General features: G+C 65.2%; 435 protein-coding genes, 4 tRNA genes, 51 pseudogenes and 2 riboswitches (2 of these 492 cut by a window edge). Of the genes and pseudogenes, 209 read left to right on the top strand and 281 right to left on the bottom strand.

Annotated features, from left to right (window positions below):
* The 7 genes in view from rplV to rpsJ are tightly spaced (at most 31 nt apart) and all read right to left on the bottom strand, a layout consistent with a single transcriptional unit that may run on beyond the window.
* Positions 1 to 11, bottom strand: partial view of a 50S ribosomal protein L22 gene (gene rplV / locus G6N13_RS12535; RefSeq protein ID WP_163697421.1) — the 5' end (the start) only. The gene continues 517 nt to the left of window position 1, outside the view; 11 of the gene's 528 nt are visible here — the first part of the coding sequence; the start codon lies at positions 9 to 11; its stop codon lies off the left edge, out of view.
* On the bottom strand, positions 8 to 289 hold the full coding sequence (gene rpsS, locus G6N13_RS12530) for a 30S ribosomal protein S19 (protein ID WP_135426857.1): 282 nt from the start codon (positions 287 to 289) through the stop codon (positions 8 to 10). Before rpsS ends, rplV begins: the two co-directional genes overlap by 4 nt.
* Positions 290 to 301: 12 nt before the next feature.
* Positions 302 to 1,141 (bottom strand): 50S ribosomal protein L2, encoded by an 840-nt coding sequence (gene rplB, locus G6N13_RS12525; RefSeq protein WP_163697419.1) that lies wholly within the window; start codon positions 1,139 to 1,141, stop codon positions 302 to 304.
* Positions 1,142 to 1,172: 31 nt separating this feature from the next.
* Complete coding sequence (gene rplW / locus G6N13_RS12520) at positions 1,173 to 1,475, bottom strand: 50S ribosomal protein L23 (protein WP_163697418.1); 303 nt, start codon at positions 1,473 to 1,475, stop codon at positions 1,173 to 1,175.
* The gene (gene rplD, locus G6N13_RS12515; protein ID WP_163697416.1) at positions 1,475 to 2,128 is read right to left on the bottom strand and encodes a 50S ribosomal protein L4; all 654 of its coding nucleotides are present in this window, start codon (positions 2,126 to 2,128) and stop codon (positions 1,475 to 1,477) included. Before rplD ends, rplW begins: the two co-directional genes overlap by 1 nt.
* A complete protein-coding gene (rplC, locus tag G6N13_RS12510; protein ID WP_163697414.1) occupies positions 2,125 to 2,778 on the bottom strand; it encodes a 50S ribosomal protein L3 in 654 nt (217 codons plus the stop codon). The genes rplD and rplC overlap by 4 nt, the downstream gene beginning before the upstream one ends.
* Before the next feature lie 14 nt (positions 2,779 to 2,792).
* Positions 2,793 to 3,098, bottom strand: a complete 306-nt coding sequence (gene rpsJ / locus G6N13_RS12505) for a 30S ribosomal protein S10 (protein ID WP_003883485.1) — start codon at positions 3,096 to 3,098, stop codon at positions 2,793 to 2,795.
* Between the two features lie 455 nt (positions 3,099 to 3,553).
* Between rpsJ and G6N13_RS12500 the strand changes: the two genes are divergently transcribed.
* The 5 genes and pseudogenes from G6N13_RS12500 to G6N13_RS12485 all read left to right on the top strand — a co-directional run bounded on the left by G6N13_RS12500 (position 3,554) and on the right by G6N13_RS12485 (position 6,330).
* Entirely contained in the window at positions 3,554 to 4,615 is a 1,062-nt protein-coding gene (locus G6N13_RS12500; RefSeq protein WP_163697412.1) for an NAD(P)H-dependent amine dehydrogenase family protein, read from the top strand.
* 55 nt (positions 4,616 to 4,670) lie between these two features.
* A pseudogene (locus G6N13_RS26180) lies at positions 4,671 to 4,718 on the top strand (VOC family protein); the annotation flags it as partial.
* Positions 4,719 to 4,755: 37 nt separating this feature from the next.
* Complete coding sequence (locus G6N13_RS25110; RefSeq protein WP_235677744.1) at positions 4,756 to 4,947, top strand: hypothetical protein; 192 nt, start codon at positions 4,756 to 4,758, stop codon at positions 4,945 to 4,947.
* Positions 4,931 to 5,719, top strand: coding sequence for an SDR family NAD(P)-dependent oxidoreductase (locus G6N13_RS12490; protein ID WP_163697409.1), 789 nt, complete (start codon positions 4,931 to 4,933; stop codon positions 5,717 to 5,719). Before G6N13_RS25110 ends, G6N13_RS12490 begins: the two co-directional genes overlap by 17 nt.
* Complete coding sequence (locus G6N13_RS12485) at positions 5,716 to 6,330, top strand: TetR family transcriptional regulator (protein WP_163697407.1); 615 nt, start codon at positions 5,716 to 5,718, stop codon at positions 6,328 to 6,330. The genes G6N13_RS12490 and G6N13_RS12485 overlap by 4 nt, the downstream gene beginning before the upstream one ends.
* On the opposite strand, the gene G6N13_RS12480 is transcribed toward G6N13_RS12485, so the two are convergent.
* Positions 6,327 to 7,949: a carboxylesterase/lipase family protein gene (locus G6N13_RS12480; protein ID WP_235677743.1), complete on the bottom strand. Its 1,623-nt coding sequence runs from the start codon at positions 7,947 to 7,949 to the stop codon at positions 6,327 to 6,329. The genes G6N13_RS12485 and G6N13_RS12480 overlap by 4 nt on opposite strands.
* A gap of 139 nt (positions 7,950 to 8,088) precedes the next feature.
* Here G6N13_RS12480 and G6N13_RS12475 point away from each other — a divergent pair, with 139 nt between their 5' ends.
* The gene (locus G6N13_RS12475; protein ID WP_163697405.1) at positions 8,089 to 9,339 is read left to right on the top strand and encodes a cytochrome P450; all 1,251 of its coding nucleotides are present in this window, start codon (positions 8,089 to 8,091) and stop codon (positions 9,337 to 9,339) included.
* On the opposite strand, the gene G6N13_RS12470 is transcribed toward G6N13_RS12475, so the two are convergent.
* From G6N13_RS12470 to mftA, 8 genes are all read right to left on the bottom strand, one after another.
* Positions 9,305 to 9,955, bottom strand: coding sequence for a TetR/AcrR family transcriptional regulator (locus G6N13_RS12470; protein WP_163697403.1), 651 nt, complete (start codon positions 9,953 to 9,955; stop codon positions 9,305 to 9,307). The two genes, G6N13_RS12475 and G6N13_RS12470, sit on opposite strands and share 35 nt — an antisense overlap.
* Positions 9,956 to 10,055: 100 nt before the next feature.
* On the bottom strand, positions 10,056 to 11,492 hold the full coding sequence (mftG, locus tag G6N13_RS12465; protein ID WP_163697401.1) for a mycofactocin dehydrogenase MftG: 1,437 nt from the start codon (positions 11,490 to 11,492) through the stop codon (positions 10,056 to 10,058).
* A 4-nt stretch (positions 11,493 to 11,496) separates the two neighbouring features.
* Complete coding sequence (gene mftF / locus G6N13_RS12460; protein WP_163697399.1) at positions 11,497 to 12,909, bottom strand: mycofactocin biosynthesis glycosyltransferase MftF; 1,413 nt, start codon at positions 12,907 to 12,909, stop codon at positions 11,497 to 11,499.
* Positions 12,906 to 13,649: a mycofactocin biosynthesis peptidyl-dipeptidase MftE gene (gene mftE, locus G6N13_RS12455; protein WP_163697396.1), complete on the bottom strand. Its 744-nt coding sequence runs from the start codon at positions 13,647 to 13,649 to the stop codon at positions 12,906 to 12,908. The genes mftF and mftE overlap by 4 nt, the downstream gene beginning before the upstream one ends.
* 138 nt (positions 13,650 to 13,787) lie before the next feature.
* A complete protein-coding gene (gene mftD / locus G6N13_RS12450; RefSeq protein ID WP_163697394.1) occupies positions 13,788 to 14,969 on the bottom strand; it encodes a pre-mycofactocin synthase MftD in 1,182 nt (393 codons plus the stop codon).
* 3 nt (positions 14,970 to 14,972) lie between these two features.
* Entirely contained in the window at positions 14,973 to 16,154 is a 1,182-nt protein-coding gene (gene mftC, locus G6N13_RS12445; RefSeq protein WP_163697392.1) for a mycofactocin radical SAM maturase, read from the bottom strand.
* A complete protein-coding gene (gene mftB, locus G6N13_RS12440) occupies positions 16,151 to 16,465 on the bottom strand; it encodes a mycofactocin biosynthesis chaperone MftB (protein WP_407663724.1) in 315 nt (104 codons plus the stop codon). The genes mftC and mftB overlap by 4 nt, the downstream gene beginning before the upstream one ends.
* A gap of 2 nt (positions 16,466 to 16,467) precedes the next feature.
* Positions 16,468 to 16,563, bottom strand: coding sequence for a mycofactocin precursor MftA (gene mftA, locus G6N13_RS12435; RefSeq protein WP_163697390.1), 96 nt, complete (start codon positions 16,561 to 16,563; stop codon positions 16,468 to 16,470).
* A 92-nt stretch (positions 16,564 to 16,655) separates the two neighbouring features.
* On the opposite strand from mftA, the gene mftR reads away from it, so the two are divergent.
* Positions 16,656 to 17,273 (top strand): mycofactocin system transcriptional regulator MftR, encoded by a 618-nt coding sequence (gene mftR / locus G6N13_RS12430; protein ID WP_163697388.1) that lies wholly within the window; start codon positions 16,656 to 16,658, stop codon positions 17,271 to 17,273.
* 49 nt (positions 17,274 to 17,322) lie between these two features.
* Here the strand turns inward: mftR and G6N13_RS12425 are convergent, their stop codons facing one another.
* Both G6N13_RS12425 and G6N13_RS12420 read right to left on the bottom strand, forming a co-directional pair.
* Positions 17,323 to 18,510: an NAD(P)/FAD-dependent oxidoreductase gene (locus G6N13_RS12425; RefSeq protein WP_163697386.1), complete on the bottom strand. Its 1,188-nt coding sequence runs from the start codon at positions 18,508 to 18,510 to the stop codon at positions 17,323 to 17,325.
* Positions 18,511 to 18,567: 57 nt separating this feature from the next.
* Positions 18,568 to 19,014 (bottom strand): Rv2324 family transcriptional regulator, encoded by a 447-nt coding sequence (locus G6N13_RS12420; RefSeq protein ID WP_163697384.1) that lies wholly within the window; start codon positions 19,012 to 19,014, stop codon positions 18,568 to 18,570.
* Positions 19,015 to 19,135: 121 nt separating this feature from the next.
* Here G6N13_RS12420 and ddaH point away from each other — a divergent pair, with 121 nt between their 5' ends.
* Genes ddaH through G6N13_RS12400 form a run of 4 tightly spaced genes read left to right on the top strand, consistent with a single transcriptional unit; the run spans position 19,136 to position 23,617 of the window.
* Positions 19,136 to 19,981, top strand: coding sequence for a dimethylargininase (gene ddaH, locus G6N13_RS12415; RefSeq protein WP_163697383.1), 846 nt, complete (start codon positions 19,136 to 19,138; stop codon positions 19,979 to 19,981).
* Positions 19,978 to 21,210, top strand: a complete 1,233-nt coding sequence (gene rocD / locus G6N13_RS12410) for an ornithine--oxo-acid transaminase (RefSeq protein ID WP_163697381.1) — start codon at positions 19,978 to 19,980, stop codon at positions 21,208 to 21,210. The genes ddaH and rocD overlap by 4 nt, the downstream gene beginning before the upstream one ends.
* Positions 21,211 to 21,242: 32 nt before the next feature.
* On the top strand, positions 21,243 to 22,739 hold the full coding sequence (locus G6N13_RS12405) for an amino acid permease (RefSeq protein ID WP_163697379.1): 1,497 nt from the start codon (positions 21,243 to 21,245) through the stop codon (positions 22,737 to 22,739).
* On the top strand, positions 22,736 to 23,617 hold the full coding sequence (locus G6N13_RS12400) for a universal stress protein (RefSeq protein ID WP_163697377.1): 882 nt from the start codon (positions 22,736 to 22,738) through the stop codon (positions 23,615 to 23,617). Before G6N13_RS12405 ends, G6N13_RS12400 begins: the two co-directional genes overlap by 4 nt.
* 3 nt (positions 23,618 to 23,620) lie before the next feature.
* Here the strand turns inward: G6N13_RS12400 and G6N13_RS12395 are convergent, their stop codons facing one another.
* From G6N13_RS12395 to G6N13_RS12370, 6 genes are all read right to left on the bottom strand, one after another.
* The gene (locus tag G6N13_RS12395) at positions 23,621 to 24,475 is read right to left on the bottom strand and encodes a mycofactocin-coupled SDR family oxidoreductase (RefSeq protein ID WP_163697375.1); all 855 of its coding nucleotides are present in this window, start codon (positions 24,473 to 24,475) and stop codon (positions 23,621 to 23,623) included.
* 364 nt (positions 24,476 to 24,839) lie between these two features.
* A complete protein-coding gene (gene tuf / locus G6N13_RS12390; protein WP_163697373.1) occupies positions 24,840 to 26,030 on the bottom strand; it encodes an elongation factor Tu in 1,191 nt (396 codons plus the stop codon).
* Between the two features lie 88 nt (positions 26,031 to 26,118).
* The gene (fusA, locus tag G6N13_RS12385; protein WP_163697371.1) at positions 26,119 to 28,221 is read right to left on the bottom strand and encodes an elongation factor G; all 2,103 of its coding nucleotides are present in this window, start codon (positions 28,219 to 28,221) and stop codon (positions 26,119 to 26,121) included.
* An 88-nt stretch (positions 28,222 to 28,309) separates the two neighbouring features.
* Entirely contained in the window at positions 28,310 to 28,780 is a 471-nt protein-coding gene (rpsG, locus tag G6N13_RS12380; RefSeq protein WP_018601866.1) for a 30S ribosomal protein S7, read from the bottom strand.
* Positions 28,780 to 29,154 (bottom strand): 30S ribosomal protein S12, encoded by a 375-nt coding sequence (gene rpsL / locus G6N13_RS12375; protein WP_036343468.1) that lies wholly within the window; start codon positions 29,152 to 29,154, stop codon positions 28,780 to 28,782. The genes rpsG and rpsL overlap by 1 nt, the downstream gene beginning before the upstream one ends.
* A 321-nt stretch (positions 29,155 to 29,475) precedes the next feature.
* The gene (locus G6N13_RS12370; RefSeq protein ID WP_163697369.1) at positions 29,476 to 30,114 is read right to left on the bottom strand and encodes a TetR/AcrR family transcriptional regulator; all 639 of its coding nucleotides are present in this window, start codon (positions 30,112 to 30,114) and stop codon (positions 29,476 to 29,478) included.
* Between the two features lie 127 nt (positions 30,115 to 30,241).
* On the opposite strand from G6N13_RS12370, the gene G6N13_RS12365 reads away from it, so the two are divergent.
* Positions 30,242 to 30,733, top strand: coding sequence for a DUF3060 domain-containing protein (locus G6N13_RS12365; protein ID WP_163697367.1), 492 nt, complete (start codon positions 30,242 to 30,244; stop codon positions 30,731 to 30,733).
* Between the two features lie 238 nt (positions 30,734 to 30,971).
* On the opposite strand, the gene G6N13_RS12360 is transcribed toward G6N13_RS12365, so the two are convergent.
* The 4 genes from G6N13_RS12360 to G6N13_RS12345 are packed head-to-tail and all read right to left on the bottom strand — an operon-like array spanning position 30,972 to position 34,997.
* Entirely contained in the window at positions 30,972 to 31,730 is a 759-nt protein-coding gene (locus G6N13_RS12360; protein ID WP_163697365.1) for a crotonase/enoyl-CoA hydratase family protein, read from the bottom strand.
* Positions 31,727 to 32,440: a PaaX family transcriptional regulator C-terminal domain-containing protein gene (locus tag G6N13_RS12355; protein ID WP_163702060.1), complete on the bottom strand. Its 714-nt coding sequence runs from the start codon at positions 32,438 to 32,440 to the stop codon at positions 31,727 to 31,729. Before G6N13_RS12355 ends, G6N13_RS12360 begins: the two co-directional genes overlap by 4 nt.
* Positions 32,441 to 32,463: 23 nt before the next feature.
* Complete coding sequence (locus tag G6N13_RS12350) at positions 32,464 to 33,372, bottom strand: crotonase/enoyl-CoA hydratase family protein (RefSeq protein WP_163697363.1); 909 nt, start codon at positions 33,370 to 33,372, stop codon at positions 32,464 to 32,466.
* Entirely contained in the window at positions 33,369 to 34,997 is a 1,629-nt protein-coding gene (locus G6N13_RS12345) for an acyl-CoA dehydrogenase family protein (RefSeq protein WP_163697361.1), read from the bottom strand. Before G6N13_RS12345 ends, G6N13_RS12350 begins: the two co-directional genes overlap by 4 nt.
* A 63-nt stretch (positions 34,998 to 35,060) precedes the next feature.
* Between G6N13_RS12345 and G6N13_RS12340 the strand changes: the two genes are divergently transcribed.
* Positions 35,061 to 35,396, top strand: coding sequence for a cupin domain-containing protein (locus G6N13_RS12340; RefSeq protein WP_163697359.1), 336 nt, complete (start codon positions 35,061 to 35,063; stop codon positions 35,394 to 35,396).
* 225 nt (positions 35,397 to 35,621) lie between these two features.
* Here the strand turns inward: G6N13_RS12340 and G6N13_RS25105 are convergent.
* The 16 genes and pseudogenes from G6N13_RS25105 to G6N13_RS12260 form a co-directional block, all read right to left on the bottom strand.
* Positions 35,622 to 35,711, bottom strand: a pseudogene (locus G6N13_RS25105) (deoxyribonuclease IV); the annotation flags it as partial.
* 30 nt (positions 35,712 to 35,741) lie between these two features.
* Positions 35,742 to 36,664 (bottom strand): annotated as a pseudogene (gene purU, locus G6N13_RS12330) (formyltetrahydrofolate deformylase).
* Between the two features lie 126 nt (positions 36,665 to 36,790).
* On the bottom strand, positions 36,791 to 40,510 hold the full coding sequence (locus G6N13_RS25700; protein ID WP_163697356.1) for a beta strand repeat-containing protein: 3,720 nt from the start codon (positions 40,508 to 40,510) through the stop codon (positions 36,791 to 36,793).
* Positions 40,422 to 41,321 (bottom strand): hypothetical protein, encoded by a 900-nt coding sequence (locus G6N13_RS12320; protein ID WP_163697355.1) that lies wholly within the window; start codon positions 41,319 to 41,321, stop codon positions 40,422 to 40,424. The genes G6N13_RS25700 and G6N13_RS12320 overlap by 89 nt, the downstream gene beginning before the upstream one ends.
* Positions 41,322 to 41,403: 82 nt before the next feature.
* Complete coding sequence (locus G6N13_RS12315) at positions 41,404 to 41,685, bottom strand: hypothetical protein (protein WP_163694436.1); 282 nt, start codon at positions 41,683 to 41,685, stop codon at positions 41,404 to 41,406.
* Positions 41,686 to 42,501: 816 nt separating this feature from the next.
* Positions 42,502 to 46,455: a DNA-directed RNA polymerase subunit beta' gene (locus G6N13_RS12310; RefSeq protein ID WP_163697353.1), complete on the bottom strand. Its 3,954-nt coding sequence runs from the start codon at positions 46,453 to 46,455 to the stop codon at positions 42,502 to 42,504.
* A gap of 37 nt (positions 46,456 to 46,492) precedes the next feature.
* A complete protein-coding gene (gene rpoB, locus G6N13_RS12305) occupies positions 46,493 to 49,990 on the bottom strand; it encodes a DNA-directed RNA polymerase subunit beta (protein ID WP_179964980.1) in 3,498 nt (1,165 codons plus the stop codon).
* Between the two features lie 364 nt (positions 49,991 to 50,354).
* Positions 50,355 to 53,213 (bottom strand): lipocalin family protein, encoded by a 2,859-nt coding sequence (locus tag G6N13_RS12300; protein WP_163697349.1) that lies wholly within the window; start codon positions 53,211 to 53,213, stop codon positions 50,355 to 50,357.
* 102 nt (positions 53,214 to 53,315) lie between these two features.
* Entirely contained in the window at positions 53,316 to 55,706 is a 2,391-nt protein-coding gene (locus G6N13_RS12295) for an alpha/beta hydrolase family protein (RefSeq protein WP_163697347.1), read from the bottom strand.
* Positions 55,707 to 55,849: 143 nt separating this feature from the next.
* Positions 55,850 to 56,863 (bottom strand): ABC transporter ATP-binding protein, encoded by a 1,014-nt coding sequence (locus tag G6N13_RS12290; protein ID WP_179964979.1) that lies wholly within the window; start codon positions 56,861 to 56,863, stop codon positions 55,850 to 55,852.
* A gap of 167 nt (positions 56,864 to 57,030) precedes the next feature.
* Positions 57,031 to 57,420: a 50S ribosomal protein L7/L12 gene (rplL, locus tag G6N13_RS12285; protein WP_163697345.1), complete on the bottom strand. Its 390-nt coding sequence runs from the start codon at positions 57,418 to 57,420 to the stop codon at positions 57,031 to 57,033.
* 41 nt (positions 57,421 to 57,461) lie between these two features.
* Positions 57,462 to 58,001, bottom strand: a complete 540-nt coding sequence (gene rplJ, locus G6N13_RS12280) for a 50S ribosomal protein L10 (protein WP_163697343.1) — start codon at positions 57,999 to 58,001, stop codon at positions 57,462 to 57,464.
* Positions 58,002 to 58,273: 272 nt separating this feature from the next.
* Positions 58,274 to 59,167 (bottom strand): ROK family protein, encoded by an 894-nt coding sequence (locus G6N13_RS12275; protein ID WP_163697341.1) that lies wholly within the window; start codon positions 59,165 to 59,167, stop codon positions 58,274 to 58,276.
* 116 nt (positions 59,168 to 59,283) lie between these two features.
* Positions 59,284 to 59,671: pseudogene (locus G6N13_RS12270) on the bottom strand (hypothetical protein); the annotation flags it as partial.
* 10 nt (positions 59,672 to 59,681) lie between these two features.
* Positions 59,682 to 60,419: an endonuclease/exonuclease/phosphatase family protein gene (locus G6N13_RS12265; protein WP_163697337.1), complete on the bottom strand. Its 738-nt coding sequence runs from the start codon at positions 60,417 to 60,419 to the stop codon at positions 59,682 to 59,684.
* A 29-nt stretch (positions 60,420 to 60,448) separates the two neighbouring features.
* The gene (locus G6N13_RS12260) at positions 60,449 to 60,628 is read right to left on the bottom strand and encodes a hypothetical protein (RefSeq protein ID WP_179964978.1); all 180 of its coding nucleotides are present in this window, start codon (positions 60,626 to 60,628) and stop codon (positions 60,449 to 60,451) included.
* Between the two features lie 24 nt (positions 60,629 to 60,652).
* Here G6N13_RS12260 and G6N13_RS12255 point away from each other — a divergent pair.
* The 5 genes and pseudogenes from G6N13_RS12255 to G6N13_RS12235 form a co-directional block, all read left to right on the top strand.
* Positions 60,653 to 61,069: pseudogene (locus G6N13_RS12255) on the top strand (mycothiol transferase); the annotation flags it as partial.
* 67 nt (positions 61,070 to 61,136) lie between these two features.
* On the top strand, positions 61,137 to 62,483 hold the full coding sequence (locus G6N13_RS12250) for an ABC1 kinase family protein (RefSeq protein ID WP_163697336.1): 1,347 nt from the start codon (positions 61,137 to 61,139) through the stop codon (positions 62,481 to 62,483).
* A complete protein-coding gene (locus G6N13_RS12245) occupies positions 62,483 to 63,391 on the top strand; it encodes an alpha/beta fold hydrolase (RefSeq protein WP_163697334.1) in 909 nt (302 codons plus the stop codon). Before G6N13_RS12250 ends, G6N13_RS12245 begins: the two co-directional genes overlap by 1 nt.
* A gap of 138 nt (positions 63,392 to 63,529) precedes the next feature.
* Entirely contained in the window at positions 63,530 to 64,414 is an 885-nt protein-coding gene (locus G6N13_RS12240; protein WP_163697332.1) for a cyclopropane mycolic acid synthase family methyltransferase, read from the top strand.
* Between the two features lie 132 nt (positions 64,415 to 64,546).
* A complete protein-coding gene (locus G6N13_RS12235; protein ID WP_163697330.1) occupies positions 64,547 to 65,440 on the top strand; it encodes a cyclopropane mycolic acid synthase family methyltransferase in 894 nt (297 codons plus the stop codon).
* A 298-nt stretch (positions 65,441 to 65,738) separates the two neighbouring features.
* Here the strand turns inward: G6N13_RS12235 and G6N13_RS12230 are convergent, their stop codons facing one another.
* A complete protein-coding gene (locus G6N13_RS12230) occupies positions 65,739 to 66,029 on the bottom strand; it encodes a hypothetical protein (RefSeq protein ID WP_163694286.1) in 291 nt (96 codons plus the stop codon).
* Positions 66,030 to 66,138: 109 nt separating this feature from the next.
* Between G6N13_RS12230 and G6N13_RS12225 the strand changes: the two genes are divergently transcribed.
* The 6 genes and pseudogenes from G6N13_RS12225 (at position 66,139) to G6N13_RS12205 (ending at position 71,774) form a co-directional block, all read left to right on the top strand.
* Positions 66,139 to 66,348, top strand: a complete 210-nt coding sequence (locus G6N13_RS12225; protein WP_163697328.1) for a hypothetical protein — start codon at positions 66,139 to 66,141, stop codon at positions 66,346 to 66,348.
* A gap of 162 nt (positions 66,349 to 66,510) precedes the next feature.
* Complete coding sequence (locus G6N13_RS12220; RefSeq protein WP_407663926.1) at positions 66,511 to 68,304, top strand: DUF4012 domain-containing protein; 1,794 nt, start codon at positions 66,511 to 66,513, stop codon at positions 68,302 to 68,304.
* A gap of 43 nt (positions 68,305 to 68,347) precedes the next feature.
* Positions 68,348 to 69,829 carry a tyrosine-protein kinase domain-containing protein gene (locus G6N13_RS12215; protein WP_163702051.1) on the top strand — a complete coding sequence of 494 codons (1,482 nt, stop codon included), beginning with the start codon at positions 68,348 to 68,350 and terminating at the stop codon, positions 69,827 to 69,829.
* Positions 69,826 to 70,290: pseudogene (locus G6N13_RS26175) on the top strand (glycosyltransferase family 4 protein); the annotation flags it as partial. The gene G6N13_RS12215 and the pseudogene G6N13_RS26175, both read left to right, overlap by 4 nt.
* A gap of 57 nt (positions 70,291 to 70,347) precedes the next feature.
* Positions 70,348 to 70,890, top strand: coding sequence for a glycosyltransferase family 4 protein (locus tag G6N13_RS25085; RefSeq protein ID WP_235677742.1), 543 nt, complete (start codon positions 70,348 to 70,350; stop codon positions 70,888 to 70,890).
* Positions 70,887 to 71,774 carry a glycosyltransferase gene (locus G6N13_RS12205; protein WP_220096748.1) on the top strand — a complete coding sequence of 296 codons (888 nt, stop codon included), beginning with the start codon at positions 70,887 to 70,889 and terminating at the stop codon, positions 71,772 to 71,774. Before G6N13_RS25085 ends, G6N13_RS12205 begins: the two co-directional genes overlap by 4 nt.
* Here G6N13_RS12205 and G6N13_RS12200 read toward each other — a convergent pair.
* Positions 71,744 to 72,565 (bottom strand): FkbM family methyltransferase, encoded by an 822-nt coding sequence (locus G6N13_RS12200; protein ID WP_163697322.1) that lies wholly within the window; start codon positions 72,563 to 72,565, stop codon positions 71,744 to 71,746. The two genes, G6N13_RS12205 and G6N13_RS12200, sit on opposite strands and share 31 nt — an antisense overlap.
* A gap of 23 nt (positions 72,566 to 72,588) precedes the next feature.
* Positions 72,589 to 74,340 (bottom strand): ABC transporter ATP-binding protein, encoded by a 1,752-nt coding sequence (locus tag G6N13_RS12195; RefSeq protein ID WP_163697319.1) that lies wholly within the window; start codon positions 74,338 to 74,340, stop codon positions 72,589 to 72,591.
* 395 nt (positions 74,341 to 74,735) lie between these two features.
* Between G6N13_RS12195 and G6N13_RS12190 the strand changes: the two genes are divergently transcribed.
* Positions 74,736 to 75,962 carry a glycosyltransferase family 4 protein gene (locus tag G6N13_RS12190; protein WP_163697317.1) on the top strand — a complete coding sequence of 409 codons (1,227 nt, stop codon included), beginning with the start codon at positions 74,736 to 74,738 and terminating at the stop codon, positions 75,960 to 75,962.
* Positions 75,963 to 76,209: 247 nt separating this feature from the next.
* Here G6N13_RS12190 and G6N13_RS12185 read toward each other — a convergent pair whose 3' ends face one another.
* From G6N13_RS12185 to G6N13_RS25690, 7 genes and pseudogenes are all read right to left on the bottom strand, one after another.
* The gene (locus tag G6N13_RS12185) at positions 76,210 to 77,358 is read right to left on the bottom strand and encodes a glycosyltransferase family 4 protein (protein WP_163697315.1); all 1,149 of its coding nucleotides are present in this window, start codon (positions 77,356 to 77,358) and stop codon (positions 76,210 to 76,212) included.
* Between the two features lie 15 nt (positions 77,359 to 77,373).
* Positions 77,374 to 79,383, bottom strand: coding sequence for a heparinase II/III family protein (locus G6N13_RS12180; RefSeq protein WP_220096747.1), 2,010 nt, complete (start codon positions 79,381 to 79,383; stop codon positions 77,374 to 77,376).
* A gap of 546 nt (positions 79,384 to 79,929) precedes the next feature.
* Positions 79,930 to 80,592, bottom strand: a complete 663-nt coding sequence (locus G6N13_RS12175; RefSeq protein ID WP_235678069.1) for a class I SAM-dependent methyltransferase — start codon at positions 80,590 to 80,592, stop codon at positions 79,930 to 79,932.
* A 214-nt stretch (positions 80,593 to 80,806) separates the two neighbouring features.
* Positions 80,807 to 81,787 (bottom strand): DMT family transporter, encoded by a 981-nt coding sequence (locus G6N13_RS12170; RefSeq protein WP_197746794.1) that lies wholly within the window; start codon positions 81,785 to 81,787, stop codon positions 80,807 to 80,809.
* Positions 81,784 to 82,521: a 2OG-Fe dioxygenase family protein gene (locus tag G6N13_RS12165; protein ID WP_163697309.1), complete on the bottom strand. Its 738-nt coding sequence runs from the start codon at positions 82,519 to 82,521 to the stop codon at positions 81,784 to 81,786. Before G6N13_RS12165 ends, G6N13_RS12170 begins: the two co-directional genes overlap by 4 nt.
* Positions 82,518 to 82,904: pseudogene (locus G6N13_RS25695) on the bottom strand (hypothetical protein); the annotation flags it as partial. The gene G6N13_RS12165 and the pseudogene G6N13_RS25695, both read right to left, overlap by 4 nt.
* A gap of 32 nt (positions 82,905 to 82,936) precedes the next feature.
* A complete protein-coding gene (locus G6N13_RS25690; protein WP_197746793.1) occupies positions 82,937 to 83,668 on the bottom strand; it encodes an argininosuccinate synthase domain-containing protein in 732 nt (243 codons plus the stop codon).
* Positions 83,669 to 83,925: 257 nt separating this feature from the next.
* Between G6N13_RS25690 and G6N13_RS12155 the strand changes: the two genes are divergently transcribed.
* On the top strand, positions 83,926 to 84,837 hold the full coding sequence (locus G6N13_RS12155; RefSeq protein ID WP_163697307.1) for a LysR family transcriptional regulator: 912 nt from the start codon (positions 83,926 to 83,928) through the stop codon (positions 84,835 to 84,837).
* A 119-nt stretch (positions 84,838 to 84,956) separates the two neighbouring features.
* On the opposite strand, the gene G6N13_RS12150 is transcribed toward G6N13_RS12155, so the two are convergent.
* Positions 84,957 to 85,577 (bottom strand): TetR family transcriptional regulator, encoded by a 621-nt coding sequence (locus G6N13_RS12150; RefSeq protein ID WP_163697305.1) that lies wholly within the window; start codon positions 85,575 to 85,577, stop codon positions 84,957 to 84,959.
* On the opposite strand from G6N13_RS12150, the gene G6N13_RS12145 reads away from it, so the two are divergent.
* Entirely contained in the window at positions 85,564 to 86,535 is a 972-nt protein-coding gene (locus G6N13_RS12145; RefSeq protein ID WP_235677741.1) for an alpha/beta fold hydrolase, read from the top strand. The genes G6N13_RS12150 and G6N13_RS12145 overlap by 14 nt on opposite strands.
* A gap of 187 nt (positions 86,536 to 86,722) precedes the next feature.
* Here G6N13_RS12145 and G6N13_RS12140 read toward each other — a convergent pair whose 3' ends face one another.
* Positions 86,723 to 87,928, bottom strand: coding sequence for an IS110 family RNA-guided transposase (locus tag G6N13_RS12140; RefSeq protein ID WP_163697302.1), 1,206 nt, complete (start codon positions 87,926 to 87,928; stop codon positions 86,723 to 86,725).
* A gap of 601 nt (positions 87,929 to 88,529) precedes the next feature.
* Between G6N13_RS12140 and G6N13_RS12135 the strand changes: the two are divergent.
* Positions 88,530 to 89,755: pseudogene (locus tag G6N13_RS12135) on the top strand (IS3 family transposase).
* 36 nt (positions 89,756 to 89,791) lie between these two features.
* On the opposite strand, the pseudogene G6N13_RS12130 reads toward G6N13_RS12135, so the two are convergent.
* The 4 genes and pseudogenes from G6N13_RS12130 to G6N13_RS12115 form a co-directional block, all read right to left on the bottom strand.
* Positions 89,792 to 90,115: pseudogene (locus tag G6N13_RS12130) on the bottom strand (IS3 family transposase); the annotation flags it as partial.
* Positions 90,112 to 90,402 carry a transposase gene (locus G6N13_RS12125; RefSeq protein ID WP_163697300.1) on the bottom strand — a complete coding sequence of 97 codons (291 nt, stop codon included), beginning with the start codon at positions 90,400 to 90,402 and terminating at the stop codon, positions 90,112 to 90,114. The gene G6N13_RS12125 and the pseudogene G6N13_RS12130, both read right to left, overlap by 4 nt.
* A gap of 47 nt (positions 90,403 to 90,449) precedes the next feature.
* Positions 90,450 to 90,686 (bottom strand): annotated as a pseudogene (locus G6N13_RS12120) (IS1380 family transposase); the annotation flags it as partial.
* Between the two features lie 230 nt (positions 90,687 to 90,916).
* Entirely contained in the window at positions 90,917 to 93,268 is a 2,352-nt protein-coding gene (locus G6N13_RS12115) for a LamG-like jellyroll fold domain-containing protein (RefSeq protein ID WP_163697298.1), read from the bottom strand.
* A 417-nt stretch (positions 93,269 to 93,685) separates the two neighbouring features.
* Here G6N13_RS12115 and G6N13_RS12110 point away from each other — a divergent pair.
* Both G6N13_RS12110 and G6N13_RS12105 read left to right on the top strand, forming a co-directional pair.
* Positions 93,686 to 94,069: pseudogene (locus tag G6N13_RS12110) on the top strand (transposase); the annotation flags it as partial.
* A gap of 346 nt (positions 94,070 to 94,415) precedes the next feature.
* A pseudogene (locus tag G6N13_RS12105) lies at positions 94,416 to 95,658 on the top strand (IS4 family transposase).
* A gap of 467 nt (positions 95,659 to 96,125) precedes the next feature.
* Here G6N13_RS12105 and G6N13_RS12100 read toward each other — a convergent pair.
* Both G6N13_RS12100 and G6N13_RS12095 read right to left on the bottom strand, forming a co-directional pair.
* Positions 96,126 to 97,385 carry a phenylacetate--CoA ligase family protein gene (locus tag G6N13_RS12100; RefSeq protein WP_163697296.1) on the bottom strand — a complete coding sequence of 420 codons (1,260 nt, stop codon included), beginning with the start codon at positions 97,383 to 97,385 and terminating at the stop codon, positions 96,126 to 96,128.
* Positions 97,386 to 97,799: 414 nt separating this feature from the next.
* Positions 97,800 to 98,417 (bottom strand): FkbM family methyltransferase, encoded by a 618-nt coding sequence (locus tag G6N13_RS12095; protein ID WP_235678068.1) that lies wholly within the window; start codon positions 98,415 to 98,417, stop codon positions 97,800 to 97,802.
* 340 nt (positions 98,418 to 98,757) lie between these two features.
* Between G6N13_RS12095 and G6N13_RS12090 the strand changes: the two are divergent.
* Positions 98,758 to 99,729 (top strand): annotated as a pseudogene (locus tag G6N13_RS12090) (ISL3 family transposase); the annotation flags it as partial.
* A gap of 192 nt (positions 99,730 to 99,921) precedes the next feature.
* Here G6N13_RS12090 and G6N13_RS12085 read toward each other — a convergent pair.
* Both G6N13_RS12085 and G6N13_RS12080 read right to left on the bottom strand, forming a co-directional pair.
* Positions 99,922 to 101,325, bottom strand: a pseudogene (locus tag G6N13_RS12085) (IS1380 family transposase).
* 293 nt (positions 101,326 to 101,618) lie between these two features.
* Entirely contained in the window at positions 101,619 to 103,016 is a 1,398-nt protein-coding gene (locus G6N13_RS12080) for an IS1380 family transposase (RefSeq protein WP_163697292.1), read from the bottom strand.
* A gap of 239 nt (positions 103,017 to 103,255) precedes the next feature.
* On the opposite strand from G6N13_RS12080, the pseudogene G6N13_RS12075 reads away from it, so the two are divergent.
* The 7 genes and pseudogenes from G6N13_RS12075 to G6N13_RS12045 form a co-directional block, all read left to right on the top strand.
* A pseudogene (locus G6N13_RS12075) lies at positions 103,256 to 104,481 on the top strand (IS3 family transposase).
* Between the two features lie 202 nt (positions 104,482 to 104,683).
* Positions 104,684 to 106,237: an O-antigen ligase family protein gene (locus G6N13_RS12070; protein WP_163697290.1), complete on the top strand. Its 1,554-nt coding sequence runs from the start codon at positions 104,684 to 104,686 to the stop codon at positions 106,235 to 106,237.
* Positions 106,238 to 106,277: 40 nt separating this feature from the next.
* Positions 106,278 to 107,411, top strand: coding sequence for a glycosyltransferase (locus G6N13_RS12065; RefSeq protein WP_235678009.1), 1,134 nt, complete (start codon positions 106,278 to 106,280; stop codon positions 107,409 to 107,411).
* A 221-nt stretch (positions 107,412 to 107,632) separates the two neighbouring features.
* A pseudogene (locus G6N13_RS26360) lies at positions 107,633 to 109,278 on the top strand (IS1634 family transposase).
* A 134-nt stretch (positions 109,279 to 109,412) separates the two neighbouring features.
* A pseudogene (locus tag G6N13_RS12055) lies at positions 109,413 to 109,964 on the top strand (IS1634 family transposase); the annotation flags it as partial.
* A gap of 72 nt (positions 109,965 to 110,036) precedes the next feature.
* Positions 110,037 to 111,264 (top strand): annotated as a pseudogene (locus G6N13_RS12050) (IS3 family transposase).
* A gap of 31 nt (positions 111,265 to 111,295) precedes the next feature.
* Positions 111,296 to 112,403: pseudogene (locus G6N13_RS12045) on the top strand (IS1634 family transposase); the annotation flags it as partial.
* 225 nt (positions 112,404 to 112,628) lie between these two features.
* On the opposite strand, the gene G6N13_RS12040 reads toward G6N13_RS12045, so the two are convergent.
* Together G6N13_RS12040 and G6N13_RS24555 are read right to left on the bottom strand one after the other, a co-directional pair.
* Positions 112,629 to 113,363 (bottom strand): class I SAM-dependent methyltransferase, encoded by a 735-nt coding sequence (locus G6N13_RS12040; RefSeq protein WP_163697288.1) that lies wholly within the window; start codon positions 113,361 to 113,363, stop codon positions 112,629 to 112,631.
* A 403-nt stretch (positions 113,364 to 113,766) separates the two neighbouring features.
* Entirely contained in the window at positions 113,767 to 114,120 is a 354-nt protein-coding gene (locus tag G6N13_RS24555; protein ID WP_220096790.1) for a glycosyltransferase, read from the bottom strand.
* A 95-nt stretch (positions 114,121 to 114,215) separates the two neighbouring features.
* Here G6N13_RS24555 and G6N13_RS12030 point away from each other — a divergent pair, with 95 nt between their 5' ends.
* Positions 114,216 to 116,267, top strand: coding sequence for an acyltransferase family protein (locus tag G6N13_RS12030; RefSeq protein ID WP_220096781.1), 2,052 nt, complete (start codon positions 114,216 to 114,218; stop codon positions 116,265 to 116,267).
* An 89-nt stretch (positions 116,268 to 116,356) separates the two neighbouring features.
* Here the strand turns inward: G6N13_RS12030 and G6N13_RS12025 are convergent, their stop codons facing one another.
* A complete protein-coding gene (locus G6N13_RS12025; RefSeq protein ID WP_197746831.1) occupies positions 116,357 to 117,109 on the bottom strand; it encodes a class I SAM-dependent methyltransferase in 753 nt (250 codons plus the stop codon).
* 374 nt (positions 117,110 to 117,483) lie between these two features.
* On the bottom strand, positions 117,484 to 118,821 hold the full coding sequence (locus G6N13_RS12020) for a nucleotide sugar dehydrogenase (RefSeq protein ID WP_197746830.1): 1,338 nt from the start codon (positions 118,819 to 118,821) through the stop codon (positions 117,484 to 117,486).
* A gap of 547 nt (positions 118,822 to 119,368) precedes the next feature.
* Between G6N13_RS12020 and G6N13_RS12015 the strand changes: the two genes are divergently transcribed.
* Positions 119,369 to 120,877, top strand: coding sequence for a sugar transferase (locus tag G6N13_RS12015; RefSeq protein WP_163697281.1), 1,509 nt, complete (start codon positions 119,369 to 119,371; stop codon positions 120,875 to 120,877).
* Positions 120,878 to 120,892: 15 nt separating this feature from the next.
* Here the strand turns inward: G6N13_RS12015 and G6N13_RS12010 are convergent, their stop codons facing one another.
* The 11 genes from G6N13_RS12010 to G6N13_RS11960 all read right to left on the bottom strand — a co-directional run bounded on the left by G6N13_RS12010 (position 120,893) and on the right by G6N13_RS11960 (position 125,806).
* Entirely contained in the window at positions 120,893 to 121,402 is a 510-nt protein-coding gene (locus tag G6N13_RS12010; protein ID WP_322789319.1) for an arsenate reductase/protein-tyrosine-phosphatase family protein, read from the bottom strand.
* Positions 121,403 to 121,487: 85 nt separating this feature from the next.
* Positions 121,488 to 122,201 carry a 50S ribosomal protein L1 gene (gene rplA, locus G6N13_RS12005; RefSeq protein WP_163697277.1) on the bottom strand — a complete coding sequence of 238 codons (714 nt, stop codon included), beginning with the start codon at positions 122,199 to 122,201 and terminating at the stop codon, positions 121,488 to 121,490.
* 94 nt (positions 122,202 to 122,295) lie between these two features.
* Positions 122,296 to 122,727, bottom strand: a complete 432-nt coding sequence (gene rplK, locus G6N13_RS12000; protein ID WP_163697276.1) for a 50S ribosomal protein L11 — start codon at positions 122,725 to 122,727, stop codon at positions 122,296 to 122,298.
* A gap of 39 nt (positions 122,728 to 122,766) precedes the next feature.
* Positions 122,767 to 123,552, bottom strand: coding sequence for a transcription termination/antitermination protein NusG (gene nusG, locus G6N13_RS11995; RefSeq protein WP_163697273.1), 786 nt, complete (start codon positions 123,550 to 123,552; stop codon positions 122,767 to 122,769).
* Positions 123,553 to 123,588: 36 nt separating this feature from the next.
* Positions 123,589 to 124,026, bottom strand: coding sequence for a preprotein translocase subunit SecE (gene secE, locus G6N13_RS11990; protein ID WP_163697271.1), 438 nt, complete (start codon positions 124,024 to 124,026; stop codon positions 123,589 to 123,591).
* Positions 124,027 to 124,140: 114 nt separating this feature from the next.
* Positions 124,141 to 124,213, bottom strand: a tRNA-Trp gene (locus tag G6N13_RS11985).
* Between the two features lie 132 nt (positions 124,214 to 124,345).
* Positions 124,346 to 124,858, bottom strand: a complete 513-nt coding sequence (gene hadC, locus G6N13_RS11980) for a (3R)-hydroxyacyl-ACP dehydratase subunit HadC (RefSeq protein WP_163697270.1) — start codon at positions 124,856 to 124,858, stop codon at positions 124,346 to 124,348.
* Between the two features lie 2 nt (positions 124,859 to 124,860).
* Positions 124,861 to 125,289 (bottom strand): (3R)-hydroxyacyl-ACP dehydratase subunit HadB, encoded by a 429-nt coding sequence (gene hadB / locus G6N13_RS11975; RefSeq protein ID WP_163697267.1) that lies wholly within the window; start codon positions 125,287 to 125,289, stop codon positions 124,861 to 124,863.
* Positions 125,290 to 125,382: 93 nt separating this feature from the next.
* A complete protein-coding gene (gene rpmG, locus G6N13_RS11970) occupies positions 125,383 to 125,550 on the bottom strand; it encodes a 50S ribosomal protein L33 (RefSeq protein ID WP_163697265.1) in 168 nt (55 codons plus the stop codon).
* Between the two features lie 48 nt (positions 125,551 to 125,598).
* A tRNA-Met gene (locus tag G6N13_RS11965) sits at positions 125,599 to 125,672 on the bottom strand.
* Positions 125,673 to 125,733: 61 nt separating this feature from the next.
* A tRNA-Thr gene (locus G6N13_RS11960) sits at positions 125,734 to 125,806 on the bottom strand.
* 139 nt (positions 125,807 to 125,945) lie between these two features.
* Between G6N13_RS11960 and G6N13_RS11955 the strand changes: the two genes are divergently transcribed.
* The 3 genes from G6N13_RS11955 (at position 125,946) to G6N13_RS11945 (ending at position 128,161) form a co-directional block, all read left to right on the top strand.
* The gene (locus tag G6N13_RS11955; protein WP_163697263.1) at positions 125,946 to 126,662 is read left to right on the top strand and encodes an MBL fold metallo-hydrolase; all 717 of its coding nucleotides are present in this window, start codon (positions 125,946 to 125,948) and stop codon (positions 126,660 to 126,662) included.
* A 206-nt stretch (positions 126,663 to 126,868) separates the two neighbouring features.
* Positions 126,869 to 127,567 carry a crotonase/enoyl-CoA hydratase family protein gene (locus G6N13_RS11950; protein ID WP_163697261.1) on the top strand — a complete coding sequence of 233 codons (699 nt, stop codon included), beginning with the start codon at positions 126,869 to 126,871 and terminating at the stop codon, positions 127,565 to 127,567.
* A gap of 3 nt (positions 127,568 to 127,570) precedes the next feature.
* On the top strand, positions 127,571 to 128,161 hold the full coding sequence (locus G6N13_RS11945) for a TetR/AcrR family transcriptional regulator (RefSeq protein WP_163697259.1): 591 nt from the start codon (positions 127,571 to 127,573) through the stop codon (positions 128,159 to 128,161).
* Positions 128,162 to 128,232: 71 nt separating this feature from the next.
* Here the strand turns inward: G6N13_RS11945 and G6N13_RS11940 are convergent, their stop codons facing one another.
* Positions 128,233 to 128,451, bottom strand: a complete 219-nt coding sequence (locus G6N13_RS11940) for a deoxyribodipyrimidine photolyase (protein WP_235678008.1) — start codon at positions 128,449 to 128,451, stop codon at positions 128,233 to 128,235.
* Between the two features lie 73 nt (positions 128,452 to 128,524).
* Positions 128,525 to 129,313 (bottom strand): alpha/beta hydrolase, encoded by a 789-nt coding sequence (locus G6N13_RS11935; protein WP_179965124.1) that lies wholly within the window; start codon positions 129,311 to 129,313, stop codon positions 128,525 to 128,527.
* Between G6N13_RS11935 and G6N13_RS11930 the strand changes: the two genes are divergently transcribed.
* The 3 genes from G6N13_RS11930 (at position 129,282) to G6N13_RS11915 (ending at position 131,591) form a co-directional block, all read left to right on the top strand.
* Positions 129,282 to 129,686 (top strand): bestrophin-like domain, encoded by a 405-nt coding sequence (locus G6N13_RS11930; protein ID WP_163694285.1) that lies wholly within the window; start codon positions 129,282 to 129,284, stop codon positions 129,684 to 129,686. The two genes, G6N13_RS11935 and G6N13_RS11930, sit on opposite strands and share 32 nt — an antisense overlap.
* Positions 129,656 to 130,396, top strand: coding sequence for a glucose 1-dehydrogenase (locus tag G6N13_RS11925; RefSeq protein WP_163697253.1), 741 nt, complete (start codon positions 129,656 to 129,658; stop codon positions 130,394 to 130,396). The genes G6N13_RS11930 and G6N13_RS11925 overlap by 31 nt, the downstream gene beginning before the upstream one ends.
* Before the next feature lie 598 nt (positions 130,397 to 130,994).
* Entirely contained in the window at positions 130,995 to 131,591 is a 597-nt protein-coding gene (locus tag G6N13_RS11915; RefSeq protein WP_163697251.1) for a hypothetical protein, read from the top strand.
* Positions 131,592 to 131,599: 8 nt separating this feature from the next.
* On the opposite strand, the gene G6N13_RS11910 is transcribed toward G6N13_RS11915, so the two are convergent.
* Positions 131,600 to 132,868 (bottom strand): L,D-transpeptidase, encoded by a 1,269-nt coding sequence (locus G6N13_RS11910; RefSeq protein WP_163697249.1) that lies wholly within the window; start codon positions 132,866 to 132,868, stop codon positions 131,600 to 131,602.
* Positions 132,869 to 133,045: 177 nt separating this feature from the next.
* A complete protein-coding gene (locus G6N13_RS11905; RefSeq protein ID WP_163697247.1) occupies positions 133,046 to 134,302 on the bottom strand; it encodes a L,D-transpeptidase in 1,257 nt (418 codons plus the stop codon).
* A gap of 143 nt (positions 134,303 to 134,445) precedes the next feature.
* On the opposite strand from G6N13_RS11905, the gene G6N13_RS11900 reads away from it, so the two are divergent.
* A complete protein-coding gene (locus G6N13_RS11900) occupies positions 134,446 to 135,297 on the top strand; it encodes an NYN domain-containing protein (protein ID WP_163697245.1) in 852 nt (283 codons plus the stop codon).
* A 149-nt stretch (positions 135,298 to 135,446) separates the two neighbouring features.
* Here the strand turns inward: G6N13_RS11900 and G6N13_RS11895 are convergent, their stop codons facing one another.
* Together G6N13_RS11895 and G6N13_RS11890 are read right to left on the bottom strand one after the other, a co-directional pair.
* Complete coding sequence (locus G6N13_RS11895) at positions 135,447 to 135,776, bottom strand: hypothetical protein (protein ID WP_163697243.1); 330 nt, start codon at positions 135,774 to 135,776, stop codon at positions 135,447 to 135,449.
* A gap of 82 nt (positions 135,777 to 135,858) precedes the next feature.
* Positions 135,859 to 136,410: a class I SAM-dependent methyltransferase gene (locus G6N13_RS11890; protein ID WP_163697241.1), complete on the bottom strand. Its 552-nt coding sequence runs from the start codon at positions 136,408 to 136,410 to the stop codon at positions 135,859 to 135,861.
* A 228-nt stretch (positions 136,411 to 136,638) separates the two neighbouring features.
* Between G6N13_RS11890 and G6N13_RS11885 the strand changes: the two genes are divergently transcribed.
* Both G6N13_RS11885 and G6N13_RS11880 read left to right on the top strand, forming a co-directional pair.
* Positions 136,639 to 138,060: a DEAD/DEAH box helicase gene (locus G6N13_RS11885; RefSeq protein WP_163697238.1), complete on the top strand. Its 1,422-nt coding sequence runs from the start codon at positions 136,639 to 136,641 to the stop codon at positions 138,058 to 138,060.
* A gap of 76 nt (positions 138,061 to 138,136) precedes the next feature.
* Positions 138,137 to 138,340: a cold-shock protein gene (locus G6N13_RS11880; RefSeq protein ID WP_108053573.1), complete on the top strand. Its 204-nt coding sequence runs from the start codon at positions 138,137 to 138,139 to the stop codon at positions 138,338 to 138,340.
* A gap of 63 nt (positions 138,341 to 138,403) precedes the next feature.
* Here the strand turns inward: G6N13_RS11880 and G6N13_RS11875 are convergent, their stop codons facing one another.
* From G6N13_RS11875 to G6N13_RS11850, 6 genes are all read right to left on the bottom strand, one after another.
* The gene (locus G6N13_RS11875; RefSeq protein ID WP_179965123.1) at positions 138,404 to 138,919 is read right to left on the bottom strand and encodes a DUF5994 family protein; all 516 of its coding nucleotides are present in this window, start codon (positions 138,917 to 138,919) and stop codon (positions 138,404 to 138,406) included.
* A 422-nt stretch (positions 138,920 to 139,341) separates the two neighbouring features.
* On the bottom strand, positions 139,342 to 140,145 hold the full coding sequence (locus tag G6N13_RS11870; protein ID WP_179965122.1) for a transglutaminase-like domain-containing protein: 804 nt from the start codon (positions 140,143 to 140,145) through the stop codon (positions 139,342 to 139,344).
* 24 nt (positions 140,146 to 140,169) lie between these two features.
* Positions 140,170 to 141,648 carry a glycoside hydrolase family 130 protein gene (locus G6N13_RS11865; RefSeq protein ID WP_163697236.1) on the bottom strand — a complete coding sequence of 493 codons (1,479 nt, stop codon included), beginning with the start codon at positions 141,646 to 141,648 and terminating at the stop codon, positions 140,170 to 140,172.
* On the bottom strand, positions 141,645 to 142,667 hold the full coding sequence (locus tag G6N13_RS11860; RefSeq protein ID WP_163697234.1) for a glycosyltransferase: 1,023 nt from the start codon (positions 142,665 to 142,667) through the stop codon (positions 141,645 to 141,647). Before G6N13_RS11860 ends, G6N13_RS11865 begins: the two co-directional genes overlap by 4 nt.
* Positions 142,664 to 143,788, bottom strand: coding sequence for a glycosyltransferase (locus G6N13_RS11855; protein ID WP_235678066.1), 1,125 nt, complete (start codon positions 143,786 to 143,788; stop codon positions 142,664 to 142,666). Before G6N13_RS11855 ends, G6N13_RS11860 begins: the two co-directional genes overlap by 4 nt.
* Positions 143,789 to 143,960: 172 nt before the next feature.
* Entirely contained in the window at positions 143,961 to 144,728 is a 768-nt protein-coding gene (locus tag G6N13_RS11850; RefSeq protein WP_163697232.1) for a GAF and ANTAR domain-containing protein, read from the bottom strand.
* 112 nt (positions 144,729 to 144,840) lie between these two features.
* On the opposite strand from G6N13_RS11850, the gene G6N13_RS25685 reads away from it, so the two are divergent.
* The 3 genes from G6N13_RS25685 (at position 144,841) to G6N13_RS11840 (ending at position 146,521) form a co-directional block, all read left to right on the top strand.
* On the top strand, positions 144,841 to 144,972 hold the full coding sequence (locus G6N13_RS25685) for a hypothetical protein (protein WP_268949118.1): 132 nt from the start codon (positions 144,841 to 144,843) through the stop codon (positions 144,970 to 144,972).
* 416 nt (positions 144,973 to 145,388) lie between these two features.
* Complete coding sequence (locus G6N13_RS11845) at positions 145,389 to 145,835, top strand: DUF5709 domain-containing protein (RefSeq protein ID WP_163702039.1); 447 nt, start codon at positions 145,389 to 145,391, stop codon at positions 145,833 to 145,835.
* An 89-nt stretch (positions 145,836 to 145,924) separates the two neighbouring features.
* Positions 145,925 to 146,521, top strand: a complete 597-nt coding sequence (locus G6N13_RS11840; RefSeq protein ID WP_407663895.1) for a GAF and ANTAR domain-containing protein — start codon at positions 145,925 to 145,927, stop codon at positions 146,519 to 146,521.
* 23 nt (positions 146,522 to 146,544) lie between these two features.
* On the opposite strand, the pseudogene G6N13_RS11835 reads toward G6N13_RS11840, so the two are convergent.
* Together G6N13_RS11835 and G6N13_RS11830 are read right to left on the bottom strand one after the other, a co-directional pair.
* Positions 146,545 to 146,697, bottom strand: a pseudogene (locus G6N13_RS11835) (transcriptional regulator); the annotation flags it as partial.
* A complete protein-coding gene (locus G6N13_RS11830) occupies positions 146,694 to 147,329 on the bottom strand; it encodes an ANTAR domain-containing protein (RefSeq protein ID WP_235678065.1) in 636 nt (211 codons plus the stop codon). The gene G6N13_RS11830 and the pseudogene G6N13_RS11835, both read right to left, overlap by 4 nt.
* On the opposite strand from G6N13_RS11830, the gene G6N13_RS11825 reads away from it, so the two are divergent.
* Complete coding sequence (locus G6N13_RS11825) at positions 147,297 to 148,391, top strand: fatty acid desaturase family protein (protein WP_163702035.1); 1,095 nt, start codon at positions 147,297 to 147,299, stop codon at positions 148,389 to 148,391. The two genes, G6N13_RS11830 and G6N13_RS11825, sit on opposite strands and share 33 nt — an antisense overlap.
* On the opposite strand, the gene G6N13_RS11820 is transcribed toward G6N13_RS11825, so the two are convergent.
* Positions 148,388 to 149,008 (bottom strand): hypothetical protein, encoded by a 621-nt coding sequence (locus tag G6N13_RS11820; protein ID WP_163697230.1) that lies wholly within the window; start codon positions 149,006 to 149,008, stop codon positions 148,388 to 148,390. The two genes, G6N13_RS11825 and G6N13_RS11820, sit on opposite strands and share 4 nt — an antisense overlap.
* Positions 149,009 to 149,410: 402 nt before the next feature.
* Here G6N13_RS11820 and G6N13_RS11815 point away from each other — a divergent pair, with 402 nt between their 5' ends.
* From G6N13_RS11815 to G6N13_RS11760, 12 genes are all read left to right on the top strand, one after another.
* Positions 149,411 to 150,229 carry an MlaE family ABC transporter permease gene (locus G6N13_RS11815; protein WP_163702034.1) on the top strand — a complete coding sequence of 273 codons (819 nt, stop codon included), beginning with the start codon at positions 149,411 to 149,413 and terminating at the stop codon, positions 150,227 to 150,229.
* 1 nt (position 150,230) lies between these two features.
* Positions 150,231 to 151,085, top strand: a complete 855-nt coding sequence (locus G6N13_RS11810) for an MlaE family ABC transporter permease (RefSeq protein WP_407663894.1) — start codon at positions 150,231 to 150,233, stop codon at positions 151,083 to 151,085.
* Positions 151,086 to 152,459, top strand: a complete 1,374-nt coding sequence (locus tag G6N13_RS11805; protein ID WP_163697229.1) for an MlaD family protein — start codon at positions 151,086 to 151,088, stop codon at positions 152,457 to 152,459. It abuts the gene before it with no gap.
* Positions 152,460 to 152,461: 2 nt separating this feature from the next.
* On the top strand, positions 152,462 to 153,517 hold the full coding sequence (locus G6N13_RS11800; RefSeq protein ID WP_163697227.1) for an MCE family protein: 1,056 nt from the start codon (positions 152,462 to 152,464) through the stop codon (positions 153,515 to 153,517).
* Complete coding sequence (locus G6N13_RS11795) at positions 153,510 to 154,529, top strand: MCE family protein (RefSeq protein ID WP_163697225.1); 1,020 nt, start codon at positions 153,510 to 153,512, stop codon at positions 154,527 to 154,529. The genes G6N13_RS11800 and G6N13_RS11795 overlap by 8 nt, the downstream gene beginning before the upstream one ends.
* Complete coding sequence (locus tag G6N13_RS11790) at positions 154,526 to 155,641, top strand: MCE family protein (RefSeq protein WP_163697223.1); 1,116 nt, start codon at positions 154,526 to 154,528, stop codon at positions 155,639 to 155,641. Before G6N13_RS11795 ends, G6N13_RS11790 begins: the two co-directional genes overlap by 4 nt.
* The gene (locus tag G6N13_RS11785; RefSeq protein WP_163697221.1) at positions 155,638 to 156,852 is read left to right on the top strand and encodes an MlaD family protein; all 1,215 of its coding nucleotides are present in this window, start codon (positions 155,638 to 155,640) and stop codon (positions 156,850 to 156,852) included. The genes G6N13_RS11790 and G6N13_RS11785 overlap by 4 nt, the downstream gene beginning before the upstream one ends.
* Positions 156,849 to 158,099: an MlaD family protein gene (locus G6N13_RS11780; protein WP_163697218.1), complete on the top strand. Its 1,251-nt coding sequence runs from the start codon at positions 156,849 to 156,851 to the stop codon at positions 158,097 to 158,099. Before G6N13_RS11785 ends, G6N13_RS11780 begins: the two co-directional genes overlap by 4 nt.
* A gap of 6 nt (positions 158,100 to 158,105) precedes the next feature.
* On the top strand, positions 158,106 to 158,720 hold the full coding sequence (locus G6N13_RS11775) for an Rv1363c family protein (protein WP_163702030.1): 615 nt from the start codon (positions 158,106 to 158,108) through the stop codon (positions 158,718 to 158,720).
* Between the two features lie 5 nt (positions 158,721 to 158,725).
* A complete protein-coding gene (locus G6N13_RS11770) occupies positions 158,726 to 159,502 on the top strand; it encodes a mannan-binding lectin (RefSeq protein ID WP_235678006.1) in 777 nt (258 codons plus the stop codon).
* A gap of 35 nt (positions 159,503 to 159,537) precedes the next feature.
* The gene (locus tag G6N13_RS11765; RefSeq protein ID WP_163702028.1) at positions 159,538 to 160,737 is read left to right on the top strand and encodes a TetR/AcrR family transcriptional regulator; all 1,200 of its coding nucleotides are present in this window, start codon (positions 159,538 to 159,540) and stop codon (positions 160,735 to 160,737) included.
* Positions 160,738 to 160,902: 165 nt separating this feature from the next.
* Entirely contained in the window at positions 160,903 to 161,727 is an 825-nt protein-coding gene (locus G6N13_RS11760; RefSeq protein WP_163702025.1) for an endonuclease domain-containing protein, read from the top strand.
* Between the two features lie 69 nt (positions 161,728 to 161,796).
* On the opposite strand, the gene G6N13_RS11755 is transcribed toward G6N13_RS11760, so the two are convergent.
* Entirely contained in the window at positions 161,797 to 162,615 is an 819-nt protein-coding gene (locus tag G6N13_RS11755; protein ID WP_235678005.1) for a glycoside hydrolase family 16 protein, read from the bottom strand.
* 100 nt (positions 162,616 to 162,715) lie between these two features.
* Between G6N13_RS11755 and G6N13_RS11750 the strand changes: the two genes are divergently transcribed.
* Positions 162,716 to 163,198, top strand: coding sequence for a hypothetical protein (locus tag G6N13_RS11750; RefSeq protein WP_170310489.1), 483 nt, complete (start codon positions 162,716 to 162,718; stop codon positions 163,196 to 163,198).
* 7 nt (positions 163,199 to 163,205) lie between these two features.
* Here G6N13_RS11750 and G6N13_RS11745 read toward each other — a convergent pair whose 3' ends face one another.
* The 3 genes and pseudogenes from G6N13_RS11745 to G6N13_RS11735 all read right to left on the bottom strand — a co-directional run.
* Complete coding sequence (locus G6N13_RS11745) at positions 163,206 to 163,580, bottom strand: type II toxin-antitoxin system VapC family toxin (RefSeq protein WP_235678004.1); 375 nt, start codon at positions 163,578 to 163,580, stop codon at positions 163,206 to 163,208.
* A gap of 20 nt (positions 163,581 to 163,600) precedes the next feature.
* The gene (locus G6N13_RS11740) at positions 163,601 to 163,864 is read right to left on the bottom strand and encodes a type II toxin-antitoxin system VapB family antitoxin (protein WP_163697213.1); all 264 of its coding nucleotides are present in this window, start codon (positions 163,862 to 163,864) and stop codon (positions 163,601 to 163,603) included.
* A 43-nt stretch (positions 163,865 to 163,907) separates the two neighbouring features.
* Positions 163,908 to 164,321, bottom strand: a pseudogene (locus G6N13_RS11735) (hypothetical protein); the annotation flags it as partial.
* 230 nt (positions 164,322 to 164,551) lie between these two features.
* Between G6N13_RS11735 and G6N13_RS11730 the strand changes: the two are divergent.
* Positions 164,552 to 164,926, top strand: a pseudogene (locus G6N13_RS11730) (transposase); the annotation flags it as partial.
* A gap of 22 nt (positions 164,927 to 164,948) precedes the next feature.
* On the opposite strand, the gene G6N13_RS11725 reads toward G6N13_RS11730, so the two are convergent.
* The 4 genes from G6N13_RS11725 to G6N13_RS11710 form a co-directional block, all read right to left on the bottom strand.
* Positions 164,949 to 165,869 carry a DMT family protein gene (locus G6N13_RS11725; protein ID WP_163697209.1) on the bottom strand — a complete coding sequence of 307 codons (921 nt, stop codon included), beginning with the start codon at positions 165,867 to 165,869 and terminating at the stop codon, positions 164,949 to 164,951.
* 405 nt (positions 165,870 to 166,274) lie between these two features.
* The gene (locus tag G6N13_RS11720) at positions 166,275 to 166,646 is read right to left on the bottom strand and encodes a hypothetical protein (RefSeq protein WP_163697207.1); all 372 of its coding nucleotides are present in this window, start codon (positions 166,644 to 166,646) and stop codon (positions 166,275 to 166,277) included.
* Positions 166,647 to 167,185: 539 nt separating this feature from the next.
* Positions 167,186 to 168,625, bottom strand: a complete 1,440-nt coding sequence (locus G6N13_RS11715) for a beta strand repeat-containing protein (RefSeq protein ID WP_163697205.1) — start codon at positions 168,623 to 168,625, stop codon at positions 167,186 to 167,188.
* A gap of 97 nt (positions 168,626 to 168,722) precedes the next feature.
* Positions 168,723 to 170,900, bottom strand: coding sequence for a hypothetical protein (locus tag G6N13_RS11710; RefSeq protein ID WP_163697204.1), 2,178 nt, complete (start codon positions 170,898 to 170,900; stop codon positions 168,723 to 168,725).
* A gap of 142 nt (positions 170,901 to 171,042) precedes the next feature.
* Here G6N13_RS11710 and G6N13_RS11705 point away from each other — a divergent pair, with 142 nt between their 5' ends.
* The 3 genes and pseudogenes from G6N13_RS11705 to G6N13_RS11695 form a co-directional block, all read left to right on the top strand.
* Positions 171,043 to 171,792 carry an alpha/beta fold hydrolase gene (locus tag G6N13_RS11705; RefSeq protein ID WP_163697202.1) on the top strand — a complete coding sequence of 250 codons (750 nt, stop codon included), beginning with the start codon at positions 171,043 to 171,045 and terminating at the stop codon, positions 171,790 to 171,792.
* On the top strand, positions 171,792 to 172,937 hold the full coding sequence (locus G6N13_RS11700; RefSeq protein ID WP_163697199.1) for a PP2C family protein-serine/threonine phosphatase: 1,146 nt from the start codon (positions 171,792 to 171,794) through the stop codon (positions 172,935 to 172,937). The genes G6N13_RS11705 and G6N13_RS11700 overlap by 1 nt, the downstream gene beginning before the upstream one ends.
* Before the next feature lie 175 nt (positions 172,938 to 173,112).
* A pseudogene (locus G6N13_RS11695) lies at positions 173,113 to 173,523 on the top strand (IS1380 family transposase); the annotation flags it as partial.
* A gap of 287 nt (positions 173,524 to 173,810) precedes the next feature.
* Here the strand turns inward: G6N13_RS11695 and G6N13_RS11690 are convergent.
* The 3 genes from G6N13_RS11690 to G6N13_RS11680 form a co-directional block, all read right to left on the bottom strand.
* Positions 173,811 to 174,512: a hypothetical protein gene (locus G6N13_RS11690; protein WP_235678003.1), complete on the bottom strand. Its 702-nt coding sequence runs from the start codon at positions 174,510 to 174,512 to the stop codon at positions 173,811 to 173,813.
* Positions 174,513 to 174,519: 7 nt separating this feature from the next.
* The gene (locus tag G6N13_RS11685) at positions 174,520 to 174,708 is read right to left on the bottom strand and encodes a hypothetical protein (protein ID WP_163697197.1); all 189 of its coding nucleotides are present in this window, start codon (positions 174,706 to 174,708) and stop codon (positions 174,520 to 174,522) included.
* Between the two features lie 250 nt (positions 174,709 to 174,958).
* Positions 174,959 to 175,041: transfer RNA gene (locus G6N13_RS11680), tRNA-Tyr, on the bottom strand.
* Positions 175,042 to 175,171: 130 nt separating this feature from the next.
* Between G6N13_RS11680 and G6N13_RS11675 the strand changes: the two genes are divergently transcribed.
* The 5 genes from G6N13_RS11675 (at position 175,172) to G6N13_RS11655 (ending at position 180,696) form a co-directional block, all read left to right on the top strand.
* On the top strand, positions 175,172 to 175,639 hold the full coding sequence (locus G6N13_RS11675) for a YajQ family cyclic di-GMP-binding protein (protein ID WP_163697195.1): 468 nt from the start codon (positions 175,172 to 175,174) through the stop codon (positions 175,637 to 175,639).
* Between the two features lie 68 nt (positions 175,640 to 175,707).
* Positions 175,708 to 177,222 (top strand): flavin-containing monooxygenase, encoded by a 1,515-nt coding sequence (locus G6N13_RS11670; protein ID WP_163697193.1) that lies wholly within the window; start codon positions 175,708 to 175,710, stop codon positions 177,220 to 177,222.
* Positions 177,223 to 178,440: a TPR repeat domain-containing protein gene (locus G6N13_RS11665; protein ID WP_163697191.1), complete on the top strand. Its 1,218-nt coding sequence runs from the start codon at positions 177,223 to 177,225 to the stop codon at positions 178,438 to 178,440.
* An 878-nt stretch (positions 178,441 to 179,318) separates the two neighbouring features.
* Positions 179,319 to 179,639, top strand: a complete 321-nt coding sequence (locus G6N13_RS11660) for a WXG100 family type VII secretion target (RefSeq protein ID WP_163697189.1) — start codon at positions 179,319 to 179,321, stop codon at positions 179,637 to 179,639.
* A gap of 31 nt (positions 179,640 to 179,670) precedes the next feature.
* A complete protein-coding gene (locus G6N13_RS11655; protein ID WP_163697187.1) occupies positions 179,671 to 180,696 on the top strand; it encodes an NAD(P)H-dependent glycerol-3-phosphate dehydrogenase in 1,026 nt (341 codons plus the stop codon).
* 9 nt (positions 180,697 to 180,705) lie between these two features.
* On the opposite strand, the gene G6N13_RS11650 is transcribed toward G6N13_RS11655, so the two are convergent.
* The 4 genes from G6N13_RS11650 to grcC1 form a co-directional block, all read right to left on the bottom strand.
* Positions 180,706 to 181,257, bottom strand: coding sequence for a hypothetical protein (locus tag G6N13_RS11650; protein ID WP_163697185.1), 552 nt, complete (start codon positions 181,255 to 181,257; stop codon positions 180,706 to 180,708).
* A 112-nt stretch (positions 181,258 to 181,369) separates the two neighbouring features.
* Positions 181,370 to 181,507 carry a hypothetical protein gene (locus tag G6N13_RS11645; protein ID WP_163697183.1) on the bottom strand — a complete coding sequence of 46 codons (138 nt, stop codon included), beginning with the start codon at positions 181,505 to 181,507 and terminating at the stop codon, positions 181,370 to 181,372.
* 131 nt (positions 181,508 to 181,638) lie between these two features.
* Positions 181,639 to 182,508 carry a zinc metalloprotease HtpX gene (gene htpX, locus G6N13_RS11640; protein ID WP_163697181.1) on the bottom strand — a complete coding sequence of 290 codons (870 nt, stop codon included), beginning with the start codon at positions 182,506 to 182,508 and terminating at the stop codon, positions 181,639 to 181,641.
* A gap of 75 nt (positions 182,509 to 182,583) precedes the next feature.
* Positions 182,584 to 183,591: a nonaprenyl/(2E,6E)-farnesyl/geranylgeranyl diphosphat synthase gene (gene grcC1, locus G6N13_RS11635; RefSeq protein WP_179965121.1), complete on the bottom strand. Its 1,008-nt coding sequence runs from the start codon at positions 183,589 to 183,591 to the stop codon at positions 182,584 to 182,586.
* 20 nt (positions 183,592 to 183,611) lie between these two features.
* On the opposite strand from grcC1, the gene menJ reads away from it, so the two are divergent.
* Both menJ and G6N13_RS11625 read left to right on the top strand, forming a co-directional pair.
* Positions 183,612 to 184,859, top strand: coding sequence for a menaquinone reductase MenJ (menJ, locus tag G6N13_RS11630; protein ID WP_163697179.1), 1,248 nt, complete (start codon positions 183,612 to 183,614; stop codon positions 184,857 to 184,859).
* A 101-nt stretch (positions 184,860 to 184,960) separates the two neighbouring features.
* Complete coding sequence (locus tag G6N13_RS11625) at positions 184,961 to 186,526, top strand: phytoene desaturase family protein (protein WP_163697177.1); 1,566 nt, start codon at positions 184,961 to 184,963, stop codon at positions 186,524 to 186,526.
* Positions 186,527 to 186,583: 57 nt separating this feature from the next.
* Here G6N13_RS11625 and G6N13_RS11620 read toward each other — a convergent pair whose 3' ends face one another.
* A complete protein-coding gene (locus G6N13_RS11620; RefSeq protein WP_179965120.1) occupies positions 186,584 to 187,270 on the bottom strand; it encodes a demethylmenaquinone methyltransferase in 687 nt (228 codons plus the stop codon).
* Positions 187,271 to 187,591: 321 nt separating this feature from the next.
* The gene (locus tag G6N13_RS11615) at positions 187,592 to 188,731 is read right to left on the bottom strand and encodes a glycosyltransferase family 4 protein (protein ID WP_163697175.1); all 1,140 of its coding nucleotides are present in this window, start codon (positions 188,729 to 188,731) and stop codon (positions 187,592 to 187,594) included.
* A gap of 89 nt (positions 188,732 to 188,820) precedes the next feature.
* Here G6N13_RS11615 and G6N13_RS11610 point away from each other — a divergent pair, with 89 nt between their 5' ends.
* Positions 188,821 to 189,483, top strand: coding sequence for a DsbA family protein (locus G6N13_RS11610; protein WP_163697173.1), 663 nt, complete (start codon positions 188,821 to 188,823; stop codon positions 189,481 to 189,483).
* Here G6N13_RS11610 and G6N13_RS11605 read toward each other — a convergent pair.
* The 8 genes and pseudogenes from G6N13_RS11605 to G6N13_RS11570 form a co-directional block, all read right to left on the bottom strand.
* Positions 189,444 to 189,965, bottom strand: coding sequence for a DUF3592 domain-containing protein (locus tag G6N13_RS11605; protein ID WP_235678062.1), 522 nt, complete (start codon positions 189,963 to 189,965; stop codon positions 189,444 to 189,446). The two genes, G6N13_RS11610 and G6N13_RS11605, sit on opposite strands and share 40 nt — an antisense overlap.
* The gene (gene menD / locus G6N13_RS11600) at positions 189,965 to 191,590 is read right to left on the bottom strand and encodes a 2-succinyl-5-enolpyruvyl-6-hydroxy-3-cyclohexene-1-carboxylic-acid synthase (RefSeq protein WP_163697169.1); all 1,626 of its coding nucleotides are present in this window, start codon (positions 191,588 to 191,590) and stop codon (positions 189,965 to 189,967) included. The genes G6N13_RS11605 and menD overlap by 1 nt, the downstream gene beginning before the upstream one ends.
* Positions 191,591 to 191,614: 24 nt before the next feature.
* Positions 191,615 to 192,406: an alpha/beta fold hydrolase gene (locus G6N13_RS11595; RefSeq protein WP_163697167.1), complete on the bottom strand. Its 792-nt coding sequence runs from the start codon at positions 192,404 to 192,406 to the stop codon at positions 191,615 to 191,617.
* A pseudogene (locus G6N13_RS11590) lies at positions 192,403 to 192,681 on the bottom strand (DJ-1/PfpI family protein); the annotation flags it as partial. The pseudogene G6N13_RS11590 and the gene G6N13_RS11595, both read right to left, overlap by 4 nt.
* A 24-nt stretch (positions 192,682 to 192,705) precedes the next feature.
* Positions 192,706 to 193,126, bottom strand: a pseudogene (locus G6N13_RS11585) (helix-turn-helix domain-containing protein); the annotation flags it as partial.
* 108 nt (positions 193,127 to 193,234) lie between these two features.
* Complete coding sequence (locus G6N13_RS11580) at positions 193,235 to 194,206, bottom strand: o-succinylbenzoate synthase (protein WP_163697165.1); 972 nt, start codon at positions 194,204 to 194,206, stop codon at positions 193,235 to 193,237.
* Complete coding sequence (locus G6N13_RS11575; RefSeq protein ID WP_163697162.1) at positions 194,206 to 195,771, bottom strand: long-chain-fatty-acid--CoA ligase; 1,566 nt, start codon at positions 195,769 to 195,771, stop codon at positions 194,206 to 194,208. The genes G6N13_RS11580 and G6N13_RS11575 overlap by 1 nt, the downstream gene beginning before the upstream one ends.
* Before the next feature lie 18 nt (positions 195,772 to 195,789).
* A complete protein-coding gene (locus tag G6N13_RS11570) occupies positions 195,790 to 197,319 on the bottom strand; it encodes an MFS transporter (RefSeq protein WP_163697161.1) in 1,530 nt (509 codons plus the stop codon).
* A gap of 187 nt (positions 197,320 to 197,506) precedes the next feature.
* Between G6N13_RS11570 and fadD8 the strand changes: the two genes are divergently transcribed.
* Positions 197,507 to 199,108, top strand: coding sequence for a fatty-acid--CoA ligase FadD8 (gene fadD8 / locus G6N13_RS11565; RefSeq protein ID WP_163697159.1), 1,602 nt, complete (start codon positions 197,507 to 197,509; stop codon positions 199,106 to 199,108).
* Here fadD8 and G6N13_RS11560 read toward each other — a convergent pair.
* Together G6N13_RS11560 and G6N13_RS11555 are read right to left on the bottom strand one after the other, a co-directional pair.
* Positions 199,088 to 200,356, bottom strand: a complete 1,269-nt coding sequence (locus tag G6N13_RS11560) for a diguanylate cyclase (RefSeq protein WP_163697157.1) — start codon at positions 200,354 to 200,356, stop codon at positions 199,088 to 199,090. The genes fadD8 and G6N13_RS11560 overlap by 21 nt on opposite strands.
* A 259-nt stretch (positions 200,357 to 200,615) precedes the next feature.
* A complete protein-coding gene (locus G6N13_RS11555; RefSeq protein ID WP_163697154.1) occupies positions 200,616 to 200,876 on the bottom strand; it encodes a hypothetical protein in 261 nt (86 codons plus the stop codon).
* A 41-nt stretch (positions 200,877 to 200,917) separates the two neighbouring features.
* On the opposite strand from G6N13_RS11555, the gene G6N13_RS11550 reads away from it, so the two are divergent.
* Positions 200,918 to 201,607, top strand: coding sequence for an HAD family hydrolase (locus G6N13_RS11550; RefSeq protein WP_163697152.1), 690 nt, complete (start codon positions 200,918 to 200,920; stop codon positions 201,605 to 201,607).
* 110 nt (positions 201,608 to 201,717) lie between these two features.
* On the opposite strand, the gene G6N13_RS25680 is transcribed toward G6N13_RS11550, so the two are convergent.
* Positions 201,718 to 201,840 carry a hypothetical protein gene (locus tag G6N13_RS25680; protein ID WP_268949116.1) on the bottom strand — a complete coding sequence of 41 codons (123 nt, stop codon included), beginning with the start codon at positions 201,838 to 201,840 and terminating at the stop codon, positions 201,718 to 201,720.
* Positions 201,841 to 201,939: 99 nt separating this feature from the next.
* Here G6N13_RS25680 and G6N13_RS11545 point away from each other — a divergent pair.
* From G6N13_RS11545 to G6N13_RS11530, 4 genes and pseudogenes are all read left to right on the top strand, one after another.
* Positions 201,940 to 202,173, top strand: a pseudogene (locus tag G6N13_RS11545) (deazaflavin-dependent nitroreductase); the annotation flags it as partial.
* A gap of 36 nt (positions 202,174 to 202,209) precedes the next feature.
* Positions 202,210 to 203,112 (top strand): 1,4-dihydroxy-2-naphthoyl-CoA synthase, encoded by a 903-nt coding sequence (locus G6N13_RS11540; RefSeq protein WP_163697150.1) that lies wholly within the window; start codon positions 202,210 to 202,212, stop codon positions 203,110 to 203,112.
* A gap of 120 nt (positions 203,113 to 203,232) precedes the next feature.
* Positions 203,233 to 204,031, top strand: a pseudogene (locus tag G6N13_RS11535) (SDR family oxidoreductase).
* Positions 204,032 to 204,046: 15 nt separating this feature from the next.
* A complete protein-coding gene (locus G6N13_RS11530; protein ID WP_163697148.1) occupies positions 204,047 to 204,433 on the top strand; it encodes a VOC family protein in 387 nt (128 codons plus the stop codon).
* Here the strand turns inward: G6N13_RS11530 and G6N13_RS11525 are convergent.
* The 3 genes and pseudogenes from G6N13_RS11525 to G6N13_RS11515 form a co-directional block, all read right to left on the bottom strand.
* Positions 204,430 to 204,738: a DUF3349 domain-containing protein gene (locus tag G6N13_RS11525; protein ID WP_163697145.1), complete on the bottom strand. Its 309-nt coding sequence runs from the start codon at positions 204,736 to 204,738 to the stop codon at positions 204,430 to 204,432. The genes G6N13_RS11530 and G6N13_RS11525 overlap by 4 nt on opposite strands.
* 7 nt (positions 204,739 to 204,745) lie before the next feature.
* Positions 204,746 to 205,027, bottom strand: coding sequence for a hypothetical protein (locus tag G6N13_RS11520; RefSeq protein ID WP_163697143.1), 282 nt, complete (start codon positions 205,025 to 205,027; stop codon positions 204,746 to 204,748).
* A gap of 29 nt (positions 205,028 to 205,056) precedes the next feature.
* Positions 205,057 to 206,305: pseudogene (locus tag G6N13_RS11515) on the bottom strand (anion permease).
* 230 nt (positions 206,306 to 206,535) lie between these two features.
* Between G6N13_RS11515 and G6N13_RS11510 the strand changes: the two are divergent.
* From G6N13_RS11510 to G6N13_RS25070, 5 genes and pseudogenes are all read left to right on the top strand, one after another.
* The gene (locus tag G6N13_RS11510) at positions 206,536 to 206,838 is read left to right on the top strand and encodes a DUF3349 domain-containing protein (protein WP_163697140.1); all 303 of its coding nucleotides are present in this window, start codon (positions 206,536 to 206,538) and stop codon (positions 206,836 to 206,838) included.
* Between the two features lie 68 nt (positions 206,839 to 206,906).
* A complete protein-coding gene (gene menE / locus G6N13_RS11505) occupies positions 206,907 to 208,034 on the top strand; it encodes an o-succinylbenzoate--CoA ligase (protein WP_407663924.1) in 1,128 nt (375 codons plus the stop codon).
* A 40-nt stretch (positions 208,035 to 208,074) separates the two neighbouring features.
* Positions 208,075 to 208,947, top strand: a complete 873-nt coding sequence (locus G6N13_RS11500) for an alpha/beta fold hydrolase (RefSeq protein WP_163697138.1) — start codon at positions 208,075 to 208,077, stop codon at positions 208,945 to 208,947.
* The gene (locus G6N13_RS11495) at positions 208,944 to 209,345 is read left to right on the top strand and encodes a TIGR03668 family PPOX class F420-dependent oxidoreductase (protein WP_163697136.1); all 402 of its coding nucleotides are present in this window, start codon (positions 208,944 to 208,946) and stop codon (positions 209,343 to 209,345) included. The genes G6N13_RS11500 and G6N13_RS11495 overlap by 4 nt, the downstream gene beginning before the upstream one ends.
* Before the next feature lie 170 nt (positions 209,346 to 209,515).
* Positions 209,516 to 209,698 (top strand): annotated as a pseudogene (locus tag G6N13_RS25070) (hypothetical protein); the annotation flags it as partial.
* A gap of 389 nt (positions 209,699 to 210,087) precedes the next feature.
* Here the strand turns inward: G6N13_RS25070 and G6N13_RS11480 are convergent.
* Positions 210,088 to 210,447 (bottom strand): annotated as a pseudogene (locus G6N13_RS11480) (molybdopterin-dependent oxidoreductase); the annotation flags it as partial.
* A gap of 12 nt (positions 210,448 to 210,459) precedes the next feature.
* Here G6N13_RS11480 and G6N13_RS11475 point away from each other — a divergent pair.
* Positions 210,460 to 211,190, top strand: a pseudogene (locus tag G6N13_RS11475) (sensor histidine kinase); the annotation flags it as partial.
* Entirely contained in the window at positions 211,181 to 211,801 is a 621-nt protein-coding gene (locus G6N13_RS11470; RefSeq protein WP_163697132.1) for a TIGR03085 family metal-binding protein, read from the top strand. The pseudogene G6N13_RS11475 and the gene G6N13_RS11470, both read left to right, overlap by 10 nt.
* Position 211,802: 1 nt before the next feature.
* Here the strand turns inward: G6N13_RS11470 and G6N13_RS11465 are convergent, their stop codons facing one another.
* From G6N13_RS11465 to G6N13_RS11445, 5 genes are all read right to left on the bottom strand, one after another.
* Positions 211,803 to 212,927: an NAD(P)H-dependent flavin oxidoreductase gene (locus tag G6N13_RS11465; RefSeq protein ID WP_163697130.1), complete on the bottom strand. Its 1,125-nt coding sequence runs from the start codon at positions 212,925 to 212,927 to the stop codon at positions 211,803 to 211,805.
* A gap of 73 nt (positions 212,928 to 213,000) precedes the next feature.
* Positions 213,001 to 213,534 carry an alkyl hydroperoxide reductase AhpD gene (ahpD, locus tag G6N13_RS11460; protein ID WP_163697128.1) on the bottom strand — a complete coding sequence of 178 codons (534 nt, stop codon included), beginning with the start codon at positions 213,532 to 213,534 and terminating at the stop codon, positions 213,001 to 213,003.
* A 2-nt stretch (positions 213,535 to 213,536) separates the two neighbouring features.
* On the bottom strand, positions 213,537 to 214,124 hold the full coding sequence (locus tag G6N13_RS11455; RefSeq protein WP_163702009.1) for a peroxiredoxin: 588 nt from the start codon (positions 214,122 to 214,124) through the stop codon (positions 213,537 to 213,539).
* Between the two features lie 266 nt (positions 214,125 to 214,390).
* A complete protein-coding gene (locus tag G6N13_RS11450) occupies positions 214,391 to 214,978 on the bottom strand; it encodes a MarR family winged helix-turn-helix transcriptional regulator (RefSeq protein WP_163697126.1) in 588 nt (195 codons plus the stop codon).
* Between the two features lie 8 nt (positions 214,979 to 214,986).
* Positions 214,987 to 215,415 carry a hypothetical protein gene (locus tag G6N13_RS11445; RefSeq protein WP_163697124.1) on the bottom strand — a complete coding sequence of 143 codons (429 nt, stop codon included), beginning with the start codon at positions 215,413 to 215,415 and terminating at the stop codon, positions 214,987 to 214,989.
* Between the two features lie 383 nt (positions 215,416 to 215,798).
* Here G6N13_RS11445 and G6N13_RS11440 point away from each other — a divergent pair, with 383 nt between their 5' ends.
* Positions 215,799 to 216,668, top strand: a complete 870-nt coding sequence (locus tag G6N13_RS11440) for a 1,4-dihydroxy-2-naphthoate polyprenyltransferase (protein ID WP_163697122.1) — start codon at positions 215,799 to 215,801, stop codon at positions 216,666 to 216,668.
* Here the strand turns inward: G6N13_RS11440 and G6N13_RS11435 are convergent.
* A complete protein-coding gene (locus tag G6N13_RS11435) occupies positions 216,665 to 216,991 on the bottom strand; it encodes a DUF4229 domain-containing protein (RefSeq protein ID WP_163697120.1) in 327 nt (108 codons plus the stop codon). The two genes, G6N13_RS11440 and G6N13_RS11435, sit on opposite strands and share 4 nt — an antisense overlap.
* A gap of 47 nt (positions 216,992 to 217,038) precedes the next feature.
* Here G6N13_RS11435 and G6N13_RS24110 point away from each other — a divergent pair, with 47 nt between their 5' ends.
* A complete protein-coding gene (locus tag G6N13_RS24110; protein ID WP_170310447.1) occupies positions 217,039 to 217,200 on the top strand; it encodes a hypothetical protein in 162 nt (53 codons plus the stop codon).
* On the opposite strand, the pseudogene G6N13_RS11430 reads toward G6N13_RS24110, so the two are convergent.
* The 8 genes and pseudogenes from G6N13_RS11430 to G6N13_RS11395 form a co-directional block, all read right to left on the bottom strand.
* Positions 217,197 to 218,049: pseudogene (locus tag G6N13_RS11430) on the bottom strand (MinD/ParA family ATP-binding protein); the annotation flags it as partial. The gene G6N13_RS24110 and the pseudogene G6N13_RS11430 sit on opposite strands and share 4 nt — an antisense overlap.
* Positions 218,050 to 218,132: 83 nt before the next feature.
* Positions 218,133 to 219,107, bottom strand: a complete 975-nt coding sequence (ccsB, locus tag G6N13_RS11425) for a c-type cytochrome biogenesis protein CcsB (RefSeq protein WP_163697118.1) — start codon at positions 219,105 to 219,107, stop codon at positions 218,133 to 218,135.
* A gap of 31 nt (positions 219,108 to 219,138) precedes the next feature.
* Positions 219,139 to 220,668, bottom strand: a complete 1,530-nt coding sequence (gene resB / locus G6N13_RS11420; RefSeq protein WP_163702007.1) for a cytochrome c biogenesis protein ResB — start codon at positions 220,666 to 220,668, stop codon at positions 219,139 to 219,141.
* Positions 220,669 to 220,715: 47 nt separating this feature from the next.
* Positions 220,716 to 221,495 carry a cytochrome c biogenesis CcdA family protein gene (locus G6N13_RS11415; RefSeq protein WP_163697115.1) on the bottom strand — a complete coding sequence of 260 codons (780 nt, stop codon included), beginning with the start codon at positions 221,493 to 221,495 and terminating at the stop codon, positions 220,716 to 220,718.
* On the bottom strand, positions 221,492 to 222,088 hold the full coding sequence (locus tag G6N13_RS11410) for a TlpA disulfide reductase family protein (protein WP_163697113.1): 597 nt from the start codon (positions 222,086 to 222,088) through the stop codon (positions 221,492 to 221,494). Before G6N13_RS11410 ends, G6N13_RS11415 begins: the two co-directional genes overlap by 4 nt.
* Positions 222,085 to 222,693, bottom strand: coding sequence for a histidine phosphatase family protein (locus G6N13_RS11405; RefSeq protein WP_163697111.1), 609 nt, complete (start codon positions 222,691 to 222,693; stop codon positions 222,085 to 222,087). The genes G6N13_RS11410 and G6N13_RS11405 overlap by 4 nt, the downstream gene beginning before the upstream one ends.
* Positions 222,690 to 224,006 carry a glutamate-1-semialdehyde 2,1-aminomutase gene (hemL, locus tag G6N13_RS11400; RefSeq protein ID WP_163697109.1) on the bottom strand — a complete coding sequence of 439 codons (1,317 nt, stop codon included), beginning with the start codon at positions 224,004 to 224,006 and terminating at the stop codon, positions 222,690 to 222,692. Before hemL ends, G6N13_RS11405 begins: the two co-directional genes overlap by 4 nt.
* 225 nt (positions 224,007 to 224,231) lie before the next feature.
* A complete protein-coding gene (locus G6N13_RS11395; RefSeq protein WP_235678002.1) occupies positions 224,232 to 224,435 on the bottom strand; it encodes a hypothetical protein in 204 nt (67 codons plus the stop codon).
* Positions 224,436 to 224,544: 109 nt separating this feature from the next.
* Between G6N13_RS11395 and G6N13_RS11390 the strand changes: the two are divergent.
* Positions 224,545 to 224,814, top strand: a pseudogene (locus G6N13_RS11390) (QcrA and Rieske domain-containing protein); the annotation flags it as partial.
* A 95-nt stretch (positions 224,815 to 224,909) separates the two neighbouring features.
* Positions 224,910 to 225,086 (top strand): hypothetical protein, encoded by a 177-nt coding sequence (locus G6N13_RS11385; protein WP_163697107.1) that lies wholly within the window; start codon positions 224,910 to 224,912, stop codon positions 225,084 to 225,086.
* Here the strand turns inward: G6N13_RS11385 and G6N13_RS11380 are convergent.
* The 3 genes from G6N13_RS11380 to G6N13_RS11370 are packed head-to-tail and all read right to left on the bottom strand — an operon-like array spanning position 225,083 to position 228,691.
* Positions 225,083 to 225,670 (bottom strand): TetR/AcrR family transcriptional regulator, encoded by a 588-nt coding sequence (locus G6N13_RS11380; RefSeq protein ID WP_163697105.1) that lies wholly within the window; start codon positions 225,668 to 225,670, stop codon positions 225,083 to 225,085. The two genes, G6N13_RS11385 and G6N13_RS11380, sit on opposite strands and share 4 nt — an antisense overlap.
* Positions 225,663 to 226,526: an oxygenase MpaB family protein gene (locus G6N13_RS11375; RefSeq protein WP_163697103.1), complete on the bottom strand. Its 864-nt coding sequence runs from the start codon at positions 226,524 to 226,526 to the stop codon at positions 225,663 to 225,665. Before G6N13_RS11375 ends, G6N13_RS11380 begins: the two co-directional genes overlap by 8 nt.
* A gap of 53 nt (positions 226,527 to 226,579) precedes the next feature.
* Positions 226,580 to 228,691: a heavy metal translocating P-type ATPase gene (locus tag G6N13_RS11370; protein WP_163697100.1), complete on the bottom strand. Its 2,112-nt coding sequence runs from the start codon at positions 228,689 to 228,691 to the stop codon at positions 226,580 to 226,582.
* 347 nt (positions 228,692 to 229,038) lie between these two features.
* Between G6N13_RS11370 and G6N13_RS11365 the strand changes: the two are divergent.
* A pseudogene (locus tag G6N13_RS11365) lies at positions 229,039 to 229,794 on the top strand (amidohydrolase family protein); the annotation flags it as partial.
* On the opposite strand, the gene G6N13_RS11360 reads toward G6N13_RS11365, so the two are convergent.
* The 9 genes from G6N13_RS11360 to G6N13_RS25065 all read right to left on the bottom strand — a co-directional run bounded on the left by G6N13_RS11360 (position 229,751) and on the right by G6N13_RS25065 (position 236,757).
* The gene (locus tag G6N13_RS11360; RefSeq protein ID WP_163697097.1) at positions 229,751 to 230,041 is read right to left on the bottom strand and encodes a hypothetical protein; all 291 of its coding nucleotides are present in this window, start codon (positions 230,039 to 230,041) and stop codon (positions 229,751 to 229,753) included. The pseudogene G6N13_RS11365 and the gene G6N13_RS11360 overlap by 44 nt on opposite strands.
* Positions 230,038 to 230,544, bottom strand: coding sequence for a transport-regulating membrane protein Mce1N (locus G6N13_RS11355; RefSeq protein ID WP_163697095.1), 507 nt, complete (start codon positions 230,542 to 230,544; stop codon positions 230,038 to 230,040). Before G6N13_RS11355 ends, G6N13_RS11360 begins: the two co-directional genes overlap by 4 nt.
* The gene (locus G6N13_RS11350; protein WP_163697092.1) at positions 230,537 to 230,932 is read right to left on the bottom strand and encodes a hypothetical protein; all 396 of its coding nucleotides are present in this window, start codon (positions 230,930 to 230,932) and stop codon (positions 230,537 to 230,539) included. Before G6N13_RS11350 ends, G6N13_RS11355 begins: the two co-directional genes overlap by 8 nt.
* Positions 230,933 to 230,952: 20 nt before the next feature.
* Complete coding sequence (locus G6N13_RS11345; RefSeq protein WP_163697090.1) at positions 230,953 to 231,378, bottom strand: hypothetical protein; 426 nt, start codon at positions 231,376 to 231,378, stop codon at positions 230,953 to 230,955.
* Complete coding sequence (gene hemB / locus G6N13_RS11340; protein ID WP_163697089.1) at positions 231,375 to 232,358, bottom strand: porphobilinogen synthase; 984 nt, start codon at positions 232,356 to 232,358, stop codon at positions 231,375 to 231,377. The genes G6N13_RS11345 and hemB overlap by 4 nt, the downstream gene beginning before the upstream one ends.
* Positions 232,359 to 232,366: 8 nt before the next feature.
* A complete protein-coding gene (locus G6N13_RS11335) occupies positions 232,367 to 234,028 on the bottom strand; it encodes a bifunctional uroporphyrinogen-III C-methyltransferase/uroporphyrinogen-III synthase (RefSeq protein WP_235678001.1) in 1,662 nt (553 codons plus the stop codon).
* 4 nt (positions 234,029 to 234,032) lie between these two features.
* Positions 234,033 to 235,016, bottom strand: coding sequence for a hydroxymethylbilane synthase (hemC, locus tag G6N13_RS11330; RefSeq protein ID WP_163697086.1), 984 nt, complete (start codon positions 235,014 to 235,016; stop codon positions 234,033 to 234,035).
* 5 nt (positions 235,017 to 235,021) lie between these two features.
* Positions 235,022 to 236,389, bottom strand: a complete 1,368-nt coding sequence (locus G6N13_RS11325; RefSeq protein ID WP_163697085.1) for a glutamyl-tRNA reductase — start codon at positions 236,387 to 236,389, stop codon at positions 235,022 to 235,024.
* 107 nt (positions 236,390 to 236,496) lie between these two features.
* Positions 236,497 to 236,757 (bottom strand): glutaredoxin family protein, encoded by a 261-nt coding sequence (locus tag G6N13_RS25065; RefSeq protein ID WP_235678000.1) that lies wholly within the window; start codon positions 236,755 to 236,757, stop codon positions 236,497 to 236,499.
* A gap of 30 nt (positions 236,758 to 236,787) precedes the next feature.
* Between G6N13_RS25065 and G6N13_RS11315 the strand changes: the two genes are divergently transcribed.
* Both G6N13_RS11315 and G6N13_RS11310 read left to right on the top strand, forming a co-directional pair.
* Complete coding sequence (locus G6N13_RS11315; RefSeq protein WP_163697081.1) at positions 236,788 to 237,717, top strand: HAD family hydrolase; 930 nt, start codon at positions 236,788 to 236,790, stop codon at positions 237,715 to 237,717.
* Between the two features lie 56 nt (positions 237,718 to 237,773).
* Positions 237,774 to 238,286: an FAS1-like dehydratase domain-containing protein gene (locus tag G6N13_RS11310; protein ID WP_163697080.1), complete on the top strand. Its 513-nt coding sequence runs from the start codon at positions 237,774 to 237,776 to the stop codon at positions 238,284 to 238,286.
* Positions 238,287 to 238,297: 11 nt separating this feature from the next.
* Here the strand turns inward: G6N13_RS11310 and G6N13_RS11305 are convergent, their stop codons facing one another.
* The 9 genes from G6N13_RS11305 to G6N13_RS11265 all read right to left on the bottom strand — a co-directional run bounded on the left by G6N13_RS11305 (position 238,298) and on the right by G6N13_RS11265 (position 245,756).
* Complete coding sequence (locus tag G6N13_RS11305) at positions 238,298 to 239,362, bottom strand: lysophospholipid acyltransferase family protein (RefSeq protein ID WP_163697078.1); 1,065 nt, start codon at positions 239,360 to 239,362, stop codon at positions 238,298 to 238,300.
* A gap of 31 nt (positions 239,363 to 239,393) precedes the next feature.
* Positions 239,394 to 240,467: an SDR family oxidoreductase gene (locus G6N13_RS11300; RefSeq protein ID WP_163697076.1), complete on the bottom strand. Its 1,074-nt coding sequence runs from the start codon at positions 240,465 to 240,467 to the stop codon at positions 239,394 to 239,396.
* An 82-nt stretch (positions 240,468 to 240,549) separates the two neighbouring features.
* Positions 240,550 to 240,651, bottom strand: coding sequence for a 30S ribosomal protein bS22 (locus G6N13_RS11295; protein WP_003402602.1), 102 nt, complete (start codon positions 240,649 to 240,651; stop codon positions 240,550 to 240,552).
* A 150-nt stretch (positions 240,652 to 240,801) separates the two neighbouring features.
* A complete protein-coding gene (locus G6N13_RS11290; protein WP_036422530.1) occupies positions 240,802 to 241,065 on the bottom strand; it encodes a helix-turn-helix domain-containing protein in 264 nt (87 codons plus the stop codon).
* 139 nt (positions 241,066 to 241,204) lie between these two features.
* Complete coding sequence (proC, locus tag G6N13_RS11285) at positions 241,205 to 242,068, bottom strand: pyrroline-5-carboxylate reductase (RefSeq protein ID WP_163697074.1); 864 nt, start codon at positions 242,066 to 242,068, stop codon at positions 241,205 to 241,207.
* A gap of 31 nt (positions 242,069 to 242,099) precedes the next feature.
* Positions 242,100 to 242,897, bottom strand: coding sequence for a thioesterase family protein (locus tag G6N13_RS11280; protein ID WP_163697072.1), 798 nt, complete (start codon positions 242,895 to 242,897; stop codon positions 242,100 to 242,102).
* A gap of 15 nt (positions 242,898 to 242,912) precedes the next feature.
* A complete protein-coding gene (locus tag G6N13_RS11275) occupies positions 242,913 to 243,758 on the bottom strand; it encodes a sugar phosphate isomerase/epimerase family protein (protein WP_163697070.1) in 846 nt (281 codons plus the stop codon).
* 7 nt (positions 243,759 to 243,765) lie between these two features.
* Complete coding sequence (locus tag G6N13_RS11270) at positions 243,766 to 244,743, bottom strand: Rv0497 family membrane protein (RefSeq protein ID WP_163697068.1); 978 nt, start codon at positions 244,741 to 244,743, stop codon at positions 243,766 to 243,768.
* On the bottom strand, positions 244,740 to 245,756 hold the full coding sequence (locus G6N13_RS11265; RefSeq protein WP_163697066.1) for a Ppx/GppA family phosphatase: 1,017 nt from the start codon (positions 245,754 to 245,756) through the stop codon (positions 244,740 to 244,742). The genes G6N13_RS11270 and G6N13_RS11265 overlap by 4 nt, the downstream gene beginning before the upstream one ends.
* A 95-nt stretch (positions 245,757 to 245,851) precedes the next feature.
* On the opposite strand from G6N13_RS11265, the gene G6N13_RS11260 reads away from it, so the two are divergent.
* Positions 245,852 to 246,628, top strand: coding sequence for a DUF3109 family protein (locus G6N13_RS11260; RefSeq protein WP_163697064.1), 777 nt, complete (start codon positions 245,852 to 245,854; stop codon positions 246,626 to 246,628).
* A 268-nt stretch (positions 246,629 to 246,896) separates the two neighbouring features.
* A complete protein-coding gene (locus tag G6N13_RS11255) occupies positions 246,897 to 247,055 on the top strand; it encodes a hypothetical protein (protein ID WP_163697062.1) in 159 nt (52 codons plus the stop codon).
* Here G6N13_RS11255 and G6N13_RS11250 read toward each other — a convergent pair.
* The 4 genes from G6N13_RS11250 to G6N13_RS11235 all read right to left on the bottom strand — a co-directional run bounded on the left by G6N13_RS11250 (position 247,039) and on the right by G6N13_RS11235 (position 249,700).
* A complete protein-coding gene (locus G6N13_RS11250; RefSeq protein ID WP_163697060.1) occupies positions 247,039 to 247,311 on the bottom strand; it encodes a hypothetical protein in 273 nt (90 codons plus the stop codon). The two genes, G6N13_RS11255 and G6N13_RS11250, sit on opposite strands and share 17 nt — an antisense overlap.
* A 95-nt stretch (positions 247,312 to 247,406) precedes the next feature.
* Positions 247,407 to 247,685 (bottom strand): hypothetical protein, encoded by a 279-nt coding sequence (locus G6N13_RS11245; RefSeq protein WP_163697057.1) that lies wholly within the window; start codon positions 247,683 to 247,685, stop codon positions 247,407 to 247,409.
* Between the two features lie 16 nt (positions 247,686 to 247,701).
* Positions 247,702 to 248,535 (bottom strand): GIY-YIG nuclease family protein, encoded by an 834-nt coding sequence (locus tag G6N13_RS11240; RefSeq protein WP_163697055.1) that lies wholly within the window; start codon positions 248,533 to 248,535, stop codon positions 247,702 to 247,704.
* On the bottom strand, positions 248,525 to 249,700 hold the full coding sequence (locus G6N13_RS11235) for a DNA cytosine methyltransferase (protein ID WP_197746829.1): 1,176 nt from the start codon (positions 249,698 to 249,700) through the stop codon (positions 248,525 to 248,527). The genes G6N13_RS11240 and G6N13_RS11235 overlap by 11 nt, the downstream gene beginning before the upstream one ends.
* 85 nt (positions 249,701 to 249,785) lie before the next feature.
* Here G6N13_RS11235 and G6N13_RS25060 point away from each other — a divergent pair, with 85 nt between their 5' ends.
* Both G6N13_RS25060 and G6N13_RS11220 read left to right on the top strand, forming a co-directional pair.
* Positions 249,786 to 250,763, top strand: coding sequence for a very short patch repair endonuclease (locus G6N13_RS25060; RefSeq protein WP_235677999.1), 978 nt, complete (start codon positions 249,786 to 249,788; stop codon positions 250,761 to 250,763).
* 199 nt (positions 250,764 to 250,962) lie between these two features.
* Complete coding sequence (locus G6N13_RS11220; protein ID WP_163697053.1) at positions 250,963 to 251,133, top strand: hypothetical protein; 171 nt, start codon at positions 250,963 to 250,965, stop codon at positions 251,131 to 251,133.
* Between the two features lie 96 nt (positions 251,134 to 251,229).
* Here G6N13_RS11220 and regX read toward each other — a convergent pair whose 3' ends face one another.
* The 6 genes from regX to G6N13_RS11190 all read right to left on the bottom strand — a co-directional run bounded on the left by regX (position 251,230) and on the right by G6N13_RS11190 (position 257,285).
* A complete protein-coding gene (gene regX / locus G6N13_RS11215) occupies positions 251,230 to 251,919 on the bottom strand; it encodes a two-component sensory transduction protein RegX (protein ID WP_163697051.1) in 690 nt (229 codons plus the stop codon).
* Positions 251,916 to 253,118 (bottom strand): sensor histidine kinase, encoded by a 1,203-nt coding sequence (locus G6N13_RS11210; protein ID WP_163697049.1) that lies wholly within the window; start codon positions 253,116 to 253,118, stop codon positions 251,916 to 251,918. Before G6N13_RS11210 ends, regX begins: the two co-directional genes overlap by 4 nt.
* A gap of 129 nt (positions 253,119 to 253,247) precedes the next feature.
* On the bottom strand, positions 253,248 to 253,994 hold the full coding sequence (locus G6N13_RS11205) for a phosphoglyceromutase (RefSeq protein WP_163697047.1): 747 nt from the start codon (positions 253,992 to 253,994) through the stop codon (positions 253,248 to 253,250).
* Positions 253,995 to 254,078: 84 nt separating this feature from the next.
* A complete protein-coding gene (locus tag G6N13_RS11200; RefSeq protein WP_407663893.1) occupies positions 254,079 to 254,633 on the bottom strand; it encodes a type III secretion system chaperone family protein in 555 nt (184 codons plus the stop codon).
* Complete coding sequence (mshA, locus tag G6N13_RS11195; protein WP_163701999.1) at positions 254,630 to 255,925, bottom strand: D-inositol-3-phosphate glycosyltransferase; 1,296 nt, start codon at positions 255,923 to 255,925, stop codon at positions 254,630 to 254,632. Before mshA ends, G6N13_RS11200 begins: the two co-directional genes overlap by 4 nt.
* Before the next feature lie 52 nt (positions 255,926 to 255,977).
* Positions 255,978 to 257,285, bottom strand: a complete 1,308-nt coding sequence (locus G6N13_RS11190) for an ROK family protein (RefSeq protein ID WP_163697045.1) — start codon at positions 257,283 to 257,285, stop codon at positions 255,978 to 255,980.
* A gap of 195 nt (positions 257,286 to 257,480) precedes the next feature.
* Here G6N13_RS11190 and G6N13_RS11185 point away from each other — a divergent pair, with 195 nt between their 5' ends.
* Complete coding sequence (locus G6N13_RS11185) at positions 257,481 to 258,230, top strand: SDR family NAD(P)-dependent oxidoreductase (protein ID WP_163697044.1); 750 nt, start codon at positions 257,481 to 257,483, stop codon at positions 258,228 to 258,230.
* Here the strand turns inward: G6N13_RS11185 and G6N13_RS11180 are convergent.
* The gene (locus G6N13_RS11180; protein ID WP_235677998.1) at positions 258,214 to 259,620 is read right to left on the bottom strand and encodes a L,D-transpeptidase; all 1,407 of its coding nucleotides are present in this window, start codon (positions 259,618 to 259,620) and stop codon (positions 258,214 to 258,216) included. The genes G6N13_RS11185 and G6N13_RS11180 overlap by 17 nt on opposite strands.
* Before the next feature lie 178 nt (positions 259,621 to 259,798).
* Here G6N13_RS11180 and G6N13_RS11175 point away from each other — a divergent pair.
* Positions 259,799 to 261,200: pseudogene (locus tag G6N13_RS11175) on the top strand (IS1380 family transposase).
* A 140-nt stretch (positions 261,201 to 261,340) separates the two neighbouring features.
* Here G6N13_RS11175 and G6N13_RS11170 read toward each other — a convergent pair.
* A complete protein-coding gene (locus tag G6N13_RS11170; RefSeq protein ID WP_163697042.1) occupies positions 261,341 to 262,288 on the bottom strand; it encodes a hypothetical protein in 948 nt (315 codons plus the stop codon).
* Positions 262,289 to 262,734: 446 nt separating this feature from the next.
* Positions 262,735 to 263,820 carry a UDP-N-acetylmuramate dehydrogenase gene (locus G6N13_RS11165; protein WP_163697040.1) on the bottom strand — a complete coding sequence of 362 codons (1,086 nt, stop codon included), beginning with the start codon at positions 263,818 to 263,820 and terminating at the stop codon, positions 262,735 to 262,737.
* A gap of 5 nt (positions 263,821 to 263,825) precedes the next feature.
* On the opposite strand from G6N13_RS11165, the gene G6N13_RS11160 reads away from it, so the two are divergent.
* The 5 genes from G6N13_RS11160 to G6N13_RS11140 are packed head-to-tail and all read left to right on the top strand — an operon-like array spanning position 263,826 to position 267,417.
* Positions 263,826 to 264,332 carry a DUF2505 domain-containing protein gene (locus tag G6N13_RS11160; protein ID WP_163697038.1) on the top strand — a complete coding sequence of 169 codons (507 nt, stop codon included), beginning with the start codon at positions 263,826 to 263,828 and terminating at the stop codon, positions 264,330 to 264,332.
* Between the two features lie 21 nt (positions 264,333 to 264,353).
* Entirely contained in the window at positions 264,354 to 264,866 is a 513-nt protein-coding gene (locus G6N13_RS11155) for a DUF2505 domain-containing protein (RefSeq protein WP_163697036.1), read from the top strand.
* Positions 264,859 to 265,644, top strand: a complete 786-nt coding sequence (locus G6N13_RS11150) for a class I SAM-dependent methyltransferase (RefSeq protein ID WP_163701995.1) — start codon at positions 264,859 to 264,861, stop codon at positions 265,642 to 265,644. The genes G6N13_RS11155 and G6N13_RS11150 overlap by 8 nt, the downstream gene beginning before the upstream one ends.
* A 4-nt stretch (positions 265,645 to 265,648) precedes the next feature.
* Positions 265,649 to 266,470 carry a carbon-nitrogen hydrolase family protein gene (locus G6N13_RS11145; RefSeq protein WP_163697034.1) on the top strand — a complete coding sequence of 274 codons (822 nt, stop codon included), beginning with the start codon at positions 265,649 to 265,651 and terminating at the stop codon, positions 266,468 to 266,470.
* Positions 266,467 to 267,417, top strand: a complete 951-nt coding sequence (locus G6N13_RS11140; protein ID WP_235677997.1) for an LmeA family phospholipid-binding protein — start codon at positions 266,467 to 266,469, stop codon at positions 267,415 to 267,417. Before G6N13_RS11145 ends, G6N13_RS11140 begins: the two co-directional genes overlap by 4 nt.
* 11 nt (positions 267,418 to 267,428) lie before the next feature.
* On the opposite strand, the gene deoC is transcribed toward G6N13_RS11140, so the two are convergent.
* The 6 genes from deoC to G6N13_RS11110 all read right to left on the bottom strand — a co-directional run bounded on the left by deoC (position 267,429) and on the right by G6N13_RS11110 (position 271,415).
* Complete coding sequence (gene deoC / locus G6N13_RS11135; RefSeq protein ID WP_163697032.1) at positions 267,429 to 268,142, bottom strand: deoxyribose-phosphate aldolase; 714 nt, start codon at positions 268,140 to 268,142, stop codon at positions 267,429 to 267,431.
* Positions 268,142 to 268,561 (bottom strand): DUF2599 domain-containing protein, encoded by a 420-nt coding sequence (locus G6N13_RS11130; RefSeq protein ID WP_163697030.1) that lies wholly within the window; start codon positions 268,559 to 268,561, stop codon positions 268,142 to 268,144. Before G6N13_RS11130 ends, deoC begins: the two co-directional genes overlap by 1 nt.
* On the bottom strand, positions 268,558 to 268,842 hold the full coding sequence (locus G6N13_RS11125; RefSeq protein WP_179965147.1) for a DUF2516 family protein: 285 nt from the start codon (positions 268,840 to 268,842) through the stop codon (positions 268,558 to 268,560). Before G6N13_RS11125 ends, G6N13_RS11130 begins: the two co-directional genes overlap by 4 nt.
* A gap of 64 nt (positions 268,843 to 268,906) precedes the next feature.
* Positions 268,907 to 269,503, bottom strand: a complete 597-nt coding sequence (locus G6N13_RS11120; protein ID WP_163697025.1) for a heparin-binding hemagglutinin — start codon at positions 269,501 to 269,503, stop codon at positions 268,907 to 268,909.
* A 77-nt stretch (positions 269,504 to 269,580) separates the two neighbouring features.
* Entirely contained in the window at positions 269,581 to 269,976 is a 396-nt protein-coding gene (locus G6N13_RS11115) for a helix-turn-helix domain-containing protein (RefSeq protein WP_163697023.1), read from the bottom strand.
* 104 nt (positions 269,977 to 270,080) lie between these two features.
* A complete protein-coding gene (locus tag G6N13_RS11110; RefSeq protein ID WP_163697022.1) occupies positions 270,081 to 271,415 on the bottom strand; it encodes a DUF445 domain-containing protein in 1,335 nt (444 codons plus the stop codon).
* A 77-nt stretch (positions 271,416 to 271,492) separates the two neighbouring features.
* Here G6N13_RS11110 and G6N13_RS11105 point away from each other — a divergent pair, with 77 nt between their 5' ends.
* Complete coding sequence (locus G6N13_RS11105; RefSeq protein ID WP_407663892.1) at positions 271,493 to 272,215, top strand: TetR/AcrR family transcriptional regulator; 723 nt, start codon at positions 271,493 to 271,495, stop codon at positions 272,213 to 272,215.
* Here the strand turns inward: G6N13_RS11105 and G6N13_RS11100 are convergent.
* The gene (locus tag G6N13_RS11100; protein ID WP_407663923.1) at positions 272,208 to 273,107 is read right to left on the bottom strand and encodes a DUF4344 domain-containing metallopeptidase; all 900 of its coding nucleotides are present in this window, start codon (positions 273,105 to 273,107) and stop codon (positions 272,208 to 272,210) included. The two genes, G6N13_RS11105 and G6N13_RS11100, sit on opposite strands and share 8 nt — an antisense overlap.
* A 483-nt stretch (positions 273,108 to 273,590) precedes the next feature.
* Between G6N13_RS11100 and G6N13_RS11095 the strand changes: the two genes are divergently transcribed.
* The 3 genes from G6N13_RS11095 to G6N13_RS11085 all read left to right on the top strand — a co-directional run bounded on the left by G6N13_RS11095 (position 273,591) and on the right by G6N13_RS11085 (position 276,689).
* The gene (locus tag G6N13_RS11095) at positions 273,591 to 275,009 is read left to right on the top strand and encodes a hypothetical protein (protein WP_163697018.1); all 1,419 of its coding nucleotides are present in this window, start codon (positions 273,591 to 273,593) and stop codon (positions 275,007 to 275,009) included.
* Between the two features lie 661 nt (positions 275,010 to 275,670).
* Positions 275,671 to 275,799 (top strand): transporter substrate-binding domain-containing protein, encoded by a 129-nt coding sequence (locus tag G6N13_RS11090; RefSeq protein WP_163697016.1) that lies wholly within the window; start codon positions 275,671 to 275,673, stop codon positions 275,797 to 275,799.
* Between the two features lie 32 nt (positions 275,800 to 275,831).
* Positions 275,832 to 276,689, top strand: a complete 858-nt coding sequence (locus G6N13_RS11085; protein WP_163697015.1) for a polyphosphate kinase 2 family protein — start codon at positions 275,832 to 275,834, stop codon at positions 276,687 to 276,689.
* A 3-nt stretch (positions 276,690 to 276,692) separates the two neighbouring features.
* On the opposite strand, the gene G6N13_RS11080 is transcribed toward G6N13_RS11085, so the two are convergent.
* From G6N13_RS11080 to G6N13_RS11065, 4 genes are all read right to left on the bottom strand, one after another.
* On the bottom strand, positions 276,693 to 277,568 hold the full coding sequence (locus G6N13_RS11080; RefSeq protein WP_163697013.1) for a cyclopropane mycolic acid synthase family methyltransferase: 876 nt from the start codon (positions 277,566 to 277,568) through the stop codon (positions 276,693 to 276,695).
* 164 nt (positions 277,569 to 277,732) lie between these two features.
* Complete coding sequence (locus G6N13_RS11075; protein ID WP_407663922.1) at positions 277,733 to 278,548, bottom strand: 3-hydroxybutyryl-CoA dehydrogenase; 816 nt, start codon at positions 278,546 to 278,548, stop codon at positions 277,733 to 277,735.
* Between the two features lie 124 nt (positions 278,549 to 278,672).
* Positions 278,673 to 279,959, bottom strand: a complete 1,287-nt coding sequence (gene aceA, locus G6N13_RS11070; protein ID WP_163697009.1) for an isocitrate lyase — start codon at positions 279,957 to 279,959, stop codon at positions 278,673 to 278,675.
* 259 nt (positions 279,960 to 280,218) lie between these two features.
* Positions 280,219 to 281,043 carry an acyl-[acyl-carrier-protein] thioesterase gene (locus G6N13_RS11065; protein ID WP_163697007.1) on the bottom strand — a complete coding sequence of 275 codons (825 nt, stop codon included), beginning with the start codon at positions 281,041 to 281,043 and terminating at the stop codon, positions 280,219 to 280,221.
* Between the two features lie 117 nt (positions 281,044 to 281,160).
* On the opposite strand from G6N13_RS11065, the gene ramB reads away from it, so the two are divergent.
* Positions 281,161 to 282,576, top strand: a complete 1,416-nt coding sequence (gene ramB, locus G6N13_RS11060) for an acetate metabolism transcriptional regulator RamB (protein WP_163697005.1) — start codon at positions 281,161 to 281,163, stop codon at positions 282,574 to 282,576.
* Positions 282,576 to 283,112, top strand: coding sequence for a carboxymuconolactone decarboxylase family protein (locus tag G6N13_RS11055; RefSeq protein ID WP_163697003.1), 537 nt, complete (start codon positions 282,576 to 282,578; stop codon positions 283,110 to 283,112). Before ramB ends, G6N13_RS11055 begins: the two co-directional genes overlap by 1 nt.
* A gap of 65 nt (positions 283,113 to 283,177) precedes the next feature.
* On the opposite strand, the gene G6N13_RS11050 is transcribed toward G6N13_RS11055, so the two are convergent.
* From G6N13_RS11050 to G6N13_RS11015, 8 genes are all read right to left on the bottom strand, one after another.
* Complete coding sequence (locus G6N13_RS11050; RefSeq protein ID WP_163697001.1) at positions 283,178 to 283,447, bottom strand: hypothetical protein; 270 nt, start codon at positions 283,445 to 283,447, stop codon at positions 283,178 to 283,180.
* Positions 283,444 to 284,838, bottom strand: a complete 1,395-nt coding sequence (lpdA, locus tag G6N13_RS11045; RefSeq protein WP_163696999.1) for a dihydrolipoyl dehydrogenase — start codon at positions 284,836 to 284,838, stop codon at positions 283,444 to 283,446. The genes G6N13_RS11050 and lpdA overlap by 4 nt, the downstream gene beginning before the upstream one ends.
* 4 nt (positions 284,839 to 284,842) lie before the next feature.
* Positions 284,843 to 285,397 carry a hypothetical protein gene (locus G6N13_RS11040; RefSeq protein ID WP_163696997.1) on the bottom strand — a complete coding sequence of 185 codons (555 nt, stop codon included), beginning with the start codon at positions 285,395 to 285,397 and terminating at the stop codon, positions 284,843 to 284,845.
* On the bottom strand, positions 285,390 to 285,668 hold the full coding sequence (locus tag G6N13_RS11035; RefSeq protein WP_163696995.1) for a putative holin: 279 nt from the start codon (positions 285,666 to 285,668) through the stop codon (positions 285,390 to 285,392). Before G6N13_RS11035 ends, G6N13_RS11040 begins: the two co-directional genes overlap by 8 nt.
* Before the next feature lie 29 nt (positions 285,669 to 285,697).
* Complete coding sequence (locus tag G6N13_RS11030) at positions 285,698 to 286,192, bottom strand: DUF779 domain-containing protein (RefSeq protein WP_163696993.1); 495 nt, start codon at positions 286,190 to 286,192, stop codon at positions 285,698 to 285,700.
* On the bottom strand, positions 286,192 to 287,712 hold the full coding sequence (gene adh, locus G6N13_RS11025; RefSeq protein WP_163696991.1) for an aldehyde dehydrogenase: 1,521 nt from the start codon (positions 287,710 to 287,712) through the stop codon (positions 286,192 to 286,194). Before adh ends, G6N13_RS11030 begins: the two co-directional genes overlap by 1 nt.
* A gap of 13 nt (positions 287,713 to 287,725) precedes the next feature.
* Entirely contained in the window at positions 287,726 to 289,015 is a 1,290-nt protein-coding gene (locus G6N13_RS11020; protein ID WP_163696989.1) for a GAF domain-containing protein, read from the bottom strand.
* A 67-nt stretch (positions 289,016 to 289,082) separates the two neighbouring features.
* Positions 289,083 to 290,135 (bottom strand): 2,3-butanediol dehydrogenase, encoded by a 1,053-nt coding sequence (locus tag G6N13_RS11015; protein ID WP_163696987.1) that lies wholly within the window; start codon positions 290,133 to 290,135, stop codon positions 289,083 to 289,085.
* Between the two features lie 118 nt (positions 290,136 to 290,253).
* Between G6N13_RS11015 and G6N13_RS11010 the strand changes: the two genes are divergently transcribed.
* From G6N13_RS11010 to G6N13_RS10990, 5 genes are all read left to right on the top strand, one after another.
* A complete protein-coding gene (locus G6N13_RS11010; RefSeq protein WP_179965118.1) occupies positions 290,254 to 292,074 on the top strand; it encodes an NAD(P)/FAD-dependent oxidoreductase in 1,821 nt (606 codons plus the stop codon).
* A 25-nt stretch (positions 292,075 to 292,099) separates the two neighbouring features.
* The gene (locus G6N13_RS11005) at positions 292,100 to 294,094 is read left to right on the top strand and encodes a prolyl oligopeptidase family serine peptidase (RefSeq protein ID WP_163696984.1); all 1,995 of its coding nucleotides are present in this window, start codon (positions 292,100 to 292,102) and stop codon (positions 294,092 to 294,094) included.
* A gap of 70 nt (positions 294,095 to 294,164) precedes the next feature.
* Positions 294,165 to 294,464, top strand: a complete 300-nt coding sequence (locus G6N13_RS11000; protein WP_235677996.1) for a DUF2563 family protein — start codon at positions 294,165 to 294,167, stop codon at positions 294,462 to 294,464.
* Complete coding sequence (locus tag G6N13_RS10995; RefSeq protein ID WP_163696982.1) at positions 294,461 to 295,963, top strand: putative alpha/beta hydrolase; 1,503 nt, start codon at positions 294,461 to 294,463, stop codon at positions 295,961 to 295,963. The genes G6N13_RS11000 and G6N13_RS10995 overlap by 4 nt, the downstream gene beginning before the upstream one ends.
* A gap of 43 nt (positions 295,964 to 296,006) precedes the next feature.
* Positions 296,007 to 296,666: a hypothetical protein gene (locus G6N13_RS10990; RefSeq protein WP_220096778.1), complete on the top strand. Its 660-nt coding sequence runs from the start codon at positions 296,007 to 296,009 to the stop codon at positions 296,664 to 296,666.
* Between the two features lie 180 nt (positions 296,667 to 296,846).
* Here the strand turns inward: G6N13_RS10990 and G6N13_RS10985 are convergent.
* Positions 296,847 to 297,326 (bottom strand): annotated as a pseudogene (locus G6N13_RS10985) (helix-turn-helix domain-containing protein); the annotation flags it as partial.
* 118 nt (positions 297,327 to 297,444) lie between these two features.
* Positions 297,445 to 298,035, bottom strand: a complete 591-nt coding sequence (locus tag G6N13_RS10980) for a helix-turn-helix domain-containing protein (protein ID WP_163696978.1) — start codon at positions 298,033 to 298,035, stop codon at positions 297,445 to 297,447.
* A 343-nt stretch (positions 298,036 to 298,378) separates the two neighbouring features.
* On the opposite strand from G6N13_RS10980, the pseudogene G6N13_RS10975 reads away from it, so the two are divergent.
* The 9 genes and pseudogenes from G6N13_RS10975 to G6N13_RS10930 form a co-directional block, all read left to right on the top strand.
* Positions 298,379 to 298,588: pseudogene (locus tag G6N13_RS10975) on the top strand (prolyl oligopeptidase family serine peptidase); the annotation flags it as partial.
* Between the two features lie 70 nt (positions 298,589 to 298,658).
* Entirely contained in the window at positions 298,659 to 298,958 is a 300-nt protein-coding gene (locus G6N13_RS10970) for a DUF2563 family protein (RefSeq protein WP_163696976.1), read from the top strand.
* Positions 298,955 to 300,473 (top strand): annotated as a pseudogene (locus G6N13_RS10960) (putative alpha/beta hydrolase). Before G6N13_RS10970 ends, G6N13_RS10960 begins: the two are co-directional and overlap by 4 nt.
* Positions 300,474 to 300,478: 5 nt before the next feature.
* Positions 300,479 to 300,829: a hypothetical protein gene (locus G6N13_RS10955; protein WP_163696969.1), complete on the top strand. Its 351-nt coding sequence runs from the start codon at positions 300,479 to 300,481 to the stop codon at positions 300,827 to 300,829.
* Positions 300,830 to 301,115: 286 nt separating this feature from the next.
* A pseudogene (locus G6N13_RS10950) lies at positions 301,116 to 301,520 on the top strand (prolyl oligopeptidase family serine peptidase); the annotation flags it as partial.
* A gap of 70 nt (positions 301,521 to 301,590) precedes the next feature.
* Complete coding sequence (locus tag G6N13_RS10945) at positions 301,591 to 301,908, top strand: DUF2563 family protein (RefSeq protein WP_163696966.1); 318 nt, start codon at positions 301,591 to 301,593, stop codon at positions 301,906 to 301,908.
* Complete coding sequence (locus G6N13_RS10940; RefSeq protein ID WP_163696964.1) at positions 301,887 to 303,389, top strand: putative alpha/beta hydrolase; 1,503 nt, start codon at positions 301,887 to 301,889, stop codon at positions 303,387 to 303,389. The genes G6N13_RS10945 and G6N13_RS10940 overlap by 22 nt, the downstream gene beginning before the upstream one ends.
* A complete protein-coding gene (locus G6N13_RS10935; protein ID WP_163696962.1) occupies positions 303,382 to 304,095 on the top strand; it encodes a hypothetical protein in 714 nt (237 codons plus the stop codon). The genes G6N13_RS10940 and G6N13_RS10935 overlap by 8 nt, the downstream gene beginning before the upstream one ends.
* Positions 304,085 to 304,402 carry a hypothetical protein gene (locus G6N13_RS10930; RefSeq protein ID WP_163696960.1) on the top strand — a complete coding sequence of 106 codons (318 nt, stop codon included), beginning with the start codon at positions 304,085 to 304,087 and terminating at the stop codon, positions 304,400 to 304,402. The genes G6N13_RS10935 and G6N13_RS10930 overlap by 11 nt, the downstream gene beginning before the upstream one ends.
* Before the next feature lie 282 nt (positions 304,403 to 304,684).
* Here the strand turns inward: G6N13_RS10930 and G6N13_RS25055 are convergent, their stop codons facing one another.
* Positions 304,685 to 304,855 carry a hypothetical protein gene (locus G6N13_RS25055; protein WP_235678139.1) on the bottom strand — a complete coding sequence of 57 codons (171 nt, stop codon included), beginning with the start codon at positions 304,853 to 304,855 and terminating at the stop codon, positions 304,685 to 304,687.
* A 169-nt stretch (positions 304,856 to 305,024) separates the two neighbouring features.
* A pseudogene (locus G6N13_RS25050) lies at positions 305,025 to 305,144 on the bottom strand (dihydrodipicolinate reductase); the annotation flags it as partial.
* 116 nt (positions 305,145 to 305,260) lie between these two features.
* On the opposite strand from G6N13_RS25050, the pseudogene G6N13_RS10920 reads away from it, so the two are divergent.
* Positions 305,261 to 305,681, top strand: a pseudogene (locus tag G6N13_RS10920) (enoyl-CoA hydratase-related protein); the annotation flags it as partial.
* On the opposite strand, the gene G6N13_RS10915 reads toward G6N13_RS10920, so the two are convergent.
* From G6N13_RS10915 to G6N13_RS10895, 5 genes are read right to left on the bottom strand one after another with little or no spacing between them, the layout of a single operon-like run.
* A complete protein-coding gene (locus G6N13_RS10915) occupies positions 305,681 to 306,520 on the bottom strand; it encodes a hypothetical protein (protein WP_163696958.1) in 840 nt (279 codons plus the stop codon). The pseudogene G6N13_RS10920 and the gene G6N13_RS10915 overlap by 1 nt on opposite strands.
* A gap of 29 nt (positions 306,521 to 306,549) precedes the next feature.
* On the bottom strand, positions 306,550 to 307,407 hold the full coding sequence (gene ppk2, locus G6N13_RS10910; RefSeq protein WP_163696956.1) for a polyphosphate kinase 2: 858 nt from the start codon (positions 307,405 to 307,407) through the stop codon (positions 306,550 to 306,552).
* Positions 307,408 to 307,419: 12 nt separating this feature from the next.
* A complete protein-coding gene (locus G6N13_RS10905; protein WP_235677995.1) occupies positions 307,420 to 308,025 on the bottom strand; it encodes a phosphatase PAP2 family protein in 606 nt (201 codons plus the stop codon).
* Positions 307,974 to 308,498, bottom strand: coding sequence for a mycothiol transferase (locus tag G6N13_RS10900; RefSeq protein ID WP_163696954.1), 525 nt, complete (start codon positions 308,496 to 308,498; stop codon positions 307,974 to 307,976). The genes G6N13_RS10905 and G6N13_RS10900 overlap by 52 nt, the downstream gene beginning before the upstream one ends.
* 11 nt (positions 308,499 to 308,509) lie before the next feature.
* Positions 308,510 to 308,719, bottom strand: coding sequence for a VOC family protein (locus tag G6N13_RS10895; protein WP_163696952.1), 210 nt, complete (start codon positions 308,717 to 308,719; stop codon positions 308,510 to 308,512).
* Positions 308,720 to 308,754: 35 nt separating this feature from the next.
* Here G6N13_RS10895 and G6N13_RS10890 point away from each other — a divergent pair, with 35 nt between their 5' ends.
* Positions 308,755 to 310,479 carry an N-acyl-D-amino-acid deacylase family protein gene (locus G6N13_RS10890; protein ID WP_163696950.1) on the top strand — a complete coding sequence of 575 codons (1,725 nt, stop codon included), beginning with the start codon at positions 308,755 to 308,757 and terminating at the stop codon, positions 310,477 to 310,479.
* 135 nt (positions 310,480 to 310,614) lie between these two features.
* Here the strand turns inward: G6N13_RS10890 and G6N13_RS25675 are convergent, their stop codons facing one another.
* The 4 genes from G6N13_RS25675 to G6N13_RS10875 form a co-directional block, all read right to left on the bottom strand.
* Positions 310,615 to 310,737, bottom strand: a complete 123-nt coding sequence (locus tag G6N13_RS25675) for a hypothetical protein (protein ID WP_268949113.1) — start codon at positions 310,735 to 310,737, stop codon at positions 310,615 to 310,617.
* Between the two features lie 140 nt (positions 310,738 to 310,877).
* The gene (locus G6N13_RS10885; protein WP_163696947.1) at positions 310,878 to 311,750 is read right to left on the bottom strand and encodes a type IV toxin-antitoxin system AbiEi family antitoxin; all 873 of its coding nucleotides are present in this window, start codon (positions 311,748 to 311,750) and stop codon (positions 310,878 to 310,880) included.
* A 183-nt stretch (positions 311,751 to 311,933) separates the two neighbouring features.
* Entirely contained in the window at positions 311,934 to 313,559 is a 1,626-nt protein-coding gene (gene groL, locus G6N13_RS10880) for a chaperonin GroEL (protein ID WP_163696945.1), read from the bottom strand.
* A gap of 182 nt (positions 313,560 to 313,741) precedes the next feature.
* Positions 313,742 to 314,299: a TetR/AcrR family transcriptional regulator gene (locus G6N13_RS10875; RefSeq protein WP_163696943.1), complete on the bottom strand. Its 558-nt coding sequence runs from the start codon at positions 314,297 to 314,299 to the stop codon at positions 313,742 to 313,744.
* A gap of 101 nt (positions 314,300 to 314,400) precedes the next feature.
* Here G6N13_RS10875 and G6N13_RS10870 point away from each other — a divergent pair, with 101 nt between their 5' ends.
* The 4 genes and pseudogenes from G6N13_RS10870 to G6N13_RS25875 all read left to right on the top strand — a co-directional run.
* The gene (locus tag G6N13_RS10870; protein ID WP_163696941.1) at positions 314,401 to 315,297 is read left to right on the top strand and encodes an SDR family NAD(P)-dependent oxidoreductase; all 897 of its coding nucleotides are present in this window, start codon (positions 314,401 to 314,403) and stop codon (positions 315,295 to 315,297) included.
* A 17-nt stretch (positions 315,298 to 315,314) separates the two neighbouring features.
* On the top strand, positions 315,315 to 315,647 hold the full coding sequence (locus G6N13_RS10865; protein WP_163696939.1) for a cupin domain-containing protein: 333 nt from the start codon (positions 315,315 to 315,317) through the stop codon (positions 315,645 to 315,647).
* A 44-nt stretch (positions 315,648 to 315,691) separates the two neighbouring features.
* A complete protein-coding gene (locus tag G6N13_RS10860) occupies positions 315,692 to 317,392 on the top strand; it encodes a DEAD/DEAH box helicase (RefSeq protein ID WP_163696938.1) in 1,701 nt (566 codons plus the stop codon).
* A 28-nt stretch (positions 317,393 to 317,420) separates the two neighbouring features.
* Positions 317,421 to 317,630 (top strand): annotated as a pseudogene (locus G6N13_RS25875) (amidohydrolase); the annotation flags it as partial.
* Between the two features lie 34 nt (positions 317,631 to 317,664).
* Here the strand turns inward: G6N13_RS25875 and G6N13_RS10850 are convergent.
* On the bottom strand, positions 317,665 to 318,471 hold the full coding sequence (locus G6N13_RS10850) for an HAD-IIA family hydrolase (protein WP_163696934.1): 807 nt from the start codon (positions 318,469 to 318,471) through the stop codon (positions 317,665 to 317,667).
* Between the two features lie 58 nt (positions 318,472 to 318,529).
* On the opposite strand from G6N13_RS10850, the pseudogene G6N13_RS10845 reads away from it, so the two are divergent.
* From G6N13_RS10845 to G6N13_RS10825, 5 genes and pseudogenes are all read left to right on the top strand, one after another.
* A pseudogene (locus G6N13_RS10845) lies at positions 318,530 to 318,841 on the top strand (short-chain dehydrogenase); the annotation flags it as partial.
* A 104-nt stretch (positions 318,842 to 318,945) separates the two neighbouring features.
* On the top strand, positions 318,946 to 320,139 hold the full coding sequence (moeA, locus tag G6N13_RS10840) for a molybdopterin molybdotransferase MoeA (protein ID WP_163696929.1): 1,194 nt from the start codon (positions 318,946 to 318,948) through the stop codon (positions 320,137 to 320,139).
* Positions 320,140 to 320,164: 25 nt separating this feature from the next.
* Entirely contained in the window at positions 320,165 to 320,860 is a 696-nt protein-coding gene (locus G6N13_RS10835) for a phosphatidylserine decarboxylase (protein WP_163696927.1), read from the top strand.
* A gap of 23 nt (positions 320,861 to 320,883) precedes the next feature.
* Complete coding sequence (locus G6N13_RS10830; protein ID WP_163701985.1) at positions 320,884 to 321,702, top strand: CDP-alcohol phosphatidyltransferase family protein; 819 nt, start codon at positions 320,884 to 320,886, stop codon at positions 321,700 to 321,702.
* 1 nt (position 321,703) lies between these two features.
* A complete protein-coding gene (locus G6N13_RS10825) occupies positions 321,704 to 323,881 on the top strand; it encodes an AAA family ATPase (protein WP_163696925.1) in 2,178 nt (725 codons plus the stop codon).
* A gap of 113 nt (positions 323,882 to 323,994) precedes the next feature.
* Here the strand turns inward: G6N13_RS10825 and G6N13_RS10820 are convergent, their stop codons facing one another.
* Positions 323,995 to 324,585, bottom strand: coding sequence for a TetR/AcrR family transcriptional regulator (locus tag G6N13_RS10820; protein ID WP_163696923.1), 591 nt, complete (start codon positions 324,583 to 324,585; stop codon positions 323,995 to 323,997).
* A gap of 323 nt (positions 324,586 to 324,908) precedes the next feature.
* Here G6N13_RS10820 and G6N13_RS10815 point away from each other — a divergent pair, with 323 nt between their 5' ends.
* From G6N13_RS10815 to G6N13_RS10785, 7 genes are read left to right on the top strand one after another with little or no spacing between them, the layout of a single operon-like run.
* On the top strand, positions 324,909 to 327,803 hold the full coding sequence (locus G6N13_RS10815) for a Na+/H+ antiporter subunit A (RefSeq protein ID WP_163696922.1): 2,895 nt from the start codon (positions 324,909 to 324,911) through the stop codon (positions 327,801 to 327,803).
* Entirely contained in the window at positions 327,800 to 328,270 is a 471-nt protein-coding gene (locus tag G6N13_RS10810) for a Na(+)/H(+) antiporter subunit C (protein ID WP_163696920.1), read from the top strand. The genes G6N13_RS10815 and G6N13_RS10810 overlap by 4 nt, the downstream gene beginning before the upstream one ends.
* Positions 328,267 to 329,880, top strand: a complete 1,614-nt coding sequence (locus G6N13_RS10805; RefSeq protein ID WP_163696918.1) for a Na+/H+ antiporter subunit D — start codon at positions 328,267 to 328,269, stop codon at positions 329,878 to 329,880. The genes G6N13_RS10810 and G6N13_RS10805 overlap by 4 nt, the downstream gene beginning before the upstream one ends.
* Positions 329,877 to 330,416, top strand: a complete 540-nt coding sequence (locus G6N13_RS10800) for a Na+/H+ antiporter subunit E (protein WP_163696916.1) — start codon at positions 329,877 to 329,879, stop codon at positions 330,414 to 330,416. Before G6N13_RS10805 ends, G6N13_RS10800 begins: the two co-directional genes overlap by 4 nt.
* A gap of 31 nt (positions 330,417 to 330,447) precedes the next feature.
* Positions 330,448 to 330,738, top strand: coding sequence for a monovalent cation/H+ antiporter complex subunit F (locus tag G6N13_RS10795; protein WP_163696914.1), 291 nt, complete (start codon positions 330,448 to 330,450; stop codon positions 330,736 to 330,738).
* Positions 330,735 to 331,082 (top strand): monovalent cation/H(+) antiporter subunit G, encoded by a 348-nt coding sequence (mnhG, locus tag G6N13_RS10790; RefSeq protein WP_163696904.1) that lies wholly within the window; start codon positions 330,735 to 330,737, stop codon positions 331,080 to 331,082. The genes G6N13_RS10795 and mnhG overlap by 4 nt, the downstream gene beginning before the upstream one ends.
* Positions 331,079 to 331,270: a hypothetical protein gene (locus G6N13_RS10785; RefSeq protein ID WP_163694284.1), complete on the top strand. Its 192-nt coding sequence runs from the start codon at positions 331,079 to 331,081 to the stop codon at positions 331,268 to 331,270. Before mnhG ends, G6N13_RS10785 begins: the two co-directional genes overlap by 4 nt.
* A 135-nt stretch (positions 331,271 to 331,405) precedes the next feature.
* Here G6N13_RS10785 and G6N13_RS10780 read toward each other — a convergent pair whose 3' ends face one another.
* From G6N13_RS10780 to G6N13_RS10755, 6 genes are read right to left on the bottom strand one after another with little or no spacing between them, the layout of a single operon-like run.
* The gene (locus G6N13_RS10780) at positions 331,406 to 332,050 is read right to left on the bottom strand and encodes an LON peptidase substrate-binding domain-containing protein (protein ID WP_163696902.1); all 645 of its coding nucleotides are present in this window, start codon (positions 332,048 to 332,050) and stop codon (positions 331,406 to 331,408) included.
* Positions 332,051 to 332,052: 2 nt separating this feature from the next.
* Complete coding sequence (locus G6N13_RS10775; protein WP_163696901.1) at positions 332,053 to 332,388, bottom strand: hypothetical protein; 336 nt, start codon at positions 332,386 to 332,388, stop codon at positions 332,053 to 332,055.
* A gap of 34 nt (positions 332,389 to 332,422) precedes the next feature.
* Complete coding sequence (locus G6N13_RS10770) at positions 332,423 to 333,592, bottom strand: glutamate--cysteine ligase (RefSeq protein WP_235678061.1); 1,170 nt, start codon at positions 333,590 to 333,592, stop codon at positions 332,423 to 332,425.
* Complete coding sequence (sodC, locus tag G6N13_RS10765) at positions 333,549 to 334,289, bottom strand: superoxide dismutase[Cu-Zn] (protein WP_163696897.1); 741 nt, start codon at positions 334,287 to 334,289, stop codon at positions 333,549 to 333,551. The genes G6N13_RS10770 and sodC overlap by 44 nt, the downstream gene beginning before the upstream one ends.
* Positions 334,290 to 334,299: 10 nt before the next feature.
* Positions 334,300 to 334,761 (bottom strand): LytR C-terminal domain-containing protein, encoded by a 462-nt coding sequence (locus G6N13_RS10760; protein ID WP_163696895.1) that lies wholly within the window; start codon positions 334,759 to 334,761, stop codon positions 334,300 to 334,302.
* Between the two features lie 40 nt (positions 334,762 to 334,801).
* Positions 334,802 to 335,110 (bottom strand): nucleoid-associated protein NapA, encoded by a 309-nt coding sequence (locus G6N13_RS10755; protein ID WP_094480893.1) that lies wholly within the window; start codon positions 335,108 to 335,110, stop codon positions 334,802 to 334,804.
* Positions 335,111 to 335,236: 126 nt separating this feature from the next.
* On the opposite strand from G6N13_RS10755, the gene G6N13_RS10750 reads away from it, so the two are divergent.
* Genes G6N13_RS10750 through G6N13_RS10740 form a run of 3 tightly spaced genes read left to right on the top strand, consistent with a single transcriptional unit; the run spans position 335,237 to position 337,586 of the window.
* Positions 335,237 to 335,830, top strand: a complete 594-nt coding sequence (locus tag G6N13_RS10750; RefSeq protein ID WP_163696893.1) for a peptide deformylase — start codon at positions 335,237 to 335,239, stop codon at positions 335,828 to 335,830.
* A gap of 4 nt (positions 335,831 to 335,834) precedes the next feature.
* On the top strand, positions 335,835 to 336,752 hold the full coding sequence (locus tag G6N13_RS10745; RefSeq protein WP_163696891.1) for an N-acetylglutamate synthase, CG3035 family: 918 nt from the start codon (positions 335,835 to 335,837) through the stop codon (positions 336,750 to 336,752).
* Positions 336,753 to 336,770: 18 nt separating this feature from the next.
* On the top strand, positions 336,771 to 337,586 hold the full coding sequence (locus G6N13_RS10740) for an exodeoxyribonuclease III (protein ID WP_163701983.1): 816 nt from the start codon (positions 336,771 to 336,773) through the stop codon (positions 337,584 to 337,586).
* A 12-nt stretch (positions 337,587 to 337,598) separates the two neighbouring features.
* On the opposite strand, the gene G6N13_RS10735 is transcribed toward G6N13_RS10740, so the two are convergent.
* Positions 337,599 to 338,618: an NADP-dependent oxidoreductase gene (locus G6N13_RS10735; protein ID WP_163696890.1), complete on the bottom strand. Its 1,020-nt coding sequence runs from the start codon at positions 338,616 to 338,618 to the stop codon at positions 337,599 to 337,601.
* Positions 338,619 to 338,755: 137 nt separating this feature from the next.
* Here G6N13_RS10735 and G6N13_RS10730 point away from each other — a divergent pair, with 137 nt between their 5' ends.
* From G6N13_RS10730 to G6N13_RS10715, 5 genes are all read left to right on the top strand, one after another.
* The gene (locus G6N13_RS10730; protein WP_163696888.1) at positions 338,756 to 340,198 is read left to right on the top strand and encodes a hypothetical protein; all 1,443 of its coding nucleotides are present in this window, start codon (positions 338,756 to 338,758) and stop codon (positions 340,196 to 340,198) included.
* Between the two features lie 131 nt (positions 340,199 to 340,329).
* Positions 340,330 to 341,619, top strand: a complete 1,290-nt coding sequence (locus G6N13_RS10725; RefSeq protein ID WP_163696886.1) for an ICP22 family protein — start codon at positions 340,330 to 340,332, stop codon at positions 341,617 to 341,619.
* A gap of 252 nt (positions 341,620 to 341,871) precedes the next feature.
* On the top strand, positions 341,872 to 342,021 hold the full coding sequence (locus tag G6N13_RS26160; protein ID WP_407663921.1) for a hypothetical protein: 150 nt from the start codon (positions 341,872 to 341,874) through the stop codon (positions 342,019 to 342,021).
* Between the two features lie 173 nt (positions 342,022 to 342,194).
* A complete protein-coding gene (locus tag G6N13_RS10720) occupies positions 342,195 to 342,479 on the top strand; it encodes a hypothetical protein (RefSeq protein WP_163696884.1) in 285 nt (94 codons plus the stop codon).
* A 58-nt stretch (positions 342,480 to 342,537) separates the two neighbouring features.
* Positions 342,538 to 342,918, top strand: coding sequence for a hypothetical protein (locus G6N13_RS10715; protein WP_163696882.1), 381 nt, complete (start codon positions 342,538 to 342,540; stop codon positions 342,916 to 342,918).
* Here the strand turns inward: G6N13_RS10715 and G6N13_RS10710 are convergent.
* Complete coding sequence (locus tag G6N13_RS10710; protein ID WP_163701981.1) at positions 342,875 to 344,581, bottom strand: MFS transporter; 1,707 nt, start codon at positions 344,579 to 344,581, stop codon at positions 342,875 to 342,877. The genes G6N13_RS10715 and G6N13_RS10710 overlap by 44 nt on opposite strands.
* A gap of 224 nt (positions 344,582 to 344,805) precedes the next feature.
* A riboswitch (TPP riboswitch) is annotated at positions 344,806 to 344,915 on the top strand.
* Between G6N13_RS10710 and thiC the strand changes: the two genes are divergently transcribed.
* The 5 genes from thiC to G6N13_RS10685 all read left to right on the top strand — a co-directional run bounded on the left by thiC (position 344,905) and on the right by G6N13_RS10685 (position 349,836).
* Entirely contained in the window at positions 344,905 to 346,488 is a 1,584-nt protein-coding gene (gene thiC, locus G6N13_RS10705; protein WP_163696880.1) for a phosphomethylpyrimidine synthase ThiC, read from the top strand. (Overlaps the previous riboswitch by 11 nt.)
* The gene (gene thiD / locus G6N13_RS10700; protein ID WP_163696878.1) at positions 346,485 to 347,318 is read left to right on the top strand and encodes a bifunctional hydroxymethylpyrimidine kinase/phosphomethylpyrimidine kinase; all 834 of its coding nucleotides are present in this window, start codon (positions 346,485 to 346,487) and stop codon (positions 347,316 to 347,318) included. The genes thiC and thiD overlap by 4 nt, the downstream gene beginning before the upstream one ends.
* 61 nt (positions 347,319 to 347,379) lie before the next feature.
* Positions 347,380 to 348,015, top strand: coding sequence for an alpha/beta hydrolase family protein (locus G6N13_RS10695; protein WP_163696876.1), 636 nt, complete (start codon positions 347,380 to 347,382; stop codon positions 348,013 to 348,015).
* Between the two features lie 64 nt (positions 348,016 to 348,079).
* Positions 348,080 to 349,558, top strand: a complete 1,479-nt coding sequence (locus G6N13_RS10690; RefSeq protein ID WP_163696874.1) for a flavin-containing monooxygenase — start codon at positions 348,080 to 348,082, stop codon at positions 349,556 to 349,558.
* 17 nt (positions 349,559 to 349,575) lie between these two features.
* Complete coding sequence (locus G6N13_RS10685) at positions 349,576 to 349,836, top strand: DoxX-related protein (protein WP_163696872.1); 261 nt, start codon at positions 349,576 to 349,578, stop codon at positions 349,834 to 349,836.
* A gap of 11 nt (positions 349,837 to 349,847) precedes the next feature.
* Here G6N13_RS10685 and G6N13_RS10680 read toward each other — a convergent pair.
* Positions 349,848 to 350,015: pseudogene (locus G6N13_RS10680) on the bottom strand (sterol desaturase family protein); the annotation flags it as partial.
* Positions 350,016 to 350,110: 95 nt separating this feature from the next.
* On the opposite strand from G6N13_RS10680, the pseudogene G6N13_RS10675 reads away from it, so the two are divergent.
* A pseudogene (locus tag G6N13_RS10675) lies at positions 350,111 to 350,938 on the top strand (APC family permease); the annotation flags it as partial.
* 145 nt (positions 350,939 to 351,083) lie between these two features.
* On the opposite strand, the gene G6N13_RS10670 reads toward G6N13_RS10675, so the two are convergent.
* Positions 351,084 to 352,577 (bottom strand): M28 family metallopeptidase, encoded by a 1,494-nt coding sequence (locus G6N13_RS10670; protein WP_407663891.1) that lies wholly within the window; start codon positions 352,575 to 352,577, stop codon positions 351,084 to 351,086.
* 58 nt (positions 352,578 to 352,635) lie between these two features.
* Here G6N13_RS10670 and G6N13_RS10665 point away from each other — a divergent pair, with 58 nt between their 5' ends.
* Together G6N13_RS10665 and G6N13_RS10660 are read left to right on the top strand one after the other, a co-directional pair.
* Complete coding sequence (locus G6N13_RS10665) at positions 352,636 to 353,613, top strand: permease (RefSeq protein WP_163696870.1); 978 nt, start codon at positions 352,636 to 352,638, stop codon at positions 353,611 to 353,613.
* A complete protein-coding gene (locus G6N13_RS10660; RefSeq protein ID WP_163696868.1) occupies positions 353,610 to 354,311 on the top strand; it encodes a TIGR03943 family putative permease subunit in 702 nt (233 codons plus the stop codon). Before G6N13_RS10665 ends, G6N13_RS10660 begins: the two co-directional genes overlap by 4 nt.
* Here G6N13_RS10660 and G6N13_RS10655 read toward each other — a convergent pair.
* The 4 genes from G6N13_RS10655 to thiO form a co-directional block, all read right to left on the bottom strand.
* On the bottom strand, positions 354,302 to 355,069 hold the full coding sequence (locus G6N13_RS10655) for an SGNH/GDSL hydrolase family protein (RefSeq protein WP_179965116.1): 768 nt from the start codon (positions 355,067 to 355,069) through the stop codon (positions 354,302 to 354,304). The two genes, G6N13_RS10660 and G6N13_RS10655, sit on opposite strands and share 10 nt — an antisense overlap.
* A gap of 7 nt (positions 355,070 to 355,076) precedes the next feature.
* A complete protein-coding gene (thiG, locus tag G6N13_RS10650) occupies positions 355,077 to 355,835 on the bottom strand; it encodes a thiazole synthase (protein ID WP_163696865.1) in 759 nt (252 codons plus the stop codon).
* Positions 355,828 to 356,025 carry a sulfur carrier protein ThiS gene (gene thiS / locus G6N13_RS10645; protein WP_163696863.1) on the bottom strand — a complete coding sequence of 66 codons (198 nt, stop codon included), beginning with the start codon at positions 356,023 to 356,025 and terminating at the stop codon, positions 355,828 to 355,830. Before thiS ends, thiG begins: the two co-directional genes overlap by 8 nt.
* Positions 356,022 to 357,029, bottom strand: a complete 1,008-nt coding sequence (gene thiO / locus G6N13_RS10640) for a glycine oxidase ThiO (RefSeq protein WP_163696861.1) — start codon at positions 357,027 to 357,029, stop codon at positions 356,022 to 356,024. The genes thiS and thiO overlap by 4 nt, the downstream gene beginning before the upstream one ends.
* Positions 357,024 to 357,136, bottom strand: a riboswitch (TPP riboswitch). It overlaps the preceding gene by 6 nt.
* Positions 357,137 to 357,159: 23 nt before the next feature.
* Between thiO and thiE the strand changes: the two genes are divergently transcribed.
* On the top strand, positions 357,160 to 357,861 hold the full coding sequence (gene thiE, locus G6N13_RS10635) for a thiamine phosphate synthase (RefSeq protein WP_163696859.1): 702 nt from the start codon (positions 357,160 to 357,162) through the stop codon (positions 357,859 to 357,861).
* On the opposite strand, the gene G6N13_RS10630 is transcribed toward thiE, so the two are convergent.
* Positions 357,858 to 358,439: an NUDIX hydrolase gene (locus G6N13_RS10630; protein WP_163696858.1), complete on the bottom strand. Its 582-nt coding sequence runs from the start codon at positions 358,437 to 358,439 to the stop codon at positions 357,858 to 357,860. The genes thiE and G6N13_RS10630 overlap by 4 nt on opposite strands.
* Positions 358,440 to 358,592: 153 nt before the next feature.
* Between G6N13_RS10630 and glnX the strand changes: the two genes are divergently transcribed.
* Genes glnX through G6N13_RS10615 form a run of 3 tightly spaced genes read left to right on the top strand, consistent with a single transcriptional unit; the run spans position 358,593 to position 363,135 of the window.
* A complete protein-coding gene (gene glnX / locus G6N13_RS10625) occupies positions 358,593 to 359,912 on the top strand; it encodes a protein kinase G-activating protein GlnX (RefSeq protein WP_163696856.1) in 1,320 nt (439 codons plus the stop codon).
* The gene (locus tag G6N13_RS10620) at positions 359,909 to 360,880 is read left to right on the top strand and encodes a glutamate ABC transporter substrate-binding protein (RefSeq protein WP_163701973.1); all 972 of its coding nucleotides are present in this window, start codon (positions 359,909 to 359,911) and stop codon (positions 360,878 to 360,880) included. The genes glnX and G6N13_RS10620 overlap by 4 nt, the downstream gene beginning before the upstream one ends.
* The gene (locus G6N13_RS10615) at positions 360,880 to 363,135 is read left to right on the top strand and encodes a serine/threonine-protein kinase PknG (protein WP_163701971.1); all 2,256 of its coding nucleotides are present in this window, start codon (positions 360,880 to 360,882) and stop codon (positions 363,133 to 363,135) included. The genes G6N13_RS10620 and G6N13_RS10615 overlap by 1 nt, the downstream gene beginning before the upstream one ends.
* Here the strand turns inward: G6N13_RS10615 and G6N13_RS10610 are convergent.
* Entirely contained in the window at positions 363,132 to 363,983 is an 852-nt protein-coding gene (locus G6N13_RS10610; protein WP_163701969.1) for a cytochrome c oxidase assembly protein, read from the bottom strand. The genes G6N13_RS10615 and G6N13_RS10610 overlap by 4 nt on opposite strands.
* Before the next feature lie 299 nt (positions 363,984 to 364,282).
* On the opposite strand from G6N13_RS10610, the gene G6N13_RS10605 reads away from it, so the two are divergent.
* The 3 genes from G6N13_RS10605 to G6N13_RS10595 all read left to right on the top strand — a co-directional run bounded on the left by G6N13_RS10605 (position 364,283) and on the right by G6N13_RS10595 (position 366,536).
* Entirely contained in the window at positions 364,283 to 364,711 is a 429-nt protein-coding gene (locus G6N13_RS10605; protein WP_407663890.1) for a hypothetical protein, read from the top strand.
* 121 nt (positions 364,712 to 364,832) lie between these two features.
* Complete coding sequence (locus tag G6N13_RS10600; protein ID WP_163696852.1) at positions 364,833 to 366,236, top strand: IS1380 family transposase; 1,404 nt, start codon at positions 364,833 to 364,835, stop codon at positions 366,234 to 366,236.
* A 156-nt stretch (positions 366,237 to 366,392) separates the two neighbouring features.
* Complete coding sequence (locus G6N13_RS10595) at positions 366,393 to 366,536, top strand: hypothetical protein (RefSeq protein WP_163696850.1); 144 nt, start codon at positions 366,393 to 366,395, stop codon at positions 366,534 to 366,536.
* A 308-nt stretch (positions 366,537 to 366,844) separates the two neighbouring features.
* On the opposite strand, the gene G6N13_RS10590 is transcribed toward G6N13_RS10595, so the two are convergent.
* From G6N13_RS10590 to fgd, 3 genes are all read right to left on the bottom strand, one after another.
* Positions 366,845 to 368,032, bottom strand: coding sequence for an acetate kinase (locus G6N13_RS10590; protein WP_163696849.1), 1,188 nt, complete (start codon positions 368,030 to 368,032; stop codon positions 366,845 to 366,847).
* A complete protein-coding gene (gene pta, locus G6N13_RS10585) occupies positions 368,032 to 370,101 on the bottom strand; it encodes a phosphate acetyltransferase (protein ID WP_163696847.1) in 2,070 nt (689 codons plus the stop codon). The genes G6N13_RS10590 and pta overlap by 1 nt, the downstream gene beginning before the upstream one ends.
* A gap of 79 nt (positions 370,102 to 370,180) precedes the next feature.
* Complete coding sequence (fgd, locus tag G6N13_RS10580; RefSeq protein ID WP_163696845.1) at positions 370,181 to 371,191, bottom strand: glucose-6-phosphate dehydrogenase (coenzyme-F420); 1,011 nt, start codon at positions 371,189 to 371,191, stop codon at positions 370,181 to 370,183.
* 64 nt (positions 371,192 to 371,255) lie between these two features.
* Here fgd and G6N13_RS10575 point away from each other — a divergent pair, with 64 nt between their 5' ends.
* On the top strand, positions 371,256 to 371,990 hold the full coding sequence (locus G6N13_RS10575; RefSeq protein WP_163696843.1) for an MBL fold metallo-hydrolase: 735 nt from the start codon (positions 371,256 to 371,258) through the stop codon (positions 371,988 to 371,990).
* A gap of 34 nt (positions 371,991 to 372,024) precedes the next feature.
* Here G6N13_RS10575 and G6N13_RS25045 read toward each other — a convergent pair.
* The 9 genes and pseudogenes from G6N13_RS25045 to G6N13_RS10525 all read right to left on the bottom strand — a co-directional run.
* Positions 372,025 to 372,197: pseudogene (locus G6N13_RS25045) on the bottom strand (LLM class flavin-dependent oxidoreductase); the annotation flags it as partial.
* A gap of 335 nt (positions 372,198 to 372,532) precedes the next feature.
* On the bottom strand, positions 372,533 to 372,976 hold the full coding sequence (locus tag G6N13_RS10565; RefSeq protein WP_163696839.1) for a hypothetical protein: 444 nt from the start codon (positions 372,974 to 372,976) through the stop codon (positions 372,533 to 372,535).
* A 2-nt stretch (positions 372,977 to 372,978) separates the two neighbouring features.
* Positions 372,979 to 374,187 carry an O-succinylhomoserine sulfhydrylase gene (locus tag G6N13_RS10560; protein WP_163696837.1) on the bottom strand — a complete coding sequence of 403 codons (1,209 nt, stop codon included), beginning with the start codon at positions 374,185 to 374,187 and terminating at the stop codon, positions 372,979 to 372,981.
* Positions 374,184 to 374,597 carry a rhodanese-like domain-containing protein gene (locus G6N13_RS10555; RefSeq protein WP_163696835.1) on the bottom strand — a complete coding sequence of 138 codons (414 nt, stop codon included), beginning with the start codon at positions 374,595 to 374,597 and terminating at the stop codon, positions 374,184 to 374,186. The genes G6N13_RS10560 and G6N13_RS10555 overlap by 4 nt, the downstream gene beginning before the upstream one ends.
* Positions 374,598 to 374,641: 44 nt before the next feature.
* Positions 374,642 to 375,079 (bottom strand): Rv0361 family membrane protein, encoded by a 438-nt coding sequence (locus G6N13_RS10550; RefSeq protein WP_179965115.1) that lies wholly within the window; start codon positions 375,077 to 375,079, stop codon positions 374,642 to 374,644.
* Entirely contained in the window at positions 375,076 to 376,254 is a 1,179-nt protein-coding gene (gene purT / locus G6N13_RS10545) for a formate-dependent phosphoribosylglycinamide formyltransferase (RefSeq protein WP_163696833.1), read from the bottom strand. Before purT ends, G6N13_RS10550 begins: the two co-directional genes overlap by 4 nt.
* A gap of 21 nt (positions 376,255 to 376,275) precedes the next feature.
* Complete coding sequence (locus G6N13_RS10540) at positions 376,276 to 377,391, bottom strand: AAA family ATPase (protein WP_163696831.1); 1,116 nt, start codon at positions 377,389 to 377,391, stop codon at positions 376,276 to 376,278.
* A gap of 30 nt (positions 377,392 to 377,421) precedes the next feature.
* Complete coding sequence (locus tag G6N13_RS10535; protein WP_220096775.1) at positions 377,422 to 379,131, bottom strand: alkaline phosphatase family protein; 1,710 nt, start codon at positions 379,129 to 379,131, stop codon at positions 377,422 to 377,424.
* Between the two features lie 136 nt (positions 379,132 to 379,267).
* Positions 379,268 to 379,741 (bottom strand): MarR family winged helix-turn-helix transcriptional regulator, encoded by a 474-nt coding sequence (locus tag G6N13_RS10525; protein WP_163696825.1) that lies wholly within the window; start codon positions 379,739 to 379,741, stop codon positions 379,268 to 379,270.
* A gap of 60 nt (positions 379,742 to 379,801) precedes the next feature.
* Between G6N13_RS10525 and G6N13_RS10520 the strand changes: the two genes are divergently transcribed.
* Complete coding sequence (locus G6N13_RS10520; RefSeq protein WP_163696823.1) at positions 379,802 to 381,901, top strand: MMPL family transporter; 2,100 nt, start codon at positions 379,802 to 379,804, stop codon at positions 381,899 to 381,901.
* Positions 381,902 to 381,912: 11 nt separating this feature from the next.
* Here the strand turns inward: G6N13_RS10520 and G6N13_RS10515 are convergent, their stop codons facing one another.
* The 3 genes from G6N13_RS10515 to G6N13_RS10505 are packed head-to-tail and all read right to left on the bottom strand — an operon-like array spanning position 381,913 to position 384,527.
* Positions 381,913 to 382,584, bottom strand: a complete 672-nt coding sequence (locus G6N13_RS10515; protein WP_235677994.1) for a hypothetical protein — start codon at positions 382,582 to 382,584, stop codon at positions 381,913 to 381,915.
* A gap of 18 nt (positions 382,585 to 382,602) precedes the next feature.
* The gene (locus G6N13_RS10510; protein WP_163696822.1) at positions 382,603 to 383,235 is read right to left on the bottom strand and encodes a PaaI family thioesterase; all 633 of its coding nucleotides are present in this window, start codon (positions 383,233 to 383,235) and stop codon (positions 382,603 to 382,605) included.
* Positions 383,232 to 384,527 (bottom strand): adenylosuccinate synthase, encoded by a 1,296-nt coding sequence (locus G6N13_RS10505; protein WP_163696820.1) that lies wholly within the window; start codon positions 384,525 to 384,527, stop codon positions 383,232 to 383,234. The genes G6N13_RS10510 and G6N13_RS10505 overlap by 4 nt, the downstream gene beginning before the upstream one ends.
* A gap of 69 nt (positions 384,528 to 384,596) precedes the next feature.
* On the opposite strand from G6N13_RS10505, the gene G6N13_RS10500 reads away from it, so the two are divergent.
* Together G6N13_RS10500 and G6N13_RS10495 are read left to right on the top strand one after the other, a co-directional pair.
* Positions 384,597 to 385,205 carry a peptidase M50 gene (locus tag G6N13_RS10500; RefSeq protein WP_163696817.1) on the top strand — a complete coding sequence of 203 codons (609 nt, stop codon included), beginning with the start codon at positions 384,597 to 384,599 and terminating at the stop codon, positions 385,203 to 385,205.
* Positions 385,206 to 385,241: 36 nt separating this feature from the next.
* Complete coding sequence (locus G6N13_RS10495) at positions 385,242 to 386,021, top strand: site-2 protease family protein (RefSeq protein ID WP_163696815.1); 780 nt, start codon at positions 385,242 to 385,244, stop codon at positions 386,019 to 386,021.
* Between the two features lie 348 nt (positions 386,022 to 386,369).
* On the opposite strand, the gene G6N13_RS10490 is transcribed toward G6N13_RS10495, so the two are convergent.
* The 6 genes from G6N13_RS10490 to G6N13_RS10465 all read right to left on the bottom strand — a co-directional run bounded on the left by G6N13_RS10490 (position 386,370) and on the right by G6N13_RS10465 (position 392,489).
* The gene (locus tag G6N13_RS10490) at positions 386,370 to 387,062 is read right to left on the bottom strand and encodes a response regulator transcription factor (protein WP_407663889.1); all 693 of its coding nucleotides are present in this window, start codon (positions 387,060 to 387,062) and stop codon (positions 386,370 to 386,372) included.
* On the bottom strand, positions 387,059 to 388,069 hold the full coding sequence (locus G6N13_RS10485) for a sensor histidine kinase (RefSeq protein WP_235677993.1): 1,011 nt from the start codon (positions 388,067 to 388,069) through the stop codon (positions 387,059 to 387,061). Before G6N13_RS10485 ends, G6N13_RS10490 begins: the two co-directional genes overlap by 4 nt.
* Before the next feature lie 222 nt (positions 388,070 to 388,291).
* Positions 388,292 to 389,200 (bottom strand): CPBP family glutamic-type intramembrane protease, encoded by a 909-nt coding sequence (locus G6N13_RS10480; RefSeq protein WP_163696812.1) that lies wholly within the window; start codon positions 389,198 to 389,200, stop codon positions 388,292 to 388,294.
* 127 nt (positions 389,201 to 389,327) lie between these two features.
* Positions 389,328 to 390,146, bottom strand: coding sequence for a tyrosine-type recombinase/integrase (locus G6N13_RS25040; protein ID WP_235677992.1), 819 nt, complete (start codon positions 390,144 to 390,146; stop codon positions 389,328 to 389,330).
* A gap of 43 nt (positions 390,147 to 390,189) precedes the next feature.
* On the bottom strand, positions 390,190 to 391,848 hold the full coding sequence (locus G6N13_RS25035) for a site-specific integrase (RefSeq protein ID WP_163696810.1): 1,659 nt from the start codon (positions 391,846 to 391,848) through the stop codon (positions 390,190 to 390,192).
* On the bottom strand, positions 391,845 to 392,489 hold the full coding sequence (locus tag G6N13_RS10465) for a tyrosine-type recombinase/integrase (protein WP_235677991.1): 645 nt from the start codon (positions 392,487 to 392,489) through the stop codon (positions 391,845 to 391,847). The genes G6N13_RS25035 and G6N13_RS10465 overlap by 4 nt, the downstream gene beginning before the upstream one ends.
* 104 nt (positions 392,490 to 392,593) lie before the next feature.
* On the opposite strand from G6N13_RS10465, the gene G6N13_RS10460 reads away from it, so the two are divergent.
* Positions 392,594 to 393,490 carry a cation diffusion facilitator family transporter gene (locus tag G6N13_RS10460; RefSeq protein ID WP_163696808.1) on the top strand — a complete coding sequence of 299 codons (897 nt, stop codon included), beginning with the start codon at positions 392,594 to 392,596 and terminating at the stop codon, positions 393,488 to 393,490.
* Between the two features lie 186 nt (positions 393,491 to 393,676).
* A pseudogene (locus G6N13_RS26155) lies at positions 393,677 to 393,763 on the top strand (hypothetical protein); the annotation flags it as partial.
* Positions 393,764 to 393,967: 204 nt separating this feature from the next.
* On the opposite strand, the gene G6N13_RS10455 reads toward G6N13_RS26155, so the two are convergent.
* Positions 393,968 to 394,384, bottom strand: a complete 417-nt coding sequence (locus tag G6N13_RS10455; RefSeq protein ID WP_163696806.1) for a DUF3151 domain-containing protein — start codon at positions 394,382 to 394,384, stop codon at positions 393,968 to 393,970.
* Between the two features lie 91 nt (positions 394,385 to 394,475).
* Between G6N13_RS10455 and G6N13_RS10450 the strand changes: the two genes are divergently transcribed.
* Entirely contained in the window at positions 394,476 to 395,207 is a 732-nt protein-coding gene (locus tag G6N13_RS10450; RefSeq protein WP_163696804.1) for an Rv0361 family membrane protein, read from the top strand.
* Positions 395,208 to 395,212: 5 nt separating this feature from the next.
* Here G6N13_RS10450 and fbaA read toward each other — a convergent pair whose 3' ends face one another.
* Entirely contained in the window at positions 395,213 to 396,250 is a 1,038-nt protein-coding gene (gene fbaA / locus G6N13_RS10445) for a class II fructose-bisphosphate aldolase (protein ID WP_163696803.1), read from the bottom strand.
* Positions 396,251 to 396,375: 125 nt separating this feature from the next.
* Here fbaA and G6N13_RS10440 point away from each other — a divergent pair, with 125 nt between their 5' ends.
* Both G6N13_RS10440 and G6N13_RS10435 read left to right on the top strand, forming a co-directional pair.
* Positions 396,376 to 397,032, top strand: coding sequence for a VTT domain-containing protein (locus G6N13_RS10440; RefSeq protein ID WP_163701959.1), 657 nt, complete (start codon positions 396,376 to 396,378; stop codon positions 397,030 to 397,032).
* Between the two features lie 142 nt (positions 397,033 to 397,174).
* On the top strand, positions 397,175 to 397,405 hold the full coding sequence (locus tag G6N13_RS10435) for a hypothetical protein (RefSeq protein ID WP_163696801.1): 231 nt from the start codon (positions 397,175 to 397,177) through the stop codon (positions 397,403 to 397,405).
* Between the two features lie 90 nt (positions 397,406 to 397,495).
* On the opposite strand, the gene G6N13_RS10430 is transcribed toward G6N13_RS10435, so the two are convergent.
* The 4 genes from G6N13_RS10430 to G6N13_RS10415 are packed head-to-tail and all read right to left on the bottom strand — an operon-like array spanning position 397,496 to position 401,210.
* Positions 397,496 to 398,326 (bottom strand): oxidoreductase, encoded by an 831-nt coding sequence (locus tag G6N13_RS10430; RefSeq protein ID WP_163696799.1) that lies wholly within the window; start codon positions 398,324 to 398,326, stop codon positions 397,496 to 397,498.
* Between the two features lies 1 nt (position 398,327).
* The gene (locus G6N13_RS10425; protein ID WP_235677990.1) at positions 398,328 to 399,590 is read right to left on the bottom strand and encodes a hypothetical protein; all 1,263 of its coding nucleotides are present in this window, start codon (positions 399,588 to 399,590) and stop codon (positions 398,328 to 398,330) included.
* Positions 399,587 to 400,762, bottom strand: coding sequence for a sulfotransferase family protein (locus tag G6N13_RS10420; protein WP_163696797.1), 1,176 nt, complete (start codon positions 400,760 to 400,762; stop codon positions 399,587 to 399,589). Before G6N13_RS10420 ends, G6N13_RS10425 begins: the two co-directional genes overlap by 4 nt.
* A 4-nt stretch (positions 400,763 to 400,766) precedes the next feature.
* Positions 400,767 to 401,210 (bottom strand): nuclear transport factor 2 family protein, encoded by a 444-nt coding sequence (locus G6N13_RS10415; RefSeq protein WP_163696795.1) that lies wholly within the window; start codon positions 401,208 to 401,210, stop codon positions 400,767 to 400,769.
* A gap of 62 nt (positions 401,211 to 401,272) precedes the next feature.
* Between G6N13_RS10415 and G6N13_RS10410 the strand changes: the two genes are divergently transcribed.
* The gene (locus G6N13_RS10410) at positions 401,273 to 402,172 is read left to right on the top strand and encodes an SDR family NAD(P)-dependent oxidoreductase (RefSeq protein ID WP_163696793.1); all 900 of its coding nucleotides are present in this window, start codon (positions 401,273 to 401,275) and stop codon (positions 402,170 to 402,172) included.
* On the opposite strand, the gene nhaA is transcribed toward G6N13_RS10410, so the two are convergent.
* The 3 genes from nhaA to G6N13_RS10395 are packed head-to-tail and all read right to left on the bottom strand — an operon-like array spanning position 402,169 to position 405,731.
* Complete coding sequence (gene nhaA / locus G6N13_RS10405) at positions 402,169 to 403,992, bottom strand: Na+/H+ antiporter NhaA (protein WP_163696791.1); 1,824 nt, start codon at positions 403,990 to 403,992, stop codon at positions 402,169 to 402,171. The genes G6N13_RS10410 and nhaA overlap by 4 nt on opposite strands.
* Positions 403,989 to 405,071: a glycoside hydrolase family 76 protein gene (locus tag G6N13_RS10400; protein WP_163696789.1), complete on the bottom strand. Its 1,083-nt coding sequence runs from the start codon at positions 405,069 to 405,071 to the stop codon at positions 403,989 to 403,991. The genes nhaA and G6N13_RS10400 overlap by 4 nt, the downstream gene beginning before the upstream one ends.
* 15 nt (positions 405,072 to 405,086) lie before the next feature.
* A complete protein-coding gene (locus G6N13_RS10395; protein WP_163696787.1) occupies positions 405,087 to 405,731 on the bottom strand; it encodes a TrmH family RNA methyltransferase in 645 nt (214 codons plus the stop codon).
* 896 nt (positions 405,732 to 406,627) lie between these two features.
* Here G6N13_RS10395 and G6N13_RS25665 point away from each other — a divergent pair.
* Entirely contained in the window at positions 406,628 to 406,759 is a 132-nt protein-coding gene (locus G6N13_RS25665) for a hypothetical protein (protein ID WP_268949109.1), read from the top strand.
* Positions 406,759 to 408,600: a putative bifunctional diguanylate cyclase/phosphodiesterase gene (locus tag G6N13_RS10385; protein WP_163696785.1), complete on the top strand. Its 1,842-nt coding sequence runs from the start codon at positions 406,759 to 406,761 to the stop codon at positions 408,598 to 408,600. Before G6N13_RS25665 ends, G6N13_RS10385 begins: the two co-directional genes overlap by 1 nt.
* Position 408,601: 1 nt before the next feature.
* On the opposite strand, the gene G6N13_RS10380 is transcribed toward G6N13_RS10385, so the two are convergent.
* The 6 genes from G6N13_RS10380 to clpB form a co-directional block, all read right to left on the bottom strand.
* On the bottom strand, positions 408,602 to 409,309 hold the full coding sequence (locus tag G6N13_RS10380; protein ID WP_163696784.1) for a hypothetical protein: 708 nt from the start codon (positions 409,307 to 409,309) through the stop codon (positions 408,602 to 408,604).
* A gap of 74 nt (positions 409,310 to 409,383) precedes the next feature.
* A complete protein-coding gene (gene pyrE / locus G6N13_RS10375; protein WP_163696781.1) occupies positions 409,384 to 409,944 on the bottom strand; it encodes an orotate phosphoribosyltransferase in 561 nt (186 codons plus the stop codon).
* Positions 409,931 to 410,290 carry an SDR family NAD(P)-dependent oxidoreductase gene (locus G6N13_RS10370; RefSeq protein ID WP_163696779.1) on the bottom strand — a complete coding sequence of 120 codons (360 nt, stop codon included), beginning with the start codon at positions 410,288 to 410,290 and terminating at the stop codon, positions 409,931 to 409,933. The genes pyrE and G6N13_RS10370 overlap by 14 nt, the downstream gene beginning before the upstream one ends.
* Positions 410,291 to 410,307: 17 nt before the next feature.
* Positions 410,308 to 411,093, bottom strand: a complete 786-nt coding sequence (ttfA, locus tag G6N13_RS10365) for a trehalose monomycolate transport factor TtfA (protein ID WP_163696777.1) — start codon at positions 411,091 to 411,093, stop codon at positions 410,308 to 410,310.
* Between the two features lie 91 nt (positions 411,094 to 411,184).
* Positions 411,185 to 411,424 carry a hypothetical protein gene (locus G6N13_RS10360; RefSeq protein WP_163694283.1) on the bottom strand — a complete coding sequence of 80 codons (240 nt, stop codon included), beginning with the start codon at positions 411,422 to 411,424 and terminating at the stop codon, positions 411,185 to 411,187.
* Between the two features lie 225 nt (positions 411,425 to 411,649).
* A complete protein-coding gene (gene clpB / locus G6N13_RS10355) occupies positions 411,650 to 414,196 on the bottom strand; it encodes an ATP-dependent chaperone ClpB (protein WP_163696775.1) in 2,547 nt (848 codons plus the stop codon).
* A 92-nt stretch (positions 414,197 to 414,288) separates the two neighbouring features.
* Between clpB and G6N13_RS25025 the strand changes: the two are divergent.
* A pseudogene (locus G6N13_RS25025) lies at positions 414,289 to 414,594 on the top strand (hypothetical protein); the annotation flags it as partial.
* A gap of 14 nt (positions 414,595 to 414,608) precedes the next feature.
* Here G6N13_RS25025 and G6N13_RS10345 read toward each other — a convergent pair.
* Entirely contained in the window at positions 414,609 to 414,965 is a 357-nt protein-coding gene (locus G6N13_RS10345) for a hypothetical protein (RefSeq protein ID WP_163694282.1), read from the bottom strand.
* Positions 414,966 to 415,008: 43 nt separating this feature from the next.
* A complete protein-coding gene (locus tag G6N13_RS10340; protein ID WP_163696773.1) occupies positions 415,009 to 415,425 on the bottom strand; it encodes a hypothetical protein in 417 nt (138 codons plus the stop codon).
* Positions 415,426 to 415,486: 61 nt separating this feature from the next.
* Between G6N13_RS10340 and G6N13_RS10335 the strand changes: the two genes are divergently transcribed.
* The 3 genes from G6N13_RS10335 (at position 415,487) to G6N13_RS10325 (ending at position 418,416) form a co-directional block, all read left to right on the top strand.
* Positions 415,487 to 416,155 (top strand): GAP family protein, encoded by a 669-nt coding sequence (locus G6N13_RS10335; RefSeq protein WP_163696771.1) that lies wholly within the window; start codon positions 415,487 to 415,489, stop codon positions 416,153 to 416,155.
* Between the two features lie 23 nt (positions 416,156 to 416,178).
* On the top strand, positions 416,179 to 417,339 hold the full coding sequence (locus G6N13_RS10330; protein WP_163696769.1) for an FAD-binding oxidoreductase: 1,161 nt from the start codon (positions 416,179 to 416,181) through the stop codon (positions 417,337 to 417,339).
* Between the two features lie 174 nt (positions 417,340 to 417,513).
* Positions 417,514 to 418,416, top strand: coding sequence for an aldose 1-epimerase (locus tag G6N13_RS10325; protein ID WP_163696767.1), 903 nt, complete (start codon positions 417,514 to 417,516; stop codon positions 418,414 to 418,416).
* Here G6N13_RS10325 and G6N13_RS10320 read toward each other — a convergent pair.
* From G6N13_RS10320 to dnaK, 4 genes are read right to left on the bottom strand one after another with little or no spacing between them, the layout of a single operon-like run.
* Entirely contained in the window at positions 418,413 to 418,787 is a 375-nt protein-coding gene (locus G6N13_RS10320) for a heat shock protein transcriptional repressor HspR (RefSeq protein ID WP_163696764.1), read from the bottom strand. The two genes, G6N13_RS10325 and G6N13_RS10320, sit on opposite strands and share 4 nt — an antisense overlap.
* Positions 418,787 to 419,977 carry a molecular chaperone DnaJ gene (gene dnaJ / locus G6N13_RS10315; RefSeq protein WP_163696762.1) on the bottom strand — a complete coding sequence of 397 codons (1,191 nt, stop codon included), beginning with the start codon at positions 419,975 to 419,977 and terminating at the stop codon, positions 418,787 to 418,789. Before dnaJ ends, G6N13_RS10320 begins: the two co-directional genes overlap by 1 nt.
* A 34-nt stretch (positions 419,978 to 420,011) precedes the next feature.
* Positions 420,012 to 420,665, bottom strand: a complete 654-nt coding sequence (gene grpE / locus G6N13_RS10310; RefSeq protein ID WP_163696760.1) for a nucleotide exchange factor GrpE — start codon at positions 420,663 to 420,665, stop codon at positions 420,012 to 420,014.
* The gene (gene dnaK, locus G6N13_RS10305) at positions 420,662 to 422,512 is read right to left on the bottom strand and encodes a molecular chaperone DnaK (protein ID WP_163696758.1); all 1,851 of its coding nucleotides are present in this window, start codon (positions 422,510 to 422,512) and stop codon (positions 420,662 to 420,664) included. Before dnaK ends, grpE begins: the two co-directional genes overlap by 4 nt.
* 254 nt (positions 422,513 to 422,766) lie before the next feature.
* On the opposite strand from dnaK, the gene G6N13_RS10300 reads away from it, so the two are divergent.
* The 10 genes and pseudogenes from G6N13_RS10300 (at position 422,767) to G6N13_RS10255 (ending at position 433,495) form a co-directional block, all read left to right on the top strand.
* Positions 422,767 to 423,333: a helix-turn-helix domain-containing protein gene (locus G6N13_RS10300; RefSeq protein ID WP_163696756.1), complete on the top strand. Its 567-nt coding sequence runs from the start codon at positions 422,767 to 422,769 to the stop codon at positions 423,331 to 423,333.
* A 3-nt stretch (positions 423,334 to 423,336) separates the two neighbouring features.
* Entirely contained in the window at positions 423,337 to 423,960 is a 624-nt protein-coding gene (locus G6N13_RS10295) for an ImmA/IrrE family metallo-endopeptidase (protein WP_163696755.1), read from the top strand.
* Between the two features lie 164 nt (positions 423,961 to 424,124).
* Positions 424,125 to 425,015, top strand: coding sequence for an SIR2 family protein (locus G6N13_RS10290; RefSeq protein WP_163696752.1), 891 nt, complete (start codon positions 424,125 to 424,127; stop codon positions 425,013 to 425,015).
* Positions 425,016 to 425,714: 699 nt separating this feature from the next.
* Positions 425,715 to 427,246, top strand: a pseudogene (gene istA, locus G6N13_RS10285) (IS21 family transposase).
* A gap of 50 nt (positions 427,247 to 427,296) precedes the next feature.
* Entirely contained in the window at positions 427,297 to 428,052 is a 756-nt protein-coding gene (gene istB / locus G6N13_RS10280; protein WP_163694606.1) for an IS21-like element helper ATPase IstB, read from the top strand.
* Between the two features lie 1,468 nt (positions 428,053 to 429,520).
* Positions 429,521 to 429,703 carry a hypothetical protein gene (locus tag G6N13_RS10275; protein WP_163696750.1) on the top strand — a complete coding sequence of 61 codons (183 nt, stop codon included), beginning with the start codon at positions 429,521 to 429,523 and terminating at the stop codon, positions 429,701 to 429,703.
* 52 nt (positions 429,704 to 429,755) lie between these two features.
* A complete protein-coding gene (locus tag G6N13_RS10270; RefSeq protein ID WP_163696748.1) occupies positions 429,756 to 431,036 on the top strand; it encodes an MFS transporter in 1,281 nt (426 codons plus the stop codon).
* An 85-nt stretch (positions 431,037 to 431,121) separates the two neighbouring features.
* On the top strand, positions 431,122 to 431,484 hold the full coding sequence (locus G6N13_RS10265) for a hypothetical protein (protein WP_163696746.1): 363 nt from the start codon (positions 431,122 to 431,124) through the stop codon (positions 431,482 to 431,484).
* On the top strand, positions 431,379 to 431,672 hold the full coding sequence (locus G6N13_RS26150; RefSeq protein WP_163701955.1) for a 2OG-Fe(II) oxygenase family protein: 294 nt from the start codon (positions 431,379 to 431,381) through the stop codon (positions 431,670 to 431,672). The genes G6N13_RS10265 and G6N13_RS26150 overlap by 106 nt, the downstream gene beginning before the upstream one ends.
* Positions 431,669 to 433,495 (top strand): JmjC domain-containing protein, encoded by a 1,827-nt coding sequence (locus G6N13_RS10255; protein ID WP_163696745.1) that lies wholly within the window; start codon positions 431,669 to 431,671, stop codon positions 433,493 to 433,495. The genes G6N13_RS26150 and G6N13_RS10255 overlap by 4 nt, the downstream gene beginning before the upstream one ends.
* 113 nt (positions 433,496 to 433,608) lie before the next feature.
* Here G6N13_RS10255 and G6N13_RS10250 read toward each other — a convergent pair whose 3' ends face one another.
* The 4 genes and pseudogenes from G6N13_RS10250 to G6N13_RS10235 form a co-directional block, all read right to left on the bottom strand.
* Positions 433,609 to 434,436: an IS3 family transposase gene (locus tag G6N13_RS10250; RefSeq protein WP_163696742.1), complete on the bottom strand. Its 828-nt coding sequence runs from the start codon at positions 434,434 to 434,436 to the stop codon at positions 433,609 to 433,611.
* Positions 434,330 to 435,572, bottom strand: a pseudogene (locus G6N13_RS10245) (IS4 family transposase). Before G6N13_RS10245 ends, G6N13_RS10250 begins: the two are co-directional and overlap by 107 nt.
* Positions 435,541 to 436,002: an IS3 family transposase gene (locus G6N13_RS10240; protein ID WP_163696740.1), complete on the bottom strand. Its 462-nt coding sequence runs from the start codon at positions 436,000 to 436,002 to the stop codon at positions 435,541 to 435,543. The pseudogene G6N13_RS10245 and the gene G6N13_RS10240 overlap by 32 nt, the downstream one beginning before the upstream one ends.
* Positions 435,981 to 436,457: a transposase gene (locus tag G6N13_RS10235; RefSeq protein ID WP_163696738.1), complete on the bottom strand. Its 477-nt coding sequence runs from the start codon at positions 436,455 to 436,457 to the stop codon at positions 435,981 to 435,983. Before G6N13_RS10235 ends, G6N13_RS10240 begins: the two co-directional genes overlap by 22 nt.
* A 74-nt stretch (positions 436,458 to 436,531) precedes the next feature.
* Here G6N13_RS10235 and G6N13_RS10230 point away from each other — a divergent pair, with 74 nt between their 5' ends.
* A complete protein-coding gene (locus tag G6N13_RS10230) occupies positions 436,532 to 436,939 on the top strand; it encodes a GNAT family N-acetyltransferase (protein WP_163696736.1) in 408 nt (135 codons plus the stop codon).
* Positions 436,940 to 437,119: 180 nt separating this feature from the next.
* Here the strand turns inward: G6N13_RS10230 and G6N13_RS10225 are convergent, their stop codons facing one another.
* Both G6N13_RS10225 and G6N13_RS10220 read right to left on the bottom strand, forming a co-directional pair.
* On the bottom strand, positions 437,120 to 437,986 hold the full coding sequence (locus tag G6N13_RS10225; protein ID WP_407663920.1) for a phytanoyl-CoA dioxygenase family protein: 867 nt from the start codon (positions 437,984 to 437,986) through the stop codon (positions 437,120 to 437,122).
* Between the two features lie 24 nt (positions 437,987 to 438,010).
* Entirely contained in the window at positions 438,011 to 438,481 is a 471-nt protein-coding gene (locus G6N13_RS10220; protein WP_235677989.1) for a TetR/AcrR family transcriptional regulator, read from the bottom strand.
* A gap of 574 nt (positions 438,482 to 439,055) precedes the next feature.
* Between G6N13_RS10220 and G6N13_RS10215 the strand changes: the two genes are divergently transcribed.
* A complete protein-coding gene (locus tag G6N13_RS10215) occupies positions 439,056 to 441,134 on the top strand; it encodes an alpha/beta hydrolase family protein (RefSeq protein WP_163696730.1) in 2,079 nt (692 codons plus the stop codon).
* A 6-nt stretch (positions 441,135 to 441,140) separates the two neighbouring features.
* On the opposite strand, the gene G6N13_RS10210 is transcribed toward G6N13_RS10215, so the two are convergent.
* From G6N13_RS10210 to G6N13_RS10200, 3 genes and pseudogenes are all read right to left on the bottom strand, one after another.
* Positions 441,141 to 442,358, bottom strand: a complete 1,218-nt coding sequence (locus G6N13_RS10210) for an MFS transporter (RefSeq protein ID WP_163696728.1) — start codon at positions 442,356 to 442,358, stop codon at positions 441,141 to 441,143.
* 4 nt (positions 442,359 to 442,362) lie between these two features.
* Positions 442,363 to 443,115, bottom strand: a complete 753-nt coding sequence (locus G6N13_RS10205; protein ID WP_163696726.1) for a GAP family protein — start codon at positions 443,113 to 443,115, stop codon at positions 442,363 to 442,365.
* Positions 443,116 to 443,245: 130 nt separating this feature from the next.
* Positions 443,246 to 443,953 (bottom strand): annotated as a pseudogene (locus tag G6N13_RS10200) (LLM class flavin-dependent oxidoreductase); the annotation flags it as partial.
* Positions 443,954 to 444,057: 104 nt separating this feature from the next.
* Between G6N13_RS10200 and G6N13_RS10195 the strand changes: the two are divergent.
* From G6N13_RS10195 to G6N13_RS10185, 3 genes are read left to right on the top strand one after another with little or no spacing between them, the layout of a single operon-like run.
* Entirely contained in the window at positions 444,058 to 445,647 is a 1,590-nt protein-coding gene (locus G6N13_RS10195; RefSeq protein ID WP_163696722.1) for an alkaline phosphatase family protein, read from the top strand.
* 36 nt (positions 445,648 to 445,683) lie between these two features.
* Positions 445,684 to 446,541, top strand: a complete 858-nt coding sequence (locus G6N13_RS10190) for an SDR family oxidoreductase (RefSeq protein WP_163696720.1) — start codon at positions 445,684 to 445,686, stop codon at positions 446,539 to 446,541.
* Positions 446,538 to 446,963 (top strand): protease inhibitor I42 family protein, encoded by a 426-nt coding sequence (locus tag G6N13_RS10185; protein WP_163696718.1) that lies wholly within the window; start codon positions 446,538 to 446,540, stop codon positions 446,961 to 446,963. The genes G6N13_RS10190 and G6N13_RS10185 overlap by 4 nt, the downstream gene beginning before the upstream one ends.
* 1 nt (position 446,964) lies before the next feature.
* Here the strand turns inward: G6N13_RS10185 and G6N13_RS10180 are convergent, their stop codons facing one another.
* A complete protein-coding gene (locus G6N13_RS10180; protein WP_163701952.1) occupies positions 446,965 to 448,704 on the bottom strand; it encodes an acyl-CoA dehydrogenase family protein in 1,740 nt (579 codons plus the stop codon).
* 192 nt (positions 448,705 to 448,896) lie between these two features.
* Here G6N13_RS10180 and G6N13_RS10175 point away from each other — a divergent pair, with 192 nt between their 5' ends.
* Together G6N13_RS10175 and G6N13_RS10170 are read left to right on the top strand one after the other, a co-directional pair.
* A complete protein-coding gene (locus tag G6N13_RS10175) occupies positions 448,897 to 451,050 on the top strand; it encodes a TPR repeat domain-containing protein (RefSeq protein ID WP_163696716.1) in 2,154 nt (717 codons plus the stop codon).
* Between the two features lie 182 nt (positions 451,051 to 451,232).
* Positions 451,233 to 451,709 carry a hypothetical protein gene (locus G6N13_RS10170; protein WP_163696714.1) on the top strand — a complete coding sequence of 159 codons (477 nt, stop codon included), beginning with the start codon at positions 451,233 to 451,235 and terminating at the stop codon, positions 451,707 to 451,709.
* Here the strand turns inward: G6N13_RS10170 and G6N13_RS10165 are convergent.
* Both G6N13_RS10165 and G6N13_RS10160 read right to left on the bottom strand, forming a co-directional pair.
* Positions 451,706 to 452,257 (bottom strand): IS1634 family transposase, encoded by a 552-nt coding sequence (locus tag G6N13_RS10165; RefSeq protein ID WP_235678059.1) that lies wholly within the window; start codon positions 452,255 to 452,257, stop codon positions 451,706 to 451,708. The genes G6N13_RS10170 and G6N13_RS10165 overlap by 4 nt on opposite strands.
* Before the next feature lie 380 nt (positions 452,258 to 452,637).
* Positions 452,638 to 453,351, bottom strand: a complete 714-nt coding sequence (locus G6N13_RS10160; protein WP_163696709.1) for an IS1634 family transposase — start codon at positions 453,349 to 453,351, stop codon at positions 452,638 to 452,640.
* Between the two features lie 483 nt (positions 453,352 to 453,834).
* Here G6N13_RS10160 and G6N13_RS10155 point away from each other — a divergent pair, with 483 nt between their 5' ends.
* A complete protein-coding gene (locus G6N13_RS10155; protein WP_163696707.1) occupies positions 453,835 to 454,494 on the top strand; it encodes a hypothetical protein in 660 nt (219 codons plus the stop codon).
* Positions 454,495 to 454,496: 2 nt separating this feature from the next.
* Here the strand turns inward: G6N13_RS10155 and G6N13_RS10150 are convergent, their stop codons facing one another.
* Positions 454,497 to 454,820: a WXG100 family type VII secretion target gene (locus G6N13_RS10150; RefSeq protein WP_163696705.1), complete on the bottom strand. Its 324-nt coding sequence runs from the start codon at positions 454,818 to 454,820 to the stop codon at positions 454,497 to 454,499.
* Positions 454,821 to 454,943: 123 nt separating this feature from the next.
* Between G6N13_RS10150 and G6N13_RS10145 the strand changes: the two genes are divergently transcribed.
* The 4 genes from G6N13_RS10145 to G6N13_RS10130 are packed head-to-tail and all read left to right on the top strand — an operon-like array spanning position 454,944 to position 457,737.
* Entirely contained in the window at positions 454,944 to 455,504 is a 561-nt protein-coding gene (locus G6N13_RS10145; protein ID WP_163696703.1) for a hypothetical protein, read from the top strand.
* Positions 455,505 to 455,514: 10 nt separating this feature from the next.
* A complete protein-coding gene (locus G6N13_RS10140) occupies positions 455,515 to 456,447 on the top strand; it encodes an LLM class F420-dependent oxidoreductase (protein WP_163696701.1) in 933 nt (310 codons plus the stop codon).
* A 48-nt stretch (positions 456,448 to 456,495) separates the two neighbouring features.
* Positions 456,496 to 457,122: a hypothetical protein gene (locus tag G6N13_RS10135; protein WP_163696699.1), complete on the top strand. Its 627-nt coding sequence runs from the start codon at positions 456,496 to 456,498 to the stop codon at positions 457,120 to 457,122.
* Between the two features lie 18 nt (positions 457,123 to 457,140).
* Positions 457,141 to 457,737, top strand: coding sequence for a hypothetical protein (locus G6N13_RS10130; protein ID WP_163696697.1), 597 nt, complete (start codon positions 457,141 to 457,143; stop codon positions 457,735 to 457,737).
* Here G6N13_RS10130 and G6N13_RS10125 read toward each other — a convergent pair.
* A complete protein-coding gene (locus tag G6N13_RS10125) occupies positions 457,721 to 459,220 on the bottom strand; it encodes a dynamin family protein (protein ID WP_163696695.1) in 1,500 nt (499 codons plus the stop codon). The two genes, G6N13_RS10130 and G6N13_RS10125, sit on opposite strands and share 17 nt — an antisense overlap.
* Positions 459,221 to 459,277: 57 nt before the next feature.
* On the opposite strand from G6N13_RS10125, the gene G6N13_RS10120 reads away from it, so the two are divergent.
* Positions 459,278 to 459,691, top strand: a complete 414-nt coding sequence (locus tag G6N13_RS10120) for a hypothetical protein (RefSeq protein WP_163696693.1) — start codon at positions 459,278 to 459,280, stop codon at positions 459,689 to 459,691.
* On the opposite strand, the gene G6N13_RS10115 is transcribed toward G6N13_RS10120, so the two are convergent.
* Positions 459,681 to 460,130: the final stretch of a dynamin family protein gene (locus G6N13_RS10115; RefSeq protein WP_163696691.1), read on the bottom strand. 1,386 nt of this gene lie beyond the right edge of the window; the window shows 450 of its 1,836 coding nt (coding positions 1,387-1,836); the start codon falls outside the window, past its right edge; it ends in the stop codon at positions 459,681 to 459,683. The genes G6N13_RS10120 and G6N13_RS10115 overlap by 11 nt on opposite strands.

The following is a 460,130-nucleotide window of genomic DNA, read 5'->3' as shown; positions in this document are numbered from 1 at the left end:
GTCGTCGTCATCGCCGCTTACTCTTCCGGTCGTCCTTGATGTGACCCTTGAATGTGCGCGTCGGGGCGAACTCGCCCAGCTTGTGGCCAACCATCGCTTCGGTGACGAACACCGGCACATGCTTGCGACCGTCGTGGACGGCGAAGGTGTGACCGATGAAGTCGGGGATGATGGTCGAACGACGCGACCAGGTCTTGATGACCTGCTTGGTGCTCTTCTCGTTCTGGACGTCGACCTTCTTGAGCAGATGGTCGTCGACGAACGGGCCCTTCTTCAGGCTGCGTGGCATCGCTGGCTACTCCTAGCGCTTATTCTTGCCGGTGCGCCGGCGTCGGACGATGAGCTTGTCGCTCGGCTTGTTGGGCTTGCGGGTACGGCCTTCCGGCTTACCCCACGGGCTGACCGGGTGGCGACCACCGGAGGTCTTGCCCTCGCCGCCACCGTGCGGGTGGTCGACCGGGTTCATCACGACACCACGAACGGTCGGGCGCTTGCCCTTCCATCGCATACGGCCGGCCTTGCCCCAGTTGATGTTGGCCTGCTCGGCGTTGCCGACCTCACCGACGGAGGCGCGGCAGCGTACGTCGACGCGACGGATTTCACCCGAGGGCATACGCAGAGAGGCGTAGGTGCCTTCCTTACCCAGCAGCTGGATGCTCGAGCCGGCCGAGCGGGCCAGCTTGGCACCGCCGCCGGGACGCAGCTCGACGGCATGGATGACGGTACCGGCCGGGATGTTGCGCAGCGGCAGGTTGTTACCGGGCTTGATATCGGCGTTGGCGCCTGACTCCACGATGTCGCCCTGCGAAAGACCCTGCGGCGCAATGATGTAGCGCTTCTCGCCATCCAGGTAATGCAGCAGTGCGATGTTCGCGGTGCGGTTCGGGTCGTACTCGATGTGTGCGACCTTGGCGTTGACGCCGTCCTTGTCGTTGCGACGGAAGTCGATCACCCGGTAGGCGCGCTTATGCCCGCCGCCCTTGTGGCGGGTGGTGATTCGGCCGTGCGCGTTACGACCGCCGGTTCCGTGCAGCGGACGGATCAGCGACTTCTCCGGAGTCGAGCGAGTGATCTCGGAGAAATCGGAGACGCTAGAACCGCGGCGACCGGGGGTCGTCGGCTTGTACTTGCGAATTCCCATTATCTATTCCTGAGTTCTATTCGTTGCCGGACTACGCCGGTGCTCCGAAGAGGTCGATCGGCTTGCTGCCGGGGGCCAGGGTCACGATCGCGCGCTTGGTGCTCTTGCGCTGCCCGTAGCCGACGCGGGTGCGCTTGCGCTTTCCCTGCCGATTGAGCGTGTTCACCGAGTCGACCTTCACCTTGAAGATCTTCTCGATGGCGATCTTGATCTGCGTCTTGTTCGAACCGGGCGCGACGACGAACGTGTAGACGTTGTCCTCGATCAATCCATAGGACTTCTCGGAGATGACCGGGGCCACGATGATGTCGCGGGGATCAGTGATGGTTGCCATCAGGCCGAAACCTCCTGGTCCTGTTTGGTGTTCGAGCTAATGTAGGCGTCCAGCGCTTCGACGCTGAACACCACGTCGTCGGCGTTGAGCACGTCGTAGGTGTTGAGCTGATCCGGCGAGATCACATGCACACCAGGAAGGTTGCGCACGCTCTTCGCACCGACCTCGTCGCTGCGGCCGATCACGACCAGCACCTTGCGGCGGTCGGTCAGCGTGCCCAGGAACGCCTTGGCGCTCTTGGTCGACGGGGTCTGGCCGGCCAGCAGTTCGGTGATCGCGTGGATCCGCTCGTTGCGGGCCCGATCAGAAAGAGCGGAGCGCAAAGCCGCGCGGATCATCTTCTTGGGCGTCCGCTCGCTGTAGTCGCGCGGCTGCGGGCCGTGGACGACGCCACCACCGGTGAACTGCGGAGCGCGGGTCGAACCCTGACGCGCACGACCGGTGCCCTTCTGCCGGTACGGCTTCTTTCCGCCGCCGGAGACCTGAGCGCGAGTCTTGGTGGCGTGCGTGCCCTGACGCTTGGAGGCCAGCTGCGCGGTCACCACCTGGTGCATCAACGCGATATTGGGTTCCACGTCGAACAGCTCGGCGGGCAACTCAACGCTGCCGTCCTTCTTGCCGTCCGGAGTACGAACGTCAATCTTGAGAGTCACTTCTCACCTCGTTTGACTGCCGTGCGAACCACTACGAGTCCGCCGTTGCGTCCGGGAACCGCACCCTTGATCAACAGCACGCCGTTCTCGGCATCAACCTTGTGCACCACCAGGTTTTGAGTGGTGATGCGGTCGCTACCCATCCGGCCCGACATCCGGGTGCCCTTGAAAACACGGCCCGGGGTGGAACAGCCACCGATCGAACCCGGCCGGCGGTGCACTGCCTGCGCACCGTGGCTGGCGCCCTGGCCCTTGAAGCCGTGTCGCTTCATAGTGCCGGCGAAGCCCTTGCCCTTGGAGGTGCCGGTGACGTCGACGTAGGCACCGTCGGCGAAGATCTCCGCCGTCAGCTCCTGGCCGACCTCGTACTCGGCGGCCGCGGCCTCGTCGTCAAGACGAAGCTCGGCCAGATGCCGGCGCGGGTTGATCCCGGCGGCGGCGTACTGGCCGGTGACAGGCTTGTTCACCTTGCGGGGGCTGATTTCGCCGTAGGCCAACTGCACGGCGCTGTAACCGTCACGCTCCGGCGTGCGGATACGGGTCACCACATTGGGTCCGGCCTTAACGACCGTCACGGGGACGACGCGGTTGTTCTCGTCGAACACCTGTGTCATGCCCAGCTTGGTGCCCAAAATGCCTTTTCTAGCCATTTCTTTCGGGTCTCCTACTGGATGTTGACGTCGACGCTCGCCGGAAGATCGATGCGCATGAGTGCGTCAACGGTCTTCGGGGTCGGGTCGAGGATGTCGATGAGTCGCTTGTGCGTACGCATCTCGAAGTGCTCCCGCGAGTCCTTGTACTTATGCGGGGAGCGGATGACGCAGTACACATTCTTTTCCGTCGGCAGCGGCACTGGACCAACCACGCTCGCGCCGGTACGGGTGACCGTCTCCACGATCTTGCGCGCCGAGGCATCAATCGCCTCGTGGTCGTAGGCCTTGAGCCTGATGCGGATCTTTTGTCCCGCCACGCTTCTCCTACCTTCATTCCTGCTCGGTCCCATAGCGGGACACGGTGGTCATGCGCTCTCGCCCGAAGGCGTCGCGCTGGCTGTTGCCGCCGCTCTTTACCTGTCTCTGGTGCACCGACCCCCGCGGTCGGGTGTGTCGCCCTCACGCAGTCCCGAAGGCGCGGTCACATGACCGTCGCGCTCCGAGGTTGGGACCGGACGCGCCCGTTTGGGCGCCGGTCGTACACCCTGAACGGCACCGCTCCCGATGGGAGCGAACCCTGCTCAAGGCAACCCGAACAGTATGCCTTAGATCGGACCGGTATCCAAATCCCTGCTCTGGCTGCTCAGCGCGGTCGGAACGGCTCATCCCGAGCACTACAACGGCAGCGCTTCGGGCACTGCACCGCCACAGCCGAGGCCAAGAATGGGAATACTTATGACAGCTACTGCCATATCGGCATAAGGTGCCAACTATGTATCGAGTGATCCAGTGGGCGACCGGCGGCGTAGGTAAAGCAGCAATCCAAGGGGTGCTCCGGCACCCTGAACTTGAGCTCGTCGGCTGCTGGGTGCACAGCGCCGACAAGCACGGCAAAGACGTCGGTGAACTCATCGGGGAAGAGCCGCTCGGAGTCGCCGCGACGACCGATATCGACGAATTGCTGGCGCTGGACGCCGACTGCGTCATGTACTCCCCGATGCTGCCCGACGATCAGGTCGTCGCGAAGATCCTGCGCTCCGGCAAGAATGTGGTGACCCCGGTCGGCTGGGTCTACCCGGACCGCGAGAACTCAGCGGTGCAGGCGCTCGAAGAGGCGTGCGTGGCAGGCAACGCCACCCTGCACGGTTCCGGGATCCATCCCGGCGGCATCACCGAGCGCTTCCCGCTGATGATCTCCGGGCTGACGGCGGCGATCACCCATGTGCGGGCCGAAGAGTTCTCCGACATCCGGACCTACAACTCACCCCTGGTGGTGCGCGAGGTGATGGGATTCGGCCTGACTCCCGAACAAGCGATGAGCGGGCCCATGGCCACCCTGCTGGAGGCTGGGTTCAAACAGTCGGTGCGGATGGTCGCCGACGAACTGGGCTTCCGCTCGGAGCCGCGCATCCGGTCCACCCAGGAGGTGGCCGTCGCAGTCACCGGAACCGACGAGCTCGTCGTTCCGATGGAAGCGGGCACCGTGGCCGCCCGCCGGTTCAAGTGGCAGGCCATCGTCGACGACAAACCCGTCGTGACCGCCGCGGTCAACTGGCTGATGTGCGACGTGGAGCTCGACCCGCCGTGGACGATCGGCGAGAAGGGCGAACGCTTCGAGGTGGAGGTCACCGGCGATCCCGACGTCTTACTGACGTTCAAGGGACTGCAACCGGAAACCGTCGCCGAAGGTCTCGAGCGCAACCCTGGCGTCGTGGTGACGGCCAACCACTGCATCAGCGCCATTCCCCTTGTCTGCGAGGCCGGCCCCGGTATCAAGACCTATCTCGATCTGCCGATGATCACCGGGCGCGCCGCCCCCGACCTGGCCAGGTGACCGCGGAACCCCTTGGCGACCTTCGCTTTAGCCATGTGGTGGTCGGGTCACCGATATGGACCGGGCGCTGCAGTTCTACCGCGGATTGCTCGGCATGGATGTGCTGTTCGACCAGACTCTGTCGGGCGAATCGTTCGACCATGCGCTTGGCGGCGGCGACGGGAACCAGGGCCGGCCGGGAAGCGGGTTACGAGCCCGACCAGGTGCCGTTCGAGATCGCCGGGGTAGGCATGTTCTTCGTCAAGGATCCCGACGGCACCGCGGTGGAGTTCATCGAATTCCTCGGTGCCGCACAAACATCGGAGGAGTTACATCGTGGCCCCGCACACTGACTACAGTTATTGGCATCCGGGTTCACTGACCGGGGTGCGGGTGATCGTGACCGGCGCCGCGCGGGGCGTGGGCAAGGGCATCACCACGGCGCTGCTCGAGCGCGGGGCGTCGGTGCTGCTGGTCGATCGTGATCCGTCGGTGGCCGCTGTCGCCGCGGACTTCAACGCCGCCGGGCGAGCCCGCGCGCTGGTGGCCGACTTGTGCGACCGCTCCAGCTATCAGCACATCGTCGATGAGGCGGTGGGGGTGTTGGGTGGCATCGACGCGTTGATCAACAACGCGATCGCCACCAACGAACCCAAGCTGTTCACCGACATCAACCACGACGACTTCGACCTGGTATTTGACACCGGACCGCGGGCCACATTGTTCTTGATGCAGGCCGCCTATCCGGTGCTCAAGGCCGGCGGTGGCGGGTGCATCGTGAACTTCGGTTCCGGGGCCGGTACAGCCGGCCAGAAGACGTTCGGCGCCTACGCCGGATCCAAGGAAGCGATCCGGGGCATCTCCAAAGTCGCTGCCCTGGAATGGGGTAAAGACAATATCCGAGTCAACGTGGTGTGCCCCCTGGCCCAATCCGACGGCGTAGCCGGATGGAGCGACGAATTCCCCGAGGTGTACCACAAGGTCGTCAAGAGCATCCCACTACGCCGAATGGGCGACACGCATACCGATATCGCACCGCTGGTGGCCTTCCTGGTCAGCCCCGACGCGTCGTTCCTGACCGCGCAGACCATCCACGTCGACGGCGGCGCGGGAACCTACCGGTGACCACCCCGCCCGCGCAACGGCCACCGACACTGCGTGACCGGCAGCGGGCGCAGGTGCGCGCCGACATCCACGCCGCGGCGTATCGGCTTTTCGCTGCACGGGGATTCGGCAACGTCACCACCGACGACATCGCCGCGGAGGCATCGGTGTCGCCGCGGACGTTCTTCCGGCACGTGGCCACCAAGGAGGACCTCCTGCTGGGATCGGTGCAGCGCGGGAATGCCGCGATCGCCTCGCTGCTGACGCGCCGCCCGGCCGGTGAGCCGCCCGACGTGGCATTGGCCGCCGCGATCGTGAATCGGGTGGATTCCTTCGACGATGGCGACCTGGAGAGCTGGCGGGCGGCCATCCTCACCGCGCCCGAACTGCTGGAGCGGGCGACGCTGTTGTCCGCGGCCGACCGCGAACAGATGGTTGCGCTGGTGGCCGCGCGCATGGGTGTGCACCCAGCTCAGGACACCCGGCCCGGACTTCTGGTCCAACTATCTTTCGCTGCAGCCGATTTCGCATTCCAACAGTGGGTCCGCGGGCACCTTCCTCATCGCCGGCCGCTGGCATCGGACGTGGCCGAAGCGCTGGCCGTCGTTGCCCATCCGCGCTGGGCTGGTTAGCGGGTCCCCTTCAGCGTTGCCCAGAACGCGCAATTGTGGTGCGCGCTGAAATCTTCGGTGATCGTCAGCTGCGGTGTCTGCAACGACATCCGCTTCGCGGATCCGTCCGCGCCGAATTGTGGCCAGTCCGGCAGTCCGGCTACTTCGGGCTTGCCGTCCTTCACGAATTGGCTCCAGTACGCGACCATCTTGTCGGACAGCTCGCGCTGCGCCGGATTGAGCGGCGGAGCACCACCGACGTCGAACAGGTACCGCAACTCCAGTGAGTGGCTCGCCCCGACAGCGAACGGCACGGCGCGCAACGGATCTGGGGCGGGCGCAGTTCGGTCGTTGAACTCGTAGGCGTACACGGGGTTGGTGTGCGCCAGTCCGGACGTGAGCCTGTCTGTGGGGCAAGCGAATAGGCTGTCGGTGACCGCCGCGGAGTAGGCCAGGCCATCATTGCCCCCGAACCCGTCGAGGGGGTAGTGCGCGGCCACCGCAGGCGCATCGGGACCGAACGTGTCAGACAGCAGTTTCGGATACGGCGGCAGCCCATGGTCTTTGAGATATTGAAGGGCGGCGAACATCGCGAACTCGTCGCCGTTGCTGCCGATCAGCACGGGTATCCGGGGCATTCGGCTCAGAGCGGCTTCGGTCATCGGATCCACGGGGAGGCGGTCGGTTCCGGTAACCGGCCCGGTGAGCTTGTCGGGACCGAACCCGACATACAGTGGCGCGCTCTGCAATTCTTTCGCCGGCAGCGACCGCAGGCAGGCCGCAACCGCGTCGGGGTCTGAGCATCCGACCTTGGTCGCGTAGTCGGTGCTCACCTTCTGCCCGGTGGCCCGATCGGCTTGCGCCTGACACGGTCCGCTCTGCAGAATCGCCGCCCGGAACAACCCGGCGGAATCCGGTGCGACCAGGTGATCACATACCGACATCGCACCGGCAGACTCCCCCGCGATGGTGACTTTGGTTGGGTCCCCACCGAATTCGGCGATATTGTCGCGCACCCATCGCAGTGCCGCCTGCTGGTCGGCCAGGCCGTAGTTGCCGATGTTGGCATCTGGGCTCAGCGCCGGGTGCGCCAGGAAGCCGAGGGCGCCCAGCCGGTAGTTGACGGTGACGACGACGATATCGCCCTGGGTCGCCATCCAGCGGGCGTCGTAGATGTCGGCGCTGCCGTTGAGGAAGCCCCCGCCGTGAATCCACACCAGCACCGGCTTCTGGCTCGACCGGCTGGCACCGTCGGGGGTCCAGATGTTGAGGTTCAGGCAGTCCTCACCGGTGGGGCGGCCGTAGTCGGGGTCGAAGCTGGTGTCCTGGATGCAGCGCAGCCCCGGTGTGGTGGCATCGCGCTCCCCCGACCACGGTGCGGCCGGCTCCGGGCGCTCCCAGCGCAGCGGTCCCACTGGGGCGGCGGCATACGGAACGCCATCGAACACCCGGTACCCCGGGGCGACGGTACCGCGCACCGCGCCCGCCGCGGTCTGCACCACCGCGGGGCCGGGTTGGGCGACAGGGGCGGGCGGCGGGTGCGTGTCACTCCCGCCCGTGCCGCAGCCGACGAGTAGCCCCAGGCCCAGCAACAGGCCCAATGCGCGCCGAAAGCGTCGGCCACTGGATCGGTCTCGCACGAGATCCGAGCCTACGCGGACACCTACCCGAGTGATGACCTGGGAATTAGCCGAAAAACCTGCCACCTGGCACGATCGTGGCCGAAACTAGAAACCTGACACCCGTCAAGTTTCTGGGAGCACGGAGCAAGGAGACCCGATGAGCGCACGGATCATGGACAAGGCGGCACGCGTTCTGGCCAGCCCAACGGGCTACACCGATGAGAAGAGGCTGCACGAGTCCCTTGCTCATCTGCGTGCGCACACTCCGGTGTCGTGGGTCGAGGCCGAGGGATACCGCCCGTTCTGGGCGATCACCAAGCATGCCGATGTGATGGACATCGAGCGCCAGAACGACCTGTTCACCAATGACCCGCGCCCGCTCCTGACGATCGCGGCCGCCGACGACGCGTTGCGCGCACAGATGGAAGCCGGGATCGGGCTGCGCACCCTGATCCACATGGACGATCCGCACCACCGCGATATGCGCAAGATCGGGGCGGACTGGTTTCGCCCGAAAGCCATGCGCGCCTTGAAGGCACGCTGTGACGAGCTGGCGAAGATCTACGTCGACAAGATGCTCGAGCAGGGTCCCGAACTGGACTTCGTCCAGGAGATCGCGGTCAAATACCCGCTCTACATCATCCTGACTCTGCTCGGCCTGCCCGAATCCGACTTCCCCCGCATGCTCAAGCTCACCCAGGAGATGTTCGGCGGCGACGACACCGAATTGCAGCGGGGCGGCTCCACCGACGACATGCTCGCGGTGCTGCTCGACTTCTTCAATTACTTCTCCGCCCTGACGGCCTCGCGCCGCGAGCACCCGACCGAGGACCTGACCTCGGCGATCGCGAACGCGACCATCGACGGCCAGCCCCTGTCGGATATGGACACCGCGTCGTACTACGTGATCGTCGCCAGCGCCGGCCACGACACCACCAGCGCCGGAATCGCGGGCGGCCTCCTGGAATTGATTCGCAACCCGGCCGAACTGCAACGGCTCCAGAACGATCCCGGCCTGATGGGCACCGCGGTCGAAGAGATGATCCGCTGCATCGTCCCGGTCAAGGAATTCATGCGCACCGCCCAAGCCGACACCGAAGTCCGCGGCGTCCCGATCGCCAAGGGTGAATCGGTTCTGCTGTCCTATGTTTCAGCCAACCGCGACGAAGAGGTCTTCGACGACCCGATGCGCTTCGACGTCGGCCGCGACCCCAACAAGCACCTGTCGTTCGGCTACGGCGTGCACTTCTGCCTCGGGGCGGCACTGGCCCGCATGGAAATGCACAGCTTCTTCTCCGAACTCGTTCCGCGCATCAACACCATCGAACTGGCCGGCGATCCGGAACTGATGGCCACCACCTTCGTCGGTGGTCTCAAACGCCTGCCGATTCGCTACTCGCTGAAGTGATTTCGCCGACTCGGTGGACGGCCAGGAAGCCGTCCACCGCGGCGCGCGCACACTCGCGATAGTCGAAATCGGCCAGCGTGCTGATCCGGCCGGCCACCAGCGGGCCGATCAGCAACATGATCGCTTGCGCGCGGTCGACGTGGCCAAGTTCTCGTTGCGCGTCGGGACTGTCGAAAATCGCGTCGAACGGTGCGCCGTACTGCTGGGCGACCCGTTCCCGCAGTGTGCGCACCTCAAGGCTGTCGGTGTCGGCGGTACGACCGGGCATGTGCTCCATGTCCGGACCCAGCGCCAGCCAATAGGTGGCCGTCAGCAGCACCGGCGTCCCAGAGATGAGGTCCGCCTGCGCCTGCATCAGTGCGACGAGGCGCTCTCGTAGCGATCCCGACTCCGGTGGCATCGGCGCGGGCGGGATCAAGCTGTGAAACGCGGCGGCCAGCAGATCATTGCCACTGGGGAAATGCCGGTACAGAGTCGCCCTGGCGACGTTGGCGCCACGCGTCACCGCATCGACGGTCACTGCACTGGGGCCGCCCGCGCGCAGTAATGCCGTTGCTGCGTCCAGCAACCGAGCGCGCGAACGCGCAGGTCTGGGGTCGCTGCGTCGGGTCGTCATCGCGCAGAATCCTTCCCTGACATTCCCCAACGTCTAGACATCTTCGCTTGATCTGGCCCGACTAGGGTACCGATTGGCTCCGCCGCCGAGACACAGCAGTTCAGCCGACGAATTCGGCGGCGCGGTGCCCGATCATCGCGATCGTCGCGTGCGGGCCGCGGCCGGTGATACGCGGCAGCACCGAACCGTCGACTACCCATAGGTTCTCGAACCCCCGCAACCGGCACCGCGGGTCGACGACGGCGTGCGCGTCACGATCGTCACCCATCGGGGCAGTGCCGCACAGATGTTGCGACGTCGACCACATCGGTTCGCCGAGTTGGGTTGTGGCACACAACATTTCCGTGGCGAACGTGCAACCCCGCCGCAGTGCGGCCACATCCTCGGGCGCACTGTCGTAGCGGTGTTCGATCAGTGGGGGTACCGCCGGATCAGCCGAAACCAATGTCAGGCGGCCGTGGGCGCGCGGTGCCATCAACGCCACACCCACATGCGGCCAGTCCGGGCGGCCGAGCGTCCCGTCACCCACCATTGCGATGAATCCGCCTGTGTAGGGCCGGATCTCGAGACCGTCGGCAACCAACACCACCTCGAGCACCGGACGCTGCGGGGCGACGGTCCATGTGGCGGACATCACCCATTCCGGATGATCGGAGATCCGCTGCCCCACCGGCAGATTGGCGACCACAGCGACGCCTACAGTGCGGAGGTTCGCGGCAGGCCCGACGCCCGACAACATCAGCAGGTGCGCTGACCCGATGGCTCCCGCCGACAGCACCACCCGGTCGGCCTCGAGGATCGCCGGGCCGTTCGGGCCGAGGATCTCGATACCTACCACCCGCGATCCGGAGATCCGCAGCCGCAGCACTCGCGTGTGGGGCAACACCGTCACGTTGGGCCGGGCGGCGGCGGGTTCCAGGAATGCTGCGCCAGGGCCGGTGCGGACGCCGTCGACGATGTTCAGCGGTACCGCGCCGATTCCAGGCGGGGAGTTCTCGCCGGCCGGCTCCGCGTTGAGGTCGGGTAGCCAGCGCAGACCGGCCGCCTGGGCAGCCTCGACGAACGATGCAGTGCTGCCGACGAATTCATGGGTTCGCCGGATCGCAATCGGCCCCCCATCGGCTCGATCCGGGAAGTCGAGATCGGTCTGGATGGCTCGGTAGTGCGCCTCGACCTCCGCCCAGGACCAGCCAGGCACACCGGGACCGTCGAAGTCCACCGGCAGCGCCCGACAGAAGTACCCGCCGTTGACCGCACCGGACCCCCCGACCGTCATGCCCCGCACGATGTCGGCACCGCGCGGGGGCTGGGCAGTCAGCTCCGTCCGGTAGCGCTGGACCAGCGGGCTGGCCGCCCCGATCGGCAGCTGAAGGCCGTTGTGAGTGAGGCCGCGCACGCCGGGGTCGTCGGGGCCCGGTCCGGCTTCCACCACGGTGACCCGGCAGGCTGAATCGGCCGAGAGGCGTTCGGCCAGCACCGATCCCGCACTACCGGCACCGACGATCAGAACGTCGCTGGGCGTGTTGTGACCGATCACCAAGTCAGGTTTTGATCTGCGGCATCAGCGGCCGCAACGTGCGCTCGCGGATTACACCCGTCCACAGGCCGGCGCCATAGGCAAGATCGTCGAGACGTTTGAGGAGCACGTAGGCGAACAGGCCGATCGGTTTGCCCTCGACGTCACTGCTGCGATTACGGATGATCCAGTCCTGCACTCCGTCGAGCACCGCGGCCACCAGGATCGCGTGCCGACACCGGCGCGAGAGCACGGCAGCCACCAGGGCCAGCGGCCAGTAGTGCCGGCAGATCGCCGCTGACAGCTGGAGCGCGGCGGCACCGATCCCGCGTAGTGCCAGGATCACCACGGCGGAGATCCCGGCATCGGTGTCCTTCATCGCCTTGGCCGTCCTGCGGGTGGCAACGCCGGCGAAAACCAGGGAGGCCAGATAACCCGAGGCCGACCCCAGCGCCATCAGCAACCACACCAGCAAGCTCCATGCCGAGATCACCACCGGCGCCATCTTGTCCGGGTGGCGGATCGACAACGGCGCAGCAGAGCTGCCATAGAAAGCCTTGCGGCCCAGCCATGCTCGCATCTCCGTGCGGTGTTCGTGGGCGACCAGCGCAATCGGCTCGTAGCGCAGCCGGGAGCCGGACTCGATGAGCCGCCAGCATAGGTCGACGTCCTCACCCGACGGCAGCGTCTCGTCGAACCCGCCCAATTCCAGTAGTGCCGCCCGCCGGCAGATGATCGCCGCACTGGGTACATAGGACACCGGGCCATAGGGCATTACCGGCGCCTCCCGCCCGCCGAGGTCCAGTGACGACCGGACCGCTTCATAGCGGGCGATCAGTTGATCGCTGTGACCGAGTCCCACGATGCGGGGAGCGACCAGGGCGGCCGCGGGGTCGCAGAAGTGGCCGAGCAGCGCCTCCAGCCAGCCCCGGCGTGGCACCACATCGGAGTCCAGGAACGCGACGAAATCTGTTGTGCAGGAAGCCAGCCCGGTGTTTCGGGCCGCGGCGGGCCCCTTGCTGCGGGGGTGTCGCAGGATCTCGATCTCGCAGCGCGCACCGGTGAAATCGCTCGGGTGAACCGGTGTCTGCGAACCATCATCGACAACGACGACGCGCATCCCCCGTAGCGACATCACTAGGCGGTCGAGCCCAAACGGGTTGTCGCGGACCGGGATCACGACGGTGACGTCACGATGTGACGGCCCGCCCGCCGGGCGCGGATGCGCGACGGTCGCGTCGAGGAGGGTGCGGGCTAGCTGGGCGCTCACGGCGTCGCGGACCTCGAGGCGGCCGCCGTCGAGCAAAACCTGGGCGGCCGGCGCCAGACGCAGCAACCGGGTCGGTGAGCCGCCGAGCAAGGCCGAACCTTCGGCGAGTGTGCGCACTCGTCGGTCGACCTGCACGGCAAACCCGTCAGGCAGCCGGGGCTGAGTCATGTCAGCATCCCGTCATCGGCCGGGCACCATCGATCAACACGACGAGAACACTCCGCGACCATCTGCTCGAAGATACGAGCGCCCTCCCCCGGGGTCGCCGTCGTCGGGTCACCCAACACACCCACCTCACTCACCGCGGCCACCCCCCCGTGCCGCATCTGGTCCAAAAGGGTAGCCAGTGGAGCCCGGTTCCCGCTACACCACGCGTCGGTGCGCACGTCGGCCGGTGAAATATGCAGTAGTACAGACGTTTCCGTGTGTCCCGCGTGGGCGTCGCCGCCTTCGGCGACACACGGGCACCAGGTCGCGTCGCGACCTTCGGCCCGCAGGCGGCGCACCGCCGCGCGCATCGCCTCGAGGTTGCCGCCGTGCCCGTTGACGAACACCAGCCGTCGAGCCCAGCCGCATGCTGACCGCCCGTACTCGATGAGCACAGAGGTCAGCACCTCGGTGCCGATCGACACCGTTCCGGGGAAGCCCTGGTGCTCTCCTGACGCGCCATAGGCGACCGCGGGCGCGAGCAGGTACTGATCAGGATCAGAACGGTTGAGCACCTCGGTCGCGGTGCGCGACACCGCGGTGGCGATCCGGGTGTCGGTGTCCAGCGGCAGGTGCGGACCGTGCTGCTCGGTCGAGCCTACCGGGATCACGATCGTGAGCGAGGTGTCGCGAAGTTGACTCGATGTCGAGTTGCCCAGCTCGCTCCGAAAAGCCACGCGGTGATGGTAGGCCGAATTCACCTGCTGTGCGCCAATTGTTGGAGGAGAAGACGGACTTCTTTCGCATTCGGAACCGGTGGACCCGCCCGGGGCGTTCACCGTCGTCCCGTCCGTCACGCCAGCACCACAACCTCACTCACGCCGGACTCAGCGCACGTCCTACTTCGGCACGCCGAGAGCCCGCACGAAGTCGTCCGGCATCAAGATGTCCTCGGCTGTCAGATCGTGGATCGACGCCTTCCCGAGTCCCCGCAGGGCCGAGTCAATGCCCCCGGACAAGATGTCGAGGACATTTTCCACACCGGCCTGCCCGTTGGCGGCCAGGCCCCACAGGTAGGCGCGGCCGATCATCACCGCGCGGGCACCGAGCGCCAGCGCCTTGATCACATCGCTGCCGCGGCGCACACCGCCATCGAGAAGTACCTCGACCTGGTCACCGACGGCCGCCGAGATGGCCGGCAGCGCGCGGATCGAGGCCGGCGTGCCGTCGAGATTGTTGCCGCCGTGGTTGGACACCGAGATCGCTGAAACACCGGCATCGACAGCGCGTTTGGCGTCGTCGACACGCATGACACCCTTGAGCATGAATGGCCCGCCCCACAGCTCACACAGCCAGGCGATATCTTCCCAGGTGGGCGGCGGCGTCCCCATCCACTGGCCGTAGGCGTCGAAGAACGGCGGACCGGGCTCGCCCTTGGCCGCCTGATTCGGCACAGACAGCGCCGGCGGCCGCAGCGTCTTGGCCCACTGCAGGAACCACCCTGGCCGTGTGATGGCCTCCGGGCTCATCTTGACCATGGTCTTGAGATCCATCTTTTCCGGGATCTTCGGACTGCCCCAGTCGCGCCCGTGGCTGAAGCTCCAGTCGGTGGTCACGATGAGGCCGACGGCCCCGGCCGCCCGGGCCCGCTCGGCGCGGGCGGCGATCGCGTCCCGATCACCCAGCCAATAGATCTGGAAGAACGTCTTCGGGTTGGCCGCGACGACCTCTTCGATCGGCTTGCTGGCAAACGAGGACAGACCCATCGCGGTGTTGCGGGCCGCCGCCGCACGGGCCACCGCCACCTCGCCGTCGGGGTGCACCGCCTGCACACCGGTCGGAGAGATCAGAACGGGCAGCGAAACCTCTTGGCCCATGACAGTAGTTGCCATGTCCCGCTTTTCGAGGGCGCCGATGACGTGCGGCGCAAAGCCGAGCTCGTTGAACGCCTCGTTGTTGCCGTTGACGGTGAGCCCCTTCTCACTGCCACCGATGAGGGCGCCGTAGGCAGATTTGGGGAGCCGCTTCTTCGCGCGTGCCTGCGCGATGGCGACTGTTTCGAACCAGGTGTCGCGTGCCATTGCTTAGATCGGACTTTCGTTGCAGGGCTTGGCCGGTGGCCGAGTAGACAGGGTCAGCATGATCGGCTTGCCGCGGGAATGGTCGGCGCTGGGGCGGGGCTTGTCGCGCTCTCGTGTCAGGGCAGGCACTCCGTAGCCTTGGACGCACTCCGGGTCGGGGCCGTCGAGCGGCAGACCGGTGAAGAACTTCGCGGCCATGCAGCCACCGCGGCAGGCGTCGTAGTGCCCACAGCTGCCGCAGGCGCCGGCCGACTGCGGCTCGCGCAGCTCAGTGAACAGCGGCGAATACTTCCACACATCGGAAAAGCGGGTGCCAAAACCTTCCTCTCGCACCACATTTCCGGCCAGGAAGCGGTCGTGGATGGCGAACGGGCAGGCGTAGACGTCACCGACGGGGTCGATCAGGCACACCACCCGGCCGGCACCGCACATGTTCAGGCCTGCCAGCGCGCCAGGGGCGCCGAGGCCGGACAGGTGGAAGAACGAGTCGCCGGTCAGCACGCCTTCGCCCCTGGCCACCAGCCAGTCGTAGAGCGTCACCTGTTGCGCGGGAGTGGGGTGCAGTTCGTCCCAGACATCGGCCCCGCGCCCGGACGGGCGAAGACGGGTGATGCGCAGGGTGGCGCCGTAGCGGTCGGCGAGGTCCTTGAAGTCATCGAGCTGGTCCACATTGTGGCGGGTGACGACCACCGAGATCTTGGCGTCTGTGAATCCCGCGGCAGCCAGGTTCGCCAGCGCCCGGGTGGCCATATCGAAGGAGCCCGGACCGCGGACGGCGTCGTTGACTTCCGCGGTGGCGCCGTCCAGCGAGATCTGCACGTCGACGTAATCACTGGCGGCCAGCCGTTGCGCCACCTCCGGGGTGATGCGCACGCCGTTGGTAGAGAACTTGACGCCGACGTGATGGGCGGTCGCGTAGTCGACCAGCTCCCAAAAATCCGGTCGCACCGTGGGTTCGCCGCCGCCAATATTGACATAGAACACCTGCATGCGCTCGAGCTCGTCGATGATGTCCATGCACTGCCGGGTCGACAGCTCGCGGGGATCGCGCTTGCCCGAGGAGGACAGGCAGTGCACGCACGCCAGGTTGCAGGCGTAGGTCAGCTCCCAGGTCAGGCAGATCGGCGCGTCGAGGCCGCTCTCGAACTGCTCGATCAACCGGGGTACCGGTGCCACCGAAGTCATTGGGAATCCTTGGGAATCAACATGTTCGAGGTCACCAGCACGCTCAAGGCATGCAGATAGGGCGCCTCGTCGGGCTCGTCGACCCCGGCGGCCCGCAGAGCGGAGCGCGCGTCGGGGTGTTCGGACAGCGAGTTCACGACGGCCAGGATGGTGCGGTTCTTCAAGAACGACAGCTTCCTGGTGCCGAAGTGGTATAGCAGTGCGCCGAAAGGCTCCGGGCGCACGGCCACCTGCGGATGTAGGCGCCAGCTGAGTGCCGGGTCGAAGTCCGACCCGGCCACAGCTGGATCGCCCACAGCGTGGGCGGGCACGGTCAGTAGACCCCGCACATCCCGTCGATGGAGACCTCTTCGACCAGCGTCTCGGTCACCAATTCGGTTTCGGTCTCACTTGTGTGGCTCGGCTCCATGAAAAGCACCCTTTCGTCGGCCAGGTTCTCGACAATTGTGATCGAGGTCGCAAGAATATGGCATCGAGTGCCGAAAAGGAAGGGGTGGGTCGATGACAAGTGGCTCTGCGGGTTCAGGTGGGGCCCGCGTGGGCCGGCGCCGATCCACCACTGGGGGCCACATCACCGACGTCGCGCTCGACCTGTTCGCGAACTACGGGTTCGGTTCGGTGAGCGTCGACGATGTGGCCCAGGCATCGGGCATCGCCCGGCGCACGCTGTTTCGCTACTACCCGTCGAAAAACGCCATCCCCTGGGGCGACTTCGACGCGCATTTGCAGCACTTCCGCGACCTGTTCGACGCGTTAGACGAGGACGAACCCATCGGCGCTGGGCTGCGCTCAGCCTTGCTGGCGTTCAACACTTTTGACGAGTCCGAGACCGAACGACACCGCCAGCGAATGCGGGTGATCCTGCAGACCGCGGAGCTGCAAGCCCACTCGATGACCATGTACGCAGGCTGGCGCGGTGTCGTGGCGGACTTCGTGGCCGCACGCACCGGCGGCACTCCGGGCGACCTGATCCCCCAGTCGGTCGCCTGGCTGATGCTCGGCGTCGCGTTATCGGCCTACGAGTACTGGCTGGCCAACGAGTCAGTGCCACTGCCCCAGGCGCTCGGTGACGCCTTCGACGTCGTCGCGCACGGGCTCGACGACCTCGACGGGGACTGATTTCGGCGCAGTTTCGTGCGCTGAGCGCTCGGGAGCGCGCCGAAATCACTCAGGACGCGGGGAGCACGTCGGCGATCGGCGCGCCGGCCGCGATCTTGGCGCGCGTCTTCATGACCTTGCCGGGCATACCGCCGCCGACCACCCCGGCGACCACGCCGTCGCGCTCGTAGAACGCCAGGAACTTGCGGCCGTCGTCCTCGACGATGTGCACGACGTCGGTGGCCTCCGGCTCGCCCAGGCACTGGATCTTGACGTCGTACTGGTCGCTCCAGAAGTACGGCACCACGATCAGCGATGGTGCCTCCAGACCCAGCATCGACGGCACGATGACCCGGGCCTGCTCGGCAACATTGCTCCAATGTTCAACGCGGGCTTGATGTCCCGTGGCATCACGCCACGACGCGACGTCACCGAGCGCCCAAACTCCTGCGGCGCTGGTCCGGCCGGCCGAATCGCACACGACACCGTTGTCGACCTCCACGCCACTGCCCGCCAGCCAGTCGGTCGCCGGACGCGACCCGATACCGACCACCACCAGGTCGGCATGCAGCTCGGTGCCGTCGGACAGCACGACCGCACTCACGTGGCCGTTCTCGCCGCGCACCTCGGCCACGCCGATACCGGTGCGGACGTCCACCCCTTCAGCGCGATGCAGCCGAGCCACCAGGTTTCCGACCTGTTCACCGAGCACCGAGGCCAGCGGCGACGGCTGCGGCTCCACCAGAACCACGTCGACGCCGAGCTTGCGCAGGCTCGCCGCGACCTCACACCCGATGAAGCCGGCACCGATGATCACGGCGTGGCGAGCCGACGCGGCGTGGGTGCGCAGCGCCAGCGCTTCGTCGAAGGTCCGCAGCACCCGGATACCCTCCAGGTCCGGGAACGACGGAATGCGCTTGGGCACCAAGCCGGTCGCGATCACCAGCTCGCCGTAGCCCAGCACCGCCCCGTCGGCCAGGGTCACCGTCTGGGCGGCCGTGTCCAGCGACACCACCGCACTGCCCAACCGCAGGGTGATGTCGTTCTCGGTGTAGAACTCGGCCGGCTTGAGCGTGACATCGTCGAGGTCGGCGTGCAGCACGTCCTTCGACAGCGGCGGGCGGTCATAGGGCAGGTGCGCCTCATCGCTGACGATGGTGACCGGACCGGTGTATTCCGCCTTGCGCAACTGTTCGGCGGCCCTGGTGGCAGCCAGCCCTCCGCCGACGATGACAATCCCATTTTCGCTCGTGCTCACGTTGGCTTTCTTACACGATCACCGCCGCGAAGTGCGCGCCAGCCTGCGGTTGAGCAGTTACGCCGGTGACCGGTCGATGAGGTTGGACAACACCACGATGCTCTCGCTTCGTTCGATATCGGCACTGGACCGGATCCGTTCCAGTGCGGCCTCCAGGTGCCGCATGTCGCGGGCCAGCACGTGCAGGATGGCGTCGGCGGTACCGGTCACGGTGGCGGCGCTGATGATCTCGGGGATGTCAATCCAGGCCGCGCGCAACTGATCCGGCGCAATCGTGCCGTGGCAGTAGACCTGAACGTAGGCCTCGGTGTTCCAGCCCAATGCACTGCGATCGATGACCGTGGTGAAGCCGCGAATGACCCCGTTGTCCAGCATCCGGTCGACGCGGCGCTTGACGGCGGGCGCCGACAGGTTCACCCGTGCGCCGATCTCAGCGAACGTGGCACGAGCATGCTCGGCGAGCTCGGCGAGGATGCGCTCATCGGTCTCATCCAGCCGGTCCATCGACAACTCTCCCTCGCGCACAATAAATCAACACAATGTTGGCCCTCACGCAACAAATCCATCATAGACACGCAATGACTATTGATTGATTGCGTCCAGGTGCCCTTCTATCGTTGTTTTCATGACGATATCCCCAGATGTCGCCGCCGAGGCCACGAGGACACCGCGCAGCCAGCGACTTCGCCACTACGCCATGACCCCGCCGACGTTTTTTGCCGTCGAGTACGCCATCAACCCGTGGATGGACACCAGCACCCCGGTCGACGTCGCCCGCGCCGTCGACCAATGGCAGACCCTGCGCGACACGTACCGCCGCCTCGGCCACACCGTCGACATCGTCGAGCCGGTCCCCGGGCTGCCGGACATGGTCTACGCCGCCAACGCCGGTCTGATCATCAACGGCACGGCGATCGTCGCCCAGTTCAAGCACGCCGAACGGCAGGGCGAATCGGCCGCCTATGCGGCGTGGATGGGCCAGCACGGACACCGCCCTGTCGCCACCCGTCACGTTAACGAGGGTCAGGGCGATCTTCTGGTCGTCGGATCAACCATTTTGGCCGGCACTGGTTTTCGCACGCAGCCGCAGGCGCATACCGAGGTGGCCGCGATCACCGGTATGCCGGTGGTCTCGCTGGAACTCGTCGATCCGCGCTTCTACCACCTCGATACCGCGCTGACAGTGCTCGACGACACCACGATCGCCTACTACCCGCCCGCCTTCACCGCCGCGGCCCGTAGCCGGCTGCGCGGACTCTTTCCCGAGGCCATCGAAGTCGCGAGCACCGATGCCTACGTCTTGGGCCTCAACGCGGTCTCCGACGGAAAGCATGTCGTCTACCCCGCCCAGGCCGCCGGATTCGCCGAACAGCTCTACCACGCGGGTTTCCACCCGATCGGTGTCGACCTCGCCGAGCTGCTCAAGGGTGGTGGCTCGGTCAAATGTTGCACGCTGGAGGTGTTTTCATGACCATGGCCGACACAGCAAAGGACTTGACCCAGGCCGCCATCGCAGTCGACAACACCTATGCCGCCCACAACTATTCGCCGCTGCCGGTGGTGGCCGCCAGCGCCCGTGGGGTGTGGATCACTGATGTGGAGGGGCGCCGCTATCTCGACTGTCTGGCCGCTTACTCGGCGGTCAATTTCGGCCACCACAACGACGAGATCATCGCCGCCGCCCATCGACAGCTCGATGCGGTGACGCTGGTGAGCCGGGCGTTCCACTCCGATCAGCTCGGTCCGTTCTGCGCGGCGCTGGCCGGACTGTGCGGCAAAGACATGGTGCTGCCGATGAATAGCGGTGCCGAGGCGGTGGAGAGCGGACTCAAAGTGGCCCGCAAGTGGGGTGCCGACGTCAAGGGCATCCCCCACGATATGGCCAATATCATTGTGGCGGACAACAACTTCCATGGTCGTACGATCAGCATCGTCAGCTTCTCCTCCGATGCCACCGCCCGTGCCGGATTCGGGCCCTTCACGCCCGGATTTCGGTCGGTACCGTTTGGTGACGCCGACGCCGTCGCAGCGGCCATCGACGAAAACACGGTCGCGGTCCTCATCGAGCCGATCCAGGGTGAGGCCGGAATCATCGTTCCACCCGACGATTACCTGCCCCGGCTCCGCGAGTTGTGTACCCAGCGCACTGTGCTGTTGGTCGCCGACGAGATTCAGTCCGGCCTGGCGCGCACTGGTCACACCTTCGCCTGTGACCACTGGGGCGTGGTACCCGACATCTATCTGCTCGGCAAGGCGCTCGGCGGCGGAGTCGTTCCGCTGTCGGCGGTCGTCGCCGACCGCGACATCCTGGGGGTGCTGCACCCGGGTGAGCACGGTTCCACATTCGGCGGCAACCCGCTGGCGGCGGCCATCGGATCCACGGTGATCGAGATCCTGCGGCGCCGCGAATTCCAGTCCCGCTCCGCCGAACTCGGGCTACATCTCCATGCACGGCTGCGGTCACTGATGGGCGCGGGTGTGCTCGCCGTGCGCGGCATGGGACTGTGGGCCGGGGTCGACATCGACACCCGCCTGGGGACCGGTAAACAACTGAGCTTGGCGCTGGCCGAACGAGGGGTGTTGGTCAAGGACACCCACGGCTCGACGCTGCGATTCGCTCCCCCGCTGGTGATCACCGCCGAGGAGATCGACTGGGCTGTTGCGCAGTTTGCAAGCGTGCTGGCCGAGGCAGGCTCATAATCGGCTACATCGCCGCGACTTGAGGAGCGCACATGTCGGCACCGTCGATCAATCTGACTGAGCAGATGCTCCGCCGGCGGCCGGTGCTCGGCGCCCCTGTCGCACAGGGTGCCTCCGATCACCTGAAACGAAGTATCGGCACGTTCCAGCTAACGATGTTCGGTGTCGGTTCCACCGTCGGCACCGGCATCTTCTTCGTGTTGTCCGCTGCGGTTCCAGAGGCCGGTCCCGGCGTCGTGGTCTCGTTCCTCATCGCCGGTATCGCGGCCGGTCTGGCCGCCGTCTGTTACGCCGAACTGGCTTCGGCGGTCCCCGTTTCCGGCTCCACCTACTCCTACGCCTACACCACGCTCGGCGAAGTCGTCGCGATGGGAGTGGCCGCCTGCCTACTGCTCGAATACGGCGTGTCCACCGCCGCGGTAGCCGTCGGCTGGAGTCAGTACGTCAACAAACTCCTCGACAATTTCTTCGGACACCATCTGCCACAAGCGATTTCCGCCGCCCCCTGGGATACCACGCCCGGGATCATCAACCTGCCCGCGGTATTCCTGGTCACCATGTGTGCACTGTTGCTAATCCGCGGTGCCAGCGAGTCCGCCACGGTCAACACGATCATGGTGCTGATCAAGCTGGGCGTGCTGGTGATGTTCGCGGTGATCGCGTTCACCGCATTCGATGCCAACCGCTTCGCCGATTTCGCGCCACTGGGCGCCGCGGGCATCGGGTCGGCCGCCGGAACGATCTTCTTCTCCTACATCGGCCTTGACGCGGTTTCCACCGCAGGCGACGAAGTGAAGGATCCGCAGAAGACCATGCCGCGCGCGATCCTCGCCGCACTGATCACCGTGACGGTGGTCTACATGCTGGTCACGGTCGCCGCCCTTGGTGCGCAGCAGTGGACTTACTTCGAGGGCCAGGAGGCCGGACTGGCCACCATCCTGGACACCGTCACCGGCGCCCAGCACTGGGGCACGGTGCTGGCCGCCGGCGCGGTCATCTCGATCTTCTCGGTGACGCTGATAACGCTGTACGGCCAGACCCGCATCCTGTTCGCCATGGGCCGCGACGGGCTGCTGCCGCCGATGTTCGCCAAAGTCAACCCACGCAGCATGACTCCGGTCAACAACACGATCATCGTGGCGATCGTGGTGAGCATCCTCGCCGGCGTCATCCCGCTGGACTACCTGGCCGACATGGTGTCGATCGGCACCCTGGTTGCCTTCATCGTGGTCTCGGTCGGAGTGGTCCTGCTGCGAATCCGCGAACCCGACCTGCCCCGCGGGTTCAAAGTGCCCGGCTACCCGGTGACACCCGTGCTCTCGGTACTGGCCTGCGGCTACATCCTGTACAGCCTGCACTGGTACACCTGGATCGCGTTCTCCGGCTGGGTCGCTGTCGTTCTGGTGTTCTACTTCGTCTGGGGCCGCCACCACAGTGCACTCAACAATCGCAGCGACGGTGTGATTGCCAGTGCCACAACGGGAGTCGAGGATGTCGAGGTCGTCAAGCCGCCGCAGGAGCCGTCATGACGGTCGTCGTCGGTTACCTCGCGGGTAAAAGCGGTACCGCGCCGCTGAACCTGGCGCTGGGCGCCGCACGCACGTTGCACACATCGCTGACGGTGGCCACCGTGGTCCCCAAACCGTGGACCACACCGTCGCCGGCCCGTATCGATGCCGAATATGCCCTCTGGGCAGACCAACTCGCCGCCGACTCCGCCAAGGAAGCGCAACGGTATCTGGCCGCCCTGTCCGATGGCGTCGACATCGTCTACCGCAGCCAAGCTCATCGCTCGGTGTCCGGCGGGCTCGTGCAGGTGGTCGACGAACTCGACGCCCAGCTGTTGGTGTTGGGCTCCTCCGCTAATGGCCAGCTCGGTCAGGTCGTGGTGGGATCGACCGCCGACCGGCTGCTGCACTCGGCGCCGGTACCACTGACCATCGCCCCGCGCGGCTACCGAAGTTCACGAACCCCGGTGCTGAGCCGCATCACGTGCGGCTACCCGGGCACACCGGAGGCGGTCGAAGTGGTCAAGCGGGTCGCCACCCTCGCCAAGCAGTTCGAGGTGCCGTTGCGGGTGATCACCTTTGCGGTGCGTGGCCGCACCATGTATCCGCCGGAAGTCGGTCTGCACGCCGAAGATTCGATCCTGGCCGCCTGGGAAGCGCATGCCCGCGAGGCGCTCGCGCAGCTCCGCACCGACGGTGTGGTGGATGAGGACGTCCTGCTTCAGGTGGTCAGCGGCAACGGCTGGGATCAAGCCCTGGACGCCGCCGCCTGGGAGGACGGTGAGGTGCTGGCGCTGGGCACCTCACCGCGTGACGGCATCGCCCGAGTCTTCCTGGGGTCGCGCGGCTCGAAGATCATGCGGCACAGCCCCGTTCCGGTATTGGTGCTACCGGGCTGAGAGCTAGTACTTCATCACACCGCGGTCGACGCTGATCTGCGAGCCGGACAGCGTGGCCGAATTGTCGCCGGCCAGCCAGACCACCACATCGGCGACCTCGTCGACGTTCATGAAATCGGTCAGCTTGCCCGCCGCACCCTGGCCGGTCGGGAGGTACGGCATCGGCGCGAAACCGTGCAAGAAACTGGGGTGTGCCGCGAAAACGCCCATCATGGCGTCATTTTCGGTCATCGGGGTGGCCACCGAGTAAGGATGGATCGAATTGACCCGGATGCCGTACTCGCCGACCTCCAGGGCAAGGGAATTGGTCAGGGCGGTCAGGCCGTGCTTCGACGCGGCGTAGTGACTGTTTCCGGGGGTGGCCTTGACCCCAGCCGATGAGCTCACGACGATGATCGAACCGCCGTTGCCCGCCTGGATGATCGCGGGGACCACGGCACGCAACGTCCGCCAGGTACCGGTGAGGTTCACATCGATGACGGTGTTCCACTGCTCGTCGGTCAGCTCCCACAGCCGGCCCCAGGACAGCACACCGGCATTGGCCACCAGGATGTCGAGCCGCCCGAACTGCTCGACACCGTCGGCCACCAGCTGGCGGACCGCGGCATCGTCGCGCACATCGACCTCACGGGCCAGCACCTTGCGGCCCTGCGCCTCTACCAGCCGCACCGTCTCGCTCAGGTCCTCGGGGGTGGTGCCGGGGTACGGAATCGTGTCGCTGACCGGCCCGCAGATATCGGAGATGATGACATCGGCGCCCTCACGAGCCAGCCGTACCGCATGGGCGCGACCCTGGCCGCGGGCGGCCCCGGTCACGAATGCCACTCGTCCTTCGAGCGTCCCCGACGATGTCGTCATCAATGGTCCTTTCGATCAGCTCCCGCCAGGCTAGCAATCTAACTGGAACGTGTTCTAGGAACCGCCGGAGGCGGTGAGTGAGTGGGCTCAGTAGGCGACCGGATCCCGAATGATCCGGCAGCTCGTGCAGTGGCCGCCGCCACCCGGAGCGCGCCGCGGCCCAGCGCCGCCGCGACGACCACACCCACGCCGACGATCAGAATCGACGGCGGGGACGCCCGCGGCTCGAATTCGCTGTCGTCCACCTGCCCCTGTGTGAGATGCCGAAGCGTAGCACCGTATCGAGGGCATGAGCCGGGCTCGGACACACGAAAAAGCGGCGCCCACCCGAAGGTGAGCGCCGCTTCCGCGGTACTAGTTCAGATCACTTGTGGATCTTGGTGACCCGGCCGGCACCGACGGTACGGCCACCTTCACGGATCGCGAAACGCAGGCCCTCATCCATGGCGACAGGCTGGATCAGCTTGACGGAGATGTCGGTGTTGTCACCGGGCATCACCATCTCGGTGCCCTCGGGGAGGGTCACTACGCCGGTCACGTCCGTGGTACGGAAGTAGAACTGCGGGCGGTAGTTGTTGAAGAACGGCGTGTGGCGGCCGCCCTCGTCCTTGGACAGGATGTAGACGCTACCGTCGAACTCGGTGTGCGGCGTGGTGGTGCCGGGCTTGACCACAACCTGGCCACGCTCGACGTCCTCACGCTTGACACCACGGACCAGCAGGCCGACGTTGTCGCCTGCCTGGCCCTGGTCGAGCAGCTTGCGGAACATCTCGACACCGGTGACCGTGGTCTTCGTGACGGTCGGCTTGATACCGACGATCTCGACTTCCTCGTTCACGTTGACCACGCCACGCTCGACACGACCGGTGACCACGGTGCCGCGGCCGGTGATCGTGAAGACGTCCTCGACGGGCATCAGGAACGGCTTGTCGGTGTCGCGGACCGGGTCCGGGATCGACGCGTCAACGGCGTCCATCAGATCCTCGACCGACTTGACCCACTTCGGGTCGCCTTCGAGCGCCTTGAGCGCGGACACCTGGATGACCGGCGCGTCCTCGTCGAAATCCTGGGCGGCCAGCAGTTCGCGGACCTCCAGCTCGACGAGCTCGAGGAGCTCTTCGTCGTCGACCATATCGGCCTTGTTCAGCGCCACCAGGATGTAGGGGACGCCGACCTGGCGGGCCAGCAGCACGTGCTCACGAGTCTGCGGCATCGGACCGTCGGTGGCGGCGACCACCAGGATCGCACCGTCCATCTGGGCGGCGCCGGTGATCATGTTCTTGATGTAGTCAGCGTGGCCGGGGGCGTCGACGTGCGCGTAGTGACGCTTCTCGGTCTGGTACTCCACGTGGGAGATGTTGATGGTGATACCGCGCTGACGCTCCTCGGGCGCATTGTCGATCTGGTCGAATGCGCGCGACTCGTTCAGCGTCGGGTACTTATCGTGCAGAACCTTGGTGATTGCTGCAGTCAGCGTCGTCTTGCCGTGGTCAACGTGACCAATGGTCCCGATGTTGACGTGCGGCTTCGTCCGCTCGAACTTCGCCTTCGCCACTTCTGTGTCCTCCTGGACTTGTTGTTGCTTTGGTTAAGCAGATGTGCTGGGTAGAAATTGTTTTCAGTTGTGTTGCCAGAGCAACGGATTACTGACCCGTCGCCTTCGCGATGATCTCCTTCGACACGTTCGCCGGAACTTCGGCGTACGAGTCGAACACCATGGAGTAATTAGCCCGGCCCTGCGTCCTCGACCGAAGGTCGCCGACATAGCCGAACATCTCCGACAGCGGCACCTGCGCCTTGACGACGCGCGCACCGCTGCGCTCTTCCATGGCCTGGATCTGACCACGGCGGGAGTTCAGGTCGCCGATCACGTCACCCATGTAATCCTCGGGGGTGGTGACCTCGACGGCCATGATCGGTTCCAGGATGGCCGGCTGCGCTTGCGCCGCAGCCTTCTTCAGCACCTGAGAGCCGGCGATCTTGAACGCCATTTCCGACGAGTCGACGTCGTGGTACGCACCGTCGAGCAGGATCAGCTTCAGGTTCACCAACGGATAGCCGGCGAGCACGCCGTACTGCATGGCGTCCTGGGCGCCGGCATCCACCGACGGGATGTACTCGCGCGGGATGCGGCCACCGGTGACCTTGTTCTCGAACTCGTAGGTTGCGCCGTCTTCGCCGACGAACGGCTCGATGCTGACCAGGACCTTCGCGAACTGGCCGGAACCACCGGTCTGCTTCTTGTGGGTGAACTCGACCTTGTCGACGGCCCGCTTGATGGTCTCCTTGTAGGCCACCTGCGGCTTACCGACGTTGGCCTCGACCTTGAACTCGCGCCGCATGCGGTCGACCAGGATGTCCAGGTGGAGCTCGCCCATGCCACCGATGATGGTCTGGCCGGTCTCGTGGTCCTGGTTGACCTTGAAGGTCGGGTCTTCCTCGGCCAGCTTCTGGATGGCCAGGGACAGCTTCTCCTGGTCACTCTTGGTCTTGGGCTCGATGGCGACCTGGATGACCGGATCCGGGAACGTCATCGACTCCAGCACGACCTGGTCATTCAGATCACTCAGGGTGTCACCGGTGGTGGTGTCCTTGAGTCCAATGACCGCGTAGATATGGCCGGCGGACGCCGTCTCGACTGGATTCTCCTTGTTGGAGTGCATCTGGAACAGCTTGCCCAGCCGCTCCTTCTTGCCCTTGGTCGAGTTGATGACCTGCGCGCCGGAGTCGACCTTGCCCGAGTACACCCGGACGTAGGTCAGCTTGCCGAAGAACGGATGCGTGGCAACCTTGAACGCCAGCCCGGAGAACGGCTCGGCCGCCGACGGCTTGCGCAGGACGATCTCGTCTTCCTTGCCCGGGCGGTGGCCTTCGGCGGCCGCGACGTCCAGCGGGGTCGGCAGGTAGTCGATGACCGCGTCGAGCATGGGCTGCACGCCCTTGTTCTTGAACGCGGAACCGCACAGCACCGGGTAGCCGGCGCTGGTGACAGTCAGCTTGCGCAGACCGGCCTTGATCTCGTCGATCGTGAGCTCTTCGCCACCCAGGTACTTTTCCATCAGGTCGTCGTCGGTCTCGGCGATGGCCTCGATCATCGCGGTGCGAAACTCCTCGGCCTTCTCCTGCAGGTCGGCCGGGATGTCGACGACGTCGTACTTCTCACCGAGCTTCGTCTCGCCGCGCCAGACCTTGGCCTTCATCTCAACCAGGTCGACAATGCCCTCGAAGTCACCTTCGGAACCGATCGGCAGCTGGATCGGGACCACGTTCGCGCCGAGGCGATCCTTCATGGTCTGCACCGAGAAGTAGAAGTCAGCCCCCAGCTTGTCCATCTTGTTGACGAAGCAGATGCGTGGGACGTCGTACTTGTCGGCCTGGCGCCAGACCTGCTCGGACTGCGGCTCCACACCTTCCTTGCCGTCGAAGACGGCGACGGCACCGTCCAGCACACGCAGCGAGCGCTCTACCTCGACGGTGAAGTCGACGTGGCCGGGGGTGTCGATGATGTTGATCTGGTTGTCGTTCCAGAAGCAGGTGGTCGCAGCCGAGGTGATGGTGATACCCCGCTCCTGCTCCTGCTCCATCCAGTCCATCGTGGCGGCACCGTCGTGCACCTCACCGATCTTGTACGAGATACCGGTGTAGAAGAGGATGCGCTCGGTCGTCGTCGTCTTGCCGGCATCGATGTGCGCCATGATGCCGATGTTGCGGACCTTGTTCAGGTCAGTCAGCACGTCCTGTGCCACGGCTAAATTCCCACTCTTTCGGTTCTCAGTTCGGTGTATTTAGTGGCCGCCGCGCGCAGCCGGTTCGCGTGCCCGCGGCGACGTGCAATCACCAGCGGTAGTGCGCGAAGGCCCGGTTCGCCTCGGCCATCTTGTGGGTGTCCTCTCGCCGCTTGACGGCGGCACCCAGGCCATTGCTGGCGTCGAGGATCTCGTTGGCCAGCCGCTCGACCATGGTCTTCTCGCGGCGCGCCTTGGAAAAGCTGACCAGCCAGCGCAGGGCCAGCGTGGTCGAGCGATCGGGACGAACCTCGACCGGCACCTGATAGGTGGCGCCACCGACACGACGGCTGCGCACCTCGAGGGCGGGCTTGACGTTGTCCAGAGCGCGCTTCAGGGTGACGACCGGATCGGTGCCGGTCTTGTCACGAGCCTGCTCCAGCGCACCATAAACAATGCGCTCGGCCAGGGATTTCTTCCCGTCCAGCAGCACCTTGTTGACCAGCTGGGTGACCAGCTGCGACCCGTAGACCGGATCGTTGACGAGCGGACGCTTGGGTGCGGGGCCCTTGCGCGGCATTAGCTCTTCTCCTTCTTCGCGCCGTAACGGCTACGGGCCTGCTTGCGGTTCTTGACACCCTGGGTGTCCAGCGAACCGCGGATGATCTTGTAGCGAACGCCGGGGAGGTCCTTCACACGGCCGCCGCGCACCAGCACCATCGAGTGCTCCTGCAGGTTGTGGCCTTCGCCCGGGATGTAGGCGGTGACCTCGACGCCGGTCGTCAGCTTCACGCGCGCCACCTTGCGAAGTGCCGAGTTCGGCTTCTTCGGCGTGGTTGTGTACACGCGGGTGCACACGCCGCGGCGCTGCGGGCTGCCCTTGAGGGCCGCGGTCTTCACCTTGGCGACCTTGTCGGTGCGGCCCTTGCGGACCAGCTGCTGAATGGTTGGCATCTACCGGCTTTCTATCTCTCGTCCGTCTTTCGGCGGTGTTCACGTCTCTGTACTGCTGTTTTCGCCCCGCCGCGTACCCCGCTGCCGGGCGTGTCGCAAGCACTGCGCACCAGGTCAATCCGATGCATACTGGACATGCGAATTTGCCCGGCGTGCGCGCATGCGTCCCCGCTTGCGCCCCTATCGGCCAGGCACGAGCTTCTACGATACCAGGCGGGGCACGCCCCTCCAAACTCGGTGTACGGCGCCTTACTGCAGGTCAACACGGGAATGTCGGCATCGGTTCCCGACGCCCTCCGTTATCGGCGCTCCGTAATGGGTTCAGCCGAGCGCGCTGTCACGCCGCGCCATGCCTGTGGCCAGCCGCAGCACCATGTCGGAGAACACTGCGTCGGTGTCGACGTCGTCCATCACGCCGGTCATCTCCAGCAGAACGAAGCCGTGCAGCGCCGCCCAAAACTCCAGCGCGGAGTAGAACGCATCATCCCCATCCAGTCCGTAGGAGGTCAAGACCTCGATGACCGGAGCCGCGGCGGCGTGCGACGCGGCCGTGTACTCGGGATCGTCACCGCCCAGCGGCATGCGGGTGAAGGCCGAATAGCGACCCGGATGGTGGTGGGCGTAGCTGCGGTAAGCGCTCGCCATCGCCATCACGGCGTCGTCGCGTACGCGGCCCTGCCCGACCGTCGAGAGCATCTGCAAAATGTCGTCGATGACGTGCATACGGACCGTCCGGCGCAGGTCCTCGAGGCTGTGCACGTGGTTGTATAGCGAGGGGCCTTTGGTGCCCAGCTGGGTGGCCAAGGCATTGATGGTCAGCCCATCCCAGCCCTCGCGGTCCAGGAACGTCAGCGCCGCGTTGACGATGACCTCGCGACTGAGTTTGGTGGACCTGGCGGCGGGTCGGCTGCCGGGACGCGGCCGGCCACCCGCCGAGTCCGGTTCCGGCTGAAATGTCATCACAAGCCCTTCAATGGTGATCGACGAAGAACTCTAGTTGACCGAGGTACCACCGCGCGGGCTCCAACTCGGGTTGGATGGAAACAGACGCACATCGGTGACCACCCAGAGGTCGTCGAACACGGTCATGGCGGATAACGTCGTCAATGACATCACGGTGTACGGCTGGGATCAGACGGTCTCGTACAAGTGCGGCGAACCCTCCCCTAAGGAAATACTGATGCACTCCCCGACCCTCATCGCCGGCGTCGGCGTTCTTGCTGCCCTTGCCCTGGCCGGCTGCGGATCCACCAGTACGGACTCCAAGTCCCCCACGGCTACGGCCGGCGAGTCGGGAGCCCAGGTAGAGGTGGGTAACACCATCAACTACGGCTCGTTCGGCACCACCGCGGAGATCGACTGCGCCGACGGCAAGTCACTCAACGTCGGGGGCTCGAACAACACCCTGACGGTCAAGGGCTCGTGCGCCTCGGTGAACATCGGCGGCGCCGACAACAAGATCACGTTCAACCAGATCGACAAGGAACTCTCTGTCGTCGGCCTCAACAACACCATCAGCTACACGGGCGACCCGAAGGTCAACAACCTCGGGTCGGGCAACACGCTCAACAAGATGTGAGCTGGAGCAGGCTGCATACTCATGAACGACGCCCACGTGGTGCCATGGCAGACCATGACGGAACATCTGTGGGCGCCAGTGACGGAAGTCTGTGCCGCAGGACAGTCTGTCCCGTAGGACAAGTGACACACGTCGGCCGTCAGACCCCCGAAGTCGAGTGTGCCAAAGACCATGTCGTCGGCGTCGATGACCCGGATGTCGTCACCGCGGCCCTGGGCCAGGCGAAGCGCTTCAGAGTTCAGTTGGCGGCACCGTGTCGACCGGCGCCCTTGGCGAATCGTTGTGCCCCAGCCAATGCCTCGGCGGCCACCCGCGACAGGCTGGCGAACTCGAAGTCCATGGCCTCGGCTTCGGATTGCCCCCATTGGTTGAGCATCGACAGGCGATCCGAACGCAGACACAGCTGCGGTAGTTGGGCCAGCTCGGCCGCCAAGTCCTCGGCGGCCTGGCGGGCCTGCCCGGTGGGCACCACCCGGCTGGCCAGGCCGATCGCGAGCGCCTCGTCGGCGTCGACGGCGCGGCCGGTCAGAATCAGGTCCATCGCCCGGCTGTGCCCGATGAGCCGGGGTAGTCGCACCGTGCCGCCGTCGATCAGCGGAACCCCCCACCGGCGACAGAAGACCCCGAACACCGCGTCTTGCTCGGCGACCCGCAGGTCACACCACAACGCCAGCTCAAGGCCGCCGGCCACCGCGTAGCCGCTGACCGCGGCGATCACGGGCTTGGACAACACCATGCGGCTGGGCCCCATCGGCCCGGGGCCACTTCGATGGGTGGGGTTGGAGTCGGGCGTGCCAATCGCCTTGAGATCGGCTCCGGCGCAGAAGGTTCCGTGATCACCCCAGAGCACGGCCACCGATGCCGACTCGTCCTGGTCGAATTCCTCGAAGGCGTGGAACAGCGCCATGGCGGTGGGGCCGTCGACGGCATTGCGCGCCTGGGGGCGGTCCAGGATCACCGTCGTCACGGGTCCGCTCTTCTCTACCCGTACCGTCATTTCGCCTCCACCAGTCGTTCCTCATCCCGCCGCGCACCCAGTTCCGCGGCGAAGTCTGCGTAAGCCTTTCGAAGCTCGGTCCCTGGCCAGTGCACCGGCAGCAGTTCCGTGGGCAGCACCTGATCGGTGAGCAGATGTCGCACCATGCCCGCGGCCGCGCGGAACCGTCCCGGAACGTCGCGGGCCGCGGCCATATCGTCCAGCAGCCGATCACCGGTACTCACCCATCCGGCGAGATCCCATAAGACCTGGGTCAGCTCGACCGGATCGGCGTCGCGGGCGCGCAGCACCCGTCCCCGGTTGGCGACTTCGGCGGGCAACTCGTCGTCGAGATTGTCCGGCCGCAGCCAGACACCCTCCCTCAGTTCACCGAATCGCTTGATCTGCAACGTGTTTCGCAGTGTAGCGCGCGTCCGGGCATCCATGCCGACTGCGGTGACGACCACGGTGATCCAACTGCCGTCCCAGTCACGGGTGCGCGGGTAGAGAGCGCCGTCCTGACGGCGCTGGCGGTTGAGCAGCCGGTCGGAGAGCCGGTAGCCGTCGTCTGAGCGCACCAGGTCGCCGGCGGCGACCATCCGGGTCAGCGCCACCCGCACGGTTTGTTCGCGGATGCCGAAATCCGATGTCAGTCGCAATAATTCCGCCGAGGTCGCCCACGCCGGATGTGCACCGAGCAAGACGCTGAGCACCACCGAACGGGCGGTCATCTTGGCCAGCGATTGCGGCACGCTCACACCCCCGACGCGCGGCGCCCGTAGTCACCGAACGGTTCGTCGCGATGACGTACCGCCTCCCGGAACCCCTGCGCGCGAGCGTCAGCCACAAACGCGTGCCCCTCCGGAGTGTGCCGGGCGATACCGTCGAACACGGTGCTGACCATGCGACTGGTCCCCACACCCTGCTGGTATAGCGCGGTGTTCATGGCCAACTTCACCATGATCAGCTGGTTGACCGGCACGGCCGCGATGCGCTCGACGAGCCGCTCGGTCCGCTCGTCGAGATCGGCCGGTTCGGGTGCCTCGATCGCCAAACCCCACTCGGCGGCTTGCGCACCGGTAATGCAATCCCCAGTCAGCAGAAGGCGTTTGGCCCGCTGATCGCCAAGGCGGTGCGCCCACAGGCCCGCAGCCGGAACCCCCCACACGCGGGTGGGCGGGTAACCGATCTTGGCGTCGGCCGCGGCGATCACCTGATCGGCGTGCAGCGCGATATCGGTGCCGCCGGCCACGCAGTAGCCGTGGATCTTGACCACCGTCGGCTTGTCGGCGTGCATCAGACTGGAGAAGCCACGCACAAACCGGCTCATCATCTGGTAGTCGGTCATCGGGTCCCACGGCCGGTCCGGCCGGTGGTTGACCGCCTGCGTCTTACCGTCGAGCACGCTGCCCTGCCGATCGCCACCGCCTGCCGAGGACGAGCCGTCGGCGTAGGCACCGAGGTCGAACCCAGCACAGAACCCCTCACCGCGCCCCGACACCAGGATCACGTGCACCTTCGGATCCAGGTCGGCGCGTTCGACCAGTGCCGCCAACTCCAGCGGAGTGTCGGCGACGATAGCGTTGCCCTTATCCGGCCGATTGAAGGTGATGCGGGCGACTCGATCGGTGACCTCATAGGTCATCGTCGTGAGTTCGGTCATCCCTTGACCAGGCAGCGCTCGAGGATCGGGGCGAGATCGAGCCCGGCCGGCAGCGTGCCGAACGCACCGCCCCAGTTACCGCCCATCCGGGTGGCCAGGAACGCCTCGGCGACCGCGGGGTGGCCGTGGCGAACAAGCAGGGAACCCTGCAGCGCCAACGCGATGTCCTCGGTGACCTTGCGCGCCCGGTACTCGATGGCCTCGAAATCCCCCAACTCGGCCCGCAACTCGGCGACGTGACTGTCGAGTCGAACGTCTCGGCCGGAGCTGGTGGCGAGTTCGTCGAACAGGACATCGACACATTCGGGCCGGGTTGCCATGGCGCGCAACGTGTCCAGCGCACTGACATTGCCCGAGCCTTCCCAGATGCCCATCAGCGGCGCCTCACGGTAGAGCCGCGGCATACCGGACTCCTCGGCATAGCCGTTGCCGCCCAGACATTCCATCGCCTCGCCGGCATGTGGGGTTGCCCGCTTACACACCCAATACTTGGCGGCGGCCAGGCCGATGCGGCGCAGCAGTGTCTCCCGTTCGTCACCACGGACGGCGGCATCGGTGGCCCCCGCCATCCGCATCGCGATAACAGTGGCGGCCTCGGCTTCGACGGCGAGGTCGGCCAGCACGTTACGCATCAGCGGCTGGTCGATCAGGTAGGCGCCGAACGCCTTTCGATGCTGCGCGTGATGCACGGCGCGGGCCAGTCCGCTGCGCATGCTGGTGGCGCTGCCGAGGGTGCAGTCCAGGCGGGTGAGGTTGACCATCTCGATGATGGTGGGCACCCCACGGCCCTCCTCGCCCACCAGCCATGCGATGGCACCGTCGTATTCGACCTCACTGGAGGCGTTGGCGTGGTTGCCCAGCTTGTCCTTCAAGCGCTGCAAGAACATTCGGTTGCGCGTGCCGTCGGGCAGGACCCGCGGCAGCATGAAACAGCTCAGCCCGCCGGGCGCCTGCGCCAAGACCAGGAAGATATCGCTCATCGCCGCGGACGTGAACCACTTGTGCCCGGTGATGGTGTAGCTGCCGTCCCCGTTGGGGACGGCTTGGGTGGTACCGGCCCGGACGTCGGAGCCGCCCTGCTTCTCGGTCATCGACATGCCAGCGGTGATGCCGACTTTGGTGGCGGGCATCGTCAATGCGGGGTCGTAGAGTCGGCTGGTCAACAGCGGCTCGTAAACCGTGGCGAGCTCAGGGTTGTGGCGCAGCGCGGGGACGACGGCATACGTCATCGAGATCGGACAAACGTGACCGGGCTCGGGAGTCCACACGCCCATCTTCGCCGCGCGCACCACGTGGGTGCCTGGCCGATCGTCGGCCCACGGGGCGGCGTGCAAACCGTGGGCGATCGCCGTGCGCATCAGCTCGTGATAAGCCGGGTCGTACTCGATCTCGTCGATCCGGTAACCATACCGGTCGTGGGTGTGCAGGATCGGCTGATTCCGATCCGCCAGGTCACCCCAACGCTGAGCCTGGACGCTGCCCGACAGCGCGCCAACTTCGGTGACCTCGTCGACGCCCCATTGGCCACCCTCTCGGATGAGAGCCTCGATCAGCACCGGTGAACTCGCCGGGTTGTGGTCCACCAGCGGTGGAACCTGGTTGGTGACGACATGCGTATCCGACATGGCACCTACTGTTACATTTTTCCGACAACTGCACAAGATGGGTAATATGGCACGCTGGTTACGGTGAAGTCGAACTCTGAGGTCCACGCCGCCACCTTGTGGCTTGAGCACGAGCCGGCACCCGCCGACCAGGCCGTCACCGGCGATCCCCACACCGGGGTTGCCGAACTCGGTGAGTTCGGCGGGCTGCAGGTCGGGGTGTGGGAGATGACGCCCGGAGTGATGCGGGATGTGGAGGCTGACGAGTTGTTCGTGGTGCTCTGTGGAGCGGCCACCGTCGAGTTCGACGACGGCAGTCCGACGCTCACCCTCGGCGCCGGTGATGTGGTGCGCCTCGCGGAGGGGACCACAACGGTGTGGACGGTGACCGAGACGCTACGAAAGGTGTATCTGACCTAAGCCTGACCCAGCCCGACTGCGCGGCGAAGAGGTCCCAGATCTGCTGCGTCGCGAACCATGGCCAGTCGTGCGCGCCACCGGCCACGGTGATCAGCTCGACGTTGCGCCCGGGGCAGGTAGCTATCGACGTCGTCACATGTCCGTCCACCGTTGTCACCCGCTCCGGACATGGGTCGGCGGTGCGCCAGAAGGCGTTGAGCTGGGTCGCCGCGTCGGGCCGGATGGCCGCGGGTTGCCGAGGAAGAACTGCGACACCTCGGCACCGTCTGCCGCGGCGGCTGCCAGCGGATCGTCGCCGTGGACAGAACCGATCAGCGCGGGGTCAAGTCTAGGTGTCCGGACCGTTCAGAAGCAGACCGTCTGATTCCCGTACCGAATAACGCGGTCTTCGCAATGCCACTGCACTGCCCGGGAGAGCACCGCGCGCTCCACGTCGGCGCCGAGGCGCACCAGGTCGTCCACACGGTGGCGGTGATCGACGCGCACCACATCCTGCTCGATGATGGGCCCCTCATCGAGGTCCTCGGTCACATAATGCGCGGTGGCACCAACCAGCTTCACCCGCGTTCTTTGGCCCGGCGATAGGGCGCAGCACCGATGAACGCCGGGAGAAACGAATGGTGAATGTTGATCAGCGGACAACCCACCTCATCAATGAAATCCGGCGTCACGATTTGCATATAGCGGGCCAGCACCACCAGGTCGACGTTGCCGCGCAGTAAGTCGAGCATGCGTTGCTCGGCTTCTCCCCGAATCTCCTTGCGCGCCGGGACGTGGATGAACGGCACCCCGAACGGGCGCACCTGGTCGGCGAGATCGGGATGATTGGCGATCACCATCACCACCGACAGGTCGAGTTCTCCACGGCGGTTGCGCCACAACAGATCCAGCAGGCAGTGGTCTTCTTTGGAGGCCAGGATGGCGACTCGCTTAGGCTTGGCAGCCTCCGAGAGACGGAAGTCCATACCGAACGGCGATGCAACGTTGTCGGCAAAGTCGCACTGTAAGGCATCGATGGCGGCGCTCAGTCCAGGGAGGTGAAAGATGGTGCGCTGCATGAACGTTCCACCGCTTTGCCGTGTGGAGTGCTGATCCAGCGAGATCACGTTGGCACCAGCAGCCGCCAGAAATGTAGTCACCGCGGCGACGAGCCCCGGCCGGTCGTCACAACGGAGCAGCAGCCGCCCGATGTCGCGCGCCGGCACCGGCTGATGACCGGCCGGGTACGGGCCCGCTGCCGTGCCCTCGGGTCCAGCGTTGCCGCTCATTCTTACCTCCATAGATCGAGGACCTCGTCCCCATCCACCTGGCAGCTTAACGACGCATCACCAGCAGGAAGCTCCCCCGCCCAGAGGACGGGGGAGCTTCGCGTGCTGAATTGTTAGGCGACCGGACTACGGTGCCGTAGCAGGCGTGCCGTCGACACCGGGGACACCGATGGACCCGTTGAGACCGCCCGGGGAACCGGCACCGGCATCGCCAGCGTGCAGGACGACATTCGCGGCTGCGTTGGTGGCCGTTGCCGATCCACCATCACCGCCGGCACCGCCGGTCCCTGGCAAAACGACGCTGACATAGTAGCCACCGTCACCACCGGCACCACCCGCGCCGCCGGTCGCAATGAGACCGGTCGAGGTAACAGCGGACGCGTTGATCGAGGCGACGCCACCGTCACCACCGACCCCGCCCAGTGCGACACCGAGGGTGTTCGTGACATCCGTACCACCAGCGCCACCGGCACCGCCGGTGGCGGCGCCACCTGCGGTGCCGTTGGTAGCGGCACGAATGTTAGCCTCGCCACCGTCACCGCCGGCTGCCGCGTCGACGCTGTCGCCACCGCGACCACCGATCGCTGTGCTGCCGACACCAATGGCTCCGCCCGGGCCACCGACGACACTGCCGCCACTGACAGTGTAGTAACCCGACTGAATCAGAGCCTTGCCGCCGTTACCGGCAACCGAGGTCTCACCGCCGGTGCCGGTACCGCCGGCACCACCGGTCGCGGTACCCGTCGCCGATCCACCGTTGTAGGTGTTGTCGATGCCTACTTGGGTGTTTCCGGCGCTGACCTCCGCGAAACCACCGCCACCACCGACACCACCGTTGGTGCCGTTGCCGCCGACACCGCCGTTAGCAGTGCCGTCCGTGACGCTGCCACGGTAGTAAGCCAGCACGTTGGCGTCGCCGCCGACACCACCGACGCCGCCGGTGACATCGCCGGTACCACCGTTACCGCCGTACGCCTTGCCGGTCACAACGGTGGAGCCCTGCTTAGCGGAGGTGGTGGCGTTACCGCCGTGACCGCCACCGATGCCACCGCCGTTACCGCCGGTTGCGCTGCTGCCAGTGATGGCGCTGTTGCCAGGGGTGGTGACGGTGCCAGGGAAGGTGGTGGTGCCGGTGGCCCCGACAGTGCCTAGACCGCCGTAGGTTCCGCCACCCGCGCCGCCGTTACCGCCGTGTGCTTGGCTGCCGGAGACGCTAGCCGTGCTGGCGACGTCGCCCGTGGCGTAGAGCTCGCCCTTGCCGCCGTAGGCTGCGAGACCCGAACCGCCGTTACCACCGGTCGCGCTGCTACCGGAAACGGTGGTCAGGTTGGCGTCGTCGACGCCGTACTGGGTCCACACGTAGCCGAGGCCACCATTGGCATTCTCGCCCGAACCGCCATTACCGCCGGTCGCCGAGCTGGTGGAGATGCTGCCGAAGTGGGAGGCCGATACGGTGGCATCGCCACCGTAGGATAGGTCACCCGAGCCGCCATTACCCGCGGTCGCGGTGCCACCGGTCATGGTGGAGCTGACCGAGGCCGTGACCATGGCAAAGCCACCATCGGCACCCCCGCCCGAGCCGCCATTACCGCCAACAGCTGTACTGGCAGTCACGCTCGAGCCTGTACTGGCAGTCGGGGTCGAGCCGAACGAGGAGGAGATGTCGGCGTTGCCACCGTGACCGCCCGTTCCGCTGGTCGCGCCGGCACCACCGGTGGAGGTGCTGCCGGAGATGCTCGACACGTCGTAGGCCTCGATCGTGGCGTCACCACCGTAGGCGCTGCTGGTCAGGCCACCGGCACCACCGGTCGCTGTGCTGTCGGTGATGCTGCCACCGGCGGGCGGTTCATTCGTTTGGTAGAACTCGGCCAGGATGTGCGCCGCACCACCATTGCCATCGACACCGGCGTCACCACCGAAGGCATGACCGCGCGTCACGGTGCTACCGACATCCCTGACCGTGATGTCCGACTTGCCGCCCGCACCGTCGCCGGTGGCACTGCCATCGCCACCAGTGGAATCGCTGAAGGAGACCTTGCCGCCGCCCTCCGAGTCGATCGCCGAGTCGCCGCCCACCGCGGCACCACTACCGGCACCACCGGCACCACCGTTCGAGACGCTGGTAAAGACGCTGCTGTCGACACCATCCGCGTTGATGATGCCGGAGCCGCCGTTGCCGTAATCGCCGCCGTCACCGCCATTGGCATCGCTGAAAGTGACCGTGCCGCCATTGGCGACGGAGACTAAGCCGTCGCCGCCGTCACCCCGGATACCGGCATCGCCGCCGGTCACATCGGTATTGGTCACACTCGAGCTCGAGTCAGTCGCGTTGATAAAGGCGCCGCCGCCATCAGCACCCGCACTGCCCTTACCGCCGGTCACCGTGCTCGTGGAGACGGTGACACCGCCCAGGGCGCTAATCCCGCCGTCACCACCGTCGCCGGCATCGGTGACACCGCTCTGCGCGCCACCGGCACCACCAGTGGCCGTGCTGTTTTTGATGGTCGAAGCCGCCAGCGCCAGAAGAACGCCGTCCCCACCGTCACCGCCCGTGCCGGTGCCGACGCCGGCAGCGCCCGCACCTCCGGCGCCACCGGTCGCAGTGCCACCGACGATCGCGGAGTTAGCGCCGTCGACAATAAGCCCGCCGTTTCCACCGGTACCGCCGGAGCTGCCGTTGCCCGTGGCCGTACCAGCACCACCCTGGCCACCCTGGCCGCCAGTTGCGGTGCTGGTCAGGATCACGCCGCCATTGGATTCCCTGACAGCGGCACCACCGCCACCACCACCGCCACCGCCGCCGAAGCCGCCGGTCGTGCCGGTCGGCGTATAGCCAGCGCCACCCGCACCGCCGGCACCACCGATAGCGACACCGCCGACGCTGTTATCGAACACACCGCCGGTGCCGCCCTGGCCACCAGCACCACCAGCGCCACCGTGGGCACCGTTACCGCCGAGGCCACCGATACCACCAGTGCCACCCTCCTGGACGAAGCTCGACACAGCGTCGCCGGCACCGCCCTGGCCACCAGCGCCACCAGCGCCACCGTCACCACGGACAGTGCCAAGGCCGCCGTCGCCGCCGACACCACCGGCACCACCGGTGCCGGGATCGTAGCCGGTCACCGAGGCGTCACCAGCCACGCCGGTACCGCCGATGCCGCCGACACCGCCGGCACCACCGTTACCGCGGATACCAGCGGTGGCACCCGAGCCACCCAGACCACCGTTACCGCCGTCACCGCCGCCACCGCCGGCAGCGCCTATGCCATTGAGCACGCCTGCGACACCATCGGCACCCTTCGCGCCGGTGCCACCGACACCGCCGTCACCGCCATCACCGCCGTTGCCGGAAGCAGCAGACCCGCCCAGGCCGGTACCGCCCAGACCACCGTTACCGCCCTGCCCACCGTCACCAGCGTTGCCACCAGTACCACCGGGCAAAACCGCATTCAGACCATGTCCACCGGTACCACCGGTACCACCGTCGCCGCCGACGCCACCGACGCCGTCGTTGCCGGACACGGCTCCGCCTGCACCACCGTTACCGCCACGTCCACCGTTGCCACCGGTACCGCCGGTCTGGCCAATACCACCCGTGGCACCGTCAGCGCCGCGGCCGCCCTTACCACCGGCACCGCCATCACCATAGGAGCCGGCGTTACCGCCGTTGCCACCATTCCCGCCGGCCACCGAGGGATCATCACTGCTCCAGCCAGCGCCACCAACGCCACCGTTACCGGTACCGGTCGCAGCATTACCGGCTGCGCCGCCCGTGCCGGGGGTCGGGGTGCCGCTGCCGGAGGCCGCCACCGGCACCACCGTTGCCCGCCGTGCCGCGTTCACCGCCGTTACCACCGGTGCCGCCGTTCGGGTTGCCCTCAACGCCGTTACCACCGGCACCACCGTTACCGGCCTTGCCTGCGTTACCGCCCTTGCCGCCGTTACCGCCAGCACCGGCAACACCGGTCGAAGTCACCAAAAACAGCAGGCTCGCCGCCGTACCGCCATTACCACCAACACCACCAGCGCCGCCCGTGCCGCCGATGCCGCCATCGAGGCCGTCGCCGCCGTTCTGGGCGATGGCCGTCGGGGTAGCGTTAGCGCCATTAGCGCCATTAGCGCCGTCAGCGCCCGAGCCGCCCTGTCCACCAAGGCCACCCTGGCCACCGGCACCTGCGGTGCCCAGCAGCCGGCTGCCGTTACCACCGTTACCGCCGGCACCACCAACCCCACCGGTACCACCGTTGGGAGTCGCGCTCGTGCCAGCAAGGCCGTTCGCGCCCGCACCACCAGCGCCACCAGCGCCACCGTGGCCACCCAGCGAGAAGACGCCGGCGCTACCACCGTTGCCACCCTTGCCGCCCGCCGTACCCGCCGTGGTCGCGGCAATGCCCGCGCCACCGGCACCACCATTACCGAGGAGCGCACCGCCACGACCGCCGTTGCCGCCGCCCCAACCGGCGCCACCGCTACCAATCAGACCGGCGCTACCACCGTTGCAGGTGGTAGCGCAGGTCGCCGCGGTCCAGCTGTAGCCATTACCAGCCAAAATGCCGGCATTCGCGTGGGTCGCCGTGCCATTGCCGATCAGCCACAGCGAACCGATACCGATCACAAAGTTCGCACCCAGCGTGTGAGCCTGCGGGATCGTCACGACTGCTGCGGTAGTGCTGACAGTCTCATCACCGGTGACTGTCGCAGCCGCGCTGACTGATGGCGATCCACTCTTCTGAGACTCAACGGCACTGCCGGAGTCCGAAACATCCGACGCCGCGCCGGATTTTGGCGACGAAGTCCCACGACCAGCGGCTGCCGACCCCTTGCTCGCCGAACCCGACTTGGCCGTACCCGACGTACCTTGATCTGACGCCGCCGAGGGGCTGCTGGTCGCGGGCTTCTTTGACGACCTGCTGTGAGAAGACGACGAGGATCCATCGCTTGACGAACTTGCCCCCCCACCCGAACCCGCCGAGCCCGCCGAACCCGTCGTGTCCGCGTACGCCGTCGCAGGCATCCACGCGACCGCGGCACCAATACCGAGTGCCACCGCCAACGCACCGACCCGACCCACATACACAGACGAACCAACGTCCGTCTTGCGCACTGCCCGATGTTGACCCATGAATTCCGCTACCTATCTCTCAGTGATGAACAACCAGTGATGCACGACTGTGTAACTACAGATATTAGACCTCACGGCGCAGACGTTCAGAACGACGGCCGGCCATGCGGGACCCCCTAGTAGTCAGGTAGCAGCCTAACTCAGAGCTCTCCGCAATACCCGCCAAATTCCTCAAAAAGATTTGAACGCGCCACAGGAAAAACTCATAGTGCGCTCACAATCCGGGTGCCGCCCTACAGACGCGCCCTCCAACTGGGCCACCGCATGGTTTTTGAGCAGCAGTAACTACTCGCCATCACAGCCGAACGGCACTGCAGACCCAGCCGGCAGGGGCCAGTACTCGTCGTGGACATTTAGTCTCAGCTACGGGCCGCGATCACCGACGCCCCGGCAGCCACCAACAGGCAGCGCGCGCCGACCACACGGGCCGCCAAGCAAAAGTCGACCCCGCACTCAAAGGATCGCGGCCGTGCCAGGCACCGGCGTCCGCGCACCAGTGGGAGCTTCGGCGGCGCGAACGGTGTCGGCGGTAAAGCCATGAGCCACAACAGCATTCATCGAACTCTGGACTGACGCCCGCCCCTGAAGAGCGGCCACCGGTCGCGTCGAACCATCATCTTGCGTGACCCAACCGGCCCCGATCAGACGAAAGCCGCCCCGGCATCAAACCGGGGCGGCTTTCTACTTGCCTCTTGACGAAACCGCTTACATATCAGCGGTAATCGCTGTAGCCGTAATCGTCCAGCGGCACCGCAGCGCCGGTGGCCTGGCCGAAATCGGGGCTGTAGTACTGATCCTCGTAGGACGGGATCGTGTACGCCGCGGCCCGGGCCTCTTCGGTCGGCTGCACCTGGATGTTGCGGTAGCGGCTGATACCGGTACCGGCCGGGATCAGCTTGCCGATGATCACGTTCTCTTTCAGACCATTCAGCCTGTCGCTGCGACAGTTGATCGCCGCATCGGTCAGCACTCGAGTGGTCTCCTGGAACGACGCCGCCGACAGCCACGAATCGGTGGCCAGCGATGCCTTGGTGATACCCATCAGCACCGGACGGCCTGCCGCGGGCTCTGCACCCTCGGCAACGGCTCGGCGGTTCTCCGACTCGAACTCGCCACGCTCGGTCAGGGAGCCGGGCAGGAACTCCGTTGCGCCCGAATCGATGATCGTGACGCGACGCAGCATCTGCCGAACGATGACCTCAATGTGCTTGTCGTGGATCGACACACCCTGCGCCCGGTACACCTCCTGGACCTCTTTAACGAGGTGGATCTGCACCTTGCGCGGGCCCTCGATACGGAGCACCTCGTGGGGGTCGGCCGAGCCCTCAAGGAGCTGCTGGCCCACCTCGACGTGGTCGCCGTTGACAAGCAACCGCTCGCTGCCGTCGTCGTGCTTGAAGACCTTCAACCGCTGACGCTTGGAGAGCTTGTCGTACACGACCTCCTCGCTCCCGTCGTCGGGAACGATGGTGATCTTGTAGAACTTCTCGGTCTCCTCCAGCTGCACCCGCCCGGCGACATCGGCGATCGGTGCGCGGTTCCGCGGAACACGCGCCTCGAACAGCTCCTGCACGCGGGGCAGACCACCGACGATGTCGGCGCCACCGGTAACACCACCCTGGTGGAAGGTGCGCATGGTCAGCTGCGTGCCGGGCTCACCGATGGACTGCGCGGCCACGATGCCGACGGCCTCGCCGATATCCACCAGCTTGCCGGTGGCCATCGAGCGGCCATAGCACATCGCACACACGCCAGAGCCGCTGGTGCAGGTGAGCACCGAGCGAACCTTGACCGAGGTGATGCCGGCCTCCAGCAGAGCGTCGATCGCCGGATCGCCGAGGTCGTGCCCGGCCACGACGATCACAGTGCCCTTTTCGTCGACCGCATCAGCGGCCAGCGTGCGGGCGTACGCCGAGGTCTCGACGTGCGGATCGCGGATCAGCGCATCACCCTGCAGCTCGGCGAGCTCGACGATGATGCCGCGCTCAGTGCCGCAGTCGTGCTCGCGCACGATGACGTCCTGGCTGACGTCCACCAGACGACGGGTCAGGTAACCCGAGTCAGCGGTACGAAGTGCCGTGTCCGCCAGGCCCTTTCGGGCACCGTGGGTGTTGATGAAGTACTCCAGCACCGTCAGGCCCTCACGGAACGAGGACTTGATCGGGCGCGGGATGAACTCGCCCTTCGGGTTGGTCACCAAACCCTTCATGCCGGCCAGCGTCCGGGTCTGGGTGAAGTTACCCGTCGCACCGGAGTCCACGATCGTGATGATCGGGTTGTCCGACGGGTAGTGCGCCCGCAGTGCCTGGCCGACCTCTTCGGTGGCTTCCTTCCAGAGCTCGACGAGAGCGTCGTTGCGCTCCTGCTTGTTCAAAGCACCACGCTGATACTTCTTTTCGATCGCGTCGGCTTCGCCCTCGTAGCGCTCGAGGATCTCCTGTTTCTCCGGCGGCACGATCACGTCGGCCATCGAGACCGTGACACCCGAGCGGGTGGCCCAGTGAAAACCGGCGTCCTTGAGCTTGTCGACGGTCTGCGCGACGACGATCATCGGGTAGCGCTCGGCCAGATCGTTGATGATCCGGGCCTGGACCTTCTTGTGCATCTGCTCATTGACGAACGGATACCCCTGCGGCAGAAGCTCGTTGAAGAGCACCCGGCCCAGAGTGGTCTCGGCGGTCCAGGCATTGCCCGGGCGCCAGCCGTTCTCGCCGAACAGTTCGTTCTCGACCTCGTGCGGCGGACGCAGCTGCGTCAGGCGCACCTTGATCTGAGCCCGAACCGACAGCGCACCACGGTCGAGCGCCATGATGGCCTCGGCCGGCGAGCTGTACACACCGAACTCGGGAGCGTCCTTGGCGGCCGCGACATGCTCACCCTGAGCGCCGGGGATCAGCGTAGTCAGGAAGAACAGCCCGGTGACCATGTCCAGACGCGGCATGGCCAGCGGCTTACCCGACGCCGGTGACAGGATGTTGTTGCTCGACAGCATCAGGATGCGGGCCTCGGCCTGCGCCTCGGCGCTCAGCGGCAGGTGAACTGCCATCTGGTCGCCGTCGAAGTCGGCGTTGAACGCCTCACAGACCAGCGGGTGCAGCTGGATGGCCTTGCCCTCCACCAGCTGCGGCTCGAAGGCCTGGATACCAAGGCGGTGCAGCGTAGGTGCACGGTTCAGCAGCACCGGGTGCTCGGCGATGACCTCTTCGAGGACATCCCACACCTGGGGACGCTGACGCTCCACCATCCGCTTGGCGCTCTTGATGTTCTGCGCGTGGTTCAGGTCGACCAGACGCTTCATCACGAACGGCTTGAACAGCTCGAGAGCCATCAGCTTGGGCAGACCGCACTGGTGCAGCTTGAGCTGCGGGCCGACCACGATGACCGAACGGCCGGAGTAGTCGACACGCTTGCCGAGCAGGTTCTGGCGGAACCGGCCCTGCTTGCCCTTGAGCAGATCGGACAGCGACTTGAGCGGGCGGTTGCCCGGTCCCGTGACCGGACGGCCGCGACGGCCGTTGTCGAACAGCGCGTCCACCGACTCCTGGAGCATGCGCTTCTCGTTGTTGACGATGATCTCGGGCGCGCCGAGGTCGATCAGTCGCTTCAACCGGTTGTTGCGGTTGATCACGCGGCGGTACAGATCGTTGAGGTCGGAGGTCGCGAAGCGGCCACCGTCGAGCTGGACCATCGGGCGCAGCTCCGGCGGGATCACCGGGACTGCATCGAGCACCATGCCCATCGGCGAGTTCCGGTTGGTCTGGAACGCAGCGACCACCTTCAAGCGCTTGAGCGCCCGAAGCTTCTTCTGCCCCTTGCCATTACGAATGGTGTCGCGCAGGCTCTCGGCTTCGGCGTCGATGTCGAAGGTCTCGATCAGCTTCTGGATCGACTCCGCGCCCATCGAGCCCTGGAAGTACTCGCCGTAGCGGTCGACCAGCTCGCGGTAGAGGTTCTCGTCGACGATCAGCTGCTTGACGGCCAGCTTGGTAAAGGTCGTCCAGATCTCATCGAGGCGGTCCAGCTCACGCTGGGCCCGATCACGCAGCTGGCGCATCTCGCGCTCGCCGCCGTCGCGCACCTTGCGGCGCACGTCGGACTTGGCGCCCTCGGCCTCCAGCTCGGCCAGGTCGGCCTCGAGCTTCTGGGCGCGGGCCTCCAGATCGGAGTCACGCTGATCGGCGACAGCCTTCTTCTCGACCTCCATCTCGGCTTCGAGAGTGGAGAGCTCGTTGTGGCGCATGTCGTTGTCGACGGCGGTGATCACGTAGGCGGCGAAGTAGATGATCTTCTCGAGATCCTTCGGCGCCAGATCCAGCAGGTAGCCCAAGCGCGACGGAACGCCCTTGAAGTACCAGATGTGCGTGACCGGTGCGGCCAGCTCGATGTGGCCCATCCGCTCGCGGCGCACCTTGGCGCGAGTGACCTCGACACCGCAGCGCTCGCAGATGATGCCCTTGAAACGGACACGCTTGTACTTGCCGCAGTAGCACTCCCAGTCGCGAGTCGGTCCGAAGATCTTCTCGCAGAACAGGCCGTCCTTCTCAGGCTTGAGCGTGCGGTAGTTGATGGTCTCCGGCTTCTTGACCTCACCGAAGGACCAGGTACGGATGTCATCCGCGGTCGCGAGACCGATGCGGAGTTCATCGAAGAAGTTGACGTCTAGCACGTAACTCCCTTTCCCCTTTCGGGACTAGAAACACTCATTAGGCAAGATCTTCGACAGAGGCAGATTCGTTGCGCGACAGGTTGATTCCCAGGTTCGCGGCAGCGCGCTCCAGGTCCTCATCGTCACCGTCACGCATCTCAATTGCCGCGCCGTCCGAAGACAGCACCTCAACGTTCAAGCACAGCGACTGCAGCTCCTTGAGCAGCACCTTGAACGACTCCGGAATACCCGGCTCGGGGATGTTCTCGCCCTTGACGATCGCCTCGTAGACCTTGACCCGGCCGACGGTGTCGTCGGACTTGATGGTCAAGAGCTCCTGCAGCGTGTACGCCGCGCCGTAGGCCTGCATGGCCCAGCACTCCATCTCACCGAACCGCTGACCACCGAACTGCGCCTTACCACCCAGCGGCTGCTGGGTGATCATCGAGTACGGACCAGTCGAGCGGGCGTGGATCTTGTCGTCCACCAAGTGGTGCAGCTTGAGGATGTACATGTAGCCGACCGTCACCGGGTACGGGAACGGTTCGCCGCTGCGGCCGTCGTACAGCACGGCCTTGCCGTCACCGTTGACCAGAACTTCACCGTCACGGTTGGGCAGCGTCGAGCTCAGCAGACCCTGCAGCTCCTCTTCGCGGGCCCCGTCGAACACCGGCGTAGAGACGATGCTGTCCGGCTCGGAGCGATGCAGATCCTCGGGCAGGTTCGCCGCCCACTCGGGAGCACCCTCGATGTTCCAGCCGGCCTTGGCCACCCACCCGAGGTGGGTCTCCAAGATCTGACCGATGTTCATCCGTCGCGGCACACCGTGCGTGTTCAGGATGATGTCGACGGGGGTCCCGTCCGGCAGGAACGGCATGTCCTCGACTGCCAGGATCTTGCCGATGACGCCCTTGTTGCCGTGGCGTCCGGCGAGCTTGTCACCGTCGGAGATCTTGCGCTTCTGGGCCACGTAGACGCGGACCAGTTCGTTGACGCCTGCGGGCAGCTCGTCGTCGTCCTCCCGGGAGAACAACCGGATACCGATGACCTTGCCGGACTCACCGTGCGGCACCTTGAGCGACGTGTCTCGTACCTCGCGCGCCTTCTCACCGAAGATCGCGCGCAGCAGCCGCTCCTCTGGGGTCAGCTCGGTCTCGCCCTTCGGGGTGACCTTGCCGACCAGGATGTCGCCGTCGCGGACCTCGGCACCGATGCGAATGATGCCGCGCTCGTCGAGATCGGCCAGCACCTCATCGGAGACGTTCGGGATGTCCCGGGTGATCTCCTCGGCGCCCAACTTGGTGTCGCGGGCATCGATCTCGTGCTCCTCGATATGGATGGACGTCAAAACGTCCTCCTCAACCAGGCGTGACGAGAGGATGATCGCGTCCTCGTAGTTGTGGCCTTCCCACGGCATGATCGCCACGAGCAGGTTCTTGCCCAGCGCCATCTCACCGTTCTCGGTGCACGGCCCGTCGGCCAGTACCTGGCCCGACTCGACCCGCTGCCCGGCGTCCACGATCGGGCGCTGGTTGGCGCACGTGCCGTGGTTGGAGCGGGCGAACTTGCGCATCCGGTAGGTGTGCCGGGTGCCGTCGTCGGCCATCACGGTGATGTAGTCGGCGGAGACCTCTTCGACCACCCCAGCCTTATCGGTCACGACCACGTCGCCGGCGTCGATCGCCGCACGCAGTTCCATACCGGTGCCCACCAGCGGTGCCTCGCTGCGCACCAGCGGAACCGCCTGGCGCTGCATGTTGGCACCCATCAGAGCGCGGTTGGCGTCGTCGTGCTCGAGGAACGGGATCATCGCCGTCGCGACCGACACCATCTGGCGCGGCGAGACGTCCATGAAGTCAACCTCGGCGGGCGTGACGTTCTCGACCTCGCCACCCTTACGACGGACCAGAACGCGGTCCTCGGTGAAACGACCCTTGTCATCGGTCGGCGAGTTGGCCTGCGCCACGACGTGGCGGTCCTCCTCGTCGGCAGTCAAGTAATGGATCTCATCGGTGACCGCACCATCGACGACCTTGCGGTACGGGGTCTCGATGAAGCCGAACGGGTTGACCCGGGCGTACACCGACAGCGAACCGATCAGACCGATGTTGGGACCTTCAGGGGTCTCGATCGGGCACATCCGGCCGTAGTGGCTGGAGTGCACGTCGCGGACCTCAAGGCCGGCGCGCTCACGGGACAAACCACCTGGACCCAACGCCGACAGGCGGCGCTTATGGGTCAGACCCGACAGCGGGTTGTTCTGGTCCATGAACTGCGACAGCTGGCTGGTACCGAAGAACTCCTTGATCGCCGCCACGACGGGACGGATGTTGATCAGGGTCTGCGGCGTGATCGCCTCGACGTCCTGAGTGGTCATCCGCTCGCGGACAACGCGCTCCATTCGGGACAGGCCGACCCGAATCTGGTTCTGGATCAGCTCGCCGACGGTACGCAGACGACGGTTACCGAAGTGATCGATGTCATCGACCTCAACCGGGACCTCGACGCCACCGGGGGCGGTCATCGTGGTCTGGCCCTCGTGCAGGCGCACCAGGTATTCGATGGTCGCGACGATGTCCTCTTCGGTCAGCGTCGAGCTGGTGATCGGCTGGCCCGCGTTGAGGCCCAGCTTCTTGTTGACCTTGTAGCGGCCCACCCGGGCCAGGTCGTAGCGCTTGTCCTTGAAGAACAGGTTCTCCAGCAGGGTCTGCGCGGACTCCTTGGTCGGCGGCTCGCCCGGACGCAGCTTGCGGTAGATATCCAGCAACGCCTCATCGGAGCCGGCGGTGTTGTCCTTCTCCAGCGTCGACATCATGATCTCGGAGAAGCCGAAGCGCTCCCGGATCTGCTCGTTGGTCCAGCCGAGCGCCTTGAGCAGCACGGTGACCGGCTGGCGGCGCTTGCGATCGATACGCACCCCGACGGTGTCGCGCTTGTCGACGTCGAACTCCAGCCACGCACCGCGGCCGGGGATCACCTTGACGCTGTGCAGCGTCTTCTCGGTGGACTTGTCGATGGTGTCGTCGAAGTACACACCCGGCGAACGGACCAGCTGGCTCACCACGACACGCTCGGTGCCGTTGATGATGAAGGTGCCCTTCTCGGTCATCATCGGGAAGTCACCCATGAAGACCGTCTGGCTCTTGATCTCACCGGTGTTGTTGTTGATGAACTCGGCCGTGACGAACAGCGGGGCCGCGTACGTCATGTCCTTGTCTTTGCACTCGTCGACCGGAGCCTTGACCTCGTCGAAACGCGGGTCGGAGAAGCTCAGCGACATCGAGCCCGAGAAATCCTCGATCGGCGACAGCTCGGTGAGGACCTCTTCGAGGCCACCCACCGGGTTGACGTCACCACGCGCCTCAGCGATCGCGCGCCAGCGCGGCGAGCCGATCAGCCACTCGAACGAGTCCGTTTGGACGTCGAGCAGGCCGGGTACCTCGAGAGGCTCGCGCAGCTTGGCGAAGGAAATTCGTTTTGGTGCTCCGGGAACGGAGTTAGAAGTAGTAGTCGTTTTGCTCTGGCTAGAGACTGCCAAGATGCATCCTTCCAGCACCTAATGCGACTGTCCGGAGGAAATCCGAGGTCGCGATATCTGCATCGGTTCGGCTGGCCACTCAAGGCCCGGCCTTTCCCCGACGCACGCGACACACAAGTAGGTCTCTGAGCGGTCAAAACTGGGCTCAGGCTTAAGGACCGGGCGTCAGGTGCAGGTTGAGGTGGGCAGGAGGGAGCCAGCGCAACGTCCAACAATAGCGGACGGCGGCGCATTCCTCAACACGCTCACGTCGGGCGGGCTGGCGCTGGCTGGCGATCTAGCTACCCGTACACACATGCTGGAGAACAGACTGACCCGTTTGCGCCTTTCCGTCAAGAGATAGCGCGGCGTTTGGTGTGGAGAATCGCCGGTTGGACCCACCTCAGACGCTCACCGTCGACGGGTACTGCCGGGTCCGGGTGATCGGCCCCCACACCCCGAGTTGCCGCGCCCGGGCCACCAGCGCGCTGTACTCGCTGGCCGGCACCGACTGCTGCCGGGTGAGGATATAGCCGGAGAACCCGGTCGGATCGCTGACGATCACCCATTGATACGCGGGGTCGTAGTCCAGGATCCAGTAGTTGCCGGGCTCGGCGCTGCTCGGCGTCTGGTTGAAAAAGGCGACGTCCAGGCGCGTGTTCACGCCGGCGTTGACCGACACCGCGGTTCCGGTGATCTGGCTCGCCGGGCCGGCTGCCCCAATGTAGTTGCCGGAGTTCTGCACCCGGACCGAGCCGTCACCGTTGAGGGTGTACACCGCTTTGGTGTTTACCAGCCCCCATGCGAACGGCAGCTTCACACTGCCCTGCTCGTACCAGGGCTGCCCGTCGGCGTATCGAGTCACGTCGACCGGCGGCGGCGCAGGCAGCGTGGTCGCCCCCGCCTGCCCCATGACGATCGGCTGGTTCGGGACGTAGGTGCCGTCGTTGGGGCTGCCGTAGATGCCGTAGACCGGATCGGTCGGTCCCTTGCCTGCGTAGATGTCGTTGATCCAGCCCGAGGCGAATGTCCGCACTGCCGTCTTACCTCCGGGCGGGGACGGCTTGACGATGATCGTGCTGAGTAGCTCACCCAGCAGCCCGAACGGGTTGTTGCCCGCGATGACATCGGTGTGCGAGCCATTATCGATCTGCACGCCGTAGAACTGATTGCCGTAGAAGGCCTGCATCAGCTCGGTGGCCATCCCGTAGGCGTTCCAACGCTGCGGTGGGGCCGCGATCTGGTAATCCGGGATGCCAGCGCCGGCCAGCGCGGTCAGCGAGTCGGTGAACAGCGGGTCTCGGGCGACTCCGTCGAACATCACCACGCCGAGCAGATTGTCGACCTGATCGGTCGAAGTGATCAGGGCACCGACAGCGGTAGCGAAGTTCCCGCCGGCCGAATGCCCCGTGAGCAGGAACTTCTCCGGCAGTGTGCCGCTGAGGCCGGCAGCGTTGGCGCTGATGTTCAGCGCCGACCGGCTGCCCTGGAACATGCCGGCGACCGCTTCTCGCATCTGCTCGCCGCCCAGGTAGCAGCCCGGGCACAGCGGGGTGTCGAACCAGAAGATGTCCGGCACGACCACGATGCTGTTGGTCTCCTGGGCCAACTGCTGGGCGGCGGTCCCGTACCAGTCATTGAAGCCGAGGAATCCGTGCTGCAGCCAGATCACGCCATTGGCTGCGACGGTGCCGTCGGCCTGGGTCGGGAAGTACCAGTTGGCGGGGGCGGCGTACCCGTTCGGGCCGCAGGGGATGTTCAGAACGGATGATCCGAACCGCACTCCGGTGACCCCATTGCCGACCGAGACGACGGGATTGTTGGGGTCTAGCCCGTTGTCACCGCTGTTGACCGGCGCGGGCAGCGGGGTGCCGAAGAGCCTGGCGACCGTGTCGACCAAGCCCTTGACGAGCTTGTCGACCGGTCCCAGTTGGTTTGCCTCCGCGGCCGGCAGCCCGACCGCAGCGGTCGGGCCCATGATGATCTGCTGGTTGGCGGCCGGATAGAAGCCGTACCGGGGCGCCTCGGGGGTGGCGCCGGCATACATGTCGTTGATCCAGCCGTTGCTCAGCGTGTAGACGGCCGCGGTGTTTCCGGCCGGCACCCGCTTGGTCACCAGCTGCAGCACCGCGTCGAACAGCGGGTTGACCCCCAGCATGGAATCGACGTGCGAGCCGTTCTGCAGGACGACGCCGATGAACGTGCCGGGAAGCGTCGCCGCCAGCACGTTGGTGGTCGCCCCGAAGAGATTCCAGCTCTGCGCCGGGGCGGCGATCTGGTAGATCGGCTTGTCCGCGGCAGCCAGGTCGGCGACCTGGCTGGCGAAAGATCCGGTCAGGGCGCCGTTGGACACCCCGTCGAACATCAGCACACCCACCAGATCGGAGGGGTCGTACTGGGCGTCGGCGCCGCCAAGGTAGTCGTCGGCGACGGCGGTGGCGAAACCACCACCTGCCGAGTGGCCGGCGAGGACGAAGCGCTCCGGCAGTGCCGCCCCGGTGAAGCCGGCCGCGGTGGCGCTGCTCAGCAGCGTGGCGCGGTCCGGTCCGAGCAGGGCCGCCGCGTCCTGTTGGGTCACTGCGCAGGTGAGGCACCCGCCCGAGAATGTGATCGGAATGGAGGACAGGGTCGGTGCCACCACGATGCTGTTGGTCTGCTGCGCCAAATCCTTGGCCAGCGCCGAGTAGAAGGTGTTGGTCGCCCCGAACCCGTGCTGGAGCCAGATGACGCCCTGGGCGTCGACGCTGCCGTCGGCCTGGGTCGGGAAATACCAGTCTGCGGCGACGGTCTTCCCGATGAAGGCCCCGGGAAGGTCCAGTCGGGAATGGCCCACCAGCACACCGGTCACGCCGTTGGTCGGCGCCTCGGGCAGTGTGGTCGACGTCGTCACCGGCGCGCCCGCGGTGGTGGTGGCGGCGGGGATGTTGGTGCGCGGCGCCGCCCCCAGGTTGGCGAACACGGTGAGCGCCGCACTCGCCAGCAGATCAGATGCCGGTGCCGGCGGCGCCGTGGCCACAGACCGCATCCCGGCTTGACGTGAGGTGGCGGCACCCGAGGTGACGGTCGTCGGCTTCGGCGTCGTGGACACCCGCCGACTCACGCCGGTGGACTTGCCTGCGGCCGCGGACGACGCGCTTGACGACGCCTTGGAACCGGCGCTGTTGTCGTGGTCGGCATGGGCCACAGCGGATCCCGACAGCAATGCCGCACCCACCCCCGCGACCATCGCGCCGGTGCCCAACAAGATGTGACGTTGCGTCATCGCTGACCTGCCTCCCCCACATTGACGACTGGGCAAAAGTACTCACTACCAGCCCGATTCGGAAGCGAAGTCCCATCCGCGGGCCGGGATGTCATCGATTCGTCAGGCGGCGATCGAGCGGGCTGCCGCCGCCGGCTGAGTCGGCAGGACAATCGCGGCGGTCTGCCCCATGATGATCGGCTGCCAGGCCGGGCCGTAGAGCCCGTATTGCGGGGCATCGGGCCCGGCAGCGACGTAGAAATCGTTGATCCAGCCCGCGGCGAGGGTGTGCACGGCGGTCGCGTTACCGGGTGCGGACGGCCTGACGAAGATTGCGGCCAAGAAGTCGAAGAACGGGTCCGAGCCGATCACCGAGTCGGTGTGCGAGCCGTGGACGAGTTCGACGCCGACGAACTGATCGGGCCGTGCGGCGATCAGGTCCTTGGTCGTCTGACCGAAGGCATTCCACGGTTGCGGCGGGGCGGCGATCTGATAGACGGGAATGCCGTCGAGGGTGTCCAGCAGGCCGGCGAACGAGTCACTGTTGGAGACGCCGTCGTACATCACCACGCCGAGTAGGTGGTTGTCGGCGCCGGGCGGCAAAGACTTGACGTAGTCACTGCCGGCGGTCACGGCCAGTCCCCCGCCCGCCGAGTGTCCGGACAGCGTGAAGTCCTCCGGCAGGGTTCCCTGATAGCCGGCCTGGCTGGCGCTGATGTTCAGTGCGGCGCGGTTCCCGAGGAACAGATCCGCCACTCCCTGCTGCATCGCGGGATTGTTGATCGTGCAGGTCGGGCAGGTCAACGGCGCGAACGACGGCAGCGTCGTCGCGACGACGATGCTATTGGTCTGCTGGGCCAGCGATCTGGCCAACACCGTGTAGAAGGATTTGCTGGCCAGGAATCCGTGCTGCAGATAGATGATCCCGTTGGCCTGCACGGAGCCGTCGGCCCGAGTCGGGAAATACCAGTCGGCGGGGGCGTTATAGGTGCGGGAGCCGACCTGGATCGTCAGCGTGGTGTTGCCGGTCTTCACCCCGGTCACTCCGTTGGGAGTCGGGGACGTCACCGCGGGGTTTACTGCCGGCGGGTTTGCGCCTGCCGGTGTCACGGGCGCCGAACTCGGTGGGCCACCGAATATCAGCGGCATGAAGACTGCGGTCCACTTCTTCACCAGCGTCTCGACCGGTCCGAGCTGGCTGGCCAGCGGTGTGGGCAGCACCACCCCGGAGGCGTTGCCCAGGATGATCGGCTGACCGGCGGTGCCGTAGAGCCCGAACTGCGGGGCGTCGGGACCGGCGCCGACGTAGAGGTCGTTGATCCAGCCGGTGCTCAGCGTGTCGACCGCCGAGGTGTTGCCCTTCGGGGAGCGCTGGGTGACCAGCTGGGCAAAGAAATCGACGAGCGGATTGCTGCCGAGCATCGAGTCGACGTGGGAGCCGTTGACCAGGACGACGCCGTCGAACTGGTCGGGCCGCAGCTGCAGCAGCTGATCGGTGGTGGTCCCGAAGGTGTTCCACATCTGGGCCGGGGCGGCGATTTGGTAGACGGGGATGTCGAGGGTGTCCAGGCTCGCGATCGCTTGCGGCAGCGTGCCGTTCATCGTCACGCCGTCGAACATCACCACACCGAGTAAGTGGTTGTCATCGCCCGGTGCCAGGTCGTCGACGTAGTAACCGCCGACCGACGTCGACCAGCCGCCCCCCGCGGAGTGCCCGGCCAGGATGAAGCTTTCCGGCAACGTGCCCAGATATCCGGCCTGGCTGGCGCTGATGTTCAACGCCGAGCGGTCGCCGAGGAACATCGTGGCGGCGGCCTGTTGCATCGGCACGCCATAGAGGGTGCACCCGCGACAGGTCAGTTGCGGGAACGACGGCAAGGTGGGTGCCACAACGATGGAGTTGGTGTCCTTGGCCAGCTGGGTGGCCAGCGACGAGTAGAACGACTTGTCGGCGAGGAAGCCGTGCTGCAGCCAGATGACGCCGTTGGCCTGCACCGTTCCGTCGGCCTGAGTCGGGAAGTACCAGTCGGCCGGCGCGTTGAAGCCCCCGTTGACCGGGATCGTCAACGTCGAATGACCGACCTTGACGCCCGTGACGCCGTTGGTGGCCGGCGGCGTTTCCACCGCCTGTGCCGCCTGCGCTGCGGCCGAGCCGGGCCGCGCGCTGGCGCTGGCTGCCGGCACCGCCGAGGCGGTGGCCCTACCTGTGCTGTCGAAGATGGAGAGCACATCGGCCAACGCGTTGGCGGGGCTGCTTACGGTTCGTCGGGCGCCGGACTGCGGGGTGCGCACACTGGCGACGGAGGTGGCGCGCGGGGTGCGATGTCGGTCGGCCGCTGCCGGCGAGGGCTTACTCGACGATGACGAATTGGACGCTTGCGAGTTGCCCGTAGCCGAGTGGGCCGCACTGCTGCCGGTGTCGGCCGCCGCGGTGGCACTACCGGCGAGCAGGGCTGCGCCGATGCCGGCGAAGACGGCTACCGTCCCCCACCAGATCCGCCGGTTCCGCAGCACCCAGCCTCCTCCTCGACGATCGCGCACACGCTATCGGAGTGCGGGCCCGCTCGAACCCGTTTTTCCTCGAATGGCCCCAAAATCAGCTAACACCCGCGCAGGTGGATGCACGGGTGTCAGCTGAATGCGCGGCGGAAGGTGGGTTAGTTCCCTTCGAAGGTGTGGCTGGGCAGTTTGCGCGTGCCTTCGAGGTCGTCGCGGATGGCTTCCTGGGCGGCCGGGGGCAGGGTGTGCAGGATCTCGCGGACCCGCTCCTGGCGGCGGCGGACCGCATCGCGCACCGGCATACCCGGGGTGACCGTCAGCTGCGGGGGCACACCCACGATCTCCTCGACACCACCATCGTGGTGACCGGCATCGACCAGGGCCTGCTCCTCGGCCATCGTCGACTCGTCCTTCTCCTCCGACATACCGATCGGACCGATCCGGCGGCCGTTGAGGAACTGACGCACCACCGGCTCATCGGAGGTCAGCAACACCTCACGGGGGCCGAACATCACCAAATGCTTACGGAACAGCATGCCGATGTTGTCAGGCACCGTACGGGCGATGTTGATGTTGTGCGTCACGATCAAGATCGTGCAGTCGATCTGAGCGTTGATATCGATCAACAACTGCGACAGATACGCGGTACGCACCGGATCCAGACCCGAGTCCGGCTCATCGCACAGGATGATCTTCGGGTCGAGCACCAGCGACCGCGCCAACCCGGCACGCTTGCGCATACCACCAGAAATCTCACCGGGGAACTTCGTCTCATCCCCGCCCAGACCAACCAGCTCGAGCTTCTCCATGACGATCTGGCGGATCTCGGATTCCTTCTTCTTCGTGTGCTCACGAAGGGGGAAGGCGGTGTTGTCGAACAGGCTCATCGAACCGAACAACGCACCATCCTGGAACATCACCCCGAACAGCGTGCGGATCTCGTAAAGCTCCTTGGCCGAGCACTCGATGATGTTGGTGCCATCAACGATGATCTTGCCCCGCTCCGGACGCAGCAGACCGATCAGCGACTTCAAGAACACCGACTTACCGGTACCCGACGGGCCCAGCAGCACGCTGACCTCACCAGCAGGGATATCGAAGGTGACGTCCTCCCAAATCCGTTGGGAACCGAACGACTTCGTCAACCCCTCGACCTGAATACCAATACCCACGCCAGATCCTTCCGCGCCCACGCTGGTCAGCCATCGCCGCGATGGCCTGTGGTTTGAGTCACTGTAGCGCACGCCGTTTGGCGCCACTGAGTTTGTGTACTGAGCTGTGATCGACAAGAAATCCCCCGCGAGCAGGACGCCCGCGGGGGATTTCTGTGTAGCTAGAACTACTTGACGGTGACCGATGCGCCGGCGGCCTCGAGCTTGGCCTTGGCGTCGTCGGCGGCCTCTTTGGTGACCTTCTCGAGCAGCGGCTTGGGAGCGCCGTCGACGAGGTCTTTGGCCTCCTTGAGGCCCAGGCCGGAGACGATCTCGCGGACGACCTTGATGACGCCGATCTTCTTCTCGCCGGCACCTTCGAGGATGACGTCGAATTCCGACTGCTCCTCAGCGGCCTCGGCGGGAGCACCGGCGGCGGGGCCGGCAGCGGCGACCGCGACGGGGGCGGCGGCGGTGACGTCGAAGGTCTCCTCGAACACCTTCACGAACTCAGAGAGCTCGAGCAGGGTCAGTTCCTTGAAGGCGTCGATCAGTTCTTCGGTGGACAGCTTTGCCATGGTGATTCCTTATCTCTAACTGTGGGGTTGTTTGTGTGGTCTCAGGCGGCGGGTTCTGCTGAACCCTCTGAGGCCTTCTTCTCTTGCAGAGCTGCGGCCAGGCGAGCGACCTGGGACGCGGGTGCCACGAACAGCGCCGCGGCCTGGGACTGCTTGGCCTTCAGTGCGCCGGCGACGCGCGACAGCAACACCTCGCGCGACTCGAGATCGGCGATCCGCTCGACCTCGGACACGGTCAGCGCGCGACCGTCCATGTAGCCGCCCTTGATGACCAGCGCCTTATGGTCCTTGGCGAACTTCTTGATCACCTTGGCGGCGTCAACGGGCTCACCCTTGATGAACGCGATGGCGGTCGGTCCGGCGAACAGCTCGTCGAGACCCTCGACACCGGCTTCGGACGCCGCACGCTTCACCAAGGTGTTCTTGGCAACCGTGTAGGTCGTCTCTGTGCCCAGTGACCTGCGCAGCTCGGCAAGATTGGACACCGTCAGGCCGCGGTACTCGGTGACGACGGTGGCCGTCGCCTCCTTGAAACTCTCGGCGATGTCGGCGACCGCGGTGGCCTTGTCAGCCTTGGCCATGCTTGCCTCCTCGTGATGGTTGGGATGTCCACCACCGACGGGGCCCGAGTGGGCGGAGAAGGCCAGAAATCACGAACGCCCCGACACAGGAACAGGTCGGGGCGCGAAAGCTGCGGACTATCAGTCCGAAGGTCGAAACCTCGTCCTCCTGCGTGGGCCGCCCGGGGTATCCGGGACCTTCAACCGATTTCTCGGTGACCGACGGTCTTCGGTGGAACGGGCCAAGGATAGCGTGGTGCCCCGCAATCAGCCAAAACGCGTCTCCAGGCGGGTCAGCGCAGCAGCGCGGCCGCACCGACCAGTCCGGCTTCCCCGCCCAGCGTGGCGGGCACCACGCTCAGTCCGGACAGGAAATCGAGTCCGGTGTAGTTCCGCAGCTCCGCGCGCAGCGGGTCGAACAACAGCGGTCCGGCCTGAGCCACGCCGCCGCCGACGACCACAAGGTCTAGGTCGCAGACCGCACCCACCGAGGCGATCATCGCCGCGATCGCGCGCGCTCCGCGGTGAAATGCTTGCAGCGCAATGTCATTCCCGGTCGCGGCGGCATCGGCGAGCTCCTTGGCGTCGGCGCCGACCCAGCCCTGCGTGCGCGCCCAGGCGGCCAGGTGCGGACCGCTGGCGATCGCCTCCACGCAACCCCGGGCACCGCACACACACGGCGGTCCGTCGGGATCGACGTTGACGTGCCCGACGTGGCCGGCATTACCGGTTCGCCCGTGATAGGGCGCGCCGTCGAGGACCAGTCCGCCGCCGATCCCGGTCGACACCACCATGCCGAGCAGGAACGCCGCGCCCTGCCCGGCTCCGCGCCAGTGCTCACCCAACGCCATGCACAGTCCGTCGCCCGCCAGGCGCACCTGCACGCCGGGGACGGCGGCAGCCACCCGCTCGACGATCGGGAAGTCCTGCCAGGCGGGAATGTTGATGGGGCTAACGGCTCCGTTGGGCAAGTGAACGGGCCCACCGGACGAGATACCGACGCCGTCAACCGCGCCGCTGGCCTCGGCGAGGGTGTCAGCGATCGCCCGCTGGGCGGCGGCCCACACCTGTTCGGGGTCGTCACTATGCGGGGTGGGCTGGCGGGTTGCGTACTGCAGCTGCCCGTCGGTGTCGACGAGCCCGGCGGCGATTTTTGTCCCGCCGATGTCCAGGGCTAAGACACTCATGTCAGCCCGGCCACGATGAGCATCGGCAGGGCGAGCACGTCCCGGAGGTCAGCATCGGGTTGCCATACCTCGGCCAGCGGCCCGCCAGTCGGCAATGAACCGCCGCAGATCGGCGCGAACCCGTTGGTCTGCCGGGCCCGGCCACGGTTCCTCGGTCCAGAGGGTGGTGTAGGCGCCCTGGGTGTTCCCCCACACCGGGTCGTAGTGGAAGTGGCCGACCATGTACATGGTCCAGCCCGGTTCGGCGACGACGAACTCGAATGGGAAGTCCGCCCCGGCGTCCGCCGCCCGCCTCTGGCCAGGTACCGGACGCGCGACCCGAACCGCGATCTCGACGACCCCGTCCCCGGCGGGGGGCATCACATCGTCGGACCGCAGACCGTCACCGGTGACCCGCAGCGTGTCCGCGCCGCTGGCCCCGAGGTAGCCGACTCTGACCACCTGTAGCAGCGCATCGGGCGGTCCGACGAACAGCTCTGTCGACTCCGCGGAGGTAACCCGCACGCCCAGCAACTTACGGCCCAACCGCTCCCGCGCGGAGCGACACGTCGATCACGAGCGGGCGATGATCCGAGATCGGCAGAACGGGTGTGTACGCCTCGGTGACGACCAGGTCGTCATGGTCGGTGAGGATGTGGTCGAGCTGACGGTCCGGACATCGCACGGGAAAGGTCGGCGCGGCGGCCAGCGGGCGCAGGCGCGTCCGCCGGCCCAGCGCGGCCGACGTATTGAGATCGCCCATCACCACCCGCGGCCCGGGCAGGTCACGCACATCTCGCATCAGATGGTTGAGCTGAACGCGGTTCCAGCCGGGCACGAACGACAAGTGGGTGTTGACCACGGTCAGAATCCCTAACGGGGTGTCCAGTTGAGCGGCCATGGCCGCCCGGGGCTCGTCTTTGACGGGAATTCGTGGCAGCCGCAGCACCTGCCACGAGATCGCCGGATAACGCGACAGCAGGGCGATCCCGTAGGCCGCGGTGCCCCGTTGTTCGCGGCCGGTGGCCGCCATCCATGTCGCCCCCGGCGTACCGGCGATGGCGGCGACGAACCGGTGAGACGCGGCGCCCATCGCTTCGGCCGCCAGCGCGGTGAGATCTGCCCGCGACGAGCGCGGCTGATCGACATCGACCTCCTGCAGGGCCAGCACATCGGGGTTGAGGCGGCGGATGCATGCCGACAACCGCGCCGGGTCGACCCGACCGTCGTCCAGGCTTCGCCCGTGCAGGATGTTGAACGTGGCGATGCGCATCGCTACCAGGTAACCATGTCAGCGCGATATCAAGGCCGGACCGCACCGGCCAGTAGCGCCGACATCGCCAGCGCGGCGTCGGCGACTGCCTTCGGTTCGAGCACGTCGAACGCAACACCGGGCATGGCCAGATACAGCACCCGGGTGCCGGGATCACCGGCCCCGGTGACGACGACGCAGGTATCGGGCCCGTCGTCCTCGATGGTCACCGATGTCCGAAATCGCTTGTCTACGTGATCTTTACCTCCATCATCGCCGTCGCGGACGGATCGACCGACGAGCAGGCACGCGCCGCCCCGACGGTCAGCTCGCTGTCGATCGGCGGGCTGATCAAGCACATCACCGGGGTGCAGCGCGGCTGGATGGCGCGCGTCGCCGCGCCGTTGCGCCTGGTGGAGACCGCCGATCTGGACACCGTGGTGCCCGTGCCGTGCGATGCGCCGTGGTTCCCCAGCTACGTCGACGCCTGGTCCGCGCGGTGGGTGTTCGAGCACCTGATCACCGAGCTTGCCCAGCACGCCGGCCACGCCGACATCATCCGCGAAGCCTTGGACGGCGCAACCATGGACGAACTCGTCGGGGCAGCCAAAGGCATGCAACCCCAGCCGTGGCTGACGCCCTGGGAACCCAAATCGCGAGGCAAGCGCACTTGTGACGGACGTCGCTGCGCCACTGGAAAATTGGTGGTATGCATCTGCGGTTTGGCACACTTCGAGGATGAATTCGACCAAACATCGCGAAGTAGCCAAGCTTGATCGCGTTCCGTTGCCGGTCGAGGCTGCCCGAATGGGGACCACCGGCTGGCAGATCACCCGTACCGGCGCGCGCGTGCTCGGCACACTGCCGGGGCGTGGACGCTGGCAGGACAAGGTCATCAAGCAGATTCCGCAGACCTTCGCCGACCTCGGCCCCACCTACGTCAAATTCGGTCAGATCATCGCCTCCAGCCCGGGTGCGTTCGGCGAAGGGCTGAGCCGGGAGTTCCGCAGCCTGCTCGACTCGGTGCCGCCGGCCGACACCGCCGAGGTCCACAAGCTGCTCAAGCAAGAGCTCGGCGGCGATCCGGCCGATTTGTTCGCCACGTTCGACGAGCAGCCATTCGCGTCGGCCTCGATCGCCCAGGTGCATTTCGCCACCCTGCACAGCGGCGAGGACGTCGTCGTCAAGATCCAGCGGCCGGGCATCCGCCGCCGGGTGGCCGCCGACCTGCAGATCCTGAAGCGCTTCGCTCAGCTCGTCGAGCTGGCCAAGCTGGGCCGGCGGCTGTCGGCCCAGGACGTGGTCGCCGATTTCGCCGACAACCTCGCCGAGGAGCTCGACTTCCGCATCGAAGCGCAGTCGATGGAGGCCTGGGTGTCGGGCCTGCACGGTTCGCCGCTCGGGCGCAACATCCGGGTGCCACAGGTGCACTGGGAGTTCACCAGCGAGCGGGTCCTGACCATGGAGCGGGTGCACGGCGTGCGCATCGATGACGTCAAGGCGGTCCGGGCGAAGGGTTTCGACGGCACCGAACTGGTGAAGGCGCTGTTGTTCTCCACCTTCGAGGGCGGCCTGCGGCACGGCCTGTTCCACGGCGACCTACACGCCGGCAACCTCCTGGTCGACAACGACGGTCACATCGTGTTCTTGGACTTCGGCATCATGGGCCGGATCGACCCGCGGACCCGCTGGCTGCTGCGTGAGCTGGTGTACGCGCTGCTGGTCAAGAAGGATCACGCCTCGGCGGGCAAGATCGTCGTGCTGCTCGGGGCCGTCGGCACCACCAAGCCCGAAAAGGAGGCCGCCAAGGACCTTGAGGCGTTTGCTGCCCCACTATCGCTGAAGACGCTCGGGGACATGTCGTATGCCGATATCGGTAAGCAGTTGTCGACGCTCGCAGACGCCTACGACGTCAAGCTGCCGCGCGAGCTGGTGCTCATCGGCAAACAGTTTCTGTACGTCGAGCGCTACATGAAGCTGCTGGCGCCCAAATGGCAGATGATGAACGACCCGCAATTCTCCGGGTACTTCGCCAACTTCATGGTCGAGGTCAGCCGCGAGCACCAGAGCGACGTCGAGGTCTGATGGAGATTCGCACCGGCACGGCTTCCGTTGGCGACGACCTGAAGCTGTACTTCGAGGACATGGGCAATTCCAGCGACCCGGCGGTTCTGCTCATCATGGGGCTCGGCGCCCAACTTCTGTTGTGGCGTAACGGTTTCTGCGAGAAATTGGTCGACCAGGGCTACCGGGTGATCCGCTACGACAACCGTGACGTGGGGTTGTCCTCCAAACTGCACGGCCAGCGCGCCGGTGGTGGCCTGGTGCCCAACCTGGTGCGCTCGTATCTCGGGCGGCCCAGCCCGTCGGTCTACACGCTCGAGGACATGGCTGACGACGCCGCAGCGCTCCTCGATCATCTCGGGCTCGACCGCGCCCATGTGGTCGGGGCGTCGATGGGCGGGATGATCGCGCAGATCTTCGCCGCGCGGCACAGCCGTCGAACCAACGCACTGGGAATCATTTTCTCGTCCAACAACTCTGCGCTGCTGCCACCTCCGGCACCGCGGGCCTTGCTGTCACTGATCACCGGCCCGGCGCCGGACTCGCCTCGCGAGGTGATCATCGAAAACTCGATCCGGGTCGGCAAGATCATCGGCAGCCCCGGCTATCCGGTGTCCGAGGAAAAGGCCCGCGCCGACGCCATCGAGGCCTACGAGCGCGCCCACTATCCACAGGGCATCGCAAGACATTTCGGCGCCGTACTGGGCAGCGGCAGCCTCAAGCGCTACGACCGCCAGATCAGCGCGCCGACCGTCGTCATCCATGGCCGCGCCGACAAGTTGATGCGCCCGTCCGGCGGCCGCTCGATCGCATCGGCCATCCCCAACGCCCGACTGGTCCTGTTCGACGGCATGGCGCACGATCTGCCAGAGGCGCTGTGGGACGACGTCGTGGGCGAGCTGAAGACCACATTTGTCGAGGTCGGCTAGCGAATTTTGATGTCGCGCAGAATCGTCGAGTCGCGGGCGGGGCGACTAGCATCGGTGCTGCAAACGCGGTGATCGCTCAGTCCCGCGGGGGGATACGTGGTTGCTGCCTGAAGCATTCGATGCGAAAGGCACACCATTATGGCCAGACGGCTGCAACCTCATTTCGAGGACGTACAAGCCCACTACGACTTATCCGACGATTTCTTCCGGCTCTTTCTGGATCCGTCCCAGACCTACAGCTGCGCGTATTTCGAACGCGATGACATGACGTTGGAACAGGCCCAACTCGCCAAAATCGACCTGGCGCTGGGCAAGCTGGGCTTGCAGCCCGGCATGACGCTACTGGATGTCGGCTTCGGGTGGGGCACCACGATGCTGCGCGCTCTGGAAAAGTACGACGTCAATGTCATCCGACTCACGCTGTCGAAAAACCAGCGCGACCACGTCGAGCAGGTTTTCGCCGAGTGCGAGAGTTCACGCGGCAAGCGCATCGAGCTCAAAGGCTGGGAAGAGTTCAACGAGCCCGTCGACCGGATCGTGTCGATCGGAGCCTTCGAACATTTCGGATTCGATCGCTACGATGACTTTTTCGCGATGGCCTATCGGGCGTTGCCCGCCGACGGCGTGATGCTGCTGCACACGATCACGTCCTTCACGTTTGAGCGGATGGCGCAGATGAAGGTCCCGCTCACGTTCGAAGCGGCACGCTTCGCGAAGTTCATGCTCACCGAGATCTTCCCGGGCGGCCGGCTGCCGACTGCCGAGAAGGTCGAGGACCATTCGACCAGGGCGGGCTTTACGCTCACCCGGGTCCAATCGTTGCAGCCGCACTATGCGCGCACTCTGGATTGTTGGGCAGAAGCGTTGAAGACCAACCGGGAGAAGGCAATCGACGCGCAGTCGGAAGAGGTGTACGAGCGGTACATGAAGTACCTCATAGGATGTGCCCGCGGCTTCCAGGTCGGGTACATCGACGTCAACCAGTTCACGCTTGAGAAGCAGGCCCAGAACACGCACGGTTAACGCCATGTTTGACGGCCGTTCTGGTGGGTCGGGACGGTATGGTCCGGTTAACAGAGTCCACACTGGCGCGCAAATCGTTCGCGGGGGCAGCGGTGCGGGTTAGATGAAGAAATTCAGGAAGGTTGAACACACATGCCCGAGGCAACTGAAACCAAGGACATGCGGCCGCATTTCGAGGAAATCCAGGCGCATTACGATCTCTCGGACGACTTCTTCGGCGTGTTCCAGGACCTGACGCGCAAGTACAGCTGCGCGTACTTCACCGGGCCGAACGCCACGCTCTCTGAAGCCCAGGTCGCCAACGTCGACCAACACCTTGAGCGCTTAGACCTCAAGCCGGGCATGATGTTGCTCGAGGTGGGTTGCGGCTGGGGCTTGACACTGCAGCGCGCGTTGGAGAAATACGACGTCAACGTCATCGGCCTGACTTTGTCGAAGAACCAGCAGGCCTACTGCCAGCAGCTCTTGGCCAAGATTGACACCTCGCGGACGTTCGATGTCCGGCTGGAAGGCTGGGAGGAGTTCCACAGCCCTGTCGACCGGATTGTGTCGGTCGAGGCCATCGAACATTTCGGCTTCGAGCGCTTCGACGACTTCTTCAAGAACTCTTTCGACATCATGCCCGATGACGGCCGGATGACGATTCAGAGCAGCTGCGGCTACCACCCGGATGATCTGATCGCCCGCGGCAAGAAGCTGACCTTCGAGTTGGCCCGTTTCGCCAAGTTCATGGGCGAAGTGATTTTCCCGGGCGGCCGCATCCCCAGCACGAAGATGTTGGTGGAGCACGGTGAGAAGGCCGGCTTTGTGGTGCCCGAGCCGCTGTCGCTGCGCAATCACTACATAAAGACCCTGGGCATCTGGGCGGCTCGACTCGAGCAACGCAAAGACGAGGCGATCGCGGCCGCCGGCGAAGAAAGCTACAACAACTACATGCGGTACCTGACCGGCTGCCAGTACTACTACCTGGACGAGGCGCTGGATGTCAGCCTGGTGACGTACCTCAAGCCGGGCGCGGTCGCCTAAAGTGCGCACTTGGCCGTGGATGCCAGCCACCTGCAAAGCTCGTTCAGTTTGCTGACAGAAGCGGTTTTGGCGAGTATTTATCAGATTGTGACAAGGCCGTTGCGCCGCATTGACAGTGCATGTGCTGTGTGGGATCCTCAACACACGGTTTTTCCGCTCGTACAGCCGGGGCATTAGCCAGCCGGACAGTTTAAAGGGGGGGATGGAAAGTGAGTATCGCACTCTCCAGAAGAATTCAGGTTGGCCTAGGCACCGTAGCCCTCGCCGCTTCCGCTGTGACGGTGACTCCTGTGGCGGCTCACGCGGCTCCGGGCCTGGCGCCGTTCTCCCAGGATGAGGGTGCCGGAGGCAGCGGCAAGCAGGATGAGGGTGCCGGAGGCAGCGGCAAGTCGAGCAGCCACAGCAATTCCAGTGGCACTGGCCACTCCGGTGGCGCGGGCAGCTCGAGCGACTCGAGCTCCTCCTCGAGTTCAGGCTCTGCGGCATCGAGTTCAGGCTCTGCGGCATCGAGCTCAGGCTCGGCGGCATCGCGTCCAGGCTCGGCGGCATCGCGTCCAGGCTCGGCTGCATCGAGCAGTGCCGACAGCAAACCAGCTGCAACGGGTGCCGCAGAAACTCCGTCAGCCGCGACGGGCACTACGTCCGGAGCCTCGGCGGCTGCCCAAGCGAATGAGAATCCGATTCAGAAGTGGGTTCGAGTGACTGTTCAGGTCGCCGGAACCATCGTTTACGGCTTCCTCGACTCCACCGCTGGAGTGTTGAATATCGTCGGCGAGGCCGTCACCTCCATCCCGATTATCGGCCCGCCGATCGGCAACGCCTTTATCGTCGTCGGCGATGCCACTCAGCGGGCGGCTTATGCTGTAGCTCAGGCCACCCGCGTGGGTCCATACCGCACCGTCGGGTAGGGATCTTCGCCTAATCGACTCGCCGATTGGCTTCGCCGCCGATTAGCGAGTCGTTTTGGTATGTGGGGGTAGCTGGCGTGGCTGTGTGTTTCGAGCGCAGACCGCATCTGGGCAGGGGAAGCTGACTGAGTGGGATTTCATTCGCGCCGTGACGATGTCATCGTGACCGACGAGAGGGATGGTGGGCGACCGTGGTTCAAGCGCCGTGGTGTCGTGTGGCCCTCGCTCGCAGTGCTGGTGTTGGTCCTCTTGCTCGGCTGTTGGCTGGGTTTTCAGGCGCACACGGCAAAATCTAATCTCGAGCAGGCGCGCACCAGCGCGCAGCAGTCGAAAAACGCACTTCTGCAAGGAAATACCGGGGATGCCTCCCGATTCGCCGCTGACGCGGCATCGCATGCGCAGTCAGCGCGCGAAGCCGCGCACTCCCTGCCCTGGAACCTCGTGGCCGGGGTGCCATGGCTGGGCAGCCCGTTCAAGACCGGTCGCCAGATATCGGACGTGGTGCTCAACTTGGCCACCGATGTGCTGAAGCCCATCGCGGCGGCCGGCACCACCGTCGCGCCGAATCATCTGCTCGCCGACGGCCGGTTGGACGTGACGGCGCTGCGGAATGAGGAACCTGCGCTGCGCAAGATCGCCACAGATGCCACCCGGATCGACCTCGAGGCGCAAGCGATCGCAGCGCCCGACTACCTCGGCGCTATGGACAAGGCCCGATCGCAGCTGCAATCGCAGACAAAAGACCTGGCAAAGCTTTTGCAAAACACTGCCCTCGCCGCGCGACTGGCGCCATCAATGCTGGGCGCCGACGGACCTCGCAGCTATTTCATCGGCTTCCAAACCAATGCCGAAGCCAGGGGCACCGGGGGCCTGCTCGGTGGGTTCGGCGTCGTCCGATTCGACAATGGCAAGCCGGAAGTTGACACCTTGGCCCCGAACACCGATTTCTATCGGAAGTTCACGCCCATCAGCCTCGGCCCCGAATTCGATAACCAGTACGGGTTCACCAACCCATCTAGCGATTTCCGCAACAGCAATCAAAGCTCGCACTTTCCCTACGCGGCGCAAATCTGGAAATCGATGGCAGAGCAATCGGGCATTGATGTTGACGGCGTGATAGCACTCGACCCTGTCGCGCTGAGCTACATCCTCGGGGCCACCGGGCCTGTCGTGATGCCAGATGGTGAGACGGTGACCAAAGACAATGCCGTCGAGTTGACGGAGTCGACCGCCTACATCAGGTACCCCAAACCACAGGATCAGCCCGCACGCAAGAAGTTCCTTCAAGACATCGCCGCCGAAGTGGTCAAGAAGGTCTCTGGCCACGTGAAATCCCCGCGAGCATTACTCGACGCGCTCGGGCGGGCAGTCAGCGAGCGCCGAATTTCGGTGTGGAGTTCGTTCCCCGAAGACCAGGCACTCCTAGAACAGACACCGCTGGCCCACATCATCCCCGATGATCCAGCGCCATACGCCGAAGTGGTCGTCAACAATCTCGGCGGCAACAAGCTGGATTACTATCTTGATCGGCAAATCGAATATGTCGCCGATGGTTGTCATGGCGATACGCGCACGTCGACGGTGACAGTCCGATTGACGAACACCGTCTCCGACGCTGACTCACTACCGGACTACGTCGCCGGGCGGATAGGTTTTTTGCCGATCCCGAGCGGCTACATACCCAAAGGAACCATGTTCACCTCCGTTCGTCTGCTCGCAACCACGGGGGCCAAGCTAATTAACGTCATGTCCAACGGCGTTGAAGTGAGCGCGCAGACAGACACCGAACGCAGTCACCCGAGCTTCGAAGTTCAGACGGTGATACTGCCAGGACAGACGGACGAGATGGTCTTCCACCTCTCCGAACCGATTGTCCCGGGTGCTGCGCGCGTTCCCGTTCAGCCCTTGGTTGGTGCTGTTAGCACCAAGGTTTCGGTGCCGCAGTGCACGAAGTAAGCCGCGGCGCCAATGGCAATCGCACAGGGAGTGGTTTTCTGCAGTGAATCTTCAGGATTTCATAAAACTCATTCGCAACCGGTGGGTCACCGTAGTCGTCACAGCGCTGATCACGATCCTGGGATCCGTCGCCTACACCCTGCTGCAAACTCCGCTCTACCAAGCCTCGACGCGACTCTTCGTCTCCACGACCTCGGGAGATTCAGTATCGGACCTCTACAACGGCAATCGGCTGTCCCAAGAACGCGTCCTCTCCTACACCCAGCTTCTGATGGGTGAAACGCTGGCCCAGCGCACTATCGACCGTCTGCAACTGAACATGACCGCGGCAGGGCTTAAAGCGAACGTCACCGCCAAATCGAAACCCGATACCGTGCTGATCGACGTATCGGTCCTCGACCCATCGCCAGTCCAAGCGCGCGACATCGCCAATGCGTTATCCGACGAGTTCGTCGTGATGGCGAGTGAACTAGAGACGCCGAGTCCGGGGGCGCGGCCCGAAGCCCGCGTCGTCGTCGAACAGCGGGCGACAGTTCCCGAATCCCCGGTGGTTCCGAAGAAGAAACGCAATTTGGCACTCGCCATCGTCCTGGGCGGAATACTGGGTATCGGCATCGCGGTCCTCAGGGGTTTGCTCGACAACACGGTAAAGTCCCAGGAGACCCTAGAAGGGGTCACCGGCACCGGCGTGGTCGGCTACATTCCATTCGACAAGAAATTCCAGGCCGAATCGGCGCTCTCCTTCGACACCGACAACTCGTCGGCGGCAGAGGCGTTCCGCAAGCTTCGGACCAACCTTCAATTCCTCGTGGTAGACAGTCCACCGCGCGTGATCGTGGTCGCCAGTGCGTCGCCCAACGAAGGCAAAACTACCGCCGCGATCAATATCGCTCTGGCTTTGGCTGAGGCCGAGCAGAATGTGGTTCTAGTCGACGGCGACCTGCGGCGGCCGAGAGTAGCGAAGTACCTTGATGTCCCTGGATCGGTCGGGGTGAGTAACGTGCTCAGCGGCGCGGCGCCCCTTAACGAGGTCTTGCTGAAGTCGGCGTATCCCCGACTCAGCGTTCTTGCTGCGGGGCCAACACCCCCGAATCCCAGCGAGCTGCTCGGGTCGCGAACGGCCGAAAAGATGTTCGGCGAACTGCGTACGAAATTCGACTACGTCATCATCGACTCCGCTCCTCTGCTCGCGGTCACCGACGGCGCGGTCTTGGCCGCACACGCCGATGGTGCGTTGGTTGTTGTGCGGGCGGGAAAGACCAAGCGCGACCAACTCCGACACGCAATCGGAATGCTCAACGATGTCGGCGCAACGCTGCTCGGCGCGGTACTGACCATGATGCCTACGCGCGGAAGCGGTGCCTACAGCTACAACAACTACTACTTCTACGGCGGCGAAAGCTACGGCGATAAGCGACCCAAGCGAACGAAATTGGAGTCTGCACCCTCATCCGGATCGGACCACGACCGCGGCGCTGGCCCAATCACAACTGGGAGGCACAAAAAGCCCGAATCAACGACGTGAGGGGTCTGTACTACTGCGACTGGTTTGAGCAATACACGGCGGAGTTGGTTCTTGCCGTTGCCGCCGAGGCTCACAACGTTTCTCTCATCGTCCGAGAACAGTCCCCCGAGTTCACCAGGCAAGGGCGGACAGCGGACGGCGAGGAAATCCGGCGGAGATTGCGGGACCGAATTGATTCGTTGCACATCCTCTCCGGCAGATATAGGTCCCTGATGTCGATGCTGCAGATTCGCAAGGTGCTCCGAGACGTACGCCCAGACTACTTTCATCTTCAGCAAACTGATGATCCCCGGTTCCTGTGGGTGGCCATGTTCACTCCGACTGTATTGACACTTCATGAGCCAGCAGCGCGAGAGGGCGTGAATGGAAGAGGTGGAAGCCGACGAGCAGTTAGCCGTGCCATAGCATGGTTGTACCGTCGTTTAGCCGAGGTTTTAGTGGTTCATACGCAGACAAGCTTTCAAAGCTTGTCTGCCAGCGAGCAGCGAAAGGCACGCGTGATCCCACACGGAGTCAAAGTGTCTATCGCCGAGCATTCACAAGATTCCCAGACAATACTTTTTTTTGGGAGAACCGACGGCTATAAGGGTTTGGATACGCTCCTTGTTGCAATGGAGGCGGTCTGGGACTTCGAACCGCGCGCGCGTTTGCAGATTCTCGCGAGCGGCGGCGGCGGCGGGTACCAGGTGTCAGACAACCGGGTATCCGCAACCTGGGATGGCTTCTCTGGTAAAGAACTTGAGGCCGCTCTGTCAGCCGCTCGGGCAATATGCCTGCCATACACAACCGTCTCAGGGAGTGGCGTCGGAGCGCAAGCCTACGGCTCCGGAAAGCCGATCCTCGCAAGCAATCTTGAAGGTCTTCGGGAACTCGTCTCTCACGAGGAACTACTGGTCAAACCTGGTGATGCCGCGGACCTAGCTAGGGCGATTCGCTTAGTCCTCTCTCGTGATTACCCGGTGCGACCGATCGACCCAGATCGGACCTGGCCGGGCGTCGCGCGGGCGCTTGAAAGTGCATACGCCGATGTCGCGCGCAGCACCAAGAGGCGACCACATTGAAAGTCTTGATTGTTGCCTACCGGCGAGAGGACTTACTCAGGCGCTGCGTAGACCAACTGCGTTCTTACTTCGCCTTGTCGGACCTGCTGATCGTTGATAACCGAAGCGAAGAAAGCCAGTCGATCGCGGACTACTGCCTCTCCATGGACATCGCAATTATCCGAAACGAACACAATGAAGGTTTCGCCAAGGCGGTCAACATAGGGATGAGACATCTCAGCGACAGCGGTGATGATCCTTGGGTGTTCTTGCTGAACCCGGACACAGAGTTGCTTGTAGATCCAAATGAATTAGTGCGATTTTCGACTGCCAGTAGCGCCTGTCTTACCACTTTTGATGCGGCAGCAAAATCGCCATGGGACTCCGAAAAGCCAATACCCAATCCCTGGCGCGCAGCATGGGAAGACTCCGGCTTGGGGCGTCTCCGTCTCCCTCAACCACTAGGAAGTCGCTACAGATCCTTTTCCCAAAACCACAAGGGTTATCTGGTCGGGTGCTTCCTTCTCGTTTCGACGGCCGCTTGGCAACGAGTGGGGCCATTTGATGAACGATTCTGGCTCTATTCCGAAGAGACCGACTGGTGTTTGCGCGCCTATAAAGAAGGCATGGACTGTCAGGTTATTCCCGTGTTGGGGTACCGACATTACGCCCGTCAAGCCTCGCTCGGAGACCCCGCGGTCGAGGTGCGATCGATGAATGCTTACCGAAAATCGCGCAAGCTTTTCATCGAGAAATATTGGGGCGGCCTAGGCATCAGAAGTTACGAATTATTGCTGTCGCTTTTGTTGAGGCTCAGGCGAGTTGCAAGCTATGCGCATAGATTGCCGGGGAGCTATAGATCATTGGACGCCAGTCAGCGCTCGGCCCGTTCGGCGAACAGATAGTAGTCCTCCCACGGCGCTTTTGGATTCGGACGGGACTTCGTAACGTGAAGGCCACTAGAAGTGAGATATTCGAACACTTGATCATATGTTTTCTGGCCCGGCACTCCTGTGAAATCGTGGCAACTAACGCACATTCTCTCGATCTTCTCAACTGCAGGACCAAGGCTTAGAAGTGCTTCGTACTCAGCGCCTTCGATATTCATTTTCATATATGCGACACGTTCCACGCTTTGAGCACTGAGGATATTCGCAAGTGGCTCACTGCGAACAACTATAGAATCGTCCCCCACCACAGCAGCGACTGAATTCTGCACACTGCCCGGTTCAGCGATCGATAAGTGAACGCTACCTTCACCTTTGCCTACCGCCACCTCAAGAACTCGGACGTTTCGGTGCGGCAAATTTTCGGCCTGCTTTCGCAAAAGCCGAGCCGCGACCGGATCAGCTTCAATTGCAATAACTTTTCCCGAAGCACCGACCATTTCCGAAAACAGGCACACTTCGGTTCCGGCTCCCGCACCGACGTCGAGTATGACATCCCCTCCCTTCGGCGAATACCGTCGGAGAAATAGATCGATGTTCAGGCGGGTGATCCTCTTGGGGCTCAGTAGTGGCGAGTTCCAAAACAGGCAGCCACCAGACCAGATGAATGCCCAATCCTGACCGTCCCAGCGCACGGTCGTGTATCGGCAGTCCCTGACAGTCACCGCCACCGACGCAGCGATTGAGGCTAGCCAATGAAGGCGGACTGAAACAAGCCCATTCAAAATTCGGTTAGACAGGTTCTTCACGTTGCTCCCCTTGCAACTTGGTATCAAGCGGGTCGCAAACCCATGAGCGTGGCCTGACGTCGCAGCGCGGGCACACGCTCGCACACCTCATCAAAGGAACCTTGCGCCTGTTCTTTACCTTCCTCGAGGTAAACGACCAGATCAACGTTGCGGACGGTTGAGAGCCGGTGCGCGATGATCACCGTCGTCACATCCTCTTCCAGTTCCTCGAGCATATCGGTAATCCCTGATTCGGTCTCTACGTCGAGAGCACTCGTCGCCTCATCCAGCACGAGCAGCCGAGGGCGGGTGAATAGCGCGCGGGCGATACCCAGACGCTGGCGTTGACCACCACTCAGACGCAGGCCACGTTCACCAATCTGCGTGTCCAGACCGTCGGGCTGACGTCGAACGTACTCGTCGAGACGAGCCCGCCGCAGAGCGTCCCACACCAGGTCATCGTCCACGTCGTCCCGTGGAAGACCCAGAGCGACGTTGGCACGTAAGGAGTCGTTGGACAGCATGACATCCTGGGGCACGTAGGCTATGCCGCCAGGCCAACGCCGAACGGCGTCAGTCGGGTTGAGGCCTCCCACTGCCAACTCGCCCGAGTCTGGTTGGAGTACACCCAAAATGATGTCGGCGAGGGTGGATTTTCCGGCGCCGCTCCGCCCCACAATCGCGACAGACTGGCCCTCGGCGACCAGCATATTGATTCCCTGAAGAGCAGTCCCGCGTCCTCCGGGGTAGCTAAACGCGATATCGCGCAGTTCGATCCGCGGTGCGAAATCTCGGTGCCCGCTTGCAAGTATCCGCCGTACGGATTCGCGCACGTCGCGTCCCTCCTGTGGCGTGTCGAGAGGGTGTCCAAGATCCGCCGAGAGCGCATACGTAAGCGTTGCCGGACCCGTTGAACTCCGTATGCTGAGCGCCGCGGACTGGAGGCGTAGCAAGGAGGGCATTATCCGCGTTGCGGTAGCGAGAAACAGGGCAAAAGTGCCGGCCGCCAATGGTACTGGTCGTGTCGAAAACAGCACCGCAGCTAAAGAGAAGCCACCTAATACGAGAGCCCCCTCGGAGGCGTACTTAGGCAACAGGTTCAAAACCTGAAGACCTGCTGAAGCCCGCGCGGCCTCAGCGCGAAGGCCCTGGATGCGACCAACATAGAGCAAGCGACGGTCAGCGACGGTGATCTCCCGATACGCGCCAAGAGCTTCCTGTACAGCACTGAGGCTGGCTATATCAGCGGTCAAAGCCTGGGTGCCGACCCTCGAGATCCGGTGACCCAGGATCTTCTGCAGTCCCATAGCGAAGATCGCAAAGAAGACGATCGCCCCGAGTGCGACGGCGGGATCAACGAACAGTAGTCCCACAGCTAAGACAGTCAACAGCGCGATTTCAGACACTGCGACGACCGTCTGCCCAAGTATGGCGACTGTGGCCGCGCTGACGCCCTGGACTAGCGCCGCCGAAGTCTCCTGGCTCGAGCGCCGCTGCACGAAGGTGAGTGGGCACGAAAGGAGTGCCTTTGCCAACCTGGCCGACACGATCGCTTGCCGCCGCGCGAGGAACCTGAAGACCTTCACCATGAGAAGCGGGCTAATTATAGTCTTTGCGAGCAGGAGGACGGCCGCAGCGCCGGCGATGACCTCCAGGAGTGTGACGTCGGACAGGTTCCCGAGGCCGACGGCCGACACCAGGGTTGCGATGGTCTTCGGCGGTTGCTGGCCCTGGACGGTGGCTAACGACAACGCGCCTACCAGACCGATGAGAGTGACACCGACCAGGTCCAGCATTGACGTTGCCATCTGCAGACCGATTGACAGACCCAGAAGCCGCCTGTCACGCCGGTCCAACAGTCCCAGCGAAGCCCGAATTGCCTGACTAACTTTCACTTCCAGAGTTTCTCACATCCGCGAAATCCGACCCAGGCCTCGGCAAGGTCGTGATGTGAGCGCGCGACCTGCAGTCTTGTCGGGTGTGACACACAGGGCTGGTGTGCATGCTGGAGCGAGCAGGAGCAATGCGGCGATTGCTCAAATACCCTGGATATCAGGGTGCCTCTTGGTGTGCTTCTCGGGTTGTTGGTCGCTGGGAGAGAATCCCCCTGAGTTATCGTTGCGGCGACTCTGCAGGTCCGCGGGGGTGACTCCGAAGCAGGGCTTTAGCATCGGCGGGGAACGGGAGGGTCATGGACGACGCGCAGCCCTGTAGTAAACAGCACATTCTCATTTTGGTTGAGAATCTGTCGGTGCCTTTTGACCGTCGGGTATGGCAGGAAAGCCGCGCATTGACTGATGCTGGCTTCGCCGTGACGGTGATCTGCCCGATGGGCGCGAACCGCGACCATCTCCCGGAGGAGGTGATAGATGGCGTGCGAATCCTGCGGTATCCGCTACGCCCTGCCGCGGGTGGTCCGGCAGGCTATCTCCGCGAGTACAGCGTGGCGCTATGGCATACGCTGAGGCTGGCGCTGAAGGTCCGTCGCGAAAGCCCGATTGATGTTGTGCACGCGTGCAATCCGCCCGATCTCCTCTTTCTCATCGCCTTGGTTTTGCGCCCGTTTGGCGCACGTTTCGTCTTCGATCACCACGACCTAGTGCCCGAACTGTTCCAATCGCGTTTCACGCGGGCCCCGGCCCTGCTATATCGAGCCACCAGACTTGTCGAACGTCTGACGTTTGCCGCCGCGGACGCGGTGATCTCCACGAATGAGAGCTACCGACGAGTGGCCATTGAACGCGGGAAGATGGCTCCCGATCGAGTGACGGTGGTTCGCAGCGCGCCGGACTTGAGCCGCTTCCTCCAGCAGCCGCCGGATGACAGCCTGCGCCACGGAAAGCGCTACCTACTCGCTTACCTCGGTGTGATGGGTCCGCAGGATGGCGTGGACTACGCGTTGCGGGCGCTGAAACTGTTGCGCGACAACCTCGCACGCGATGATTTCCACTGCATCTTCATGGGAGCGGGTGACAGCTACGACGACATGGTCGCGCTCAGTAGCCAACTGGGCCTCGACGACGTGGTGGCCTTTCCCGGCAGGGTTCCCGACGAGTATGTCCAACGCTGCCTCTCGACCGCCGACGTCTGCTTGTCCCCAGACCCTCGAAACCCCCTTAACGATGTCTCGACAATGAACAAGGTTCTCGAATACATGGCGATGTCGCGTCCGATCGTGTCCTTTGACCTCATCGAGGCCCGGCATTCGGCAGGCGAGGCTGCAATCTATGTGCCCGCCAACGACGAGGCGGCGTTTGCACAAGCGATCAGCGACCTCCTCGAGGATCCCGCCCGCCGGGCCGAGATGGGGCAAATCGGGAGGACCCGCCTCGAGGAACAACTGTCCTGGGAATTCTCCCGCCAACAGCTCGTCGGATTTTACCGGCACCTGATCCCCAACGGTGCAGCCGACATCTGACACATAGTTCTCGATAGAACAATTAGAGCCTTAGATCAATTAGGACCGTCGGCACATGTCAGAAACGGGCCAACCGGAACGGGGAATGCAGGGGGGGCAGTCTTGCGAGATCGGTCCTCTGGAACGGAACCACGCAGACTCCGTAAACGCGGCCGTCAACTATCCCTGATTCCGAGGGGTTGACGTCACGTCATTCGGACTTGTGGCCACCAGTGAACTCTCTCGCCGTCGACCAGTTCACTTCGTTTCACGGGGTCCAGTCACTGTGTTCGTTCACCTGGCTTGGCGCCTTGAGTTCTATGCTTGCAGCACGTCGGGAGCGCGCGGGCAGCGCCTTGACCTGTGTGATCTGGTGGTAAAACGCATCGATTCGACGGGCCGCGGTGTCGATATTGAATTCGTCGACGGCCCGTTGAAACGCGCGCGCGCCGTAGTCAGAGCGGGCGGTTTCGCTATTCACCACATCACGGAGCGCGCCGAACAGCGTGTCCACGCTCCCTGGAATGATGAGGACTCCGCTGGAATTGCCGAGCATCTCGGGAATGCCGCCGACACCGCTGGCGATGATGCACATACCTCGCGACATCGCCTCGAGTATTGCCATCGGTTGCCCTTCGTTAAGCGATGGAAGCACGAGCACGTGAGCATCGGACAATAGTGTTGCAACGGCGGTCTCTGAAAGCCATCCGCGCACGTCGACGCTGGTCCCGATACCCAGGTCTAATACGACGTCCCGAGCGCGTTCGACTTCTCCGTCACCGGCGATGGTCAACTTGGCGAGCTGGCAGTTGGGGTACGCGATCAATTTCGCCCACGCCTCGAGAAGCACAAAAGTTCCCTTGCGTTCTCCGATCTCACCGAGGAACACAACGTGAACAGGGCCGCTGACCTTCTGTTGATCCGCGCGGCCCGGCCTTACTGCGTTAGACACCACCTCAATACGGGCGCGGGGTGCGATCCGCCGCAGCTCAGTGGCCCAAGCTCTACCGAGTGCGATCACTACTTCGACATGTTCCAAGGAAATACGAATCAATAGGCGAAGGGATCGTGGTGCGTTGTCAAAAAATTCGTTGAATCGGGCACCATGCACGTGCAAAACTACCGGAATGCGGAATGCTTTCGCTGTCCAGATAAGAACGAATTTTCGGGCGAAACTTCCATAGGACGCCGTATGAATGTGAACGATGTCGGGCCGATTGATCACTAACGCCCATGCGAAATGGATATAGCCCAAAGTAAAAGCCAAGATTCGAACCGGCATACTGCCATTGCGGTGGGTGGCGACATGGCGGATATTCCAATTGTCCCATAAGTCCGTATCGCGCATGTTGCGAATGAAGGTGGAGATCCCGCCCCGCGTGGACAAACTCGTCGAGACCCACAGTGCACGCGGCATTTTAGTCACCGGTACCTAATCCTGGATGCTGATCGTTGCATGGGCGGACGGGGCAAGGTCGATTCTTACCGTCCGCAGGTCGCTGTCTTCCGCCCAGCAGACGCTGATGTATTCGTCGCAGCGTTCGACGAACAGATCGTCGATGCGACGTCTGTCGATCGGGACGATCAATGTGGCTACGACGATCGGGAGCTCGGCGTTCGCGACTGCACCTAGCCACCATGCGGGCATGCGGCTTTCCAATCGATCGGACCACCAGCCACGGTTCTCTCGCACGTCACCACGCACCTCGTCAATCAGCAGCGGTGCGGTTGACGAGTACAGCAATTGGGACACGCCAACGTTCTGCCGGGTGACTATGTGGCCGAACGGAATTCGTTGCACTTCAAGACTCGGATGAAGTGGCCAGTTCGTCCTGACTTCGTGATGTCCATTGCCAGTAACCATGTCAACTACTAATTGCCCCCAGTCATCTGACGGGGCGATCAGCCAGCGCCTGTGTACGGGCTTACCCGGCAGCCGGGTATAGCCGTCATGTTCGGCATCTACTACGCCTGTTACCAGATCCACCTGGCGTACACGCGTGCGTGCGTGGCGCAACCACATGAATGAGCCAGCATTTAGAGACTGATCCTGACCATCGATGCAAACCGTCGCATGTGCGCCCGTTGACCGCATAGCCGGGCGCCATTCTGGATGCCCGTAGTAACTGCCCGTGCCAGGGTCAGTTATCACATCCTGCCCGTCGATACTCAGCGTGATGGCCAATGCGTCGGCATGACCGTGAGCGGCGATCGAGAGGTATCCAAGCGGTCCTACGTCCATCGTTGTCCTCCGCCGTCCGCTGCGTAGCACGGCTAGCCCGCCATCAGGTGCGAAGAAGCTGGCGGGGCGCTCGGCCGAAAGGGCAGGGGCGAGCCCCACCAGTTCGGCGGATGAACTCTGTGCCATAGCCCGATACCACTGCCGGGTCAAAGTGTCGTTGACAGTTCCGCGAGCTGTCACGCCCCAGCCGTGTGCGGAAACGATGCCAAGATGGTCGCGTACAGACCGTACCGCCTCGGGGCCCAATCGCAGGGCGAACCCTTCGTCATCGTCGCCGTAGCGTGGACACGGGTCCTGATCTCCCACTACGGCGAAGAGGAACGTCGAACTTCGGACGATTGCCTCGACGATTTGATTGGGCGCGTGACCATCTCGTTGGGCAAGGAGCGCGGCTACCAGGTACAGCAACTCGACGGTGAAAGTCTGGTACCCGACAGCCTGTTCAGCGCCGACGCCGTCGGCCAGGATCTGCTTGTCCGCCTCCGACGAAAGCGTCTGAACGGCCCATGACTCCCAGGACGCCGATGAAACAAAATCGGGAAACATCAATGCGATGACGGCAAGTCCTGCCATCTCGCCTACTAGATGATTGTTGGCCGAGCTGAAGAGCGACCGGTCGTGCCAGCACCGGTTGGCACTTTCGGCTAGAACGCGCAGAATGCGTTCGAACCGGCTGGCGGTTAGCTCAGTCGAGTCCCGCAGCCCTTGCACAGCGATTGCAATCGAGATGGCTCGAATGCCTGCTTCGAACGCTCCCCGCCAGGCGACACCGCGGCCGGGCGGATTTTGGTCCATCCAGGAATCGAGGTGCTCAAACGCCGCGCGTTCATATCGGCTTTCCCCGGTGAACAGCCAGGCTTGTGCCAACCAAGGCAGGTGCTGGAGACGATTAAGTTCCCAGATCCACTTGACGTCGCCGGCAAAGATACGGTGGTTGATTTTTCGGGAGAGAACTTCCGGCCAACGTACGTCACTGACCGGATCGTAGTGCCAGTCGATCGGCTGTTCGAGTGTCACCGCGGGATAGCCGAAAAAACAGAACGAACGTTCCACTGCGAGATCCGCCGCACTCAGGAGTGCGGCGACGAGCGCGGGATTCTCATCTCGAATCACTTGCGCACGTTGGCGATCTAGAAGAATGGGACGATCGACACCGGACCGGAAACGTTCGAGCGCCTCAGCCGAGTCCAACGCATCCACTAGCTCGGCGACGTTGTGGCCCCGTGATCCGCGTGCGCGGGCAGTTCGAAAGGGCATGGTGGCTCGCCATAGCATTTCGCGGTGGCCCATAGACTGAAGCCGGTGCGCATACCATTTCAGACCACTCATGAGAACCCCTCGGTAGCATTGGAGTCGGATAGCCGTATCGCCGGCCATACCAACCACAGCGAAGAATTTACCGCTTGCAGCTCACGGGGATCCGGTCGACGTGGAACAACACCACCGGATCCGGATACAGCCCACCGCTGACCGCACCCATCTGACCATCCGCCGAAAAGTGCGACCGGAGAACATCGGGAAAGCTGGATCTGCTGAGGATCTACCCAACAGGCGGCAGTTTTCTCGCGAGCCTGTTATTGCAAGGCGGACATCGGGTGTGGCCCAGCGAAGCCGAGCCGGGCAGCACCCACGACATCACCGCAGCGCGGGCCGCCCGGGCAGCAAAATGTCCAAATGCAGGACGAAGCCGTGGAATGCATCGAGCCGCTGTCCTATCGAATAGCACGGGGCGAAAAAGTGACGCAGCTACTGAGACTTTCGAGCGACCGCGTAGATAGATGGAGCCGCCACCTCTAGGAACGGCTGTGCACACAATGCGTCCATGACGGGGCGCGGGAGACGATCACCATACTTGAAGCGGAGGTAATCTGACGTCACAAATTGAATATCGACAAACCTCCGACTCAACAGCGCGGAAAGCTCTTTCTCGGAAAACCCGGCATGCGCGCCAAATTCGTTCCGAAATCGGTTCCGGAGACGAGCTCTGTAGTCGGCGGCGTTCCACTTCAGCTTCTGGTACGTGGTAGCTGTGTGCGAACCGATGTAGCCGACCACGCGGTGCCGATTCGGTGTGCCGACATAGATGAGACCGTCCGGCATGAGAACGCGTGCCAATTCATCCAAGCTCTTAGCTGGGTCAGTGACATGTTCGATTACATGGTGATAAAAGACGAAGTCGAAACTGTTGTCAGGGTAAGGCAGATCCAGCACACTGCCTTGTAACAACTCGAATCTATCTAAGTCAGCTCCGACTCCACCTTCCGCCGCAAGGTTGACATCGACCCCAGTCACTTGAACATCGAGATCCACGCGAATATGAAGCGCCTCGCTCCCGTTGCCACATCCTGCAACGAGAATGCTCTGTGGCGACTTGGGAATGAGTAGTGGCCGAACTATATCGCAGAACATCTGCGCACCCGCGTGGGTACCGGCGATCGATTTGTTTCGTGGCATGAGCACTCCGCCCCCTCATTTAGTTAACTCTGAACGTAGTCTAACGGCACGAAAGGTGTGGCATATCTGGCTACGAACAGCCGGCGATCAGGCTGCGGGCCGCGGGTCGTCGGTCGACCATTCAACACCCTTCCAGACCGCGAAAAGTCAGGCCAGCCTTCATGAACACCTAAGGACGCACCTGAACGATAGTCGCTGGCATTTCCGCGCGGCGGCGCGTGTCGATGATTCGTCCCCAGTTTGTGCCGAGGAGGATCAGGAGTGCTCCGGTGACGCCGATAACGCTGACTGGGTCGTGGGCCAAGAGCACGCCGATGGTTGCGGCCCAAAGGGGTTCGGTCCCTAGAAGCAGGCTCACCCTGGCTGGCGAAGTGCGCCGGACTGCCCATATTTGGATGAAGAAGGCGAAGACGGTGCAGACGAGCGCGAGATAGATCGTCAGGATCCAAGACTGCGTGCTCATCTGCCTGGCAACTTCGCCGACTCCTCGCCCGGAGATCTGCGATAGGACTGTAAACACGAATAAGCCGGTGCAGAGCTGCACGAGTGTGACACGCGCCGAGTCGAGGGTGCGTTTTTCGGACAGTCGCGCGATCGCTGTGACGTGGACTGCTCGAGCAGCTGCGGCGAGCAGGATCAGAAGATCGCCAAGGCTTGGAGTGGCGAACCCGCCGTTTTGCGTGAGTAGTCCGACGCCGACGACAGCGATGACCGCGGCTCCGTAGAACGCAGGGGGCAGGTAAGTGCGCTGTATCCAGCGTTGCAGCAGTGGTGTCATCACGATGGTCAAGGAGATGATCAGCCCTGCATTTGAAGCCGAGGTCATTGTCACGCCGAATGTTTCGAGACTGAAGATGATGCTCAGGATTGTCCCGAAGATCATGCCGAGAGCGATTTCAGTGCGGTTGATGTGGCGCAGCCTCGACGCCAAGACGATAGCCAAGCCCACTGCGGCGAGGGCGAATCGGATGACGAGGAAGGAGAACACGCTGTCGGTGGTGACGACTTCTTTGGCCGCCAGGTAGCTCGATCCCCAGACGATCGCCACCGCGAGCAGTGCGACATCGACGGTTCTGTGGGAGGGGGACCCGGCCGGTGGCTGTGTGCCGTTAATGGCCGGGTCGGGGGTGGCGCGGTTGAGGATGCTCACGGGGTCTCGGCGGTGAAGGCGATGACGAGGACGTCGCGATGTCCGTGGTCGAATCCTTCTGCCGGCAGGATTGGGGTGACTGAGTGCAGGGTGGTGTTGTCGTCGGCGAGGAGGAGTTCACCGCGCTGCAGCAGGGTGGTGGCGGTGAGTTCAGAGCCGGTGTTGGTGTAGACGGTGCTGCGTCCTCCGGTGATCTGGCAGCGGCTAATCATCAGGGTCGTGATGTAGGTGACGCCGTCGCGGTGTCGCCCTTCCGGTGCGGGTTGGCCGGCGGATTTCGATGTAGCCAGGATCCGGTAGGGGTGGAGTTTGATGTTCCATCGATGCGATCCCTGTGCCTGGGTGAAGGCCCTCCCCAGCGCTGGTAGTAATCCGCGCAGGACTGGGTTGCGGCAGAAGGCGGCGGTGCAGGGTTCGAAGTGTCGTTCGATTCCGCCGTTGAGGTGATTGACGGTCATGCTCTGCAGGTAGGGGCTGTGCGGTTGTTGCAGGAATTCGCCGGTTGTGGTGTCCAGGGTGAAGCTGCTGTAGCGGCGCAGCCGGTAGGTGCCCCCGTCAGCCATGTATCGATCCGCTACCAAATGGTTCCACTCGGCGGCGAATGATGACCAGTCATCGGCGGAAGCATCGGCCAATGATTCGGTCTGCGTGGCGGTCAGGTGTAGGTAACCGGGCTGGGCCATCGCGGCCGCAATGGACGAAATGGTTGCGTTGTCGGTGGTTGATGTGGTCATCGTTGAAGGCTTTCTTCAATCAGGAGTGGGCTGAAATTGTCGAGTTCGGCACGAATGGACTCGGTTTCCCAGCGCTCGCGGTCGCGTAGGTAGACGGGACGTTCTGCGATGATCGCGGCGGTGCCCGCCACACCGTTGTGGAGGTGCCATTTCACGGTGCCGGTGACCGTAGCGGTGCATTGGTCGATGAAGGCCTCTGCGGCGGTCTTGAGCAGACCGAACCATCTGCCTTCGACAGCCTCGCGGGTCCAAAGCTGTTCAACCCCAAGCTTGACGCGCATGAACTCGGCGGACAGGCAGGCGCTTTCCAGGTGACGCATTGTGCGCAGGAGGATCCAGGCGGCGGGCATTTCGCGAACTTCGAAGACTTTTTGACCGTCGTCGAGATGTTCTAGACCTGTGAAGCGTCCAACTCCTAGGCGTCCGACTCGGGTGTTGAGGTGGTCCCGAGTTCGACCAGGTTCATTGCCAGCCCGTCGATAGCCGTGGGGATGCCTTCTTCCACGGTGATCGACAGATGTTCGTCGCGGTCGCGCAGGTCGGGCGAGGTGGTGCTCCACCGGTAGATCGTCTCGGGAATCGAATGCGCCTCGGGATCGTCGAGCGCGCCGGACTCGAACTCTCGGCACCACAGGTTTGAGTCCCCGCTCAACGAGCGATCACTGGCGAAAGTGATTCCTGCCGCTGCCAGCTCAGAAGTCTTGGCTACGCGGGAAACAGGTTGCAGGTCGTACGGGCTGCCGTAATTGCCGTCAAAGCCGAGCAATTCCAGGGTGCCGTTGAGCCGCCGAAGTGTGTTCTGCGATCGGTTGGCGGTGTGGATGATGCACTGGGCGCCCAGGCCGTGGGCGAGGTCGACAGCGGTGCGTGCGATCAAGGGGCGGCTCAGTGTCGAGCTGACCGGGTGCAGACCCAGATAAACGGCCTGGGCTTTGATTGCCGGTGCCACGAACTCCGCGGCGAACACGTCTTGCTGGTGGCTGACGTGCAGCGTCGCACCCAGCCTGACCGCGATTCGCTGCTTTTCCTCCTGTGTTTCTAGTTCGCCGATGTCGACGGACAGGGCGTGGACGTCGCTGAATCCCATCTCGCGTAGCCGTAGTAGCAGATAGGTACTGTCGAGTCCCCCGCTGAACAGGGTGATCACGGGCCCGCTCCGGTCGAGGCGCTGGTCGATCTCATCGAATGAGCGGAATCGGTAAGCAGAAATGGCAGTGGTCTTTCTGTGAAAGGGTCACAAGCCGCCCGGCCCACAGGAGTGCAGCTTCCGAGCTATGAACGACGCAAGCGGCGAGCCAGATTCGGCGACTACCGGGCCCCCATGCCGCGGCAACATCCATCATCGCCAGAGGCAAACGCATTGGACAAGCAACACTATCTTCAGTAATTAAGTAGATTTACTACATGGATGTGGAGCGTTTGCGACTGTTGCGCGAACTGGCCGAGCGCGGCACGGTTCATGCCGCTGCAACCGCAATGTCCCTCACCCCGTCCGCGGTCTCCCAGCAGCTCAAGATCCTGCAACGTGAGGCTGGTGTTCCTCTTCTCGAAGCCACGGGACGCCGATTACGACTCACTGATGCCGGCCGAGTCCTGGTCGCGCGCACCGATGAAGTACTAGCGGCCCTCGATCGCGCCCACGCTGACATGGACGGTTTCCGGAGCACACCTCGCGGAACCGTGCGTGTCGCTATGTTCCCTTCCGGCGCCGCGATGCTGTTAGCAGGACTTATCACCCGGGCTGCAGCGATCGGCGTCGAAGTTCTCGGACGCGATATCGATCAGCCCGCCGCACACGCCCCGGGCCAGCTCGCCGACTTCGACGTCGTCGTTGTGCACCGCGACGAACGTGACCCCGCGCAATGGGGTCCCCGCATCGAAGCCACCTTGCTGCTGCGGGAACCCCTTGAGATTCTGTTACCGCCGGGCCATCGCCTCGCCGAGCGCAAGCGGGTCCCCCTCCGCGAACTCGCCGACGAACCCTGGATCGGCGTCGAGGGCGGCCTCATGGTCGACGACGTGCTGCGCTCGCTAGCCACCATATCCGGAGTGCACCCACGCATCGTACAGAGAGTCAACGACTTTCGGGTGGTCGAAGAACTTGTCGTAGCGGGGGTAGGAGTCGCGCTCCTACCCCGTTACATACTCACCGCACGGGATCTGACTCGCAAACCACTCAGCGGAGTACGCATAGCCCGCCGAATCGAAGCTGTCACCCGTGTCGGCGCAACCGCTCGGCCTGCAGTCAACGCAGTCATCAGCATCCTCAAAACCCTCGCCCACGAAACGCACCAGCAGAACACCCGACCGCAATGACCGCACCGGACAGCAGCTCCAGTGAGACTCTCAATGAGGGTGTCAAGCGCGGCCGGGGTCGCGATGAGCCCGACGGCGGCGCTCGCTGCTGGGTTGCCACTGTTGTATTCGAGCAACGGCTAGGGGTCAGTCTGCATTCTCAACCCGCGGAGCACGCGGGCTATCTCGGCGGATAACCCGGATCGCAGAGCGGTACGGGCTGACGGTGCAGCTTCGGCAAGGGCGATGCCGGCGTGGGTGATCATGCCGGAGAGCAGCTGGGCCATGGGGTCGACGGCAAGGTCGGGGGGAAAGAGCCCGGCGTCTATGGCGCTGGTGAGTAGTAGGCGCACATTGGTGAAGGTGTACTGGTCTTCGCATTGGCGCCAGCGCGTCCAGCCCAGTGCGATCGGACCCTCGACGTAGATGAGGCGGCCAACGGTTGGGTCGGCACACACGGTGAGCGTCACCTCTAAGGCGGCCAGCATGCCGGCCCACAAGTCTTTTGGATGGTCCGACACTGCCGCGAACACCTGCACCTTTGCAGCTTCGTCGCAACGGTTCAGCACTGCTTCAAAGAGTGCCCGCTTGTCTGAGAAGTGATGGTAAACAGCTCCTTTGGTGACCTGAGCAGATGCGGCGATGTCGTCGATGGAGGTGGCCGTGAAGCCGCGCTCGGCGAATGCGGCGGCAGCGGCGTCGAGCAAGGCTTGCCGCGTCTGCTCGGCATATTGCTCACGGCGACTCTTGACAGTTCCCACCCCACCGAGCATAGTCGGTCCGGTACGTTGCATACCGATAGTAGGTGAGAAACCTATGGTATCTGATAGGAGCGGCATGGACATCGCTGCGTTCGAGATACACCGCCAGCACGCCACGATTCACACTGGGCCAGTCAGCTTCATCGACGTCGGCTACGGCCGCACCGCCGTCTTCATCCACGGCGTGATCACCAACAGCCTGCTGTGGCGCAACGTCATAGGAATCCTTGCGTCCGATAACCGCCGCTGCATCGCCGTCGATCTGCCCGGACATGGACAGACGCCCCCAGCCGCCCAGGACGCGGATGTATCGCTGACAGGTCTCGCGAGCCGTGTCATCGACCTGTGCGATCACCTCGGCCTCGAACGAGTCGACCTCGTGGCCAACGATACTGGCGGGGCAATCGCACAGATCGTGGCCGCTCGTCTCGGCGAGAGGCTGGCGACACTGACGTTGACCAATTGCGACACCGAACCCAACATGCCGCCCATGATGTTCAAACCCGTTGTGGCAGCAGCACGCTGGCCTCGCCTGTTCGAGGTGGTCGGGCCGCGCCTGGTCGGACACCCGACCGTCACACGGTGGGTGACCACGGCTGGTTACCAGAACGCCCACTACCTGCCGACCGATGTTCTGGACGCGTTCTGGCGCCCCGTCCTAGGAACCGGGGCTGCGGCCGCCGCATTCGCGCGAATGCTGAGGTCTGTCAGTACCGACGACCTGGCAGCCGTCAGGCCTCAGCTCCAACAACTTCGAGCACCCACCCTGATTGCGTGGGGGACTGGTGATGTCTTCTTCCGGGTCAAGTGGGCACACCAACTCGCCGACCTGATTGCAAGCACCACCGGCGTCGTCACCCTCAAGGGGGCGCGCCTGTTCTTCCCCGACGAACGAGCCGCCGAACTCGCCCCCCTGCTCGAACAGCACTGGCAGCGGCATGACCGCACCACAATTTAGGCACACCCCCTACCCAGGTGCGGAGCGCATGCGTCAGCAGTCTCGCTCGACCCCGGTCCCTCAGAGACGAGACGCCGAGTTTCGCTGCGGAGACGGCGTTAGTGGCCTGCTTCATCGATACCCATGATGGTGTGATCGGTTGAGACGCAGCTCGGCGTCAGGAGGCTCTATTCGCCCCGCTGAGCGGTCACGCGGCAGCGAGTGCAGGCTTGTCGAGGGTGAACTCTCGCCCGTCGCGTAGCAGTGCCCACAGCACGTCGACCAGGCGCCGCGCCAGGGCGAGCAACGCCTGGCTGTGGACGAGGCGTTCACCGCGTTTGCGGTCATAGAACTGCCGAGACGGTCCGCCGGTGCGCAAGCTGGACAGCGCCGCCAGATAGAACACCCGCCGCAGGCGACGGTTGAAGCGTTTCGGTCGGCGAAGATTGCCGCTGACGCGACCCGAATCCTGGGGCACCGGAACAAGTCCTGCGTAGGACGCCAACCGCCCAGCGGTGCCGAAAGAGGCCAGGTCACCGCGGGTGACGACGAGGAATTCAGCACCCAGATTGGGTCCGAAGCCGGGCAGCGATTCGATGATCCGGGCGTACGGGTGGTCACGGAAACGCTCGGCGATCGTCTTGTCGAGGTCCTTGATCTCGCGGTCCAGGTCGAGCAGCTTGGCCGCGATCCGCTTCACCAGAGCAGCCGTACCGTTCTGCCCAGGCAGTACCAGGTGCTGTGCGTTCGCTAGCGCCACGGCGGTGGTGGCGGTCTTGGCGATCCCCGGCGCCCACGCCTTATTCGCCTGCAGGTGAGCCGTGACGCGCTCGGTGCCGGCGGCGCGGATCTCTTCCGGGGTGCACAGTCCGGCTACCAGGATCAGTGGTGTGCGGGTGGAGTAGTCGAACGCCGCTTCCAGAGCCGGGAAGATCGACCCCAGCAGCGACCGCAGCCGGTTGATGCCACGCACCCAATCGGCCATCACATCAGTGCGATCCCCGGTCAGCTGGGTCAACTCCACCACCAGGTCGTCGGGCATCGTCACGTCGGCGAGATCGGTTCGCATGCGGGCGATTTGGGCGATCACGCGTGCGTCCTTGGCGTCGGTCTTGCCTTCGCCGCGAAACGCGTTCGTCATGGTGTTGACCACCCGGCCGGGCACGTAGACCACCGTTTCCTCGACAGCCAGGAGCACGGTGATCAGCATCGACGCGATCGGACTGGTCAAGTCGATCGCCCACTGCACCCGCTCGGCAGACGTGTGCGCACGCTCGATCACCGTCTCGATGGCACGCTGCTCGTTGGCCAGTTTCTGGGTCCACACCACTTTGCCGGTCTCATCCACCGCGCACGCGTGATGGCTGAGCTTGCCGACGTCGATCCCGACCCACACCTGTGGCCGCACCGTCACCGTCGTTCTCCTGTGCTCGTAGGTCAGCCCGTGGACAGCTCCGCCGACATGTCCCTAAACAGCGACGATTCGCATCAGCTCTCAATTAGCGGTCAGAGCGTCCAGCACGGTGGGGCAGCCAGCCTCAGAAAGCCACACACGCGACAACAGGATCTCAGCTACACCCCACCGCCCTGGGCATCCGAGGCACCAACCCCAGACGTCTACGACCTTAGGGACAGGATCTGAGCCGTCTTCATTATCTGCATGCGAGACGGGCGAAAGTCTTGTAGGTATTGCACAAAACGTCGGTCCGTCGAACGGGTTCAGGCCAGGTGGGGCAGCCCGCTGGTTTGCGAAGCGCCCGACGTGACGAGGCAGGACAGTTCGCTCAGGCAGTAGCGGCGACCCATCCAGCCAATGCCAGATAGACCGTGGCCACGGCACGGTTGATCCTCCGGGCACTTCTAGTGTCGGCCGAGATGATGCGATGCCCGAGAGATCCGGCGAAATAGCCGATCGGGCCGTCAATGCAGAAGTCGATGACAACGGGACTTGACCCCATGTGTTGGACACGCTCAATCCCGGGATGTTCCTGGGGGAAGCGAGATGATCCAACGCGATGGCAAGGAAAAACTATCCAGAGGAGTTCAAGCGTGACGCGGTCGCGCTTTACCGGGACACCGAGGGTGCGACGATCACGGTGATCGCCGCCGAGCTCGGTGTCAGTGAGGCGACACTGTCGGCGTGGTGCAAGGCGGCCGGGGTGTCGATCCGGCACTGTCGGTCGGCCTCGGCGGCGGCAGCGAGCCCGGGTTGCGAGACTGCGGAGCAGGAGCTGGCCCGGCTGCGGGCTGAGAACAAGGCGTTACGCGCCACGCAGGCCCGGTTGTCCACCGAGCGGGACATTCTGCGGTCGGCGGCGAAATATTTCGCCGGGGAGACGAACGGGTGAGCCGCTTCCAGTTCGTCGCCGACCACCTGCACGCCTTCGAGGTGAAGTGGCTGTGTGCGCTCGTGGAGGTCGCACGTTCGTCGTTCTACGCATGGCTGGCCGGTGCTGACGGCCGCGCGGCGCGTGAGGCCGCTGACCAGGTGCTGGCCGAGCGGATCCGGGTGGTGCACGACGAGGACAACACCTACGGGGCACCGCGGATCACCGCCGAGCTCAACGACGGCGTGCCCGACGGTGAGCGGGTCAACCACAAGCGGGTGGCCCGGGTGATGCGCAGCCACGGGATCGCCGGCTACCGGCGCCGCCGGCGTGAAAACCACGGTGGCTGATCCGGCCGACCAGAAGGTCCCCGACCTGCTCAACAGGGACTTCACCGCCACGCAGATCAACACCCGCTATGTCGGGGACATCACCTACCTGCCGTTGGCCACCGGCGGCAACCTGTACCTGGCCACGGTGATCGACTGCTGCTCGCGGCGGGTCGCGGGTGGGCGATCGCCGAGCACATGCGCACCGAACTCGTCGCCGACGCCCTGCACGCCGCTACCGCCCTACGGGGCAGCCTGGCCGGTGCTGTGTTCCATGCCGATCACGGAAGTCAACACACCTCAAAGGATTTCGCACGACTCTGCAAAGCTCTTGGAGTTACCCAGTCGATGGGTGGTGTGGGGTCAAGTGCCGATAACGCGCTCGCGGAATCGTTCAACGCCACCCTCAAGCGTGAGGTCCTGCAAGACCGGTCCTGCTGGCCCGACGCGGCGAGTTGCCGCCGCGAGGTGTTCGGCTGGCTGGCCCGCTATCACACCAAACGACGGCACTCCCGATGCCGTCATTCCAGCCCCGCGACCTACGAAAGGAACCTAACGACCACTACACTGCCCGAAGCCGCCTAACCACAAATCCCGTGTCCACTGCATGGGGGCAAGGCCCCGCTTGATACGGCGCGCCACCAACCCCTGGCGGCGCATCGAATCGGCCACCGTCTTCTCCGACACTTCCCAGCCCAGATCGCGCAGGTCAGCGATCAGCCGCGGCGATCCATGCAACCCTCTGGCCGCCGTGAACGCCGACGCGACCGCGGCATCGAGCTGCGCGCGGCGCCGATCGGTGTCAGTGTGCAACCCGTCGGTATTGCCCGCGCGAGCGATCCACTTGTAGAACCACGACACGCTCACACCCAACAGCACACACGTAAATGCATGTGGCACTCGGTATTTGGTCCTCTGGTCGGCAATGAAACGTGCCCCGCTCACTTCGTCGCGTCCTTCACCCACAGGACCACCGATCGCTTGAGGACATCACGCTCCATCCGCAACTCGGCGTTCTCGCTGCGCAGACGCTTGAGCTCGGCCAGGTCATCGCGGGTCAACTCCCCACGACCCTCCCGTGCCTCACGGTCCTGAGTGACCCAATTACCCAGAGTGCCCTCGTGAACCCCCAGATCCCGAGCCACCTGCGCGATCGACTTACCCGTCTCACGCACGATCCGAACAGCCCCCTCACGGAACTCCCGGTCGTACTTCTTCCGTTTCTCTGACATCGCTACTCCTTATAGCTGATGCCTCCACGGTCCCGGGGGAAGGCCAGTCCCACACCGTCGATGCAGTCCGCACCGTCGGCGACCGCAGCCGCCAGATCGGCGAACACCTCACCAGGGGCGTACACCCACCGGCCGCGGTAGGTATCGGCCAGCACCGCGGTGACCTGCAAGGACAGGCCCGTGAGATCGGCGAGCTCGCGCAGCAAGCCCATCCCAGCATGCGACACGACACCCTGGCCGTCGGCCGACACTTTCACCCGTGATGCCACCGCGATACTCTTCACCTGCGAAGTGCCTTCCCAATGGGTTGATCGAACCGTAGAGAAGTCAGATTATCCCCTGCAGGACAGGCACTTTCGCGTATCTACACCCCAAAACTCACAACATTCTACGAAAAATCCGGGCTAAAGCATCAAATCCCACAGACAACCACACACCAATTGCTGGAGCTATGCAGGAGTCTTGAATATCCCAACATCACGAACTGGCGACATAAACACCTTTGCAGCCGCGGTTACCGGGTCAAAGGGAACCGAGTGAATATGTCTGCGAGATCGGTCCTCAAGTTCTGGCCGGCTTCGTCGTAGAGCCCCGTCGCATCATTCATAATTGACCAGCAGTTCGCGCCGACGACCTGCGGGTTGTCCCTCACCAGACCGAGGATGGCCTCGTACGCGTCCACGGCCTGTTGAGTTGTTAACGCTCGAGTATCGACTCCGAACTCCCCGATCATCACCGGCTTGCTCGTCATCGACAGCAGGGGGGCGATGGACTGGTCACCGAGTCGTGCCTCTGGTGTGGAGTAGAGATGCAGGTCGAAGTAGTCGACAAATTCGTCGAACTCACGGTACGTCGCCACATCCCAGGTATATGAAATTGAGGAATATGTGAGCGGGATGCCTGTGGTGACGCTCCTGATCGCCGCGGCCCAGTTTCGCGCCAATTCGATACAACGTTGCTTGCCGAAGGTCTTGAACGACGATCCGATCTCCTGCATCACATCCCACCCGACGACATTAGGGTAGTCATTGAGGAGATCGGCCTGCGCCTGTAACTCCGCGGTAATGAACATTTCGTCGATATCCACAAGGTGGCGCAGGTCCCCACTCGTGCCGTAGAGGTACATGCCCTGACTGTCGAGGTACTCGGTGAGTTGACGAAGGTGATCCAAGTAGGTTGCCCGGGTGATCCGGCCTTGATGAAGTCCCCGAATGTCACCGATGATGCGAATCGTGTTCGCGCCCAGCCCCTTTGCGAGTTCGATACCACGTTCTATCCAGCCGTCCCACTCCCAGCGAGTCCAGAGCTGGGCCCACACGTTCGCGTTGTCGAACGCGCCGTCGGTGTAGAAATCCGCGGCTTTGGGATGAATATTAGCTCCGCGGAGTGCTGTTCTGTTGTCGGGGCTCGACCGCGGGAACGGGACCCTCGGCAGAGCGGAAAACCTCGGCTGTAGCGTGATCCCATGCTTAGCCGCCAAACCCTCTGCGGCGGCTGCGATTTCGTCGCCCCTCAGGCAACGACCGTACCGGGTGATCTCGTAGATGTTTGCGTTGAGCGCATCGAGATCGGCGCTGATCGCGCCGATCGCCACGCTTCCCCCGCTGCCTTCCAGCGACGTCACGTGGCGACCGAGATACACGCTCGGCTCGGAGGGAAGTCCGTCGATATAGAACTGGAATTCGCCCGTTCCGGAGTCGTAGGAAAGTGCGATCACAGAGGTTTGTCTAGTGGGCACCGCCGCGACGCTGGCGCCGATCGACGACTTCATCGTGACGAGTGCTTCCAACGAACCGTTCGGGTTCAGCCGCAACTCCAGTCCCCCCATAGGATGACCGGCGATGAAGGCTCCCGCCGTCTCAGGCAGATCACGAACCTCGGCGACGACGAAGACGGTCTGCGTTCCGCCGTCCGCCGCAATGTCGGAAGTAAGGACACTCGATCCTGCAAAGGCTACCGAGGGGGTGATTGCGCCTTGTGCAATCGCCTGGTACCGCGGCCGCCGGTCCATCTCGATTTGGGTGGCGATCTGCCCACCATCGAGACACAGATCGGGCCACGCCGCGACGCGGCCGAGGTCATCTGGGGTCACGGTGAACACCGCGAGGCTGGTGATCCCGCAGTCCGTCCCGACAGTGTCAAGATGGAACCCCTGCTGTGTTGAGGAGAGAAAATTCGCGGCCGGATCTGTGGCGATCAGGACTGGGTCGATATAAGGCGTATCCCGTAACCCTGTGGTCACGGCGTAGACCCCACCCCTGAACTCGACTCGGTACCAGTAGGGGGCCCCGGGCGAGAAAGGCGGGCCCGGCGCCGACCCCAGCGTCGTATCAATTCCGCTGACTCTGGCGCGAAGCACGACCGACCCCGACTGTACGACCACGGACACGTAGTTCGCTGGGTCCACGAATCGGGGAAGCAGCTCAATGCGTACATCCTCCCCTGCTGTGAACGTCGCGACGACGGCACCATCGGCGACTCCGGTCGCGGCCCACGCAAGACCTGAGCCGCTGACCATGCCGGCATCCAGCCGAAGCGACGGATCCCACCCGGACCAGGCATCACCGAGGCGGGAAGTGGGGGCGCCGGGCCGATTCTGATCTATGAAATCGTCCGACATAACGATGCGCCCGCCGATCAGGGCGGCGTCGAACCACATATCCCAACCCTGTATGGTCGGCTTAATTCCCTGTCCGTACTTACGTGTCACCGCCAGGCCGGATTGCGATTCCGGATTCTCCGCGTGGGCGACGCCACGGTTACTTGCCGCCGCAACGGCCGCGGCAGCGGCGGCGCGTAACAGGCTTCGGCGATCCAACATGGTCGTCCCAGAGCCTCCCGCCGGCGTAATGATGCTGATCTCCAACTTGATTGACCCCAAGGTAGCGCATCGACATCTCGTTGGCCCTTTCCCAACGGGACAACGGCGAGACTGTACCAATCGACCCGTCTTGCACACGGATCACGTACTGCAGCGCCATGAACCGGCTCTATGTGTTGCCCGTCCCTCTGTGTGACGAGCACTGCGGCGGTGTTCGTCATTGATCCTGGCGATGATCAACACCGGGGACGGCGGTCGTCTGCATCATCACCGTACCCACGATCGACCCGGCCGCTGGACGGGCTATCAACCGGTCGGATCCCTCGTCAGGAGCAATGATCAGAACCTGTGGATGAGCCTTGGCGAGGGGCGTGAAAGTGGGCGCACTTCCCGAGGATGATCTGAAGTCCAAGGTTCTCTGATCAAGACCGGCGTTGACGCGCTGGTTGGGAAGGTACGCCCATGCTCACGGTAGTTCACGACACGGAATGCTCCAACGAGAAGAACGCCGGTGTCGGTCGGTCGTTGCTCGATGAGATTGTCCGCGACGGCGCGCGGCAGATGCTCGCGACGGCGTTGGCCGCCGAAGTGGCCGCCTACATCGATGCCCATGCCGGTGAGGTCGACGAGCACGGCCGGCGTCCGGTGGTCTGCAACGGCTACCACCGCGAGCGTGACGTGCTGACCGCGGCGGGCGCGGTCACGGTGACGGCGCCGCGGGTCAACGACAAGCGCGTCGACGCCGATACCGCAGAGCGACAACGGTTCGCCTCGGCGATCCTGCCCGCCTGGTCACGCAAGTCGCCGCAGATGACCGAGGTACTCCCGCTGCTGTACTTGCATGGCGCTGGGCAGCGATCATCGCCACCGCCTGGCAGACCATCCGCACAGCCTTCGACTGACACCGGATCAACCGATCCGTCGACCACGAAAGACCCACTGGCACTGGGAAAGCCCGCACCACCCGGCGACACGGGGCCATCAAACACGGCCCCACCACAAAACCCAATGCCGTTAACTTTAGCGTCGTCGCAGGTCAGCGGGATTAGGATCGAAAGCTGTTGCTGTAGAGCGTGTTCAGTGGATGTGAACGGTGCCGATCGAGCGAAGGTGATGTGTTGGCCGGCACGTTCTTCGCGCCTCAGATTGGCTCCTAGAAGTATTGCGCTGCAAAGGATTACGCATCACACTTATTCGTGTGGTCGACGAGGGTGCCGGTGGTGAAAGCGGTCGTAGGGACCGGTTGACCGACCGGATCGGCTTGGGTGTGCTGACCAGGCTGGTGCACCGCGATCTCGTCGACGAGGTGCTCGCCGACACCGGCCGCACCGAACGGCGCCGTCGGCTGCTGCCGCCCGGGTGGTCGCCTACTTCGTGCTGGCTATGACGTTGTTCTTCGACGACGCCTACGAAGAGGTAATGCGCAAACTCGTCGACGGGTTGCGGTTTCTGCGGTCCTGGGACGAGGACTGGCAGCTGCCCACCTCCTCAGCGCTGTGCCAAGCCCGGGCCCGGCTGGGTGCCGAACCGATCCGCGAGCTCTACGCGCGGGTCGCCCGGCCGCTGGCCGGGGCAGGCACGCCGGGCGCGTGGCTGGGGGATCTGCGGGTGATGGCCATCGACGGCGTCCAACTCGACGTTCCCGACACCGCCGACAACGAAGACGCCTTCGGTCGCGGTGTCAGCCAGGGCCTGGACGCCCCCTACCCGAAGGTCAAGGTGCTCGGACTGGGCGAATGCGGCACCCACGCGGTGATCGACGCCCACCTCGGTGGCGTCCTCGTCGACGAGCGTGAACTCGCCCGCCCCTTGCTGGCCAGTGTCGAACCCGGGATGCTCGTGCTTGCCGACCGCGGGTTCTACAGCCGCGAATTCTGGCAGGAGGCCACTGCGACCGGCGCCGAATTGCTGTGGCGGGTGCAGTCAGCACTGAAATTGCACGTAGTCACCGACCTGGCTGACGGCTCGTATCTGAGCGTGCTGCTGACCACCATCGAACGTCAACGCCTGCGACGCCACGAGGCCCGCGGCCTGCACGCCGTCCCTCGGGCCCCATGGTGCGCGTCATCGAGTACGACATCACCAACCGCGAGACCCACAGCGGATCGCCCATCCGGCTGATCACCACCATCCTCGATCCGGAGCTAGCCTCCGCCACCGAGCTCGCCGCGGTCTATCACCAACGCTGGGAATTCGAATCCAGCCTCGCCGAGATCGAAACCCGCCAACGCGGCAGCTACCGGGTCCTGCGCTCGCACAGCCCCGAGATGGTGCGCCAAGAGATCTGGGCGCTGTTGTTGACCCACTACGCGATCCGCGCGCTGATGTATGAGGCCACCAACCCCGACGGACTCGACCCGCTACGGATGTCGTTCATCCGCACCCTGCGCATCGTCCGCCGCCACGTCACCGGGCAGGCGGGTTTTTCCCCCTAACCGACTCGCCACCAGCCTGCGTCACGCCGTCGCCGAGATCCTCCAGCGACCCAACCCGGCCAGACGGCACCGCACCTACCCCCGCGTCACCAAACGAGCCAGCGGCACAAAGTTTCCGCGAAAAACCCTGGACCACAAAAACATCAGACACCGAGGGCCACCCGACATCCGACTCACCCGCCTACAAAGTTAACGGCATTGCCACAAAACCCGGGTCCATCAACAAACCCCAGCCCCGACTCCCACCACATCACCCTCGACGAAAAATCGAGGCTAGTTTGATAAAAGTCAGGGCTGTCGCGCCTGCGCCACCGAGCACGACACCACGCCGACCCCAGCCGGACTGATCGCATTGACGGTCAACGAGTTTCGCGGACTTTTCGGGCACTTCGCGTGGGCTCATAGAACGAAGCCGGCGCGCGTACCAGCTCAAGCCACTCATCAGAAACCCCTCGGAAGTGTTGGAGTCAGGTGGTGGTATTGCCAGACATGCCGACCACGGCAACGAATTTACCGCTGGCAGTTCGTGGAATGCGATCAACATATTCCACCGCTATATCGATCACATGCCCCAGCCGCTCGCGCGCGTGACACAGCAGGATCTGTTCGTCATTCGGTGTGTAGCCGTGCTCACGAACAATCTTCAGAACCACACGTTGCGCTGATTCTTGGACGATCTGGCTCTCGACAATATGGTGAACGCCCTTGTAGATCAGCGACAACGCTGCTGTTCCGGCAATCTTGCCATCGGGAGTAACCACTTGAGAGTCCAAACGCCCCTGGATCTGGCTGACGACAGGTAATGAACTGCGGCCACAGGGGCAGGCGGTTTCTTGCTCCAACGTAGCTGCGTCGCCTGTCCGATAGCGAAGCAGCGGGAAAGCGTGGTTGAACAACGGCGTTCCGATGATCTCGCCACCCTCGCCGAATTCGACCACTGCGTAGTCCGGCAGGACGTGATAACGGCCTTGTTCACACGACGAAATCGCTGCTGCGCGTTCGGAAGTTCCGTAGTGGTCGAAGACAGGCGCGCAGTAAAAATCTTCAAAGACCCGGCGATAAGAATCGAGGACCATTTCCGATGACGTGAAAACTGCTTTCACTGGGAGGTGCTCGATGCCGCAGCTGCGCAGCAACCGTGCCAATACCGCCAGCGAATTGGGGTAGCCTTCGACAGCTTGTGGCGCGAACGCGGATAACGCAGTCGCATAGTCGGAGGCGGTTCGTGGCCCCAAGTGGTGACTAGACATCACGAGCTGACGTTCGGCGGGGTCGTAACGCCAGTAGGGGGGTGTGGTGCGCGTGATCGAAACCGGCACCTCACCGCGAAGTGTCACCCGACGGTCGTGGAAAGAGAAGCCAGCCCAACGTCTCTGGCGCCACAGAGTGGCGTTCTCGAAATTGATGGCCGGCAGATCCCGCCAACAGACCAGTGGTGTGCCGGTCGTCCCGCTGGTACAAGTCTCATGAAGTAACCACCGATGCATGCGGGTGTTGAGGAACTTCTCGGGATCTCGGCGGATCTCGGATTTCTCCAACGGCGGGACACGAGAAAGCATGTCGTTCGGGCTCAGCCGATCGAGATCGAGGCCCTCATGACGGAAAAGATCGACATAGTACGGGACGCTCGTCGAACAGATCCGCAGTAGTTGCTCAAGCTGCTTGGACTGGTAGGCCGCCATGCGGCCTGGCGACCATTGCTCCCGACTCTCCATCTCATGCAGCATCCGGCGAAAAGTCCGCCCTTGCCTCAAAGCTCGCCAAGCGACACTGCGTAAAGACCGCCATGGTGAGACCGATGTCCCGATAAGAGTTCGCTCACCGTGCGTCACGTCGAATTATTCTAGACGTTCTCCGGATCGCTGCGGTCGGAGAGTAGGTGCGGGCGGGAAGGGGGCGACAGTATTACGCGGGGCGTTGAGCGAGGCGCGGTAGATGGTGGTTCTGGCGAGCGGGTGCTGGTAACCACTATGGCTGGGGGAAGTCGATGGCGAGCAATGCCGTGGGCGCTGTTCGCCGATCTGGAGATCGCCCGTTCGCATTCACGGGACTCGCCCCTTCCGCTTAGCGTGGCATTTCCCACGAAAGCGGTGGAGGCTGTGATCAGCCACTATCAATGAAGAAGGCAACACCTCATGATCCTAGGCTGGGCCACGAGAGGCAAATATGTAGTAGTCCTCCCACGGAGCTGCGGGATTTGGGGGTAACGACGTCAAGCGAAAGTTCTGCTCTTTGAGATAATCATAGGTCTTCCGGTAAGTTCGCTGTGCCGGAATTCCAGTGAAATCATGACACGATATACACATATTTTCAATGTTCTTGATCGACGGGCCAAGGCCGACGAGTGCGTCATATTCAGCTCCCTCGATGTTCAATTTCATATACGACACGGTATCGATCTTGTACTGGCGCGATATTGCAGGTAATGTCTTACAGCGAACAGTCACGGATGCCCCGCCGACCGTCGCAACCGTAGAATTCATCAATGCCCCAGGTTCAACGATATCCAGTTGAATCACGCCTTCTTCGGCCCCAACCGCGGCAGCTACAACTTCTACATTCTGATGCTTCAATTCCGCAACCTGCTTCTCCAAGCGGCGAATTGCGGTCGGATCGGCCTCTACCGCGATCACCCGTCCAGACTTGCCGACAGCATTCGACAACAAGCCCACCTCAGTGCCGACGCCCGCGCCGATTTCCAAGATTGTGTCTCCGCTCTGCGGAGTGTACGCATAGAGATAGGAAGCGATATTTTTCATTGTCACCCGCCTTGGGCTAACAATGGGTGCGTGCCAGTACAGACAACCACCTGCCCACTTGAACCTCCAGTCCTCCCCATCCCACCGCACAGATGTCAGGCGCCGGTCGCGCAGGGAAGTGGCTAAACTTGCCAGCAGAGCGGCTAGCGTCCGCATACGGAGTGCGATCAACACGTTCAATAGGCGAATGAATAACCTCTTCACGGCAGCTACCCCCCATCCCGTCGTCAACAGTGTGCAGATTAACGGGCTCTTCCGGAAATGGAGTGCAGCTGAGGGCGCGGCGATTCCGGCGATGGGGTCGTGTCGGTGAGCTGAAACGGGCCCCGGTAGGCAGATGATGCAGGTTCCCACGCCTTGCGTCTACCTTCCGGGGAGCCCCGTGTCTGAGATTACGTCGTCTTCTGCTGCTGTCGTTGCCGACACGATCGTGCGGACCGTCGAACTCGGTGTGACGATCACCGACGCCGCCCTCGACGGCGAGGCCATGGTGGTGTTCTGCAACCTGCTCGACGACGGCCAACGCGGGTGTCCAGACTGCGGTGCCGATACCCGCTACCGCGACACTGTGATCCGCCGCGTCACCGACGTGCCCGTGGTCGGGCACCCGCTTCGGCTGCACGTTCGGGTGCCGCGCTACCGATGCGTCAACACCTCCTGCGATCGAGAAGTGTTCGCCCACAACACCGATCGCCTCGCCCGCCGCGGCGCCCCGACCACCCGCCGATGCGCCCGCTACATCTGCCGGCGACTGATGATCGACCGGGCCACCGTCGCCGCGGTCGCCCGCGAACTCGGGTTGTCCTGGGACACCGTCAACTCCATCGCTATGGACGCCACCGCGATGATCGTGGCCACCGACACCACCGGACTCGATGGCGTGAGAGTCCTCGGCGTTGACGAGCACCGCTGGTCACACACCCGCCGGCGCGGGGAAGACGGCTACGTCACCGTCATCATCGACCTGACCCCGGTGCTGGACGGGACCGGACGCGCCCGACTGCTCGATCTGGTACTCGGGCATTCAGCGGCAGCGTTGAAGACCTGGCTGGCTGAGCAGAGTTCGGCGTTCCGCGACCAGGTTGAGATCGTGGCCATGGACGGCTTCTCCGGCTACAAGAACGCCGCGACCGACCAGCTGCCCGAAGCCACCCCAGTGATGGACCCCTTCCACGTCGTTGCTCTGGCCGGGGACAAGCTCGACCTATGCCGCCAACGCATCCAGCAGCAGACCTGGGGTCACCGCGGCCGCACCGGGGACCCGCTCTACGGAGTCCGTCGCATCCTACGAACTCGGCTACCGCTGCTCAGCGCTCCTGAGTTCGGACATTTGGCTTAACCTCGATTTTTCGTCGAGTGATGGTGGTGGGAGTCGGGGCTGGGGTTTGTTGATGGACCCGGGTTTTGTGGTGGGGCCGTGTTTGATGGCCCCGTGTCGCCGGGTGGTGCGGGCTTTCCCAGTGCCAGTGGGTCTTTCGTGGTCGACGGATCGGTTGATCCGGTGTCAGTCGAAGGCTGTGCGGATGGTCTGCCAGGCGGTGGCGATGATCGCTGCCCAGCGCCATGTCGCATCGATGCGCAGTCGCAGTTGTCGTGCGCCGCGGGTGATGCGGGCGGCCACGTGCAGGACCCGGTAGCGGAACGTGTTGATTTCGGCGCGGCCGAGTTCGGGATGGGTGGTGAAGCCCAGCAGTCGGGCCCAGGTGACCAGGTCGGCGGCGGTCAGGACGATTTCCACACCAGGCGGCGTTGGCATCGAAGGTGTGGCACGGCAGGTTATGCAGGCCGGTGTTCTTGAGTTCGCGGATGCGGTCGGCGACGCGGGCGTGTTGGCGATGCCGTAGTTCCAGGCCGGCGACGTGGCCGGCCACGACACCGGGCGGTGTGTCGGTGATGAACGCGGTGACCCGCATCCCGTCGGCGTCGGTGAATTGGCACCGGGATGCGGGCGTTCTTTGCGCAGGATCAACCGGGTGCCGGTCGGCCAGGTCGACAGGTTGACCAAGGTGGTGGCCTCGGCGACCCAGGCGCGGTCACGGATACCACCGTCGGTGTCGATCGCCGGATACCACCCCTGGCCGAGGTTGAGGGTGTCCACCGCGTCCTGCACCCGCCAGTCCACGGGAAACCCGAACGAGAACCCCACCCCGGCGGCGCGGCAGGCCGTCGCGAAGTCGTGGGTGGCCCCAGCAGTGTCGCAGCGCACCAACACCTTCGGTGCATCCGAATCATCACCGCCTCGCCCCGGGTCTGGACGCCACGCCGCCGGCAGCGACGCCAACGCCTGGTCAAGGACGGTGATGTGGTCGGCGGCGGTGTTGGAGCCCGCGCGACCGGCCCGCAACAATCCGGCCAACGCTTCACCGCCGGAGATTTCGGGGCGATCCAGAAACGCCAGCAGTGGATGCAGGCCGAAGGACTTCTTCCAGGTCGGGGTCGCCGACTCCTTGTTGTCGGACTGATCGATCACCAGCGTCGCGTCGATGTCGATGTGCAACCACTCACCGCTGCACGGCGCTGCACCCGCGGCCCACGCCGCTGCCCTGGCTACACCACGGGCGGTGCGGATCCCGGGCAGGTGCGCGGCATCAATGCGCTCGTCGACCAATCGCCACATCGTGGTGGTCGAGGCCTTCGCGCCGAACACGTGCTCACGGTCGCCGCACAGCTGTCCTACACCGTCGATGCAGTCCGCACCGTCGGCGACCGCAGCCGCCAGATCGGCGAACACCTCACCAGGGGCGTACACCCACCGGCCGCGGTAGGTATCGGCCAGCACCGCGGTGACCTGCAAGGACAGGCCCGCGAGATCGGCGAGCTCGCGCAGCAAGCCCATCCCAGCATGCGACACGACACCCTGGCCGTCAGCCGACACTTCCACCCGTGATGCCACCGCGACACTCTTCACCTGCGAAGTGCCTTCCCAATGGTTGATCGAACCGTAGACAAGTCCGATTATCCCATGCAGGACAGGCACTTTCGCGTATCTACACCCCAAAACTCACAACATTCCACGAAAAATCCGGGCTAGCCTCGATTTTGCATGCCGGTCGATTTCGGTTGCGGGTTGGGCTGGGGTGGCCGGTTTCTTCGGTCTTTTCGACATGGGGCGTGTTTGGTCGTCCCGTGTCGTCGGGTTGGGCGGGCTTTCCAAGGGCCGGTAGGTCTTTCGTAGTCGTTGGGACAGGTCGGTGCGGGGATTCAGGGGAAGGCGTCGCGGAGTCGGTGCCAGGCGGCGGTGATGGCTGCCGCCCAGCGCCAGGTGGCGTCGATGCGCAGCCGGATTTGGCGGGCGCCTTTGGTGATGCGGGCGGCCACGTGCAGGACCCGATAGCGGAAGGTGTCGATCTCGCAGGTGGCCAGATCAGGATGCTCGGTGAAGCCGATCAATGTGGCCCATGCCACGAGGTCGGTGGCGGCGAGGATGATTTCGAGCCAGGCATTGTTGGCGTCGAAACCGTGGCAGGGTAGGTTTCGCAGCCCGGTGGCCTTGGCCTCGCGGATGCGGTCTTCGACGCGGGCGTGTTGGCGGTGACGTAATTCCAGACCGGCGAGTTGCCCGTCGATGACGCCGTTGGGTGTGTCGGTGATGAAGGCGGTGACCCGCATCCCGTCGGCGTCGGTGAAGTTCAGTTGCGCGCCGGGATGGGGACGTTCCTTGCGCAGGATCAGCCGGGTGCCGGCCGGCCAGCCGCTCAGGTCGACCAGGCCGGTGGCCTCGGCGATCCACGCGCCGTCGCGGATCCCGCCGCCGGAGTCGATCGCCGGATACCAGGCGTCGGCGAGGTTGAGGGTGTCGACCGCGTCGCGTACGCGGGCGTCGACGGCGAACCCGAACGAGAACCCCACGCCTTGGCGGCGGCATTCGGTGGCGAACTTGTGCGTCGCGCCGGCCGAATCCGAACGCACCAGGATCTTTTGGGCGGCGGGGTCGTCGGGGTCGGGTCGGTAGGCGGCCGGCAGCGATTCCAGCGCCCGACCCAACACGGTGATGTGATCGGCGGCGGTGTTGGACCCGGCGTTGCCTGCTCGCAGCAGCCCGGCCAACGCTTCACCGCCGGCGACCTCGGGGCGGTCCAAAAACGCCAGCAGCGGGTGGTGACCATAGGTCTTCTTCCAGGTCGCGGCCGCGTTCTGCTTGTTGTCGGAATGGTCGATAGTGATGGTGGCGTCCATGTCGATGTGCAGCCACCCGTCGCCGGCGGGCGCGGCCCCGGCGGCCCACGCCGCGGCCCGCGCATCCGATCGCGCCGCACGGATTGCGGGCAGGTGGGCGGCGTCGATCCGCTCGTCGACCAGCCGCCACATTGTGGTGGTCGAGGCGGCCGGACCGAACACGTGCTCACGGTCCCCGCACGACTGTCCGACCCCGTCGATGCAGGTCGCGCCGTCGGCGACCGCCGCGGCGAGATCGGCGAACACCGCGCCCGGCGGGTAGATCCACGGGCCCCGATAGGTGTCGGCCAACGCCGCGGTGACCCCTGCCGACAACCCGGACAGCTCCGCCAGTTCCCGCAGCATGCCCATTCCGGCATGGGACACGACACCATGACCGTCCGCAGAGACTTTCACCCGGGAAACCGCTGCGATACTCTTCACCTGCGAAGTGCCTTCCAGCTCGCATCATGGACTCTCGACAAGTCCCATCATGCCTTGCAGGACAGGCACTTTCGCCTATCAACACACTCCGACCAGCGCGTTTTACGAAAAATTCAGGCTAGTAAGCCACTTTGATGCCGAGATTGGCGAGGATCTTGGGCTGAGGCTCGGGGGTTTCGGGCGGAAAGGCTTGGCTGGCAGCGTTGATGACGATGGTCGCCGCGAGATGATCCAGCGCGATGGCAAGGAAAAACTATCCAGAGGAGTTCAAGCGTGACGCGGTCGCGCTTTACCGGGACACCGAGGGTGCGACGATCACGGTGATCGCCGCCGAGCTCGGTGTCAGTGAGGCGACACTGTCGGCGTGGTGCAAGGCGGCCGGGGTGTCGATCCGGCACTGTCGGTCGGCCTCGGCGGCGGCAGCGAGCCCGGGTTGCGAGACTGCGGAGCAGGAGCTGGCCCGGCTGCGGGCTGAGAACAAGGCGTTACGCGCCACGCAGGCCCGGTTGTCCACCGAGCGGGACATTCTGCGGTCGGCGGCGAAATATTTCGCCGGGGAGAGGAACTGGTGAGCCGCTTCCAGTTCGTCGCCGACCACCTGCACGCCTTCGAGGTGAAGTGGCTGTGTGCGCTCGTGGAGGTCGCACGTTCGTCGTTCTACGCATGGCTGGCCGGTGCTGACGGCCGCGCGGCGCGAGGCCGCTGACCAGGTGCTGGCCGAGCGGATCCGGGTGGTGCACGACGAGGACAACACCTACGGGGCACCGCGGATCACCGCCGAGCTCAACGACGGCGTGCCCGACGGTGAGCGGGTCAACCACAAGCGGGTGGCCCGGGTGATGCGCAGCCACGGGATCGCCGGCTACCGGCGCCGCCGGCGTGTGAAAACCACGGTGGCTGATCCGGCCGACCAGAAGGTCCCCGACCTGCTCAACAGGGACTTCACCGCCACGCAGATCAACACCCGCTATGTCGGGGACATCACCTACCTGCCGTTGGCCACCGGCGGCAACCTGTACCTGGCCACGGTGATCGACTGCTGCTCGCGGCGGGTCGCGGGTGGGCGATCGCCGAGCACATGCGCACCGAACTCGTCGCCGACGCCCTGCACGCCGCTACCGCCCTACGGGGCAGCCTGGCCGGTGCTGTGTTCCATGCCGATCACGGAAGTCAACACACCTCAAAGGATTTCGCACGACTCTGCAAAGCTCTTGGAGTTACCCAGTCGATGGGTGGTGTGGGGTCAAGTGCCGATAACGCGCTCGCGGAATCGTTCAACGCCACCCTCAAGCGTGAGGTCCTGCAAGACCGGTCCTGCTGGCCCGACGCGGCGAGTTGCCGCCGCGAGGTGTTCGGCTGGCTGGCCCGCTATCACACCAAACGACGGCACTCCCGATGCCGTCATTCCAGCCCCGCGACCTACGAAAGGAACCTAACGACCACTACACTGCCCGAAGCCGCCTAACCACAAATCCCGTGTCCACTGCATGGGGGCAAGGCCCGACCACGCCCTCACCGACTTTGCCGAGCCCCTGGGACTCGTCCACCTTAAAAATTCCGACGGCCTGAATCTAGGCCACCAGTCTTCGATGCTAATGTCGACCCGCTGGTGCGTTCAGGTATCGAACAGCACGAAGGGATTTGGTACAGCATATGAGTATTGCGCCATGATCGAAAGTAATAGCGCCGTTCTCGGCAAGCGCATTATTACATGGGTTCCAATTCTACTTGCATGCCTATTTATCGGCTTCTACGCCGCCCGTTCGCCTATCATTGGAATACTAGCACTTGGCGGAATAGGGTGCTTAATCGTATATTTTGCCGCACCGAACTGGATGGTTTGGATTGCGCTGTTTTCAGCGTTTGCAACGATGCCTTCCGGTGTGCCTGCAGGCAAACTTGTCGGATCTACCATCATCTATATCTATGAGATTCTCGTATTCTTAGCAATCGCTTTCTTGATTCTCTCCCGGCGAAATCGAACGCCAATTTTTGCGCTTCCAGCGATATATCTTATTTTCGTAGCGTTTTCGATTATCACCGGATTTTTGAATAACAACGAACTTCAATGGATAATTTTCGAAGCGCGGCCCTTAGTAATGATGGCCGCGGGCTTCACGCTTGCGGAATTAGTCATCAGACAAAATCTAGTAGCCCGAGCGGTCAGAGTTATGGTCGTAGTGCTCTGGTTCTCCGCCGCAATGATTGCGGTCGGCAGCATAGCGAGCCTTAGCGTTCAAGGCGGTGAAAAAACGCTCGTCGGTGCAGATGGATCCAAGATCGCCGGGGACGTCCAACGGTTCTTCACCGTGACTCAAGCACCAGCGTTCGCCGTACTGATCGTCCTAATTGTCGTTTCCATAATCACTCGCGTGCGTCCGGCGGCCTGGGTCACGCTAGGTACTCCAGCGCTGATCATTACATTTTTTTCATTTACGAGGTTTTCTTTCCTTGCTGCGTTCGCGGCGGTGGGTATTGCCGGGTTTCTGAGCCCCAGTCGGGCCACCTTTCTTCGACTCGCAAAGATCCTCGGCATTTTCTTGGGTATCGCATGCGTCTTGGCAATTCTATTACAACTGTCTCCAATTTCCTTTGGCAACGGGTGGGTTGGGCAACAGTTTGAAGCGTACCGCACGAGAATCTTTGATGGTTTATTCCTCTTCGTAAACGGAGGGGATATGTCTTATGGCGCCCGGCAGGCGGAGAATGCTCATTTGTGGATTGCGATCCCCGAAGCTCCGATTGTCGGGCATGGCTTTGGGTACGCCTATCAGCCGGCATTCGGACGCGCTAACTCCTTCACCGCCACATACGGTCCCTACTACGCGCACAATTTCTATCTGTGGCTGCTCGCAAAGTCTGGAATTATCGGTTTGGGTGGTTTCGCCCTGTTCGCGCTCATTCCAATCGTCAGAGGACTCCGCACGCCACTAGTCGAAGCGAAGGCCAGCGCAGCTTTTGCCGCCATCTATTTAGCCGTCTGCGTGGTTTCCCCGGCAGGAGAGTCAGGGACGGCAGCAATGGTCTTGGGGATCGCTTTAGGGGCGGCCATGACATTCAGCCGAAAGCCCATCCCTGCACTGCCGTCGTTAATGAGCCAGAACCCTCATTCCTATGGTTCGACATCCCGGCAACTCGCAGGGGGAAACGCTGAAGCGTCCGATCCTTCTGAGCACTTAATTGAGTCTGCGGGCGGTAGCCACAAAGGTTTGGTCTCATGATGAGAACGCGCGAAGCTAGCGGACTGTGGGGTGCTCCGCGTTGACCGTTCCCCTGATCCGAGTGATGTTTGTTGTACCAGATCTCCGAATCGGAGGAGCCGAACGGCACGTCACCACCCTCGCTCCGAAGATGGATTCGACGAGATTCATGCCTTCGGTGATCTGCATCGGAGAGAAAGGCAGATTATTCGATGCGCTGCCGCAGGCTGGCATCGAAGCGGCAGCACTGAATCTGGGCGGTAAGAAGAACGCGTTCCGTGCGCTGCGCCAGTTGGTTTCTAAAATGCGCAGCGCCCGCCCCGACGTGGTGGTGACGCGAGGATACAACGCCGAAGTTTTGGGCCGAATTGCCGCCGTCATTGCTGGCGTAAAACATTCCATCGTTTGGGTGCATTCCGCGGTCGACATCGAGCCACGCAGTTGGATCCGCAAGTCTGCAGATCAATTATTGCTCCCTTGGACTGCTAGCTATTTTGGCGTTGCAGAAGCACAGAGGGGCTATATTGTCGACGGTCTTGACTGCCCGGACGACAAGGTGCGAATAATCCACAATGGGGTCGAACTTGATCTATTCGATACAACGACCGACCGAAGCATCCTCGCTGAATTTGGTATTGACTGCCTTGGTGATCCTGTGGTTGGCATTGTTGCGTCACTGCGTCCTGAAAAGGGTCACGTAACGCTGCTTCATGCCGCCCGCATTGTGCTGAACGACGTACCCAGATTAAGACTTCTCATTGTTGGGGACGGTGCGATTCGCGCCGAGCTCGAGGCGCTCTGCGCTAATCTCGGTATCGCGAACAACGTGTGCTTTTGCGGCGCGCGTAGTGATATCGGACAAGTTTTACGAGCAATGGATGTTTTCACGCTGAGTTCTAACACCGAATGCTTCCCCATCTCCGTTCTGGAAGCGATGGCCTGCGCTCGGCCAGTCGTCTGTACTGATGTGGGTGGGATTAGTGAGGTGGTTGAGGACGGAGTTTCAGGCTATCTCGTACCGCCGCAAGACCCCGCCCAGCTCGCAGCTCGGTTGAAGGAGTTGCTGTCGAACCCTGCTCTTGCACTGCGCATGGGACAGGCGGCTCGGCTTCGAATCGAGGCGGAGTTCAGTTTGGAACGAAGTGTCGTGGCGACCGAACGTGCGATTGAAGACATCGTTTACGGCCGGAACTAACCCCAATGCCGCGCAGTTAAGCGTGTGATTGTTGGGGCAATTGTGACACGCCGAGGTGATCCTGACTTAGGTCATGGTCGGCTTGTTTCTGATTCCGGGATCCGTTGACCTGACTTGGGTCACATTGGACTGTTCCTTGAAGTACTGAGTCGTTGACCTGCGGTGATGGTTTCGCTTAGTGCGCCCGCAAGGCACTAATTCGCCTCGGTAGGCTCGGGCGGGTGGTGTGGATTCGGCGGGTGCGTACTGCCTCGGGTGCCACTGCGGTGCAGATCGCTGAATTCGTGGACGGTCGCCGGCGGATCGTCCGTCATGTGGGCTCGGCCCGCGATGACGCCGAACTCGGACTACTCATCGAGCAGGCTCGCCGGTTGTTGACCGATGATGCCCAGCGGGAACTGGATCTGGGCATCACCCCGAAAGCCGTGAAGGTCGAGATGGTGCCGCCGCCGGCCGCGGGCCTGTTCGCCGATTCTGGTGCTGGGCCCGGCCCGCGGCAACTGGTGGCCCGGGCTCACGTCCTGAAGTCCTGCAGCGGATTGCTCTACGAAGCTCTGGCCGGGGTGTATGCCTATCTGGGCTTCGACGACGCGGTCGACGATGAGGTTTTCCGGGATCTGGTGATCGCCCGCGTGGTGGAACCGACCAGCCTCCTCGATGTCGATCGAGTCCTGGCCGAGATGGGTCGCACCTCGGCGTCGTTGTCGACACGTAAACGGACGCTGCGCCGCGCCTCTGCCGGTGGTTACCGTGAACGGATAGCCGCCGCGTGCTTCCAAACGGCTTGCACCACAGGCGATCTGAGCCTGGTGCTCTACGACGTCACCACCCTGTACTTCGAGGCCGACAAAGAAGACGACCTGCGCAAAGTCGGCTACTCCAAGGAACGCCGCGTCGACCCGCAGATCGTGGTCGGGCTGTTGGTCGACCGGCAAGGTTTCCCGCTGGAGATCGGCTGCTTTGAGGGCAACAAGGCCGAGACCCTGACCATCGTGCCGATCGTGACCGCCTTCCAGCAGCGGCATGCAATCACCGACATGGTCGTCGTCGCCGATGCCGGCATGCTCTCGGCCACGAACCTGCGTGACCTTGATGAGGCCGGGTTGCGATTCATCGTCGGATCCAGAGTCACCAAAGCCCCGGGCGATCTGACATCGCACTTCCATTGGCACGGCAACCTTTTCACCGACGGCCAGATCATCGACACCATCACCCCACGCGATCAGCGCGGCACCACCACCAAGACCAGCGACCCGAAACTCAAAGCCGAACCCATCTGGAACCCGACGACACACCCGAAATCGTGGCGAGCGGTATGGGCCTACTCGACCAAACGGGCGGTCCGCGACACCAAGACACTGAACCTGCAGGAACACAAGGCCCGCGCAGTCGTCGCCGGCGACAAGACAGCCCGCACACCACGATTCGTCACAGTCCGAAACGGGGCCCGTACCCTCGACGAAGCTCCCTGCAGCGCGCACGCCATCTGGTCGGCCTCAAAGGCTATGTCACCAACATCGACACCACGCTCATGCCCGCCACCGAGATCATCTCCAGCTACCACGACCTGTGGCGAGTCGAGCAGTCCTTCCGGATGTCGAAATCCGACCTCGCCGCCCGGCCCATGTTTGCCCGCACCCGCGACGCCATCGAAGCCCACCTCACCATCGTGTTCACCGCCCTGGCCCTCAGCCGCGAAATCCAGACCCGAACCGGGCTCTCGCTACGGCGATTCCTGCGCACCCTCAAACCCCTGCGCAACGCCACCATCGACATCAACGCCGTCATCGCCACCTACCCGCCAGCAATAAACCCCGAGGTCGAGACGATCCTCAACGCCCTGAAGACCGAAAAATCAAGGCACTAAGCCAAATGACCCAACTCGGGAGGTGATCCTGACTTAGGTCATGGTCGGCTTGTTTCTGATTCCGGGATCCGTTGACCTGCAGGTTCAGTTGGTTTAGTGCTCTGTTTGGGGCACTAAGCGGGTAAGTTCGGGTGGTGGCGTACGTGCGGAAGGTGCGCACCGCCTCGGGCGCTGTCGCGGTGCAGGTGCAGGTGCAGGTGCAGGTGGTAGGTAAACACCGAGGGCAGCGCACGATCCTGGCTCATGTCGGTTCCGCGCACACCGATGCCGAGCTGGGGATCCTGGTCGAGGCGGCCCGCCGGATCGCCGCTGCCGATCAAGGTGCACTCGATATCGAGGTGGCTGCCTGAACCCAGCGGGTCGGTGATGTCGCCGACTGGGGTACCGGCACGCTGAGCCTGCCGACCGCTGGTGTTCCCAAGGGCGCCCCGGTGTCGCCAGGGCGGACCACGTCGACGTGTTCACGCCTGCTCTACGACACCCTCGGTGCGGTCTACGACTGGCTCGGTTTCGATGCCGTCAACGACCCGGTATTCCGTGATCTGGTGATCGCCCGCCTGGTGGAACCGACCAGCAAGGCCGATGCCGCCCGGGTTCTGACCGATCTCGGCGCAGAGATAGTGTCCTACAAGACAATTCAACGTCACCTCGCGAAGGTCAACACCGGTGACTACCGCGGTGCGATTGGGACTTGACCCCATGTGTTGGACACGCTCAATCCCGGGATGTTCCTGGGGGAAGCGAGATGATCCAGCGCGATGGCAAGGAAAAACTATCCAGAGGAGTTCAAGCGTGACGCGGTCGCGCTGTACCGGGACACCGAGGGTGCGACGATCACGGTGATCGCCGCCGAGCTCGGTGTCAGTGAGGCGACACTGTCGGCGTGGTGCAAGGCGGCCGGGGTGTCGATCCGGCACTGTCGGTCGGCCTCGGCGGCGGCAGCGAGCCCGGGTTGCGAGACTGCGGAGCAGGAGCTGGCCCGGCTGCGGGCTGAGAACAAGGCGTTACGCGCCACGCAGGCCCGGTTGTCCACCGAGCGGGACATTCTGCGGTCGGCGGCGAAATATTTCGCCGGGGAGAGGAACTGGTGAGCCGCTTCCAGTTCGTCGCCGACCACCTGCACGCCTTCGAGGTGAAGTGGCTGTGTGCGCTCGTGGAGGTCGCACGTTCGTCGTTCTACGCATGGCTGGCCGGTGCTGACGGCCGCGCGGCGCGTGAGGCCGCTGACCAGGTGCTGGCCGAGCGGATCCGGGTGGTGCACGACGAGGACAACACCTACGGGGCACCGCGGATCACCGCCGAGCTCAACGACGGCGTGCCCGACGGTGAGCGGGTCAACCACAAGCGGGTGGCCCGGGTGATGCGCAGCCACGGGATCGCCGGCTACCAGCGCCGCCGGCGTGTGAAAACCACGGTGGCTGATCCGGCCGACCAGAAGGTCCCCGACCTGCTCAACAGGGACTTCACCGCCACGCAGATCAACACCCGCTATGTCGGGGACATCACCTACCTGCCGTTGGCCACCGGCGGCAACCTGTACCTGGCCACGGTGATCGACTGCTGCTCGCGGCGGGTCGCGGGTGGGCGATCGCCGAGCACATGCGCACCGAACTCGTCGCCGACGCCCTGCACGCCGCTACCGCCCTACGGGGCAGCCTGGCCGGTGCTGTGTTCCATGCCGATCACGGAAGTCAATACACCTCAAAGGATTTCGCACGACTCTGCAAAGCTCTTGGAGTTACCCAGTCGATGGGTGGTGTGGGGTCAAGTGCCGATAACGCGCTCGCGGAATCGTTCAACGCCACCCTCAAGCGTGAGGTCCTGCAAGACCGGTCCTGCTGGCCCGACGCGGCGAGTTGCCGCCGCGAGGTGTTCGGCTGGCTGGCCCGCTATAACACCAAACGACGGCACTCCCGATGCCGTCATTCCAGCCCCGCGACCTACGAAAGGAACCTAACGACCACTACACTGCCCGAAGCCGCCTAACCACAAATCCCGTGTCCACTGCATGGGGGCAAGGCCCATTGCAGGGAAGTGCTTCACCCACGCCGCGGACCGCGGTGGGCTGAGCCTGCTGTTGTACGACGTCACGACCCTGTATTTCGAAGCCGAGAACGAAGACGACCTGCGTAAGGTCGGCTATTCCAAAGAACGGCGCATCGATCCGCAGATCGTCGTGGGCCTGCTGGTGGACCGGACCGGGTTCCCGTTGGAGGTCGGTTGTTTCGAGGGCAACACCGCCGAAACCACCACGCTGGTACCGATCATCCAAGCTTTGCAGTCCCGCCACGACCTCGGTGACACCCCGATGGTCATCGCCGCTGATGCCGGCATGCTGTCGGCGTCGAACCTGACTGCTCTCGATGAGGCCGGGTTGGGGTTCATCGTCGGATCGCGTGAAAGCTCCGATCGATTTGGTGTCCCATTTCCATTGGAACGGTGACGCTTTCACCGACGGACAAGTAATCGACACCGTCACACCGCGGCACGCCAAATCCATCGTCAATGATCCCGCTCACCGCGCCGAGCCCGCCTGGAACCCCGACGAGCACCCCAACGCGTGGCGGGCGGTCTGGGCATATTCGGCCAAACGGGCACGCCACGATCAGAAAACTCTCTACGCCCAGGAGACCCGCGCTCGCGCCGTCATCAGCGGTGAGCGTGCCGCCAAGTCCACCCGCTTCGTCACTACCCGCGCCGGTGACCGCGTCCTCGACGAGGCCAGCCTGGCCCGAGCCCAGTCACTGGTCGGCTTGAAAGGCTACGTCACCACCATCCCCGCCACCATGATGCCGGCCGCCGAGGTCATCGCGAAACATCACAACCTCTGGCACGTGGAACGCTCATTTCGGATGCCCAAGAGCGACCTTCGCGCCCGGCCGATGTTCCACCGCACCCACGAGGCCATCGAAGCCCACCTGACCATCGTGTTCACCGCCCTGGCCATCGCGCACAACGTCCAGGACCGCAGCGGCCTGGCCATCGCCAAAGTCATCAAGAACCTGCGCCCGCTGCGCTCGGCGACCATCGCCATCAACGGCACCAGCCAGACCTTCCCACCGGAAATCCCAGCAGCCCAACAACAAATCCTGAACGCCCTCAGCATCCCGAAACCGGGGCACTAAGCCAAATGTCCTAACTCAGGTCCGGCAGCAACGACTCCCAGAACGACGGCTGATCGCCTACAGTACGAAACACGATGGCCTCAATCCCTTCCGCAATAAGGGCTTTGAGGCAATCTTTCCAGCTCGGCACCGCCAACCCCCGGATCAACCCACCGACTTTTTCAGGTCGAAGTAGCTAGAACAACTGCCAGAGCTCAATCGCCGTATTCTCTCGGCATCCAGTGTTCAGCAGCGTCGCAGCCAAATTGAACCCGGACTCTCGGCGCGCAAATCGCTAGGCACCAACTCCGAATGTCGGTGCCACAGCCACGAACTAAAAACTTCGATACGCCATGCGCTGTTGTTGCAAAGAAATGCATGCAAGAAATAATCTTCGTTCCAATTCCGTCCCTCATTATGCCATTGGGCCGGATATTCGAAGGGCCAGAATATGTCGTGAACGTGCACCACTACGCCTTTTCGAAGGCGCGGCAGAACATGGAGGAAAAGCCAGACGACGTCAGATCCGGCCTTCGCGACGTGAGTGGAATCGATGAATAAAATGTCGGAATCTTCAAGTGAAGTGAAGATCTCCATATCTGCGTCTTGAACTGGACACACGGTCACGTCCACCTTGTCCCCCGATTTCAGCAGCGCCAGCAACCGGTCAGGATAGGGCTCAACACAGGTTACGCGGAGGTCGGGCAACAAATACTCGGCCGTGTCCAGTAATTTCGCTGTTGAATAACCTGATCCAACCTCTACCACGCGTTGGGGGCTCAAGTGGCGCACCATAGCCTGGTAAAGAGACGCATCTGCGGGCCCGTACATCCCGTTCGTTTTGTAGCGGCGTTCGGGGACTCCATCAAAGAGCGGAACCAAGTCTCGAAACAACGCCAACTGCTCAGCCTCGCGGAGGTCGATACCTGGTGCTTCAGCAGGCCATCTCAGGGCCCGCTCGATGTCATCGCTAGAATTCATCGGCGAGTAGAAGTGACCGGGCCTGACCCAAGGCGGTCTTGCGCACGCGTCAACGAGTGCTCGGGCTGTTCGAATGCCACGTTGACGGAGTCGCGCGGACCTCACGCGCAGGAACGATCTCGCAGACTGCCTCACCCCGGAATGCTCCTCTCCCGATGAACGTGTTGCAGACATGTGCTGACGCCCCCCAATCGATCTAAACGCTCCACCAATTCACCGAGAATCAAGTGTCACATGTCAGCTGCCAGCCGTTGGGATCATGCGGTGATAGAACTCAACCAACTCTTGGCGGGAGAACTCCCATGAAAGCTGTTTCTCGAGGCGGGCCCGTCCGAGTAGTCCCATCGTGGTTCGGCGGGCGGGTTCGTCGAGCAAGTCGCTGATAGCTTGCGCGAACGCTAGCTCATCGTTGGCTGGCACATAGATTGCCCCCTCGCCTGCCGAATGCCGGGGACAAGCAGACGTCGGCGGTCGAGAGGCAGCGTTGGACATACTCGTCGGGAGCCCTGCCGGGAAAGGCTATCACGTCGTCGAGGCCCAGTTGGCTACTGAGCGCGACCATGTCGTCGTAGCTGTCACCCGCTCCCATGAAGATGCAGTGGAAGTCATCGCGTGCGAGGTTGTCGCGCAACAGTTTCAGCGCCCGCAACGCGTAGTCCACGCCATCCTGCGGACCCATCACACCGAGGTAAGCGAGTAGGTAGCGCTTTCCGTGGCGCAGGCTGTCATCCGGCGGCTGCTGGAGGAAGCGGCTCAAGTCCGGCGCGCTGCGACCCACCGATGCTATCGTCCCGCGACAGGGCGATCTAGTGGCCCCGCGGAATCGCCGCGACGATAACTCAGGGGGTTCCCTTGCTTGGCGACCAACAACCCGAAGCGCCGAGCAATCGGCGCCTTGATATTCAGGGTATGCGGGCGATCGCCGTGCTTGTCGTGGTCGCGTTTCACGCGGGGCTGCCTCTGCCGGGTGGCTTTGTCGGCGTCGACATCTTCTTCGTGATCTCAGGATTCGTCATCACAGCGATGCTGCATCGGCACTTGCAGCAGTCCGGCCGCATCAAATTCGGCGACTTCTATCTGCGCCGCTTCAAGCGGCTGACACCAGCGTTAGCCCTGATGATCGCGGTGACGATGATGCTGTCTGCCGCTTTTGTTTCTCCATTGGGTCCGCAGCAGACAGCAGGCCAGACAGCTGTCGGCGCCATGGCGCTTGTGGCGAACATCGTGATCGCCACCACCGCCGGTGGTTATTTCAACGCCAAAGCCGACACCAACCCGCTATTGCACACCTGGTCGCTGTCCGTCGAGGAGCAGTTCTATCTCGTCTTTCCCATGCTGATTCTCCTCGGCTGGGTGCTGGCGCGATCCCGACGGCGTTTCATGACACTCAGCCCGTTGCTCATCGTCGCGGCATCTGGCGCAGTCTCATTCACGCTAGCCGTCGTGAGTTCGCACGGAGTCAGTGTTCCTGGCTTCCAACGAATCCTGGGCTTTTACGGTCCGGTGACCCGGGTCTGGGAGTTCGCCGCCGGGGCACTATTGGCGTTGATGCTCGCACGCTGGGCGCCTGCTTCGACACGCCTCTGTCAGGTTCTGAGCATCATAGGTTTGGCTATCGTCATCGGTTCTGTCTTGGTCATCAATGACCGAACACCATTTCCGGGAACCTGGACTCTCCTACCTGTCACCGGCACACTGCTGCTCATTCTCTCCGGAACTCGCGCCACGGGTCCGGCGTTTCGGTTGCTAGCCGCACGTGCCATGGTCAAGGTCGGCGACTGGTCGTACTCCGTCTACTTGTGGCATTGGCCATTCATCGTCGTCGCCGGACTGCTGTTACCCCACGACCCCTGGGCGTTGTTCGGGGCAGCCGTCCTATCGTGTGCTCCGGCGATGTTCTCCTACAGGTATGTGGAAGAACCCATCCGAAAGCTCGAGGGGCTCAACCGCCGTCACTGGATTGGTTTGGTGGCCACGGTGCTCGTGATTCCGATGCTCCTTGGAGGCAGCCTATGGTTCAGCGCCTCACGTGGGTGGTGGTCGCAGCCCGTGCGCCACCTTCAGGCGGCGACGATCCCGCTTCATACCGCAACCATTGCAGGCTGTGACGAGCGTCAACCACTAGACCCAGCGGTCAAGAGCCACTGCACGTGGGGCTCGGACGCGGCAGGCAGTCCGATCTACTTGGTCGGCGACTCGAACTCGACTCAGTTCAGCGAAGGCATCATTGCTGCGGGAAGACACCTCGGACGACAGGTCGTCGTAGCCGCGGCGGTTGCTTGCCCGATGGTCGATATCTACCTAGACACACCGCCCCCATCAGATAAAGCAGTCTGTCGACGATATGTCGAAGGCACTCTTGACTATCTGAAGCGCAGCGAACCTGGCGTAGTCGTGATCGCCAACACCGACCAATACTGGCACTCAAGCATATTCAAGGCTGGTAACTCGATCGAAGCGCTTTCCACCGAATCGAGCCGAAAGGTCGCAGCTCTGCGGATCGGTCTGCTCCGAACCGTCGAGACTCTCATGAGCGCGGGACAGAAAGTGCTACTGATTCAAACAATTCCGCACCTGAATTGGGACCCCAGCCGGTGCAACCTGTTCGACGTCATCGAAAAGCGCTGCGCCACAGAAACCACGCTCGAAGCCGCGATCACTCCCGTGTTGGCCACACGCTCTGTTCTGAAGGAGGTCGCACACGATACCGGGGCCGCTATCTGGGATCCAGCCGCTGCGCTCTGTCCGGCCCAAGTCTGTTCGACGGAAGCGCCAAACTTTGTGCGCTACCGGGACTCGGCCCATATAAGCGTGCCCCAGTCAGCGGCACTCGCCCCGGATCTACAAGCAGCGATCGCGTCTGCTGGCGAATACGCAGCGGGGGCTAGTGACCTGAGCCACTAATTCCACTGGTCGAGCTTGATCGGCGGGAACTGTCAATCAGCACTGTCCGACGCTGACGCGGCCGGCTCGCAGAACCGCGTCTGGATACATTAGCGTTCCTCAGCTGTCGCCTCGGATGGCATTTCTATCGCAGCCGGCCGGCCTGCACCCCGATATTGGAGCAGCAACTCTCTGTCCGACAGTACTGCCGCACTCTTTCGGCCGAGAAAATATATTCCCGAAGCCGCGTCCAGGGACGCGGGATTGTTGATAGTGAACTTGTCCATGTACTTGAAGAAAAAAGATGTGAAGGCAGCGAACACCATGGCGAGTTTGTGCAACGACTTTTTATTAGTTAAGCTCATCAAAAAGGCCTTATAAGACCACGCCAGTGCCATACCGGTACCACATGTTGCACCGCTGGCAATCTCATCGAATTTGCGAAAAAGGCGTCTGTGACCCAAATGTGTGAATCGTGTGAAATCGTACGCGCCGGCATGGACTTGCTGCATGAACGGTGTATCGGCATAAACGATGCCGTCGTCTCTTAATACGCGGTGTATTTCGTCAACAACCTTCCCGGGGTCAACCACGTGCTCAAGGACGGCCTGGGCAATCACACCATCGAATGAGCAGTCCGAGAAGGGGATGGCATGCGCATCCAAAACGATGCTCGTGCGCGGCCCAAACGCCACGTCTGACTCTATGAACTCAAAATCCGACCGACTTAGCAATAGGTCCATCCCCGAGCCCACGATACTGCCGCCAAGGATCAACACACGCGGCTTAGTTGTCGTGAGCATGTCCTCCAGGAGACGTGCGAAGTTCACATAGTTGTCTTCGGCCACGATGTTGGCGCTCACCGAAGGAAGAAGTCTCCGCAGTCGTTGTTTCAGTCGCGAATTCGTAGGGAAGAACGTCTCTCGCCGTGCTACGAAGTCACTCAGCGCGAAGACACTATTCTCTTCGTCGATCAGAATCGGTATTCCGTCTACTATGGGAAATCGCTTTCCGCAGGCGGGACTCTGACACGTCATCCCTTCACCCGCCGACGATGCCAGGATACCTCTACAGCAAGGGCACACCAGGTGAGCAATAGCAGTTGCGCTCAACTCTGGGCGAGCCAGCGGCTGGGTGTTCACAACGATCCCTTGGCCCTTCGTTCGAGTTACATGGGTCAACACTGAGATGGTCAAGTCTAGTAACGTGTGCCGACTTCCCATTTATAACAGCGCCGCTACCACGCTATACCCGTGTAGCTTTCACGATCGCGCCATTTCCGCGCGTCAGGCAACCGAACCAGATCGATAACTCGCTGATCGGGTGAACATCGAGCGACCGCCTCGCTGACTTCGGACGCACATGTCCCGACGATCAGTATTTCTCCATGGCCAAGGACTGCGTCGATATCGTCACTGAGTAGCCGGCCGATATGTGGGAGCCGTTGACTTATGTAGGTCCGGTTGGCGCCCACTAGCCGCGACAGAGCTACGTTCGCATCGAAAATCCTCACGTCGAACCCCTTGCCGATCAAACGTTCCGCCAATTCCACCAACGGGCTCTCCCGGAGATCATCAGTACCTGTCTTGAACGCAAGGCCGAATATCCCTACTTTGCGGCGTCCATCCGCGATGACCAGGTCGACGGCGCGCTGCAGATGACTTTCGTTGGACCGCAACAGATTTCCGAGCAACGGCGTGTCCACGATGTTATGCCGGGCTATGTGATTGAGCGCCCGGACGTCCTTTGGCAGACAGGACCCCCCGAAGGCGAACCCCGGGCGCAGGTATGCCGAGCCCAGATTCAACTTCGTGTCAGCAAGAAAGATGTCCATGACGTCATGCGAATCAAGGCCCAGCGAGGCGCAGATCGCGCCGATCTCGTTGGCAAATGCCACTTTCAGCGCATGAAAGCTGTTGTCAACGTACTTGGTCATCTCGGCGACACTGATCGGAACCACGTAGCGAGGTCCGGGCAGGTCCTCGTAGAGTGCCATCACCGTCTCGGCTGTGCGCGAATCACTGGCGCCAACAACCGTTTTCGGCGGGTCAAAGAAATCTTTGACACTGGTCCCTTCACGGAGAAACTCTGGATTGACGCAGACGCCGAAATCAACGCCAGCGCGCTTCCCCGACAGTTGTTCGAGCATCGGAATCAGCAGGCTCTCACACGTTCCCGGAAGCATCGTGCTGCGATAAACGACGACATGCCAACGGTCCATCTCTGCAAGGGCAACACCGATCTCCGCGGTCACCTGTTCCAAGAACGCCGTCGTCAGCTCCCCCGTGGGGGTCGACGGTGTTCCGACGCAGATCAGCGAGATGTCTGACCTGGCTACCGCATGCCGGGCCTTAGTGGTCACGGTCAGCGTTCCCGCCGCGACGGCTTCGGCGGCCAGCTCACCAATCCGCTCTTCGAGAATCGGTGCGACACCTCGGCCCAGCATGTCGACCTTGTCGGCGTTCACGTCGACTCCGATGACCTGACACCCCCGCAAGGCGAGGCACGCAGCCGAGACGCAGCCGACGTAGCCGAGCCCAAAAACGCCCACACCTATCCGGAATTGGTGGGTCATGACTCACGCCTCATTTCGATTGCTTTCCTCGAGCTTGGCTGGTGCCAACGCCAGAGTGCCCCCTCAGAAGCTCCTCGACGTTTCAAACTGGCCGAAGGACCTGAAACGGACCGTCTCCTAGTGTCGCGAGCACGCAACATCCTTGCACGATTGAATCATTGGCGGCACCTTCGAGAAACCACCATGATCCTTTGATCATGCCCGGCGATTCGCCCGAGGACAGCGCGAGGACGGTTTGCCAGTGGACGTATTCGTCCCATGCGCGTCGGCGAGGAAACGATCGTCACCATTCGTCGTCGAGGTTTGCGTTGTTTCGCTGAATACAGGCTACGCGACAGTTCTTCCCGCTCATGGCTATGAGTCCGTGGTCATCGCCGACTTGCTGAATCGGCGGCAACACGAACCACGAGCTTCCCTTGCGACGAGAAACACCCCAGCTTCCTCAATCGAGGTTTGCTGTTCATTGTGTATCCACACGCCGCTGGGACTATCCTTACGTTAGTTTCCGCGAGGGACGGAAGCGGGTCGTGGGGGACATGTGAGGGCTGTGAGCGACGGCGACCCGTTCGAGCCGTCGATACGTGGTGTGCAAGTCGACGCACGGCCACCTGGGTGGCAGGAGACGTATGCCCGCCGGCTCGTGGCGGTCGATTTGCTAGCTGTCGTCTTAGCTGTGGCCCTCGCACAATGGCTGCGCTTCGGCGGACCGCTCGCGATTGCCCGTCCCCGTGGGGGGTCCAGCGACTGGGTGGTGTACTTCTCCAACTATCTGGTGGTGTCCACCCTCATCATCGTCGGCTGGATGCTGGTGCTGTCGATCAACCGCTCGCGGGCACCGCGCGTCATCGGCTCCGGGGTCGAGGAATACCGACGCGTGTGCGTCAGCACGGCCGCGACGTTCGGCAGCATCGCGATCATCTCGATGGCCTTTAAACTCGAGATCGCCCGCGGTTATCTGCTGATCGCACTCCCGAGCGGCATCCTCCTGTTGATCCTCTTTCGCTGGATCGCACGTCGCGTTGTCGTCGAAGCGCGAAAAAGATACGGCCATTGCGTCACCCGCATTCTGGTCGTCGGAAACCCATCGGCCGTTCGTGATCTGGCCAGTTCCTTCGCCGGTAACGGATCCGAATTCGCGGTCGTGGGAGCATGCGTCTCCGGCCGAGCGAGCCGGAGGCCCCTCGACATCGCGGGCGTAGGGATCATCCCCAACTTCGGCGACGAGTCGAATATCGTCGCGGCCGCCACCGAGACCAACAGCTTCGCCGTCGCCGTCGCCGCGTCCGAGCAGCTCGATGGCCGCGCTTTGCGTGAACTGTCGTGGGAACTCGAAGGCCTCAATATCGACATGTTCGTCGCGCCCGGCGTGGTCGATGTCGCCGGCCCGCGTCTGCAGATGCGGCCGATCGCCGGTCTCCCCCTCATCCACGTGGAAAAGCCCACTTACCAAGGTGCCAAACAGTTTGAGAAGCGGCTCTTCGACGTGGTGTTCTCCAGCCTGGTCCTGCTCTGCGGGCTACCCATCCTCGCTCTCATCGGTCTCGCCATCAAGCTGACCAGCCCCGGGCCCGTCTTCTACCGGCAAGAGCGGATCGGAGTGGAAGGGCGGCCCTTCCAGATAATCAAGTTCCGCACGATGGTCGATCGCGCCGACACGATGCTCGGCGGACTTGTCTCGCTCAACGAAAGCCCCGGCGGAGTGCTGTTCAAGATGCGCGACGACCCGCGAGTCACACCGGTTGGTCGCGTACTGCGCAAATACAGCCTTGACGAGTTGCCGCAGTTCATCAATGTCCTTAAGCGCGACATGAGCGTCGTCGGCCCGCGGCCACCGCTGGCCAGTGAAGTCGAAACCTACGACGACTCCACCCGACGCCGCCTGCTGGTCCGCCCGGGCATCACCGGTCTGTGGCAAGTCAGCGGACGCTCCGACCTGTCCTGGAGCGACTCCGTGCGGCTCGATCTGTTCTACGTCGAAAACTGGTCGATGGTCTCTGACCTACTGATCGCGGTGAAAACGGTCAAGGTCATCTTGAGCCACGCCGGCGCGTACTGAGCAAGCTTCGCGCTCTCAGCTCACCGACCGCCGGCACAGCTCCACTATCGGGGGCAGCAAATCGGCGATCCGCCCGCCGACGTCGGTGAAGAACTCGGGGCTCTGGCCAATCGGGTCGCTAATATCCCACCGTTTGTCAGTCGCCACCCGCGGGCGGAGCGCAGCCAGATCGGTGATGTTCGCGGGCGCGAACTCGGCGGCGAGCCTCGCCGCCTGGGCGAGGGTGTAAGTCCTGCTGAGCTGCCGCGGCACCTTCTCGAGCACGACGTCGCAGTGCTCGCGCGTCATCGTCAGAATCAGGTCGGCACCAGAGGCGATCTTCGCGCTCAACCGTCGGGCGCTGAAGTCCGACGCGTCCCCGCCGAGGCTTTCGATCACCCGCACCGAGTCCGGATGAATCGGGTAACCGACCAGCGCCCGTGTCCCCGCACTCGACGCCGTGAATTCCGGAACCTGTAGCCGCTCGGCGAACAGCACCGCGAGCCGCTCGGCGATCGGCGATCGGCAGATGTTCCCGGTGCACACGAACAAAACGTGCACAGCACCCCCTACTCCACTCTGAAAGACGAATGGCCACCTACCGCGGTAGGTGGCCATTCGCGCTAAAGAATTACAGCTGATCCTCGGTGAAGTTCCGGACGACGGCCGGGTCGACCGGGATGCCCGGGCCGGTAGTCGTCGACACGGTGATCTTCTTGAGGTAGCGACCCTTGGAGGACGACGGCTTGGCGCGCAGCACCTCGTCGAGCGCGGCACCGTAGTTCTCCACCAGCTTCTTCTCGTCGAAGGACGCCTTGCCGATCACGAAGTGCAGGTTGGCCTGCTTGTCGACGCGGAAGTTGATCTTGCCGCCCTTGATGTCGTTGACGGCCTTGGCCACATCGGGAGTGACGGTGCCGGTCTTGGGGTTCGGCATCAGACCGCGCGGGCCCAGCACGCGGGCGATCTTGCCCACCTTGGCCATCTGGTCGGGCGTGGCGATCGCGGCGTCGAAGTCCAGGAAGCCGCCCTGGATCTTCTCGATCAGGTCGTCACTGCCCACGACATCGGCGCCGGCGGCCAGCGCGGCCTCGGCCTTCTCGCCGACGGCGAACACCGCGACGCGCGCGGTCTTACCCGTGCCGTTGGGCAGGTTGACCGTGCCGCGGACCATCTGGTCGGCCTTACGCGGGTCGACGCCGAGCCGGATCGCCACCTCGACGGTCGCGTCCTGGTTCTTCGACGAGGTCTCCTTGGCGAGCTTGGCCGCCTCGAGCGGGCTGTAGAGCTTGGTGCGGTCCACCTTTTCGGCGGCTTCGCGATATGCCTTGCTGGTCTTGCTCATTGGTGTCTCCTAGGTTCAGAGGTTGTGGTTGCGAGCCGAAGCGGGCTCTCCCACTGGGTCGAATCACTCGGCTTCTGCCGGGTCGATCCGCAAGCTACTCGACAGTGATACCCATCGACCGGGCGGTGCCGGCGATGATCTTGGCAGCCTGATCGATGTCGTTGGCGTTGAGATCTTCCTTCTTGGTCTCGGCGATCTCGCGCACCTGATCCCAGCTGATCTTCGCCACCTTGGTCTTGTGCGGCTCGGCCGAACCCTTCTGGATACCGGCGGCTTTGAGCAGCAGGCGGGCAGCGGGCGGGGTCTTCAGCGCGAAGGTGAAGCTGCGATCCTCGTAGACGCTGATCTCGACGGGGATGACGTTACCGCGCTGGTTCTCGGTCGCGGCGTTGTACGCCTTGCAGAACTCCATGATGTTGACGCCGTGCTGGCCGAGCGCAGGGCCGACCGGCGGGGCGGGGTTGGCCTGCCCGGCCTGGATCTGCAGCTTGATCAGCCCGACGACCTTTTTCTTCTTCGGGGCCATGGGTGTTCGATTTCCTTTCCGGGGGCCGAAGCCCGATTACTAGATCTTGGCGACCTGGGTGAAGGTCAGTTCGACGGGTGTTTCGCGGCCGAAGATGGACACCAGCACCTTGAGCTTCTGCTGCTCGGCGTTGACCTCGCTGATCGAGGCCGGCAGCGTCGCGAACGGGCCGTCCATGACGGTGACCGACTCGCCCACCTCGAAGTCCACCAGGATCTCCGGGCGTTCCAACGTGGCCTCAGACGAGGAAGCAGATGCGGTCGACGCCGCCTTGCCGGGCTTCTTCGCCGCGCCCTGCGGCAGCAGGAACTTCACCACGTCATTCAGCGACAGCGACGTCGGCCGCGACGTCGCGCCGACGAACCCCGTCACGCCGGGGGTGTTGCGCACCGCGGCCCACGAGTCGTCGGTCAGGTCCATCCGGACCAGGATGTAGCCCGGCAGCACCTTGCGATTGACCTGCTTGCGCTGGCCGTTCTTGATCTCGGTGACCTCTTCGGTCGGCACTTCCACCTGGAAGATGTAGTCGCCGACGTCGAGGTTCTGAACGCGGGTCTCGAGGTTGGCCTTCACCTTGTTCTCGTAGCCGGCGTAGGAGTGGATGACGTACCAGTCGCCCGGCTTGCTGCGCAGCTCAGCCTTAAGCGCCTCGGCCGGATCGAGCTCCTCCTCGGCGGCCTCGTCGGCGGCATGCGTCGCGTCAGCATCAGGCGCCGCCTCGAGCTCAGGTGTGGCCTCCTCGATGTCCGCGTCCACCGCTGTCGCGGTGTCGTCGATGACATCGATCGCCTCACCCGTGGGCGTATCGCCTTCGGGGGTTGTCACGGTAGTCAGTCCTCTCTAAAAAACATCAGCGGTGAGCTAGCCGAACACCCACAGCACCAGCTTGGCCAGGCCCAGGTCGACCCCACCGATCAGGGCCACCATGAACGCCAGGAACAGCAGGACGACAGTGGTGTAGCTGACCATCTGCTTGCGGTTCGGCCAGATCACCTTGCGCAGTTCGGCGACGACCTGCTTGAGGTAGTTCCACACGAACAGGAACGGGTTGCGCGACGGCCCCGACTTCGCCTTCTTTTTCTTGGCCTTGGTGGCGGACTTGTCCTTCTCGACGCCGAGTTCCTCGGCAGTCGATTCGGCTTCCTCCGGCTCAGCCAACGCAGTGGTGCCTGCACGCCGAGACCGCTTGCCAGTGGGACGCGCGGGCCGGGTCACGACGACGGTCTCACCGCCGGTGTCCTCGTTGCCATCCAGTCCGCCCTCGCCTGCGGCGTCAGCACTGTCGCGCTCGTCGCTCACCGCATGCTCCTTTGTGTCGAGTGTCTAGGCCAAGTACCCCAGTGCCGGTTACCTCAGCCCGGTGTGCACCCTCCAGTGTCCACCATGTTCCAAACCAGTCTTATTCAGTTATTGCAGGGGCGACAGGACTTGAACCTGCAACCTGCGGTTTTGGAGACCGCTGCTCTGCCAGTTGAGCTACGCCCCTCTGCAACGGAGTGCCCCACATAGCTCGCGCGCTCCCCGTCCGGTCAACCCGAACCGACGGACAGCGCGCTTATCTGGGAAAACCCCGAGGTCCGAGTGTACAACGGTGCATCGGGCAGGTGTTAATCCGTCGTCAGTCCTGACTGACCGGCTTGCGCAGCACCTGTCCGGTCTCGGGATCCCAGCCCGCCGAGATCGAATTCTCGCCCTCATGCGCCATCAGCGTGGTGAACGATTCCATGACGATCTCGCCGTGCTGATCGATCAGGACGTTGCGGGTAGTGACGATATCGGCGCCGAAACGCTCGTCGACGCTCTCGATGTACATGGTGCCGCGCACCTCGTCGCCCTCAACGATCGGCCGGTAGTACTTGAACTTCTGATCCACCTGCACGATCTGCAGGGTTTTCAGCCCGATGTCCACATGCTGGAAGAAGTGCCGCTGGATCATCACAGCGAGGATCGACGCGAACGTCAGCGGCGCCACCAGGCCGGAGTGGCCCAACTCGGCGGCGGCTTTCTCGTCGGTGGAGGCGGGAACCGCGGACTTCACCGAGTTCGCATACTGACGAATCTGCTCGCGGCCCACTGAGAAAGTGTCCGGGTACTCCCAAATCATCCCGCGGATATCGGTCTTGAGCGCCATCGTTACGCCAGCTTCGCTATCGCCACGGCGCGCCCGAAGATCTTCTTCCCGCCGGTCGTCGCCACCAGTGCGATCGTCACGGTCTTGGTCTCGGCGTCGGCCGACTTCACTTTGCCGCTGAACACGATTTCGGCGCCGACGCCGTCGTTGGGCACCGGCACGATGGCGGTGAAGCGCACGTTGAATTCGGTCACCGCGCCCGGATCGCCGACCCACGTGGTCACGAAACCGCCGCCGAGGCCCATCGTCAGCATGCCGTGGGCGATCGCGGTATCCAGACCGACCTGCTTGGCGATCTCGTCGTCCCAGTGGATCGGGTTGAGGTCGCCGGACACGCCGGCGTAGTTGACCAGGTCAGCCCGGGTGAGATGAATGACCTGTTCGGGCAGCTCTTCGCCCACCTTGATCGAGCTGAACTCACGCAATGCCATCGTTGACGCCACTCTCTCCCGTCTCACTCACGACACTGAGCAAGTGTCGTGTAAGCCTCCTGCGCTACCGGCCGTCGACAGACGGCCGGTAAATCAGCGCGACTCTTTGTGCGGCTGGTGCTCACCGCAGTTCGGGCAGAACTTCTTCAGCTCGAGGCGGTCAGGGTCGTTACGACGGTTCTTCTTGGTGATGTAGTTGCGGTGCTTGCACACCTCGCAGGCCAAAGTGATCTTGGGCCGTACGTCAGTACTGGAGGCCACGTCCGTTGCCTTCTTTCACGTTCTCGTTTTGCATCTCAGTCGTACTTGTAGCGGTGGGGAGGCTCGATCTCCCGACCTCACGATTATGAGTCGTGCGCTCTAACCAGCTGAGCTACACCGCCCCGACAGGCACTTGCGAAACTCCGTGCCCAGAGGCCAACCGAGAGATCCGAGTGTCCACCGAGCCCCCTAACGGAATCGAACCGTTGACCTTTTCCTTACCATGGAAACGCTCTACCGACTGAGCTAAGGGGGCCTGACCCTCGACGCAACGTAACGCGCGGCGTGGGCCTTAAAGAGGGTACAGCCTGCGGCTCGACTCAGCCAAACCGCACGTCGAGGCGACGAATTGACCCGTAGGCTGCGGCAAGCGCCACTGGTCTTACTGTTAGGCCATGGCTCCGACGGACCGTCTGTATTTCCGACAGCTGCTCTCCGGCCGGGATTTCGCCGCCGGCGACATGATGGCGCAACAGATGCGCAATTTCGCCTATTTGATCGGCGACCGCGAGACCGGCGACGCCGTCGTCGTCGACCCGGCCTATGCCGCCGGCGACCTACTCGACACTCTCGAGGCCGATGGCATGCACCTCTCCGGCGTGCTGGTCACCCACCACCACCCCGACCACGTCGGCGGCTCGATGATGGGCTACACGCTGGCCGGCCTTGCCGAGCTGCTCGAGCGGGTCGAGGTGCCCGTCCACGTCAACACCCATGAAGCGGTGTACGTGTCGCGGGTGACCGGCATCCCGATGAGCAGCCTGACCGCTCACGAGCACGGCGACAAGGTCGGCGTCGGCGCGATCGACATCGAGTTGCTGCACACCCCCGGACACACGCCCGGCAGCCAGTGCTTCCTGCTCGACGGCCGCCTGGTAGCCGGGGACACCCTGTTCCTGGACGGCTGTGGTCGCACCGACTTCCCCGGCGGCGACGTCGACGAGATGTTCCGCAGTCTGCAGCAGCTGGCCGCGCTCTCCGACGATCCGACGGTGTTTCCCGGGCACTGGTACTCCATCGAGCCCAGCGCCACCCTGTCGGAGGTCAAGCGCTCCAACTACGTCTACACGGTGTCCACCCTGGGCCAATGGCGTTCACTGATGGGCGCCTGACGCCGGTTCGCTTGAGCCACAATACTTTTCGATATCGTCAATACTGAAGCGATCAGTTGCTGTGATGTGAGTGTTGGGCGGAAAACGCGAGTGATCGCGCGGATCTGTGCGGTGAGGCAACCAGCTGGTCACGATTGCCCCTTGGCAATCGGAACTTCGTTACGTAACGTCGGTACGAAATTAGACGCTGCGACGAAGGAGCATCCATGAGTGGATCGGTCAGCTATCGCAAGGACGACGCGATCACCGTGATCAGTTTGGACGACGGCAAGGTCAACGTGCTCAGCCCGGCCATGCTCGCCGAAATCAACGAGAACCTGGATCGCGCTCTCGACGACGACGCCGGCGCGGTGGTGCTCGCGGGCAACGAACGGGTGTTCAGCGGTGGCTTCGATCTGAAGGTGTTCCGCTCCGGCGACATTCAGGCCTCCATCGACATGTTGCAGGGCGGGTTCAACCTGTCGCACCGGCTGCTGTCGTTCCCCAAGCCCGTTGTCGCCGCCATCACCGGCCACGCGATCGCCATGGGGTCGTTCCTGGCCTGCAGCACCGATCATCGAATTACCGGTCCCACCTACAACTTTCAGGCTAACGAAGTCGCGATCGGCATGGTGCTCCCCTACCCCGCGCTGGAGGTCATGCGCCTTCGCCTCACGCCGTCGGCCTACCAACAGGCGGTCGGCCTGGCTAAGAGCTTCCTCGGCGACACCGCCCTGGCCGGCGGTTGGGTCGACGAGATCGTCCTGAACGACCTGGTCCTCACGCGTGCCGAAGAAGCCGCCCGCGAATTCACCACACTCAACGCCAGTGCGCACCTGGCCAGCAAGCTGCGCGCCCGTCAGGCCACCCTCGATGCCATGCGCAAGGGAATCGACAACATCGCTTCCGAGTTCGGGCTGTCCTAGTCCGTGCCCAGGGTCAAGCAGCGCACCCCTGAGATGCGCGACCGGGTGGTCGACGTCGCAGTCAGCACGCTGTGTGAAGACGGTATGTCGGGCTTCACCACCCGGCGGGTGGCCGAACGGGCCGGCACCTCGGTGCCCGCGGTCTACGAGCTGTTCTCCGATAAGGACGGCCTGCTGCGCGCGGTATTCGTCGAGGGATTCCGCCGGCTCGGCGCCGCACTCACCGCCACCGGAGAAACCTCCGACATGCTGGCCGATCTACGTGCGGTGATCCCGGTGTTCCGCCGGTTCTGCCTCGACTATCAGCCGTTGGCGAGGGTGATGTTCAGCCGGCCGTTCCAGGATCTCGACCCCGTCCCCGAGCACCGGTCGGTGGCGCCGACGGTCCGCGAGATCCTCGTCGGCAAGGTGCAACGATGCGTGGACGCCGGATCGCTGGCGGGCGATCCGGTGGACATCGCCCACGTATTGCTCGCTCTGGCACAGGGTTTGGCGGTCCAGGAAGCCGGGCGGTGGCTGGGCACATCCGCGGAATCAGTCAACCGCCGCTGGGACGTCGGGGTGCAGGCGGTGCTCGCAGGCTTTCGCGCCTAAGGTCGTCGACTGTGCGGGATATCGGTGAATCCGGGGACGGTCTTCGACGATACCCCGCACGCTCGGCGCGCCTAAGACTTCTTGCTCGGGATCACGCTGATGACGATGAGCGTGATAATCGAGAAGAACAGACCGAGAATGCCCCAGCCGAAGGGGTTTCGCCCCTTCGCGCCGGCGATCACGGCACAGATCACGGCCGCGATGATGCTGCCGATCGCCACGAAAATGCCTTTGATGCCACGCAGGATGAACCCTGCGGCCTCGATGTTGTCGCTGGCCGCGAGCACCACAGTGTGCAACATTCCTGCCTCCTTGATCGGGGTGCGTCTGGTTTCCCGTTCCGCGCAGAAACTAACCTCACCGTCAGCGCAGCTTCGCTGTCAACCACCTGTCAATGTGGTCGGCGACCGATTCCCAGCCGCGCTCGAGCATCATGTTGTGGCCCATGCCCGGAAACATCACCGGCTCGGTGCGGTAGGCCTTTGCCGTGGCGGCCACTTCACGAGGCGTGAAGAACCCATCCAGCTCGGCTCCGAGTACCAGCACCGGCGCGGTGACCGATTTGGGCTGGGCGAGGTGACGAAAAAGAAGGTCCCGATACAACACCCGGGCGCTCTCCGGGCCCAGCCGCGATGTGCAGGCTTCGACGATCTCGTCAGGGGTGGCCGAATGATAGAAGGTGGATCGTGAAACACCTGGTGCGGCAAAGAAATCCAGCGGCCTGCTGAATGACCGGGTGCGCATCGACTGCCGCCAGTGCCGGCGGGCCACCCGCAGCGTCGCGGGGGCGATACCGGTCGGGGGTGCCGAGGCGACCAGGACGGCGGCCGGCGCAGGGTGCACAGCCAAATACTTCTGCACCACAAAGCCACCCATGGAATGTCCGATGGCCACCGGCGCCACCGGCAGTCGATCGGCGACGGCACTGACGTCGCCGACATAGTCGAACACGCTGAGTTCGTTGATCGGCGAGGGCAGCGGGCTGCCGCCATGACCGCGCAGGTTCAGCGCAACAGCGTGATAGCCGCGGTCGGCGAAGTAGTCCAGAAAGTGGTCGTCCCAGCACCACGCCCCGTGAAACGCGCCGTGCACGAACAGCAGCGGTGTGGCGTGGGTGGCCGTGGCCGAACCCTTGTCGATTACGTCCAACACAGCCGCACACATTATCCGCGGCCGCGCCGTTCAGCCGACGAACGAGCGCGAATCCGCCTTCTATCAGGAGTCGCTCACTCGCGTGGATGAGGTTGGCAGCGCGCGCAAGACCCGCATCTGCGGCAGTCAGTCGGAGATACCCGGCGAGCTGTGGGTGTTATTGCTCGACGGTGGGATGGTGATGCTGCTCTTCGTCCCATACCTGACCTTCGCCATGGAGCGTCCGTTTGTCGGATCTATCGCGGTGTCACCGGAAGCGGACCAGCACGTGCTGGACACCTGGTCTCAGCTAGCGGCCAAGCAATCCCCTACCGACCGGATGGCCCGGTACCGTGCCCGCCCATGGGACGCGTCGATGGCAAGGTCGCCTTGATCACCGGGGCCGCTCGCGGGATGGGGGCAGCTCACGCCCGCCTACTGGTGGGTGAAGGCGCCCGGGTGGTCCTCGGCGACGTTCTCGACGACGAGGGCGCATCGGTGGCCGCCGAGCTCGGCGACGCAGCCCGCTACGTTCACCTCGACGTCGCCGATCCCGACGACTGGGCAGCGGCGGTGTCGCTGACCCTGCGCGAGTTCGGCACCCTTAACGTCCTGGTGAACAACGCCGGCATCGTCTACCGGCGCACCCTGAAGAACCTCGAACGCGAACGGTGGCAACGGGTTATCGACGTCAACCTCACCGGCACCATGCTCGGCATCAGATCGGTGATCGAGCCGATGGCCGCGGCGGGCGGCGGTTCGATCATCAACATGTCGTCCATCCAGGCGATGCGCGGCACCCCCGGAAACCACGGTTACGTCGCGTCCAAATGGGCGATCCGCGGGCTCACCAAATCCGCCGCACTTGAATTGGCCGACAGCAATATTCGGGTGAACTCACTGCACCCGGGGATGATCCGCACCCCGATGACCGCCCATATGCCCGCCGATCTGGTAGCCGCGCCGATGGGGCGCCTCGGTGAGCCCGATGAGGTGTCGACGTTCGTGCTGTTCCTGGCCAGTGACGAGTCGTCGTATGCCACCGGGTCGGAATTCGTCATGGACGGCGGCCTGATCAGCGACGTGCCGCACCGCCTGCCTTAGTTTCACCACTCGAACGGGCGATCGAGCTGAATAGGTCTTTCCGCCTTCGGATACCATCCCTTCGGTGCATGCTGGCTGGTGTGCGGATAACACTGTGCTCGCACCTCGGCATTGCCGGGAGTGAACGTCAGTAGCCGGCTGATGGGTAATGTGCGTGCGCGGCATGTGGTGACGGCTCAGCGACGCGACATTGAGAAACCGGGTGCCCCAACGCCGCTCGATGTGGGTTTTACCCCCGTGCGAATCGTCGGGATTGGTGTGCGTGTGCCCGGCGAGGGTCGATGGAGTTCTTCAAGCGGCCGGTCGCCGAAGTCACAGTGTGTCGATCAACGATTCACCGGCATGCGGTTGTGTTGTTCGGGAGTGATCCACCCGATCGCGATAGGCACCCTTCATCGCATCTCCCTCCCTTGCGGAGATACCGTCCACGCTACGTCTATTGTGAGCCAGGTCATATGACGTTCGTTATAACGGTTCTTGACGCCCGCGTCACTTACGCCGATTCCCAGGCGACCTTTCCCCGGGAGGACTCGTGTATGCATCGATTCGAAGGTCTGCTCGCACATCCCGTCTAGTTGCGGCGGTCGCCGCTGCGGTCGTGACCATCAGTCTCGTCATCGCGCCGAACACGGCTGAGGCGCACATCGCGCGATCCGTGCACGTATCGGCAATACAGCTGCAGGCTGGAGCCCGGGAGCTCACCGCGCCGAGCCAGACCGCGGCTTCGACGCCACAAGCCAACGCCTTGGGCCCGACGCCGCGGAACCTGGTCAAGGCTGTCGCCACGATCGCATTGGCATCACTTTGGTATGCGGCTTTCCCGATCACCCTGCCGGTGAGCTTGGGACTGGGCGTCGCCTTAGGCGTTGCGCTGTCCTGTCTGGGCGGTTGCGGGGCATCCCTGAATGCCGTCACGGTTCTCGAATTGGGCTTCGGACTCTTCGCGCTCGGCCCGCTCAATGCGGTGCAGGCGGCACTCGACGCGCTGGTCCCGCACTCGAATTCTGTTGCCGCCGAACACCGGGCCACGGGCGGCCCGGCCGGGTCGCGAAGGACTGCCAGCGCTGGCGCCAATGTAGACCGGATGCCGACGACACATCCAACCGCCAAGGCGGCCTCGACGCAGGCAGGCGACAATAAGAGGAGCCACACCGGCGGCTCAGGCCGTGGTGTCGGCAAGAAGGGCCTGCCCTGACGTCGGCCTTACGGCTTGGGGGTGAGTGCGCTGCCCTTCAGCCATTCGCCCCACGGCAGGGTCCAGTCGCCGTTCTGCCAGATCTTCAGTCCGGGACCGCCGGTGTTCTTGACCTCCACGACGTCACCGGGCTGGGAGAAGTTGTAGAACCACGCGGCGTTGTCGCTGTTGAGGTTCAGGCAGCCGTGCGAGACGTTGGTGTTGCCCTGAGCCCACCGCGTGTCATTGAGCTGATGCAGATAGATACCGTCGGTGCTGATCCGGGTGGCATACGGAATCTTCAGCTTGTAGCCCATCGAGGAGTCCACCGGCAGCCCGTAGGTCGACGAATCCATCGTCACCGATTCGGCCTTGTCGATCACGGTGTAGACGCCCGGCGGGGTCCAGAACGAAAGGTCCCGTCCGGCAATGGTTTCGTAGCCGCCCTTGCCCATTGACGTGGGCATGGCCCGAACGAGCTTGCCATTGGCGAACACGCTGACCGTCTTGGTGGTGTCATCGGCGATGGAGACGTGCGCATCGCCGATGGTGAAACTGGCTTTGGCATTTTCGTCGCCGTAGAGCCCGTCACCTAGCCGCTGCCCAAAGATGTTGGCGGACACCGAAACCGTCGTACCCGGTGCGTAGTACTTCGCCGGCCGCCAGTGCGCCGTCTTGTCATCCACCCAGTACCACGAGCCCTGCACCGGCGGGTTGGTGGTGACTACCAGGTTGCGTTCGGCGGCCGCCTTGTCCGTGATCCGCTCATCGAAGCGCGCCGCAATGATCGTGCCGATGCCATAGCGCATCTCCTCGTGGATCGGCAGACCGCCGGGCGTCTCGAGGTAGACCTGGGTGAGATTATCGGGCGAAGCGGTGGTGAATGTCGCGGCCCGCGCCAGCGGCACCCCGCTGGTGCCCAGGCTGGCTACCCGCATGGTGTAGGTGCGGCCGTATTTGAGCGGAGCGGCCGGCTGCCACGATGTCCCGTCCGGCGACAGTGCCCCAGCCAACGTGTTGCCGTAGTCGTCGACCAACGAGACGTTCGTCAAGCTGCCACCGACCACCTGAGCCGACACCCGACTCAACGGGGTCAGATCGGCCGAGCCGTTGGCCGGGGTGATACCCAGCAGTGGCGGCCGCGGCGGAGCCGGGGGCAACTGCACCTGCGCGGCGGCGGTGGCGGTTTTACACCCGTCGCGGCAGCCCGGCAGGCCGGCGACGTCACTGCCCAGTACACCAAGGAGCAACACCCCCACCACCAGGCAGGCCGTGCGCGCACGACGGGAAAAGACCACCTAAATCACTCCACAATTGGTCGACGATGAGCTGCCGATGTCACCATTGACGCCTGAGATCGTAGACGGCCACCCCGCCGTCGTGTCAGTCGAGAAAAGCCGACGCGGCCGACACCTGCAGCAAATACCCGATCATTAGCGGAAATCAACTTTCCCGACGACATTCGCGACGAAATCTCAGTGCAGCGCACTGCCTTTGAGCCACTCGGCCCACGGCAATGTCCAGTCGCCGTTCTCAGTCAGCTTCAGTGGTGGGCCGCCGGTGTTCTGGACCTCGACGACGTCCCCGGGTGCCGAGAAGTCGTAGAACCACGCCGCGTTATCGCTGCTGAGATTCAGGCAACCATGTGAGGTGTCAGTGTTGCCCTGCGCCCACACCGTCGCGTTCAGCTGATGCAGGTAGATGCCATCGGGGCTGATGCGGGTGGCGTACGGGATGGTCTCGCGATAACCGAGCCGCGAGTTGATCGGCAGGCCATAGGTGGACGAATCCATGATCACCGGATTGGCCTTGTCCATCACGGTGTAGACGCCTGGGGGCGTCCAGAAGGTCAGCGTCTGGTCGCCGATCGTCTCCGAACCACCCCGGCCCATCGACGTCGGCATGGTGCGCACCAGCTTGCCGTTATCGAAGACGCTGACCTGCTTGGTGACGTCGTCGGCGACGGACACATGCGCGTCCCCGACGGTGAATGTCGCCGTCGAATCCTCCTCGCCGTAGAGCCCCCCACCCAAGGGAACGCCGTAGACATTGGCCCGCACGGTCACCGAAGTACCTGGGGCGTAATACTTTTCCGGCCGCCAGTGCGCGGTCTGGTCATCCATCCAATACCACGATCCCCGCACCGGCGGATTGGTGGTGACCGACAGATGCCGCTCAGCGGTGGCCCGGTCGCTAATGGGCTCGCCGAAGTGCGCGACGACGACGGCACCGATCCCGAACCGGCCGCCGTCGATCGGCTGCCAGCCCGGCGTGGTAAACGACACCTGCGTCTGATCGCTGGGCACCAGGGTCTGGAAGGTCGATGACATCGTCGACGGGACGCCGCCGGGGCCGCGGGCATCGACGCGCAGCGTGTAGCTGCGCCCATATCCCAGGGGGACGGTCGGCTTCCAGGTCTTGAAGTCGGGGGTCACGACGCCGGGCACAGGCTTGCCGGCATCGTTGACCATCTCGACGTGGGTCAGCAGGCCGCTCGTGGCGACGACGGTGATCCCGCCCAGCGGGTCGACGTCGGTAGCACCGTCGGCGGGCGTCAGCGTGACCGCGGCCGGGTCTTTCGACGGCGCCGGTTGCGGGTCACGGGCGGCGGCCTCGGTGCGGCAGTTCTGTGGGCAGCGCGGAGCCTCCGAGATGACGACCCCGCCGAGCACAGCCAGCACCGCCAGGACGATGCCGAGGCATGCTCCACGGGCACGAGGACTAAAGCTCAACGGTTACTCCATGAATTACGAGGTCGGCCACTGTTGCCGGGATACCGACGATCAATCGGCACGTCAAGCATAGACGCACGGGCGCAGCGCCGCGTTCGGGCAAAGGCGCGTGCCGCGTCACAAGATGGACAAGACTGGAGCACATGACCGAACCCGGTGCTTCCCGTGTCGCGGTGTATCTCGACTTCGACAACATCGTCATCTCGCGTTACGACCAGGTCAACGGCCGCAACTCTTTTCAGCGTGATAAGGCCAAGGGGCTGGAGTCCGCGAAGCTGACCCGCGCGCGTGTCGACGTCGGCGCGATCCTGGACTTCGCGTCGTCATTCGGCACCGTGGTGCTCACCCGGGCGTACGCCGACTGGTCGGCTGATGTGAACGCTGAATACCGCGAGCAACTGGTGGGGCGGGCCGTCGACCTGGTGCAGCTGTTCCCGGCGGCGGCGTACGGCAAAAACGCCGCCGATATCCGGCTGGCGGTCGACGCCGTCGAGGACATGTTCCGGCTGCCCGATCTCACCCACGTCGTCATCGTGGCCGGCGACTCCGACTACATCCCTCTCGCGCAGCGCTGCAAGCGGTTGGGCCGCTATGTGGTCGGCATCGGGGTGGCTGGGTCATCGAGCCGGTCACTGGCGGCGGCCTGCGACGATTTCGTCATCTACGACTCCCTGCCGGGCGTTCCGGTCTTCGAACCGGCCGCGGCCGAGGAGCCGGCCACCCGGACCAAGCGTGCGAAGTCCAAGGACGCCGAGCCGCCCGACCCCCAGACCGCCGCCACTGCGCTGCTGGAGCGGGCACTGCAGATCGGCCTGGAGAAGGACGACGCGGACTGGCTGCACAACTCGGCGGTTAAGGCGCAGATGAAGCGGATGGACCCGTCGTTCTCGGAGAAATCGTTGGGTTTCAAGTCGTTCAGCGACTTCCTGCGCTCGCGCACCGATGTCGTAGAACTCGATGAGAGCTCGACAACGCGGATGGTCAAGCTGCGTTAGGCAGTGACGTCAATCCAGATTGCACGGGCGACCGCCCGAAGTTCCCCGACCGCGGTGTAGAGCGCCGATCTTGCGGCCGTCACGCCAATCCGAGGTCGCCACCGCCATGCACTGCTCACCCAACCGCGGCACCCGGTCGACGCGGGCGGTCATCTGACCCAGGACCGCGACGCCGCCCGGGATGCGGTTGAAGCGGCCCACCGGCCCGGACAATCCAGCGCCGCCCACCCGATCTCGGGCCGCACGGCGCCGTCATCGTCGGCCAGTGATGCGTCGGCGATCCACCGGTCAGCCAAAACCGACTGTCCGGGAGGGCGTTTCACGAAGATCCGCAGCCCGTCACCGGGCTCGCGATCCGGACCGCAGGTGAAGCAGCTGCGGAACAGATGGTTAGCGTCGGCCAGTGCATCGGCTGCGTCGGCAGGGATGTCCAGCACGGGCGGCACGACGTCAATGGGGTCGTCGACAGGTTTAGCCACAGCCACCACTTCCCCGCCGGCCGGGCGCACCTCGCACACCGGTCCGGCTACCTCGACCAGCAGGTCTGTCCGGACGGCTCGGTCACGGCCGTTCTCCTTTCACCCGAGCCAGCAGCCACGCCTGGCCGTCACCTTCACCCGCAGCGAGCGCCTGCAGATCTGCGAAGGCGACGTCGAGTTCCCCCGCCGGGGCGCGGAAAAACCCTGGCTGCGCGCCGACTTCGCTGAGCACGCTGATCGCCAGCAAGCCGCCGGGCTTGAGCCGGTCCACGATCTGCTGGTACAGCCGGGGGTCGCGGAACCGATGGCACAGGATCATCTCCAGCGGTGGCCCGGGCGGTAATCCGTCATCGAGATCGGCAATCGAGAAACGGCATCGATCGCGAACACCACGGCGGTGCGCCAGCTGATGCGCCTGTTGAATCGCCACCGCCGATACGTCGACACCCGATACGCTCAACCCTCGCTCGGCCAGCCAAACTGCGGCTGAACCCGACCCGCACGCCAGATCCAGCGCGTGCCCGCTCGTCGGGACCACATCCCCGTACCGGGCGAACACTGCGGGGAGGCCAGGAGTGCCGCCGACCCGGCCCGCATACTTCTGGTCCCAGCGGACGCGATCAGTGTCGGCCACATCACCACGGTAGACGTGAGGCTGAGGGACGCTCGTACTGCTATGCTGTTCGCAATGTTGGCTTCAGAACACAGACGCCAATACGTCGTGGACCACTTTCACTTCACCGGCATTTCCGGAATTCCGGGAACCGAGTTCAGCTGATTCAGTGCCCCAAGCACACAGTCTCGCGGCGATCGATTTTGCCCTCCGGCAATCTCGCCACACTTTCGATGCCCGAAAGGCACCATGACAACCGATTCAACGTTCGCCGACCTCGGCGTGCCCGCACCTCTGGTGCGCGCCCTGTCCGACAACGGAATAACCCATCCCTTCCCGATCCAGGTCTCGACCCTGCCGGACACCCTGGCCGGCCGCGACGTGCTCGGCCGTGGCAAGACCGGCAGCGGCAAGACGCTGGCGTTCTCGATTCCGCTGGTCAGCCGGCTTGGCGGTGCCACCCGGCGTGCCTCACGACCCTCCGGCCTGGTGCTGGCACCCACTCGCGAGCTGGCCACCCAGATCACCGCGGCTCTGCAGCCGCTGGCTGAGGCCTCCGGCCTGCGGGTCACCACCATCTTCGGTGGTGTGCCGCAGAACAAGCAGGTCAACGCACTCAAGGCCGGCGTCGATATCGTCGTCGCCTGCCCGGGACGTCTCGAAGACCTGATGCGCCAGCGCCTGATCACGCTCGACGCCGTCGAGATCACCGTGATCGACGAGGCCGATCACATGGCCGACCTGGGCTTCCTGCCCGGCGTGACGCGGATTTTGGCGGCCACCCCCGCCGGCGGGCAGCGACTGCTGTTCTCGGCGACCCTGGACAACGGCGTCGACAAGCTGGTCACCCGGTTCCTGCGCAACGAGGTGTCCCACGCTGTCGACTCCGATCAGTCGCCGGTGGATGCGATGACCCATCACGTGTTCCACGTGGCCGGCGCCGACGCCAAGAAGCAACTGGTGCACACGCTTGCCTCCGGCACCGGTCGGCGAATCCTGTTCCTGCGTACTAAGCATCACGCCCGTAAGTTGGCCAAGCAGTTGACTGAGGCGGGAATTCCGTCAGTTGACCTGCACGGCAATCTTTCTCAGCCGGCACGCGATCGCAACCTGGCGGCGTTCTCCGCTGGCAAGGCGCGAGTGCTGGTCGCCACCGACATCGCCGCGCGCGGTGTTCACGTCGACGATGTCGAGCTGGTGGTGCACATCGACCCGCCCGCCGAGCACAAGGCTTACCTGCACCGCTCGGGCCGTACCGCGCGAGCGGGACGGGCCGGCGACGTGGTGACCGTGGTCTTGCCCGAGCAGCGCCGCGACACTCAGGCGTTGCTGCGCAAAGCTGGCATAAACGTTGCCCCCCAACAGGTTTCGGCGAATTCCGCCGAGGTTCAGGCACTTGTCGGTGAGGTCGCACCGTACCAGCAGCCGGCCGCCGTTCCGGCTGCCGCGCCCGCACGCCGGTCCCCGGCTCAGGGCCGCCCGCGCCGTGAGGGACAATCAACCGGTGGCCAGCGCAGCGGTACCCAGCACGGCGGTACTCAGCGCAACGCCGGCGGTCAACGCAGCGGTGGCCAGCACGGCAGTGGTCAGCGCGGCACCAGCCAACCCGGCGGTGGCCAGCCCGGCCGTCGTCGCTCCCGTCGTCCGAGTTCGTCGGTCGGCGCGAAATAGATTTCGTCCCGGCGATCCCGCCGGAACGAAGCATTGGATGTCTTCGGGCATCTAACTGAAGAAAGAAGAAAGACAGATGGCACAGGGAACTGTGAAATGGTTCAACGGCGAAAAGGGCTTCGGCTTCATCGCTCCCGACAGTGGCGATCAGGATCTGTTCGTTCACTACTCGGAAATCCAGGGCAGCGGCTTCAAGTCGCTCGAGGAGAACCAGCGTGTCCAGTTCGAGGTAGGACAGGGACCCAAGGGTCCCCAGGCGACTCAAGTCTCCGCGGTCTGATCGAACCCCAATACCACCACTAGGGGCTGGTACGGCAATGCCGTACCAGCCTCTAGTTTTTGGTTAGGCTTTGGAAATGTCGGCGGCGGAAGCGCCGACGACCGGCGTGTCCAGAGTGCGAGCCTGCGAGGAAGCGCTTTGCGCGCGGGCGGCACGAATCACCTGATCGGCCACCGCATACTCCGGAACATCGTGGTCATCTCCGACCAGCGGCATGGTGGCCGCCCGTCGCATCACCATTCGCCCGAGCGCCTGGGTCGTCGTGTGCGGAATGACGAGTAGCCGCGCGCAGCCATTTCGGCCGACGACGACCATGATGCGCTGACGGCTATCGTTCCAGCGCATAGCGCGCATCGCATTTGCGAAGTGGGCGTCCAGGATTGGTGCAGCCGCGGTGGCCGACCAGTTGATGTCGATGTCGAGGATCTCGCCGAGCGGCGTGTGCAGCACGTCGATGAGGTCGCGTAGTTCACTGGCCAGCGATCCGGTGCGGGGCCACCACGCACCGTCGATATCGCTACCCAGGGGTTCTTTGAGACTGAGGCGAACGGGGCTGGCTCTGCGGCGCGCGCCGCGCATGCCGTTCACGAGAATTCCGCTGCGATAGCGATGTGTTTCATTGGCGTTCCTCACGCAGCAGAGTGGTCGATCCGCGGACATCCAGCGAAACGGACCTCCCCCACTCTACGCTGCGGCCCGCCAAGATTCGCCCGGCCACCCCACTTGGGTGGCTCGACGAGCTCCTTGGTTGTGCGGCAGACCGTCGGGCCGACCGGTTAGGTCCACGGCGTCGACGCCGCCGATATCGTGCACCTGGCCCGCTCCCGCACTACGCCAGATCACGGCCTGGGTACGGGTGCGGTGGTCGCCATCGGGACCGGCGCCCTGTCGCCGGCACGCTTCCTGAGCCGAGTGATCGCCTGGCTGCGAGCGCCCGCCGCGGCGTACCAGTTTCGTCGAGCAGGCGTCGATGTCGCGGGAGATGTCGGCTCTAAGCTTCGCTACCCGATCGATACCAGATCGTGGATGGAGTCCCTGGGCAGATCGCCGTCGACGATGGCCATGACTTCCAGCCATTGCAAATTGATCGACCCCTTGTGGTTATCCAGGAACGCGATATCGGCCGCGTCGCGACCCGTGGCGATGCGCACCAGCGTCTGCCGTGGTGCCAGCAGCGTTCCGTCGACCACCCGCCACTGCCCGCTCACGAATGCCTCGGCAACCGCGTGGAAGTCCATCGGGAACAGACCCGGGGCATACACCGACACAACGCGGGCCGGCACGTTGACGGCCCTCAGGAGTGCAACCACCAGATGCGCGAAGTCGCGGCACACTCCAGCACCAGCCAGCAAGGTATCCACCGCGCCGTCGATCGGATCACTAGACCCTGGAACGTAATTCAACCGTCCAGCCACCCACAGCGACACCTTCTCCAACAGGGTCTCCGAATCGAGGAAGCTGCCGAATTCCGTTGCGGCGAAACCATAGAACTTGTCCGCTTCGGCGTATCGACTGGGCCGCAGGTACATTGACATGTCGTACTCGGTGACCGGCGCAGGGGCCGTCCGGCCGGTGATCGTCGCCTCGTAGGCGACCTTCAGGCTGCCGACCGGAGCTTCGAATTTGTGAATGCGGTTACCGTGGGTGCCGCTGATCTCCAAAGCCGAGACCGGCGATCCGTTCAACACGAAGGACAACGCCTCGGTGACCGAGGCACCCGGATGTGGTGCGACAGCGATCTGGAATTCCAGTGTCGTCGGGGCAGTGATCTCAACCTCGAGCGTCGCGCCCACTTCTCGCTTCATGTCACCAATCATGATGCAGGACCCTCACTCACGCAGTGCCAACAGCAGCTCGCGCAGCGGAACGGTGGCGAAACCGATCGCGGCGTCGCCGATTCCGTAGGGCAGCACCAAGGTGTCAGCATGAACGAGAGCGCCGCAGGAGTAGACGACGTTGGGCACGTAGCCGTTCCGCTCGTCGGGGGCAGGACTGAGCAGTGGCTCGCACAGTCGGCCCACCACCTTGGTCGGGTCGTCGAGATCGAGCAGGATGGCACCAATCCGGTAGGTACGCATCGGACCGACGCCGTGGGTGAGGACCAGCCATCCGGCATCGGTTTCGATCGGGGAACCACAGTTGCCCAGTTGCAGGACTTCCCACGGGGAAACCGGGCGCTGCAGCGGTTGGGCTTCTTCCCAGACGTAGGGGCGATCCGAAAACGCGATCGAATTCGATTCGCGGTCCGCCCTCGACAGGGCGGCGTATCGGCCGTTGATCCGGCGCGGGAAGAGCGCCACTCCCTTGTTCGCCGCCGCCTGCCCGACCATCGGAACCGACGTGAACGAGCGGAAGTCGACCGTCTTCAGCAGCTGCTGGCTGATCCGTGACCCGTTGTAGGCGGTATAGGTGGCGTAGAACGTTGCCGAGCCGTCGTCGTCGACGAAGCGCACAAAGCGAGCGTCTTCCATCCCCACCGACTCGGCCTCCGTCGCGGGCCACAACACCCGTTCGGAAATCGGTATCGGGGGCGCGAACTCAACCCCGTAGCTCCTGTCGGCGATGGCCCGAATCTCTGACATCGTCGCCAGCGCACGTCCGCGAGTACTCAGGTTCGCCTCGAGGTCGGTCAGTCGACGCTCCAGGTCGGCTCGGCTGAACCACTCACCGAGCGCGTCAAAGACGTAGCTGGCCGCCTCCCCCACATTATCGAGCCGGCCGAGCTCGTGGCGGAAGGTGGCAGCATCCAAGAGAGTCGGCGCCGCCAATCCGACGGTGGCGAGCGCGGACGGGGGATCGACCTTGGGATGCCCAGAATCGTCGATCACACCGGTTCGAAAACCGATCGACGACCGGTGGCCTTCACCGATGCCTCGGACACTCATCACGAATCGCAAACTGCCCGCAGCGGTGTCGGTTTGATCGCAGTGCGCCACGATGCTGGGGTTGCACAGCGCGGCCCCCTCGATCGCGTATTCACCTGTGAACGCGGCACCCAGTAACACCATCCGGGCATCGGACACACGTGCCCCGGGGCGCAGCCGATCGGCGAGCTCGCGCGCGTGCCGGCGAAACGTGTCGCCGAGGTTGCGGTGTCGGCTGTCGAATCGGGCGACGACATCGTCCAACGAGCGCAGTACCTCATCTTCGCTCAACGCGAGGACGCGCGCCAGCACCGCTCCGGCCCGCGAATCCTGGTGCTCGAAGCCTTCCTGGCCCGGCACAAAGAGCCGGGTGATGACCCGTGACGGATCGGCTGTCAACCTCACAGAAACCCGCTCAGCGAGGCCATCCGTGATCGACATCATCTTTGTAGCAACGATATTCGCTGTGCGTGCTGCAACGTCGAGATGACGGCCAGCGTCGATTCCGTGCCCTGATTGCGGTTGACACCGTCGGCCTGCAACCCGTCGAAGCCACCACCGGTCTCGGGATCCCACATGACCTGGCCAGTGTCGTTGGCTCCGGTGAACCAGGACGCGGCGGCGCGCACTCCGTCGTTCCATCGCGCAGCGGGGTCGACGACGGCAGCCCGGGCGCATGCGTCGGCCAGGCATGACACTTCAATCGGCTGCTGGTCGAACGCTGGACCGGTGTCACCGGGACCCCGTCCTCCGGCGGGAGTCGGCGACAAGTGATCGTCGGAGGTTTCCAAGTCCAGCAGCCAGCCCAGCAGGTCCACCCCCCGTTGCCACAGACTCGGCGCCTCCAATGCGACCCCCGCGGCGATGATCGCCTCCGGGAGCACCGCATTGGCGTATGTCAGTCGCGGTTCAGGCCACGGCCAGGAAGGGTCGCCGTTGGGCTGGGGTACCGAGACCGCGTAGTCAGTGATCATTTTGCGGGCGGCGCGATGATCCGGGTGCGCCGTTAGGACTTCGGCGGCACCCAGTGCGGCATAGGCCATCGCGCGCGGCGATGGCGACCGCACCTGCGCGGCGCGTTCGAACTGCACGAGCGCTGATTTCCGCACCCAGACAACATCGCTGTGAGCTACCGCGGTCCCGAGTCCCCAGAGGCATCTGCCCCAACAGTCGTCCAGGCTCGGCTCATCCGTCCACTTGCCCGCGGCATTCATCCGGTTTCGGCAGGCGCCGGTGAGAGCCTGTGCGTCACCCAGGAACCGCAGGGCAATACCGGCCAGGCGGTTGATGTCACCGGACGACTCCGGCTGGCGACTGGTGACGACCAGGACGCGAGCCATGTCGTCGGTGCAGTAGCCGTGCTCGGTCCGTGGCTCATCCAGCGCTGCGTGCTCGAAGGTCGCACGGTGATCCGTCATCCGCACCAGGTGGCCGAAGACCGGAATCGGTAGTTCGCCGCTCATACCAGGGCCGACCTATTGGCGCGAAGTCGTTGTGCCAGAAGCAGATACTCCTTGGCCACCACCGGCCACGCCATCGTGGGCGCCAAGAGGCGCGCCCTTGCCGCCATGCTTCCGGCCAGCCGTGGCTGCGTCAGGATTGCATGCAGGGCGGACCTGAGGCCCTCTGTATCGTCATGCGCCACAACGATCCCGGTACCGTCGCCGAGTAGCTCGACGGCGTGCGGGAACGCCGTCGCCACCGTTGGACGCCCATTGGCGATCGCGTCGACCAGGACACCCGAAGTCACTTGGTCGGTGGAGTCGTACGGCAAGACCACAGCTGCAGCGGACTGCACCATTGCAGCCAGCGCCGTGGCGTCACGGTAGGTGGGATCGAAGCTCACCGAGTCTGCGACGCCGCAGGAATTCGCTCGTTCCCGAAGGGAGTCGAGATAAGCGTCACCGTCACTGGCCAGAACCTTCGGATGCGTGCGGCCGGCGACCAAGTAGCGCGGGCGCCCCGGAAGCTGGCTAAGGGAGCCCATAACGTCAATGACCCGCTCAATACCCTTGCCTGGTCCCAACAGACCCCAGGTCAGCAGCGTGGGCCTTCCTGAGCGCTTAACCTGGACATTGGTTGACAGGGTGGCCCCGTGCTGGATCGTGGTGACCTTGCGACGGTCGACGTCATAGCCGTCGCAGAGCCGGTTACGCGCGGCAGCCGTCATCACAACGATCTGATCGACCTCTGCCGCGATCGTTTCCGTCACCCAACGCTGTTGTGGTGTAGGCACTTTCAGAACTGTATGGGCGACAACGATCGACGGTGCCCGTAATCCGCGGACGATCTCCACGATCTCGTCTCCGTCGGCGCCGCCATAGATGCCGTACTCGTGCTGCACGATGACAACGTCGCAGCGATTCAGGTGATCCAGCGCAGCGGTCACCGAGGCCGGCACACCGTTGGTCAACTCTGCGACGACCCCGTCGTCGTCGCTGGGCGACCCATCAGCGATCCGAACTACGTCAACCCGAGCAGCGTTGGCACGCAGCCCTTCTGACAGGGCGGCGCTGAAAGTCGCCAATCCACACCGCGTCGGCGAATACGTACTGAGGATTCCGATCCGCGGAACGCGGGACAGGCCCTGGTACGGAAGTACAGCAGGAGTCAAGGATGGAAGGACGGACAGATAGTTCAAGGTGATCCCGCCTGGCGGTTGTCACCGACGTGTCCGGCATGAGCGAATGCTCGGCAAGTTCAGCGGCGGACGGCTGACTTATTCCGGACTGGCTGGGTTTCCAACAACGCCCACGTTACACCCCGGGACCTGGGGGTGTGCGGGCGAGGGCACGGCGCACCGCTTCATCGACCAAGGTCTGAGCAACATCCACGAGCTTGCGTTGCTCGGCTTGGCTGATCGCCCGCAGATGACTCAGCGCCTCCTCGGCGCTGCGCCCGGTCCGTCCGCGCACGAGACCGATCGCTTGATCGATCACCGGCCGGGTGGAAAGCGCAGCCTGTAACCGTGCGGTCAGCACCTGCGCGTGGGCCAGGACCTGCGCGTTGTGGATGGCGACAGCGGCCGGCCTGGCGAACAATTCGCTGAGCTCTACCGCGTGACCGTCGAAAGCGTCCTTGTCGGAGGCGTACACGCTGATGGCGCCGACAACCCGCTCGGCCACCACCAGTGGCAGCGCGAGCACGCTGTGCACACCGAGCCGTCCGACCCGTGGACCGAATCGTGGCCACCGTTGTTCGCCGCCCAACGAGTCCGACAGCACTGGGCGACGGTCGCGCACCGCACTCAAGGCCGGTCCCTCGCGAAGCGCGACGTACTGGATCTGCTCGATGTCCTCGAAGACCCCGGCGCTGGCAGCCAAGGCTTCCACCGAGTCTTCCGTGGCGACCCGAAACAACGCCACCCCGACTCCGTCTGCGCCCGGTATCACCCGTGCAGCGAATCCTGCGACTTCCGCGAGTGATTCGGATAGCGACCGACTACCGGCGACCAGGCCCGCCAAATCGCCCAGCGCGGCGCGAAGATTCGCGTCGTCAGCACCGACCTGATCGAAACCCGCCATCCTGGCAACTCTACTTCGGCGTCCCTTTTGGCCAGTGCCGACTTCCAGCGGGAATCGCGCGTACAGTCGCGGTTACCGGGACCATCGACAGGCCCCCTATGAAGGGCCTCACGTGGCAGACAAATCCCCTCGTCAATCAATGACGAAGAAGGCCGGCAAGTCCCTGAAGGAGAAGCGGGCCGACAAGCGTGCCAAATCCGATGGCAATGCGAGCGATAACCTGCTGAATACCAAGCATCGCTGAGCCACACCTTTCGCTAGCTTCGATTTAAATAGGCGCACAACACTTTTCATTCGCGCGTTACTGGCCGGGTTCACGGCCGCAGACAGCAGCGTCGTATGACGCCAGCAGAAGTTCCCGACCTGCTCGCGGTGTTGTCGGTTCGCCTCGGCGCCATCAGCTACGTCCCGTACACGATGACCGGCACCTAATCACCCAATTACGCTGCCACACATCTGCATTACGACGAGGACCTGATCCTCCTGGTCGGCATCCTCGGCGGCGCGGTGCCGCCGGTGCTGTCCCCGATGCTGCTGTCCTCCCCAGGCAGCTGGGCGATCACGGCGATGATGGCCAGCTTCACGGCTGTGAGACTGGTCAGCATCCCGTTGCTGAGCGAGACTCTGCCGGGCGAGCGCTCACCGTGGCATTCTGGAGCGGTGAGCACCTGGGACGACAGCACTGACAGCGGCGAGTACAGCGTCGAAGACGATGACCAGCTCCAACCCGAGGACACCCTGGTCGACCGTGGCGTCGACGACATCCTCGATGAGGGCATCTCACCACCAGAACGACCGTATGCCCGCACGAACCTGGACCATCCCGGCCCGGAGACCCTCGACGAGCTGCTGGCCGAGGAGGAGCCCGATCCGGTGTCCCGGCTGAACAACGTGCTCGACGAGCTGAACGGGGACGACGCCGGCGACGACGAGGAGTTCCCCGAGGACGACGAGGTCGGCCGCGCGCGGTCGGGCCGGCTGGTCGCCACCAATGAGGGGTTCGGCGAGGACGATGACTCCGAGCTGTTCGCCTCCGATGTCGGGATCGACGGTGGCGCGGCCTCGGCGGAAGAGGCCGCCATGCACGTCATCGGCGACGAGGACTGAGCCTTTTCGCGGACTTAGCGCGCGGCACCGCTGATCACCGGCTTGTCGCCGTCCAAGCCATCCCTCACGCCGACGGTGCCGGTGTCACATTGATCCATCCGAACGAGGCCGGCTCCGATGGCGTGCGTATCCAGGCGTGGTCGGTAACGGAAGACTTCGTTCAGGTCATCGACACGCTGCAATACGAGAAACTCGGCGAAGGACCGTGCATCACTTGCATGCGTTCTGGGCGACCGGCGGTCAGCGGCTCGCTAGGCAGTGACAGTCGCTGGCCGCATTTCGGCGGTTCGGTGGCGCGCATGGGTGTGCGGTCCGTACTCGCCCGGCCGCCGATCATCGACGACAGGGTCATCGGCGCGATCAACTGCTATGCCCACGAGCGGGACGCGTTCACCGAGCACGCCGTCGCGCTGGGAAGCCAATTAGCCGGGCCCGCAGCGGTATCGGTGTACAATTCACAGCTCTTGGCCACCACCCGGCAACGCACGACCCAATTGCAACAGGCCCTGCACAGCCGAGCCGTCATCGATCAGGCGATCGGCATCATCCGCAGCCGCACCGGCGGCACCCCGCAAGAGGCGTTCGACCGTCTCACCCGAATCAGCCAGCGCGAACACACCAAACTGGCCGAGGTGGCCGAACAACTCGTCGACGAGGCGGTCCGGCGGGCCAGAGCCCGTCAGTAACTCACCGCGGGTAGCGGGCCAGTTCCTTGAGCGACCTGATCAACTCCGGCCGGGCAGCGTTCGGTCAGTTCCGTGAGCAGGTCGACGACGTCGAAATCGTCGAGCAGGCTGTCGACCAGCGACACCACCGCGCTCAGCACGCGAGTTTCGCGAGTGTGGTCGCTGTCGTTCGTCATCGGTCCATCTCCAGTCTCAGCCGCCGATCAATGATGTCCTGGGCGACTTCGGTTGCGCTTCGTCCGGTGGCGTAGGCGTGCGCGCGTAGCCGCACCAGCGCCTCGGTCGGATCTACGTCGAGTTGCGCCACCAGCATTCCGGTGGCCTGGCTGACCTCGGCACGGCTCAACGTGCACAATTCCGCCCAGGCATCGCTGGTGGGATCGTCGACGGCAGCTTTCAAATCCACGGCAAGCAGATCCAACACCGGGATACCGGCCAGCTCCGCCGCGGCTGCCGCACCCGTGAGTTGCTCACCTGCCAGTGGACCGGGCTCAACTCGGAACAAATCCAGAGCACCGACGTACTCGCCGGCGGCCAGGACCGGCATGGCGAATACCCCCCGGATCCGATGCTCGAGCATGGCCCGTCCAACCAACCCCGGCGGCGTGGCACCACTGCCGCTGGGCGGGTAAGCTTGGGTGGCTGACACCTGCAGCCGGCCCGAATCGGCGCCCCGCTTTCGCGGCTCCGAGAGCATCCGCTCACAGTCGGGCACTTCCTCCAATGCCGTTGCCGTACAACCACACAACGGCCGCTTCTTCGAGGACTCACGCTCATCGCTATTACAGATGTCGCCGACTACGCCCACCTGAGCCCGCAGGAAATCGACGCGCTCGGGACCGCTCTCGATGCAATCCGCACCGAGGTCGAGGATTCCCGCGGTGCGCGCGACGCCGCCTACATCCGCCGAACGATCATGTTCCAACGCGCACTGGATGCCGGCGCGCGTCTGCTGATCTTCGGCAGCCGATCACGGAGTGGATGGGCGGTGGGCATGGTGTCGCTGGCGGTCGCCAAGAGCATCGAGAACATGGAAATCAGCCACAATGTTGTTCACGGGCAATGGGATTGGATGAACGACCCGGAAATCCACTCGACCACCTGGGAGTGGGACATGGCGGGAGTCATGTCGCAATGGCGGTACTCGCACAACTATCGCCACCATGTGTACGCCAACGTCGTCGACCTCGACGACGACCTGGGCTTCGGCATCATGCGGGTGACCCGCGACGTCCCATGGCGACCGCGCAACCTGATGCAGCCGTTGCGCAACGCACTGCTGGCCGTCATCTTCGAGTGGGGCATCGCCCTGCACGGTCTACATTCCGAGCATGAACGCGCGGCGAACGCCGAGGAACGCGCCGCGTCAACAAAAGCATTCAAGGCCAAAATCAAGCGTCAGGTGATCAAGGATTACCTGCTGATACCGGCGCTCAACGGACCTCGCTGGCGGCGGGCGCTGACGGCGAATGTCGCGGCTAACATCTTGCGGAACCTCTGGGCCTACACGGTGATTTTCTGCGGGCATTTTCCCGACGGCGTTTCGACTTTCACGCGCGAAGCGGTGGAGCAGGAAAGCAAGGGCGAGTGGTATCTGCGCCAAATGCTGGGGAGCGCCAACTTCACGGCCGGGCGGGTGCTCGCGTTTATGAGCGGGAACCTGTGCTACCAGATCGAGCACCACCTGTTCCCTGATCTTCCGAGCAACCGCTATGCGGCCATCGCGCCCCGAGTGCGGGCGCTGTGCGACGCCCACCGCCTGCCGTACATCACCGGACCACTGCTTCGGCAGTTTCTGCAGACCCAGCGAACCATCTGGAAGTTGGCGCTGCCGGATCGCTCGGCAACCAAGGTCGACGCCCGGATCTAGCCGGGCAACCCCGACGCGACGGCGGCAGCCTGTTTGCGCGCCACATCGAGCAACATCTCCGACGAAGCCGGGTTGCCCGTTGGGCTGTCGATCTCCAGGTCGACCAGGGCACGGCCCTGGGTGAAGACCACCTCGGACATGTCCATGGACTTCTTCTTCGCCGGGCCTTCGGCCAGGAACCCGGTCGACCCGATATCGACCGGCTTCTGTGGGCCGTCGATCTTGGCGGTGAGCTCGTCCTTCATCGGCTGGATCAACGCGGCGGCCGCGGCCGCGTCGGGAAACACCGCGATCGAGATGACGACGGCGCGGCCGTCCGCCGTCCGGAACGCCTGACCGGTACCAGGTAGGTCACCGGGATTGGCATTCGGCGGGCCGTCCGCGGTGACGTCAGGTCCGATATCGCCGGGCTTGATCAGCAGCGCGCTGTAGTCGCCTGCGGCCGCCGTGGTGCTGGGCGCGCTGGCCTGGGCACTCGGCGCACTCGTCGCCGCCGATGACGGCGAGATAACGGATTCCGTTGTACCAGCCGATGATTGATCGGAACCACCGCATCCAGCAGCAGCGAGGGCCACGAAAGCGGCGGCCGCAACTGCCGCGGAGGCGCGACGATGCATGGCTGTCTCCTTTGGCGACAGCTACATGTATAGCCCCTGGCCACCGCGAACGGACCCAAGATCGCCGTACATAAGCTAAGTTACGACGGTCTCACGACCGGTCAAGGTCGGATCTGCGGTTTACATCGCGAGCACGCTAGCGGCCATTATGTTAATGAATATTCTCCATTTTCTTGACGGGTGGAGCACACTCGCCTTACGGTGACGGCCAGTCGGGGGACGTCGACAACGCGAGTTTCGGACTCAACGCGACAATGGGCTAGCGCAACCACCATCGAATGCGTCGCGCTCTGCTCGCCAAAGTGCATAGGGATCACCCATTTGGAACAACGATGACAGTGCCAGACCGTGACGATCGCTGAGCGCGAGCCGTCCCCGGTCACTGCTAGTAGCCCCAGCGGGGTGCGGGCCATCGAAGACTGGACCGTCGGGTATGTGAAGCGACACCCGCTCGCATCGCTGGCGACGGTCGGTGACCAGTCCGTCCTCGGGGTGAGAACGCTTCAGTACTTGTTCCTCGACCTCGTCACCGGCCGCTTCCCGTTGAAGGAGTTCGTCCGGCAGGGCGCCTTCATGGCGGGGACAGCCGTGGTCCCCACCGTGCTGGTCGCACTGCCCGTCGGCGTCACTCTCTCGATTCAATTCGCCCTGCTCGCCGGGCAGGTCGGCGCCACCTCGCTGGCCGGTGCGGCCAGTGGTCTGGCCGTGATCAGACAGGCCGCGTCGCTGGTGGCGGCGATCCTGATGGCGGCCGCCGTCGGTTCGGCGATCACCGCCGATCTCGGCTCGCGCACCATGCGCGAAGAGATCGACGCAATGGAGGTTATGGGGGTCTCGGTGATCCGCCGACTGGTCGTTCCGCGGTTCGCCGCCGCGATCATGATCGGCGTCGCACTCACCGGAGTGGTGTGTTTCGTTGGGTTCCTGGCGAGCTATCTGTTCAACGTCTACTTCCAGAACGGCGCCCCGGGCAGTTTCGTGGCTACCTTCGCGTCGTTCACCACGCCCGGCGATATGGTGCTGGCCCTGCTCAAGGCCGTGGTGTTCGGCGCGATCGTCGCGATCGTGTCGAGCCAGAAGGGCCTGTCCACCCAGGGCGGTCCGACCGGGGTGGCCAACTCGGTCAATGCCGCTGTCGTCGAATCGATCCTGATCCTGATGATCGTCAACGTCGCGATCAGCCAGCTCTACAACATGCTGTTCCCGAGGGTGGGTCTCTGAGGTGACGGTATCGGCGTACAGCCCGTTTCGCCTCCCGTGGGCGCAGTTCCTGCGGGCGCTGTCCGCACCGCTCATTCGGCTGGGCCACATGCTGTGGTTCTTCATCCGCGCGATCGCCGCGGTGCCGATTGCGTTGCGGCACTACCGCACTGAATTCGCCCGGCTGCTCTCCGATATCGCCTGGGGCAACGGCTCACTCGTGGTCGGCGGTGGCACCGCCGGCGTCGCGCTCGTCCTCGGCGTGACGGTCGGCGCGATCGTCGGCATCGAAGGCTACAACTTCCTGAACCTGCTGGGCCTGGGCCCGGCCACCGGCATCATCTCGTCATTGGTCAACACCCGCGAGCTCGCACCGATCGCGGCCTCACTGGCGTTCGCGACCCAGGGCGGCTGCCGGTTCACCGCGCAACTGGGCTCCATGCGGATCGCCGAGGAGATCGACGCGCTGGATTCATTGGCCATCCGGCCCATCCCCTATCTGGTCACCACCCGGCTGATGGCCTCGGTCGTCGCCGTAATTCCGCTCTATGTCTTGTGTTTGGCGGTGAGCTACCTGACCACCCAGATCGTGGTCGAGGTCATCAGCGGCGGATCCAACGGGGCCTATCTGCACTACTTCACGCTGATGCTGTCCGGCACCGACATCTTGTACTCGCTGCTGAAGGCGGTCATCTTCGTCTGGATCGCCTCGACGATCCAGTGCTACTACGGCTTCTACGCCAGCGGCGGACCCGAAGGTGTCGGGATCGCCGCCGGGCACGCCATGCGCGCGGCGATCACCGTGACGATCATCGTGAACATGCTGATGACGATGGCGCTGTGGAGCGTCGACGCCGGAGCGAGATTCGGCGGATAGATGGCGAATTCGTTTGACACGGATGGGCGCGGCCCCTCGGACCGTCAGCTGCTTCTCTGCGGCCTGGCCGTGGTCCTGGTGGCGGCGCTGGTGACCACGCTGCTGCTGGCCAAGTCCAACGGCAAGCTCACCGAGTACGTCCGGGTGGTCGCCGATCTGCTCAACGTCGGTGACGGGTTGCCGCAGAAGTCGGATGTGAAGTATCGCGGGGTGCTGGTCGGCGCGGTCGACAGCGTGACCCCGGCCGCCAACGGTCATCCCAATTTCGTCCACATCGACCTCAAACCCGAATACGCCGGCTCCATCCCGGCTTCGGTGACCGCGCGGGTGGTTCCGTCCAATGTGTTCGCGGTGTCATCGCTGCAACTGGTCGCCACCGGTGCGGGCCCGGCGATCCAGGCCGGCGAACACATTCCCGAGGACACCGCGCTGCCGACAGTGCTGTTCCAGACCACCATCAGCAAGCTGCGCGACGTGCTCGCCGCCAGCGGGCGCGGGGGTGAGGACCGCAGCGTGGGGATCCTGGCGGCGGTCAACGCCGCCACCGAGAACCGCCGGGACAAGCTGCTCGCCAGTGGCGCCCAGCTCAACCGGCTACTCGATCAGCTGAACTCGATCATTAGCACCGATGCGGGACCCTCCACGGTGTCCGCGCTGATCGATGCCACGCACGGATTGGCCGCCACCGCACCTGATCTGGTCGACGCCCTGCACCAAGCGGTCGAACCCATGCAGGTGCTGGCCGAAAAGCGCTCAGCGCTGACCACATTGCTCACCGGCAGCGCCCACACCGTGGGCACCACTCGGACGGCGATCGACAACCACATCGACCAGCTCACCGGGATCACCAACCATCTCACTCCGGTGCTGGGCAGCCTCGCGATGAACGCGGGCAAGTTCGTGCCGGCGTTCACGAAACTGAATAACCTGTCTCGCAAGTTCTTCGAAGAGGTGTGGATTCCCGAGCTGGACACCGGCAACATGCGCGTCAATCTGTCGCTGACACCGAGCTCCACCTACACCAGGGCTGACTGCCCCCGCTACGGCCAGCTGTTGGGCAACAGTTGTCACACCGCACCGCAGATCATCGTGCGCCCCGACCTTCCCGAAATGCTGCTGCCGCAGAATTACCAGCCGCCCAAGGACCTCGCGCCGACGCCGGGCACCGTCGTCGGGCCCGACGGCAACCTGGTCGCCGTAGGCCCGCCCCTGATCAACCCCAACCCGAATCTTGCGGACCAGAATCCGCCGACTCCGTGGTGGGCACCACCGTTCCCCCGCGTGCCGGGCACCTCCGACCCTGATGACGCACTACCACCGCCGGCACCCCCGGTAGCCCCACCACCGCTGCCCGCCGAAGCGCCGGGAGGCTGAGAATGAAATTTCGCGCCCCACTGATCGGGCTGTCGCTGTTCATGATTGTGACCATCACACTGACCTGGCTGGTGTACGTGACGCTGCGCCGTGACGTAGCCGGCCCCACTACGCCGTACGCCGCGATGTTCACCGACGTCTACGGACTGCGCGAGGGTGACGACGTCCGGATGGCCGGCGTCCGGGTCGGCCGGGTCGAAAAAATCGAACTGAGTGGCAAATTGGCCAAGGTGTCGTTCGTCGTCCAGAACGATCAACACCTCTTCGGCAACACCGTCGCCTCGGTGACCTATCAGAACATGGTCGGTCAGCGCTATGTGGGATTGTCGCTGGGCAAGATCGGCGATCCGGCTCCACTCGCCCCGCACTCCACGATCCCGCTCGAGCGCACCGACCCGTCATTCGACGTCGGTACCTTGCTCAACGGTTACGAACCGCTGTTCAGCGTGCTAAACCCCCGCGACGCCGACAACCTGACCAAGGGCGTGATCCAGTCGCTGCAGGGCGACAACGCCTCGATCGTGGACCTGGTCAGCCAAACCTCTACGCTCACCGACACTTTCGCTGGGCGCGACCAGACTCTCGGCAGCGTCATCACCCAGCTGAACACGGTGATGACGAGCCTCTCGGCGCAGAACGAGAGCCTCGATCAGGTGCTCGCCCAGACCAACAAGGTGGTGAGCGACTTCAATGGGCGACGTGACGAGCTGGTGGACTCGACGGGCACGATGGCGCGGGTGACCCGCCAGCTGTCCACCATCTCCGACACCGTCACCCCCCAGCTCAACGAGATGGTTACCCGCCAGCCAGGTTTCACCGGCCACCTGGTCAGCATCGAACCGCAGCTGGCGTTCACCGGTGACAACCTGCCGTTGATGCTCAAAGGCCTGGCCCGGATCACCAACGAAGGCGCCTTCGCCAACGCGTACGCCTGCGACCTGAACGTCACCGGCTTCTTCCCCGGCCTCAACGATGTGGTGCCGATCATCGTCGACCACGCGACACCGGGTGACAAGGCCGCGTACACCCCGCGATGCAGGAATATGGCCAATGGCTAGGGGCAAGCTGGAAAGTTACAACAAGACCTGGCTAGGTCTGATCGCCGTCACCGTGGTCGGCGTCATCGTCGGGGCGATGCTGATTGCCAACGCGGCCAACGTCGGTCATCGGCACTACACCGCGAAGTTCCTCCAGGCCGCCGCCCTGCAGACCGGGAATCCGATCACCATCGGCGGTATCCAGGTCGGCAAGGTCACCAGCATGAAACTGGCCGGCGACTACGTCGAAGCCGGCCTGGAGGTGCGCGATGACATCGTGCTGGGCAAGAACTCGCGGGCGGTGATCAAGGTTGCCACCATCCTGGGTTCGCGCTACCTGGCGCTGGAGCCCGAAGACGGTGGGACGCTGCCCGACAACACCTTCGATCTGTCCCACACCGAGGTGCCCTACGACCTGCAGGAGGCGCTGTCCGACCTGACGACCACCTATGAGCAGGTCGACACCGATGCCTTCGCGAAATCGCTGGGAATCCTGGGCACGCAGATGCAGGGCCTGCCCGCCGTGGTGCCGCAGGCCATGAGGAACATCCAAACGCTGTCGACGGTGATCGCCGACCGCCGAGATCAATTGGGCTCGCTGCTGAAGAGCACGGACATGATCAGCAGCACCCTGGAACGCCAGCACGCCAATATCGCCGCGATGATCAATCAGGGGCAGGAGCTGATCGGCCGGTTCGTGGATCGCAGCGCGACGTTCCGCGCGATGATAACGGCGTTAACCAATGTGGTGAACATGCTGAGCACCACCGTGGTGACCAATCGGGCTGAGCTGGACCAGACGCTGACGAATCTGAGACAGCTCTCCGATCTGCTGGCCCAGCATGACGATCTGCTGCGCAGCACCCTGCAGGCCGGCCCGGTGGCACTGCGCGGTTTCGCCAACGCCAGCGGCACGGGCAACGCCGTCGACTTCAACACGCCGAACGTCCCGGCAATCGACTCCTGGATGTGCGCGATCAGCGGGCGGGCCAAGCAGTTCGGCCTGATCCAGTACTACAAGGACTGCAAGTGAGCGCCAGGGCCAGGCTGCTGGCGCTTCTGACGGTGGTCGTGGTGACGGTCGCATCGGTGGTCACCGTCGCGTGGGTGTACTTCAAATCGAGCACCGATCACATCACGCTGACCGCCCAATTCGAGAGCGCTGCCGGGCTTTATGTCGACAACACGGTCGCCGTGCTGGGTATGCCGGTCGGCAAGGTCACCGCGATCACCCCCAAGACCGGCTACGTCGAGGTCCAGTTCACCGTGGACCGTGACGTCACGATTCCCGCGGACGCTCAGGCGGTGACGATCTCGACGTCGATTCTGACCGACCGCCAGATCGAACTCACCCCGCCGTATAGGGGCGGCGCGGTCCTCAAGGACCACGACACCATCGGGCTGCCGAGGACGAAGACGCCCGTCGAATTCGCCAGAGTGCTCGGTGTTCTCGACAAGATCTCGGTGTCACTCAAAGGCGACGGCAACGGCAACGGTCCGGTAGCCGACGTCGTGAACTCGGGTGCGGCGATCGCCGACGGTAACGGCCAGAAGATTAAGGACGCACTCGGTCAGCTGTCGAACGCGTTGCGCCTGTCCGCCGACGGCGGCGCGCAGACCCGAGACCAGCTGACCACGATCGTGCGCAACCTCAGTTCACTACTACAGGCCGCCGCCGACAATGACGCGAAGCTGCGCGATTTCGGGACCACCGTGCGTCAGTTGAGCCAGATTGTCAACGACCAGAACTTCGGCAGCGGCACCACCGGCAAGACGATGAACACTCTGCTGACACAGGTCGGTGACTTCCTGGAGAAGAACCGCGATAACATCAAAGCCGTTGCCAATAACGGCAGTACGACGGCCAACACCTTCGTCGAACGCCGGCGGGATCTCGCCGAGTTCCTTGACGTGGCCCCGTTGACGCTGGACAACATGTACAACGTCGTCGACCAGAACAACGGCGCGGCAAGGGCCCGGGTTCTCACCGACCGGATCTTGTTCGACAATCAGGGCGCCAAAGAGATCTGCAACATGATGGGCTTACGCCAACTGGGCTGCAGCACAGGAACATTGCAGGACTTCGGACCAGACTTCGGGCTCACATATGTGCTGGACGGTATGGCTGCGATGGGACAGAAATGAAGCGCCTCGTAGCGGTTCTCGTGGTCGCGGTCGGTGCGACAGCATGCGCGCCCAACGGGCTGTCAAGCCTGCCGCTGCCCGCCCCGACCGTCGGCAGTGGCGGATACCGGCTGACCGCAATCTTCTCCAATGCGCTGAACCTGCCCGCCAATGCCAAGGTGAAGCTCGCTGGCGCCGACGTCGGGCAGATGGAGACCATGGTGGCGCGTAACTACACCGCGGTCACCACGATTCGGGTCATGGACGGCGTCCGCCTCCCGCAGGGCACCACCGTCGAGCTCCGGTCGGCCACCCCACTGGGTGATGTGTTCATCGCGCTGAAACCACCGTCAGACGCCCCCGCGACCGCCCCGCTGTTGAAGGACGGCGACACCATCGGCCTGGATTCCACGACGGCAGCGGCCACGGTCGAGTCGGTGCTCAGCTCCGCGGCGATCATGGTCAACGGCGGTGCGGTCCGCAATCTCACCAATGTCATCAACGGCATGGGCAAGGCGACCGGCGATCAGGGCCAGGCATTCGGCGACATCATCGCCAAGACCAACAGCACCCTGTCCAAGCTGACGGCGCGCTCCGACGAGATCTCCCAGGCACTCACCGAGACATCGCAATTGGCCAAGAATCTCGACGCCAAGAACCAGGCGCTAGCCGAGGTGATGGCCGCGGCAGGTCCGGCGAGCGACACCCTGGCCGCCAACGCCGACACCGTGGCCGACGTCGTCCAGCAGGTCGGTGACACCAGCAGGCAGCTGGAGAAATTCCCGTCGATCGCGGGCACCGACACCAGCGGGCGCAGCGTGATCGGTGACGCCAACACCGTCGCGCGATCCTGGAATGACGTGGTCCTGGCTCCGGACGCGAATCTGGCCGCACTGAACCGGCTGATGCCGCCGATCATCAAAGTGACGGCCAGCAATGCGTTTTCGGTGCGGGCCAGTATCGACCGCCTGGTGCTCGGGTCAATGCCCGATGCCGGGTACCTCGGCGACCCCGGTTTCCACGGACCCAAGCGCTACAACTGGGCCCAGATGGCGGGCACGTTCAAGTACACGCTGTGGCGGCTACAGCAGCGGGTCGTCGGGTCCGGTCCCGGCGTGCCGCAGGTTCCGGTACTGCCCAGTCCCACTGATCCCGGCGAGCTGATCGTCGCGCCACAGGGTCCACCACCGGGCCCGCCGCCAGGGCCGCCTGCGTCGGAGCCGCCGCCATGATCGACAAGACAGCCGATGGGCTGGTGCGCGCAGTCAGGTACGGGCATCGGCACCGCTTGTGGTTGTCGACAGCGGGTTTGGTGCTGACGATGGTGCTCGCGGCCGCCTATGTGTTGGTCGGTGCGCTGCGGGTGACACCGTTCGACTCGGCGTACCGCGTGACGATCAAGTTGGCGGAATCCGGTGGGCTCCTGCCCAATCAGGACGTCACGCTGCGCGGGGTGCCGATCGGGCGGGTGCAATCACTGGCGATCACCCCCGATGGTGTCGCCGCGGTGGCCACGGTGCGCTCCGATGTGCGGATCCCGGCGGCCAGTCCGGTGCGGGTGTCGGGGCTGTCCCCGGCCGGTGAGCAGTACATCGAATTCGTGCCGGATTCCGATGCTGGCCCGTACCTCAAGGACGGCAGCGTTGTCGCGCAGACCAACACCTCGGTGCCGGTCAGTCTTGCGCAACTGCTGGCCAACGCGGACGGGATGCTAAAGCAGGTCGATCCGGCCAAGCTCGAGCTGATCAAGAAAGAGCTGAGCCTGAGCACGGAGGGCCCGCAGAAGCTGGCCGACATCATCGACGGCGGCACCTTCCTGTTGTCCACCCTGGATTCGGTTCTGCCGCAGACCACAAGCATGCTGCGAACCAGCCGCATCGTGTTGACGATGGCCGCCGACAAGAACGCGGGGCTGAAGGTGACCACCGGAAATCTCGGCCGCACGTTCACCGGGGTGGACAAGATGGTCGACGGGTATCGCCGGCTCGTCGACCAGACACCGCACACCCTCTCTGCCACCGATAATCTGTTCACGGACAACTCCGACACCATGGTGGGACTGCTGACCAGCATGGCCACCGCATCGCAACTGTTGTATGTCCGGGTGCCGGCGCTCAACGCGCTGTTCCCGGACTACCGCGGGTCGCTGCTCGATGCGTGGGGCACCGTGATGCACGACCACGGCTTGTGGGCGACCGCCGATATCTACCCGCGCTACGCCTGCGATTACGGGACACCGCGGCGGCCAGCGGCCTCCGCCGACTACCCCGAGCCCTACCTGTACACCTACTGCCGCGATGACGATCCGGCAGTGTTGATTCGCGGCGCCAAGAACGCGCCGCGGCCGGCCGGCGATGACACCGCCGGTCCCCCGCCCGGCGCCGACCTGGGTGCGACCACGGACCCAACACCCAAGGGCCGCTACACCATTCCGACCCCCTATGGCGGCCCGGTGCTGCCGATCGAACCGCCGAGCTAGAAGGAGATTGCGGTGACCGTTACCAGTGAGACCGAAGTCGAGACTGCCGACGCCGAGGCCGATACTGCCGACGTCGAGGCCGATACTGCCGATGCCGCCGATGCGTCGCAGACCGAGGCCGTCGAGAAGCCATCGGTCCGACGGTGGCCGACGCTGGTCCGCCGTGGGTTGTTGTGGGCGTTGATTGTTGGGCTGCTCGGGGCAACCGGCATCCTGGGTTGGCAGGTGTTACAGGAGCGGCAGATCGCGACCGCATCGCGGGATGCCCAGCAGGCCGCCGTGCGCTACGCGCAGGTGCTGACGAGCATCGACTCCAATAACGTGGACCAGAATTTCACTGACGTACTCAACGGCGCGACCGGCGAATTCAAGGATATGTATTCGCAATCCAGTGCTCAGCTGCGCCAGTTGTTGGTGGACAACAAGGCCACCGCGCGCGGCATCGTGATCGACTCCGCGGTGAAGTCGGCCACGAAGAACCAGGTTGTCGTGCTCATGTTCGTCGACCAGACGGTGGCCAATTCCGCCGCGCCGGATCCCCGCATCGATCGCAGCCGGGTCAAGATGACCATGGATAAGGTCGACGGTGTATGGCGGGCAAGCAAAGTCGAACTTCCCTGATTCATATGCGAATCCGACTGTGTGGGGCTCTCACAGCAGCGTCGTTGGCGGTGGCGCCGGTGGCCGGTGCGTCGGCGCCGGATTTCTGCTCAAGCGTCGGAACGCAGTGGGACGGCAAGTACTGCCATACCTTGGTGCCGTCGGAACGCAAGGCGGTCCGCGATATCAAGGTGGCCGTCCCCGTGGATCTGATCGACAATCCGGTGACCGGCCCAACCATTCGCGACTATCTGACGCAGCTGGTCACCAACTGGCGCAACGTCGGCGTGCACATGGCGGCCGACAGCTTCGGCGAGGAGAACTTCCAGGTGCTGCAGCGCGGTGACGTGCTGACGGTGGTGTTCCACGAGGACTATCACGCCGATGGGCCTCAATTCAACAACGCATACCGGACATTCACCTGGGATATGGGCCGCGGCGTTCGGCTGGGGCTGGCCGATGTGCTGAAGCCGGGCACCGACTTCGGCGCCGTCGCGGCGCTGGGGGAGCCGTTCATCTCCGACGCACTGGACCAGGCGCCCCCACCGCACCAGGCGGGCAGCTATCCGTTCATCGCGGATCGGTGGGGGCCGGACAAGGTGTATTCGGGTGGCTACAAGGCGTGGGCGCTGTCCGGCGACGAGCTGATCCTGTATTTGCCGGACTATCCAGTGGGACGCGACACTCCATTGGACTACACGCCCGGAATCATGCAGTGGTACCTGGATGGCGGCACGGTTCAGGCACACATCCCTTTAGCGGCACTGAGTTCGGTGCTGCGCCCGCAGTTCGGCGGAGCGTGACCAACGTGGAGTCCGTATCAGATGGCGAACCCGCCGTGCGGCGGCGGCCCAAGGACCGTAAGGCGCAGATCGCCCGCGCCTCGGCTGATGCGTTCGGCTCGCAGGGCTATCACGCGGTCAGCATGGAGGACATCGCCGCGCGGGTGGGCATCACGCCCGCCGCGCTGTATCGCCACTCCCCCAGCAAGTACGACTTGTTCCGCGACGCCGTGCTGGGGCTGGGGCAATTGCTGGTGGACGCCACCGCATTCGCCGACGCGCAGACCGATGACGATCCGGTGATCACGTTGCGCGCCTTGACCTCCGCCTTGATCGACACCACGATCAGATGCCGCACAGCAGGTGGGCTGTACCGGTGGGAAGCGCGCTACCTGCGCGATCCTGACCGCGCCGTCCTGGTCGCGCAACTCAAGGTGGTGAGCCACCGGCTGCAGATTCCGCTGGCGCTGCTGCGGCCCAAACTGACACCGCATCAATTGCGGACACTGTTGACGGCCACCCTCAGCGTCATCGGCAGCATCACCGATCACTCCAATCAGCTTGCGGTGGGCGAGATCCGCGCGTGCCTCATCACGATGGCGGCTGATGTGCTCGCCGCCGAGCTGCCCGCGACCCGGCGCCGCAGCGGCGTGCCGCAACCCAAGCCGATCACCGTCGGTGCCGAAGCCGGGATGTACGAGCATGTGCTCTACGAGTCGGTGCGGTTGTTCTACGAGAACGGCTACCGCAACACCAGCATGGAGGACATCGCCTCAGCCGTCGGCATCCAGGCGTCCGGGCTGTACCGATCCTTCACCGGCAAGGCCGAAATCTTAGCGCTGGCGTATCGGCGCGCGGCCGATCGGCATTCCAGTGATGTCGCCGATGCGCTGTCGCGTACCGCCGATCCTGAAGCCGCCCTTGATGAGTTGATCGATGACTATCTCGGGCGCGTGACGGAGTCACCGGATCTGCCCTACGTCTACTACACGGAGCGGCAGAACATCCCGGAGCCGGATCTGCGGGTGCTCGAGACCATCGAGCATTCAACGATGGACGCGTGGGCCCGGTTGGTGACCGCGGCGCGGCCCGAAATGAAGATTGGCGCCGCCCGGTACGCGGTGGCCGCGGCATTCTCGCTGACGGTGGACTTTGGCCAGCTGCTCAATCGCGAGGCCGGCCCCGAGTCCGTCGCGACGATCCGTCGGCTGATGGAAGTCACGCTGCTGGGCCGGCCGGTGAAGCGGCGGCGGTAGTTATTTGCGCCGCTTTGCCGAACGTGCGGCTTCTTGTCGATTTCTCGCGGTGGTGTCGACCGTAACCCGCACGCTCGACGCACCTGGGGATCGCGGTATTCGCGTGACAAGCACACCACGCAAGGTTGGGGTGTGCGGGACGAGCCGTTCCTCGGGACGTCGGCGATGGAGAGCGGACTAGTGACCGGCTACCAGCTGCGGACCCGCTATCGAGCCGTATACCGCAACGTGTACCTCGCCAATGAGGTGTCGTTGACGGCAGCACGACGAGCACGGGCGGCGTGGTTGTTCGCCGGACCCGACGTCGTACTGGCCGGGATATCGGCGGCGGCCGTTCACGGCACGAAGTGGTTGGACGGTGCCGCGCCAGCGGAGATCGTTCGTACCGATCGCCACGCCCCGCCGGGCCTTGTGGCGCGGTCGTACGCGATCGCCGATGACCAGGTGTGCACGCGGCGCGGTATGCGAATCACTACTGCGGCCCGCACCGCGTTCGATATCGGACGCACCCTTCCGCTGCCGAAAGCTGTCCCGCTGCTCGACGCGTTGATGAACGCCACCCGCCTCAAACCCACCACCGTCTTGGCCATCGCCGAGGCGAGCCCCGGCGTGCGAGGAGTCCGTCAGCTAAGGGCTGCAATGAAACTCGCCGACGGCGGTGCCGAATCGCCTCGCGAGACACGGGTCCGGCTGCTCTTGATCGGCGCGGGCCAGCCGGCACCGGAGACGCAGATCGAGTTCTTCGACGACTATGGCGAAGCCATCATCCGAGTCGACATGGGCTGGCGGAAATGGAAAGTCGCCGTCGAATACGACGGCATCCAGCACTGGACCGACGGCAAACAGCGGTCCTGGGATATCGACCGTATTGCCATTCTCGAATTACTGGGATGGATGGTGGTTCGGGTGAGCGCTGACATGCTGAGGCGGCCCGAGGTGATCATTCAGCGCGTCACGGCCAAACTCCGTGCTGCTAGCTGCCCACTCTGACGCCGAACGTGGGAGATCTCGGTGTTGGACGGTCGATCCGTCAACGACGAGCCGCACGCTCGGCAGTTGCTACCAGACGCGGATGTAGTCGATCAGCATGTTCGCCGGGTAGGTGCCGCCGCGGGGGTCGCCGCCACCGGAGCCCGCGACCGCAAGGTCGAACACCGGAAACATCTGGTAGCCAGCATCATTGAACTGCCAATCGGGTAGCGAGCGGGCTGGCACGTTGAAGTAGGGCGCGGCGCCGTCGACGTAATCCTTGTGGAACCGCATACCGGCGTCGTCCCACACCACACGCCAGGTATGCCAGGCACTATCGACGGCGATGGTCTGGCTGGCATGTTCACCACCGTTGAGCTTGGCGTGAACGGCGGTTCCGGGTGCCCATTTTCCGTTGCCGTACCACTCCATGACGTCGACTTCGCCGCCGTTGACCGGGCTTTCGTTGGAAAGGTAGAAGGCGGGCCAGCAGCCGGGGGTGAGGCAGTCCATTTTCATCCGGGCTTCCCAGGTATGGCCGATGCCGCCCTGCCACTTCCCGAAAATCTTGCCGCTGTAGTAGGTGGGGCCGTCCTTGGCGGCATGGAACACCAGGTTGGAGTTGCCGTCGAGGTACACGTTGCGACGGTCGTCGCGGTATTGCCCGACGTTCTGGGGAAGCTCCCACTCGGTGGGGTCCTCCATGGTTTCGCGGGCCAGCGCGGTGGTCCACTTCGAGGGGTCGGGCGCCGAGCCGGCGGGCCCGTCGAACTCGTCGTGGAAGAGGTAGGTCGTGGGCGCCGGAGCTTGTGGGGCGGATGTGGTTGGTGCGGCGTTGGCCTGCGGGACCTTAGTGGCAGCGACCAGCAGGCCGAGACCCGTGGTCATGAGCATCTGGCGTCGATCCATGACCCCATACAAGCCGGATCGGACTGCGGGCCGCAACCTTGGAGACCCCGGTATGGGCAATGACCTCACGTTATGCCGGTCGCGGTCGTCCGGTGAATCGGTGGCGGATCAGACAGCGGCGATCACACCCGCGCCTCCACCGGATGCGGTCATGCGGGCCGTCAACCCGATCATGCGGTATCTGTTGCGCACCCCGCTCGTGGGCGGGCTGCGTCAGCAATTCATGGTGTTGAGCTTCCGGGGACGCAAGACCGGCCGGGAGTTCGCCGTGCCGGTGAGTGCGCGCCACATCGACGGCGATTTGTACGCGTTGATCGGGAGTGTGTGGAAGGTGAACTTCCGCGGCGGGGCTTCGGTTAGGGTGCTGCACGACGGTGTTGAGCGTTCGATGCGGGGCGAGCTGGTCGAGGATCAGGCCGCGACGGCTTCGCTGTTTCATCGGTGTGCTCAGTCGTATGGCGTGAAGCGGGCGCAACGGATGATGGGGCTGCGGTTCCGCGATAACCGGGTGCCGACGCTGGCGGAGTTCACCGACGCGATCGAGGTGAACAAGCTGGCGGCGATCCGGTTTACGCCGGCTTAGGACTCGGTCAATCGGTTGCGGCAGAAGCGATGTCGGTATGCGCGAAGTCGTCGCCGACGTACAGCAATGGTTCGCCAGTGACCGCGGCAAGGGCGTAGGAGTAGCAGTCGCCGAGGTTCAGGCTGGCGGGATGGCCGCTGCCACGACCAAACTCGCGGTAGGCGCGGGTAGCACTTGCGGCCTGCTCGGCGTCGAAAGGCACTGTTGCGATGCCCAGCTGGCCGATGAGGCGCTCGACACGCCTCAGATCTTCGGGCGCCAGTCGCCTCGTCAGCACGGCCCCGACCTCGACGAGCGTGGCCGCGGAAATCTTGGGCGCGGGTGCGCCCAGTAGTGCGTCGACCAATCGATCGCGACCAGACTCATTGAGCGCGATCGCCACGATCGCCGAAGTATCGACGATCATGCAGGCAACCCGCTCTCGTCGTACAACTCGGTTTCCTCTGCGCGGATCCGCTTGCGCTGCCGCGCAGTCATCGACCGATCCAATTCGGAGAGCAACTCATTCACCTTGCCGCGGCGAGTGTTCGGGCTCTCCGCACCGGTAAGTTCCGCGAGCTTGGCGCGCACCGCCTCTTCGACAGCACTCGTCTGGCTGAGCCCGGTACGGCGCGCAAGTTCCCGCACCAACGCGACAGTCCGCTCGTTCTTGATGTTCAGACTCATGATAGAAGTCTACCTTCTAAGGTAGATTTCTACCATGCGCTCGTTAGGCTCCGGCGCACACCTGCGAGTCGTGGATCGTGGTGCCGTAAACGTTGGCGGTGGCGATGTGCGCGTTGAGCTGACCCGACGGCAACTGGTGCTTCAGGTTATCGCTGATCTGGGTGAGCTGATACCAGAGATGGAGTATCGAATCTCCATTGTAGACAGGCGAATACTCGCTCTGATCGGGGTAATTCACGATGAACAGGGTGTGCACGCGGGGGTCGAGGAAGGCCGCGGACTGGTCCAGGTTAGCTTCGATCGTGTTCGCCGCGGACTGCACGCCGGGGGCGGTCCAGACGTCGTGGTGGCCGTCAAGGAAGTGCTGGAATCCGAAGAGCTGACTGATGAGCGTGTCGTATTGAGCGTTGAACCACTGGCACGATTCGCGCATCGCGGTCACCTGCTCGGGGGACGACGACGGGATGCGGGAGGGCGATTTGGAGATTCGCGCGGCGATGACGGGGTGGTTCATCGACGCGCTCACCCGGGCGGGCCATTCGTGGGTGTTGTTGACCGGCAGCCTGTCTCAGCGCTTGGACCTCGCGATCCGCACGATCGATCCGCTCGTTGCGTTGCGCTGGAGGGCTTGCGCTTATGGTTCAGTGACTCCTTGGGGTGCAGTAGTTCATTGCGCTGCCCCAGACTGATCCGCCAGACATTCTGATGCTGTGGCCACTGCTGGACCTGCTCAGTGACACCGATATCGACACGTTCCTCCTCCTGGCCGACAAGGCCTATTCCCACGATTCGACCCGCGCTCGACTACGGCAGCGCAAGATCTCCCACACCATCCCCGAACGCAGCGATCAGATCAACCGCCGCAAAGCCAAAGGCAGCAAAGGTGGACGGCCACCCGCATTCTCCGGACCAATCTACAAGCATCGCAACACCATTGAGCGATGCTTCAACCGCCTCAAACACTGGCGCGCGATCGCCACTCGCTACGACAAGTACGCTCTGAGCTACCTCGGCGGAGTCACCCTAGCCGCAATCATCACCTTCCACCGTGTCCGCAATTAGCAGACACGACCTGGTAAGGCTGTCACGCGTTGTCGGGGACTTCGGCCTTGGGCTCCGGCTGGGGCGCCGGGTGGCCAGCCGCGCCGAAGACGGCGACCGCTACGGCTCCGGCGACGGCACCGATGAACCCGAGGACCACCACCCAGCCCATGCCGGGCCGGGCGCTGTCACCGAGGAACACCACGCCGATCACCCCGGGCACCACGGTCTCGCCGACAACGAGGGCGGCGGTGGCCCCGTTCACCGAGCCGAGTTGCAGGGCCACGGTGTGCAGGTAGAAGCCGCCGATTCCCGCGATGACGACGACATATGCGGCCGGGTCAGCAACGATGACCCAGGGCTGGAAGTGGTCGACGCCGTGAAGAATCCGGACACCGATCGCGAGCATGCCGAACAGCACGCCGGCGATCAGCCCGGCCATGACGGCGCTGCGGGAGCCGAGGAAGCGAGTGAGGGCAATGCCGCCGAGCAGGATGAGGACGGACACCGCCAGCACGACCCAGTGGATGAACCGGTCTGGATTGTCGTGGTGGCCGCGTTCGCCGGCGCCGAGGCCGAGCACGAACAGCGAGGCGATGACCGCGACGATGGCGATCCAGTCCCGGGTGTGCAGGCCGATGCCGAGGACGGTGATGCCGAGGACGGCGGTGACGATCAGGTTGGCGCTGATGATGGTCTGGGACAAGAAGAGCGGAATGAGGCGGGCGGAGACCGCACTTCCGACGAAGCCGACGACGTCCAGGACAATGCCGACGATGAACGCGGCGGTGAGTGCGGCGTGGATGGTCGAGAGGAGGGTTGGCCCGCCGGTGGCGGTGACGTGTCCGGTGGCGCCGCGGTCGCGCGCCGCGGCGGCTGATCGGCGCGCCCCGTCGGCCTGCAACACCGAGGAGACCCCGTAGCCCAAGCACGCCAGGAGTGCCGCCGCGATGCCGATCATCATTGGTCGAGGCTAGCGGCAGCCCTTGGCTGCGCCGAAGGCGAGCAGGTATTTCATGGGTCAAACACGAGGGAATTGTGACGTCGGCAAGCCCCCTCTCGCGCGTCATCGCTTGGTGTGAAACAGCTCCGGCCGACATGTCAATCGAGTTTGGAAGCTACCCGGCACCCACCTGCGCCGTCACACTGCCGCGGCCTGAACTCAAACTTTGCGAGTCAACCGAGCGCGGGCAGTCCCAACGCCGCATGCAATGGACGGCAGGCACATTCAAAGTGGCTCGTGCCGACCACACGCAGCAGAACGCGCTAGAGCAAGGACTCTTGAAATCGCGGCGGGTGCGCCGTTAGCACATCGGCAGTCCGGCTCGCACGCCCGCACTGGACGGGGGGAGCCGCGGGGCCCCAATCCCTACGCCGGCACCAACGTAAACGGAACCTGCGACTGCCCCGGCCGGGTCATCTGGCACACACCCTGCTGAATCTCCTTCACCTGACCCTGCAGGGTCTGGCTATTCCATACGAAAACCATCGCGCCCTTGGTCTTTGACCTGTCGGGGCACACCGGCACCTGGCCGATGACCCTCATCATCCAGCTGTGCGCACCTTGGTAGACGGCTTGCCCCTCGATCAGCGGCGAGGTCACGTTGGCCAGACAGCCCGGCTCGATCGTGTCGCACAGGTTCGAGATGGTCCAGGTGTCGATGAGCGTATTGGGGCCCTTCACCTCGAAAGTCCCGTTGAGCAGATCGGTCGACGCCGAAGCCACCGGCGCGGCCGCCAACGCAAGGCACCCCACGACGGCACCCACCAAGACCCGGCCCACGCGCATGAACAACCCCTTACCAACGGTCGACGACTGTCAACAGTATGCAGACATTCCACGAACCGGCAGCGTGAGCCCACGTAAACCATCGCCGACCCGACCTGCTCAGCCCGTTTATCGCCATCACCTGGGCTACCGTTAGCCCGATCCCCATGGCAGTAGACCCCCACCTCGAAGCCGCCCGCGACGCGCACTCGCAATGCGAAAGACCTGCGCCATCCAGCTTTAGCACTGATCGTCGCGACGGGTCCCACCACCCTGGTCACCGCGACTCCCGCCGTCGCCGATTGCACCAATGCAGCAGCGGCCACGGTCTGCGCCCAGGGCGACAATCGCGGGAGGCGGGTTCAGCCCGCCAGATTGAACTGGCGCAGACCTGCACTCGCACTTTATCTGCGTGACTTCAATCTCGGGGGCGTCCCCGATGTGGTTGTCGCTCGAAGGCGGCACCGACCCTATGCCCGCCCCCAGCCGACTCCCGCTAGCGAGTAGCGCGCTTACCTCCGGTAGGCCCCGGCCTTCTTTGAGGTCTGCGGGGCCTTCTTGCTGGACGGAGCGGGAGCCTTGCTGCTCGATCCGGCCGTCGCCGAAGCCCCACCGATGCGGAAGTTGTTGATCGCGATACCCGTTCCCGTCTTCGTCACGTTTTGACTGTTCGTGAAGATGGTGCCCGCCAGGGCGAGCGGTCCCGGTCCCGCTGACACCGTGTTGGTGCCACCGAAGACATTGAATCCGGCAGTGAAGTTGCCGGCGGAGCCGCCTGCGGTCACGTGGTTGCCGCCGCTCAGCGCATTGACCGTCAGATTCCAGTTACTCCCGGCACCGCCGACGGTCAGCACGTTGGTGCTGCCGATAAGGTTGAGCACCGAATTCTGGTAGCCGCCCAGCGAGATCAGCTGATTGTGGTTGCCGCCCAATAGATTATCGGCGGTGTTGTAGATACCCGCTATGATCTTCACGTCATTACTGGTGCCGAACCAGTTCTGCGCCGTGTTTCCGTAGCCGCCGCCCGATGACGACACCGTATTGCCGCTGCCGAGCAGGTTTCGCACCACATTCTGATAGCCGCCGGTGATCGTGACCTCGTTGCCATTACCGAGAGTATTGCGGGCCCAGTTCGCATAGCCACCCGTCGTCGTGACGGTATTGCCGCTGCCGAACAAGTTGCTCGCGGTGTTCACGAGACTGCCGTTCGTCTCAACAGTGTTGGTGTCGCCGAGCAGGTTGGTGGCCCAGTTGAAGATGCCGCCCTGTGCGGTGACGGCGTTGCCGCTGCCAAAGATGTTGGTGGTCAGATTGAGTATCGAACCCGCGGATGAGGAGCCCGACTCGACAATGTTGTTGCGGCCACCCCAGTTCGAGGCGATGTCCAACAGGCCGTTGGAGACAACCCGCATGCTGTTCGGATCCCCGGCCGTCCCGGTGCCGAAGAGATTGAGGGCGATGTTCCCGCCGCCGCCGGTGCCGCCGGCCGTAACAGAGCTGCTGGTCGTCCCCGCGTTAGGAGTAGTGACGTTCAGGGCGATGTTGACCCCGAGGTTGCCGAGCAGACCCGAGCCTGCGGTTTTGGCAGAGCCGTTCGGGCCGAGTTGGGTGGCGATGCCTAACACCCCGTTGGCGGTCGCCGCCGATCCGTTACCGAGAGCCGTGGCGAAGGTGAACGCGTCACCCGTCGTCGCCGCGGAATTGGTGCCGACCGCGAAGGCCGCGCCGAACAACCCGTTGGCATGAGCGGTCGCGCCGTTGCCGACCGCGATGGCGATGCTCAACGGCGTGCTGGTGCAGTTGGCGCTGTTACCGAGCCCGAAGAACGACGCGCAGCTCGCGTTCGCGGCGGGCGCCGATCCCAAAGCGGCTCCGGCGAGAACCACGCCTGCGGTCGCACCGGCAGCAAGAACCCCGGCAACCGCACCACGGGACTTTGCGGATGAATACATGACACTCCCCCGATCAGGCCAAGACCGCCCTTGGCAATTAGATGTATCGCAGCCGTCAGTATGGACCACGGCTAGCCCTTAGGCACCACTTTCGCGGTCAGACGACAGAAATCAGGAGATACGAGCTGCCGTTCGCCACCGCGGATGCGCCCGCACCACCGGTCAGGCCGAAGGCATTGGCTGCGCCGAAGGCAAACACCAGGAACACCGCCGTGCCGATACCGGCCAGCTGGCCCACGGCGTACGCGACCGGGTTATCGCCGAGCAGCGCGCCGAACCCCTGGCCGATAGCTTGGCCCAGCGCGACCTGCAGCGCCTGGCTCTTCACGACCGCCTGGACCACGCTGTTCACCAGCTCTACCGTCGGCGTGCCGTTGAGGAGGTCGCCGGCCAGATCGCCGATCAGGTTCTGAGCGGCCGGGTTGGCGACCAAGGCATCCACCGCGGCCTTAGTCACCGAGCTCAGCGCTGGGGCCAGCGGGGTGTTGTTCAGCGGGGTCTTATCCAGCAGGTCGGCGACGACACCTCGTGCGACGTCGCTGACCACCTGCCGCACTGCGGGCGCCTTCAGCACACCCTGCAGAGCATCCGGGACGGTGGCGTTGAACGCGGCCACCACGTCGGCATTGGCCACCAGCGACTGGACACCGTACTTCAGGGCGTCGGAGAACTCGGCCCCCGCCACCAAAGCGGTGACTATCTGGTTCGCGGTGACCGAGAGCGCCGTGGCCACCCCGGGCTGGCCGAGGAAGCTCGTGATCACCGCGCCGGCCGTCGCGGCCAGCTGAGCCGCGGATGTCGGATCGGCCAATGTGCTGACGACGGTCGGGCCGTAGGTGGGTCCGAACGCCTCGCCAAGGGCCGTGCGGACCGCCGCGTTTCCGGCGATGTCGTTGACGAGACCCGTGACAGTCGACGACAGTGCCGACACCACACCGGAGTTGGTGGCCAACGAGTACACCGCGCTGCCCGCGGCCGGGCCCAGGGCCGCCTTGAACGCCGAATCGGCAACCAGCCCTTGCCATGCGACGTCCAGCGCGGCGATCCAGTTGGTGCCGCCCACGACACCGGTGGCGAACTCGGTGATGGCGTCGGCCAATGCGGCCGGGACGCCCGGTGCCGCCAAGATGTTCGTGACCGCGGCGCCGGCCACCGTGGCCAGACCCTGAATCCCGTTGGTGTTGCTCAGCAGGTTCTTGACCGCGTTGCCCAACGCATTACCGACACCGACAGCAATAGCGTCGCCGCCCAGCGCCTCCGATACCCAACCTGCGGTGACGTTCCCGAGCCAGGTGGCCACGGTCGAACCAGCGGAGAGGTCGATGACGGCCTGGGTGGTGGCCGAGCCCAGCGCGGCGCGAACCGTTGCGGTGCTGAGGAACGTGACGATCTCGTCCGACGAGCCAGTAATGACCGACTTGACGTAAGCCGACAGGGGCGCAAGGTCATTGGCGGTCAGGCCGGCGCTGATCAGGTCGTGCTGGGCCGACGTCGGCCGCACCGCGTTGGCAAGCACATCAAGGGCGCTCTGCACAGCCGTATTGCCCAACGTGTTGCGAATCAGGTTGGCCGTGGCGTTACCGATGACGGTGCCCACCTGCGGGGGGACCCCGAGGTAGGAACCCAGCGCCGAGGAGACCTTCGTCGAAACAAACTGCAGGATCGTGTCATTGGCGGCCAACCGGGCCACCTCGGCGCTGATGGTGCCGTTGCTCACCAAGTCCTGGATGCCATCGGCGACGATCGGCGTCAACTGGCCGGCGATCGGCGTTAACCCCGGCAGCCGGGTGTTGATGAAGTTGAGCACCGCGGCGTTGAGGGCATTACCCGCCGTTGCCGAGGCCGCGAGCGGAGCGGCTGCACCAGCGCTGGGCACCAAAGCGGTTGCGGTGCTGGCGACTTTACGATTCGACACGTCGATCAGACGCGCGGTGCCGATCTTCTCGCGGCGGGCCGCCGCCAGCACCGCGAACGACAGCGGCTCAGTCACCGGAGCCAGCGGGTCGGCGCCCGAGCCCAGCTTGTCCAGCGGCGCACGGCTGGCCGCCGAGAGCGCACCGGCGGTCTTGGCGGCTGCCGGCTTCGGCGCACGGTTGGCAGTCGTGGTCGCATTCCGGGGAGCGGGCTTACCGGCCGACGACGTCGTCTTGCCCGAATTCCCCGCGCCGGTCTCAGCGTCGGCCACCGCCGGCAGCGCGAGGATCACCCCGCCGATACCAAGCGCCAGGGCCAAAGCCCCGACCCGACCAACGCTGTAACGACCCTGCTGACCCATGAAACCTACCCCGACGTTGACGTGCACGCTGTTTGCTAGGGCTATAGCACACGGCCGTGGTGACGCGAGCCTGTACAGGCCAAGTAGGGCACGCGAACTTTGTTTGTGCCGCCAACACGAAGCCCCTGACACACTGAATCGTATGGACGTCGCGACCCTCAACAACGTCACTCGCGTGGGCAACGCGGGCGGACCGACAGTAATGCTGGCCCATGGCTTCGGCTGCGACCAGCAGCTGTGGCATCCGGTGGCGGCGCGGCTTCGCGAGCAGTTCGACCTCGTCCTGTTCGACCACGTCGGCTCGGGAAACGCCGCACCCGCGGCCTGGAACCCAGACAAGTACGCCCTGACGGGCTACGCCGACGATGTCGTGGAACTCGTCGAGGCACTCGACCTCAGCGACGTGGTGCTCGTCGGGCACTGCGTAGCCGCGATGATCGGGGCCCTGGCGGTGGCTTCTGCACCGGCCCGCTTCGCCAAGCTCGTGATGATCACCCCGTCGCCCCGCCACATCGACGAATTGCTCGACTCACTAGAGAGCAACTACGTGGGCTGGCCGCAGGCGATGGCCCCAACGATCATGGGCAACGCCGACCGACCAGAACTCGCCGAGGACCTCGCGGCCACGTTCTGTCGCACCGATCCCGCGGCCGCCAAGGTCTTCGCCCGGGCCACGTTTCTGTCGGACAACCGGGCCGACCTGGAGAGCGTCCCGATCCCGACGCTGGTCGTCGACTGCCGCCAGGACGCCATCGCGCCGCCCGAAGTAGGTGCCTACGTGCGCGATCACATCCCCAGTGCCCGCTTGTCCACCCTGGATGCCACCGGCCACTGCCCGCACGTCAGCGCGCCTGACGCCACCGCTGAAGTCGTCGCCGCATTCGCCGGCTGATGACCGACGTCGAGGAACTTTGGGAGAACGGACCCATCGGGCTGCTGGCCGCGACGGTCGACGGGGAAATCGTCCGGGTCAACACCACCCTGGCCTCCTGGCTAGGTCACATACCGAATACGCTGCGTGGCAAGCAGATTGCCGACCTCTTCACCGTCGGCGGCCGGATACCCTACGAAACCCAGTTCGCGCCGTTGCTGACGATGAGCGGGCAACTGGACGAAATCAGCATGGAGTTGCTCACCGCTGACGGTTCGCGTCGGCCGGTGTTCGTGAGCGCCAATTTCAAGAACGACGAGGACGGTAGCCCGGCGTTGTTCCGGATTGCCATCCAAGATGCTCGCCAACGGCGCTCGTACGAACGTGCCCTGCTCGATGAGCGCCAACGGGCTGAATCCGAGCAGGCCAGAGCACAAGCGCTGGCGAACACCTTGCGGCGCTCGCTCCTGCCTCCGGCACTGTCGGTGCCCGAGGGACTCACCGCCGCCACCTACTATCAACCCTCGGTACAAGACATCGGCGGCGACTTCTACGACCTGTTCCCGTTGTCCCCCAAAATGTCTGGATTCTTCCTTGGGGACGTGTGCGGCAAGGGCCCCGAAGCCGCGGCGGTCACCTCGTTGATGCGGTACACGATGCGCACCGCCGCCGTCGTCAACCCAGACCCCATCACCGTGCTGCATCGGCTGAATTCCGTTCTGCGTCAAGAAATCCGTGCCGAGACACCCAGCTTCTGCACGGTGGTGTTCGGCACGCTGACCCAAAGTGACGGCAAATTCGTGGTGCGGTTGGCCAGTGGCGGGCATCCGCCACCGCTGCTGCTCGAACACAACAGCGAGGCCAGCTATCTAGACATCACCGGCGGCATGGCAGTCGGTCTGACCGACCAGCCGAACTTCGTCGCCGCCTCCCTGCGACTGACCCCCGGTGACACCATGCTGCTCTACAGCGACGGCTTGACCGAGGCACTCATCGGCGACGGGACCCGCCGATTCGACGATGACGGTGCCCTGCGTAGGTTCGCCACCGACCTCGCCCCGGCAACCGTGGATGTGCTGATCGACGAAATACAGAAGTTGCTCAGCGGTTTCGGGTCAGGCGTCGAGGACGACACTGCGGTGCTGGCATTGGGTGTAGCTGGGTAACGAATACAACGCAATCTCGCATTGTTGAGGGGCTGTCAGCACGTTGCGGGTTTAGCCTGAATCCACCGACGGGCGGTGGGGTTAGCCGAGTGTCGGAATGAAGAAAGTGCCCTCTGAACTGGGATGATTGGTGTTCTCAGGCAGCAATCGGGTCCAGTTCGGAAAGGCACTTCCAGTGCAAGTTTCGCATGGGTTCGCCGCGGAGTCAGCGGTGTTCGACGAGGACAATCTCGTGTCGTGCGCCGGACTTGTGCCGGTCATGACGTTGGCCGAGCAGACCGGGCTGGGCAGGTTGTTTGATGAGAAGGTCCAGATCACGACGCCGCGGATCAAGTCCGGGTCGGCAAACCCCGCCCCGAAACTGGCCACCGTGGTGGCGGTCATGTGCGCGGGCGCGGACTGCATCGACGACCTCGACGTGGTCCGGTCGGGCGGTATGAAGACCCCCTTCGGCGGGGTGTACGCACCGTCGACGGTCGCAACGTTGTTGCGGGAGTTCACCTTCGGGCACGCCCGCCAGTTGGAATCGGTGCTACGCGAGCACCTGGTGGCATTGTGTCAGCGGCTCGAGTTGCTACCCGGCACCCCTGGTGTGCTGCGTCGAGCAATGCCAGCACGCCGGTGACCAACGCGGTACGTGCGGTGGTCAGGCCATCTAGATCGGTTGCCGCGTCGAGCTGGTCGACGCTCTGCCGAAACAGGTTGGCGGCGTGGTCTAGGCCATGCGTTGCCATAACGGAACACCTCACTCGGTGTGCAACAGGATGAAAAGGGTTGTAGCAGTGAGGATTTCTGGACAATTTGTGTTGAGTTCCTGGTGTTTTGTGTACAAAGTGTCCGGAAATCCGGACACGTGGCGATCTCGCTCGATGTTCACCAGGCCGTGAGGCGATCAGTTCTTTCGCTCCGTGCGCCGTCAGCGGGCGGCGTCACCGTGTATCCGAGCGATTCAAGCTCTGTCACAGCACATTCCGGCGAGTCACGTACAACGGCACGGGTTTGAATGCGACGCCATCTGGCGCGGCCCTCGCGGACTGACTGCTTCCAGTTCTTTTGCCCCTCAAATCCGCAGTCTCGGATCAGGAACTCCACAACGTCTTCCAGGCAAGGCCTGAATCGCTCCCCACCCAGCGGAATGTGAAGTGATTCGATGCTGTGTGGTGTCGGATGGTCGAGCCGGGACAGGATGTGCGAGAGCGCACCTCGGTGTGCCGTGACCTGCACATGGGAGCGGGGTTTGCGGTTGGCGTCTCGGTCATAGTCCCAGCGGATGACCGGCGTCCTGTCGACCTTGGCTTTCAGTACGAAGGACGAGTGTTCGACGGCGATGTGCGTCCCGTACGAGTCGACGCACAGCTTGTAGTTCGCGGTGAGCACCGCCAAGGTGTCGTCAGATTTACAGTTTGGGCCACCAGTCAAGGGCACTGTCATGTCGACAACGGACCTGAGGCGATCCGCCGACGCCATCGTGACATCGAGTCTCCACCCTTGGGTGCTCAGGCATATTGCAGCGCTGACCACATCGCGGACAAACGCGTCAACCTCATCGTTGAACTCGTCGTGCGTCAGCGGCATTCGCGTACTAGGCGCGGGTCTCTCCGAGTAGGAACGCGATCGATTCGAGCTGTTCCCACGCCTCGTGTTCCTCCCCGACGAGAGCGTAGCTCTTAGCGCGGGAGCGGAGTTCCTCAATCGTGAGACCCAGCTTGTCGAGGATCGCGCGGCGTCGTGCTCGTAGTTCGTCGTCGGACAGGGTTGCAGTGTTCGTCATCTGACTTCTCCACCCGTCAGCCGGGACACGATGCCACCAGTGTTGCATTCGGTGTGTCGTCTGTGTCGGACATTGGTCGTCATGTCGTCCATGATGCACATGGGTACCGACAAATCGCAGCTGGGCAAACCGACACTTACTGGTCGTGGACAGCCTGGAGCTCCAGCAACTGCCAACGATGAGATGCGGCAGGGATGCACGCACCTTCACCGGCACCCAGAAACGCGCTCTGAGCTGCAAATACTCGAAGTGGCAGGTACAGGATTCGAACCTGTGTAGGCTTTCGCCGACGGATTTACAGTCCGCTCCCATTGGCCGCTCGGGCAACCTGCCTGGGTACGCCGCACCGGAGATCCGGTTTGGTGCGACTAGCAGGGTACAACGACCATGTACCCCAGACACAAACCGGCCGATCACGTCAGGGAAGGGAACGAGTCCAATGGCGGATTCATCGTTCGACATCGTGAGCAAGGTCGACCGCCAAGAGGTCGACAACGCGCTGAACCAGGCGGCCAAAGAGCTGAGCACCCGGTTCGACTTTCGCGGCACCGACACCACCATCGCCTGGAAGGGCGACGAGGCCATCGAACTCGTCAGCTCCACCGAGGAGCGGGTCAAGGCCGCGCTCGACGTCTTCCAGGAAAAACTGGTGCGCCGCGACATCTCCATGAAGGCCTTCGACGCTGGAGATCCGCAGGCCAGCGGCAAGACCTACCGGATCACCGGCGGCCTGAAGCAGGGCATCGATCAGGAGCACGCCAAGAAGATCAACAAGCTGATCCGCGACGAGGGCCCCAAAGGTGTCAAGACTCAGATCCAGGGCGAGGAGATCCGGGTCAGCTCCAAAAAGCGCGACGACCTGCAGGCCGTGCAGTCGTTATTGCGCGGCGCCGACCTGGACGTCGCGCTGCAGTTCGTCAACTACCGGTAGTCCTCGCCCCGCCAGCGGTCAGTGCTTAGTGTGGTGACCATCACCACACTCACGAAGTGAGGACCGCGATGACCGCTACCCCGGACACCGAGTCCGTACCCGCCGAGCAGGACTGCGGGTCCTATGACGTCGTGATCATCGGCGCCGGGTTCTCCGGGCTCGGGGCGGCCTACCGGATCACCGAACGCAACCCCGGGACGCGCTATGTCGTCCTGGAGCGCCGAGAGCGCATCGGCGGCACCTGGGACCTGTTCCGGTACCCCGGCGTCCGCTCCGACAGCAGCATCTTCTCGCTGTCGTGGCCGTGGGAACCATGGCTCCGCAAGGAGGGCGTCGCCGACGGCGACCACATCCGCGAGTACATGGAGGACACCGCCCACAAGCGCGGGATCTTCGGCCACATCCGCTTCGGTACGCACGTGGACTCTGCGGACTGGGATTCGGCCACTGACACCTGGACGGTGCACGTCACCGAGAACGGCGCACGCAAGACCTACCGTGGTCGCTTCGTCTTCTTCGGGTCCGGCTACTACAACTACGACGAGGGCTACACCCCCGACTTCCCCGGCCTTTCGACGTTCACGGGCGCGCTAGTGCACCCGCAGTTCTGGCCCGAAGACCTCGACTACGCCGGCAAGAAGGTGATCGTCATCGGCAGCGGGGCCACCGCCGTGTCACTGGTTCCCGCGCTGGCGCAGAAGGCTTCCAAGGTCACCATGCTGCAGCGTTCGCCGACCTACCTGATGGCCGGATCCCGGGTCAATCCGATCATCGAGTTCGTCCGAAAGATCACCCCCCGCAAGCTCTCTCATGCTTTCGGGCGCTACTTCGCGGTGGCATTCGAAAGTTTCGTCTGGTTCCTGTCCCGGGTCTCCCCCAGCACGGCCAGAAAGATGGTCCGGGCCCAGAACATCAAGGAATTGCCCCCCGGCTATCCGGTCGACGTGCACTTCAACCCGCGCTACAACGTGTGGGATCAGCGGCTGTGTCTGGTCGCCGACGGCGACATGTTCGAGGCCATCAGAGACGGCCGGGCCGAGGTGGTCACCGACCACATCGACCACTTCGACGAAACCGGAATCGCGCTGCAGTCCGGCGAGCACCTGGATGCCGACATCATCGTCACCGCCACCGGCCTACAACTGCATGCCCTGGGCGGCGTTCGAATCACGTTGGACGGCAACGAGATCAAGCCACAAGAGCGGCTCTCCTACAAGGCGCACATGCTCGAGGACGTGCCGAACCTGATCTGGTGCATCGGCTACACCAATGCGTCGTGGACGCTGCGGGCCGACATGACCGCCCGCGCGGCGGCAAAGCTGATCGCGCACATGAAGTCTCACGGTTACACCCACGCCTTCCCCCACCTGGGTGGGGAGCCGTTGGCCGAGAAGCCGGCATGGGACATCCAGGCCGGCTACGTGCTGCGCAACCTGCACGCGCTGCCCAAATCAGGTCTGAAGCGGCCGTGGGTGGTGCGGCAGAACTACCTCGCCGATGCCTTCGACCACCACTTCATCGACAAGGTCGACGAGAACATGACGTTCGGACGGGTGGCGTCGCCGGTGGGCGTCGCGGGTTAAGTGTCCGACACACCTTTGTGGCAACATGATCCGGCCAGTAATGGGCGTGAGGGCTTCGGCAGAGACCCGGCGCTCGATCCGGCGGTTTCCAACATTCTCTCTGCGGCCGCACCTGAGCACCAAGTTGTTCATGACGCGGTGACCGCGCCTGGCGGCGCCGGAGACCGGTTCCTGCACAACGTCACCCATCATTTCTGGGCTGATAATGGGAAATCCGTTGCGTCACTGTTTGACTGGACCGGGCCGGCCGCCCAGGGGCCAGAAGGCCAAATTGCTGGCGAGACCGCCCATGCTTATTCCAGCTACATCGGATCGCACCCGGACGAATTGCTGAAGCTCCCGGGCAATCACACACTCGGCCAGGTGAATCCGGATTTGACGCAAGGCATGGCACACGGCCTGACTCCGTACGTGACCAACATTGCCGGCGAACACAATGCGCTGACCGGAAGTTTCGGCGCGTTCGATACCGGCGCAACACAAGACAACGACTTCATGTCAACGTCCAAGGGCGTGTTTTCCGTGCTGAACACTGATCCCCAAGCAGCGCAGTTATTCGACGGCAAGGCGTACGAGGAGATCTTGCGCGATCAGAACAGCTATGCGAAGGGCATCGCCGAAAACGTCCCCAATGCTGTTCTGGACAATGCACGAATGCAGCAGGCCGACACCCTTCGTGCGTTGATCGACGTCGGGACCAATAACGCTCTCGATGCGAAAGGCGTCAACGCGGATCTGCAAGCCGCCGACGCATACGCCTCGAAATCGTCCGCATACGATTTGGCTGTAAAGACATTGAGCGCTGGAGCAGACGCCAGCCCGGGCGGGCCAGTCGCGGCGCTCGGCGCCGACACCCTGGGATCGGCACTGAAGTCTGACATCATCGGCACCCCGCCGGTGCCCTCAGCGCATCCTGCTCTGTATTCGAACATGACTGAATACGAAGCTGACAGAGCAGTTCTCAATGGATTGATTGCCAATGGCACCCACGTGAACCTGCCGGCTGACTTCTTCGGCCAAGGGGACGGCGGCTCCGACATTAAAGGATTCGCCGAGTACTCCCAACATCCGACCGCCAACACGTTGGCTGAAACTCACTACAACACTGCGGTCCGCGACGCACTCGCATCGATCGTCGGCACCAACAACGTCGCGCCCATCGGTATGGAGAAAGACACCTACAACAACATCACCAAAAACCCACACCCCTGGAGTTGACGGTGGCCACTCGATTGGCTCGTTTGACGCGCTTGACTTTGACTCTCCTCAGCGGAGCCGCTCTCATCTCCTGCACTCATCACACCGTGGGCGATCCCGCTGTACCACCACCTCCAGCACCGTGGACGGGCCTGACGGCCGACGTAAGGGCGGTGTGGAGCGCCGAGCCGGGAATTGATCTGACGACAGGACGGGCGGTTGTTGCCCGCGCGTACATCGAGTCGTACTTTCTTGCTCTCGCGATGGGCACTGTCGACGTGACGTACCCGGGCTTTCAACAGTCGCTTCCTCCCCGGCCTGCCGATGGGGGCGCTCTCGCCGACGAGCCCTGGCCCGGCACCCAACATCCTGCTCCGTATCCGGTGGTAGGTACAATCAAAGAACACGTTCTGCGACTTGACAATTCGGGTCAAACCACCGTCGCGATCGTCTGTGGCTTCGACTACGGATACGGAGTCAAACGGGGCGACGGCGTGGACAGCCACAACTCCGGTTCGGCATACGACGGCGTCGGTGCAGTTCGGATACAGATGGCTGGCAATCCACAACCAGGGCAACCACTTCCGCCCCAACGTGGCCCGTCGGCCGCGCCAATCGCCAGTGTTTTCAGCGGCCTTCGAATTGAATCGCGTGTAGTCGGCGATCAGTCAGATACTCCGCAGTGGCCGACCCGGGAAGCGGATATACAAGACTGCCGCGACCGGGCCCCGGACCCCATAGAGCGACGAAAGTTCCTACTCCAGGGCAAGCACCCGCTATCGGACTATCCCACCCTGGCGCCCTACCCCGGTTGGCCCGAAGCAGGACCGCCCTAGGTGACGTGCCACCACCACCCGAAACCTGATATCACGGGTGATAGCTCATTCCGGAGGAAACCCATGCCAGACAAACTCTCCGTCGACACCGACGCGCTAACTCAATCGGCCACCAAGGTCACCCGCCACGGCGACAATCTCCACGCCAGCCACACGACGGCCAGCACTCGGATCTCCGGCGCCGAAGGCGGCTGGGCAGGCGCCTCCGGCGAAGCCTTGGCCAACCGCGTCGCCAAGTGGAACACCCGCACCACCGAACTCGTCACCAACATCGGCGACCACGCCCAGGGCATGCACACCAGCGCCACCGGCTTCACCACCAACGAGCAGCAAAGCGGCGACGAACTGCGAGAGATCGCATCGCAGTTGCCCAACTCCACGTGAACAACGGGGTCTTCGCCATACCCTGATCCCCATGACGTCTGAACGCCGCGAACCCAAAGTTGTCGTCCTCGGTGGCGGATCCTGGGGTACCACTGTCGCTTCCATCTGCTCTCGTCGCGGACCGACGCTGCAGTGGGTGCGCTCGCAGGAGACCGCCAAGGACATCAACGAGAACCACCGCAACTCCCGCTACCTGGGCGACGATGTCGAACTCTCGGAAACCCTGCGCGCCACCACCGATTTCAGCGAAGCCGCCGAATGCGCGGACGTCGTCGTCATGGGGGTTCCCTCCCACGGCTTCCGCGGTGTGCTCGCCGAACTGAGCAAGGAACTGCGCCCCTGGGTGCCCGTCGTCAGCCTCGTCAAAGGCCTCGAACAGGGCACCAACATGCGGATGAGCCAGATCATCGATGAGGTTCTGCCCGGTCACCCGGCCGGTATCCTCGCCGGGCCCAACATCGCGCGCGAGGTCGCCGACGGTTATGCGGCCGCCGCGGTACTGGCCATGCCGGATCAGCACCTGGCCGCCAACCTGGCAAAGATGTTCCGCACCAAGCGGTTCCGCGTCTACACCACCGACGATGTCGTCGGCGTCGAGATCGCCGGCGCGCTGAAGAACGTCTACGCCATCGCCGTCGGGATGGGTTACTCGCTCAGCATCGGTGAGAACACCCGCGCGCTGGTGATGGCACGTGCCGTGCGCGAGATGTCGCGGCTCGGCGAGGCCATCGGCGGCCACCGCGACACCTTCTCCGGCCTGGCCGGTATGGGCGACCTCATCGTCACCTGCACGTCCAAGCGCAGCCGCAACCGCCACGTCGGCGAAGAATTGGGCTCAGGCAAGACCATCGAGGAGATCATCGCCTCGATGAACCAGGTCGCCGAGGGCGTCAAGGCCGCCAGCGTGATCATGGAGTTCGCCGAGAAGTACGGACTGAACATGCCGATCGCCCGCGAGGTCGACGCCGTCGTCAACCACGGCGCCAACGTCGAGCAGGCCTACCGCGGACTGATGGCCGAGAAGCCCGGCCACGAGGTCAACGATTCACACTTCTGAGCAGATAGCTCAGCCCGGAAACGACGGGAACAGCGGGTTCGAGTTCTTCGGCCGGTCCAGCATCGGGCTGGGTCCTGAGGTGAACGTCGCACCCGGCCCGACGACGAAGCCGACCTGTTCGCGGTTGTTCACGCAGGTCACCGTACCGCCGCCGTCGACGCCACAGCTGACGTCGCGAAAGCTCAGCCGGGTGTTCGGTGGCAACGGCTTGACATCACCGGCTGCGGCGTAGATCGACGCGCCCGTGCTGGAGAACCCCGGCTGGCCAGAAGGGCCCGCACTCACCAGGTTCGCGCCATCCGGTGCGCCGGGGAGCGCGCCGCTGCAGCCGTAGCTGCCATTCCCCTTGTCTAGAACGCAGACCACACCGGGCGGGCCGGCGAACGCGTACCAGTTGCCGCCCATCGCCGTGTAGGCCACCGGGCTCAGCGGCGCATAGGCGTTGACGTTGGGAAGGACCGGGGCCGGCGCGGGGTCGGGGTCAGCGGCGGCCACGCCCGGCACACCGATCGCAGCGGCACCCGCCGCGCTCACCAGGCCGATCAGGAATCTGCTCAGCATCACCACACCCTACGTAAGCGCCGCACGCGGCGCAGCCTGCCCATTCATTTCGTCCTTCGGCCGCACCACCCCGATTCGTTACCGGATCACGAATAGTGCTGATCGCCATCCGTCAGGTGTAGGAGTCGACGGTTCGGGAAACGCAACCGGAAAATGGCAGGACTTCTGGGCCGGAAAACTCGGCGAGTGGCTGCGCACCAAGGGCTTGCGCATCGTGCTGGTAATCGCCCAGCGCCTCGATGCCGGCCACGAGCTGGTGCGCTCGGAGAGCGCCAAGCACCGCGCCGCCGTCGCCTCCGTGATCTCATCGGTGGCCATCGCCATCTTGTACGTGGTGGTTTCTGTCGATGTCTTCGACCAACTCGGCCTGCCGATCGCGACTTATTTGTACCCGGCCATCTTCTCGAGCCGGGCGATCCGATCCGTAATCGGCGGATGGGTGGAGAACAGCTTGCCGATCTTCTCGCTGGCGCGGAACGGGCTGGCGATCATCAGGTGGGCTTGATCGGCCAGCTGCGGCTCCGGCGGAAGGGGAGCATTCTCCACCCCGCCGCTGATCTTGCGCAGCGCCGACGCCAGCGCCAGCGGGTCACCGGAGAGCTCCGCACCCGACGCGTCGGCTTGGTACTCCCTCGAGCGGGACACCGCCATCCGAATGACCGTCGCGGCGATCGGACCGAGCAGCGAAACCAGCAACAGAGCAAAGGGATTGGCACCGCCTTCGCGGTTACCGCCGCCGAACATTCCGGCGAACATCGCGATATTGGCCAGGGCGGTGATCACCGACGCCAGCGCACCTGCCACGCATGAGATCAGGATGTCGCGGTTGTAGACGTGCGACAGTTCGTGGCCCAGCACCGCGCGCAGTTCACGCTCGCTAAGCAGGTCCAGGATGCCGGTGGTCACACACACCGCGGCGTTGCGCGGGTTGCGACCGGTGGCGAAGGCGTTCGGGTTGGCGGTGTCGCTGATGTAGAGCCGCGGCATCGGCTGGTGCGCGGTGGTGGCCAGCTCCCGCACCATCGAATAGATCTGCGGGGCCTGCACCTCGGTGATCGGCTGGGCGTGCATCGCGCGCAGCGCCAGCTTGTCGGAGTTGAAGTACACGTAGGCGTTCATGCCGATGGCGAACACCAGGGCCAAGAACATGACGTTGCGACCAAACAGCGAACCCATGAAGACGATCAACGTCGACATCCCGACAAGCAGCATGAACGTCTTCAACGAGTTGGCGGCAGGGTGCCAGGTCATGAATTCCTCCTACGAGCAAACGCACTCTCTGCGGAGATTAACGCCTCGCACTGACTGCGAGGTTCCGCGAATCGCTTACCCGTGTCGGTTGATTGTGTAATCCATCAGTGAAGCCAGCGCCCTACGGCCCGGGCCGTCGGGCAACCCGGCCAGTTCCTCACCGGCCTGTTCGGCGTACCGCTGGACGGTGGCCTTGGCTTTGGCGAGGCCATCGCCGGACCGCAGCAGCGCCAGCGCCTCGGCCAGGGCATCGTCGTTGTCGATCGGCCCCTTGACCAGTTCACGCAGCCGGTCGACGTCGGGGCCGGTTCCCTGCAGCGCATAGAGCACCGGCAGGGTGTGCACGCCTTCCCGCAGGTCGGTGCCCGGCAGCTTGCCCGACTCGTCGGGGTCGCTGTCGATGTCGATGATGTCGTCGGAGATCTGGAATGCGGTGCCCACGATCCCGCCGAGCCGGCTCAGCCGCTCGACCTGATCCTCGGTGGCGCCGGAGAACGTGGCACCAAAGCGGCCCGACGCCGCGATCAGACAGGCGGTCTTCTCGTAGACCACCTTCAGGTAGTGCTCGACCGGATCCACGCCCCCGGTGTTGCCCTTCGTCTCCCGCATCTGGCCCGTGACCAGCTCGGCGAACGTCTCGGCGATGATACGCACCGCGTCCGGCCCGAGCCGGCTCACCAACCGCGACGCCGTCGCGAACAGGTAGTCACCGGCCAGGATCGCGATGTTGTTGCCCCAGCGGGCGTTGGCGCTGGGTGCCCCACGACGCATCTGCGCCTCGTCCATCACGTCGTCGTGATAGAGCGTAGCCAAGTGGACCAGCTCGATCACCGCACCGGCCACCGTGACCTGCCAGGCGTCCGGATCGGGGCCCAGCTGCGCGGACAGCACGGTGAACAGCGGTCGGAACCGCTTGCCACCCGCCTCGAAGAGATGCACGACGGCTTCAGTCATCAGCTCGTCGCCACCGCGTAGTTCGGTGCTCATCAGCTCTTCGATGCGGGCTACCCCGTCGCGGACGCTCTGCGCGAACGCGGGGTCACCGAAGTCGACCCCTGCTACCACCGTCGCCGGAGTACTCACCCTGCCAACATACTGGGGGCATGGACTTGCGGTCTGATGTGGTCGTCGTCGGGGCTGGACCAGCTGGTTCGGCGGCGGCTGCGTGGGCCGCCCGGCACGGCCATGACGTGCTCGTCATCGACGCCGCCGAATTTCCCCGGGACAAGCCCTGCGGGGACGGGCTGACTCCGCGCGCGGTGCTGGAGCTGCAGCGCCTCGGACTCGGTGACTGGCTCGACGGCCATATCCGACACCACGGGCTGCGGCTGTCCGGGTTCGGTGCCGAGGTCGAGGTGCCGTGGCCCGGCCCGTCGTTCCCTTCTGGCGGCTCGGCCGTACCGCGCACCGAACTCGACGACAGGATCCGCAAGGTCGCAGAAAATGCCGGGGCATTGATGCTGCTGGGCGTGAAAGCCGTTGATGTATCGGTTGATTCGCGCGGCGCCGTGGATGCGGTCGTGTTGGCCGACGGGTCACGGGTGGCCTGCCAATGGCTGATCGTGGCCGACGGCGCCCGCTCCCCCTTCGGCAGGGTGCTGGGCCGGCAGTGGCATCAGGAGACGGTGTACGGCGTGGCGGTACGCGGATATCTGGCCTCGCCGCGGGCCTCGGAGCCGTGGATCTCCTCGGATCTGGAGCTACGCTCGCCCGCCGGCGGTGCCGGCAATCGAGCCGGAGCCGGGCAGGTGTTGCCCGGTTACGGCTGGATCTTCCCGCTGGGCAACGGCGAGGTGAACATTGGCGTCGGTGCCCTGGCCACCGCCAAACGGCCCGCCGATGTGGCGTTGCGGCCGCTGATCAAGCACTACACCGACCTGAAGCGGGACTCATGGGGGTTCGAGGGTGCGCCGCGCGCGGTGTCGTCGGCGCTGTTGCCGATGGGCGGGGCGGTCTCCGGAGTGGCCGGACCGAACTGGGTGCTCATCGGTGACGCCGCCGCATGCGTGAACCCGCTCAACGGCGAGGGCATCGACTACGGACTCGAGACCGGACGGCTGGCCGCCGAGATGATCGGCTCCGGCGATCTGTCGCTTGCGTGGCCTGCGATGTTGCGAGCGCGCTATGGGCTGGGCTTCTCGGTGGCTCGCCGGCTGGGGCTGTTGCTGACGCTGCCGTGGTTCCTGCCGTTGACCGGGCCTGTCGCGATGCGCTCGAAGGCGATGATGGGCGTCGCCGTGCGGGTGATGGGCAACTTGGTGACCGACGACGACGCGGACCTGGTGGCACGGGCGTGGCGGGTGGCGGGGCGCGGGTCGCGGGTCGTGGACCGGCGCAAGCCGTTCACCTGAGGGCTGTCGCGTCGCGTGGGCGCGAGCCTGCCGCTTCCCAGAAATGGCAAATTTGACAAAACTTCGTCAAATCTGGCCTCGGCCGTCATAAGCTCCGCCGCATGACGGATTACGACGCGATCATCGTGGGGGCTGGGCACAACGGGCTGACCGCGGCGGTGGTGCTGCAACGAGCGGGCTTGCGCACGCTGTGCCTGGAGGCCAACACCTACAGCGGTGGCATGTCGGCCACCGTCGAGCTGATCGACGGGTTCAAGTACGAGATCGCCGGATCCGTGCGCTTCCCGACCGCGCAGAAGATCAACAGCGAGCTGGGCTTGGACACCCTGCCGACGATCGAGTCGGAGATCATGTCGGTCAACCTCGGGGAAAACGGCGAGGAAGCGATGATCTTCCACAGCGACCCGATGGCGATGATGACCCATCTCAACGAGAAGCACGGCATGGACGCCGTGATGGCCATGGCCAACCTGTATGCGTGGAGCACCGGGCCCGGCAAGGCACTCGGCCGTTTCGACGCATTGGCGCTGCCGAAGACCATCGACGAGATGTATGCCTGTGCCGCAGATGAAAGCGAGCGCCGCGCCATCCACGAGATGCTGTTCGGCTCGGCGATGGACGTCGTCGACCGGTTTCTCCCCGACAAGGAAAAACACTCCGTGATTCGCGGCATGCTGGCCTTCCTGGCGGTGAACTCCACCTACCGCGGGCCCTACACCCCCGGCAGCGCAACATGTTTGGCGTTCGCGATGGCCATGCCCCCGGAGGGCGGCCAGATGACCACTAAACTCAAGGGCGGTATCGGAGTCCTGGCCGAGCATCTGCGCGATCTGTTCACCGAGGCAGCCGGCGAGATGCGCTATCGCACCAAGGTCGAGCAGATTCTGGTGGCGGACTCCCGTGTCACCGGGGTGCGCCTCAAGGACGGCGAGGTGATCACCGCGCCGGTCGTGGTGTCCAACCTGGCGCCGGAGACCACGCTGCTGGATCTCGTTGGCGTCGAACATCTTCCGTCGTCGCTGGTGACCCGCCTCGCCGGTCGCGACCACCGAGCGTCGTTCATGCAGATTCACTTCGCCCTCGACGGGCTACCGCAGTATGCCGCGCCGTACGACTTCCTCAACGAACCCGGTATGCAGATGTCGGTCGGCATGTTCGGCTCACCCGAAGAGCAACAGCGCCAATGGGAGAAGGCCCGCGGTGGCGAGGTACCGGACAACCCGGCCATGTCGATCCAGATGCCGACGGTCGGCGATCCCGAGATGGCGCCGGAGGGTAAGCACGCGGCGAGTGTGTACGCCTATGGATTCCCGATCGAGGCGCCCCGCGATCAGCACGGACAGCTGAAAACCGAGATGGCACAACGGGTTGTCGACAAGATCACCCGCTACGCCCCGAACTTCAAGGACATCCTGATCCGCGATATCACTTTCGCGCCGTATCACATGAACACCATGTTCGCCGCGCCCAACGGTGACTTCTGCCACGGCCTGCTGCAGCCCGAGTTGATGGGTGTGAACCGGCCGGGGCCCAAGGGTTTCATCGACGAGCCGATCCCGATCGAGGGCCTCTATCTCGGCGGTGCGGGCTGCCACGGCGGACCGGGCATTACGTTCGTCCCGGGCTACAACGCCGGGTATCAGGTGCTGGCCGACGTCGGCCGCTAGCGATTTCGGCGCGTTCCCGTGCGCACAGCGCTCGTCAGCGCGCCGACTTCGGCAGTACTAGGCCTTGACCGCCGCGTGCAGCGCGACGATCCCACCAGTGAGGTTGCGCCAGCGCACATCTGACCAGCCAGCATCGCGGATCTGGGCAGCCAGCGCCGCCTGGTCGGGCCAGGCCCGAATGGACTCGGCCAGATACACGTAGGCCTCCGGATTACTGGACACCGCGCGGGCCACCCGCGGCAGCGCCTGCATCAGGTACTCCTTGTAGACAGTCGAGAACACCGGCACCACCGGGGTGGAGAACTCGCACACCACCAGCCGCCCACCCGACTTGGTGACACGGGCCATCTCGCGCAGCCCGGCGGAGTGGTCGACGACATTGCGCAGGCCGAGGCTGATCGTCACCGCGTCGAACACCTCGTCGGCGAACGGTAGCTTCGTCGCGTCGCCGGCGACCTTGGGCACCGGCCGCGCGGCACCGGCCTGCAGCATGCCGACTGAGAAGTCGGCGGCCACACACCACGCGCCCGATTTGGCCAACTCGACCGTCGACACCGCCGTGCCCGCCGCCAGGTCCAGCACCCGATCGCCGGGCCCGATCCCCAGCGCCGCGCGGGTCGCCCGCCGCCAGGAGCGGTCCTGCCCCAGCGAGAGCACCGTGTTGGTGATGTCGTAGCGGCGCGCAACGGCGTCGAACATCGACGCCACTTCGCGGGGATCTTTGTCCAGCGTCGCGCGGCTCACGGTGCCGACGCTACCCGAGTGGGAATCGTGGGACAGCTCACGCGTTGGACAAAGCGATGAGTGAAAAAGTTTGGTTCATCACTGGCACATCGCGTGGGTTCGGCCGGGAATGGGCGATCGGCGCCCGCCACATCATCCAGGTGTCGTCGATCGGCGGTATCACCGTTCGGCATTCACGTGACGCTGATCGAGCCGGGTGGCTTCGACACCGATTGGTCCGGTCCGTCCTCGAAGGTGAAGGAGCCGATCCTCGTGCCCAGCGGGCACCAGCCGGCATGGAACGGTTTCTCAGGAACAATTAAGGGTTGAGTACGGCGAGCCTCAGGCTGCCCGAGTGCGCCGACGGCGGCGTCCCTCGACTCGCACGGCCTCGTAGTGACCGATTAGCTCGTCGCAAATCGTCGGCCACGTCCGGCCGAGCACGCTGCGGCGCGCGGCCACCGAATAGCGGGCGCGTTCGTCGAGCAGATGATCGACCGACTGTGACAGTCGCGCCTCGAATTCGTCGACCCCCAGCAACAGTCCGGTGCGGTAGGACGCAACGAGGTCGCGCGGGCCGCCGGCGTTGGGTGCGATGACCGGCAGACCGGAGGCCATCGCCTCCTGGACCGCCTGACAGAAGGTTTCGTGCTCACCCGGATGGACGAATACGTCCATGCTCGCGTAGGCGGCGGCCAGCTGCTGTCCGTAGAGGGCGCCGGTGAACACCGCCGACGGCAGCAGCGCCTGCAGCTTGTCGCTATCGACACCGTCACCGACGATGACCAGCTGCAGGTCGTCGCGGCGGGCCAGCACTGCCAGCCGTTCGACATGCTTCTCCGGCGCGAGCCGTCCGACGAACCCAACGATCGGCTTGCCGTCCGGCGACCACCGCTCGCGCAACTCGCCACTGCGCGCCGACGGGGCGAAACCAGTGACGTCGACACCCCGAGCCCACTGATGCACCCGCGGGATGCCATGGGCAGCAAGATCTTCCATCGCTGCGGTGGACGGCGCCAAGGTGCGGTCGACGCGGGAATGCAGGTGCCTGTTCCAGGCCCACGCCGCTCGCGCAGCCGCCCCGACGCCATAACTCTGGGCGAATCCGGCGATATCGGTCTGGTACACGGCCACCGTCGGCACACCGAGGAACCGTGCGGCCTGCACTCCCCCATACCCCAGCAGGGCCGGGGAGGCCAGGTGGACCACATGCGGATCGAAGCCGCGCAGCACGCCCACCATGCGTGGCCGCGGGACACCCAGCGGCAACGACGTCACTTTGGGGAACATCTTGGACGGGACTCGGTGCACCCGGATCCCGTCATGGACACGCTCGGCCGCCGGCTCACCACGCGGGCTGTCCGGGGCAATGACGAGCGCTTCATGACCCGTGCGGCGGAGATGCTCCAGCACCCGCAGCACCGAGTTGGTGACTCCGTTGACGTTGGGCAGGAAGGACTCGGCGACAATCGCAACGCGCACGACTCGAGGGTTGCAGCGATGCCTGTCAACGAGGTTGCGCCCAGGCATACACGACACGAAAAACAAGTGGAACCGGGTAGCGTGCGAGCATGCGGTACTGGTCTGTGGTCGTGGTGGCGTTGGTGATGCTGGTTGCCGGCTGCAGCAAGGACATCGCCGGTGTGGCACAGGTGGATCCGCGCGGACCGGCTACCGCGATCAGCGAGGACGGCTTCGGTATTGACGTCGGCGACCCGAACGCGCGCAGACACATCGAGATCTACACCGAACCGCAGTGCGATCACTGTGCCGATCTGCAGAAGGATTTCGGCGACGAGTTGCGCCGCTATACGAATCTCGGTCAACTCCTCGTCACCTACCGTCCGTTGACATTCCTCGATGACGAACCCGGCGGCTATTCCGACCGGGTGAGCAACGCGTTGTTCCTGGCGGCCGGACCACAGACGTCGGCCAAGGCGTTTCAGGCGTTCGTCCAAGACCTTTGGGGCCATCAGAGCCGAGGGAGCAAAGGACCCACCGCCACCGAGATCGCCGATATGGCCCACGACAGCGGTGTGCCGACGCCGGCGGCCGACGCGATGCGGGCGGGGAAACCCGCCCTGAACCTTGCCGACATGGAAGATACGAATTTCGAGTATCTCTACGAGATCGACCCGATCAACACCGGCACCCCAACGGTATTCGACCTCACCAAGAACAAGACCGTGGACATCTACGACAACAACTGGCTGTCCAAGTTGATGTCGACCTGATCCAGCCGTCGCTCGAGCGACACCAATCCGGCGAGTACCAGCCCGGCGATCAGCCACGCCACCACCGCGGTCGAGCCGGCCGGGATGATCGCCAACGCAGCCGTACGGTGTTGCACCCGAACCAGATCCGGTTCGTTGCGATCGTATTCGACGTAGATGCGCATCCCCTCGGCCAGCTCCGAGGGATAAAGCACCCCGAGCTCAGGACGGTAGGTGATGCGGTCGGGGGTGACGAACTCGATCGTCGAACGGCGCGGGCCGGCCGAGAGCACCTCGGCCTGAGCCACCCCCATATTTCGTTCGATCTGGCGATCGTTGCGCCACGCGCCGGCCACCAGCAGCAGCGACTGCAACGTGACCAGACCCACCAGGATCCACACCGCACATTTGCTCCAGCGCAACACTCTGCGTCGCGTGGTGTCGACGACGTCGGGATTGCGCCTCGGCAGAGCTGGGTTCAGCAAGGCGGTCAGGCGGGAGATCACAGCGCCGCCCTGATCGCGGCGTGCAGCTGCCGCAGCGAGGACCGGTCGGCCTTGACCTCCAGCACCCGCATGCCCTCGTGCTTTTCGGCCAGCGCGGAACCCAGCTGGTCGACTTCGATCTGACGGGAATCGATGTGGTAGGCGCGGCACAACGCGCCGACATCGACGTCGTGGGGTGTTCCAAAGATCCGTGACGACACGTCGGAGAACCGCGGGTCGCCCTGCTCGAGCAGCTCGAAGATGCCGCCGCCGTTGTCGTTGGACACCACGATCGTCAAGTTCTTCGGCGTTGGCTCGGTGGGGCCGATCAGCAGCCCGGAGCTGTCGTGCACGAATGTCAGGTCACCGATGAGCCCGATGGTCCGGCCCGGGTGCGCCAAGGCCGCGCCGATGATCGTCGACACCGTCCCGTCGATCCCGGCCACTCCGCGGTTGGAACGCACCTTCACTCGCTCGGCGTTGAGCCCGACCAGCGCCACGTCACGCACCGGGTTGGACGCACCGAGCACGAGCTGATCCCCCGGCCGCACCGCGTCGGCGACCGCGGCCGCGACGTGCAGGCCGGTGGTCAGCGGGTGGGCCGCCAGCTGGTGGCGCACCGCGTCGTTCGCGAGCCGGTTGGCCTCCGCACAGTGCTGCAGCCACGCTGGGTCCGGCGCACCGGTGGTTTCGGCCCGGGTCCCGGTGGCCTGCGAGTTACCCGAGACATCCGGCCAGCGGGGCCCGGTGGTCAGGGCGAACACCGGCAGCGACGGATTGGCCAGCAGCGTCGACACCGGCCGGTGCAGCGTAGGCCGGCCCAACATGATCACCTGGCGGGGCCGTAACCGCGCCAGTGCGAGTGGATGCAGGGGGTTGGCGGGGTGCGGCGCGGTCGGCTCGGCGACCGTGGGCAGCGCGGCAAGGTTGGGGTGCACACCGGCGCCGTGCCCGGCGATCACCACGGTGTCGGGTGTGACGTCGATGGTCAGGGGCTGATCGAAGTTCACCGGCGGGTTGTAGGTCCACGGTTTTCCATCCGGGCGACCAGACGGGTAGTCGGTGGCACCCGCGTTGGCATCTGGCACCAGCGGCTCGCGCAGCGGGATGTCGAACTGCACCGGGCCGGCGTTGGCCGTGCGGGCCCCGGTGGCCGCGGCCACCACCCGGGAGGTCGCCGAACGCCACTGCGCGTTCAGTGCCTCGAGCTTGTCGGGCCCGCCTTCGGCCAGGCCCAGGCTGATCGCCGCACGGACCTGAGTGCCGAAATAGCCGAGCTGCTCGAAGGTCTGGTTGGCGCCGGTGCCCAGCAGCTCGTAGGGCCGGTTGGCCGACAGCACGATCAGCGGCACGCGGGCGTAGTTCGCCTCGACGACGGCGGGTCCCAGATTGGCCACCGCGGTGCCCGACGTCATCGCCACACACACCGGGGCGCGGTCGGCGACCGCCAGGCCGATGGCAAGAAAACCCGCGGTGCGTTCGTCGATGCGGACGTGCAGGCGAAGCCGGCCGGCACCGTCGGCGTCGGAGAGCGCGAAGGCCAGCGGGGCGTTACGGGAACCGGGGCACAGAACGACGTCGCGGACGCCGCCGCGAATCAATTCGTCGACGACGACACGTGCCTGGGCCGTCGATGGGTTCACCACTACAGCGTGTCACACGTCGATTTAGACCAGCGTGCCTGCGAAAAAGTCCAGCATGGCGTTGTTCACGGTGTCTGGACGCTCTAGGAATCCGAGGTGACCGGTGTGGCCGATCTGCACATAGCGCCCGTTGGGCAGGGCATCGGCGACCTCGCGGCCCAGCACCGCCGGGGTGAGCACATCGTCGGCGAATCCGATCACCAGCACCTCGGTGGGGATCGACCGGTAGGCGGCCAGCCGGTTGTCCTTCGGATACACCTCGAGCTGTGCGGCCAGGCCCGGGGTGCGTTTGATCGGGAACGCGGTGAACATCTCCATCCAGTCCCCGATGGCCTTCTCGTCATTGATCGTCTTAGGCGAGAAGTTCTCCAGCACACGCACTTTCGCGGCATAAGCGGCTGGCAGCTGGATTTCGGCCTTGGTGAGTTCGACGTCGGCGGCGCGGATCGATTTCCGGATGCGGTCCAGGCGTCCGCGGGTGCCCATCAGCACGGCCTGGCTGACGAGTTCGGGGCGGACCAGCATCAGCTCCTGGGCGATGTAGGCACCCATCGACATCGCCACCACCCGGGCCGGGCCGCCGTCGGCGACCTGCTCGATGAGGGCGGCGGTGTCGGCGACCATCTGCTCAGTGCCGAAGCCGCCGGCGTTCTCGGTGGCCCCGATCCCCCGGTTGTCGAAGGTGATGCAGCGATAGCCTGCCGCCACGAACGGCGGGACCTGGTGAATGTGCCAGGTGCGCCCTGCGCCTCCGGTGCCAGCGATGAACAGGACCGGATCGCCGGAGCCGTTTTCCTCGTAGGCCAGGTTGATCACCTCGGAGAGGCTACGCGCCCCCGTTTGCGCCTGCCTCGCGACCGGGCCGCTTCGATGGCACCGGTCCATAACAGCGACGTCATGGCCTTGAGCTGGGTGGGGTTGGCCATATCCTTGGCCATCAGCGCGGTAGCGCTGGCCTTGGTGGCCGCCGAGGCCTTCGACATATGCCCCGAATCGAACGGCGGCTGCGGGTCGTATTCGATCGACAGCTGAATGACCTTGGCGCGATGCTCACCGCCGATCTGGCCGGCCAGCCACAGCGCGAGGTCGATCGCGATCTGCATGGGAAGCTCCTGTCAGGCAAAGGTTTTGCGGTATTGGTCGGGCGATACTCCGACCCGCCGAATGAAGTTGCGGCGCATGGTTTCCGACGTTCCGAATCCGCAGCGGGCGGCGATGGTGACGACGGTGTCGTCGGTCTCCTCCAGCTGACGGCGCGCGGCTTCGGTGCGCACGCGTTCGACGTAGGCGCCGGGTGCCTCGCCGACCTCGTAGGTGAACACCCGGGTGAAGTGCCGCGGACTCATCGCGGCACGACGAGCCAGATCCGAAATGCTATGGGCTGAACCCGGGTTCGGACTCGATGGCTTCCTGCACATCACCGACGGGCTGCCGTCGTGCCCGCGGCACCCACACGGGTGCGGCGAATTGGGTTTGCCCGCCCGGGCGGCGCAGATGCAGGACGACGTAGCGCGCGACGGTCTGGGCGACCCGCGCGGCTGACCGCGGAAACCGCCGCAGCAGTATTCGGGCTGGCATTCGAGCAGTGGCTGGCCGCCGACGACCACGACCTGGCGTATTTCATGCGCACTGCGATCGCTGAACTCAGGGCATTGACCGCGAGCTGAGCAGCGGGTAGCACTCGCGGACGCGGGTGATCCACCAGTCGCGGCGCTCGACCGGGGCGGCGAGCGTGGCGAGGCGCGCCGGATCGGGCGCCACATCGCCGACGGGCAGGCCGCCATCGACGGGCGCGATATCGGCGACGTCTTCGACGAACAGCCCGCCGGTGCCCAGCCCACACGCATGCCCCAAGCGGGGCAGCGCCGCCGCCGCGGCCAGCCCGGCCCCGATACCGACCGCGGAATCCAGCGCGCTCGACACCACCACCGGAATGTCGATCTCGGCGGCGATGGCCAACATGGCGGCGACCCCACCCAGCGGTGCGACCTTGAGCACCGCAATGTCCGCCGCGCGCGCTCGCACCACCGCCAACGGGTCGGCGGCCTTGCGGATGCTCTCGTCGGCGGCCACCGCGACCGCGACGCGGCGGCGCACCTCGGTCAGTTCGTCCACTGTCTTGCACGGCTGCTCGAGGTATTCGATTGGACCATCGGCAGTTAATGCCGCCGCGGCGGCCACCGCCTGTTCAACCGTCCACCCCCCGTTGGCGTCCACCCGCACCGTCGGGATCAGCGCCCGTACCGCATTCACCCGGGCGACGTCGTCGGCCAGTGTCTGCCCCGGCTCGGCCACCTTCACCTTGGCCGTGCGCGCCCCCGGAAATCGGGCCAGCACCTCGGGCACCTGCTCGGCCGGCACGGCAGGCACCGTTGCATTGATGGGAATCACCGAACGCACGACGGGCGGTCTTGTGCCGTAAGCGGATTCGATGCCCGATGCCAGCCAGTGCGCGGCCTCGGGTGGTTCGTATTCGACGAACGCACCGAACTCACCCCAGCCCGTCGGCCCGTCGATCAGCGCCACTTCGCGAACCATGATGCCGCGGAAGCGCACCCGCATCGGCAGCGCGACCACATGCAGGCGCTCCAGCAGATCGTCCAGCGCTACCACCATCAGATCGCGCGGTCGCGGTTCTCCCAGTACGGGTTGCGCAGGTCGCGCTTGAGCAACTTGCCGGTGGGGTTGCGTGGCAGCACCGGAGTGATCTCGACGCTGCGCGGGCACTTGTAGTGCGCCAGCCGCTCCCGGCACCAGGCGATCAGCTCGGCCTCGGAAGTCTCAGCACCAGTGGACAATTCGACGACCGCCTTGACCGACTCACCCCATTTGTCGTCGGGGACGCCGAACACCGCAGCGTCGAGCACCGCAGGGTGATCGGTCAGCGCCCGCTCGACCTCGACCGAGTAGATGTTCTCGCCGCCGGAGATGATCATGTCCTTGAGGCGGTCTTCGACAAAGATGAAGCCGTCCTCGTCGACGCGGCCGATGTCACCGCTGCGGAACCAGCCGTCCTCGGTGATCGACCCGGCAGTGGCATCCGGCTTGTTGTGATAGCCCTTCATCAGCTGCGGTGTGCGGAACCACAATTCACCCGGCTGGCCGGTCGGCACCTCGGCGAGAGTGTCGATGTCCACCACCCGAACCTCCACCTCACGGGAGGGCTGACCGGCGCTGACCATGCGCTCCGGGCGGGACTCGTCCCGGTGCACCTGCGGGGACAGCTGGGTGATCGCGCCACAGACCTCGGTCAATCCGTACACCTGGATGAAATCGGTATCCGGCCACGCCTTGAGCGCCGACTTCAGCAGCGCCGGCGGCATCGGCGAGGCGCCGTAGACGAACGTGCGCAGGCCACTGAACAGTTTGACCGCATCCTCGCCGGATTCCAGCACCTTGCCCAGCACCGCCGGCACCAGGAAGGTGCGGTTGGCGCCCTGCAGCAGCGCGCCGGCCAGCGAGGCGCCGTCGGCCTCCCGCGTCATGATCGTCGGGATCCCGGCGTGGATGCCGTACTGCACATACGCCGACCCGCCGACATGGAACAGCGGCATCGCCACCATGTTCTTGTCGTCCGGGCCGAACTCGAAGGTGGCCGCGTTGATCGTGTGCGCCAAAATGTTTCGCTGCGACAACACCACACCTTTGGGCCGGCCGGTGGTACCCGAGGAATACATGATCAGGCAGGTGTCCTCTGGGTCGACCTCGGCGGGGCGGCCGGTCGGGGTGGCCGCCGCCAGCAGTGCCTCGTACTGGTCACCGTCGGAACCTTCGGGCGTCACCTCGATAACGTCCTCGACGTCGGTCAGCTTGTCGCGGATCTTGTCGATGGCCCCGATCAGTTCGGTGCCGACGAACAGCAGTTTGGCGCCCGAGTCGTTGAGGACGTAGTCCATCTCGTCGGCGGCCAGCCGGAAGTTGATGACCGCGGTGGCCGCGCCGATCGAGGCCGCGGCCAGTTGAAGCTCCACACAGGCCGGGTGGTTCTTGTCCAGGAATGCCACCACGTCACCGCGCCCGACACCGCGGGCCGCCAGGGCACCGGCCAGCCTGCGGATCCGCTCGTCCCACTGCGCCCAGGTCCAGCGGCGGCCGAGGTAGCTGACCGCTTCACCGTCGGGCTTGTGTTGCGCCCAATAGGCCGGCCGGTCGTCGAGAAAGCGCGGTTGCGGTGCTTGCATACCGGCCAGAGTGCCACGTCAGGCCGAGGACGAGCCAGCTTTCGGCCGGAGCAGCACCCAGGCGACCACGATTGCGACAGCGGGCACGACTGCCATGATCAGGCTCAGATCGTGGATGGCGGTCAGCCAGCTCTGCGTCGCCTCCGACACCACCCAGCGGGCTTTCTCCGGGTCCAAGACCTCGGCACCGGCCGCCGGACCGGGCACACCCCCGTGCGCGACCCGCAACGCGTCGCGAGCCTGGTCCTCGGTGATCCCCGACCCCTCCAGCTTGTGCCGGCCGTCGCGCAGGAACAGCGTAGTACCGACCAGCGCGAACAGCGCCGGCCCCAGCGAGTAACTGGCCTGTCCGACAGCAGGTTTCACCGCCGAGATGACGCCACCCAGCTCCGCCGGCGCACTGGACATCATGATTGTGGATTGCGGGGTCTGCACCACCGCACCACCAATCGCGTTCAGCGCCACCGCAACACCGAGGACCCAGACCGGGGTGCGGGCGTCGAGCACGACGAGCATCACCATCCCCACCAGCAGGATAGCCAGCCCCGCGATCACCACCCCACGCTCGCCGAACCGCCCCACTGCGCGGCCCGCCACCATGGCCGCCAGCGAGGCCACCAGCACCGCCGGGATAAGCAGCAGCCCCAGCAGCTCGGGTGACTCACCGCGGATTGTGACCAGGTAATAGGCGAACAGGATGGTGGCCCCGCCCTGCAGGAAGTTGAACGTCGCACCGGCGATCACCGCGGCGTTGAACCGGCCGGATCCAAAGATGCGCATGTCCAACGCCGGCTGGTCGGTACGCCACTCCCAGAACACGAACAGCACCGCCAGCACGATCCCGACCAAGATCTGCACCAGCGCGCTGACGTGGAAACCGCCCTGCAGCTGAGTAAGCCCCAGGATCAACAGGATCAGCCCGACCGCGATCAACACGATCCCGACCACATCGAGCTTGCGCTGCCAGCGCAGCGTCTCCGGCACGTAGCGAATGGTCAGCACCAGGGTGAGCGCGGCGAGCACGGGGGTCACCAGAAAGCAGGCGCGCCAACCGAAATGAGTCGCCAACCAGCTTCCGACCGCAGGCTGAAACACACTGAGCGCGTGGCCGACGCCGAGGTACATGGCGATAGCGGCGGCTCGGCGCCCCGCCGGGAACACCGCGTTGATGATCGCCAGCGACAACCCCAGAACGAAGGCGAAGGCAATGCCGACGCCGGCCCGGGCGAACGTCAGCACCGCCACGTTGGGTGCCACCGCCGCCAGCACGCCGAACCCGATCGAGCCGTAACACCCGATCCCGAACATCCGCTTCATGCCGTACAGGTCGCCGAGCGCGCCCGCGCCGAGCACCGCCGCGGCCAGCGTGAGGGTGGCCAAGCAGGCGAGGAAACTGGCGGTACTGGGGCTGAAACCCAGACCGTGGCGCACCTCGGCGAGGTTGGCCGACAGGATCGTCGGGTCCGCGGCGGTGATGCTGTAGCCCAGCCCCATGGCCACGATGGTCATGGTCGCGGCGAGGCCGCTGACCTGCTGCTGCTCCGACATGGCCAGATGCTAGCCGCGGCGCAAACGGACATGTCCGCGAATCATCAAGTTGGGTTCGTCGTACCGGATGGGTGCACGCCATTCGGCGTCCGGGTCGAGCACCTCAGCCGGTCACGGAGCCGCGTGTTCACGTCACTCACCGAGCCGCCCTTCCTTCCTAACTGGAACACGTTCTAGTGTGGACGCCATGAGTGACGAGCTGCTGCGCCATCCCCTGCATTCTGGCCACCTCACAGTCGGCGCGCTGAAGCGCCACAAGAACAAGCCGGTGCTGTTCCTGGGTGACACCACGCTGACCGGTGGCGAGCTCGCCGACCGCATCAGCCAGTACATTCAGGCCTTCGAAGCGCTCGGCGCGGGATCCGGTGCGACGGCGGGGCTGCTGTCGCTGAACCGGCCCGAGGTGCTGATGATCATCGGCGCCGGCCAGACCCAGGGCTACCGCCGCGTGGCACTACACCCTCTCGGCTCACTCGATGATCATGCATACGTGCTCAACGACGCCGGCGTGACGACGCTGATCATCGACCCCACCCCGGCCTTCATCGAGCGGGCCCAGGGTCTGCTGGAGAAGGTGCCCGGCCTCAGGCAGGTGCTGACACTCGGCCCGGCGCCGGAGGCACTGGGCGATTCGGCGGTGGACCTGATCGCCGAGGCCGCCAAGTACGCGCCGCAGCCGTTGGTGGCGGCCAACCTTGCCCCCGATCACGTCGGCGGCATGGCCTACACCGGCGGCACCACCGGCAAGCCCAAGGGCGTGCTGGGCACCGCGCAGTCGATCACCTCGATGACGAGCATCCAGCTCGCCGAGTGGGAGTGGCCAGAGAACCCGCGATTCCTGATGTGCACCCCGCTGTCGCACGCCGGGGCGGCCTTCTTCGTGCCGACCGTGGTCAAGGGCGGCGAACTGGTGGTGCTGACCAAGTTCGATCCGGCCGATGTGCTGCGGGTGATCGAGGAGCAGAAGATCACCGCGACGATGCTGGTGCCGTCGATGATCTACGCGCTGATGGATCATCCCGATTCGCAGACCCGCGACCTGTCGTCGCTGGAGACCGTCTACTACGGTGCCTCGGCGATGAACCCCGTGCGGCTGGCCGAGGCGATCCGACGCTTCGGCCCGATTTTCGCCCAGTACTACGGGCAGTCCGAGGCGCCGATGGCGATCTCGTACCTGTCCAAGAAGGATCACGACGAGAAGCGGCTGACCTCGTGCGGGCGGCCCACCCTCCTCGCCAGGACCGCGCTGCTGGACGCCGACGGCAACGAGGTGGCCCAGGGCGAGGTCGGCGAAATCTGTGTCTCGGGGCCGCTGTTGAGCGGCGGCTACTGGAACTTGCCGGAGGAGACGGCCAAGACGTTCAAGGACGGCTGGCTGCACACCGGTGATATGGCGCGCGAGGACGAGGACGGCTTCTGGTTCATCGTCGACCGGGTGAAGGACATGATCGTCACCGGCGGGTTCAACGTGTTCCCCCGCGAGGTCGAGGACGTCGTCGCCGAGCATCCTGGTGTGGCGCAGGTGTGTGTGATCGGGACACCGGACGAGAAGTGGGGCGAGGCCGTCACCGCCGTGGTCGTGCTGCGACCCGACCATCCCAGCGACGACGAGTCGGTGGCCAAGCTGACCGCCGAGATTCAGGCAGCAGTTAAGGACCGCAAGGGTTCGGTGCAGTCCCCCAAGCAGGTGATCATCGTCGACTCGGTGCCGGTGACCGCGCTGGGCAAGCCCGACAAGAAGGCCGTGCGGGCGCAGTTCTGGGAAGGCTCAGCGCGCGCCATCGGGTAACGCACCCGCCGCGCCTCTCGATCGCGCCTTGTGCCGATACATATCAATGTCGGCCTCGCGGATCAGTGCGGCGGCGTCCCCGGTTCGGCTACACGCCCACCCCACCGACGCGGTGAGTGTCACCTCGCCGCCGTCGACGGGGTATGTGCCGTTCAGAACGGCCCGCACGTTGTAGGCCACCCGCTGCACCGCAGACTCAGTGACGTCGTCGACCAGCAGGACGACGAACTCGTCGCCGCCGAAGCGGTAGACCGAGTGGGGCGTGACCGCCGCTCTGAGTCGGCGCGCCGCGGCTTCCAGCACAGCATCGCCCGCGACGTGGCCATGGGCGTCGTTCACCTGCTTGAAGCCATCGAGGTCGATGAACACGGCACCCACCCACGCGCCGGTGCGGGTCGTGCGGTATTCGGTGATTCGGCCGACCAGCGAGTGCCGGTTGTACAGCCCGGTGAGCGGGTCGGTCTCCGCGAGCCGGGCAAGACAAGCCTCAGCATTTCGGCGGGCGGTGACGTCCCGGAATTGCGCCACCACGATGTCGGTGCCGCTGTGCGCCGCGGGCACCAGCACGGCGATGCGCTGCACCCAGATCGTGGCACCGTCGCGCCGGACGTAGCGCATCTCGGTGGAGACCTTTGGCACCGAACCACCGAGCAACTCGCACCAATCTCGTTCGGCCACAGCGAGATCGTCCGGGTGCACGCCGTCGCGACAACTGAGCACGACCTCGTCGTGCGGTCGGTGACCCACCAGCTGACGCAGTGCCGGGTTGGCGTACAGGGCCTGCCCGGCTGGGGTGAACACCGCCTCCCCGAACGGCGCATTGTCCATACTGATCTGGAACAACCGCTGCGCGTCGTCGCGGGCTCGCTCGGCCTCGACCCTCTCGGTCACGTCGGCCACTTGCACGTAGAGGCCGCGCACCTGCCCGTCGACCAGGTCGGGTAGATAGGCCGCCTGCACATGGCGGGTGACGCCGTTGTGATCGGTCAAGGTCTTCTCGAAGACCTGATCCTGGCCCGCCATCGCCGCGTACACATACGGCAGGCTTGCTTCACCGAGCTCGCCGACCAGCAACTCAGTGATGTGCATGCCGGCAATCTCGGCCGGAGTTTTGCCGAAGAACTGCCTGTGGGCCTCATTGGCGACAACGTTGCGGAGGTCGCCGTCCCAGTACGCCACCATCGCCGGCAGTCGGTCGATGAGTTGCCGGAGCCGATAAGCACCGTCGGGCGCGCCTGTGTCCGACATCAACTCCCTTCCCGGGCTGCAACTGCGGGCAGCCCTTGACTGCCAGCAATACTTCCGGATAAGCAAGTTTACGGTCGACCCTACGGGAGCGCAGAGCTGCCATCGCGTGCCCTCGGCAAGCCCCGACGCACATACTCGAGTGATGTTGTCCCGGGTGATCTTGCTCGAGTACCTCAAAGAGCGCGACCTCATGTAGTGGCTGCCGCCCGGTGGCCTGGACAACGACGTGTCGGCCGATACCTGGGTGATCATCGCCGAGCTAGAAGACGCTGACGCCCGGCCGGTACTCGACCTCTTGGGCGACAACGACATTGGTGCCTACTAGGCCAAGCCGAGCGGTCGCAGGGGTGCCGCCGCGTCGGGTAAGCAGCTCTACGTGGATCGCGAGCAGTACAACAAGGCCGTCGATGTGCTGATGCTGTTGCTGCGTACCAAGGACCAGCCGGCGATCCCACGGTCGGAACGGATCGCTGCGAGGGTCCCTCAACGCGATCGCCACCGCACGGGGAACGGTCGGCATCTTGACCTTGTCGCAGACTAGACCGGTGCAAGGATGGGGCAATGCCTCTTCGCGCGGTCCTGTTCGACTTCTCCGGCACCCTGTTTCGCCTCGAGGAGGACGACAGCTGGTTCGACGGGATGGAAGTGATCGACGACGACGGCCGCCACGCCGTGGACGCGCACGTCCAGGCCGAGCTGATGGAACGCCTCACCCACCCCACCGGGGGTTCGGTGACCAGAACCGAGGAGGCCCACCGAGCCTGGGTCAACCGCGACCTAGCCCCGGTCCTGCACCGTGAGGCCTACCTGCACGCGTTGCGCGACGCCGGCCTGCCCGACCACCACGCCAACGAGCTGTATCGACAGGCGATCGATCCGGCGTCCTGGGTGCCGTACCCGGACACCGTCGAGGTGTTGCGGTCGCTGAAAGCGAACAGCGTACCCACTGCCATCGTCTCCAATATCGCGTTCGACATTCGACCGGCGTTCCGCGCCGCCGGTGCCGACGCCGACGAGTTCGTCCTGTCCTTCGAAGTCGGTGTGGTCAAACCTAATCCGGGAATCTTTGAGATCGCACTGCAGCGACTCGGCGTCGCTGCGGACGAGGCGGTGATGGTCGGCGACAGCCGCGAGAACGACGGCGCCGCCGCAAACATCGGCTGCGACTTCATCCTGGTGGACCCGCTGCCGGTGGCCGAACGCCCGACCGGGCTCATCGCGCCACTGCGCGAGCGCGGGATCAGGTGCTGACCGCGCCGACCAATCCGTCCAAGCCGCTCGACAACCGGTCCAGTTCGCTGCGTTGACGCTCCATTCGCGATCCGATACCGGATCGACTTCACCCCGCAGGTGCTCCAAGATCAGTGCCGGGCCGCCAATCGTCGCGCATCACCGGCCAGCCGGGCGTCGAGCTCGGCCCGTCGCTCGGCGAGGATGCACCGGAAATACTGCGCCTGACCACTGTCAGCCTCCGACGCACTCATGTGGTGCGACACATGATTCGAGCGTGAACGGTGTGGCTGTTGTTAAAGGCAAGGTGACCGTTTGGCGGGGCATTCTCGGGTAGGCGTAATTTCGTGGGCATGGCCGACACCGAGCGCATTCGACCGCCCTGGTGGCTCAAGCCGATGAACAAGATCTTCATGACCGCGATGCGCCTCGGTATCCCGGTCGGCGGGACCGAAGGCCCGATGGTGCTGACTGTTCCCGGCCGGATGTCGGGCAAGCCACGGTCCACTCCGATCACCCCGTTCACCGCCGACGAGAAGCGCTATGTCGTCGGCGGATTTCCCGACGCCGACTGGGTGCGCAGTCTTCCGTTTTGACCCCCTAGCAGATGGAGTTCAAAAGCCTTGAGCGATAACCCGTTTGACCCGTCGCAATGGCGCACTATCGACGGCTTCGAGGACCTGACCGATATCACCTACCACCGCCACGTCTCCGACGGAACGGTGCGGGTGGCATTCGACCGGCCCGAGGTGCGCAACGCTTTTCGTCCACACACCGTCGACGAGCTCTACCGCGCTCTCGACCACGCCCGGATGTCGCCCGATGTCGGCGTGGTGTTGCTGACCGGGAACGGCCCATCCCCCAAGGACGGCGGATGGGCCTTCTGCTCGGGCGGCGATCAGCGTATCCGCGGCCGCAGCGGCTACCAGTACGCCGCGGGTGAAACCGCCGAGACCGTCGACCCGGCGCGCGCCGGCCGACTGCACATCCTGGAAGTGCAGCGGCTCATCCGCTTCATGCCCAAGGTCGTCATCTGCGTGGTCAACGGGTGGGCCGCCGGTGGCGGGCACAGCCTGCACGTGGTCTGCGACCTGACTCTGGCCAGCCGCGAGCATGCCCGGTTCAAACAGACCGACGCCGACGTGGGCAGCTTCGACGGCGGATACGGCAGTGCCTATCTGGCCCGCCAGGTCGGGCAGAAGTTCGCCCGCGAGATCTTCTTCTTGGGCCGGCCCTACACCGCCGAACAGATGCACCAGATGGGTGCGGTCAATGAGATCGTCGACCACGCCGAACTGGAAAACGTGGCCGTGCAGTGGGCCAAGGAGATCAACGGCAAATCGCCTCAAGCCCAGCGCATGCTGAAGTTCGCCTTCAACCTGCTCGACGACGGCCTGGTAGGCCAGCAGCTGTTCGCCGGGGAGGCCACCCGGCTGGCGTACATGACCGACGAGGCCGTCGAGGGTCGCGATGCGTTCCTGGAGAAGCGCGACCCCGACTGGAGCCCGTTCCCCCGCTACTTCTAAACGGCTTCGGCGCGCTCACGTGCGCACAGCGCACGAAACCGCGCCCACTTCGCCGACATAGACTCAGCAACCGTGAATCCCCTGCGCCGCAGACTGACCGATGCCATCGCCCTGACCGGGATGCGCCCGCCGCTGAGCCTGCCGACCGGTATCAACATCGACCTGCGCGGCAAGCGCGTGCTGGTGACCGGCGCGTCCTCGGGTATCGGCGCGGCCGGTTCCGAGTTGTTCGCCGCGCAGGGGTGCGATGTGGTCATCGTCGCGCGGCGGGCCGACCTGCTCGGTGAGGTCGTGGACCGCATCACCGCCGCGGGCGGATCAGCGACCGCGATCGCATGCGATCTGGCGGATCTAGACGCCGTCGACGCCCTGGCCAATGACGTCGGCGAGGTCGACATCTTGGTGAACAACGCGGGCCGGTCGATCCGTCGACCCCTGGCCGAATCGCTGGACCGCTGGCATGACGTCGAGCGCACGATGACGCTGAACTACTTCTCGCCGCTGCGGCTCATCCGGGGGCTGGCGCCCGCCATGATCGAGCGCGGCGACGGCCACATCATCAATGTCGCGACCTGGGGTGTATTCAGCGAAGCCTCCCCGCTGTTCGGCGTCTACAACGCATCGAAGTCTGCTCTCAGCGCGGTCAGCCGGGTCATCGAAACCGAATGGTCCGGCCACGGTGTGCATTCCACGACGCTGTACTACCCGCTGGTGGCCACGCCGATGATCGCGCCGACCAAGGCCTACGACGGCCTGGCCGCCCTGGCCCCCGAGGAAGCCGGGCAGTGGATGATCGACGCCGCCCGGCACCGCCCTGTGCGAATCGCGCCCCGTATCGCCGTCACCGCGCGCGCTGGACGTGGTGGCCCCCGGTGTCATCAGCCGAGTGATGAAGCGTCAGCGCCTGCAGCCCAACTGAGGTAAACACAACGACATGGAGATCCTTGCGAGCCGGATGTTGGTCCGGCCAGCGGATTACGCACGCTCGGTGGCCTTCTACCGAGACGCCCTCGGCCTGGCCATCGCCCGTGAATACAGCGGCGGCACGGTGTTCTACGCCGGCCAGACGCTGCTCGAGCTCGCCGGCCACGGCACACCCGAACATCCCGGCGCTCCGTTTCCGGTATCGCTCTGGCTGCAGGTCCGCGATCTCTACGCGACCCAACAGGATTTACACGGCCGCGGCGTGGATATCGCCAGGGCGGCCCGCCGCGAACCGTGGGGCCTGCACGAGATGCACGTCAGCGATCCCGACGGGATGACGCTGATCTTCGTCGAGGTCCCCGAGGATCACCCGCTGCGCCGCGACTCCCGCTGCTAGTGCGTTTCGAGCGGCCAGCCCACCCCGGCCAGCCGACCCGCAACCTGGTGCAGCTCTTCGGGATTGGGCTCCGTGGCGATGACCTCGCGGACCGCGTCACGGATCTGGTCTTCGGTCACCGGTGCGTCGAAATCGGCTACCCGCAGAATTGATTGGGCTGTCTGGACGATCTCATCGTCCGAAAGCGACCTCTTCAGCAGGGCCAGCAGCGGGTAGTAATCCTTGGGCGGAACACCTTCTGGATAACCCTTGTGCAACCAACTGAGCACGTTCTCGAGAAAGGCGCGGGGCTGTTCGGCAGTCATCTCAACCTTACTTAGAGATGCCCGGGAAGAGGTCGATACCGAAGTGGTGGATGATCGTCGTCCTGGTGATCCAGGCGACGGCCGTCAGGATCACCAGCGTGACGAAGAGGAAGAGCGCAATACCCAGGTACTTCAGCGCCGGGTTGCCCTTGTGCACTACGCCATCGGCTTCCTCACCGCCGGCACCGAAGGAGTAGGCCACCATTCCGCTCGCGAAGATCGCCGGCAGGCCAGCACCGAGAACCAGCCCGACCACCAGCACTTTCGCGAGGGCTTCGAAGTAATGCATCTACGTGTCCTTTTGCTTGTAGCGGGGGATCAGACCGTGGCGGAGGGCTCGGCCGACTTGGTGGCCGCGCGAACCTCTGCGGGCACCACGGAGTTGGTCGAGGAATCCCAATCGGCGTTGACGTTCGAGGAGTCCACCTTCTGCTTGCTGGGCGCGCCACCACATGAAGCCGGACAAGCCGACCAGGACGATGAAGATCAGACCATCGCCCATCAGCTGGGAGTTGGTGACGCCCTTGACGATGTCGGACAGCCAGTAGGACAACGCGCCGACCAGAGCCGCGGCCGGCAGGGTGACCAGCCAGGCCACCGCCATGCGGCCGGCGACTGCCCAGCGCACCTCGGCACCGGGCTTGCCAACGCCGCTGCCGAGGATCGACCCGGTGGCGACGTGGGTGGTCGACAGTGCCATACCGGCGGCGCTTGAGCTCAGAATGATTGCGGCAGAAGAAGCTTCGGCGGCCAGGCCCTGAGGCGACTCGATCTCGACGAGGCCCTTGCCCAGCGTGCGGATGACACGCCAGCCGCCGATGTAGGTACCAAGCCCGATCGCCAGCGCGCAGCTGAGGATGACCCAGAACGGCAGGCCGTCCTTCTTCACGTCGCCGGTGAGATGCCCGGTGGTGATCAGGGCGAGTGCAATGACACCCATGGTCTTCTGCGCGTCGTTGGTTCCGTGCGAGAGCGCCACGAGAGAGGCGGTGGCGATCTGACCCCAGCGGAATCCTTCTTCACGGCGGCGGGCCAGCACCTTGCGGGTGATCCGGTACACCAGCCAGGTGCCGCACGCGGCCACGAGGCCGGCGATCACGGGCGCGGCAACGGCCGGCATCAGCACCTTCTGGGTGACGCCGGTCCAGTTGACGCCGCTGGTGCCCAGCGCGGCCAGGCCGGCGCCGATCAGGCCGCCGAACAGGGCATGCGAGGAGCTGGACGGAATGCCGAACAACCAGGTCAGCAGGTTCCACAGGATGCCGCCGATCAGGCCGGCGAAGATAATCGTCAACCCCGTTGACGCGTCGATCCCTGGCAGCAGATGGCCGGTCTTACTGTCCTGCACCTTAAGGACCGACGTCGTCACGGTGACAGCGACCTCGACCGAGAGGAACGCGCCAACCAAGTTGAGGATGCCGGCCAGCAGCACGGCAGTCTTGGGCTTCAGCGCGCCCGTGGCGATCGATGTCGCCATGGCATTGCCGGTGTCGTGGAATCCATTGGTGAAGTCGAAAGCCAGTGCGGTGGCGATCAGCAACACCAGGATGATCATCTCCGTGCTCATACATCAGATTGTGATGGTTGATGGGGCCCTTTGACCAGCGGCCAATAGTCCCCGAACTGCATATTTGCGAACGTCCCGCAGCTGTTCATCGACCGTTAACCTAACGGCCGTCCCTGGTTCGCGTCGGCCGGTCGATCTGAGGTACAGGGTAGAGGCGCGGCGAGTGTGCGCCGTTTAGGATTCGTAAATTCCACTGGGCGTCCAAACGCCCCCGCCAGGGAGATGCCGCGGTGACCAAATTTCTCACCAAGATCGTGGCCTGGATCAAAACCGGCTACCCGGACGGGGTTCCAGACCCCGACCAGGTGCCACTATTCGCCCTGCTCCGCAGGCGGCTCAGCGAGGACGAGGTGATCGTCGTCGCCCAGGGCCTACTCGAGCGCGGCGCGTTCGACCACGTGGATATCGGGGTATTGGTCACCGAGATCACCGATGCGTTGCCCACCCCCGAGGACATCGACCGGGTTCATGACAAGCTCGCCGCGTTCGGCTGGCCGCTGGATGATCCGCGAGACAGTGAGGACGTCGAATAACCACGCTGCGAGCTCTCGCCATCCCGTCCGGCCCGTCAGCGCAGTCTCTGATGGCCGCCATGGCTGGCGTGCTCGATGGACGCGACGCACCCCTGGTTCCCATCCCCGGCGGCGACTTGCGGGAAAGCGAGATGCTGACAACCTCGTTGCGCGTTGGTGAGGAGATCGACGACGACGTCGCCCTGGTGGTACCGACATCGGGCACCACCGGCACTCCCAAAGGGGCGATGCTCACGCCCGCGGCGCTGATCGCCAGCGCGGCGGCCACCCACGACCGCCTCGGCGGCCCGGGCACGTGGCTACTGGCCCTGCCGAGCCACCACATCGCCGGCATCCAGGTACTCGTGCGCAGCTTGCAAGCAGGCACGGTACCGGTAGAGCTGGATATCTCCGCCGGCTTCGATACCAGCGAATTGCCAATGGCCATAGCACAACTCGGGTCCGGCCGCCGCTACACCTCGCTGGTCGCCACTCAACTCGCCAAGGCCCTGCTCGACCCCGAGGCCGCCGCGGCACTGGCCGAACTCGACGCGGTTCTGTTGGGTGGTGGCCCCGCTCCCCGACCCGTGCTGGAGGGAGCGGCCGCCGCGGGGATCGCGGTGGTGCGCACCTACGGCTCCAGTGAGACAGCCGGCGGGTGCGTCTACGACGGTGTGCCGCTCGACGGCGTCACGATCCGGCTCGACGACAGCACCGAGGCGGGCGAGGGGCGCATCGTGATCGGCGGGCCGACGCTGGCGCTGGGCTACCGCAACCCGTCCGAGCCGGATCCGTTCGCCGAACCCGGCTGGTTTCACACCGACGATCTCGGCACCGTCGACGAGGCGGGCACGCTGAGGATGCTGGGCCGGGCGGACGAAGCGATCTCCACCGGCGGGCTGACGGTGATGCCCGCGCCGGTGGAAACGGTGCTGTCACGGCATCCCGCGATCGCCGACTGCGCGGTGTTCGGTCTCCAGGACGATCGGCTCGGCGAGCGAGTGGCCGCCGCAGTGGTCCTCGTCGGCGGTATGGCCGAACCGACACTCGCCGATATCCGGGAGTTTCTGACACAGTCCTTGGACCCGACGGCCACCCCCCGTGAGCTGCACATAGTCGATGAGCTGCCCCGCCGCGGCATCGGCAAACTGGACCGCCGTGCGCTGCGCGAGCGATTCGCTAATGGCGGTGACCTCCCCGGCGGCTCCGGCTGGTGAACAATGGTTGGCACACCCAACTAACGGGGACAGGAAGATTATGGAAGAGCTCAAGTTTCTCGACTTCCACGGCAACCGGGTGGCCTACCTGGACGAAGGCCACGGCGACGAAGTGATTCTGCTGCTACACGGCATGGCCGGCAGTTCGCAGACGTGGCGTTCGATCGTGCGCCCGCTGGCACGCAAGTACCGGGTGATCGCCCCCGACCTGCTCGGTCACGGCAGCTCGGCCAAACCGCGCAGCGACTACTCGCTGGGTGCGTTCGCGGTGTCGTTGCGGGATCTCCTCGACGAACTCGGGGTCACCCATGCCACTGTCGTGGGGCAGTCCCTGGGCGGCGGCATCGCGATGCAATTCGTCTACCAGCATCCCGACTACTGCCGGCGGCTGATTCTGATGAACAGCGGCGGGCTAGGCCCGGACGTCGGCTGGACGCTTCGGCTGCTGTCGGCGCCCGGCGCCGAGCTGATCATGCCGATCATCGCCCCTCCGCCGGTGGTCAGCGCCGGCGAGAAGGTGCGTTCCTTGTTCGGCAAGCTGGGCATCTCGTCGCCGCGTGGCGGGGAGATCTGGAATGCGTACAGTTCCTTCGCCGATGCCGAGACCCGGCAGGCGTTCATCCGCACACTGCGCTCGGTGGTCGACTATCGCGGACAGGCCGTCAGCGCATTGAATCGACTCAACGTCGCCAATGTGCCGGTCATGGTCATCTGGGGCGATCAGGACGCCATCATCCCGGTCGAACACGCCTACGCCGCCTACGAGGCGCGCCCCGATGTCCGGCTCGAAGTGCTCACCGGAGTCGGGCACTTCCCGCAGGTTGAGCGGCCCATCGAGGTGGTCGACCTGATCGACGATTTCATCAGCACCACCACCGGCGCCGATATCGAGCAGCCCGCCACTCAGGCGTGACCAGTCCCGCCGACCGCTTCGCGGCCGCCAAGGTCGCCAGACTGGCCACGGTTACTCCCGACGGCCCCCCGCACCTGGTGCCGATCGTGTTCGCGGTAGCGGAATCGACCGTGTACACCGCTGTGGACGGTAAGCCGAAAAGCAGCCAACGGCTGCGGCGCCTGGCCAATATCGAAGCCAACCCCGGGGTGAGCATCCTGGTCGACCACTACGACGACGACTGGTCGCAACTGTGGTGGGTGCGGGCTGACGGGATCGCGACGATCCATCACAGCGGTCCGGCGTGTGACCGCGGATACGAGCTGCTACACGCGAAATATCCTCAATACCAATATGTTGCGCTGGACGGCCCGGTGATCGCGGTGGAAGTCGGGCAGTGGTCGTCCTGGGGCGGCTGAACACACCGGACGCTGGAAGCTTGTAAGCGTCGGTCGCAGGGAGGCGATCGCGGCCACCGTCGGCGCCCTCGCCTACGGCCTGGCGCTGATCGCCATCCTCGCAGCGGCAGCGTTGATCTGTGCGGCGGCCGCACTGGTTCCCGCGGCGCTGGGCGCACTGGCGGTGGTGTGCGATTGCCTTCGCCGACCTGTCGATGTTGTCGAAGGCCGCAACCGAACGTATCTGGTTACCGTTCGAGGTGTGGCTCACCGCCGCCGGCGCTCTGCTGCCCATCCGGGCCCAGCGTTGGTGGCTGGCCCTGAACGTCATCGGCGCTCTGGCGCTCAACGACTTCATCTTGACCAACTGGTAACACCCGGTCACCGACCAGATAGAGCAGCGCGGAACCCCACACCACCCCGAGGGCGATCCAGAAACCCGCTTCATAGTTGCGGTCGAGCACACTGAGGTTGTCCAGGCGCACTCCAGGCTTGTCGTACACGGGAATGGCGAGCAGCACCAGGACTACCGTCATCAGCGCGGCCACCAGCACCGGCGTCCACCACCTGTGCGGAAGGATCCGCCGTGCGGCGAAACCGAGGGCGACGCACACCGGCGCGAACACCGCATCGTGCAGCAGCACCCCGATCAACGCCCAGACCACGATGCGGACGATGACCTGCGAGGAGTTGTCCGCCACCAGCACGACACCGTAGGCGCCCAGCGCCAGCCCCAGAGCAACCAGAAACACTCTGGTCGACGTCACGCCACCACCTCGATTCTGGACAACCATTTGGTCTGCAGCACACCGGGTCTCGTCGGCGCGACCAGCCTACCTGGGTAGCCGTGATCGCTATCCAGGGTTTGACCATTGAGTGTGAGTACGATCAGCATCTGCGAATCGCGAGCGTGGCGCGCCGGCAACACCGTCCAGGAGTACGGCCCCGGCGGCTCCAGTGAGATTATCTGCACGTCGGACTCGCGCGCACCGCCAACCTCCCCGAGCAGATCAGCCAGCACAACACCGGTCCAACCAGCGGTGACGCTCCAACCCTCGACACACGCAATGGGTAGCCGGTAGGTGGTTTGCCGCATTGCCGCGAGCTCGCCGAGCGTGAACGTCTTGAGGATCGAGCCGTCACGATGGCGGTGCTGGTGTTGATCCCGACCCTGGCCACACTGACCGGAGTGCTGGGCACCAGCGGCTTCATGATCACCAGCACGTTCGCGTCGACCGCCCTCGTGTTGGTCATCGTGGCGATCGTGACGCTGCCGGCAGCGGTGATGTTGGCGCGCCACCAAGCACGACGGACGGTATGGGAAAGGGAGATTCGGGAGTCTGAGCGGATGGCCGAAGAGTCCCGACGACAGCCGGTTGCGTTCGTCAGCCATAACCTTCGCACCCCCCTGGCGGGCATCCAGGCATTGTCCGAGGCCATCGTCGATGGGCTGGTCAGGGGTGACGAGATCCGAATACAAGCGAAACACATTGAGCACGAACCAATCCGACTCTCCGAAATGGTCGATGACCTGTTCGAGATGTCGAACATCGACGCGGGTGCCGTGCGTGCGCCATACGACAAGGTGACACTCGACGAGGTGATCTACCGCGCGTCTTAGACATCGCCTACGGCGGCTCGAATAGTCTTGTCCCGCGGGATGATTCATCGCTGCCAAGCGGTTCTGGCCTGAGGCTGGCGATCGCGGCCGGGCTGGTGCAGGCGCACCGCGGAACGCTGTCGGCTCTCAACACCGCCGCCGGGGCTCGATTCGAGGTACGGCTGCCGCTGGCCGAGTGGTCGGTCGGTAGCCTGGACACGTCGGCAGTCTTCGTCGGCGGAAGAGGGAGATCGACATGTCCGTAGCCCAGCGCGAACGCGCCGCCCTGATCACCGCCCTGCGCGAGGTCGGACCCGACGCACCGACGTTGTGCGAGGGCTGGGACGCCCGAGACCTCGCCGCACACTTGATGGTTCGCGAATATCGCGTCGACGCCGCGCCAGGCATCCTCATCCCCCGGTTCGCGCCCCACACCGCCCGCGTCCAAGACGAGGTGGCCGAACACACCGAATGGGACGACCTGGTGAACAAGGTGGCCGCAGGCCCGCCGCTGTATTCGCCGCTCAAACTCATCGACTCGGTAGCCAACGTCGCCGAGATGTTCATCCATCACGAGGACATTCGCCGCGCCCAGCCGGACTGGGAACCACGGACGCTGGACTCAGATCTGGTCGGCAGGCTGCGCCGCACCCTGTCGATGATGGCCCGGCTCACCCTGTCGAAGATGCCCGCCCGGGTACAGTTGCGCACCCCAGACGGCGAAACGGTGCTGATCGCCGGCCACGGACCGGCGGTAACGGTGACCGGTGCGCCTGAGGAGTTATTGCTGTTCTCGACCGGACGGCTGGCTCGCGTCGACTACACCGGTGATCCTGAGGCCGTGCAGGCGGTACAGAGTGCCCCGAAGGGTCTGTAGATCAGTCGCCGAGTGAGCTGCTCAGCCGCTCGGCCGCGGCGAGGTAATCCTCGATGAACTCCAGCACCACCTCACGGGCTGGCTTGACCTTGTTCATCAGGCCCACCCCCTGACCGACGAAGTATGTCGCCAGCGCCTGAGCTCCCGGATGGCCACCCTCGGCCAGCTTGTCGATTCGGCGCAGCACCGGCTCGGCGATCATGTTTTGCAACGGCAATGGCAACGGTTGGCGACCGCCCTCGTGCGGCGCCCAGGCGTCGGTCCAGTCCGAAACCAGTTGCCGGGACGGCTTTCCGGTACGCCCGGCCGAGCGGACCGTGTCTCGGGATGACGCCGCCAGGAACTTTTGCACGGTGTGCGGAGCGGTCTCGGCCTCCTCGGTGGTCAGCCACACCGAACCCGTCCACGCTCCCGCGGCACCGAGGGCCACCGAGGCGGCCATCTGCCGCCCGGTCACAATGCCGCCGGCCGCCAGCACAGGCACTTCCCGGATCGGTTTGATGGCCTCGATGACCTCGGGGATGAGCACCAGGGTGGTCACCTCACCGCAGTGGCCGCCGGCCTCGGTGCCTTGCGCGACGATGAGGTCCACGCCCGCGTTCACCTGTTTGATGGCGTGTTCCTTCGCGCCGACGAGTGCGGCAACCGGAATGCCGGTTTGCTTGCCGGCCTCGATCATGTAGTCCGGCGGTACGCCAAGTGCATTGGCCATCAACTTGATCGGATGATTCAATGCGACTTCGAGCAGACTGGCGCCGGTGTTCCCACTCAGCGATGACGCGGCTACCCGCGGCTGGTCGCTGATGTCGATGTCGTGTTCAGCCAGCAGTTCGTCGATGAAATTGCGGACGTCCTCAGGGATGCGTTCGGTGAGCTGATCGAACGACAGGTTCTCACCCTTGCCCTCGAACTTGGCGGGCACGATGATGTCGACGCCATAGGGCTTGCCCTTGACCTGTTCGTCGATCCAGCTCAGCTCCTGGTCGAGTTGATCCGGACGGAACGCGGTGCCGCCCAGCACGCCGAACCCGCCGGCGTTCGTCACCGCCGCGACGACATCGCGGCAGTGACTGAAGGCGAACAGGGGGAACTCGATGCCGAACTGGTCGCAGATCTCGGTCTTCACGATGCCCAGTATGCGCTCGGCACCCTCCCCAACCAACTAGCGGGTTGGGAAGAGTGCCGAGCATCCGTTTTGGTCAGGCGGTGGCCAGCGCCTGCGTTGTGAGAAGCGCCTGCGCGACGCCGGACACGATCGACGCGAGCCGGATGGCTTCGAAGATCACCGTCCGGGACACGTCGGCGTCGCGAAGCTCCTTCTCGTGTGCCGCCAGACACTGATCACATCCGTTGATCGCCGACACCGCCAGCGACCACAGCTCGAAATCCGCTTTGTCCACACCAGGATTGGCGATGATGTTCATCCGTAGCCCGGCCCGCAGATCGTCGTAGCGGCCGTCGAGCTGATGCTTGGTGCGGTAGAACACGTTGTTCATCCCCATGATGGCGGCGGCACCGAGCGCGGCGTGGTACGCCTCCTCGCTCAATACATCCAAGGCGTCCTCGGTGACCTCGCGCAGCAGCTGTTCGGACTTGCTCGCCGCGGCAGTGGCCACCAGAGCGCCCCACAACTGCTGTTCGGTCAGCTCGGTCGACCGGACAATGCTTCCGAGATTGAGCTTGAGATCCTTGGCGTACTCCGGCATTGCCTCTTTAACGGCGTCGATGCTCATGCTCAGACCGCCTCGGCCAGTAGCTCGCCGGCGTCGATCGTCGGGTCACCCTTCTTCCAGTTGCACGCGCACAGCTCGTCGGACTGCAGTGCGTCGAGCACGCGCAACACCTCATCGACGTTGCGGCCGACCGAGCCGGCGGTCACCGACACGAATTGAATCTCGTTGTTGGGGTCGACGATGAAGGTCGCGCGATCCGCGACGCCGTCGGCGTTGAGCACGCCGGTCGCCGAGCAGAGCTCGCGCTTGAGGTCCGCCACCATCGGGAACGGCAGCTTCTTGAGATCCTCGTGCTGCGCGCGCCATTGGAAGTGGACGAACTCGTTGTCCACCGACACCCCGAGAACCTGCGCGTCGCGGTCCTCGAACTCGTCGTTCAGCTTGCCGAAAGCCGCGATCTCGGTCGGGCACACAAACGTGAAGTCCTTGGGCCAGAAGAAGATAATGCGCCACTTACCAGGGCTGTCCGAGCTCGTCACCTGGATGAAGTAGTCGTCGGGCTGCTTGGCGTCAACCTTGGACAGGTCGCCGCCGACGACTGCCTTCAGGTCGTAGGCCGGGAACTGATCGCCGATTGTCAATAGCGCCATGATTGTCACCACTCCTCGAGGTCTAAACTGGAACAATTCCAGATTATGCCAGGAGGGGCGCAGGTAGGTAAGGCCCCCGCGCCCGAAGGTGACCATTGTCACCAGTTTCGCAGACCGCCCTCACGGACTTCAAATACCCACGCGGCACACGTATTTACCGATGTGGCTGGCGCGGGCGGAAAGCCACCTCGTGGTAGCCGACACATCCGATGGTGATCGGCACACTCGGCTCGCGCCGTATGGGGCGATCGGCTGCCCTGATCGCGCTAGCTCTCCGGCAGGTCAGGGGTCGGATCGGCCGCCTTCAATCTGACGCTGATCCGTCGGCATCCGTCCCCAAGGGCAATCGTCTGTCGCCTGCTCAGTTCATCGAGAAAATAGGTGCGCACCAACCGGGCATAGGTTTCCAACGATGCCGTGGTCAATCCGATGCCCTCAGTGGTGATAGTTGCCAGCACCCGTCGTCCGTCGTCACTGCTGGCATCGCGACGCACCAGCCGGCGCCCCTCGAGACGTTGGATCTGCTGGGTCAACGCACTGGGGGTGACCATCAGCAATTCGGCGAGCGCACCCATCTGGCTGGGGCCGTTGCTCTTCAGGTGCGCCAGCAGCTGAAGAGCCGCCAAACTCAGTTTGTGGTGTCGCAGCAGACCGCGATTCACAACGGCGCGCACCGCGGACACCTGTTCGAAATGCAACCACGCATTGGCTTCCAGCTCGTCGAAGCCGAGGCTGAGATACCGCTGATACGCAGACCGGCGACCGTCAGCCGCCTTGCGTTCCCACCCATTCCGCGACAGCGGATCCTCTGCCCATTGGGCAGAGGACCCGCTATCCGCATCGTCATGATGCATCGGAGGGTCTACTTGGTTGAGCTCCCGCTGCGGCCCGCGCCCGCGTTGGCCCGGGCGCTCTTGGCGCCGGTCGACTCCTTGGCGCCCGCTGGCCGCTTGGCATTGTTGGTCACCTTGGCACCCGACTTGCCGCTCGGCCGCGAGCTGTTACCGGCCGACGGCGACCCGGAGGTGATGCCGGTCGAGTCGGTGGCGTCGGCCTCGTCGGTGGCGACGGCACTGCTGGCAGCCTTCGCAGTCCGCGGCGCAGCAGGCGCTGCCGGAGGGGTGATCGCCGTGGCGATCGCCTTCGGAATAGTCACGAACAGCGTGTAGTAGATCCCTGCGTTGAAGCCGTTCTCGTCCGGCGGGGTCAGGAGTCCGGGCATGATCGAACCACCGGGCGGCGTGTAGCCGTTGATGAGCGCTCCCGTGATGGTCGCCGGGAGATTGATCAATGCCGTGACGGCAGTGCCGTAATCGCCGGCGCCGAACGAATCTACGATGACCTGGGCGCTGTCACCGCCCTGGTGAAGACATCCATTCAGGCTTCAATGGGGTTGGGCTGCGCGGCGAGCTCGACCGCGATGTTCGAAACGAGGGCGGGGGCGTTGACTCCCGACAATGGCAAAGCGACCAAACCGACTGGCTGAATCGGGGACAAGGCAATTGCACTGGCTCCTACCAGCGCTACCCCTGTCGCAACAGTGGAACGCACCACTGACTGAACCCGCCAGCTACAGGTGACGCGGCGGTAACAAGCGGGTGCAGCAAACTTCCGATGGCATTCGGCGGTGAACCCCGGGGGTCACCTCGGTCGGTGCGTGCGACGATTGCGAGCATGACGAGCATCGCGCAATGGATCGAAGGAGCCCGGCCCAGAACCCTGCCCAACGCGGTGGCGCCGGTGATCGCGGGCACGGGTGCGGCCGCCTGGCTGCACGGCGCCGTGTGGTGGAAGTCGCTGCTAGCACTTACCGTTTCACTCGCGCTGATCATCGGCGTCAACTTCGCCAACGACTATTCGGACGGCATTCGCGGCACCGATGACGAACGCGCCGGGCCGCTGCGGCTGGTCGGCTCCAAGCTGGCGACACCGCGCGCAGTGCTGACCGCCGCGATCGTCAGCCTCGGGGTGGGCGCCGTCGCGGGCCTGGCACTGGCCATCGTCAGCGCCCCGTGGCTGATCGCCGTCGGAGCGGCCTGTATCGCCGGGGCATGGCTGTACACCGGCGGCTCGCGGCCATACGGCTATGCCGGCTTCGGCGAGATCGCGGTGTTCGTGTTTTTCGGGCTCGTCGCGGTGCTGGGCACGCAGTACACCCAGGCGCTGCGGGTGGACTGGGTCGGCCTGACCATGGCCGTCGCGACGGGCGCGCTCTCCTCGGCGGTGCTCGTCGCCAACAACCTGCGCGATATCCCGACCGATCGGGTGGCGGGCAAGCTGACCCTGGCAGTGCGCCTCGGCGACGGCCGTACCCGGGTGTTCTACCAGTCGCTGCTGGCGCTGGCCGGGGTGCTGACGCTGGTGCTCATGCTGGCCACCCCGTGGTGCGCAGCCGGATTGGTCGCGACCCCACTGGCACTGCGGGCGGTCGGCCCGGTGCGCCGCGGCCTCGGCGGCCGTGACCTCATCCCGGTCCTGCGCGATACCGGCCTGACCATGCTGGTCTGGTCCGTCGCGGTCGCGCTGGCCTTAGGCCTCGGTTAGTCCGTTTTCTTGGGCCCGCCGCGCAGCCGGGCCTGCAGCTGCTCGCGCTCCCGCCGCCGGCGCTCGTCGACCAACGCGATGCTCGCCGTCGCGCGCTTACGCAGCGGAGCGAGGATCCAGATCCCCAGCGGCAACGCGATCACGATGGCAAACAACAGCGCCACGATGAGAGGGAACTCGCTGATGCCGATCAGCTTGGCGACGTAGTAGATCACCGCGGTCAATGCGACCACCACAGCGATCCGCGCGAACGTGTAAATGACGACGTCGCGCACCAAGCGGCCACCCGCGCCAGGGGTCTGGTTGTCCGAATTGTCCGACACGGCGACGAGCCTACCGACGCGCGTATATTCGGACAAAGGAGGTTTCCGTGCTGTACCTGCTTTTAGTCCTGATCATCGCCGCCGCTGTCTACGTCGGATTGCGTGCGATTCGCGCTCAGTCAAACCGGACGAAGACCAGAGTCGTGGGCCCCGACGACGATCCGGACTTCCTGTGGCGGCTCAGCAACGGAGACAACAACCCGCGCTAGCCGAATCGCTCGACCGCGTCGCCGGCCGGGAATCCGTCGGCGACCACCGCGGCCAATCCGACCAGAGCCTCCCGCGTCTTCGGCTTCAACCGATCGAGATCGATCTCAGCGCCCTCCTCCAGATGTGGATCGAACGGTACGACACACACCGCGCGGCAACGCCGGGAGAAGTGGTCGACCACCTTCTGCATATCGACCTTGCCGGTGCTCGGACGCACCCCGTTGATCACACATACCGAGCGCCGCACCCGATCCTCATGGCCGTGCGCATCCAGCCAGTCCAGGGTCGCCGACGCGCTGCGGGCACCGTCCACCGACCCCGAACTCACCACGATGAGGGTGTCGGCCTGTCTGAGCACCGACGCCATCGCCGAGTGTAGAAGCCCTGGCCCACAATCGGTGACCACCAGGCTGTAGAACCGCTCGAGCACCGCCACCGTGCGGTCATAGTCGTCGCCGCTGAACGCCTCCGACATCGTGGGGTCGTTCTCGGAGGCCAGCACCTCGAGCCGACTGGGCCCCTGTGAGGTGTAGCCGCGTACATCGCTGTAGCGCTCGAAGCCGTCGATGTCGCGCAACAGGTGCCGGACCGTGGCCGGCGTCTCCAGCGGCACCTTTTGGCTCAGCGTCCCGCTGTCGGGGCTGGCGTCCACCGCCACCACCCGGTCGCCCCGGATCGTCGCGAACGTGCCGCCCAGGGTCGCGGCGATCGTCGTCTTACCGACCCCGCCCTTCAGCGACAGCACCAGCGACCTTGTAGCACCCCGACAGCGGCCGGTTCACCTGTGCGGCGAGGGTGTTCCGACGGGTGGCGGCCGGCCCCTCACCGAGGTTGATCAGCTTGCCCGAGGACACGGACACTTCCCCCTGACAGATCGTTTCGGGTCGAGTGGTTTCTCGTGGTGTGCTGCCGACCCTAGCGCAAGGTCAGATCAGCCAACCCCAGCGTAGGAGTGCAGACCGGTCACGACCAGGTTGATGAAGAACAAGTTGAAGACCATCGCGACGAAGCCGACGACGTTGATCCAGGCCGCCTTCTTATCCCGCCAGCCTGCCGTCGAGCGGGCATGGAGATAGGCGGCGTACACCACCCACGCGATGAAGGCGACCGTCTCCTTGGGGTCCCAGCCCCAGTAGCGGCCCCACGCCTCCTCGGCCCAGATAGCGCCGAAGATCACACCGAAACCGAAGATCGGGAACGCGAAAATCGTGGTGCGGTAAGCGATCCGGTCGAGGGTCTGCGCGTCGGGCAACCGCTGCACGATCCGAGCGAGCGCACCCTCCCGATCCGGTGCGGCCAGCGGTGACATCTTCAGCAGGAACAAGATGCTGGCCACCCCGGCGACCAGAAACACACCGGAGCCCAGGCTGACCACCGACACGTGAATGGGCAGCCAATAAGACTGCAGCGCAGGCATCACCGGGGCCGCGTTGGAGTACAGCCATTTCCCAGAGACGGCCAGCAGGATCAGCACGGGCAGCAGCACGAACGCCCACAGCGCGCGGTACTGCGGCTTGCGCAGCACGATCGCGGCCGCGATCAGACCACAGAAGCTGGTCAGGTTGATGAACTCGTACATGTTGCCCCACGGCACGCGGGAGGTCGCCAGACCCCGCAACACGATGCAGGCGAACAACATCGCGATGCCGACGTAGACCAGCGCCAGGCCGGCCTTGCCGACGCGCTCGTCGGCCGACCGTCGCGGCTTGTCGACAACGACGCCGGGGCGGTCGCTATCGGCGGCCACTCCGGCGGCCACCAGCTCACGGGCCTCGACCTTGCGGCCGCGGCTATAGGCGAGTTCGACGGCCAGCAACAGCAGTGCGCCGACGAGAATGACGATCGACGACGTGAACGCCCAGTCCGAATAGCGGGCCAGCCCGATGTCGATGTGCTCAGCATTCATCCGCGATCCCGCTCCGCTTCTCGCTGGACCTTCATACGCCTGCGACCTTCTCCTGTGACGGCTCTGGGAGGTCCGCCAACATCCGTTCGGTGAGCTTCTCGAACTCGCCGCCCCACCCGGAGTTATCGGTGCGGGCCAGACCGCCCAGCTCGACATTGACCGTACCGGCCTGCCCCTCGGTCGGGTAAATCTTGGCCCATACCCGGCGCCGGCGCACGATCAGCGAAACCACCAGCCCGCCCATCATCGATAGGGCGAACATCAGCACCCACACCTGACCGGGATCGTGGGAGACCTGCAGGTTGACGAACGGGGTTGCACCGTCGAACCGCACGACGGTGCCGTCGTCCAGCCGTACCTCTTGGCCCTGTTTCAGGTTGGTGCGTTTGACCTTGGTGAGCCGCTTCTGTTCGATGAGCCGCGGATCGAGGCTGAACAGAGACTGGGGACGGCCGGTGTCCAGCCCGGTGTCACCGCGGTAGATGTCGATGGCCACCGCGGGATCGTTGGCCGCCGGGAAGCTCGACGACAACAGGGTGCCGTCGAGCTCGGCGGTGGGGGCGAACAAGCCCATGATCGCCAGCTGATGCTTGCGCCGCTCGGAGGGATCGGGATACATGCCGCCGGGCGGGTCGACGCGAATCACGCCCGAGGACAGCAGGGTGATCGGGTCGTCGGGCCGCCATTGCAGGGTCTGCGTGCGCTGCTGACCGTTGGGGAAGGTGACGGTGAACGTCGGGGCGTAGCCGTGGCCCTGCATGTACACGCGGTCGCCGCCGATCCGCAGCGGATGGTTGACCTCCAGGCGGTAGAGCCGCCAGGTGTCGGTCTTCAGATCGGAACCGGCCTGATACTCGATGTTCGAGGCGAACGACAGAGCCTGCCCGCTGGGCAGATAGTGGGCCTGAAAGTCATTGACCTTCAGACACATCGGATACAGCGATGTGCCGTCGACGCTGTTGCCGGCCCGGAAGGAATCGAAGGCAGCAGGTGATGCCGAGCAGAACCCGGGGCCACCGTTGGCGACGACGATGACATTGCCTTCGTAGCCGAAGAGCTTCCCGACCGCGATCGCCACGAGCAGGCCTAGCAGAGAGAAGTGGAAGACGATATTGCCGAACTCGCGCAGGTAGCCCTTCTCGGCGGCGATCTCGATGCCCTCGTCGCTCTGGCGGGTGACGCGTCGCCAGCCCTTGAGATGTTGGGAGATCTTGGCCGCGACGTGCTCCGGGGTCGACGAGACCTGGACGGTGGCGTACTTGGGCAGCCGGGACAGGTTGCGCGGGGCCGGCACCGGCACCGCGCGCAGGCTCTTGGCGTGCTCGACCATCCGCGGGGTCAGGCAGCCGACCAACGAGATGAACAACAGCACATAGATGGCGGTGAACCAGAAGCTGGAGAACACGTCGAAGAACTGCAGCCGGTCCAGCCACGGCCCGATGATGGTGTGCTCGGCGAGATATTCGTCGACTTTGGCGGCGTTGAGGCTGCGCTGGGGCACCAGGGCACCCGGTACCGCAGCCAGTGCCAGCAGGAACAACAGCACCAGCGCGGTGCCCATCGACGTCAGCGCCCGCCAGAGCGTGCGGATCAAGCGCAGGACGGATCTCAAATCGGGAGCCTCACGTCGGAGACGAAGGCATCGCGCACCCAGGAGATGAAGTCATTCCATGCGCCGGTCACCAGCGCCAGGCCGACGGCGATCAACAGCACACCGCCGACGATCTGAATGATCCGGGTGTGGCGGCGCAGCCAGCCGAATCCGTCGACCGCCCAGCCCGATCCCAGCGCCAACAGTATGAACGGGATGCCGAGACCCAAGCAGTAGGCGATGACCAGTGCCACGCCGCGCGCGACGCTGGCGCCGTCGGTGGCCGACGCGACGGTGATCACCCCGGTCAATGTCGGGCCGAGGCACGGCGTCCAGCCCAGCCCGAACACCGCGCCGAGCAGCGGAGCTCCCGCCACACCAGCCAGGCGCGTCGGCGCGAACCGAGCCTGGCGCTGCAGCGCCGGGATGAAACCGATGAACACCAACCCCATAACGATCGTCAGCACACCGCCGACCCGTTGCAACACAAGCTGATTGGTGATCAGCGCGGTCGTCATGCCCAGCACCGCCACGGTGCCGAGCACGAACACCACGGTGAATCCAGCGACGAACAGCAGCGCTGACCCGGCCACCCGCCAACGCTGCGCCTTGATCGCAACCCGGCCGGTGCGCGCGTCGAGATCGTCCACCCCGACGACCGCGGCGAGATACGACAGGTAGCCGGGCACCAGGGGCACTACGCAGGGCGACGCGAACGACACCAGTCCGGCCAGCACACAAATCCCCAGTGCCAGCAGCAGCGGACCCGCAGCCGCTGTCTGCGCGAAACCGGTCATGGTGCAGCCGGTTTCGGCTCGGCCGCCAACCGCTGCACCACCGGCAACAGGTCCTCGGCCAGCAGCTCACGCAGGAATACCGCGGCCACCCGGTGTTCCCGGTCGAGCACGACGGTCGACGGGATCACCGTCGCGGGGTACTTGCCGCCGAAGGCGATCATGGTGCGCATCGCCGGGTCGTAGATCGACGGAAACGTGACCTTGCGGTCGGTGACGAAGTCCTGGGGCGCAGTGATGTCGTTGTCCCGCACGTCGATCCCGAGGAGCGCCACCCCCAGGTTGCGGGTCTGGTCGTAGACCTTCTCCAGCTGGGTGATCTCGGAGCGGCAGGGCCCGCACCACTGTCCCCAAACATTGATCACCACGACCTGACCGTCGAAATCCTTCAGCGACACCGTCTTCGACGGGTCCATCAGTTCAGGACCGGATATCGGACCCGGCTTGCCGCGGCTGGCCGGCGGGTCGTAGAAGATATCGGTCTTACCGCCGGGAGCGACGAACTCGAATGTGCCACCCTGAGCGACGGCGTCGTCGCCGGTGGAGCAGCCGGCCAACACCGTCACCGCCACCAGGAGGACCACCAGCCGTTTCACCGCCCGGCTAGCTCCGTGTATCCCCAGCCGATGTAGTCATCCCCGTCGTAGTAGAACGAGGTCAGCGATGCCAGGTTGCACAGCCGACGGGTCGGAAAGTGGTGCAGTTTTGCACCGGTCATCGACCTGCGCAGGGTTTCGACGGGCAGCTGATGGCTGACGCAGACCGCCTCGTGGCCGGCCCCCATGACCCGCGCCCGCCCCAGTGCGCGCTGCATGCGCGCGGCGACCTCGCGGTACGGCTCACCCCACGAAGGGGTGCGGGGGTTACGCACGTGCCACCAGTTGCGGGGGTCGCGTAGCGCACCGTCCCCCGGCGAAACCCGCTCACCCTGAAAGACGTTCTCCGACTCGATGAGCTCGGCGTCGGTGTCGACGGCCAGGCCGTGATGAGCGGCGATCGGAGCGGCGGTCTCCTGAGCCCGCTCCAGCGGCGAGGCCACCACGTAGACGATGTCGCGGGCGGCCAGCCAGCTGGCGACCGCCTGGGCCTGGGCGCGGCCGCGCTCGGAGAGATGGAAATCCGGCAGGCGGCCGTAGAGAATGCCGTCCGGATTGTGCACCTCGCCGTGGCGCATCACGTGGACGATTGTGCGATCAGTCATGTCGTGGCTTTCGCTGCAGCTCGGGCCGCAGCCGGCAGGGCCTCGGCGATCCGGTTGAAGGCGTCATCGTCGAGTGCGGCTGAGACGAACCAGGTTTCGAAGGCACTTGGCGGTGCGTAGACGCCGGCGTCGAGCAGTGCGTGGAAGAATGCCGGGAACCGCCAGGTCTCACTGGCTTTCGCCTCGGCGAAGTTGGTGACCGGCTTATCGGTGAAGAACACCGATAAGAAGTTGCCTGCCCGCGGAACCTGATGGGCTACACCGACTTTGGTGAGCGCATCGGTCAACAGCCCCGCCAGTCGGTCGGCGTTGGCGTCCAGTGCGGCGTACACCGCATCGTCGGCGTTGCGCAGGGTGGCCAGTCCGGCCGCCACCGCCACCGGGTTGCCCGACAGGGTGCCGGCTTGATAGACCGGGCCCAGCGGAGCCAGGCGCTCCATCACATCGGTGCGGCCACCGAACGCCGCGGCGGGCAGGCCGCCGCTCATCACCTTGCCGAACGTGAACAGGTCGGCATCGACGGGATCGATTCCATACCAACCACTTCGGCTCATCCGGAAGCCGGTCATCACCTCGTCGACGATCAACAGCGCGCCGTGTTCGGCAGTGATGCGCCGCAGCGCGGCGTTGTATCCAGGTAGCGGCGGGACCGCGCCCATATTGCCCGGGCATGCCTCGGTGATCACCGCGGCAATGGTGCCACCGAACTTGGCGAAGGAGTCTTCAACGGCGGCGATATCGTTGTAGGGCAACACGATCGTGTCGGCAGCGGTGGCGCCGGTCACCCCCGGTGAGGACGGCAGCCCCAGGGTGGCGACGCCGGAGCCGGCGTCGGCCAGCAGTGCGTCGACGTGGCCGTGGTAGCAGCCGGAGAACTTGATGACCTTCGAGCGGCCGGTGAAACCGCGGGCCAACCGGACCGCGCTCATGGTGGCCTCGGTGCCGGAGTTGACCAGCCGCACCCGCTGCACCGGCTTGACCCGGGCGATGATCTCGGCAGCCAGCTCGGTCTCCCCTGGCGTGGGGGCGCCGAACGACAGGCCATTGACGGCGGCGCGCTGCACCGCCTCGACGACAGCCGGATGCGCGTGGCCCAGGATCATCGGGCCCCACGAGCACACCAGGTCGATGAAGCGGTTGTCGTCGGCGTCGATGAGCCAGTAGCCCTTGGCCGAGGTGATGTAGCGGGGCGTTCCGCCGACGGAGTTGAAGGCCCGGACCGGGGAGTTCACTCCGCCGGGGATGACTGCACAGGCGTCGGCGAACAGCCTGGCCGATGCCGCGGTAGAGGCGGCCTGATCCGTGCTGCTCATGGCCACCAGTGTCCCAGGCATCCAGGAATGCTCAACTACAGGGTGTAGGAGTTGGAGTGATCACAAAACCGGCCACAGGCGTACCTCGCCCGAGGTACCTCCTGTGTGCCCACCTCCGAGCGACAAATGGCTGGCGAGCGGACGGTACCTCCTCGAGATTGAACTCACGCCGAGAAGGTTCGAGTGCACCTCTGCGTGGTTTCAATCTCGGTAGAAGAGCCCAGTTCACACCGGGTCGAGTCGGAAGACCGGGTGGCCGGCGGGGTCGGGCAGCTTGGCGAAGTAGCCGTTGACGGTCCTGCCCGCCTTGACGCGGTAGGCCTCCAACACCGGCTCACGGTCGGCCACCGGCACTTCAGCGGCGGTAGACCGAACCGCACCCACCTTCGTGTCCAGGATCACCACCGGATTGGCCCGGACGTTCCTCACCCACTGCGATTCACCACGCGCGTGGACACCAGGTACTGGGAGTCGCCCACGTCGACGGTGATCACCGGCACTTTCTGTTGCTGTCCGCTGGTGCGAGCCGTCAACCAGCCACGCCTTCGATCTTGGCTCGGTCAACGGGTTCGTCCGCCGGGCCAATGGCACCGTGGAGGCGGTGTCGGGCATCTGCACCCACCAGGGCTGCAAGTCGTGGTTCGACCAGAGCGTCGACCGCCTGCGCTGCCCGTGCCACTCGACGTCGTTTTCCCCCGCCGGCATGGTCGTCACCCATGCTCTACCGATCGCGCCGAAGCCATTGCCGCACTTTGAGGTTCGCGAGAAAAACGGGGTTGTGGAAGTCCTGGCTCCTGAGTCAACGTGATTTCGGCGCGGGTGCGTAGACTGTAACCTGCTTGCATATCTAAAGGTATGTACAGCAACATAATTGGAGCAGCACTCATCAGTGTCGCGCACAGCGTGTCCTCGTCAGGAACCAGCTCGGCCCCCGACATCATCAGCCAATTGCAAAGCCCGGGCTACGAAGTTCAGCTCAACGGCCAGCTCAGCGGCGGACTGTCGCAATGCACCGTCACCGGAGTGCACCAGTCGATGCCCACCGCCTACGTAGATCCGGACTGCACCAGCAACGACTAGACCGGCACTGCCCGCAACACTTCGGGCAGGCTCGGCAGGAAGTGCTTGTTAGCGAAGGCCCTTATCTCGTCAGCAGTTTCGACCGGATCCGAGCTAGGCAGCAGGGTCACCATCATCGCGTAGCGCCAGATACTGTCGGCCAGCTCATGAACGGCCAGGGGTCCGATCAGCTCGGCGAAGCCGGGCGGGAAAATCACCTGCAACGCGGCCTCGATCCGGTGTACCGCGGCCGCGTAATGGCGGCGGGCCAACTCCAGCGTCAGTGCGGGCTCGTCGTGCACCATCCGGTTGAGAACCCGGTGCCTGCGACTGCACAGGATCGCCTGGGTGAAGGCCTCGACATAGTAATTCGACTGCGGTCGTTTGGTTTTGAGCTCTTCGGCGATATCGGCGAAGAGTTGGGCGTTCTCCCGGTCCACCACGGCGGACACCAGATCGTTCTTGTTGGCGAAGCGGCGATAGATCGTCGTCCGGCTCACCCCGGCGCGACGGGCGACGTCGTCAAGGGCGACCCGGCGGATGCCATGCTGATCGAACTCGACGAGCGCGGCGTCGAGGATCGCTTCGGTCGCTGGGTCAGGCATGCCCTGCCCGCGCGAAACCCGCTCGGGCATAGCCGTTGTAACGGACGTTCATCGGTAGACGATCCCACAGCCAGTTGACCGGACGCGAGCGCCACAAGGCCGCAAAGCGCTGGTAATTGCGCTCCTTGCGCTCACTCCAGGGCAGGCCGAGCAACTCCCGGGTGCGCGGCGGCATCCCGCCGGTGGTCAGGAACGCGGCAACAGGATTGAACACCGGAGCCACCAACCGCCACACCACCGGGTGGACGCCCTTGGGCCGCGGGAATCCCTTGGTGACGTAGCCGACGCCGTACTTGGCGGTGGAATGCGGCACGACCACCTCGTTGATCATCCGGTCCCAGTAGCGCTCAAACTCCGCGTAGTCAGCCGGCATCGGGCGATCGCTGACGCCGTAGCGGCGATACCAGGTCTTGGACTCCAGGTACATCTGCTCTTTCTCGTCGCGCGAGAGGCGCTTGACGAAGGTATCGGCGAAGTACAGCGCCTGGTCGAAGAAGGTGGCGTGTGCCCAGTAGTAGGTCTCGGGATCCAGCGCATGGTAGCGACTGCCATCGGGCATATCGCCCTTGATGTTGTGGTGGAAGTCGCGGACGCGGGCGCCGGTGTTGTCGCCTTCGGTGCCGTAGACGGTCATGAAGATCGGCGGCAGCGACCGCTTGACCCGGGCCGCGGTGTCGGCGAAGAACACCGAGTGGTCCAGCACGCCCTGCCCCAACTCGGCGAGCATGTTCTGCAGGACGGCCGGTCGCGGTCCGATGAGGAACATCCGGTTGTCACCGAAGTAACGCCATACCAGTGACTGCGGGCCCAGTGGCAGGGCGTCGGTGGCGGACTGGGGTTCGACAAGATCCGTCATGTGGGACAGTGTTACAGATTTTGGACTTTGTACCAGTCAGTTCGTGACCAGCGTCACCTGAAGCGCTTGAGGCGCAGGCTGTTGGTCACCACCAGCACCGAGGAGAACGCCATCGCGGCACCGGCGATCATCGGATTCAGCAGGCCCAGTGCGGCCAGCGGGATCGCCGCCGCGTTGTAGCCGAACGCCCAGAACAGGTTCTGCTTGACGATCCGCAGCGTGCGCGACGCCAGCCGCAGCGCGGTCGGGACGGTCCGCAGGTCACCGCGCACCAATGTGATGTCACCGGCCTCGATCGCGGCGTCGGTGCCGGTGCCCATCGCCATCCCGACATCGGCGGTGGCCAGCGCCACGGAGTCGTTCACCCCGTCGCCGACCATTGCGACCTTGCGGCCCTGTGCCTTTAGCCGATTGATCGCGTCGGCCTTTTCCGACGGCAGCACACCCGCGATGACGTTCTCGGCGGCGATGCCGACCTCGGCGGCCACCCGCGCGGCAACCGCCGGGTTGTCACCAGTGAGCAGCAACGGGGTGATGCCCATCCGCTTCAGCTCGGCGATGGCCTCGGCGCTGGTCGGCTTGACCGCGTCGACCAGCCGGATCACCCCGCGCCGCGCCCCGTCCCGTGTGACGGCCACGCTGGTGCGGCCGTCGTCGTCGGAGGCGCGGGCCACCTGGACCGTCGCCCCCTCCACGACGCCACTGACCCCAGTCCCGGGATCGTTGACGAAGTCGCTCACCGCGGGGATCGGTAGACCTCGGTCGCGGGCGGCGGCCACGATCGCGGCCGCCACCGGATGTTCGGAGGCGGACTCGACCGCAGCAGCCCAGGCCAACACGGTGTCCGCGTCGGCGCCGGGCTCGGTTTCGACGGCGGCCACCGTCATCGTGCCGGTGGTGACGGTGCCGGTCTTGTCCAGGACGACGGCGTCGATACCGGTGACGGTCTCGAGCACCTGCGGGTCCTTGATCAGCACGCCTAGCGCGGCACCGCGACCGGTGCCGACCAGGATCGCGGTCGGGGTCGCCAAGCCCAGCGCGCACGGGCAGGCGATGATCAGCACGGCCACCGCGGCGGTGAACGCCGCCGTGACAGGCCCGCCCGCGAGCAGCCAGACAACCAGCGTCAGCACCGCGATCACCAGCACCACCGGGACGAAAATCCCCGACACCCGGTCGGCCAACCGCTGGATCGAGGCCTTGCCGCTTTGAGCGTCCGTGACCATCTGAGCCATCCGGGACAACTGAGTATCAGCACCAACCCGGCTGGCGCGCACCAGGATTCGACCGTAGGTATTCACCGCACCGCCCAGCACCTCGGCACCGGCGCGCACGTCCACGGGCACGGACTCGCCCGTCATCGCCGAAGTGTCCAGCGCCGAGGCGCCGTCCACCACGATGCCGTCGGTGGCCACTCGCTCACCGGGCCGTACCACGATCACGTCGCCAACTCGTAACTCACCCAAGGGGATTCGCACCTCGGCGTCATCGCGCACCACCGTGGCATCCTTGGCGCCCAGCGATAACAGCGCGCGAAGCGCAGCCCCCGCCGACCGCTTGGCTTTGGCCTCAGCATACCGGCCGGCGAGCAGGAAGACCGTCACCGCCGCGGCGACCTCGAAGTACACGTGACCGTGGCCGTGGCCGGCCGCCCCGGTCAGCACCGCGTACAGCGACCACAGGTAGGCGGCCAGCGTGCCGATCGACACCAGCGTGTCCATCGTCGACGAGCCGTGTCGCGCGCTGTTCAGTGCGGCCTTGTGGAACGGATAACCGCCCCAGAAGACGATCGGCGTCGTCAGCGCGAGTACCAGCCACAGCCAACCGGGGAACTGCCACGGCATCACCATCGACAGGGCCACCACCGGCACCGCCAGCACTGCCGACCCGATCAGCCGGGGGCGCAGCTGCTCGGTCGGCACGTCGTGGTTCATGTGGTCATGACCGTGGCCGGAGTGGTCGACCACCGATGCCTGATACCCCGATGATTCGACCGCGTGGATCAGATCGTGCTCGGAGACCTGCGGCCCGTGTTCGACGTGGGCGCGCTCGACGGCGAAGTTCACCGTGGCATGCACACCGTCCAGGTCGTTGAGGCCGCGCTCGATACGCGCCGCGCAGGACGCGCAGCTCATGCCGCTCAACTGGAGGTCGGTCGTGGTCATACGCCCATCATACCCCTAGGGGGTATCAAGTCCGGGCCTACCGGCTCGCCACAACACCACCCGGAGTTCCTGCTCGGGCGGCTCCGGATTCTCGGATTCCGGCGGATTAGCAGTGGCGACGAAGCCCGCCACACCGGGCAGACCAGCATGGACCGCCAGCAAGCCGCCACCGCACCCAACTCTCCGGCATGAGGGGCCAAACAGCATGCGTAGGCAACTACTCCATCTTCTTCGCCGACCGCGCCCGCTTCGGTGGGACAATGCCAGCAACGGCGAAGAAAAGATGATCGCAATGACGCTGACGCACACCGAGCCGCGGTCGGCACCGACCGAAAACGTCGCCGTGCGGTGAGCAGATCTACTACGACGCCCCCGACTACCCCCACGCCTACGCGATGCGCGCCGACACCTTTCCCGGCGACGGCGAATTCGCCGGCAGCAACCCTGACCTGGCGTTCCGCCAGCTGATCATGGAAGCCGGCGCCGATATCGCAATCCTCGAACCGCTGGCACCCGGCACCCGGCTGGCCGAGGCGGCCCAGGCCTCGGCCATCGCGACCAATCTCTGGCTCGACGAACACTGGCTCGATAGCCACGACAATTGGCACCAGCGCTGGCGCGGATAGATCTCGGTGGCCACCGAAGATCCCGGCGGGGCGGCCCGCGAGATCGAGAAATGGGCTGGGCATCCCCACATGTCACAGATCCTGATCAAGGCCGAACCCCGGCCGTCCTGGGGCGACCCGATATACGACCCGGTCTGGGCGGCCGCCACCAAACACGACATCACCGTCAGCTGCCATCTGGGCCGCGGCAAGTACGAGACCCTGCGCATCGTGTTCGTCGAGCACGCGTTCAGCTGGATCCTGCCGCTGATGTGGCGGATGGACGCGATCTATGCGGCGCGCAAACCGTGGCTGGACATCAAACGCATACCGTCGGAGCACGTCAAAGACCACATCAAGTTCACCACCGGGCCGCTGGACTATGCCGAGGACAAGACCGAGTTACTGCGGGCCTTCGAGTGGATGGAGTGCGGTGTGAAGACCTACCAGCTACCTACATCGGTTCCGGCGCTGGAGGGTCAGACACGGGTGTTCTGACGGTCGCCGCGTCGCGGACCCGCCCGGCCCGCACCAGACCGGCGACGCCCAGCACCGCGAGCACGCCGGCCGCGGTGATCAAAGCCCACGTCAACATCATCAGCGGCGGATCGAAGGCGACCGATGTCGTCGACGGCTGACCGTCGGCGACCGGTGCCACGAAGACCACGCTGCGGATCTGCAGACCGGTGACCACCCCGCCGGCCAAGGCGAGCGCGGCCAGCACCAGCTGGACGATATGCCTCATGACGCGTTCGCCGTCTCGCCCTCGACCAGCTCGGTGAGCGCGGCCCGTAAGCCCCGGTGGTTGCGCGCCCACGCCTGCGCGGTGCGCTTCCCGGTGAGCTCGACACCGATCCCGGTGCGACCGCGGGGCACCCCGGACAATTCGCCCAGTGCCCGCGCCGTCTGCCACTTCTCCAGCAGCTCACGGGATTTCACGGAATGCTGCGCCGGGGGAAACACCCGCACGATGTGGCTCAACGGGGTCACCTCGGCACCCTCCCGCAAGCCGTCGCGGGTCAACTCAACACTGGTGTGGATCCGCGCGGCCTTAACCTGCAGGCCGACGAACCCCGTCACCAAGACCAGGAACATCAGCGGGACCCAGGGCTGGAAGCCGACTCCCCCCTTGAACTGGATGAGCAGCATCGCGATCGCCGCGATAGGCCCCGAGAGCAACCAGTACCAGCTGGCACCGTTTTCGAAGAACAGCCGTTCCGGCTGCTGCGGTAACTGATCCTCAAGCATCGGGCTCCGGCGAGTCTTCTGGCTGGTACCACTCCTGCGCCGACGGCCGGATGACCAAGACCGCGGCGACCGTCACCAGCACCAGGACGACCAGCCACACCAGACCCCTGGTCATCACCGAAAACAACGCCAGCAGCACGGCCAGAGCGATCGACAGCGCGACGGCGGCCCGCCGGAACCTCGTGTCGCCGCTGCGGGCCCGACCGGCCAGATAGCTCAACAGCGCCCCGCTGACGATCCACAGCACGCCGGCGCCGCGGAAGAAAACCGGTACCGGGCCGTGCGAAAACAGGGTCAGCAGTCCACCCAACAGCAGCAAGATCGCCGCCGACAACCAGCACCAAAACGCCATCGAGACGACGCGGGGCCTGGGTTGGGTTGCGGTCATGGTCGGGCCAGCCTAACGGTTCACTTGGTGAAGAACCCGTGCACGTCCTGCCGGTGCAACAGAACGGTGCCACCCATGATCAGCACCGAGCCGACGATGCCGGTGACGGCGAAGATCACCGCCTGCACGGTGTCCCGGTCGGCGCTGAACAGGCTGGCCCCGGTGTAGATGACGGTGGCCACCCCGCCACCGGTCAGCACGGTGCGGGTCCAGCGGTATCCGGAGCGCATCAAGAACAGGAACGTCAAGACCAAGGCGGCCACCGCCAGGGCGAACAGCACTGTCACTGCGACGACCAGAACCGAGGCCTGCTTACTCGCGGAAAAGAAGGCGTCGGCGAGATAACCGGTCACCATCAACGGCAGCGCAACGAGCCACAGCCAGAACCCGGTGTCGACATCGGCCGGGCGTGCGGGCGCCTCGGCAGGCGGCGGTTGGTGGGTCACGCCAGCCACCCCGCGACGTCGGCAGCCCAGTAAGTCAGGACGATATCGGCACCGGCGCGCCGGATGCTGGTCAGCGACTCCAATGCAGCCGCCTGGCCGTCGATCCATCCGTTCGCCGCGGCGGCGCTGATCATCGCGTACTCCCCCGATACCTGATAAGCGGCGACGGGTACCGGTGAGACGTCGGCGGCCGCGCGCACGATGTCCAGGTAGGCCATGGCGGGTTTCACCATGATGATGTCAGAGCCCTCGTCGAGGTCGAGTGCGATCTCGCGCAACGCTTCTCGCGCGTTGCCGCCGTCCTGCTGATAGGTGCGCCGATCACCCTGCAGGCTCGAGGCGACGGCATCGCGGAATGGCCCGTAGAAGGCGGACGCGAACTTCGCCGCATAGGCCAGGATCAGCACATCGGTGAACCCCGCCGCGTCGAGCCCGTCGCGGATGGCGGCCACCTGGCCGTCCATCATTCCGCTCGGACCGACCACACGCGCACCCGATTCCGCTTGTGCCACAGCAAGTCTGACGTACTGCGCAGTGGTGGCGTCGTTATCCACCCGGCCGCGGGCGTCGAGCACACCGCAGTGACCGTGATCGGTGAACTCATCGAGGCAGGTATCGGCCATCAGCACGGTGTCATCGCCGAGGTCCTTGGCCAGGTCCCGCAGGGCGACGTTGAGAATTCCGTCGGGGTCCAGACCGCTGGAACCCACGGCGTCCTTATCTGAGTCGCGCGGCACGCCGAACAGCATCAGCCCGCCGACACCGGCCTCGACAGCCACCTGGGCGGCGCGGCGCAACGATTCGCGGGTGTGCTGGTGAACACCGGGCATGGACACTATCGGGCGCGGCTCGTCGATACCGTCTGCGACGAACATCGGGAGCACCAAATGCCTTGGCTCCAAAGATGTCTCGGCTACCAATCGGCGCAATGCCGGGGTCGAGCGCAGCCGACGCGGACGCTGTCGTGGATAGGAGGACACGGGCGCCCCTAGCGGCGTCGGCTCTTTTTGCGCGGCGGCGGCAACGCACCCTCGGCACGCAGCCGGGCGGCGTGCTCGGCCAGTGCATCGACCAGTGGGCCGACCGCGGCCGTCTCCGGCTGGACATCCACCCGAAGGCCGAACTCCGCGGCGGCCTCCGCCGTCTTCGGCCCGATGCACGCCACGATCGTGCGCGCGTGCGGCTTACCGGCGATACCGACCAGGTTGCGCACCGTCGAGCTGGAGGTGAAACACACGGCGTCGAACCCGCCGGTCTTGATCATCTCGCGGGTCTCAGCCGGTGGCGGTGCCGCACGAACGGTGCGGTAGGCGGTGACATCCTCGATCTCCCAGCCGCGGTCTCGCAGACCCTCGGCCAGGGTTTCGGTGGCGATATCGGCGCGCGGCAGAAGCACCCGGTTCACCGGATCGAAAATGCTGTCGTACTCCGGGAATTCGTCGAGCAAGCCCAGCGAGGACTGCTCACCGGAGGGCACCAGCTCGGGGCTGACCCCGAAGGCCCGAACCCGGTCAGCGGTCGACTCGCCCACGCAGGCGATCTTCACACCGGAGAAGGCGCGGGCGTCCAGTCCGAACTCGCCGAACTTCTCCCACACCGCACGCACCGCGTTGGTGGAGGTGAACACCACCCACTGGTAGCGGCCGTCGACCAAACCCTTGACGGCCCTTTCCATCTGGGCCGGGCTGCGCGGCGGCTCGACGGCGATCGTCGGCACTTCGATGGGCAGGGCGCCATGGCCGACCAGCTTGTCGCTCATCTCGCCGGCCTGGTCCTTGGTACGCGGCACGAGCACGGTCCAGCCGTACAGCGCCCGGCTCTCCCACCAATTCAGCTTGGCCCGGTGCGCCACGGTCTTGCCGATGGTGGCCACCAGCGTGCCGGTCAACGGGCCCGCGGGATCGCTGTTGCAGGCCAGGGTGGCCCGGTCGGTGAGTCCGTGCAGGGTGGTCTCGACCGACCGCTGCGCACAGGTGGTGCCATTGGAGGTGACCACGCACTGCGTGCCGTTGGACAGGCCGTACTCGATCAGGGTGCGGGCAGCCTCGGGCAGGTGCGAGGCGCTCGCGGTCAGGATCAGCGGGCCGGGGGCGGCGGCGAGCGCCGCCCAGTCGACCTCACCGCGCACATCGGCGACGGTGTGCGCCGAGCCCAGCGGCAGGCCCGCGTAGGTCGGTACAGCGCTGGTGGCCGGCAGCCCGGGAACGATCTCGAACTCGGCGTGTGCTCGGGCCACCGCGTTCACCTCGGTGATGACCGAGTCGACCGACAGCGGATCACCGGCGACCAGGCGGACCACGTCGAAGCCGGCCTTGGCCTCGGTGACGAGGGTCTTGGCCACCTCGGCCGGGTCGCCGAGCGCGGGGCGGATATCCGGACCGACGGAGACGACCGGCGGCGCGGTCTCGTCATGGCCGTCAGCGAGTGCGCCCTCTGGTGCCGGGGCCGGGCCGGCGGCGGGCGGCAAGTCGACGCCGACGACGGCCAGCACGGCCTGCGGCACGTCGGGGTCGGTAAACACCAACGCGGCGTTGGCCAAGACGGTGCGGGCGCGCGTCGTCAGCAGGTTGGGGTCGCCTGGACCCGCGCCGACGAACGTGATGTGTCCCGGCTTCGCCGTACGTCCCCGACCGCTCACATGCCCAGTCATCGCTTCACTCCCGCTCCACTCCGTCTGTTTTCACATTCACGGAGCCTTGTACCGACATCACCTCGCGCGCACCGAGTTCGAACAACTCCGCGGCCACCGAGAGCCCTAGCTCTGCGGGCCGGCCGGGAGTGCCGATACCGGACGCACGAATCACGTCGGATCCGTCAGCTGCCGCCACGCATGCGCGCAGTGATAGCTCGTCGAAGACGCGGCCGTCGTCATCGATGGACTCGACCACCTCGGCGATCGCGCCCACCGGCGCGGAACAACCCGCCTCCAGTTCGGCCAGCAGGGTTCGCTCGGCGGTGACCGCGGCGCGGGTGTCGGGATCGTCCATCTCTCCCAACAGCGCCACGAGCTCGGTGTCGCCGGCGCGGCACTCGACCGCGAGCGCACCTTGAGCCGGCGCTGGCAACATCTGCACCGGCTCCAGTGTCTCGGTGACGTCGCCGAGGCGACCGATACGGGCCAGACCCGCCCGGGCCACCACGATGGCGTCGAGATCACCGCTGCTTACCCTGTTCAACCTGGTATCTAGGTTGCCTCGTAGGGGGCGAATTTCCAAACCGAGACCCAGTGCTTTAAGCTGCGCGGCCCGTCGGACCGAGCTGGTGCCAATCACCGAGCCCGCCGGCAACTCCCCCAAGACCATGCCGTCACGGGCCACCAACGCATCGCGGGCGTCCTGCCGGCGGGGGATCGCGGCGATCACGAACCGGTCGTCGGGAGCCGTCGGCAAATCCTTGTACGAGTGCACGGCCATATCGACGCGGCAGTCGGCGATGGCCTCGCGCAGGGCGGCGGTGAACACACCCACCCCGATCTCGGCGACGGGCTTATCCGATCGGTCACCCTCGGTGCTAATGATGACCAGCTCGGCGGGATGCCCGCCCTCGATGAGTTGGTCTCTAATGGTCCCGGCCTGCGTAGTCGCCAGCAAGCTGCCCCGGGTGCCGATCCGGATTACTGCGTCCTTACTGCCGGCCAACCGTGCTACCCGGTACCGTCGGCTCGGCCTTGATCGAATTCCGTTGCCAGCAGGGGCAATTCACCTGCGGCCACGGCGTCGACGGCCTGCGGATCGAGTTCGAAAAGTTCGCGCAACGCCTCGGCGTAGGTATCCCCGCCGGGCGCACTGGCCAGCTGCTTGACCCGAACGGTCGGGGCGTGCAGCAGCTTGTCGACCACGCGGCGGACGGTGCGCGCCACCTCATCGCGCTGGGAGTCGTCCAGGCCTGGAAGCCGGTTGTCCAACCGCAACAGCTCGGCCTCGACGACATCGGCGGCACGCTGGCGAAGGGCGGTGACCGTGGGGGTGACCTCCGACATCCGCTGGCCGGCCAGGTAGCTGGCAACCTCGGCGGCGACGATTCGGCGGGCGGCTTCGGCATCAGCGGCCGCAGCCCGGGCCGACGGCTCACGCTGCACCCGGTCCATATCGATGACCGAAACGCCGGGCAATCCGGCCACGGCAGGATCGACATCGCGGGGCATCCCGAGGTCGCAGAGCACCAGCGGCGGGGCGGTCTCATCGCGGCGGGTACTGGCCAGCGCGTGGTGCACATCGGCCAGCGACACCACCGGACGGACCGCGCCGGTACAGCTGACCACGACATCGGCGACGGCCAGCGCAGTCGGCAGATGCTCCAACGTCAGTGCCTGCGCGGTGGCACCCTGCTGGCGGATGCTCTCCGCGAGCCGCTCCGCGCGAGGCAGCGAGCGGTTGACCACATCGATATGGGTGATCCCAGCCCGCAGCAGGTGCGCGACCGACAGCCCGCCCATCGAGCCGGCGCCGACAACGGTCGCGGTGCAGCCGGCCAAGCCGTCCAGCCGCGAGCCGGCGATGTCCAAAGCGACCGACACCACGCTGGCACCGGCGGCGTCGATCGCGGTCTCGGAGTGCACCCGCTTACCCACCGACAGCGCGCGCTGGGCCAGGTCGTGCAGGGTCCGGCCGACGGTCTTGTTGGTCTCGGCGTTGGCATAGGCACGCCGGACCTGCCCAAGGACCTGCTGTTCACCGATGACCGCGCTGTCCAAGCCGCTGGTGACGGAGAACAGATGCTCGACAGCGGCCTCGCTGTAGCGGACGTAGGCGTACTTGGTCAGATCGCTCATCGACATTCCGGAGTGCTCGGCCAGCACCTGCCCGATCGCCGACAAGCCGCCGTGGAACGCGTCGACCACCGCGTAGACCTCGACACGGTTGCAGGTGGACAGCACCATCGCCTCAGTCACCAGCGGCGACTGCGACAACTCATCGACGATTTTGACCTGATCGGAATCGGCGAAAGACAACTGCTCGAGCACAGTGACGGGAGCGCTACGGTGCGACACCCCGAACAGCAGCACGCTCACGGCACGATCACCTGGCCCGCTCCCTTGCTGTCACGGAATGTTCCGTTAGTGAAACTTACTTCCACGGTAAACGGTGCGCAGGCAGCTGGCCAAATTCCAGCGGTTGTTCACCGCTGCGAGAGATCGGCGCGTAGCCGCGGAACGTCGACATCCCAGTAGCTGTGCTCGCTGCCGTCGAGCAGGACGACGGGCAGGCGGTCGCCGAATTCTGCTCGAAGCGCACTGTTGCCGGCCGCGGCCGCGTCGTCCACATCGGTGACCGACAGCTCGAAATCGAGCTCGGCGGACAGCCCAGTAAGCCGGTCGTGGACCTGTTCGCAGATGGTGCACCCGGCCCGGGTCAACAGCTCGACGTGTGCGCGGCTCACCCGAACCAGTGTCGCAGTTAGGGTGATCCCATGGCGTCCGGGGACCACGAGCAGGAACTCGCGGGCGACGCGAGCGCCGAGCGGGCCGTCGACGAGTTGATTGCCGAGCAGGCCAGCGCCGTAGCGCGCGACGCCAGCATGGCAGCGCATCGCGAGCCGAAGGCTCAGGCCGCCGGGCCGGCGGAACCGCCGCCCGCCGACCTCACCGCAGCAGCATTCTTCGATGTGGACAACACGCTGGTGCAGGGCTCTTCGCTGGTGCATTTCGGCCGCGGCCTGGCTGCCCGCAAGTACTTCACCTATGCCGATATGGCGAAATTCATCTACGCGCAGGCCAAGTTTCAGCTGACCGGCAGGGAGAACAGCGAGGATGTCGCCGAGGGTAGGCGCAAGGCACTCGCCTTCATCGAAGGCCGTTCGACCGCCGAGCTCATCGCGGTCGGCGAGGAGATCTACGACGAGATCATCGCCGACAAGATCTGGCCCGGCACCCGGGCGCTGGCGCAGATGCATCTAGATGCCGGTCAGCAGGTGTGGTTGGTCACCGCCACGCCCTTCGAGCTGGCCGCCACGATCGCCCGCCGGCTGGGCTTGACCGGTGCGCTGGGCACCGTGGCGGAATCCGAGAACGGGGTGTTCACCGGCCGCCTGGTCGGCGACATCCTGCACGGGGTCGGCAAGGCGCATGCGGTGCGACAGCTGGCCATCCGCGAGGGGCTCAACCTCAAGCGCTGTACGGCCTATTCCGACAGTTATAACGATGTGCCGATGCTGTCCCTGGTGGGAACGGCGGTGGCCATCAACCCGGATGCCAACCTGCGTGAGCTCGCGCGCGAGCGCGGCTGGGAGATCCGCGATTTCCGGACCGCACGCAAGGCGGCGCGCATCGGCGTCCCCTCGGCACTGGCACTCGGGGCGATCGGCGGGGCGCTCGCGGCGGCCGTATCGCGTCGACGCTGACGCCGGGCGCACGAAGCGCCCCGCATCGGCGCAATACCCGCTGATAGGCTCGCCGAGTGTCAATCGCCAGCGACATCATCGGAACGCACTACCGTTACCCGGACTATTACCTGGTCGGCCGGGAGAAGATCCGGGAGTATGCCAACGCGATCCAGTCCGACAATGAGCTGCACTTCGACGAGGAAGCAGCCAGGGCCGCCGGTTACACCGACGTGGTCGCCCCCCTGACATTCATCGCGATCGCGGGACGTCAGGTGCAGCTCGACATCTTCCGGAACTTCGATGTGGGCATCAATATCGCCCGGGTCATTCACCGCGACCAGAAGATCCGTTTCCATCGGGCAATCGTGGCCGGCGACAAATTGTTCTTCGATTCCTGGCTGGACTCGGTGGTCGAATCATTCGGCACCGTCATCACCGAATTGCGCAGTGAGGTCACCGACGAAGACGGCAAACCGGTGATGACCACAATCGTGACAATGATCGGCGAAGCCGAGAGCGACGAACAGACCAATGCTCAGGTCGCGGCGATCGCCGCGGCGGCGCTGGGCAAGCAAACCCCGCGCTGAGTCCGGGCCGCTCAGCCCAAGAACGTATTGCGACGTTTGGTCAGCAACTGGTAGAGCGTCTGCTGGATGGTCTCGCGGACCTGGTCGGTGAGATCGAAGGTGACCATCGGATCGTCGGCCGCGGTGTCGTCGTAGTCAGCAGTCTCGATCGGCTCACCAAAGGCGATGTGCCACTTGGACGGAAGCGGCACCAGCCCGATCGGGCCGGCCAGCGGGAACAGCGGCGTGATCGGGAAGTAGGGCAACCCCAGCACCCGGGCGAGCAACTTCACATCGGCGATCATCGGGTAGATCTCCTCGGATCCGACGATCGAGCACGGGATGATCGGCGCCTTGGTGCGCAGCGCCGCCGAGACGAAACCGCCGCGACCGAATCGCTGCAGCTTGTAGCGATCCTTGAAGGGTTTGCCCAACCCCTTGTAGCCCTCCGGAAAAACGGCCGTCAATTCGCCGCCGACCAACAGCCGGTGGGCATCGACGGTGGAGGCCATCGTGTGGCCGGCCTTGCGGGCGATCGGGCCCATCATCGGCATGTCGAACACCATGTCGGCTGCCAGTAACCGCAAGTCCCGGTTGTTCGGGTGATGGTCGTGCACCGCGACCGACAACATCAACCCGTCGAACGGCAACGTCCCGGCGTGATTGGCGACGAGCAGCCCGGCACCATTCTTCGGGAGGTTTTCGATGCCGCTGACCTCGACCCGGAACCAATTCTGGAAAAAGAAGCGCAGCAAAGGCATGACGAGCGCGTTGTTGAACTGCGGATCGAAACCGAATTCGTCGACCGTGTAATCGCCGGACAGCCGCTTGGATACGAAATCGGCAATCGCCGAAATGCGTTGTGCCAGTTCATTCGGGGCCTCTGCGGAAGCCCCAATTGTGCTCGTACCGCGCCGGGCATCGATTTCCCGGACCACAGCGGCGATATCCGCCGCCGACGCACGGGTGCCCGGATCCGCCAGCAGCGAGGGATGCCGGCGCGCCGCCTCGGCTCGCTGCGCAGCCCTCCGAGCGGCCGCGACACGCGTCGAATTTGAGTGCAGCGGAATCACTTTCGCCTTGGATTCACCCGCCACGTCGGCTACCTTCTCCCCAACCATCGGCTCATCAGCCGCCCCATCGCTGCGCAACGGCGACCGCGCGTCTCTCCAAAGAGCGTACCCAGTTCGGGTCGATGATCGGGGTCAGACCTCGGCCACGCACGTAATCGTCGAAGGCCTCTATCGTCGTCCATTTCGGCGCAAACCCCAACTCGGAGCGCATCCTCGCGGTGTCCATGACGCGGCCGTAACTTAGCCAATCCATCTGGTCACGGTTGAGGTCGGAAGGCCGGCCCGTCCGTCGCAACGAATACAGTGCCCAAACGCCGGAATTCGGCAACGGAACCGCAACCCGGCCGGAACGGCGGATTGCCTGCGACATCATGATCACACCGTCGGCTCCGATGTTGAAGGTGCCCGATTTACCCGCCATCGTGGCGCGCTCCAGCGCGCCCAGCGCGTCCTGCTCGTGCAGCAGCTGCAACCGCGCGTCGTGGCCGAGCACCGTGGTCACCAGCGGACCCGCCAGATAACGCGACAGCGCGGTATCCATCGCCGGGCCGATCATGTTGGCCAGCCGCAGGATCGTGACGGCGATATCGGGCCGACGCCGGCCCAGCCCACGCACGTAGCCCTCGATATCGATGCTGTCGCGCGCGAAGCCTTCGCCCGGCGGGCGCTGGCTACTGCTGTCCTCGGTGTAGGCCACCGGGTCGTGGGCGTGCGAGCCGTAAACCTCAGACGTCGACTTCAGGATCACCCGGCGCACCGACGGCGCCTTCTGACAGGCCGCGAACAACTGCATGGCGCCCATGACGTTGATCTCTTTCAACGTCGCGCGACCACCCGAGCGCGGGGAGTAGGAAGCCGCCGAGGCATGCACGACGGTGTCGACTTCGCCGTTTCGAATCACCTTGGCGATAAACGGGTTTCGAATATCGGCGCGCACGAACTCAGCCCGGCCCATCCGGCGCAGCATGTCCTTGCTCGGCGCGACGGCGTCGACCGCGATGACCTTGTTGATCAACGGGTTCTGCACCAACCGCGCGGTCAGATACCCGCCGAGAAACCGGCACGCCCCCGTGACCAGCACAACCTTCGGGTAGTGCGGGGCCTCGGTGTCGATACCGCCGGAATCCATCAGGACAGCCTATCGGCCGAACTTAAGCCCGGCCTGGCTCCAGATCTGCCGGGCTGGGAAGAGTCCAGTCCCGGCAGCGGAACTACTTGCCGAGTTTTCTGCGCTGGACCCGGGTACGACGCAGCAGCTTGCGGTGCTTCTTCTTCGACATGCGCTTGCGCCGCTTCTTGATGACTGAACCCATGAAATCCGCTACCTAAACCTTTGCATTGCCTGCACCAGAGCAGGCTTGTCTGTGTCCCGGACACCTTACCTAAGCAGGCATGCGGAACGGAAAACGGCCTCTACGCGAACAGCGACTGACGAGTTGCCGATCAGCGCTTGTGCAGAGTGACTAGCCTGCGTCGAAGTACGACGTCTCCAGCAAGTCGTGGACGGCCTTGGCATGCACCCGGAATGAACGACCCACCCGCACCGCAGGCAGCTCGCCGTTGTGTACCAGGCGGTACACCGTCATCTTGCTGACCCGCATCAGGGCAGCCACTTCGGCGACGGTCAGAAACTGCGCTCTGGCGGCCGGCGGGCTGTCGGCGCCGCCGGCATCCCGCGCCGATTTTCCAGCCGAATCCCGCGCCGATGGCCCGTTCATAGACGTCATCGCAACCCAATCCGTCAGGCACAGCAGTTCCAGCGGCTTCCCCACCGCTGGCACCCGAGCCGTGCATACACGAGGAGAATAGCGTGGCGGATGGGGTTACTGCGACGGGTGTGGGTAGATCCATCAGAAATTCCCTGAACTACTCTGCTGTAATTCCTAGCTGCTCAGAGCGTGTTTTCGCGGCGTCGACGGCAGCGGCGACGGCCGCCCGCACCCCACCCCGTTCGAGTTCCCGCAGGCCAGCGGCAGTGGTCCCGCCCGGGGAGGTAACCATCGCCCGAAGCCGCGCCGCAGAAGTATCGAGGCCGCTGTCTTCGCCAGCCGCACGCTGGCTGTCGAGGCGTTCCAGGAGCATGGCCGCCGATCCGGCCATCGTCTGCACCGCGAGATCGGTCGCGACGGCCCGACTCAGGCCGTTGGCGACCGCCGCGTCGACCACGGCTTCGACGAAAAGAAAGAAATACGCGGGCCCCGAACCGGAGACCGCCGTAACCGCATCGAGCTGGCTTTCCGGCACGGTCAGCACGTCGCCCACGCACTTGAACACCGCGGCGACGCCGGCGAGCTGCTCAGGAGTGGCAAACCGGCCCGCAGCAAGCGCGCTGACGCCGGCACCGACCAATGCCGGGGCGTTGGGCATCACCCGGACCACCGGTGAGCCAGCGGGCAGCCGGGCCTCGTAGAAGCCGATCGTCACACCCGCGACGACGGTGACGAAGACCTGTTCGACGGTGTCGCTCTCGGCCTGCGCAGCCGCGTCGGCGATCTCGCTGACAACCGACTCGACGTCGGCCGGTTTCACAGCGACGATCACGAACGCGGCGGTTTCCACCGCCTCGGCGACGGTCGCCATCCGAACCGAGTACGTCTCGCCCAGGTAGCGGGCACGCTCCGGCATCCGCTCCGACACCACGAGGTCCTTGACCTGCCGGCCCGCTCGAAGGAGTCCGGCAAGGATCGCCTCGCCCATACTGCCGCCGCCGATGATCGCGATTCTGGCCATGTCGCAAGACCCTAGCGGGCCAGAGCAATCATTAGTGGGCGGGCACCAAGGCCAGTTGACGGGTCTGCACGATGATGCGTCCCGCACTGTCGACCACGGTGTGGTCCTCGTCGAACCAGTCCTGGCCGATCTGGGTGGTCGTACACGCCACCCGCAGCCAGCCGTCGTCGGGCAGGCCCCGGAGGTAGGCGGTGATCTGCACCGTGGGTGCCCAGCCCCGACGGTTCACCGCGTAGCAGACCGGCACCGAGATGTCGCCGCACATCAGCGCGAACAACACATCGACCGGCCCCTCCTTGGGTCGAACCCAGATCGTGAACACCGGAGCGCCCGCCGCATTGACGGTCTCGGCCAACTCCGGACGGATATCGCAGCCGCGTGCGAGGTTGTTGATCGCCGCCGCCGGATGCCCCGGGCCGATCGGCTCGATATGCGCGGGCGGCTCGACGCTCATCAGCGCGGTCACCGGATTAGCCGATAACAACGGCTCGACGTGGTGCTCGGGGTCACCGAGCGTGACGACAGTGCGCACGCAGGTGCGTCCCCCCTGGGACAGCTCCACGTCGACCAGCCCGATACGACGACCGCGCTTCTGCACGGTCGTGGTCAACCGCACGGGTCCGGGGTCGGGCGCGGACAGGAAATCGGCCGATACCGCGACGGGTTCAAAGGCCGCGTGAGCGTACGCCTCACGAGCAGCCTTGGCGCACAGCGCCAACATCACACCGCCGTGGATCTTGGGCCCAATTGTCCAGTGCTCGTTGAGGTTTGCTTCGAAGCCGCCATCAGTCGGCTGTAACGCCATCACATCGTCGAACCGGGGGTACATCAATGCCTCTCTCGCTCAACGCAACAAATGCGTGCGCGCGAACTGAAGCGAATCGACCAGAAGCGCCTCTCGCTCGGCCTTGGTGCGCGCACCCGAGGTGGTGACCTCGAGGATCACATGCCCGGTGAAATCACTGGCCGCCAGCATCTGGCACACCTCGACGGTGGGTTGTGTTCCCCGACCGGGCACCAGGTGCTCATCGGTGGAGGCACCGTTGCCGTCGCACAGATGCAGGTGCACCAATCCGGACCCCATCCGCTCGGCCATGTCCAGGGCGTCGGTGCCGGCCGTGGCGGTGTGCGACAGGTCCAGCGTGTAGTGGGCGTGATCGCCATCGAGCGGGTCATAGGACGGCGCGAACGCCGATATCCCAGCTCCGGGACGGCCACCGCGCTTGCGCATCCGCTCGATCGACGGATCCCCGGAGCCGAAGAATCGATCGGTCCGGAATGGGAACATGTTCTCCACCGCGACCAGCACATCGGTGTGGCTTTCCAGCTCGGCGACCTGTTCGCTGAACCCGTCGGCATAGCGGCGCTGCCACCGGAATGGCGGGTGCACCACCACGGTCTGCGCGCCGAGCCGCTCCGCGGCTTGCACACTGCGGGTCAGCTTCGGGATGGGGTTGGCCCCCCAGACCCGTTGGGAGATCAGCAGACACGGCGCATGCACCGACAACACCGGCATGTTGTAGCGGCGCGACAGCTTCGCGATCGCCCCGATGTCCTGGCTGACCGTCTCGGCCCACACCATGAGTTCGACACCGTCATAACCCAATTCGGCCGCGTACTCGAAAGCGGCCTCGGTCCTCAGCGGATAGACCGAGGCCGTCGACAGACCGACCTTGATTGCGGGGCGCACTGATCAATCAGGTCGACTGCAGAAGCGCCAGCGGCCCGAGCGTGACCAGCGCGCCCACCGCGACCGCGATCAGTGTGCTGGCGATGTCCTCGGTTTTCCGGACGATGCGGACGGCGATCACCAAGCCAAGGATGACCAGTACCGACAGCACCAGCGCGACGATGTTGTTCCACCTCCACAGTTGGTCGAACGCGATGAACAACCCGGCGCCAAACGCGACCGCCAGAATCGATTGGCCGACCACCAACAGGGCGCGCCACACCGCAGTGAGCTTGCCCTCGCTGGGGAAATCCGCCGCGGCGTCGGTATGTGTGTTGGTTGCCTCCGCCACCGCGCCGCCGTCGTGCTCATCGAGTACGACACCACGGCGGGCCAGATCGTCAGCCACCGTTTGGCCGCTGAACAGCGTGCCACCGGAGGATCGCAGATACGACCGCAGCTCGGCAGCCTCGGCGACCTGTTCGTCAGGTGCCAGATCCAGCGCAGGGGCTGCTTCGTCGAGCGGGTCGAAGGCCATCTGTTCGGCATCGGAGGCGTCATCGGTTGCTGCGTCCGCCGCCGGGCTCCGCAGGGGGCGCGGGTCGTAGCCGCGCTCGGGGCCGCGTTCACGACGTGGCAGTGGACTGTCCGCGCGCTGCGGTGGTGCGTCGAACGGGCGCGCCGGCTTCTCTTCGGACTGCTCGACCGCGGGGGGCGATCCGTTGGTGGCGGTCTCCTGGTCGACGGCAGCCCCGGCAGCCGCGTCATCGACCGGCGCCTCGTCGATCGGCTCGTCGGTGACGTCGACATCGCGCGCGATAGGAAGCGCACCGGTCCGAATGATCGGGATCTCACCGGTCAGTTCGGCGACCGTCACCGCGTCGCTGTTACCGCGCCGCCGACGACGCCGCCCCCCGACCGGCGGCGAGCCGATCGTTCCGTTCTTGGCGAGCAGCTCGGCGACCGAAATGGGCCGGCTGTTCTCGCTGTCATCTGGTGCAGTCATCGTGTGCCTCTCGATCGGGCCGCAGTCGACCGATCAAAACCCTTATTTCCAGCATCCCCCACCGACGTTTCCACCAGGGCAGTTCCGTCAGCTTCGCTGTCGAGCCGGCGCAGGATGATGCCCTCGCGCAGCGCCCACGGGCAGATGTCGACGGATTCTAAGGAGAGTGCTCGCATGCTTGCCTCCGCCACCAGAGCGCCGGCCACGATCTGTGGCGCCCGCTCGGCACTGACTCCCTCCAACTCGGCACGATCTGTCGCCGTCATCCTAGAGATGAAAGATATGAGCTGCCTCAAGCCGTTTGCGGTCAGCGTCCGCTTGACCCTGGGCCCGGCACCCGAGGGCGCCGCACCGGTGAGGCGGGCCAGGGAGCGGAACGTTTTCGACGTCGCCACCGCCAGATCGGGAACGCCGGCCTCCAGGACGAACGCGCTGGCCTCGGCCAACTCGTTGTCCAGCCAATCTCGGAGCATGGCCACCCGACGCCGGCCCGGCGGGTCATCCGGCAGCCACTCACGGGTGAGCCGGCCGGCACCCAGCGGCAGCGACAACGCCACCTCAGGTGCCTCATCTACACCGTTGGACAGCTCCAGCGAGCCACCGCCGATATCGAGGTTGATGATCCGTCCGGCACTCCACCCGTACCAGCGCCGCACCGCCAAAAAGGTCAGCCGGGACTCGTTGGCGCCCGAGAGGACCTGCAGGTTCACCCCGGTTTCGGCCAGCACCCGCGCCAGGACGTCCTCGGAATTCTTGGCGTCGCGGACCGCGGAGGTGGCGAAGGCCATCAAATCCGCGCAGCCAGAGCTCGCGGCGATCTTGGCGAACTCATCGACGGTGTCGACCAACTTGTCAGCGCCGCGGCGGGTGAGCTTTCCGGAGTCGTCGATCGCCTCCGCAAGGCGCAGCGCAGCCTTCGTCGAACTCATCGGAGTCGGGTGCCCGCCACGGTGGGCATCGACCACCAGCAGATGAACCGTATTGCTGCCCACGTCGAGCACGCCTAATCGCACGTGAACAAAACTAGCGTGGCGACGATGCACCCCATGCGCGACATGGGCAAAAGCCAACAAGAAGGTGGGGCTTTCGTGGACTACCGTTGGGCGATGTGACAAGTGGGCGCCCCGGCGAAGTTGATCTGGACTTCCCCCGTGAGTGGGTGGAATTTTACGACCCGGATGATCCAGAACATCTCATCGCCGCGGACCTCACCTGGCTGCTGTCCAATTGGACGTGCGTCTTCGGCACCCCCGCCTGCAAGGGCACGGTCGAGGGCCGCCCCGACGACGGTTGCTGCTCACACGGGGCGTTCCTGTCCGATGACGACGACCGCGCCAACCTCGATGACGCCGTCAAACAGTTGACCGACGCCGATTGGCAGTTCCGGGACAAGGGCTTGGGCCGCAGGGGCTACCTCGAAAAGGACGAGTACGACGATGAGCCCGCCCTACGCACCCGCAAGTACAAAGGTGCCTGCATCTTCCTCAACCGGCCCGGCTTCCCGACCGGTGTCGGCTGCGCCCTGCACACCAAGGCGCTCAAGCTCGGGGTCGAACCGCTGACGATGAAGCCCGAGGTGTGCTGGCAGCTGCCCATCCGGCGGGTTCAGGAGCGGATCACCCGGCCGGACGGCAGCGAGATCCTCAAGACCATGATCACCGAGTACGACCGCCGTGGCTGGGGCGAGGGCGGCTTGGACCTGCACTGGTATTGCACCGGCGACCCGGCGGCGCACGTCGGGAAGAAGCAGGTGTGGCAGTCCTACGCCCCCGAGCTGACCGAGCTGATCGGTGAGAAGGCGTACGCGGAACTTGCGGCGATGTGCAAACGGCGGGGCGGTTTCCCGCTCCTGGCCATCCACCCGGCAACCCGGGCCGCGCACTGACCACGCGCTCCCTCGTCACCGTTCACTATTTGCCACATCTGCATCACCATGCATGAAACTCGTGACCAACGTCATGTGCATCGGCGGATGCCGTGAGGCACGAGCGGAGTCACAGAGCAGCGAATAGTCGTTCTCTGAGACCGAGGGCGAATCGTCGCTGTGCTGCCCGAACAGTTTGATAACCACATCTCAGTTGATAACAGGCTGAGTAACAGGACTTCGCCCAAACTCAACCTCGGCGTTATTTAACGAGAACAGCATCCCCTCGTTGGGGCCCGAGACGCGGGCCTCGCAGCGCGAGGCCCGACACGAGCGGCACTCCAAGCGGATGGTCCTCGGTGACGCCGCGACTATTTGCTTTGCATTAACTGTCGCGACCGTGGCCGTCTTTGCCGGCGAATACACCAGCGTCATCCTCGCCGACTGATCGGATTGCTGCTGGGCCGCCCGCACTGGCGCCGGGTGGCGGCGGCCGAGCATTTGCGGCGCAGGGCAAGGGGACCGGGCAGGCGCGCAGGACCACAGACGGCGGCCACCTCGGTGTGTAGCGACCAGGTGCCACCATCGTGGACACGCTGGTCTTCGGTGTGCGCGCCGCGCGAGAGCAGCGACGCCTTGCGGGCCTTGCACCCCGACGGCGGCATCGAGGCCGGGCCGGTGATGGTGTCGGTGAGTGCGGTCATGGGAGCCCTGCTGCCAGGCCACCGCGTCACCGTCATGTCAGGCGGGAAAATGTCCTCTGCCGCAACGCAACACCGATGAAGACGACGACCAGGGGTTAGCCTGCTTGACGCCGCCGCCTCTTGTACTCACGCGACTTCGCGTTGTGGGCCTCACTGCACTCATCGCAGCGGCAGCCGGAATCGTAAGCAAGGTCGGTGCCGTGCTTGCCGACCAGACGACCCTCATCGCGGATGCGCTTCATGTAGGCGGCATGGCTGATTCGGTTGGCTTCTCTACAGAGGTCGCAGCGGCAGAAGTGGTTGCCGTACCCATTGGACGTGCCGTGGCGCGGGTCGCCGGGTGGGAGGCCTGACTTCTTGCGCGGCTCAGCCATTCAGTCGCCCCATCGCTCAGCCGTCGTCGCCGTCGGCCTCGTCCAGCGCGTCGTCATCCTCATTGAGGCTGCCTTCGCCGTAAGGGTCGGTGAACTCGCAGAGCACCGAGCCAACCAGTCGCTCGATGGCGATCGCCGTCGGATCAGGCGGTGGTCGGCCCTCCGCGTATGCCAAACGCTCGGCGGCAATGAAGGCCAGGCGCACGGCCTGGATCACGAGCACGCGCCGAAGCCCTTCGGAAACCTCACCGCGCTCGCGTGCCACCGCAGCCAGGCGCGAGATCGTCTCCGCCCGACGGGCGATGCGAATGTCGGGGTGTTTTCGTTCCTCGCGCACCTCGTCATCAATCAGAGACCAGCGCAACGAGGGCGGCATCTCGACCGATTCCGACACCGGCGGAATCTTCTCGTTGAGGATGGCCGTGAATCGAGACTCTTCAATTGCGTTGAGATAGGCGGTGTACTCAAAGGCGTCGAGGCGCTTCTTGGCGTCTTTGTTCTTGGCGCTTACGCCCTCCATATCCCACAGCGGCCACATCTCGGCGTCGGCCACCTCGAACACGTCGAGAATGCGCATCGCCACCGCGTCGCTGCGCTGATTGGTCAGGTGTCGGCGGATACGAGTGCGCAGCTTCTCGTTGGTCTGCCCGACATAGATTGGCTCACCGTCGTAGTCATAGAAGGCGTACACGCCCCATTTAGCGTTCGACCACGTGCGGCCTTGGTCATCCGTCTCCTCCAGAAACGCCTTAAGCCGCGAGCGGAACCCTCGCACATCTGGCGCTGGCAGATCAATCTTTCTCGGCTTCTTGGGCTTTGGGTTGGGCGAGGCGGTGCTCTTACTGGACATGCACCGACGCCTGTGGGTCAACCGACGGAGCGGCGACCAACTCTCCGCGCAGCAGCGGCATTAGGTAGTGCTTAGCCAGCCAGCCGACGACCGGCACCGCCACCGCGTCGCCAAACCCGAACAGCGCCTGGTTGTTCCGCGCACCGTCGAGGTTGTAGTTGCCCGCACCCATCAGCCGCGCGTACTCCAGCGGCGTCATCCACCGCACCTGGAGGCGCTTGTTGCCCAGCCGCACCACCGCTTGCTTGGACGAGCCGCCGCGCGCAGTGCGCAGGCAACCGGAGATGTCGTCGGGCCGCACCTCCCACACCGCCACACCAGCGCGCGTGCGCCGGTAGGCCGTGCGGTGCTTGACCCCCTTGCCGCGCTTGAGTTCTGCTACCCGCGCGCGCTGCATGGGCGAGAGAGAAGCCTCGAACGCAGCCGTGCGCTCGGCGTCCCACCACCGCTCGTCGGCCACCAGCATGTCCTCAATGAGCGCGGACAGGCCCTTGATGCGCGGGGCTGGTGGGGCGGGCAAGTGGGCGCGGTGGGTGCGCAAGCTCGGATCGCCGAACACCCACTGGAGGTAATCGGGCCGCAACTCGCAGTGTGGCTCGGCGGTGTCGACGGGCGGGTTCTTCGCGCCGATGACGAACATGCGCGGGCGCGACTGCGGCAGGAACCTGCGGGTGTCGAGCGCCACCACGTCGACGGAGTAGCCAAGCTCGTTGAATGCCTTGATAGCTGCGGTCAAGTCGTCACCGCCGTGGGATGTCGCCAGCCCAGTCACGTTCTCCAGCACAATGACTGGCGGGCGGTTGTCGCCCAGCTGATCCAAGAGCTTGACGAACTCCCAGAACACGCCTGACTCCGCGCCCGCGAAGCCAGCGCGGGCACCGGCCAGCGACAGGTCGGTGCACGGCGAGGACGCCCACGCCAGCGCCGCGTCGGTGGGTAACTCGGACACGTCTACCTTGCCGATGTCGCTCAGCGCGAACGTGTGGCCGTCGCTCTCACCGAAGTGCGCGGTGTACATCGCCTTCTTGTCCGGCTCGTAGTCGTTGGCCCACGTCACCTGGAAACCGGCGCGCTCCAGGCCCATGCGGGCTAGGCCGATACCGGCGAAGAACTCCATGGCCTTGGGCTTGGCGCTGGCACGGCGGATCGGCGTCACATCTCCCACGCGCGTCACAGTAACGCCAGGCACCCACAGGTTGCGTGAGGCTGCGCCGGGTTGCACCAGGTTGCGCTAGGTAGCGCGCGGCTGTGTGACGCAATCGTGGGCCACCACCGCCGCCACACGGGCTTCGATGCTCGCCAACCGCTCACGGGACGCCGGCCCGGAGTTGGCAGTGCGCCGCCTGGTCCACGCGATGGGGTTGCGCTACCGCGTCAACGCTCGCCCGGTGCCGACACTGCGCCGCACCGCCGACCTGGTGTTCACACGCCAGCGCGTGGGTGTGCTGATCGACGGGTGCTATTGGCGTGGCTGCCCCGAGCACCACTGCCAACCACGCGCGAATGCCGACTACTGGAGCGCCAAGATGGCGCGCAACCAAGCGCGCGACGCCGCCACCGACGAGGCGCTACGAGCCGCAGGCTGGACCGCCGCATTGAGTACCGCCGATAAGGATATCGCCGCCAAGATCGTCTCTGCTACAACGGAATTGAACGGGCGCGGGTTCAGTGAGTCACCAGAAACGGTCCAGGCGTTGGACGTTCCGCTCGCACCGCCACCGGACCCCTCGTACCCGGTCAACGACGTCATCGCCGAAGCCACCGACCTTGACGGCAACCACGTAGTTCTCCGCCGCGGCTACTACGACGGGAAGAGAGGTTTCGGGTGGGACAAGATCTTTCACAAGCACGGGATAACCAACCCCAACGCCTTCACCGACCTGATAGCGCACAGTCGGCCGATAAGCAGTAAGGACAGGGAACTCATCTACAAGGTGGAAGTTGACCGGGCGCACTGTTCACAGCTTTTCGGCCCGATACCTGACTGCGAGGACACCGGCGAGCGTCTGGAACCTTTGTGGTTTCACACGCCTGGACCGATGGTCCGACGCGGTACCTGGTCTACCAGGCCCCGCCGTCGCCATCACATGGGGACTGGTCCGCGATACCCGAGAATCAATCATCGACCCTGCACCCTGGCCTTCTCTCAAGGAAGCAGTGAGGTACTACTACCTTTTGGACCTCTGCGAGAACCGCGTGTCTGCTGCGTTCCCCCATCCGGGGAATGATCCCGAAGTCATTCTGTGGCACGGTGATCGGGTATACACCGAAGACTCCTGCGAAGGGCTCCCCCAACGCCCAACGGATATCCCCGACCAGTATCGGTACGTCGATCCGATCAATGGCTAAGCCAAGCAGTGCCCCTTGAACTGGGAAGATTGATGTTCCTTACGCACTGATCAAACCAAGTTCAGAAAGGCACTTCCGGTGCACGTGCCGCACAATTTCTTGCCTGATTCGGCGGTGTTCGATGACGACGACGGGGTGCTTCCCGAGTGCTGGCTGATCGCCCAATGGCCCACCACCGCAGCCGAACCCACCGACTACTGGCTGTCCACCCTGCGGCTGACCGCCCCAAAAGCCAACGGGCAGGACTGACTCTCTACGCCATCCTGCGCCAAATCCAACGCGCACTGGCCATCTGGATCGGCACCTGCCCACTATGCCACCACTACTTCCCCACATAACAAAGTCCTACTGGCCCTCCAGCTTGTAGCCCAGTCCGCGAACCGTGACCAGGTGCACCGGGTTGGCCGGGTCGGCCTCGATCTTCGACCGCAGGCGCTTGACGTGCACGTCGAGGGTCTTGGTATCCCCCACGTAGTCCGCGCCCCACACCCGGTCGATGAGCTGGCCGCGGGTGAGCACTCGTCCGCTGTTGCGCATCAGGTACTCGAGCAGATCGAACTCCTTGAGCGGCAAGGTAATCGGCTCACCATTGACGGAGACGACGTGACGCTCCACGTCCATGCGCACCGGACCGGCCTCCAGGATGGCATCGCCGACGCCGGAGTCCTCGGTGTCGCTGCCGCGACGCAGGACAGCACGGATGCGGGCGATCAGCTCGCGCGCCGAGTACGGCTTGGTGACGTAATCGTCGGCGCCGAGCTCCAGGCCGACCACCTTGTCGATCTCGCTGTCACGCGCGGTCACCATGATCACCGGCACACTCGAGCGGGCGCGCAGCTGCTTACAGACATCGGTGCCGGTCATCCCCGGCAACATGAGGTCGAGTAGCACGATATCGGCCCCCGAGCGGTCGAATTCCGCCAGGGCAGACGGGCCGTCACCGACCACGGTGGCCTCGAAGCCCTCCTTGCGCAGCAGGAACGCCAGCGGGTCGGCCAGCGATTCTTCGTCCTCCACGATCAACACATTGGTCATTGGCGTAGTGCCTCCTGGTCAATGGCCGATTGGTCGGCCTGTTCGTCATTGTTGGGATAGGCGGGAATGGACAGGGTGAACGTCGAGCCGGTTCCCGGCTGGCTCCACAGCCGGATACTGCCGTTGTGATTGGCCGCCACATGCTTGACGATGGCCAACCCCAGACCGGTGCCGCCAGTGGCACGGGAGCGCGCTTTGTCGACCCGGAAGAATCGCTCGAACACCCGCTCCTGATCGGTGCGGGCGATACCGATTCCCCGATCGGTGACCGAGATCTCGATATTGTCGCCGCGCTGACGGCGGCTGATCGAGACCTTCGATCCATCCGGTGAGTATGCGATCGCATTGGAGATCAGGTTCGCGAGCGCAGTGACCAACAACGACTGGTCGCCCAACACCCGGAACCCGCTCGGCGCGTCGGTGGTCACTTTGATGTCGGCATTGTCGGCCGCCACCTTGTGACGTGAAATAGCTTCGCTAACAACAGAATCCACATCGATGCCGTCCAGGACGGGCAGTGGCTCGGCGCCCTGCAGGCGGGATAGCTCGATCAGCTCGCGGACCATATTGGCCAGCCGCTGGGATTCGGTGAGGATCTTGCGGCTGAAGTGGTGAACGGTATCGGGATCTTCGGCCGACTCCAGCAGTGCCTCGGCCAACACGCCCATCGCGGCGACCGGTGTCTTGAGCTCGTGGCTGACATTGGCCACGAAATCGCGACGACTGGCCTCCATCCGGGCCTGTTCGGACTGGTCCTCGACGTAGACCACGGCGAACCGCGGATCCTGCTTGCTCAGCAGCTGAACATGCCCGCGCACCGATAGTCCCGAGCGGCCGGGCGTGGCCCGCTGCGGCTGCTGCGACAGGTCCACCTCGACACCCTCACCGGTGGCCAGCACCTGCTGGGCGGCGTTCCAGGCACGTTCGTCGAGCTGGCGGTCACGCACGAGGCCCAGTTGCGTGGCCCGGTCGTTGATGAACACCACATCGCGTTGTGAGTCGACGACCACTATGCCGATCGGGGCCAGTGACACCACATGCTGCAACATCTGCGAGACCGTGATCCCCGCTTCGGTGATCGCACGGCGCTGCCTGCGCTCCATGATGCGTGGGGTGAGTGCGGCCCCGATTGCTAAACCGAGACCGAGCGCGACCAGCGCCGCGACAGTGGCCACCAGTGCCACCGACACAACACTCACACACAAAGCGTACGCATTGGGTGAACGTCATCCCAGCAGCGTGCGGCTAAATCGAGCGACGTCACACAGTTGGGACGCATGTATTCCGCCCTCGTTCACCCGACGTTTGCCGAACCGGGGGGCTCGCCCCTACTTGGCGCCCTGGCTGGCCACCGCGGCCGCGCCGGCGGCGGCGGCCTCCGGATCCAGGTAGGTGCCGCCCGGCACCAGCGGCTTCAGGTCGGCGTCCAGGTCGTAGCGCAGTGGGATACCGGTCGGGATGTTCAGGCCCACGACCTGGTCATCTGACATGCCGTCCAGGTGTTTCACCAGTGCGCGCAGTGAGTTGCCGTGCGCGGCGATCAGCACCGTCTTACCGGCCTTCAGGTCCGCAACGATGGTCTCGGTGAAGTACGGGATGAAGCGGGCGACAACGTCGGCCAGACACTCGGTGAGCGGACCGCCGCCGATATCGGCGTAGCGCGGATCGGTGTCCTGGCTGTAGGCGCTGCCCGGTTCGATCGGCGGCGGCGGTGTGTCGTAGCTGCGCCGCCACAACATGAACTGCTCCTCGCCGTACTTTTCTTTCGTCTCGGCCTTGTTCAGGCCCTGCAACGCGCCATAGTGCCGCTCGTTGAGCCGCCAATCGCGGTGCACCGGAATCCACAGCCGGTCGGCGGCGTCCAGCGCCAGGTGCGCTGTGGTGATCGCGCGGCGCAGCAGCGAGGTGTAGAGCACGTCGGGCAGCAGACCCTCTTCGGCCAGCAGCTTGCCGCCGCGCACCGCCTCGGTACGGCCTTTATCGGTGAGGTCGACGTCCATCCAGCCGGTGAACTGGTTCGACGCATTCCATTCGCTCTCACCGTGCCGCAGCAGAATCAGTGTGGAGTCAGCCATGCCTGAAATCTTCTCACGGCCAGAACCAGTCGTCGCGGTCGTCTTCGGTGCTGAGACTCTCGACTCCTCCTCATCGTTCGTCCCTCACTCTGCATCGTCGTCTTCGGTAATCAGGTGTTCGAACGCTGCCAGGTTCTTCAGCGATTCACCGCGCGATACCCGCCACGCCCACTCCTTCTGAATGGACGATTTGAAGCCCAGCTCGAGCAGGGTGTTGAAGTCGGTGTCGACGGCCTCGAGCACCTGCCCGAGGACCCGGTCCAGCTCCTCGGCGCTCACCGACTCCAGCGCCATCCGACCGATCAGATAGATATCGCCGGTGTTGTCCAACGTGTAGGCCACACCGTAGAGGCGTCGGTTGCGCTTGAGCAGGAACCGGTAGACACCCTGATGGTTCTCGTCGGGCTGGCGGCAGACGAACGCCTCGACACGCACCGAATGCGCACCGATGCTCAGCAGGGTGTTGGTCTTGAGCTTGCGCTCCCCCGGAAGTTCCACGATGAGCCCCGGCAGCCCACCGTGGGCGCCCTGGTGATGGCTGTAGGTCAGGCCGTGCTCGGTCAGCACGTCCTCGATGAGCTGCTGGACGTTCGCTCCACTGATACGCGATCCGCCTTCGGCTTCTCGCTCCGCACTCACGCGCGCACTCCGCGGCGCATCGACCAGCGCCTGCCGTTGCGCCGCGCCAGTACGTCACCGGCGGCACGACGACGCCGGGCACCGGCATAGTCGGTGATCGCCCGGCCGTAGCTGGCCAGCAGTCCGTCGACGGTGTTCGCCCAGGAGAAGCGCTGTGCGTGCGCCACCGCGGCGGAACTGAGCTCGGCGGGATCGCGCCGCAACATCCCGGCGAGCGCGTCGGCCCACTGGTCGGGGTCATGGCTGGCTACCAGGGCCCCGCTGACACCATCAGCAACCGCGACGGGCAGCCCACCCACCGCCGCGGCCACCACCGGTGTGCCGCAGGCCTGCGCCTCGACGGCAACCAGTCCGAAGGATTCCGAATAGCTCGGCACCGCAACCAGATCGGCGGCCCGGTAGACGTTCACCAATTGCTCGCGCGACTGCGGAGGAAGGAATGTCACCCGGTCTGCGATACCCAATTCGATGGCAAGACCAACCAAGACGTCGGGCACCGCCAGCCCGCTGCCGGACGGACCGCCGGCGATCAAGACCCGCACGCCGGGCAGTTGTGCCGCCGCGCGCAACAGCACATCAGGCGCTTTCAGCGGCTGGATACGCCCGACGAACGCGACCACCGGCTCATCGGCCCGCAAGCCGAGCGCCGCGCGCGCGGCCCGGCGGTCACCGGGGGTGAACGTCTCCAGGTCGGCACCCGGATACACCACGTCGATCCGCCGCGGATCTGCATTGTGCAATGACATCAATTGGCGGGCTTCATCTTCGGTATTGACCACCAGCCGGTCGGCCTCATCGACCACTTGCTGTTCACCCACCGCGCGCAGCGGCGGTTCCGGTGCGTCGCCGTCGGCCAGCGCGGCGTTCTTCACCGCGGCCAGCGTGTGCGCGGTATGCACCAGCGGCACAGTCCAACGGTCGCGGGCCAGCCAGCCGACCTGGCCGGACAGCCAGTAATGCGAGTGCACAATGTCGTAGTAGCCGGGCTCGTGATTAGCCTCGGCGCGCAGCACGCCTGCGGTGAACGCACACAGCTGAGTCGGCAGATCGTATTTGTCGAGGCCTTCGAAGGGCCCAGCAACCACGTTGCGCACCAGCACCCCGGGGGCGACCCGGACCAGTGGCTGATCGGACGATGACGTCGCCCGGGTGAAGATCTCGACCTCGACCCCGCGCCGTGCCATCTGCAGCGCGGTCTGGAGCACGTACACGTTCATCCCGCCGGCATCGCCGGTACCAGGCTGGGCCAGCGGCGAGGTATGCACCGACAACACGGCCACCCGACGCGGCATGCCATCGATCGAACTGTCAGTCAGTTCCCGGGCGTGCCGCACGCCTCCATCTTTACACCGCGGCGTCGCGGCGGTTCTGCGCCCGTCTCAATGCGCCGATCGGGTCGGCGTACAGCCCGCCCAGCGACACGATGCCGGCACCGGCTTCCTGCACCCGGTTGCCGAACGCGGTCACCCGGATATCGCGGGCTGGCAGCAGCGAACGCTCGGTGAACGCGGCCTCCACCAGTTGGATGCCCTCGGGGTACTCGGTGAACGCCTGACCGCCGACGACAAGGTCATCAGGGTTGAGCATGTCGCGCAGCAGCGCCACCGCTCCACCAAGGACGCGGGCCCGTTCGACCAACAGTTCCTTTGCCCCCACCGCAACGGGGGTATCGCCCTGGCGGGCCGCACGCAGCAGGGTGGCCATCGAGGAACCCGGGCCAGAAGCCGGCACGACACCGCGCTTTCGGGCCGCGGCCAGCACGGCCTCGTCACCGACCGTGGACTCCAATTGCCCACTGCTGCCTAATAATTCGGAGGACACCGGCAGCGCGGCGATGGTGCCGGGGCCGCTGGACGGGCTGTGCACCCGGCCGCCGATCACCAGCGCGAAACCGACCGTCTCTCGGGCATAGACATACAGGCTGCTCGACGTCGGCGCCGGCGGGCGGCGTAGGCCGAGCAGGACCTCGGCGCCGGCCATCGCATCCACGTGCGAGGCCACCGACACGGGCAAGCCCAGCGCCTCGGCGAGCACCGGGCCGACCGGAGCCTGGGACCAGGACAGCCGACTGTGGTCTACGTGGCCCGTCACGCTGTCGACGACGCCACCGATCGCGACACCGATCCACAGCGGGCGCCGGCGATGCCAGCGGCTCAGGTACCGGCGGGCGCTGCCGGCCAGGGAAGCCAGTGCGGCCGCCTGCCGGCCCCGCGGGGTCGGGGTCTCGACAGCGTCGAGGGTGCGGCCCAGCAGGTCGGTCGCGACGATGTTGGTGGTCCGCGCGCCAATGTGGATGCCCAGGGTCAGGAACGGCTCGTGGTTGACCTCGACGGGGATCCGCGGCCGACCGATGGCGCCGGATACGGCGAGGTCGGCGCGCTCACGCAGGATGCCCGCGTCGAGAAGGGCGGTGACCTGGCGGTTCACCGTGGCGATCGACAGGTTGGTGACCTGCGCGATCACATCGCGGCCGATGGATCCGCGCTGGCGGACGGCGGCGAACACCGCCGCGGCAGCGGCATCGGGGATCCGCAGCGACGGGGCCACGATGTGGTGGCGGGTGCGCAACGGATGCGGCCGGGCTCCGACGCGGCCGGCGTCATGGGCGGAAGTCCGGAGCGGATCACGGGAAGTGAGTGCGACGGTACGCATAGGGGTGTCCTTCTCGAGTCTGATTGGGGGGCTTATGCCACACCCGGCGACTTGAGCGGAACGAGAAGAAGAACGTCCGGTCGGTCAGGCGCAGCGAATCGCGTGACAACAACACGCGGTGTGCGCGACCAGGGAGCTGGTCAGACCGAAACGGATCACGAGAGGCAACTTAGCACAGTTACTAGAGTTGGACCGATGACAACTCCAGACGCCCATTCCCGCGTAGCGGTGGTCACCGGCGCCAGCTCCGGCATCGGCGAGGCAACCGCCAAAAACCTTGCCTCCCTTGGTTTTCACGTCGTGGTAGTGGCCCGGAGGGCGGATCGACTGCAGCGATTGGCCGACGAGACCGGCGGAACGGCCATTGTGGCCGACGTCACAGACGATGCCGCGGTCGAGTCCCTAGCGGCGGCCCTGAACCGAGTGGACGTGTTGATCAACAACGCGGGCGGCGCCAAAGGGCTGGAGCCGATCGCCGAGGCGAAGCTGGACGACTGGCGGTGGATGTGGGAGACCAACGTCCTCGGCACACTGCGGGTGACCAGGGCACTACTGCCCAAGCTCGTCGCATCCGGGGACGGGCTGATCGTCACCGTCACCTCGATCGCCGCGCTGGAGGTCTACGACAACGGCGGCGGGTACACCGCGGCCAAACACGCCCAGGGCGCGCTGCACCGGACCCTGCGGGGCGAGCTCCTCGGAAAACCGGTGCGGCTCACCGAGATTGCGCCCGGCGCGGTGGAGACGGAGTTCTCGCTGGTGCGCTTCGGCGGCGACGAGCAACGTGCCGAGAAGGTCTACTCCGGCATCACGCCGCTGGTGGCCGCCGACGTCGCCGAGGTGATCGGCTTCGTCGCCTCCCGCCCCTCGCACGTCAACCTCGACCAGATCGTCATCCGACCCCGGGATCAGGCCAGCGCCAGCCGGTTCAACCGCCGGTCGTAGCCGTCCGCGTCGTCGTCGGGGCAGTCGTCGGGGTCGATGTCGCAGAGGTCGAGTCACTCGACGTCGGGGGACGGCTCGACGTCGTAGGAGGAGTCGTGGTGGTGGTCGTGGTGGGTGTGCCCGACAGTGTCGGCGCATCCGCCGGGGTGGCCGGCGCGCTGCTGGGAATGCTGGTCTCCGGCTGCGTGTCGGACAGCGCCGACATGGCCTTCCACTCGTTCCAGTCCACCGCCCAGTCCCAGATGTCGCCATCGGCGTAGGACAGCTTGATCGAGGTGCCCGTCACCTCGACCGGGTCGCCGTAGACAGCGGTGCCGAAGTACTGCTCGGCGTCCCCGGTGGACAGGTTGATGCAGCCGTTGGTGACATTGGTGTTGCCCTGCGCACCCGATGAAGCCGGGTTGGCGTGGATGAACTCCCCGTTGTTGGAGATCCGCACCGCCCAGCGCTCGTGCACATTGCTGTAGCCAGCGGCCTGGTTGGTCATGTAGAAATCGGCGTACTTCTCGCTGACGACGTGGATACCGCTGCGAGTGACGTTGCGGGGCTGGTCGGCTTCGCCGTAGCTGCACGGGAAATCCATCGTGACGCCCTCGTCGGTGATCACCTGGATACGGTGCGAGGTCGCATCCGCCTTGACGACTTGGCGGCGGCCGATGTCGAAGTCCAGCGTCGAGTCGGCCGCGCCGTAGGCGTCCTTGCCGAATTTCACGCCGTAGAGGCGGGCGTCCACGTGGACCTTGGTTCCGGCCGGGTAGTAGTCCCGGGTCCGGTAGTGCACCCGCGAGCCACCCACCTCGTCGGGCAGCCAGGCCCAGCCGCCCTCGACCGGCGGGGTCGTGGTGACGGTCAACGCCTTTTCCACATCGGGCTTGTGCTCATCGTCGATCGCGGCGTCAAACTGCAGGATGATCGGCGCCGCCACCCCGACGGTCTGCCCATCGGAGAGCTGGAACTGGCCGTTGACCTTTGTGGTCGGGTCGACGGTGGTGAACGACGCGGCGACAGGCACGGCGTTGCCGTCCCGCCCGACCGCCGAGCCAGCCCACGTGTAGGCGACGCCGTAACCGAGCGGCTCGGTGACGGTGAAGGCGGTGCGGTCGCGGTTGAGCACACCGGCGACGGCCCTGCCGTCGGCGTTTGTCAGCGAGACGTGCTGCAGCCAGCCGTCCTTGACCTGCAGGCTGGCCACAGTCGTCGGCAGGACGTCGGTGGTCGCGTCGGCGGGGGTGAAGGTCAGCGACGCTTTGGGTGGCGGGCTTGACGTCAAGGTGAGTTTGCCCGGCACCTTGTCGCACGCAGCAAGGGCAACGGGCGCGGCCATGCCGAGGACCAGCGCCGTCAAAGCGCGTCGCCGATTGATCGGCGGCAGTCGGTCGGATGGGCTCACGTCAATCCAAGATACTGAACCCAGCCGCCGTACTGCCAATTGAGAGCGTGTGACTAAGCCTGAATCCACCGACGGGCGGTGGCGTTAGCCGAGTGTCGGAATGAAGAAAGTGCCCTCTGAACTGGGATGATTGGTGTTCTCAAGCAGCAATCGGGTCCAGTTCGGAAAGGCACTTCCAGTGCAAGTTTCGCATAGGTTCGCCGCGGAGTCAGCGGTGTTCGACGATGACAATCTCGTGTCGTGCGCCGGACTTGTGCCGGTCATGACGTTGGCCGAGCAGACCGGGCTGGGCAGGTTGTTTGATGAGAAGGTCCGCATCATGGCGCCCCGGATCACGTCCGGGTCGGCGAACCCCGCCCCGAAACTGGCCACCGTGGTGGCGGGCATGTGCGCGGGCGCGGACTGCATCGACGACCTCGACGTGGTCCGGTCGGGCGGTATGAAGACCCTCTTCGGCGGGGTGTACGCACCGTCGACGGTCGGAACGTTGTTGCGGGAGTTCACCTTCGGGCACGCCCGCCAGTTGGAATCGGTGCTACGCGAGCACCTGGTGGCATTGTGTCAGCGGGTCGAGTTGCTACCCGGCGCCGATCAGCAGGTGTTCATCGACATCGACTCGCTGCTACGCCCGGTCTACGGGCACGCCAAACAAGGCGCCTCCTACGGGCACACCAAGATCGCCGGCAAGCAGATCCTGCGCAAGGGACTGTCCCCGCTGGCCACCACGATCAGCACCGCGGGTGCTGCGCCGGTGATCGCCGGGATGCGGCTCCGCGCCGGGCGGGCCAACTCCAGTAAGGGGGCCGGGCGGATGGTCGCCCAGGCGATCGGCACCGCCGCGCCGCGGAGCCAGCGGGCAGATTCTGGTGCGCGGGGATTCGGCCTACGGCTCGCGCGCGGTGATTACCGCCTGCGTGCGCCATGGTGCGCGGTTCTCGCTGGTGATGACCCGCAATCCCGCCATCGAACGCGCGCTCGCCGGGATCGACGAGACGGCGTGGACGCCAGTGCGTTATCCCGGCGCCGTCCAAGACCCCGACACCGGTACCTGGATCTCTGATGCCGAGGTCGCCGAAATCGACTACACCGCATTCGCCTCCACCCCCGATCGCATCACGGCCCGATTGGTGGTCCGCCGCGTCAAGGACGCCCGCTACCGTGACACGCTGTTCCCGGTGTGGCGGTATCACCCGTTTCTCACCAACACCGACCTGCCCGTCGATCAGGCCGACATCACCCACCGCCAGCACGCGATCATCGAGACCGTATTCGCCGATCTCATCGACGGACCGCTGGCGCATCTGCCCTCGGGCCGGTTCGGCGCGAACTCGGCCTGGATGTTGTGCTCGGCGATCGCCCACAACCTGCTGCGCGCGGCCGGTGTCCTAGCCGGAGAGCGGCACACCCGAGCACGCGGATCGACACTGCGACGCACCATCGTCAATGTTCCCGCCCGACTGGCCCGTCCCCAGCGCCGCCCGATCCTGCACCTACCCTCCCACTGGCCGTGGTCCAGGTCCTGGCTTGCACTGTGGCACAACACCATCGGACACAGCCCACCACTACCTGCGACAACCTGACCAACCGCCGAAAGGCCCGACCGGAACACACAGGAAAAGCTGGACAGACCAGCAACTACCTCACGCCCACACCCGGAAGACCGACGCCAACGAAGATCAACCCTACTCACCACCCGTCGGTGGATTCAGGCTAAGCCGACCTACGCGAGACCGAACAGTTGCAGCAGCGCCTGCCCGACACCGCCGAACCGGGTGCCAGCAAAGGAAATATCGACCGGGTCGACGGTGACTTGAGCTCCAGTGCCCTCATCGGTGTAGCCGTAACCCGGCCAGGTCACCGATACCGGCTTGAGCGGCGCGAAGAAGCCGCCGAACGGAATGCTCAGCTGTGCGGTTTGGCCCGTCGCACCGAGGTCGATCGGCAGGGTGATCGACTGCTGGCCGAACAGAAGGGCCTTCGCCAGCCGGGGGCCGCCTTCGAGGAAGGTCTGCGCCGCACCGACCACGTCGCCGTTCTTCACCGAGGTGACCAACGAGGTGGTGCTGTCGTAGGCCGAGATGGCGCCCAGTACCGCGGAGCCGGCCGAACTCACCAGGAAGGCCACCGGGGCGGGCATGTGCAGCGTCCCGCTGTTGAGGGCGACCTGGACTTTGGGTGTGGGCGTCGCGGTAAAGGTTTCCAGCCCGGCCAGCGAGAATTTGGCGTTGCCGAGCGGGGTGCCGGCGTTCACGGCCAATTCCACCGGGCCACTGGCACCGGTCGCCGGGGCCGTCGCGCTGATGGTCACCGTGATCGGGCCGAACGGGGTCGTGATCGTCTGCGTCGTCGTGCTGGTCTCAGATGCGCTGGGGGTCTTGGCAGCGGATGTGGCACCGGCCGACGACGACGCCCTACTGGACGCCTTGACCGACGGCGTGCTCACCCGTTTGGTCGTCGCGGCGCTCTTACTGCGCTTCGGCCCGGCATCAGTCCCGGCATCAGCCTTGGTCGACGAGCTGGACGACGCAGAACTCGAGGCCTGGTGGCCGCCGGCGTCGGCTTGGGCAACGCCGGCGGCACCCGCCAGCGCCGCACCCACGCCCAGCGTCAGAGCACCCGCCCCCAGCCATGTTCTGACACCCAACGTGCGGTTACGTCCGCTCGTCACGGCAGTCCCCGTTTTAGTGGCCATATCGCAATCCCCCGTCGCCGCCGAAGCTCACCCGTGTGCGGGCTGGTTACCCACCATTTTCCCTATTTTCTGCGGCGCGGGTTAATTATCAAGATTTTCACCGGCTGTGTCGCCACGGCGGGAGGAATCTCCGGTTCGGCGGGACGGGGGCTGCGACGAACAGGCCTTACGGGTGCGTCCGGTCGGAGTGACTAACCGAACCACTTCCCGAACGCGGCCACCGAGCCCCCGAACTCCAGACCGGTGAATACGATTTCACCGCCGTTGACCTCGTAGGTGAGCCCTGACTCGTCGACATGAAGTGCCACGGCCGGACATGACGGCGTTGGCGAAGTTGGGCGCAGCAGTACAGCGCCGCCGACGACGGCCGGCCCCAAGGCGCTGATTAGGAACACGGTCTATCTCACAGATTTGGGAGTGGCCTAGAGGGCACAGCCGACGAGCACCGGCTCCGGTACCAGCACGATTCCGAACACCTCGTACACGCCGTCACGGACGGTCCGGGCCAGCGCCAGCACGTCGGAAGTGGTCGCATCGCCGCGGTTGGTCAGCGCAAGCGCGTGTTTGGTCGACAACCGGCACGGCGCCCCGCTGCTCGGGTAGCCCTTACCGAAGCCGGCCTGCTCGACCAGCCAGCCGGCGGCCAGTTTGACCCCGTCGGCCACCGGATAGCGCGGCACCGGATCGTCGCGGCCGGCCTGCAGTGCCTCGAATCGGTCGGCGGAGACGACGGGGTTGGTGAAGAACGACCCGACGCTCCAGGTGTCGTGGTCGCCGGCGTCGAGCACCATGCCTTTGCGTGCCCGTAGCCCCAGCACGGCGGCCCTCACCTCGGCGGGCTCTGCACACTCCCCCGCCAGTACGCCGAGCGCCCCGGTCAGCTCGCCGTACCGCAGCGGAGCCGAGCGGCCGGCATCATCGAGGGCGAACTCCACCTCCAGCACCACCGCGTCCGCGGAGTTCTTCAGAACGCTGTGCCGGTAGGTCAGTCCGAGATTATCGGCGGGTACCCAGCGCACCTGGGAACTCCGGCGGTCCAACAGTCGCACCCGGGTCAGGTAGTCGGCCACCTCCACGCCGTAGGCACCGACGTTCTGCACCGGGGTGGCCCCGGCCGACCCGGGAATACCGGACAGGCATTCCAACCCACCCAGGCCGGCCGTCACCGCGGCGACCACCACGCCATCCCAGACCGCGCCGGCATCGGCGCGCAGCAGCCTGCCGTCGACCCTGATGGTCTGATTGGCCAGCCGGACGACAGTCAGATCGGTGAGGTCGTCGGCGATCACGACGTTGGACCCGCCGGCCAACACCAGGACCGGACCGTCGGCCGCCTCGTCGACGGCACCCAAGGCCGCCGCGACCTGCTCGGAGGTGGTGCAGGTGATGACTCGGCGCGCAATCGGGCCGACCCGCAAGGTGGTCAGCGGAGCCAGCGGCACGTTCTCGGCCACCGCCGCGCCAAGGTAAGGATTCCCCGCTCCCACAGGCCGTAACGGTAGCCTCACCAGCTATGCCTCGTTCCTTCGACATGGCCACCGACTACGAGGGCAGCGTCGAACAGGTGCACCGGGCATTCCTCGACAAGCAGTACTGGTTGGCCCGGCTGGCCGGTTCCGGCGCCGACGACGCGACGCTTAACTCGATCCGCGCGACCCCCGACGGGGGCGTCGAGGTGAGCACCACCCAGGTGCTGCGGGCCGACCGGCTGCCAGCCGTCGTCCACCAGTTCCACCATGGCGACCTGGAAATCCGGCGCGCGGAGCACTGGACCGGTCTGGTGGGCGGCCAGGCCGAGGCCACCGTCAGCGGCGCCATCCCCGGCGCGCCGGTGACGGTGACCGGCAGTGCTGCGCTTGTCCCGTCAGAATTGCGGGCGCACTTGGCTTTTCGGGCCACAGTCGAGGTGCGAATCCCGCTGGTCGGCGGCAAGGTGGAGAACCTCATCGGCCATCAGCTGGTCGATCTGCTGATCGCCGAGCAGCGGTTCACCACCAGGTGGATCGCTGAGAACGGCTGACGCCGCAGGTACCGTTGCCTCATGTCGCGCCGCTTGGACTATGTCATCGAGCTCGATAGGCCCGTCGCTGATCTCTACCTGAGCTTCACCAGCCGAGAGTATTGGGAAGACCTGGTGGCCGAACACCATAAGCACACCGATTCGGAGCTCACCCGGTTCGAGTCCAGCCCGAACGGCACCGATATCGCGTTCACCCACACGGTGTCGCGCCGGGATGTGCCGTCGTTGATCGCGCCGGTGGTTCCGTTGCGGCTCACCATCACCCGCGAACAACATTTCGACGCGTTCGACGCCGCGAAGAATTCCGCCGACGGGCACTACCGGGCACTGGTGCCCGCTGCCCCGCTGCACTTCGACGGCACCTACGTGCTGCAACAGGCCGCCGGGGGCAGTGAGCTACGGCTGAGCAGCCTGTGCAAGGTCAACGTGCCGCTCCTCGGCGGCAAGATCGAGAAGTGGGCCTGCGACGGTTTGCGCGGATTGTTCGACCACGAAAGGGATTTCACCCGGGACTGGATCGCCGGCCATTACTAGACCGCCCCGCCCGGTCGGCGTTCCGACCCGCGGCACCACCAACGCCAATCGGCTGCGGCGGGCCGACCGCTGGCTGGTGAACTCGCCGCGGGTCCGCGGTGCGTTGGAGTCGGCCGCCGATCCGGTGATCGTCGACCTCGGCTACGGCCGATTGCCCGTCACCACGCTGGAACTGGCGACACGGCTGCGCGCGGTGCGCGCCGATATCCGGGTGATCGGCCTGGAGATCGATCCGCAGCGCGTGGCGCCCCCCGTCGACGGTGTCGAATTCGCGGTCGGCGGTTTCGAACTCGCCGGATTACATCCGATTCTGGTGCGGGCGTTCAACGTCTTGCGGCAATACCCCGAAGACGCGGTGGACGCGGCGTGGGCGGAAATGCGGACGCGGCTTGCGCCGGGCGGGCTGATCCTCGACGGCACCTGCGACGAACTCGGCAGGCGCTGCTGTTGGGTGCTGCTGGACCGCGACGGCCCGGTGAGCCTGACCCTGGCGTGCGATCCCCGGCATATCGAGCGCCCGTCGGATCTGGCCGAGCGCCTACCGAAAGTCCTTATCCACCAAAATGTTCCGGGACAATCCATCCATACCTTGCTGGCCACAGCGGATCGCGCCTGGGCGGCTTCGGCCGGTCATTCGGTGTTCGGCCCGCGGGACCGCTGGCGGGCCATGCTCACCGAGCTGCACGCAGCCGGCGTGCCGATCGAGACGCAGCGCCGCAATGCCCGCGATGCGGTGCTGACGGTGCCCTGGTCGACGGTGGCGCCGCACGTAAGCTGACCGGATGCGAATTGCGCTGGCCCAATTGCTCTCGGACGCCGACCCGGCCGTGAACCTGAAGCTGGTCGAGGACTACACCCGCCGGGCCGCCGACGCCGGTGCCCGGTTGGTGGCCTTCCCCGAAGGCATGATGTGCCGGTTCGGGGTTCCGCTGGCCCCGGTAGCGCAGCCGCTGGACGGACCGTGGGCTGACGAGGTGCGCCGCATCGCGGACGGCGCGGGGATCACGGTGCTGGCGGGTATGTTCACCCCGGTTTCCGACGGCAGGGTCACCAATACGGTGCTGGCCGTCGGTGCCGGAGTGGACGCGCACTACGACAAGATCCACCTGTACGACGCATTCGGATTTGCTGAATCCGAGGCGGTGGCGCCCGGCCGGGAGCCGGTGGTGATCACCGTCGACGGTGTCGGTGTGGGGCTCACCCTCTGCTACGACGTCCGCTTCCCCGCCCTGTACACCGACCTTGCCGACCGCGGCGCGCAGCTGATCACCGTCCACGCGTCCTGGGGTGCCGGGCCGGGCAAGCTGCAGCAGTGGACCCTGTTGGCGCGGGCTCGCGCGCTGGACTCGACCTGTTTTGTGGCTGCCGTCGACCAGGGCTATCCGGGCGACGAGATGGCCACCGCGTCCAAGGCGCCGACCGGCGTCGGCGGAAGTCTGGTGGCCTCCCCGCTCGGCGAAGTGGTGGCATCGGCCGGCGACGATCCGCAGTTGGTGGTCGCCGATATCGACATCGATCGCGTCGCACCGGTGCGGGAAGCACTCGGGGTGCTGCGTAACCGCTCAGAGTTCGCTCAGGCCGATAAGGCAGAATCGCCCAGGTGACAAACCCGCCACAAGGCCCGAATCATCCCGTCGGCCCCGGCGACCCGACAACCCCGGCGTGGCCAGCGGCCCCGGGGCAGGGCACACCCACCGAGTACATCCCCCGGCCGGGTGGCCCGGTCGATCCGCCGACGCAGCAGTTCTCGCAGGTCGTTCCGCCACTGGTTCCGCCCGCCCCGCCGGCGCCATCGTCGGAGGAGCCCGAGGAACCCAAGCGGGGGTTCCTGCGCGACCCGCTGACGATCGTCCTGTCGCTGATCATCGTGGTGGCCGTGGTGCTCGCCGGGCTGCTGGGCACTGAGCTCTACGTGCGCCACGTGGCCGACACCGTAGTGTCCAGGGCGGTGTCCTGCGTGGTGCAGGACCAGGCGAAGGTCTCGTTCGGCGTGCGGCCATTCCTGCTGCAGCACCTCACCAAGCACTACAACGACATTCACGTCGAGACGGCGGGCAATCAGATCCGCCAGGCCAAGGGCATGAAGCTCGACCTGTGGCTCGATGACATCCAGATCAACCAGACCGCCAACTCGGCCGGGACGATGGGCTCACTGGATGCCGACATCACCTGGTCCAGCGACGGCATCAAGCAGACCGTGCAGGGCGCAATCCCGTTCCTGGGCAGTCTGATCAGCGGGGTGACCACCTCGTCCTCGGCCGGCACCATCGAACTGCAGGGCGGGCTGGGCAGCGTGATCGTCAAACCGGCGGTAACCAACAGTGCACTGACCCTGCAGGTGGTCAGCCTGACCGGGCTGGGTTTCATGCTTCCGAAGGAATCGGTGCAGCCGGCGCTGGACGCGTTCATGTCCACGCTGACCAAGAACCTGCCGATGGGCATTCACGCCGACAGCGTGTCGGTCACCGACAGTGGCGTCAGCGCGAAGTTCATCACCAGCAACGCGACGATCCCCAACGGCCAGCAGGATCCCTGCTTCGCCGGGGTCTAGGGCCCGGCTACTTAAAGCCCGTCCAGGACGGCGCGCGTCCCGGACAATCCGAGCCGGGTCGCCCCCGCGTCGAGCATCGCCAGCGCGTGCTCGGCCGTGCGGATACCGCCGCTTGCCTTAACACCGAGGCGCCCGCCAACGGTTCCCGCCATGATCTCGACGGCAGCCACCGACCCGCCGCCCGCGGGATGAAAGCCGGTGGAGGTCTTGACGAAATCGGCACCGGATTCTTCGGCTGCGCGGCACACCGCCACCAACGTCGCCTCGCCGGAAAGGCTTAGCAGAGCGGCAGATTCGACGATGACCTTCAATACCGCGCCGGGCACCGCGGACCGCACCATCGCGATATCGGCGGCTACTGCCGCGATCTCGCCGGCCAGCGCAGCGCCGACATCGATGACCATATCGATCTCGGCCGCACCGTGTTCGACGGCCGCCGAGGCTTCGTTCGCCTTGATGCCCGGCAGGTGCTTGCCAGAGGGGAAGCCGGCGACAGCGGCGATGACGGGGCTCTCGGGATGAGCGCCCACGGCCTTGTGGGCGGCCGTCACCATCGATGGGGACACGCACACCGCGTACGCCCCGAGATCGGCTGCTTCGGCGACCAGGGCGATGACGTCGGCGTCGGTGGCCTCGGGCTTGAGCAGCGTGTGGTCGACGAGGGCAGCGACCTCAGCTGGGCTGGGCACATCCCCGGGTCGCTTCGCTCCTGCCCGCCGGATCATCAGAACGGCTCCGCCGGGCCACCAGGATTACAGCCCGCCTGCGTCATCGTCTCGTCGTCGACGACGGGCCGGAACGGCTCCAGGTTCCAGCTGGTCTTGCCGGGTTGGCCGAATTCGGCGAACCGGAAGTGGCAGACGAATTGCGCTCGCATACCGGGCAGGTCCGCGTCGGGAGCCTGCGCCAGGACCTCTCCCCACGCCTCATCTATTTCTCCCGGGGGCTTCAACAGTTGGCCGGCCGCCTGCCGGCCGGCCGGGGTGGGATACACCCGCAGGCTTTTCAGATCTCCCCAGCTCACCCACTGGACATGATCGATGAACGGCGGCGCGGGAGCGGGGGCGGCCGTGGCCGGGCCAGCCAGGCTCAGCCCGACCGGGATGACGGCGAGGACCAAGGCCACGCGATGTCGTGCGCTCAACGCGACTTCCCCTGGACCTCGAGCAGCTTGGGCCGGACATCCACCAGGTAGACACCGGCGGCCACCGCGGCGATCGCGACGCCCATGATGTCCAGGACTCCGACCACTGCGAGCAGACCGGCGACGCCGAGGATGACTAGCCACACAGGCTTGGTCAGTTTCTCGGCGGCCGTGTAGGCGTCAGGCCGCTGAATGGCGGCGTGCACAAAAGAATAGAGGGTGGCAGAAATGACCAGCCACCGAACGACTTCGAGGATGGTACCCGCGAGACCAGCAAGCATCACGCCGCCAGCCTATGCGGGCACCCCCCTCAACGTCGAACTAGTCGCCCCGGGGGGCGGTCACTTACTTCTGGGTGACCTTCTTGGCCGGAGCGGCCTTCTTGGCCGGAGCCTTCTTGGCGGCCGCCTTGGCCGGAGCGGCCTTCTTGGCCGGAGCCTTCTTGGCCGGGGCGGCCTTGGCAGGCAGCTCGACACCGACCAGCTTGGCGGCGCGCTCGCCGACCGCACGGGTCTGCGACGACACGTTGCCCAGCGCCTCCTGGGTCAGCTCGACGGCCTGGTCGACGTAGCCCTCGGCACGGGCGGCGACGTCCTTGAGGTCAGACTGATTGCGCAGCCGCTCCAGGGCGGCCTCGCCGCGCTCGACGAGGCTGTTGTACGTCGCGGTGGCGGACTCGACGTAGCCCTCCGCAGCCTTACGCAGCTCTTCGGTGGACAGCTTGCCGCGAATCTCCTCGGCACGGGCAGGCAGGTCTTCCTGCAGCTTGGTCAGCGCCGCGCGGCGCTCTTCGACGCGGGTGCTGGCCTCGGAACGGGCCTCTTCGGCTCGGTCGCGCAGGGTCGCGAGGATCTCGTTGACGGTGGCCAGGGCCAGGTCGGCCGCGCCGACAGCAGCGAGCAGCGGGGCCTTCAGGTCTTCTACGTTCGTGTTCTCAGCCATGTCATGGCTCCTTCCAGATGTTCCGATGTTCGAATCGGGTTGTCAGTTAACGGTTTTCATCAGGGGTAGCTGGTCTGTTACTCAGTCGACAGCTCCTCCTCACGGGCAGCTTCGTTCTGCTGAACGAACGACGTGTAAATGTCGAGCAGCACTTGCTTCTGACGCTCGGTGATCACGGTGTCTCCGATAATCGCGTCGTGCACCTGACTCGGCTCTCCCGGTTCGAGCATCCCCGCCCGGATGTAGAGCACCTCGGCCGACAGCCGCAGCGCCTTGGCAATTTGGCCCAGCACCTCCGCAGAGGGTTTCCGTAGGCCTCGTTCGATTTGACTGAGGTACGGATTGCTGACACCGGCCTTCTCGGCCAACTGTCGCACCGACACCTGAGCGGCTTCACGCTGCGCCCTGATGAAGCCACCGATGTCATGCGCGGCAGTGGCCACCACGGCCTGAAGATCGCCGTCTTGCGCCATGGGTTCACCTCCCGTCGCGTTGGGTATCCGATGCGTACCCTCGCCACACTACGTGGGGGTGCTAACTTTTGCAAGCACTTGCTAGCGCAGCTCAGAGCGCTGATTTAGAATATGACCTGCGCCACGGTGTAGATAATCAGGCCGGCCAGAGCGCCTACCACCGTGCCGTTGATCCGGATGAATTGCAGGTCGCGGCCGACGTGTAACTCGATCCGGCGACTCGCCTCGTCACCATCCCAGCGCTCGACGGTGTCGGTGATGATCGTGGTGATCTCGCCCCCGTACTGGGCGACCAGATGTTGGGCTCCGCGCACGATCCAGTTGTCCACCTTGGCGCGCAACTCAATGTCGTCGCGCAGCGACTCCCCGATCCGCACAATCGAATCGGTGATTCGTGTGCGCAGCGCGCTCGAAGGATCGTCCACACCGTCGAGCACTAAGCGCTTCAACGTCTTCCACGCGGTCTCGGCCGCCCGGGTCACCTCGTCGCGCGCCATCAACTGTTCCTTGACCGCCTCGGCGCGCGCGATCGTCGCCTCGTCGTTCTGCAGATCGTTGGCGAACTCGAACAGGAAACGCGTAGCCGACTGGCGCAGTTCATGATTGGGGTCGCGACGCACCTTGTCGGTGAAGTCCATCAGCTCCCGGTGGATCCGGTCGCCCACCAACGTGTCGACGAACCGCGGTGACCACGTGGGCGAGTCACGGGTGACGACGCGCTCGATGGTCTCGCCGGCGTTGAGCGCCCACTGGAACGCCCGGTCGCTCAGCAGCTGGATCAGCGCCTCCTGGCGGTTCTCGGCCAGCAGCTGCGCCAGCACCCGGCCCACCGGTGGCCCCCACTGGGGCTCGGCGAGCCGTCTGACGATGGTGCGGTCGATGACAAGTTGGATGTCGTCGTCGTTGAGCAGTTCCACGACGACGCGCAGGACCGTGCCGGCCTCGCTGGCGACCCGGGCGGCGTGCGACGGTTCCGACAGCCACTTGCCCAATCGGCTGGCCACCTCGGCGTCGCACAGCTTGGTCTCCACCACCTCCGGTGAGAGGAAGTTCTCCCGCACAAACGAGCCCAGCCCCTCGCCGAGCTGATCCTTCTTGCGCTTGATGATCGCGGTATGCGGGATTTTGAGCCCCAGTGGGTGCCGGAACAGGGCGGTGACGGCGAACCAGTCGGCCAGTGCGCCCACCATCCCGGCCTCCGCGGCCGCCCCCACGTAGCCGATCCAGGCAGGTCCGCCCTGGGCCTGACCCCACCGGCAGACCAGGAAGATCACCGTCGCACCGAGCAGAAAGCCCAGCGCAACGGCCTTCATCCGGCGCAGCCCGCGGCACCGCTGCGCGTCCGCTTGCGAGTCGGCCCCGGCAAACGTCTCCGCAAGCGATGTACCCGTACGGGCTACCTCCGTCGGCAACGCCGGGAAGCGGTGTTTGGCTGCCACACCCACATCATCCGCTATCCGGCGAGCCAGTTAATGTGACCCTGCCCTTTGGTTGGACAGTAGAATCGTCGAGAAAGATGGGAACGGATTTCGCGATAGTGGCACAGCAGACCAACCACGGGCCCGCCAAGACCGACGGTCGCAAGCGACGCTGGCACCAGCACAAGGTTGAACGTCGCACTGAGTTGGTGGATGGCGCCCTCGAAGCTGTCCGCCAGCGCGGTCACGACGTCAGCATGGACGATATAGCTGCGGAAATCGGCGTCTCCAAGACGGTGCTCTACCGCTACTTCGTCGACAAGAACGATCTGACGACGGCGGTCATGATGCGCTTCGCGCAGACGACTCTAATCCCCAATATGGCCGCGGCATTGTCGTCGAACATGGACGGTTTCGACCTCACCCGCGAGATCATCCGGGTCTACGTGGACACCGTCGCCAACGAGCCGGAACCCTACCGATTCGTGATGGCAAACAGTTCGGCCAGCAAAAACAAAGTCATTGCTGATTCGGAGCAAATCATCGCCAGGATGCTCGCGGTGGTCCTGCGCAGGCGCATGTCGAGAGCCGGGATGAATACCGGCGGGGTCGAACCCTGGGCCAATCTGATCGTCGGTGGCGTCCAGTTGGCGACGCACTCGTGGATAACTAATCCCCGGATGACCAGTGCCGAGTTGATCGACTACCTGACCATGCTGTGCTGGAACGCGCTGTGCGGCATAGTCGAGGCCGGCGGCTCGCTGAGCATGTTCAACGCCGGCCCCCACCCGTCCCCGGTGCTCCCGCCCACGCTTACTTGAGATACGGGCCGAGCAAGGCATCCCATGCGCTGCTCAGCCTGGTGTACTCGTCCTCACACCCGTCGGCGCGGTCCTGGGGCAGCGAGCCATTCTTGACCACATCGGCGTTGCCGGCGGGATCGGCGCCGTAGACCCAGCATTCGAGGTTGTACATGCGGGCGAGATCCAGCGAGTGCACATCCGAGAGCTGGCCGTCGTCGATGGTGCCGCCCTTTTGGTCGCTGTACCCCTTGAATTCGCGGGCGAAGTCCTTGACAGCTCGCACCGACGCGGGATCGATCTTCCCGTCCGGGCCGGGCACCAGCAGGACGTACGCGGCCAGCTGATCGGCGACGTCCTCTTCCTTACCGGTCACAGGAAGGTCGTAGAGGTCGATCACCATGTGACCGCTCTCGTGGTAGAACGTGGCGATCTCGGAGTTGATCGCCGACGTCCTGGGGTCGGCGTCACCGGCCTTGGTGTAAATGTCCAGTGCATCGGCCGCGTCTTCGTAGCAGATGGTGATCGATTGATCGCCGGGGCTCCAGTAGGCGTTCGCAGAACCGCACTGCTTGCCGATCAACGGAATGTCGTAGGGCAGCTTCATCGAATCGGTCATCCCGTTGGCGAGATCTTCCAACAGGTGATCGTTCTTCAGGATGTCGCGGCCGATGATCGCTTCCGGGGAGGTCGCGTCCTCGTACCTCGCCGTCATCGTGCCTGGCCAGTCCTTGTCGTCGGCCGACCCGTCCGGCGCCCCATTCGCGTTGATGTCCGGCTTACCGGACACCTCCGGCGGCGCCTGGGCGATCACGGCCACCGGCGCATCCGACGGCTCCTCCGACGAGCTCGGTGCATCGTCGCTTCCGCAGCCAGCCGCAACGACTGCCAGCGCCAACAGCGCCATCCCCATCGAGCAGGTTCGCCCGCGCACCAGTCCCCCAGATTCGATCGCCCAACGCGGGATGATGTTAACTGGAGCACACCCACGGCGCTGGGCGATCACCAGGTCGCTTGGTCACGGGATTGGTACAAGCGCATACCCATGTTTGCGCGTTGCACGGATGTTTCTCCCCGCCAACGCAGCTGCCGATTGGTAGCGTCCAATTGCGGTCTCGGAAGGCGCCGTGCCTATTGTCCACATGCCATTGGCGTCGAGGACGATTCGCAACGATCCTCAGCGACATGCCAATTCAAGGGTGAGTCTGCATGCGCCGTACCAGACACGATCGGACCAGGTATGCCGCGCCGCCCCTCGCTGCCGCAAGGCAAACCACGAATGGAGAGCGCACAAACCGTGTATGAAGGTCATTCAGGTTCAGATGGAATGTGTTTCGATCTAGTGGGCATGGCTTCGACATCGCAAAAGCCGTCCCGCATGCCGAGGGGAGTCAGGGTGGGATCCGAGAGTTTCGCGTATCGCAAGCCCGCAGGGGTTGTCGCGGCGGTCGCGGTGTCGTTGAGCACCATGTTTGCTGGTGCCCCGGTGAGCGCGGCCGACCCTTATGACGGCGACGACGGCGGCAGCAGCTACGACGGCGGCGGCGGCAATAGCGGAGGCGGCGGCGTCGAGGAGCCCTCCGGCGGCGGTATGGAGGAGCCCAGCGGCGGCGGTATGGAGGAGCCCAGCGGGGGCACCCACGGCGAACCCGGCGGCGGCGGTAGTCACGACGAGCCCGGCGGCGGCGGTGCGGAGCCCGGCGGCGGCGGTGCGGAGCCCGGCGGGGGCGGCATGAGCGAGGTGCCCGGCGGCGGCGGTATGAACGAGGTGCCCGGCGGCGGTAGTCACGACGAGCCCGGCGGCGGCGGTGCGGAGCCCGGCGGGGGCGGCATGAGCGAGGTGCCCGGCGGCGGCGGTATGAACGAGGTGCCCGGCGAGGGACCCGGCACCGGAGGCGGGAACGGCAACCCCTCCGAGCCGACACCGCAGGGTCCGCAGGCCCCGCAATCCGATGTCAAGACCGCGTCGGACTCCGAAGCGACGACCACGACGACCACCACGATGACGTCGGAAGAATTCTCCAGCTACGAGTCGTCTGTCTCATCGATCACGAGCGGCTCCGCTTTGACCACGGGCCTGAGCTTGAGCAGCCCTGTGTCACTGTGGAATTCGAGCTGGATCTCGTATGACCGCTTCTACCGTCCGGTGTTCACCAACCCGTACCGCACACCGCTCAGTGTCGTGTACACCTTCGGCGGTCAGCCTCAGGTGTTCACCGTGCCGCCACTGCAGCGCGCCACGGTGAACGTCCCCAACACCGGCGTCTACAACTTCACCGCGATGACGCGTCCGGAGCCGGCGACGCCAGGAGCAGCGCCAGGGCCGGCCACCAACCTGTCGGTGGGTAGCTTCTCCGGCGGCGGATACGAGCCGGCCCCCGGTCAGGCGCCTCCGCAGCCGCCGGCCAAGCTGAACACGCAGCGGAACGTGCTGGTCCAGGTGAAGTTCGACCGGGGGGCGTCCGCACCGTTCCGGGTGAAGACGCTGACCGATCTCGGTGCCGATCCCACCGTCAACGGCATCACCAAGGTGTTGCTCGACGAGGAGATCCCGGCGTGGGGCCAGTGGTCGAAGACCGACACGAACGAAGCGCTGTTCGTCATCAACCAGACCCAAACTCTGCCCGGCGTCAATCCGCCCGGACAAGAGCCGCTACCGGGCTACAACGTCAAACTGACTGCCGCTGGCCAGAAGACATCCTGGATCGACCGGAACAAGACGTTGCTGATCAGCGTCGCCGTCGGCGCAGGCGTGTTGGCCTTGGCTGCTGTCGCAATCATGCTGGTCACCAGGCGCCGACGCACCACCCCGTAAAGCACCCACCCACCCATGCTGGGGGACCCCGTGAGTTTCGGACATTCGCCGGACGGATCCGATGAGACGCCGCCCCAGGGGCTCATCGGCGCGCTGTCGGCCTCGATCGTGGGGGTCGGCTACCCGGCTACGACGGTGACCGACATCGTTCGCCGGGCCAAGACGTCGCGCCGTACTTTTTTGACTACTTCGTCGACCGCGAGGCCTGCCTGGTCACGCTGCTCACCCATATCAACACCCAGGGGATTCGCTCCATGGACGGGCGTAAAATCCCTGGAGCTGAACGAATTTCACCGACCCGCTCGCGAATCCGTCGATCATCACCTTCCCCGGGAGGCTCTCGATGAGCAGGCGCTGGTACGCACTGTTGCTGGTGGCCCTCGTAGTCGCGCTCTGCGCTGGTGCACGGTGTCGGTGGCCGTGTATCCGATATCGCCGCTCGTCCTCGAGCCCGGTCCTATTTTCCGAGCATATGTCAGGCTTTCGCCTGGGGCTTCGGCGCGCTCGCCGGTACAGCCCAGCGAACCGCAGCACTGGGTCGGCCGCACGCTGGCGATTCTGCGGGGATTGGCCGGCATCATCTTCGTCGTGACCCACCAGGGTGTCGGTAAGGCCCAAGTGACCGGAACCGGATTCCACGACGAAGACTACGGTCTGGCCTTTGCTGGGCAGCGACCTGCGCAAGCCTGTCGACGGAGCCCTGCTGGCCATCCGCGAAGACGGAACGTATCAGACGATCTATCGGAAGTGGTTCGGCTCCGACGAACACGCGTCCGGCTCGCACAACTGATCCTGCGGCATCGCCGACTAGTGTGGTCGGCGATGACCGATCTGCCTTCTGACTGGACCCATAAGCCGCGCAAGATCCTGAGGTTCCGCCCGGGAACCAAGGTCACCGACATCGACCCGGTCTCCACTCCCGGCTACACCGGCGATAAAAGCGGCTCGGAAGCGGTGCAGGCCGAGCGCAACGAACGCTTCGCCGGGCTTCAGGAGATGCTCTACGCCAACGGCAAAGCCGGCGACAACCGCTCATTGCTGCTGGTGCTGCAGGGCATGGACACCGCAGGTAAGGGCGGCATCGTCAAGCATGTTGTCGGGGCTGGCGACCCAATGGGCATCCGTTACACCGGGTTCGGCGTTCCGAGCGAAGAAGAGCGCGCCCACCATTACCTGTGGCGTATCCACAAGGCGCTGCCGCCTGGCGGGCACATCGGGGTGTTCGACCGGTCGCACTATGAGGACGTGCTGGTGGTCCGGGTGCACGACTTGGTGCCACCCGACGTGTGGGAACCGCGCTACGACGAGATCAACGCCTTCGAAAAGGAGCTCGCAGACTCCGGGACCACGATCGTCAAGTGCGCGATGTTCGTCTCACTCGACGAGCAGCGGCGGCGACTGGCCGAGCGCCTCGATCGGCCTGATAAATATTGGAAGTACAACCCGGGCGATGTCACCGAACGACTGCTGTGGCCGGCCTATCAGGAGGCCTATCAGGCTCTGCTGGACCGGACGTCGACCGATCACGCGCCGTGGTTCGTCATCCCGTGTGACAAGAAGTGGTACAGCCGCCTGGCGATCAACGAGTTGTTGATCGAGGCACTCAAGAGCATGCAGTTGTCGTGGCCGCCCGCCGATTTCGATGTCGAGGCCGAGAAGAAGCGGCTGGCACAGGCCTGACTATCAGCCCTTGACCAGGGTGAACTGACCGATGTTGGTGATCCCGCGGCGGAAGAAGTCCGCGCAGCCGGTCAGGTACTTCATGTAGCGGTCGTAGATCTCCGCCGAGGTGATCGCGATCGCCTCGTCCTTATTGGCAACCAGCTTGGTGGCCCACATGTCCAACGTGCGCGCGTAGTGCTGCTGCAGCAGGTGGACGCGTTCGAGGGCGAAGCCGGAATCGGCCGCGAGTACCTCGATGTCCTCGACCGCGGGCAGCTGACCGCCCGGAAATATCTCGGTGCCGATGAACCGCATGAACTTGAGGTCGCTGATGGTCAGCTTGATCCCGTTCTCGCGGAAGAATTCCTGAGTGTGCGCCAGGATCGTGTGCAGCAGCATGCGGCCGTCGGCGGGCAGCAGGTTGTAGGCCTTCTCGAAGAACAGCGGGTAACGCTCGGCCTTGAACGCCTCGAAGGCGCCGATGCTCACGATTCGGTCGACGGGCTCATCGAACTCTTCCCAACCCTGCAGTCGCACCTCTATCGATCGCGTGGTGTCGAGGGCGGCCAGGCGCGCGCGGGCAAACTCCGACTGATTTTTGCTCAGCGTGATGCCGATGACGTTGACGTCGTACTTCTGCACCGCCATCTCGAGGGCACCGCCCCAGCCGCAGCCCACATCGAGAACGGTCATGCCTGGTTCCAGATTGAGCTTGCCCAGAGCGAGGTCGAACTTGGCGTTCTGCGATTCCTCGAGCGTCATATCGTCGCGCTCGTAGTAGCCACATGTGTAGCCCATGGTCGGGCCGAGGAAGAGGGCGAAGAAGTCGTCAGAGACATCGTAGATCGACTGTGACTCCTCGTAATAAGGGGTCAAATTCGCGTCTACGTCCACCATCGACAGATACCTTCCAGCTTCTACTCATACGGTCGGATACCGCGAAAAGCGGGGTGTTGCACGTTGTTGCAGCGGTCCCCCGACCAAGACCAGGAGCCTAGCCAATTCGTCTATGAAATGCACAGAGTCATCTATGACATGCAGAAGGCGGGGGTGGCTCACAATCAGTATGTGTAGAAGCCCTTGCCGGATTTCTTGCCCAGCAATCCGGCCTCGACCATGCGCAGCAGCAACGGTGGCGGCGCGTAGTGCGCATCCTTGAGCTCGTCGTACATCGAGTCCGCGATGAGCTTCATGGTGTCCAGGCCGATGAGGTCGGAGAGTCGCAGCGGTCCCATCGGATGCGACAGGCCGGCAACGATCGCGGTGTCCACATCCTCGATGGTGGCAACGCCCGCCTCGACCATCCGGATGGCCGACAACAGGTAGGGCACCAGCAGCGCGTTGACGACGAACCCGGAGCGGTCGCCGCAGCGCACGACCTTCTTGCCGAGGACCTCACTCGCGAACTGCTCGACATTTGCCACGGCAGCGTCGGAGGTGACCAGCGTGTTGATGACTTCCACCAGGGGCAGCACCGGCACCGGGTTGAAGAAGTGCAAGCCCAGCACCCGGCTCGGATTCTGGGTGGCCGCAGCGATTTTCATGATCGGGATGCTCGAGGTGTTGGATGCCAGCACCGCGTCGGGGTCGGTGATGATCCGGTCGAGTTCGGCGAAGATCTTGCCCTTGACCGTCTCGTCCTCCACAACCGCCTCGATGACGAGCTGACGATCGGCCATATCGGCGAGATCGGTCGTGAACGTCAGTCGGGCCAGCGCGGCGTCGCGATCTGCCTCGGTGAGCTTGCCTTTGCTGGCCGCCCGCTCTAACGAACCGGTAAGGCGTTTACGTCCGCCGGCGAGGAGTTCTTCGGTTGGCTCAAAGACGATGACGTCTGCGCCTGCCTTGGCTGCGACCTCGGCGATACCGGAACCCATCTGCCCCGCACCGACCACACCAACTCGTTGAATGCTCACTTATTCTCCTCACGCATCAGGCCCCGCCCAATATAAGGACGGGGCCTGATGTGACTAACAGCGGCTCTCTACCGGGCTCAGCGGCTCAGTGGAATTGGCCCTCTTCGGTCGAGCCCGCGAGAGCCGTCGTCGAGCTCGTCGGGTCCACAGTGGTGGCGATCCGGTCGAAATAGCCGGCGCCGACCTCGCGCTGGTGCTTGGTGGCGGTGTAGCCACGCTCTTCGGCGGCGAACTCGCGCTCCTGCAGCTCGACATAGGCGGTCATCTGGTTGCGGGCGTAGCCGTAGGCCAGATCGAACATCGAGTAGTTGAGGGCGTGGAAGCCAGCCAGAGTGATGAACTGGAACTTGAAGCCCATGGCGCCGAGCTCCTTCTGGAACCGGGCGATGGTCGAATCGTCCAGGTGCTTGCGCCAGTTGAACGACGGCGAGCAGTTGTAGGCCAGCATTTGGTCGGGGAACTCGCTCTTGACGCCCTCGGCGAAGCGGCGGGCCAGGTCCAGGTCCGGGGTGCCGGTCTCCATCCAGATCAGGTCGGAGTAGGGCGCGTAGGACTTGGCACGCGCGATGCACGGCTCCAGGCCGTTCTTCACCCGGTAGAAGCCTTCCTTGGTCCGCTCACCGGTGATGAACGGCTGGTCGCGCTCGTCGACATCGGAGGTGATGAGCGTCGCGGCCTCGGCGTCGGTGCGGGCGATGACGACGGTCGGTACGTCGGCGACGTCGGCCGCGAGACGCGCCGAGGTCAGGGTGCGGATGTGCTGCTGGGTCGGGATCAGAACCTTGCCGCCGAGGTGGCCACACTTTTTCTCCGAGGCCAGCTGGTCTTCCCAGTGCGAGCCCGCGACACCAGCGGCGATCATTGCTTTCTGCAGCTCGTAGACGTTGAGCGCGCCACCGAAACCGGCCTCACCGTCGGCGACGATCGGGGCCAGCCAGTTTTCCACCGAGGTGTCACCCTCGACCTTGGCGATCTGGTCGGCGCGCAGCAGCGCGTTGTTGATGCGGCGTACGACCTGGGGCACTGAGTTGGCCGGGTAGAGGCTCTGGTCGGGGTAGGTGTGGCCGGACAGGTTCGCGTCACCGGCGACCTGCCAACCCGACAGGTAGATGGCCTTCAGGCCGGCGCGGACCTGCTGGACGGCCATGTTGCCGGTCAGCGCGCCCAGCGAGTTCACGAACTCCATCTCGTGCAGCTGGTTCCAGAGCACCTCGGCGCCGCGGCGGGCCAGGGTGGCCTCCTCGACGACGCTGCCCTGCAGCGCGACAACGTCGGCCGGGGTGTAGGTACGGGTCAAGCCCTTCCAGCGGGGATTGGTGTCCCAGTCCTGCTGGATTGCTTCTGCGGTCTGCGGCTGGCCAACGGTGGACATGCCTGCTCCTTGGGGATCGAGGTTGCCACCTTGACGGGAAATGAACTGTTAACGCCAACGCGGCTTCGCTTGTGTTCTGACCCGAGCATGCCTTGCATCATCAGTGCAGTTCAAGCCGTTGTGAGTGCCAATTTTCGCCAAAGGGTCCCGCTATTTTGCAAATCTTGCGAAGGACACCGTGGCCTGAACCGGTTCAGTGGTTACCGTTCAGTAGCTTCTTTTCGCAGGTCAGTACGCTCGTACTGTTAAACCGCGTCACTCAGAGCGGGAAGATCGCGGCGAGGGCTTTGATCTCCTCGCCGACGACGTATGTGAGCGTTCTAACAGTGCGATCGGCCAGGTCCGGTCCGAACTTGTCGGTGGAGCCCGGCGGGTAGACGTGCAGCAGAATTTCCAGCTTGTCACCGAGAGCCACCGGCGCATCGTGCTCGATGGCGATGCGCAGCGGGGCCTCCAACAACTCGGGATGGGGTGCCAGGAACTCCTCGACAACCTTCCAGTAGACCGAATTGTTGACGTGGTCGAACAGATCGATATCGCTCACCCGGATCGGGAAGTCGCGGATTTCGGTGGCGTCGTGGCGCGAGCCGGCGCTCAGATAGGACTTCCAGCGCAGCCTGCCCTCGCTGGTCGTGCGCTTCAGACCAGCCAGGAAGTCATCGGAAATCCGGGCCGGTCCCTGCGTCTCCCGGTTGATGTTGATCCAGAAGGCTTCGGATTCGATGAGGCCGCGACCGCGCACCCCATCTATGCGGACCCGCATCTCGCACCAACGATTCGAGGTACCCGAACACCAGCGCCGCATCCGCAGCGTTTCCTGGAATTCGATGGGGCGGATCAGGTCGACCATCGTGCGCCGGACGATCCACAGCGGATGTGTTTCCTCCTGGCCCATTTCGCGCAGCTGGTCCTGGCCGATGTCCTGGATATGGCGGCACGCCGCGTCGAGCCGCAGCCGGCCCACGCGGTCGATATCACCGACGCGCAGCGGCCATTGCCGGTCGAATACATCGGGATGCGGATCGGGGACGGGCATCAGCACTTTGCTCAGTCCGCTGGTGGCGATGCGCTCAGGTGTAGTCATGTGCGGTCCTTTTCCCCATCCCAGCGCGATCATGCCAAAAGGCCAGGTGAATGCCAACCAGCCTGCGTTGCCAACGCTGCGAAGACCGTCTTCGCAGACCGTCGGTAGGCTGGGCAGGTGGCCAAGACGTTCGTCGGCTCCCGAATACGACAGCTGCGCACCGAACGCGGATTCAGCCAGGCCGCACTGGCCCAGATGCTGGACATCTCACCCAGCTACCTCAACCAGATCGAGCATGACGTCCGTCCGCTGACCGTCGCGGTGCTGCTGCGCATCACCGAGGTGTTCGGGGTCGACGCCACCTTCTTCGCGTCCCAGGACGACACCCGGCTGGTGGCCGAACTGCGCGAAGTCACGATGGACCGCGACCTCGATCTCGACGTCGACATGACCGAGATGGCCGATATCGTCAACACCCACCCCGCCGTCGCGCGCGCGATCGTCAACCTGCACCGCCGCTATCGCATCACCACCGCTCAGCTGGCGGCCGCGACCGAAGACCGGTTCGCTGATGGCAGCGGAAGCGGCGCGATCACGATGCCGCACGAGGAAGTCCGCGACTACTTCTACCAACGCCAGAACTATCTGCACGAACTCGACACGGCCGCCGAGGATCTCACCATCCGGATGCGTATGCACCGTGCCGAGTTGCCGCGCGAGCTATCCGACCGGCTCACCATGGTGCACGGCGTGCACATCATCCGCCGCGTCGATCTCGGCGACACCGTGCTGCACCGCTACGACCCGACGACCCGCACGCTGGAGATCAGCAACCACCTGTCGTCGGGGCAGCAGGTCTTCAAGATGGCAAACGAGCTGGCGTATTTGGAGTTCGGCGACCTGATCGACCGGCTGGTGCACGAGGGCAAGTTCACCAGCGAGGAATCCCGGACGCTCGCCCGACTCGGGCTGGCCAACTACTTCGCCGCCGCCACCGTGCTGCCCTACGGTCAGTTTCACCACATGGCCGAGGACTTCCGCTACGACGTCGAACGGCTCTCGGCCTTCTATCAGGTCAGCTACGAGACCATCTGCCACCGGCTGTCGACGCTGCAGCGGCCCTCGATGCGCGGCGTCCCGTTCTCCTTCGTCCGCGTGGACAAGGCCGGCAACATGTCGAAACGCCAGTCCGCCACCGGTTTTCACTTCTCCTCCGCCGGCGGCACCTGCCCGTTGTGGAATGTCTACGAGACGTTCGCCAACCCGGGAAAGATCCTGGTACAGATCGCGCAGATGCCCGACGGGCGGAACTACATGTGGGTGGCGCGAACCGTCGAACGGCGGGCGTCCCGATACGGCCAGCCGGTCAAGACGTTCGCAATCGGCCTCGGTTGCGAGGCTCGCCACGCCAGCCGGCTGGTCTACTCGACGGGTCTGGATCTGTCTTCGGACAGCGCGATCCCGATCGGCGCCGGCTGCCGAGTGTGTGAACGGGACAACTGCCCGCAGCGCGCCTTCCCGGCTTTGGGCCGGGCGCTGGATCTCGACGAGCACCGCAGCACGGTGTCGCCCTATTTGGTCAAGGAGTCTTGATGGCCCAACGCATTCCACCCGGCGGCCGACGCGAACTCGGGTTGCTCAACTGGGGTATCGCTCGCGCGGGTGCGCGCTCGATTCGCGCCCCACAGATGAACCTGTTCAATGTCCTGGGTCAGCACAAGCTGCTGTTTCTGTCGTTCCTGCCGTATTCGGGCGTGCTGCTGAACTGGGGCAAGCTGCCCAAACGCGATAAGGAGCTGGTGATCCTGCGGGTGGGTCATCTGCGCAACTCGGAGTACGAGTTGCAGCAGCACCGCAGGCTGGCCAAGTCCCGGGGTCTGGATTCTGCGTTGCAGGACAAGATCTTTGCCGGCCCCACGGCCGAGGGGCTGACCGACCGTCAGCGTGCCCTCCTCACCGGGGTCGACGAGTTCGTGCTCAACCGGGACATCAGCGATAACACGTTCGCCGATCTGTCGGCACACCTGTCTCGCGAACAGGTGATCGAATTCTGCGCCCTGGCAGGGCATTACGACACCATTGCCGCCATCCTGACCACACTGCGCGTCCCGATGGACTTCCCCGACTAACACAGCGTAGATGCTGGAGACATCCTGTAACCAACCTGGCGAACAGCTGGCAGGCCCTAAATGGCCTACAGGTAGGTGACCCCGAGCACGATCAAGGTGAAGATCACCGGCGAAACCGGCACGCAGCCCAGAAACGCCGCCCACACCATCCGCTTGAGCCGGTAATTGCGCCACGCCAGAAAGCCGATCGCAGCAGCCAACACCAGGATCACTGCGGAGACAATCAGTACCCAGAAGCTGACATCGGCACCGTTGGTAGCGATGGAGATACCGATCAGCCACAGGATGTGGCCGATGACCAGTCCGCCGATACCGGCGATCAGTGTGGGTCTCAAAAGTTGATCATGTGGCCGGTGAGACCGTGGAAGCATTCTTGGAGTGCTTCCGACAGCGTCGGATGGGTGTGCACATTGCGGGCAAGTTCGGTGGCCGTCAGATCCCACTTCTGAGCCAGGGTCAGCTCGGGCAGGAGTTCGGAGACATCCGGTCCGATCAGGTGTCCGCCGATAAGTTCGAGGTGCTTCTTGTCGGCGATCAGCTTCACGAAGCCGGTCGGGTCGGCCAAGCCGTGCGCCTTGCCGTTGGCGGTGAACGGGAACTTGGCGACGACGACGTCATAGCCTTCGTCGCGGGCCTGTTCCTCGGTCAGGCCGAAGCTGGCCACCTGCGGCTGGCAGAACGTCGCCCGCGGCATCATCCGGTAGTCACCGAGGGCCAGGGTCTCAGCTCCCGCGATGGTCTCGGCGGCAACCACGCCCATCGCCTCGGCGACGTGTGCAAGCTGAAGCTTGCCGGTGACGTCGCCGATGGCGTAGATGTGCGGCACGTTGGTGCGCATGTAGTCGTCGATGCCGATGGCCTTGCGGTCGGTCAGCGCCACACCGGCCTTGTCGAGTCCGAAGCCTTCGACGTTGGGGCCAAAACCGATGGCCTGCAACACCTTATCGGCCTTGAGTTCCTCGGTCTTGCCGTCCTTGCTCACCGTCACGGTGACCTGCGAGCCGTCATCGTCAATGGATTCGACCTTGGTGCCGGTGAGGATCTTCACGCCGAGCTTCTTGTACTGCTTCTCGATCTCCTTGGAGACCTCGGCGTCCTCGTTCGGCAACGCGCGAGGCAGGAATTCGACCATGGTGACGTCGACGCCGTAGTTCTTCAGGACGTAGGCGAACTCCATGCCGATCGCGCCCGCGCCGGCGATGATGATCGAGCCCGGCAGCTCCCGGGACAGGATCTGCTTTTCGTAGGTGACGACGTTCTCGCTCAGCGAAGTACCCGGCACCAATCGGGTGCTGCTGCCCGTGGCGATGATGGCGTTGTCGAATTCGACCTTTTCGGTGCCACCCTCATTGAGGTTGACCTCGAGGCTGTTGGGACCGGTGAACGTCCCGTAGCCGTGAATCTCAGTGATCTTGTTCTTCTTCATCAGGAAGTGCACGCCGGCCACCCGGCCGTCGGCGACCTTGCGGCTGCGGTCGAAGGCCGCTCCGTAATCGAAGGTGGCCTCGCCGCTGATGCCGAAGGTCTTGGCTTCCTTGGTGAAGATGTGGGCCAGCTCGGCGTTGCGCAGCAACGCTTTCGACGGGATACAGCCGACATTGAGGCAGACTCCGCCCCAATATTTGGGTTCGATGATGGCGGTGCTCAGTCCGAGCTGCGCGGCGCGGATCGCCGCGACGTACCCGCCAGGACCTGCTCCGAGAACGACGACGTCATAGTGAGTCACGTCGTCAGCCTATCGTCGGACGCGCAATCCATTCGAAGTAGTAGGCACCGTGCAGCAGCGCGGCGGTGGCCACCGAGGCCAGCGGTGCCGACATCAACGCGATGGCCAGCGCCGTTACCGACGGCCGGTTCTGCACCATGGAAACCAGCATGCTGCCCACCGAGCAGAAGATCAGGTAGATCAGCACGAAAAACACCGCCGGCGTCTTGTTCAGCGAGGTGTACCACCAGAAGTAGAAACCCAGGCCGGCCGCGGCGGCCAGCACCCAGACCGCCGCCACGATGAACACGAACTGCCACCGCTTCACGAACTGATATGTGCCCGTCGTCGCCGTCGCCGCGGGCGGAACCACCACCGGTTCGGCGTGCAACGAGCCGTTGATCGGGTGCAGGAACGCATCGGTGTCGAAACTCTCCAACTCGCTGAACGCGATGGACGGCCCCGAGACCTCCGCCTCGGGTTCGTCGGTCAGCGATTTGAGGACCTCCGGGTGCGGTCCGGTGTCGAAGATCGGCGCGTGATGCGGTTCGGTCGACGGAAGGGACGTCTTGTCAGCCACTGGACACCACCTGAACCAGAACCAATGCCCCCAACCAACCCGGCGCCATCGCCAGGATGAACGCCCCCGCCGTCGTGATCCAACGCCGCCTGGAGAACAGGATGAGCAGCATTCCGATCACACTGGGAACAGCCACCACCAAGCCCACGACGAGATCGGGGCGAACCGGCGTCTTGACCAGCACGGTGGCCGCGACGGCCGCGATCAGCCCGGTCGCGGTCCCGACCAGCAACGCGCTTGTGAGCAGCCATGCCCGAGGCAGGGGTATCACGCTTATGAGCGTACGTGCCCCCACGCCGACTACGGCTGAACGACTCCGGCGTGCCGAACAGGGATTGCACAGGCGTCGGCAGCCTCGGCGACCACCAGACCGGCCCGTTCGGGTGGCCGCGCACCACGCTCGTAGTCGGTGCCGGTCAGCGGCAACGTGCTGGCCAGCAACTCATTCTCGGCGTCGGTGAAGACGCGGCCCCGGCTCAGGAACCGCATGCCTTCGGGTGTTTCCAGGCTGAAACCACCACCGCGACCGGGAACGACGTCGATCACCAGCTGGGTGTGTTTCCACGTCTGGAACTGCGAGCCCGAGATCCACACCGGAGCGCCCTCGAGAAACCCGAGCAGCACATCACGATCACCGACGATGAACTCCCCGTCGGGGTAGCACATCGGAGACGATCCGTCGCAGCAGCCGCCGGACTGGTGGAACATCACCGGGCCGTGCCGTTCCTGCAGGCGATGCAGGAGTTCGGCGGCCGCCGCGGTGATCAATGCCCGCGCCGGTACCTCCGCACTCACTAGAAGAACCCCTGCGCCTTGTTCGAGTAGGAGACGAGCAGGTTCTTGGTCTGCTGGTAGTGATCCAGCATCATCTTGTGGTTTTCCCGGCCGATACCGGATTGTTTGTAGCCGCCGAACGCCGCATGCGCCGGGTACTGGTGGTAGCAATTCGTCCAGACGCGGCCGGCTTTGATATCGCGGCCAGCACGGTAGGCGGTGTTGCCGTCACGACTCCACACCCCGGCACCCAGCCCGTACAACGTGTCGTTGGCGATACCGATGGCCTCGGCGTAATCGGTGAACGAGGTGACCGCGACGACGGGCCCGAAGATCTCTTCCTGGAAGATCCGCATCGCGTTGTGGCCGGTGAAGATCGTCGGCTGCACGTAATACCCGCCGCCCAGGTCCCCGCCCAGGTCGGCGCGTTCACCACCGGTGACGACCCGCGCGCCTTCGCTCTTGCCGATCTCAATGTAGGACAAAATCTTTTCCAGCTGATCATTGGAGGCCTGCGCGCCGATCATGGTCTCGGTGTCCAACGGATCACCCTGGCGCACAGCCTTCGTGCGGATGGCGGCCATCGCTAAAAACTCGTCATAGATATCGGCCTGAATTAGCGACCGGGACGGGCAGGTGCAGACTTCGCCCTGGTTGAGAGCGAACATCGTGAACCCCTCCAACGCTTTGTCCTGGTAGTCGTCATTGGCGGCCATCACATCGGAGAAGAAAATGTTGGGACTCTTGCCGCCCAACTCCAGGGTGACCGGGATCAGGTTCTGGGAGGCGTACTGCATGATCAGCCGGCCGGTAGTGGTCTCCCCGGTGAACGCGATCTTGGCGATCCGGTTCGATGACGCCAACGGCTTACCGGCCTCCACACCAAACCCATTGACCACGTTGAGAACACCAGCGGGCAACAGATCAGCGATCAACGACATCAAATACAGCACCGACGCCGGAGTCTGCTCGGCAGGCTTGAGCACCACCGCATTACCAGCCGCCAACGCCGGCGCCAGTTTCCACACCGCCATCAGGATCGGGAAGTTCCACGGGATGATCTGGCCGACCACACCGAGCGGCTCATGGAAATGATAGGCGACGGTGTCCTCGTCGATCTGGCTCAGCGCGCCCTCCTGGGCGCGAATCGCAGCGGCGAAATAGCGAAAGTGGTCCACTGCCAACGGAATATCCGCATTCAGGGTTTCCCGAATCGGCTTACCGTTATCCCAGGACTCAGCCAGCGCGATCGACTCCAGATTCGCCTCGATACGATCGGCAATCTTGTTCAGGATCACCGCGCGTTCAGCAGGCGCGGTCTTCCCCCACCCCGACGCGGCAGCATGCGCAGCATCCAACGCCAGATCGATATCGGCATCCGTCGACCGCGCCACCTCACAAAACACCTCACCCGTCACCGGCGTCGGATTCTCGAAATACAAACCACCCAGCGGCGCAACCCACTCACCACCAATGAAATTCTCATAGCGGGACTGGAAGGCCATGGCCGAGCCCGAGCCGGGGCGGGCGTAAACAGTCATCAAGACTCCTTCTCTAAGAGTTACTTTCGGTGTTACGAACAGCGCGAACCGCTGGTGAAATCGACGACGGCAGCACCATCGACCGGTCTGCGGGATAGCGCACGGTCACCTCGACACCGCCGACGAAACGATACGGCTGAGCGGCAAGCAGACCCACGAACTGCTTACGCAGACGGGACAATTCGGCCCGAACGGTGACCACTCGGGTGCGGTCGCCGTACAGATCGGCGGCCAGTTCGGGGGCGGATCGTCCGCGCGGATCCCGCGCCAGAATCAGCAGGATCTCGGCGTGGCGCAGCGAGATGTCGTGGCACCACCGTCCGAACTGCCCCGCCATGTCCAACGCGGGTGCGCCCGCGGCGCTGAGGTCGAGCGTCACCCGCGTCGGGTCAGGTGCGTCGTCGTCATCGGTGGGCCGGACCAGCCAGCCACCGGGAAGCACGTCGACGTCGCAGACGCCGAAGGTGGGGATCCAGGCCCGGCCCGGCGCGATACCGTCCGGCAACAGGATGCGGTTGTGCGGCGGCAGCGAGTCGACGGCCGCCACCCAGCCCTCGGAATCGACCGCGAGAGCGGGCTTGCCGATGCGGGCCAGGATCGGAGCTGCGACCATGCGCAACCGGTTCAAGGTGCGGTCATGTTGTTCCCGCAGGTTCGATTCGGCGAGCCGGGCGACCGCGTCGACCAGAGCCACCGTCGTCGGATGCACCGTCGCGGCGGGGCCGGATACATCGACGACGCCGATCACGTGCCCGGTACGCGGGTCGCGGATGGGGGCACCAGCGCAGGTCCAGGAGTGGTGGGTGCGCATGAAGTGCTCGGCCGAGAACACCTGGACGGCACGGTTGGACACCAGGGCGGTACCGATCGCGTTGGTGCCGACCTCGCCTTCGGCCCAGTGCGCACCCTCGATGAACCCGAGGCGGTCGGCGTTGCCCAGCACCGCCGGCGAGCCGGAGCGCCACAGCACCCGCCCCTGGGAGTCCGCAACGACGAGAATGTTGGCGCCGTCGGCGACGATCGATTCCAGCCCGCGGGAGATCTCGTCGAGCACGGTCATCAGTCCCGATGCCCGCCGCAGCGTCTCCAGACCGCCGGATTCCACCACCGGACGCGCGCGGCGTTCTGGGTCGACACCGGCAGACATCATCCGCCGCCAGGAATCGCCGATTACGTCCCGCGGCCGGGCCGGTGCCCGGTGGCCGGACATCGTCGCGTCATAGACAGCCGACATCAGCCGCGCGTACGTGCGTGGATCCTCCCCGACGGCGACGGCGGGTTCAGGCACAGACAGACCTTGCATTACTGCCGATTGTGCTCTGCATCTCAGCGGTAAACCAGACCGCCGTCGATGAGACCCGATGAAGGGCTCATGATTCGCCGTTCGGGTCGACCAGAACTTTCATCTTCGTGCCGGCGTGCAGCGCCTCGAAGCCCTCGTCGATCACGTCGTCGATGGGTATCGTAGTGACCCACCCGGTGGTGTCGTAGGCACCCTTGGCCATCAGGGCGATGACGGCCTCGAAGTCTGCACCCGTGTAGCACAATGACCCCTGGATGCGACTCTCGTTCATAACCAGATTGAGAAGCGGTGTTTCCAAGGGCTTTTCATAGATCGCCACGCTGACCATCGGCTTGCGTGAACCCACGCAGGCCAGCGCCGTCGCAACAGCCGGGGTGACACCGGCAGCGTCGAACACCGCATCGGCGCCGTCGCCGGCGGTGTGCTCGGCGATGAAGCCGGGGACGTCGAGCGCGGCAGGGTCCAGCGTCGCGGCGCCGAGCGCCTCGATGGCCGCGCGCCGGGTCGGGGACGGTTCAACGACGAAAACGTCGTCAAGTCCCTTGCCGCGCAACGCGAACCACAGACCGATCCCGATCGGCCCGGCACCGAAGACCATGGCGGTGTCGCCGGGACGGACGTCGCCGAGCGTGGCGGCGTGGTAGGCCACCGACATCGGTTCGACGAGGGCCCCGAGCTCGAGTGAGACGTTGTCGGGCAGCTTGTGCAGCATGGAAGTCGGCACCACCGTGTACTCGGCCATGCCGCCGTCGGACATCAGGCCGTGGAAGCCGATCTGTTGGCACACGTTGTAGTTGCCAGCCAGGCACGGTGCGCAGTGGTCGCATTTGTAGATCGGTTCGACGGCGACGCGGTCTCCCACCGCCCATCCGGTGACGCCGTCGCCCACGGCGGTGATGGTCCCGGAGAATTCGTGACCGATTGTCAGCGGCAGCTGTTGATGAGTAAGCGGGTGCGGCGCGGTGGGGACGAAGATCGGCCCGGCGTAGTACTCGTGCAGGTCGGTACCGCAGATGCCGTTGAAGCCCACCTTGAGCTTGACCGTCCCCGGGGTGGCCTGCGGTTCGGCGACATCATCGATCTCGATCTTGTTGGGTCCGTAATAGACAGCTGCTCTCATACGCCAGTTCTATGTGACGGCGACCACACCCGGAAAGAGTTGCAGGGGGTTGCAGCCGGCTGTTGCAACGGTTCGCAACCCTTGCCAGACCTTGGGACCCGGGTGTGGTGTGGCTCACATGACTACCACTCTCGAACCTCAGACCACCGGCGACGTGACACCGCAGCAGCGGGTCGACGCGTGGCTCGCCGACTTCGAGGCGGCACTGGCTGCTCGCGATATCGACCGGGCCACCGCCAAGTTCGCCACCGACAGCTTCTGGCGCGACCTCGTGTCCTTCACCTGGAACATCAAGACCGTCGAGGGCCGCGATCAGATCGCCGGCATGCTGGCCGCGCGGTTGGCCGACACCGCCCCGTCGGGGTTCTGCACCCGTGAGGCGCCGACCGCCGAAGGTGACGTGACCGCGGCGTTCATCGAATTCGAAACCGCGACCGGGCGCGGGACCGGGCATCTACGACTCAAAGGTGACCAGGCCTGGACGTTGTTGACCGCACTGCAGGAGCTGAAGGGGTTCGAGGAAGCAAAGGGGTCCAGTCGGGTGATGGGCGCTGTGCACGGTAGCGACCCTGATCCCCGGTCGTGGGCCGAGAAACGCGCCCACGAGGAAGCCGAGCTGGGCCGGACCACCCAGCCCTACACCCTGGTGATCGGTGGCGGTCAGGGCGGGATCGCGTTGGGCGCGCGACTGCGCCAACTCGGGGTGCCTGCCATCGTCGTCGACCGCCACGAGCGGCCCGGCGATCAATGGCGCAAGCGATACAAGTCGCTGTGCCTGCATGATCCGGTCTGGTATGACCACCTGCCTTACCTGCCGTTCCCGCAGAACTGGCCGGTGTTCGCTCCGAAGGACAAGATCGGCGATTGGCTGGAGTTCTACACCCGCGTCATGGAAGTGCCGTACTGGTCGAAAACAACCTGCCTGTCGGCCTCCTTCGACGAGTCGGATCACCGCTGGACAGTCGAAATCGATCGCGACGGTGAGCGGTTGACGCTGTATCCGGCCCAACTGGTGCTGGCCACCGGCATGTCGGGTAAGCCGAGCGTTCCCACCTTGCCGGGCCAGGACGTCTTCGCCGGCGAACAGCACCACTCCAGCGCCCATCCCGGGCCCGACGCGTATGTGGGCAAGAAGGCCGTGGTGATCGGCTCGAACAACTCGGCGCACGACATCTGTAAGGCGCTCTACGAGAACGGCGTCGACGTGACGATGGTGCAGCGATCCTCGACGCACATCGTCAAGTCGGACACCCTGATGGACATCGGCCTTGGTGACCTCTACTCCGAACGGGCGCTGGCGGCGGGGATGACCACCGAGAAAGCCGACCTGACGTTCGCGTCGTTGCCCTATCGGATCATGCACGAGTTCCAGATCCCGTTGTACGACCAGATGCGTGAACAGGATAAGGACTTCTACGACCGGCTCGAGGCGGCTGGATTCGAATTGGATTGGGGTGCAGACGGTTCCGGATTGTTCATGAAGTACCTGCGGCGCGGATCCGGCTACTACATCGACGTCGGTGCCTGCGATCTGGTGGCCGACGGCCGCATCAAGCTCGCGCACGGCCAGGTCGATCGGCTCACCGAGGATTCAGTGGTGCTGACCGACGGCACCGAACTGCCGGCCGATGTGGTGGTGTACGCGACCGGGTACGGATCGATGAACGGCTGGGCAGCCGACCTGATCGGCCAGGACGTGGCCGACAAGGTCGGCAAGGTGTGGGGTCTGGGTTCGGACACCCCGAGAGACCCCGGACCATGGGAGGGCGAGCAGCGCAACATGTGGAAGCCCACCCAGCAGGAGAACCTGTGGTTCCACGGTGGCAACCTGCACCAGTCCCGGCATTACTCGCTCTATCTGGCGCTGCAGCTCAAGGCGCGCTATGAGGGAATCCCCACCCCGGTGTACGGGCTGCAGGAGGTGCACCACATGAGCTGATAGCACTGCCCGCAGAATAGGGGGCATGGCTCACGACGACCCCTACCTCTGGCTCGAAGAAATCGCCGGTGAAGACCAGCTCGCATGGGTGCGCAAGCACAACGATCCGACCGTCGCCGAATTCAGCGATGAGAGGTTCGAGCAGATGCGCGCCGAGGCGTTGGAGGTTCTCGACACCGACGCGCGAATTCCGTACGTGCGCCGCCGCGGTGTGTATCTCTACAACTTCTGGCGCGACGCCACGAATCCGAGGGGGCTGTGGCGACGGACCACGCTGGAGAGCTACCTGACCGAGGATCCCGACTGGGACGTGATCATCGACCTCGACGCACTCGCCGCCGCCGATGGCGAGAAGTGGGTGTGGGCGGGCGCCGACGTCATCGAGCCGGATCACACGCTGGCGCTGATCAGTTTGTCGCCAGGCGGCTCGGATGCCGCGATCGTGCGCGAATTCGACATGGTGAAGCGGGAATTCGTGACCGGCGCCTTCGAGCTGCCGGAGGCGAAGTCGCGGGTGTCGTGGGAGGACCACGACACTCTGCTGGTGGGCACCGACTTCGGGCCCGATTCGATGACCGAATCCGGCTACCCGCGGATGGTGAAGCGGTGGCGGCGCGGTGAGCCGCTGGCTGAGGCGCAGACGTTGTTCACCGGGCCGGTCACCGATGTCGCTGTGGGAGCGTCAGTCGACCGCACCCCGGGATACGAGCGGACGCTGCTGAGCCGAGCCGTCGACTTCTTCAATGACCAAGTCTACGAACTGCGTTCGGGCGAACTGGTTCGGATCGACGCGCCGACGGACGCGAGTCTGTCGGTGCATCGGGACTGGCTGCTGATCGAACTGCGCAGCGACTGGCTGACCGGCACCGCGTCATATCGGACCGGGTCGCTGCTGGCCGCCGACTACGAGCAATTCCTGTCGGGGACAGCCGAATTGGCTGTCGTGTTCGAACCTGATGAGCATTCCAGTCTGCACCAATACTCCTGGACGCTCGACCGTCTGCTGCTGGTGAGTCTGGTCGACGTCGCCAGTCGGGTCGAGATCGCCACACCGGGATCCTGGACACGTGAACCCGTTGCGGGCGTCGGAGACAACACCGTCATCGTTGCCACCGATCCGGATGGCGACGAGATCTTCTTGGATTCAAGCGATTTCATCACGTCGTCACGACTGCTGCACGGCAGCGCAGGTGGTGAGCTGACCGAGATCAAACGGGCACCATCGTTCTTCGACGCCTCCGACCTGGAGGTCGCACAGCACTTCGCGACGTCGGATGACGGCACCGAGATCCCCTATTTCGTCGTGGGGCACCGGGATGCCCGGGAACCCGGCCCGACGCTGCTCGGCGGCTACGGCGGATTCGAGGTATCACGCACCCCTGGCTACGACGGCGTCCTGGGGCGGCTGTGGTTATCGCGGGGCGGCACGTACGTGCTGGCGAACATCCGCGGCGGCGGCGAGTACGGACCGGCCTGGCACACCCAGGCCATGCGGGAGGGCCGGCACAAGGTAGCCGAGGATTTCGCCGCGGTGGCACGCGATCTCGTCTCACGCGGAGTGACCACCATCGAGCAGCTGGGCGCGCAGGGCGGCAGCAACGGCGGCCTGCTGATGGGCATCATGCTGACCAAGTACCCGCAACTTTTCGGTGCGCTGGTGTGCCAGGTGCCGCTGCTGGATATGAAACGCTTCCATCTGCTGCTGGCCGGGGCGTCGTGGGTGGCCGAGTACGGCGACCCGGACGAGCCCGAGGATTGGGCGTTCATCTCGGAATACTCGCCCTATCAGAACATTTCGACTGACCGGGCCTATCCCCCGGTGCTGATCACCACCTCAACACGCGATGACCGGGTGCACCCGGGCCATGCCCGCAAGATGACCGCCGCGCTCGAGGAAGCCGGCCATCCGGTCTGGTACTACGAGAACATCGAGGGCGGGCACGCCGGCGCTGCCGACAATGCGCAAACGGCCTTCAAGTCCGCGCTGAGCTACTCATTCCTGCATCACATGCTGGGCTGATGAAGTGAATTGACCAGTACACGTTGCGTAGTACCCTGAACCCAACAGCTAACTTCTCAGGGGGTGCGCGGTGCAGGTCGATGTCGATAAGATGCGCTCCGCCGCGAACCGCTCGTACAACGCCGCCTCTTTCGCCATGGAGGGCGCTGACCAGCTGAGTCGCTCAAACGTCGGCGCTGGCATCTTCGGTGATTTTTCGGCTGCGGAGTCGTTTCACGGTGCCCTCTCCGAGGCGCACAGCAATCACATCCAGCGGCGTCGCCAGCACGAAACTCATCTCGGGGTGTTGGGCGACAAGGGACATAAGACGGCGTCGGTGTTTGTCGAGATGGAGGAGCGCAATGCCGAGGCTCTGCGTTCGGAGTTGTGACCGAATATCCGAGCCTCAAGCACATCAGCATCGGTGCCCTCGTCGGTGAGGCCGGCGGCGATCCGTGGAAGGTAGACCAGACGTTGCAGAGCGGCGATCCCGGGGCGATCAACGACCTCGGCCGGGCGTTCTACAGCGCGGGCGCCTGTACCACCGAGACATACAAAGAATTCGAACAGGCACAGCAGCGATTCCGCGCGTCCTGGAACCGCGGGAACGGTGAGCACCCCATCAATGACAGCGCTGAGGTGCAGCGCGCTACGACCCGGCTGATGGTGCAGCAAGATCAGCTGCCCGCCATCGGCACAGATCTCGCCAATATCGCGGCAACTCTCGCTGAGACACAGCGCTTTTCAAGCATGCAGGTGGAGAACCTCAACACCCAGCTGCACTATATCGACGCACTGATCGACCAGGCACTGGCCCACGATCAAGATACCTCGGCTCTGGAGGACAACGCGATCACAGCAACCTCCGGAGTACGGCACCAAGTCGAGGCGCTGCGCGACGACTACGGCACCAAGCTGGACGCGGCGTTGACCGACCTGCGTGCCGAGCACGGCTACAACCCCGCCCCGATCCAGGATATCGACGGTGCCGGTGAGCCCGGCGCCGAGCAGCGCGGCCGCGAATCCACCGACTACTACGACGCCAACCAGCGCGCCAAAGATGAGGCACTGGTCAACAGCGGCGGCCCGCTGACACCGGAAAAGGCCAATGCTGCAGCACGTTTGCACGATTTCGCGACGGCGACCAATCCCGCTGCCGACCCCGACGCACGCAAGCTGGCCGGTGAGCGGTTGGATGACTTCCGGATGGCTCACTTCACGGGGCCACTGCCGACCGATCCGATGGTTGGAGGCGACGCACGAAGCCGAGCACGGACGCGGCTCGAGTGGCAACAAAAGCTGGAACAAGGAGCGTTCGGCACCAACCCAATGACACCCGACCAAGTGACGCAACTGCTCGATGACAGTGAGCAGCATGGACGGGTCCTGGTGACGCAGCGGGCTCTCGACATGCTTCAGCGCGAGCGTGTATCGAAGGAAGGCGCGGAGGCCTTCATCTCCAAGGCCGCAGGCGGCACACCCTGGAACGAGCTCGTCCAACAGAACACTGACCTTATGAGCGGGTTCTCGGCCGGAGTTGGTGGATACGCCAAAGGCCTGCCGGTTAACGCGCATGACTTCGACAGAATGTCACTCTCAGATGTGAAGGCCATCTCAGAGTTCGGCAAGTACACAGGTCGAGCCGCCACAATATTCGACGCGGTACTGACGTACGAAGACATCAAGCACGGCAACCCTGCCGGGGAGGCGATCGGAGAGTTCGCCGGCGGCACCGCACTGGGCGGGTTGGGTGCCTGGGGCACCGCGATCGCGGTTTCGTCCGTCGCCGGTCCCGAGGCTACCTTTGCAGCTGCTCTAGTAGCGGGTATAGCGACCGGCGAACTTGGTAAATGGATTGGAGGTGAAACGGGTGCACTATTCGACAAGTGAGCCCCTATCCGCGACCGCGCCCCATTTTCCTGCTTGGTCAACTGTGTTGTTCGTGGTCGCGCTAGCACTCATTCTCGCGACTACAGCAGGCATCGCCCGCGCAGATTCTGTTGGGGCCAAAAGACTTATCTACTGGCTGGGCTGGATGTCAGCGGTCGCGTGCGCAGCGGTGTCGTTACTACCACTTGGTCTAAAGACGACCGTCATCACCTTCGTAGGTTTTGCATTCGCGGTGGTTTTCTGGGCCTGGCTGACCACTCCGTACCTGAAGATCGGCCGGCGGACCTTTGCCTTGACGATGGCGGACAGATGTTCAGGTCAAGGCCCAGATTCCGGCGAGGACGCGCCCGCTCAGCTGCCGGCCAACCACTATCCCGGTCCAGTAACGGCAGGGACGGTCTGGTGGATCTTCGCCATCCTCACGACTGCCGCTGGCGTCGGCGTTTACCTCGGAGGCTGGCGATGGCAGACGATTACCGTTGCTGTCGTACTCACTGCGCTCGGGGCCATCTCGGGACTCGATGATGCGTCTCGCGCACTGGGCACAGCCCGGGGCCAGCACGTACAGGCAGCTGTGATCGCTGTGGCCTCGATTCTGCTCTGGCTGGCCCCGATTGCCGCCTATGCAATCGGTTACACCATCGGGCTCCGACACCCTACCGGCAGAGGCAGCGGCCCCCGTTCACTCGACCATGGCTCTTGAAACCTGTGTGCAGGAGTGGTTTGTCTCGGAGCCCTCGCCGGCGGGATCGACGATGCGACACGCAAGCTTCCCATGGCTCGTGGGCAACACGTTCAGGCGATCATCGCTGCGGCCCTATCTATTTGTTGACCGTCATCGAGGATGCAGACGTCGCCGTCATGGTTGGTGCCGATGGTTCTGATGAAGCGAAGACCCTGTCCGCGTAGCGGGCAGGGTCGCCGCGGTGTCCCCGGCGGCCGGGCCGATCAACTCCAGGCGGTGAAACAGCCGCAGCAGTGTCGACTCCGACGGTGACCACCCCGCGCTGGCCCGCAGGATCCGCCCCACCTGCGCGGCGGTCCGCGCCGGGTTCTCCCGCTTGAGCGCGGCCGCCATCTCCAGGGTCGCGGTATCGGTGCGCGGCGCCGATGACCGCGGCGAGGGGATCAGCTCGCCGAACCCGCCGGTGCGGTAGCGGCGGATCCAGCGGTCCAGGGTGTCGCGGGAATAACGCACCCGCGTCCCGAACGGATCGGTGTGTTCGCGGGCGGCGATCTCGCGGACCAGGCGGCCACGGGCCTTCGTCGAGAGCCCACTGTCGAGTGCCGGGCAGATCAATTGGTAGCGGAACAATCCGACCGCGTGGCTTCGCTCGCGTCGTTTCTCATCCTCGGTTGGCAACGGAATGACTCCCTCATCTTTAGCGATGCCACCCAGATCTGTTGCCGAGCAGTCATCCCCGCGACCCTGATCGATCATCGCCGTCAATGTCAGGGTCAGTTCGTGTTGCACCGACCAGTCAAAGCGCTGGCGGCCAGCCCGGTGACAGCAGCCGGGCACCGCTGCCCACCACAGCGACCTGGGCCGCCGTCACGGCACCGATCACCGGCCCATAGCCGAACCGCGCCGCCAGCGACTCGGCGGCAAGGCCGACCGCGGCGATCACATCCCCGCACCGTGATCCGGTCGCTTTCGGTATCGACACGTCGACCCCCGCGGTGACCGCTATCGAGACGAACCAGTGCCGCACCACCTCGGCTCGCCCGGTGATCACCCGCAGCCACCCGCGGACCGTAGATCCGGGAATCCCCAATCGCGCCCCGATCACCCGATGCCCGGCACCGGCCGCCTTGGCCACCACCGCCGCCCACATCAGCTCGGCCAGATAGGCCCTGCGCAGCAACAACGTTGCCGGCAACAACACATGGGTCACCGCGCACCCGCGGCACCGGGAACGACGCGGCCGTACTGGTTCAGCCACGCCCACCACCGCTCGAGAACGGGCGAAACCCCACCGGACGAGCACCCCTTGCGGACACGACGGACACGCCACCTCCCCGGCAGCCAGCCGGGACTCGACGCGCTCGGGATCGACCTCTACCGTGACCATCAGTGCCCTTTCGCACTACGCACGGCGCCGCCGACGGTCTCGGCCAAGAAATCAGCGGGGGCGCCGTGCACCCATCAGTTCCTCGACACACTGACGGTGCAGACCACCAAGACCAAACCCACGCCGACGCCGACCACCACATCGGCAGCATCAACGACGGAACAGCGCCCCGTGGTCCTCACCCCCAGAGACGGTCAACATCTATCTCGATGCTTTTCCTGCCGCCCGCGTTGTACCTGCTCGGCTACCGAATCGGCACCAATCCGCCCCATGGGATACGGCTTACGCGAGCCGGTGGCCCAGCACTATGCCAAGAGGACGACGAGGAATAGTCCGCCAGCCCTATCCCCCGGTGCTGATCACCACCTCAACACGCGATGACCGGGTGCACCCGGGCCATGCCCGCAAGATGACCGCCGCGCTCGAGGAAGCCGGCCATCCGGTCTGGTACTACGAGAACATCGAGGGCGGGCACGCCGGCGCTGCCGACAATGCGCAAACGGCCTTCAAGTCCGCGCTGAGCTACTCATTCCTGCATCACATGCTGGGCTAATGAAGTGAGTTGACCAGCCAACACTACCTAGTACCCTCTAGCTAACAGCTAACTCGCTAGGGGGTTCGCCATGCAGGTCGACGTGGAGGAGATGCGCTCCGGCGCGAACCGCTCGTACAACGCCGCCTCTTTCGCCATGGAGGGCGCTGACCAGCTGAGTCGCTCAAACGTCGGCGCTGGCATCTTCGGTGATTTTTCGGCTGCGGAGTCGTTTCACGGTGCCCTCTCCGAGGCGCACAGCAATCACATCCAGCGGCGTCGCCAGCACGAAACTCATCTCGGGGTGTTGGGCGACAAGGGACATAAGACGGCGTCGGTGTTTGTCGAGATGGAGGAGCGCAATGCCGAGGCTCTGCGTTCGGAGTTGTGACCGAATATCCGAGCCTCAAGCACATCAGCATCGGCGCCCTCGTCGGTGAGGCCGGCGGCGATCCGTGGAAGGTAGACCAGACGTTGCAGAGCGGCGATCCCGGGGCGATCAACGACCTCGGCCGGGCGTTCTACAGCGCGGGCGCCTGTACCACCGAGACATACAAAGAATTCGAACAGGCACAACAGCGATTCCGCGCGTCCTGGAACCGCGGGAACGGTGAGCACCCCATCAATGACAGCGCTGAGGTGCAGCGCGCTACGACCCGGCTGATGGTGCAGCAAGATCAGCTGCCCGCCATCGGCACAGATCTCGCCAATATCGCGGCAACTCGCTGAGACACAGCGCTTTTCAAGCATGCAGGTGGAGAACCTCAACACCCAGCTGCACTATATCGACGCACTGATCGACCAGGCACTGGCCCACGATCAAGATACCTCGGCTCTGGAGGACAACGCGATCACAGCAACCTCCGGAGTACGGCACCAAGTCGAGGCGCTGCGCGACGACTACGGCACCAAGCTGGACGCGGCGTTGACCGACCTGCGTGCCGAGCACGGCTACAACCCCGCCCCGATCCAGGATATCGACGGTGCCGGTGAGCCCGGCGCCGAGCAGCGCGGCCGCGAATCCACCGACTACTACGACGCCAACCAGCGCGCCAAAGATGAGGCACTGGTCAACAGCGGCGGCCCGCTGACACCGGAAAAGGCCGACGCCGCAGCGCGTTTGCGAGACTTCACCACCGCAACCAATCCGACTGCCGACCCCGACGCACGCAAGCTGGCCGGTGAGCGGTTGGATGACTTCCGGATGGCCAAGTTCGTCGGGCCGCTGCCGAAAGATCCCATTCTTGGTGGGGACGCCCGTACGCGAGCCCGCAGCAGGTTGGATCTGCAACGGCAGTTAGAGCATGGGCTGTACGGCCTGCCGCCGATGACACCCGACCAGGCGACCCAGCAGCTCGACGAAGGCGAACAGTTCGGGCGCGTCGTCGCCGTGAAGCAGGCGATCTTCGCCCTCACCAGCCAGGGCATGTCCGAGGACGGCGCCAAGCTGGTCATCAACGATTTGCTGCACCGCGCAGGCGATATCACCCAGTACACCGGACCGACTGCCGCAGGCGTCGATGCCTATGCCAAGGGGATACCTTCCGGTGCTCACGCGAAACTGGAAGATCTGTTGTCACCGGCCGATGCCGGCAAGTGGGCGCATATCGCCGGTAGGGTCGGAAAGTATGGCGACCTAATCGACCTCGTTAGCGCGATCAGCGATCGTGCTCAAGGGGGCAGCAACGAAGAGTTGGGTAGCGCGCTGGGGGGTCTGGCGGGTGGTTCCGCTGCCGCGTGGGGCGCGGCGGCGGTCGCCGGGTCGTTTACTGGCCCATGGACCACCGCAGCGATCGTCATTGCGGCCAGCGTGGTCGGCGGTCTCGGCGGCGAGCAGGTGGGCGGTGGCATCGGATCGATGTTCGACCCGGCCTTCGGTGGGGCCGGGGGCGGCGGAAAGAGTTGATGAGCATGCAACAGACACTGGCGTATGCAGCAATCGGCGCACTCGGCGTCGGGGCGATCTTCAGCAGTTTCCCGCTGTGGAAATCGGCAACTCTGTCGCCGGACTCCGTTGAACGCAGAGTGTGGTGGACCTGTTGCGCGGCCACCGCGGTGTTGTTGTTCTTTTCGCAATTGCCCGACTGGAGAAGTGGGCTGTTCGTCTCGATCATGACCGCAGTGGCCCTGTTCTTTGTCGCCGGTTTCTGGACCAACTTTGTCAAGATCAACGGCCGCGTCTATGGTGCCTTCAGCCAGGGCCGACCCGACCGACCGCCCGCGCTGGCTCAATCTGACGGCGATGAGGACGACGAACCGTGACGCAACGACGGGCCTTGCCCCCATGTAATGGACACGGGGGCAAGGCCCGTGATTGGTGCAGCAAGCCTGGTAAGCGCCCCACTACAATTACTCGCGCCGCGATTGTGGCATCGCCGGGTCATGATTGCTGGAACGGCACTGATACTGCCAGCATTGCTGCTACTTCTGATCTCAAGCTCTGTGGCAGAACAGACGGCGTGGAATGCATGGGTGGCAGAGTTCACCGATTCCACAAACCGCGCTATGTACATCTCGCTCTCGAGCACGGCGTCACAGCTGCTGATGGGGGATCATGCTGACGAAGTACCCGCAAGTTTTCGGCGCGTTGGTATGCCAGGTGCCGCTACTGGATATGAAACGCTTCCATCTGCTGCTGGCCGGGGCGTCGTGGGTGGCCGAGTACGGCGACCCGGACGAGCCCGAGGATTGGGCGTTCATCTCGGAATACTCGCTATACCAGAATGTTTCGGCTGACCGGGCCTATCCCCCGGTGCTGATCACCACCTCAACACGCGATGACCGGGTGCACCCGGGCCATGCCCGCAAGATGACCGCCGCGCTCGAGGAAGCCGGCCATCCGGTCTGGTACTAGGAGAACATCGAGGGCGGGCACGCCGGCGCTGCCGACAATGCGCAAACGGCCTTCAAGTCCGCGCTGAGCTACTCATTCCTGCATCACATGCTGGGCTGATGAAGTGAATTGACCAGTACACGTTGCGTAGTACCCTGAACCCAACAGCTAACTTCTCAGGGGGTGCGCGGTGCAGGTCGATGTCGATAAGATGCGCTCCGGCGCAAACCGCTCATACAACGCGGCGTATCGAGTTCGGGAAGGCGCCAATGCGCTTTCCCGGGCGGCAGTCGCTTCAGGGATTTTTGGTGATTTCGAAGCAGCAGAGGCCTTTCACACGGCCCTGATCCAGACGCACACCCGCCATGTGACTCGCATGCAGGACCACTCCGATGGGCTCGGGACTCTCGGCGATAACGCCCACCGCGCCGCTTCGGAGTTCAGCGAGATGGAACAACGCAATACCGAAGCGCTGCGTGAGGTGCTGTGGCCGAGTACCCAAGCCTGAGGCACGTCAGCATTGAGGCTCTTGTCGCGGGCGCGGGCGGCGACCCTTGGAGAACTGATTCCACACTTCAGCGTGGTGAGCCGAAGCAGATAGCGGATCTTGCGACGGCGTTCTATGACGCCGGTGTCTGTATGACCGAAACTTCCGAGGCGTTCGCGCATGCGCGTAGTCGGTTCGAAGCGTCATGGAATCGCGAGAATGGCAGTCACCCCATCAACGACTCCGCCGAGGTTCAAGGCGCAATCGTCTCACTTCACTTAAACCACCAACAGCTCACCAAAATTGGGGTAGGTCTCGAGCAGATCGCCGCTTCTCTTACGGAAGCACAGCGCGCGTCTCGCAATGCGATCGCGGCCCTGGACGCCGGCCTCAAGGAAATCGATGACGCGATCGACCAGGCCCTCGCGCAGGGCGTGGAATTGACTGAAGCCGACCTCGAGCCCCTCGAGAACATCGCAATTCTCGACACCAGAGAGGCGCTCGGCGAAATCGAGGCCAGCCGCGAGTCATACGCCGGCGAGATGACCCGGGCCATGACCGAGATGGAGGCCGAGGGCTATACACCGGACGCCATCGATGCGGTTGACGGCGATGCCTTGGACGCGGCCGCGGACGCTACATCTACAGCCCGCGCATACAACGAAGGTCAACGCGCCACCGATCAGGCCCTAGTCGACTCGGATGGCCCGATTGCCCCCGAAAAGGCCGAGGCCGCAGCGCGTTTGCGTGACTACGGGACCATCACGAACTCCGCGTCGAGTCCCGAAGCTGTCCGACTGGCGGGCGAACGGCTGGACGACTACGTGAAGTCCGCACACACGAGGCCGTGGAAGCCGGATTCGATATTGGGAGTTCCGCCGTCGAGGCGCGCATTGGTCCGCCGGGAATGGCAGAAGCAACTCGAGCAGGGCCAGCCATGGATGCCGCCCATGACACCCGACGAGGCGACGCGCTGGATGGATCAACAAGAGGCCGACGCACGTCTCCACGCGATAAACGCCACCCAAAAGGCATTCGAAGACTCTGGTATGCCAAAACAGCGGGCCGAATCGGTCGTCGAAGCCTTGGCATCCGGGCTCACATGGCAAGACTTACAGCAATACGCCGACATCACTGGTGATACCGCGACCGATATAGACGGACGTGCCCCTGTTGGTCGCCACGCACTCGACGGCTTCAACCCAGAGACCATCAAATCGATCGCCAATGCGGGAGAGTACGTGAAGGGAGCAGGCTCACTCCTTGAGATCGGGTTGGCGGTCGACGCTTGGCTCAACGGCGCACCTGCTGACGAGACATTCGCGGGGCTGGGTGGAAGCTTGCTTGGTGGTGCTGGGGGCGGTATGGCCTTGGGCTTTCTCGGAGGTTGGGCATTGGGGCCTGGTGGCGCATTCGTGGGGACGATGGTGGGCGGCATGGCCGGCGGCGCTCTGGGAGAACACAGCAGTCGATGGGCGGTCCGGGAGATGAAACATGGCTGAGGTGATTTCCAACCTTTGTGCCTCGGCTATGCCGGCTCCCGCCTTCACCGACTGGAGTCGGGTTCTGTTTGTAGCTGGCCTTGTGGCTGGCTTCATCGGGCTCACCGCTGTCCTGTTGCCGGTTAACGTCAGCCGCAAGCGTTGGGTGTTCTGGGTGGGTTGGACCGCTGCAGCAATCTTGTTGGGTTTGAGCGGGTTACGACGCGGCGTCGCGGAGGCGGGCATGGCAGCCCTAGCCGTGATGGCGGGCGGCATACTGTATTCCCTCTACTTCACGCCCTTCATCAAACTTGGCGGACGCGTCCGCACCTTCTGGATCAGCGATGCTCGTCAAGATCCTAACGAGCCACCTCCGCCGCCGGATAGCTATCTGGAGCGCGTAACCGCGTCGGGCATGTGGTGGAACATGGCAGGACTGGGACTCATCACGGGCACCTTCGCACTAGCGGCCGGATGGTTTGCGCCAGTTGGGATCATGGGTGGTGCGTTGGTTGCGGCTCCACTCGCCGCTGTCGGCCATCTCGATCGAAAGGACCATTTTTCCATTGCTCGGGGTCGTTACATTCCGTTCGCAATCGTGGTGCTGTCGTCAATCCCGACGCTTCTGTGGCCGACGGTGGTGTACTTCGCCGCATACTATTTAACCACTCCGACATCAATCGGCGATGACGCCACACCCGATCCCTACATCGACCATGACTTTTAAAATCTGTTCGCAGGGACTACTTTTCGTTGGTGGAACCATCCTTGTAGCGGCGTGGCTCGGCACCGCTTTCGTCAAGGACCGGCAGTTCGAGCGTTGGCTCTACTGGTTCGGCTCGCTCCTCGGCGGCGCATTCATTTCGCTGAGCTTTGCCGGCCGCGGATGGAAGACCGTCATCATGCTCGCTGCGGGCATCACTTTCGTCACCGTTTTTCAGGCCTATTTCAAAACTCCCAACATCAGGATCCGCGGCCGCAACCATTCGTTTTCCATGCAGGACAGCGCTCTGCTCCTGACCCTTCCGATGTAGACCTGATGAAGACACCGACGAGCCACCGTCGATGCCACTGCGCGATAGCTATCCCGGCCGAGTCACCGCGCCGAAGGCGTGGTGGCTTTTCGCCGTCATCGTCGCGTTTTTCGGATTCGGCGGAGCACTGACGGGTTGGCACGCCAAGACACTGTCTGCCGCTGGGCTCGTTTGTCTAGGTCGTGTCTGCTAATTGCGGACACGGTGGAAGGTGATGATTGCGGCTAGGGTGACTCCGCCGAGGTAGCTCAGAGCGTACTTGTCGTAGCGACGAGTAACCCGTCACCCCAACACGTGCCGTCCGACGATCATCGGCAGATCCAGGAAGGTCCGGATCCCCGGCGCGGTAGTGCACACCGGCGAAATGGCATGCACCGCATGCATAGCCGTGCCCGAGCAGCCCTGATCGGTCTCGTCCTCGCCGCGCGTGGCGATCTTCGATTCCAGCACCATCGACGGCTCCCCCTCGACAGTGACCTTCCACCCACGCCCCGTCGGCCAGTCCGGCGCCTGCTCGTCGCCGAGCCAGGTGCGGATTCATCTCGCCCTGCGGCATGTACAACACGCAGTCGGCATCCAACGCGACGATCTCGTCGATGTCCTTGGTGGTCCGCACGCCGATCGGCCCGATGCCGCACACGTCACCGACGTCACGGCCCGCCTTGTCGTCGCTATAAACCAACGCGCCGACCAGCTCGAGGTCGGGATGTCGATGGACGGCGGCAACGGAATGCTTGCCCACCGATCCGATGGCCCACTGGACGACTCGCAGCACCAGGTGATAATACTGTAAGCCATGCGGTAATGACCTCAATTGAAGCGTCTTGACCAGCGGCCGACAAGTCACTTCACTGGGTTATGCCCGAATTCGAAACCGTGCTCTACGCAACCGACGGCCCCGTCGCCACCGTCACCCTCAACCGGCCCGAACACCTCAACACCATCGTCCCGCCCACGCCCGACGAGGTGGAGGCCGCCATCGGACTGGCCGAACGCGATCCGTCGATCAAGGTCATCGTCCTGCGCGGCGCCGGTCGGGCATTCTGCGGCGGCTACGACTTCGGCGGCGGATTCCAGCACTGGGGTGAGTCGATGATGACCGACGGCACCTGGGATCCTCGACGGGCTTATGCGCAATACTCCCGAAGCCCTGGACTTCATCAAGACGGCAGGGACCCAAGGCGTGCGCGCGGCCGTCGAACTGCGCGACGGGCCGTGGGGTGACTACAGCCAGGCGCGGCCGGAGCGGCGGCCGGACCCGTCCCACATCGTCGAGCCCTACGTCGATCTGGCCAGACTCACCAACAGCGAGACGATCACCCCGATGATCACCAGGCCGCCGCCGACCACCAGGCTGATGTTCAGCCACTGATGCATGCTGTCCTGCGCCGTGTTGACCAGCACGTCGGCGATCCGCCGGATGTCACCGGTGGAATTGTCCAGCACCGCATTCAGCCGTCGCCGTCCGAATTCGATTGCGGCCCAACCCGCCGCGCCCACAACCAGCGCTGATACACCAAGACCTACCAGCATCTTGCCGCGGCTTCGGGCGACGAACAGCGTGAACAACGCGAACACCCCGGTGATCACCGCCAAGCCGACGCTGACCCACGGACCATAGGTGCCCGCCAGTCGCAGCGCACCAGGCCGCAATACCGCAGGGGCGTTGTCGGTTAAGGGAATCGGTACCGCGGTGGGCACCGTGATGTCGTAATCGGCCAACGTCTCCTTGAACGCGACATCGGAGAGCATCGGCGCGATGTCGATCACCCAGCGGCCCTGCGAGTCGACGCTCGAACGAATCGAATCGGTGAACAGCCACCGGTGCGCGAAGCGGTTCGCCTGCGCGAACTGCCCGGGAAACGATGCGCCCGAGGTGTAGGTAGCGGCGACCAGACTCACCGTCCCCGTGTTGACACTGGTGCCCAGCCGGCCCACCTGCGTCGTCAACTCCGACGCCATCGCCGACTGCAACGCGGGATCGGCGGCCGCCTTCTGCGCCAGCGCCGCATAGCCGCCTTCGTCGACCAGATGCTGTTGCACCCATGCCGTCGGCAGGGCGAGTGCCAACAACAACGTCGTGACGAGCCACATCAGCAGCGTCGCGGCGAACCGCACGCGTCCTCCTCTGCGGGGACGCGCGGGGTCTAGTCGGAGTGAGTCGCGCGGCCCACAATCAACGGGTCGGGAGTCCCAACCACCTCATGGTCTTTGTTGTCGTAGTTGAACTTACTCAGCACGTGGCGCATCGCGTTGATCCGCGCGCGTTTCTTGTCGTTGCTTTTGATGACCGTCCACGGCGCGATCTCGGTGTCCGTCCAGGCGAACATGTCTTCCTTGGCCGCGGTGTAGGCGTCCCACTTGTCCAGCGACGCCAGATCCGTCGGCGACAGTTTCCACTGCCGCACCGGGTCGACCTGACGGATGGTGAACCGGGTACGCTGCTCGCTCGCCGAGACCGAGAACCATAGCTTGGTCAGGCTGATGCCGTCGTTGACCAGCATCTGTTCGAACAGCGGCGCCTGCCGGATGAACTCGGCGTGCTGCCTGGGCGTGCAGTACCCCATCACCCGCTCCACCCCGGCGCGGTTGTACCAGGACCGGTCGAACATGACAATCTCGCCGGCGGCAGGCAGATGGTTGACGTAGCGCTGGAAGTACCACTGGGTGGTCTCGCGCTCGGTGGGCTTCTCCAGCGCCACCACGCGCGCGCCTCGGGGGTTGAGGTGCTCCATGAAACGCTTGATGGTGCCGCCCTTGCCGGCAGCGTCACGGCCCTCGAACACGAAGACGTGCCGCAGCCCGTTGGACTGGCTCCACTTCTGCAGCTTCAGCAGTTCGATCTGCAGCAGACGCTTCTGTTGCTCGTACTCGTTGCGCGTCAAGCGCTCGTCGTACGGGTAATTCTCCCGCCAGGTATCGACGGCCAGCCCTGCTGCGTCGAGCAGCACCGGGTCGTCGTCATCATCATCAAAGATCGTGTAGCCATGGCTTTCGAGTGACACGGCCGGAAATTATCAGCGGGAGGCAAACCTGAAGTGTCTTGAGGGTGAACGAAGGACCGCGGCCAAGCACACCAGTGCACTGCCCAGCAGCAGGCCGCCGACAACGTCGGTGAAGTAGTGATAGGTCGCCGCCTGACCGAGCATCCCCAGCAGCGTCCAGACACTTGCCACCACGACGAGCCACAGCCGCGCACCGGCGACCAGAATCGCCATGCCCACCGCGACGACCATCAGCGTCGTGTGTCCGCTGGGATAGGCGAGTGCGCCACCCTTCTCCCGGCCGAACCAGACCTTGAACACCCGCGAAAGCCACACGGCGACAACAGGAGTCGCTACGATAACCGCGGTCAGCAGCCATCGCCGGCGATAACCGGCCAGCGCCAGAGCGCCGAGCAGGATCACCGCGATCGTGCGCTGGTCGGTGAAGAACAGCAGCCAGCCGAGCACGCTGCCGTGGGCGCGCTGGAACCAGTCGTCGATCGGTGTCGTGCCCGCCCCCACCGCCCAACCGAGCAGCGCCAGGGCCGCCAAGCCGATCGGAGGCCACCACCGGACCACATTGACGGTCAGCGGGCGATACCCCGTACGTAGGCCGCCTGCCCGAGATGCTGCGCGCAATCCTCGATGATGCTGACCAATCGGATGCTGGCCGTGACAGGCGGATTCCAATTCGTGTCGACCACCCGGGCGAGCTCGTCGGTGGTGACACTGGCGATGTACTCCAGCGTCACTTTGTGCACCGCGTGGTAGTAGCCGGCGAGCAGATCGGCGGGCGCACGAACCTTGCCCACGTCGTCGGGAGTGTGCCCGTAGCCGTGCGCATCGCGCGGCAGGTCCAGCCCGAAGCGGTCCACCCACTCGCCGGTGAACCACACCTGCTCGGTTCCGGCGATGTCGGCGATTTGAGCGTCTTGAACCCGGGCACTGTGCCAGATCAGCCAGGCGATGCTGTTGGCCGTCGACGTCGGCCGGAAGAACGAGACCTCGTCGGTCAGCGCGTCGGTGAGGTCGTTGACGTGTTCGATGATGCGGGCGAAAGAGTCCCGCAGCAGTTCACGGGCGGCGTTGGCGTCAGACAGCGAGTCAGTCATGGGCGTTGACGCTACGCGCCGTCAAAAACCGCTTCGATGTTGTTGCCGTCAGGATCGCGGACGAAGGCGCCGTAGTAACCGGGGTGGTATTCGGGCCACGGCCGCGGCGCGTGCAGCGACTCGGCACCAAAGCCCATCTGACGCGTAAAGCCGAGCACGCCGTCGTAGAACTCCTTCGACTTCGCCCAGTCGCTGCAGTTGATTCCGAAGTGGTCGATCACAGCTTCCATACTGGCAGCCGTCGTAATCTGAGACCATGAGTTACGACTTGGTCATCCGCAACGGCACACTCGTCGACGGTCTGGGCGGCGACCCCTACCGCGGTGACGTCGCCATATCCGACGGCGTCATCGTCGCGGTCGGCACCGTCGACGGTTCCCGCGCCCGCGAGATCGACGCGACCGGACTGCTCGTCACCCCGGGCTTCGTTGACCTCCACACCCATTACGACGGTCAGGCGATCTGGTCGGACCGGATGACCCCGTCGTCGGCCCACGGCGTGACGACGGCGGTGATGGGTAACTGCGGCGTCGGGTTCGCACCCTGCCGCCCCGAGGACCACGACGTACTCGTCGACGTCATGGCCGGCGTCGAGGACATCCCCGGTGTCGTGATGGTCGACGGACTGCCGTGGACCTGGGAGACCTTCCCCGAATTCCTCGACGCAGTGGACGCGCGGCAGCGCGATATCGACGTCGCCGCGTTCCTGCCGCACTCCCCGCTGCGGGTGTATGTCATGGGTCAGCGTGGCGTAGACCGCGAGCTGCCCACCGCCGAGGACCTGGCGATGATGCGCAAGCTGGCCGCAGAGGCGATTCACGCGGGCGCGCTCGGCTTCGCATCGTCACGGCTCACCTTGCACAAAACTTCTGGCGGACAGCCGATTCCGAGCTACGAAGCACAGTACGAGGAGATCGAGGCGATCGCCCGCGGTGTCGACGACGCTGGCGGCGGCCTGCTGCAGTTCGTGCCCGATCTGATGGCAGGCGATTACGAGGGGGCACTCAGTGCCGTATTCGACGTCGCTTCCGAAGTGGGCCTGCCCGTGACGTTTACGCTCGCGATCGGCAACGCGGGACCGCCGATCCACCTCGACGCCCTGCGCATGGTCGAGAAGGCCAACGCAAATGGAGGCGATGTCACGGGACAGATCTTCCCGCGGCCGATCGGCTTGGTGCTCGGCCTGGACCTGTCCGGCAACCCGTTCGTTCTGTACCCGGCGTACCGGGAGATCGCCGACCTGCCGCTGGCCGAGCGCGTCGCTGAGATGCGCAAACCCGAAGTCCGCGAGCGCATTCTGAACGACAAGCCGGCCAGCGACGGGCATCCGTTGATGTTCGCCGCCCAGGCGTGGAACTACATGTACCCGCTCGGCGACCCGCCCAATTATGAACCCGCAGAAGAAGATTCGATCGGCGCCCGGGCCATTGCTCGCGGCGTCAGCCCGCTCGAGGAGGCCTACGACCGGCTGCTCGACGATGACGGTCACGCCATGCTGCTCGTCACGCTGGCCAACTTCCGCGACAACTCGCTGGACACGGTGGCGGAGCTGATCCAGCGCGAAGACGTCGTCCTCGGCCTCGGCGACGGCGGCGCCCATTACGGAATGATCTGCGACGCAAGCTTTCCCACCTATATGCTGACGCATTGGGTGCGAGATCGGGCGGCAGGCCGGCTGTCGGTGGAGCGGGTGATCCAGGAGCTGACGTCGGTGCCCGCCCGCATCGCCGGACTGGCCGACCGCGGCCGGCTGGCGGTGGGCTATAAGGCCGACGTCAACCTGATAGACGCCGACGCGCTGCGGTTGCACCAGCCGACCATCAAGTCTGATCTGCCCGCGGGCGGACGCCGGCTCGACCAGACCGCCGACGGCTACGTCGCAACGATCGTCGCCGGTGAGGTGATCGCGGAGAACGGCGTACCCACGTCCGCGCGGCCAGGGAAGCTGATTCGCGGGCGTCAGCCGGCGCCCGCCCTGTGAGTCGGATTCAGCCGCTGGCGCAGCCGTGGAGTCCCGAGGACGCGAACGACATCGGCAACTGGGGCCATCCCGACCCATGAGCATCAAGGTCGATCTCGATCAGCTCGCCGACGCGTTGAGCGGCTACTCGATCGGCTACTTGATCACCGTGAGCGACGACCACTGCGCCACACCGTCGCCGTCGAAGCCCGGCTCAGTGGCGGGGTTCTCGATGTCGGCACCGTCGGCAACAGCACCCGCCGCAACGTCTGCGGCCACTCCGACACAACGCTGCTGTGGCCGCCGCTCACGCCCGGCGGCTACACCCCTCATCGTCGGCGACGACTGCGTCCCGCTGTAGCCGCCGACTGTGCGGTTTCATCCGCAACGCGCCGCCGACCGCGGATGAGAACGCACACTCACCAAGTCCGAGGGCAACCTTGAGCGACGAGCGCGCGACCGACTCGGCCGAGGAACGCACCTAGATCGTTGTGCAGCATCGAACTAGTCACCCGGACGTCCGTCCATCCCAACTCCGGCAATCTGGCGTAGCGCTCAACATCTTTTGACCGCTGCTTCGGATTGGTCCAATGGTGAGCACCATCGAAGTCGACGCCGACGCGGTACTCCGGCCAGCCCATGTCCAGTCGAGCGACGACAAATCCATACTCATCTCGCACGCGTATCTGGGTGTCTGGACGCGGAAAGCTGTTGCACACGAGGCGAAGTCGGGTCAACGTTTCGTACGGTGACTCCGAGCCGCCGTCGACCAGCTCCAACACTCTCCGCAGTTGTCTGAGCCCGCGGACGCCGCGATGACAGTCGATGACGGCGTTGACATCTTCGACCTTGACATCCGTGGCCTGCATGAGCGCATCGATTCGTTGCACCGCGGGCGTTAGAGCGAGCCGGCGGCCGAGATCGAATGCCGTACGAGCTGGCGTGGTGATCAGCAGTCCGAGCGCCTGTTGCGTTTCTCCGGGCAGCAAGCGGTCGGAGTGCACGACGACCTGTGCCGGCGGACGGCGATTGACGTACACCAGTTCAGCCGCCGCTTCAGGCTCAATCCACTTGGCCCCCAACAGCGCAGAGGCCGATAAGCCCGCGAGCACACCCCGGCGACTCGACCAGAGCCACGCGGCCCGAGCGCGATCTAAGGCCGAGATTTCGACGCCACGCGGAGCCCAGACACCCGGATAGATGGCGGCATGGAATCGCCTGAGCTCACGGAATGTCAGCACTTCGGCGTCGAGCATCTCCTTCGCGATGAAAGGCCAGGGAACGGTCTGCATGCGCGAAGACTGCCAACACACCGCAAGATGTGCGTCCGGCCATCCCCAAGGGGCTCGAGTGTGCGGACTGATACGCCTATCACGGCATGTTGCGGATGAATCCGCACACCCGCGGGGCGGCTGGGCGTACACGGAAAAGGCCCTGATGCGCGGAGCGCATCAGGGCCTTTTCCGTTGACAGACTTAGAAGTCCATACCGCCCATGCCACCGGTCGGGTCGCCCGCAGGTGCGGCGGCCTTCTCCGGCTTGTCGGCGACGACGGCCTCGGTGGTGAGGAACAGAGCCGCGATGGACGCTGCGTTCTGCAGCGCCGAGCGGGTGACCTTCACCGGGTCGGCAACGCCGGCCTTGAGCAGGTCCTCGTACACACCGGACGCGGCGTTGAGGCCGGTCCCCTGCGGCGAGTTGGTGACCTTCTCGGCGACAACGCCGGGCTCCAGGCCCGCGTTGAAGGCGATCTGCTTCAGCGGTGCCGACAGCGCGACGCGCACGATGTTGGCACCAGTGGCCTCGTCACCCGTGAGCGACAGCTCGTCGAGAGCCGGGGCCGACTGCAGCAGAGCCACGCCGCCACCGGCGACGATGCCCTCTTCGACAGCGGCCTTGGCGTTGCGCACGGCATCTTCGATGCGGTGCTTGCGCTCCTTGAGCTCCACCTCGGTGGCAGCTCCGGCCTTGATCACCGCAACACCGCCGGCCAGCTTGGCCAAGCGCTCCTGCAGCTTCTCGCGGTCGTAGTCGGAGTCGCTGTTCTCGATCTCGGCGCGGATCTGGGCAACTCGGCCCTGAATCGCGTCGGCATCGCCGGCACCCTCGATGACGGTGGTCTCGTCCTTGGTGACGACGATCTTGCGCGCCTGGCCCAGCAGGGAGACGTCCGCGGTCTCGAGCGAGAGGCCGACCTCCTCGCTGACAACCTGGCCACCGGTCAGGATCGCGATGTCCTGCAGCATGGCCTTGCGGCGGTCACCGAAGCCCGGAGCCTTGACGGCGACGGACTTGAAGGTGCCACGGATCTTGTTGACCACCAGGGTCGACAGGGCTTCGCCCTCGACGTCCTCGGCGATGATCAGCAGCGGCTTGCCCGACTGAATGACCTTCTCCAGCAGGGGAAGCAGGTCCTTGACCGTCGAAACCTTCGACGAGACGAGCAGGATGTACGGATCCTCGAGGACCGCTTCCTGACGCTCGGCGTCGGTGACGAAGTAGCCCGAGATGTAGCCCTTGTCGAAGCGCATACCCTCGGTGAGCTCCAGCTGCAGGCCGAAGGTGTTGGACTCTTCGACGGTGATGACACCCTCGTTGCCGACCTTGTCCATGGCCTCGGCGATTAGGTCACCGATGGTCTGGTCACCCGCCGAGATACCGGCGGTGGCAGCGATCTGCTCCTTGGTCTCGACCTCCATGGCGCTCTTGAGGAGCGTCTCGGAGATCTTCTCGACGGCCTTCTCGATGCCGCGCTTCAGACCAAGCGGGTTGGCGCCGGCCGCGACGTTGCGCAGACCTTCGCGAACCAGAGCCTGGGCCAGAACGGTGGCGGTGGTGGTGCCGTCGCCTGCGACATCGTCAGTCTTCTTGGCGACCTCTTTGACCAGCTCAGCGCCGATCTTCTCGTACGGGTCCTCCAGCTCGATCTCCTTGGCGATGGACACACCATCGTTGGTGATCGTGGGGGCGCCCCACTTCTTCTCCAGGACAACGTTGCGACCCTTGGGGCCCAGCGTCACCTTTACCGCATCGGCGAGGGCGTTGAGGCCCCGCTCGAGGCCACGGCGTGCCTCTTCGTCGTAAGCAATGATCTTGGACATTGCGAAGTGAATCCTCCGGTTGGGGGTTACACGTTCTTGGGTCGGACACAGTGCCCGCGACGGACGACCGCAGCTGTGTTCTGCTTCGGTCTCACCGTCCCGACCTAGCACTCGCCGGTCGGGAGTGCCAACCACATTCTTAGCACTCGGCATAGGCGAGTGCAAGAAGATGAATCAGCCGTTCACCCGGCGCGTAACCCCGCCACGATGACATTCGTGATCCGATCGGCGACATCATCGCCGTATTCCTGGCCGCTCTTGCAGACCACCAGCAGCGCCTTGAGTTCGGCGACGCCGACATCGGCCCGGGCGGCGCCCGCCCGCTGCGCCGCCACCAGCAACTCGCCGAGGACGCCGAGGAATTCCGCCTCGGCTCCCGGCGCCGCCGCGTCGAGGTCGATGCCATAACTCGCCAGCGCCTCGACCATCCCGTGGTCGGCCGCACTCGCGCGCACCGTCTCGCGGACGAATTCGAACACAGCGGTGGACGGGTCGGCGGCCAGCAGCTCGCGCCCGCGCGCCACGACCATCCGCACCCGATCGCCGATGACGGCCTCGAACAGCGCTTCCTTGGTCGGGAAGTGACGGTAGACGGTGCCCGCACCGACGCCGGCCCGGCGGGCGATCTCGTCGATGGGCACCCCCAGCCCCTGCTCGGCGAAGACGTCATAGGCGACCTGCAGCACCCGAGCACGGTTGCGCGCAGCATCGGCCCGCAGCGGCTTGCAGCTCAGACCCACCTCACACCCCTCCCGCGTTGACAAAGCGGGGCGCACGTTCCGTATAGTTGGAGTAACCGGGGCGTGCGCTCCGTTTATCCATCGTAAACGAAGAGCATTACATGGCCCCCTGGACTGCCGCCGACATTCCGGACCAGACCGGCCGCACCGCCGTCATCACCGGGGCCAACACCGGGCTCGGGTACGAAACGGCCCGCGCGCTTGCCGCCAAGGGCGCGCGCGTCGTGCTCGCCGTACGCAATCTCGACAAGGGCAAGGCCGCCGCCGATCTCATCGGCCGGCGCTACCCCGGCACCGACGTCGCCGTGCAGGAGCTCGACCTCACCTCACTGGACTCGATTCGGGCGGCCGCCGACCAGCTGCGCGCCGGCCACGACCGGATCGACCTGCTCATCAATAACGCCGGTGTCATGATGACCCCGAAGCAGACCACCAGGGACGGCTTCGAGCTGCAGTTCGGCACCAACCACCTCGGCCACTTCGCGCTCACCGGCCTACTGCTCGATCGCCTGCTTGCCACACCGGCCTCGCGGGTGGTGACCGTCAGCAGCAACGGCCACCGCTTCGGCGGCATCCGGTTCGATGACCTGCAGTCCGAGCGCAGCTATAGCCGCACCGGTGCCTACGGCCAAGCCAAGCTCGCCAATCTGCTCTTCACCTACGAATTGCAACGACGGCTGGCCGGGTCCACCACCATCGCCGCCGCGGCGCACCCAGGAAGCTCGGCCACCGAATTGGGCCGCAATTTACCCAAGATCGTCGAGCTCGGATTCGGCCTGACGGTTCAGGACGCGGAGATGGGAGCGCTGCCGCAACTACGCGCCGCCACCGACCCAACCGTGTCGGGCGGCCAGTACTACGGTCCCGGCGGCTTCCTGCAGATGCGCGGCTACCCGAAGGTTGTGTCGTCCAATGCAAAGTCCCACGACCTTGCCACGCAGAAACGGCTCTGGGCGGTCTCCGAAGCGCTGACGGGTGTGGTGTTTCCCCTGGCTTGAGGTACGGGCTGGGGCCAATGTCACTGCATGTGCCGCGCTATCCCCCGCCGCGCTACGACGGCACCGGCGCGGTCAGCGCGACCCTACGCACGGCGAACACCCCGGCCGACTTCGAGTCGTGGGGGGTCACGTACACCTACCTGGCCACCGAACGATCCACCGGTGGCGAGTTCGGGTTATGTCGGGTCGACCTGGGCCCGCAAGCCGGCAGACAGGGCGATTATCTCTGCGTCCCGCCGGGCGGCTTGCACGGATTCGGCAACGTGTCCGACGAGGAGCGCCGTGAGTCCTTCGACCGCACTGACAATTTCTTCCCCGAACCGCCCGACAACAAAGATGCGTATCCGTAATCCGTTGCGCTAAGGTTCTTCTCGACCGGAGAGGAGTCCCAGGGGTGCGGGCAGTTGATGCGCCCAGCACCCAGGCGTTACGGGGCTGGCAGCGACGGGCGTTGGTGAAGTACCTGGCCGCCAAGCCGCGCGATTTTCTGGCGGTCGCAACCCCCGGCGCCGGTAAGACAACCTTCGCTCTGCGGATCGTCGCCGAACTTCTCGCCGAGGGCACTGTCGAAGCCATCACGATCGTCGTCCCGACCGAGCATCTCAAGATTCAGTGGGCACAGGCCGCCGCGCGGCAGGGCATCTCCCTGGACCCCAGGTTCTCCAACTCGAACTCGCAGACCTCTGCGGAGTATCACGGCGTCGTCGTCACCTACGCCCAGGTCGCCAGCCACCCGACCCGGCACCGGGTGCGCACCGAGAACCGCAAAACCCTGGTGATCTTCGACGAGATCCACCACGGTGGGGACGCCAAGACGTGGGGCGACGCCATCCGGGAGGCCTTCGAGGACGCGACCCGCCGGCTCGCGCTCACCGGCACCCCGTTCCGCAGCGACGACAGCCCGATCCCGTTCGTCACCTACGAGACGGGTCCCGACGGTCTCGCCCGCTCGCAGTCCGACCACAGCTACGGCTATTCCGACGCCCTCGCCGACGGCGTCGTGCGCCCGGTGATGTTCATGGCCTACTCCGGCGAAGCCCGTTGGCGCGACAGCGCCGGCGAAGAGCACGCGGCCCGCCTGGGCGAGCCGCTCACCGCCGAGCAAACCGCACGGGCGTGGAAGACCGCGCTCAACCCCGCCGGCGAATGGATGCCCGCAGTGATTGCCGCGGCCGATATCCGGTTGCGCGGGCTGCGCGAACACGTGCCCGACGCCGGCGGCATGATCATCGCCTCCGACCAGACCGCTGCCCGCGCCTACGCGGATCTGCTGCTCAAGATCACCTGCGAGGCGCCGACCGTCGTGCTGTCCGATGACAAGGGGGCCTCGGAGCGCATCTCGCAGTTCGCGGCGAGCACCTCGCGCTGGATGGTGGCCGTGCGCATGGTGTCCGAAGGTGTCGATGTGCCGCGGCTGGCCGTCGGCGTCTATGCCACCAGCGCATCGACACCGTTGTTCTTCGCCCAGGCGATCGGCCGGTTCGTCCGCTCGCGGCGGCCGGGCGAGACCGCCTGCATCTTCCTGCCCTCAGTGCCCAGCCTGCTGCTGCTGGCCAGCGAGATGGAAGCCCAGCGCAACCACATCCTCGGCAAGCCGCACCGGGAGAACCTCGACGACGATCCGCTCGAGGCCGAGCTGGCCAAGCAGAACCGCGACGAACCCGACGCGGGCGAGAACAAGATCGAGTACCTCGGCGCCGACGCCGAGCTCGACCAGGTGATCTTCGACGGGTCGTCGTTCGGGACAGCGACGCCCGCGGGCAGCGACGAGGAGGCCGACTACCTCGGCATCCCGGGCCTACTTGACGCCGCGTCGATGCGAGATCTGTTGCGGCGCAGGCAAGAAGAGCAGATCGAGAAGCGTACCGCCAGTGGTGAAGTGCCGCGGCTGACCACCCACGGTCAATTGCGGGACCTGCGAAGCGAACTCAACACCCTGGTATCGCTGGCACACCATCGCACCGGCAAGACCCACGGGCAGATTCATAACGAGCTGCGCAGGGTCTGCGGCGGTCCACCCGTCGCGGCGGCCACCAGCGATCAGCTCAAGGCCCGCATCGAAGCGGTACGCAAGTTGTCGCAGCGCGATACCTGAGCCCAAGCCCGGTGAGGAGCTGGCCAGCGGCGCCGAGCGGCTACTCCCGCTGCCTCCGCTGTCGGCCAGCGAGGATGTCGGCGTCTTCGGCGATTTTCTCGGTGTGCCAACGGTGTTCTGGTTCTGGGGCGGCGTCACCCAGGACGTGTTCAACGAGGCGCTCAGCCGGGGCGAGCTGCCGCCCACGAATCATGCCCCGGAGTTCGCGCCGGTGCTCGAGCCGAGCCTTAAGCCCTGAGTTCGCGGCTGCCGTCGTCCCCCGAAACTCATCGCTAGAACCCCAGCAACTGTGGCAATCCGGCAACCGAATCGATGACATGGTTCGGTTGCATCGCGAATTCGTCTGTGGCCCAACGATCCAACGTGTCCTGGCGGAATTTTCCGGTGCGCACCAGCACACCGGTCATCCCGACTACCTGGGCGGCCAGCACATCGTTGTTGAGGTCGTCACCGACCATGTACATCTCGTCGGGGTCGACACCGAGACGCGCGGCCGACGCCAGGAAGCCCGCCGGCGCCGGCTTGCCGACCGCGGTGGCCTTGCGCCCGGAGGTCTCCTCCATGCCGAGCAGATACATCCCGGTGTCGATGCGCAGGCCCGCGGTGGTGGTCCATGCGGTGCTGCGATGCATCGCCACCACCGGCACACCCTGAGCCATCCACTCGTAGACCCGGCTCAGTGTGCGGTGGCTGTATTCCGGACCGGCCCCGCCGAGCAGGATAACGTCCGGCGCATCGGCACCGCTGTCATCGCGGGAGTCGACGATGTCGATCCCCGTCATGTCAGCGGTGATATCGCCGTTGTTGACCAGGAAGCAGCGCGCGTCGGGATAGTTGGCCCGCACGTAGTCGGCGGTCAGCGCCGCTGCCGTGATCACCTCGTCGGGCCGCACCTCGATCCCGGCCTCCGACAGTGCCGCGGCAATCTGCTGACGGGTGCGCGTCGTGGTGTTCGTCAGATACGAACACGCGACCTGATGGCCGGCGAGCACCGCGAGCGCATCCGCCGCGCCGGGGATCGGCCTCCATGAGGTCACCAACACGCCATCGATGTCGAACAGGACCCCACCGATTGCCATACCGCGACAGTAAACGGCCACCGGTTGGATGCAACTTGGGCCGACGTATCGTCGTGCCATGAGCGGCGGCAATTGGACTGCGGGCAACGTCCCAGCACAGGACGGGCGCGTCGCCGTCATCACCGGTGCCAACTCCGGTATCGGCTACGAGACCGCGGCGGTCCTCGCGGCCCGCGACCAGATCCTGGCCGCCACCCCGGGTGCCGACATCAGCGTCACGCAACTCGACCTGACGTCACTGGATTCGGTGCGCGCCGCGGCCGACGCGCCGCGTATGGCGCACCCGCGGATCGATCCGCTGATCAACAACGCCGGCGTCATGTGGACACCGAAGGAGACCACCAAGGACGGTTTCGGCGAGCAGCGCGGCAATCCCACGCTCGTGCAGTCCAGTTCGCAATCCCACGACCGCGAGGTTCGGCAGCGGTTGTGGACGGTCTCGGAGGAGCTGACCGGCGTGAGCTTCGGAGTCTGATGCGCACCGTCGAGGAACACCAGCGGGTCGTCGCCGACCTGATCTCCGCGCGTGCGGCGCAGACGGTCGGGCTGGCCGATGCCGCGGGGCTGGCTCTGGCCGCGGACGTGACGGCCCCGCTGTCGCTGCCGGTGTTCGACAACTCGGCGATGGACGGTTACGCGGTGCACGCCGAAGACGTCGCGGGCGCCGACACCACACCGGTGAAATTGCCTGTCGCCGAAGATATTCCGGCCGGACGCATCGATACACTGACGTTGGCGGTGGGCACCGCGCACCGGATCATGACCGGTGCGCCACTACCGGTGGGTGCGACGGCGGTGGTGCCGGTCGAGGCTACCGACGCACGAGTCGACGTCGTCGAGATCCGCTCGGCACCCAAGGCCGGCCAACACATCCGCCACGCCGGTGAGGACGTGACCGCGGGGACGACGGTGCTGCAGACCGGACATGTGGTCACCCCGGCCGCTCTGGGGCTGGCCGCCGCACTCGGTCTGGGTTCGCTGACGGTGCGACCACGCCAGCGCGTGCTGGTGATGTCGACGGGTACCGAGCTGGTGTCGGCAGGCACCGAACTTCAGCCGGGCCAGATCTACGAATCCAACGCCATCATGCTGGCCGCCGCGGTCCGCGAGGCCGGCGGCGAGGTGGTCGCGACCCCGACGTCCAGTGATGACGTCACCCAGTTCAGTTCCGTGCTCGAGGGCTTCGCCGGCCGAGCCGATCTGATCATCACGACCGGCGGGGTCAGCGCCGGCGCCTACGAGGTGGTTAAGGACGCCTTTGCTGGGGGTGCTGTGGAGTTCGTCAAGGTCGCCATGCAGCCGGGGATGCCGCAGGGTGCCGGACGTATCAACGGCTGCCCGATCATCACGCTGCCCGGCAACCCGGTGAGCGCGCTGGTGTCCTTCGAGGTGTTCGTCCGCCCGGCCCTGCGCACCGCGATGGGGCTGCCGCACCCGCACCGGCCGCGGCGCACCGCGGTGCTCGCCGACAGCCTGACCTCGCCGAAGGGCAAGCGCCAGTTCCGACGCGGGGTGTATGACGCGGGGGCGGGCACCGTGACCACCTACGGGCCGCCGGCCTCCCATCATCTGCGCTGGCTGGCCTCGGCGAACTGCCTGCTGGAGATCGCTGAGGACGTCACTGAAATGTCCGCGGGCGAGCAGGTGCAGCTATGGGACCTGTCGTAGGCCGCTGCCCGTAGAATCGTCGCCGATGGCCAGACGCCCCCGCACGTCCGAAGCAACACATCTGCTCGATCTCGTTCGCTCCACCGTGCCTCCGATGCACCCGGCGGGCCTACCGTTCGTCGGTGCCAGCCTGGCGGTCGCCGCGCTGGGCCGCCGCCGTCGTTGGGTCCGTACCGCAGGTCTGGCGGCCGCAGGCGCCAACGCCGCGTTCTTCCGCCACCCGCACCGCGTGCCGCCGACCCGCCCCGGCGTGGTGGTCTCACCGGCCGATGGGCAGGTCTGCCTGGTCGAGACCGCGGTGCCGCCCGCCGAGCTCGGTCTGCCGGCCGAGCCGCTGCCACGGATCAGCATCTTCCTGTCGGTGTTCGACGCCCACGTTCAGCGCGCCCCGGTCGCCGGCGAGGTGACCGCGGTGCACTACCGGCCCGGCAAGTTCCTCTCGGCCGATCTGCCCGCCGCCAGCGCCGACAACGAACGCAACAGCATCGTCATCCGCACCCCCGAGGGTGCCGAGGTGGTGGCCGTACAGATCGCGGGCCTGGTAGCCCGGCGCATCGTGTGTGAGGTCCACCCCGGCGACACAGTGGCGATCGGCGACACCTACGGCCTGATCCGGTTCGGTTCCCGACTGGACACCTATCTGCCGGTAGGCAGCACGTTGTTGGTGTCCCCCGGCCAGCGCGCGGTGGCCGGCGAGACGGTGTTGGCGCAACTTCCGTGATCAAACCCGGGCGCCCGGCCGCCATGCGCATCCTGCCCAGCGCGACGACGGTACTGGCGATCTGCGCGGGGCTGACCTCGATCAAGTTCGCGCTGGACGGGCGCCCCCACATCGCTCTGGCGTTGATCGGGGCCGCCGCAGTGCTCGACGGTATCGACGGCGGCATCGCCCGCGCCCTGGACGCACAGTCCCGCATGGGCGCCGAGATCGACTCGCTTGCCGACGCGGTGAACTTCGGTGTCGCGCCCGCGTTGGTCATCTACGTGACGTTGCTGCCGACCTCACCGGTCGGCTGGATCTTTGCGCTGCTCTACGCCGTGTGCATCGTGTTGCGACTGGCCCGGTTCAACGCACTGCTCGACGATGACACTCGGCCGGCCTACACGCGGCAGTACTTCACCGGCATGCCGGCACCGTGCGGGGCGGTCGGGGTGGTCGGCCTGCTCGCGGCGATGCTGCAGTTCGGTCACGGCTGGTGGACCTCACCGTGGTTCGTCTGCTTCTGGTTCGCCGCGAATGCCACCCTGTTGATCAGCCGGGTGCCGACGCTGGCACTCAAGTCGGTGAAGATGCCGGCAAACGCCGCCCCGATCCTGCTGATCCTGATCGCCGCCGCTGCGGCAGCGCTGCTGCTGTTCCCGTACATCCTGGTGCTGCTGATCATCGCGGGCTACGTGTGCATCATCCCGTTCACGATCCGCAGCCAGCGGTGGGTCGCCGCCCGGCCGGAGGCATGGAACGACGAACCCAAACAGCGGCGTGCGGCGCGACGGGCGGACCGCCGCGGCCAGCCGAACCGCCGTTCGGTGACGCGCCTCGGCCTGCGCAAGCCCGGTCGCTGATATGGCGCCGACGGCCCTCGCGCTGACCGCACGGCTGAACACCTCGGCGCTGGATTCCCGTCGCGGCGTGGTGCGCCTGCATCCCGAGGCCATCGCCGCCCTCGGCATTCGGGAGTGGGATGCAGTGTCTCTCACGGGTTCTCGTACCACCGCCGCCGTTGCCGGGATCGCACCGGCCGATACCCCGGCCGGCACCGCGCTGCTCGACGATGTGACGTTGTCCAACGCCGGCCTGCGCGAGGACACCACGGTGCTGATCGCGCCGGTCACCGTGCACGGCGCACGCTCGGTCACCCTGCGCGGCTCCACCCTGACCACCCAATCGGTGTCGTCGGCGACGCTGCGGCAGGCGCTGCTGGGCAAGGTACTCACGGTCGGTGACACGGTGTCGCTGCTGCCGCGCGATCTGGGCCCTGGTACGTCGACCACCCCGGCCAGCTCCGCGCTGACGTCCTCGGTCGGCATCACCTGGACGTCGGAATTGCTGACGGTCACCGGCACCGATCCGGCCGGACCGGTGAGCGTACAACCGAATTCGTCGGTCACCTGGGGCGACGGCGTATCGGGTTCTCCAGCCACGGCCCCGGCCGCCGCCGTCAGCGCGCCGATGGTGTGGCCGCAAGCGCCGGCGGTGTCGGTCGACGACCTTAAGGGTCAGCACGTGCAGGCCGGCCGGCTCACCGAATGGCTCAAGCTAGCCCTCGACCAGCCTGAACTGCTGGAAAAGCTCGGTGCCACACCGAATCTCGGTGTGCTGGTCACCGGTCCGGCCGGGGTTGGCAAAGCCATGCTGGTGCGGGCGGTATGCGCCGGACGGCGGCTGGTCGAGCTCGACGGCCCCGACACCGGCGCGCTGGCGGCACAGGATCGGCAGCGCGCTGTGGCGGACACCGTCGACACGGTTATCGGCGGCGGTGGCGTGCTGCTGATCACCGATATCGACGCGCTACTGCCTGCCGCGACTGAACCCGTGTCGGCACTGATCCTGACCGAGCTACGTAAGGCCGTCGCCGCACCCGGGGTGGCACTGGTGGCCACCTCCCAGCAGCCCGATGCGGTGGATCCGCGGCTGCGTGCACCGAATCTCTGCGACCGCGAGCTCGGCCTGAGCCTGCCCGACGGTGCGACCCGCAAGGCGCTGCTGGAGGTGCTGCTGCGCGATGTCCCTGCCGAAGATCTCACCCTCAACGAAATCGGCGAGCGCACACCAGGATTCGTGCGGGCCGATCTGGCTGCCCTGGTCCGGGAAGCGGCGCTGCGGGCGGCCGCCCGCGCGAGCGAGAATGGCAAGCCGCCGGCGCTGACCCAGGAGGATTTCACCGGTGCGTTGACGGTCATCCGCCCACTGTCGCGTTCGGCGACCGAAGAAGTGTCGGTCGGTTCGGTCACCCTCGATGACGTCGGCGACATGATCGAGGTCAAGCAGGCGCTGACCGAGGCGGTGCTGTGGCCGCTGCAGCATCCGGACACCTTCGCCCGGCTCGGCGTCGAGCCACCACGGGGGGTGTTGCTTTACGGCCCGCCAGGTTGCGGTAAGACGTTCGTGGTCCGCGCATTGGCCAGTTCGGGACGGCTGTCGGTGCACGCGGTCAAGGGCGCCGAGCTGATGGACAAGTGGGTCGGCTCCTCGGAGAAGGCTGTTCGTGAATTGTTCCGCCGGGCAAGGGATTCTGCGCCCTCGCTGGTGTTCCTCGATGAGATCGACGCGCTGGTGCCGCGGCGCGGACAGAGCTTCGACTCCGGGGTCACGGACCGGGTGGTCGCGGCGTTGCTGACCGAACTCGACGGTATCGAGCCGCTGCGCGAAGTGGTGGTGCTCGGTGCCACCAACCGCCCGGACCTGATCGACCCGGCGCTGCTGCGCCCGGGACGGCTGGAGAAGCTGGTGTTCGTCGAACCGCCGGACTCCGACGCACGGCGCGAAATCCTGCGCACGGCAGGTAAATCGGTGCCATTGTCGCCTGAAGTCGATCTCGACGCACTGGCCGGGGATCTGGACGGGTACAGCGCAGCCGACTGTGTGGCGCTGCTGCGCGAGGCCGCATTGACCGCGATGCGCCGCTCGATCGACGCGGCCGATGTCACCGCTGACGATGTGGCCAAGGCCCGCGAGGCGGTGCGGCCGTCGCTGGATCCGGCTCAGGTGGAGTCGCTGCGCGCTTTTGCCGCAAACCGGTGAGCCGGGCGTCCACAATCAGACTCCGGTCGACATCGTGCCGATCTACTTCGGCACGTCGAACCCGGCCGTCAATGCCGTCCAAACGGTGACCTATCTGCAGCGCTAGGCCGAGCTCACCCGGCAGGGGCCGTCAACAAGGCCCGGACGGACTCCGCGAGATCGGCCTCCACCCACGGTGGCATCGCATCATCGCGCGCGTGGCGCCGCACCACCGCGCAGGGCAAGTCGACCACCGCCCTGGTGACGGCGTCGATGCTGCGGTCGTCGCCGCGCCCGTACAACTGGAGTGCCAGCTCAGCCACCCGGTCGACGAGCGGCGCGTTCATGGCCGCCACCATCGCACTGAACTCCGGGTCGGGTTCGGCGTCGCGCAGATCACCGGGCCGCATGGTCACCAGCAGGCGGGCATCCTCGGTGAAGTCCGTTGCGAAGCCGACCGCTGCCACGGCCATCTGGACGGCGACCTCCACCGGATCTGAACCAGACGCGGCCATCGCGCGGGCCTGGAAGCGCTGGAGCGCACGCAGCCAGACCGCCGTCATCACACCGTCGCGATTGCCGAATCGGTGATACAGCGTGCCCACCGGCGCACCGCTGGCCTTGGCTATTGCCGCGACGCCGGCCGCCCGTGGTCCTTCGGTCAGCACCAGCCTGCGGGCCGCATCCAGGATCGCGTCGGTTTCGTGCTTCCGCGGTGGCGCCATGAACTAGTACAGTCCTCCTATATAGAACCCTTATCCTATATCGATGAGCGTGCCACAACCGTCCCCGCTGGGCGGCCTTTCCCGGCGTCAAGGGCACGATCTACCGCGCCCTGGTCATCGGATCCGGCGGACACCGAAGTGCCGTACGGGCAATACTGAAACATATTGCCGCTCAGGCTATTTCATATCCAGTGACCGTAGTCTGAGCACTACGGCGGACTAACCGGAAAATCTGCGAGGCGGTCAACCCCGTAGACTGGGACAAGGACATAGCCGAAAACCTTAGGCTGACACCCCGACCGACCGCCCCAGATCGGAGTGCCGTGCTCGTCATCTTGATCGCGCATGCGATCGCCGCCGCCGTGGCGCCGGCGCTCGTGCACCGATGGGGACGGCTGGCCTTCTATCCGCTGGCGCTTGTCCCGGCGGCGTCGCTGATCTGGGTAGCACTCAATTGGCCGCACGGCAGCCAACCCGCCGAAGTTGACATCCCGTGGGTGCCCGAGCTGTCGATGAACATCACGCTGCGCTTCGACACCTTGACCGCGATCATGAGCGTGCTGGTGCTGGGTATCGGCGCACTGGTGCTGTTCTACTGCACGGAGTATTTCCACCACCGCGACGGCCACATCGAGAACCGGCTGCCGAGTTTCGCCGCTGAACTCGTGGCGTTCTCCGGTGCCATGTTCGGCCTCGTCATCAGCGACAACATGCTGCTGCTCTACACGTTCTGGGAGCTGACGACGGTACTGTCGTTCCTGCTCGTCGGGCATTACGCCGAGCGAGCCACCAGCCGTCGGGCCGCGATGCAGGCCCTATTGGTGACCACCGCGGGCGGGCTGGCGATGCTGGTCGGCATCGTCATCCTCGGCCACACCGCAGGTACCTACCTGCTCTCCGAACTGGTCGCCAACCCTCCGCATGGCACGGCGGCGGCCGTCGCTGTCGTCCTGGTGATCATCGGCGCGCTCTCCAAATCGGCGATCGTGCCGTTCCATTTCTGGCTGCCCGGCGCTATGGCCGCCCCGACCCCGGTCAGCGCCTACCTGCACGCGGCCGCCATGGTGAAGGCCGGCGTCTATCTGATCGCACGGCTGGCCCCCGGCTTCGCCGACTCACCGGGCTGGCGACCCACGGTCATCACCTTGGGTGTGGTGACCATGCTGTTGGCCGGCTGGCGCGCGGTCCGCGAATACGACCTCAAGCTGATACTCGCGTTCGGCACGGTCAGCCAGCTCGGCTTCATCACCGTGATGGTGGGCGGCGGCGGGCAGGACATGATGCTGGCCGGGCTGGCCATCTTGTGCGCGCACGCGCTGTTCAAGGCGACGCTGTTCATGGTCGTCGGCGTCATCGATCATTCCACCGGCACCCGCGACATCCGCCGACTGGCGTGGCTGGGCCATCGCATGCCCGGGTTGTTCATCATCGCCGCCGGGGCCACCGCCAGCATGGCCGCGCTGCCGCCGTTCCTGGGTTTCGTGGCTAAGGAGGCCGACTTCGAGTCAATCGCCCATAGCGAATCGCTGGGCGCCTGGGCCCCGGTGGTGCTCGCCGGCGTGGTGATCGGTTCGGTCTTCACCACCATCTATGCGTTACGTTTCCTGTGGGGTGCGTTCGCGCGCAAGGGTTCTCAGAGCCCGACGACCCTGGTGGCCAACCTGCACCGACCGCCGGCCGCGTTCCTGGCGCCGCCGGCGGTGCTGGCCGCGGCCGGACTGTTCTTCGGTGTGGTGCCCAGCTACCTTGACACCGCGCTCGACGGTTACGCCGGCGCGATGCCCGCCGCGGGTGCCGACGATGGCCACTACACGCTGGCGCTGTGGCACGGTGTCAATCTGGCGCTGATTCTCTCGGCACTCGTACTGACGGTCGGCATCGCGGCCTTCTTCAGCCGCGAACGCCTGCGTCGCGTGGGGCTGGGCTCCTGGCTGCCACTGGGTAATGCCGACCGGATCTACGACGCGGTCATCCGCGGTGCCGACGTCGCGTCGGTCCGGCTCACCGCGGTCACGCAGCGAGGATCCATTCCGGTCACCCAATCGGTGATCCTGGCGACGCTGGTGTTGTTCCCGGTGGCGGTGCTGACGTTCGGAGCCCGGGACCAGCCGCAGTTCCGGCTGTGGGATTCGCTGGTCCAGCCGGTGGTCGGCGTGCTCATCGTGGCCGCGGCGGTCGCTGCCACCATCCTGCGCAACCGGCTGGCCGCGGTGCTGCTGGTCGGTATCACCGGCTACGGCTGCGGGGCGATCTTCGCCTTCCACGGTGCCCCCGACCTGGCGTTGACGCAGTTCCTGGTCGAGACGCTGACGCTGGTCATCTTCGTGCTGGTGTTGCGCACCCTGCCCGCCGAGGCCGAGGAAGCCAAACGGCACCGGCTGCCCCGCGTCGCGCTGGCGCTGGCCGTCGGCGCCACCGTCACCACGCTGGCGGTGTTCGCGATGGCCGCCCGCGCCGGCACCCCGATCGCCGATCTGCTGCCGGATGCCGCCTATTACCGCGGCCACGGTGCCAACACCGTCAACGTGCTGCTGGTCGACATCCGAGCCTGGGACACCCTCGGCGAGATCTCGGTCCTAGTCGCGGCCGCCACCGGCGTCGCGTCGCTGGTGTTCCGCAACCGCCGGTTCGGCGCGGCACCGCGGGTGTCCGACGCCGGCCACCCCGCTATCGGACTGCTGCCCTCCGCGGTCTACAGCCCGGCCGTCGGCGACACCACCTGGCTGCGGGGCAGCGAACTGGGCGACCCGCGCAATCGCTCCCTGGTGCTCGAGGTCGCCACCCGGCTGATCTTCCCGCTGATCATGGTGCTGTCGGTGTACTTCTTCTTCACCGGGCACAACACCCCCGGCGGCGGGTTCGCCGGCGGGTTGACCGCCGGCCTGGCGCTGGTGCTGCGGTACCTGGCGGGTGGGCGCTACGAACTCGGCGAGACGCTGCCGCTGGACGCCGGCAAGATCCTTGGCGCCGGGCTGGCACTGTCAGCCGGAACCGCCGTCGGCTCGATGCTGTTGGGTGCGCCCGCGCTGTCCTCGGCCGTGATCACCCTGCACGTGCCGCTGCTGGGCACGGTGAAGTTCGTGACCGCGCTGTTCTTCGACCTCGGGGTGTACCTAATCGTCGTGGGTCTTGTACTCGACGTGTTGCGCAGCCTCGGCGCTCGCATCGACGAGGAGCTCGCCGCCACGCGCCCGAAGATCAGGACCAGAGTGTCATGACCGTCTACCTAGTTCCCCTCGTCATCATCGGCGCACTCACCAGTTGTGGTGTCTACCTGTTACTTTCGCGCAACCTGACTCGGATGCTGCTGGGTCTGCTCCTGGTCGGCAACGCCATCAACCTGCTGATCCTGACCGTCGGCGGCGAAAGCGGGAACCCGCCTATCCGCGGGCGAACCAGCGGCGCGGAAACCACGACAGCGGACCCGCTGGCCCAGGGCATGATCCTGACCGCGATCGTCATCGCGATGGGGATCGCGGCATTCGTGCTCGCGCTCACCTATCGCTCGTTCCGGTTGACCACCCAGGAGGAAGTGGATACCGACCCCGAGGACGCCCGGGTGTCGAAGTTCGCCGACGACGAGGCGTCCTTCATCGACGAAGACGCCCCGCAGCACATCCCGGACCGCGACACCGACGAGCCCGACGAATTGGACGCGCTGCCCGGGCATGAGGGGTCACGATGACCCTCGCGGGCGTGCTGATGCCGCTACCGGTGCTGATCCCGTTGGTGTCGGCGGCGCTGACGTTGATCGCCGGGCGCCGGCCGCGGCTGCAACGGCTGATCGCGCTGGTGGCGCTGACCGCCGTGGTGGCGGTGTGTGCGGTGCTGCTCTACCTCGCCGACCGCGACGGCACCCAGGCGCTGCAAGTCGGCGGCTGGGGTCCGACCGACGCGGGCCTCGGACCGCTGGGCATCACGCTGGTGGCCGACCGGCTCTCGGCACTGATGCTGGTGGTGTCGGCGATCGTGCTGCTGGCGGTGGTGTTCTACGCGATCGGGCAGGGCATCCGCGACGGCGACGAGCATCAGCCGGTGTCGATCTTCCTGCCCACCTACCTGGTGCTCTCAGCCGGTGTGTGCACGGCGTTCCTGGCCGGTGACCTGTTCAACCTGTACGTCGGGTTCGAGGTGCTGCTTACGGCGAGCTTCGTGCTGTTGACCATCGGGGCCAGTAAGGAACGGGTGCGTGCCGGCATCTCCTACGTGATGGTGTCGATGGTGTCGTCGCTGATCTTCCTGATCGGCCTGGCCCTGATCTACGCCGCCACCGGGACCCTGAACATGGCCGAGCTGTCACTGCTGCTGCAGGACATCAGCGGCGGCACGCGGAGCGCGATCTTCGCCGTTCTGCTGGTGGCGTTCGGCATCAAGGCCGCGGTCTTCCCGCTGTCGGCCTGGCTGCCGGATTCCTATCCGACGGCGCCGGCGCCGGTGACCGCGGTGTTCGCCGGCCTGCTGACCAAAGTCGGTGTGTACGCGATCATCCGGGCGCATGCGCTGTTGTTCCCGGCCGGCGGGCTGGACAACGTGCTGCTGGTGGCTGCACTGCTGACGATGCTCGTCGGCATCCTCGGCGCGATCGCCCAGAACGACATCAAGCGGCTGCTGTCGTTCACCCTCGTCAGCCATATCGGCTACATGGTGTTCGGCGTCGCGCTGGCCAGCCGGCTGGGCATGTCCGGGGCGATCTACTACGTCGCCCACCACATCATCGTGCAGACCACCTTGTTCCTGGTCGTCGGGCTGATCGAGCGCCAGGCCGGTGCGTCCACGCTGCGGCGGCTGGGCGGGCTGGCCGCAGCCAGCCCGCTGCTGGCCTTCGTCTTCCTGGTTCCGGCGTTGAATCTCGGCGGTATCCCGCCCTTCTCGGGCTTCATCGGGAAAGTGGCCTTGCTGGAAGCCGGTACCGCCAATGGCTCGGTGCTGGCCTGGCTGCTGGTCGCCGGTTCGGTGGTGACCAGCCTGCTGACGCTCTACGTGGTGGCGCGGGTGTGGACCAAGGCATTTTGGCGGTCCCGGGTCGATGCACCCGAGGGTGAGCTGGCGGACTCCGCGCCATCAGTGCTGCTCGACGACTACTCGGCCGATGTCGCCTTCGACGACCGCGATGACGTCGGCCGGATGCCGATCGGAATGGTCGCTCCGACAATGGCTTTGATCGCCGTCGGGGTGGCGCTGACGGTGGCCGCCGGGCCGATCTTCGGCTACACCGACCGGGCCGCCAGCGAGGTACTGGACCGCAACCAATACATCACCGCAGTGTTGGGGAACCCGGAGATGAGTCCGCGATGAGGACGTGGACCCTACGGATCTGGACGCTGGTGTGGTTGACGCTGGTGTGGCTGCTGCTGTGGGGCACGGTGTCGGTGGCCAATGTGCTGTCCGGTGTGGTTGTGGCGCTGGCGATCACGCTGCTGCTGCCGCTGCCGTCGGTCCCCGTCCAGGGCCGGTTGCATCCGCTGTCGCTGCTGTGGTTGGTGCTGCGGGTGGCGTGGTGGCTGGCGCAGTCCTCGGTGCAGGTGGCCTGGCTGGCGATCCGGCCGGGACGCCCGCCGCTGTCGGCGGTGTTGCGCGGACATCTGGCGTTGAAATCCGATCTGGTGCTAGCGCTGGCGGTCAACATCATGAACCTCACCCCGGGCACGATCGTCCTCGAAATCGACCAGGCCCGGCGACTGGTCTATGTCCACGTTGTTGACGTCGGAAACGAGCGCGCGGTCGGTCGGTTCTACCGGCAGGTCGCCGAGCTGGAACGGATGATGATCGCCGCGTTCGAACGCGACTCCGAATGGCGGCCCGCGGCAAGCGAATCCGAGGAGGTCTCGTGAAGGTTCAGCGAGGAGTGACGGCGGATCGCGCATGACAGTGGTGTGGGTTCTCTCCGGCGTGATGCTGGTGGCCGCGGCCGCGGTGACGATGATCCGGTTGCTGATGGGCCCCAGCACGCTGGACCGGCTGGTCGCCGTCGACACACTGGTGGCGGTGACGATGTGCGGTGTCGGCACCTGGGCAGCGTTCAGCCTGGACACCACCGTCACCTACAGCCTGGCCGCGCTGTCGTTGATCAGCTTCGTCGGCTCGGTCAGTGTGGCCCGGTTCCGCGTGCCCGACCTCGCCGGCAAATCGACCGGACAGGAGACCGACGTATGACCGCACTCGATCTGGCGGCCGGTGTCCTGGTGCTCGGCGGTTCGGCGTTTGCGTTAACCGCGGCCGTCGGCGTGCTGCGGTTTCCCGACACGCTGACGCGCATGCACGCCGCGACCAAACCACAGGTCTTGGGACTGTTGTTGGTGCTCGCCGGTGCGACGATCCGGCTGTCCGGCACCATCGATGCCGGCATGCTCGTGCTGACGGCGATGTTCACCCTTATCACCGCGCCGGTGGTGGCGCACCGGGTGGGACAGCTGGCCTACCGTGAGCAGAACATCCGCGACGATCTGACCGTCGATGAGATGCGCGACGATACCGCGAGAGCGAAGCCCAATCCGTGAGCCGAACCGATGAGGTGTTCTACTCCGCCGAAGGGCTGGCTCGCCGTCAGGAACGGATGGCGCAGGCGCGCCGTGCGGCCGCCGAGGCAGGCGGTCCGGAACTGCCCGACGTCACGCGGCTGTGGTACCTGGAGGCTCGCACCGCTCTGAGCCCCACTCGGACCGGACTGGCTCGCATGAGCAGCTGAACACCCAGCGTTGAGGCCACGATCCGGTGACATCGCCGCAGCCCAACGGGCCTGCGCTGACGGCGTCGATCCTGCGGCGAGTGCTACCTCACATCGGGAAAACGCACGCTCACTGCAGACTCGACGTGGAAATCCCTACTCGTCGTCGCCGTTCGCGATCTGGAATTCGACCATGGCCGTAACGGTTTCGATGGCGTCGGTCAGCGCATCGACCCGCCCGGACAGCGTCGGCGCGGCCAGCACCGCGTAGCGGTCGGCCTGCCCCATCGGCACGCGGGCGGCGAGTGCGTAGATGTGCAGCGACGGATTATCGGCGATCTCCGGCTCGACGGCCAAGGCATCAAAGCGTAAACGGCCACCGCGCGTTGCCAAGATGCGCTCGAACAGCACCAAGATCTTGTCGATGACAACGCCGATCCGCTCCGGCGTCACCGCCGGTCCGGGTTCGTCGGGCCAGGGTTCGACGACGGCCCGTGGATACGGTTCGTCGCTCAGCCATTCGAGCACGCGGATACGTTCACCAACAACAGCTTTCAGCTCGTACTGGCCCATCCCGTGGTCGGCATACTCGGTGATGCGGGCCAGCGCGCCGACATCACTGCGCGCGTCCCCGCCACCGACCTCCCGGCCCTGGGTGATCAGGACGACACCGAACGTCGGGTCGGTCATCGCCAGGCAGTCAGCCACCAGTTGCGAGTACCGCGGTTCAAAGATCCGCAGTGGCAACGACTCCCCCGGCAGCAGCGCCGACTGCAGCGGGAACATCGGTTGGCCGGCCATGACTACCGGGAACCCTGTCCCATCACCACGTCCTTCACCGGCGCACTGGGGTCGACGAATCCGCACAACGCGGCGGCCACGCCCGCCCACAGTTGCGGGTTCATCGCGACCAGCTGATTGCCGCTCTTGCCGATGGCAGCAATCACCTCGCGGCGCGTCACGGTGTCCATCGTCAGATATTCACGGCAGGTCGTGGTCAGTAGATCGGCGGGCACCATCCCCTTGCCGGCCTCGCCCGGTGTCGCCACCGGATTGCCCGTGATCGCCTTGGCGCAGCCACCACCGGTCATGACCACCACGGCCGCCAACGCCGCGAGTCCCAATCGGCGAATCCTCATGGGCGCCTCCTATCCCCGAAGCCAGTGCCTCGGCTTAGATATCCAGCTCCCCGACCAACGAGTCAACCACCGCACGCAGATCCCCGTCGTGTTCCTCGGCCACGTTGTGCTGGCGCTGATAAGAGGCACCGCGCTTTGGGATATCAGCAACGAGTGCCAATTGGTCTGCGCAGTCTAGTGATTCGGCCACCGGCTGCAACCGGGTCAGCAAGTCGTCGAGATCCTCGGTGACCAGCCGCTCGTTACTGTCGGCATCGAGGATGATGATCGCGTCCAGGCCGTAGCGCGACGCGCGCCACTTGTTCTCCTGCACATGCCAGGGCGGCATCACCGGCAGCTGCTCACCGGCGTCGAGCCGACGATCCAGATCCACCACCAGGCAATGTGTCAGCGCCACCAGCGCCGAAAGCTCCCGCAGGTTGGACACCCCGTCGAAAATTCGGACCTCAATGGTGCCCAGATGCGGTGACGGCCTGATGTCCCAACGGATTTCGTTGATGTGATCGATGATGCCGGTCTTCTTCTGATCGTGCACGAACCTCTCGAACTGCCGCCACGTCTCGAACTGGAACGGCAGCCCCGCGGTCGGCAGCTGCTGGAACATCATCGACCGGTTACTGGCGTACCCGGTGTCGTCGCCGGCCCAGAACGGCGAGGACGCTGACAGTGCCAGCAGATGCGGATATTGGTTGAGCAGTGACGAGATGATCGGCATCACCTTGTGCGCTGAGGACACTCCGACGTGAACATGAACGCCCCAGATGAGCATCTGCCTGCCCCACCACTGGGTGCGCTTAATCAACTCGGCATAGCGCCGCCCGTCCGTGAGCTGCTGGGCCGACCAGGAGGCGAACGGGTGGGTGCCCGCGCAGAACAACTCCATGCCGCGTTCGTGCACGATCTCACGCGCGCCCCGCAGCGTCGTCCGGAGGTCAGCCATCGCCTCGTCGACGGTGTCGCAGATACCGGTGACGACCTCAATGGTGTTGCGCAGCAACTCCTTATGCACGTGCGGACTCTCGCCGACATCGGCGATCACCGCGGACGCCTCGTTGCTCAGGTCCCGCGTCTGCGCGTCGATCAGAGCGAACTCCCACTCGACGCCGAGCGTCGGGCGAGGTGATCCGGCGAAGTCGATGCGGCCGGGTTTGCCCGCGGGCTTAACCGGTGCCGATGACACCGCACGCCACCCGCTTCCCGGCATCACCGGTGGCCATGGTGGTTTCGTCCGGACCCGGGGCGCCACCATTGGTCTGCTGGTAGCGCTCCGGCGGGATATTGGCGAAGTTATCGGCATCCGCGTGGATGATGATCGCAGTGCCCTTGCCGGCCAGCAGGTCATCCTTGGTGAACGCACTGGTCGTGGTCACCAGCATTGCGGTGCCGTCCTCGCGTACCTGCAGCGAGGCCAGGTCGCCGCTGGCCGGATGTCCGGTGTGCCCGCTGGCCTGGAAGTGACCGCCGGCGGAGAGGAAGTCGCCGGGCGCGCCGCCGGCCGGGGCCACGGAGTTGGCTTCGCACTTGGCGACCGAGTGTAGGTGCAGGCCGTGGAAGCCCGGCGTCAGCTTGCCGGCCCCAGTGGTCTGCACGGTGACGGTGGCGAAGCCATTCTCGAAGTCGAAGGTGGCCGCGGCAACCTGCGTACCGTCGGCGGTCTTCAGCTGCGCGGACAAGGTATCGCCGTGGCCGGCGGATGCCTGCGGTGCGCCGTGCCCCGCCTCGGGCGACCCGTGCGGTTCTTCGCCCGCGGCGGCCGGGGCGGGGGACCCGGTCCAGATCGCCGGCGTGGTGCCGGGCTGCGATGCGATCGGCTCGTTGGGGCTGCACGCGCTCAGCAACACGACTGGAGTGACGAACAAGACGGCGGCAGCAGTTCTCACGGGGCTCACGGGCTTGACCATGTGCCGAAGCCTATCCGGTCACCAGAACGATCACGCCCGGTGGTTGCTCGGCAATTTCTGGAGTTCTCGCGGCCACCGGTGCGTTCAGCACTTTGGCGACCGCCTCGGCGGCGGCCTGCTCCCCGTCGGTCGTGCCGTAGTACACCGTCGTCGCGGGCGGCGCGGGCATCTGGAGGTTGCTGGTCTCGGTGACGTTCCAGCCGGCCTCACGCAGCCGGTCACCAACTCGACTGGCGGCGCCTTCACCTTCGCCGACGTTGAACACCCGCACGTCGGCCTTGGGCGCCGGTGCAGCCGACGTCTTCGAGGTCGTGGTGGTGACGGTGCGCACCGACGTGTCATCGCTGCCGGTGTCGCTACCCGAGCCCATGGCCTGGAAACCGACCAGCAGTAAGATCACGCCGAGGAACAGCAGCACCATCACCATGGCCCGCAGTGGCAAGCCGGAGGAGTCAGGTACGCGGTCGTTCATCGCGCCCACTGTAACCAGCAGCGGCCTTCAACCTGAAAAATCAGGGAACCTCGAAGCCGAGCCGACGCGCCGCGCGCGCCTTCTGCCGGCTCGCCCGCAACCGTCGCAGGCGCTTGACCAGCATCGGATCAGCCGCAAGCGCCTCGGGGCGGTCAACCAGAGTGTTCAACACCTGGTAATAGCGCGTCGCCGACATGCTGAACAGCTCTTTGATGGCCTCTTCTTTGGCGCCGGCATACTTCCACCACTGGCGCTCGAAGGCCAGGACGTCGTATTCGCGGCGAGTCAACCCATCGGGAAGGTCAGCGTCGTCATTAGACCGCTCGGCCCGTGCCATGGCGCCGTCCATATCGATCTGCTGACCCTTTCGAAGACCCTGACAACACGTCCCTATGCTCGGCGCTCATTCAATCACGGTTGAGCGGGTTGGGACGGCAGCCAACCCCGCGCGTCGGCTGACTTAAGCTTGCCGATCATGGCAGTGAGACCAATTGTGATCCTGGGCGATCCCGTTCTGCACACTCCGACACAACCGGTGCCGGTTGGAGCCGATGGTTCACTGCCCGACGATCTCGCGGATCTGATCGAAGATATGTACGACACGATGGACGCGGCCAACGGAGTCGGGCTGGCGGCCAACCAAATCGGAGTCGGAAAGCGGCTGTTCGTCTACGACTGCGCCGACGAACGCGGCAAGACCACCCGCCACCGGGGTGTGGTGATCAACCCGGTCCTGGAGACCTCGGAGATCCCCGAGACGATGCCCGATCTGGACAACGATGACGAGGGCTGCCTATCGGTCCCCGGTGAGTCGTTTCCGCGCGGCCGGGCGAAGTGGGCGCGGGTGACCGGTCTGGATGCCGACGGCAGCCCCGTCACCTTGGAGGGCCACGACCTGTTCGCCCGAATGCTGCAACACGAAACCGGTCACCTCGACGGGTTTCTCTATGTCGACCACCTGATCGGCCGGCACGCCCGTGCGGCCAAGCGCACGATCAAGTCCAACGGCTGGGGGGTGCCCGGCCTGTCGTGGCTGCCCGGTGAGGGTCCCGACCCGTTCGGCCATTGAGCCGATGACGAGCTTGCCGCCGGTCGGCAGCCGGGTGAGCCTGCGCTACCGCTTACCCGCGAGCTCGACGCCGCCGCTGACCGACGTGATCGGCGACCTGCAGGCCGTCGAACCGGTGATCGTGGTGCGCACCAAATCAGACGGCCTGGTCGAGGTCAACCCCGCCGATGTCGTGGCGGTGCGGGAGCTCAGCGTCGTTCCGGTGCGGGCCTCCGAAATTCGGGCGCTCGAGCACGCTGCGACACTGGCCTGGCCAGGTACCGAACAACAGTGGCAGGGCGGTTGGCTGCTGCGGGCCGGCGGCGGTTACACCAGCCGGGCCAACTCGGCTGTGCCACTGGATTTTTCGGCGACCCTTGACGCGTTGCCCGGAATCGTCGATTGGTACGGGCAGCGGGGATTGCCGCCATGGCTGGCGCTGCCGGAGCGGCTGCTGGCGATTCGAGCCGAGGGCATCAAGCACACCCGGGTGATGGTCGGCGACCTCACCGGCGATCTCACGGGGGTCGAAGCGGATCCAGAGGTGGCCCTGCTGGCGCGTCCCGATGCGGCGTGGCTGGCGGGGTATGAGCGCGATGTTCCGGCCGAAGTGCTGACCGCCGTCGTCAATGGCGAGGTGGTGTTCGCCTCGCTCGGCACCGCCGCGGTGGGGCGCGCGGCGGTGACGACCGCACCGGACGGCACCCGCTGGCTGGGGATCTCGGCCGTGCATGTCGGTGCCCGAATCCGCAGGCGAGGGCACGCCCGCCGGCTGTGCGGGGCTCTTCTGGGATGGGGTACCGAACGGGGTGCGACCCGGGCGTATGTGCAGGTGTTGAGTGACAACGAGGGCGCGATCCTGCTGTATCACTCGCTGGGTTTCCGGCTGCACCATCACCATCGCTACGTCGATGCCCGGTCGTTGACCGCACGTAGTCTGTAGCCCATGCCTGCCGACGCCCTGCGCCTCGCGACCTGGAATGTGAATTCGATTCGTACCAGAGTGGGCCGCGTCGTCGACTGGCTGCAGCGCGGTGATGTCGACGTGCTGGCCATGCAGGAAACCAAGTGCACCGACGACCAGTTCCCCACCATGCCGTTCCTCGAAGCGGGCTACGAGGTGGCGCACTGCGGGTTCAACCAGTGGAACGGGGTCGCGATCGCCTCCCGGGTCGGCTTCGACGACGTCGAGGTCGGATTCGACGGCCAGCCGTCGTGGAGTAAGGACGGGACCGACGCCAAGGCTGAGGCCCGCGCGCTGGCCGCCACCTGCGCCGGCGTGCGGGTGTGGAGTCTCTATGTGCCCAACGGTCGCACCCTGGCCGATCCGCACTATCAGTACAAGCTGGAATGGCTTGCCGCGCTGCGCGACACCGCCGAGTCCTGGCTGCAACACGATCCGCAGCAGCCGATCGCGCTGGTCGGCGACTGGAACATCGCACCCACCGATGAGGATGTCTGGGACATCGCTGCGTTCGACGGCGCCACCCACGTGTCGGAGGCGGAACGCAACGCGTTCAACGCGTTCGCCGACACCGCGTTCACCGACGTGGTGCGCCCGTACACGCCCGGCCCCGGGGTGTACACGTATTGGGACTACACCCAGCTGGCCTTCCAGAAGCGCCGCGGTATGCGCATCGACTTTATCCTCGGCTCACCGAGTTTGGCGGCCCGGGTGACACACGCCGAGATCGTCAAGGACGAACGCCGCCCGGGCAAGAAGGGCGACCCCGCACCCAGCGACCACGCACCGGTGCTGGTCGATCTGAGCCGCTGAGCGCACAGACGCTCAGACTTTTGACGGCTCGCTGACCTTCACCAGCATCTTGCCGATGTTGGCGCCGGTGAACAGACCGTTGAGCGCATCGACACAGGATTCGAGTCCGTCGAACACCGTCTCACGGTGCACCAGCTTGCCCTCGGACTCCCAGCGACGCAGATCGGCGAACGCCTCGTCGAAGCGGCCCCACATGTCCAGCGCGTTGAAGCCTTGCATCGAGGCGGTTTTGGCGAGCAGGTTGACGTAGTTGGCCGGACCGGGATGCTCACCGGTCAGGTAGCTGGAGATGACACCGCACAGCACCACCCGCGCCTTGGGTGCCAGCCGGCCCAGCACCGCGTTCAGGATCGGGCCGCCGACATTGTCGAAGTACACGTTGACGCCCTTGGGGCAGTGCTGTTTCAGGGCCGCGGCGACGTTGTCGTCCTTATAGTCGATGCAGGCGTCGAAACCGAAGTCCTCCACCACCGCCCGGCATTTGTCCGGCCCCCCTGCGATGCCCACGACCCGGGCACCGGCGATCTTGGCGATCTGCCCGGCCACCGAACCGGTGGCGCCGGCGGCCGCCGACACCACAACCGTCTCCCCCTCTTGGGGGCGGCCGATATCGGTCATCCCGAAATATGCTGTGGCGCCGGTCGGACCGTACACGCTCATGATGGCCAGCTGATCGGTTTCACCGGGAATGGGCGTGCTGAAGAGGTCGTCACGAATGACGGCGTACTCCTGAAACCCGGTCAGCGTGGTGACGATCTGGCCAACGGTGAACGCCTCACATCGGGTTTCGACCACCTCGCCGATCCCGGCGGCGCGGATCACCTCGCCGAGCTGAACCGGCGGCAGATAGCTTGGCTGGTCGTCGAGCCAGGTGCGGACGGCGGCGTCCAGGCCGACGTAGGTGGTGCGTAGCAGCGCCTGCCCCTCGGCAAGCTCGGGTGCGGTCCCGGTAGCCAATTCGGTGTCGGCGGGTTGCACCAGACCCGACGGGCGGCGGCGCAGCAGGATCTGGCGGTTCGTCAACGCGGGCACGGTCAGTGAAGCTACCGAAACCGGCGCTGGTGTGAAGCCCAGTTGAGACAAACCGCGGTAGGACCCCATACCAGTCCGCTACCCTCCAGCAAACGGCTAAGGGTTCCCATTTCGGTGCCCAGGATGGTTTGATCGCAATGTCATGGTTGGCCCGTGGCATCCCCGGGGAGGTCTTGGTGCACCGCGCCACCGCATCGTTCTATTACAAGCCTGCGGCTTTCGCCGCAGCTGTCGCCGTGTCGTTATCGGCGTTGTTCACCGGGATCCCGGTGAGTGCCGCCGATCCTGACGATGGCGACGGCGGCAGCAGCTACGACGATGGTGGCGGTTACGACGACGGCGGCTACTACGACGACCCGGGCGTTGAAGACCCCGGCGACGTCGATGACGGCGGTATGGATGACACCCCCGATACTGACGATCCCTCCGACGAGGACTCGCCGGAATCTCCCGGCGAGAACGCACAAGAGCCGGACAACGCGCCGCAACCCACCGGCGAAGAGCCCGGCGGGCAAACTGAGGAGCCCGGCAGCGGAACTCATGAGCCGTCCGGCGGCCCCGAGGAGCAGCCCTCGGCCACCGAAAGCCCCGACGGGCAGCCCTCGGCCACCGAAAGCCCCGACGGGCAGCCCTCGGCCACCGAAAGCCCCGACGAGCAGCCATCCGGCACCGAGAGCCCGGACGACGAGCCCGACGCGGAGCCGAAGCCGGACACCGCTGACAGCCCGGACAGCACCGCGGCCCGTCGCGGCCGGGTGGTCGGCCCGAAGACCACCCGAAAGGGCGCTCGCTCCTACGGCAACAAAGTCAAAGCCGCAGCATCCCGGCCCACCACCGGGTCCCAGCGCGGCAACCGGCTGAGCAGCCCGGTCATGAAGTGGAACTCGAAGTGGACCGCGTACGACCGGTACTACCGACCGGTCTTCGCCAACCCCTACCGGTCCCCGATGCAGGTGGTCTACGACGATGGGGGCTCCCCCCGGACGTTCACCGTCCCGCCGCTGCAGCGCGGCGTGATCGACACACCCGGACCCGGCGTCTACAGCTTCACGGCGTCGACCCAACAGGGTTCGAACCCGCCGACCAACATCTCGGTAGGCAGTTTCTCCGGCGGCGGGTTCAAGCCGGCACCCGGACAAGCTCCCCCGCAGAAGCCGGCTCCGCTCAATATCACCAAGAACGCTCTCGTCCAGATCACTTTCGACCAGGGCAACTCCGTGCCGTTCCGGGTGCGCTCACTGACCGACCTCGGCAACGATCCCGCTGTCGGCAACACCACGAGAGTCCTTCTGGACGGCGAGATTCCGGCCTGGGGCAAATGGTCCCAGGACGACAAGGGCGAGAAGTTGTTCCAGATTTCCCGGACGCAGTTGCTCCCGGGCATCGACCCGCCTGGCCAGAACCCGCTACCGGGCTACAACATCAAACTTGTTGCCGCCCAACAGCCCGCATCCTGGACTCAGCGGCACCGCACCATCCTGGTCGGCGGCGGAGTCGCGGCCGGTGTGGTGGTGCTCGCCGGTGTCGGCGGCGCGCTGGTGATCAGGCGCCGACGGACGGGTGGGCCCGCGAGTGGGTGAGTCCTTCAGCCGCTGACGTTTCGGCTGCGACCGGGCGGTATCCCGACGGCAGCAACCTTCCAAATTGACCGATGAAGTGCTTTGATTTCCGAAGCCAGGGCCCGCGAGGCCGCGTCGTTCGGGAGGAATGAATGCGCACCGAAACCGCCGCGAGGCCGCGCAAAGTTGCAACCGTCACCGCCGCGCTCACGGTGTCGCTGGCATCGTTGTTCGCCGGAGTACCGGTCAGTGCCGCCGATCCCTACGACGACGACAGCGGCAGCAGCTACGACGGCGGGGGCAACGACAGCGGGGGTGCGCAGGAAGCCCCGGGGAGCGGCGAGGATGGGCAGGAGAATCCCGACCAGGGCGGCGGCGCTCGGGAAGTCCCGGGCGACACCGGCGGTGGGCACGACCTCCCCGGCCAGGACAGCGCGCCCGAATCACCCGGCCAGGGCGGCGGCACACCGGAATCCCCAGGCGACAGTGCCGGCACCCCCGGCCTCAGTGGCGGCACCCAGGAAGCCCCACCGGCCGGCGGCACTATGCAGCCGACTGAACTCGACGCACCGGAACCCGACGTCACGGCGGCCGCCTCCTCCGAGACAACCCGGGCAAGCACAACGAATTCCAGCCAAGAGGTCAGCACCTATCAGGAGTCGCTGACCTCGACGGTGGTATCCACGTCGACGGTGAGCACTGCGGTCACGTTGAGCAGTCCGGTGTCGCAGTGGAATTCGAGCTGGGTGTCGTATGACACCTACTACCGTCCGGTCTTCACCAATCCCTACCGGATCCCCCTGCAGGTCATCTACGACTACGCCGGCGGACCCCAGGTCTTCACCGTGCCGCCGATGCAGCGCGCCGTCATCGACGTCCCCAACGGAGGTGTGTACAGCTTCACCGCGGCCACCAAACCCGCATCGGGACCGCCGACCAACATTGCGGTGGGCAGCTTCTCCGGCGGCGGCTTCCAGCCGGCACCTGGCCAGGCCCCACCGCAGAAGCCGGCGCGGCTGAACTCGACCAAGAATGTCTTGGTCCAGATCAAGTACAGCAGCGGCACCTCCGACCCGTTTCGGGTCAGTTCGCTGACCGACCTCGGTAAGGATCACGACGCGAAGGACACCACGAAAGTCCTCCTCGACGGGGAGGTCCCGGCGTGGGGTGCGTGGACGAAGAGCGCTGAGGGCGAGGCGCTGTTCGTGATCACCGAAACCCAACTGCTGCCCGGCGTGAAACGTCCCGGCCAGGATCCGCTGCCGGGCTACAACATCAGGCTCGTCTCATCCGAGAAGTCCACCGCGTCCTGGTTCAGCCGACATCGGACTGTTCTCATCGTCGGGATCGTCGGGGTGCTGGCACTCGCCACGGCGATCACCCTCATCGTCATGCCCAAGCGCAGGCGAACCGCGAATGGGGTGGACAAATACCATGTTTGAGTCGTTGAGCCGCGGTCGGCGCATGGCCGGCGCGAGTTGGTCAGTCCTGAAGGCGTGTGGTACTTCCTGTGCACATTCGTCATCGTGTTCTGCAACGCCGCGCTGATCAGTTGCGCGCTGCAAGGTTTCTCCGGCTAGATTCCCACAATCCGTTCGGGATTCGCCGCCGCCGGCAAGCGCCTGCCGCGGATCCTAGGCTGGTCATTGATCACTGCCACGTTCAGCGGAATCTGGCGGGGCACCACGTATCCCGTGGTTGGGGTCCGCGCCACTGAGGGCGTCGGTCCTATCAACGCCGGCAAGCGTTCGTCGGGAATCCTGCGGCGGACGTGGGGTGAATCCTGGCCGGTTCAGGCGGACTCGGCCTCATCTCCGTCCTGTTCATACTGCCGCTCTTGGTGACCATCCCCCTCGGTGCCGCGGTGTGCCTCTACTCCACCACCGGTGTCGCACCCAGCCACATGGACGCTCGCCTGCTACAGACGTCGTTCAAGAGCAAGTGAACCTGGTGACCGCTAGGTGAACATTGGGCGATTCGACTGGCGATCGCCCGTAACCGAAACCACCATCGTCGGATGGGTTCGTTCGTGTCGGTTTACGTCGATTGGGCAGTATCCGTCGAGCACGTGCGTGCCGCTGCCAAAAAGTTGCCGATGCCCGCCGGGGTCTTACGCGTCGACGTCGTCGAGGCCGGCGACACGCTCGGCTGCCGGGTCGCGGTCGACTTGACCGGGGATTTCGATGAGCAGCGCGACGGGCCCCACATCGCCCGGTCTTATGCCGCACAACTGTCGGACGCGCTCGCCGTGCCGGCGTTCGCGCTTCACGATCTCATTCTGGTCGGCCGTTCGGATTGGTGAACCCGAGCCGTTCTCGGCTCGTCATGGTCTGTTCGCGCGGCGGTGCTGGGCTGAGCCGGTGAGTTCGGACATCGACATCCTGATTCCCAAAAGCACTGCACACCAGACGGTGACGTGCAACGACGCACTCATCGAGATCTATCGCCGGGAACGGCCCGCCGGCGGTGCACGGGTAGTGAGCGACCTCATTGAACTGCGCGAGGTGATCTCGGAGAGCATGCGGGCCTCGCGCGATCGCACCGCCCGCGTGGGAGCGGTCACCCTAGTTCGGGTATCCGATCGGCTCAAGGCGTGCGCCCAGGAAGAGCTGGGCCCCGACGAGATGCAGGCCGCGATGTGGCGCACCGCCGGACGGCTACACCGCTGGGTTGCCGAGGGCACCGCGCCGCCGGTCGCTACTCGGCGGCCGTCGCCTGCGCGGGCTCCTGGGCCTCGGTGACCGCGTCGGCGGCGTAGCGGCCGGGGTTGAACAGTGACGCGATCGCGCCGATCACCATCATCAGCGCGGCAGCACCGAACACCACCACCAGCCCGGAATGGAACGGCTCCATAATCAGGTTCGGGAAGAACGTCTGCCCGGTCAGCACATCGGCGTTCACACCCGGCTGGTGCAGTGCGTTGTAGGGTGCCAGTAGCTCGGCGATCGGGTTGTAGCCCAGGAAGGCCGCGAACAGGCTGCCCACCGGTGGCAGATTAGCGACGTCGTGGGCGACCGCGGCCGAAATACCCTGGGCCTGGAGGCCCTTGCTCATCGCGTCGGGCAGAGTGTGGGCCAGCCCGACGATCATCAGCGAGAAGAAGATTCCGATCGACAGCGAGTTGCCGGCGTTGAAGAACGTCGCACGTACCCCGGAGGCGGCGCCCCGCTGGGCGGCCGGGACGCTGGACATGATTGCCGCGGTGTTGGGCGCGGTGAAGATACCGCCGCCGAGACCGTTGAGGAATACCAGAACCGCAAAGACCCAATAGTTGAAATTCACCGGAATCGCCAGCAGCGCAACGAAGGTCGCCGCCATCAACAACATGCCGGCAACGGTGAACGGTCGCGCACCGAAGCGGTCGGCTAACGAACCGGCGATGGGCGCGGCGGCCAGGAAGCCGAAGGTGGCCGGCAGTAGATAGATACCGGCCCACAGTGGTGTGGATTCAAAACTGTAGCCGTGCAACGGAAGCCAGATGCCCTGCAGCCAGATGATCAGCATGAACTGGAGGCCACCGCGGCCCACCGACGACATCAGTCCAGCGAGATTACCCATCCCGAAGGACGCCGACCGGAACAGTCGGATATCGACCATCGGCTGCGCGACCTTGAGCTCGATGAAACAGAAGGCCACCAGAAGCACTAGGCCGCCGATGATTGACCCCAGCACCATCGGGCTGGTCCAGCCGGTCGTCGAGTCGCCGTAGGGCTGAATGCCGTAGGTGATCCCGATGAGCAGCACCGTGAGCCCGACTCCGAACGTGACGGTGCCCGCCCAGTCGACGCGGCCGGGGCTGCGAACGCCCAGTTCCCTCAGGGAGCGCACGCTCCAGATGGTGCCGATGATGCCGATCGGTACACCCACCCAGAAGATGGCCTGCCAGTGGATCTCGGAGAGCACGCCGCCGATGAGCAGGCCCAGGAACGAGCCGGCCACCGCCGCGACCATGTTGACACCCAGCGCCATACCGCGCTGGTTGGCGGGGAACGCATCGGTGAGGATGGCCGAAGACGAGGACATCAGCATTGCGCCGCCGACGCCCTGAATCACCCGCCAGACGATCAGCCAGATCGCCCCGCCGTCGAGGTGGAACGGGTCGAACGACAGCGCTACGGCCGCCAATGTGAAGACGACGAAGCCGATGTTGTAGATCTTCACCCGGCCATACATGTCGCCGAGCCGGCCGAACGGCACCACCAGCACGGCGGTCACCACCAGGTAGCCCATCAGCATCCAGAGCAGGTAGCTGACGTTGCCGGGGGCCAGCGGGTTGAGGCCGATACCGCGGAAGATGGCGGGCAGCGAGATCAGGACGATCGAGGCGTTGATCGAGGCCAGCAGGATGCCCAGCGTGGCGTTGGACAGCACCACCCACTTGTAGTGGGGGTGATCGTGGTCCATCCGGCGTCGCCGCCGGTCGGTTTCTGCCAGCGCGGGATCAAGGTCGGTCGACACAGGCGACTCTCGTTTCGTATGCGATCGTCTAGCAAATGGCAATGAGCGCCTGCCGGCGCAATAACACATATGTTAGCTATACAAATCAAGTAGGGCCAATCGGTATTCCCGGTCCCGAACGCGACTCTGGTGTGACGCTCGGCGGGAGAAGGTCTACTGTGGCGCTGGAACAACAACCACACGGGAGCGCACACGCGAGTGCGCTGAGAGGACGGCTAGGGCCGTCGACCGTAGAACCTGTCCGGGTAATGCCGGCGTAGGGAGTGAATATGGCTGATCTCATTGTCGAACCCATCGTCACCACCGGGCCGATCGCCGGCAGCACGAAGATCTACCGCGATCTCGACGACGGTGCCCGGGTGCCGTTTCGCCGAGTTGGCTTGGCCGGCGACGAATACCTGGACCTCTACGACACCTCGGGTCCCTACACGGATGCGCATGCGGTGATCGACCTGCACGCCGGGCTGCCCGCGCGACCGGGGGTGGTCGCCGACCGCGGCACCCAATTGCAACGGGCCCGCGCCGGTGAGATCACCGCCGAGATGGCGTTCATTGCGGTCAGGGAGGGAGTACCGGCGGATCTCGTGCGCGACGAGGTGGCGCGCGGCCGTGCCGTGATTCCCGCCAACCACCGCCACCCGGAGAGCGAGCCGATGATCATCGGCAAGGCCTTCGCGGTGAAAGTCAATGCCAATATCGGCAATTCGGCGGTCACGTCGTCGATCGGCGAGGAGGTCGACAAGATGGTGTGGGCCACCCGGTGGGGCGCCGACACCATCATGGACCTATCCACCGGCGCCGACATCCATGCCACGCGGGAGTGGATTCTGCGCAACTCGCCCGTGCCGGTCGGCACCGTGCCGATGTATCAGGCACTGGAAAAGGTCAAGGGCGACCCGACCCAGATGAGCTGGGAAATCTACCGCGACACCGTGATCGAGCAGTGTGAGCAGGGCGTGGACTACATGACGGTGCACGCCGGCGTCCTAATGCGGCACATCCCGCTGACCGTCAAGCGGGTCACCGGAATCGTCAGCCGCGGCGGTTCCATCATGGCCGCCTGGTGCCTGGCCCATCACCGAGAGTCGTTTCTGTACACCAACTTCGAGGAACTCTGCACGATCCTCGCCCGCTATGACGTCACCTTCTCACTGGGCGACGGTCTGCGACCCGGATCGATCGCCGACGCCAACGATGCGGCTCAATTCGCCGAACTGGCCACCCTGGGCGAGCTGACGAAAGTCGCCAAAGCCGCTGGGGTGCAAGTGATGATCGAAGGACCCGGCCATGTGCCGATGCATAAGATCGTCGAGAACGTTCGTCTCGAGGAAGAGCTGTGCGAGGAGGCCCCGTTCTACACGCTGGGGCCCCTGGCCACCGATATCGCCCCCGGCTACGACCACATCACGTCGGCGATCGGCGCGGCGATCATCGCCCAGGCTGGCACCGCGATGTTGTGTTATGTCACCCCTAAGGAGCACCTCGGGCTGCCCAACCGCAAGGACGTCAAGGACGGCGTGATCGCCTACAAGATCGCCGCCCATGCCGCCGACCTGGCCAAGGGCCACCCGCGTGCGCAGGAACGCGACGACGCGCTGTCTCGGGCCCGGTTCGATTTCCGGTGGCACGACCAGTTCGCCCTGTCGCTGGATCCCGACACCGCGCGTGAGTTCCACGACGAGACGCTGCCCGCCGAACCCGCCAAGACCGCACACTTCTGCTCGATGTGCGGACCGAAGTTCTGCTCCATGCGCATCACGCAGGACATTCGCGACGCGATGGCCGCCAAATCCGAGGAGTTCGCCGCTCACGGCAACCGGGTGTACATCCCTCTGGAAAACTCAGTGCCGTGAATTTCCTGCCGCTGACACCGCCGGGCCAGACCCCGCCGCGAGTCCTGACCATCGCCGGCTCCGACTCCGGCGGCGGCGCGGGCATCCAGGCCGATATGCGCACCTTCGCGCTACTCGGGGTGCACTCAATGGTCGCCATCACCGCGGTCACCGTGCAGAATTCGCTGGGCGTCAAGGGTTTTCATGAGATCCCAACGGACGTGATCGCTGGCCAGATCGAAGCGGTGGTCACTGATATCGGCGTGCAGGCAGCCAAGACCGGCATGCTGGCCTCCTCGGAGATCATCGAGACGGTCGCGGGGACCTGGCGCGACCTCGGGCTGGCCGGCACCCCGTTCGTCGTCGACCCGGTGTGCGCCTCGATGCACGGCGACCCGCTGTTGCATTCCTCGGCGCTGGGCACCCTGCGTACCGAGCTGTTCCCGCTGGCCAGTCTGGTCACCCCCAACCTTGACGAGGTGCGGCTGCTGGTCGGCATCGAGGTGGTCGACGAGCAGACCCAGCGCCACGCCGCCAAGGCGCTGCATGCACTGGGCCCGCAGTGGGCACTGGTGAAGGGCGGACATCTGCGGGGTTCGGCGCACAGTCCCGACCTGCTCTACGACGGCACCGAGTTCTACGAGTTCGACGCGCCTCGGGTGGACACCGGCCACGACCACGGCGCCGGCGACACACTGGCGGCGGCCACCGCATGCGCGCTGGCACACGGGTATTCGATGCCCGAGGCGGTGGCCTTCGGCAAGGCCTGGGTCACCGAATGCCTGCGGGCGGCCTATCCGCTGGGCGCCGGCCACGGCCCGGTATCAGCGCTGTTCCGGTTGCAGGCATGAGCGACGCTCGCGGAGCGAATCAACAGCGGGCATGCGGCACCCGAGCCTGCGAGGGAGCCGCGTGAGCCTCGATGACATCGCCGGCGTCGCTCACCTGCCGGCGGGCCCACCGGCAGGTGTCGTGATGCTGACCCACGGGGCCGGCGGCAGCCGGGAGTCCCCGCTGGTGATCCGGATCTGCGCTGAGTGGGCAGCCCGCGGCTGGCTGGCGGTGCGCTACAACCTGCCGTACCGGCGGCGTCGCCCGAAGGGGCCACCGTCGGGATCGGCGGCCGGCGACCGTGACGGCATCGTCGAGGCGCTCACGCTGGCCCGCACGCTAGCCCACGGTCCGGTGATCGCGGGCGGACATTCCTACGGTGGCAGGCAGACCTCGATGGTCGCCGCCGAGCACCCCGAGCTCGTCGACCTGCTGACCCTGTTCTCGTATCCGCTGCATCCGCCCGGCAAGCCCGACCGGCTGCGCACCGAACACTTCGGCGCCATCACCGTCTCGACCGTGTTCACTCATGGCGCCTCCGACCCGTTCGGCAGCATCGAGGAAGTTCGCGACGCAGTCCGCGCAATCCCCGGGCCCGTCGAGATCGTCGAGATCACCGGGGCGCGCCACGATCTCGGGTCCACGTCACTCGATGTCCCGGCGCTGGCGGTCGATGCGGCACTGCGAGCGCTGAGCGACCCACCTTCGGCGACATAGGTCCCGGAGGCTCGGGCCAAAGGGCTTTACCTTACTCGCGAGTAAGGTACGCTATTCTGGCTGCATGCCATTGACGCAGCTCGACGCGATCATCGTCGGCGCAGGTTTCGCAGGAATCGGTGCGGCAATACAGCTCAAACGCCTGGGGTTCGACAATTTCGTCGTGCTGGACCGCGAGGACGACTTGGGCGGCACCTGGCACGTCAACCACTATCCCGGGCTGACCGTCGACGTTCCGACCACCACGTACTCCTACTTCTTCGAACCGAACCCGCACTGGAACCGGCTGTTCTCCACCGGAGCCGAGATCAAGCAGTACGCCGACAATGTCGCCGACAAGTACGATGTGCGCCGCCACATCCGGTTCAACACGACGGTCGAGAGCGCCCGCTGGGACGAGGACGCCACGTTGTGGCGCGTCACGCTGGCCGATGGCGACACCCTGGCCGCGCGCTACCTGATCACCGCGACCGGGTTCCTATCGCAGCCGTTCACCCCGGAGATCCCGGGTATCCACACCTTCGAAGGCAAGATCATCCACACCGCCGACTGGGACGACGATTACCAGCCGGCGCACCGGAAGATCGGCATCATCGGCACCGGTGCCACCGCCGTCCAGCTCATCCCAGAGCTGGCCAAGGATGCCGCCGAACTCACCGTGTATCAGCGCACCCCGATCTACGTGGTGCCCAAGGTCGACATCAAGTTCTCGGCCCGGGCCCAGCGGCTCTTTGTCCGAGTGCCGGCAACCCAGCGGGCTATCCGCGCGGTCACCGACTGGCTGTACGAGTTCATGATCTCCGTCGGGGTGCTGCGCTATGTCCCGCGAGTCACCATCGCCGCCGCCGACCTGGCCAAGATGTGGCGATTCGCCACCATTCGAGACAAGGCGCTGCGCGAAAAGCTCACCCCGGATTACGACTTCGGCTGCAAGCGGCCGACGTTTTCCAACAAGTACTATCGCGTGTTCACCAAGCCCCACGTCATCCTGCAGACCAGTGGCATCGACCACGTCGAGGCGGACGGCATCGTCGCCAACGACGGCACGAAGGCTGCCATCGACACCCTGGTCCTGGCGACCGGCTATGACATCTGGGAGGCCAACTTTCCGGCCTTCGAGGTGATTGGCCGCGACGGCCGCAACCTCGGAAAGTGGTGGCGGGACACCCGATTCCAGGCCTACCAGGGGGTTGCGGTGCCGTACTTCCCCAACTTCCTGAGCCTCGCCAGCCCCTACGCCTTCCTCGGACTGAACTTCTTCAACTCGATGGAATACCAGATGCGGCACATGGACCGGATCTTCGGTGAGCTGAAGCGCCGTGGGGCAACCACATTCGAAGTCACCGAGGAAGCGAACACCCGTTATCTGGACCGGATGACCGAGTTACTCGGGGACACTTTGTTCACCCAAGGAAACTGCGCATCGGCGCGGTCGTACTATTTCAATCCCAGTGGTGAACCGACTCTGCTGCGGCCGATGTCCACGCGCAACGCGGTACGCGAGGCCTCGACCTACCCGGTGTCCGATTACCGCATCAGTTGAACCCTGAGAGGACGTCGATGTCTGCAGAGCCGTTGATCAAGTTGACCGGGGTGGTCGTGGCCGTCACCGGGCTGTCGCACTTCGTGCGCCCCGAGCTGTTCGAATCGGCTACCAAGTCGGCGTTTCCGGACAACACCGTGACGCACACCTACATCGATGGCGGCATCGAGACCGTGATCGGGTTGGCGTTGGTTGCCCCCAAGACCCGCAAGCTGGCGCTGGCCGGGCTGCTGGCCTACGGCGCCTATCTGGGTGTCAACGTCGCCCGTAATCGCTGATCGGCGCCGCGCTATCGGGCCTTGCCGAATTGGCAGGCCCCGCCAGCGCGGAAGGGTTCAGCCAGCTGCTGCAGGTAGTCCGCGGGATAGTGCGGTTTGGCCGCCATCCCCAGGTCGTCGGTACTGAACCGGCGTCCTGCGTCGGAGGCGCACGTGCGGGGCAACCACACCCACACCAGTCCGCATTTCGTTGTCACGGTCTAACATCCTGCCGGTGAGCAGCCTGCAGCGCCGACTCGGCACCGCGGACGCGGCGATCATCGGACTCGGTTCGATGGTCGGAGCCGGCATCTTCGTCGCGCTGACCCCCGCCGCGGCCGCCGCCGGGTCGTGGCTGCTGGTCGGGCTGGCGGTGGCGGGTGCGGGTGCGGTCGCCTACTGCAACGCGATGTCCTCGGCATGGCTGGCAGCCCACCACCCACAGTCGGGCGGTACCTATGTCTACGGCCGTGCGCGCCTTGGGGATTTCTGGGGCTATCTGGCGGGCTGGAGCTTCGTGGTCGGCAAGACCGCATCGTGTGCGGCGATGGCGCTGACGGTCGGGTTCTACGTGTGGCCCGCGCAGGCGCATGCCGTGGCAGTCGCCGCCGTTACCGCTCTGACCGCCGTCAACTACCGCGGCATCCAGAAGTCGGCACAGCTGACCCGCATTATCGTCGCCATCGTGCTGGCGGTGCTGGCTGCCGTGGTGACGATCGTGGCGACCTCCGGACGAGTCGACGCCGATCACCTGAATCTTGGCGAGGCCAGCATCTTCGGGGTATTGCAAGCCGCCGGATTGCTGTTCTTCGCCTTCGCCGGGTACGCACGCATCGCCACACTCGGCGAGGAGGTACGCGATCCGGCCCGGACGATCCCGCGAGCTATTCCCGTGGCGCTCGGTCTTGCCTTGGTCGTGTATGCGGCAGTGGCCGTGACCGTGCTGGCCGTCCTGGGTCCGGACCGATTGGCAACGGCCGCAGCACCATTGGCCGACGCGGTGCGCGCATCCGGGGCCGGCGGTTTCGAGCCGGTGGTCCGCATCGGTGCGGCGGTGGCGGCGTTGGGCTCGCTGCTATCGCTGATTCTGGGGGTGTCGCGAACCACGCTCGCGATGGCACGCGGTGCCAGCGCTTGGATTGATCGGTTGCGCAGCAGTGGCGCTCGGCTCGATCGCCGCTCTCGTCGTCTATCACGGCGTGCGAGGGCTCGGCGCGCTGCGGGGCGCGCGGTCGTAGCCGACCCGCGATCACGGCATCGAGTCCGAGTCACGGCCCCGTGATGAGGTGGCGGGTGCGGTCGTCGCGCAGCGGAATACCGTTGCGGCCGTCCATGTCCTGGGCATAGAGCCCCACCGAGAACACCACTCCCCCGCCCAGGATGCCCAGCGCGGTTTTGTCGATGTGGTCGAGGGTGTCGGTGTTCTTGTGATAGTTCGGATCGAACGGCGCGTCTGCCGTGCCGCCCCACAGCTTCTGCTGATCGGCGGTCTTGTTCTCCTCGGCCCCGGAGAACAGCCCGCCCGAGGGCACCCCGGCCTGGGTGAAGGCGTCGTAGTCCGACCGGCCATCGAATGACGTGTCCTGAGCTGTCTTTCCGGCCGTCTTGAGGTAGGCAACCAAGGTCCGCTCGATCCCCGCCGACCCTTCCGGCACCCGCGGTATCCGGCCGCCCGGTCCCGGCGCCGTGGATTGGTCGCCGTCATAGGTGAAGTAACCGGGGTTGGGTGAGCCGATCATGTCGTAGTTGAGATAGAGCGCAATATCCGTGAGCTGGTCGACATTCAGCGACTCGATGTACTTCTTAGATCCGATCGTTCCGAGTTCTTCAGCACCCCAGAATGCAAACCGCACAGCGTTTTTCACGTCAGGATTGGGACCGAGCTGCACGGCGGTCTCCAGCACCGCGGCCACCCCGGAGCCGTTGTCGTTGATACCCGGGCCTTCCGGGACGCTGTCCAGGTGAGCCCCGACCATCACGACGTCGCTGGCCGAGCCGGTCTTGGTCTGGGCGATGACGTTGCGGGCGCTGACGTTCTTGGTGTTGGCCTCCAGCTTGAGTGTGGTCGCACCGGGGTTCGCCCGCAGCGCCGCGCCGTCGGCCTTTGTCACCCCGACCACCGGGAGCTTGACGTCGGTGTCCTCCCCGAGGGTGGCGCCCATCATTTGGCCATCGACGTTGTCGGCGACGACCAGCGCGACGGCCCCCAGCTTGGCGGCAATCGCCTGCTTGTCCTTGAACGGGCAGCTACCCCGGTCAACGAGCACCACCGCACCCTTGACCGGCAGACCGTCGTAGTCCTCCGGGGCACACCCGGGGGTCTCCTCAGCCGGTGCGGCAACCAGCGGCCCGCTGACCCCCTCCGGCGGGGTGCCCAGGCTGAACTCCATCGCGCGGGCGGTCACCCCGGTCCCGCCGACGCGCAAGTCCGGCTTGCCGGATTCGAAGACCCTCGCCTGGAATTCGGGGGTCTGCACGTCGAACCCTTTTGCGCGCAGCACACCGGCGACATAGTCGACGCTGGCATCGAACCCGGGAGTGCCGACCGCGCGGGTGCCGTTGTTGGCGTTGGCGATGTCCTGCAGCTTCTGCAGATGGGCGTACATGGCGTCGGTGCTGACCTGCTTGCGCAGCCCGTCGGCGAACTGCGCGGCGGGAGTCGTCGGCGTGTCTGGCTGCCCAGATTTGGCCGGGTGACTGCATCCCGCCACGGCAACGACTACGGCGGCCACCCTGGCAGCTACCAGGTATCTGTGTTCCACCGCGCCCAGGTTAGCCGCATCGGCATGTACGCAGGTTCGGGTGGCACGATTGAGCGCGATGACTGTGACCGCCCCGCGCCGCCGCCTGGTGACCTCAACCGAGGTCTTGGTCGCCGGGTTGGTGGTGTGCGCGCTAGTGGGCACCTGGATGCGCGACGGGGTGGCCGACAATCCGCGGCTGGCCACCGCAGGCACGGTGTTCGCCGGGGTGTTTTTGCAGGCCGTGCCGTTTCTGGTGCTCGGTGTGATCATCAGCGGATTGATCGCCGCTTTCGTCTCCCCGGAGCTGCTGGCCAGGATGCTGCCCCGGCGAGCGCCCGCGGCGGTGCTGGTGGCCGGGGTGGCCGGCGCCGCCTTGCCGGGCTGCGAATGCGGGTCGGTTCCGGTGGCGCGGCGGCTGTTCGGCGGTGGGACGACGGGCGCTGCGGCGTTAACGTTCATGCTCAGCGCGCCGGCGATCAATCCGGTGGTGCTGGTGGCCACCGCGGTGGCCTTCCCCGGTCAGCCGGAGATGGTGGCGGCCCGCTGCGTGGCCTCCCTGGCCACCGCGGTGGTGATGGGAGCGCTGTGGTCACGCTGGGGACGGCCTGGCTGGGTGACGCGCACGCTGCCCCGCGCCGATGGTGACGGCCAGCCCCGCTGGACGGTGTTCACCGAGGCCGCCCGGCACGACTTCCTGCAGGCCGGCTCGTACCTGGTGATTGGCGCGGCGGCGGCCGCCACCCTGCGAGTTATGGTGCCGCCCTGGATGTTCGAGCACGTCGCCGGTCATCTGCTGATCGGCGTGATCACGATGGCGCTGCTGGCGTTCGTGCTGGCATTGTGCTCGGAAGCCGATGCCTTTGTCGCGGCCAGCCTCACCATGGTGCCGCTCATACCGCGGCTGGTGTTCCTGGTGGTCGGCCCGGCCGTCGACGTGAAACTCGTTGCCATGCAGGCAGGTCTGTTCGGGCGGAGCTTCGCACTGCGGTTCGCTCCCGTCACCTTGGTGGTCGCGACCGTACTGGCGACAGCGGTGGGGCTGGTGCTGCTATGAGGCGCGAAACCGAGAACACGCTGCTGTTGATCGTCGGGATCGCGCTGGTCATGGTCACGGTCACCGGGGCCTACACCCGCTACGTCAAACCGGGGATGCTGCCGTGGCTGGCGATCTCGTCTGCGGTGGTGATCGGCCTGGCATTGGTCGCGATCGCGCGGGATGTCCGGGGTGCCGAGCAGCACCACGAGCACGCCGGGCACGTTCACCGCAACAGCATCGTCTGGCTGCTGGTGCTGCCGGTGGTGCTCCTGATCTTCGTAGTGCCACCGGCGTTGAGCGCCAGGGCGGCCGCACCCGCGGCGGTGACCGTGACCGGTGCCCGGTCGTTTCCACCGCTGCCGCCCGGGGCGGCGCCGGCGGTATCGCTACCCGAGATACTGATGCGGGTCGCGGTCGGCAAGGTGGGCGGTCTGGACGGCAGGAAGATCACCACGACGGGATTCATCATGCGCGACGGCGATCAGGTCTATCTGGCCAAGATCGTGATCATCTGCTGCGCGGCTGACGCACAGCTGGCCCGGCTGCACCTGTCCGGGCCGGCGATGTCGAGCGCGACGGCGTATGCGGAGAACACCTGGCTCCGGCTCGAGGGCACTGTGCCTGCGGGCCAAACCTATTCGGGCACCTCGTCGATACCGACGCTCGAGGTATCGAGCATCACCCGCATCGACCCGCCCGCCAACACCTACGGCTGAGAAAACCCCGCCACGATCAGGTCGGCGACCGCACGCATGCCGGCGGCGTTGGGGTGAAACGGTGCAGGCCGGCGCGGCAGCAACCACCCGGTGCCGACCGTCCAGGGATCGGCCGACCAAGCGTGGTGGTAGCGGCTCGCCTCGGCGGCCTGGATCACCTCGCAGCCGGTGGCCTGGGCGGCCTCGAACGTCTCCTGGGCCAGTCGGTGTGCGACCCGACGGCCCAGTTCGGCGATGTCCCCGGACAGCGGCGGCGCGGGTGTTCCCGCGGGCGGTAGCAGAGTCAGGTAGTCCACGAACAGGATTCGCGCCAGCGGCGACCGCTCGCGCAGCACCTGGCCGACTTCCCGCAGGGACGCACCGACCTGGTTCAGCGCCGCCTCGCGGGCCGCGGGATCCAGGAATGCCCGCAGCTTTTCGCCGAGCACCGGCGTGGCCCGCAACATCGTCGGCAATGTCGCGGCGAACAGCAGCGGGACGTAGCCGACGTCGTTTCCGCCGATGGTGACGGTGACCAGCTCCTCCGAGCCGTTCAGTGCGTCGACCTGTGGGGGCGCACCGCGCTGGGGGTCGCGCAGCACGTTGGCCGTGGTGGCTCCGGAGTAGGTGACGTCGACCAGATCGAGGCCAAGGCGTTCGGCGGCCAGGTGCGGGTAGTTACGGGACGAGCGGCTGGCAGCCCTCGGCGAACCCGCTGCCCTCGGCCTGATCCCGGGGCCAGCCGCCATCGAACTACCCAGCGCGACATAGCGGGTCACGTTCTGCTCACGCGAGACTCGGGCTCGATGCCCGCGCCCAGAACCGTTTCGGGATACGCCCGGCGTGCCGGGCCAGCAATCCGGCCGTGACGGCCGCGGCCATCGCGGCGGCCATCGCCGGCGGATCGGCGGCCCGGGTCACCGCACTCGCCAAAAGCACAGCATCACAACCTAATTCCATGGCCAGCGCGGCGTCACTGGCGGTGCCGATCCCGGCGTCCAGGATCACCGGCACACCGGCGGCGCCGGAGATCATCTCGATATTGTGCGGATTGGCGATGCCCAGCCCGGTGCCGATCGGCGAACCCAACGGCATCACCGCCGCGCAGCCGATGTCCTCGAGCCGGCGGGCCAGCACCGGGTCATCATTGGTATAGGGCAGCACCACGAATCCGTCGTCGACCAATTGCTCTGCCGCTCGCACCAATTCGACCCCATCGGGTAGCAGGGTTCGCTCGTCGGCAATGACTTCGAGCTTAACCCAGTCGGTGCCCAGCGCCTCCCGTGCCAGCTGCGCGGTCATTACCGCCTCCGCCGCCCCGCGACAGCCCGCGGTGTTGGGCAGCGGCGTGATCTCCAACCGCGCCAGCAGGTCCAGCACACCGGTGCCGCCCTCGGCGTCGACACGGCGCATGGCCACCGTGGTCATCTCGGTACCCGAAGCCACCAGCGCCTCTTCGAGCACCGTCAGGTTCGGTGCGCCGCCGGTGCCGAGGATCAGCCGCGAGCCGAATGTGCGGCCCGCGATCTCCAGCTGCTCAACCACCCTGCACCGCCGTCACCACTTCGACCCGAGCCCCCTCGGGCACTGTCGAATTCCATTGCGAACGAGGCAGAACCGTCCAGTTCACGGCGACGGCGATACCGCGCTCCGGAATGCCGAGGGTTTCCAGCAGCCGCGACACCGTGGTGTCGGCGTCAACTTCGCGCTCCTCGTCGTTGACCATCACCCTCACGCCCGTACTCCTATCAACTCGGCGGCGATCCGCTCAGCGGTCCACGGCGCCAACAGAAATCCCGATCGGCCATGTCCGGTGGCCACCAATGTGCGTTCGTCGAGCCGGCCGACGATCGGCATATTGTCCGGGGTCATCGGCCGCAACCCCGCGGCGCTCTCGGCCAGTTCGTACTCGCCGAGGGCCGGCATCACCTCGCAGGCGTCGTCGAGCAGCTCACGCACTCCGGCCACGGTCGGGGCGGTGTCACGGCCGCGTTCGTATTGCGTCGCGCCGATCACCACACCGTCGGCGCGGGGCACCAGGTACACCGAGCGCCCATGCACCCTGGCTCGAACCACGCGCTGCGGCAACGGCATACAGCCGCGCCGCCAGCGCAGTCGCAGCACCTCACCCTTCACCGGGCGGACCTGCAGGCCGGGCCACAGCGTGGGCGCGTCGATACCGTTGGCGATGACCACGGTGTGCGCACCGTCGCGGGCACCGTCGAGCTGCTCTACCGGCGCGGCCCACCGAACCCCGAGCTGCTCGCAGTGCGCCTCCAGTGCGGCCACCAGTTTGCGGTTGTCGACCGCCAGCTCGTCCTCAGCGAGGAAACCATGCCGGATACCTTGGGCCAGAAGCGGTTCGGTGTCGCGCGCGGTGGTCGTTACCGTGACCGGGTGCCCCTGGGCCGACAACCAGTCCGCGACGGTGCGCAGGTCTTGGGCGTCGGCGCGGTCCACCCCGACCACCAGCGACTGCCGTGCGGTGACCACCTCGACGGGCAGCCCGTCGAGGAAACCGTCGTGCCACAGCCGCAGCGACTCCAAGCCCAGCGCCAGCAGCTTTTCCTCGCCGGGCCAGCCCTCGCTGTGCGGGGCCAGCATGCCGCCGGCCACCCAGGACGCACCCCACGCGGCAGTGCGATGTACTCGCACCGATAACCCATCGAGCGCCGCGCGGCGGGCGACCGCGAGACCGATGACGCCGCCCCCGATGACGGCCAGAGAATCCTTCGACATATCCCTTTCGCTTCCTTCGCCGGCATGACCCGGATCAGGTGGTGACGGTCTGGAGGGGTAACGCCTCCACTCTCAGCCCCGCTGCCGGGGCTCCCGTGCCAACCCCCACGCTAGCCGCTACCGTCGCGGTGTGCACGAACCTCAGACCAGGCTCGCTACCGCACGGCTCTACCTCTGCACCGATGCCCGCCGCGAACGCGGTGATCTGGCCGAGTTCGCCGAGGCCGCGCTGGCCGGCGGCGTCGACCTCATCCAGCTACGCGACAAAGGCTCCCCCGGCGAGCAGCAGTTCGGGCCGCTGGAGGCGCGCGGCGAGCTGGCGGCCCTCGAGATCCTGGCCGACGCGGCCCACCGGCACGGCGCACTGCTGGCGGTCAACGACCGCGCCGATATCGCCCGCGCGGCCGGCGCCGACGTGCTGCATCTGGGTCAGGACGACCTGCCGCTGGCGGTGGCCCGCGATATCGTCGGCCCTCGCACCGTGATCGGCCGGTCCACCCATGCGATCGGTGAGGCCACCCGCGCGCTGACCGAGGACGTCGACTATTTCTGCGTCGGCCCGTGCTGGCCGACCCCGACGAAACCGGGCCGCGCCGCACCGGGCCTGGAATTGGTCCGTGATGTGGCGGCGGCGAATCCCGGGAAGCCATGGTTCGCCATCGGCGGGATCGACGAGCAGCGGCTGCCGGAGGTGCTGGACGCCGGGGCGAGCCGAATTGTGGTGGTGCGGGCGATCACCGCGGTCGACGACCCCAAGGCCGCTGCCGCCCGGTTGCGTGCCGCGCTCGACCAATCCCCGGGTCGATGCGCTCCCACCCACCGGTCCAGCTAGCCGACCTCGGCGGCCGCCGACCTGCACCACGCGAAGACACCGGACTGGATCTCGACGGTGTGCGGCAACGACTGCTGACATTCGTCGTGATCACCGGAGCTCAGCATGGTGGTGATGTGCAGCCGTTCCCAGCTGGCGGCGAAGCCGGGGTGCAGCGGCAGCTCGACCACGTCATCCTCGGGCACCCAGCGCAGCTCGGAGCTTTCCCGGTTGGCGACGGTGGTCAGTAGTTCGGGGGCATCGGCGACGACGGTCGTGTAACTCCAGTGCGTCCCACCGGTGCCCAAGACCTCGGCCGTCACCACCAACGCGCGGACCTGTACGTGCTCGGCGAGCAGCCCGGCTTCCTCGTGGGCTTCCCGGACGGCGGCCTGCTCGGGGGTTTCGTGGCTGTCGCGGGCTCCGCCGGGCAGCGCCCAGGTGCCGCCCTGATGGCTCCACGGCGCGCGGTGCTGAAGCAACACGGCCGGGGTACCGTCGGGACGGGGCGCCCGCAACAACAGTCCGGCGGCACCATGCCGTCCCCAATAGTGGGTACCGGTGTCGGATACCACCCAACCGTCGCCATCCCCACGCACGCGTTCAGGATAAGCACGCCACGCCAGAGTTAGGTCGGTCTATCCCGCCCCATCCGTCACAACACCTCTTAGGATTATCTCAGGATGCATGCCGGGTAACCCGGCGACGGCAGCAGGTGGGATCCGGGCAACAGGGAATGAGGTCCGCGAAAGGTGACCGTTGAGCTGGCACACCCGTCGACCGAGCCGTTGGGGCAGCGGGCGCCGATCGTGCCCACTCACCCCCGATGGTGGTTCCTGCGCACCACGCCCGGGCGGATCCTGACCCTCGGCCTGATACTGGCCATGCTGGGGATCCTGTCCGCGTTCGCCACCTCGACCACCATCACCAATCGGCAGACCCAGCTGACCACCGTCCTCAATCACACCGAGCCGCTGTCGTTCGCCGCCGGCCAGCTCTACACCACGCTGTCGGTCGCCGACGCCGCCGCGGCGACCGCGTTCATCGCCGGTTCCGAGCCGCGTGCCGTCCGGCAGCGTTATGAGCAGGCCATCACCGATGCGGCCGTCGCGGTTACCCGGGCGGCCAGCGGACTCACCGATGAGTCCCTGATTCAGCTGCTAGGCCGGATCAATGCGCAGCTGGCTGTCTACACCGGCCTGATCGAAACCGCGCGGACCAACAACCGCATGGGCAACCCGGTTGGCTCGTCGTACCTCTCGGAGGCCTCGGCGCTCATGCAGCAGCAGATCCTGCCCGACGCCCAGCGGCTCTACGAGGAAACGTCGGCGCGGGTGGACGCCGAGACCACCGCCTCCACCCGGATCCCCGCGCCGGTGCTGATCGTGGTGGCCGCGACCCTGCTGTTCGGGGTGTTCGGCCATCGGTGGCTGGCCGAGCGCACCCGCCGCCGGGTCAACGTCGGCCTGATCGCCGGCGGCCTGGCTATCGTGGTGATGATCATCTGGGTGGGTTCAGCGCTGATCATCTCCACTGCAGGTAGCCGGGCTGCCAAGAACACCGCGGCCGAGTCGCTCAAAACGGTGACTAACCTGGCGATCACCGCCCAACAGGCACGCGCCGACGAGACGCTGTCGCTGATCCGGCGGGGCGACGAAGACGTCCGTAAGCGGTCCTACTACCAACGCGTTGACGCCATGCACACTCAGCTCGCCGACTACCTGGCCCGAAACGACGCCATCGCCAAGGACGACCTCGCCAACGCCGACCAACTGCTGACGACGTGGCGGCAGGCCGACGAGCGGATCAACGCCTACATCTCGGTCGGCAACTACCAGGCGGCCACTCAGGTGGCCCTCGGCACCGGCGAGGACGACTCGTCCCCGGCCTTCGACAAGCTCGATGCGGCGCTGTCGCAAGGTATCCGGGAAAGCCGCAACCAGCTGCGCAACGACATCCTGTCGGCCCGGCGGGTGCTGTCCGGCACGACCGTCGGCGGCGTGGTGCTCTCGATCGGCGCGGCGCTGGCGGTGGCGGTGGGATTGTGGCCCAGACTGAGCGAGTACAGATGATGAACACCCGCCGGCTTCTCTGCATCGTGATCGCCGCGGCGATCACCCTGTCCGGCTGCGGCAAAACTGAGTACATCGGCACCCCGCCGGTACCGACCCTGGCACCACCCACGCCGGCGGGTATGCAGGAGCTGGCCCCAGAACCGCCACAGCCAGCGGATCCGACCGAAAACGACTGCAACCGCACCGCCAGCTTGAAGCCCTTCGCCACCAAGGCCGAAGCCGACGCGGCGGTGGCCGACATCCGGGCCCGCGGCCGGCTGATCGTCGGACTGGACATCGGCAGCAACCTGTTCTCCTTCCGCGATCCGATTACCGGCGAGATCACCGGCTTCGACGTCGATATCGCCGGTGAGGTGGCCCGCGATATCTTCGGCACCCCCTCGGCCGTCGAGTACCGCATCCTGTCCTCGGCCGATCGGATCACCGCCCTGCAGAACAACACCGTCGACATCGTGGTCAAGACCATGACCATCACCTGTGACCGCCGCGAGCAGGTCAACTTCTCGACCGCGTATTTCAACGCCTATCAACGCATCCTGGCCCCGCGGGAGTCGGCCATCTCGCAAGCCTCCGACCTGTCCGGGCGCCGGGTGTGCGTCGCCAGCGGCACCACGTCACTGGACCGGGTGCGTCAGATCTCCCCGCCGCCGATCATCGTGACGGTGGTGAGCTGGGCGGACTGCCTGGTCGCGCTCCAGCAGCGCGAGGTGGACGCGATCAGCACCGACGACTCGATCCTGGCGGGTCTGGTGGCCCAGGATCCCTACTTGCACATCATCGGACCGAATATGGCGCAAGAGCCGTACGGGATCGGCGTCAACCTGGACAACACCGGTCTAGTGCGATTCGTCAACGGCACGCTGGAACGCATTCGCCGCGACGGCACCTGGAACACGTTGTACCGCAAGTGGTTGACGGTGCTGGGGCCCGCGCCAGCTCCCCCGACGCCGAGGTATCTGGACTGATGGCCATCCCCGATCAGCCAGACGTCGACGTCGGAACCCAGCCGACGACACTCGACGACCTCACCGTGGATTCGATGCCGACAATGCGGCCGATGGCCACCCAAGCGATCTTCCGGCCGAATTTCGACGAAGGCGACGAGGACTCGGTCGGCAGCGTCGGCACCGAGCCGGAGGCCATGCCCCAGGCGACCGTGGCCCGCAAGCTCTCCCCGACCCGTCGCCTCGGCGGCGGACTTGTGGAGATTCCCCGCTTCCCGGAGATCGACCCGCTGACCGCGTTGATGGTCAATCCCGTTGTCGCCGAGTCGAAGCGGTTCTGCTGGAACTGCGGGCGCCCGGTGGGCCGCAAGACCAAGGACGGCCCGGCAGCCTCGGAAGGCTGGTGCCCGCATTGCGGCAGCGCGTATTCGTTCGTGCCGCAGCTGGCTCCCGGTGACATGGTTGCCGACCAGTACGAGATCAAAGGCTGTGTCGCGCACGGCGGTCTGGGCTGGGTGTACCTGGCCGTCGACCACAACGTGAACGAACGCCCGGTGGTGCTTAAGGGTCTGGTGCATTCCGGGGACGCCGAGGCCCAGGCGATCGCGATGGCCGAACGGCAGTTCCTCGCCGAGGTGGTTCACCCGTCGATCGTGAAGATCTTCAATTTCGTCGAGCATCCCGACTCCCACGGTGAGCCCGTCGGCTACATCGTGATGGAGTACGTCGGCGGAAAGTCGCTCAAAGAACCCAGGGGCGAGAAGCTTCCGGTGTCGGAGGCGATCGCTTACGTGCTGGAGATCCTGCCCGCGCTGGGCTATTTGCATTCGATCGGCTTGTGCTACAACGATCTCAAGCCCGAGAACGTGATGGTGACCGAGGAACAGCTGAAGCTGATCGACCTCGGCGCGGTATCGCGGATCAACTCGTTCGGCTATCTCTATGGCACACCCGGCTATCAGGCACCGGAGATCGTGCGTACCGGCCCCACTGTCGCCAGCGACATCTACACGGTGGGTCGCACGCTGGCCGCGCTGACGCTGAATCTGCGAACCCGCAAGGGCCGCTACGTCGACGGGCTGCCCGACGATGATCCGGTGCTGGTCAAATACGACTCGTTCGCACGGCTGTTGCGCCGGGCCATCGACCCCGACCCGCGCCGCCGGTTCGCCAGTGCCGAAGAGATGTCCTCGCAGCTGCTGGGGGTGCTGCGCGAGGTGGTCGCCGAGGACACCGGTGTGCCCCGGCCCGGTCTGTCGAACGTGTTCACCCGCACCCGCGCAGCGTTCGGGGTGGAATTGCTGGTGGCGCACACCGACGTATACCTCGACGGGCTGGCCCATGCCGAGAAGCTCACCGCTACCGAAATCGTTACCGCACTTCCGGTTCCGTTGGTCGACCCTACTGATATCGCGGCCACGGTGCTCTCGGCGACCGTGCTGTCACAGCCAGTGCAGACGCTGGACTCGCTCCGGGCGGCCCGGCACGGTGTGCTGGACTCCGAGGGTGTGGACCTGACTGAGTCGGTGGAGCTGCCACTGATGGAGGTACGCGCGCTGCTCGACCTTGGTGACGTCGCCAAAGCCAACCGCAAGCTCGATGAGCTGTCCGAGCGGGTGGGCTGGCGCTGGCGACTGATCTGGTTCAAGGCGGTCTCCGAGGTGTTGACCGGCGACTATGATTCAGCGACAAAACATTTCACCGAGGTGCTGGACATCTTCCCTGGCGAGCTGGCGCCGAAACTGGCGTTGGCGGCTACTGCCGAGCTGGCGGCGACATCCGACGAGCTCCCGTTCTACCGAACGGTGTGGCACACCGACAACAACTCGATTTCGGCCGCGTTCGGTCTGGCCCGAGCACAGTCGGTCGAGGGCGATCGGGAATCAGCGGTGAATACGCTCGACGAAGTTCCCGCTGCGTCGCGGCATTTCACCACTGCACGGTTAACCAGTGCGGTGACCCTGCTGTCGGGGCGCTCGGCGCACGAGCTCAGCGAGGAGCAGATCCGCGACGCCGCGCACCGGGTGGAGGCGCTGCCCGATTCCGAGCCACGGGTGCTGCAGATCCGTGCGTTGGTGTTGGGCACCGCGATGGATTGGATGTGTGAGAACACCGCCAGCACCAATCACATCCTCGGGTTCCCCTTCACCGAACACGGTCTGCGCCTGGGGGTCGAGGCCTCGCTGCGGAGCCTGGCTCGGGTGGCCCCCAGCCAGGCACACCGGTATGCGCTGGTCGATATGGCCAACAACGTGCGGCCCACCAGCACGTTCTAGGTCCGGAAACGCTCGCGCAACTGGGGATCGTTCTCCCACCAGAGCGTCGACGCGGGACGCTCGTCCAACTCAGTGTCCACCTCGACAGCGCGGCGGCGTTCGTGGGAGCCGAGCTGACGCATCAGCACCAAGACGAACGGGATGCTCAGCACATCACCGGCGATCCACAGTATCCCCGCGCCGATGGACTGGTCGATCCGCATGCTCGGCCCCCAATTGCGCTGCAGCGCAGCATAGTAATCGGAGGCGATGAGCGGACCGAGCCACAGCACGACGCCTAGCACGCCGTCGGCGAGTGACTCCACAACACTGATCCCGATCGACACCAGCGGTGAGAATCGGCGCGGCACCGGGTCCGCCTGCAGGCGGGCGTAGAAGTATCCGAAGCCGACGAACACGAGCAGCAGCCGAGTCACCACCGCCACCGGCCCGGTCATCGACGCGACATACCAGGGGGTCAGGTACAGCAGCCAGGGTGTCGCGAGCATGGCGACGGACGTCACGAACGGCGAGGACGCCACGCGAATGGGCTTGCTGTCCAGCGCCATCTGTACCACGCGTCCGGCCGAGACTGACGCTGCGGATATCGTCGCCAGCGGACGGCCCAGCGCCAGCAGGAACGGCGCGACGAGCAACAGCAACAGGACCTGTAGTGCGCGGACCCAGAACAGGACGGGCGCATACACCCCGACGGCGCTGAACGTCGCCAGCGCCCAGACCGCAATTCCCAGCATGAACCACCAGACCTGGCCGCGACCGGCAGCAGCGGTTCCCCTGACGTGCTGGTAGCAGCGAAGATAGACCACACTCGCGAGTGCGATCACGACCAGCGCGCTGACGTCCAGCATCCATGACCCCAGGACCACGGCTGCCGAACTTACGCCAATCTTCGGGGTGTGGGGGTGGTTCTACACGTTCCTGCTCTGCGGTGCGGCCGGCTACGCGTTCGCGCGGATCATGCGTTACGGGCCCGTCGTGGCCGGTTCCGGCGGGGTGCTGGCTTACTGTTTCGCCGAAGTGTGGCGGATCCAGATCGTCAACTACGGCATCGTCATCTTTTTGCTGTTGTTGACCGCCGGGTGCGCGGCGCTACCACCCCAGTGTCGGGGGGCAGGAAGTCTTCTTCCAGGAACTCGGCGAAACTCTGGTGCCGCGCGGACATTCTGTCGATGTGTATTGCATCGGCCACACCGGCGGACTGGCCGGAACCGAAACCATCAACGGGGTCACCATTCACCGCAATCCGAACGGCGGCCGCTACAAGCAGCCTTTGGTGAAGTCGCGTAGCAATTGGACCGACATCGTGAAATTCATTGCAGGCGTTTGCCGTATCGCGTCGCCACCTCAACACGACTTCTACCTTTTGAACCAGTGGCCCCTGATGCACGCACTGGCCTTGCCCAAAGATGTGCGTGCGCGCAGCGCGATCCACTGGTGTGCGATCCGTACCGATCCGATACTCACGACGTGTCAGACACGGCTGCCGCGCATCGTCGGTTCCAACTTCGCGGTGAGCGAAGCTGTCGCGGTAGTGATCACCGGTGACGGTCCTTCCCGCGCCGACGTCGCGGCCTAAGCCTGAATCCACCGACGGGCGGTGGCGTTAGCCGAGTGTCGGAATGAAGAAAGTGCCCTCTGAACTGGGATGATTGGTGTTCTCAGGCAGCAATCGGGTCCAGTTCGGAAAGGCACTTCCAGTGCAAGTTTCGCATGGGTTCGCCGCGGAGTCAGCGGTGTTCGACGATGACAATCTCGTGTCGTGCGCCGGACTTGTGCCGGTCATGACGTTGGCCGAGCAGACCGGGCTGGGCAGGTTGTTTGATGAGAAGGTCCGCATCATGGCGCCCCGGATCACGTCCGGGTCGGCGAACCCCGCCCCGAAACTGGCCACCGTGGTGGCGGGCATGTGCGCGGGCGCGGACTGCATCGACGACCTCGACGTGGTCCGGTCGGGCGGTATGAAGACCCTCTTCGGCGGGGTGTACGCACCGTCGACGGTCGGAACGTTGTTGCGGGAGTTCACCTTCGGGCACGCCCGCCAGTTGGAATCGGTGCTACGCGAGCACCTGGTGGCATTGTGTCAGCGGGTCGAGTTGCTACCCGGCGCCGATCAGCAGGTGTTCATCGACATCGACTCGCTGCTACGCCCGGTCTACGGGCACGCCAAACAAGGCGCCTCCTACGGGCACACCAAGATCGCCGGCAAGCAGATCCTGCGCAAGGGACTGTCCCCGCTGGCCACCACGATCAGCACCGCGGGCGCCGCGCCGGTGATCGCCGGGATGCGGCTACGCGCCGGGCGGGCCAACTCCAGTAAGGGGGCCGGGCGGATGGTCGCCCAGGCGATCGGCACCGCCCGCGCCGCGGGAGCCAGCGGGCAGATTCTGGTGCGCGGGGATTCGGCCTACGGCTCGCGCGCGGTGATTACCGCCTGCGTGCGCCATGGTGCGCGGTTCTCGATGGTGATGACCCGCAATCCCGCCATCGAACGCGCGCTCGCCGGGATCGACGAGACGGCGTGGACGCCAGTGCGTTATCCCGGCGCCGTCCAAGACCCCGACACCGGTACCTGGATCTCTGATGCCGAGGTCGCCGAAATCGACTACACCGCCTTCGCCTCCACCCCCGATCGCATCACGGCCCGATTGGTGGTCCGCCGCGTCAAGGACGCCCGTTTCCGTGACACGCTGTTCCCGGTGTGGCGGTATCACCCGTTTCTCACCAACACCGACCTGCCCGTCGATCAGGCCGACATCACCCACCGCCAGCACGCGATCATCGAGACCGTATTCGCCGATCTCATCGACGGACCGCTGGCGCATCTGCCCTCGGGCCGGTTCGGCGCGAACTCGGCCTGGATCTTGTGCTCGGCGATTGCCCACAACCTGCTGCGCGCGGCCGGTGTCCTAGCCGGAGAGCGGCACACCCGAGCACGCGGATCGACACTGCGACGCACCATCGTCAATGTTCCCGCCCGACTGGCCCGTCCCCAGCGCCGCCCGATCCTGCACCTACCCTCCCACTGGCCGTGGTCCAGGTCCTGGCTTGCACTGTGGCACAACACCATCGGACACAGCCCACCACTACCTGCGACAACCTGACCAACCGCCGAAAGGCCCGACCGGAACACACAGGAAAAGCTGGACAGACCAGCGACTACCTCACGCCCACACCCGGAAGACCGACGCCAACGAAGATCAACCCTACTCACCACCACCCGTCGGTGGATTCAGGCTAAGGACAAGGACCGGGTACGGGTGCTGGGGCGCTTGGACTTCGAAGCCCTGCGTGCCCTGGCTGCGTTGGCGGCCAGGGGGCACACTTACGTCCTGAACAGACAGGCACACATCTCCAACGCTGCGTCGGCGGAGCTGGTCTGCGACGAGCTGGACAAGCCCTAGCCCGGATTTTTCGTGGATTGTTGCCTGTGGGGGCGTGTATACAAGCGAAAGTGCCTGTCCTGCAGGGGATAATCGGACTTGTCTACGGTTCAACTATCCTGACGGGAAGGCACTTCGCAGGTGACGAATATCGCGGGTGAAAGTCTCGGCTGACGGCCATGGCGTCGTGTCGCATGCCGGGATGGGCCTACTGCGTGAACTAGCTGACCGGACCGGCCTATCGGCGCTGGTCACCGCCATCGCCACCGCCTGGCAACCCAATCCAGCACCAGACCCTGGCCCACAACAAGCCCTATCAAAAATCGAGGCTAGACCACGGTCAGACAAGCCCGCGCGATCGCCAACTCTTCGTTGGTGGGGATCACCAGCACGGTCGTCGGCGACTTGTCAGCGGAGATCCGGCGGGCACCGCGGGCGGGGCTCTCGTTGAGGTGCTCGTCGAGCTCGATACCCAACGGCGCCAGCGCGGTCAACGCATCACGCCGCACGCGCGCATCGTTCTCGCCCACTCCGGCGGTGAACGTCAGCACGTCGGTGTGTCCCAAGATCGCCAGATAGGCACCGATATACTTGCGCAGCCGGTGGATGTAGACGTCATAGGCCAATTGCGCTGCCTCGTCGCCGGATTCGATCCGCTGGTGCACCACCCGAAAATCGATCTCGCCGCTCAACCCGTACATCCCGGAACGCCGGTTGAGCATGGCTTCGATCTCCTCCACGCCCAGGCCGGCCGTGCGCCAGAGGTACGCCAACACGCCGGGATCGACGTCACCGGAGCGGGTGCCCATGACCAGACCCTCCATCGGAGTAAGCCCCATGGAGGTATCGACCGGACGTCCGCCGGCAACGGCCGACGCCGAGGCGCCGTTGCCCAGGTGCAGCACGATCTGGTTGAGCGACTCGATCGGAGTCTCGAGGAACTGCGCGGCTTGCTGGCTGACGTACTGGTGTGAGGTGCCGTGAAACCCGTAACGGCGGATCTGCCAGCGGCTGGCCAGGTCGCGGTCGATCGCATATGTGGCGGAAGCGGCCGGCAGGTCGTGGAAAAAGGCGGTGTCGAACACCGCGACGTGCGGGACATCCGGCAAAGCTCGACGCGCGACCTCGATTCCGAGCACCGCGGGCGGATTGTGCAGCGGTGCAAGGGGTGCGAGTTCTGCCAGCTTCACGATCAACGCATCGTCGACGATGGTGGGCCGGTACAGGTCCTGGCCGCCGTGCACCACCCGGTGCCCGACGGCGACGAGCCCCAGATCGTCCAGGTGCTGACCGGCCTCGGCGAACAGGTCGAACGCGGTGCGCAGAGCGGCCTCGTGGTCGGCGATCCCACCGTCATGGCGAATCTCTTCGTTGCCCGACGTCAGCGTCGCGGTCGACGCCGCCTCACCGATCCGTTCGACAATCCCGTGGGCGAGGGATACTCCGGTATCCGGTTGCAGTAGTTGGTATTTAAGCGACGATGAACCGGAGTTGAGGACCAGCACCGTGCCGGACATCACTGGCCCTGCGCCTGGATCGCGGTGATCGCCACCGTGTTGACGATATCGTCGACGAGCGCGCCGCGGGACAGGTCGTTGACCGGCTTGTTGAGTCCCTGCAGTACTGGGCCGATGGCGATGGCACCCGCGCTGCGCTGGACCGCCTTGTAGGTGTTGTTTCCGGTGTTGAGGTCCGGGAAGATCAGCACCGTCGCGCGGCCCGCCACCTTCGAGCCAGGCATCTTGGCAGCGGCCACGGTCGCGTCGACGGCGGCGTCGTACTGAATCGGCCCTTCCACCAGCAAATCCGGATCCCGTTCACGCACCAATTCGGTTGCAGTCCTTACTTTTTCGACTCCGATTCCACTACCCGAGTCGCCGGTGGAATAGGACAGCATCGCGACCCGCGGATCGATGCCGAACTGGGCGGCGGTACGCGCGGAGCTGATCGCTATGTCGGCGAGCTGCTCGGCGGTGGGATCGGGCACAATCGCGCAATCACCATAGGCCAGGACCCGGTCGGACAGACACATCAGGAAGATGCTCGACACCGTGGAGACGTCGGGCCGGGTCTTGATGATCTCGAAGGCGGGCCGCACCGTGTGCGCCGTGGTGTGCGTCGCACCCGACACCATGCCGTCGACAATGCCGTTGTGCACCAACATCGTTCCGAAGTAGGAGACGTCGTGCATGGTCTCGCGGGCCTGTTCTAATGTCACGCCCTTTTTCTTGCGAAGGTCGGCGTACTGCGCGGCAAATTGGTCGCACAGCTCGCTGGTGCGTGGGTTGAGCACGACTGCCGGGGCCAGGTCAACGCCCAGTTCGGCTGCGCGGGAACGAACGTAGGTCTCATCACCCAGGATGGTCAGGTCGGCGACGCCGCGTAGCAAGAGCCGCCCGGCCGCGTGCAGGATGCGGTCGTCGTCCCCCTCGGGCAGCACGATGCGCTTGCGATCCGCCCTCGCCCGCTCCATCAGCTGGTAGGTGAACATCTGCGGTGTGGTCACCGTGGGGATCGGCAGACTGAGCCGATCCTGCAGGTCGTCGATGTCGACGTAGCGCTCCATCAGCGCGATCGCGGTGTCGATCTTGCGCTGCGAGGTGGCGGTGACCCGTCCGCGCGTCCCCGCCAGCGCGCTGGCGGTCTCGAAAGTGCCGAGGTCGGTGGCGACGATCGGCAGCCGCAGGCCCAGGCCGTTTACCAGCTGGGCGATGGAGCGGTGCAGCGGCAGTCCGCCGTTGAGAATGATGGCCGACAGGGACGGGAATCCCTCCGCGGCATGCGCGCTGGTGACCGCCAGTACTACGTCGGATCGATCACCCGGCGTGACCACGGTGACGCCCTCTGTCAGCCGTTCCAGGCAATGTTCGGCGGTCATGCCCGCCACGAGCACCCCGATCGCCTCGCGGCCCAGCAGCGATCGGTCGCCGTGCACCAGGGCACCGTCGACCGCATCACTGAGATCGGCCACGGTCGGGGCCACCAGGAGGGGCTCCTCCGGAATCACGAAGACCCGCGGCCCCAGGTTCGCGCACGCCTGGGCCACCGCGTCGAGCTCGGCCGGGTGGGCCCGGTTGGCCACCACCGCCGCGGTGTGCGCGTGCTGGGCGGCCAGCTCAGCCAGGCACAGCTCGATTACCTGGGCGACTTCCTTGGGAGTGCGGTCGCGGGCGCGCACCGACAGCAACACCGGCGCGCCGAGGTTGGCCGCGATACGCGCATTGACGCTGAGCTCGGTGGGCGTGGCGACGTCCGTGTAGTCCGAGCCGACAATCACGACCGCATCGCAGCGCGCGGCCACTTCGTGGTAGCGGTCGACGATGTCGGCGATCGCGGCGTCGGGATCATCGTGCAGTCGCTGGTAGGTGACGCCGACGCATTCCTCGTAGGTCAGGCCCGCATTGCTGTGGGCCAGCAACAACTCCAGGATGTAATCCCGGTTCTCCCGACGAGTGATCGGGCGGAACACCCCGGCCCTCGGCACCATCGCCGTCAGACGGTGCAGGATGCCGAGTGCGACGGTGGATTTTCCGGTGTCACCCTCGGGCGAGGCGATGTAGATCGACGTGGTTCGGGCAGCGGTCACCCCACCAGCTTTCCGTAACCGAAACAGATGCGACAACACCGTCTACATGACGGCTTCCCGACGAATACCCGCCGGCGGCCTAACCCAGCTTGCGCAACCGCGGTTCGAGGTCCTTTTGGAACAGCTCCAGGAAGCGGCGCTGGTCCTGGCGGGGATCGTGGAATACCAGGTGGTTCAGGCCCCAGTCGACGTAATCCTTGACCTTCTCCACGGCCTCGTCAGGATCGGAAGCGACGATCCAGCGCTTGGCGACCTGTTCGATCGGCAGCGCGTCGGCGGCCTTTTCCATCTCGATCGGATCGTCGATGCTGTGCTTCTGCTCGGCGGTCAGCGACAGCGGTGCCCAGAACCGGGTGTTCTCCAGTGCCAGTTTCGGGTCCGGATCGTAGGAAATCTTGATCTCAATCATCCGGTCGACATCGTCGGGATTCTTCCCGGCGGCCTCGGCGCCCTCACGCATCGCGGGAATGAGCTTGTCCTTGTACAGCTCTTCGCCCTTGCCCGAGGTGCAGATGAAGCCGTCGCCCGCCCGGCCGGCGTACTTGGCCACCTGCGGCCCGCCCGCGGCGATGTAGATCGGGATGCCGCCCTCGGGCACGTCATAGATCGACGCGCCCTTAGTCTTGTAGTACTCGCCCTCGAAGTCGACGCGATCACCCAGCCATAGCTCTCGCATCAGTCGAACCGACTCACGCAGCCGCGCGTAACGCTCCTTGAACTCGGGCCACTCCCCCTCGTAGCCGGTGGCGATCTCGTTGAGCGCCTCTCCGGTTCCGATGCCGAGGAAGATCCGGTCCGGATACAGGCACCCCATCGTCGCGAACGCCTGGGCGATGACTGCCGGGTTGTACCGGAAGGTGGGGGTTAGCACCGATGTGCCCAGGATCAGCCGCTGGGTGCGCTCGCCCACCGCGGTCATCCACGCCAGTGAGAACGGCGCGTGACCGCCCTCGTGACGCCACGGCTGGAAGTGGTCACTGACCGTCGCGCTGTCCATCCCGTGCGCCTCGGCCAGCACCGCCAACTCAACCAACTCACGCGGCGCGAACTGCTCCGCCGACGCCTTGTATCCCAGTTTCAGTTCAGCCACGCCCTTGTTTCTACTCCCTTCGGCACCGCCGTGAACGCGCGAGTCCTAGTCCTAGACTCGCGGCATGGCCGTGGCCCTGACCGCAATCACCGAACACGTCCACATGGCGCAGACCCCCCTGGTCAATTGGACGGTGGTCACCGACGACACCGGCGTCATGTTGATCGACGCCGGCTTCCCCGGCAGCCGCGAGGACGTCCTGCTATCCCTGCGGGAACTCGGCTTCGGGCCGGCGGATGTGACGGGGATCGTGTTAACCCACGCTCACGTCGACCATTGCGGCTCGGCCATCTGGTTCGCCAAAACCCATGGCACTGCGGTCTACTGCCACGCCGACGAGGTGGGCCACGCCAAACGCGAATACCTGCAGCAGGCCTCCCCGGTCGACCTGGTGCTGCACGCCTGGCAGCCGCGGTGGGTGAAGTGGTCGCTGGACATCGCCCGCAAAGGTGCGCTGGTGCACGAGGGCATCCCGTCGACCGGCGCACTCACCGAGGATGTCGCCGAGCGTCTGCCGGGCCGACCGCGGGCCATACCGACGCCGGGGCATACCGGCGGTCACTGCTCCTACATCATCGACGGTGTGCTGGTCAGCGGCGACGCCCTGGTGACCGGGCATCCGCTGGCCCCACGCAAGGGCCCTCAGCTGCTGCACCCGGTGTTTAACCACGACGAGCCGGGTTGTGTGCGCAGCCTGTCCGCGCTGGCGATGCTGGAAACCGATGTGCTTATCCCAGGCCACGGCGACCTGTGGGTCGGGCCGATCCGCGAAGCGGTGCGTCAGGCCACGCCGCGCTGAGATTGATTGCGCTACTTGAATTCTCGGATAATCCTCAGATGCCCCACCGTTTGGCGAGCAGTTCGAATGAGCGCAGCCGATCGGCGTGACGGTGGGTAGCTGTCGTCACCACCAGCTCGTCGGCCTCGGTGACCCGCTGCAGGGCGGTGAGCTTGTCGGCCACGTCGCCGGCGTCACTGACGACTATGTAGCGAGCCGGTCCTCAACAATGGCGCCCTGCTCGGCGAAGTCCGGCGTGACGGCCTCGGGTTGGGTGAGAACCGTTGATAGCGAACGCATCTGGTGGCTGGCCAGTAGGTCCCGCATGCCGAAGCTTTCCAGCACCACCACCGCCAGCGCGGTGGCGCAACCCAGCTGGACCGCCGCAGCGCCGACCCTGATCCGTTCGGCGTGGCGATCAGCGGATGATACGGATGATGGAGCAGTCCATGGCGATCCTCACGTGCCGACGCCGACCACCACCACCAAACGTCCCACTACGCGGCAGCACCAACGACTACCACCACCGGAGAACGCCTACTCCCCAAAGGGGACGAAAAGGACTAGCCCAATACGGGTATGGCGTCCCCGGGGCGGTAGTTCTCGACCGCCGCGATGTCGGCCAGCAGGGCTTCCGGCTCGACGGTGAAGAGCGCGCCCCCGCCCTCGCCGGCGGTGCCGACAAGCACGGCCGTGACCCGTTCGGGGAAGTCGTCATCGGCACCGGATGCGGTGATCCAGATCCGAGTGACGGGTTCGTGCGCATCGTCGACGACAGCGGCGGCCGACGGCTCATAAAACCAGCTGATCAACGTCTCGGTGGAGAACTCAGCGTCGAACGTCCAGCCACGGGACGTCAGCCACTCGTCGAATGTCTCGACCGCTCGGGCGAGTTCGACATCGACGTCATCGAGTTGATCCTTGACCTCGTCAGGGATCCACCGCTCGTCGCGAGCGGTCTGCCGCTTCTTGCGGCGGGCCTTCTTGGCATCGGAGTTGCGCGACACCGCTAGCTCAGCGCGCGATCCAGGTCGGTGATCAGATCCTCGGTACCTTCCAGCCCCACCGAGACGCGCACCACGCCGTCGCCGAGCCCGATCGAGGCGCGACCCTCCGGGCCCATCGCACGGTGAGTGGTGGTGGCCGGGTGAGTGATCAGCGACTTGGCGTCACCGAGGTTGTTCGAGATATCGATAACCTGCAGCTTGTCGAGCACCTCGAAGGCGCGTTCCTTGCCGCCGTCCAGTTCGAAGGTCACCACGGTGCCGCCGCCGCGCATCTGCCTTTTGGCCAGATCGAACTGCGGATGCGATTCCAGGAACGGGTACTTCACCCAATTCACGCCGGCCTGCGCTTCCAGGAACTCGGCGATGCGCTGGGCGGAGCGGTTCGAATAATCCACCCGAACCGCCAGCGTCTCTAGGCCCTTCAGCAGGACCCAAGCGTTGAACGCGGACAGCGCGGGCCCGGTGTGCCGCATCAGTTTCTGCACCGGACCGTCGATGTACTCCTTGTCACCGAGGATCGCCCCGCCGAGTACCCGGCCCTGCCCGTCGATGTGCTTGGTGCCTGAGTACACCACCACGTCGACACCGAGGGGGAAACCCTGCTGCAGCAGCGGTGTGGCAAAGACGTTGTCCAACACAACTTTCGCTCCGGCGGCATGCGCCATCTCCGATACCGCAGCGATGTCGACCAGCGATTGCATCGGGTTGGACGGTGTCTCGAAGAACACCGCTTGGGTGGGCACCGAGAGAGCTTCCTCCCACTGCGAGAGGTCGTCGCCGTCGACGAAGACGGTCTCCACGCCCCAGCGCGGCAGGATTTCGCTGCACACCACGAAACAGGAACCGAACAGGCTGCGGGCCGCCACCAGCCGATCACCGGCGCCCAGCAGCGCGCCCAGTGCGGTGAAGACCGCTGCCATCCCCGATGCCGTCGCGAACGCAGCCGGCGCACCCTCGATCAGCCGCAGCCGCTCCTCGAACATCGAGATCGTGGGATTGCCGTAGCGGGAGTACACGTAACGATCGATATCGCCGGTGAACGCCTTCTCGGCTTCGGCGGCCGAGCCATAGACATAGCCCGACGTCAGGTACATCGCCTCGGCGGTCTCCTCGAATCCCGAGCGCAACAACCCGCCGCGCACCCCGATCGTCGCCTGGCTGACCCCGTCGGGCAGCGGCGCGGGAATCCGCACCGAAGGGACGTCGCTCATGACTGCTTCCAGGGCAGGCCGACCGCCCGCCAGCCGTTGCTGCCACGGTGCGAGTCCTCATCGAGCTGGCCTTCAAAACCGTCAAGCATGTTGTAGGACGGCGCAATTCCGGCGGCGGTCGCCGCCTGAGCCGCGGGGATGGATCGGTTACCGGAGCGACAGATGAACACGACCGGTCGTTCGCCGGGAGTGACGCCGGCGGCGATCAGGTCGGCGACGAAATCGTTGTTGCGCTGACCGTTGCCGCGATTCCATTCGACGAACACCACGTTGCGGCCGAGGCTGGACAGATCGGGCACCCCAACCCATCGCCACTCCGCGTCGGTGCGACAGTCCACCAGGACCGCTTCGGGGTTCTCGCTGAGCAGCTTCCAGCTCGCCTCAGGGGTGATATCTCCTGCGTAACTCACCCGCCCGAGTCTTCCACATGATCCTGAATCGAACTGAGCAGTCCCTAGACGGGACCGGGCGAACACACCGTCCACTCGCCGCCCTCGCGCACGAAGTTCATCGGCACCTTGATCTTGTTATCCGCCGCATGGTCGAAGTGGTAGACGACAGTGGCGGTGGCCTTATCGCCATCGATTTTCACCTCGGTGACATCGTCCACGTAGCGCGCGCCCTGCGCTGCCTTCGATTTCTGTTGGCGGTCAAGAACTTCGGCCTCGACACCCCGCTGCGCGGCGCACGTGTACTTGCGGAAGTCCCCATAGTTGTCCCGCTGCAGGGCGTCGTTCTGGCCGACCGCGGCGCGACCGACCTTCACGTCCTCACTCATCGGCTTATTGCTGAACAACCAGGCCGCGCCCACCGCGGCGAGCACCAGCACGGCAACACCCAGCGCGATCAAAATGGGCATCGGGCTCGAGCCGTCGTGCTCCGGTTCGGTCACGGCTGCCACACCCGATGCAGCACGGTGGATACCTGGCGCACGCGGTCACGGGCGGTGGTGACGTCCGAGCCGGTGGCCAGTGCGACCCCAAGCCGCGACCGCGCCGAACCGTCATGGCGGCCCAGCAGTCGCACATCGCTCTCCGGCACCACCAGGGCCTCCGCCAGCACGGCAGGATCGATCTCCGGGGTGTTGGCGCTCTCGTCGGCACCGCCGTAAGTGACCTCGGCGGCACCCGGCGAAATCATGATGGTGTCCACCGGCAGACCGAGAACGGCGCGGGCGAAAAGCTCGAATTCCGACAGCCGCTGGGTGCGCAGCGTGACCAGTCCGCTGTCGTACGGGCGCACACTGACATCGGAGAAATACACCTCGTCGCCGCGAACCAGCAGCTCCACCCCGAAGACCCCGCGGCCGCCGAGCGCCCGCACGATCCGCGCGGCCACCGATTTCGCCGCCCCCAGTGCCGCGACGGTCATCTGCTGCGGTTGCCAGGACTCCAGGACACCGCCGTCGATCTGGCGGTGCCCGATCGGCTCGCAGAAATGCAGCGCCGGGCCCGCCGGGCCGTCGGTGCGCACGGTCAGTAGGGTGACCGCAAAGTCGATCTCGACGACCGTCTCGGCAAGCACCCGGTTATGCGGCACCCGGCCGCCGGCGGCGACGGCGCGCTGCCAGGCGGGGGCGACGTCCTCGGGCCGCAGCAGCACCGACTGCCCTTGGCCGGGCACCCCGATCACCGGCTTGACCACCAGCGGGAACCCGGCGTGCTCGGCGACCGCGGTCAGCTCGTCGACGGACCCGGCGAACCAGAACGGGGCGGTCGGCAGGCCCAGCTCATCGGCGGCCAGCCGGCGCATCCCCTCCCGGTCCAGGCTCAGCTGAGTGGCGTAGACACCGGGCACAACCTGGGTGGATCCGCCGTCGGCGGCGGCCCGCAGAGCATCGATGGCTACCTCGTTGGTGTCGACCACGAGGTAGGCCGGTTCGACGCGGGCGATGGCGGCGGTCAGTTCGTCGGGGTCGGTGATGGTGACGACGAGTGCCTCGTCGGCGACGTCATGGGCCGGCGCATCGGCATAGCGATCGATAGCGACGACCTCGGCACCGAGCTGCTGGAAGGCCAGCACCAGCTCTCGGCTCAGCTCACCAGATCCAACCAGCATCACGCGCATGACGCCCAAGGATAGGTGGGCTCATCCGCGTGCAGGCCAGTGCCAGGACGGCTCGTCGAGCAGACCCTGGCCGACGATCGCGGTCTGGCCCAGCTCCTTGGTGAGTTCGATGGCATTAACATCGCGCTGCTGGCGGCGCAACTCCGCCACCAACGTCTCAGCGTGGGTGACGACGACAACCTGGGATTGCTCCGACGACCGGGCGATCAGCGCGGCCAGTGCGGGCAGCAGGTCGGGGTGCAGGCTGGCCTCGGGCTCGTTGAGCACAGTCAGCCCGGCGGGCCGCGGGGTGAGCAGCGCGGCAACCCACAGCAGGTAGCGCAGCGTGCCGTCGGACAGTTCGGCCGCGGTCAGCGCCCGCAGCATCCCAGGCTGGCGCAGCGTCACCTCGAAGCGGCCGTCGCTGTTGCGGATCTCCACCCGGCTACCCGCGAAGGCGTCGTCGACCGCCTGGGCCAGCGCCGCGGAGTCGCCCACCTCGGCGATGGTCTGCAGCGCGGCGGCGAGGTCGGCACCGTCATGACTCAAAATCATTGTCCGAGTGCCGATCTGGGGTCGACGGGCGGGTGCCGCACTGTCGGTGCGGACGTGGTCGTAGAACCGCCATGACCGCACCCGTTCCCGCAGCGTCAGCAGTTCGGGGGCTGCCTGCGGGTCGGCGATCTCGCTGAGCATGCTGTCGAACGGCCGCAGGGTCGCCGCAGTGCGCCACTCCCCCTCGTCGTCACGGAGCAGCACCACCGGACCGGATCGCTGCGCCAGCAGAGCCGATGGCCGCAACACCGGGCCGGCCCACACCGCCTCCGACTTGATCTCGGGATCCAGGTTGAATTCGGATTCGCCGGGGACGGGCATCCCGAAATCCACGGCGTAGCCGAAATCCTCACCGGCGAAGCCCAGCTTGAGGCTCACCGGACCGTTCGTGCCCGGCCCCGCCCACATCGTCGAGCTCAGGCCGCCCTCGCGGGCCAGTGCGTTGACCGCGCCGTTGCGCGCCGAGTCGGCCAGCAGCCGCAGCGCCCGGTACAGGCTGGACTTGCCACTGCCGTTGGGGCCGGTGACGACGTTGCACCCGCGCAGTGGCAGGACCAGCCGCCGCAGTGAGCGGTAGTTCTCCACGGCGATGGTGTCGAGCACGGCCCCACTTAACCAGGAGGGGCGGACACATCAGACGGCGATGGACTCCTGAGCCGGCACCGCGGTGGGCGGCGCGGGCGGCAACGGCTGAACCCCCGGCACCGGCGTGTACGGCCACAGGTCCGGCGGGATGATCTGGTTGCCGGTGACCCCGGTCAGCCGGGCGATGATCTGCACCGGGATGTTGACCAGTTGGTAGAGCACCGCCCCGGCGAATTGGATCGGAAGCTTGAGCGGGCTGGTCATGTCGGCGGTGAGTCCGTTGAAAACGCTGTACACGAAATAAGGCACGAAGCCGACGATGGTCCGCACGTCCAGGGCGATGTTGGTGACGACGTCGGGATAGCCGTACATCCCGATCGCGGCGGTCAGCGCCACCTTGATGGCATCGAAGCCGGGATCCACCGGCTTGTAATCGTTTGCGGCACGCTCCATGAGGGGCTTGCCCGCCGAATACGGCTCCGGGGTCAGGCCAAACAGTTTGGCGACGGTCGGCGTGATGTCGATGTTGCTGTAGGTGTTGTTGATCGCACCCGGCTCGAAGTCACTGCCATTCGCAATGACGAAAGTGGTTGTTTCCCATGGGGTTTGGAAGCCATGCGCCCGCATATCCGAGCCGAGTCGGATGGTCGACCACGGCACCTGCCCGTGGTCGGTGGTCACCAGGACGGTCCACTTCTCATCAGGGTGTGCGGCGTTCCAGGCGTTGACCGCGGTCATGATGTCGCCGACATTCTGGTCGACGTTGGTCAGCGCGTCCCGGTACTGCTGAGAGCCCGCGTCGTACTCGTGCCCGGTGTCGTCGACGCCGACGAAGTAGGTGAAATTGAAGCTGGAGACGCCGGCGGTGGTGCCGTTGATCGCGTCGACGGATGCCTGGCCCACCAGGTCGTCGGTGTCCAGCCAGCTGTTGTTGTACTTCGGGAAGAACTTGATCGTGTCGGCGGGGATCGAGCCGGCGCCGGCGATCTGGGCGATGTTCTCCCAATCGGCGAGCACCGTGGTCTCGATCGACGGGTCGAAGGCCTCGAGCTGATTGAAGATCGTTGGCCACTTGTCATAGGTCCACGGCGTGAAGACGTTATTGAACAGCCCCGTCTTCTCACTCCATACTCCGGTCAGGATCCCCGTCCACGACGGGTTGGACATGGTGGCGTGCCCGACGATGGTCGACGCGGCGGTGGTGCCGCCGTTCATCAGGGCCTGCAGGTTCACGTTTCGGGGGTCGGACAGGATCGCACTGAGATTCGTCCCGTCGATTCCGATCACCAGCACGTGGGTGGGCGTGCTCGCGTCCAGGGCGCGCAACGATCCGCCCTCGTTCGCCGCCGCCGAACGGGTCGCGGTCATCACCACGCCGCGACGACTGTTCCCGACCACCGGAGACGTCGTCGAGGAGGCCGAAGGGGCCGGCGTCGGAGCGGCGATGCCCAGGCTGGACAGGGCCACCGACAGTGCCGCGGCCGCGGGCGATGTCACCGTCCGTCCGGAGGCGGAAGTCTCGCCGGCCGCCGCCGCGGACTTGGCGGGGTGGCTCACGGCGCCGGTGGTGCGCTGGGTCTGGGTGCGGCTGCGCGCCTTCGGTCCGGCGCTGGCCGAGCTGGACTTGGCCGCACTGGCCGACTGGCCGGCATCGGAACTCCCCGTGTCGGCGTAGGCGACAGCTGTCGCCACTGACGTCCCGAGACCGAAAAGGCCTGCCGCCGCGACACCTACGCACACGTGTTTGGCTCGACTCATTGCCCACTCCCGACCTCGTTCAACCGACCGACGGCGACGAGGGTGGGCAACCACCTGGACCCCCCAAGACCCGTGCGCCGGCAATATCTTCACTTACGGTGGGCCAACTTCGCAGCCGAGTTGGGAAAACGTTGAATTAGGAACCCAGGTCGGCGCTGAAGGCGGTCATCGCGGCCAGCACGGCGGTGAACACCCGGTGCGCGGCGGCGAGATCGTCATCGGGGAGATCGGCCAGCGCGCGGTGGGTGTGGGTGGCCAGCGGGGTGAAGAACGCCCGGGCCACGTCCATACCGTGGTCGGCGTAGCGCAGGATCACCTTGCGGCGGTCGTCCGGGTCGGAGTCCCGTCGCAGGTGCCCCGATTCGATCATCCGCTCGACGAGGTAGGTGATGGCCGCCCCGGACAGGCCCATCCGGGTGCGCAACTCGCCGGCGGTCAACGGGGTGCCGGCGTTTTCGGCGACCATGACGTGCGCCAGCGCCCGGAAGTCGTTGGCCGACAGCTGGTGGATGCCGGCGAACGCCCGGCCGATCTGGTCGGATTCGGCCGATAACGCCTGAACGTCGGTAACCACCGCAGACACGAGCTCGGTCCGGTCGACGTCATCCATCCCGTCAGGATATCTGTTCAGTTGATGAAATGTTAAGAAAATGAAGCTATGTTGGAGTCCATGCATCGAGCAACTGATGGCAAGCGCCCGGTGTGGGATCGGATCGGAGAACTGGTCAGCAACCGGCATTCCTGGCTGCTGGCGCTGATCGTGGCGATCATCGGCAGCGGGCTGATGGGTGTCATCGGGCAGAGCTCGGCAGCCGAGCAGTCGCCGGTATCGCTGCCGCCCGGCGCTGAGTCGGCCAAGGTCGCTGCGCTGCTCAAGGAGTTTCCCGGCGGCGAGTCAGCGCCGGTGATCCTCGTCGTCACCCGCACCGACGGCGGGTCACTGACGCCGGCCGACCTGGCTGCTGCCGAGGGGGCGCGCGGACGTATGGCCGCCGCCACCGACACCGACGGCCCGCCGATCCCGGTCGCCGCATCCGACGACGGCAAGGCCGCGCTCGCCCCGATATCCATCGCCACCGACTTGTCCGGCTTCGCCCTCAGCGACCACGTCAAGGCACTGCGTCAGGCCGCCAAGGCCGGACTGCCCACCGAACTGGCGGTCAACGTGACCGGCGGACCCGCGTTCGGCGCCGATATCGCAAATGCCTTCGCCGGAGCCAACATCACCCTGCTGGCCGTCACCGGCGCCGTCGTCGCGCTGCTGCTGATCATCACCTACCGCTCACCGGTGCTGTGGCTGGTACCGCTGCTGGTGATCGCGTTCGCCGATCGGGTGGCCGCGGTACTGGGCTCGGCCATCGCCGGCGCATCCGGCCTGGCCGCCGATGGTTCGACATCCGGTATTACCAGTGTGCTGGTATTCGGCGCGGGCACCAACTATGCGCTGCTGCTGATCTCGCGTTACCGCGAGGAACTGCGCCACACCCGCCAGCATCGGGATGCACTGCGCACCGCCGTCCGGTTCGCCGGCCCTGCGATCGCGGCCAGCAATGCCACCGTGGTGCTTGCCCTGTTGACGCTGCTGTTCGCGACCTCGCCCAGTACCCGCAGCCTCGGGGTCCAGGCCGCATCAGGTCTGCTGGTCGCCGCCGTGTTCGTCCTGTTGATGCTGCCACCGCTGCTGGCATTGTTCGGCCCGAAGTTGTTCTGGCCGTTTGTTCCTCGCGCCGGCACCGAGGAGGTCACCGAGGGCGGGGCCTGGCATCGGGTCGCGGACTGGGTATCCCGCCATGCTGGGCGCGTCACGGTGGCAGCCACCGCGGTGCTCGCCGTACTGGCGACCGGCCTGCTGGCAACCCCGCTCGGACTCAACCAGATCGACCAGTTCCGGGTGAGTGCGGATTCGGTGGCCGGCTACCGGACGCTGTCCGCGCACTTCCCCAGCGGACTCACCGACCCGACCCGGGTGATCGCCAGCACCGATAAAAGTGCGGCGGTCAACCAGGCGATCCTGGCCACCCCCGGTGTCGTCTCGGCCAACCCGGCAGGGCAGTCCGACAGCGGGCTGAGCCAATGGCAGGTCGTCATCAATGCCGAGCCCGCATCGGCAGCGGCCTTCGATACCATTGCTGCCCTTCGTGATTCGGTGCACCACGCCGACCCCGGCGGTTTGGTGGGCGGCTCGGACGCCCAAGCTCTCGACGCCAGCGATGGTGCGATCCACGATCGCTGGGTGGTGATCCCCGCCATCCTGATCGTGGTGCTCGCGGTGCTCTACATCCTCCTTCGGGCTGCACTGGCCCCGCTGGTGCTGGTGGCAGCTACCGTGCTGTCCACGATGGCCGCCATCGGGCTGGGCGGCTGGGTCAGCGTGCACCTGCTCGGTTTTCCGGCGCTGGACAACGCCACGCCACTGTTCGCGTTCCTGTTCCTGGTCGCGCTCGGGGTGGACTACACGATCTTCCTGGTGACCCGCGCCCGTGAGGAGACACCGCAGTTCGGCACCCGCGGTGGGATCGTGCGCGCCGTGTCGGCCACGGGCGCGGTGATCACCAGCGCTGGCATCGTGCTGGCAGCGGTGTTCACTGTGCTGGGCGTGCTGCCGCTGATCGTGCTTACCCAGCTCGGCATCATCGTGGGCCTGGGCATTCTGCTGGACACCTTCGTGGTGCGCACCGTCGTGATCCCGGCGTTGTTCACTCTGATCGGGCCGGCGATCTGGTGGCCGGCATTCACGCGCAGCGAGATCGAACCGGCCGAGGGCGCGTAACGTCGTGACACTCAGACCGCGAACTGCTCGCGGTGGCCCTCGAAGACGCCGGCACGGGCTAGCAGCAAAAGGCTCACCGCCAGCACCCAGATCGGGAAGCCGAGCGTCAACCACATGCTGATATCACCGGCAATCAGCAGTGCCGCCGCGAGCAGATAGCTGATGTAGACCAGCCAGCGCGGCATCAGTCCCGTGCGCAGCCAGATCGTCGCCAACGAGATCATGAACACCGCCGCCATCCGCAGGGCATAGGTCTTCGACAGAGCCAACACCACCATCTGCCCAAACAGCGCCACCTCGTTGTGGCCCACTTCGCTATGCCCTATTGCGCCGTTGCTGGTGGCCAGGCCTGCCCCTACCGCGCTCGTCACGAACATCATTGCCAGGAACAGCAGTCCGCTACCGAGGAACACCGTCGAGAAAAACCGGTCTTCGAGCCGGCCCAGGTTGTCGCGCACGACGCCGATGAACCACAAAAAGCTGATCCCGGCGAACGGCATCAAAATGGCGGCGATCTTCATCTTGCCGCTGGCCGCATCCAGCCACTGCGAGCCGGGTTGCGCGCCCTCCGGCAGCGACCACCGGATCAGAATCAGGTTAGCGCCGAACAACACTGCGAACGCCACACCGGCCGCGGCGGCTGCCCGTGGGGTGGTCAGGGATTTCAAGCGGGTTTCGGCCACGCCGTCATGGTGTCAGACTCAGGGCTGCCCGGGCAGTAGACGCACCATCAACCCGTGCGATTCCGCACAGAGCGTGCCGTCGGGGTCGCGCAGTTCCGCGTTCACGAAAGCCTTGCGTCCCTCGGCTTCCCGCAGCCAGCCACGCACCGTCAGGTCGGTGTCGATCGGGGTGACGTTGCGGTAGTCGACGTGCAGGAAAGCGGTCCGGCTGATGGGACGTCCGGTCGCGTGGATGACCATCCCGAACATCGAGTCGAACATCAGCGGCAGCACACCACCGTGCACGGCATAGTTGCCGCCGACGTGAAAGCGACTGAACCGCACGATGAATTCGACGGCCTCGGCATCGAACTTGGTCACGCGGTAGGGCGCCATCAAAAGGCTGCCGGCACCGGGCAGGCTCGGCACCCGATTGGCCGGGCCGATCCCCTCGGCAGCCTCGGACGGTGCCAGCAACGACACCAATTCCTCGACCCGATCGGCTGCCGCGGACCAGATAGCAGGGTCCGGGTTGGCCGACACGGCCAGGTCCTGCGCTCGGCGCATCGCGGTGAGGAACCGGCCGAACCCCTCGCCGGGTTGGGCGACTTCGAATTTCGGGAAGCCACCGTGCTTGTAGTAGTCCGGGTCGAGGTCGCGCTCTTGTGTCATCGCGCGGCCAGGATGTCGCGGCGCACAATGGTCTGGTCGCGGCCCGGTCCCACGCCGATGCACGAAACATAGGCTCCAGCAAGCTCTTCCAGACGTAGCACGTAGTCGCGCGCCTTAGCCGGCAGGTCCTCGAACTCGCGGGCCTCGGAGATGTCCTCCCACCAGCCGGGCAGTTCGGTGTAAATCGGCTCGGCGCGGGCGATATCGCTCTGGGTCATCGGCATCTCACCGGTGCGCTTGCCGTCGACCGTGTAGCCAACACAGACCGGCACCGTCTCCAGGCTGGACAGCACGTCGAGCTTGGTCAGGAAGTAGTCGGTGATGCCGTTGACCCGGGTGGCGTAGCGGGCGATGACCGCGTCGAACCAGCCGCAGCGCCGCGGTCTACCGGTGGTGACACCGACCTCGCCGCCGGTCTTGGCCAGGTATGCGCCGTTCTCGTCGAACAGCTCGGTGGGGAACGGGCCCGAACCGACCCGGGTGGTGTAGGCCTTCAGGATGCCGAGCACGGTGGTGATGCGGGTGGGGCCGATCCCCGAGCCGACCGCAGCACCGCCGGCGGTCGGATTGGATGAGGTGACGTACGGATAGGTGCCGTGATCGACGTCGAGCAGCGTGCCCTGCGAACCCTCCAGCAGAACCGTCTCGCCGGACTCCAGCGCGGTGTTGAGGATCAGGCGGGTGTCGGCGATGCGGTGCTTGAAGCCCTCGGCCTGGGCCAGCAGCGCCTCGAGGACCTCATCGGCATCCAGCGCCTTGCGGTTGTAGATCTTGACCAGCACCTGATTCTTGAGCTCGAGGGAGGCGCCGATCTTGGCGGCCAGCAGATCGTGGTCGAGGACGTCGGCGACGCGGATGCCCATCCGGGCGATCTTGTCCTGGTAGCAGGGCCCGATACCCCGGCCGGTGGTGCCGATTTTCTTACTGCCCATGTAGCGCTCGGTCACCTTGTCGATGGCCACGTGGTACGGCATCAGCAGGTGAGCATCGGCAGAGATCAGCAGCCCGGAGGTGTCGACACCGCGGTCGTCCAGGCCGGCCAGCTCGGTGAGTAACACCCCGGGGTCGACGACGACACCGTTGCCGATGACGTTGGTCACCCCCGGCGTCAGGATGCCCGACGGGATGAGGTGAAGTGCGAAGTTCTCGCCGGTCGGCAGGACGACGGTGTGCCCGGCGTTGTTACCGCCCTGGTAGCGCACCACCCACTGCACCCGGCCACCGAGTAGATCGGTGGCTTTTCCTTTTCCCTCGTCGCCCCACTGGGCGCCGATCAGGACGATTGCCGGCATGGTGTTTCTCCTGCTTATTGTGGTGCAGCCGGTGACCTACCCTATCGGAGCGCAGCACAAGGAGCGTCGTTGACCAACACCGAGATCGCCGTGTTGCGATTCGGGGCTCGCCGGCTGCCGCGCGCGTTGGCTTCGTTGCGCTGTCGCGACGACCCCGATGCGTGCGCTATCGACGCTGTCGTCGAGGCCGCGTCCCGGGTGGTGGTGGTGGGGTCGGCGGCCGATCTGGCGACGGTGCTGACCCGGCTGATGCGCACCGAACGACTCGACGTCGAGGTGGCGGCGGCGTCCCGCTGGCGCGGTGCCCGACGGGCATTAACCGGTGTGGCACAACGCATTCCGCTGATCCGTGACGAGACGGGAACAGCGCTTGCCGGTGCCGCGTTCTGGCTTCCCCCTGCCGACGAGCGAGTGATCCACGGCGAGGCCGTCGTCGATGATGCCGTGCTGTTCGACGGTGCGGTGACGGGCGTGCGCATCGAGCCGACCGTCTCGATGCCGGGCCTGCGGGCGGCGACGCTGACCGGCCGGATACGTCCGAACCGCTGGCTCGCCGGGCGGGCCGTGCAGCTGGGCACTACCGGCGCGCGCGTCGTGCGCGACGGCGTCGAGCTGCCCCGCGAGGCCAAGCGCTCGGCGTTCTACCGGCACACCACGGGCTGGCTGCGGGTCTCGTGACCCCAGGTCACAGCGGGTGTCCGGTAGTTTCGTGAGGTGAACATCCGTCCGCTGCACCAATCGGTGCGGCCCAGCCCCGTGTTTTTGGCCATCGTCGCGTTCACCATTGTCGGCGGGGTGCTGGCCTGGCTGGCCGCCGCATCCGTGCGGCCACTGGCGTACGTCGGGGTGTTCATCTTCGTCGTCGCCGGCTGGTTGGTGTCGCTGTGCCTGCACGAGTTCGGCCACGCCTACACGGCCTGGCGGTTCGGCGACCATGATGTCGCCATGCGGGGCTACCTGACGCTCAACCCGCTCAAATACTCCAGCCCGCTGCTCTCGCTGGGCCTGCCACTGCTGTTCATCGCGCTGGGCGGGATCGGGCTGCCCGGCGGTGCGGTCTACCTCCGCACGGCGTTCATGACGCCGCGGCAGCGCACGCTGGTGAGCCTGGCCGGCCCAGCGGCCAATCTCGTGCTGGCCGTCGTGCTGCTCGCGATCACTCGGGCGTTTTTCGACCCGAGCCACGGGGTGTTCTGGTCGGCGGTCGCGTTCCTGGGATTCCTGCAGATCACCGCGCTGCTACTGAACCTGCTGCCGATCCCCGGCCTGGACGGCTACGCCGCCCTCGAGCCGCATCTGAGCCCCGAGACACAGCGTGCGGTCGCACCGGCCAAACAGTTCGGGTTCTTGATCCTGATCGTCCTGCTGCTGGTGCCAGCGTTGAACCAGTGGTTCTTCTCGGTGGTGTTCTGGTTCTTCGACCTGTCCGCAGTACCCGCGCCGCTGGCATCCATCGGTGCCCAGCTGACTCGCTTCTGGTCAGCCTGGATCTGATTCAGACCCAGGCGGGGGGCAGCGATCCCCTCCGTCGTTGCCCCCCGGCCCAGTTCCGTCCCCCGGTTGGCAAACAACAGTTTAGCGAGCTGGGAGCCTGCTGGGAGCTAGTTCGCAAGATTTGATTCACTGGACTTGTCAAGCGTCCGCTGGAGTCGTTTAGATTTGAGTACCGGGTCTGGGATTTCTGTAGGTGTGCTGTTTCGTGACAACGGTGACGCTGTGGGCCTCCACCTGGATGTCTGGGGACGATTCGAATGCTGCGCCGGTCATCTGCGACCCCTGGTTTTCTACGCCGCCGCCTTTGGGGTCACTCGCAAGGTCCCCCGGCGCAGATCAACGGAGGGTTCACGTTGGGCCGGTGCAGCTTTCGTTGAGATAGGCGAGCACCGCGAGGACACGGCGATCACCGTCGCCGGATAGCGGAAGCTTCGCGAAGATTCCGCCAACGTGTTTTCGGATCGCTGCCTCTGATACGACAAGCCGTTGCGCGATCTGGGGGTTTGTTAGACCCTGAGCCATGAAGCCCAGAACCTCCTCCTCGCGCGGGGTGAGTGTTGCCAAGACCCCTCTTCTTCGGGAGTCACCGACGAGCGCGACCACGATTTCTGGGTCGGTGAGCGTTGCGCCGGAGACGATGTCACGGACAGCATCAACAAAGTGGCGGACGTGAGCGACGCGGTCTTTGAGAAGGTAGCCGAGACCGCCACGACCGGTGTCCGCGCTACGGTCCAGCAGTTGGTGCAGCGAGCCGACGGAGGTGTACTGCGACAGGATCACCACCGGAAGCCCGGGCGCGTTTCGTCGCAGTTCAATCGCTATGCGGATGCCCTCGTCGGTGTGGGTTGGTGGCATGCGGACGTCAGTGATGACAACATCGGGGTCGTAAACGCGCACCGCCTCGCGCAGGTCGTCGGCTGTGTCGACCGCCGCGCAGACCTGAAAGCCGTCTGATTCGAGGACAGTGACGATTCCTGTCCGCAGCAAGGGAGCGTCTTCGGCGAGGACGACCCGCAGACCGCCGGCGCGTTGACTTGTCATGCGGGGCATCTCATTCGCACCTCGGTGGGCCCGCCGGCGGGGCTGCAGATAGTCAGGGAGCCATCAATCGCCTCGACGCGAGCGGCCAGTGTGGCCAGTCCCCGGCCAGTCTGGATGGCAGCGCCGCCGCCGCCGTTGTCGCGAATCGTCATCCACCACACTCCATCCTGTCGGTCGGCGGTGATCGACACCGACGTCGCCGACCCGTGCTTGACGACATTCGTCAGCGCTTCGTTGATGACGGAGTATGCGGTGTGCTCGATCGCTGCAGGTAGCCGCTGGGAAGTCTCGGTGGTTCCGAAGTCAGTGGTAACCGGCAACGGGTACGGGCCGATAAGGTCAGTTACCGCCGCGGTCAATCCGTGCTCGGTGAGCGCACGCGGCAGGATGCCGAGAAGCACCGAGCGCAGTTCGGCAAGGCTGTCATCGAGTTGTCGGTGCGCGTCCGCTGCAAGCCGGCCCGTCTCGTCGTCGCCGTGGATGTTCTCGGCGATGCCGAGCGTCAGTGCAAGCGCGACCAGCCGGTGCTGGACGCGATCGTGCAGATCGCTCTCGATCCGGCGGCGTTCCTGTTCAACTGCATGCAGCAGCGCGGTTCGGGAATCCTCGAGACGAGCGACTTCACGATGCAGTGCTTGTGAATCGGTCAACGCGGCAACAGCCAGTTGTCCGGCTGCTCCGGCGTATGCCCCGATGATGTACATCGACAGGATCAGGATCGCGGCACCGAATATCGCGGCAGCCCAGGACTCACGGGGTGTATCGATGAGCCACACCGCGACGTTGATGGGCTCGCCAGGGCTTACCAGCCAGGGTGCCGCCAACATGACTCCGGTGAGGATCACCAGAAAGGCTACGAGGACGGTCCCGCAGGGCCCGGCGATCAGAGCCGTGAATAGCACGAAGCTGACCTGGCGGGCGCTTGGGAGGCGCTGCTCGGTGCGGGCTGCTGCCAGATCGCGGCGGATGCACTCGCAGGCGGCCTCGTCGACGAGCAACAGTCGCACGCACTCTGCCTCTAGCAACGGCGACCATAAAGCTGTTCGTAGTGAACGCGAGACTCCGAGCATGAGAACTGGCGTCATTGCAATGATCACGACGACGCTCAGACCGCCGCCAAAAACGGCCCACGCAAGTGCACGCCACGGCCACGGCGAGATTAGATATCGCGGCCCGGACACCATTGCCGCGATCAGCGATCGGGCCGGAGCCTGGACCATCGTTCAATCCTAGGCTTGGGGACGTGCTATCCGACGGTTGGTGCGCGTACCGCCGGTATGCCCGGTCAACACAATGACTGCCACGAATGGGAGGAGGCCAGCGCAAAGCAGAAGCGTCGTCGTGTTGATGCCAACCGAATCGCCGAAGACGTAGAGCATCCCGACCGAAGCAACGAGGTTGCTGCCGGCGTGCAGCATCGCTCCAGGCCAGACTGAACTTGTGGCCGACCATAACCAGCCGATGACGAACTCCAGCAGAATGCTCAGCGGTAGCCACCACAGCATGCTCCAGATCGCCTCGGAAACACTCGTCCCGCCGCCGAAGTAGCCGACCCATGGAAGCGGCCAATGCCAGACTCCCCAGATCAAGCCGGTGAGAAAGGTGGTGGCGATCGGGCGACCAGGAACCAACCGATCACGCAAATAGGCTGTCCAGCCATACTCCTCGCCCCAAAATATGGGTGCCGACGCCACGCAGATCAAGGGGCCCGCTGCCAGGTATGCCAATGCGGTTGTGGTCATTGTCAGTTCCGACGGCGACCACAATCCGACTGGGATCGAGATGGCCAGCGCGAGCAGTAACACTCCCCAGGGCATGGTCACCGCAGCCAAGCAGTACGGCCATGCCGATCTCCAGTGCAAGCCGAGGCCAGAGTCGGCGAAACCTTGTCGGGTGATCCATCGACGAACAACGCAGGCCGCAATTGCGGGCACGAACGCCGCGACCGCGAGTTGGGTCAGCGGATCATCGAGTGACCCACCCAGGAGGTACACCCCGAGCCATGGCAACCAGGCGCCCAGGAAGGCGATCGCCAGAAACCACCGAACACCGCGGCGACGTTGGGCGGGCGATTCGCGCAGCGCACTGACGATGGGGTCGCCCGAGCGGGTCGATTCATCGGTTGGTGAGGCATTCATGCGCCTAAGTACAACGCACTGTTGCCCCGAAGTCCCTCACCCTGGCGACCGCTCGACGGTAGCGCGCACGCTACCGTCTTCGGTCCCGGTCGAGCAGTGCGCAGTGCGAACGCGCAGGTGCATGACCTCACTCTTGCTTCTGCTCGGTGAACGGGTTGCTGCCGTGTGAAAGTCGTTGCTGCGCCTCGGTTTGTCGGATACGCAAGTGCTTGATGCTCTCTTCCAGCGCGGCGACCTCGCCGAGCCAGGCGCGGTCCTTCGCCTCGACGAGGCGCTGCTCGGCGTTCTCGGTCATCTCGTCGATGCGGCCCAGCTGGGCGGGATCGACGCGCAGGAACCGGCAGCGGGTGCAAGCGTGCTCGTGCACACAGGGTGTGCCGTAGGGGCGATGACACTCGCCGAGAGCCACTCGGCGCAGCAGGAAGTGTTGTTCGAATTCCGACCATTCGTCGTCCTCGGCGATCCGATCCTCGCCGATCGGGCGGAGTTGCCGTCGTCGTTCGATGAACGCCTGGTGGGCGGTGATGAGGTGCTCGGGGAACACCGCGGTGTAGCCGCGGGTGGTGTCGAGGTTCAGGTGACCCAGCAGGGCAGCGGCGATGTGCAGCGGGAGGCCGCCGTTGACGGCGTCGGTGGCGAACAGGCGGCGGAAGTCGTGCGGGGTGAACCTGATCGGTTGGCCGGCATCGCTGAGCCCGGCGACAACAGCCAGATGGTTGATAATGCCGCGCAGGTAGTGCCCGGACACCACCTCTTGGCGGGTGCCGACCTTGCGGGCGAACAGGTGCGGAAATGGTTGACCGTGGACCTTCTCGGTGACGTCGTAGCGAACCGAGAGCGGCACGTGATCGTTGCTGCCCTTGGCTCGGCGCAGCACTGCCAGCAACACCTGCACCAGTTCCGGGGTCATCGGCACCAGTCGTTCGCAGTCGGTCTTACTGGGCACGATGTGCAGCAGCGGTACCAAGGTTCCGGTGGTCGATGCGGTGTTAGTGGCGCAGCGACAGCTGGGTCAGCTCCATCAGTTCTTCGACGCGAATCCCGGTGTGGCGCAGGGTCTCGGCGACCGCCCAGCACCAGAACCCGTCGTCCTCCACCCCGGTGACGTCGATGCGTTTGGCCTCGCCGCGGATCCAGTTGGGCCGGGGTTGTCCGGGCGCCAGCCGGGCCCATACCCGTGCGCGCTCGTCGATGGCGAGGCGTTCCGGTGGCGCATCCCGGACGAACACGTAGCCGTTGACCTCGAACTGCACGCCGTGCCCGGCCGCGCGGGCCCTCTCGAAAAACAGTGCGCTGCGCTGCTTGTGTTCGTTTACCGCGGTCAGGAACGTCGGTAGCAGCGGCGTGAGCATGCGGGTGCGGCTTTGCATCTGGCTCTGTTGGCGCCGCTTGTTCTTGGCCGCCGCTCGGCTCAATGCCCGCGGCACGGGGCATGGCGCCACCCAGACGCCCCATCGCACCGGGTCATCGTGGGACCACTCGGCCAGATCGCGGTAGAAGCCGCGGATCGCGAACAACACGGAGTGGACTTCCCGGCGTTCGCGCCCGTCGGTCGTCAAGGCCAGTCGTTCACGCCACGCCGTGATGACGTCCGTTGATAGCCGTAGGTCGGTCTGCTGGGGGTTGATCTGCAGAATTTCCCACCAGAACAGGCGCACGATCCGGTAGGCCAGGCCTTCCAGTGAGCCGTAGTCCATGCCGGGGCGGATCTCTTCGAAGTAGTCCGCCAGTAGATCCCGTACGCCCGAGGGTGGGATGCCGTAGCGGTCGACGAGGGTGGCGGTCGAGTGTTGTCGTGTGTTGCCCTTTGCCGACCAGGCGGCCCGCAGCGTCGGGGCTTCGCCTGCCAGCGGTCCGAGTCGCACCAGCAGTTCCCACAGAAGATGTTCGCGGCGTTGCCGCCCCGAGGTCTTCACCACATCGGCGTAGTAGAGCAGGTCATCACCGGTGATCTGTTCGATGGTCTTGCCGGTGCGGATCATCACCCGCGTCAGTCCGGCTTCGGCGTCGCGCTGATGCCTCAGCAGCGATCCTTGATACTCGCTCAACTGGCGCAGCTTGGTGAGGGCATCACCGGCGTTGTGCTCGATGAATTGGGCGGTGTTGACCTTTGTTCGGGAATCGAGCATCCAGCTGTAGGACGGTCGCAGCACCCGTAATTGCAGCAGCGCGTTCATTCCTAGCAGGGTGGGTGAGTAGCGGTCGTATTGAGGCAGGTCGGCATGGTCCATCCAGGTCATCGGGGCGGCGTCGGAGCCGCTGGCCAGCCAGCGCTGCTCCCAAGTGTCGCCGGGGTAGCCGTTCAGCCGTGCCAGCAATGCTCGCGCACCGCGCACGATCATCTGGCGACGTTTCTGGTTGTAGGAGTGGTGATGACGGCGGACGGCGTCACACAACTCGTCCACCGTGCACTGCTGCATCGCGGCGCCGGGAGCCAGGGCGGGCAGTTCGGGCGGCGGCTGACTGGCGTCGTAGCCCTTCATGATGCGCAGTCGTCCGGTGCGCCCGAACCGGTCATCCGGTGGGATCGCCGCCAGGTGAGGCGAATCGGGCCGCGACAGTAGCTGAATCGACGGGGCGGCCGCCGCACGGGTCGCCGCAGCTTGCCGACGTTGCTGCAGTCGGGTGTCCTCGTCCTCGATGGTCACGACGGCTGGAGTCCCAATAATTCGCGCACCGCAGCCGCGTCGTAGCTCGGCTCGATCGTCGGCCCAAGGGCCGGTGGCCGGGCGTAGTGCTCGAGGACCTTGCCGACCAGATCCTCCAACCGTGGCTGGGTGTAGATCTGGGTCGTCATCACGCTGGCATGCCGCAGCACCGTCTGCACGTCGACCAACGTGAACGCCGGATCGGCGAGCAGCCGCGCCGCCGCGGTATGGCGAAAGTCGTGTAGCGACCAGTTCGTCCCCAAGCTTTCATTCGCCCGGCGCAGTACTGCGCGCATGGCGTGATAGTTCAGCGGGGCGGCCTTGGTTCGTCGCGTCCACCACACCGGACCGCCCGGACTCATGGGCGGCTGCTGCTCGGCGAGGTAGAGCGCCAGCCACACGAAGGAGTCCACCGACGCCGCCACCATCTCACGCGCCCGGCTGCCCTTGCTGGTCACCGTGATCGTGTAACGGCCGGCATCCAGGTCGCCGTGACACAAGCCCAACAACTCCGACGCCCGAACTCCCGACGACAGGTAGAAACTCACCAACGCACGGTCGCGGTGACTGCGCAACGCCGCGAACAGCGCCGTCGCGGCCTCATCCGTCAGGCCCCGCCAGACCGGGCGGGGTGTCTTCACAAAGTTGGCCTGCGCGGCACAACCATTAGTTCCGCGATCCAGGTCACCGGAACAGTCCGCGCCCACCCTTGCGACATATGCATCCTTATGCATATATTTCGGGCATGATTTCAGGACACGACCACAGCCACGGCGGTGACACGCGGGTGAGCCGGATGCTCATCGCCGCGGGCATCCTGACCGTGTTCTTCATCATCGAGCTCACCACTGCCCTGGCGATCAATTCGATCGCGCTGCTCGCCGACGCCGGCCATATGCTGACCGACCTGGTCGCTATGTTCATGGGGCTGACGGCGGTGCTGCTGGCCCGCCACGGTCCGGCATCGGCCGCGCGGACCTACGGCTGGCACCGCGCCGAGGTGTTCACCGCGGTGGCCAACGCCGTCCTGCTGCTGGGCGTCGCGACGTTCATCCTCTACGAGGCGTTCGACCGCCTCGGCAACGCGCCGGAGATACCCGGCGTCCCGATGATCGCGGTGGCATTGGCCGGCCTGATCGCCAACGTCGTCGTGGTGCTGCTGTTGCGCTCGCAGTCCCAGGAGAGCCTGGCCGTCAAGGGCGCCTACATGGAGGTCGTGGCCGACACCGTCGGCAGCATCGGCGTGCTGATCGCCGGCATCGTGAATGTGACGACCCGCTGGCCGTACGCCGATGTGGTGGTCGCGGTGTTCGTCGCCCTGTGGGTGCTGCCACGAGCAATCAATCTGGCCCGCGCGGCGCTGCGGATCCTGTCCGAATCCTCGCCCCAGCACATCGATGTCGAGGAGCTGCGCGCCGCCCTGGCCGCCGTCGACGGCGTCGCCGAGGTGCACGATCTGCACGTATGGACGCTGGTGCCCGGTAAAGACATGTGCACCGCCCACCTGACCAGCACCGGGAACTCCGACCGGATCCTCGACGACGCACGAGCGGTGCTGGCCGCCCGCGGACTGGACCATGCGACCGTGCAGGTCGAGCCACCCGGCAGTGCCGAGGACTGCCCTGGGCAGACCGACTGGTGACTTAGTTGAGCATTCCGTCGCACTGGCTGATCGACCTGGGCGTGCACCTCCCGCTTCGGGGGCGACCGGCCCTATGCCAACCGGGCCGCGGTACTGATACTGCACTAGGGCACCGACCGCAGCCGGACGTTGCGCCGCGGAGCTGAGCGGCTGCTTGCACTGCTCAATCTCGTCATCGAGCTACTCGTGGTCCGAAACTATTCGCTGGCAACGGCTTTCATCACCGCGACAGCACTGACGATCAGCTCGGGAACCCACGCCGTCGACATCGGCCAGCTGTTGTTGGCGCGCGGACCCGACACCCTGATCGGTTGCGCGGTCGGGGTGGCGGTCTACCTGGTGACGGCGCGCTGGCAGGAGTTCACCCGGCTCACCGACGCGATCGGACACCCGCTCGAAGCGACGCCCCTCCCGAGCCTGGTGCTCCCCCGCCGTTCCTGGCGGATGGATCACCTAGTTGCGCCAGGCGCTGGACCGTTAGGCCAGGCCCAGCTCACCCCGGGCGGCCGGATCGCAGTCGTCGAGCAGATCGACGCAGCGGGCGAACTCCTCGGTCTCCCCGATCGTGTCGGCCGCGCGTGCCAGGGCCGCCACACACCGCAGGAAGCCGCGGTTGGGTTCGTGGCCATACGGCACCGGGCCGAAACCCTTCCAGCCGTTGCGGCGCAGCTGGTCCAGACCGCGGTGGTAGCCGGTCCGGGCGTAGGCGTACGCGGTGATCGCCTTGTCGTCAGCCAGCGCTTCCTCGGCCAGGACAGCCCACGCCACCGATGCCGATGGGTGAGCGGCAGCCACGATCGCGGGATTCTCACCAGCCAGGAGCTCGGCTTCGGCCTCAATATCACCGGGCAGCAGCACGGGCGGGGGGCCCAGAAGATCACCAAAGGATGTCATTGGCCCATTGTGCCGGTGCCGCCGCCAGCGCATGGTCACACCCAACCGTTAGGGTCGAAGCACCAGTACTTCAGAAGGACGGCAGCACCCCATGTCGAACCCATCCGGGCCCGACCACGACGACGCGACCAACGCGATCGTCGGAAGCGACGACGAGCAGCCAACCCAAGAGACCGACGCAGCTACCGAGGCGATCGGGGCCACCGACGTACCATCCGAACGCCGTTACACCGCACCCGGATTCGATGCGGGGTCGACGCAGATCATCGACCGCACCCCGGACCCCGAGACCGAGATCTTCTCCACCCCCACCGAGGTCTTCGCCGTATCCGGTCCGCCGCGAACCGGTCCGCAGGCCATCCCGGCGCGTCCGGTGACGACGCGGCGGCGCAGCTGGGCGCTGGTGCTCGCGGTGATCGCCGTCATCGCGGCGCTGGCCGCGGTGGCCGTGCTGGCGACCTTCCTGCTGACCCGCGACGATTCCGCTAAAGAATCCCAGGAAGACCGGGTCCGCTCGGCCATTGCGCACTTCGATACGGCCGTGCAAAACGGTGACCTGGCCGCACTGCGCGGCATCACCTGTGGCCAAACCAGGGACAGTTACGTCAGATACGACGATGCCGCCTGGTCGGACACCCATGCGCGGGTGGCCGCGGCGGGGCAGTACCCCGTGGTGGCCAGCATCGACGAGGTCGTCGTCAATGGCGACCACGCCGAAGCCAACGTGACCTCGTACATGGCGTTCGATCCGACCACCCGGTCCACCCGGTCTTTCGACCTGCAGTTCCGCGACAACCAGTGGAAGATCTGCCAGTCGTCCTGAGCGTCCTAGCCAGTGGAGACTGAACGGCCCGCGCTGTGCAGGTCGTTGCAGGCCTCGACCACGCGCTCGGACATCGAGGCCTCGGCCTTCTTCAGGTAGCTGCGCGGGTCATAGACCTTCTTGTTGCCGACCTCGCCGTCGATCTTCAGCACACCGTCGTAGTTGGTGAACATGTGTGCGGCCAGCGGGCGGGTGAAGGCGTACTGGGTGTCGGTGTCGACGTTCATCTTCACCACGCCGTACTTCAACGAGTCCTCGATCTCCGACTTCAACGAGCCCGAGCCTCCGTGGAAGACGAAATCGAACGGCTTGGCCCCCTCGGCCAGACCCAGCTTGGCGACGGCGACCCGCTGGCCCTCGGCCAGCACCTCGGGCTTGAGCACGACGTTGCCCGGCTTGTAGACGCCGTGCACATTGCCGAACGTCGCAGCCAGCAGATACTTGCCGTGCTCGCCGATTCCGAGGGCCTCGATGGTCTTCTCGAAGTCTTCCGGGCTGGTGTAAAGCTTCTCGTTGATCTCCGCCTCGACGCCGTCCTCTTCGCCGCCGACCACGCCGATCTCGATTTCGAGGATGATCTTGGCGTCCGCGGCCTGCTTGAGCAGTTCCTGGGCGATCGACAGGTTCTCGTCGATCGGGACCGCCGAGCCGTCCCACATATGAGACTGGAACAGCGGGTTGGCGCCCTTGGCCACCCGTTCGGCCGAGATGGCCAGCAGCGGACGCACGTAGGTGTCGAGCTTGTCCTTGGGGCAGTGATCGGTGTGCAGCGCGACGGTGATCGGGTACTTAGCGGCGACCACATGGGCGAACTCGGCCAGCGCCACCGCGCCGGTGACCATCTCCTTCACCCCGAGGCCAGAAGCGAATTCGGCTCCGCCGGTTGAGAATTGGATGATGCCGTCACTGCCGGCGTCGGCGAATCCTTTGATCGCTGCGTTGACGCTCTCCGAGCCGACGCAGTTGATCGCCGGGAATGCGAACGAGTGCTCCTTGGCGCGGCCCAGCATCTCCGCGTAGACCTCGGGCGTTGCGATGGGCATGGCACTTCCTCTCGACTCTGGCGCTGAACGAAGTCAGTATGTCAAGAAGCCCGTCGACTGGCACGGGGCACTGACATCTCGCACCGGTACCCTTAGGCGTCGTGACCACCACCACCCTGGCGCTCATGCCGTCGTTTCTCGACCCGCTGCATCTGATCGAGCAGTTCGGCACCTGGGCGCTGGTCGGCATTCTGGTCGTCGTCTTCATCGAATCCGGTGTGCTGTTTCCCGTGCTGCCCGGTGACACGCTGCTCTTCGTGGCGGGCATGCTCGCCGCCGGCACGGCCGCACGCGGCGCTGACGTCAATGCGAACTTCCAGCTCTGGCAACTGCTGGTGTTCATCCCGATCGCCGCGATCCTCGGCGGGCAGGTCGGCTATATCGTCGGCCGGTTCCTGGGGACGGCGATGTTCAAACCGAATGCGCGGCTCCTCAAGCAGCGCTACCTGGATGAGGCGCACCTCTTCTTCGAGCAACGCGGACCCTTCGCGATCGTGCTCGCCCGGTTCATCCCGATCGTGCGGACGCTGGCTCCCATCACCGCGGGTGCGGCGAAAATGACGTACGGGGTCTTCACGCTCTACAACGTCATCGGCGCGATCCTGTGGGGCGTCGGGCTGACATTGCTCGGCTATGGGCTGGGCCAGTTCGAGATCATTCAGAAGCTGCTCGAACCGATCTTCATCCTCATCGCGGTTGCGTCGATCGCCCCGATGATCTGGGAGTGGTACAAGCGCCGCAAGGCCGCCCGCGCCGCGACCCACCCCGTCACCGAGTCGTAGCGGACGCAATAAAAGTTGCTCACCGGGTCGTCCCGCGCCATCGCGCGGGACGGTTGTTCCAGCATTTTGCCAGATAGTACACAGCGTTTCTCCCAGGAAACCACCGTAGTTTTCGCTGATCAAGCGAAAGGACACGGGGAACATGAAGCTAATTCTCAAGGGAGCGGTCGTAGTGGCCGGCATCGCGATCGCCACCGCGTTCGGCCCCACAGTGGTTGCTGTCGCCAGCCCGACGACAACATTTGCCGTCCAGGATGGTGACAGCGGCGTCGGCGGCGCGAAAATCGACGCCGACGGCACCCAGGGCGACTACAAAGCGGCAGTCGACGGATCGATAAGCGGACCGCAGATGGTTGCCAAGCCGCAGACCTAAGACTGCGACAGCCGCGCCAGCGCGGCGAACAGCTCCTGCAGGCCAGGTTTGGCCCGAAAGTCCATGTGACGCTGTCGAGTTGAGCGCCGGCTAGCTGGGAAAATTGACGTCCTTGGTGACGGCTTCCCACTCGTCGATCGACGCCGACAGTGCGGCGATCTTCTCGCGCACCGCCTTGAGGACGTCACGGCCGAGCAGCAGCCGCAGCGGCGGCTCGTCGAGGCCGGCGACCATCACCACCGCCTCGGCGACTTTGCGTGGATCTCCGGGCAGGTGGTCGGCGAAATCCTTGATCAGCGACTTTCGTGTGCCGACACTGTCGTCGTAATCACCGATCGGCGTAGATGATTCCCACATCGACCGCTTGGCCCAATCGGTCCGGAATGCGCCGGGCTCGATGGCCGTCACTTTGATCCCGAGTGGCATGACCTCCTGGGCCAGCGCCTCGGTGAGCGCTTCGAGCGCGAACTTCGTCGACGAGTAGTACGCGTTGGGCGGGTTGGACACCAGTCCCGTCATCGACGAGATGTTGATGATGTGCCCGGCCCCGCGCTCCCGCATTGATGGCAGCACCGCCTTGATGGTGTCGACAACACCGAAGTAATTGGTGTCGAACAAGAGTCGGACCTTCGCGTCCTCGCCTTCCTCGACCGCCGACAGGTAACCGTTGCCGGCATTGTTCACCAGTACGTCCACCCCGCCGAACGTGGCATCGGCCGCGGCCACCGCGTCGGCGATCAGATCCTTGTCGGTGACGTCGAGCGCAATGGCCAGCGCACGGTCGCCGAACTCGTCGGCCAGATCCTGTACCGACTCGATCCGCCGAGCCGTCACCACCACATTGTTTCCGGCTTCCAAGGCGGCCCTGGCGATCTCACGTCCGATACCGGTTGAGCATCCGGTCACCAGCCAGCAACCCATGTCAGTTGGTCCTCTCGTTCGGAGTGCCTTCGGGTATCCGGCGAAGATAGGCTTGACGCCGCAGCGCCAACTGCTCGGCCCGCCCCTCGGCGCTCACGCGCGGAATGTCGGGCACCTCGTCGTCGAGCCGGTCGAGCGCCACGACCCGGCCGGTCGCACCGAGATCCGGCCGCGGACCACCCTCGTCGAATTCGGCCATCCGCAGTGTCAGGATGCCTTCCCGTAGACCGTCGGAGTCGATCCAGTTCGCCACGCCGGGATCGACCGGGGAGATGACGTAGGTGTAGCTGCCATCGGCGTTGGGCAACGACTGCGCCTTGTTCAGGCTGCCGGTGCGGTCGACGATGTTCAGTGTGGTGCCCCAGATATTGCTCAGCGGCACTGTGAAGTATTCGGCGCCACCATCTTTGACGTCGACGACGAAGGTCTCATCCGGGCCGAGATCGAACCGGCCCATCACGTAGACCTGGTTCTTCATGGCGCCGACTTTGTCCGCCGACCAGGCCAGGTTGAAGTTGTTGGCCGGCATCTTGTAAATGCCGTGGCTGAGCTTGCCGGTGAAGTTCGCGAAGTGGGCCATCATGTCCGCGGTGGCATCGGCTTGTTCGTCGGCGGTGCGGGCCGGCGTGCCCGGCGCGCCGCCGAGGCGCTCCACGGTGATGTGGTTGGGGTCGTCGTTGGCCCAGTCCAAGAGGACGTCGCGGATGTAGAACTCGTGTGCTTCCGCGGTGGTCTGCACATGGTTGGGACGCCCGTTGGCGGGCTCGGAATCCACTGTGATGGTGTAACTTCCGTCGCTGTCGACGTCCATGGTCTTGCCGTTCAGCACGGCCACGGTGCCCATGTTGGGATCCCACAGCGTGAAGTAATTCTCCGTCATCCGGTTCCGCCCGACGCGGCCGCGGATCTCATAGCGTTCGTCACCCGAAATCGGGATCACCCGGTAAACGGTGTCGGGGTTGTCGATACCCCACCGCGATCCGGGGATCTGCCGGTCCGCCACCGGGTGCGCCAGCCGGGTGATGCAACTGACCTTCGGCCGCAGCTTGTCCTGATTGGACGACCACACCGCGGCGGAAAACATCACTTCGGCAAAAGCCGCATCGAAGCGCTCCCGCATGGCGTCAGAAGCCTTGGCGCGGCCCAGCCAATTCTCCGCGACAGTCTGATACGCCGCCTTGACCGTAGGGTGTTCGGTCAGCGCGAGTGCGGCAAGCTCCTGCTCGTGTTGCGACTCCGTTGCCACCGCATCGTCGGCGATCATTGCTTGTCCTTTCGGAAGCGTTTGTTATACAAGGAGAATCGCTCGTTCACTTGAGCGTCACTGAGGCCGTAGGAAGACAGGTCGTACGACGGCCGCGCGACCTCGTGCGGCCGCTTGGCCAGCCAGTCGGTCATCGCGGTGACCACCGTGTCCGTCAGCGGCAGACCGACCGCGTCGTACACCCGGCTCACCTGGCCGATCGAGTCGCCGACAGCTTCGTCGAAGTGGATGTCGGTGACCCGCGCCGATTCGTCAGACCAGCTCTCGCGCACGGCCATCGCCCGGTCGTTGGTCCAGCCCATCCGCTCCAGCCACTGTGCACCAACGCGGTTGAGGTCGACCTCGTCGGCATGCATGGCATGCAGGGTCGCATTGAGGCTCGCCCCTGAGGAGACGGTGGTGCGCGGGTCCCGATGCATGTGCACGACATGCACATCGGGGAACTGATGGCGCAGTTCGTCGAGGTACCCCAGGTGGGCCGGGGATTTCAGCACCCAACGCCCTGCGGTGATCCCGCGCTGACGCTTCTGCCACTGCAGGAACCTCAACATCCGGTGCAGATAGTCGTATGCGGGCGTGAAATCCTGTGTGTTCAACCATGATCGGTAGTGGGGTAGGTTGGCGCCGGACTCCGGCACATGGGACAGGAACGCGTCAGCCAGGAAGACGATCTCCTCCTCCGCCTCCCGCGCATACATCGGATGGATGGCGAACAGTTCCGGTGCCAGCTCCCGTGACTTGTTCTCTCGTGCTTCACTGATCGCGATCCGCGGGTCGGTGCCGGCGAAGTCGTAGTCCAGCTTCGGAGCGGCCTCCACCACCTCCCAGCCCCGCGCGCAGTGCAGCCGCGTGTCTGCGGCGAGCAGACGCTGCAGCAGGGTCGTTCCGCTGCGCATCATTCCCACCACCACGATCGGCGCCTCGACTTCTTCGTCGAGGATCTCGGGATGACGACGGATCCATTCCTCGGCGCGAAGCCGCATCCGCAGGCTGTGTACTAGACCCGACCGCAGGATGTGCTCGCCGATCACATTGAGCCCGGCACCGGGATAATCATCGAGCAACACTGCCAGGGGCTCCTGGAAATCCCCCGGGCCCCAGTCGGTGAGACCTTCCTTGCCGATCGCGGACGCCAGCACCGCGTCCATAGCGAAAGCGCCCGTCGTCGCCATCGGATCAGAACTTCAGATGCTGGCTCACGTCGCCGACTTGGTCGACGAACATGGTGCGGGAGTCGAACCACCACTGGCCGTCGATCCGGTGGAAGGTGTCGTGATAGTGGCCGGTGACGATGATCTGCAACGGAAGGTCGGGCGTCGCCTGGGTGACGGTGTAGTAGGCCTTGCCGCGCGCAGTGCCCGCGTCGTCGTCGACGTAGAGCTGCACATTGCTGGTGTTGTGCTTGGTCTTCGGTGTGCCGTCCTCGTAGAGGCGGGTCGCCATCTCGTACATCTGGCGCACCCGCTGCGGTCCGGCGAACAGCGTCTCGGGTGGGCCGTTCTCCACACCGCAGATCCGGCCATGCGTGAACAACGCGGCAACCCCGTCAAGGTCGCCGGCATCCAGCAGTTCGGCATAGGCGTAGATGAGGTTCGTGATCGCCTGCGCACTGTCACTCATAACAAGGGGCATGATCGCAGAGCGATTGCTTAGATGGTCTTGTTTGTCCAGAATTTCCCATTATGCTCGCCGACGTGACGCAGTGGTCGCCGAGCAGGCTCGGCAATCTGGCCGGTAAACGGATCATCGTGACGGGTGCGACCAATGGCGTGGGCCTCGGCACCACGCGGGCGCTGGCCCGGGCCGGCGCGCACGTCATCATGGCGGTCCGCAACACCACGCTGGGCGCGCAGCGCGCCGCCGAGATCGACGGCTCCACCGAGGTGATCAAAGTCGATCTCGCCGACCTGGCCTCAGTGCGGGCCTTCGCGGACGCACTCGACGGCGACGTGGACATCCTGATCAACAACGCCGGTGTGCTGAACGATCAGCGTCACGAAACCATCGACGGTTTCGAAGCGACGCTGGGCACCAACATGCTCGGACCGTTCGCGCTGACGAATCTGGTGTTTCACCGGGTGCGCTCGCAGATCATCAACGTCGCTTCCGACGGCCACCGGATGGCGACGCTGCGGCTCGACGATATGCACCTGCGCCGAACGAAATGGACCGCGCTCAATGCCTACGGGCATTCGAAACTCGCGATGATGTTGTGGGGCCTCGAGCTCGACCGGCGCCTGCGCGCGGCCGACTCCGACGTTGTCACCCACCTGATCCATCCCGGCTGGGTCGCCTCCAACCTGGCGCAGACCTCCGATTCGCCGTTGATGTCAGCGGCGTACAAGGTGGTCGACGGATTCGCCCAGCGGCTGGCCAATGACGTCGACCAGGGTGCGGTGCCCACGCTGTACAGCATCAGTGAGCCGATACCGCCGGGCAGCTACGTCGGGCCCAACGGCCGGTTTGGTCTGCGTGGCGTCCCGGCACTGATCGGCCGTTCACCGGGCGCATGCGATTACGACGCCGCCGCCAGGGTCGTACAGTTCGCCGAACAGGAAACCGGCACAACGCTTCCCGTCTAGGGGGTTGCCCCCGGCCGGTTGGCCTCAAGCGCCCGGATCAGGCTGGCCGAATCCCACGGCCCGCGATGACGGATACCGTTGACGAAGAACGTCGGTGTGGCGTTGAGGTCCATCAGCTCAGCGTCCTGCACATCGTCATCGACCCGGTGCAGCACCCGCGGTGAGTGCAGGTCCTCGTCGAATCGGGTGATGTCACAGCCGACTTGGTCGGCATAGCGGTAGATGTGCTGCCATTCCAGGTAGTCCTGGAACTCGAACATCATCGTCCCCATCTCGAAGAACTTGCCTTGCAGGGCAGCAGCTTCACTGGCTCGCGCGGCATCCGTGGCCCGCGGGTGCACCCGTTCCAGGGGAAGATGCCGCCATATGTAGCGCAGTTGGTCGCCGAAGTGGGCGCGGACTTCGTCGATCCCGCCGGTGGCGCGGCTGCAGAACGGGCATTCGTAGTCGCCGTACTCGACCAGCGTCAGCGGCGCATCGACCGGCCCACGGATGTGATCGCGGCTCGGATCGATATCGCGGACCAGCTTGTATCCGACCGCCAACGGCGGGCTGAACCGGTCGGTAAGCCAGAAGACCGCCCACCCCAACGTGAATGCGATGACCGACGCCGCCAGGACACCGACGCGGGCCATATCGGCAGCGTGCGGGTCGTCGATCGCGATATCGATGATGAACAGCGCGATGGTGAATCCGATACCGGACAGCGCCGCGCCGCCGGCGATCCGCCGCAGCGTCAGCCCCGGGGACAGCCGGCCCAGCCCGGTGCGCTGCACGAGCCAGGTCGCGCCGGTGATGCCGATCAGCTTGCCGATCAGCAGACCGGCCACCACACCCCAGGTCAGCGGTGACCGCATCGCCGCCAGCACGGTATCGGAGTCCAGCGGCACACCGGCATTGGCCAACGCGAACAGCGGCAGCACCCCGAAGGACACATACGGCCCGAACCCCGTCACCAGTCGCTCGTTGATCGAGATCGAGTCACGCAGGCTGCGGGTGGCCGCCCGGGCATACTCCGAGTTCGGCGACTGGCGGAACGCCCGGATCACGTCGACTGCCGCCTCCACCCGCTGACGCTCGGGGGTGAACACCGGGATCACCAGTGCCACGATCACACCGGCCAGCGTCGGGTGCACACCACCGTTGAACAGAGCTAACCAGAGGGCAACGGCCAGAATGCAATACATCACACCGCGCATGGCATCGGGCAGGTAGCGCACGCCGATCAGGGCGGCCACCAGCACGACGGCGATCAGCAGCGGGACGATCCGGATGTGATCGGAGTAGAACAGGGCGATGGCGGCCAGCGCACCGACATCATCGACCACAGCCAACGTCAACAGGAACGTCCGCAGCCGCGCGGGGTATTGAGGGGCGATGATCGCCAGCGCACCGATCAGGAACGCGGTGTCGGTCGAGATGACCACGCCCCACGCGGTGGTGTCATCGCCGGATGGGTTGAACAGCAGGAAGATCACCGCGGGCAGAGTCAGCCCGGCGACAGCGGCCACCACCGGCACCAGTGCACGGGAGCGTTCGGTCAGTTCCCCGATGGTGAACTGGGCCTTGACTTCCAGCCCTACGATGAAGAAGAAGAACGCCATCAGCGCGTCGTTGACGATCGCTTTGACCGTCAGCGCCCCGTGGTAGTCACCGAAGCTCAATCCGACGTGCGTTTCCCAAAATTCGGAATAGGTGTGTGCCCAGGGCGAATTCGCCCACACGATGGCCACGACGGTGAAGATCAGCAGTAGTGCTGCAGCGGCGTTCTCGCCGAAACGCTTCGCTGTCGGGTCGCGCCCCAGCCGGCTGCCCCTCACGCTGTCACCGTATGCGCAGCCTCCATCAACATCCAACCCGACAGCTGCACCGAGAGATCGCGCTCCGGGGTCAGCGACGAGTTGACCGCGCCCTCGACGAACTGCGCCTGCCCGCCACCGGCGGTCGGGATTTCGGCGGTGCTGTCCCAGGAGTTCCCGAACAGCGGCAGCCCGTCCACACTTTGGCGGTTTTCCCACGCGGCCTCCGCCGACGCCAGCACGATCGCACGGGCACTATCCCCCGCATCATCGGGAAGCGCGGTCGCCGCGAGTGCCAGATACCGGGCGGTGATCCCGGCGAACAGTCCGCCGTCGCCGCCGCCAGCCCCGCTCACGATTCCGCCGGGCGCCATATGCTCGCCGATCGCCGTGACCAGCCGACGCACCCGGGCCGGGTGCCGGTCGTCATGGGTGCGCACCGCCAACTCGGTCTCCAACCCCAGCACGACCCCCTGGCAGTAGGTGTACTGCGCGCGCACCAACGATCCGCCCTTGATGCCGTCGAACACCAGATGGGTCTCGGGGTCGATCAGCGTTTCATCGATCCAGTCGGCCATCTGCTGGGCCCGCCGCAACCGATCGCCGTAGCGGGCCAGGAATATTCCGGCCGGACCGTTGGCCGGCGCGTTGAAGAACTGATCCTGTTTGCGCCAAGGGATTCCGCCGCCGTCCTCGGGCACCCACGACGTGACGAACTGTTCGCAGAGGGTCTTGCACGCGCGCGGTCGATCGACACCGGCGACCCGCTGGGCACGCTCCAAGGCCAGTGCCAGCCAGGCCATGTCGTCGTAATAGCTGTTCGTCCACCGGCCGTTGTTACGCAGCCGGTGGCCGCGAATCTGCCGTTTGATCGTGCCCACCCGGTCCGGTTGGGGCTCGCGTAGCTGCGCGTCGACAAGACAATCCAGCAGGTGCGCCTGCCACCAGTAGTGCCAGGTTCCGAACCATCTGTGACCGCGGGCGGGCGGCCAGCTGACCACGCCGAGCTGCGTTCCGGGCAAGCCCCAGACTGCGCGCAGATGGCGTTTCGTTATCGCGGCCTCAGCACTGGCAGCGCGGTTGGCCCACAGCTGATCCATACCGACAATCCTGCCCTACCAAGCCTGCGAGAGATCGGCCCATTGCCTGATCCAGGCGTGCATCGCGATACCGGCGGCGACGGCCGCGTTGACGCTGCGGGTCGAGCCGAATTGGGCGATCGACACCGTCATCGCCGCTCCGGTCCGAGCCGCTTCGGAAATGCCGGGCCCCTCCTGGCCGAACACCATCAGGCAGTCGCGCGGCAGCGTGGTGGTTTCTACCCGCACGGCGCCGTCGATGTTGTCGACGGCGAGGACGGTCAATCCGGCGTCGGCGGCGAAGGCCAGTAACTCGTCGGTGCTGTCATGGTGAGCCAACCGCTGGTAGCGGTCGGTGACCATGGCCCCGCGCCGGTTCCAGCGCCGGCGGCCCACGATGTGCACGGTATCGACGGCGAAGGCGTTGGCCGTGCGGACCACCGCGCCGATGTTGGCATCGTTGCCAAAGTTCTCGATCGCGATGTGCAGCGGGTGCCGACGATGATCGATATCGGCGATGATCGCCTCCCGCGTCCAGTACCGATACGCGTCGACGACGTTGCGAGTATCGCCCTGGCGCAACAGCTCTGGGTCATAGCGTGGGTCATCGGGCAGCTCACCGGCCCAGGGCCCGACGCCGGGGGCGCCGGTGCTCCACTCGGTGGGGCCGGCGTCAGTCACAGTTCACCCAGACCGCGGTCTGGGACCCGGCCGTCCGGGGCCGCAGCGTCAGTGTCGACGAGCACACAGTCACCGCGCCGCCCACAATCAGCAACCGAGTTGTTGTGGCCCATCAGGGCCGGCGACCCCCCGACGCGGGCCCCAGCGACTCCGCGACCAAACTTGCTGGCCGCACGCGGCCGCGCGCCGGCGCAGATGACGCCGACAGACGTCGGCGGGAGGACTGTCCGATGAGCGAATTTTCGTGCTCGCGCGGCGGTCTGGCCGGACCGCAACGCCAGTGGGACACAGGTCACCCGACGCCCTTTCTGCCCCTAGTTCACACTCCGGCCGTAGTATCCGGTTTCAACTCGCCGGTTATGACAACTCAGTTAGCTGGCGCGACGCGGACACAGGTTGCACGTCCCTGGGGGCAACCCGACAGCGAACCCGAGCTATCGGGAGACTACCTGCACGGCGCATTTCGTAGCTACGAAAGGTCCCGGCCGCGGCCTACCCCAGTGATCGCTACCGCACAAAGATGATGTGTTGGGATAGGCGCACCTTCGCCAACCACGCCGAGCCTCGGCCGTGGGCCAAAATCGTTAAGGAGATGCGCATGCTGGCGCCGATCTCCGCCGAGTTCAGCGGCTTCGGCATGCGGTACGGGAGTGGCATGTGAGTTTCGACGTCTCCGCCGATTCCGGCGCGGACGCGTACAACGCGCGACTCCTTCTCCGCGACGATCCCCACGACGACCCCCTATTGGCCCGACTGCGCGACGACTCTCGCACCGAATGTGTCGACCTCTCCGGCAGACGGACAACGCACCTGCGGACGTCGTAGCGGCGGCCGCGCGACGCGCCCCGTCCGGGGGGAACATGCAGCCCTGGAACAGAGAGGCGCACAATGACTCGGTGACCGTCGAGCTTGACCCGAACTGCACCTCGACGATGGACGTCGCCTACCGGGCCAGCGCTGTGCCGATCGCGGCGGCGACCTACAACGCACGTAGGCGCCGTATAGCCAGCGGGAGGACACTCGGGTAATGGCGCTCGACACTCTGATCACGAGCGTGGCCACCAAGCTCATGGCGGCTACGTCTGCCACCTCAGCGCAGGTGAGCCAGGAGGTTCTCGCCGACCTCGTGGCGTCCTTCGGTGTCGACTTCAGCTTCCTGCGCTACAACGACCATGCGATCCGTGCTACCAAGCTGGTCGCCGAATGGCCGCCGCGCCCCGACGTCCCCGATCCCGACCTACTCGGAGTGCTCTACCTCGCCGACGCCGATCCGATCTTCGCGGCCGCCGAGACCGCCAAAGAGCCGGTCTTCTTCTCCCCCGAGCCGATCGCCGACGACTACCAACGCCGAGTCCAGGAGGCCAGCGGCGCCGCGCGGCCATCGCTGGCGTCGGTACCGCTGCTGTCCGGTGACGTCACCACCGGGGCATTGGGGTTCATCAAGATCGGCCTCAAGGACTGGTCGCCAGAAGAGCTGAATGCGCTCCTGGCGATCGCCTCGTTGTTCGCCCAGGTGCAGGCGCGGGTGGTCGCCGAGGAAGAGCTGCGGTCTCGCGCCGAGCATGACGACCTCACCGGGCTGCACAATCGCCGGGCGTTGCTGGCCCACCTCGACGACCGGCTGGGGGTGGGGCAGCCGGGCCCGGTGTCGGCACTGTTCCTCGATCTCGACCGGCTCAAGGCGATCAACGACTACCTGGGGCACCATGCCGGCGACTGGTTCATCCAGGCGTTCGCCGCGCAGCTGCGTGAGGAGACCGCCGAAGGCGATGTGATCGCCCGCCTTGGGGGCGACGAGTTCGTCGTCGTACCGGCCGGACCGATGGACGCCGACGCCGCCCTTGCGCTGGCGCATCGGCTGCAGGCGGTGCTGCGCGACCGGGTGACGATCGGCGGTGAGATGCTCACCCGCACCGTCAGTGCCGGTGTCGCACTGGGAGTTCCGGGCCGGGACACCACGTCGGATCTGCTGCGGCGCGCCGACCAGGCGGTGCTCAACGCCAAGAACGCCGGCGGCAACAAGATTGCGATGTTCACCGACGAGATGTCGCTGAAGAGCCAGTTCCGCAACGACATCGAGCTGCATCTGCAGAACGTGATCGACGCCGGAACGCTGATTCTGCACTACCTGCCCGAAGTCGACATGCGTACCGGGGAGATCCTGGCGACCGAAGCACTGGTGCGCTGGCAGCACCCGACTCGTGGGCTGCTGCTACCCGATTCCTTCATCAACGTCGCCGAATCGATCAATCTGGCAGGCGAATTGGGACGCTGGGTGATGCGCGCCGCCTGTTCGGAGTTCAGCAGCTGGCAAGCCCGCGGTATCGGCATGGACGCGGTCATCCGGATCAACGTCTCCCCGGTGCAACTGGTCACCGACGGATTCGTCGAATCAGTGGCCGACACGATCGCCGAATTCAACGTCGATGGCAAGTCGGTGTGTCTGGAGATCACCGAAAGCGTTGTGGTGCAAGACATCGAAACTACCCGCATCACCCTGGCCGGCCTCAAAGACCTCGGGCTACAGGTCGCCATCGACGATTTCGGCACTGGTTACAGCGTGCTGACGCATTTGAAATCGCTTCCGGTGGACACCCTCAAGATCGACAAGGGGTTCGTGCTCGATCTCGGCACCAACCCCGAAGATCTGGCGATCGTCCGCGCGATCATCGCGCTCGCTGATGCGTTCAACCTCGAATTAGTGGCCGAAGGGGTCGAGCGGCCGAGCGCGGCGAGGACGCTACTCCAACATGGCTGCCATCGCGCTCAGGGATTCCTGTTGTCGCGCCCGGTGTCCGGCGATGCCATGGCCGAACTTTTCGCCAAAAGGTTTATCCCGGTGGATTTTTCCACACCGCATCGGGGCTGAGTCAGGAGCTATACAACAACTCGACGAGGCCGAACCGGCTGGCCGTGCGACTCACAACGGCGACTTGCGTTGGGCCAACGGGCAAGTCAGGCTGGACGGGCCAATCGGCACTGCTGGGCGCAGGCCCGATCGACAGGGCAATACCAACGGTCGCACGCACCAGCCGTGTTCCCGCAGCCGTGGCCAGGGCCGCGCCTGCCACCCGCCCCTCCTCGAAGACCAACCGCTCCAGCGTGGTGCCAGCGTCCTCCAGGAGGCCGCGTTCATCAATCTGTCCGCGCAACCATTCGGCCAGTTCACAACCGGGTCGGTCAGTTTCGGGCCGATAGTCGCCCAGGATGCCTGCTTGGATCGTCTCCCCTGAACTGCGCAGCGTCGTCATATTCTCGGGTATCTGGCTGTAGATCACGCCGAACGGCGAGGCGACGCAACGCGCCGAGAAGTCGCGAAGTCGGGAGCCGAAAAACGGTTCGATCGTGGCCTTGCGGTCCTTGCTCACAACGACCGGTTTGGCGCGAACGACCGCGAGTTCCAAGTCCCGATCAATCGGCAGGTCCACGTCGTCGGTCATCGACTTTAAGTAGGCGGCGGTGTCGGGATCGGAAGGCTCCGAAGACAACTCCGCATCGGCGAACTCGACGTCGAGTTCGAGATCCGTACACCAGATGGCATGCGCCAGCGCGCCAAGGCCTGCACCGGCGCAGATCACGTCGACGACGTAATCCCACGGCAGTTCTGAAGCCTCGATGGCCTCCTCATCAATCCGTGCCATCCTCGTGCGCGTCAAGACGTCGGCAGGCCGAGGTCGGCCAGACCCAGCACGCTGCGGTAGGGCACTCCTTCGGCCTCGATCGCCTCGGCCGCCCCGGTAGCGCGGTCCACCACCGTCGCGACACCCACGACCGTCGCGCCCGCATCCCGCACCGCGTTGACGGCGGTCAGCGCCGAACCTCCGGTGGTGCTGGTGTCTTCGACCACCAGCACGCGCTGGCCTGCCACGTCGGCACCCTCGATGAGCCGTTGCATCCCGTGGCTTTTCAGCGCCTTGCGCACCACGAAGGCGTCGATCGGCCGGCCCGGCGCGTGCATGACCGCCCCAGCCACCGGGTCAGCTCCCATGGTCAGTCCGCCGACCGCCGCATAGTCCCAGTCAGCGGTGAGCTGGCGCACCAGTCGGCCGATCAGCGGCGCGGCCTGGTGGTGCAGGGTGGCGCGCCGCAGGTCGACGTAATAGTCGGCTTCCTTGCCCGACGACAGAGTGACGCGACCGAACACCACTGACAGCCGGCGGACCAGCTCGGCGAGTTCGGCGCGGTCAGCGACGTTGAGTTCAGCTCCGCCCACGGCTTTTTCCTGTTCTGTTGTTGACCGCGCGAACAATCCCGCGCGGGACCAGCCGGCCGACCGTGGTCAGCACCTTGTGCTGCAGGCTGGGAATGCTGATGATCTTGCCTTTGGCCACATCGGCCAGGCTCTCAGTCACCACGTCATCGACATTGAGCCACATAATTGTTGGCAGCGACGTCATGTCGATGCGGTTGGCCGCTCTGAGTTCGGCAGCCAGGTCGTTGAGGCGCTCGACGTGACGCGCGACCAGCACCAGGTTGTAGCCGTCCCGCGCATAGCGGCGGGCATAGCCGGCACCGAGACCCGCGGTGGGGTCGGTGACGAGCGCGACGGGACGGGACACGCCGAGACCCTACCGGCTCAGCGCTGGTAGTTGGGAGCCTGTGTACCAGCCGGGCTGGAACTGCGCGGCTGCTGCGGGCGCAACGGCGGTGGGACCTCGGCCCGTCCCGGCGGCAGCTCGCGGCGGCCGGCGGGGGCCAGGGGGCGGCCCGGAGAGGCATCGCGGCGACCCGCAGACTGGGGCAGCGCCGGCTGTGCGGTGGGCGGCAGCACCCGCAGCAGATCGTTGAACTGCCGCACGGTGCGCAGACCCTCGTCCCACTGAGCGCGGCTCGAGGAGATCGGCATGGACACCAGCGTCCAGTTCTGCTCGTTCCACATGATCTCGGCGCAGTCCGGCGCGGTGTGGGCGAAGGTGACCATCCGGCGGTCACACGCCCGGCGGGCGGCGTCCAGGTTGGTCGAGTAGACCATCCGCGGGCCGATGGCGCCCAGCAGCCAAATGTCACTCTCGCGTGGCTCGGCGATGCCCTTGAGCCGCAGGTCCATCACGACGTTGGTGCCAACCTTGCGGTGCAGGGCGATCACGGTGGCGACGTCCTCGAGATCGAAGATGTACACCGCCTCGCCGCGGATCTGACCGAGCACCACATTGCGGGCGGTGACATCGCCGACGGTCGACATCACACCGCGCTTCCAGCGGTCGATGATCTCGGCGGACTCGGATTCGAAGTCGAACCCGTGCGACCGCGCCCAGGACTTACGGCGACGGCCCAAACCACGTCGACGGCCGATGTCGACGTACAACAGCACCGCCGCACCCACGAAGCAGAGCGCGGACAGCGTGAACCAGAACGGAACCATTAGACGTAGCGTATCTGTTCACCGCCAGGAAGCGAGAACTCCGACAGGTCACAAGCCCATCACATAGCCTCCCGGCCATGGCGTACGACGCCTACCAGCTGATCCGGATCGCGAAAGACCGAGGAATCTGCCGAGCCACGCTCGACAATCCGCCGATCCCGACATCTTCATCGCGCATGCCGATGTGGCGTTGATCCTGGACCTGCCCGCCGGCGATGGCCTGGTCCAGCGCCGCGGTGAACCGGTCCAGGTATTCGGCCTGCCCGCCGGGATAGAGCCAGCGTGTCGGCGTCGAACGGCTCGCCCGAGCCCAAGATCGCGAGCAACACATTGTCGTCGGCGCTGGCGCCGGAGGGCGTGGACGTAGCCGAGCAGTCGCGCGCCGAGCACGTCGGTTTCGGTGATCACGGCCAGCACCGGTCCGGCGATGCTGGCACCGGAAACGAGAACGCGCATGAAATCCCCTCCACCACTTCACTTGATGCAACGGTGCGTTACGTAGACGGGCATGCAGAAGGTCCCCGCACGATCGTGCGGGGACCTTTGCGCCGAAAACTCAGCCCAGAATCAGCGATTCGCCGTCCGGGGTCACGTTGACCGACACGACGTCACCATCGTGCACCTCACCGGCCAGCAACAGCTTGGCCAGCTGGTCACCGATGGCCTGCTGAATCAGCCTGCGCAGTGGACGGGCACCGTACAGCGGATCGAATCCGCGCTCGGCCAGCCACTGCTTGGCGGGCAACGACACCTCGAGGGTGAGCCGCCGCTGCGCCAACCGCTTCTGCAGCTGAGCCAGCTGGATGTCGACGATCGACACCAATTCGTCCGGCTGAAGGCCGTCGAAGACGATGACGTCGTCGAGCCGGTTGATGAACTCCGGCTTGAACGCCGCGCGCACCGCCGCCATCACCTGCTCCTCGGTGCCACCTGCGCCAAGATTGCTGGTCAGGATCAGGATGGTGTTGCGGAAGTCGACCGTGCGGCCCTGGCCGTCGGTCAGCCGGCCCTCGTCGAGCACCGCCAGCAGTACGTCGAACACATCGGGGTGGGCCTTCTCGACCTCGTCGAACAGCACCACCGAGTACGGCCGTCTACGCACCGCTTCAGTGAGCTGACCACCCTGGTCGTAACCGATGTAGCCCGGAGGCGCACCGACAAGCCTTGCGACGGAATGCTTCTCGCCGTACTCGCTCATGTCGATGCGGATCATGGCCCGCTCGTCGTCGAACAGGAACTCCGCCAAGGCTTTTGCAAGCTCGGTCTTACCAACACCGGTCGGTCCGAGGAACATGAACGACCCCGTCGGCCGGTTCGGATCCGCGACACCGGCTCTGGTCCGGCGCACGGCGTCAGAAACCGCGGCGACAGCTTTGACCTGTCCGACGACGCGCTTGCCGAGCTCGGACTCCATCCGGAGCAGCTTGGCGGTCTCACCCTCGAGCATCCGGCCCGCTGGGATACCGGTCCACGCCGACACCACGTCGGCGATGTCATCGGGCCCGACCTCCTCCTTGAGCATCACGTTCTCGCGGGCTTCAGCCACCGGCAGCGCCGCGTCCAGCTTCTTCTCGAGCTCGGGGATGCGGCCGTATCGGAGTTCGGAGGCCTTGGCCAGGTCACCATCGCGCTCGGCGCGGTCGGCCTCACCGCGCAGCCTGTCCAGCTGCTCGGTGTAGTCGCGCACAGTGTCGATCGCGCCCTTCTCGTTGTGCCAACGGGTGGTCAGCTCGACCAACTGCTCCTTCTTGTCGGCCAATTCGGCGCGCAGCTTCTCCAGCCGGTCCTTCGACGCGTCGTCCGACTCTTTGGCCAGCGCCATCTCCTCGATCTCGAGGCGACGGACGATACGCTCGACCTCGTCGACCTCAACGGGCCGCGAGTCGATCTCCATGCGCAACCGGGACGCGGCCTCGTCGACCAGGTCGATGGCCTTGTCGGGCAGGAAGCGCGATGTGATGTAGCGGTCGGACAGGGTGGCCGCGGCGACCAGCGCGGAGTCGGTGATGCGCACGCCGTGGTGCACCTCGTAGCGGTCCTTGAGGCCGCGCAGGATGCCGACGGTGTCCTCGACCGAGGGTTCGCCGACCAGCACCTGCTGGAACCGGCGTTCCAGGGCGGCGTCCTTCTCGATGTACTTGCGGTACTCGTCGAGGGTCGTCGCGCCGACCAGCCGCAGCTCGCCGCGGGCCAGCATTGGCTTGATCATGTTGCCGGCGTCCATCGCGCCTTCGCCGGTTGCACCGGCGCCGACGATGGTGTGCAACTCGTCGATGAACGTGATGATCTGCCCGGCCGAGTTCTTGATGTCGTCGAGGACGGCCTTGAGTCGCTCCTCGAATTCGCCGCGGTACTTGGCGCCGGCGACCATCGATCCCAGATCCAGCGAGACAACGGTTTTGTCCCGCAGGCTTTCCGGCACGTCACCGGCCACGATCCGCTGGGCCAGACCCTCCACGATCGCGGTCTTGCCGACGCCGGGCTCACCGATGAGCACCGGGTTGTTCTTGGTGCGCCGGCTGAGCACTTGGATGACACGCCGAATCTCGTTGTCACGGCCGATGACCGGATCGAGGTTGCCTTCGCGGGCGCGAGCAGTCAGGTCGGTCGAGTACTTTTCCAGCGCCTGATAGCTCGCCTCGGGATCCGGGCTGGTGACCCTGGCGCTACCGCGGACCTTCACGAACGCATCCTGCAGAGCTTGCGGAGACGCGCCGTGACCGGTGAGCAGCTTGGCCGTGTCAGAGTCACCTGTGGCCAGTCCGACCATCAGGTGCTCGGTGGAGACGTATTCGTCGTCCATCTCTGTTGCGAGCTGCTGGGCGGCGGTGATCGCCGCCAGCGATTCACGCGAGAGCTGGGGTTGCGACGTCGGGCCGCTGCTCGACGGCAGCCGGTCGACCAGCCGTTGCGCCTCGGTGCGGATCGTGGCTGGATCGACACCGACAGCCTCGAGCAACGGCGCAGCGATGCCGTCAGCCTGCGTGAGCAGTGCCAACAGCAGGTGGGCAGGCCTGATCTCCGGGTTGCCGGCCGCACTGGCAGCCTGCAACGCAGCGGTCAGCGCCGCCTGAGTCTTGGTGGTCGGATTGAAAGAATCCACGACACCTCACTTTCAGTCAGGCCGTGCCCGCGGTCAGTCGCCAGGGCACGGCAAAATGCTTCTCGCCTTCTTCAACATCGTCAAGGTTGAGTCTGTTCCGCTCAACTTTAACTTTTCCGAAAAACTCTTCGCGACCTGCCCGGGACCCGTTCCGGTCGGTCCGGCCACCGGTCGCGGTGCTGGTCGACCTCACGATGTCGTTCCCGAGCGAGCCGCACCGCTCCGGGCGCTATCACCCGCACGGTCTGCAGATGCACAAGGTCGTCACGGGCATGCTGAGCCGCTGGGGAATCTGCGAGCAGGGCGACTGGTGGGGGTTGGTGACCTGTGAGATCGCGTACGGATCGCAGGGCGCGACCGTGACGCACTGGGTGCCCGCCTGGAATCTGCGGCAAAAGCCAGGTCGACCGTGTCAGATGCGATTATCGAAACACCGCAACAGCAGCAGCACCGTCGGGTGCTCGGTGCGAAACCGCTGAACCGCGCGCTCACCTCGGCCAACCGGGCCTCGACCGCAGCGGGCCCGGCCCATCGCCACAGTATGCCAGAAGAAGCCCACCCCCGCCGCTACGCCACCGCATTCCCCGATCACCATATCTGCTGTGGCACAGAGTATTCCGCCCCGCCGTCCGATACCCATCGAGCGTTGGCGCGCGGCGCTGTCCAGCCAGTGATGCAGCGCCCGTACGCTGGCGACGGTGACCGCGATTCCCCAATCGAGATGCGGATCGGTCAGCACGGAAATCCGGAGTTCGGTTGCCCCTGCCACCCGAATCCAGGACAGCCGGCGCTAATCACTCGAGCATGGATCACTAGGTACGGCCGGCGTTCGGGGCCGACGTGGTGGCGTACGGGTTCGTCATCGTCACCGTGGTCGTCGTCGTGGGGGTGGAGTAGTCCGTCTCCGGCGGCTCCGTCGGCGCGCCGGAGGTCTCTGACGACGATGTCGCCAGCCCCGAGGTCGGATTCAGATCGGTGGTCGAGACCGACCGCGACGTCGTCGTCGTGGTCCGAGTCGACGTGCGGGAAGTGGTCGTCGACGTGGTCCGCGTCGTCGGCACGTTCGTCACCGGACCGTCCTGGCGCTGCGAGCTGTCCGCGGTGTCCATGACGGCATAGACCAGCAACACCAGCAGGAGTATCGCTGCGACCCCGGAGACGTAGACCAAGGTGTACTGCCGGCCGTCGCGGCCGTCATCGCCCTTTTCCTCGTCGGCACGCTTGCCCACGGGGGGAGATAGTACGGTCAGCCGTGGCCGTACGCTGTCCGACTAGCGCCGGGAGGAACCGATGACGACCAGTCTCGGTTCCGAACTGGCCGAATTGATCCCGTTGGCCCTGGTGATCACGCTGTCCCCGCTGACGATCATCCCCGGCATTCTCATGTTGCACACACCGTCGCCCCGCCCGACCAGCATCGCGTTCCTGATGGGCTGGGTGCTGGGTATCGCCGGACTCACGGCGGGGTTCGTGCTGGTGTCCAACGCTCTGGGCGGGCTGAACAAGCAGCCGACCTGGGCGCCGTATGTCCGCCTCGTGATCGGCTCCGCGCTCATCGTCTTTGGGCTCTACCGGTGGTTCACCCGCAACCGCTCGGAACGCGCCCCCCGCTGGCTGAAATCGATGACGAGCATCGGCCCCGGCCGAGCCTTCGTCACCGCGGTCGTTCTGGTGGTCATCAACCCCAAGGTTCTGTTCATGTGTGCCGCGGCGGGCCTGGCGATCGGGTCGGCGGGTCTGGGGACCACCGGGGCGTGGACGGCCGACGCGGTGTTCACCGCCACCGCCGCCTCGTCGGTGGCGCTGCCGGTACTGGCCTATCTAGTGGCCGGTGAGCGACTGGACGAACCGCTGACCCGGTTGAAGAACTGGATGGAGGCCCAGCACGCGACGCTGGTCGCCGTGATCCTGGTCGTCCTCGCAGCGATGGTGCTGTACAAGGGCATCCACGGCCTGTAGGCGACCCGCCTAAGATCGCGGCCGTGGGCCTCGAGGATCGTGATTCGCTTCGGGTGCTGCATGCTGCCCTGAACCCCGGGGCAGACTCCGAGGAACTGCTCCGCCGCATGTACACCCGGTGGTTCGCGCTGGACGCACCCGTGCGTGACTTGTTCGGGCCGGAGCTGGCGTCCCAGCGGGCGGCATTCGGCCGGGCGATACATTGGGTATTCGGCGAGTTCGTCGCCCAGCGCGCCCAGGAACCGGTGGCCTTCCTCGCGCAGCTGGGCCGAGACCACCGCAAATACGGTGTCACCGAACAGCACTACGACAGCCTGCGGCGAGCCTGGTACTCCACCATGCGCAGCCATCTGATCGACAGCTGGACCCCCGCCGTCGAGGATGCCGCCACCCAGGCCATCAACCTGATCACTGCCATCATGGCCGGCGCGGCCGACGCCGATGACGGGCCGGCGTGGTGGGACGGCACCGTGCTGGAGCACCATCGGGTCTCGCGCGATATCGGGGTCGTCCGCCTGCGCATGGACCGCCCGATGACCTACCACCCGGGCCAATACGTCAGTGTCCAAATCCCACAGTGGCCGCGCCGCTGGCGGTTTCTGTCCCCCGCCATGCCGCCCGATCCGGACGGCTTCATCGAGTTCCACGTGCGCGCGGTATCGGGCGGCATGGTTAGCAATGCGATGGTGGCCGAAACCCGCGCCGGCGACCGGTGGCGACTGTCCAGTCCGCACGGCGCGATGGACGTAGACCGCGACGGGGGAGACGTGCTGATGGTGGCGGGCAGCACCGGGCTGGCCCCACTGCGCGCGCTGATCATGGACCTGTGCCGGTTCGGCGAGAACCCACGGGTTCACCTGTTTTTCGGCGCCCGCTACCCGTGCGAGCTGTACGACCTGCGCACCCTCTGGGAGATCGCCGGCTCCAGCCCGTGGTTATCGGTATCCCCGGTGTCGGAGTACAGCTTTGACCCGCCGTGGGCCGCCGCCTATCCCGACGTCCAGCCGCCCCGCGGACTCCACGTGCGCCAGACCGGACGACTCCCCGACGTGGTGACGAAATACGGGTCGTGGGGAGATCGCCAGATCTTGATCTGCGGCGGCCCCGCCATGGTGCGCGCCACCCATGACGCGCTGATCGCCAAAGGAACGCCGCCCGAGCGCATCCAGCACGACCCGTTCTGAACTGGGACTGGTCATTGGAACGGCGCCTCGACACCTACCTGCGCCATCAAGATCGTGACGACATCGGCGAACAGAGATGCCGCGTAGGTAACGGTGGTCGACCGGGTGATGGCCGATTTGGGACGGGCTCGCCGCGACGGCGTTCCCTCCCCGCCGCATCGTTAGACTCCGACGATGGCCCAGCTGGCATCCGTCGTTCTGCGCGATCCATCCTCACCACTGACCGCCACGTACGTGCCGTCGGCCGGCATGATCTGCACGTCACTGTCCGATGACGGGGTCGAGCTGCTGGGACAGCGCCGGGGACTGGACGCCTACCTGACGAACGCCAAGACGTTCGGTATCCCCATCCTGTATCCGTGGGCTAATCGGTTGAGCGCCAACGGATATGATGTCGACGGCGGGGCCGTGACGCTGACGAACGGCACCGGCGGCGTTCACACCGACAAGCACGGCTTGGCAATACACGGTGTGCTCTCGGCCTACCCGGGCTGGGTGGTCACCGAACAATCCGGGAACCAGCTGACCGCCGGCCTGGACTTCGGAAATCACCCGGGCTTGCTGGCCAGCTTCCCGTTCCCCCACGTGCTCACTCTCGATATCACCCTGGCCGATCGCGCGCTCACGGTAGCGACGACAGTCACACCGACCACCGGGGTGTCGGTACCGCTCTGCTACGGGTTCCACCCGTACTTCACTATTGCCGGGGTGCCGCGATCGGAGTGGACACTGCAGACGCCGCGGCTGCGCCATCTGACGGTGGACAGCCAGGGCATCCCCACGGGCGCCACCGATCAGTGGCCGGCATTCTCGGAGAAGCTGGGCGACAAGATATTTGACGATGGTTTCGACGAGGTGCCAGGCGGCGCGGTTTTCACCCTCGCCGGCGGTGACCGCCGCATCGAGGTGGTCTATGACCAGGGCTTCCCGGCGGCGCAGATCTTCGCCCCCGCCAGTGATGATTTGGTCGCGATCGAGCCGATGACCGCGCAGACGAACTCACTGCGCACGGGTGCCTACCGCACGGCGACGCCGGATCAGCCGGCCACCGCGGTGTTCACCGTCCGGCTCACCTAACGCCCGCGCGGCTTCCAGACCACCAGCGCCGTGCTCTTGGGCACCACCGCCAGATCACGACGCTGGTTGGCGCGCAATGATTCCAGCTCGTTCATCATCTCCTCGACCCGCGACTGCAGGGCCTCGACCTGATTGGTCAGTTCGATGATCCGCTTGATCCCGGCCAGGTTGACACCTTCGTCCTGCGACAGCCGCTGCACCTCGCGCAGCAGCTCGACGTCACGCTCCGAATACCGCCGCCCGCCACCAGAACTGCGCCGCGGACTGACCAGGCCGAGCCGGTCGTAAGTGCGCAGCGTCTGCGCATGCATACCGGCCAGCTCGGCGGCCACCGAGATCAGAAATGTCCGGGCTTCTTCTGATGCAGCCATCAGCGGTTGCCCGCCCATCCCGCCCGTGGGTCGAAGCCACTGGTCCGTTCGGCGGTCGCATAGGCCTCCAACGCCTCCAGCGCCGAACCCTCGAGGTTGGGCGGCACCGCAACCTTGACGGTGACCAACAGGTCGCCGTGGCCGCCGTCGCGCTTGGGCACACCACGCCCGCGAACCCGAAGGATCCGGCCGTCCGAGGTGCCCTTGGGCACCCGCACGCCGACCTTACCCTCCAGGGTGGGAACGGAAAGTGTTGTACCCAAAGCCAATTCGGTGAAGCTCACCGGCACAGCCACGGTCAGGTCGTCGCCGTCACGCCCGAACACCTTGTCCGGCCGCACGTGCACGGTGACATACAGGTCACCCGACGGCGCACCGCGCAGCCCCGCCTCACCCTGACCGGCCAGCCGAATGCGCTGACCGTCCTCGACGCCCGGTGGGATCCGGACATTGATGGTGCGGGTCCGGGTGGTCACGCCGGTGCCGTGGCACTCGTCGCAGGGGTTCTCGATGATCGAGCCGCTGCCCCGGCAGTCGGTGCAGGGCTCGGAGAACCCGAACGCGCCTTGGTTGCGGTTGATCACCCCAGAGCCGTTACACGACGGACATACCTTCGGGCTGGTGCCCGGGCGTGCGCCGCTGCCATGGCAATTCGTGCACGGCGCTGGGCTGGTCAGCCGCAGCGGCATGGCCACACCCTTGGTCGCTTCCAGGAAATCGAGATCAGTCTCGGTCTCGAGATCCTTGCCGCGCCGCGGCCGGCTTGGTCGCGGCGGTGCGCCGCGCCCGAACAGGCCACCGAACAGATCGCCGATGTTCGTGCCGCCGGTCTGACCGGCGGTGTCGAACAGATCGTTCAGGTTGAACTCGCCGCCGTCGGCGCCGTAGCTGCTGAATCCGCCGAAACCACCACCGCCACCGTTGCCGTTGCCGCGACGACCGAAGCCGCCGCTGGCGAACAGCCGCCGGGTCTCGTCGTACTCCTTACGCTTGGCCGGATCAGTCAGCACATCCCTGGCCTCGCCGACTTCCTTGTAGCGGTCGTCGGCTGCGGCGTTGTCCGGATTGCGGTCGGGGTGATTCTCGGCGAGCAACTTGCGGGCAACCCGCTTGATCTCGTCTTCGCTGGCGTCGGAGGAGACGCCGAGCACCTTGTAGAAATCCTTCTCAACCCATTCTCGCTGGACCATGCCGCGTCACCTCCTCTCACCGTTCGTCATCGTGTTAGTTCGATTCTGCGTTCTGTGCGCCGCTCTGCTCGCCGTTGACGGGCGTGTCGGCCTTGGGGGCTTCTCCGGCGGACCCGGCCGATCCTTCCGGGACAGTGTCGACCACCCCGACGAGCGCGTGCCGCAGCACGAGGTCGCCGAGTTTGTAGCCGTGCCGCATGACCGTCCCGAGCACCGGCTTGGAGCCCTCGCCCTCATGCTGTACGGCTTCGTGCAGTGACGGATCGAACTCGTCACCCTCGGCGCCGAAGGCCGTCAGGCCCAGCCCGGCCAGGGCGGCCGTCAGCTTGTCGGCGACCGATTTCAGCGGGCCGGTCTCCAGATCGCCGTGGCTGCGGGCCCGGTCGAGATCATCGAGCACGGTGAGCAGCTGGCTCACCACCGTGGCCTTCGCCCGCTCGCCGGCTACCTGCTGATCGCGCAGCGCGCGCTTGCGGTAATTGGCGAAGTCGGCCTGCACGCGCTGCAGATCGGCGGTGAGTTCGGCGACCTTGTCGGCGACCTTGTCGGCGTCCCCGCCGGCACCCGCGGCCTCCGGCGCCGGCCCACTGGGGGCCGGGCCGGAAGGCTCGCGAGCTTGTCCGGTCTGGGGGTCGATTCGGCGCTTGTCAGTGACAGTTACCGGTTCGTCCTCGCGACCTTCGCTCACTTGCGCTCCTGATCATCGTCATCAACGACCTCGGCATCCACGACGTCGTCATCGGACGCGCGGCCCGATGAGTCGGCGGCCTGGTCGGCCTGGGTGGCCTCATAGATTGCCGAGGCGAGAGCCTGCGACTCCTGACCCAGCTTCTCCATGGCGGACTTGATCGCACCGATGTCGGTGCCGGCCAACGCCGTCTTCGCGTCGGTGACCGCGGCCTCGACCTTGGTCAAGGTTTCCTCGGGGACCTTCGATCCACCTTCGGCGGAACGCTGTTCAGCGACGAACTTCTCCGTCTGGTAGACCAGCGACTCGGCCTGGTTGCGGACGTCGGCCTCTTCGCGACGCTTGCGGTCTTCCTCGGCGTGCGCCTCGGCGTCCTTGATCATCCGGTCGATCTCTTCCTTGGACAGGCCGGAGCCTTCCTGGATCTTGATCGTGTTTTCCTTGCCGGTGCCCTTGTCCTTGGCGGTGACGTGCACGATGCCGTTGGCATCGATGTCGAAGGTCACCTCGACCTGGGGTACCCCGCGCGGAGCCGGCGGCAGGCCGGTCAGCTCGAAGGAGCCGAGCAGCTTGTTGTGCGCCGCGATTTCACGCTCACCCTGATAGACCTGGATCTGCACCGACGGCTGGTTGTCGTCGGCCGTGGTGAAGGTCTCCGACCGCTTGGTCGGGATGGTGGTGTTGCGTTCGATGAGCTTGGTCATCACGCCACCCTTGGTCTCGATACCGAGACTCAGCGGTGTGACGTCAAGCAGCAGAACGTCTTTCACCTCGCCCTTGAGCACGCCGGCCTGCAGAGCAGCACCGACCGCGACGACCTCGTCGGGGTTGACGCCCTTGTTGGGCTCCTGGCCACCGGTGAGTTCCTTGACCAGATCGGTCACCGCGGGCATGCGGGTGGAACCACCCACCAGCACCACGTGATCGATATCGCCGACCGAGATGCCGGCGTCCTTGATGACCTGCTGGAACGGCGCACGCGTGCGGTCGAGCAGATCCTGGGTGATCTTCTGGAACTCCGAGCGAGTCAGCTGCTCGTCGAGGAACAGCGGATTCTTGTCGGCGTCGACGGTGATGTAGGGCAGGTTGATCGACGTGCTTCCGCTGGACGAGAGCTCGATCTTGGCCTTCTCGGCGGCTTCACGAAGCCGCTGCATGGCCATCTTGTCCTTGGTCAGGTCGATGCCCGCCGATGCCTTGAACTTGTCCACGAGCCATTCGACGATCCGGTCATCCCAGTCGTCGCCACCGAGGTGGTTGTCACCCGAGGTCGCGCGGACCTCGACGACACCGTCGCCGATCTCCAGCAGCGAGACGTCGAACGTGCCGCCACCGAGGTCGAAGACCAGGATGGTCTGTTCCTTGCTGCCCTTGTCCAGGCCATAGGCCAGGGCGGCCGCAGTCGGTTCGTTGACGATGCGCAGCACGTTCAGGCCGGCGATCTGGCCGGCTTCCTTGGTGGCCTGGCGCTGGGCGTCATTGAAGTACGCCGGCACGGTGATGACCGCGTCGGCGATGTCCTCGCCCAGGTAGCTTTCGGCGTCGCGCTTCAGCTTCATCAGCACGCGGGCGCTGATCTCCTGCGAGGTGTAGTCCTTGCCGTCGATCTCGACGGACCAGTCGGTGCCCACGTGTCGCTTCACCGAACGGATGGTCCGGTCGACGTTGGTCACTGCCTGGTTCTTGGCGGGCTGGCCGACCAGCACTTCGCCGTTACGTGCAAAGGCGACCACGGACGGCGTGGTACGGGATCCTTCGGAGTTGGCGACGACGACAGGGTCGCCACCCTCCAGTACCGCCACGACGGAGTTGGTGGTCCCGAGGTCGATGCCGACCGCACGAGCCATGATGAATCCTCCTGATAGTTACGTCTTTGGATCTGAGCGAACCAGGCTCAAGACTGCCCCCGCCGATGGGCGGTTGTCAAGCCATAGTTGAGTCTGTATCACTCATGTTGTCGAGAGGGTCAACGGGAGGGAATCCGAATTTGTTCCCGGCCATTCCCATCTGTAGGAATCCGCGTAAGTTGTCGGATTGTCATTTAGCTGTCGGAGGCGTGTCGGAAAGTCATTAGAGTGTCGGCGTCAGGCACAGTCAGGTCGTGACATCCGGTAAGGGTGCGGCGACCGAAGTCAGCTACATCGCGGACGACGATGAGCCGGTCACGGTGGACTTCGACCGCGTCGATGCCGAGCATCCTGACCGGTTCCTCGATCCAGACCGCATCCGTATCGCTCGCGCCCGTCGCGGACTAACCAAGGCTGAGCTGGCGCGGGCACTTGGGGTGACGCCGAGGTCGATCACCCGGTACGAATCCGGTGAAGCCCCCCGTGATTCCGCGGAGACTCTGTCGCAGGCCCTGGAGTTCCCAGCAGAATTCTTCACTGCCCCGGATGCGCCCGAGATCGAGATGAGGACCGTCAGTTTCCGCGCCGCCCGGCGAGCGACGGCACGACACCGCGGCGCCGCGGTGGCCGCGGGGTCGATCGGGATCGAGATCGACCGGTGGATCTCGAGGCGATTCATCCTGCCTCTCGTAGACGTGCCTACCCACCCGGGGGAACAGCCGCGTCTCGCGGCACGCCTGGTGCGGGCCGAGTGGGGGTTGGGGACACGGCCGCTGCCTAACGCAGTGCAGCTGGCCGAATCACGCGGCGTGCGGGTATAAACGTTGCCACCTATCGCCGAGAAGGTGGACGCCTACTCCACCTGGCACGACGACAAACCGTTTGTGTTCTTGGCACGCCGGCGGTCCCCTGAGGGAATGCGGTTCGATGTCGCCCATGAACTCGGGCACCTTGTGCTACATCCAGCCGCTGCCTGTGACGACACAGCACAGGAGCGTGAGGCTAATGAGTTTGCCTCCGAGTTCCTGATCCCCGGTGACGCCATTCCGGAATACCTGCGGAGCAACCCTCCGATTTCGGATCTACTTGAGGTTCGGGATCAGTTCAAGGTCTCGGCAACGGCTCTAGCACACGCGACGCACGCCGCAGGACGCATGACCGACTGGGCCTACCGCAACACATGCATCGAGCTATCAGGTCGCGGGTTCCGAAAGGGCGAGCCGGGCGGAATGCCGAACCATGAGATGTCACGAGTGTTCCCCCAAATCCTCGGAACCCGGGGCACAGTCACCGCAAGACAGGTCGCCGCGGAGCTCCGTGTGCCAGTCCAGGAAGTCCGAGCGTTGACGTTCGGCGTCGAGCTAGGCGCCGCCGCTGCCGGTGTGGATGCGCCAGCCATGAACAACGCCGCGACGATGAGCCATTCGCAGCTGCGGTTGGTTCGTTGACGATCGCCAGCAGATCGTCGCGTTTCGAGTTGGGGCAGTTTGCGACACTCGCTGGAGGTTGATCCTACGATCGACGCACCACGGGTCGTACGATCCGTCTCAACGCGGAGCGGCGCTATGACGCAGCGCCGCGATCGACGGGCTGCACGGGGGCGGGGGCTGGGATGGGGATCACCGCCAACGATCTCTACAGCTCCATTCAAGGCGTCTTCCGCCGTGGCCTGACAATTGTCGTGGGATCCGGCGCATCGTGCCACTACGGACTGCCCAGTATGGGCGCCCTCGCCGACCACCTACAGCAAGCGATACCCACCGCGCCGGGCACTCTCTGTGAAGAAGGCACGGCCCAGTGGCAACGCATCAGCGCAGAACTCGCCGCAGGCGCGGGGCTGGAATCAGCCCTCGGCGAGGGCAACTTGGCTGACAGTCTTGCCGACCAATTGACCTCCGCTATCGCTAACCACGTGAAGGACGCCGAAGCGACAGCAATATCGCAGATCCTCGCGGAAGAGACCATCTCGGCATTCGGGCGACTGTTCGCGCACATCCTGCGCACCAGCGACGTGGCCGACGTCATAACTACCAACTACGACCGTCTGCTCGAAGTCCACGCAGCAAGAGCGGGCGTCCGAATGGACACCATGTTCTATGGGCACACGATCGGACGGTTGAACGAGTCGCTAAGCCGAGAAGAGCTCCTCCAACGGCAGCCCACCGTTGGCCGGGGCGCAAAGTTGACAGTCAGACCACGTCCTCATATCCGACTATCGAAACCGCATGGCAGTCTGGACTGGTTCAGCCACAACGGAGAGTGCCTTCGCAGCGATCTGGCCTTGCGAGGAACGCAACGCATCATCGCGCCCGGGGGGAACAAGTACCGGCTCGGCTACGTATCGACAGCATATTGTTGCGCGCACTGCGACGACCGCAGTCGAAGAAGGCCGGCTGCTTCCGGCCGATTCTGTTACCAGCGTCCGACAGTCATCGTTGACTCCATCAAACCTGGGATCGGTGCTTCGAATTACCTTTGCCTGAAGGCAAATTCGGCCTGGTAGTGCGACGTCGGCAGAGCGAATCCCTGGTCGGCGTCCGCCTTCACATGTTAGGCTACGCGGGCAAGAATCCGTTCGAGTTATCGTCTCGACGATTTGGGAAGGAGCTGCGTCATGGGGGATATCCGACGCGGTCTGTTCGTCGAAGCATCTCGCGCTCACGGCTCTGCCCCAGCTCTCTGCGGGTAAGTCTCAGTCGCGGGGGTTATCCGCGGATTTTGCAAATCTCGGGTCCGGTGGCGATCTGCCACTGTTTGACGTTCAACAGATCCTTTTTGTAGCCAGCCTGCACTGCAGTTAGTTCCGTGGGCCGGTGCTCGCTTCCAAGCAGTGAGTGCTATGCGCGCATTGCGTTGGTGGCGAGTTCTCGTTCGGCCGCCGGCTGTTTGGTGCCTGCGCTGGTGGACATGGACCTGCCTGCTCACGGGTCACCGCCTGTGCCTATGAATCGGCGGGATTCCTTGTCATGTCATGTCGAGATTCGCTGTGCAATCCGGCTTAGCGTCGAATGTATGTCAGCGGTCACGTAATTCCCCAGGTCTGAGGGGTTGTCCGTCACGTAATTCCTCACCCTCGGTCACGTAATTCCCCACCCCGTGGGGCGTGTCCGGTGGGGGTTGGGGCGCTGTTCAGGTTCGCTCCGTTCAGGTGCCCCGCCAGGGGTCCTGGAAGGGGCCTTGAGTGGCGAGGAGATCGTGGGACGTGACTGATTTCGTGGAGATGTTCCGGCACTGGAATGCCGGCCGATCCCAGGTGCAGATCAATGAGGCGCTGGGCATCGACCGCAAGACCATCCGCAAGTATCTGGCCCCGGCGCTGGCCGAGGGTCTGGCACCGTGCCCGGAGGAGTTTGACGAGCAGCTATGGCGGGCACGCATCGGGCGTTGGTTTCCCGAGCTCATCGATCCGGTGGCGCGGGCACTGACATGGCCCCAGATCGCCGTGCATCACCAGTGGATCGCCGAGCAGCTGAAGGTTCCGGTGACAGTGGCGACCATCGCGCAGCGCCTCCGCGACGACCATCATGTGGATGTGTCCGAATCGACGGTACGTCGTTACGTGGCAACCGCTTTCGCCGAGGAGCGACTCGAAGGCAAAGTCACGGTACCCCGCGGTGCGGTCGAACCCGGCAGTGAAGCGCAGATCGACTACGGCAAGCTCGGGATGTGGTGGGACCCGCAATCGGGCGCCGCGTCGCGGTGTGGGTATTCGCGATGATCCTGTCGTGTTCACGGGCGTTGTTCGTCCAACCGGTGTTGCGGATGGATCAAACATCCTGGAATGCCTCGCATGTCGCGGCGTTCGAGTTCTTCGGCGGCGTGCGGCGCGGCTGGTGTGCGACAACCTCAAGACCGGAGTCGAGCGACCCGACCTCTACGATCCGCTGATCAATCCGGCCTACGGCGAGCTCGCCGCGCACTACGGCACCCTGATCGATCCGGCGCGAGCCCGCAAGCCGAAGGACAAACCTCGCATCGAGCGGCCGATGCCCTACATTCGGGACTCGTTCTTCGCCGGCCGCGAGTTCACCTCGCTGGCCCAGATGCAGGCCGAGGCGATCAGGTGGTCCACGCAGGTATACGGGGTCCACAAGCACCGCGGTCTGGATGGGCAGACCCCGGCGTCGGTGTTCGCAGCGATCGAACGCGATGCGCTGATGGCGTTGCCGCCCAGAGTGTTTGAGTCGGTTATCTACTCGATCGGGCGGGTCGCCGCGGATTGCCACGTCAAGTCCGGCAAGGCGCTGTACTCGGTGCCGTGGCGGCTGATCGGCCAGCAGGTCACCGCCCGCACCGCCGGTGACGTCGTGCAGATCTTCCACAGCGGGACCGTGGTCGCGACTCACGTGCTGCATCTGGCGGGCCGCTCGACCAATGTCGAGCACTACCCGCCCCACAAGATCGCCCACACCCTGCGCACCGTGACGTGGTGCCGCACCCAGGCCGAGCAGATCGGGCCCGGCGCCGTCGCGGTCGTCGCCGAATTGTCCACGGTCAACGCCATCCACCGGCTCCGCGCCATCCAGGGGATCATCCGCCTGCGCGAAGTACGGCGATCGCCGACTGGACGCGGCCTGCACTCGAGCACTGCAGGTCGGGGACCCCGGCTATCGCACCGTCAAAGGCATCCTGGTCGCCGGCACCGAAGCAGACCATGCCTCGCCCGCCGTCGTCCCGCCACCACCGGCGATGCTGCGAGGACCTGACGCGTTCGACACCGACCTCACTGCCTGAGCGCACGAAAACACCTCCACTGCAACCACTTCAACTCCAAGGACATAGTCATGACCATTCACGATCCCAGCCTGCGGGCCGCACTGAAGACCCTCAAACTGACCGGCATGCTCGACACCCTCGATGCCCGCCTGGCTCAAACCCGCGACGGGAAACTCGGACACCTGGAATTCCTCCAAGTACTCTGCGAAGACGAAATCGCCCGCCGGGAGACCGCCGCCCTGGCCCGACGGGTCCGCCGCGCCCGCTTCGAACAGCCCAACACCTTCGAGGACTTCGACTTCACCGTCAGCCCGAAACTGCCCGCTGCGATGCTGCGCGACCTGGCCGCGTTGCGCTGGCTCGAGGCCGGTGAATCAGTGATTCTCTACGGACCCGTCGGAGTCGGGAAAACCCATGTGGCACAGGCACTCGGGCATCAAGTCGCACTCCGCGGCGGCGACATCCGCTTCGTCAAATGCTCCCGCATGCTCGCCGACCTCGCCGGCGGCCACGCCGACCGCACCATCGGACAACGCATGCGCGAATACACCCGCCCCCTGGTCCTGATCGTCGATGACTTCGCGATGCGTGAGCACACCCCCACCCAAAGCGACGACCTCTACGACCTTGTCTCCGACCGCGCCATCGCCGCCAAGCCCCTGATCCTGACCAGCAACCGGGCCCCGAAGGACTGGTACCCGCTGTTTCCGAACCCGGTCGTGGCCGAATCGCTGCTCGACCGACTCATCAACACCAGCCACCAAGTCCTCATGGACGGCCCGTCCTACCGACCCCGGAAACGACCCGGCACCAAGACCACCTGACACCCACTTAGCGGTTCGCTACGCTCACCGCAGCAGCACCTGAACCTGGGGAATTACGTGACGGCAACCCCTGGGGAAATACGTGACCGTGGACAAATGTAATGCCCCTCCAACACGTGGAAGCAGCATTCATGCCCATGCGCTCAGTTGGGGTGGCAGCACTTGGCGTTCGTCGATGTCAGGTTTTCGGACTCCTCGTCTTCTCCCGTCCTGCGCGCGCAGTCGAATTCGGACGTGAAAGAAGGAGTCTGTTGTTGGCAGACGGAACGCGGCCGGGCGTTGACGCATCCGTGAGGAAGCCCCACCCCGGCGTGATAGGGCAGCTGGGCTCGCTTCAGTCCCTTCCACCAGGTGTACGCGGGCTTCTTGAAGGCGCGCTTTCCCACTCGGGTGGACCGGAGGTGGTGGCCATCATGAGCCTGCGGATAGGCGACAGCCCTCGGCTGGGTGGGGAGGATCCCAGATACACCCTGCAGCTGGCTGAGGTCGAAGGCCCCTTGCCGCCCATTATCGTGCATAGAAGCTCCAGAACGGTCGTCGACGGTATTCATCGTGTGTATGCGGCGCTGATGAAAGGCCACGACACCGTGGAGGCGTTGTATTTCGACGGGTCGGCTGAGGCGGCATTCGTTGTCGCGGTGGCACTTAACGTCCGTCACGGGTTGAGCCTGAGCTTGCCGGAGCGACGAGCGGCAGCTGCGCGGATCATCCGGTCACACCCGGAGTGGTCAGACCGATCGGTGGCACAGTCGACCGGACTGTCCGCCACGACTGTCGCTGCTATTAGGCGTTCGATTGCAAACTCCGAGCAGTTGAACACCCGATTGGGTCGTGACGGGCGCATGCGGCCGCTCAGCGCCTCCAAAGGGCGACAAGCTGCCGCGGAATACCTACTGGCCCATCCAGATAGTTCGCTTCGCACCGTGGCCAAGATCGCCGGTGTCTCACCGGGAACCGTTCGCGACGTCCGTGCTCGACTTGCACGTGGAGACAACCCCGTTCCCACCACACGGACGTCGGGCGGACGCAGGACCGAATGTGACTGTCGAGACACGCTGCCAGCGTCCGCACCAGAGCGGTGTGTCAATCACGCCGCGTTGCCGCTGTTGGACATGCTCGCGAAGGATCCCTCGATCCGGATGACCGAAGCTGGTAGGTCGCTGTTGCGGTGGCTGCATTCCCGTGCCCTCGATGACGCAGATCCCTGCGACATCGCGCGCAACATCCCAGAGGACAGCCGGCCAGCGCTGGCCGAGTTCGCTGACCGATGTGCTCGCAACTGGTCTGAGATCGCAAAGGCGTTGCGCAGCTCACGATCCGCGGGAGATGAGTAGTGAGCGCAGATCGAAGGTGGCCGCGCAAGGCGTGGTTGAACAGTTGAACGGCACCCCACGGGAGTGCTGAGACCGGTTGTTGCAACTACGGTTTGGCGATGATTCCGGGAGTCGGCAATGTGAAAGGAACCGCTATGGAATCAACACCGAACACCAAGGCCTCCTCGAGCGACATGCTGCTGGAGGTTCTGCAGGAGAGCGATCAACTCACGGCAGGCCCGGGCAAGCCGTTCACGATACGGGACCGCGCCAGGACGTTGGGCACTGACGCAGCACTGAATTCGACGGCGGCCTTCGGGTCGCTAGCACCACCCTGAAGTAGACAACAGAACGTCAATATTCGACTCCCGGAATCATCTGGATGGGCACATGACAGCAGAACCTGACGTAGATATCGGAAGACCGCAGCACGTCGCGTTGCGGCACAACGGAGCCTTCCGCCTGCTCTATGGCGGATACATGGGCTCCACGCTGACTGATGGGCTGATCCCGATTGCCTTCACGGTGGAGGTGCTGCGGGCCTCAAGCTCACCTTGGGCGTTGTCAGCTGTGTTGATCTGCTTGTGGATCGGAAATGTCGCCGTCACTCCGATCAGCGGCCGTCTCGCGTCGACGAGGAACCCGTTGCAGGTCATGATGTTCGCTGATCTGGTGCGAGTCGTCGCGCAGGGCGCCCTGCTAGCCGTGATCGCGACGGCCGGCAACTCCGTGCCCGCGATGGCCCTGTCGGCCGCCCTTTATGGCGCCGGGGCGGGCTTCTACCGCCCTGCCCAGCACACCGCGCTCCCAGATCTCGTGGGCCTACCCCATCTCACGCGAGCCAATGCTGCCTTCTCCGTCGCGACGGACCTCAGCCTCATCGGCGGACCGCTGCTGGGAATCGCGGCACTCAACAGCATCGGCTTCAACGGCATCTTGGCACTCGACTGCATGACCTTCACTCTCAACATCGCCATACTCTGGCGCCTACGGACCCAATTCCCCAGCACCTACTGCGATTCCAGCGAGACGACCGGCGCGTACCGTGACCTGAGCCCCGCCGGCGAAAGCACCCTTCGTGCGGCGACCCGCATCGTCGGCCGAGATCACTTCCTTCGCGCATCCTTGCTGTTTTGGTGCATCACGTCGGTCTTGATCGGCATGATCGCGGTCTACACCCCGACGCGGATCATCCATGAAACGGGCAACGCCGGAGCGTGGGCACTCATATCGACGGTAATGGCGTTGTGCTCACTCGCGGGGTCTGTGACGGCTGCGGCCACCGGTAAAGCAGCCTACGGAATCGGGGTGTTCGTCTTGGCGTGTTTGCTGGGCGGTCAGGGCGCCTTGATCTTCGGACTACAGCCAAGTCCGCTGCGAATTGTCCTGATATGTGGAGTCTTCGGTGCTGGAGCGTTGGTGACGACCTGGGCCGGCATTCACTGGACCACTGCGATGCAGCAGCGATTGCCGCGCGCAGAACTGGGTCGATTCTCCGCTGTTGAATCCACTCTGACCGGTATCGGCGCCCCCGCCGGCATGGCGTTGGCTCCACTGCTCGCCACCGACCTGGGCCCGGCACTTCTGGCGGTACTGGTCGTCATGGCACTCACGTCAGCGACCGCCGTCGTACGCCAATCATTGAGGAGGAACAACCATGCAACTTCATAGCAAAGGAAGCCGGTATGTGGTGTTTGACGACGTACTGGACAGCAACCAATTAGCTACCGTGCGAGAGGCTTTCGGAGCTGCCCCCGTGCGTCCCACACTGAGTGCTATTGATCGCTTCCACGATGGACTGTGCTACACCGCACCAGGACCCGACGGCACTATCGGCGTCGTTACCGCCACCGATGATGCCGAAGCCGTTCGCACACTCGCGACCCACGCCGCCGATGCCGTTGCCGACCGGATCGGCGCCGACGCCCTTGCGCACCCCTGGACCTATTCGACGTTCTTTGCCGTCTACCCGGTCGGCACGAAACTCGGCTGGCATGACGACGGCGCCCACGTATTGCTGCCTTCATCTACTACCTCAGCCAGTGGTCGAGCGACTGGGGTGGCGAACTGGACCTGTTCGATTGCAAACCCGAGAACATCCCGGCGACAGGCGAATTAGCTGACAGTGTCCTCGCAGCGCCGTGCAACATGACCTCGATCGTTCCACGGTCAAATCGGCTCGTGGTGATGCAGGCGCCCACCGTCCACCGGATTCGACGCGTCGATCAGCTAGCGGGAACCCATATCCGACAATCGATCTCCGGCTTCCTCAGCGCCGCAACCCTCCCGGATGAGGCACGCACGTGAGCGCACCAGTCAAACCCCACGCGCTGTGCGGCGGGTCGGCCGACGTTTCACCTCACTATGTGCAGTTTCTGGCCGATCACGGGCCGAGCTTCCGTGACGTCGTCCACGTGCAATCTGCGTTCGCCCGCGGCCCGGAGCTGTCCGCCGGCCTTGTTCGCGCCTTGGAGACGATCGTTGCCTCAGGTGACGGTTCAGTCCGGTTGCGTGCTTTCCGCGGGTTCGCGCTCGACTACCAGCTGACGAACCACCTCGCGGCTTTCGCACCTGGTACAGCAGCTGATGCGCCGACGTGGCTGCGTCGCGGCGCAGGCCCCTCGGCATGTGTGGCGATCAACGAGCTTGCCCAATGGGACATCGAGCTGGGTGACTGGTACATCAGCAGGGTCAACGAACTGGTTGATCTGGGGCACCATCGCGCCGTCGAGGTTCTCGATACCTACACGTTCATCAGCGGCGGCGAGGGGTGGACGCCGTTCGGTATCCACGTCGACTACGAGCCGTCGTTCATTTACCATCTCGGCCCGGGAGAGAAGACCGCATGGGTGTGGCCAGCAGGTGAGCCTTCGGGAGCGGTGGTCAGCCGCAGCCCCGCCCTCAACGGCGTCTCGTTCGCCATCAAGGAGCATCTGGACCGAGCGCAGCGATACGTCCTGGAACCCGGCGACTTCCTGTGTATCCCCGCTGGCCTGTACCACGTGTTCCGGAACACCGCTCCTTCGGCTTTCCTGGGAATTACGGTGTTCCCCAACAGCTCTCAGCGTGTCATCAACGACCTTCTCGCGGGCCTAGTGACCCACGATGACGATCGAACAGGCCAGCCCGATCGTCGTGAGGACGTGCGACAAGCAGTGCGTTCAACCGCCGCGGACCTGCAAGCCCACCTGGCCGATCTGCCTACCCGCCTCGATCGCGAGCTGCGGCGACTGACATCGTGTGGCGCGACGCTCGCCCCACATAGCTCTGTGCTCCAACATCTTTCACCGCCTGATTGTCGCCGCCCATTTTCGGCGCGCTTCAACAGCGTGTGTCAGCCCGCAGATGAGAATTCACTGTTCGCCAACGGTCGCGCGACGCACAGTGCAATGCCGAACATGGATCTGGACCACCTGTGCTCGGTCCTCAACCAACTCGACGAGGCTTCCGCCGACGACATCGCGCATCAGCTCGATTGCGACGTCGCTGACCTCGCCCCACTCCTGGACAGACTGACCCGGCGGCGCGCTGCGGCAATGATGGATTACGGGTACATCCTCGCCTCCGAGATCGTCGTGCAGATTCGGCCGATCGGGTTCCAGGGCGTCGGTCGGCTGCCACAGTTCACACAGCCGGCAATTCGGGCCCTCCAGCTTGAGTTGTGGCGCGACCTGATGCGGCCGGGCCCGCTGTGGTCGAACATCCGCGTGGTTCAGCACGGTATGGACGTACATCCGCGCCATTTCATGTCCGCACGGATCGGCGACGGGTTGATCGTTCACTCTCACATCAACGCCGCCGCGATCAGCGACTACCTGGCCGGCGGAGCGACGCTCATCTACAACCACTTCCAGGAATCGTCGAGGATTGTCCAACGGATTCAGGAATCACTGGAATACCAACTCGACGCACGAGTCTGGATACAGGCGTACCTGACTACCTCCGACGAATCGGCGTTTGGTCTGCATGTCGATGACCACAACTTCGTTGTGCTACAGGTTGTCGGCCCGAAGGCATGGGAAGTCGAGATCGGAACAGCGCGCCCTCCGGGGGTTCGCGTTGTTGGCGTGGGATTCTGGCTAGGTGATGGATGTGATGATCGCCGAATCCGACGAACTGACGCAACATGATTTGGACACCGCTGAGGCGTTGGTCCGAGCGGCGTTTGGGGAGAGTTTCCGTTCCCATGATTGGCTGCATGGTGTTGAGGGTGTGTGAGGTTCCCCAGAAAAAGTGGACACGGTTAGCTTGATTGCTGACGTGGCTGTGAGGCGATCTCGAAGTCGATGGGTGAGATCATCCCTAACGAACTGTGTCGCCTTTCATGGTTGTAGAATCTGATGTAATTGTCAAGTCCTGCAGTAAGATTCGCGTACGTGGTGAACGCGTGGCGTTTGTAATACTCATGTTTGACCGTCGACCATAGCGATTCGGCTCCGGCGTTGTCCCAGCAGATCCCGGTCGCTCCCATAGAGCGCAGTAAGCCATGCTCAGAACAAACCTGGGCCATGTCGTGGCTGGTGAATTGACCGCCTCGATCGGCATGCAGGATGGTGCCGGCGACGTTGCCGGCGCGGATGAACACCGCAGCATCGACGGCGGCTTCGACCAGCTCAGTGCGCATGTGGTCGGCCAGCGACCAACCCAACACCCGCCGCGAGTGTTCATCGCGAATCGCACACAGGAAGGCATCCCCTTCACCGCAGGTCAAGTACGTGATATCAGAGGTCCACACCGCATCGATACGCCCTTGGTCAAAGACCAATGCCGTTAACTTTGTAGGCGGGTGAGTCGGATGTCGGGTGGCCCTCGGTGTCTGATGTTTTTTGTGGTCCAGGGTTTTTCGCGGAAACTTTGTGCCGCTGGCTCGTTTGGTGACGCGGGGGTAGGTGCGGTGCCGTCTGGCCGGGTTGGGTCGCTGGAGGATCTCGGCGACGGCGTGACGCAGGCTGGTGGCGAGTCGGTTAGGGGGAAAAACCCGCCTGCCCGGTGACGTGGCGGCGGACGATGCGCAGGGTGCGGATGAACGACATCCGTAGCGGGTCGAGTCCGTCGGGGTTGGTGGCCTCATACATCAGCGCGCGGATCGCGTAGTGGGTCAACAACAGCGCCCAGATCTCTTGGCGCACCATCTCGGGGCTGTGCGAGCGCAGGACCCGGTAGCTGCCGCGTTGGCGGGTTTCGATCTCGGCGAGGCTGGATTCGAATTCCCAGCGTTGGTGATAGACCGCGGCGAGCTCGGTGGCGGAGGCTAGCTCCGGATCGAGGATGGTGGTGATCAGCCGGATGGGCGATCCGCTGTGGGTCTCGCGGTTGGTGATGTCGTACTCGATGACGCGCACCATGGGGCCTCGAGGGACGGCGTGCAGGCCGCGGGCCTCGTGGCGTCGCAGGCGTTGACGTTCGATGGTGGTCAGCAGCACGCTCAGATACGAGCCGTCAGCCAGGTCGGTGACTACGTGCAATTTCAGTGCTGACTGCACCCGCCACAGCAATTCGGCCGGTCGCAGTGGCCTCCTGCCAGAATTCGCGGCTGTAGAACCCGCGGTCGGCAAGCACGAGCATCCCGGGTTCGACACTGGCCAGCAAGGGGCGGGCGAGTTCACGCTCGTCGACGAGGACGCCACCGAGGTGGGCGTCGATCACCGCGTGGGTGCCGCATTCGCCCAGTCCGAGCACCTTGACCTTCGGGTAGGGGGCGTCCAGGCCCTGGCTGACACCGCGACCGAAGGCGTCTTCGTTGTCGGCGGTGTCGGGAACGTCGAGTTGGACGCCGTCGATGGCCATCACCCGCAGATCCCCCAGCCACGCGCCCGGCGTGCCTGCCCCGGCCAGCGGCCGGGCGACCCGCGCGTAGAGCTCGCGGATCGGTTCGGCACCCAGCCGGGCCCGGGCTTGGCACAGCGCTGAGGAGGTGGGCAGCTGCCAGTCCTCGTCCCAGGACCGCAGAAACCGCAACCCGTCGACGAGTTTGCGCATTACCTCTTCGTAGGCGTCGTCGAAGAACAACGTCATAGCCAGCACGAAGTAGGCGACCACCCGGGCCGGCAGCAGCCGACGGCGCCGTTCGGTGCGGCCGGTGTCGGCGAGCACCTCGTCGACGAGATCGCGGTGCACCAGCCTGGTCAGCACACCCAAGCCGATCCGGTCGGTCAACCGGTCCCTACGACCGCTTTCACCACCGGCACCCTCGTCGACCACACGAATAAGTGTGATGCGTAATCCTTTGCAGCGCAATACTTCTAGGAGCCAATCTGAGGCGCGAAGAACGTGCCGGCCAACACATCACCTTCGCTCGATCGGCACCGTTCACATCCACTGAACACGCTCTACAGCAACAGCTTTCGATCCTAATCCCGCTGACCTGCGACGACGCTAAAGTTAACGGCATTGGGTCAAAGACCCGGCCGACCCGGTCCGGCGGGAACGATGCGGTCGGATCGACAACGGTGGTCTTGACCTTGAACGTGCGCGGGCTGATGCCTTCGACGCCCATCTCGGCCATCACCTTGGCGACGGTGTTCTCCGAGACGGTGACGCCTTCGGCATGCAGATCGGCAGTGATCCGCGGCGACCCGTACGTGCGGCGTGAGGCCTTCCAATGGGACAGGATCTTCACCTCCAGATCCCGCGCCACTGCTGGTGCGCAGACAGCTCGACCCGGCATTGCCGTGCCGCCCACGCGTAGAAACCGGACCGCGAAACACCCAGCAGCTCGGTGAGTTTCGAGATGTCGTGGTCGGCGCACTCCGCGGCGATGAGCTCGAAACGACTCACCGGTGTTGCTGTGCCGCAAAGTACGCCGATACTTTTTTTCAGGAACGCAATATCACGGTCCTTTTCGGCAAGCTCAGCACGTAACCGCACCAACTCCGCGTGCTCGACCGCCGACCGGTCCCCGTCCGGCGGTAGCTCGCGCGCGTCGAGAGCGGCACCGGCCCGAACCCGTTCAGCTACAACCCATTTACGTAACAGATTCTCATGAACGTTCAACTCCCGGGCAACCTCAGTGACCGATCGGCCACCATCAATCACCCGCCGAGCAGCCTCCACTTTGAACTCCGGTGTAAACGACCGACGAGTTCGAGACATCCCGACATCCTTCCAGCAGGACCCTCGGCCCCGCTATCTCAGGTGTCCACTCAAACTGGGGAAGCTCAGTGCACGTGCTGTTCACCGAAGATGACGCGCTGCTGGGTCACGCCTCGGTGGTGACTCGCACTCTGCGTTACGGCAGTGAAGTGTTCGTGACGGGGTACGTCGAGAGCGTCGCCGTTCGCGCCGACCAACAGGGCCGAGGTCTGGGGAGTCTGGTAATGGATCACGCGGAGGCGATCATCCGCGCTAAGCATCAGATCGGCGCTCTCAACGCAGTGGAGAGTGCCGCGCCGTTCTATGCCGGTCGGGGTTGGCGGCCTTGGTTCGGTCTGACTCAGGCGGACACTCCCGAGGGGGTGGTCGATACCTACAATCCGACTGATCGGATTTTTGTCTTGCCGACGGTCAGCACTGGCCACCGATTTGAAGAGTCGGCAGCGCTGATCTGCGACTGGCGTGCCGGTGATCTCTGGTAACTCATATCAGGCGTTTGACCGGGCCACCTACAACGGGCCGTCGGGGTGTACGACTGTTGCCACGCCCGTCTCGGGAGATCGTTACCCGCAATGGTGTCAACGACATTGGATGGTGGGTAGGCCACGTTGTCGCCGTTGGTGCAGTGTGCCGGGCGCTGCCCTGCAACCCAGATTGCTTGGCTAGCGGGTATTTTCGAGGATCCGCTTGGGGTGCATGCCGTTGACCATGCCCATGAACGGCGGGTGAATGCTGTAGCCGAGCATCCGGCAGATACCCTCCGACAGCCCCCGAACCGTTTCAGGCGGTGTCGACAAGGTGAATGCCTCCTGGGGACGCAACCATGGCTGACAGTACTGCGCGGTGACGGCGAGCCGACCTTGATCGGAGGTACGGTTCGCGCCGCCCCCGTGCCACAAGGTGCCAACGAAGAACACGACCGACCCTGCTGGCATCACGATGCTGACGTGTTCGTCCGCATCGGTGGGCCTTCGTGTGTCATCCCAGCGGTGGCTGCCCGGGATCACTACGGTGGCACCGTTGTCGGCGGTGAAGTCGCTAATTGCCCAGATGGTGGCTGCGCTGAGCGCGGCGCGCGGACGGGGCAAGGGATACATGCCGTCGTCGAAGTGCAGGAATTGTGCAGTCTCCCCGGGGCCGATTCTGATCGACTGAAGCTGCGACAGCAGATAGTTCGGCAACAGCAGCCGGTCAAGCAATGCGAGCACCCGGGGATGCTCGACCAGCGCATCACAGACGCGAGCCTTCGTCAGCAAACTGTAGACCCGCTGAGTGTGGAGGCCCTCAAAGACGTTACGGCCGACATGGCCCAGCAGGGTATCCATAGTTTCGGCGATCTGGGCGCAGAGCTCCAATGGCATGAGGCGTTCGACGACCAGGTACCCGTCGCGGTCAAGCGTGGCGAGATCGGACTCGATTACGTGCGCAGGAATGCCGGCGGTCGACGTGGCAGCGGTTGATCGGTAGGTTCCGGCGACGTCGCCGTACAGGTCCTCGACTTTTTCGACACGGCCAGGCGGGTGGGAGATGCTGCGGGACATGGATACTGCCTTTCAGGATGACCGGAGGCCGACGGCCCCGGAGACAAACGACCACAGCTCGTCGATGACGACGTCCGCGGGTGGGCGCGGATCGCGGGTCAGACACACTGCGACGACGGCGTTGGTGCCTCCGATCGTGGCCGCAGCCAGGTACTCGGGATCGCGCGCCCCCGGTATTTCCCCATCGCGCTGCCCTTGAGCCATGTTGCGGGCACCGATCGCGCTCATCTCCTGCAGCCAGCGCCCACGCGCTGTCGCCAGCTCACCTTCACCGAGCCCGGCCAGGATCACTGGCGCCACTGGTTCGCGATACAGGAAGTCCACCCAATCCGTGATGCGTTGACGCTCCCGTTCGGCCCAAGTCGGCGCGTCATAGTCCCGCAGCGCAATGGCATCGCAAAACCTCTGGTAGAAGGCATCCACTACCGACACCAGCAAGCCAGTTCGGGTTCCGAAGTACCGATACGGCAAGCCAGCGCTCACCCCGGCTCGCCGGGCGACGGCAGCCACTTCGAACGACCCGGTGTCGGCCAACTCATTTTCAAGCGACGAACAGCTCGCTGAGGATTCCGACACGTTAGCGGGAATCGCCCACCGCCACGCTAGCGACAATCCCCAGGTCGGCGCGGCGGCAAACCGACAAGATCGGCGACTTCCTACACCCATCTCCTGCGCCGATCTCGATGCAGGCTGGCGAGTGAATACCGGCAGCGTCGGAACGCCGGTACGTTTTCTCCGTGAGCATCTCGTTGGCCGACCTGCCTGAGTTCGGTGGCGCTGCGATCGTCCATGGACCGGAACTCATGGGCGGCGTCTGTCACGTGCGCGGCCTGCTGAATGAGGCTTGTGTGGTGTTGACCGGCGACCTGTTGCCATGCGTCAGCCATCGCCACCAGCGCATCGGCAGATGCGCCCACCCAGCCGGCCTTAGAGTCGCTCAAGACCGACCATCAACTGCCGGTGCGAGCTCGACAGTTTTTGACGGAATCGTCAGAGTCTGAATTCAACTTTGGCCAACCGCCAGACACAACGGGCGGGTCACGCTACCTATAGACGAATGGCTGCAGCGGCGTACGTGGGTCGGATCGGCGGATTAGCGGTAGCGCTGGGAATCGGGGTCGCGATCGTCTCCGGAGCCGGAGAGGCCGCGGCCACGCCGTCGATCTCGACAGATTCGTCGCCAGCGCAGCACGCCGCCACGGCCCGACCCGCATCAGCCGCCAACGCCAAGACCGACAGACCCGCGACGAGCAAGGTCGCGCAGCCGGTATCCGCCCGGTCGACCCCGGCTCGGACGGCCGCGGTCACCAGAGCACGCGTCGACGACACTCCCACAGCACCGGCGGATAACCCAGTGACGACACTGGCGCTAGCGGCAGCATCCCGCCGAGAGCCGGCGACCACCACCCAGCGCACTGCAGCCGCGACGACGACCGCGGCTCAGGTCACCACCGCAGCCGACGAGCCGACAATCCCCACCAACGTCGTCGCGATACCGCAGACGGCGCCGCTGGCGTTCCTGCAGCACATCCCCGTCCTCGGGCCGGTCCTGTTCACCCCGATCGTGGCCTCCATTCATCAGATCCCGATCTTCGGCGACATCCTTCATCCGCTGTTCGGTTACCCCGTGCAGCCGGGCTCGTCACCCAACGCCGCGCAGCCGCGCGACGTCAAGGTGGTCTCGTTCGACGGCACTGAAATCTACGTCCATTTCATGCCGGCCGCCGGACTGCAAAACGGGGCCACGGCGCCGACCATCCTCGACGGCCCGGGCCTGGGAATGCCCGGCCAGACCAGCATCAATGGCAGCGTCCTGGATGGCGTACTCACCAACGCTCTGGGTATGCCGAGCATCTTGTCCCTGCGCAATGCCGGCTACAACGTCGTGACCTGGGACCCGCGCGGCGAATACAGCTCGGGCGGTACGCTGCAGATCGACTCACCGGCTTACGAGGCCAAGGACGTCTCGGCGATCATCAGCTGGCTCGCCACCCAACCCGAGGTCGCCCTCGACGGAAATCCGAGCGACCTCGATCCCAAGATCGGCATGGTGGGCGCGTCCTACGGCGGCGGCATCCAATTGGTCACGGCGGCAACCGATCACCGCGTGGATGCGATCGTGCCGACCATCGCGTGGAACAGCCTCAACACCGCGCTCTACAAGTCACAGTCATTCAAGAGCGGCTGGGGGAAGATTCTGGCTGCGGCCCTTGTGCTTACGCTCGCTCGGACCAACCCGAGAATCATCCCCGCCACCATCTACGGCGACCTGACCGGGTCGCTGACGCAGGACGAGCAAGGCCTTCTCGCCGAGCGCGGGCCCGACTACCTACTCGACCAGATCACCGCTCCCACACTGCTTATCGAAGGCACCGTCGACACCCTGTTCACTCTGCAGGAAGCCAACGCCAACGCCCAGGCGCTCATTGACAACGGCGTCCCGACAAAGGTGCTGTGGTTCTGCGGCGGTCACGGCGTGTGCACCAACGATCTGTTCAACACCGGCGGCACGCTGATCGCCCAGCGTACCCTCGAGTGGCTCAATCGCTATGTCAAGGGCGACACCGACGTCGCGACCGGTCCGCAGTTCGAGTGGGTCGACCAACGGGGCCAACGGCTTTCGTCGACGTCCTATGACCTCACGCCGAGCGACCCGGTGGTCGCGACCAGCACCACACCCAAGACCCTGCACATGGTTCCGTTCCTGGGGGCCGGCGGGCTGCTCGGAGTGCTTCCCATCGGGTCGTCACGGGCCATCAACGCACTGAACGTCACGACGCCTGCCGTCACGACAACCACGTATGTCGTTGGTACGCCACATCTCAGCTTCACCTACTCGGGAACAGGCAGCGGGGATCACCTCTACGCGCAGCTCGTCGACGACTCGACCGGTCAGGTGCTCGGCAATCAGGTCACTCCAATCCTCGTGACACTGGACGGCACCCAACAGACCGCGAGCGTCGATCTGGAAATGGTGGCGCAGACACTCAAGCCCGGTCAGAAAGTGACCGTGCAGTTGTTCTCATCGTCGGCCTCATACCGCGCGGTCGGGACGACGGGTGAGGTGACCGTGTCGAATATCGCGCTCACGTTGCCGACTGTCGACCCGTCGACCATCACGGTTAACGCCGCGTAGCCGGACTTACAGCTCCGGGTGACCCTTGCGGGCGTACAGCCGCGCCAACACGAATTGCGCGGCGGCGAAGAGCCCGAGCATTCCGCCGACGATCCCGAACGCGCCGTACGCACTGGAGCTCGACGAAAAGGCTCCGCCCACCGCGCTGGCGACACCGAGAGACGCGGCCGTGCGGCCAAATTCCGAAGCAGCCGTGACACCGCCGGCATGTTCGAGCGGGGTCAGCTCCTGACGCCACCGGGTCAGGACCAGCCGAGCGCACACGTTACCCACTCCGAAGATGAACACCGCCACCGACATCATCGGCAGGTTCACCGGGATCCAGCCCACCGCGAGGAACACCGTCCCCACTGCCCCGGCGAACACCCACCCGATGCCCGTCTTCCGATGTCGCGTCACCGCATACAGCACCGAGCCGACCACTCCACCCAGCGCGAAGGCCGCCCCGACGTGCCCGACCTCGGCGGGATGGTGAAGCAACCCTTTGGCGAAGAACGCGCTCAGGATCTTGCGCAGCTCGTAGAGGTGAAACAGCATAAGCCCGACGACCACCAGCAGCAGATACGGATGGGCGACAATGTATTTCAGGCCCGCCCAGGAGCCGCCGTGCGGCTTGACGTCGGTATCCGCCGTCAGTGTCGACGTTCTGGGGATCAAGAGATAGCACGCTGCCGAGAGCACGAATCCGATCGGGATTACGATGTGCGGGACGATGCCGTCCGCCCACACCATCAGCCCACCGAGCATCAACGGGCCGGCAACCGCGCCCACCTCGAAGACGACTTCGTAGCGGGAGTTGATCCGGTCCAACAGATCTCGACGGTGACCGACCATCTCGAGGGGAACGGTGTGCACGGCGGTGTCCACGTAGCCGCGGACCAGTGCCTCGAGGGTGTACAGGCCCATCACGACTGGCAGGGTGGCGATCCCCAACGCCATGGCCAGCGGAATGCCGGCCAGGACGATACCCCGCAGCAGCGTCGAGAACACCAGGACCCTCCGGGCACCCCAACGGTCGGTCGGCCAGCCCGCCACGAAGGTACCGAACATATGGACCCCGGTGCCGAACGCGGCGAAGAACGCGGCGCTGCCCAGCGATCCCGACAGGTCGGCGACCAGCAGCGGCTGCGCCAAATGTACTGCGCTGTTGACGATCTGGGTCAGCAACACCCCGCTGAGCAACCCGCCGAGGCGAATCGAATTCGTATCGGCCTGAGGGCTCATGCGCTCAGTGCCCCGGCATATGTTCGAAGGCACCATGGCCGACGTACGCGGCGGCCGCCAGCAGCAGCACCGCGACAATCCAGCGCCCATGCGCCTTCATGATCTGCTCGTAGCCTTCCTTGATCCGGACGGCTGCCCCCGGTCGGACGAATTCGATGACGGTCGGCGCTATCGCTGGGATGACGGCGATCACCGCGAACACGACGGCACCGAGCGTGCGTTCGCCCCGATCTCCGATTTGGAGGATCTGATGACCGGCCGCGATAGCGATCGGGAAGACCTTGGGATGCAGCCCGCAGATGGTGAAGCCGGCCAGCGCTGCCCGGGTAATACGTTGGCGCGCTGGCAAATCAGTCTTCGGATCGAGCCCCGGGAAGCGCTCGACCAGTTTTGCCGGCAGCTTGCGACGCTGGCGCTCGGGTTTGGAGACGTCGGCGATCGGTTTGTGCCGGATGGCGCCCAGCGCCCGCCGGATCCCGATCGCCAGCAGCGCGACCGCGATCAGGAGTCGCACGACGAAGCCCGGCCAGGAGGTGCTGTGGGCGCTCGACGCGGCGGCGGCACCGGTCAGGGCCGCGATCCCCACCCCGATGCCGGTGGCGAAAGCGATACCGACGAGTGCGCCACTGGAGAAGGCGAACGTCGCCTGCTTGGGCACCACTTTGTCGCTGGCGACGACCAGTCCCAGGACCAGCGTCTCGGGGCTGAACAGCAAGGCGAGCGCCAAAGTGGCGATAACGGCGAGGTGTGTACTCACGGGCACATCCGCGCTGGCATGGGCGTAGGTTAACGCGCCGTCCGCGCTACCGCGCAGCGCCCTGGGAAAGCTGGCGAGCGACCTCGCCGTAGCGTTCGAAACGCTCGTCATCGCCGAGCGCGTTGTAGAGCACCCGTTCGCGTTCGGCCGCGCGCTCCTCGTCGGAGTCGCCGACGACGGTCATCACTGGCACGATCAATGCGATATCGGCGGGCGACCGCCCCGACTTCGCCGCTCCCTCAGCCACTTTCGGCACCACGTGGCGCGCGATGTACCCGGGCTCGCCGATCGGGTGGACGTGCACACCGTCGGCCACCTCACCGGCCATCCGCAGCATCCAGGGGTTGACGGCGGCGATGTCGACCTTCGGGTCGGGCACCTCGATGGGGCCGGCACTCCACTGCGGGGTGATGAAGTCGAGGTTGTAGAACTCACCGTGGTGATCGAGTGTGCCGGTGCGGAATGCAGCGAAACAGGCTTTGACGGCCAGCACATAGTCGCGCAGCCGCGGGCCCGGACGTTCGAACGGCATCCCGTAACGCCGGGTGACGTGGGTGCGCACCTGGGTGCCCAGCCCCAGCCGGAAATGGCCACCGGTCGCCTCCTGCAGCTCCCATGCGGTGGCCGCGGTGATGAACGGACTGCGCGGAAACGCAACGGCGACACCGGTCGATAGCTCGAGGCCCGGTGCGGCTTGTCCCGCCACGGCGGCGTTGAGGTAGGGCGTTCGGCCGGTCTCGGTGAACAACATTCCCGAGAATCCGGCGGCCTGCGTGCGCTGCGCCAGTCCGCCGATCTGTCCGAGCGGAAGGGCGGTGGTCATGACGTCGACGTCCACCGAACGCATGGTAGTGGGCACGCAGAAACGGCATGCTCGAACTCATCCTCGATCTAGTCTGTGACCCTGCTGTGCAATAACTGTTAGAGATCGGGGACGACGACGTGGCGACGATCAAGCAGGTATGTCTGGGAGTAGCGGTCGCCGGCGTGGTCGCCGGTGCCGGCTCGGCGGTCGCGACCGCCGTCGCCTCCGCGGACTCGGGTTCCCCGGATTCGCCGGGTGCGTCCAAGTCATCGAGTTCGAGTTCGTCCTCGCCGGCCGGCTCACGCAAGCAGGCGCCAAAGGCCAGCAGCGCGGTCACCGGGCCACGCCGAACGGAGACCATCGCCCCGGCGAGAGCCACAGCGGCACCATCGGTCCAGGCGCGCAAGGTGGCGACGCTACCGTCGCTGGCCAGCCTCGTACCCATCAGCCAGTCGCCGCGTACCCGCGCGGCCTCGGCCACGACGGTCATCAACGTCACCTACAACCTGGCCAACCCGACCGACGTCCATGTGCTGGTGATCGGCGTGGACGGCACCAACCTGCGCCGCATCTTGGCGGGCGACAATCCGAACTTCGACGCGTTGATGGGCGATAGCGTCACCGGAGTCGCGAGCATCGTCGGGCACACCACGATTTCCAACCCCTCGTGGACGGCCATTCTCACCGGGGCGTGGGACAACCAGACCGGGGCCATCAACAACATCTTCACGCCCGAGACCTGTAAGAAGTGGCCGACGGTGTTCAATCAGCTCGAGTACTACAACTCCGACATCCGGACGATGGCGATCGCGGACTGGGATGTCATCACCGATATCGCGAACGCGGGGCAGTACCCCGTCGACACGTACTCGCTCGTCGCACAGGTTCCCGGCGATGCCAACTGGTCATTGACCGACGCTGAGGTGACCGCGCAGACGGTCGCGGCGATCCAGAGCGGCGAGCCGCCGAACTTCCTGTTCTCCTACCTGGTCCAGGTCGATGAGGCCGGGCACCAATACGGCGGTGCCTCATCGGAATACGCGGCAGCGATCAACCGCACCGATACTAATATCGGCGACATCATGGAGGCGATCAACACCTCCGGCGAAAACTGGACGGTCATCGTGGTCACCGACCACGGCCACCAGCCGCAGCTGGGCTTCGGGCACGGATTCCAGTCACCTGATGAGACGTCGACGTGGGTCATCGCCAACGGCAACGGCTTCGACCCGGGCCGGGTGAACCTGGCCTACTCGATCGTGGACGTCACACCCACCGTCCTGTCGTTGTTCGGCGCACCGCCGCCGGCCGGCTCCCCCGGGGTTTCCCTGACGACGCTCGGAGGCAGCAACGTGCTTCCGGTCGATCTGGACCAGGCACTCAACGACGCGATCGCGCGCAGCGGATGGCCGGACATCCCCACCAATGTGGCGTTGAGCGTGCGCACGATCTTCGCCAGCATTCCGTATTTCCTCAACGGCGGAATCAACAGCCTCACCGCGCAGCTGCAGGAAATCGCCGACGGAAACGTCTTCCTGATCAGCCAGCTGGCCGCGGTCGCCAAGGTAGTGGTTCAGGTCCTCGGCGACGTGGGGGTCTCGGCCACCAGTGCGCTCGCCGAACTGGTCGCCTGGATGACCGGCGTGGACATCTTCCCGCAGGGACACCCGCTGCCTCCGCCATCGGCGGCGATCGAGCCCAAGGTGCCCGCGGTGCTGGTGGCCTGACGCCGCCGACGACAGCGGTAGGCCATACTCACTTCGATGGGTACCTACGTCGTCACCGGCTCGGCATCGGGCATGGGAAAGGCCACCGCGGAGAGGCTTCGCGCCAACGGCCACACCGTGATCGGGGTGGATATCCAGCCCGCCGATGTGGTGGCCGATCTCTCCACGCCGGCCGGTCGACGGGCCGCGGCCGATGCCGTGCGAAGCGCCTGCGGCGGGCGGCTCGACGGGGCGGTGTTGGCGGCCGGGCTCGGGCCAACCCCGGGTCGTGAGCAGCCGGCGCTGATCACCCAGGTCAACTATTTCGGTGTAGTGGAGCTGCTGGCAGCGTGGCGGCCCGCGCTGGCCGCCGGAGACCGAGCGAAAGTGGTTGTCTTCTCCAGCAATTCGACCACCACCATCCCCGCGATACCCGGCCGCGCCATCCGCGCGCTGCTGGCCGGCGACGGCGACAAGGCGGTGCGGGCACTGCGACTGTTCGGCAAGGCCGCCTCCTCGATGGCCTACGGCGCTTCCAAGGTCGCAGTCAGTCGCTGGGTTCGCGAGCATGCGGTGACCCGTGACTGGGCGGGGGCGGGAATCCGGCTCAACGCGATCGCCCCGGGCGCGATCCTGACCCCACTGCTGGAAAAGCAGCTGTCCACCCCGGCCGAAGCCAAGGCGATTCATTCCTTCCCGGTGCCGATCGGGGGGTTCGGCGACCCCGGGAAGTTAGCCGACTGGGTAGTGTTCATGCTTTCCGACGCAGCCGATTTCCTCTGCGGCAGTGTTCTGTTCGTCGACGGCGGCTCTGATGCATACTTTCGCGCCACCGACTGGCCGGCCTCGGTGCCGGCCTGGCGGCTGGTGCCCTACCTGCGCCGGTTCAAGCGCAACGAGAGCTTCTCGCAATGATCCGGCTGATCGCCGTGCTGGTGATGGCGCTGACGCTGGCCGGGTGCGGCGATATCAAAAAGCCGCCGGGTAATACGACCATCGACGTGTCCTACGACGACCTGCTGACGAAGAAGCACCTCAGCCTCGACATCGCGCTCAGCGCGGGTGACACACTGCGAGTCAACCTGGCGTCCAACCCATCCACCGGCTACCGGTGGGACGCTCAGGCCCAGATCAGTGACGCCGCGGTGATCGAGCAACGCGACCACTATGACTCTGGGCCCTCCGGCGTCCACCTGCCTGGCGCCCCGGGAACCGTGACCTGGACCTTCCAGGCCCTCAAGTCCGGCACTTCCACCGTGACCACCCACTACGGGCAGCCCTGGCCGGGTGGTGCCAAGGATGCGTGGACGTTCGCCGCTACGGTCACGGTTCGCTGATTTACGGGCGCATCTCATAAGCGCCGTCGTAAGCCTGCACCTGCTGCCATACCCGGTCGAAGCGGTCGGCGTCAGTCACCGGTTTGCGCACCGCTGCCAGCGCCCATTCTTGTTGTGCCGGAGTCGAACTCGTCTTGCCATGTAAGGCCACCGCATATCCGGAGAAGTCCCGGACCGCCACGTCGAAGATCTGATCGACCAGGTCATGGTCGAGTCCACGCAGTTCGGCTTGTTCCAGGATCAGCTGACCGTAGACCACCAGCGTGAAAAGGTGCCCGACGATCAGCATGAAGTCGAGGTCGCGCTGCTGATCGGCGTCGGGTGCGGCGGTGGACAACAACGCCTGAAGAGCTCGAGCCTGTTCGAGGAAGAGTGCGACATTCGTGATGGCCGAGGCCTTCTCGAAGACCGGAGCCCAATCGGCGAATTGCACCTTCGACGCACCCTTGGCCGGGCCCTGGGCCCAGAAGAACACGTCGTCCGCCGGGTCGTCACGGGTGCCCACCTCCGGGTATGAGCCCGGGTTGAACAGGAAGTTGGGCATGAACTTCAGGATCTGCGCCACGTTGACGTGCACGGTGCCCTCCAGGCGGGGCAGCGCACCGATCAGATCCTTCACTTCGGCGAAGTAGGTATTGCGTTCGAACCCCTTGGCAGCCAGCACATCCCACAGCAGACGCACCACCGTTTCGCCCTCCGAGGTCACCTTCGCCTTGGTCACCGGGTTGAACAGCAGGTAGCGCCGATCGTCGAGGCTGGCGCTGCGGAAGTAGTCGATTGCGCGGTCGCTGAACAGCTTCATCGCGAGCAGCCGGGCGTAGGCGTCGACGAAGCTGGCCCGCACGTGCGGGAAGTCGGTGACCGGGTTGCCATACAGAATGCGGTTGTTGGCGTGGGTGATCGCCTCGTAGAACGCGTGCTCGCACATCCCGATCGAGGCGCTACACAGGTTGAACTTGCCGACATTCACCGTATTCAATGCCGCCGAGAACGCCTCGGGCCCGGTGCGCAGGATGTCTTCCTCGTGAACCGGATAGTCCTGGAGTGCAAAGGTACTCACAAACATCTGGCCGTGCACGACGTTGCCGATCAACTCGTAGGCGGGATGCGCGCTGTCGGCGACGAACCACACATAGCCCTCCGCGCCGTCGATATCGGCGCGGCGGGAGAACACCGACACCATGCCCGCCACGTTGCCGTTGCCGATGTAGTACTTCTGGCCCGTCGCCCGGAAGACAACACCGTCCTCGTCGCCGTCGGTGGGCGTCAGGATCATGTCGGTGTTGTAGATGTCGGCGCCGTGCTCGCGTTCGGAGAGTGCGAAGGCCATCACTCCGCCGTTTTCGAGTTGCTCGGCGGCGCGTTGTTTGGCCTTGATGTTGTCGCTCTGCCAGATCGGGCCCAGCCCGAGAATGGTGACCTGCTCGGCGTACCAGTACGCCAGTCCGTAGAAGCCGAGGATCTCGCCGAGCGCGGCGTTGCGGGAGGTGTCCCAGCGCTTGTCGTCGTCGCCGAGGCCGAATTCCGACGGGGTGAGGAAGGTCGCGAAAATTCGCTCGCGCTTGACGAAGTCCAGGAAGTCGGACACCCACGCCGCCTCGGCGTCGTCTTGCAGCAGCCGTGTCTTGCCGCGTTCCTCAAACCAATCGATCAGGGCCCGCAGCTGGCGCCGGGTGGCGGGATCGAATTGTCGCGGGTCATAGGTGTTGGGGTTGAACAATTGCCCGCCGGTGCTCGTCATGGCGTGCCCTTCCGTCATCGAAGCGTCGAATCTAGCGCGATCGCGGTCGCCGGATCGGCGGTTCACGGGATGCGGGCCTGGACAGTGGCGTGTCAAAGTGAATTGCCCTGGCGGACCACTCCGGTAAGTTTGCTGGCTGTGGGGATTTCGCTGACTGATCTGGAAGCGTGGGATCCGGGATCGATACGCGCGGTGGCCACGGCCGCCACCAGTCGGGCGAACCAGGTGCGCGATGTCGCCCACAACCAGGAATCGATCATCACGAACCTGATGGGGCAGGGGAACTCGTTCGAGGCAGCATCGTCGATGGCGATGGCGATCAGCAACACGATGCTGGCCCATGCCGATGAGTGCGACCAGGCGGCCCGCGATGTCTCGTCGGCAGCCTCAGAGGTCGAGTCCATCAGATCGGAGTGGTCGCGGATCCAGCACATGGCCGACCGCTGGGGCATCGTGATCGACACCGCTACCGCCGAATTGCACTACATAGTGCCCGGCGATCCAGAAAAACGGGCCGAGCTAGAACATCACGTCGAGATCGTGCATAACGCGATCGTGGACCTATCGCGGCGGGCCGACTCCACCGATCAGCATCTGGCCTCGGCAGTGAACAACGCGATCTCCGAGACCGCCGACGGCATCGGCAACGACCGCAACGTTTCGCCGGAGGTCGCGAAGGAGACCGTCGAGAAAGCACTCGCCGGTGACCAGGGTGCCGCCGCGGAGGTGAAGGCGGTGTTGGGCTCCATCAATGAGGGCCAGCGCGCCGGAACGGAGCCGCTGACGCCGGTGCAGGCATCGATCCTGAGTCAGATGCAGGCGCAGCAGGCCGGAATGTCGACGGACGCGCTCAGGGCGGCCGAGCAGAACATGGGCGACGCGAAGTCCGCCATGGGTGACTCGTGGCAGCTGATGAGCAATCCCAACGTTCACGTCCCGAAGACCGATCCGGGCGGGCTCGCGAACCCGAACAATATGACCAGCGGCGGGATGAGCCCGCTGCCCCGCAGTGTGCAGGGCGTATTGCAGTCCAAGGGCATGTCGCAACTCGGCGAGATGACCAAGGTGACCGACATCGTCAAGGACGGCAGAACGGGGCTGCGGCAGGGCGGCACGGCACTGGATCGCGGCATGCTCAACAAGGCGACGGAGATGATGAATTCGCCGACATTCCACGGCACTCCGGTGGGTGCAAAGGGCGGCTATTCCGGAATCTCGGGCGAAGGCGTTCCGGTGGTGAACGACGTCCTGGCGACGGCGGGACAAGACCATCAGGCGGTTCACGACATCGTCCGCGACTCGGCGTACTCGGACAATTTCATGAAAGGCGCCTTGAGCACCGACTGGGGTGACAACGGCAAGGCGGTCGGCGATATGTTCAGCTGGACGGGCGACGCAGCCAACGGGCCGGACGCCAAGATGGCGGCCGAGACGGCGTCAGCGTACGGAGCGTACATCGGCGATCCCAAGAATGACTTCTTTCACATGCCTGGCAATCAGACCCTCGGCGAGCTGAATCCTGAAGCAGTACGCGGGCTTTCGCACGGTCTGGCGCCCTATATTCCTGACATCGCTGAGGCGTCGGCCGGCCACCACGACGGCTTTGGCCTGTTGGACACCGAAGAGACGAACATGCCTGTGGCCAAGAACATCTTCTCGGTGCTCAGCACCGACAAGGCGGCGTCGGACTACTTCAACGGTGCGGCCGGCCGCGACATCATGCAGGCACAGCTGGACTACGCCAATGACTACAAGAATGGCGTCGACATGACGAGCAACAATCATCGACTGTACGACTCGATGACCATGCAAGGCTTGGTCGATTCCGGAATCCACAACGCCACCGGCGCAGCGCATATCAACGGGGAAGCCATGGCTGCTGCAGCATACGACGCTAAGAAATCTGCCTACGAATTCGCCTTTGCCGGGCTTGACGCCGGCGGGGTACCGGGTACAGACCTTGTTTCAAAAACGTTCGAACAGACTCTTCTCGGCGATCCTCCTAAGACAACTGGCTGGGATACTCATGAGTTGCCCAACCTCGACATTGGCCAGGGTGAAAATCAGGTACTCAACGCTCTGGCGCAGTCCGGCGTGCCCATACAGGGGCCGGACGATCAATTCCTGACGCCACCCGATCCCAAGCATCCCGAGGCACCCCGCCTCATACTCTCGGCAGAGGAATACGCCGCAAACAGGGGCGGAATGATTTCGGGCGGCGAGTACAACGATGCGATCCGACGGGCGCTGATCGCGACAACTGGTCGCGACCTCTATCACGACATCGACGTGCAGATGTCCAGCCGCTACAACGCCGTCACCGAAACGACGCAGCCGCCGCAATGAGACGCCTGGAGATTCATCGACTGACCGCACTCGTCGCTGTCACAGCGACGGTCCTCTGCGGCTGCGATAACACAACTGTCGGCCAGTCGCCCAAACAGCCTGAACGCTGGCCCGCGATCCTCGCGGATTCCACTTTTGTTTGGAGCGCCGAGCCTGGAATTGACCTTCTCACACAACCAATCGTGGCTGTGCGCGCGTACTCCGAGTCGCTAGTGCTCGCCGAAATCACAGGCAGCAATGACTACCTCTATCCGGGGTTCGACCACGCGGTGAAGAGTGAAAAGCCGGCGGACTACTCCCACTACAGCCTGCATCTCTGGCCCGAGCTCAGCTACCCGAAGAAAGATCCTGAAGTGGGGTCGAGCCGCCAACACGTTCTCCGAGTGGCGCAGGACGGCCAAGATGTGTCGGTGGTGATGTGCACTTGGGACTGGGGCCTTGCCGTGGAAAAGCCAAGCGGTCTGTACGCGACACTAGGATCATGGCGACCCCCGAGTGCTGACATCGGTGTCCAGCTGCTGCGTCTTGAGGCACCCGCAGGCAGCCCGGTACCCGATACACCGCCTCAGAAAGGACCGTCCCGATACGCGTTGACCGACGTATTCGGGCAGTGGCGCATCGTAGGACGCCTCTCACCCGAGTTGGGTCATTTGGCTTAGTGCCTTGATTTTTCGGTCTTCAGGGCGTTGAGGATCGTCTCGACCTCGGGGTTTATTGCTGGCGGGTAGGTGGCGATGACGCCGTTGATGTCGATGGTGGCGTTGCGCAGGGGTTTGAGGGTGCGCAGGAATCGCCGTAGCGAGAGCCCGGTTCGGGTCTGGATTTCGCGGCTGAGGGCCAGGGCGGTGAACACGATGGTGAGGTGGGCTTCGATGGCGTCGCGGGTGCGGGCAAACATGGGCCGGGCGGCGAGGTCGGATTTCGACATCCGGAAGGACTGCTCGACTCGCCACAGGTCGTGGTAGCTGGAGATGATCTCGGTGGCGGGCATGAGCGTGGTGTCGATGTTGGTGACATAGCCTTTGAGGCCGACCAGATGGCGTGCGCGCTGCAGGAGGCTTCGTCGAGGGTACGGGCCCCATTTCGGACTGTGACGAATCGTGGTGTGCGGGCTGTCTTGTCGCCGGCGACGACTGCGCGGGCCTTGTGTTCCTGCAGGTTCAGTGTCTTGGTGTCGCGGACCGCCCGTTTGGTCGAGTAGGCCCATACCGCTCGCCACGATTTCGGGTGTGTCGTCGGGTTCCAGATGGGTTCGGCTTTGAGTTTCGGGTCGCTGGTCTTGGTGGTGGTGCCGCGCTGATCGCGTGGGGTGATGGTGTCGATGATCTGGCCGTCGGTGAAAAGGTTGCCGTGCCAATGGAAGTGCGATGTCAGATCGCCCGGGGCTTTGGTGACTCTGGATCCGACGATGAATCGCAACCCGGCCTCATCAAGGTCACGCAGGTTCGTGGCCGAGAGCATGCCGGCATCGGCGACGACGACCATGTCGGTGATTGCATGCCGCTGCTGGAAGGCGGTCACGATCGGCACGATGGTCAGGGTCTCGGCCTTGTTGCCCTCAAAGCAGCCGATCTCCAGCGGGAAACCTTACCGGTCGACCAACAGCCCGACCACGATCTGCGGGTCGACGCGGCGTTCCTTGGAGTAGCCGACTTTGCGCAGGTCGTCTTCTTTGTCGGCCTCGAAGTACAGGGTGGTGACGTCGTAGAGCACCAGGCTCAGATCGCCTGTGGTGCAAGCCGTTTGGAAGCACGCGGCGGCTATCCGTTCACGGTAACCACCGGCAGAGGCGCGGCGCAGCGTCCGTTTACGTGTCGACAACGACGCCGAGGTGCGACCCATCTCGGCCAGGACTCGATCGACATCGAGGAGGCTGGTCGGTTCCACCACGCGGGCGATCACCAGATCCCGGAAAACCTCATCGTCGACCGCGTCGTCGAAGCCCGGATAGGCATACACCCCGGCCAGAGCTTCGTAGAGCAATCCGCTGCAGGACTTCAGGACGTGAGCCCGGGCCACCAGTTGCCGCGGGCCGGGCCCAGCACCAGAATCGGCGAACAGGCCCGCGGCCGGCGGCGGCACCATCTCGACCTTGACGGCTTTCGGGGTGATGCCCAGATCCAGTTCCCGCTGGGCATCATCGGTCAACAACCGGCGAGCCTGCTCGATGAGTAGTCCGAGTTCGGCGTCATCGCGGGCCGAGCCCACATGACGGACGATCCGCCGGCGACCGTCCACGAATTCAGCGATCTGCACCGCAGTGGCACCCGAGGCAGTACGCACCCGCCGAATCCACACCACCCGCCCGAGCCTACCGAGGCGAATTAGTGCCTTGCGGGCGCACTAAGCGAAACCATCACCGCAGGTCAACGACTCAGTACTTCAAGGAACAGTCCAATGTGACCCAAGTCAGGTAGGACGCCTCTCACGGTCAGCCCCCTCGGACACCCTCGGCCCCGGGACACAGTGGCCGGAGTATCACCAAGATCTCGACGCCTGCCAGGCGCTCGCCCCCGAAACCGTGGAACGCCGTGAGTACCTCACCACCGGCGAACACCCCAAATCAGACTTCCCCACCCTGCCCAGTACACCCGGCTGGCCGCTCGAAACCCAATGAACACAAACACATCCCGCGTTCTAGCTGCAGTCGTACTCACTGCTGGCCTGATCACCGGCTGCAGCCACACCACCACGTCCAGCACGCCGGTCAAATAGCCCGAGCGGTGGCCGCCCACCCTGTCGGATCTTCATTTCGTATGGACGGCGGATCCAGGCATTAACCTGTTGAACCAGCCGCTCGTCGCGCTACGCGCCTACATCGAATCCAAGGCCCTGGTGGCCGCCGGCGGCAGCCTGGACTTCCTGTACCCCGGATTCAATCGGGCCGTCGAGCCGAACGCACCCGCCAACATGGGCAACCCATATTCTGCACTAAGCCGGTACCCCGAGCCGGGCGGCGATGGCGACACTTTGGCCGGCACCGTGCTCAATCACGTTCTGCGCATTGCCGAGAACGGACGGGACGTCACCGCGATCGTCTGCAACTGGACTTACGGCGCAGCGTGGCAGCAGCCCGACGGCATGTACCGCATCCAAACTCCCAACGCCGGCGCAACGGCCGCATTGGTGATGAAGCGTATAAGCCTGCTGGCGCCCGTCGACCGCGCGGCCGATCCCCTGCCACCTCAAAAAGGACCGTCCCCTTACTCGCTGATCGACGTGTTCGGTGGATGGAAGGTTGTCGGCCTTTTGTGGGCGTTCAATACCAAGGGTTTCGACAAAGAATGGCAAGAATGGCCCGAGTTCCTCCAAGACCAATCCGCCTGCGTCGATCGAGCTCCCGTCAGCGTCGAGCGCCGTGAGTACCTGACGTCAGCCGAACGTCCGCGTTCCGACTTCCCCACCCTGCCCAGCGACCCGGGCTGGCCGGTCGAAACCCAGTAGCGCTACATCGTTTGAGCGTCGGCCTGTTCGCCGACAGCCTTCAGCTTCTGCGAATTACGTTCTTCCCTATAGCTGAACATCTTCGCGCTGGTGTCCATGCTCGCCGCCTGATGATCCAACGCCGCAGTGTGCTTACCCGCCAACGTATTCCAGTGATCGGTCAACGCCGACAGTGCTTGGGCCGAGGATCCCACCCAGCCGCTCTGCGCCCCGCTGACTGCACTCACCGACTGGCCGTGCGCCGCCGACAGCGCGGTCGACTGCTCGGCAACTTGGGAACTCCCGGCGGCCAACCCGTCGCTATCCACCTTCAGCACGTCACCCATCGCTCCAGGCTATCCCCGGCCCGCGGCGTTTTCACTTCGCTATCGGAGCTAACCCCGCGAGTCACTCAAGTCACTTCCGCCACTGACTGCGTACCCTGACATTCAACGGGCAGGAGTTCACCAGTGCGGATATCCCACGGCATCAGGGCCGGTGTGGCGGCGGCGTTGCTGGTAGCCGCGGCCGCAGGTTGCAGCACCACAACCGATGGCGCGGCCAGGTGTCCCGGCTGCGGCCCCGGCGGTGAGCCGAGCTTTCCGACCAGCAAGCCGACCGTCTCGCCGCCGACAACACCCACCCCATCGCCCACGCCGACACCGACCCAACAGCCGCCGTTTGGCGGCGGCCAGACATTGCCCCCCAGCGACACCGGTTACGTGTACATCGAAACCAAGTCCGGCCTGACCCGCTGCCAGATCAATGCCCAGGCGATCGGCTGCGAATCAGACTTCACCAATCCGCCCGTCGTCAACGGCGAACCCGCCAACGGGGTCGAGGTGACCGCGAGCGGCAGCGTGCGCTGGATCGCCGGCAATCTCGGCGACATCCCGACCACCCCGCTCGACTACGCGACCTATCACGCCGTCGGCTGGACCATCGACGCGAGCCCGGACGGGACCCGGTTCACCAACGATGGCACCAGCCACGGAATGTTCATCAGTACCGAAGGCGTCAAGGTTTTCTAAGCTGGCAGGCATGGACTTCCGTGTCTTCGTCGAACCCCAGCAGGGCGCCAGCTACACCGACCAGCTCGCGGTGGCCCAAGCCGCCGAATCACTGGGCTACTCCGCGTTTTTCCGCTCCGACCATTACGTCGCGATGAGCGGTGGCGGGCAGCCCGGGCCCACCGACTCCTGGGTGACGCTGGCCGGCATCGCGCGAGAGACCTCCACGATTCGGCTCGGCACGCTGGTCACCTCCGCGACCTTCCGCTATCCGGGGCCGCTGGCGATCTCGGTGGCGCAGGTCGACGCCATGAGCTCGGGCCGCGTCGACTTCGGGATCGGGGCGGGTTGGTTCGACGAGGAACACCTGGCCTACGCCATCCCGTTCCCGCCGCTGGGCGAGCGGTTCGACCGGCTGCACGAGCAGCTCGACATCATCACCGGCCTGTGGACCACCCCGTCCGGCCAGACCTTCGACTACGACGGCACTCACTACACCGTCAAAGACTCTCCTGCGCTACCCAAACCGGCGCAGGATCCGCATCCGCCGATCATCATCGGCGGCAGTGGCGCCAAGCGCACTCCGGCGCTGGCCGCGCAATTCGCCGACGAATACAACCTTGCCTTCCCCAGCTTCGACTTCGTCGAACCCCAGTACGGCAGGGTGCGCGCGGCGCTCCAGGCGGCCGGCCGCGACCCCGACGATTTCGTGTATTCGGCGGCATTCGTGGTGTGCGCCGGCCGGACCGACGCCGAGATCAGTCGGCGCGCCGACGCGATTTCGCGGTCGGGCGACGAGCTGCGCACCAACACTCCCCTGGTCGGCACACCCGCCGAAATCGTCGACCGCCTAGGGCCTTTCATCGACGCGGGCGTGCAGCGGGTGTACATCCAGCTGCTCGATATGGCCGACCTCGACCACATGGAATTGTTCGCCAACGAGGTGGTCCGCCAGCTGGCCTGATTGCGGAATGCTGCATCTGCCCTGGCAACGCCATTAGCATTGATAGCTATGCGCAAGGGGGACCCCACCGGGGATATCGACGAGGCTGCAGCGCCCGTCGCCTACGGGGATCCGTTCGGCCCCTATCCGGAGCAGCCGTATCCGGGATCGGCGGAGGCTCCAGCGCCCCCGAACCGGCCGTCGTCGACATCCCACGGCGACGACGAGGACCCGCCGACCGATCCGGCCTTACCCGTGGTCGCCCTTGATGACGGTTTCGACCCGTTTGCACCCGACGCGTTCTGGTTCCCGGAACGGCCCTGGTACCGCAAGAAGCAGGCAACCCTGGCGATCGGCGCCATCGGCGCTGGGGTGGGGGCGATCGTGGTGGCAGCGGTGCTGCTGGTCTCGCTGGGTTCGCGTGATTCCGGAGACTCCAAGAACACCCCGTCCGCAACGGTCACCAGTGCGCCGACCACCACCGGTTTGACCAGCTCACAAGTCCCCGAACCGCCGCCACCCCCACCTCCGCCGCCACCCCCGCCCCCGGAGCAGCCCCAGAGCACCTGGTATCCGCAGTATCCGCAGCGCAACGACGGACGTCCCAACGTGACCACGCCGCAGACCCGACCGCCGCAGATCAGCGTCCGTCCCACCCATCGCCCGGCGTTCCCCAACCAGCCCGGTGGCGGCTGACCGTTACTATCGGAACCCGTGGCACGTGACGGTTCTGATGACCCGAGCAACTACTCCGACAGCGACCCGACGCAGTACGCGAACTACGGCGGCACCGGCGGCGACGCCTACAGCGATTACACGCAGCCCGGTTACACACCGCTGACCGGTTACGGCGACGCCACACCGCCACCCCCCTGGTTCCGCAAGCCGGCGGCCCTGGTCGGCCTCGGGGTCCTGACCGCGGTCATCCTGGTTCTTCTCGTTTACGCGATCGTGAAGTTCACCGGCAGCGGTGGCTCCGCTCCGGTGACGACGACCACGACATCGCCGACGACGACGTCCACCGCGGCGGCAACGTCAGCGTCGGTCGCCCCGGAGCCGGGCGTCACGCAGACTGTGACCGAGTCTCCGGCCCCAACTTCGGAGACCCCGACCACCACCACGACGGACGCGACCACCACCACGACGACCACCCCGTCGACCACCGCGGCCCCGTCGACCAGCACGAGCACGAGCACCAGTACGAGCACCACGGTGTCCACGTCGGTGAGCACGGTGACGGAGACGGTCACCACGACCGGGGAGCGGCCGACGATCCCGAATCCGTTCCAGCGTCCTAACGGCGGTCAGTAGCGGCGTACATCGCGACCAGAGCCTCGGCGCTGCGTACCGCGGCGCGGCAGGCTCTGGTAGTGAACGGATCATTGAGCGGGTGTTCCGAGCGGCGGCGCCAGCGTTGGGCCGCGGCGAACGCGGCACGCGGCCCGTCGGCCGGCGCTTCTGGGGTCAGACCCAGCCGGCTCGCGGCATCGGTCCCGGAACCGCCGATGATGCGACGCAGGGAAACCACCTCGTCTTCGGTCAAACCGGTTGGGCGCGAACGAAGTTGACTGAGTAGCCGGAGCTCTTCGAACGCATGGGTGTCGGCCAGCAGTGGGTCGATGTCAGCGATGATGTACGGCGTCGCGGTGATCGGATACAGCTCGACGACCCGGCGCAGCGACAGCAGAGCGGTATGCGCTTTGAGTAGTTCGGCGCGCTGCGCGAACTGCTGGTCGATCACCTCACGCAGCGCAACCAGCCCACTGCGTTCCAGCAATTCGTCGGCCAGGCTAACGGAATCGGTTATCCCCAAACGCAATACAGCGATGGAGATCCGGATACCGAACATTCCGAACCGGTCCAGCAGCTGCGCCCGAGTGGGCGCGTCAACCGGCAGCGAACTGTCCTCGCGGACAAAGCGATCCACACTGAGCATCGCCTTGTTCAGTTCACCCGCGTCGACGGCCGCCAGCTTCTGCAGCGCCGCGAACTCGCTCTGGCGCAGCGTGCGGGCCGTCAGCGCCAGCAGCCCCGAGACCGGAACCACCGCCTGGCAGATGCCGGTGCGGTCCAGCTCGCTGGTGAACCGTTGCGCGACGTCCTTGGCCGACAGCATCGCATCGAGGCGTCCGGCCCCGATCTCGTCGGCCCGGGAGGCCACCCCGATCACGCCGAGCGCTCCCGAGGACCCGCCGACCAGCTCGCCGATCTGCTTGAGCAGGGCGATGTCGGCAACGTTGAGGCTGCGCAGCAGAAACACCACCGCATCGACCCTCGGCACGCCATCCTCGGGCACCAGGAGCCGCAACGTGCGTTCAGAGACGTCCCGCGACAGCGAGGACGTCCCGGGCGTGTCGATGATGGTCGCGTCGACCAGCTCGGCGGCAGGCCACTCGACGTCGAGATCCACGATGTCATTGGCGTCGAGGCGGTCGAAGTCGAAGGTCAGCCCAGCCCACCCGGCCGACCCTCGGTCGATCGGCACGTTGGAACGCCGACCACCGACGTGGTTGGCAGTGACTTTTGGAGTCGGACCGTTGCGGAACCACGTGACGATTCGGGTGGCCTCGGTGGCGTCGGTGGGTGCGATGTTCTCCCCCACCAGGGCATTGACCAGCGTGGATTTACCGGCCTTCAGAGTGCCGGCCAACGCGATGCGGATCGGCTGATTGAGCCGTCCGGCGATCCGGTCCAGCTCGTTGAACACGTCGGGCCGCTCGCGGTACGCGGGCTCTCCCTGGTAGGCGCGACGGGTGCCGCCCAGGATCGCGCGAACCTGATCGCTGGTGCTCATCGAACGACGAGTCTACGGTTCGGCGGACCCCGCGCATCGCGGCTAGGATCAGCCGCCATGCCCCAGCAGCCGACGCCGTGGTACCGCACGGCGGCCGCCACCTCAGCCGCCGGGCTGCTCGGGCTGGCCGTGATCGCGATTCTCGTCTACGCCGTCGTGACGATGTCGAGCAAGTGGAGCACCGAGGAACCCGCGACCGTCCTGCCGCCCGGCACCTACGTGCCGCAAGCCCCGCACATCGCGAACAGCTCCACATCCTCCACGTCCACGTCCTACCCGCCGGTGCGGCTGTCGACCACCGAAATCGGGGCTCCCGGCGAGACCACGACCAGCGGCACAACGTCTGGGTCGCCGAGCACGCCGACATCGGAGATCCCGCCGTCCGAACGGACGGCTCCCACGTTCCCCGGCTCGTTCCCGACTCGCGTCACGAACCCACCGGGAACGCGCAACACTCGCCCTAGCCGATAACGGTACGGGGAGAAAACTTTTCGGCGTTGTCGATGACTTGGGCGAGAATGTTGGCCTGACGCTCGAGTTCGCGGATGCGGTTGTTGCGGTCGGCCTCCTCCATCCGCGCGGCGGCGATGGTGGACTGCAGCGACTCGTTGAGCGAGCGGGTGGTCTGGTTGGCGATCCCGCGGTAGTGGTCGCGCAGCTGGCGCTGGACGTTCTTGAGCCGATCCCGGGATTCCTTGGACACGACGAACAGCACATCGTCGATGAAGCGGCGCAGGTTGGTCTTCGCTTCGTTGCGCACCCGCAGCATGCGGTTCTCCATGTCCTCCTTGTATGCCTTGCGCCCCAGCAGCAGGCCCGCCCCCAAGGACAGTGGGTTGAACATGCCAAGCCCGGCCACCGAGGTGAGCATGCCGAACATCAGCACACCGCCGTAGGAACCACGCATGCT

It is taken from the genome of Mycolicibacterium sarraceniae, assembly GCF_010731875.1.
Taxonomy (GTDB): Bacteria; Actinomycetota; Actinomycetes; order Mycobacteriales; family Mycobacteriaceae; genus Mycobacterium; species Mycobacterium sarraceniae.
Note: the sequence above shows the minus strand (reverse complement) of the source record. Positions and strands in the feature narration are given on the sequence as shown.

Coding starts and splice junctions, on each gene's coding strand:
- G6N13_RS12250 (WP_163697336.1), top strand. CDS start 61,137: ATGAATTCGACCAAACATCGCGAAGTAGCCAAGCTTGATCGCGTTCCG.
- G6N13_RS11350 (WP_163697092.1), bottom strand. CDS start 230,932: ATGACCGCAACCCAACCCAGGCCCCGCGTCGTCTCGATGGCGTTTTGG.
- G6N13_RS12300 (WP_163697349.1), bottom strand. CDS start 53,213: ATGACGCAACGTCACATCTTGTTGGGCACCGGCGCGATGGTCGCGGGG.
- G6N13_RS11155 (WP_163697036.1), top strand. CDS start 264,354: ATGTCGCGCCGCTTGGACTATGTCATCGAGCTCGATAGGCCCGTCGCT.
- G6N13_RS10850 (WP_163696934.1), bottom strand. CDS start 318,471: ATGGCAATCGGTGGGGTCCTGTTCGACATCGATGGCGTGTTGGTGACC.
- G6N13_RS11500 (WP_163697138.1), top strand. CDS start 208,075: ATGGAAGAGCTCAAGTTTCTCGACTTCCACGGCAACCGGGTGGCCTAC.
- G6N13_RS10215 (WP_163696730.1), top strand. CDS start 439,056: ATGGCTGCAGCGGCGTACGTGGGTCGGATCGGCGGATTAGCGGTAGCG.
- adh (WP_163696991.1), bottom strand. CDS start 287,712: ATGACTGTTTACGCCCGCCCCGGCTCGGGCTCGGCCATGGCCTTCCAG.
- G6N13_RS10275 (WP_163696750.1), top strand. CDS start 429,521: ATGGAATCAACACCGAACACCAAGGCCTCCTCGAGCGACATGCTGCTG.
- G6N13_RS12095 (WP_235678068.1), bottom strand. CDS start 98,417: ATGAAAAATATCGCTTCCTATCTCTATGCGTACACTCCGCAGAGCGGA.
- G6N13_RS10820 (WP_163696923.1), bottom strand. CDS start 324,585: ATGGCGCCACCGCGGAAGCACGAAACCGACGCGATCCTGGATGCGGCC.
- G6N13_RS10795 (WP_163696914.1), top strand. CDS start 330,448: ATGACAGTGGTGTGGGTTCTCTCCGGCGTGATGCTGGTGGCCGCGGCC.
- G6N13_RS10520 (WP_163696823.1), top strand. CDS start 379,802: ATGCATCGAGCAACTGATGGCAAGCGCCCGGTGTGGGATCGGATCGGA.
- G6N13_RS11100 (WP_407663923.1), bottom strand. CDS start 273,107: ATGGGGATGGCGCTGTTGGCGCTGGCAGTCGTTGCGGCTGGCTGCGGA.
- G6N13_RS11055 (WP_163697003.1), top strand. CDS start 282,576: ATGGCCCAACGCATTCCACCCGGCGGCCGACGCGAACTCGGGTTGCTC.
- G6N13_RS10325 (WP_163696767.1), top strand. CDS start 417,514: ATGGCCCAGCTGGCATCCGTCGTTCTGCGCGATCCATCCTCACCACTG.
- menJ (WP_163697179.1), top strand. CDS start 183,612: ATGGACTTGCGGTCTGATGTGGTCGTCGTCGGGGCTGGACCAGCTGGT.
- G6N13_RS25680 (WP_268949116.1), bottom strand. CDS start 201,840: ATGAGTGCGTCGGAGGCTGACAGTGGTCAGGCGCAGTATTTCCGGTGC.
- G6N13_RS11755 (WP_235678005.1), bottom strand. CDS start 162,615: ATGGATCGACGCCAGATGCTCATGACCACGGGTCTCGGCCTGCTGGTC.
- G6N13_RS10825 (WP_163696925.1), top strand. CDS start 321,704: ATGGCGCCGACGGCCCTCGCGCTGACCGCACGGCTGAACACCTCGGCG.
- G6N13_RS11065 (WP_163697007.1), bottom strand. CDS start 281,043: ATGACTACACCTGAGCGCATCGCCACCAGCGGACTGAGCAAAGTGCTG.
- rplL (WP_163697345.1), bottom strand. CDS start 57,420: ATGGCAAAGCTGTCCACCGAAGAACTGATCGACGCCTTCAAGGAACTG.
- G6N13_RS12500 (WP_163697412.1), top strand. CDS start 3,554: ATGTATCGAGTGATCCAGTGGGCGACCGGCGGCGTAGGTAAAGCAGCA.
- rocD (WP_163697381.1), top strand. CDS start 19,978: ATGACCATGGCCGACACAGCAAAGGACTTGACCCAGGCCGCCATCGCA.
- G6N13_RS11955 (WP_163697263.1), top strand. CDS start 125,946: ATGGCTCCGACGGACCGTCTGTATTTCCGACAGCTGCTCTCCGGCCGG.
- moeA (WP_163696929.1), top strand. CDS start 318,946: ATGCGCACCGTCGAGGAACACCAGCGGGTCGTCGCCGACCTGATCTCC.
- G6N13_RS12195 (WP_163697319.1), bottom strand. CDS start 74,340: ATGCTGGACCTGGTCGGTGTCACTCTCATCGGTCTGGTAGGCGCGTTG.
- G6N13_RS10180 (WP_163701952.1), bottom strand. CDS start 448,704: ATGACGAGCACCGGCGGGCAATTGTTCAACCCCAACACCTATGACCCG.
- G6N13_RS10760 (WP_163696895.1), bottom strand. CDS start 334,761: ATGAACGACCGCGTACCTGACTCCTCCGGCTTGCCACTGCGGGCCATG.
- G6N13_RS11010 (WP_179965118.1), top strand. CDS start 290,254: ATGACTACCACTCTCGAACCTCAGACCACCGGCGACGTGACACCGCAG.
- G6N13_RS10665 (WP_163696870.1), top strand. CDS start 352,636: ATGACTGTGACCGCCCCGCGCCGCCGCCTGGTGACCTCAACCGAGGTC.
- G6N13_RS10930 (WP_163696960.1), top strand. CDS start 304,085: ATGACTTTTAAAATCTGTTCGCAGGGACTACTTTTCGTTGGTGGAACC.
- mftR (WP_163697388.1), top strand. CDS start 16,656: ATGACAAGTGGCTCTGCGGGTTCAGGTGGGGCCCGCGTGGGCCGGCGC.
- G6N13_RS11860 (WP_163697234.1), bottom strand. CDS start 142,667: ATGAGCGGCGAACTACCGATTCCGGTCTTCGGCCACCTGGTGCGGATG.
- G6N13_RS12125 (WP_163697300.1), bottom strand. CDS start 90,402: ATGTCAGAGAAACGGAAGAAGTACGACCGGGAGTTCCGTGAGGGGGCT.
- G6N13_RS11530 (WP_163697148.1), top strand. CDS start 204,047: ATGGAGATCCTTGCGAGCCGGATGTTGGTCCGGCCAGCGGATTACGCA.
- G6N13_RS10745 (WP_163696891.1), top strand. CDS start 335,835: ATGACGAGCTTGCCGCCGGTCGGCAGCCGGGTGAGCCTGCGCTACCGC.
- G6N13_RS10830 (WP_163701985.1), top strand. CDS start 320,884: ATGCGCATCCTGCCCAGCGCGACGACGGTACTGGCGATCTGCGCGGGG.
- G6N13_RS11870 (WP_179965122.1), bottom strand. CDS start 140,145: ATGAAGCGAGAAGTGGGCGCGACGCTCGAGGTTGAGATCACTGCCCCG.
- G6N13_RS11145 (WP_163697034.1), top strand. CDS start 265,649: ATGCGAATTGCGCTGGCCCAATTGCTCTCGGACGCCGACCCGGCCGTG.
- G6N13_RS10125 (WP_163696695.1), bottom strand. CDS start 459,220: ATGAGCACCAGCGATCAGGTTCGCGCGATCCTGGGCGGCACCCGTCGC.
- G6N13_RS11760 (WP_163702025.1), top strand. CDS start 160,903: ATGGAGAGCGGACTAGTGACCGGCTACCAGCTGCGGACCCGCTATCGA.
- G6N13_RS12420 (WP_163697384.1), bottom strand. CDS start 19,014: ATGGACCGGCTGGATGAGACCGATGAGCGCATCCTCGCCGAGCTCGCC.
- G6N13_RS11780 (WP_163697218.1), top strand. CDS start 156,849: ATGATCGACAAGACAGCCGATGGGCTGGTGCGCGCAGTCAGGTACGGG.
- G6N13_RS10865 (WP_163696939.1), top strand. CDS start 315,315: ATGTCACTGCATGTGCCGCGCTATCCCCCGCCGCGCTACGACGGCACC.
- G6N13_RS11580 (WP_163697165.1), bottom strand. CDS start 194,206: ATGGTGGTAGCGCTGGACGATCTGCTGGAGCGCCTGCATGTGGTCGCG.
- G6N13_RS11085 (WP_163697015.1), top strand. CDS start 275,832: ATGACCGATCTGCCTTCTGACTGGACCCATAAGCCGCGCAAGATCCTG.
- G6N13_RS11710 (WP_163697204.1), bottom strand. CDS start 170,900: ATGGGTCAGCAGGGTCGTTACAGCGTTGGTCGGGTCGGGGCTTTGGCC.
- G6N13_RS10620 (WP_163701973.1), top strand. CDS start 359,909: ATGATGAACACCCGCCGGCTTCTCTGCATCGTGATCGCCGCGGCGATC.
- G6N13_RS11520 (WP_163697143.1), bottom strand. CDS start 205,027: ATGCATTACTTCGAAGCCCTCGCGAAAGTGCTGGTGGTCGGGCTGGTT.
- G6N13_RS12070 (WP_163697290.1), top strand. CDS start 104,684: ATGATCGAAAGTAATAGCGCCGTTCTCGGCAAGCGCATTATTACATGG.
- rpsL (WP_036343468.1), bottom strand. CDS start 29,154: ATGCCAACCATTCAGCAGCTGGTCCGCAAGGGCCGCACCGACAAGGTC.
- regX (WP_163697051.1), bottom strand. CDS start 251,919: ATGACCAATGTGTTGATCGTGGAGGACGAAGAATCGCTGGCCGACCCG.
- G6N13_RS11820 (WP_163697230.1), bottom strand. CDS start 149,008: ATGCATCGTCGCGCCTCCGCGGCAGTTGCGGCCGCCGCTTTCGTGGCC.
- G6N13_RS10135 (WP_163696699.1), top strand. CDS start 456,496: ATGCGCAAGGGGGACCCCACCGGGGATATCGACGAGGCTGCAGCGCCC.
- G6N13_RS10710 (WP_163701981.1), bottom strand. CDS start 344,581: ATGGACCACGATCACCCCCACTACAAGTGGGTGGTGCTGTCCAACGCC.
- G6N13_RS11005 (WP_163696984.1), top strand. CDS start 292,100: ATGGCTCACGACGACCCCTACCTCTGGCTCGAAGAAATCGCCGGTGAA.
- G6N13_RS10805 (WP_163696918.1), top strand. CDS start 328,267: ATGACCCTCGCGGGCGTGCTGATGCCGCTACCGGTGCTGATCCCGTTG.
- G6N13_RS11470 (WP_163697132.1), top strand. CDS start 211,181: ATGTCCGTAGCCCAGCGCGAACGCGCCGCCCTGATCACCGCCCTGCGC.
- sodC (WP_163696897.1), bottom strand. CDS start 334,289: ATGGTCAAGCCCGTGAGCCCCGTGAGAACTGCTGCCGCCGTCTTGTTC.
- G6N13_RS10730 (WP_163696888.1), top strand. CDS start 338,756: ATGTCATGGTTGGCCCGTGGCATCCCCGGGGAGGTCTTGGTGCACCGC.
- dnaJ (WP_163696762.1), bottom strand. CDS start 419,977: ATGGTCCAGCGAGAATGGGTTGAGAAGGATTTCTACAAGGTGCTCGGC.
- G6N13_RS11280 (WP_163697072.1), bottom strand. CDS start 242,897: ATGTACCCCCGGTTCGACGATGTGATGGCGTTACAGCCGACTGATGGC.
- G6N13_RS10425 (WP_235677990.1), bottom strand. CDS start 399,590: ATGATCGCCGACGATGCGGTGGCAACGGAGTCGCAACACGAGCAGGAG.
- G6N13_RS12360 (WP_163697365.1), bottom strand. CDS start 31,730: ATGACGGTACGGGTAGAGAAGAGCGGACCCGTGACGACGGTGATCCTG.
- ccsB (WP_163697118.1), bottom strand. CDS start 219,107: ATGAATGCTGAGCACATCGACATCGGGCTGGCCCGCTATTCGGACTGG.
- G6N13_RS25110 (WP_235677744.1), top strand. CDS start 4,756: ATGCGCTTGGCGGCGGCGACGGGAACCAGGGCCGGCCGGGAAGCGGGT.
- G6N13_RS12240 (WP_163697332.1), top strand. CDS start 63,530: ATGGCCAGACGGCTGCAACCTCATTTCGAGGACGTACAAGCCCACTAC.
- G6N13_RS10210 (WP_163696728.1), bottom strand. CDS start 442,358: ATGAGCCCTCAGGCCGATACGAATTCGATTCGCCTCGGCGGGTTGCTC.
- G6N13_RS11075 (WP_407663922.1), bottom strand. CDS start 278,548: ATGGGTTCCGGTATCGCCGAGGTCGCAGCCAAGGCAGGCGCAGACGTC.
- G6N13_RS12155 (WP_163697307.1), top strand. CDS start 83,926: ATGGATGTGGAGCGTTTGCGACTGTTGCGCGAACTGGCCGAGCGCGGC.
- G6N13_RS10150 (WP_163696705.1), bottom strand. CDS start 454,820: ATGGGTGACGTGCTGAAGGTGGATAGCGACGGGTTGGCCGCCGGGAGT.
- dnaK (WP_163696758.1), bottom strand. CDS start 422,512: ATGGCTCGTGCGGTCGGCATCGACCTCGGGACCACCAACTCCGTCGTG.
- G6N13_RS11440 (WP_163697122.1), top strand. CDS start 215,799: ATGACGAGCATCGCGCAATGGATCGAAGGAGCCCGGCCCAGAACCCTG.
- G6N13_RS11740 (WP_163697213.1), bottom strand. CDS start 163,864: ATGAGTCTGAACATCAAGAACGAGCGGACTGTCGCGTTGGTGCGGGAA.
- G6N13_RS10800 (WP_163696916.1), top strand. CDS start 329,877: ATGAGGACGTGGACCCTACGGATCTGGACGCTGGTGTGGTTGACGCTG.
- G6N13_RS10885 (WP_163696947.1), bottom strand. CDS start 311,750: ATGCAGACCGTTCCCTGGCCTTTCATCGCGAAGGAGATGCTCGACGCC.
- mftA (WP_163697390.1), bottom strand. CDS start 16,563: ATGGAGCCGAGCCACACAAGTGAGACCGAAACCGAATTGGTGACCGAG.
- G6N13_RS11875 (WP_179965123.1), bottom strand. CDS start 138,919: ATGCGCGGCGCGCGCCGCAGAGCCAGCCCCGTTCGCCTCAGTCTCAAA.
- G6N13_RS11880 (WP_108053573.1), top strand. CDS start 138,137: ATGGCACAGGGAACTGTGAAATGGTTCAACGGCGAAAAGGGCTTCGGC.
- G6N13_RS11190 (WP_163697045.1), bottom strand. CDS start 257,285: ATGCGTACCGTCGCACTCACTTCCCGTGATCCGCTCCGGACTTCCGCC.
- G6N13_RS11450 (WP_163697126.1), bottom strand. CDS start 214,978: ATGCATCATGACGATGCGGATAGCGGGTCCTCTGCCCAATGGGCAGAG.
- G6N13_RS11655 (WP_163697187.1), top strand. CDS start 179,671: ATGACGTCTGAACGCCGCGAACCCAAAGTTGTCGTCCTCGGTGGCGGA.
- G6N13_RS11805 (WP_163697229.1), top strand. CDS start 151,086: ATGGCGAATTCGTTTGACACGGATGGGCGCGGCCCCTCGGACCGTCAG.
- G6N13_RS12405 (WP_163697379.1), top strand. CDS start 21,243: ATGTCGGCACCGTCGATCAATCTGACTGAGCAGATGCTCCGCCGGCGG.
- G6N13_RS11660 (WP_163697189.1), top strand. CDS start 179,319: ATGCCAGACAAACTCTCCGTCGACACCGACGCGCTAACTCAATCGGCC.
- G6N13_RS10435 (WP_163696801.1), top strand. CDS start 397,175: ATGAAGCTAATTCTCAAGGGAGCGGTCGTAGTGGCCGGCATCGCGATC.
- rpsG (WP_018601866.1), bottom strand. CDS start 28,780: ATGCCGCGCAAGGGCCCCGCACCCAAGCGTCCGCTCGTCAACGATCCG.
- G6N13_RS10450 (WP_163696804.1), top strand. CDS start 394,476: ATGTCGAACCCATCCGGGCCCGACCACGACGACGCGACCAACGCGATC.
- G6N13_RS11800 (WP_163697227.1), top strand. CDS start 152,462: ATGAAATTTCGCGCCCCACTGATCGGGCTGTCGCTGTTCATGATTGTG.
- aceA (WP_163697009.1), bottom strand. CDS start 279,959: ATGTCCACCGTTGGCCAGCCGCAGACCGCAGAAGCAATCCAGCAGGAC.
- G6N13_RS11105 (WP_407663892.1), top strand. CDS start 271,493: ATGGGAACGGATTTCGCGATAGTGGCACAGCAGACCAACCACGGGCCC.
- G6N13_RS11185 (WP_163697044.1), top strand. CDS start 257,481: ATGACAACTCCAGACGCCCATTCCCGCGTAGCGGTGGTCACCGGCGCC.
- G6N13_RS12400 (WP_163697377.1), top strand. CDS start 22,736: ATGACGGTCGTCGTCGGTTACCTCGCGGGTAAAAGCGGTACCGCGCCG.
- G6N13_RS11455 (WP_163702009.1), bottom strand. CDS start 214,124: ATGGCGCTATTGACAATCGGCGATCAGTTCCCGGCCTACGACCTGAAG.
- G6N13_RS11240 (WP_163697055.1), bottom strand. CDS start 248,535: ATGTCCAGTAAGAGCACCGCCTCGCCCAACCCAAAGCCCAAGAAGCCG.
- rpsS (WP_135426857.1), bottom strand. CDS start 289: ATGCCACGCAGCCTGAAGAAGGGCCCGTTCGTCGACGACCATCTGCTC.
- G6N13_RS11670 (WP_163697193.1), top strand. CDS start 175,708: ATGACCGCTACCCCGGACACCGAGTCCGTACCCGCCGAGCAGGACTGC.
- G6N13_RS12185 (WP_163697315.1), bottom strand. CDS start 77,358: ATGCCGCGTGCACTGTGGGTCTCGACGAGTTTGTCCACGCGGGGCGGG.
- G6N13_RS11355 (WP_163697095.1), bottom strand. CDS start 230,544: ATGCTTGAGGATCAGTTACCGCAGCAGCCGGAACGGCTGTTCTTCGAA.
- G6N13_RS12365 (WP_163697367.1), top strand. CDS start 30,242: ATGGCGGATAACGTCGTCAATGACATCACGGTGTACGGCTGGGATCAG.
- G6N13_RS10250 (WP_163696742.1), bottom strand. CDS start 434,436: ATGAGGCCACCAACCCCGACGGACTCGACCCGCTACGGATGTCGTTCA.
- istB (WP_163694606.1), top strand. CDS start 427,297: ATGACCATTCACGATCCCAGCCTGCGGGCCGCACTGAAGACCCTCAAA.
- G6N13_RS10690 (WP_163696874.1), top strand. CDS start 348,080: ATGCCATTGACGCAGCTCGACGCGATCATCGTCGGCGCAGGTTTCGCA.
- G6N13_RS12345 (WP_163697361.1), bottom strand. CDS start 34,997: ATGTCGGATACGCATGTCGTCACCAACCAGGTTCCACCGCTGGTGGAC.
- G6N13_RS10610 (WP_163701969.1), bottom strand. CDS start 363,983: ATGCTGGACGTCAGCGCGCTGGTCGTGATCGCACTCGCGAGTGTGGTC.
- mnhG (WP_163696904.1), top strand. CDS start 330,735: ATGACCGCACTCGATCTGGCGGCCGGTGTCCTGGTGCTCGGCGGTTCG.
- G6N13_RS10320 (WP_163696764.1), bottom strand. CDS start 418,787: ATGGCTGCATCAGAAGAAGCCCGGACATTTCTGATCTCGGTGGCCGCC.
- G6N13_RS10165 (WP_235678059.1), bottom strand. CDS start 452,257: ATGGGCCTACTCGACCAAACGGGCGGTCCGCGACACCAAGACACTGAA.
- deoC (WP_163697032.1), bottom strand. CDS start 268,142: ATGATCCGGCGGGCAGGAGCGAAGCGACCCGGGGATGTGCCCAGCCCA.
- G6N13_RS10560 (WP_163696837.1), bottom strand. CDS start 374,187: ATGAGCGACGTCCCTTCGGTGCGGATTCCCGCGCCGCTGCCCGACGGG.
- G6N13_RS11900 (WP_163697245.1), top strand. CDS start 134,446: ATGACCGAACCCGGTGCTTCCCGTGTCGCGGTGTATCTCGACTTCGAC.
- G6N13_RS11950 (WP_163697261.1), top strand. CDS start 126,869: ATGAGTGGATCGGTCAGCTATCGCAAGGACGACGCGATCACCGTGATC.
- rplK (WP_163697276.1), bottom strand. CDS start 122,727: ATGGCCCCGAAGAAGAAAAAGGTCGTCGGGCTGATCAAGCTGCAGATC.
- G6N13_RS10810 (WP_163696920.1), top strand. CDS start 327,800: ATGACCGTCTACCTAGTTCCCCTCGTCATCATCGGCGCACTCACCAGT.
- G6N13_RS11335 (WP_235678001.1), bottom strand. CDS start 234,028: ATGACTGGGCATGTGAGCGGTCGGGGACGTACGGCGAAGCCGGGACAC.
- G6N13_RS10270 (WP_163696748.1), top strand. CDS start 429,756: ATGACAGCAGAACCTGACGTAGATATCGGAAGACCGCAGCACGTCGCG.
- G6N13_RS12235 (WP_163697330.1), top strand. CDS start 64,547: ATGCCCGAGGCAACTGAAACCAAGGACATGCGGCCGCATTTCGAGGAA.
- G6N13_RS10415 (WP_163696795.1), bottom strand. CDS start 401,210: ATGAGTGACAGTGCGCAGGCGATCACGAACCTCATCTACGCCTATGCC.
- G6N13_RS11020 (WP_163696989.1), bottom strand. CDS start 289,015: ATGCAAGGTCTGTCTGTGCCTGAACCCGCCGTCGCCGTCGGGGAGGAT.
- G6N13_RS11125 (WP_179965147.1), bottom strand. CDS start 268,842: ATGCTTGCTGGTCTCGCGGGTACCATCCTCGAAGTCGTTCGGTGGCTG.
- G6N13_RS11650 (WP_163697185.1), bottom strand. CDS start 181,257: ATGCTGAGCAGATTCCTGATCGGCCTGGTGAGCGCGGCGGGTGCCGCT.
- G6N13_RS10720 (WP_163696884.1), top strand. CDS start 342,195: ATGGGTTCGTTCGTGTCGGTTTACGTCGATTGGGCAGTATCCGTCGAG.
- G6N13_RS11295 (WP_003402602.1), bottom strand. CDS start 240,651: ATGGGTTCAGTCATCAAGAAGCGGCGCAAGCGCATGTCGAAGAAGAAG.
- G6N13_RS10185 (WP_163696718.1), top strand. CDS start 446,538: ATGATCCGGCTGATCGCCGTGCTGGTGATGGCGCTGACGCTGGCCGGG.
- rplB (WP_163697419.1), bottom strand. CDS start 1,141: ATGGGAATTCGCAAGTACAAGCCGACGACCCCCGGTCGCCGCGGTTCT.
- G6N13_RS10755 (WP_094480893.1), bottom strand. CDS start 335,110: ATGGACGGCGCCATGGCACGGGCCGAGCGGTCTAATGACGACGCTGAC.
- G6N13_RS11160 (WP_163697038.1), top strand. CDS start 263,826: ATGCCTCGTTCCTTCGACATGGCCACCGACTACGAGGGCAGCGTCGAA.
- G6N13_RS10725 (WP_163696886.1), top strand. CDS start 340,330: ATGCGCACCGAAACCGCCGCGAGGCCGCGCAAAGTTGCAACCGTCACC.
- mftF (WP_163697399.1), bottom strand. CDS start 12,909: ATGACTCAGCCCCGGCTGCCTGACGGGTTTGCCGTGCAGGTCGACCGA.
- G6N13_RS12275 (WP_163697341.1), bottom strand. CDS start 59,167: ATGAGTGTCTTAGCCCTGGACATCGGCGGGACAAAAATCGCCGCCGGG.
- G6N13_RS10120 (WP_163696693.1), top strand. CDS start 459,278: ATGCCCCAGCAGCCGACGCCGTGGTACCGCACGGCGGCCGCCACCTCA.
- G6N13_RS11120 (WP_163697025.1), bottom strand. CDS start 269,503: ATGGCTGAGAACACGAACGTAGAAGACCTGAAGGCCCCGCTGCTCGCT.
- thiO (WP_163696861.1), bottom strand. CDS start 357,029: ATGTCGAAGGATTCTCTGGCCGTCATCGGGGGCGGCGTCATCGGTCTC.
- ttfA (WP_163696777.1), bottom strand. CDS start 411,093: ATGGTTCCGTTCTGGTTCACGCTGTCCGCGCTCTGCTTCGTGGGTGCG.
- htpX (WP_163697181.1), bottom strand. CDS start 182,508: ATGACCTGGCACCCTGCCGCCAACTCGTTGAAGACGTTCATGCTGCTT.
- G6N13_RS11415 (WP_163697115.1), bottom strand. CDS start 221,495: ATGACCGGTTTCGCGCAGACAGCGGCTGCGGGTCCGCTGCTGCTGGCA.
- G6N13_RS10575 (WP_163696843.1), top strand. CDS start 371,256: ATGGCCGTGGCCCTGACCGCAATCACCGAACACGTCCACATGGCGCAG.
- G6N13_RS12350 (WP_163697363.1), bottom strand. CDS start 33,372: ATGACCGAACTCACGACGATGACCTATGAGGTCACCGATCGAGTCGCC.
- hadC (WP_163697270.1), bottom strand. CDS start 124,858: ATGGCGCTCAAGACCGATATCCGCGGGATGATTTGGGAGTACCCGGAC.
- G6N13_RS12040 (WP_163697288.1), bottom strand. CDS start 113,363: ATGAATTCTAGCGATGACATCGAGCGGGCCCTGAGATGGCCTGCTGAA.
- G6N13_RS11245 (WP_163697057.1), bottom strand. CDS start 247,685: ATGGCTGAGCCGCGCAAGAAGTCAGGCCTCCCACCCGGCGACCCGCGC.
- G6N13_RS12175 (WP_235678069.1), bottom strand. CDS start 80,592: ATGTTCTGCGATATAGTTCGGCCACTACTCATTCCCAAGTCGCCACAG.
- G6N13_RS10455 (WP_163696806.1), bottom strand. CDS start 394,384: ATGACATCCTTTGGTGATCTTCTGGGCCCCCCGCCCGTGCTGCTGCCC.
- G6N13_RS12355 (WP_163702060.1), bottom strand. CDS start 32,440: ATGACCGCCCGTTCGGTGGTGCTCAGCGTCTTGCTCGGTGCACATCCG.
- ddaH (WP_163697383.1), top strand. CDS start 19,136: ATGACGATATCCCCAGATGTCGCCGCCGAGGCCACGAGGACACCGCGC.
- G6N13_RS12470 (WP_163697403.1), bottom strand. CDS start 9,955: ATGACGACCCGACGCAGCGACCCCAGACCTGCGCGTTCGCGCGCTCGG.
- G6N13_RS10890 (WP_163696950.1), top strand. CDS start 308,755: ATGAGTTACGACTTGGTCATCCGCAACGGCACACTCGTCGACGGTCTG.
- G6N13_RS11555 (WP_163697154.1), bottom strand. CDS start 200,876: ATGCCGACCGTTCCCCGTGCGGTGGCGATCGCGTTGAGGGACCCTCGC.
- G6N13_RS11360 (WP_163697097.1), bottom strand. CDS start 230,041: ATGAGGCATATCGTCCAGCTGGTGCTGGCCGCGCTCGCCTTGGCCGGC.
- G6N13_RS12370 (WP_163697369.1), bottom strand. CDS start 30,114: ATGACATTTCAGCCGGAACCGGACTCGGCGGGTGGCCGGCCGCGTCCC.
- G6N13_RS11300 (WP_163697076.1), bottom strand. CDS start 240,467: ATGGATTCCGGCGGTATCGACACCGAGGCCCCGCACTACCCGAAGGTT.
- G6N13_RS11785 (WP_163697221.1), top strand. CDS start 155,638: ATGAAGCGCCTCGTAGCGGTTCTCGTGGTCGCGGTCGGTGCGACAGCA.
- G6N13_RS10440 (WP_163701959.1), top strand. CDS start 396,376: ATGCCGTCGTTTCTCGACCCGCTGCATCTGATCGAGCAGTTCGGCACC.
- G6N13_RS11685 (WP_163697197.1), bottom strand. CDS start 174,708: ATGACGAACACTGCAACCCTGTCCGACGACGAACTACGAGCACGACGC.
- G6N13_RS11380 (WP_163697105.1), bottom strand. CDS start 225,670: ATGCCTGACCCAGCGACCGAAGCGATCCTCGACGCCGCGCTCGTCGAG.
- G6N13_RS10480 (WP_163696812.1), bottom strand. CDS start 389,200: ATGAATGCCTCACCAACCGATGAATCGACCCGCTCGGGCGACCCCATC.
- G6N13_RS12395 (WP_163697375.1), bottom strand. CDS start 24,475: ATGACGACATCGTCGGGGACGCTCGAAGGACGAGTGGCATTCGTGACC.
- G6N13_RS10335 (WP_163696771.1), top strand. CDS start 415,487: ATGACGACCAGTCTCGGTTCCGAACTGGCCGAATTGATCCCGTTGGCC.
- thiC (WP_163696880.1), top strand. CDS start 344,905: ATGGCTGATCTCATTGTCGAACCCATCGTCACCACCGGGCCGATCGCC.
- G6N13_RS11715 (WP_163697205.1), bottom strand. CDS start 168,625: ATGTATTCATCCGCAAAGTCCCGTGGTGCGGTTGCCGGGGTTCTTGCT.
- G6N13_RS11770 (WP_235678006.1), top strand. CDS start 158,726: ATGCGAATCCGACTGTGTGGGGCTCTCACAGCAGCGTCGTTGGCGGTG.
- rplC (WP_163697414.1), bottom strand. CDS start 2,778: ATGGCTAGAAAAGGCATTTTGGGCACCAAGCTGGGCATGACACAGGTG.
- G6N13_RS10235 (WP_163696738.1), bottom strand. CDS start 436,457: ATGTCTCGAACTCGTCGGTCGTTTACACCGGAGTTCAAAGTGGAGGCT.
- G6N13_RS11375 (WP_163697103.1), bottom strand. CDS start 226,526: ATGACGGATCTTGTCGAACCCCAGTCCGCCACCGACGCCCTGCCACTG.
- G6N13_RS11080 (WP_163697013.1), bottom strand. CDS start 277,568: ATGGTGGACGTAGACGCGAATTTGACCCCTTATTACGAGGAGTCACAG.
- G6N13_RS11015 (WP_163696987.1), bottom strand. CDS start 290,135: ATGAGAGCAGCTGTCTATTACGGACCCAACAAGATCGAGATCGATGAT.
- G6N13_RS12475 (WP_163697405.1), top strand. CDS start 8,089: ATGAGCGCACGGATCATGGACAAGGCGGCACGCGTTCTGGCCAGCCCA.
- G6N13_RS10835 (WP_163696927.1), top strand. CDS start 320,165: ATGGCCAGACGCCCCCGCACGTCCGAAGCAACACATCTGCTCGATCTC.
- G6N13_RS10590 (WP_163696849.1), bottom strand. CDS start 368,032: ATGTCCGGCACGGTGCTGGTCCTCAACTCCGGTTCATCGTCGCTTAAA.
- G6N13_RS25055 (WP_235678139.1), bottom strand. CDS start 304,855: ATGGTGCTGGAATCGAAGATCGCCACGCGCGGCGAGGACGAGACCGAT.
- G6N13_RS11625 (WP_163697177.1), top strand. CDS start 184,961: ATGACGGATTACGACGCGATCATCGTGGGGGCTGGGCACAACGGGCTG.
- G6N13_RS11705 (WP_163697202.1), top strand. CDS start 171,043: ATGGACGTCGCGACCCTCAACAACGTCACTCGCGTGGGCAACGCGGGC.
- G6N13_RS12100 (WP_163697296.1), bottom strand. CDS start 97,385: ATGCTGCATGAGATGGAGAGTCGGGAGCAATGGTCGCCAGGCCGCATG.
- G6N13_RS11250 (WP_163697060.1), bottom strand. CDS start 247,311: ATGACCGCACTCACCGACACCATCACCGGCCCGGCCTCGATGCCGCCG.
- G6N13_RS10535 (WP_220096775.1), bottom strand. CDS start 379,131: ATGAGTCGAGCCAAACACGTGTGCGTAGGTGTCGCGGCGGCAGGCCTT.
- G6N13_RS11290 (WP_036422530.1), bottom strand. CDS start 241,065: ATGACGTCTATGAACGGGCCATCGGCGCGGGATTCGGCTGGAAAATCG.
- mftD (WP_163697394.1), bottom strand. CDS start 14,969: ATGGCACGCGACACCTGGTTCGAAACAGTCGCCATCGCGCAGGCACGC.
- groL (WP_163696945.1), bottom strand. CDS start 313,559: ATGTCCAAGATCATTGCTTACGACGAAGAGGCACGCCGTGGCCTCGAG.
- G6N13_RS10935 (WP_163696962.1), top strand. CDS start 303,382: ATGGCTGAGGTGATTTCCAACCTTTGTGCCTCGGCTATGCCGGCTCCC.
- G6N13_RS10750 (WP_163696893.1), top strand. CDS start 335,237: ATGGCAGTGAGACCAATTGTGATCCTGGGCGATCCCGTTCTGCACACT.
- G6N13_RS10685 (WP_163696872.1), top strand. CDS start 349,576: ATGTCTGCAGAGCCGTTGATCAAGTTGACCGGGGTGGTCGTGGCCGTC.
- G6N13_RS10510 (WP_163696822.1), bottom strand. CDS start 383,235: ATGACACAAGAGCGCGACCTCGACCCGGACTACTACAAGCACGGTGGC.
- G6N13_RS10780 (WP_163696902.1), bottom strand. CDS start 332,050: ATGGCCGGCCAACCGATGTTCCCGCTGCAGTCGGCGCTGCTGCCGGGG.
- G6N13_RS11795 (WP_163697225.1), top strand. CDS start 153,510: ATGGCTAGGGGCAAGCTGGAAAGTTACAACAAGACCTGGCTAGGTCTG.
- G6N13_RS11205 (WP_163697047.1), bottom strand. CDS start 253,994: ATGGCTGACTCCACACTGATTCTGCTGCGGCACGGTGAGAGCGAATGG.
- G6N13_RS10525 (WP_163696825.1), bottom strand. CDS start 379,741: ATGGATGACGTCGACCGGACCGAGCTCGTGTCTGCGGTGGTTACCGAC.
- mftC (WP_163697392.1), bottom strand. CDS start 16,154: ATGACTTCGGTGGCACCGGTACCCCGGTTGATCGAGCAGTTCGAGAGC.
- G6N13_RS10970 (WP_163696976.1), top strand. CDS start 298,659: ATGCAGGTCGACGTGGAGGAGATGCGCTCCGGCGCGAACCGCTCGTAC.
- ahpD (WP_163697128.1), bottom strand. CDS start 213,534: ATGAGCATCGACGCCGTTAAAGAGGCAATGCCGGAGTACGCCAAGGAT.
- G6N13_RS11405 (WP_163697111.1), bottom strand. CDS start 222,693: ATGACTGATCGCACAATCGTCCACGTGATGCGCCACGGCGAGGTGCAC.
- resB (WP_163702007.1), bottom strand. CDS start 220,668: ATGGGCACCGCGCTGGTGCTGTTGTTCCTGCTGGCACTGGCTGCGGTA.
- rplW (WP_163697418.1), bottom strand. CDS start 1,475: ATGGCAACCATCACTGATCCCCGCGACATCATCGTGGCCCCGGTCATC.
- G6N13_RS10660 (WP_163696868.1), top strand. CDS start 353,610: ATGAGGCGCGAAACCGAGAACACGCTGCTGTTGATCGTCGGGATCGCG.
- G6N13_RS11115 (WP_163697023.1), bottom strand. CDS start 269,976: ATGGCGCAAGACGGCGATCTTCAGGCCGTGGTGGCCACTGCCGCGCAT.
- G6N13_RS11885 (WP_163697238.1), top strand. CDS start 136,639: ATGACAACCGATTCAACGTTCGCCGACCTCGGCGTGCCCGCACCTCTG.
- G6N13_RS10420 (WP_163696797.1), bottom strand. CDS start 400,762: ATGGCGACGACGGGCGCTTTCGCTATGGACGCGGTGCTGGCGTCCGCG.
- G6N13_RS11560 (WP_163697157.1), bottom strand. CDS start 200,356: ATGTCGGACACAGGCGCGCCCGACGGTGCTTATCGGCTCCGGCAACTC.
- G6N13_RS10190 (WP_163696720.1), top strand. CDS start 445,684: ATGGGTACCTACGTCGTCACCGGCTCGGCATCGGGCATGGGAAAGGCC.
- G6N13_RS12190 (WP_163697317.1), top strand. CDS start 74,736: ATGGACGACGCGCAGCCCTGTAGTAAACAGCACATTCTCATTTTGGTT.
- G6N13_RS11370 (WP_163697100.1), bottom strand. CDS start 228,691: ATGACCACGACCGACCTCCAGTTGAGCGGCATGAGCTGCGCGTCCTGC.
- G6N13_RS10870 (WP_163696941.1), top strand. CDS start 314,401: ATGGCCCCCTGGACTGCCGCCGACATTCCGGACCAGACCGGCCGCACC.
- G6N13_RS11525 (WP_163697145.1), bottom strand. CDS start 204,738: ATGACTGCCGAACAGCCCCGCGCCTTTCTCGAGAACGTGCTCAGTTGG.
- G6N13_RS10430 (WP_163696799.1), bottom strand. CDS start 398,326: ATGGGTTGCTGGCTGGTGACCGGATGCTCAACCGGTATCGGACGTGAG.
- G6N13_RS11925 (WP_163697253.1), top strand. CDS start 129,656: ATGGGACGCGTCGATGGCAAGGTCGCCTTGATCACCGGGGCCGCTCGC.
- G6N13_RS10460 (WP_163696808.1), top strand. CDS start 392,594: ATGATTTCAGGACACGACCACAGCCACGGCGGTGACACGCGGGTGAGC.
- G6N13_RS11610 (WP_163697173.1), top strand. CDS start 188,821: ATGCGGTACTGGTCTGTGGTCGTGGTGGCGTTGGTGATGCTGGTTGCC.
- G6N13_RS10140 (WP_163696701.1), top strand. CDS start 455,515: ATGGACTTCCGTGTCTTCGTCGAACCCCAGCAGGGCGCCAGCTACACC.
- G6N13_RS11270 (WP_163697068.1), bottom strand. CDS start 244,743: ATGACTGCACCAGATGACAGCGAGAACAGCCGGCCCATTTCGGTCGCC.
- G6N13_RS12165 (WP_163697309.1), bottom strand. CDS start 82,521: ATGACCACATCAACCACCGACAACGCAACCATTTCGTCCATTGCGGCC.
- fadD8 (WP_163697159.1), top strand. CDS start 197,507: ATGAGTGACGAGCTGCTGCGCCATCCCCTGCATTCTGGCCACCTCACA.
- fbaA (WP_163696803.1), bottom strand. CDS start 396,250: ATGCCCATCGCAACGCCCGAGGTCTACGCGGAGATGCTGGGCCGCGCC.
- G6N13_RS12265 (WP_163697337.1), bottom strand. CDS start 60,419: ATGCGCATCGCCACGTTCAACATCCTGCACGGGCGAAGCCTGGACGAC.
- G6N13_RS10360 (WP_163694283.1), bottom strand. CDS start 411,424: ATGTGTTGCTCGCGATCTTGGGCTCGGGCGAGCCGTTCGACGCCGACA.
- G6N13_RS10980 (WP_163696978.1), bottom strand. CDS start 298,035: ATGGTCACGGTAGAGGTCGATCCCGAGCGCGTCGAGTCCCGGCTGGCT.
- G6N13_RS11315 (WP_163697081.1), top strand. CDS start 236,788: ATGGCGTCCGGGGACCACGAGCAGGAACTCGCGGGCGACGCGAGCGCC.
- G6N13_RS11570 (WP_163697161.1), bottom strand. CDS start 197,319: ATGTCGGAGCAGCAGCAGGTCAGCGGCCTCGCCGCGACCATGACCATC.
- G6N13_RS10505 (WP_163696820.1), bottom strand. CDS start 384,527: ATGCCGGCAATCGTCCTGATCGGCGCCCAGTGGGGCGACGAGGGAAAA.
- G6N13_RS12245 (WP_163697334.1), top strand. CDS start 62,483: ATGGAGATTCGCACCGGCACGGCTTCCGTTGGCGACGACCTGAAGCTG.
- proC (WP_163697074.1), bottom strand. CDS start 242,068: ATGGCCAGAATCGCGATCATCGGCGGCGGCAGTATGGGCGAGGCGATC.
- G6N13_RS10770 (WP_235678061.1), bottom strand. CDS start 333,592: ATGCCGGGAAGCGGGTGGCGTGCGGTGTCATCGGCACCGGTTAAGCCC.
- G6N13_RS10385 (WP_163696785.1), top strand. CDS start 406,759: ATGGCGCTCGACACTCTGATCACGAGCGTGGCCACCAAGCTCATGGCG.
- rplJ (WP_163697343.1), bottom strand. CDS start 58,001: ATGGCCAAGGCTGACAAGGCCACCGCGGTCGCCGACATCGCCGAGAGT.
- G6N13_RS10490 (WP_407663889.1), bottom strand. CDS start 387,062: ATGACAAGTCAACGCGCCGGCGGTCTGCGGGTCGTCCTCGCCGAAGAC.
- rplA (WP_163697277.1), bottom strand. CDS start 122,201: ATGAGCAAGACCAGCAAGGCATATCGCGAAGCCGCCGAAAAGGTGGAC.
- hadB (WP_163697267.1), bottom strand. CDS start 125,289: ATGGCATTGCGTGAGTTCAGCTCGATCAAGGTGGGCGAAGAGCTGCCC.
- G6N13_RS11690 (WP_235678003.1), bottom strand. CDS start 174,512: ATGCCGCTGACGCACGACGAGTTCAACGATGAGGTTGACGCGTTTGTC.
- G6N13_RS10775 (WP_163696901.1), bottom strand. CDS start 332,388: ATGAGGATTCGCCGATTGGGACTCGCGGCGTTGGCGGCCGTGGTGGTC.
- G6N13_RS10955 (WP_163696969.1), top strand. CDS start 300,479: ATGCAACAGACACTGGCGTATGCAGCAATCGGCGCACTCGGCGTCGGG.
- mshA (WP_163701999.1), bottom strand. CDS start 255,925: ATGCCGCGTCGGGTGGCCGTGTTGTCGGTGCATACCTCGCCGCTGGCC.
- G6N13_RS11850 (WP_163697232.1), bottom strand. CDS start 144,728: ATGGCGGGTTTCGATCAGGTCGGTGCTGACGACGCGAATCTTCGCGCC.
- hemL (WP_163697109.1), bottom strand. CDS start 224,006: ATGAGCAGCACGGATCAGGCCGCCTCTACCGCGGCATCGGCCAGGCTG.
- G6N13_RS11575 (WP_163697162.1), bottom strand. CDS start 195,771: ATGCAAGCACCGCAACCGCGCTTTCTCGACGACCGGCCGGCCTATTGG.
- G6N13_RS10900 (WP_163696954.1), bottom strand. CDS start 308,498: ATGACTGACTCGCTGTCTGACGCCAACGCCGCCCGTGAACTGCTGCGG.
- purT (WP_163696833.1), bottom strand. CDS start 376,254: ATGCGCGTGATGCTGGTTGGATCTGGTGAGCTGAGCCGAGAGCTGGTG.
- G6N13_RS12020 (WP_197746830.1), bottom strand. CDS start 118,821: ATGACCCACCAATTCCGGATAGGTGTGGGCGTTTTTGGGCTCGGCTAC.
- G6N13_RS10400 (WP_163696789.1), bottom strand. CDS start 405,071: ATGGATCAGCTGTGGGCCAACCGCGCTGCCAGTGCTGAGGCCGCGATA.
- G6N13_RS10615 (WP_163701971.1), top strand. CDS start 360,880: ATGGCCATCCCCGATCAGCCAGACGTCGACGTCGGAACCCAGCCGACG.
- G6N13_RS11550 (WP_163697152.1), top strand. CDS start 200,918: ATGCCTCTTCGCGCGGTCCTGTTCGACTTCTCCGGCACCCTGTTTCGC.
- G6N13_RS11700 (WP_163697199.1), top strand. CDS start 171,792: ATGACCGACGTCGAGGAACTTTGGGAGAACGGACCCATCGGGCTGCTG.
- G6N13_RS10410 (WP_163696793.1), top strand. CDS start 401,273: ATGCTCGCCGACGTGACGCAGTGGTCGCCGAGCAGGCTCGGCAATCTG.
- G6N13_RS11865 (WP_163697236.1), bottom strand. CDS start 141,648: ATGATGTCGATCACGGATGGCCTCGCTGAGCGGGTTTCTGTGAGGTTG.
- G6N13_RS11725 (WP_163697209.1), bottom strand. CDS start 165,869: ATGATGATCGGCATCGCGGCGGCACTCCTGGCGTGCTTGGGCTACGGG.
- G6N13_RS10290 (WP_163696752.1), top strand. CDS start 424,125: ATGGGGATCACCGCCAACGATCTCTACAGCTCCATTCAAGGCGTCTTC.